Here is a 460,325-nt window from a genome sequence, read left to right on the forward strand (position 1 = left end):
GTCGCCGACCGCGGCATCAACGCCAAGGTCGGCGCTGAGGGATGGGAGACGATCTGCAAGGAAATGGAAGCGGATTTCAGGGCAGGGGATTTCGAACGCGGTGTGATCAAGGGTGTCACGGCGGTGTCGCGCGAGTTGGCGACGCATTTTCCGAAGGCGCGCGGCGGGGCGAATGAACTCCCGGATGCGCCGGTGGTGATGTAACTCATGCCCACTGCCCTAAACCAATGGATAGTTGGCGCCATCCGTTTCCATAGTGTGAGGCTACCTCTGGACGGGTTGGCCATACCTGCATGCAATCGCATCAGCCGGCGCTGGGTGTTACCGATAATGTAGTAAGCGGAATGCAAAGCAGCGGAACCGGACCCGCGAGCCGGCAGTTGCAAGACAGGGTCGGCGGCGTAACGCCCGCCGGCCTTTTTCTTGAGCGGTGAGCGAACTGCTCGACATTGTGCGATTCAAATGGGCGCGGCGGCAGGCTGCTTCAGCAATGGGCCTTCTCTCGCCGCATCGCGCAATGGATTGCTTCCGCCTTCCCTCTTTGAGCTATGGCGGACAAGCCGCTGGCGCTCGCAATGACGAGTCAGTCGTCGAGCTTGTTGAGGTCGCGCACCGACTGCATGATCGGCTCGAAATTCGCTCGTGCATCCAGCGCGTCGAATAATTGCGCGGTGTCCGACAACAATCCATGCGAGCGCTGGATCGCGATCCGCACATCCTCCTGCGGCGTGTCGGACAACCGTCCGTGGCCCGACAGCAGGATCTTTGAGTTCAGGCCCTTCAGCCGCTCCAGCGACTGGATGTAGTCGGCAATGCTGCCCGAGCCGAACACTCCGCCCATCACGCCGCCGGGCATCAGCGTATCGGAGGCGAACAACAGTCCCTTGTCCTGGTCAAACAGCGTGATGCAGGCCGAGGTATGGCCTGGCGTATGCATCACATTGAGGCGGAAATTGCCGAGGTCGATCAGATTGCCTTCTTCCAGCCAGAGATCGATATTGATCGGCACGTTCGGCTCGTTGAACATCTTGCGCAGCATTGAGAAGTCGTCGCGCAGCATGATCTTGTTGGCGGCGAGCCTGTGCGCGGCGATGAAGGCGCGGCCGTGGAAATGATAGGCCGCGCCGATGTGGTCGAGATGCTCGTGGCTCAGCACCACCATATCGATATCATTGGGCTTCACCCCGATGTGATTGAGAGACGTCAGCAGGTGCGGATAGTTCGAGGATAGCCCGACATCGATCAGGATGGTGCGCGAGGTCCCGCGGACCAGATAGGCGTTCGCCGCACGGTTCTTGAAGCGGACCTGGTAGACGTCTTCGGCGGCCTGGATCAGCGTACAGAGGTCGCTCTCGAGCAGCGTCTTGAACGGGCTTGGTCTGCGCTCGCTCATGAACCGCCCGCGGTTCGGAAGGCGACCGTGTTGGAGGCCCGCAGGCGCTTGCTGAGTGCATCCATGATCATCAGCGCAAAGGCAGGCTGCTGGCTCACCAGGTAGACGAAGCGGGCGTGATTTATGCGCATCACGCGGGTGTGTGGGGTGGCCGCAATGGCCGTTGCCGAACGCGCCGAGCCGTCGATGACCGCCATCTCGCCGAAGAACTCGCCCTTGCCGAGCGTGACGATGATGGTCTTGCTGGCACCGTTCATCTTGGCGATCTCGACCTTGCCGTCGAGCACGACGAACAGTTCCCGCCCGGTCGAGCCTTCCTCAAAAATGACGTCATCTACATCAAACTCTTTGATGCATTTCTCGATGGTCATGGTGGCCCCCTGCCTTTCTGGCTGGTCGGTTGCGTCCATGTTAGTCGGGAAAGGAGCCGGCGCAAACGGAACCACGGATGCCGCAGGGCAGCATAGGAGAGGCTGGACCGGGATGGCTGACGTGTATCAGGCCAAAACCGGACCGGATGAGTTCCTAAAATTTCGGTAAGGCCCGAGCCGGTAACGATTTGGCAAGCAATAAAAGTTACCAAATGGTCAATCAATTCTGGAGAATCCAACTGTGAGCGATCAGCAATCCCAGCCCACCAGCGGTGAGACCGGAACCCTTGGGGCCGGGCCGGCCGCACCGGACAAACCGGCGCCGAGCGAGCCGGTGGCCGCCGCGGCTGAGGTCGAGCCCGTGAGGCTGGCGCCCGAGCAGGAAGAGACCGCCCCGAAGCCAGACGCGCCCAAGGTGGACGCCGTCAACATGGAAGCGCCAAAGGTTGAGACGCCAAAAGTCGAGACACCAAAGGTCGAGGCTCCCAAGATCGACGCCGTAAAGCCGGAAGCGCCGAGCTTCCCCCGCAATGTGACGATCATGTCGCCTGGCGACCGCGTCGGCACTGAGGCGAAGGCCGCGCCGGCGGAGGCATCGTCCGGCAAGCGCAGGATCGGGGCCATGGCCGCCGTCGTGGCCCTGGCGACCGTGGCCGGTGCGCTCGGTGGCGCGTTGGCGACCACGGGCATTGGAAAGTTGATGGCCGGAGATTCGGCCGTGGCCTCGGCGAAAGACAGCGCGCTCGAAGCCTCGGTGGCGCGGCTCGATGCCGAGATCGGTGCACTGAAGGCGAGCCTGGAGCAGACGTCCAAGACGACGACAGGCCAGCTCAGCAAGGCCAGCGATCGCCTCGACAAAGTCGAAAAGGCCCAGGCTGAGCCCGCCGCTAAACTCGCCAAGCTCAGCGAGACCGTCGATAAGCTCCGCGCAGCCCAGGCCTCCGCAACGACCGCTGCGGCCGCGCCGGCCCCTGCGAAGGAAGTGACCGGCTCGGTGCCGCAGCAGCTTGCCGCCGCAGCGCCCGCGGCTCCGCCCAAGCCTGAAGTCGCCCGGCTGCCGACCGTCGAAGGCTGGGTGTTGCGCGATGCCGCCAATGGCAGCGCACTGATCGAGGGCCGCCGCGGCATGTATGAGGTCTATGCCGGCGATCCCGTGCCCGGTCTCGGCCGGGTCGAGGCCATTCGCAAGCAGGACGGCCGCTGGGTGGTCGTGACCAGCAAGGGCCTGATCGTCGCGCGATAACGGCACGACAAGCGAACAGCAAGGCGCTTCACGGCGATGTGAAGCGCCTTTTTTCTTGAATAGACCTCTTTGCGCGGTGTTAGTTGCGACATGAGCCGCGCGCCACGATTTCTCGCCATTTTGCTTGCTCTGCTGTGTGGCGCTTTGTCGGCGCGCGGGGCACAAGATGCGGCGCTTGAGCGCGGCGCCGCCATCACCGATCCCGCGACGTTGCGCGAGCTCGATGGCGGAAAATTTCGCCTCGACCGCATGCTGGTGCCGGAGCGGTCGGCGGACATCCCGCTTGCGAACAGCGAGTTGTTCGCCCTGCCATCGATGGCGGCGGTCCGGCAGGCGATCGACCGCGAGTTCGATCGCTATATCGCGCGGCATCACGCGAGCCTTTCAAAGGAAACGATCAGCGTCGGCGAGGGCTTCGATTTCCAATTGTTCGACCGCACGCTGCTCTATTCGGCAGAGACGCGATTCGTGCTGGCCGGCATCGTCAATCGCATGGACCGCACTTTCACGGCGGAAGCAAGCTGCGGCGAGATACGCCTGATTTACCGCCTGACGCGGGTCAACAAGGCGGCGGGTGACGATGCGTCGCCGCCGCGGCTGCCCATGACGTTGAACCTCGTGCTGAAGGCAAGAGGCGAGGGGGCGGCGATCGCATGTTCCGAAATTGCCAGGCGCTGGCTCGGCGGAGCGCCGTCGGCGAGCGATGGCCCGCTCGATCTGATCGACTATCAGAATATCGACCGCATCGAGACCAATCTCCAGATCGCGCACGCGCCGAAATCCTCGGTTCGCGACTTCCGTACTGATTATCTCCTGAAGGTGTTTCGCTACGACCGGCAAGCGCGGGCGTTCGTGGAATCGCCGCTGGAGAACCAGATCGACCGTGCGCGCCTTCTGGCGGACGATGGCCTCAAGCGCGAGTTCAGGGCATGGCTGCTCGATCCCGTCAATCTCGTCGCGTTCGATCGTGGCACCGTGCTGATCCCGGAAAAATTCCTCGCGAGCGGCGCGATTGCGCCAACGCCGGTCGGATTCGATCCGTCAGATCTGGAGCCGGAATTCGGGCTGGTGCAAGGAGAGGGCGCCGTGTTCAGCGAGGCTGACGTGGTGACGGCGTTAAGGAAGGCCACGGAAAGCGGCGCGAAGTTGCAGAATATCCGCTCGCTTGCCGGGTTCGAACGGCGCCTCAACGACGTGACCTGCTCCGGCTGCCATCAGACGCGCGGCATCGGTGGCTTTCATTTCCCCGGCGTTGACTGGATGGCTGACAAGCCTTCGAATACAACCGTCGTGCCGGCATCGCCGCAGTTCTTCGGCGACCAGGTCCGCCGCCGCGATATTCTCGCAAGCCTGCGCGACGGCAAGCCGCCGGATTATTCGCGCGGCTTCGCGAGCCGTCCGCAGTTGCGCGGCAGCACCGAACTCGCCGGCACCAACTACTACGACGGCTGGGGCGCGCATTGCTATGTTCAGGGCAAGCCAGCCGCCAACAATGACACGAGCTTCCGCGACTGGACCTGCGCCGAAGGGCTGACCTGTCAAGCCGCCGGCAAGATCTCGCGCATCGGCATGTGCTTCGTCAAAAGCCGCTAAAGGTACGCGTACTGAGCATCGAGGGTCATTTGGCGTAGTGCGTCAGGCGCTTGCCGGGTAGCAGATCATATGCTGATTTCCAGCCGGGCAGTTGCGCCATCCGCCCGAGCCAGGCGTTGATCGCGGGATGGCTCACCGCCCAATCATACCCGGTCTCGTCTGCGGGATAATGCAGATAGGCCATCATCGATATGTCGGCCACCGTCGGCCGTTCGCCGATTGCAAATGAATTCTTCTGCATGTGCTGTTCGAGGATCGACAGGAAATCGTCGAGCCGCCTGCGGAAATGTTTCAGCACGTGCTCGTCCGGCTTCGGCGTGAAGGTTCGGAAATAGCGGTACGTCGCCATGTAGCCGGTGAGCTTGTGGTTGTCCCAGAACAGCCAGCGCAGCAATTCGAACTGTTCCTGCTCGGTCTCGCCGTCGAACCGGCCGAATTGCTTTGCCAGCTTGAGCAGGATCGGCGCGGTTTGGGTAAGCCGTTCGCCGTCGACCTCGATCACGGGAATTTCACCCATCGCGTTGACGTCGCGCCGCCATTCCGGCGTGCGCGTGACGCCACCGCCGAAATCGGTCCAGACCGGCTCGAATGTCTGCCCGCACAGAGTGAGCATCAGCGCGAGCTTGTAGCTGTTTCCCGATTCGGGGAAGTAGTGCAGTCGATATCTGGGCATGGCTTTTCGACCTACGCCACTGCGTCGGCCGAGCGCAGCGCTTTGATTGCTGCCTCATCATAACCGGCGTTACGCAGAATTTCATCGCTGTGCTCGCCGATGGCTGGCGGCTTGCGCGGCTGAACCTTGCGGCTGCCGTCGATCCAGATCGGGCTGTTGACGGTCAGCATGGTGTCGTTCTCGAACGGCACCAGCACCTCGTTTTCGATCATCTGCTTGTCGTTCGGAATGTCATCGAGAATGCCGACGACGCCGAATACGAGACCATTGCCGTCGAGAATCTTGCGCCATTCGGCAAGGTCCTTGGTCGCAAAGGTCTCATCGAAAATCTTGATCAATTCGACCGACCGCGCATGACGGTCCTTCTTGGTCTCGAAACGGGGATCGGTGACGAGATCGTCGCGGCCCAGGCAGCGCGCCAGCGTCGGCCATTGCCGGTCCTCGTTGAGCAGGGAGAGGATCAGCCAGCGTCCGTCCTTGCACTGGTAGTGGTTCGTCACCGCATTCAACGCGCGCTCGCGCGGGCGGCGTTCGCCGAATTTCGCGCCGACCAGTTTGGCTTGCGCCAGCACCGAAGCGGCCCAGACGCCGTTGGCCATCAGGTTGGAGCTGACATGCGATCCCTTGCCGGTGCGCTCGCGCTTGTAGAGCGCTGTGACGATCGCGCCGTAGAATGCCATCGCGCATGGGTGGTCGCCCATGCCGGCGATCGAGCGTGCCGGCGTCGTATGTTCGTCCGCCCGCACCAGGTCCATCAGGCCGGAGCGCGCCCAATAGGCATTGGAGTCGAACCCGGGCTTGTTGGCTTCCTCGCCCTTCTCGCCATAGCCGGTGAACGAGGCGTAGATCAGGCGCTCGTTATGGGGTGCCAGATGCTCGTGGGTGATGCCGAGCCGTTGGCGCACCTGCGGCGGGTAGTTGGTGATGAAGACGTCGGCCTGGCCGGCGAGGCGATGCAGCACCGCCTGTCCCTCGGGCTTTGAGAGATCGAGCGCAAGGCTCCGCTTGTTGCGCGCCTCCAGCATCCACGCAAAATTGTGCTCGCTGTGCGGGTAACCCGGCAAATTCGGCAGGTTGCGATAGGGATCGCCGGCGCCGGGCGGCTCGATCTTGATCACGTCGGCGCCGAAATCCGACAGCACGGTGGCGGCCGCGGGCGCGGCGATGAAGCTCGCGCAATCCAGAACCTTGAGGCCGTCGAAGATACCCTTTTCCATAGTGCCGCCGCTCCGTGTGGCTTGTTGATTTTTTTCGTGGGTCGGAATTACCGCCAGCGAAAGCTGAAATTCGGATGCCATTTGGCCCATGTGGGGTGGGCGATGCAACTACTCGCCGCCAGACATCAGTGCTGCATTTCCGCCGGCAGCCGCCGTGTTGATGGTCACCGTCTGCTCGGTTGCAAAACGCGCCAGATAATGCGGCCCGCCGGCCTTGGGCCCGGTGCCGGATAGCCCGTGGCCGCCGAACGGCTGCACGCCGACGACGGCGCCGATCATGTTGCGGTTGACGTAGATATTGCCGACCTGCAGGCGCTCGATGGTGTCTTCCACCGTATCGTCGATCCGGGAATGGATGCCGAGGGTGAGCCCATAGCCGGAGCGCTCGACCGATTGCAGCACCTCGTCAAACCGGTCGGTGCGATAGCGCACCACGTGCAGCACCGGGCCGAAGACTTCTTCCGTGAGCTGGCCAGCATCGGACAGTTCAAAAATATGCGGCGCGACGTAATTGCCTTGTGGTGCTTGACCCGCAAAGTGCACCCGGGCTTCTTTCTTCATCCGTTCGATATGCGCGTCCAGCCGCTGCTTGGCCTCGGCGTCGATCACCGGTCCGATATGCGTGGCTGGATCGCAGGGGTCGCCGATGACGAGTTCGCGCGCCGCGCCCGCGATCATCTCGATCACGCGGTCGGCGACGTCGTCCTGCAGGAACAACAGCCGCAGTGCCGAGCAGCGCTGGCCGGCGGAGCGGAAGGCCGAGGTCACGACGTCGTCGGCGACCTGTTCGGGCAGCGCGGTGGCGTCGACGATCATCGCGTTGATGCCGCCGGTCTCGGCGATCAGTGGCACGATCGGGCCGTCCTTGCCGGCGAGCGCGCGATTGATCGTGCGCGCCACCTCGGTCGAGCCGGTAAAGACGACGCCGGCGATCTCGGGATGCGCCACCAGCGCACCGCCGATCCGGCCGTCGCCCGCCACCAAATGCAGCGCTGATGCCGGCACGCCGGCTTGGTGCAACAGCCTGATGGCTTCAGCCGCAATCAGCGGCGTCTGTTCGGCCGGCTTCGCAACGACCGCGTTGCCCGCCATCAATGCCGCCGCGACCTGTCCGAGGAAGATCGCCAGTGGAAAATTCCACGGCGAGATCGCGACGAAGACGCCGCGGCCGCGCAGACGCAGCATATTGCTCTCGCCGGTTGGGCCCGGCAGCGGCTTGCCTTCGCCAAACAGCTCGCGTCCCTGCGCCGCATAGTAGCGGCAGAAGTCCACAGCTTCGCGGACTTCCGATACCGAATCGTCCAGCGTCTTGCGGCCCTCGCGTTGCAGCAGTGCGATGAAATGCGCCGCGCGGGATTCCAACAGATCAGCGGCCGTTCTCAGTACCGCTGCGCGTGTCTTGGCCGGTGTTCTGCTCCAAGTCGTGAAGCCGGCCCGTGCGGCCGATACCGCCGCATTCGCCTCCATCTCCGTCGCGTCCGCAATGCTTCCGGATGCGGGCAGTCGTTCCGCAGCGATGGCCGAGACGAGTTTGCTCAACGCCGCGCGTTCACCGAATTCGATTCCTCGGGAGTTTTTTCGTTGCGGCCCATAGAGGTCGCGCGGCAGCGGGATATTCGGATGTCTGGCATGGTCGGCGCTGCCGACGATATCAGCGGGGCGCCGCAGCAATTGCGAGACCGGCACCGCCTCGTCGGCGGCGAGCGCGACAAAGGATGAGTTGGCGCCGTTCTCTAGTAATCGCCGCACCAGATAGGCCAGGAGGTCGCGGTGGCTGCCGACCGGCGCGTAGGTGCGATGAGCGATATCGGGACGGTCCTCGCCCAGCTTTGCGTAGAGGGCCTCGCCCATGCCGTGCAGGCGTTGGAATTCGAATCCGCTCTGCTCCGTTGCCAGTTCGAGGATGGTCGCGACCGTCAGCGCATTGTGGGTGGCGAACTGCGGAAATATCCGCGGCCGCAGCGCCAGCAATTGTTTTGCGCAGGCAACGTAGTTCAGGTCCGTCATCGCCTTGCGGGTGAATACAGGATAGCCGTCGAGCCCGCGTTCCTGCGCGCGCTTGATCTCGGTATCCCAATAGGCGCCCTTGACCAGCCGCACCATCATTTTGCGGTCGAGGCCGCGTGCGAGACGAACGACGTAATCGATCACATCGGAAGCGCGCTTCTGATAGGCCTGGATCGCCAGCCCAAATCCGTCCCAGCCGGCGAGCGACGGATCGGCGAAGGCTGCCGCTATCACGTCGAGTGACAATTCCAGCCGGTCCGCTTCCTCGGCATCGACGGTGAAATTGAGGTCGTAGGCTTTGGCTTGCCTGGCAAGATCGATCAGCCGCGGGACCAGTTCGTCCATCACCCGCGCTTGGCTCACTGCCTCGAAGCGCGGGTGCAATGCCGAGAGCTTGACCGAGATGCCGGGCCGGTCGGGCAGGGGACGGTCATCGGCCGTGCGGCCGATCGCCTCGATGGCGCTGGCATAGGAAGTGAAGTAGCGCGCGGCGTCATCGGCAGTGCGGGCGCCTTCGCCGAGCATGTCGAAGGAGTAGCGTTGCTGGCGCGCGGAATGCGGTTGCGCCCGCGACAGCGCCGCCTCGATGGTCTCGCCGAGCACGAAATGATTGCCCATCAGTCGCATCGCCTGCCGCGTTGCCGCCCGCACCGCGGGCGCGCCCAGCCGCTTGGTCAGCCGCCCGATGGTGCCCTGCGGGGTCTCGCCGGGCTGGATCACGCGGGCCGACATGCCGAGCGCCCACGCCGAGGCGTTGACCAGGAAGGCGCTCGACCTGGTTTCATGATGGATGAAGTCACCCTGGCCGAGCTTGTCCTCGATGAACTGGTCGGCGGTGCGGGCGTCCGGGACCCGCAACAGCGCTTCCGCCAGCACCATCAGCGCAAGCCCCTCCTTGGTCGACAGCGCGAACTCGCGCAGCATGTCCTCGACCCCGCCCAGCGGATCGTCATTGGCCCTGATGGCCTTGATCAGCGCAGTCGCTGCGCGATCGATGCGCCGCTCCTGCGCCGCGTCCAGCCGCGCGGCCTGGAGCAGGCGGGTGGCCATCGCGCGGTCATCGGGTGCGTAGGGCGCGCTGAAGGGTGGAAGCGGCGACGGAGGAATCAGCATGGGATTTCTAGCATGGGATTTCTAGCATCGGATTTCTCTTGGCTTCGGCCAGTCTAACGGGGCCGGGATGGGCGGAACAGGCCCGCAAGTCCCTCAATTGCGCCAGCGATGGAGGCGCCGGCGGAACCGACTGGCGCATGGAAAACACAGCGGCCGGAATTTCCGCGGCCTGATCCACAGATCGCGGGCTTGCTGGTTGGCAGCGTGCAGGAGCCGCGCTAATCGTCAGGCACGCCGTCGCTTGGGAACAGCAGGGATCATGAGAGGCGCCACTCCGCCGATACAGGGAAGCCGAACGCGGACCAGCTTCGCGGCCGCGTTTAGCGTGCTCCTCGCCGCGCTGTTTGCAGCGCTGCCGGCGAGAGCGGTCGAGATGAGTGCCGAGGTCGCTAACCTCTACAGCTCGGTTTCGATCTATCCGCCGTCAGCCAAATCCATGACCGTGTGCTACGGCTTCGTCTGCCGGCGCCGTGAGACCCTCGATTTCACGGCCGGCGACCGCAGTGCGTTGACGCAGATCATGCAAGCGGGCCGCGCCTCGGCTGCGGCCGAACGGGCGGCGGTGCAGAAGGCGGTGGTGTGGTTCGATCGCCGCATGGGGCCGATCATCGGCACCAACAAGCGCGTGGCGAAGGCGGACTTCCGCTACTTCGACGACAAGCACAATTACGATTGCTGGGATACCACCCGCAACACCACCAGCCTTTTGCTGGTGCTGCAGGAGTGGGGCCTGTTGAAGCATCACGCGATCGGCGATCCGCGCTATCGCGGCAATACGCTGGTATTGCAGACACCGCACAACACCGCGGTGCTGGTCGATCGCGCCACCAAGGTCGAATGGGTCGTCGATCTCTGGCCGCGCGGCTACCTGCAGCCACCCGACGTGATGACGGTTCAGAAGTGGGTCACGGAAGATTGAGCGGCCGGTTTTTCGCGCAACGATCCAACCATCGTGCGTGCAGAAGCGGTGCCCGCTCCGCCGAACGCTCACAGTTTTCGAGAAGTTTCTTAAGCCCTACTCCCGGATCTAACTCCGAGAGTGCGCCGTTGCCGATTGCGTGGTCGCGCTAAACCTTGAGGTTCTCGGCCGAAGTTTTGCCGCGGTTGGCGATCTCTTCGTATTCGACGGTCTGCCCTTCATTGAGTGTCGAAAGACCAGCTTTCTCAACTGCCGAAATATGAACGAACACGTCCTTGCCGCCGCTTGCGGGTTGGATAAACCCGTATCCCTTGGTCGGGTTGAACCACTTTACCGTACCTTTAGCCATTCACGTCGTCTCCGCGGAATCAAAAAAATAATCGAGCCGCCGGTCCCCGCACTAACCGGCATGCCCGAGGCATGAGGATACGCGGGTTGGGGCAGGCTGGGTAGCGTAAACGGACCGGCCGTTTCGGCAAAAATGCCCCCATTCCCAGCCGATTCCCGCCGTTTTGCCGGTTTTTCGCTCATTTGACCCGGCCGGGCGGCCGGCAATTCTGATTTTTGGCGAGTGGATCGATCCGCTGCGTTGACGCCATTCTTCCGCCTGGAGGGTGGCGGCGGCGAGCCTTCGGGATGGCCGCGCCGCGCTTGGGCATGGCGGCGCCGCGTTCGCCGACAGTTTTCTGAACGATTATTCATGCGCCTCGAACGACCATTGCCGGCGCGATTTCACGCGGCGGCGCTTTGCTCTTCGTTAGCCAGCGCCGGCAGCATCCGCGCATCTGTCACGCTGCGTACGATCATCGGCTCGTTGCGTCCGCGGATCTCGACTTCATGCTGCGGCAATGCATCGGCGGCGAGGCCAGCGGTAGCGCGAACTTCGTCCGAGATGACGACTTCGCATGCAAGGCTCTTGGTCATGTCCTGCAGGCGCGCCGCGACGTTGACGGCGTCGCCGAGCGCGGTGAACACCATGTGATCGCGGTAGCCGATATCACCGACGATCACTTCGCCGCCGTTGATGCCGATGCCGAAGCGGATCGGTTCGCGCAAATCATGTTCGAGAAATTTATTCAATTCGTCGATGTTGGCGGCGATCATCGCCGCCGCGTGCAACGCCTGGCGGCAGGCTTCCTGCCGGCTGGTCGAAAGTCCGAACAGCGCCAGCATGCCGTCGCCGACGAACTGGTTCGGCATGCCGCCGCTCGCGAGCACCGCCTGCGACACCGCTCCGAGGAACCGGTTGACGATGAAGACGGTGTCGAACGGCAGGCGCTTTTCCGCAAGCTTGGTCGAGCCGCGCATGTCCACGAACAGGCTGACGAGATAGCGCTCCTGACCAATCCGCGTCGGGTGCGACTCGTGACCGTCGGCGGAGGTGTGCGGCAGGAAGAGTTGAAAGAATGAGAGATCGGATGGCGGCCGCAACTGACAGGCGAGGCGGATGGATGGATCCGACGTGCCGACCCGGCCAAGCACGAACGCCTCGCGCTGCGACGGCTCTGGCAGCGCAGAGCAGTCGCCGATGATGCGGATGCGGCAGGTCGAGCAGCGGGCGCGGCCGCCGCAGACGCTGGCATGCGGCACGTTGTTGCGCAGGCTCGCCTCGAGCACGCTAAGGCCCTTGGGAACGCGCACCGTTCGGCCGTTGCCGTAGGACAGGCTGATCATGCCGCGGCGGCGCTCGTTGATGGCGCGCACGCCTCTCGCCACCAGCGCGATGCCGATCAGGCCGAAATAGCCGAACAGGAAATAGTCGGTGATGCGATCGAGCGCCTGCGCCTCGGCCCGCGTGCCGAGTTGGCGCTCCGACTGGGTTTCCGCCCGCCATTCGACGCTGTCATTGTCAATCACCATGCGCCCGCTCTGATAGAAGCCGAGCATGGAAAGCGTCGGAATAAGTACCGCCGCGGCGAGCAGGAACGGCGCGGCGCGCTTGTAGAACGCCCGCATCCGCAGCCACAGATACAGCCCGATGCAGCCATGGACCCAGGCGATGGTCATGACCGCGAGCATCATCCAGATCCGCCACGGCGCCCAGATCCAATACAGGAACAGCACCTGCGGATAGAGTTTTTCATGGCCATAAAGCGTCTGGCCCAGCCGGACGCCAACGATATGGGCGATGATCAGCATCGGCACGCTGAGGCCGAGCGCAAGCTGCAACGGTTCGATCGCCTTCCAGCGGAATTGCCGGCGTTCATACAGCGCCCAGATTCCGAGCGCGGTGTGCACCAGGCATGCCGTGTAGAACAGGAGCGTGACCGGCAGGAACTGCCAGAACGACATGTGGAGATAGACGCCGGTCGCCAGCGCCTCGAGCGAGATGTTGCCGAGCGCATGGTTGAGGAAATGGCTGACCAGATAAGCGAACAGGATCACGCCGGTGGCAAGGCGGACCTGCCGCAGGCTGATGCCGCGTAGGAAGGTCGTGATCTGGTCTCGGGAGAGGGCGGCCATGCGATCCATAGGGTCAATATTGGGCAATGGTAGCAATTAAATCACACGGAGAATACCACCCGCCGTCGTCCCTGCGAACGCAGGGACTCATACTCCGCGGCCTCTCAGTGACGCTGTGGCCCATGCGGTTTTCCTTATCATGATCGGTGGTTATGGGTCCCTGCGTTCGCAGGGACGACGATCAACTTTTTTCCGCCGCGGCTCGTTGACACTCTTGGCACAGTCGAGGAAAAGCGCGCCGTGACCATAGCCCCGCCCAATAACAGCCAAGCCAAACCGGACCGTCCCTCCACGCCGCGATGGCTTGCCGTGGCGTTGCTGATCGCCGCGTTGACGGCGATGCGGCTGGTCTATGCTGGTGTGCTCGATCTGCGCACCGACGAGGCCTATTACTGGACCTGGTCGAAGGAGAGCGCGCTCGCTTTTCTCGATCATCCGCCCGGCATCGCCTGGCTGATCCGGTTCGGCACCGCGATCTTCGGCGACACCAATGTCGGTGTGCGGTTCGGTGGCATCGTCGCGATGCTGGTCACGCAGCTCCTGCTCGCCGACATCGTCCGGCGCGTGACGCGTGATGTTCGCGCCGTGATCTTCGCCCTGCTGCTGCCGGAAGCGGCGCTGTATTACGGGCTGTTGATGGCGAAGGTCTCGCCCGACACCGCGATGATCCCGTTTGCGGTCGCGATGCTGTGGGCGCTGGTGCGGCTCAACGAGAGCGGCAATCCGCGCTGGTGGCTTGCCGCGGGTCTGTTCGCAGGGTTGGCGCTGCTGTCGAAATTCACCGCGATCATGCTGCTGCCGGCGGTTGTGGCGTTCGTGCTGGTGCCGGACTGGCGCCGCCGCTGGCTGCTCAGCCAGTATCCATGGCGGGCAGCGCTGATCGCAGCGATCGTGTTTTCGCCGGTGCTGATCTGGAATGCGCAGCACGATTGGGCCTCGTTCCGTTTCCAGTTCGTGCGCGCGGTCGCGACCCATCAATTGTCGCTCCGCACCGTCGGCGAATTCATCGGCCTGCAGTTCGGTCTCGTCGGCTTCGTGTTGCTGCCGGTGGTGCTGTCCGGCGTCACGCTGACGGCCTGGCGCGGTTACCGCACGCGCGAGCCGGTCGCGATCCTGCTGTCGACCGCCGTGCTGGTGCCTTTCCTCTATTTCCTCTGGAAGTCGCTGACGCTCCGCGTCGGCGACACCTGGCCGATGTTCCTGTGGCCCGCCGGCTTTGCCGCGACCGCCATCAACCTCGTCATGCTGCCGCGCGAGGGTTTTTCGGAATGGATGGTCCAATCGACGTTCCGGTGGGCGAGGGTGGCCGTGATCTCCGGCATCGCCTTCGTGGTCGGCGTGTTCTTCTATTACGTTGCGGCGCCCTGGAATTTTATCGGCAGGACCGATCCGATCGGTGGCGAGGCCGGCTATGAGCAGGTCGCGGCGCGCGCGCGGGACCAGTTGCAGAAAACCGGTGCGAGCTGGATCGCCACGTCGGATTATCGCACCTACGCAATGCTGCGCTGGCATTTCAAAGGGCAGGTTCCAGTCATCCAGATCAACGAGCGTGGACGGTTTCAGGGCTTTCGCGATCCCGGCATGAACCTGATCAAGGATCATCCCGGCCTCTACGTCGCCCGCGAGCCGGACCACCGCCTGCCGCTGTGGGATCTCACCACCGCGAAGCGGCAGCCGCTGGAGCGGGTCGAGCGCGTCTGGCGTGGGATGGTGATGGATACCTATGCGCTGGAAAAACTCACCAGCTGGACGCCCGAACTTTCCCCACCGCCGGATTCGCCGCTGTTCCGCTGGCGCGTGCTGGCGGGGGATTGGGGGCATGATGCTCGCCTTTCGTGAAGTCGTCTTCCGCGAAGGCGGCGGACCGACTGCGCCGGGACTTTTCCACGTCATTGCGAGCGAAGCGAAGCAATCCATGTCTCGGCGTGCTGCGCTATGGATTGCTTCGCTGCGCTCGCAATGACGGGTGGACATAGCCTCGCCTTCTCGCGACGCTGATCGCCCGAGGTTTGCATCTTCTTTTGCCCTCCTCACCAAGTAGAGGGCGCAGGGAAGACCGGGTGCTGGCTGCACCCGCGGTCTCGTGTGCAAGTGCGCAAAGCAAAAGCGCACACGAGCATACAGGTACAGCGGAAACACTCCGGCCTTCCCTGCGCAATGGCTTTACGGCTTACTTCGTGCTCTTCCCGGAGAACGGCTCTTTTGCCTCCGTCGCTCCACGAGACAGCCCGTGAAACTTAACGCCAGCACCGCGGCGCCCGAACCACACGACTTCGCCGTACGCTTCCTGCGCATTCCGCGTCCACCGCATCTCACCGCACGTTCGTGACGATCGCGAGCGCCCCTCATTTGCCGTGAGACGGGCGGAATATGTGACTGATTTGCCTCTCGCGTGAAGCGGAATATTTCTGATTCCCGGGCTTGACGCGATTTCTGAAAATCAGAAGTGATTTGCCCGTCGTGCCATTGTGTCGTAGGCCGCCGCACGAAATTGCGCTTGCGTGCGCGGCAAATCGGTTCGTCGTCCTGGGCAAGCGAGCAACGCGAGCGCGACCCGGGACCCATCCGCCGCGGCGTAAATTATTTCGCGCGCGAGTAGACGGCCTTCGCCAACCACGCAACCCTGTGGCTACGGGACCCTGCTTTCGCAGGGACGACGATGAAGGTGGGCCAACAGGCGACCTACCGGCAAGGAAACGTTTTGAGCGGCTGTAAACTAGTTCACATACCGCAAAGCGTCACTGCAGTATTCTTTGATCCGATATCGCGTCGGTTCCGCAGCGCGCTGTTCTCAACATAGTCGTTCGAGAACTCAGATTGCGGTGAGACCCAAACGCTTCGCTTTTGCATAACAAGCTTGCCCCGCTGCGAACCACTTCGCGCGGACGATACTGAAGGAATTGCTAGATTGCATTGCCGCGCATAATAGCATGCGCAAGTAGGTCGCTATGGACCGAACTGCTGGCAAGGAAAGCGGTTACCACACCACACAAAGTGGCGGTATCCTCATTATTGCTATGCTTTGCACCGCGTGCATCGTCCTCTTCGCGAGCGAAGCCAGTGCTCGATGTACGGCGCGAGACGTCCTGCAGAACCGCTTGACGCTCAAGCCAGCTCCCTCAGCTAAAACTCCGCCAGTTCTAGTCAAATCCGCCTTCGCCGTTCCTGTGTGGAAAACTATCACAATAGGGACGTTTGCAAATTCGTTTGCCCTCCTTAACGCATTGGATGCAGCAGGCTGTGGCATCGGAGACTTGGCTGGGGAAATTCTCGCTCGACCGGCCTTTACCGTCAGCACTACGAAAACAAACGTGGAGCTTTTTGCGGTGTCGGCGGCCGAACTCGGCTTTCAGACCGATACTGCACCGCTGGCAGACATTTATGCGCGCGCTCAGCAATTAGGTTTCGGACTTGCGGCGGCAGAGATCGCTCCGCAACTAAGGCTCCAATATTTTGATCAGCCGATGGGGGAGTTTGTCATCGGAATGGAGCCGATCAAAACGTGGACGGGCGAACCTGTCATTCTAACCGTGGCTAATGGCGGAGCGGGATTAATCCTCATCGGCCGAGATGGTAGCGCCGACGCAGAAATACCTGTGGCGTCCCGCTTCTTGTTCGTGCGGTCCAATGAAGCTGCGTTGGCGAAGGCGGTCCATGGGAATCAATGAGGCCGCAGCGCTCGCCACCACTCAGTTCCTGAAACCGAACGCGTCCGAGCGAATAGTTTCTAACTCGAGGCGTCAAATGCCAAAGTGTGCGACCGAGCGCCAGCCGACATGGGAAAAGGAGTAGCGATCATGGAATCATTTCTGCGTAAGCCACTCAGAGCGGCTTGTCATTGCAGCTTAGCGCTTTTGGGTCTGACGTGTTTGCTTAGCACGGCCGATGCTCGTCCGCTGTTGGTATCGGAGGAATTTCCCGGTCCTTGGCTAGAGGTTACGCAAGAGATCCGGGATGTTCTCGCACTAAAGAAAATCTCTGCCTGCAGTCAGGCCGCGGGACGCGAATCGTCGCGAAACCCCGGCGAGTATCTCTTGTACTGCACTTCGGACGAGAAGCTTTGGACAAGCTGGCGCGTACAATCCGCCGCGCGCACGGTTCGAGGTCCGGGCAGGCTCTTCCCAGGTATCACCCCGCCGGGCGGATACTAGGCCTAATCAGGCGGTCGCGGTGTCGAGCGCGGCTTGCACCTGCTCAGCATTGAGATCTCGAAGTCCGCTCCGGGTCGCAAGCGGCGATCAGTTACATGACCTTCAAGCCCATCGCACCGGCAGCGATGAGATGCCACTGATTACTGCGGATCTCGCTCGAATCGGCGCGCCGGCCGATGAAATACGCGGTAACTCCTGCATCAATGCTTCAAACAAGGCCCTGAGCTCAAGTCTGGCGAGATGCACCCCGAGACAAAAATGCGGTCCCGACCCAAATGCGAGATGTGGATTCGGCTGTCGATCCACTTCGAACTTGTGCGCCGAGTCAAACACTGTCTCATCGTGGTTTGCAGATGCGAAGAGCAAAGCTACAGCCTCACCGGCTCGTATGCGCTGGCCGCCGACTTTCGTATCGGTGGTCGCAGTTCGTACCAGATGTCGACCTGGAGAGGTCCAGCGCAATATTTCTTCGACTGCTGTTTCGAGGAGCGTCGGATCGCGCACCAATTTAGTCATTTGATCGGGGTGAGTAAGCATCGCCTCCAGTCCTCCCGCTATGCTGTAAGCGGTATTTTCCTGGCCTGCGATGGCAAGTTGAATGAAATACGAGAGGCGCTCATAGTCCGCGATTGGTTTCCCGAAAACGCAGGCGTTAGCGATCACGCTGCTGAGGTCCGCCCTTGGATGCAAGCGGCGGTCGGCGGTGACCTTGTTGAAATATTCACGAAATCCGATACCTGCCAATCGGATGGATTCAGCCGGGCGATCGGATAGGGCACGGCCCGGATCTTCCGCTCCCGTCAAGCCCCTGGCCAACTTTAGGATCAAGGGGTCATCCGCCTCTGGAAGACCGAGGATGTGCATCATGAGCCGTAAGGGGAATGGTACCGCGACCTCGCGTGCGAAGTCGAAGGCTTCGCCGTTTCTTGGTATGCGGCGCACAAACTGACGAGCAAGATGCGTAGCTAGCGCTTCGAGGCTTCCAACCCCAGGCTTGGAAAACCAAGCTTGCGCGATCTCGCGATAGGCGCGATGTTCAAGTTTGTCCATTTGAAAGAGACTACGCAGCACCTCCGGCTTTCCGGAGATCTGCCGTATGCTGGCCTCACCTGCCTCGCTGGACAGCACGGACCGAGGTGCCGCGATGAAAGGCGCCCCTCTTGCCTCGACCGCCATTATGTCGGCATGTCGAGATACAAGCCAAAAAGGTCGCATACCCGGACATTCGACCCAATAAACCGGCGCTTCCGACCGCAGAAGAGTAAACGCAGCCTGCAAGCCGGCTTCGTCCATTTGGCCATCAGGTGATATAGCGAAGAGCGCTGCTTCGTGTACCCGGTCCATACGACGAGAAGGAGAAAGCGACTTGCCGTTCTGAGGCGCTCTCGCGTTGCGATCTGTCATGCGCACCGTACGCTGCCTCATTTGTTGGTCCCTGCCTGCTTCCCACAACGAGACATTCTACCTGTCGCGTCCGAAATTGCGTTCGCGGTGCGGGCAAGGAGAGTAAATTCCCGCAGCCCGTAGTCGTCCACTATCTCGATCGACCGACCAAGTTCTTGTTCGCAGAATCGCGCCCATTTCCCGGGAGTAGTGCAGTAGAGCGGGCCTGGTTGAGACTTCTGGCCTGGCTTTTTCAAGAAATTGACGGCGAAACCAACTTTGCTCATTCGATGCATATCAAGCAACATAGTGCTCACGAATCTTTCCCAGGTGAGCAGAGAAAACCCAACCATCACATTCATAATACCGCTGGCTACCACGTAGTCAGAGGGTTCCAATACGTTCCGCCCAACGACAAAACGTACTCTGCAATCGTCTGGATGACGACGTCGGCCGCGGCGCACCATCTCGGACGACAGATCAATTCCCAAGTACTCAATTCTGGCAGCGCTCCAGTGTTTAACGAGAAACGTTGCCAGCGCGCCGTAACCGCAGCCTAGGTCGATCAGCGAAAATGGTGCATTGGTCGGACAAATCCGCAGAAGCTGAGCAAAGCGTAGCCGTTGCGTCGTAGTGCACGACCAATCCACCCCACGAGGGGTGGCACCGTAGCTAGCAAGTTTGGCGGCGTAGTAATCCCTGACTTGGGCGCAAACGAAGTCTATTTCGGCACCGGTCAGGAGATTCGCAGAGTTAGAACGCCGCTTAGCTTGTCTCAAGCCTTACTTCCTTTTTCGTCGCTTCTTTGCGGCGCGGGTTGCCTGCCCTTTCTCTTTGGCCAGAGTCGGGATCGATATGACCAAATACGACTGCTCTTCGTAAATTATGGGTTGTCCATGCGTTACCTTCACACGGCGGTCCTTACTCATCAAATGAGTGGTTGTGTAAACGGGAAGAGGTTTCTTACTATCGAGATTATCTTGATAGGCACTTCGAATGCGATCGTGGCCATTCACACCCTTCTGATCCGAAGCGTACTTTTTCAGGAGTTCTAGGAAGACGAACCACCGCCGTCGCTCCTGGAAATCCGCCGGAACGATATGCAGGACTCGGAAAGCTTGCTTGAGAGAGTATTTGCTCGAAAATACTCTAAAATCCTTCTGGATGGCGACCATTTCTTTAAGCGGGTGGTCAGGACCGAATCTGGTGTTGAGTTGAAAAAGTATGTCGGCTGTAGAAAAATCGCTTATCGCTATTCCCATTTTTCAATCTTCCTTTCTGGTTCTAATTTCTGGCGAATATACCTTTGATCTCAATCTGAACGAACCAGATTCTGAACGAACTGGTTTGCGATTTTTTCCTGGCCACGGCTAAGATCATGCAGGCTCGGGGCGAAAATTTCGGCGCCTGTGACGTCCAGCAAGGCTTTCGCTTTCTCCAGGTGCTCTTCGCGCAACTCGGGGTTGATCGCACCTCCAGCCAACGCAAGGTCGGCCGCGACGATGTGCGCGTGGAGTTCGGCAATCCGATCGGTTCGCCTCCGTGCTACGTCGATAGCTTCACTTACAACCTGCGCCGCGCGCGTCTTCTCGCCCGCGAGATCAAGCACGTGCGCCAAATATGCTAGGAGCCGTGCCTCGATCTCAAGGCCGGTTTTCGATTTTCTCGCAGTTGTTAATGCTTCATACAAGTCGCTGGAAGCCGACGCGAAATCGCCCTCGGTAGAACTCGCGAGAGCCCGGCAGAGACGGCTTGCGGTGAAAAGGTAGGTCATTCCGGATTGCGAGGCGTAGCCCTCAACCTCCTTCGCGTGCAACCTTGCTATCGAGTTATTCCCGCGATGGAATGCCATCTCGACCGCGGCAAGATGTGCATGATACTGAACGACCGGGATAGCCTTTGACCGGTCAGCCTGAAGAGCTGTTGCTAGACACGCCTCGGCCGCCTCGAATTGACCAATGAGGACTAACGTTCGCGTGCGCAGGCAGCGCAGCCACTGCCCAACATCAAAGCCGAAGATCTGACTTGCGTTTAGACCGAGAACAACGCCGCTCTCCGCGCCGCTCCGCTCATCATCCGCAGCTACTGCAGTATCGTTGGCAACGAGACTTTCGCGAAGGTAGCCGGCGAGCAGGTAGGCTTGGCAAAGCTGTGCATTGCAGGCAACAAACACATCTCGATCCCCACTTGCTGCAGCCGCTGCCACTCCCTGCCGCGCCAGGCCGATATAGTCGTCGGCTGCGCCGGAAGCTGCAAATACACGGCCGTACGCTCCTAGAAGCAGCGCTTCGTGCTTTCGATCCCCAGCTTCGCGCGCATATTGCAAGGCCTCTTCGGCATAAGGGTTTACATCGTCAGCCGACAAACCCTCGCTCCAAGCAAATCCCAACACCCGACCGTTGGCAAGAGCTCGAAGCTGGTCGACCGCCGGATCTCTAGGCTGATCCCGCAGCAGCCAACGCACCTTCTTCCACTCGGCAAGAGCCTGCGACGAATTTGTCCTGCCGACCCAGAGAGCGGCGCGGCGCAAATGCATTGCAGCTTCCAGCACTCGCCCGGCCGCCTCGCAATGATACGCAAGCAAATTGGCGGACTCGTCTGCGGCCCCCCACGGAGTTCTCTCGATCGCACTCGCTACCGAGGAGTGTAGCTGAGCTCTGCGAGACCGAAGCTGCATTGCATACGCTACTTCCTGGATCAAAGGATGCCGAAACGAGTATCCCGGTTTGTCGACGCTGCTGCTGGCGGTTATGAGATCCAAGTCGCAAAGACGTGAAAGCAGCTTCTTGATCTCTTGCTCTGGAATGCCAGAAACCTCCATTGCTATCGCCAACGGAAATTCCTTGCCGATGACAGCGCCAATTTGTAGCGCCGCTTTCTCAAACGCAGGGAGCAGGTCAATGCGCGCGCCAATCACAGCTTCTATGGTTGCTGGCAGCGTAGGAGTCAGCCAGTCGGACGATACGATCCGGTATCCGCCACGTTCGCCAAGCAGGGCACCGCTTTGTGCTAAAGCTCGAACCAATTCCTCCGCAAAAAATGGATTGCCGTCGCTTTGCTGCGCGACGTCTGTAACGATGTTGACCAGGTCGGGGGCGTCCCCGATCAGATCTCGGACCAACTGTTGAATATCGCCGCCGTCCAGTTCGGTAAGCGCAAGTTCGGTGAAATGCTCTATCGACCATGGAGGGGACCACGTCGGCCGATAGTTTACGACCATCACGATCTTCGTGCCTTCGACGGCCTCAGCAATAGCAGTCAGGAAGTCTTGGCTAAGATCGTCGAGCCAGTGCAAGTCCTCGAAGATGATAACTGAGGTTCGACGCCCTGCTGCCACTACCATCCGCTTCACAAGGTTGCGCAGCCGTACATTCCATGCCTTCGGGTCGGCGCGCTCAGTAGCCAGTTCCGGCGCCGGAAGTCCAAGGAGATTCAGCAAGTATGGAAGGTCGTCGACGAAGGTCGCATCGAGAGCCAAGAGACGTTCTTGAATTTTTGTGCGCGCTATCTTTGGATCAAGCGTCGTCGTGACGCGGAAGAATGCGCGCAGCAATTCCAATACCGCGAGCAGCGGCATAGATTGCGACTTCCCAAATACTTGCGCGCGCCCCTCCAAGACCTTGACGTTGCGTTGGCGGCACCACTCGCCGAACTCATAACATAATCGGCTTTTTCCCATGCCGGCGTGCGCGACTATTCCAATGACGCGTCCAGCGTTATTCTCAGCATCAAGTACAGCCTGTTTGAGAAATTCCAATTCAACTTGTCGTCCCCGAAATGGTGATAGGCCGACCGTACGGAATCTGTCGCTAACAACGCCGGGCTTCAATCCAATCAGACGAAATACCGTTATAGGCTCCGGAACACCCCTTAGCGTGCGAACGCCAGCCGGACGGGTCTCGCAATAATTACTAACCAGGTCTTTGCATTCCATACTTAACAAGATTCCGCCAGGCTCCGCTTCGCGTTCTAACCGGCTGGCAATATGCAAAACTAGGCCTTGTGCCTCGTGGCCGAAGACGTCCCCCCTTGGCGAGGCAACTACTTCTCCGGAGTGAATTCCTATCCTGATCTCAGTTGAAAGTGGCAGTGCGGCCACCGCTTCCTGCATCGCCAAAGCCGCTTGGCAAGCAAGGAGAGCGTGTCCGTCTTGAGCGCGGGGCGCACCAAAGATAGCGTCCAGTCCATCGCCGAGTGTATGGAGGATGGTTCCCCCGAAGCGTCCCACGGCCTGCATCATGGCTTCAACCGCAGGCTGGAGGCGCCGCCCTGCTGATTCCGCATCGAGATTTGCTATAAGTTCTGTCGAGCCCACAATGTCGGCAAACAACGCTGTAGCTTGCTTGCGCTCACGCTGTAGCTCCATGAGCGTTGAGACATCCAACTGAACCCCACAGTTGAAGCAGAACTTGTTGCGCGGAGCGTTTTCTTGCCCGCAGTTGCGGCATTGCATTTCAATCTCGCTCTGGTTGAGCCCTTGACGAACTGGCCGATGCTCTCCCTCCGAGACGCTATCACGCCTCGCAAGCTATCGAAATATCCGACGGAAGCGGGACCCCAATCCGATCGAAGCCCGTCACCTTGACGGGACCACCTTAACCGTTGAAGTCGGCGGGCCGGATCGCGCGGAGTATCCTTTTGCGGCCAGGGTCGAACTGCTTAAAATGAGGGCTGTGAACGCGGATATCTCGATTCCTTGTTTGGAGGACATGTCCGCTCTTGCCCGCTGAAGCGAACGTCAACAGGAATACCAGCAAGGCGCGACTAGGGCCCTCAAGCGGCCGGCATCCGAAACCCCTTCACAAAACCGGAGCGGTTATGCCGGCATGGGCGCGGAAAGGGACTCAGAGATCCGATGGGGACCTTCACCTAACCGTCTTGTGGCAGTTGGGTGAACAATAGCGATTCAGAGATGACTCGACGCAACTTACTCGCTAGAATTTCGCGACGACAATCTCGTCCATACCGTCCATACCAAAGAACCGGAGTAGCAATTCTGGCGTCGTGAGGAGCAGTGCAAATGAGTTTCATCCGTTCGGACGAACATTTCGCCCCCATAGTCCAGACGATCCCCTGTATTACGCACCGCCTGCGGTGCGCAGTGAAGCGGCCCATCGATCTAACGCGAAACAGACGAGATCGGACCATTTGCCTCCCGCTTCCTCTCGGTCTCGCTTTGATGAGATGCGTGAGGAAGCCTTCGCCAAATCCAACCGGCATCCGCTGGAGTTGCAGCTCGCTCACGAACACCGTCCACGACGCGCGCTGTTTGCCATTGCGGGTGGAGTTGCCGCAGCAATCGGTGTCGCGGTGGTCGTGGCGCTCGTATTTTTTAAGGTAGTTCCAAAGTTAGAGCGCGATCCCTCGGAGCTCGCTGTTTCCATTTCCACTCCCGCATTGGCTACACCGGCTCAAACGACACCCAAAGACTCCCAAGAGCTGCTGCACGGATTCATGCAGTTTCAACAATCACAAGAAAGCAATAGTCCGGAACGTGCTGCTTCCGAACCTGCCTCCGCAAGAACGGCTAAAGCGCCCGAAAAATCCGACGCTCTACTTGAGAAATTCATCCAGTGGCAGCAACGGAAATAGCGTCAAGACGTGCGACCAAGCCACCTCCGACGGCAGATGCGTGGCGATTGGCTTACGCCTCTTCGTCGCGCTTGCTCAAGAGATCCTTCGCGAGATCGGAGAGGGCGGGCCGCGGCAGCGCGGTGAACGGCAGCGGGCGCGTCACGTCGATGGCGGCTAGTCCCAGCCTTGCGGTGAGCAGGCCGTTGAGCACGCCCTCGCCGAGCCGCTGCGAAAGTTTTGCCGCGATACCGTGGCCGAGCATCTGCTGCACGAGGCTGTCGCCCACCGCCATGCCGCCGGTGATGGCGAGATGGCCGATGATTTGGCGCAACAGGCTGAGCATGCCGAGCGTGCCGGGACGGCCGCCATAGAGCCGCGCCAGTTGCCGGATCAAGCGCATCGCGGCGACGAACACGAACAGCACGTCGATCAGCGCGCGCGGGCTTACCGCGGTCACGACCGAGACGCGCTGCGCGGCTGTCGAGACCAGCCGGCGCGCCTCCTCATCCAGCGGCGCCATCAATTCGCGCTCGGCCAGCTTGATCATGTCGGCGCCATCGATGATGTCGTCGGCGTGGCCTGCCAGCGTGGCGCGGGCGCGCGCGAGTTGCGGGTTTTGATGCGCGAGCTTGAGCAGTTCGTTGACGACCGCACGGCTCTCGGCGCGGTCGTCGCTGCGCAGCACTTCAGTGGCGCGCTGGTGCAGCTTTTCGATCGCCGCCAGCCGCGCCAGCCCGAACGCTTCGCGCGCGATGACGACGGTCAGCGCCAGTCCGGCCGCCACCGCAAAGACAAGCGCGACGTAGCCCAATGTCTGGCTGCGCGCGAACAGGTCCTCGATCAGATTGACGACGCCGAGCCCCGCGCCGAGCAGCACCAGCCCGCCGATCGCCGACCAGAACAACGCGCCCCAGCGAAAGCCGCGGCGCACCGGGATCCTCGGTGCATCGAGCGGAACGGGCAGCAACGCCGGATCCGCCTCCGGCGTGATCTGCACCGTGCCGCGGGCGGGGCGGCCGGTCTCCTCCGGATCTATCACGATGACGCCGGGATCGCCGAGCTTGAACGTCGCCGGCCGCCGATGCGGCGTTTTCTCGCTCATTGCAGTCGGTCTCCGATCAGGAACTGAAGGGCGCGGTCGAGGCGGATGTGAGGCAGCGCGGGCTCGTCCTTGCCGGTGCGCTCCAGCAGCGGCGGCCGGAAGCGCAGGAAGCGGAAATCGGCGCTGTCGGACGGCATGCTGGAAAGGCCGCGAAAGCCGCCCTTGAACAGCTCTTCGGGATCGGCGGGAAGATCACCCGGAAAGGTCGCCACTTCGGTCTCGCCATCGAAGGCCTCGCCATTGGCGGTCTCGCCGGGCGCGGGCGTGCCGAGGATCGACGGCAGCTTCTCCCGGCCGCGCGTAACCATTGCCTCGCGCGTGGCGCGTACCGCTGATAGCGCGACCACGTCGATGGCGGCGCCGGCATATTCGGCGCGGTCGGCTGCCTTGGCGGCGGCCCGCCGTAGCACGGCTTCGAGCCGGTCGTGGCTGGAATGGTGCAGGTGATCGGCCTTGGTGGCGGCAAACAGAATCCGGTCGATCCGCGGACGAAACAGGCTGCTCAGGATCGTGCTGCGGCCGATCCGGAAGCAATCGAGAATGCCGGCAAGCGCGGCTTCGAGATCGTGCAGCGCCTCGGGCCCGGCATTGAAGGCCGCGAGCGCATCGACCAGCACGATCTGGCGGTCGAGCCGCGCAAAATGATCGCGGAAGAACGGACGCACCACGACGTCCTTGTAGGCTTCATAGCGCCGCCGCATCATCGCCCACAGCGAACCGTCGGGCGCGGCGCCATCAATCGGCACGTCGAGCGGGGCGAAGGTCAGCGCCGGCGATCCTGCGAGGTTGCCCGGCATCAGGAAACGTCCGGGCGGCAGCAGGCTCATGGCAAAACGTTCATCGCGGCAGGCGCGCAAATAATCGGTGAAAAGTCTTGCGGCGGCGAGCGTCGCCTGCTCGTTCTCGCGGCTCTCGGGTTGAAGCGTCTTCAGATGCTCGTGCCAGGGCGCGGCGAGTGTTGCGCGCGGGCCTTCGCGCGACAGCGCAAGACTCTCGGTCGACCATTGCTCGAAACTCCTGTTGAGCAGCGGCAGGTCGAGCAGCCATTCGCCGGGATAATCGACGATGTCGATGGTGAGCGTGCGGTCCGCGCCGTTCTGCCGCTGGTAATCGATGACGAGGCGCAATTCAGAGATGTCAGTGGTCGAGTTCGGCCAGCGCCGTTCCTCGATCAGGGTGCGGACATGGTTTTCATAATCGAAGCGCGGCACCGCGTCGTCCGGCTGCGGCTCGAGCCGGGCGCCTGCGATCCGCCCCGAGGCGTAGGGTTCGAACACCGGAAACCGGCCGCCGCGGGTCAGGCCGTGGATCAGCGCCGTGATGAACACGGTCTTGCCGGCGCGCGACAGGCCGGTGACGCCGAGCCGCACGGTGGGATTGAAAAAGCTGTCGCCGTAGTCGAGCAGCGCCCGCGCCGACAGGCGCGCTTCCTCGACGATATCTGAAAAACTGGGGACCATGCGGGGCGGAAAGCTCGAGAGAGGCGTTGGTGTGCAATTACCGGAGAAGTGGCGATTGGCGGGCCGAAATCAAGCGCTTGTGATCATCTGGCGAGGGAATCCCCTCGGGATATCCGGCGGTTACCGGCTGCACGAAAATGCCACGGCGACGGGATACTGGCATCATTCGCGAAAGTGCATGACGACGGCCTTGCCGGCGGCGTGAACGGTTCGTTGACCTTGGAAGACCCATATCCTAATCGCTCCCTCGCTGCTTACTGTGGACCTGCATGACCATCTTCAGACTGAAACAATTCGCCTCGACATCCATCCATGCGGCGGCTGGCGCCATGCATTGGAATTACGACCGTGCCGAGCTGATCGCCGATGGCGTCGTGCATATCGTCGGCGTCTGTTTCGGGCTCATCGCCGCCACCGCCCTGATCGTGCTGACCGCAGTCTACGCCGGTGCGTTCGAGATTACCGTGGTGTCGGTCTACGTCACAGGCCTGCTCGCGATGCTGACACTGTCGGCAGTCTATAATCTCTGGCCGGTGTCGCGCGCCAAATGGGTGCTGCGCCGCTTCGATCATTCGGCGATCTATCTCTTGATCGCCGCGACCTATACCCCGTTCATCGTGGAACTCCGGGACAGCTATCTCGCGATCGCGCTGCTGACCGGGGTGTGGTGCATCGCGATTGCCGGTGTCGTGCTGAAGCTGGCGCTGCCGGGGCGATACGATCGTTTGGCGGTCGGCCTTTATCTCGCCTTGGGCTGGAGCGGCGTCACGCTTTACGACGCCGTGGTGAAGGCGGTGCCGCCGCTGGCGCTGGGCTTTTTGGTGGCGGGCGGCGTCCTCTATAGCCTTGGGGTGATCTTCCATGCCTGGCAGCGGTTGCGCTTCCAGAACGCGATCTGGCACGGCTTCGTGTTGCTCGGCGCCGCCTGCCATTATACGGCTATTCTCGATATGGTGGTCCTGACGTAGGATCATAACAAACGGGAGAGAGCGGCCATGCAGGTGACGGGCAAAGTCGTGGTTGTCACCGGTGGCGCCAATGGCATCGGCAAGGCGATGTGCGAGGCCTTTCATCGCGAAGGCGCCGCCAAGGTCGTTGTTGCCGATATCGATCCCGATGGCGCGCGAGCCGTCGCCACTCCGATCGGTGGGGCGGCCTTCAAATGCGATGTCGGAAAAGAGAAGGACGTCCTTCACGTCATCGAGGAGACCGAGCATCAATTCGGCCCGATTGCGCTGTTCTGCTCCAATGCCGGCATCGGTGGCGGTTTCGATCCACTGTCGGTGAATGCCGGCGGAAACTCCGACGAACCGTGGCAGCGAAGCTGGGCCGTTCATGTGATGGCCCATGTCTATGCGGCGCGGCATTTGATCCCGCGCATGAAGGCGCGCGGCGGCGGCTATTTCCTCAACACGATCTCGGCGGCGGGACTATTGTCGCAGGTCGGCAGCCCGGCCTATTCGACCACCAAGCATGCCGCCGTCGGCTTTGCCGAGAATCTCGCGATCTCGCACAAGGCCGACAACATCAAGGTTTCGATCCTGTGCCCGCAGGGCGTCGACACCAACATGCTGCGCTCGATTCCGAAGGGCCCGCAATCGGGCGACGGCGATCTCTCGCCGGAGCAGGTGGCACAGGACGTGCTGAAGGGGCTGGAAGAGGAAACCTTTGTGATCCTGCCGCACCCGCAGGTGCTCGGCTACATGCGCAAGAAGACCGAGAATTACGACCGCTGGATATCAGGGATGGCGAAGATCCAGGCGAAGATGCGGGAAGCTTACGGGAAATAGCGTAGCGAGAAGGGCGGCCGTCCGGCCGCCTTTCCCGATTAAGTCGCTACTGACACCTGTGCATCAAGCCGTCGTCCAGGCGGACCATTGTTCCGGGCTGGCAGATTATGCCGTTGCGCGCCGCGTAGTCCTGGCTCCATACGCCCGGGCCGCCGTAATAGCCGTAGGGACTGCCACCGCCGTAATAGGCGTTGGGACCATTGCCGCCGTAGTAGGCAAAGGGGCCGCCGCCGTAGTAGGCGGCCGTCGCTCCGGCTGCAGCAGCACCGGCGCCCACGGCAGCCGCGCCGGCCGCAGCCCGCCGCCGGGTAACGCGCGGCTCCGGGGTCAATGGATCACCCACCTGCGCTTGCGCGCGCTCGATAGATAGCGAAGCGCCCCTTTGTTCGCTCCAATCAAACGAGAGCATGGTCGCACATGTAAAGACGGAGATCGCGAGGGCAGCTTTTCTGAGGCTTGGCTGTTTCATGGCATTCACTCCATGGTTGCCCCATGCCGAATTCTCGTGCGAACGTAGAGCAACGTCAAGTAATGCCGCGTACGGAACTCGCGGGCGAATTGTCGAGCCTTTGAGGCAAATGAGGTCTCATGAGCCCCCGCAGGGAGAGGGAACTCAGCGCCGCCTCACCCCTTCTGCGCGTAGAGCAGCGGCACCGCCGAATCCACCATCACCTCGATCAGGCTGACGCCGTCACAAGAGAGCCCGTGCTTGAGCGCGCCCGCGAGTTCGGATGATTTCGTCACCCGCACGGCGTGGCAGCCCATGCCTTCCGCGAGTTTCACAAAATCAATGCCGGGCAGCTCGAGCCCCGGCACATTGCGCACCTGCATCACCTGGCTGAACGAGCGCATCGCGCCGTAGCCGGCGTTGTTGATGACCACGACGGTGAGCGGCAGCCTGCGTTGCGCCGCGGTCCACAGCGCCTGGATCGAATACATCGCCGAGCCGTCGCCGATCAGGCAGACGGTACGGACGCCGGGGCGTCCGAGCGCGATGCCGACTGCGGCAGGCAGGCTGTAGCCGAGGCCGCCGCTTGCCATGGTGTAAAAACTGTCCTGGCCGCGCATCGGCATGAACTTTTGCATCGCCGGGCGGTGCGAGGGCGCTTCCTCCACCAGTGCTGCATTGTCGGGCATGGCTTGCGAGAGCTGATGCAGCAGGAATTCGACCGGGAGCGGATCGGCCGCCGCTGGCGCCGGCGGCAGCACGCGGCCCGCCGGCATCGCGCGCGCGGTTTCGGGCAAGAGATCGAGCAACGTCGAAAGCGCCGGCTTCATGGTCGCGATGATGCTGGCGCCGGCCGGCGTTACCGCGGCGGCATCCGGATCGGCGGTGATCTGGAAGATCGTGGTGGCGCCATCGAAGATCGAGGCGTGGCCCTCGACATGGAAGGTGAACACCGGCGCGCCGATCACGACCACGAGGTCATGCTCGCGCAGCGCGTCCGATAGCTGTCCCGGCGAGGCGTGCAGGAAACCCGCAAATTGCGGATGGCGTTCCGGGAACGAGCAGCGCGCCGAGAACGGGCTGACCCAGACGGCGGCCTTCGCCTTCTCCGCTATCTTCACCATGAGATCGACGGCCCCGGCGCGGTCGACGGCCGGGCCGACGACGAGGGCGGGGCGCTTGCTGGCTGCGAGCGCTGCGACCAGCGTTCTCATCGCTTGCGCATCGGGGCCGAGCTCGCGGCTGACGTGGCGGGCCTCGACCGGCTGGGTCGGGCGTGTCCAGTCGTCGATCGGGATCGAGACGAAGGTCGGCCCGCAGGGCGGCTGCATCGCGACGTAATAGGCGCGCGCGATCGCGGCCGGCACATCTTCGGCGCGGGCCGGCTCGACGCTGTATTTGACATAGGGGCGCGGGAATTCGGAGGCGCGCTCGGCATAGAGGAAAGCCTGCAGCGGCAGGATCGAGCGCGCCTGCTGGCCGGCGGTGATGACGAGCGGCGTCTGGTTGCGATGGGCGGTGTAGATATTGCCGAGCGCATTGCCGACGCCGGCGCCGGAATGCAAATTGACGAAGCCGGCATTGCGGGTCGCCTGCGCATAACCATCGGCCATGCCGACGACGGAAGCCTCCTGCAGGCCGAGCACGTAATCGATGTCGTCTGGCCAGTCGCTGAGGAAGGGCAGTTCGGTGGAGCCGGGATTGCCGAACACGCGCTTGATGCCGAACGCGCGCAGCAGGCTGAAGGTGGCGTCCTTGACGGTGAGGGCAGCGGCGGTCGGTTTGGCTGGTTTGCGGGACAAGTGCGATTCCTTACGAGTTCAACTCGAACAAGGTAGCTCGTCATGCCCGGGCTTGTCCCGGGCATCCACGTCTTAACAGCCTCATAGCGACAAAGACGTGGATGGCCGGGCATAGGCGAGCGGAAGCGACGCCGTCCTTCGGACGGCTAGGCCCGGCCATGACGGAGAGTGGGGCGTGCGGCGGGGGAAAATCACCACGTCGCCGTGCCCTTCATCGTCGGCTGTCCCTCCGCATTCGCGATCCACAGCTCCATGCCGGCGTGTGTCTCGTTGGCGTTGATCGAGAACTCGCTGCCTTCGAACAGCGGCTGCACGCCGCGATAGCTGAACTTCTTCGGGGCGCTGTCGCCGTGAAGTTTTGCGGCGAATTCGACGATCAGCGCCGCCTGCAGGGGGCCGTGGAAGATCAGGCCGGGATAGCCCTCGACCTTGGTGACGTAGTCGCGATCGTAATGAATGCGGTGGCCGTTGAAGGTCAGCGCCGAGTAGCGAAACAGCAGCACGGGATCGCTGACATGGGTTTCGCGATGCCGTGCGACCGGTGGCGGAGCGGCTTTCGGCGGCGAAGCGGGCGCAGCGCTCCCCATGTCGCGATAGACGATGTCCTGCCGTTCGCGGATGGCAACCCCGCGCGGCGTCGTGATGGTGTGTTCGACGGAAACGAAGCACAGCACGCCCGTCGAGCCGGTCTTCATCGTCACGTCTGAAATCCGCGACGTGCGCGTCGATTCATCGCCGACGCGCAAGGGCTGGAGAAATTCGATTTCGCCGCCGGCCCACATCCGGCGCGGCAGCGGCACCGGCGGCAGGAAGCCACCGCGGGTCGGGTGGCCGTCGGGACCGAGCTGCGACATCGGAAATACCGGCTGCGCCAGGCACCAATGCGTGGTCCACGGCGCGGCATCGCCGGGCTTCGGGTCGCCGATGTCCTGGAACAGGGTTGCGCGCAGGCCCTTCACGAGTTGCGCGGTGACGATGTCTGAGGCTTCCGCGCTGCGGCCGATCCATTGGCGCAGATGATCGAGGTTGAGAGCATCTGTCATGACTGGCGGCTCCTGATACGTGGAGCTCTGGGAAGTTCGACGTGGTCGCCGATGGCGGGCACCGCACCATAGTGCCTGGGCTCGTCGACGAAGATCGCGGCGGGGGCAGCGTAACTCACCTTGCCGTTCGGCGTGTCAACCTCGATGCGGCGCAGATGCGGATGCACCGAGAGGTCGGCCATGCTGTTGACCTCGGCGAAGGCGATGTCGGCGGCGTCGAGGCGCTTCAGGAGTTCGACGCGCGTCATTGAGGCGAAACTATCTGAGACCGTCTTGTCGGTGAGTTGGCGGTTGCGCACTCGCTCGACCATGTTGGCAAAGCGGGGATCATTGGGCAGGTCGGGCTGATCGAGCACCTCGGCGCAGAGCTTCTTCCATTCGCGCTCGCTCTGGATCGAGATCAGAATGCCCTTGCCGTCCTTGGAATTGAACACGCCGTAGGGTGCGATCGAGGGATGGGCCAGCGCCATCCGCTTCGGCGGATTGCCGGCTTCCGAATTGATCAACGGCACCGCCATCCAGTCCGCCATCACGTCGAACATCGAGATCCGGATATCGGCGCCCCGGCCCGTGCGTCCCCGCGCAATCAGCGCCTCGAGGATCGCCGCATGCGCGGTGGCGCCGGTCGCGATATCGACGACGGAGATGCCGACGCGCGACGGGCCCTCGGGGCCGCCGGTGATCGAGGCAAGTCCGCTCTCGGCCTGGATCAGCAGATCATAGGCCTTGCGGTCCGCGTAGGGGCCTTGGTCGCCATAGCCGGAGATGGTGCAGCAGATCAGCGCGGGATAATCCTTCTTCAGACGATCCAGCGAGAAGCCGAGCTTGTCCATCGATCCGGGCTTGAGGTTCTGCAGCAGCACGTCGGCGCTTGCGATCAGCTCTTCGAGTTCAGCGCGGCCCTCTTTGGTGGCGAGGTCGATCACTTGCGAATTCTTGCCGCGGTTGAGCCAGACGAAATAGCTGCTCTGGCCCTTGGCGGCGGCGTCATAACCGCGGGCGAAGTCGCCCTCGGGCCGTTCGACCTTGACGACATGCGCGCCGGCGTCCGCAAGCCTGGAGCTGCAGAACGGAGCTGCAACCGCCTGTTCGACGGAGACGACGATCAATCCTTCCAATGGCAGCATCTGATGTTCTCAGTAGGAGCGGGGCAGGCCGAGCACGTGCTCGGCGACGTAGGACAGGATCAGATTGGTCGAGATCGGCGCGACTTGATAGAGCCGGGTTTCGCGGAACTTGCGCTCGACGTCGTATTCTTCCGCAAAGCCGAACCCGCCATGGGTCTGCACGCAGGCGTTCGCCGCCTCCCACGACGCATCCGCCGCCAGCATCTTGGCCATGTTGGCTTCCGCGCCGCAATCGAGCCCGGCCTCGTATTTGCGGGTGGCTTCCTTCACCATCAGCTCCGCCGCACGCATCGCGGCGTAGGCTTTTGCAATCGGAAACTGGATGCCTTGGTTCTGGCCGATCGGACGGCCGAACACGGCGCGCTCTTTCGCGTAGGCGGTGGCTTTTGCGATGAACCATTTGGCGTCGCCGATGCATTCGGCTGCGATCAAAATGCGCTCGGCGTTCATGCCGGAGAGGATGTAGCGAAAACCCTTGCCCTCGTCGCCGATCAGGTTTTCGGCCGGCACCCGCATATCCGTGAAGAACACTTCCGTGGTGGCGTGGTTCATCATGGTGCGGATCGGGCGGATCTCCAGTCCCTTGCCCTTCACCTCGCGCATGTCGACGATGAATACCGAAAGCCCGTCGGTGCGCTTCTTCGCCTGCTCCTTCGGGGTGGTGCGCGCAAGCAGGATCATCAGGTCGGAATGTTCGGCGCGGCTGGTCCAGATCTTCTGGCCGTTGACGACGTAGTGGTCGCCGTCGCGCTTAGCGACGGTCTTCAGCGAAGAGGTGTCGGTGCCGCTGGTCGGCTCGGTGACGCCGAACGCCTGCAACCGCAATTTGCCGCTGGCGATCCCGGGCAGGTATTTCGCCTTCTGCGCATCGTTGCCGTGCCGCAGCACGGTGCCCATCGTGTACATCTGGGCGTGGCAACCGCCGCCGTTGCAGCCGGCGCGCTGGATCTCTTCCAGGATCGCGGCCGCGGCCGACAGCTTCAGCCCGGAGCCGCCATACTCCTCGGGGATCAGCACCGAGAGATAGCCCGCCTCGGTCAGCGCATCGACGAACTCCTTCGGATACGCCATCTGGCGATCCAGCTTGCGCCAGTATTCGCCGGGGAACTGGGCGCAGAGTTTTGCGACAGCGTCGCGGATGTCGTGGAATTCATCTTGTTGTTCTTGTGCGGTCATTGGGTTTTCTGGCGATGGATGCGGGTTGATGTCAATTGCCTTGAGATGCGGAACGTTGTGAAACTGCGGCTGGGCACCTATGCTGAATTGTTATAGCGTATGAACCTGCCTTCGAAGATTGGCAAGTAATGGATATCCGGCAACTCAGGACCTTCAGTTGCGTGGCGGAGCTCGGCAGCCTCAGCAAGGCCTCCGATACGCTGCGGGTGGCGCAGCCGGCGCTGAGCCGCCAGATCAAGCTGCTCGAACATGAATTGCGGGCCGAGCTGTTCACGCGGAACGGCCGCGGCATGGTGCTGACCGACGCCGGTCGTCTTCTGCTCGCGCGCACCGCCGGCATCGTCCGGCAGATCGACCAGGTGCGCGATGAGATCCAGTCCGCTGGCGGCCCGCCCTCGGGCCGGGTGGTGCTTGGGCTGGTGCCGACTGTGAGCTACGTGATTTCGGCGCGGCTCGCCCGGCGCACCGTCGACAAATATCCGGGCATCTCGCTCTGCATCGTCGAAAGCTACAGCGGTCATCTGACCGAATGGCTGCACCGCGGCGAAATGGACCTGGCGCTGATCTACGGGCCGTCGAGCGACCTGCATCTTGCCGTGCAAAGCCTCGGCCGCGATCCCATCGTCGCCGTCGGACCGCGCGGCAGCGGGCTGTCGCAGAAGAAGCAGGTCGATATCGGCTGGCTGCTGAGACAGCGCCTCGTGCTGCCCAGTCATTCGCACGGGCTCCGGGCGCTGATCGAGCAGGCGGCGGCGAAGAAGAAAATCAAGCTCGACGTCAAGCTGGAGGCCGATTCTTTCCGCGTGCTGACCAGCCTCGTCGAGGAAGGGCTGGGATACACGCTGCTGCCGCCGTCCTCGGTGCGCCAGGAAGTCACCAGCGGCCGGCTGGAAACAGCGGCGATATCAAAACCGTCGCCGATGCGCGAACTGACCCTTGCGTCTCCCATCGATCATCCCGGCTCGACTGCGATTGCGCTCGTGAGCGAGCTGCTCCGCGACGAACTGATCGCCTGCCGCGAAGCGGGCCTCTGGGACATCAAGCTCGCCTGAGCCGAGGTGCGGGCCTTAAGGATTGGCTTAGAGGAAAACGGCCGGGTGCGGCATTCTCATCTGGCTACTTCTGTCATGCCGCAATTGTATAGGGGCGGCGCAGGTCTGATGAACCCGGTAAGCAGATCTTTGAACTTCATGTATGCTTTATCGAATTTTGCAATTGGAACGCGAAGTGCCGCCGGTCGTTAACGCGCAAGCTCCCGGACCGTCCCCCGGACGTTCGGCAGCGTCATAGCATTCAAGGACTGTGAAAGAGCGAAGGGGCTTTGGCGCTGACCGGTGTCGGCGGTGGCCGACAGAAGGTCTGCCGGTCACCAGCCGCTGTTTGGCCAAGGAGTCCGTCATGCAAATCACCATGCCAAGGAAGCGCGATTTGCTTCTGTTCGGAAGCGCTGTGGCCGCGGCACTGGCGGCCCCTGCCGTGCTCACGAGACCTGCTCTAGCGGAAGAGAAGGGAGTCGGCGAGAAGCTGAAGAAGATCGTGACGGGCAAGAAAGAGGAGGTCACGCCTCCCGAGGATTTGATGCGGGAGCATGGGGTGCTGGATCGGGTGCTTCTGCTGTACGAAGCCGGGATCCGGAAGTTTTCTTCAAACGAGGATTTCGATCCGGCCCTGATCACGCAATCGGCCGAGATCATCCGGGACTTCATCAATAACTATCACGAGAAGTCCGAAGAGGAATATGTTTTCCCGCGCTTCAGGGAAGCCGGGAAGCTGGTCACCCTGGTCGATTCCCTACTGCGTCAACATGAGGCGGGCCGGAGGATCACCCAGACGATCATCAGGCTGGCGCCGTCCAGCCGTGCCAATGCCGACGACCGCAAACAGCTCATCGCATCGATTCAGTCCTTCATCACGATGTATCGCCCGCACGCCGCACGCGAGGACACGGATCTCTTCCCGAAGCTGAAAGACGTGGTCTCCTCGAACGAGTACGACGCGATGGCCGAGGCGTTCGAGAAGAAGGAGCGCGAACTGTTCGGAGCGGACGGTTTCGAGAAGATGGCGGCCCGGGTTGCTCAACTGGAACAACAGATGGGCATCCACGATCTCAATCAGTTCACGCCGCGATGAGTGCCGGAATGACCGTCACCGTCAACCGCTATGTCTGTGGTGGGAATTGACGATCAAGCCAACGCCGCCAATCGGCCTCGACGTGATTGGCCACGGCGCGCCCGGCGTCTCCGTAGAGGTAGAGACGGACCGTCAGCAGAATCGGCCCTCCGATCGGCATGGCAAAGAGATGTGCGATGCCGGGTGCGGGGTGTTCGAGCCGCAATTGCAGTCCTGGCCACTGTGGAGGACTGACGTTTTCCACGATGCCGCGTAGCTCGGGCACCCCAGCCGGTGTCGCAAAGCGTGCACCGGCGCTTGCGTCAGCTAATCCGAGCGGACCGACCAGGCGACTCCAGGCATCGCTGTCGTTCGACATCGCGGACAGCGCCACTGTCGTCGAGTGTTGCCCACGGAATTGCTCCAGGTAGAGCCGCAGGTTCTGGAAGAATGCGATCCAGCCGTAGGTGTGCCCCTCGAACTGGTCATCCCAATCGTCCGTATTGGCGAACCAGCTATGAACGACCCGGACCACACAGGTGCCGCCGTCCTTGGCTTCGACGGTCCACTCGGTGGCTACCGTGCCAGGTCCTTCCTCTGTTTCGGCGACGAAACGCTTGGCCGGCTCCCAAGCGGTGATCTTGGCCTCGGAATCCATTCCCGGACCAAAGCTCGATTTGGTATCGCCGCCGACTTTCTCGTCCAACGTCGTCGGCACAAACCACGACGAAATGCCGGGACCTGTCGCGATCGCCTGCCACACCTCTTCGGGTGTGCCGGGGACCTCAACCTTGGCTTCGACGCTGCGACGGCCAGACGGTTCCTTCTTCACGGGCATGGTCTGTCCTTTCAGTGAGACGTTTGAGGCAAGGGATGAGACACGATCACCAATCGATGGTCGCGGCCGCCCGAAGCGCTCGCATCGTGGTAACGGCTGACCAGTTCGGTGATGGCTTGTGTCAGCTCGCGCGTGAACGCGGCGCGGGCAGCGGGAGAGGCGAAGCGAATCTCTGCATCGATCGACAGGGTCGCAAGCTGCTTGTCGGCTTTCCGCGCACGTTTCCAGAGATCGCCGACCTCGCGAACGATCCGGGCGCCGAGTGCGATCAGATAGCTGGCCGCGAGCTGATCCTTGCTGCGCTTCGGATCGGCTGCGACCGCGCCTAACGCCTCTGGCGAAACAACGAACGACTTGGCCGACAACACCAATAACCGCTCGGTCAATCCGCCCCACTGCCGTTCGTCCGCGACCTCGACCAGCCTGCAGGCTTCGAGCGCGCGCAAATGATAGTTCACCTTCTGACGTGGGAGACCCAAACGCGTTGCCAGGATCGCCGCCGACGCGGGCTCTGCGAGTTCGGCCAGCAACGCGCTTCGAATAGGGTCAAGGGCCGCAACTGCAACCGCCGGATCGCTGATCACTTCGATATCGATCATGGCGGTAACGTACATTGACAAATTTTTTTGTCAAGGGGCGACGCGGGCAGTTGCGTTTGGCCGCAGTCCTGCCGGACGCGACTGTGCACTCTCATCCGAATGGAGTTGTCGAATCTGCGCAAGCGAGATGGCGATGCTCTTCCAGGCACAAAGGGAATTGAACGCCGTCTGCGGCGATGTCCGCATTCGAGGGTCGAACAGACACGGGATAGGGCAGGGCCAAGGTCCGCGTTTGACCCTTAACGGAAGTCGGCCTCATGGCAATGGTGCGTCTAGTCGTGTCCCTTGCGGCCATCCATCGGTGGCAGATATCCGACGCCGTTCGGCGGATCAGATGCCTCGCGGGTCGGTACCTCGGTTCGAGGCAACGTAGTCAATCTCGCCGCGCGTAGTGCCGATATCCTTCAGCTCCCTGTCGCTCAGGTCGCACAAGGCGGTTCGTACCCTCTGGCGTTCACGCCGCTCCAGAAGCGCATCCCAATATCTATTGAAAAAGCTCGAGACGCGCCGCGTCGATGCGGCCATCTGCCCCAACCCTGTTGCACCATAGATCGTGCTCATCGCGGCATCTCCTGGTGTTGTTCTACCAATACGAGGGTGCCAAGGCGTGACCGAGCGCGCTTAACATTCGGCTTACATTTTCCTCACCGGCCGCTTATTCTTGGCGCTCCAAGCGGTGCTGAAGCGCCTCCCAACGATCGGAGGCCACCCCAGGGATTCACAGCTTGCGCTATCTCTTCGAGGAGTACGCATTCGACACTGACCGGCGCGAATTGCAGCGCGGGGCGAACGTCGTCTCCGTCACGCCACAAGTATTCGACCTGCTCGATTATCTGATCCGCAACAGGGAGCGCGTCGTCAGCAAAGGTGACCTCATCAACGCCATTTGGAACGGGCGTGTCGTGTCCGATGCGGCGCTTACGACGCGTCTGAATGTCGCCCGGAGCGCGATCGGCGATTGCGGCGAGGAACAGCGCCTCATCAAGACGCTGCCGCGCAAAGGCTTCCGTTTCGTCGGGACAGTGCGGGAAGCGCAGAGGCCCGCAGGCCCGGAAGTCGCCGAACATCCAGAAGAATCGCCGAAACCCGCTCTTGCACTCCCCGATAAACCCTCCATCGCCGTGCTGCCGTTTGAGAACATGAGCGGCGACGTGGAGCAGGAATATTTCGCAGACGGCGTGGTGGACGACATCACTACTGCACTCTCGCGATTTAAGACGCTGTTCGTCATCGCGCGCAATTCGAGCTTTAGTTACAAGGGAAAAGCCGTCGATATTAAGCAGATCGGACGAGAGTTGGGAGTCCGATATGTTTTGGAGGGCAGTGTTCGTAAGGCGGCGGGGAAAGTCCGCATCAGCGGGCAATTGATCGACGCTACGAACGGGGCGCAGCTTTGGGGGGATCGCTTTGAAGGTAACCTAAGCGATATTTTCGCTCTGCAGGACATGGTCACTGAGAGCGTTGTTTCCGCCATTCAACACCAACTGCTTCGAAACGAAATCGAGCTGGCGGCGCGGCGGCGGCCCAATGATCTCAGCGCCTACGATCTCGTTATGCGCGCGACTCCGCACTTTAACTCCATGACACTGGATGGATTGGCTGAGGCCGCGCGGTTGTGCCATGCTGCTTTAAAAATCGACCCTCGGTATGGCATTGCTGCTATATTTGCAGGCTACTTCCACATCGTAAATGCTATCCGCGGCCGGGCAATTGAACCGAAGTCGGAGATGGCAGAAGGGATGCGGCTTCTACAATTGGCACTCAGTATTGACGAGAATGACTCGGATGCGTTGAGCCTAATGGGCCGCGTGACGGTTTTTCTGTACGGCGATTTCGATGCCGGGATCGAGATGTCGGACCGAGCGGTCGCGCTCAACCCGAATTCAGCCTTTTCTTGGGACCAGCGAGGTTGGACTTACTATTTTGCGTGCCAGGGAGAAGAGGCCATTCAGAGCTTTGAGCGTGCCATTCGCCTAAGTCCAGTGGACCCGTTGATCTTCTCATCATTTACGGGAATGGGGCTTGCATTGCTCATTCTTGGTCGTTTCGATGAGGCGGTTGCAGCAGCCAAGAAAGCCATCCATAAAAACCCACACCTTCCGACACCTTATCGGTGTCTAGCGGCAGCGTTGGCTCATCTAGGTCGCGAAGAAGAAGTGAGAGATGCGGTGGCTCGATTGCTTGATCGTCGTCCCAATTTTCGCATTTCTGAGTGGGCGGCGGGCCACCGTCCTGGAAGGCCTCACCAGTTGTATGTCGATGGTCTCGTCAAGGCAGGCCTTCCGGAATGACGCTGCGCACTTCCGCTGTTGGCACTAAGCCGACGTTGCGTGTGAGCCAGACGATGTCAGCTTTCGATTCAGGGGCGGACATTAGCCGCCAACCCGCGGATCAGCGAGAGGCCGCGGCAAAACCTATGCAGCTACGCTGCAGCAGGTGGTCCGAACCAGGTCGTTAGCGCGTCAGCGAGCCCGAGCTCGGTTTGCTCTCCAACCCAGGCGACATATCCATCGGGCCTGATCAACACGGCGGTCGGCTCAGCAACCACCCCGATTGCCGGCAGCTCCCACGCACCAGCATATTCAGCGCTGATGAGCTGGACCCGATCCGCCCACGGCGTGATGTCGAGGCGGCCGGGATGGCCGAAGTCGAGCAGCACCGGCCGCGCATCGTGCAGGAGGGTGAATACCCGCAGCGGGCCATTGGCGGTGATCAGATCGAGATCGGGCATGCGGCGTCCGAGCAGCGGATGTCCCTCGCCGAGATCGTAGCGGACGTCCAGACCGGACATCATCGCGGCGAAGCGTTTGCGCGGCTCGTCCATGCCGAGGAGTTCGGACATGGTGTCCTTCAAGGCCTTGATGCGGTCGTCCGGACGGCGCATCAGCGCGACTTGCGCCATCGTGTTGCGCAGCACGCGGGCACCGACCGGGTGGCGCTCGGCGTGATAAGTATCCAGCAGGCTTTCCGGCGATGTCTGCTTGACCACCTGCGCCAGCTTCCATCCCAGATTCACGGCATCCTGCAGGCCGATGTTGAGGCCCTGTCCTCCCGCGGGGTAGTGCACATGCGCGGCGTCGCCGGCCAGCAGCACGCGTCCCCGACGATAGGACGCCGCCTGGCGAGTCATATCGGTGAATCTGGAGATCGAGGTCGGGCTGTGGATCCCGTAGTCAGTCCCGAAGACGGCGATGAGCGCCTCGCTGAGATCGCGCAAGGTGGGTTCACTGGTGGATCCCAGGTGCTGCTCGGTCACCATGACCCGCACCGGCCCGCCATCTTCCAACCTGCTCAGGCCATGGATGCCGATGGCGTCGTGGCGGATGCCCCATTCCGGCTGCTCGGCGATCTCGACTTCGGCGATCAGGTGGCTGGTCGTCGGATCCCAGCCGGGGAAGTCGATGCCGGCTGCTTTCCGGATCAGACTGCGTCCGCCGTCGCACCCGACGAGATACTTCGCCCTCAGCGGCTGGCCGTCGGCCAGCGCAATATCGACGCCGCTGTCGTCCTGCGCGATATCAGCCACCTCACGTCCGCGATAGATCGGCACCGCCAGCTCGTCGACCCAGCCGGCGAGGATGCGCTCGATATGGTTCTGCCATAGCGCGAGCCCGTAATTGTGCCGGGTGGGGAAGTCGCTGATGTCCAGGCGGATCAAGGCGAAGCCTGCGACCTGGGCCACCTGTCCCTGCGAGAGAAACCGGTCCGCAATTCCGCGCTGATCGAGCACCTCGATGGTGCGTGCGTGCAGACCACCCGCGCGCGAGCCGACGAGCTCCTGGTCAGGGCGCCGCTCGACGATGGCAACGTCGATATCAGCCAACGCCAACTCGCCGGCCAACATCAGCCCCGTCGGACCTCCGCCGACGATGACCACTGCATGCTCGGTCATCGCGCCGCTCCGGTCGTTTCCGCGACTGCGATCAACCCGGCCCTGCGCGACCGGCACGTCGACGACAAATGCACTCATCTCGTGACCCCCGTAGGTTGTGGCTTCGGTCGGCGGTTCTGCGGGATGACCGGGGTCTTGAAGCAAGCCCCTCGCGCGCTACATATTGAAGTGGGGAAGATTGGTATTCTGCTTTTCCGGATATTTCCGGAAGACACAGCCAGCAGGCATCTCTGCCTGATCCACGATCATCAGGTTTCGAATCTGGAAGCCGCCGAATCTGGGAGCCGCATTGGGCGGCTTTTTCTTTACGCCCTGTAGTGATCAGGTGGGTTGAGCTCGCGGCTCACCCTGAAATACGAACCGGAAGCTGCTCGATGCCGCGCACAAAGCTCGAATAGACCCGCTTCGGCTCGCCGACCACCTCGATGCGGTCGAAACGCCTCAGCATTTCTTCCCAGACGATCTTGAGCTGCAACTCGGCAAGCCGCATGCCGACGCAGCGGTGGATGCCGAAGCCGAACGACAGATGGGTGCGGGGACGGGCGCGGTCGATGATGAATTCATCGGGGCGCTCGATGCCTTCCTCGTCGCGGTTGCCGGAGACGTACCACATCACGACGCGGTCGCCCTTTTTGATCTTCTTGCCGCCGATTTCAGTATCGACCAACGCGGTGCGGCGCATATGGGCAAGCGGGGTCTGCCAGCGGATCACTTCCGGCACCATGGAATCGATCAGCGCCGGATTGTCACGCAGCTTCTGATACTGCTCCGGATGCTCGTTCAGCGCCAGCACCGAGCCGCTCATGGTGTTGCGCGTGGTGTCGTTGCCGCCGACGATCAAGAGGATGATGTTGCCCATCAGATTGTCGGGGTCCATGTGCCGGGTCGCGTCGCTGTGCGCCATCATCGACAGCAAGTCGTTCTTCGGCGGCGCGTTGACGCGCTCGTTCCAGAGTTTTGAGAAATAGGCGTAGCATTCGTCCATCTCGCGGCGTCGCTGCTCGGGCGATTCCACCACGCCGCTCTTGGGCAGCGCGGTCGAGACGTCGGACCAGCGCGTCAGCTTGCGCCGCTCCTCCCACGGGAAATCGAACAGCGTCGCCAGCATCTGCGTGGTCAGTTCGATCGAGACGCGCTCGACGAAGTTGAAGGTCTCGTTGCGCGGCAAATTGTCCAGCACCTTTTGCGAGCGCTCGCGGATCAGTTTTGCCAGCTCGTCCAGATGCGTCGGCGTGAACATCGGCGACACCGTCTTGCGCTGCGCCGAATGCCTGGGCTGGTCCATCGCGATGAAGCTCGGATAGTCGTAGCCTGGCGGCACGTCGCGGATCGAGATGCCGCCGAGCGTGGAGTCGGAAGAGAAGATGCCGTGGTTGGTGTCGACATGCATGATGTCGTTGTACTTCGTCACCGACCAATAGGGCTCGATCGGTGAATTCTCGCAATAGTGCACCGGCTCTTCCTTGCGCAGCCGCTCGAACCACGGCCACAGCGTGTCGTTCTGGAAAAGTCTTGGCGCACCGGGATGAAAGTCCTTCAGCGGCGTCGAATAGGCCTCATCGCGCGCGGCGCGCAGCAGCTCTTGTCTGTCGGCTCTGACGGCAGTTTGAACGTTCATGGTTCGATCATCCCGGGTGAGCGTGAGCGCGGCTAGGCGGCGATGCGGACCGGCAGGGTCTCGTAGCCCTTGACGAAACTCGAATATACCCGCCTCGGTTCGCCGATCACTTCAATATTATCGTACCGCTTGAGGATTTCTTCCCAGATAATCTTCAGTTGCAATTCCGCCAGCCTGATCCCGACGCAACGGTGGATGCCGAATCCGAAGGAAAGGTGGGTGCGGGGGCGGGCGCGGTCGATGATGAACTCGTAGGGACGCTCGATCACCTCTTCGTCGCGGTTGCCCGAGACGTACCACATCACCACCTTGTCGCCCTTCCTGATCTGACGCCCGCGGAATTCGATGTCCTCCAGCGCGGTGCGGCGCATATGCGCCAGCGGCGTCTGCCAGCGGATCACTTCGGGGACGAAACTGTCGATCAGCTCGGGGTTGTCGCGCAGCTTGCGGTACTGATCCGGATTCTTGTTCAGCGCATAGACGCTCCCCGACAGCGTGTTGCGGGTGGTGTCGTTGCCGCCGACGATCAGCAGGATCAGATTGCCGAGGAAATTCTTCGGGTCCATGTCGCGGGTGGCATCGCTGTGCGCCATCATCGATAGCAGGTCGCTCTTCGGCGGCTGGTTGATGCGCTCCTTCCACAGTCTTGCGAAATAGGTCGCGCATTCCAGCAGCTCGGCCTGCCGCTGGTCCTCGGTCTCAACCAGGCCGCCCGGATGGGGAATGGTGGTTGCGATATCGGACCAGCGCGTCAGCTTGCGGCGGTCTTCCCAGGGGAAGTCGAACAGCACGGCGAGCATCTGCGTGGTCAGCTCGATCGAGACCTGATCGACCCAGTCGAAGACCTCGTTCTTCGGAAGATTGTCGAGGCATTCGGCCGAGCGCTTGCGGATGTTGATCGCGAGCTGGTCCAGATGCGTCGGCGTGAACATCGGCGCCACTGTCTTGCGTTGCGCGCTATGGCGGGGCTGGTCCATCGCGATGAAACTTTCGCGGCGCAGGTCCGGCGCGACGTCGCGAATGGTGATGCCGCCAAGCGACGACGCCGAGGAGAACACCGCGTGGTTGGTCTCGACGTCCATGATGTCGTTGTATTTGGTTATCGACCAGTACGGCCCGAACATGCTGTCCCTGCAGTAATGCACCGGCTCTTCCCGGCGCAGCCGGTCGAAATAGGGCCAGAAGGAATCGTTCTGGAACAGTTCGGGATTGCCGACATCGAAATCCGCCAGCGGCATCGACTGTGCCGTGTCGCGCGCGGCGCGCAGGTGAGAATCTCCGGCGAGATCGATGGTTCCGTGCATGAGCCGTTCTCCCTGATTCCCCGTGCGAAGCCTGCCGAACGGGTGATGTTTTACCCTATTACATCCCGAGCCGTGTCCCAGCGCAAGGGCGAGTTGGGCGCATTCGGCCGCATCGCAGTGCTGGCCCATCTTGGGCGGTTGCGCGTATTTCGCCTCGTGACAAGCTTAGTCTCGAAGACTAAGTCTGTCTGAAACAACGTTTAATTCGCCGGGAGGCGGCCATGATTCCCAACGCCCATCGGATGTTCAACTTCGATCTTGGCGAGACTGCGGACGCCATTCGTGAGACCGTGCATTCATTTTCGCAGAACGAAATCGTCCCGCGCGCCGCCGAGATCGACCGCAGCAATCAGTTCCCGCGCGACCTCTGGCCGAAAATCGGCGCGCTTGGCCTGCACGGCATCACGGTGGAAGAGGAATATGGTGGCGCGGGGCTCGGCTATCTCGAGCACTGCATCGCACTGGAAGAAATCTCGCGGGCCTCGGCCTCCGTCGGCCTGTCCTACGGCGCCCATTCCAACCTCTGCGTCAACCAGATCCGCCGCAACGGCAGTGATGCACAGAAGCGCAAATATCTGCCGAAACTGATTTCCGGCGAGCATGTCGGCTCGCTCGCGATGTCGGAGCCGGGCGCCGGCTCGGACGTGGTCTCGATGAAGACCCGCGCCGAGAAGAAGGGCGACCGCTTCGTGCTGAACGGCAACAAGATGTGGATCACCAACGGCCCTGTTGCCGATACGCTGGTGGTCTATGCCAGGACCGACGCCAATGCCGGCCCGCGCGGCATCACCGCCTTCCTCATCGAAAAGGGCATGAAGGGCTTTTCCACCGCGCAGAAACTCGACAAGCTCGGCATGCGCGGTTCCGACACCTGCGAACTCTTGTTCGAGGATTGCGAGGTCCCCGAGGAGAACGTGCTGAGCGAGGTCGGCCGCGGCGTCAACGTCTTGATGAGCGGCCTCGACTACGAGCGCGCGGTGCTGGCGGCAGGTCCGATCGGCATCATGCAGGCCTGCATGGACGTGGTGCTGCCTTACGTGCACGAGCGCAAGCAGTTCGGCGAGCCGATCGGCAGCTTCCAGCTGGTGCAGGGCAAGATCGCCGACATGTACACTACGATGAATGCCTCGCGCGCCTATGTGTACGCGGTGGCAAAAGCCTGCGACCGCGGCGAGACCACGCGCGAGGATGCCGCCGGCGCGATCCTCTACGCCGCGGAGAAGGCGACGCAATGCGCGCTCGATGCCATCCAGCTCCTTGGCGGCAACGGCTACATCAACGACTACCCGACCGGGCGGCTGCTGCGCGACGCCAAACTCTACGAGATCGGCGCCGGCACCAGCGAAATCCGCCGCATGCTGATCGGGCGGGAGCTATTCGAAAAGACGGCGTAGCTCCTACTCCTTCTCCCGCTCTTGCGGGGAGAAGGTCGGAATGGGTTCTCTCAACGCAGGTGGTCCCAATGTGGCGCGACGGCTCCGTCCAGCCTCAAACCCGCAAGCTTCAATGCATGTGTGGGACCCGGGTCACACAACAACCGGCAAATCTGTGGTTTGATCCGCTACCGTTCGCGCTGGAGTTGAACCATGAATCAGATGAGCTGGCCGCCGCAGGTGCCGCCACCGCAGCCTTTGCCCGTGCCGCCGCCGATGCCGGTGGCGTTTTCGGGCAGCCGTGGCGAATTCTTTGATCTGGTCAAGCGCGGCGCCGGGCTGGAATTCGTCACCCTCGGCTTCTATCGATTTTGGCTGCTCACCGATATCCGCCGCCATCTCTGGGCCAACACCCATGTCGATGGCGACGCCGCAGAGTATACCGGCCGTGGCAAGGAATTGCTGATCGGATTTTTGGTCGCGCTCGCGATCCTGGTGCCGGTCTATCTCGGCTACTTTCTGGTCGGCCTCGAGGCCGAGCATATCCAGGCGTTTGCCAGTATTCCGCTGGTCGCGTTCTTCTATGTGTTCGGGCAGTTCGCGATCTACCGCGCGCGCCGTTACCGGCTGACGCGCACGGTGTGGCGCGGCCTGCGGTTCTGGATGACCGGCTCGGGCTGGATCTATGCCTTGCAGGCGACACTGTGGGGCCTGTTGTCGGCGGTGACCCTTGGGCTGGCGCTGCCGTGGCGCTCGGCCGCGCTCGAACGCTACAAGATGCGCCACACCTTCTACGGCGACCTGCAGGGTAGTTTTGAGGGACGCGGCTGGGAGTTTTTCAAGCGCGGCTGGTGGCTGTGGCTGCTGGCGCCTGTCGCCATCATGGTGTATCCGCTCGCGCCGTTTATCTACGGGGCCTTCAAGGCGATCGAATGGCGCTGGTGGCTCTCGGGCATCCGGTTCGGCGGCGTGCGTGTGGAATCGTCCTTGCCCAAGAGCGCGCTGATCGGCCTGTACTGGAAAGTCATCGGCTGGATCGTCGTGCTCGGATTGGTGTTCTCGGCCTATCTGGTGCTGGCGGCGGCATTGATTGCCAGCATGAGCGGCGATTCATTCAGCGAATTTTTCAAGTCGCAGGAATTCGCGAAGAGCATTCCGCTTCTGGTGCTCGCCGGTATCGGCTATCTTGCCTTCGCGCTGGCGATGAATATCGTGATCCGGGTCTATCTGTTGCGCGATCTCTGGGTCAGGGTGCTCGGCTCGGTTAATGTCAGCGGTATCGAGACAGCCGCCAACGTTTCGGCACGCGGTGGAATGGCCAACGCGCTCGGCGAAGGATTTGCCGACGGCCTCGATGTCGGCGGCTTCTAAGGCTTCAGAGTCCTGATGGTCATGGATAGCGATACACCAACGCCTGCAAAATCGACCACGCTCGGTTCGGCGACCTATTTCGACGGAACGTCGAGCCGGCGGCGCATGGTGACGCTCCGCCTTGCTGACCGGCTCGAAATCGACGAAGGCGAACAAACGCTGGCGGCGTGGGCCTACGGCGACATCCGCCGCGCCGACAGTCCGGCCGGTATGCTGCGCCTGAGCTGCCTGAGCGCGCCTGCGCTGGCGCGGCTGGAGGTTCGCGACAAGGAGCTTGCCAGCGAGCTGGTCTCGCGCTGCACCAAGATCGATGACCACATGATCGGCCGTCGTGGCGTTGCCGCCATCGTCGGCTGGTCGCTCGCGGCCGCGGTGTCGATCGTTGCCGTGGTGCTGTTCGGACTTCCGCTCGCGGCCGATCGCCTCACGCCGCTGGTGCCCGAAGCGTTCGAGCGGCGGCTCGGCGATGTCGCAGACAGCCAGGTCAAGACGATGTTCGATGCCAAGGTGTGCGACAATGCGGCCGGGCAAAAGGCCTTCACTAAACTCATTACCGCGCTTCGCGAATCCGCGGGTCTCGACACCTCGGTGCAGTCGGGCGTGCTGTCGAGTTCGGTGCCGAATGCCTTCGCGCTGCCGGGCGGCAAGGTCTATCTGTTCAACGGATTATTGGCGAAGGCAGAGAACGCCGACGAGATTGCGGGCGTGCTGGCCCATGAGCTCGGCCATCTCAAGCATCGCGACAGCATGCGCGCAATGATCCACAACGGCGGCACCTCGTTCCTGATCGGATTGTTGTTCGGCGATATCACCGGCTCCAGCGCGCTGATCTTCGGCTCACGCACGCTGGTGACGTCATCGCATTCGCGTGAGGCCGAGACCGACGCCGACAGTTTTGCGATCAACGTCATGCACCGGCTCGGCCGGCCGGCGAAGCCGACCGGGGAATTGCTGCTTCGGGTCACTGGAAAGGAGGGCAAGGGCCTCTCCATCATCTCCACCCATCCCTTGAGCGAGGACCGGCTGGCAAGGATGAGCCGGCAAGACCCGCCGGCCAGCGGGCCGCCGCTGTTGACATCAGAGGAATGGCGATCGCTGAAATCGATCTGCGACGGCAAATCCTGACCGACTCAGGCTTACCTGCGGGCGCTCTTCCGTGATCTCGCCGCTTCGATCGGCGCAGGCGCCGTGCCGGCCGGCTTCAAATCCCATACCGCCTGCATGGCCGAGAAGGCTTCTGCAATCATCGGCTCGTGGCGCCGCGACGTCAGGCAGGCGAAACCGAGGTCGCAGGTCAGCGCCACCTTGTCGGCAATCACGAAATTCCGTTTGCCCGTGACGCGGTCGAGCACGCTGTCGCGGGCGAGGCCGAGGCCGTTGCCGCCTTCGACAAGGTCAATCATGGTTTCTTCCTGATCGGCGAAGGCGACGCGCTTCGGCGAAGAGCCCATCGGCCGGAACACGTCGTCGAGCAGCCTCCGCTGCGCCGAGGCATGCGGCGTTCCGATCCAGGGCAAGTCGGCGAGATCGGCCCAGCCCTTGCCAAGGACCTTGCCGCTCCATTCGCGAGGGGCGATCACGCGGTAGTCGAAGCGCACCAGCGCCATGAGCTGGAACTTGCCATCGTCGATGGTGCGTTCGGACAGCATTCCTGACGTAAGGAATTCGGCGGGCGTGGCATCGATGTAGTATCCCACGTCGAGCTCGCCTCTGCCGATCTGCGCCAGTACGTCCTCGGTCATGCCGTAGCGGAGGAAGACTTCGGTCTTTTTCGAGGAGGTGGCGAGGCCTCGCACGAACGGACCGAGCCGGATCGACTCGGGATCAAGGATCGTGCCGACGCGCAACGTGCCCCGCAGCGATTCGCGCAGGGAATCCGCCGCTGTCCTGAAATCTGCCGACGCCGAGACCGTCCGATGCGCCAGCGGCAGCAGGGCGGCGCCCGCCTCTGTCAGGGTAAAGCCGCCCGGCGTCCGGTTGAAAAGCAGCAAGCCCGTGCTCTCCTCAAGGCCCTTCAATTGCAGGCTGACGGCTGGTTGGGTCAGGTGCAGCAAGGTGGCCGCGCGCGAAACCGTGCCTTCACGGGCCACGGTGATGAAGCAGCGCAAAGCCTGGATCCGCGGCAGATCGTTCATTTGAGAGACTTATAGCAAGCACCCATGACCCCATTAGACAGGATTTGCTCTTGGAAGTCACAACCTTTCATCGATAAAACTTGGCGTTGTCATTGAAAAAAGTGGATGGCCCCGATTTGGGGGCCGAGACGGAATCGGGGCGCCCCCTTACTGCGGCAGGTTGTTGACCTTTCGCACCCAGGTGCGCACGTCGGCCAGCACATCCGGCAGCAGCGCCTTGACCTCCTGAACGGTCATGCCGGGCTTGATCCGGGGATCGTAGAGAAGGTTGAGGAGGTATTGGTCGTAGATATCGAAATAGCCCCTCGACACATTGTCGTTGAACATGGTCCAGGGCACGGTCGAGGTATCGTTGATCGGCCCGAGCGACTGCAGTAATTCCTCATAGGCGCAGTCGAAGAAGACGAAGTCGCCGTTGTCGACGGTGAGGATCACGTCGGAATGCTCGATTTCGAATTTCTCGTTCTTGCGAAAGCCGGACAGGCATTGCGGGTCAAGCGAAGATCGAATCTGGCGCGCCCGCTCGCTGCCGTAGAAGGTCGCAATCGTACGCTGGAGATCGCGGTCGCGCACCAGCTTGACCTGCACATTGGCGTCTTCGCTGGTTTCGACCATCGCGATGTCGAGGTGCTGAACGCGCGCGGCGATGTCGGCGACGATCTTCGCGAGCTGCGCCTTGCGGTCGGCGCGCGTGCCGTCGGCGAACACCCGCACCGGCCCGTCATATTTGCGGATGCGGTCGACACGGCCGGCGAGATGATATTCGGCGCCGAAGGCGATCTTCAGAAAGCCTTCGACGATCTCGCTGTCGGTGAAGATCTTTTTCTCGGTGCGCTGACGCTGCGCGATGGCGGGAATATCGGCGAAGGCGGTGTACGGCGTGAAGGTTTCGCCGAGTGCCGCGGCGCACAGAGCAGCCGCTAGCGTCCGTACATACAGGAATCGGCGGGGCGTGCGCATTCAAACAACGCTGCAGCAATTGACGCGTGCGTGCAAGGCTTGAAAGGCTCGATCACGCGCTTGCGCGCATGACGCCCGACTCCGGGATGGCTATGGCCTAATTCCTCACGATAACCGGCGTGCCGATGCGGACGCGGCTATAGAGATCGGTCACGTCCTCATTGGTCATGCGGAAGCAGCCGGATGAGACCGCCTGTCCGATCGTCTCGGGCTCGTTGGAGCCGTGGATGCGGTACAGCGTCGATCCCAGATACATCGCCCGCGCGCCGAGCGGGTTGTCGATGCCGCCGGCCATGTGGCGCGGCAAGTCGGGCCGGCGCCTGAGCATTTGGACCGGCGGAGTCCAACTCGGCCATTCCTTCTTTGCGGTGATGCGGTGGGTTCCGCTCCAGCGGAAGCCGTCCCGGCCTACGCCAATGCCGTAGCGGATCGCCTGGCCGTTGCCGAGCACGAGATAGAGCCGGCGCTCGGCGGTGCTGATGGAGAATCGTGCCGGGGGCATAATTGCCGGCAAAGTAAACGGTCGTGCGCGGGATCGGACTCGATCCGCTGGGCATGCCGGGTCGAAAGAAACCGGGGCCGCCACCCATGATGTCGCGCGAGTCTTCAAAGATAAAGAGACCTTGGGCCTGCGCGTGGCCGGCGCCCGCCAGCATCGCGATCGCCGCAAACAGCAAAGCAAAAGCCCGGGTCATTGTTCTCCCTCGCGAAAAAATCTGAACATGCAGGTCGAGACAGGCCATAATTGCGGCGATCGTGCAAGCAACGAGCCCGTGACCACAGCCATTTTCAAACACCGCGGTTAAAAAAGACAACATGCCCTACGCGATGGCTGCATTGTTCGGCTAAACCTTTGACGAAACGTGCGAACAATGTTTGATCGTCAGCGGCTCCAAAGAACAAAGCGCGAAGAGGAATGAGACCATGAACGGTGCGGAAAGTCTGGTGCGGACATTGGTCGCGGGCGGGGTGGACGTCTGCTTCACCAATCCCGGCACCTCGGAGATGCATTTCGTCGCCGCACTGGACCGGGTCGAGGGGATGCGCTGCGTGCTCGGCCTGTTCGAGGGCGTGGTGACGGGGGCTGCCGACGGCTATTACCGCATGAAGGGCACGCCGGCCTCGACGCTGTTGCATCTCGGGCCCGGCCTCGCCAACGGTCTTGCCAACCTGCACAACGCCAAGAAGGCCAATTCCGGCATCGTCAACATCGTCGGCCAGCACGCGACCTACCATATCGGCTACAACGCCCCGCTGACGTCAGACATCGAAGGGCTGGCGCGGCCGATGTCGTCCTGGGTGCGGACCTCGCCGGATGCCAAATCCGTGGCCGCCGATGGCGCGGCCGCGATCGCAGCCGCCAAGAGTTCGCCGCCGCAGATTGCCACGCTGATCCTGCCCGCCGACACTGCCTGGAACGAGGCCGACGGCATCGCGCAAGTGCCGGCGGAAAGCCAGCGCGCCAATTATTCCGCGCAGGCCGTCGACCACGCCGCCAAGGTTTTGCGCAACGGCGGCGCGTCGACGCTGCTGTTGATGACCGGCAGCGCGCTAACCGAGCATGGGCTGGCGCTGGCTGCCCAGATCGCAGGCAAGACCGGCTGCAAGGTGATGGGCCAGACCTACAATCCACGCATGGCGCGCGGCAGGGGCCGGTTCGCGATCGACCGCATTCCTTACGTGATCGAGCAGGCGCTGCCGATCCTGAAGGATTTTAGGAATATCGTATTGGTCGAGGCCAACGACCCCGTCGCGTTCTTCGCCTATCCGAACAAGCCGAGCATGCTGAAGCCGCAAGGGTGCGAAGTGCACCGCATGACCACGGGCGCCGAAAATTCCGTTGCCGCGCTGGAAGCGCTGGCTGGCGCGCTGCACGCGCAGCCGCAGGACCGGCAGCCGCAAAAGATGGTCGAAATCGCCAAACCGACCGGCGCGCTGACGCACGCCTCGATCGCGCAGGCGATTGCGATGGCGATCCCGGAAAACGCCATCGTGGTCGATGAATCCATCACCACCGGCCGCGGCTTCTTTCCGCCGACGGCCGCCGCTGCCCCGCACGACTGGCTACAGAACATGGGCGGCTCGATCGGCTTCTCGACTCCGGTCGCGACGGGGGCCGCGGTCGCGTGCCCGGACCGCAAGGTGATCTGCATGGCCGGCGACGGCAGCGCGATGTACACGCTGCAATCGCTGTGGACGCAGGCGCGCGAAGGCCTCAACGTCGTCACGATCGTATTCGCCAATAAGATCTACCAGATTCTTCGCGGCGAATTCGACGGCGTCGGCGCCGGCGAGCCGGGGCAGCGCGCGCAGGACATGCTCAAGATCGACCGTCCCGACCTCGACTTCGTGGCGCTTGCCAAGGGCATGGGCGTGCCGGGCCGCGCGGTCGCCAATGCCGACGATTTCAACAAGGCGCTGGCGGAAGCCGTGGCCGAACCGGGACCGCGGCTGATCGAAGTGCGGATGTAGGGCGGCGGATACCGCTCGCCTTCTGGGGAGGCGCCATGCAGACTGAACTGGACAAGGTCGTCACCGCACTTCACGAGTTTTATGCATGCGAAACCTTCCTGCTCGAACGGGATGTCGGCGAGCGTGCGCTGACGCACCGGCTGGCGGTGCAGTTCGAAAAGCACTTCCCGGGCTGGGAGATCGACTGCGAATATGACCGACTCGGCGACCGTACGCTGCGGCTGCCGCACGGATCCACCGTCTCGACCGACGATCACCTCGCAAAATCCATCTATCCCGACATCGTGGTGCACCAGCGCGCTATTCCCAATAACCTGCTCGCGGTCGAGGTGCGCAAATCGGCCAATCACCAGCCGCTCGAACATGACCAGCACAAGCTGCGCGCGCTGACCGATCCGCATTTGTGGTTCGCCTACTGGATCGGCGTGCTGCTCACGCTGGGCAAGACCCACGTCGCGATGTCGGAGGTCTATACCAGCGGCGTTCTCGACCAGGCCCTGTCCGGCTGGTTCGCGCAGCGGCTGAAGGATGCAGGGCTAAGCGCAGGCTGAAGCCCGCGAAGGGAGATTTTTGATGACGCTCAGTCGATCGATCCTGGCCATCGCATTTGTCGCCGTCGCACAGCACGCTCTGGTGCAGCAGGCCGCCGCGCAAGCTTCCGTGCTCGATCTGGAAGCCATTCTAGCCGATCCCAAAATCGCCAAGACGCTCGACGACATCAAGGCTGACGACGAGCGGACCTTTGCCGAGCAGAAGCGCATCACCGAAATCCCGGCGCCGCCGTTCAAGGAAAAAATCCGTGCCGAATATTTTCAGAAGCGGATGCAGGAGCTCGGCTTCAAGAATGCGTCGATCGATGCCGAAGGCAATGTGATCGCGCTACGCAAGGGCAGTGGCGGCGGCAGGCCCAAGCTCGTGGTTTCCGCGCATCTCGACACGGTGTTTCCTGAAGGCACCGACGTCACGGTGAAGGAAAAAGACGGCGCGATCGTAGCGCCAGGCATCGGCGACGATTCACGCGGTCTTGCGACGTTGCTGTCGTTGATCAAGGTGATGAACGAAAACGGGATCGCGACCGTCGGCGACGTCCTGTTCGTCGGCACGGTCGGCGAGGAAGAGCTCGGCAATCTGCGCGGCGTGAAGGCGCTGTTCCGCGATCACGCCGATATCGACGGCTTCATCTCGATCGACGGGCTCGGCATCACGCGCGTCGTCAACCAGGCGACCGGCAGCCATCGCTACGAGTTCATCTTCAAGGGCCCCGGCGGGCACTCGTTCCAGGAGTTCGGACTGCCGAGCGCGACGCATGCGATGGGCCGGGCGATCGCGAAAATTTCCGAGCTGCAGCCGCCGTCCGATCCGAAGACCACGTTTACGGTCGGCACCGTGACCGGCGGCACCTCGGTCAACGCCATCGCCGCGGAAGCGCGGATGGCCGTCGACATGCGCTCGAATTCGACCGAGGAACTGCTCAAGCTCGAGGCGCGGCTGCTCGAACTCGTGAAGGAAGCGGTGGCGGATGAGAACGCGCGCTGGAAGTCCGACAAGATGACGGTCGAGACAAAACTAATCGGCGACCGGCCGGCGGGCATTGTCGCGATGGATTCGCCGATCGTGCAGGCGACCCAGCGCGCGGTCTCTGCCGTTACCAAGGGGCCGCGGCCGACCTTTGCCGGCTCCTCCACCGATTCCAACATCGCGATGTCGCTCGGCATCCCTGCCGTCACCATTGGCGGCGGCGGCGAGGGCGGCAACTGGCACTCGCGCAACGAATGGTACAAGCCAACCAACGCCTGGTACGGCCCGCAGAACGCCCTGTTGACCGTGCTGATCCTGACCGGGCTCGACGGCGTGACCAAACCGGCGCTTGCGGTGCGAAACGCCACGAAATAGGGGCTGAACTGTCCCAGCGCCGTTAACCATGCCCCCGATTGGACAAATTGTCGGCCAATTGCGGCCAAAGCGGTAGCGGAACATCGTTCCCCAGTAGTTCTACGTGCGTAGGGGATGTGGCATGGCGTACAGGATCGTGGCGGAACGCAAGGACGAGACCGTCAGGATGGACCGAAGCAGCATGCTGGTGGCGGTCGCCAAAGCGCGGGTCTGGGCCAGCGAGGGATGGAAGGTCACCATCATCGCTCGGTGACGAAAACGAGGTCGCACCGGCCGACGCGCGCCGGCTTTCCCTCGTCTGATCGAAGATTTGTGCGCCGTCTCTCTCCGACGGCCTTCAGATAGAGTGGAACCGGGAACCCGGGCCGACGTTACACTTGCGGGCAGGCTTTTTGGAGCAATGCCATGCAGTGGCGGTCTGCAACCACAGACGCCGACGAAATGCGCGGCGCCGGCGACGACGACGACATCTCCTATGCAACCGGATGGACCATCAGCGGACTAGCGACGCTGGGCACCATCGTGGCGATCTGGGTGCTCGGGATCTGACTTAGGCTATCTCTGCACGAGCCACTTGCTGTCGGCCACGAGCAAGCCTGCCTTGTCCGGTCAACAGGACGCACCATCGTCAGCGCGGCGGGCTGCAGCACCACGTAGCTTGATTTCCTGAACCCAGAACGCAAAAGGTCGCCCCTTGGGCGGTCTTTTTCGTTGTTTTGAAAGAAGGGCTGGACGGGTCATGCGCGACGATAGGCGCAGACCCCAATGCCCCGCCAAGGCAACGATCATCATCGCCCAGGTCGACGGTTCAGATACCGAGAGACGTGCTCGGTCTGACTGCCGAGCGGCTTCACATCAATGGCTGATCGTTCGCCGCCACGCGGTGGATTTTACAGGTTCGCACGCCATGAGCCGGATTTTGCCGGATCGCGTGAAGCGAAAATGCGTTCTCATGATCCTTCCGTCGTAACCGCGATAATCCAGTGAAATGCCGTCCTCCTCTGGCGTCAATGCGTCAATGGCGAACGCGTCGCTTCTCGCCCTGGCGAGCCGCGGCCGCCAATATCGTTCCATCTCTGATCGACCATTGAAGCTGCCGCTCTCGCAGCATTCCACGGTGGCCGCATCGTCATACAGGTCCAATAATGCGTCGAGGCGCCGCTGCTTACAGGCATCGATCCAATCGACGACAACACCTACAGCATCGAAACGGTTGTTCGTGTTTGCCATGTCCGGTCCTCCCGCGGATTACTAACGGCAAAGCGAATGAACACGTTCTGAACCAAGCGTTCAGGCGCGGTTAGCTGGGGTTCCCACATATGGAACTGCTGGGCGCTCCAAAACGCATTTTCGCCAAACTGTTATTGGCTTCTGACTGCGGGGCAGGACCGTTTAAATCGGAGTCCTGCATGCTCAAACAAATCCTTGTTGCGTCTGTTCTTGTTGTAACCGGGTCTATCGCTTCGGAAGCCCGCCCTTCCCGTACCGCTCAAATACCCGAATGCAATGTGACGATGCCCTGCGACTTCTCGTTCTCGCAGCCTCGTCGTGAGCGGATTAATTCTTACACACATCAAGCGACCGCACAGACTCACCGTCGCGAATTGGCGGACGTGAGTGCCGATCGCGGTCAAACGGTCGGCGGTCGTCCAGCCGGTTGCCCCCGCTCGTTCTGCGGCTGCGGTGCGTCCATACGTGTTTTTCGGCCGGATCGTGCCTGGCCTAAATCTCGCATCCAACTGGCTGCGCTTTCCACGGACATCGCCAGCACCCGGAATGGTCGCTGCGCGGCGTGGGCACGTTTTCGTTCTGGAGCGACATGTCGAAGGCGATACGTGGATGGCATACGATGCGAACTCGGGCGGCCGCGCAACGAGAATTCATGCACGCTCGTTACGGGGGTACACGGTTGTTAACCCGCATGCTGCTTGACCATTAGTTCAGCCGCCAATGTAAATTCGATGGCGCGGTTGTGCCAGAATTGGCGCAGCCGCGTTGGCCGAAAAGAAAGGCCGCTGTTACGCGACCTCTCTTCCTGAAAAGGGGTATAAGTAGATTTGATTTAGATGATAATCTCGATCGGCGAGCATTTAATTCATTAGGGTTGGCATTTGGCCGAATTTGATATCGGCGCGATCGTCACCGCGCTAAATGCGGCTGCACCTGATCCCGCGGCGCCATCGCGCGATAGGAACGAAAATCTGCGACCCGCATTGGGCCGTGTGTCGCACATCCCCGATGCGACATTGACTGAAAGGACCTCAGCGCCGCCGCTGGGGCCCTTTCTGCTGATGGCCTGCAAACAAATGCTCCGCTGCGAACGCGGGACGCGCCTTTAAAACGCCCGGCGCCGCGGCGGCGGACCGGCTTGCGGGTGGCGCGCACGGGTGAGTTCGGAAACAGCGATCAGCGCGGCGCCCGCGATGATGGTGATGGCCGCCATCACAAGAAGGGTTGTAAGCATGGTTCGCTCCCGGAAAGTGCCGCCCCCTACGACGCCCCGAGAATCGTGTTCCAGCAAGACGGGCAAACTACGGGCCGCGACTTATTGACGAAAGGAAGGCAGCGTGCCCGATGAGTCTGGTGCCGGACAGACGGCGATCCGGCACGGGATTTCAATGGCCCTCGTGAACGAGGATCACGGGCATGGCAACGCGACGGCGCATCAAGCATGAGAAGACCTTCGAAGAGCGGCTGGCGGAAGAGGCCAAGCGCTTCAGAGAGGCGGCAAGGGAGGCACAGCCCGGCATGGCCCGGGAACTGCTCTTGCGGCGGGCGCGACAGATGGAAGCCGCATCTCGGCTAAACGAATGGCTCCGTTCGCCCGGCATGAGGGCGCCGGAGTAAGGCCGCCTCGGCTTCGCCTCTCTCTGCCTGTGGCGGCCGCAACGGACTTCTCAAGGGGAACACGACGTTCTTGACACGGTTGCCCCGTCAGAGGAGGTGCCCATGGCCGAAAAACCCACGCATGAACAGCTTGAGGAATTGAAGAGGCTCAGCCGAGAGGCCCGCGTCCCCGATCTGTCCGAAATCGTGACCTCGAAGGAAGAGGCCGAAATTCGCATCCGCGACCTGAAGGAAAAAGCCCGCATCGAATAGGTAGGCCGATTTTGATGCGCGGTGCGCGATGGCGCCGGGTGGGAGCCTAGGCCGGAAAGCAACTTTCCTTGCAGCCTCCACGGAAATGTCTATCCCGGCTTGACAGGCGTCCATGCGCGTTCTCATTATGTTCTCATGAGGACTTCAGTCAGATCTCGCGGGTGAACGGTCGGGATGGCTACGACAGCCACGATCCTTCATGCAGACCTGGACGCCTTTTATGCCTCGGTTGAGCAGCTCCTCGACCCTTCGTTACGCGGCAGACCCATCGCGGTCGGTGGCGGGGTTGTGCTTGCCGCTTCTTACGAAGCCAAGGCCTTCGGGGTCCGTAGCGGCATGCCGGGACGGCAGGCACGTGAGCTATGTCCACAACTCATCTTTGTCAGCGGCCATTTCAAGGACTACCAACGGCTGGGCGATGCCGCCATCAGGGTGATCGGCGATTTCACACCTCTCGTCGAGCGGATTTCCATCGACGAGGCCTTTGCCGATGTTGCGGGCTGCACCCATCTTTTCGGTGCACCTGCTGAAATTGCGGCGGCAATCCGCCAGCGCGTACGCACCGAGCTTGGCCTGCCGATCTCAGTGGGTGTCGCGCGCACCAAGCATCTGGCGAAAATCGCTTCGCAGGTGGCCAAGCCAGACGGGCTTGTGGTTGTCGATCCCGACACCGAACTGGAATTCCTTCACGAACTAACCGTCGAGCTGATGTGGGGAGTGGGTCCGGTCACGAAGGCGCGGCTGGCCGAGATCGGCGTGTCGACCATCGGGCAGTTGGCCAAGACACCAGGATGGTCGCTCGAACGGTTGCTCGGTCCCGCGACAGGCGAGAAACTCGCGGCGCTGGCGTGGAATCGCGATCCGCGGCAACTCAAGCCTCATCGCCGGGCCCGATCGGCCGGGGCGCAGTCAGCGATTGGCAGGAAGCCGGCCGACGAGCAGGTTATTCGACCCGCCCTGCTTCACCTTGCGGACCGCATCGCCGCGCGGCTCCGGGCGAAGTCCAGGCCCGGCCGAACCGTGACGGTCCGCGTTCGCTTCGCCGACCTGAACTCGGTCACGCGCTCGGTAACGCTCGGTGCGCCGATCTCCGCGACCGTGATTCTCGCTGAACTGGCCGAGGAACTGGTGCGCGCGGTCCTCGCAGATCACCCGGACGAGAAGATCATCTCGCTGTTGGCGATCTCCGTATCGCATCTCGAGGAGAACTGGGATTTGGAGCTGGAGCTCCCGCTCGGACTTGAAGATGAAGCGCGCCGTCCCGGCAGCAGGCTAGGGATGGCCCGTTGGACGGCAGACTGTGCTGTCGACAAGATCCGCGATCGCTTCGGATGGGATGCGATCGGATACGGCGCGGCTATGCTGGGTGTTCGCGTTCAGTGCCTGACGAGTTTCGAAAGCTCGCCGAAAAGGATTTGTAACCGCCGGTCACTGGCAATCGGACGATTGAAGAAAGTAGCGCAGGCTGCTCGTCGGGTGTGGTTTAATGGTGGACGCACAAGGGATCGAACCTTGGACCTCTCCCGTGTGAAGGGAACGCTCTCCCGCTGAGCTATGCGTCCGGGAAGTCTGGGCGAACAATGAGCCCCGTCAGAGCCCGCGATTTACGAAGGACGAGCCCATAGTGTCAAGCGATCAGTCGGGCCGTGACCTCGCGTTTTCGCGCGGGGATGGGGAATTACGCCCCCTGCTGGCGGGCCCGCGAAGCGTGCGACTGTAGCGCGCGGATGCGTTCGGCCAGCGTCCCGCCGCCTTCCGACATGGCGGGGGCGGCACCGGCGACGTCGTTGGCGGGTTTGGCCGGCACTTTCGGAGGTTCCGCCGCCAGCATGGCTTCGATCGCCGAATTCGGTCCCTCGAGCTGCATCGCAAGTTTTGCAACTTCGGCCGCGATGTCGTTGATGCGCTCGCGGAGCAGTGCGTTTTCCATCCGCTCGGTCGCCCAGGAGCTTTCGGCCTGCTGCTGGATCGCGTTGATGTCGCGCTGCAGTTTGGCGCGCTCGTCGCGGGCGATGCGAAGCTGTTCTTCCACCGCCGCCTTCTCAGCTCGCAATTTTTTCCACGGTCGGCGACTTGCCGCCGCTCATGCCTGCGATCTCCTCGCGCAGTTCACGCACGGCGCGTTCGGCGTTCTCGTTCGCCTGCCGGAGCTGATTGTTCTCGTATTCGCGCTCAGCCAGGATCTTGCCTTGCGTCGCCAGCCGCGCTTCGAGGTCGTTGACGCGGTTGCCGAGCATCTCGGCTTCCTTGACCTGCACGATCAATTGCCGGTCGAGATCGGTGACGCGCTGGCTCAAATTTTCGACGCGGCTGCGCGCTTCCACCAATTCGCGCGTCGCGTGCTCGGACTCGGCGCGCTCCTGCGCGAGGCGGGCCTGGGTTGCCGAAAATTCCTTCTCGGCGTCGCCGACGCGGCCCTTCAGTTCCTCGATCTGCGTGCGCACCGTGACCAACTCGACCTGGCGGCTATCCGCCATCATCGAGCGGTTGTTCAATTCGTGATTGATCCTGGCGAGTTCGGCCTGCTTGTCGGTCAGCGCCTGCTCGGCGTTGCGCAACAGTTCGGTCTTGGCCGCGAATTCCTCTTCGGTGGCGCGTAGCTGCTCTTTCATCGCCTTCTCGCGCGCTTCGAGCGCGAAGATCGTGGCGTTCTTCTCGCCGAGCTCGATCTTCATGCGATTGATCGCATCGCTCTTCTTGCCGAGTTCGGCGAGCTGGCTGGTGGTCTTGTTCTTGAGCTGCTCGACACTCATTTCGAGCCGCCGCGCCGACATGGCGAATTCCGCGCGCAACTGATCCTTGTCGGCCTGGATTTCGGCCATCGACAGCGGCGTCGCCGCCTCCAGCCGCCGGGTCGTCAGCCGCACCGCGCGGTTATGTACCAGCGGCACGATCATCAGGCCGAACAACATCGAGACCAGAAAACCGATCGCCAGATACATGATCGGCTCGATCATGGATGGTTACTCCACACAGACAAGGAATCGTTAATCACATTGCCACGCCAGCCCGACCCTGCGCCAGCCCGATGCCGCGTTAACCTGAATCCATCCGGGGAGACTTGGCGTCTATGCTTGAAGCTGGCTTAGAATGGGTTCCAGGTCGCCCGCGGGGTATATTTGAGATATCCGACATTGGCGCCGAGCCTCAAGCCGATGCCGGAACGGATCGGCACCAGCACGATGTTGTTGGCGGTCAGCGCGGTCATGCCGAAGCCGCCGACGATATAGGCGGAGCCGTCGATGCCGACGAAGCGCTGATAGATCGCGTTGGTGGCGGGCAGGTTGTAGACCAGCGTCATGGTGCGCGCGCCGTCGCCGCCCCAGTCGAAGCCGACCGACGGCCCCTGCCAGTAGACACGCAAGTCGCCGGCATTCTTGGTGTAGAGCGTGCCTTCGCCGTACCGCAGGCCCGCCACAAACGCGCCGGAGCCTTCCTCACCGAGCACATAGCCATTGGGCAAGCCCCATTGGCTGACCGCGCGCTCGATGACCGACGCCAGGCCCCGCGAGACGTTGCCGAAGAACTTGTGCCCGGCCGAGACCAGTTCTTCGGGTCCAAATGTCTCGGGCCCCGGCTGGCGCTGCGGTGGCGGGTAAGGCCCCGGCCCCGGCGGCGGCTGCTGCGCGGAGTACGCCGTCGGCGGCTGCTGCGCAGAAGCTGGCACGGTCCAGCATATCAGCGCGGCGAACGTCACCGCGGCAAGGCGTGAAGCAAACGTCATGAAAGAACCCCTGGCATCGAATTCTGGCCGCCGCCTTAACCTGACGCCAACAAGCATGGCTCTAGGTTGCGCCCAGTGTCCCCTCGACTCGCATGTTATCGGCACCAACTATGACGGCACAACGGCATTTTCGCTTCGATATGACGGCACAAATCCACACTTTCAGGCTTCCTGCCATCGGCCAAGGAAAATCAGCGGTGCAATTGGTACCAATTCAGACAATGACGGCACAACGGCAGGAAAGATACGGTTCGCTCCCCCAATTGGCCGCTTTTGCCTTATTGGCAAGTTTTTTTGCGTAGCCAGCCTTGATTTTGCCGCGCGCGCCGCGACCACCGAGCGGGTGGTTGTGAACCGCTATTCCGGCCTTGCCATCGGAGGCTTCGATCCCGTCGCCTATTTTACGGAATCCATGGCCGTCGAGGGTTTACCCGATTTCGAGGCTCGGGAAGCCGGCGCCGTCTGGCGTTTCCGCAACGAAGGTAATCGCGCTTCTTTCGTCGCGCATCCGGATATCTACGGGCCTCAGTTCGGCGGCTATGATCCGGTCGATCTGGGGCGAGGGGTTACCTATGCAGGCAACCCGCGCTTTTGGGTGGTTGCGGGCCAGCGGCTCTATCTGTTCGGCCGCGAGGACAACCGCGATGCGTTCGCCGCCGAGCCGGCGCGTTTTCTCGAGGAAGCCACCGCACGTTGGCCGGCGCTCGAGCGAGGGCTGGCGCAGTAGATTCCATTTGGCCGGCACTGTTCCCCGGGGTCGCTGCGCTCGCCCGGGCTACAGGCCCCCGCGTTCAGGGCACGGCCTTCGGATCGCCCCAGGCGATGAATTCCGGAACGATGAAGCCCGTCCGTCCCGTGCCAAATTGCAGGGCGGCGCCGCTTGAATCCGTGATCCTGCCGCCGGCGGCCGCGACGACGGCATGGCCCGCGGCCACGTCCCATTCCGAGACCGGCGACAGCCGGGGATAGATATCGACGGAGCCTTCGGCCACCCGGCCCAATTTGACCGCGGAGCCAAGCTCGCACCGTACGGCCCCCGGTCTTGCGGCAATAAAGGCTTCGGTCCTGGCGTCGCCATGCGAGCGGCTGACCGCCACGGTCCATGGCTGGCCGCGCGGCGGGCAAGAGCGGGTACGTATAGGCTCGACGAGCGGCTTGCCCTTGCCGAGCGTCAGCCGCTCCGCGCCGCGTCCGACAATGCCGCGCCAGATCAGCCCGAGCGCAGGTGCGCTGATAATGCCAAGCAGCGGCGTCCCCTGGGTCACCAGCGCCAGGTTGACGGTGAATTCGTTGCGGCCGGCGACGAATTCCTTGGTGCCGTCGAGCGGGTCGATCAGGAAGAAGCTTTCCATATAGGGCAGCGCGGACGTTTGGACGCGCTCTTCCGAGAGCGCAGGTATTTCGGGCACTACCTGGGCAAGGCCCTCGGCGATGATTCGGTCGGCCGCCAGATCGGCCTCCGTTACCGGCGAGTCGTCGGTTTTGCCGTGGACCTTCATGGCGGAACGGTTGACGGCAAGGATGGTGGCGCCGGCCCGGATCACGATCTCGGTCAGCGGTTCGATCAGCACTGCTGCGGCCTCACGATCGAGCGTGGGCGGACGTGCCTCATTCATGAGCTTGGCCCATTTGCTGTTCGTCCTGCCTTACCATTGCCGCCGCCTGCTGGCAGCACGGGGCTGCGCAGTGTATCAAACCGATAAGCACGCGTGATTCGTAACGGTCCGCCAGCAATTTGCGACCCGGCGGCTTTCCAGGAACCCATGATGTCTGGCACTTCATCTCCCGGTCCGGCTCCCGATACCCTCGAACTTGCGGCGCTGTTGTGTTCGCGAGTATGTCACGATCTCATCAGCCCGGTTGGCGCGATCGTCAATGGGCTTGAGGTGCTTGACGACAACCCGAAGCCCGAAGACCGCGATTTCGCGCTCGATCTGATCCGCAAGAGCGCCAAGACCGCCTCTGCACGGTTGCAGTTTTGCCGCCTGGCGTTTGGCGCTGCGGGATCGGCGGGCGCGCAGATCGATCTCGGCGATGCACAGACCATGGCACGCGGCCACATTGAGGACGGCAAGATCACCATCACCTGGAATCTGCCGCGGCTGCTGCTGCCGAAGAACCGCGTCAAGCTGCTGTTGAACATGCTGATCATCGCGCAGCAGACGATCCCGCGCGGCGGCACGCTGACGATCGATCCGATCGGCGACGGCGAGACGATGGGTTTTCGCGTCACGTCTTCGGGCCTCAACGCGCGCGTGCCGCAGAACATCGCCAATCTCGTGAGCGCGAGTTCGACGGCGACCGTCGACGCGCATGCGGTGCAGCCTTACTATACGCGGCTGCTGGCGCAGGCCTGCGGGCTGAGCGTGACGCTTGCACCCGACGGGGAAAAGGTGATCGTTACTGCTTCCTGAGCGCGGCGCAGCGCCGACATGGTTAACCAACGATTGAAAACAGGCGGCAGAATTCATTTCTGCCGTCTTATCTCTTTGTTGATCCCGTTCTTTTCCATTTGCTCAACCAATATTAAACGCTTTGCATAGAAGCTGGCCCCGTTCCGTAAGGCGCGTCGATGTCGCGTGCCGGTGCGTACGAAGGCCAGTTTCATGGATGATTTGTTGCGGGAGTTCCTGACCGAGACCAGCGAGAGCCTGGATACGGTCGACAATCAGTTGGTGCGGTTCGAGCAGGACCCGAGCGACGCGAAGATCCTGGATAACATCTTCCGCCTGGTCCACACCATCAAGGGCACCTGCGGCTTTCTCGGCCTGCCGCGGCTGGAAGCACTCGCCCATGCCGGCGAGACCTTGATGGGCAAGTTCCGCGACGGCATGCCGGTCAAGGCCGAAGCCGTGACGCTGATCCTGTCGAGCATTGACCGCATCAAGGAAATCCTCGCCGGCCTGGAAGCCACCGAGACCGAGCCCGAGGGCACCGACGAAGACCTGATCGAGAAGCTGCATGCGATGGCCGAAGGCGGCAGCCATGCGGCGGAAGCGCCGCCTGAGCCTGCGCCCGCGCCCGTCGTGGCGGCGCCGCCGGTCGCGCCCGCGATGACCAAGGGCACGCTGGTCGAGCAGGTGCTGGAACGCCCGTTGCGTCCGGGCGAAGTCTCGCTCGACGACCTCGAGCGCGCCTTCCGCGAGACCGCGACCGAAGCCGCGCCGGCACCCGTCGCCAAGGCTGCGCCGGCGCCTGAGGCTAAGGAAGCCAAGGAAACGGCCAAGGCAAAGCCGGCCCGCAAGCCGGTTGCCATGGATGCCGACGGCGAGGTCGCCGACAAGATCGCCAACCAGTCGATCCGCGTCAACGTCGACACGTTAGAACATCTGATGACCATGGTCTCCGAGCTGGTGCTGACCCGCAACCAGCTCCTGGAAATCTCCCGCCGCAACGAGGACACCGAGTTCAAGGTGCCGCTGCAGCGGCTCTCCAACGTCACCGCCGAGCTGCAGGAAGGCGTCATGAAGACGCGGATGCAGCCGATCGGCAATGCCTGGCAGAAGCTGCCGCGCATCGTGCGCGACCTCTCGGGCGAACTCGGCAAGCAGATCGAACTGGAGATGCACGGCGCCGACACCGAGCTCGACCGCCAGGTGCTCGATCTGATCAAGGATCCGTTGACGCACATGGTGCGCAACTCCGCCGACCACGGCCTGGAGACCCCGGCCGAGCGGCTCGCGGCCGGCAAGGGCGAGCAGGGCACCATCAGGCTGTCCGCCTACCACGAGGGCGGCCACATCATCATCTGCATCGCGGACAACGGCCGCGGGCTCAACACCGAGCGGATCAAGGCCAAAGCGCTGCAGAACGGCCTCGTCACCGAGGCCGAACTGGAGAAGATGACCGAAGCCCAGATCCACAAGTTCATCTTCGCGCCGGGCTTCTCCACCGCCGCCGCCGTCACCTCGGTCTCCGGCCGCGGGGTGGGCATGGACGTGGTGCGCACCAATATCGACCAGATCGGCGGCACCATCGACATCAAGAGCGTGGCCGGCGAAGGTTCTTCCGTCACCATCAAGATCCCGCTGACCTTGGCGATCGTCTCGGCCCTGATCGTGGAAGCCGCCGGCGACCGCTTTGCGATCCCGCAATTGTCTGTTGTCGAGCTGGTGCGCGCCCGCGCCAACTCCGAACACCGCATCGAGCGCATCAAGGACACCGCGGTCTTAAGGCTGCGCAACAAGCTGTTGCCGCTGATGCACCTGAAGAAGCTGCTGAAGATCGACGACGGTTCCTCCAGCGACCCCGAGAACGGCTTCATCGTGGTCACCCAGGTCGGCAGCCAGACCTTTGGCATCGTGGTCGACGGCGTGTTCCACACCGAAGAAATCGTGGTCAAGCCGATGTCGACCAAGCTGCGGCACATCGACATGTTCTCCGGCAACACCATTTTGGGCGATGGCGCCGTGATCATGATCATCGACCCCAACGGCATTGCGAAAGCGCTCGGCGCCTCCGGCTCCTCGGCCCATGAGATGGCCGACGAAGCCGCCGCGGCGCATGGCTTCGGCAGCGAGCAGCTCACCTCGCTGCTCGTGTTCCGCGCCGGCTCCGCGCAGCCCAAGGCGGTGCCGCTCGGCCTCGTCACCCGGCTGGAAGAGATCGCCACCGACAAGATCGAGCTCTCCAACGGCCGCTACATGGTGCAGTACCGCGACCAGCTCATGCCGCTGGTGCAGATGGCCGGCGTCACGGTCCAGACATCAGGCGCGCAGCCGATCCTGGTGTTCGCCGACGACGGCCGCTCGATGGGGCTCGTGGTCGACGAGATCATCGACATCGTCGAGGAGCGGCTGCACATCGAGGTCGCCGGCCAGCAGGACGGCATTCTGGGTTCCGCCGTGATCAAGGGCCAGGCCACCGAGGTGATCGACGTCGGCCACTTCCTGCCGATGGCGTTTGCCGACTGGTTCTCGCGCAAGGAGATGCGGGCCTCCTCGACCGCGCAATCGGTGCTCTTGGTCGATGACTCAGCCTTCTTCCGCAACATGCTGGCGCCGGTCTTGAAAGCCGCCGGCTACAAGGTGCGGGTCGCCGTCAACGCGCAGGAGGGGCTCTCGGCGCTGCGCTCGGGCCAGAGCTTCGACGTGGTGCTGACCGACATCGAGATGCCCGACATGAACGGCTTCGAATTCGCCGAGACGATCCGCGCCGACAACAATCTGGGCACGCTGCCGATCATCGCATTGTCCTCGCTGGTGTCGCCGGCGGCGATCGAGCGCGGCCGGCAGGCCGGCTTCCACGACTACGTCGCCAAGTTCGACCGCCCCGGCCTGATCGCGGCGCTGAAGGAACAGACCGCCGAGACCCGGCGCGCGGCATGAACAAGTTCAGCCCGGCCTAAGCAAGCTTGGCCGGGGCATAGGAAGTTAGACCATGACAACCAAGACCGAGACCATCGAGGGCACCGTGGCCGAATACGTCACCGCCGTGATCGGCGGGCAATTGTTCGGCCTGCCGATCTCGCGGGTGCAGGACGTGTTCATGCCGGAACGGCTGACGCGGGTGCCGCTGTCCTCCGCCGAGATCGCCGGCGTGCTCAATCTGCGCGGCCGCATCGTCACCGTGGTCGACATGCGCGCCCGGCTCGGCTTGCCGAAGAACGACGACGGCAAGCCGCCGATGGCGGTCGGCGTCGACCTCAGAGGCGAGTCCTACGGCCTCTTGATCGACCAGATCGGCGAGGTGCTGCGGCTGCCCGACGCAAGCTGCGAGGAAAACCCCGTCAACCTCGACCCCCGCATGGCCAAGCTCGCCGGCGGCGTGCACCGCCTCGACGGCCAGCTCATGGTCGTCCTCGATGTCGATCGCGTTCTCGAAATCATACCCGACCTGATGGCGGCATGAAAATCCAACCCGGTACGGAAACATCCCTCTTGGGAATTGATGTAAGTGGAGCCCTAAAATGAAAACATGTCTGGTCGTTGATGACTCGAGCGTCATCCGAAAGGTCGCACGACGTATCCTCGAAGGTCTCGACTTTCAGATCGTCGAAGCCGAGGACGGCGAGAAGGCGCTTGAAGTCTGCAAGCGCGCGATGCCCGAGGCGGTTCTGCTCGACTGGAATATGCCGGTCATGGACGGCTACGAGTTCCTCGGCAATCTGCGCCGCATGCCCGGCGGCGACGCGCCCAAGGTGGTGTTCTGCACCACCGAAAACGACGTCGCGCACATCGCGCGTGCGCTGCATGCGGGCGCCAACGAATACATCATGAAGCCGTTCGACAAGGACATCGTCACCGCGAAGTTCCAGGAAGTCGGCCTGATCTGATCTCTATGTGATCCCGGCGGCTCAACGGCCATCGGCGTTGGTTTTGCAAGTGTGCCGCTTGAGTTGGGTCGGGTGAAGTAATGAGTGTTGCGTTAACGAAGTCTCCGCCGCCAATCTCGACAAGGCAAGACAAGCTGCGCGTGATGGTGGTCGACGACTCCGTGGTGATCCGCGGGATGATCTCGCGCTGGATCGGCGCCGAGCCGGACATGGAGGTCTCCGCCTCCCTGCGCACCGGCCTCGACGCCGTCAACCAGATCGATCGCATCAAACCCGACGTCGCCGTGCTCGATATCGAAATGCCGGAGCTCGACGGCATTTCGGCGCTGCCCCAGTTGCTCGCGAAAAAGCGCGACCTCGTCATCATCATGGCGTCGACGCTGACGCGCCGCAATGCGGAGATCAGCTTCAAGGCGCTCTCGCTCGGCGCCGCTGACTACATTCCAAAGCCGGAGAGCACGCGCGAGGCCACCGCTGCCGAGACCTTCCACCACGATCTGATCCAGAAGATTCGCCATCTGGGCGCCAGGGCCCGCCGCCGTGCGTCGCCTGGCGCGAGCCCGGCTCCGGCACGAGCCGAGCGGGTGCGCGAGGTATCCGTTCATCCGGTCGCCGCACCGGTTGCGCAACTGCCACTGGCGCGCCGGCCCTTCAGCATGCTGGCGCCGCGTGTGCTTCTGATCGGCTCGTCGACCGGCGGCCCGCAGGCGCTGATGGCGCTGGTCGCCGACATCGGTCCGGTGATCGATCGTTTTCCGGTGCTGATCACCCAGCACATGCCGCCAACCTTCACCACGATTCTCGCCGAGCATCTGGCACGTGCGAGCCGCCGACCGGCGCATGAGGCCGTTGACGGCGAGATCGTCAAGCCCGGTCGGATCTATCTTGCGCCGGGCGGCCGCCACATGCGCGTCGTGCGCCATGGCGCGGACACCGCGATCGCGCTCGACGACGGGCCGCCGGTGAATTTCTGCAAGCCTGCGGTGGACCCGCTGTTCAACTCCGCCATCGACGTCTGGCAGGGCAGCATCATGTCGGTGATTCTGACCGGCATGGGCTCCGACGGGATGCGCGGCGGCAAGGAGATCGTCGCCGCCGGCGGCAGCGTGATTGCCCAGGACGAAGCGACCAGCGTGGTGTGGGGCATGCCGGGCGCGGCCGCCAATGCAGGTATTTGCGCGGCGGTTCTGCCGCTCAATCAGATCGCGCCAAAACTGGTTCGGTTGTTTTCGGGAGATCGTTCGTGACGCCTTCAGACTATGAGTATCTGCGTAAGCTTCTGAAAGAGCGCTCCGGGCTCGATCTTTCCGCCGACAAGCAATATCTGGTCGAAAGCCGGCTGCTGCCGTTGGCCCGCAAGTCAAGCCTGCCGGGCATTTCCCAACTTGTCGAGAAGATGAAGGGCGGAGCCAGCGCGCTGACGGCGGAGGTGGTCGAGGCGATGACCACCAACGAGACGTTTTTCTTCCGCGACAAGATTCCGTTCGATCATTTGCGGGAAGCGGTCATTCCGGCGCTGGTGCAGGCGCGCGCGGCCCGCCGGTCGTTGCGCATCTGGTGCGCAGCTTCCTCCACCGGGCAGGAACCATATTCGATCGCGATGTGCCTGAAGGAGGCGGGATCCCTGCTGTCCGGTTGGCGCACCGAGATCGTCGCGACCGACCTGTCGCAGGCGGTGCTGGAAAAATCGAAGGCCGGCATCTTCAGCCAGTTCGAGGTGCAGCGCGGATTGCCGATTGGGTTGCTGGTGAAATATTTCACCCAGAACGGCGAGCTCTGGCAGATCAATGCCGAGATCCGCAGCATGGTGCAGCATCGTCAGCTCAACCTGCTGCAGGACTTCTCCCATCTCGGCGTGTTCGACGTCATCTTCTGCCGCAACGTGCTGATCTATTTCGATCAGAATACCAAGGCTAACATCTTCGAGCGGCTCTCCCGGATGCTGGAGCCCGATGGGGTGCTGGCGCTGGGCGCTGCCGAATCGGTGGTCGGCATCACCAACAGCTTCAAGCCCTATCCGGAGCGACGTGGACTTTATCGTCCGAACATCGCACCGGTGATACGGGTGGGGGCGTCGACCCTGGTGCCGCAAACCCTGCGGGCGGTTGCCGCGGCGCGCTGACCCTGTTCTTCAGCCTGCGCCTCGGCATGCTGCCGCGCTACAGGATCGCGTGCGGCAGGAAACGCGACGTGTTGCCGGTGATCGGGTTCTCGTCCTCGCGGATCGACAGGCCGCATGGCGTGCGATCGACCAGCCAGCTTCCGAGCACGGGGTATAGGTCGGCGAAGCTCGGCAGTGGCGCGAAAGCCTGCCGGATGAATCCTTCCGCGCCATAGGGGCCCTGCTGCTCCGCGAGCGTGCTGCCGGCGCTGACGAGCGCGATGTTGGCGCCTTCGCGCGAATAGAGCGGCTTGCGCACGAACGAGGAGCCGAGCATGGCCGCCTTCGGATCGTCCTCGAAATAGGCCGGCAGCAAATTGGGATGCTTCGGAAACATCTCCCACAGCAGGGGAAGGATGCCCTTGTTGGAGAGGATCGCCTTCCACGGCGGTTCGATCCAGCGGGTCTGCGCGGTTGCGAGTTTTTCGCCGAACGTGTCGCGGAACATCCATTCCCAGGGATAGAGCTTGAAGGCGAATTCGATGGCGCGGTCGTCGAGATTGACGAAGCGACCATCGCCATCCAAACCGACTTCCTTGATGTCCATCAATGTCGTCTTCAATCCGGCTTGGCTCGCAGTGTCCTGCAGATAGGCCAGCGTACCGGCATCCTCGGCATTGTCGGTCATTCCAGTGAGATGAAGATGCTTGGCGCCGCCATGTTTCTTCCAGGCGTCGATCAGGCGCTCGTGGATTGAATTGAACTGATCGGCGCGTTTCGGGATGATGTTGCGCTCCATCGCCTGTTCGAGCCAGGCCCACTGAAAAACCGCCGCTTCGAAAATCGAGGTCGGCGTATCGGCGTTGTACTCCAGCAGTTTCGCCGGGCTCCAGCCGTCATAGCTAAGGTCCAGCCGGCCGTAGAGGCAGGCGTCGCGGCGGCGCCAGCTTTCGGAAATCAGCGGCCAGAACGCTTCGGGTATTTTCAGTCGGCGCAAATATTTTTCGTCGTTGATCGCGCGGCCGACCAGCTCAAGGCACATCGCATCGATCTCGGCGGTGGGCGCCTCGATCCGCTGTTCGATTTCCTGCAGCGTGAACGCGTAATAGGCCCGTTCATCCCAATAGCGCTCGCCATTGATGGTGTGAAAAGTAAACCCGACGCTTTCGGCGGTGGCACGCCAGTCGTCACGTTCGGGGCAGACGATCCGTTGCATGAAATTCAACCGCCTGAAAAGCCGATGGCATGCCCGAACGAGCCGAAGCCGCCGCGCTGCACGCTGTGCGAGCCGGAATCATAGGATGAATGGCTCGAGGATGAGGAGGAGTCGCTGCTGTAGTAGCTGCTGCGCGACGACGATCCGCCGCCGGAGCTGCCGCCATGGCTCGAGGAAGAACTGCGTGACGAGCATTCGGCATTGCTTTGCGTCGGCGATGCCGCATACGCGTTCGGCGGTTGCTGCTCGCACGTCCGGCTCGGCATCAGCGTGTAGGCGGCGCTGCCGACGGCAAACGTACCCATCAGCAAGAGCACAACGTGGCTCGATCGCTTGGCCGGCGGCGGCGGAACAGGACGCGGCGCCGCCGGCACCGAGACCGGTTTGCGCTTGCCGAATTCAGGCTCTGAATTGTTCGCCATGGTCAGTAGGTCATGCAAGCGGCGTTGATCGCGCCGGCGGCCAGCGAGGACAGCCCGAGCCAGATCGCGGCGGCGAGTTCGCCCGATGCGATCCGCTTCGACAGGTTCGGCACCGGAACCCTGACGAGGTAATAGACGATGATCTGCACGATCAGCGCGATCGCGGCCCAGATCAGGCAATCCCAGACATTGGCCGAATGGGTGATAGCGCTGACCAGCGGCAGCACGAAGCCGAGCAGGCTCAAGCCCAGCGCAATCGCGGCGGCCGGCTCATTGGCGCGGATCAGATCGAACTCGTTGTGCGCCGTGACGCGGGTGTAGACGAAGAGGTAGGCCACCACGGCGACAATCGCCGTGCAGAAGTAAACCAGGAACGCCGGCAGCCCGGCGAGGGATTGCAGGATCATTGAATTTCGCCCCAACTCGCGCGTTCCGGTAGGTTCGCACGATCCATCAGTCGGCGCATCGGGGCAGGCGGTTCAATCCCGAACAAAAACCCCGCCATTTCGGGCGGGGCTCGCAAATCCTCCATGGCGGCCTTGATTCAGCCGGTTATTCCTTGACCTCGATCTTGCCCTTCATGGCCGGGTGCAGGCCGCAGATGTAATCGTAGATTCCGGCATCGGCGAGGGTTAGCTGGGTGGTCTGGCCTTTCAGCGCGATCGGCGAGCGCTGCGGATTGGGGCCGGTGATCGTCACCTGGTGTGGCGAGGAGTCGGTGTTGTGCCAGGTGATGGTCTGGCCCTTGCTGACGATGACGGTCTCCGGCCCGAACTTGAAGTCGGAGATCGAGACTACGCCGGGCCCTGGCGTTGGCTTTGCCATGGCGCCTTCGGGCGTGCCCTTCAGGCCTGCTAGCGAGATAACAAAATCCTGCCCGGCATGCGGCTTGTGGCAGGTGAAGCAGGCCGTCAAATTGGCCTTGTCGTTGACCTTCTTGTCCGGGCCAAACGCCTGATACTCCCATTCGCCGTTGCGGATGTCATCCTTGTACTCGGTGCCCCAGCCGTCGCGCTTTTCCATCACCGTGTAGGCGACGAGGTCGCCCTTCTGGAAACGACCGTTGGCATCCTTGAGCGGCTCGCCGGCCGCATCGAGTTGCGCCTTGTACTGCACCAGCGTCAGCACCGTGCCGCTCGGGATCGGCTGCCCCTTGCGTACCGCATCGACCGCCGCTGGCGTCGCATAGAGCTCGCGATACTGCTTGTTGTCGTAACGATCGACCGTGGCGTAGAGCGTGCCCTTGTCGAAATTCTCCGGGAAGGCGACCTTGTCGCCGCCGGCGAGCGCCGAATAGCCGATGAGCGCGCCCGATGCCGACCCGAGCGCGACAGCGGCAATGAGCCTGACGTTTTTCATGACTTCCCCCTCGTTTGCGGACAATTCCGTCAAATACGAGACACCGCGAAACGGGTTTCAATCCGGGGAAGCGAATTTGTCGCGTGGCAAGGCCCAAACAAAAACCCCGCCATTTCGGGCGGGGTCCAGCCGGGAGGAGTGAGCCTTGCGGCTCGCCGTAAGCCCTGATCAGGCGGGGATGCGCTCGTCCGCCTCGTGCGGCTCGCGCAGCCGTAGCCGCGGCCCCACACCGTCTCGATGAAGTTGCGGCCTTCGGAAGCGTTGGCAAGCTTCTTGCGCAGCTTGCAGATGAAGACGTCGATGATCTTCAGCTCGGGCTCGTCCATGCCGCCATAGAGGTGGTTGAGGAACATTTCCTTGGTGAGGGTGGTTCCCTTGCGGAGCGAGCAGCTCCAGCATCTGGTATTCCTTGCCGGTCAGGTGCACGCGCTGGCCGCCGACCTCGACCGTCTTGGTATCGAGATTGACCACGAGATCGCCGGTCTGGATGACCGACTGGGCGTGACCCTTGGAACGGCGCACGATCGCATGGATGCGGGCAACCAGTTCGTCCTTGTGGAAGGGCTTGGTCATGTAGTCGTCGGCGCCGACGCCGAGACCTTTGACCTTGTCCTCGATGCCGGCGAGGCCGGAGAGGATCAGAATGGGAGTCTTGATTTTCGATACCCGGAGCTGCTTGAGCACGTCGTAACCGGACATGTCGGGCAGGTTGAGGTCGAGAAGGATAATATCGTAGTCGTAAAGCTTACCTAGATCGACGCCTTCTTCTCCGAGATCCGTCGTGTAGACGTTGAAACTCTCGGATTTCAGCATCAATTCGATCGACTGCGCGACGGCGCTGTCATCTTCTATCAGCAAAACGCGCATGCCAGTCCCCTTTAGTCCGCCGCTCCGGGCGTCAGGTCGGCCGCACTTGCGGCACTCAAAACGCCTTTAACAACTGATTCGGATCCTGACAGACACATGGTTAACAAAATCTGATTCCGGTTCGCAAGCTCTTTAAGTGCAATTTCTAACGAATCGCCCTAAGATGTTGCGCGCAAGCAGCTTTTCTCCATAGTGTCCACTCAGGTTCCAGATTAAGAGGCGGGCCTAACCGACTCCCGCGTTTAGCCCTTCTTCTGACGGGCAAGCGCTCTCAGTCACCAAAGACAGTGACGCAATGATTAATGATGCGGGTAAACACGAGGTTAAGCGGGGTTTCTTAAAGTGCGGAAACTTAAGGTTTTCGCAATGAAGGCGCTCGCGGAGCAGATCGGCGATATCGACGGCGTCAATATATATGGCCGCGTTGTGGGCGTGCGCGGACTGATGGTCGAGATCGCAGGGCCCATCCATGCGATGTCGGTCGGCGCCCGCATCGTCATCGATACCGGCGGAAGCCGCTTCATCCCGGCCGAAGTAATCGGCTTTTCCGGCAGCAATGCTGTCGTGATGCCGTTCGGTGGACTCGACGGCGTCCGGCGGGGTTGCCGCGCGGTCATTGCGACGGCGGCAAGCCAGGTGCGGCCGTCGCCGGCCTGGCTCGGCCGCGTCATCAACGCCATGGGGGAGCCGATCGACGGCAAGGGGCCGCTGGTGCAGGGCCCGTCGCCCATGCCCTATCGCAACGCGCCGCCGCCGGCGCATTCGCGCAAGCGCGTCGGGGCGCCGCTCGATCTCGGCGTGCGGGCGCTCAACACGTTCCTGACCTGCTGCCGCGGCCAGCGGCTCGGCATCTTCGCCGGTTCCGGTGTGGGGAAATCGGTGCTGCTGTCGATGCTGGCGCGCAATGTCGATGCCGATATCACCGTCATCGGCCTGATCGGCGAACGCGGCCGCGAGGTGCAGGAATTTCTGCAGGAGGATCTTGGCGACGAAGGCCTGGCGCGCTCGGTGGTGGTGGTGGCGACATCCGATGAGCCCGCCTTGATGCGGCGGCAGGCCGCCTACCTGACGCTGGCTATATCAGAATATTTCCGCGACGAGGACAAGGACGTGCTGTGCCTGATGGATTCGGTCACGCGCTTTGCGATGGCGCAGCGCGAGATCGGGCTGTCGGCCGGCGAGCCGCCGACCGCGAAAGGCTATACGCCGACGGTGTTCACGGAGCTGCCAAAACTCCTGGAACGGGCAGGGCCGGGCACCGGCGTCGGCACCATCACCGCCATTTTCACGGTCTTGGTCGATGGTGACGACCACAACGAACCAATCGCGGATGCGGTGCGTGGCATTCTGGACGGTCACATCGTTATGCAACGCTCGATTGCAGAGCGCGGACGGTTTCCCGCGATCAATATTCTCAAATCGGTCTCGCGCACCATGCCGAGATCGGCCAATCCCGACTATCTTCCCATAATCATGCGGGGCCGCCAGGTGATGGCGACCTACGCCGACATGGAGGAACTGATCCGGCTTGGCGCCTATCGGGCAGGCTCGAGCCCGGAGGTCGACGAGGCGATCCGGTTGCACGAGCCGCTGGAAGCCTTTCTGCGCCAGGCCAAGGACGAAAACTCGAGCCTTGATGACGGCTACCGCCAATTGGCGCAGATCCTCGCCAATTTGGAAACGGAACGCTAACTTTGTCAGGCCATCATCCCCGGCACATGATTAATGACGCCGGTGGGGTCCCCCGAGGGAGCCGGCTCCGTCCCGCGTTCAGATTGGGACTTCTGGGGAGTATGAGTCGATGAAGTCACGAGAAACGCTGATCCGCCTGAAGAAATTTCAGGTCGACGAGAAGCGCCGAAGGGTTACCCAGATCGAAGGCATGATCGCCGACTTCCAGCGCATGTCGGTCGATCTCGAGCGCGAAATCCAGACCGAGCAGGAGCGGGCCGGAATCAACGACCCCTCCCACTTCGCCTATCCGACCTACGCCAAGGCCGCGATCCAGCGCCGGGAAAACCTGACCCGCTCCGCCGACGAACTGCGCATCCAGCTCGAGGATGCCAAAAGCCTCTTGAGCGAAGCCTTCGAGGAACTGAAAAAGGTCGAACTGCTCGACGAGCGCGACCAGGCGCGCGAGCGCGCCGAGGAAAGCGCCCGCGAACAGGCCGACATGGACAGTATCGGCCTGATGCGCGCCCGGCTTGGCGTCGCCTGACGCTTCTCACACTCATCGGTTGAAGGAATCGAAAACCCGGGCCACAAGGCCCGGGTTTTTTCTTGGTGGTTTTTCTTGGCGGATTGCCCGGAATCGGCGACTTGGTGCCCAGTTTGACGCAGGGTATGCTACGAAACTTCTCGATTGCTCCAGCGTACGACGCGATGGAGGACCGAGATCTTGGGGGTCGTTGAATGCTGACGCCAGCGGAGCTGGTCTGGCTGATTGCCGCGGTGGCGAAGGGAGATGAGGCCGCTTTTGAGCGCCTTTACGCCGCCACGCGCGCGAAACTCTTCGGCGTCGTGCTCCGTATCTTGCGGCGTCAGGACCTCGCGGAGGAGGTCATTCAGGAGGCTTACGTCAAGATCTGGAACAGCGCGGGACAGTTCAACCCGGCGCTCGCTTCGCCGATCACGTGGATGGCGTCGATCGCGCGCAACCGGGCGATCGACGTGGTGCGCAAGAAGAGCGAAAGCTCGATCGAGGAGGAACCGACCGCGATGGAAGTGGCGGCCGAGTCGCCCGATCCGCTGGCGCGGCGCGAGATGACGGAAGAGTTGAAGCGGTTGCTGGAATGCGTCGGCCGCCTGGAGCCGGATCGACAGAAGCTCGTGCTGCTCGCCTACTACAACGGCTGGAGCCGCGAACAGCTCGCCGCCAAGTTCGAGACACCGGTGAATACGGTGAAGACGTGGCTGCGCCGCAGCATGATGGAGATAAGGGAGTGTCTCGGACTAGGGTCCGGGTCTTGAACGATGGCCTATAGCGAAGACCATATCGCGCTCGCTGCGGAATATGCGCTCGGCACCCTCGATGCCGACGAGCGCGCGCAGGTCGAGACCATGATGGCCGTCGATGCCGAATACAGCGCGCTCGTTCACGCCTGGGAATACCGGCTCGGCGTGCTCAACCAGATGGTCGGTTCGGTCGAACCGCGTCCGATCGTGTGGGAAAACATCAAGGCCGCCATCGGACATTCCACGGAGGCGCAGGCGCCGCTGACGCTGCCTGAGGCGCCGCAGACTGCGCCTCCGGCCGAGCCGGTGGCGGCCGAGGCGCCGCCGGCCGTCTCGGCGCCGGGCGTGGCAGACAATACGGTTGCGGACAGTTCGAACGTCGTCCAGTTGACGGGCCGCGCGAAGCGCTGGCGCAACGTGGCTTCCTTCGCCACGGCAATTGCCGCAGCGCTTATCGCGATGCTGGCGGTACAAGTCTATCGGCCGGAACTGTTACCGGAGGCGCTGCGGCCGCAGCCGCGCATCCAGACGGTCGAGGTGAAGACGCCGGCGCCACAGCCGACACCGTCGGCGCAATATGTCGCGCTGCTGCAGCGTGACGGCGGTTCGCCCGCGTTCATCTTGACGGTCGACGCCGCGACCAAAAATTTCACCGTCCGCAAGGTCGGCGCCGACACCGAGCCGGGCAAGAGCTTTGAGCTCTGGTTGATTTCCGACCGCCTGCCGCAACCGCGCTCGCTGGGCGTGATCGGCGGCAGCGATTTCACCGCGCGCCCGGCGCTCGACGCCTACGACGCCAGTACGATCAACACTGCTCTCTATGCGGTGACCGTCGAGCAGGCCGGCGGCTCGCCGAGCGGCCAGCCGACCTCGGCGCCGATCTTTACCGGCAAGCTGATCGAGACGGTGCCGGCTGCTCGCTAGCACCCTGCTGGGGCCACGAGGTCGGCAACAGCAGCACGCCAAAAAGAAAACGCCCGTGGGGAGCGGGCGTTTTCACAGTCAACTTGGGGGTAGTTGGGGTCTTATATATCCACGTGGCGACTTTGGGGGGCTGTAAAGAGCCGCGTGAATTCCGTGAATTCCTGTTTCGGATTCCTCCGTTAACGTACGACTGAGTTACCGGAACTGGTGATCGCCACCGGCTTGCCGGCCTTCATCACGCTCGTGCTCGCGGTCTGGGTGAGACCTTCATCCGAGCTGTTGCGTGCGGAGATGCTGAACCCGGCGACCACGACACCTGCCACGAGGGCCACGACCACGATCTTGAGATGGGTCGTGCGATCCGCGCTGTAGATCGAATGGTTCATGGAAGTCTCCTGCCGCCTCCGGCCTAACGGATTTGTTGGATGCGTCCGAAGGCTGGTTCAACGTCTCGCGTCAGGAAACGTAGGACTCCGGGATCTGTTTCCAAAGGAGCGATCACAAGCCGGTGAAAAGACTTGAGCGGCCGCGATCGGAACGTCCGCGGCGATCGCCGGAAATGAATAAATATTCAGTCTCTGTAACAGCTTATGCGGAGATCACCGCTTCTCAAGGCCGAATGGCGCCGTATCGGCCATTTTCGACAAACCATTTGCCTGTGGCGAAAAAGGCTTCGCCATTTTCGCCGGCGATTTGCGCCGCGCCCGCCGCCAAACTAGACGCTGCCGACCGTCTTCAGCCGCGCACGCGGGTGAATTTCCGCCTGCGACAACACGGTGGTTTGCGAGCGGAACCGCTCGACCAGCGAGCGCACGAACGGACGGATTGCAGCGGAGGTGACCAGCACCGGCGCCTCGCCCTCGCGCGCCGCCTGTTCGAAGGCGTTGCGAACGCTGGTCATGAACTCCGATAGTTTTGAGGGCTGCATGGCGAGGCTGCGTTCTTCGCCCTGGCCCACGATCGATTCCGCAAACGCCTGCTCCCACCGCGCCGACAACGCGATCAGCGGCAGATATCCGTTGTATGTGGTATTCTGTGCGCAGATCTGGCGGGCGAGGCGGGCGCGGACGTGCTCGACCATGGTGGCGGGGTTGCGCGAGAAGGCGAGCGCGTCGGCGATGCCTTCGAGGATAGTGGAGAGGTCGCGGATCGAGATCCGCTCGGCCAGCAGGAGCTGCAGCACGCGCTGGATGCCCGACACCGTGACCTGGCTCGGCACGATGTCCTTGACCAGCTCGCCCTGTTCCTTCGGCAGGTCCTTCAAGAGCTTCTGCACCTCGCCATAGGACAGCAAGTCGCTCATGTTGTTCTTGAGCAGCTCGGTGAGGTGCGTCGACAGCACGGTGGCGGCATCGACCACCGTGTAGCCCTTCAGCGAGGCCTCTTCCTTCAGCGCGGCATCGACCCAGGTGGCCGGCAGACCGAACGTCGGCTCGACGGTGTGGATGCCGGGCACGCCGACCTGGTTGCCGGCGGGGTCCATCACCATGAACTGGTTCGGCCAGATCTTGCCGGTGCCGGCGTCCACTTCCTTGATCTTGATGACGTAGGTGTTGGCCTCGAGCTGGACGTTGTCGAGGATGCGCACGGCGGGCATCACAAACCCCATTTCGATCGCGAGCGAGCGGCGCAACGCCTTGATCTGCTCGGTCAGGCGGTCGGTGCCGTCAGGGCCGTTGACCAGCGGCAGCAACGCATAGCCGAGCTCGATCTTGAGGTCGTCGATCTTGAGCGCGGTGGCGATCGGCTCTTCGGCCGCGGCGTTGGCGGCAGCCGCCGCGAGATCGGGCGCTGCGGCCGCGGCGGCTTCGGCAGCCTTGGTGACGTTGTTGTGGTTTCGCGCTTTCCAGGCCAGCGCCGCAGCGCCGCCGCCGAGCGCCAGGAACGGCAGCATCGGGATGCCCGGCAACAGCGCCAGCACCAGCATCACGCCGGCCGACATGCCGAGCGCCTGCGGGTAACCCGAGAGCTGCTTCATCAGCGCCTTGTCGGCCGCACCGGTGATGCCGGCCTTCGACACCAAAAGGCCCGCGGCTGTGGAGACAATCAGCGCCGGTACCTGCGTCACCAGGCCGTCGCCGACCGTCAGAATGGTGTAGGTGCGGGCGGCATCGCCAAAGCTCATGCCCTGCTGGGCGACGCCGATGATGATGCCGCCGATCACGTTGATGAACACGATCAAGAGGCCCGCGATAGCGTCGCCGCGGACGAATTTCGAAGCGCCGTCCATGGCGCCGAAGAAGCCGCTTTCGTCTTCCAGCGCCTTGCGGCGAGCCTTGGCGGTCTGCTCGTCGATCAGGCCGGCGGAGAGATCGGCGTCGATCGCCATCTGCTTGCCCGGCATCGAATCCAGTTGGAAGCGGGCGGCGACTTCCGCGATGCGCCCCGAACCCTTGGTGATGACGACGAAGTTCACGATCACGAGGATCGCGAACACGATAATTCCGATCACGAAATTACCGCTCATCACGAAATTGCCGAAGGCCTCGATGACGTGGCCGGCGGCGGCCGTGCCCTCATGGCCGTGCGACAGGATCAGGCGCGTGGAGGCCATGTTCAGCGACAGCCGCAGCATGGTCGAGATCAGAAGCACGGTCGGAAATGACGAGAATTCCAGCGGCGCCTGGATGAACAGCGACGTCATCAGGATCAGGATCGACACCGTGATCGAGATCGCCAGGAACAGGTCGAGCACGATCGCCGGCAGCGGCAGGATCAGCACCACCAGGATGACGAGGACGCCGAGCGCCAGCGCCAGATCGCCGCGCTTCAGGATATCGCCGATTTCGCTCAAGGACGGAAACTTGCCGCCCGTGCCTGCGCTGCCCTGACCCGCCGTGACATCGACCATGGTAGCCGCTTCCCCCGCGTCTGCCGCCATCGGGCGCCAGACGTCTTGGCGGCGGCCGAAGGGCCGCCGTTCCGAAAGTGAGGCACCGCACTGGCGTCCACGGGGTTCCTCCCGTTCTACGCGGCCGACGACACTCGACTTCACCCGGCAATTTTTGCCCGGTGTATGGTTAGCAAAGGGTTAACGGCAGGCGGTTAAGGCCGTCATTCCGGGGCGATGCGCCAGCATCGAACCCGGAATCTCGCGCCGCATGCGCTTTCGAGCACCTGTTGCGACTGGCTTTCGTTGATCACGCGGGCATGTGCGCTGTCATTCGGAAACGGTTGCACAGCGCAATGCCGATCAGGAACAGCAGCACCACGCCGAGCAGAGATTGAGCCGCACTGACAGCCACCGTCCAATTGGAGAGACAGGTTGCCATTTCGCAATACTCTCCATGAGCAACAGGCTTCAAAGCAAATCGAAAATGCGGTCCATCGGTTCGACGATTGTATAGCCTGAGTTTTCGTAACGAACGCCGGTCTGTGTCTTAAACTGCTTGCTCCAAAGCTCCTCAACAAACGGCACCATTTCCGTCGCGATTCCGATACCCATGAAAGTAGTTTGTTGGTGTGGACCGATTGCCACTTCAATTACAAGTCCGCCGCTGTTGCCAAAGTAGACTGGACAGTCAATTATCAGCCTATTGTCATCCGTTTTCCCAGCGACAATGCCTTTCCGGAGCAAAGGTTTAGACCGGTCAATTTGCGCGCTTCGTCCTAGGGACGTGGGATAGCCGAACAAGAACACGTCATTGGAAATGGTGACATCCTGAACTTTGCGCGTGCCAGAAATTGAAAGGCCCATAACAAGTGAACCAACGGGAAGAGGCGTTAGCGTGACCCCGGAAGCAATCCCATTGTTCGATCTGTTGGACTGGCAATATTTGCTATCTTGCAAACAGCAACGTCCGCAGTGGGGTGCTTTTTCAGAGTCCCGCTGGCAAGCAACTGAGCACCATCCAGTTCGAAATGAGCCTTACTGGTGAAGTCAGAGGCTAAGGATGTCAGATGTACAATTCCGGGATATAACTCAAGGTTGTTTTTGAACAAGACATGGCACGCGGTGACTAGGTACATCGCGTCGTCGGTGTTGAGATAAAATCCACTTCCGTTGCCGCCCGTACCAGCGGAGATCAAAACCGGATACGTTAAGTTGTTCTGCGGAAGAGCTGACATGGAAACTCCCTGTGCTGCTTGACCTTGGTCCGGTGCTTCGCGATCGCTAATCCCGCTCTCCCGGCTACCAAGTCGACGGCGGGTCAACGGCCGAAATCTTCGTTGGCCTCAGCGCGACAAGATGGCTGCGCTTGTAGGGGAATCCTCGAACACCCTGAACGCTCGTCGAGCTTGCTCGTAGCACGCGGTCAGGTGCGCGTCACCTCGACCCGAATTGACGATGATAGAGTCGATGTCCAGTATTGCTTCACTCCGTCCATCCTGCACTGTTATCTGGACTGTGCCTCATGGCCATCACCGCAAGAGCCGTTGCAAACTGATTTGCGAGCATCGCGAGCGGATGTTTGCCGAGTCCGGCCGCACGCACGAATCCCTGCGGCGGATGACTGCGGCTTTCGAACGATGGCTCTCGCCGCGACTCGAGGCCGGCAGCTATTTCGGCTGGATGCTCGAGGACGCAGGCGTCGTGATTGCAGGCCTCGGCATGATGGTCATCGACTGGCCGCCCCATCCGAGCCATCCGGCCGACGAGCCAGACCCATCAATCCCATGCGCGAGGGCGATGGGTATCGCTGCGCTCCACCCATCACACACGCTTATTGACCGGCTTAGCCGTGGCCAAAATGCATCGGCGCTGAACCACGGAACGCCGGCCGATGAAGGAACATTCTAACCTCTGATCCGTCTCCCCCGACGCTCATTTCGCTCGGAGCAGAAGGATGCAATCAGAACGTCAAAAAATGCTGGCTGGCGCACTCTACGACCCGATGGATACCGAACTGGTTGAAGCACGCGCGCGAGCGCGCAATCTCTGCCTCGACCTCAACGCCACGCGCGAAGCGCAGCAGGAAGAACGGCGTCGCATACTGACCGAATTGTTCGGCGCCGGCGGAGAAACGGTGTGGATGCAGCCGCCGTTCTTCTGCGATTACGGCTCGAACATCAAACTCGGCGAGCGCGTCTTCTTCAACTTCAATTGTGTGGTGCTGGACGTGTGCCCGGTAAAGATCGGTGACTTCACGCTGTTCGGTCCGGCCGTACAAATTCTGACGCCGATGCACCCCTGGAACGCCGAACAGCGCCGAAAGGAAGAGTTCGGCAAGCCTATCGAAATCGGATCGGACGTATGGGTCGGCGGCGGAGCGATCATTCTCCCCGGCGTCCGGATCGGATCGCGGGCAGTGATCGGCGCGGGAAGCATTGTGGCGCGGGACATTCCCGTGGGCGTGTTTGCTGCAGGCAATCCTTGCCGTGCCGTCCGGGAAATCACCGAGTAGCGATCCTGTTCCTCCATTCACGTTCGCGCGTCAGCAACATCTAGGCCGGCGTTAACCCTGTCGGCAAACAGACTGTACGTGGGTCGAGTTATTACGCGAGCCGCCGCCAAGTTGCCGCATTAGACCGGAGAATTTTCACCGCCACTAAACAAAGTGGAGGAGCATCATGCTGAGAATGATGTTGTTGGGCCTCCTCATCCCATTGGGTGTTGGCGTGCTCGCGGCAATGGAACTCAGAACTCCTGCGCGTAATGCAGTAGTGGTCGTCCAGCCCCTTGCCGAGACAACCGTAGGCGTTTCCGATTCACATATTTCCGATTCACATGCTGCGTTGGCGAAGGCTGACCGACTTGAAGTTGCCGCCGCGAGCAGCGAGACGCCAGCGCAGCCTGCTCTAGAGCATGATCCGGACCCAGAGGGCCGCGTTAGCGAAAAAGTCGGTACCGGTTTTCCCTCGCGACAAACGCGGAACGCGTTTGCGCGAAGATCATGCTCAAATCAAAGAGATAGGGCGGGATGACGATTCGAAGAAAAGTCATCACGCTTTCGTCGACGAACGCAGTTCTCCGCCGCAGGGCATCAGTGTCGGTTCTCCGGAGCCCCCGAGGATAATCAACCGCCATCGGCACGATCGTAAATCAAAGAAGGTCACGACCGCCGTCCGTCTAAAGAAGGTCGCCACCGCCGCCGCTCCTAAGCCGAAGCCAAAGACAACCGATATCAAGCGAACTACCATTTCCGAGCGGCGAAAGACCGTCAGCGACACCGAGCCCTGTCGGCTAAGCGCGTTTGGCGGCTTGCGCAAGGCTTTGAATTCAGTCGACTGCGAAATCTGATTCATTGGAACGGCTTGAAGCTGGCTTCTAACAAGCCACTTCTCGCCGCCGGTATTCATGGATTCCATCCGCCGCTGCCATAGGGGCGGGTGATGATTTCGAGGAGGTGACCGTTGAGATCCTCGAAGTAGACCCCGCGTCCGCCGTCGTGACGATTGATCTCGCCGGGGTGCTTGCGCGCCGGATCGGCCCAGTAGGCAAGCTTGCGTTCCCGAACCCGACCGAAAATCTCGTCGAATTCGGCTTCGCTGACCAGAAAGGCATAGTGCTGCGGCGCGATTTCGTCGGTGTCCATGTAATCGAGAAAGGCTCCGTTTTCGGTAGCGACCATCTCAAACGGCCCCCAGTGCTTCGGGGCTGGAAGGTTCAATATCTCGGTCAGGAACTTCGCGGAAGCCTTGCTGTCGCGCGCCGACAGGATCGTGTGGTTGAAATGGACCGCCATGTCGTTTCTCCCTAAAGGTTTTGCGCTGCGCGCCGCCCGCTTGTTCGATCCATAAAGAGAGCTTCTCGACAGCGCGAGTAACGAGCCTTTGCTACCGGCTGTCTTCAAGCGCCGAATGGGTCGGACGAGGCGGCTGACCTCGTTCGAGCAGCCGTAACTCCGCGCGCCAAGCCTTGCTGCCAAACGGCTCCACCGCCTAACCAGCACACCTTCGGTTGAGTTCCATTCATTGGAATGCAGTCAAATGATTTTGGCTGCCGCGCAGCACGTGATGAGGGGACGCTTCGCGCCAGCCGATTGAAGTCATTCCTTCATGGCAGGGCCGCGCGCGAGTGCCGCCGATTGCTGCAGGCTGATGCCATGGGCGAGCGGGTCGGCGTGGCGATGTACCAGGTGCCACTCGGCCCCGTCCCGCCGATAGACGAGCGTAACGCGCAGCGCCCATTCCTGGGCGGGCAGCTCCCCGACCTCGACATGGTCCCGTTCGATCAGCGCGAGAACTACCATGTCGGCCGAGCCATAGGATTGGACGACCTCCTGCTTGTGGGTGCCGTTCTTGAAGAACCGTCCCATCCTGTCCCACGTCTCGGACGTATACTGCGAGCCGTGCGAGGGTGGTCCACCGAACGGAGACATCAATGTGAAATCATCGGTGATGGCGATCATCGCTCGGTGGGTCTCTGCGTCTCCCCGCATCAGTGCCGCGTTCGACACCTCGGAATGCTTGATCAGCTTGGCGACCACATCCTCAGCCGCGGCCGGCTGTGCTACGACGAGTGGCAGACCCGCCATCGCCGGGATGGCATGACGCCGGGATAACGCTGGAGGCGAGCCCGCACCAGGCGTCATCGGGGATTTCTTCGACATGTAAGCGCTCCAGTGTTGAACGAACCCGTGTGATGAAAAGGCGCTAGATGACCCTTTGGACATCGTGAAGCCAGTGATAAAATCTCAGCACCATGCTGAAGTCCGCTCAGCTCCTCCGCATCGACCTCAGTCTCCTGGTGTTGTTCAGCACCGTGCTCGAGGAGGGTCATGTCGCGCGCGCGGCGGAAAGACTCAATCTCACACCCTCGGCCGTCAGCCATGGGCTGCGCCGGCTGCGGCGTCTCCTGCATGATCCGCTGTTCCTCAAGACGCCGGGTGGCGTGAAGCCAACGGACCGCGCCCTCGCACTTGCCGGTCCAGTTGCCGAGACTCTTGCGCGCGTCGAAGGAATCATATCGATGGCCGGGCCGTTCGACCCCGGAAGCACGCGGCGATGCTTTACGATCGGTGCACCTGATGCATTGGCGGCCATCTTTCTCGGCCCTCTCGTTTCCCGCTTGGCCCGCGAGGCGCCGGGTGTCGACATCCGGTTGCTGCACCTCATGCCGCAACATCACGGCAAGCCGACGAGCCAAGTCTGGCAAAGCACGCTCACGGAGCTCGACTCCCACCGGCTCGATCTTGCAATACTCCCGATCGGCCCGTTGCCGCCCCGCTTCGCCGAGCGGTTGCTGTTCGAGGAAGACTTCGTCGTCGCCATGCGAAAAGGTCATCCGCTGGCGCGCGCACCAAACCTGGCAGCATACTTGAAGGCACAGCACATGCTGGTTTCGGCCATCGGCGATGCGCACGGAGTCGTCGATGCCAAGCTCGCCGAGCGGGGACATTCGCGGCGCGTGGCGCTGACGGTGCCGAATTTCATGATGGCGCTGGTTCAGCTCGCCGAAAGCGATCTGGTTGCGACCTTGCCGCGGAAGCTGGTGGAGTACCATGCCGCGCGGTTCAACCTGGTGGTGCGCCCGGTGCCGCTGCCCTGGACGCCCGATCCTATACGTCTCGTCGCATCGCAGGCCGCGATGGCCGATGCCGGCATCGCTTGGCTGTTCGAGACGCTGGCGAGCTCCATAAGTACGAGTACCGGTTCGCGTTCAAGGCAAGAACGGAGGCGTCGCAAGTCCTAGTGACGGGCGGCCCCAATCGCGCGGCTCAAATGATCACGTGCAACGCCGACAGCGCTCAACGCTTGCGCGCAGATTCGCCTGAAAAAATAGACGCTTAAAGGTGAACGAGCTCACACCAGGAGCTCGAGCGGCAGGTCCATTTTGCCGGCTTCGGGACGACCCAGATGCACGACCAAATTACCATTCCCAAGTTCGTGGTCGGCGAGCTGCCAGAGCTGAAAGACCACGGCCGCGACCTGCGAATAGATGCCTGCCGAGGCATCGCGCTGTGGTTCATCTTTCTTGACCATGTTCCCAACAACGTCGGAGCTTGGCTGACGCTGCGGAACTACGGCTTCAGCGATGCCGCGGAAGTGTTCATGTTCGTCTCGGGCGTAACCTGCGCGCTGGCTTACGGCAGGGCGTGGCGCTGCGAGGGCTGGACCGGAGTGATCAGCCGAACGCTGCGGCGAAGCTGGGACATTTATGTTGCATTTCTGCTGCTCACGCTCGCTTGCGTCATCCTGGTTCACCTCGCGGGCACTGGCCGTCTTGCTGACGAGAGCAATACGCGTATCTTGCTGGACCATCCCGGCGCGACGCTCGCGCGCGCGGCGGTCCTGCAATACCGTCCGGTCAATACCGACGTGTTGGCGGTCTTCGTGCTTCTTCACCTCTTGTTCGCGCCGCTGCTGTGGCTGCTGCTGCGAGCGCCGAACGCGACGCTTGGCGCCTCGCTGGCGCTTTACGTGTTGGTGCATGCCTTTGGCTGGACCGTCCCGGCGTGGCCGAACGGCCACTGGGCTTTCAATCCGCTGGCCTGGCAATTGCTGTTCGTGCTTGGCGCGTGGTGGATGATCGAGGGCAAGAGTCCCCGGTCGTGGGTGACGTCACGCACGACGCTTATGCTTGCCGTTCTGTATCTGCTCTTCACCCTGGTCATCGCATTGAGCTGGCGCATCAGACCGCTGGAGGCACTGATCCCGGAAGCGTTGGCGAAACTGATTTACCCATTGGACAAATCGAATCTCGATCCATTGCGACTGCTGCATTTTCTGGCCCTTGCGATTTTGGCGTCATGGCTCGTGCCCCGCAAGTGGCGAGGGCTGACGACGCCGGTGATGCGCGGCGCGATCCTCTGTGGCCAGAACTCGCTGCCAATCTATTGCCTCGGCGTGCTCTTGACGTTCGCCAGCTACGCGGCGCTGCTCAACATTTCAGACGGACTTGCGATGCAGATAGCATTGAGTCTCACTGGCGTCGCAGCGATGATCGTGACCGCAACATTGCTAAGCTCGATCAGCATCAAACCCAGGCAGCGATCGCAACAGTAACGCGCATCGTTGCACGTGCGATCCATGTGGCGCAATATATTCCCCATGTCCCGCGATTTTCGCCTTGACCGCACTCCCGTCGACGCTCTCAACTATGAGATCGCCCAGGACCAGGCCGTTGCGCTTGGACGGATGGGGCGAGCGCTGGAAGCGGCCCTCGCCAGGCTGCGGGAGTTCGATGCCACCCATCCGCGCTCGGGCGCGCCGGCGTCAGCGCAGCAGGCACGGCGCATCCTGGTGACGGAGGCCGGCCACGCGCTCTGGATGTTCGTGGTGCAGCGAGAGGCGTGTGGCCTGCGCGACAGCCGCCCTGTCATGCGCGACTACAACGTGCCGAACGAGGTGCAGCAGTGCATGGGGGTAGTCCCCGCCACATCGATGCTGTCAGCAACATGACTTGCTGAGTTTCAACCGACTCACCTTGGACGCCCTTCGTGCGCTGCCCGGCACTCGCGCCCCGGTCTCGTTTCCAGGCCAGAATGAATCCATCGCCTTGCCGGATTTGAGCCCTATTGTGACCCAGGTCGCGGCCAAAGGTCGGTGCGGGGAGGGCGCAACACTGGGGTTCTCATGTCCGGTCATTTGCGATCTTACATCGCCGCTTTTGTCCTTCTCGCAAGTCTCCCGACTTCGCCTGCATCTTCGAATCCGCTTGCAGACTTGTTCAATGTCTCTCCCCCGAAGCCCCCTGAGCCTGCTCCCGCGGAAAAGGAAAGGGAGTGCCTGCCACGACCCGGTACGTCGACGGCGGAAGGTCAGCGCTGGGTCTATCGTTCAGAGGGGGGCCGCAAATGCTGGTTTCAGGCTGCCGAGGGGACCGCGACGGTGAAGCAGGTTCGTCATCGCGCCGCGAAGCCTCGTGTCGCCACTGTCGAGGAGAATGAGGCCGCGCGGGCCAAGCAGAAGGCGGTCATGGATGCGCGTGCGGAACTGCTGCGCTCCGCACCGGCGGAAACGTCTCAGCCGACGCAACCCGCGCCCGAACTCATGGTGGTCGATGCCGCTTCCGTCTCGGCTACGGGGGCCGCAGCCGTCGTGCCGCCGGCACCGGTCGCCAGCCGCGCGACCGATCAGCTCACGCCTGACCACCCCGCGCCGCGCCGGCTCGACGCGGAGACACTTCTGGCAGCCGCACCGGCGCCAAGCGACGCAGTTGCGGTCTCCGTGCCTCCGGCCGCGCCGGTTGCCTCTCCGATCGCCGCGGCGGCTGATGACGGCTGGGGCTGGATGGCAACCTGGCTTGGCGCGCTGCTGATGGCGCTGGGGCTCGCCTCCGTCTTGGCCTCCTCGAGCCGGACCCTTCGGGAGGCCGTGCTGTTGCGCGATTGATGCGGGAGCAGTGGCTGTCCTATGCGGGCAGTGGCCAACTAATCTCCTGACTCTCAATTCCCCATAGCGTCGCGCATGGGCGTGGATGCTCCTAGTCGATGTCCGACTATTGCCAGCCACGACCGTGCTCTCGATTGCAACGGCTACTGCTCTTCAGCCCAATCCGTTTTCTCGCAGCTAAGGCAGCGGAGGAGGCGAAAGCTCTTGCCCAGGCGACTGTCGAGGATCACCACGGGCCGCGCGATGCCGCCGCAATGATTGCAAGTTGGATGATGAGGCGGCTGGCCCCGCCCGGCGTCACTCGCACCTCGTACGTCGCTCACTGCACCCTCCTCTAAGGGCGACTCACGTAAGAGCCGAAGCCAAGAACCAAGCGCACCGTCAATTTTCTAATCTAAAAGCCAGATCCTTCCGCTCCATAACTCATCAAAAGTGTCGGGGACGTAATTCGGCGCCCGCGCTTGCACGGCTTCCTCCGGTGCCCACGCTTGCACGGCTTCTTTCTGTACCCACGCTTGCGCGGCTTCCTTCTGCGCCCACGCTTGCGCGTCAAGTGGATTGAAACGCTTTTCAGGGACTATGGTCACAACGTCCTTGAGCGACGGTTGCGCGGCCACGCCCTTCGGCCACGCCAGCAAGGCTTTCGAAAGCCCCGGCTTGCCTTCGTACCAGCATTTTCGTCCGTCGATGAGACGATACGACCACCATTTTCCATTCGGATTTGACGGCGCCGCGGCGCTGCATTCTTGTTTCGCTTCCGCACCTGGAATCCCCAACAACAGCGGCGCAGCAACGAAAGCCGTCAGAGCCATTGATGAGGGCTGCTTGCTCACTTGCGTGGCTCGAAGCAACTACGTTGCTGCAAGCGGCTCACAGCAGCCATCACATCGGGACGTTCGAGAACTTCTACCAACTTGTCGAGGATACGCTCACTGTTCTGCGGCCGGGGTTGCAGGTATTCTTCCAGTATGAGTTGCGCCTCGCCAATCGCGCGAATAGCCAATTGTTGATCAGTCATACGCGTTACTCGTTACTCACAGCGCCCCCGCTAAACAAAGAAGGCAAATCAAGACCCCATTTGGGTTTCTCCACGTTTTTTCTTCAAAGTTCCATCAATTTTTATTTCAATGTTTGGCGGGAGCCTGCCTAACTGTGTGTATGGAACTTGGTCTACTGGGCGCAGACGGATTGCGGCCGTGATGGTTGTGGTTGCGATCTTTCAAGCCGCCATCTTGCGGCGAAATAGAAAGTTCGGGCCGTCACCGGCCGCGATTGACTGTCTTCTGAACTCAGATGCCCGAACTAACGTCTGCAAGCTTCGAAGTCGCACAAAGATCCTGCGTGGGGAAAACTCCGCTTGGGTCAGCCGAACTGCATTGTGCGACTCGGCAGTCCGTGCTGGCTTCCTCGAAATTTGAGTCTGGTTTTGCGGGGCAAGGAAGTTGAGCCAGTTTTCCTTTATGCTTCTGCTCGTGATGTCCCTGATGCTCACCGTGTGCGTCGGAGTGGCAGCTTGGCGCGTGTCCGACGAGTGGCCGGAAGTTACCGGAAGCACTTCGCCGGCATTTGTCCACATGCATTGAAAATAAGGGCCTCAACTCCTGACGGAGCTAAGGCCCTTGCTGCAGCAGATACAGTCCGACACTCATACCGGGCTGATGCGGGGATGCTGCGCGCATCCCACCCGGTCATGGCAAATGTTAGCCGTGCGTTAGCCGATACGTTGCGCGCAACGGGAATGCCGGCGCACCACCGCACTACGAACCTGCGCGAGCGGGCGGCTCAATCGCAGTAGCTCCACCCGCCATAACCGTTGTCGCATCGCGCCCGCGCACGATACGGCACGGGCAGCGGCGGCCGCGGCGCGTACTCGCCCGCATAGTCGTATTCCTGCGCGTAGTAGCGGTCGGGATAGGCGGGCGCGCGTTCGACGTAGACGGGCTGCGCGGGGTAGGGCGTTCCGTACTCGCCATAGACTGCTGCCGGTGCGCGGTAGGCGGGGTCCGGCACACCGTAAGAGCGATATCGGTAATCAGGTTCCGCGTAGGGCCGATAAGCCTGTCGCGGGCGCACATTGATGTTTGCGGAAGGCGCGTAGATTCCGCCTGGCGCGACGTAGACGGATGACAGGTCGCTGGCCGCGGCAGCCGTGGAACACAGCACAACGAAAGCCAGCATGAGCGATGATCGGTACATGTGTGAAGCCTCCAACTACTCAAGCCGCGCCAGCCAGCGTGGTTAATTTTCGCTAAACAAATCGAGGTGCGCAATGTTATTTTGCGCGAAGAAGTGTGCCATTTCTGGACTGCGCGCACACATTCGCGTGTCGGCGATTGTCGTGATTGTGAATGCCTCAGCCTGGCGCGTCATTGCGATGACGGCTGGAGACACATCCAAAGGATCGTCATCATGAGCGACTTCACTATCCGCACGATGCGGCCGGACGAAATCTCACTCGCCATCGACTGGGCCGCCGCCGAAGGCTGGAATCCGGGGCTTGTAGACGCGACCTGTTTTTCGTCCGTTGATCCGCACGGGTTTTTCATCGGCGAGATCGATGGTGCGCCTGTCGCGACTGTCTCCTGCGTCAATTACGACGCGGGCTTCTCCTTTCTCGGCTTTTACATTGTGCGGACGGATTTGCGCGGCAAAGGTTACGGCTTGCGGATATGGAATGCGGCTATCGCGCATGCCGGGGCGCGCGTAATCGGGCTCGATGGCGTGACGGCGCAGCAGGACAATTACAGGAAGTCCGGATTCGAGCTTGCTTACGCCAACGTCCGCTATGGCGGCATGGTCGCGGCACCGAGTTCGCCGCAGGCCGGGGTGATTGACCTGAGCGAAGTCCCGCTGGCTGACGTCGAGGCAGACGACGCAACGGTGTTTCCGGCGCGGCGGCCGGCGTTCCTGCGAACCTGGATCGGCTCGCCCGGACATGTCGGGTGCGCAGTCGTGCGCGATGGACGGCTGGCCGGCTGGGGTGTGATCCGGCCGTGCCGGAAGGGTTTTAAGATCGGGCCGCTGGTGGCCGACGACCGCGCTACGGCCGAAGCGGTATTGTCCGCCTTGCTTGCCAAGGTTGGTGGCGGCGAGATTTTTCTGGACGTGCCCAGCATCAACCGCGACGCGGTCGCGCTGGCGGAAGGTTTGGGGCTCGCGCCGGTGTTCGAGACGGCGCGCATGTATACCGGCGCAATCCCGCCACTGCGGCTGGAGCGGGTGTTCGGGGTCACCAGCTTTGAGTTGGGGTAGGGACGAAATGTACACCGACAGCAATGACGACGGTTGCTGAACGCTACCGATCGCCAACCCGCTCATCCCGTGACGTGCGCTTGGACGTCGAAAAAATCTCCCAGCTCACCATGAAGATCGCGGCGATCAGCGGCCCGATGACAAAGCCGTTGAGGCCGAAGACTTCGATGCCGCCCAGCGTGGAAATCAGCACAACGTAATCCGGCAGCTTGGTATCCTTGCCGACCAGGAATGGACGCAGCACATTGTCCACCAGGCCGATGATCAGCACGCCATAGGCGATCAGCCCGATGCCCTGCCAAACGGCGCCGGTTGCGAGAAAGTAGATCGCGACGGGGAGCCAGACCAACGCGGCTCCGATGGCCGGCAACAGCGACAGGAACGCCATCAGCACGGCCCACAAAATCGGCGCGTGAACCCCGAGGAACCAGAACGCCAAACCGCCGAGCGCGCCCTGGACAATAGCCACCAGAACCCCACCCTTGACGGTGGCGCGAACGACATCGGCGAACCTGGTGAAGAGCGCTGATTTTTGATCGCCGCGGAGTGGAATAGCCTGCTTGATCAGGTCCGCCACTGCCCTGCCATCGCGCGTCAGGAAAAACAGCAGGTACAACATGATGCCGAGGCTGATCACGAACTCGAAAGTGTTCATCCCGATGGTAAGCGCCTGCGGAGCCAGGACCTGACCGCCCTTCATCAGGTTGGACGACAATGTTTCGCGAAGCCCTGAAAGATTTGTCAGGTTGAACCGCTCCAGCCAACCGGTCGCCCAGGCCGGCAACGCATCAAAGACACGCTGGATGTAGCCGGCGAAATCATATTCTCCGGACCTGATCTTCTCAAAAAGACTCGTTGCTTCCTGCACCAGGGAGGCCGCAACCATCGCCAGCGGTATGAGTACGATCGCGACGATGAGCAGGACGGTTACCAGGGCCGCGAGGTTCGGCCTGCCGGGCATCGATCGCAGCAGCGCCCGATTCACCGGCGCAAAGATGACGGCTACGATGATCGCCCACAGAACGGCGCCGTAGAACGGTTGCAAAATCCAGGCGAATGCCAGCGTAACGGCAAACAGCAAGAGCAGAAAAGTCTGATCATCAATCCTTCGCACTTGCGTCTCGCTGGTTCCTTCCATATGGCCGCGCGGCCGTTCGGTGCTTGTCGCACGGCCACGATGAAAAGGAAATGCAGCAACCATTGAACCCCTCATGGTGAGGAGGCGCGAAAGCGCCGTCTCGAACCATGTGGCCCGGCTGGGGTGCCATTCATCCTTCGAGACGCGCGAAGCCGCGCTCCTCAGGATGAGGTCGGGCAGGAAGTGGAGGATGGGCAAAGGCGCATGGCGCAGTGCCCACCCTCTGATTGGCGGTGTCGGTCTCGTCGCCGCTACTTCACCGTCACCTTGCCGATCATGCCGTTCTCGCGGTGACCGGGGATCAGGCACGAATATTCGAACGTGCCCGGTTTGGTGAACTTCCAGACGATCTCGGCCGATTTTTTCGGCGTGAGCCGCACGGCGTTCGGCTCCTCGTGCTCCATATGCGGGTGCTTCTGCATGTCCTCGGCATGCTTGAGGTTTTCTTCCGTGGTGGCGAGCAGGAATTCGTGGTCATCCTCGCCGACATTGCGGATCACGAAGCGGATCTGCTCGCCGCGCTTCACCTCGATGCTCGAGGGCGCATATTTCATCTCGCTCATGTCGACCTCGACGGTGCGCGAGGGTTTTTTGGGGTCGCCGGGCTCGCCCGCCGAATAGGTTTCGTGGGCGTGCTTGTCGTGGCCGAATGCCGGTGGCGTCCATGCCGAAACGGCGATCAATGCGAGGCCGGCCGTCATGATGTTCTTCATCTCTGTTCTTTCCTGTTTCCTTGTCAGCGAAGCGCGGCCGCGAGGCGCGGGCCGCCAGGCTGAATCCATGATCTTGCAATAAGCCATGGGCATGCGCGCTTCACTCGCGCGGCTGCCCACGTCGTGACGTCAGAGATCAGGCGATGGGGGGACGGAAGTGCCGCGGCGGCGCCTCACCAGGCAGGCGCTGGACGTTCTTGGAGGCGCAGATCGACATCGGCTGCGAGGGCTTTGCGACGGCGGGCGGATCGGCCGCGATCGCGGACACGCAGAGCATGGCGCAGCACGGTCCCGCAGAGCCCTTGCCGTCATGCTGATGCTTGGCAGGCACGGGCATCACGTCGCCGGTATCGGCGTGATCCGTCGCGTGCTGATCGGTCTGCATCTCGTGATGCTGATGCGCGGCGACATGCTCCGGCTGCGCACCGTCATGGAAATGAGCGGCAGCCGCCGTTCCGGGCTGGTGCATAAGGCAGGACGCGGCATCGCCGAGCGCCAGTGCAACGCCCGGCGCCAGCACGCAAAACAGATAGAGCAGGGCGACAAACCACCCCGCTTTGGCGCGCGCAGGTCTCGTCAGGCGGACGAACATGATGGGAAGCTAGTACCGACGGACGATTCCGCCAAGGCAATGCAGGGCGTTGCCCCACCACAACTGCATGCCCAATATCGCGCCATTGTGGCTTGACCTTGGGCGATTTGACCCCGAAGTTCCGCCTGCCGTGGTGATTTCTTCTGAGCTTTGCCGAGATTCCGACCTGTTCGTTCCCGATCTGCGCCGGGCGTGGATCCGGCTTGCCGTGGCCGTGCTGATCGGCTCGCTCGGCAGCGTCGGCATGTGGTCGGTGGTGGTCGCGCTGCCCGTGGTGCAGACGGAGTTTGCCGCGAGCCGCGGCACCGCGTCGCTGGCCTTTACCATGGTGATGCTCGGGTTCGGTTCCGGCGGGGTGCTGACCGGCAAGATCACCGACCGCTACGGCATCGTCACCGCGATCGGGCTCGGCATCGGCATTCTCGGCCTCGGCTATGTCGTCGCGGGAATGTCGACCTCGATCTGGCACTTTATCCTGGTGCATTTCGCCATCGGGCTGTCGTCGTCCGCCACCTTCGGACCGCTGATGGCGGAAGCCTCGCACTGGTTCGACCGCTATCGGGGGCTCGCGGTCGCGATTGCCGCTAGTGGCAATTACATCGGCGGCACGATCTGGCCGCCGCTGGTAAATTTCGGCATCGAGCAGCTCGGCTGGCGCACCAGTCATATCGCGATCGGCGTCTTCACGGCGGTAGCGATGACGCTGGCGCTGATCGGCTTGCGGATGCTGATGGGGGCGGGAGGCCAGCGCGACCACGACAACGCGGCGCCGCCGCGCGTCGATCTAAAACTCTCCACCAACGCGCTGACCGCGATCCTGTCGCTAGCCGGCATCGCCTGCTGCGTGGCGATGTCGATGCCGCAGGTGCACATCGTCGCCTATTGCGGCGACCTCGGCTATGGCGTGGCGCGCGGCGCCGAAATGCTGTCGCTGATGCTGGGCTTTGGCATCATCAGCCGGATCGGAAGCGGCTTTCTCGCCGACAAGATCGGCGGCATCCGCACGCTTTTGATCGGGTCGTTCGCGCAGGGCACCGCGCTTCTGTTCTACCTGTTCTTCGACAGCCTGACCTCCCTCTATATTATCTCGGCGATGTTCGGCCTGTTCCAGGGCGGCATCGTGCCGAGTTACGCGATCATCGTGCGCGAGGCGATGCCGGCCTCCGAAGCGGCGACCCGCGTCGGCATCGTGATCTTTGCTTCCGTGTTCGGCATGTCGTTCGGCGGCTGGATCTCGGGGGCGATCTTCGACGCCACCGGCTCCTACGGCGCCGCGTTCGCCAATGGGCTGGCGTGGAACGCGCTCAACATCGCGATCATGCTGCTGCTGCTGATGCGTGCGCGGCAACGGCTGGCGATGGCGTGAGTTTTTCGGCGCACCGCCATAGCGCGTCGAAGACGCGCGTGAACACGCTTATGGCGCTGCACCGCCGGGACACGAAATATCCAATTCCAGGAAAAGTTATCATGCTAGACTGCCTGTCCCGCCTCCGTCAGGAGAGATGAGGAACAAGCCAAGGCAGTTATCGTTTCTTCTCAGTTATCGTTTCTCTCGGGAGGGACACCCGATGACACTCGCACGCGGAAATATTGGCGGTTATGAGTTCGACCGCATGGTGCTGCTGTTTTCCATGATGGACGGCTCGAGGGAAATACCCTGCGCGGTCAGCGCCTCCGCGATGGATGCTCTGGAGCATGCCTCGCGCACGGCGACCAGCCAGCGCGAAGAACAATTCCTTCGGTTGCGCGACCGCATCGAACAATGCGCGTCGCGCAAGTTCGATGCGGGGGGAGTTCGAGGGGACCCCGCCCGGCATCATCATACGCAGCATCGATTTTCGCGGTTAGCTCTGTTGCTGGCCCCGCTCCAGACGATGCCATCGCCGTGATGTCGCTGCGATGATAGGCCGCTAGTGCGAATGCAAGTCCAGGAACGGCGTGTCGTTCGCGCTGACGTAGAAGATGATCACCTTGGTCGGCTCGGTGGCGCTGCGGTTATAACCGGTCATGGGCACGTTCGGCGGTTCGACCATCGCTTCGCCAGCCTTGACCGTGAGCGGGGGACGGCCATCGAGTTCGAGCGTGAAGGCGCCTTCGAGGACGTAGACCGTCACCGGAAAGCGATGGGTGTGATAGACGGTCTTGTCGCCCGGCTTGAACGTTGCGGTCATCACCCGCACGGTTTGCTTGTCGTCCTTCGGCAATCCCTCGACGACCTGCTGCAGCACCATGGTCGGTTTGGCGATATTGGGCGCGGCCGCCCCGTGTTGCTGCGCCGATGCGAGATGGCTGAGGCCCGCGCCGAGGCCGGCTAGAAGGAAAATTCCCGGGACGAGATGGCTGCGCATGTTTTCGCTCCTTGTCAGTCAGGCACTGCGCGGTGGCTCAGGGCAAACAAGCCTAGGGGCTGCTGGCCTGCCGCGGGAGCCGCAAGATTGCGAAACCCGGCCGCAGAAGTGCATAATGGCGGGATGTTCGACTGGAACGATTTGAAATACTTCCTTGCGGTGGCGCGTCACGGGAGCACGATCGCGGCCGGCAAGGCGCTCGGCACCAGCCAGTCGACGGTGCACCGCCGCCTCGAAGAACTCGAACGCCGGCTGGGGCGGGCGCTGGTGACGCGGCAGAACACCGGCTATCGCCTGACCGAATACGGCAACACGCTCTTGAAATATGCCGAGCGCATCGAGGCGGCCGTCGATGATTTCCAAAGGCGGGCCACCGACGTCGAGCAGGAGCTAAAGGGCGTGATCCGCGTGACCTGTCCCGAGCCGATCGTTTTCCGGATGACGCAATCGACGCTGATCGACCGCTTCCATGCCCGTTACCCGCAGCTTCGCGTCGAGTTTATCACCAGCGACCGCTATCTTGATTTGGCGAAGGGCGAGGTGGATGTTGCGTTTCGCTCGGGCGATACCGATGACGAGCTGGTGGGCCGCAAGATCGCGGACTCGATCTGGGCGGTGTATGCCAGCCATGGATATATTGAGCGCCACGGCAAGCCCGAACGGACAGAGGATCTGTCGCGCCACCTTCTCGTCGGTTTCGATGAGACGCTCGCCAACCACCGCGCCGCCAGGTGGCTGAAGGAAGTCGCGCCCGGCGCCCCCATGCCGGTGCGCAACAACAGCGTGCTCGGGCTGGTCTCGGCCGTGAAATCCGGCGTCGGCCTCGGCCCGCTGCCGACGGCGCTCGGCGATGCGGAGCCGGATCTGGTCCGCGTGCTCGGGCCGATTCCGGAATTGACCCGAAGCTGGCGGCTCCTGGCCCACCCGGATATCCGACGCGTGCCGCGTATCGCGGCGTTCTTCGACTTCATCGTGGAAGAACGCGACTCGTTGAAATCGATCCTGACAGGATGAGAGCCGGGCAGCCCCGTGCCTACCTGCCCTGGAACACCGCAGCGCGCCGTTCGATGAAGGATTGAATGCCCTCGCGAGCGTCGGCGCTGTTGAGCACGCGCTCGCGGACTTTTGGAATGTAGGCGATGGCGGCCGCCTCGCCGTGCTCGATATATTGAAGGGCCGCTTCCTTGGTGACCTGAACGCCGAGAGGCGCATTGCCGGCAATGATCTTGGCGAGCGCCATCGCCCGCTCGATTTGCTGTCCGGCCGGCACGACTTCCTGGACCAGCCCGATCTCGCGGGCGCGCGATGCGGTGAATTCGTCGCACAGGAACAGATGATACATCGCGTTGCCCCAGCCGGTGCGCGACAGGAAGCGGAAATGCGCACCTCCAAGCGGGGCGATGCCGCGCCTGGATTCCATCTGGCAGAAGCGGGCATCGTCGGCAGCGACGACGATGTCGCCGGCCAGCATCAATTCGATGCCGATGGTGAAGACGATGCCCTGCACCGCTGACACGATCGGCTTTTTGCAGCGCTTCTGCAGGCCGAAGACGTCGACATTGCCCTCTTTGAAATTCCGCTTCTCGGCGTTGGGGCCGAAGAATTTCGGCATGTCGAGGCCGGCGGTGAAATCCCTGCCTTCGGCACAGATGACGCCGACCCAATAGCTGTCGTTGTTGTGGAGCTCCGTCAGCGCGTCCGACAACTGCTCCATCATCGCAGGCGAGAACGCGTTCTTCTTGGCAGGGTTGTCGATGATGATCTTGAAGATGCGATCGTGGATTTCGGTGCGGATTGTTCCTTCGGTGCTCATGGTCTTCTCCGTCCTGATTGTTCTAAAAATGCAGTGGGAGGCGCGCGTGTCTATCGCTCGTATTTGACGGCGAGCGCGGTGCGGATTGCCGCGGCGCGTTCCGGCGAAAAGTGCGATGCGCCATGGTCGAGCAGGTCGAGGAACGACAGCACCCCGCCGCGCGATCCCCAGCTTCCTTCCTCGATGATACGGAAATTGATCCACCAGGCCGGCGAGGGCGTCTTCATCCCGCAGGCCTCTGCCAGCGCGGCGTGGATGTTGCGAATGACGGTAGCGCGATCCTCGCGTGTCCAGCAGCAGTTCATCACGACGACGTCGATCAGCATGACGTCGCTCGGCCTGTCTGAAAGCAATTCGCCGCCATGCGCGATCATGTCGAGCGGGCGCTCGACAAAATGCACCTGATAGCCGCGGCGCGCTTCAGGCGTCAGCTTGCCGACCTCCGGCACGAGGACGGCGTCCGTCAGCGTCTTGGCCAGCACCCGCCGCTGATCGGCGCTCAACCGTCCCTGCGGCGTCATCACCTGGATAAACGTCATTGCGGGTCTCCTCGCGTCGGCATTCTTCTGGCTATGACGAGCGTCATAACTTCACATAGAGCTGGCTATGTCAAGCGTCATAATCTAGCATGCGGCCATGCAGACGAAGGAAGCTTCGCGATGACGTCGGATACCCGCGTAAAAATGGTGGCAGGGGCCGCCGACCTGATGAGCCGCCGCGGCGTCAACGCCACCAGCATGCGCGAGGTGGTCCGCCATACCGGCACGCCGCGCGGCTCGATCGGCCATCACTTTCCGCGCGGCAAGCAGCAACTGATCGAGGACGCGATAGCCTTTGCCGGCAAACAGGTCAGCGGGCCGCTGGAGCATCTGACGCAGTCGCGTGGCGCGATTGCGGGTCTGCGCACCTTCATCGCGCTGTGGCGTCAGACGCTGGAGAAGTCGAAATTTCAGGCCGGTTGTCCGGTGCTCGCAGTCGCGGTCGAGCAATATGTCAACGATGCGACCGAGAAGGACGGCGAACCTGACGAAGCCGCGCACCGGCATCTGCTCGACCTTGCCGATGGCGTGTTTGCCGATTGGCGGCGCATCATGTTCACGGCGCTGCGCCGCGAGGGCGTGGCGCCTGCGCGCGCGGCGGCTGGCCGCGCTCGTCATCGCCTCGACGGAAGGAACGGTCGCGATGTGCCGCGCCGCGCGCAGCGCCCAGCCGCTCGATGATGTCAGGCAGGAACTGGAGCTGGTGTTGTCGAGCGCGCTACCAAAGTAGGCTGAGATGCAGCGCGCGTGACATTCAGCGCCGCCTCGATACAGACCTTACGCATGGGTCTGCCTTCTTCGATTGCGTGCGCGAATTCAAGCAACCTGTCATCCACGAACTGGCTCAAAACGTCGGCGGCGTGCAGGCGCTTATCACTTCGCACGGCTTTCCGCCGACGCAGCGAAAGCGGTGCGGACGGCGGCTTTCGAAATAATAGGCATCGCCCGGGTCAAGAATGCGGCGCTCGTCGTCGACCGTCACCTCCAGCCGCCCGCTCACCACGATGCCGCCTTCCTCGCCGTCATGGGTCAGCGGCACGCGCCCGGTGTCGCTGCCCGGCTCGTAGCGTTCTTTCAGAATCTGCAACGCGCGGCCGAACAGATTATCGCCGACCTGGCGATAGGAAATCGGCTGCTTTCCGATCTCGGTCAGCTCGTCGGAGCGGTAGAACGCCTTGCGCGGCCGCTCCGGCTCGATCGCGAAGAATTCGGCGAGCCCCATCGGCAGCCCGTCGAGGATGCGCTTCAGCGCGCCGACAGACGGGTTCATCTGGTTCGATTCGATCAGCGAGATCGTCGAATTGGTCACGCCGGAGCGTTTTGCGAGCTCGCGCTGCGACAGCTTGTGGCGGGCCCGGACGAAGCGGAGTCGCCCACCGATATCGACGCTCATCGAAAATCCCTGTTGCAGATGTTTCGGATCGAACAAATATGCCTTGACCTGGCTAGCAAAATCAATGGGTTGCAGGAGCGCAGAAAAGGACTTGTTGTGGCTTCCCGAGCGTGGCCCGGTGCTCCCTTGAGCTGCCAGCAAAGGAGCTAGACCGTGACCCTTCATCAGAAGCCGAACACCCTGCAGACCGACTCGTTCTGGATGCCTTTCACGGCCAACCGGCAGTTCAAGAAAACGCCCCGCCTGTTCGCCTCCGCCGAGGGCATGCACTACACCACCGTCGACGGCCGCAAGGTGATCGACGGCTCCGCCGGCCTCTGGTGCGTCAACGCCGGCCATGGCCGCCGCCAGATCGCCGCCGCCGTCGAACGGCAATTGATGAATCTCGACTTCGCGCCCTCGTTCAACATGGGCCATCCGCTGGCGTTCGATTTTGCCGAGCGGCTCACCGAGATCGCGCCGAAGGGGCTGGATCGCGTCTTCTTTACCAATTCGGGCTCAGAGTCGGTCGATACCGCGCTGAAGATCGCGCTGGCCTATCAGCGCGCCATCGGGCAGGGGACGCGGACGCGCCTGATCGGCCGCGAGCGCGGCTATCACGGCGTCGGCTTCGGCGGCATGTCGGTCGGCGGCATGGTGGCCAACCGCCGCGCGTTCGCTACCCATCTGCCGGGCGTAGACCACATCCGTCACACCCATGATCTCGCCCGCAACGCCTTTGCGAAGGATCAGCCCGAGCATGGCGCCGAGCTCGCCGACGATCTCGAGCGGATGGTGGCGCTGCATGGCGCCGACACCATCGCCGCCGTCATCGTCGAGCCGGTGCCGGGCTCGACCGCCGTGCTGCCGCCGCCGAAGGGCTATCTGAAGCGCCTGCGCGAAATCGCCGACAAGCATGGCATCCTGCTGATCTTCGATGAGGTCATCACCGGGTTCGGCCGCCTCGGCGCGCCGTTTGCGGCTGATTATTTCGGCGTCACGCCCGACATGATGACGACCGCCAAGGGCATCACCAACGGCACCGTCCCCTGCGGCGCGGTGTTTGCCAACCGCAAGATCCATGACGGGCTGATGACCGGGCCCGAGGGCACCATCGAGCTGTTCCACGGCTACACCTATTCGGCGCATCCGACCGCCTGCGCCGCGGGCTTGGCGACGCTCGACATTTACAAGGACGAGGGGCTTTTGACGCGCGGGGCGTCGCTTGCCGAATACTGGCGCGATGCGCTGCATTCGCTCAAAGGCCTGCCGAACGTGATCGACATCCGCAATTGCGGCCTGATGGGCGCGGTCGAAGTCGCGCCGCGCAAGGACGGCGTTGGCGCGCGTGGCTATGACGTGATGGTGGATTGCTTCAATCGCGGGCTTTATTTGCGCATGAGCGGCGATTCCTTTGCGCTGTCGCCGCCCTTGATCGTCGAGAAGAGCCATATCGACGACATCGTCTCGATCCTCGGCGACGCGATCAAGCGCGTGGCCTGATCCTTGCTCTGAAAAAGATAGAGCAGCCGCGGCAATGTTGCCGCGGCGGATGCGTGAGGAATTGTGAAAGTCATCGTTCTCGGCAGTGGCGTGATCGGCGTCACCACAGCCTACTATCTGGCGCGTTCCGGCCACGAAGTTGTCGTCGTCGATCGTCAGGCTGAGCCTGCACAGGAAACCAGTTTTGCCAATGCCGGCGAGGTATCGCCCGGCTATTCGTCGCCCTGGGCTGGCCCCGGCGTGCCGGTCAAAGCGATCAAGTGGCTATTGATGCGGCACGGGCCGCTGGTGATCTGGCCCAAGCTCGATCCTGTGATGTGGATCTGGGGCCTGAAGATGCTGCGCAACTGCACGGCAGAGCGCTACGCGGTCAACAAGAGCCGGATGATCCCGATCGCCGAATACAGCCGCGACTCCTTGCGCGCGCTGCGCGCCGAGATCGGCATCACATATGACGAGCGCAGCCGCGGCACGTTGCAGCTCTTCCGCAAGCAGAAGCAGCTCGACTCGACCGGCGACGACATTGCCGTGCTCAAGCAATACGGCGTGCCGTACGAGCTTTTGGATCGCACCGGCTGCATCGGCGCGGAGCCGGCGCTCGCGGCCGTGAAGGACAAATTCGTCGGCGGGCTGCGATTGCCGCAGGACGAAACCGGCGATTGCCACATGTTCACGCAGGCGCTCGCCAGGGAAGCAGCAAGGCTCGGCGTCGAGTTCAAGTTCAATACCACTATCGAGCGGCTGGTCGCGGAAGGCGGCAAGATTACCGGCGTCGTCACCAGTGTGGGGTTGTTGCAGGCCGATGCTTATGTCGCCGCGCTCGGAAGCTGGTCGCCGCGGTTGCTCAAGCCGCTGGGCGTTTTTGTCCCGGTCTATCCGGTGAAGGGCTATTCGATCACGGTTCCCATCATCGATCCCGACGGCGCGCCGGTATCGACCGTGATGGATGAGAGTTACAAGGTCGCGATCACGCGGCTGGGGGACCGCATCCGCGTCGGCGGCACTGCGGAAATTTCCGGCTATTCGAACACGCTCGATGCGGCGCGGCGGGCGACGCTCGATCATTCGCTGACCGACATGTTTCCGCGCGGCGGCGATTTGAGCAAGGCGAGCTTCTGGTGCGGCCTGCGCCCGATGACGCCGGACGGACCGCCGGTGATCGGCGCGACGCGCTACGGCAATCTGCACCTCAACACCGGCCACGGCACGCTCGGCTGGACCATGGCATGCGGCTCGGGAAGGGTGCTGGCGGATATGATGTCGGGACGGAAGCCGGATATCGATGTGAGCGAACTCAGCGTGAGCCGGTATGATCAGCGGTTTGGCTAGCGCTGTCATTCCGGGATGGTGCGTAAGCACCAGACCCGGAATCTCGAGATCTCAGGTGCGCAATTGCGCACCATAGTTCGATGCTTCGCATCGCCCCGGAATGACGCTGGCGCGTCACCCCGCTACCGTCCGCTTCAATCCTGATTGGGAGGATCGAAGGCGCGGATGGCAGGCAACGCTCCCTCATACTTCTCGCACTCGACCACCGTCACCTGACCGCAGCAACCTTGCGCGAGCCGCGACGTGCCGATGTCGCGGGTGAGCACGTTCGGGTTGCCGTGAATGCAGAGCGCATGTTTTGCCGTGCCGGCTTGCGGATCGTACCAGGCGCCGGTGGACAATTGCACCACGCCGGGCATGACGTCGTCTGAAACGGCGGCGGCGGCCAGACACGCGCCCCGATCATTGAACAGGCGGACGATGTCGCCATCAGCGATGCCGCGGCGCGTCGCATCAACGGGGTTGAGACGGACGGCTTCCCGGCCGGCAATTTTCTTGGACTGGCTGTACGCACCGAAGTCGAGCTGGCTGTGCAGCCGGGTCGCTGGCTGGTTGGCGATCAGCGTCAACGGGTGGCGCTGATCCGGCAGTTCGGTCGACGGCAGCCATGCCGGGTGGGGCGGGCAATCGTCGTAATCGAAGCCCGCGATGGTTTTCGAATAGATCTCGATCTTGCCACTTGGCGTGGGCAGCTTGTTCTTGACGGGATCGTTGCGGAAGGCGCGCAGAAAGCCGCCATCATCGGGGGCCGATGGCAGCGCGAGTTCGCCGCGCCGCCAGAACTCGTCGAAGTCAGGCGCATCCCAACCGGCATCGGCAAGCGCCCGCCGCGTCGGCTCGTAAAGATGGGCCAGCCATTGCCTGGTATCGCGTCCTTCCGTGAAGGCCTGTTCGACGCCCAATCGCCGCGACAGCGCGGCAAAAATATCGAAATCGTCGCGCGCTTCGCCGATCGGCTCCACAGCCCTACGCATCGCGACCAGCCTCGGATCGGTGCCGGCGGCGCCGATATCGTCGCGCTCCAGCGTCATGGTCGCCGGCAGCACGATGTCGGCAAACTTCGCCATCGGCGTCCAGGCGCTCTCGTGCACGACAATGGTTTGCGGGACATTGAAGGCCCGCCGTAGCCGATTGATATCCTGGTGATGATGGAAGGGGTTGCCGCCCGCCCAGTAGACCAGCTTGATGTCGGGATAGCGCATCGTGCGGCCGTTGTATTCGAACGTTTGTCCTGGGTTGAGGAGCATGTCGGCGACACGCGCGACCGGGATGAAGTCGGCCGTGCCATTCTTGCCTTGCGACAGCGTCGGGATCGGAACCGCGTTGAGACGTCGGCCGGTGTGGCCGAGCGCACCAAGCGCGTAATTATATCCGCCGCCGGGCAGGCCGATCTGGCCCAGCATGGCCGCGAGCACTGCGCCCATCCACACCGGCTGCTCGCCATATTCCGCCCGCTGCAGGGAATGCGAGACCGTGATCAAGGTGCGTCCGCGCGGCAGCCGGCGGGCGATGTCGACGATGGTGCCGGCCGGAATGCCGGTAATGTCGGCGGCCCATGCCGCGTCCTTTGGCGTATGGTCGTCGCGGCCGAGCAGATAGCGTTCGAAGATGTCGAAGCCGGTGCAATAGCGTGCGACAAAGCCGCTGTCCCACAGATCCTCGACGAGGAGCGTGTGCGCGAGCGCCAGCATCAGGGCGACGTCGGTGCCGACCTTGATCGGCATCCACCGGGCACCGGCCGCTTCCGGCATGTCGTCGCGCAAGGGAGCGATGCCGTAGAACACGGCGCCGCGGCGCGCGGCCCTTGCATCGCGTCGCGCTCGATGTGCCGGCTGATGCCGCCGCTTGCGACGTCCGAATTCTTCAGCGCCATGCCGCCGAAGGCCAGCACCGTATCGGTGTGCTCGGCGATCTGATCCCACGTCACGTTGTGGCGCGAGATGCCTTCGAAGCTGCCGAGGACATGCGGCAGGATCACGGCCGAGGCGCCGGCGCTATAGCTGTTCACCGAACGCACGTAGCCGCCGAACGCTATGTTCAGGAAGCGATGAACCTGGCTCTGCGCGTGGTGGAAACGTCCGGCGCTGGCCCAGCCATAGGAGCCGCCATAGACCGCGGCGGCGCCATATTCGGTTCGGATCCGCGCCAATTCGCCTGCGAGCAGGTCGAGCACTTCGTCCCAGGGGCACGCGACGAATTTCTGGTCGAAGGTGCGCGGAGCGGGTGCGCTTCGCTCCAGCCACGACTTGCGCACCATCGGCCGCAGGATGCGGGCCTTGTGGCGCATCGCCGTGGTGAAATTCTGCAACATCGGGGAGGGCGCCGGGTCGTGCTCGTACGGCTTGATATCCAGCGTCGCGCCGTTCCACCGCGCCGTGAAGGCGCCCCAATGCGCGCTGTGTGGGCTCCAATCCTCTCGGGCTTGATCCATCCGTTGTTCCAGACTGTTCATGACGCCTGCGTCACGCAATTCACCCACAGCACGACCGCTTTCGCATCTTTCGCGGGATTTGAGAAGCGGTGCGGCCTGCGGCTGGCAAAGCGAAAACTGTCCCCTCGCTTGAGCGACCAGGTCTCGGCGTCGACGGTCAGCGTCATCTCGCCTTCCAGCACCAGTCCCGCCTCTTCGCCGTCATGGGTGTAGAGTTCGTCGCCGGTGTTGCCGCCGGGCTCCATGTGCACCAGAAACAGATTGAGGCGGTTCTCAGTACCCGCCGGGCTCAGCAGTTGCTTGGAAATGCCGGTGCGCCACAGTTTCAGTTCGGCGCGCTGCATTTCGCGCGTCACCACGCCGCCGGATGCCGCCGCGTCGTTCGGCTGCGAGCCGAACAGCGCGGCGATGCCGACGCCAAGCACGTCGGCCAGCGTCGCCAGCACGCGGAGCGAAGGCGACGACAGCCCGCGCTCGATCTGGCTGAGAAAGCCGATCGACAGATCGGTCTTCGCCGCAATCGTCTCCAGCGAGAGCTTGTGCTCGCGGCGCAGGTCGCGGATGCGGCGGCCGACCGCAAGGTCCATCGCCGGCTCGGCCGGCCTGACGGCGGTCCTCGCCTTCGGCCGGGCCGTTGCCTTTCCGGCGGCCTTTTTCTTGGCCCTTGCCTTGGCCTTGAACGCCGGTTTCTTTATTCGCTTGCCGCCGCTCACGTCAGACCGCTTCCTTCATGTGCATGAAAATCGCTTGCAAACCCCGGAGAAGTGTGACCACAATTTCATATTGGTGAAAATAGGCCTGAATGGCGTTGCCCGCAACTCTTTGGTCTAAGGCGGGCAGGCCCGGGCGGCGTGCAGTTTCAGGAGGTGGTGCGATGGCTCTGAAGCGTCGCGTTCAGGCCGCGGTGGCGGCCTTGGTTCTCACAGCCGCAATGCCGGCATCCGCGCAAAAAGTGCTGAAGGTGGGCTCGACGCCGACCGGTGTACCCTTCACATTCCTCGACACCAAGACCAACAGCATTCAGGGCATCATGGTCGATCTCATCACCGAGATCGGCAAGGACGCCGGTTTCCAGGTTCAGATCGAGCCGATGCAGTTCTCGACCCTAATTGCCTCGCTCACCTCGAACAAGATCGACATCATCTCGGCGGCGATGTTCGTTACGCCCGCGCGCAAGGAAGTGATCGATTTCTCCGAGCCGTTTTACAGCTATGGCGAAGGCCTCCTGGTGCCGAAGAGCGATACGAAGACCTACACCAAGCAGGACGATCTGAAAGGCGAAGTGGTGGGCGCGCAGGTCGGGACGGCGTTCGTCGATGCGCTGAAGAAGTCGGGATTGTTCAGCGAGGTGAAGGCCTACGACACCATTCCCGATATTCTGCGCGACGTGAACGCCGGCCGGCTGAAGGCCGGCTTCGCCGATTATCCGATCCTCGCCTATAACCTGAAGCAAGGCGGCTTCCCCGAGGCGCGCATCGTCGAGAGCTACAAGCCCGCCACCGTCGGTTCCGTCGGCATCGGCGTTCGCAAGGGCGATACCGAGCTGCTCGCCAAGATCAATGCCTCGCTGGCGAAGCTGAAGGCGAACGGCACGGTCGAAAAGATCCTCGATAAATGGGGCCTCAAGGCACAGGGTGCCTGATGCAGGCGTTCTGGCGCGACGCGACCGAGTTCCTGCCGATCCTGATGAGCGGCGTGGCGCTGACGGTCATCGTCACCATCGGCTCGCTGTTGCTGTCGACCGCGCTCGGCCTGGTCTGGGCCTTGATGCGGGTATCCGGCATCGGCATTTTCGCAGGGTTCAGCGCCGGGCTGATCAACGTGATCCGCGGCATCCCGATCATCGTGCTCCTGTTCTATCTCTATTTCGTGATGCCTGAACTCGGCCTCACGCTGACGGCGCTGCAGGCGGCGATCTTGGGCCTCGGCATCGCCTATTCGGCCTACCAGGCGGAGAATTTCCGCGCCGGCATCGAGGCGATCGACAAGGGGCAGATCGAGGCGGCGCAGGCGATCGGCATGGGCTGGTGGCAGACCATGCGCCGCGTGGTGTTGCCGCAGGCGGTGAAGATCGTGTTGCCGCCCTACGGCAACATCATGATCATGATGCTGAAGGATTCGTCGCAGGCGTCGACCATCACGGTGGCCGAGCTCGCACTGCAGGGCAAGCTGATCGCGTCCTCCACCTTCAAGAACACCAGCGTGTTCACGCTTGTGGCGCTGATGTATCTCACCATGAGCATCCCGCTCATCCTTCTGGTCCGTCACTTCGAGAAGCGCGGGGGCCAGAAATGATCGAACTCACCAACGTTCACAAGAGTTTTGGCAAGGTCGAGGTGCTCAAGGGCATCACGGCTTCCGTCGAGAAGGGCGAGGTGGTCTGCGTCATCGGCCCGTCAGGCTCCGGCAAATCCACCATCCTGCGCTGCATCAACGGGCTGGAGAGCTATGACCGCGGCGACATCCTTGTCGAAGGCGCGCGGGTCGATCGCACCGCGCCCTCGATCGTAGCGATTCGGACGCAAGTCTCGATGGTGTTCCAGCGCTTCAACCTGTTTCCGCACCGTACCGCGCTGGAAAACGTCATCGAGGGGCCGCTCTATGTGAAGAAGGAGCCGCGCGCCGAGGCTCTGGCGCGCGGCCGCGCGCTGCTGGCGCAGGTGGGGCTTGCCGAAAAGGCCGACAGCTATCCGCCGCAACTCTCCGGTGGTCAGCAGCAGCGTGTTGCGATTGCCCGCGCGCTCGCGATGCAGCCGAAGGCGATCCTGTTCGACGAACCGACTTCGGCGCTCGATCCCGAGCTGGTCGGTGACGTGCTGTCAGTGATGCGCAAGCTTGCCGACGACGGCATGACCATGGTCGTCGTCACCCACGAGATGGGATTTGCTGGGGATGTCGCCGACCGCGTGCTGTTCATCGACGGCGGCGTGATCGTCGAGCAGGGGCCGGCGAAGTCCGTGCTCAATCAACCGCAGCATGCGCGCACGCAGGATTTTTTGCGGCGCGTGCTGCATCCGCTCTGAGCTCGCCAGCATGCATACGCCCATCCGACTTCCGCTGCCGCCAAGTCTCTACGCCGATACGGCGGTCGCGCCGGCACCGACGCCGCCGCTCGATGGAGACAAGGACGTTGCGGTCGCGATCATCGGCGGCGGTTTCACCGGGCTGTCCACCGCATTGCATCTGGCCGAGCAGGGCGTGAATACGATCGTGCTGGAAGCGCAACAGCCGGGCTGGGGCGCCTCGGGCAACAATGGCGGCCAGGTCAACCCGGGGCTTAAGCACGACCCCGATCAGATCGAGGCCGATTTCGGCGCCGAACTCGGCCGCCGCATGATCGCGTTTTCCTACGGCACCACCAACTACACGTTCGACCTGATCCGCCGCTACCAGATTCCCTGCGAAGCAAGGCAGAACGGCACGCTGCGCGCGGCCTATAACGAGGCGAGCGCCGGGGGAATCGAAACCACGGCAAAGCAATGCATCCGGCGCGGCATGCCGGTGGCGCTCTTGAATCGCGAGCAGATGCGGGAGATCACCGGCACCGACCGCTATCTCTGCGCCATGCTGGACGATCGCGGTGGCGACCTGCATCCGCTGAGCTATGCGCGCGGGTTGGCGCGCATAGCGATCGCGGCCGGCGCAGCCGTCCATGGCGAGACGCCGGCGCTCTCCTTGTCGCGTGAAGGCGCGCATTGGCGCGTTGAGACGCCGCGCGGGATCGTGCGCGCCGAAAAAGTGCTGCTGGCAACCAACGGATTCACCGATGATCTGTGGCCGGACCTGCGCCGCACCATCGTGCCGGTGTTTTCATCGATTGCGGCCACCGCGCCTTTATCCGAGGAGGTCGCACGCGAAATCATGCCGACGCGCTCGGTGTTGTACGAGAGCGGGCATATCACGGTGTATTACCGGATCGATGCGCATAATCGTTTGCTCATGGGCGGACGCGGGCCGATGCGCTGGATCAGCAAGCCTGGCGATGTCGCCTATCTCATCCGCTATGCCGAACGGCTGTGGCCGCGGCTGAAGGGCGTGACCTGGACGCACGGCTGGAATAGCCGGCTCGCGATCACATCAGATCATTATCCCCATGTGCATGAGCCGGCGGAGAATCTTCTGGTCTCGCTCGGTTGCAACGGCCGCGGCGTCGCGCTCTCGACCGCGATGGGCGCGCAACTTGCGCGCCGCCTGATCGGCGGCAAAGACGCCGAGATCGACATGCCTATCTCTGGCATCAAGCCGATGGCGCTGCACGCATTCTGGCCGCTCGGCGTCACCGCGGCCGTGCTGGCCGGGCGGGTGCGGGACCGGCTGGGAATGTAAAGCCGCGGCTGCGTTAGTGCTCGTCGGCTCAACAGATGCATCCTCGCCCTGGAGGGAACTTTCCATCCCCGGCGAACGTTCGCTTGCGCAGGGCCCATTTCGAGGAGGTCAAGATGCGCAAGCAGTTGCTGTTATCGACTGGATTAATTTGCCTGATGCTGGCACCGGGGCTGTCGTATGGCCAGGCCCCGGGCGGGAGAAGCGAGGAACCGAAGCAGATGCAGCCGAGCGATCGTGGTAAGGGTGCTGCATCGCAAGAACGCGGTGCCGAGCGAGCGCAGGAACGCGCCAAGGGCGCGGAGAAGGGTGCTGAGCAGAAGGCTCAAGGCGCGGCAGATCGTGAGGAAAGAGGAGCCGGTTCCCGGCAGGCGGGAGAGAAGGGCAAGGCTGCACCTGGGGCCGAGCGTCCAACGGCTGCGAGCGAAGACAGCAAGCGTGGCCGCGGCGATGACGCGAAGAGGGCCACGGAGCAAACCAAGGGCGCCCGCCCGGCCGATCGGGAGGCCGATCGCGGCCGCGATGCCAAGGAGAGCGCCAAAGAGAGCGCTAAGGACAGTGCCAAAGACAGAACCAAGGGCACCGCCGAGTCCGAGAAGACCAAGAGCGGAACTACGACGTCCCAAAAGGAGCGCGAGGGCACAACCACCACCCAGAAGGAGCCGAGCCGCGATCAACGGGACAGAACCTCGAAGGATGCGGCTGAGCAGGGCAAGGAGACCGACCGGCCGGGCACCGCGACTGACACCACGCGGACACAGACCCAGACCACCCAGACGCAAGACCGCCAGCAGCTCTCGACCGAGAAGCAGGTACGTATCTCCGAGAGGCTGACCCGCGAACGCCTGGCGCCGCCACAGCGCAATCTCAACGTCTCGATCCGGGTGGGCGAGCGCATTCCTCGGCACGTGCGGGTCCAGCGACTGCCTGCGGCGATTGTTTCGATCGAGCCGGCGTATCGCGGCTATGATTACTTCACCACCGAAGAGGAAATTGTAATCGTTGAACCCGGCACGCAACGGATCGTAAGCCAGATCCCGCGCGACGCGTCGCGCATTCGCGCAGCGGGCGGCGAGACCGCCGGTGGTGGACGTGGGGCCGACGCGATGGCCCAGGCCGGCGGTGCGCCTTGCCGTATCATGCGCCGGGATACCGCGGGCAACGTCACCGAAGTCTCGCCCACGACGGTTGGTTCGACTGCACCGCAGGATCTCGCTCAGCGTCACCGTTCGTGCGCCGGGCGGCGGGGGATCGACGAATCCGATTGCACTGGGCGCCTCGGAAGGACAGATCGTGATCGCCATGCAGGGCGGCGACTGCACGGTCACGCTCGAGCCACAGGCGCGGTAAGCGGGTGTGTCTGGCCTCGCAAGAGGCCGCCACGTCAGCCGGTTAGAAATGGAAAGTGCGGCATCCGATCTGCCGCACTTTTCCGGTTGAGCGGCATTTTGCCATTGCTGCGCCGCTCCCCGGAGGCCTGTTTCTATCCCTCCGCCACTGCCTCGCTCCAGGCGTGGAACGGCTCGGTGGCGCCGCTGTTGGTTTCGCCGTCGCGCAGCACCGCGCTGGGGCAGGCGAACTTCATCGGCAGGTTCTGGATGCGCGCCTCCTCGTAATCGAAACGCGAGCCCAGCGCTTCGCGCGCGGCCTGCGGCAGGCGGACGTCGCCGATCACGATCGCGCCTTCGCTGGCGTCGATGCGCGGCTGATGGATTGCGGCATCGAGATCCATGCCGTAATCCATCACGAAGGACAGAAGCTGGCTTACCGCCGGCAGAATGCGCCGACCGCCCGAAGCGCCGGCCGCGATGCGCCTTCCGTCCGCCGCCTGCGCCAGCACGGGCGTGTAGTTGGTAAGGCACCGCTTGCCCGGCGCCAGCGAATTCGGCGTGCCTGGGGTCGGGTCGAACCACATGATGCCGTTGTTCATGGTGATGCCGGTCTGGTTCGTCACGAATTTGGAGCCGAAGGTGGACAGCAACGTTTGCGTTACCGCGGCCATGTTGCCGTCGCGGTCGACGGCGGAAAAATGCGTGGTGCAGGCCGGCGCCAGCGCTTCGGCGCCGAGCGCGCGCCTGCCGTCTTCATCGCCCATGTCCTTGAGGCGTTCGCGATACGCTTTTTGCAGCGCCGATGCATAGGCGATGTAGGCCGCAGCGTCCGGTCCGCTGCGCGCAGGCTCGAGATTTTCCTGCAGCAGACGAAGCGTGCGCGTCAGCGTCGGCCCGGCCGTGAGTTCGGGCGTCGCGAACACCTTGCCGCCGCGATAGGGGATTGCCAGCGGCTCGCGCACAGCGGCGCGAAATGGCTTGAGATCTTCGGCCGACAGCGCGCCGCCGGCGGCCTGAATGTCGGCGGCGAGGCTCTGCGCAAGATCGCCCTCGTAGAAGTCGCGCGGGCCGGCGCTGGCAAGCTGCGCCATCGTGGCCTTGAGGCGATCCTGCGGCATGCGGACCTTGGACCTGATGCCCCATTGCGGGTTGGGCGGTAGGCCGTCCTGGAGATAGGCGGCGGCGCTCGCGGGGTAACGCCGCAAGTCTGCTGCCGCGCTCGAAATCATCACCGTGGTCCACCAGTCGACCGCAAGCCCCTCGCCGGCGAGTGCAATGCTCGGCGCCAGCAATTCCTTCCACGGCAGTTTGGCGTAGCGGCGGTGTGCCTCTTCCATGCCGGCGACGACGCCGGGCACGGCGATCGAGCTGGGGCCGTGAATGTTGCGGTCGTCCTTCACCCGCGGCCAGGGGAAGATGTCGGAAGCCGCGCCACCGCCGGTCAGCGGATAATCTTCCACCCGCAGGCTGAGCGGCGCCCGCATGCCGTAGTCGATCACCTCATAGCGGTGTTCGCGCGCCCGGTAGAGCACCATCGCGCCGCCGCCGCCGACCCCGCTCATCCAGGGTTCCAGAACGCCAAGCGCAAACGTTGTCGCGATCACGGCATCGATGCAGTCGCCGCCCGCGGCCAGCACCTCGGCCCCCACTTGCGCCGCCCTGCTTGATTGCGCGGCGACGATGCCGCCGTTGGAAGTGACGGCCGGCTTGCGTATCGCTTGGGCATTGGAGAACTGGTCGCGCATCGGATTGCCTTTGATTCCCTGTAACGTGTGTGGCTGCCGGTCGGGCAGAAGATCTCGTTGACGTCATTACACCCTAAAAATCTCAGGCCAGCCATGACAGAATAACATGCTGGGAATTCGCATCGCCCGTCTTCGTGTTGGCGTCTTGCGTCCGACAATGGCACATTGCGAACGATCGCCGTATCCACAAAGGAGCATACTGGCTTGACCGCCGACGCATTCATTCATCTGCCGGAGCTGCGGGCCCGGGTAACGCACCCGGAAAAATCGCTGCTGCGCCTGACGCCAAAGATGTTTTCGATGTGGGAGCAGCGGGCGCGGGCCGCGGGATGGCCGGCAGGCTGGCGGCTGACGGACGAAGCGATCGAGGAGTCGCGGCTTGCGGTGCTCGGCGGTCATCCTGATGGCGACGACCTCTGGGTTTACTCCTACGGTTCGCTGATGTGGGACCCCGGCTTTCACTTCGCCGAAGTCCGGCTCGCAGACGTCGAAAATTATCAGCGCCGCTTCACGCTGAAGATCAATCTCGGCCGGGGATCGCACGACTATCCGGCGCTGATGCTTTCGCTCGAGCCGCAATTGGGATGTTGCCGTGGGCTGGCGTTCCGCATTGCGGCCGATTCCGTCCATGCCGAGACCGCGATCCTGTGGCGCCGCGAAATGCTGCGCGGCGGCTATGCGCCGGCGATGGTGCCGATGACGACACCGCAAGGACCAATCACCGCACTCGCCTTCACCTCCAACCGCTCGCACCCGAGTTATGTCGGCGAACTGCCGCTCGCCGAGACCGCCGCAATGATCGCGAGCGGGAAGGGCGTTCTCGGCACCAACCGCGAATACCTCGTGCAACTGGCGACGCAGTTGCAAGCGTTGGAGATCGAGGATCCGTATGTCGCGCAGTTGCATGCGCAGATCGGCGGCGCTCCCGGTGCTTGAGGCGGTCAGCTCACGGCGGCCTGCCGCGTCTATTTTCAAACAATGTTTCAGGCTGATTTTGCCGCACAATCCGGCATCCTGACGCAAGTGCAGGACGCGGATAGTTGGCATCATAAGAGCCGTCGCGCGGAGACGATCGACGCAGAAATAATTAATGGAGAGGGCGCGCATGACTGGGGAGATCAAGTCGCACTACGAGGTCGTTGTGGTCGGCGCGGGCGTGTCGGGCATTTACCAGATCAAGCGGCTGGCCGATCTCGACGTCGATGCCCTCGTGCTCGATGCCGCCCCCGATCTCGGGGGAACCTGGTACTGGAACCGCTATCCCGGCGCGCGCTTCGATTCCGAGAGCTACACCTACGGCTATTCCTTCTCGAAAGAGCTGCTCAACGAGTGGCACTGGCAAGAGCGGTTTTCGAGCCAGCCGGAGAATCTTCGCTACCTCAACTACGTCGCCGACAAGTTCGATCTGCGCAAATACATGCGGTTCAACCGCAAGGTGGAAGCGGCGGCGTTCGACGAGGGCCGTCATCTGTGGCGGCTCCGGCTCGACGATGGGCGTGAACTGAGCTGCCGATTCCTCATTCTTGCGGTCGGGTTGCTCTCGGTACCGACGCTGCCGCGGCTTGAAGGCATGGAGACGTTCAAGGGGCGTTCGTTCCATACCTTCTATTGGCCGCACGAGCCGGTTGAACTCTCCGGCAAGAAGGTCGGCATCATCGGTACCGGCGCCACCGCGATCCAGGTGATCGGTGAGATCACCGACAAGGTCGGTGAACTCACGGTGTTTCAGCGGCGTCCGAACTGGAGCGCGCCGCTGAATAACAGCCCGATCTCGGACGAGGAAATGGCCGACATCCGTTCGCGCTACGACGAGATCTTTGCCGCCTGCAGACGCACGCCCGGCGGCTTCGAGCATGAGCCGGATCGGCGCGGCTTCTATGAAGCTACCCGCGAGGAACGGATCGCGCTGTGGGACAAGCTCTATGATGAGCCCGGATTCGGCATCTGGCTCAGCAATTTCCGCGAGATCTTTACCGACGAGGCTGCCAATGCCGAGTTTTCCGCCTATATCGCCGATCGCATCCGAAGGCGCGTGAAGGACCCGGTGACCGCGGAAAAGCTGATTCCGAAAGATCACGGTTTTGGTGTGCAGCGGGTGCCGCTGGAGACCGATTATTTCGAGGCCTACAACCGCGACAATGTGCATCTCGTCGACATCAGCGAGACGCCGATTCTACGGGTCACCGAAACGGGTCTGCGCACCAGCGCGGGCGATTACGAGCTCGATATCATCGTGTACTCCACCGGCTTCGATGCCATCACTGGCGCATTCGACGCGATCGACATCACGGGCGTTGCCGGAGTGAAGCTCGCCGACGAATGGCGCGAGGGACCCTCGACCTTTCTCGGCATGATGGCGCATGGCTTTCCGAACCTGCTGATGCCGACCGGGCCGCAGAGCGGCTCGGCCTCGACGAATTTTCCACGCGGCATCGAGAATGGCGTCGGCTGGTGCATGGGCCTGCTCGGCTACATGTGGGATCGCGGCTACACGCGGGCCGAACCGACGGCGGAGGCGCAGGCGCGCTGGACCGCGCACGTGACCAAGATGTACGCCATCATGCTGATGCGCAAAGCCAAGTCGTGGTTCACCGGCTACAATTCCAATATCCCCGGCCACGAGCACGGCAAGACGCGGTATCTCGTCTATAATGGCGGCACGCCGAAATATGTCGCTGCGATCACCGAAGTTGCCGAGAAGGGGTATGAGGGGATCGTATTCGATGCGAAGGGGCGGGTTGAGGCGAGGTCCGCAACCGCGGCAGAATAAGACGCTCGTAAAAGCAGTGCGTAGGATGTGCGTGCCCCGGACGCAGCGCAGCGCCATAAGCGCGTTACGCGCGTCTTCGACACGCTATGGCGGTGCGCTGCAGAGCCGGGGCCTATGCCGGCGTGGGTCCCGGCTCTGCGGAGCAGCGTTACACGCTGCACCGCGTCCGGGACACGAACTTACCGTATCCTAAGATCGCGGTGCGAATGCGTAGCGGAACGTGCAGCTCGGCGCGCCCTGCATCAGGGTCTGGTCGCGCCTGAGGCGGACCTCGCTGCCGCCGGCGGCAACGATATCGAAATCGGTGGCGCAGACCAGCAGCGCGCCGAGTTCCGGCTCGCCGAGCGCGCGGAAGAATTCCGCGAACCGGCAATGCGTGACGTCGAATTCCAGCGCCGCCTCGTCGTGGCGGCGCATCTCGACCGTTACTTCCCGCTCGGTAACTTCGGCAAGCGCGGTATGCATGGTCGCCCATTTGCGCCGCGCGCTGCCCTCGACGCTCTCGCCGATGGCGGCGAACAGCGCCTTCGACCAGTCGCGCAAGGCTTGTCTCGCAATCGCGTCAGCCGTTTCCTGGCCCAGTTCCGCGCGCAGCGCCCGCAGCATCGGCACCAGCACCTGCGCCTGGATCCGCGTTTTGTCCAACAGCGACAGGCGAGGATCGACCATATAATCGTCGAGTACGTTCATCGCAGGGTCCTTTCGAATCCGATCTCCACGGAGATATTGCGAACGTCAAGGCGAGCGCAACCGAGATAAACTGAACGATTGACTTAGAAAATCTGATGCATGACCCTTGCGGGGAACGTCGGGGGAGATTGCAGGAAGTGGCCGCGGAGTGACTGTCAGCGAAAGCTATGCTGAGTTTCTGCGCGAGCAGTTCGCGCCGCTTGGCCGTCTCACCATGCGGCCTATGTTCGGCGCGACCGGTGTGTTCTGCGACGGGCTGATGTTCGCCGTGGTGACGGAGAACACGCTTTACTTCCGGATCGATGATCAGAACCGGGAGACGTTCAGAGAGGCCGCGGCGTTTCCACCGCTCAGTTATGTGAAGAAGGGCCAGACCATCGACCTCGCGTTCTGGCGCGCGCCGGAGCGGCTGTTCGACGAACCCGATGAGCTTGCCGCGTGGGCGCGCGCTGCGCTGGCGGCCGCGCACCGGGTTGCGGCGAAGAGGCCCGCGCCAAAGCAGCGCAAAGCGTCAAAGCCGCGCAAACGCCGATCGTAAGCGGCTCAAATCTTTTGGCTGCTCGGATGAAGCCGAGCGGCCGTTGCCTCGCGCCTATCCCGCTGCCGCGTTGACCGCGATCGGCGAAGCGCCTTCGCCGCTCTCTTCCAGCTTTCGCGGCAACCCCGCAAAACTGCGCAACGCTTCGGCCATCTTGGCACGCCCGCTGACGCCGGTGATCACCACATCCACCATCATCAGGGACGAGTGGATGTGGCCACGCGCCTGCAGTTGCTCGACCGGGACACCTGCAGCAGCGAGCGCCTCGGCATATTCGATGCCTTCGTCGCGTAGCGGATCGAACTCGCAGGTCGCCACGAACGCCGGCGGCAGGCTCGCCAGATTGCCGCGCAGCGGCGAGGCGCGCGGGTCGGTGCGGTCATGGGGTGAACAATAGATATCCCAGAACCAGAACATCAGCGCGCGCGTCAGGAAATAGCCGACCGCATTCTCGGTATAGGATGGACGGTCTAACCTGCAATCGGTGGCCGGGCACACCAGGAGCTGGCCTGCGATCTGCGGGCCGCCGCGGTCGCGTGCGAGCTGGCAGGTGACGGCGGCGATATTGGCGCCGGCGCTCCAGCCCGCGACCAGCACCGGTCCCGCTCTGCCGCCGAGTTCGGTGGCATGCTCGGCGATCCAGCGCGTTGCCGCATAGCCATCCTCGGCCGCGGCGGGGAAGCGATGCTCGGGCGCATGGCGATAGCCGACGCTGACGACGATCATCCCGCTGCGGCGGCAGATGTCGCGGCAGAACGGATCGTCGGATTGCTCATCGCCCAACACCCAGCCGCCGCCGTGGAAATAGACCACGATCGGATGCGGCCCCGGCGTTGCCGGCCGATAAAGACGATACTGCAGCAGGCCATCTGCGCCGTGCAGCACGCCGTCGCCGACCTCGCCGACCGGCCGCCCGGCAGGACGTCCCTTGTTGAATTCGGTGAGGAAGTCGCGCGCGCCCTGGGCGCCGAGCGACTCGATCGCCGGCAGGTTCATCTCCGCCAGCATGCCCAGCACCAGCCGCACGTCCGGCTGCAGCCGTACGACCTGGCCGTCATTGCATTGCTCCGAAACGTTCGGGCCGGTCAGTTTGAACCCGAGCATGCCGCGGGCGACGACCTCGTTGCAGATGCTGCGATAGGGGCCGACGCCACCGGTATAGGGCATCACGCCCCGCGCCTTGCCGGGAACGTTGGCGCCCGTGTACCAGGTGTTGGCGAGCCGATGCAGCGTCAGCGTCGAACAGTCGGCCATGTGCTGCGCCCAGCCGGCCTGTGCCGTCTCGGTCGCGTCGATGGTCGTGAAGCCGGCCTCGCGCAGCGCCGCCAGCCGCTCGACCACCCAGTCGACATGCTGCTCGATCGAGACCGCCATGTTCGACAGCACCGACGGGCTGCCCGGGCCCGTCACCAGGAACAGATTGGGGAAGCCTGAGACCGTGAGCCCGAGATAGGTCTGCGGGCCGTTGGCCCAGATGTCGGACAGCGATTTGCCATTGCGGCCTGTGATCGGATGAACCGCCTTGATGGCGCCGGTCATGGCGTCAAAACCCGTGGCGAACACGATCATATCGACATCGAACGTGCGCTTGTCGGTCGTGATGCCCGAGGCCGTAATCGATGTGATCGGCTCCTGCCGCAGATTGACCAGCGTGACGTTGGGGCGGTTGAACGTAGCGTAGTAGTTGGTATCGAGGCAGGGACGCTTGGCACCGAACGGATGGTCGCGCGGGGTCAATGCCTCGGCCGTTTCGGGGTCCTTGACGATCTCGCGGATTTTCTCGCGGATCAGGTCGGCGAGCAGCGCATTGCCGTCGACGTCGACGCCCTGGTCGGCCCAGAGCTGGGTCAGGATGTGGACGAGATCGCCGGCGGCCCAGGCCTGCTCGAAGCGCTCGCGGCGCTCGGCATCGCTCAACTGCCAGCTCACCGCTATCTGTTGCGGATAGGGGACGCCCGCGAGCGACCACCGCGCCTGCTCGCGATAGCCGGCGCGGTCGCCCTGCAGCAGCGCGAGGCGGTCCGCTGGCGCAGGGCCGTTGTGGGCGGGAAGGGCGAAATTCGGCGTGCGCTGGAAAACGGTGAGATGCGCCGCCTGCTTGGCGAGCAGCGGGATCGACTGGATGCCCGATGATCCCGTGCCGATGACGGCGATGCGCTTGCCGGCGAGCTTGACCTCTTCGTGCGGCCAGCGGCCAGTGAAATAGACCTCGCCCTTGAAATCCCTCACGCCGTCGATCTCCGGCGGCTTCGGCGCAGAAAGGCAGCCGGTCGCCATGATGTAATAGCGGCAGAAAACGTCAGCGCCATTGTTGGTCGTGAGCCGCCAGCGTTCGGCCGCCTCATCCCAATTCGCTGCCGTAACCTTGGTGCCAAAGCGGATGTCGCGCCGCAATTCATATCGATCGGCGACGAAACCGAGATAGCGCAGGATCTCGGGTTGCGTTGCGTATTTCTCCGACCATTGCCACGCACTCTCCAGCTCGGGATCGAAGGTGTAGCTGTAGTCGATGGTCTGGATGTCGCAGCGCGCACCGGGATAGCGGTTCCAGTACCAGGTGCCGCCGACGTCGTCGGCCTCTTCGATCACGACCGCCGTGAATCCGGACTTGCGCAAGCGGTGCAGGAGATAGAGGCCGGCAAACCCGGCGCCGACGACCGCGACATCGACCTGTTGTGTCGTACCGCTGTTTGTCGCTTCAGAAGAACGAGCTGCGACCGCTGCGTCTGGCATGCCACTCCTCCCGTATGTTATATAGTTTGGAGGAGGCTACTGCTGCGTGTTCAGTTTGTCATCAGGACATATGCAATCATTGGATGTTGACTGCAGACGCGCGTGGGCGAGGCTTTCGGGTCCGCGACTTTGCATCTTCTTTGTTTGAAGCAACGACTTACCCGTGACGCATGTGGCCATGCGCTTGCGTCGTCCGTTCGCGCGGCCGTCATCGAGGGGCAAATCGCAGTGCATTGTCTCACCCGCAGTGCAGCATGGAAAGGGCGGTGTTCACTGTATTGCACCGGCATTAATCCTTTAGCTGCTATCTGAAGCGACGTGGCGACGACGAAATGCACCGGCGATCCTGCCCGACGGCGATGGCTGATGAAGCCGCGCTGCGCGTTTCTGCTTCCCACGTCAAAAACGCTATGTTGGATTCCAAGTTGGGTTATAATAAGTTGCACTATTAAGATTGGTTCGGCGACAGCGCTTGAGGGGGAGAGTGGCGTGAGCGGGTCAATTCATCCAAGCGCGCCCCATCATCTGCCGGGCTTCATCACCGCTCCGGGTGATACCGACATCCTCATGGTGGTGGTCGGCTTCATTCTAATCGGCGCCGTCCTGATGGTCGGCAATTTCTATCTGCGCTTACATTCGTTGCCGGAGCGAATGGCGCACAAGTCGCAAAAGCTGCAATTCGAAATCGTGGCAGTGCTGGGCCTGCTGGCGCTTTTTACGCATAACCACCTCTTTTGGGTGATCGGGCTGTTCCTTGCCATGATTGATTTGCCCGATTTCGGCACGCCGCTGCGCCGGATCGCAGGATCGGTCGAGAAAATCGCGGGCGCTCCATCCGGCGGCGAAGCACCCGAGATCGCCGACGAAAGCCGCACTCACGCGGATGCTGCTGAAGGATCGGACACGACGAAACCCCGCGCTGCCAAGAGCGAGGTGCCCAGCCATGCTTGAGCTCCTTCTCTGCTCTTTGGTGACTATCGTTCCCGACTATCTTTATCGCCGCTACAGGCAGGGAAAGCGCCTCGGTAAGGAGATCACGTTCTATTCGGTATGGTTCGAACTGAGGTGGGGAATCGTCGCCTGCCTCATGCTGACGGTGGGGCTGATCACGGTCATTTTCTACTTTCACCCGTCCACCTCTACGGCGACCCTGTTCTACAGGACTGTCCCGATCGTTCCGGAGACAATCGGCCGGGTGTCGGAAGTTCACGCTGAATTCAGCGCTCCCGTCAAGAAGGGTGAAGTGATCTTCAAGCTCGACAGCTCAAAGCAGGAAGCCGCAATGGAGACGGCGCGGCGGAGGATCGCGGAGGTCGACGCCGCTTTGCTGGCGGCTCAGGCGGATATTCTCAAGGCGGACGCACAGATCCAGGAGGCGAAGAGCGCTTATCAGCAGGCATCGGATGAACTGGACGTCAAGCGCGAACTCCAGAAGCGCAATCCTGGCATTGTCCCCCAGCGTGACATCGAAAAGCTGGAGGTGCTGCTCGCGGGCCGTCAAAGCGCGGTCGATGCTGCAACGGCTACGAAACAATCGGCGATGACCAACGTGAGCGCTCTTCTACCCGCGCAGAAGGCGAGCGCGGAGGCGGCGCTAGCCGAAGCGCAGGTGGAACTGAACAAGACCTACATCCGTGCGGGTGTCGCCGGGCGCGTGGAGCAGTTCACGCTGCGCGTGGGAGACATCGTCAATCCGATGATGCGGCCTGCCGGCATTCTCATTCCCGAAGGTGCGGGACAACGGGTGCTGTCAGCGGGGTTTGGACAAATCGAAGCGCAGGTCATGAAGGTCGGGATGGTCGCCGAGGCGACGTGCATTTCAAAGCCCTGGACGATTATTCCGATGGTGGTAACGGGCGTGCAAGATTACATCGCGGCGGGGCAGTTCAGGGGCGGCGAGCAACTGGTCGACGCGCAGCAGGTGAGGGCCCCGGGCACCATCACAACGTTTCTGGAGCCGATCTATCAAGGCGGGCTCGACGGCGTCACGCCTGGAAGCAGTTGCATCGTCAACGCCTATACCAGCAACCACGAACGAATTGCTTCAAAAGAGACCGGCGCATTCAAGGGGTTCACACTGCACGCAGTCGATGCGGTAGGAATCGTGCATGCGATGCTGTTGCGCATACAAGCCTTGCTGCTTCCCGTGAAAACCCTGGTATTGAGCGGACACTGAGAGCTAACCAAATGGGAGGGTTGGAGCTGCGGTGCTAGGTGAAGCCGACCGGCTTCCGGCTGACAACGCAGCTCATCGCTCAGCTCCAATCCCCACAACCCTGGTTCGTAAGGGGGCGCTGCGATGAAACATGCATGGTTGCTGCCCATAACCATTCTTGTTTGTTTCGCCGTGACACCGGCCGTCGCCCAAACCGTAGTGAAAGCCGGACTGCTCACCTGCAAGATGCAGGCGCCCGTTGGATCGCAGCGGCATATGCGATGTCGTTTCGAGCATGACGATCACGGACCGCCCCACATATATTCAGGCACGGTCAACGGCTCCGGTTTTGAGGCCGGAACGAGGAGGGACTCGATGGGATGGGTGGTGTTTGCGCCGACCACCTCGCTGCCACGTGGCTCGCTGAGAGGAAGTTACGTCCGAGCCGGCGGAGATTCTCCAGTTGAACTGGGTAATGGAGCAAAGCTGATCGGTGTTTCGCAACGGAGGATATCGCTGCAACCGATTACTTCCGAGCGACAGGTCGCTCTGGAGATTGGCAGGCTCGAATTGCGGTAGGCCATTGTGTCGAAGCGTTTACTCGTGGGAGATAACATATGCGCCAGAAGTACGAACATCCTCGGGACTGCGCCTGTTTAGGTCGCCGAAATTTTCTCAAGGCGGCAGGTAGCGCAACCGCTCTGGGTCTGGCCGGTGCTGGCGGCTTCGTAGCTCCGGCCTATGCCGACGCGCTGACCAAGGCGCAGCGGGACAAAATGACGCCCGATCAAATCATCCAGGTCATGAAGAATGGAAACCAGCGCTTTCGCAGAGGCGAGAGGAAGGAGCGCAACTATCTTCGTGAACAGAAGGCAAGCGCCTTGGGACAATATCCTGCGGCGGCGTTGCTGACCTGTATCGATTCCCGTGCACCGGCCGAGGTGATCATGGATCTCGGCCTCGGCGACATCTTCAACTGCCGCGTCGCCGGCAACGTCGAAAACGCCGATATTCTCGGCAGCCTCGAGTTTGCCTGCAAACTTGCCGGCGCGAAGGTTGTGCTCGTAATGGGTCACACCGCGTGCGGTGCGATCAAGGGCGCGATCGACAATGCCGAGTTGGGCAACCTGACCGGATTGCTCGGCAAGATCAAACCGGCAGTCGAGGCGACGAAATACGCGGGTGAGCGATCCGCGAAGAACTACGACTTCGTCAACGCTGTCGCGCGAACGAACGTCGAGATGACAGTCGCAAACATTCGGAAAGGCAGTCCGGTGCTTGCCGAGCTGGAAGCCAAAGACAGCGTCGACATTGCCGGGGCTATGTACAATCTCGAAACCGGCGCGGTGGAGTTCTTGGCCTGAAGTTCGTCGCGCTTTGCGTAGATCGAGACGCCGCGGCCAACGTGCCGAATTGTTGGACGACGCCCTTTGTTAGGTAGTCTTCCGACGCCCGTCCGCGCGGCGGCGCTCGATTCCGACGGCCGCCCAGTTCGGGCTGAAATCGAGTGTGAAGTCGCGAAAACTTTCCACGGCGGCTAACAGCGATGCGCTGTTCCGGACGAACATCGCGATCTTCCATTTGACGGCCGGCTGCAGCAGCGGCAGGAACGTCAGTCCGAAGCCGCGCACCAGCGGCCCCGCCATCGAGGGGCAGATCACGGCGCCCTGTCTCACCCGCAGCATCGATAGCGCGGTATTCACCCGGTGCACCGGCACCAATTCTCTGGGGTGATGCCGCGGCGGCACATTGCTCAATACATTGATGGCAATGTTCGGCATGTAGTTGAGCAGCGGCCGGTCGCGGAGATCCTTCCAACTGACCGACTTGCCTTTTGTCAGCGGGTCATCGCTGCGCAACGCCACCCAGAGCGGGTCGGCGCAAATCACGTTTACTTCCACCGATTGATCCGGAACGACGCCGGCCGGCCCGAAGCCGATGTCGGTAGAGCCGTTCTGCAGGCCGGCCAGCACCTCCTGGATCGGCACGTCGTCGAAGCGGACGTCCACGCCGGGATGGCTGTTGTTGTATTCGGCGATCAGCTCCGGCAGCAGCGTGCACGATAACGTCTCGGGCGCGGCTACGCGCACCAGTCCGCGGCGAAGCTCCTTCAGGTTGGTCAGGCTCTCCAGCGCCTCGTCGAGGTTCGACAGCACGCGCCGTGCCATTGGTGCAAAGGTCTCGCCGACGCTAGACGCAGAAACCTTGCGGGTGGTGCGGTCCAGGAGGCGGACGCCGACGCGGCCCTCGAGCTCCTTGATCAATCCTGAGAGCGCCGCCTGCGACAAGTGCATGGCCTTGGCGGCTTCCGAGAAGCTCGCGGCCTCCAGCACGGCCACGTAAGCGCGCAACTGCCGCAAAGTCACATCCATTGCCATGTCGCGCCTCCCAGCGTCGTGAATTCATAGGCCAAGCTTATCAATCGGTCAAAAAATACACATTGTTCGATAGAGGGCGGGTATCTATCGTTACGGCCTCGATCAAGAAGGGCCCGGCGATCCAGCAATGCGATCGCGCCAAAGCGGCTCGATCAAAAATGGGACGGACACGCCGGGCTGCGCCGCTATTGCAGGCGGCCCTTTTAAGCCCAAGAGGCATCCAAGGGGCATTCATGACAGTCACACGTCGAACTCTGCTGGGGACCATCGCCGCCGCCTTCGCCGCAGGGCCGGGCTTGCCTGCGTTCGCCGAGGGCGATTGGCCATCGCGGCTGGTGCGGCTGGTGTCGCCCTACGGGGCCGGCGGGGCCAACGACATCTCGCTGCGTATTCTGGCCGAGCAGATCGGGCGCAGCCTGGGCCAGCAGTTCATTGTCGAGAGCAAGCCGGGCGCGGGCACGCGCATCGCCAACGAACTGGTCGCGCGCGCCGCACCGGACGGATATACTTTTCTTTACGCGGCGGCACCCTATGCGACGGCCGAAGCGCTGTTCGGGCAACTGAAATATGACCCGCGCAAGGACCTGCGACCGGTGGCGATGGCCGTCATGGCGCCGATCTTTCTGATCGTCAACGCCAAGGCTCCCTTCAAGAACCTGCAGGAACTGATCGCCCATGGCAAGGCGCAGCCCGACGGCCTGACCTTCGCCTCGCCGGGCGCGGGCTCTCAGCCGCATCTGGCGGCCGAGTTGCTGCTGAGCGACGCCGGCGTCAAGGGTCTCAACGTGCAGTACCGCGGCGATGCGATGGCCTACACGGAGCTGCTCGCCGGCCGTGTCGATGCCACCCTGACTGCGATCAGCACGGCGTTACCGCATATCCAGAGCGGCGATTTTCGCGTGCTGGGCGTGGCTTCCGCCGAGCGCAGCGCGATCTATCCTGCGGCTCCAACCTTGCGCGAGCAGGGCTATCCCAACGTGGTCGCGTCCGGATGGTTCGGCTTCATGGCGCCATCGGCCACACCGCAGCCGATCGTCGAGCGGATGCAGCAAGAGATCAATCGCGCGCTGGCCGACCCCGAGGTGAAGCAGAAGCTGCTGGCCCAGGGGCTGGAAGCCCGCGCCGGCACGGCCGCCGAATTCGGCAGGTTCATCGACGACGAGACGCGCAAATGGAGCGAGGTGATCCGCACCGCCGGCCTCAAGGGCGAATAGGGCGTTCAGTTCGCGTACAGGCCTTCGACGATCGGCAATCGCGCGGCGCGTAGCGCGGGAAACAGCCCGCCGATCAGGCCCACGATCAGTGCGAGCATCACGCCCTCGGCAATCAGCCACGGGCTCAGCTTGAAGTCGAACACCACCTGGGTGAAGTTGCCACCAAGCGTCGAGGCCGTGACGCCATCGAAAATCAGATAGGTGGCGGCGGCCCCTAACAGGCCGCCGATGACGGCGAGCAACAGCGATTCGGCCAGTGTTCCGACAAAGGCTGGGAAGCCGCCGAAGCCGATGGCGCGTAGCGTTGCGATTTCGGTCGCGCGCGCGGCAACCGACGAATACATGGTGTTGAGCGCTCCGGCGACCGCTCCGAGCGCCATCGCGATCGCCAGCGGCCAGCCGAGTTTCTGAATCAGGTCGGACGTTTGCGACGCCTGTTCGGCAAAGTAACTCGCTTCGGATTTGACATCGAGCTTCAGCCGCGGATCGTTGTCGCTGTAGCTTTTGAGCTCATTCAGTGCGGCCGGTCCGGTGAGCCGCGCGCGCACGGTTTGGACTATATTGTTGCGGTTGAACAGGCTTTGGACCACGGAAAGATCGGCCCAGATCTCGGATTCGAACACGCTGCCGCCGGCCTCGAACACGCCGACGACCGTCCAGCGCGTGGCGCCGAATGATACGGTAGAGCCGAGGTCCAGCCCTTCAAATTCCCGCAGCAATGCCTTGCCGACCACCACTTCGTTGCTGCCGCGATTGAACATGCGGCCTGCGGTGATGCGAACGTCCTTGCGTAACTCGGAGCCCTGTTCGCCGATCCCGCGCAGCGGCAGATTGGCCTTGGTCTTGGTCGTGCGCTTGATGCCGTCGACCACAAGATAGAGTTCCGGCGAGATCAGCGGCTTGCCGTCGCTGCCGCGCGCGATCCCGGGTCCATCCTCGATCAGCCGCACCTGATCGCGGCTCACGGTGCTGTTGATCTCGGCCTGCGAGCCGGCCCGCAGCACGATGGCAATGTCGTCGGCGCCGGATCCCGCAATGGTGCGCTGGAAGCCGTTGGCCATAGCCAGGAATGCGAGCAGCACGATCACTACCAGTGCGATCGCGATCACCGTCGAGAGCGAGAGCCAGCGGCGCTGCGAGATGCTCTTGAGATTGATGGCGGTGACCGCCGCCACTTGAAGCCAAAGCGAACGCATGCCTATCCCCGTCCGAGCGCGGTTGCAATTTTGAGCCGCATGGCGTTGAGCGCCGGGATGATCCCGGTGATCAGCCCCAGCGCGATCATCAGCGCCAGCCCCTGCAGAGCTATGGTCGGCGATACGGCAAAACCGGGCACGACGTTGGCGAGGCTGTTGCGCAGCGCCATGGCGATCAGCGCCGCGATCGCCAGTCCGGGAATTCCGCCGAGCAGCGCCAGCAGTACGGATTCGCCGAGTACCATCGTTAGGATTCGCGGGCCTGAAAATCCGAGCGTCTTCAGTACGCCGATCTCGCGGGTGCGCTCCCGGATCGACAGCGCCATCGTGTTGCCGACGATCATCAGGATGGTGACGAAGGCGGCGCCGACCACCAGCAACACGATCAGCGCGATGTTGCCGAACTGCGCCGCAAAGGCCTTGCCGAAGGCCTTTTCAGTATCGGTCGAGGTCTCGGCGGTGGAATTGGCGAACATCGCGTCGATGGCCTTGGCCACGCGATCGTTGTTTTCGGGGGAGGTGGTCTGGAGGATCATCCAGCCGATGGTGTCTTTTCCGAAACTGCGGGTCTCGTCGAAATAGGCGTACTGGAACAGGAGGAAGTTGGTGTCGACATGCTGGGCCTTGCCCTTGACGATACCGGCAATGGTGAGATCCCAGGTATGGCCGCCGCTCTTCTGGCTGAAGATGTTGCTATTAAGAGGAATGCGATCGCCGACCTTCCAACCCGACTTCTGCGCCAGGCTTTCGCCGACCACCGCGCTGCCGCGGTCCCGCATGAACGCCTGAAGCTGCTCGGGCGGAACCTCGAATTCGCTGCGATAGACGTCGAAATAGGTGTTCGGCTCGACCGCCAGCGCCATGATGAAGTTCTTCGGGTCCTGATAATAGCCGCCGAACCAGTTGGCGAAGGTCACCTGCCGCACCCCTTCCACCGCGCGCACGCGATTGAAATAGGCGATCGGCATCGGCTGGGTGAAGTTGATCTTGTTGACCGTGATCATCCGATCAGCGGCGGCTGCATCCTCGCCGGCGGTGAAGGCACGGTAAAATCCGGCGAGCACGCCGAAGATCATGAAGGCGATCAGGATCGACACGATCATCAGGCTCGCGCGCAATTTGCGGCGGAACAGGTTTTTCCGGACCAGGTCGAAATCGTTCACGCGGCAAGCTCCCGTTCGACGAAGCGACCCTTGTCGAGATGCAAGACGCGCTTGGCATAGTTTGCCGCCGCGGGATCGTGGGTGACCATCACGATGGTCTTGCCGAGCTCGCCATTGAGCAGTTGCAGGATCGATAAGATTTCGTCGGCGGATTGACGGTCGAGATCGCCGGTGGGTTCATCGCACAGCAACAGGTTCGGGTCCGAGACGATGGCGCGCGCAATCGCCACGCGCTGCTGCTGGCCGCCCGACATTTCGCGTGGACGATGCTTGACGCGATCGGCAAGCCCGACCACGGAAAGCGCGGTGTGAACACGCTCGGCGCGTTCTTTGCTGCGCAATTTGGTGAGCAACAGCGGCAATTCGACATTCTGCGCCGCCGTCAGCATCGGCATCAGATTGTAGAACTGGAAAATGAAGCCGATATTGGCGGCCCGCCAGGCCGCCAATTCGCCCTCGGAGAGGCCGTCGATGCGATGGTCGGCCACCGCAATCTCGCCCCCGTCGACGCGATCGATGCCGCCCAGCAGGTTGAGTAGCGTCGTCTTGCCCGAACCCGATGGCCCCATAACGGCGACGAAATCGCCGCGGGGAATCGCAAGATCGAGGTGGTCGAAAATCGAGATGGTTTCCTTTCCCTTGGTGAAACGCTTGCTTACGCCGGTAAGGCGAACCATCGGGTGTTCGGCTGTCACGTTTGTCTCCTGTCGGAAATCCTGCTGGCGCTAGTTGGCGGCGGCTTCGGCGGCGCCGTTGGCCTTGTCGTTTGCCTTGGCTTCGCGCATAAAATTCACCTTCACCGCCATATCGGGCAGGATGCGCGGGTCCTTCTTTTCGAAGCGAATACGGACCTTCACCGTGGCCTTCTCGCGGTTTGCAGTCGGCACGATCGCGATGACCGAGGCGGGAATGGTCCAGTCCGGATAGGCATCAAGCACCGCATTCACGGGACCGCCGGGGGTGACGCGGCCGATGAAGGCCTCGTTGACGTCGACCTCGATTTCGATCGGATCCATGTCGACGATGGTGCAGATGCCGGTGCGGGTGTAGCCGCCGACCGACATCGGTGAAATCATCTCGCCGGGTTGCGCGCTGCGGTCGATGACGACGCCGGCAAACGGCGCGCGGATTTGGTGCTTGTCGAGCATCGAGCCGCTGCGCTTGGCGTCGATCCTGGCGGTCTCGAGTTGCGACTGCGCCTGGCGCAATTGCGCGCTGAGGACACCGACGCGAGCCTGCGCCTTGGTCAGATCGGCCTCGGTGGCAAAGTTCTTCTGCGACAAGGTCTGTACCCGCGACATGATCCGGGTCGCATCCTCAAGATCGGCGGTGATCGCGGCGACGGCGGCATCGGCGGTCTCGACACGCGAGCGCGCCAGTTCATAGTCCCTTTCAGCCAGCACGCTGTCGAGCCGCGCGACGACTTGCCCTTCGGCCACCGTCCTGCCTTCGTCGGTGAAGACCTCGACCACCTTGCCGGTAATCTCGGCCGCAACGGTTGCCTTGCGGCGCGCCACCACATAGCCGGAAGCCGCCAGGCTGCCGGCCGCCTTGCCATTCGTTGCGGGCTGCTGAGACTGCTGCGCTTGCGGCTGTGAGGCAGGCTGCGGTGCGTTTTGCGATGTCGCCTCTTTGGGCTGGTCCTGCCTGCGCAACTCGAAGGCGGCAAAGGCCGCGAATGCGACGACGACGCAGGCGGCAACGGCCGCCGAGATCGGCAACCAGCGGCTCTTCGGTCGTTCCACCTTGTTGGCGCTGCGATCGATGGTCAGCGATCTCAGCAATTTGCTCTTGTCTTCGCGCATCGTTCATTCCATCCGGCTGCTCGCTGCAGCTTCCGCGCGGGCGACATCGTTCTCGCGCGGGCGGTCTCTCTTACAGCCGATCTACATGTCTCGCCATAGCAGCGGTCGAGCCCTCAGCCTTTTTCGTGAGGCGGCGACCCCAGCTCGGTTGTAGATCACGTTCAGCTCTCGCGCGCGCCAGGCGGCGCCGCGTTTTCGACGAGCGAATTGCGGAAATCTAAAGCCTAATGGCGATAGAAGCAATTCTTGGAACCAGCAAGAGTTGTATACGTCGCGCCGCCAATTGCGGCCGTCAGCATCGCGGATCCCTGCGTGGACGCCTATGATCCTGAAATGGCCTCAAAACCCGGCAAAATCTTGCAGTCGGAACCCGGTCATTGGACCCGCGCGTATGTTTTTCGGCGCAAGAAGACATAATGCTAGGGTTGAGGGCCCACCAGCGGGGAGGGCTTTCTTAGAACGATACTTCTGGCGCTCGCATTTGCCAATGTTCCAGGACAAGAGCTTGAGGAATCGCGGAAGCCTCATCGTGGTTGATCTGCCTATGACAAGACGCCAGCCTGTTTTGATATGGTTTGGCATACTCCTTGTAGCCCTGGTTTGGTGCGCGAGCGCGATGGCGGCGGCGGGAGCTGATCTGTATCGGGCGCAGACCGTCGTCACGGGACAGGACGAGGCCAACCGCATCATCGGCTTTGCCTCCTGTCTGGAGGACGTCCTGATCAAGGTATCCGGCGCACAGAAACTAGCAGGCGACCGTCGATTGGCGGCGTACAAATCGAACGTGAAAAGCTTCGTCAGGGCATTCAGTTATCGCGACCAGTTTTTGGGTAAGCCTATTCGTGACGAGCAGGGCACCCGTGATCGGCCCTACGACCTGACGGTCGACTTCGAGGAAAAGAAAATCGACGACATTCTCAAGGCGCTTGGTCTCAAGCCGTGGCTTTCGCATCGGCCGCGCCTGGCCGTCTTTGTCGGGATGGAGAACGGCCCGAGGAACTTTATCGTCACAGCGGACGGAGCTCAGTCCGATTTGCAGCGCGACGCGTTGCTCGCAGCCGCCTACAGGCGCGGGATGAACATCGTGCTGCCCAGCATGGCTGCGTTGGCGAAATCGGGCCTCGAAGGCGCGAAGCTCGAGACCGCGCCATCATCGACTCTGGCGCCGCTTGCGACCGAGCAGGGTGGCGAACTCGCTTTGGTCGGACATCTGGTCTGGAATGATCGCGAGCTTGGGTGGGTCACGCGTTGGCGAATGGACTGGCAAGGTCGGACGCACCGCTGGCAAATCCGCGGCGTGACTTTCGATGAGGCGTTCCGACGTGGCATCGGCGGCGCGGCCCAGATTTTATCAGACAACGGCGATCCAGGCGGCCGCGCCCGACGCTGACGGAATTGGGCCGCGGGTTAGCGAGATGGAGCTTCACCCGATCTCGATCGCCACTTTGCCGAAATGCGCGCCGCTCTCCATGTGCGCAAAAGCGTCGCTGACCTGATCGAAACTGAACGTTCTGTCGATCACCGGCTTCATGTCGTTGGTGGTGATCGCATCCACCATCGCCTGGAGATCCTCGACCGATCCGACGGTGACGCCCTGCAACCGCTGCTGTTGCATGACCATCAAGGGTAACCGCAGGTCGGACGGCGGCGGGCCGGCGAGCACGCCGATAAATGCGATCGTGCCGCCGATCCTGGTCGCCCGGATCGATTCGTTCAGCGTGCCGACCCCGCCGACCTCCACGACCAGGTCGACGCCGTGACCGCTCCACTCGCGAGCTTTCTTCCCCCAGTCGGGCGTCGTCTTGTAGTTCAAGGTAAAGTCTGCACCGAGCTGCTTGAGGCGTTCGATCTTCGCGTCGCTGGATGAGGTTGCGATGACGCGCGCGCCGCACATTTTGGCGAACTGAACTGCGAACAGGGACACGCCGCCGGTCCCCTGCGTCAGAACGGTTTGACCGGGCTTCACACCGCCGAGCTTGACGACCGCGCTCCAGGCCGTGAGCCCGGCGCAGGGAAGCGCGGCGGCTTCGATGTCGGTGAGGTGCTCCGGCGTTCGGACCAGCGCGTGCTTCGGAAAGACGCGATACTCGCAAAGGACGCCGTCGACCGCGCCGCCGAGGGCTGAGCGCATTTTTGCTTCGCTCGGTTCGCCGCCGATCCAGCTTTCGAAGAAGCTGCCGATGACGCGGTCGCCGGCTGCGAATTCCCGCACGCCCGGGCCGACCCGCTCGATGACGCCTGCACCGTCCGAAACCGGCACGAGTGGAAACTTCTGACGCGAGCCGTAACCGCCCTTGACCGTAATGAGATCGCGATAGTTCAGCGTTGCCGCCCTAAGCCGAACCAGCACCTGGCCGTCGCCGGGCTCCGGCACAGGCTTGTCCACGAGGGCAAGTCCATCGATTCCGCTCGGTCCCTGTAGTTCGTAGCACTTCAACGGAGATCTCCTTCGGCGCGGTCCGGTGAGCGCCATATTGCCGCAAATGTTCCGGTTCCGCCAACCTTGCCAGTCAGAATCGCGCGGCCATCTCGGCCAGCCGCCGATGCGCGCCTTCGCGAGCCGCCTGGATCGGTTCGAGCGGCCCCGTCGTTGGTCCGATCGGCACGAAACGCACATCGCTGACGCCGATGAACCGCAGCGCCTCACGCAGGTAGGGCGTCGCCATGTCGATGCGGCCGCGATTCATGCCGGTGACGAAGTCGCTGCCGCTTGCGAGAATGATGATTGTCGGCCGGTCCTTGAACAAAGGCAAATAGCCTTGCGCCGGGTCGAAGCGGAACGCCAGCCCGGGCTGCGTGATCACGTCGATCCATTGTTTCAGCCTATAGGGAATGCCAAAATTCCACATCGGCGTCGAGATCAGCACGCGGTCGGCGAGTGCAAAGCGGATGGCGATGCGCTCGGCGACCGCAAAGGCGTCGCGTTGTGAATCTGTGAAGGCCCGCTCATTGATGCGGGCATATTTGGCCTCCAGTACGTAGCCTTCGAATTCCGGCAGGTGATCCCGCCACAGGTTCATCACGTCGACGTCCCAGTCGGGGCGTGCCTGGCGGAAGCGGTCGACAAAGACGCGCGCGCCCGCGGAAGATTCCGAGTCCGCACGCGGCGAGCAGCTCAGGTGAAAGAGTTTTGGCATGGCCGGGCCCTGGTCATCCCAGTCCCCGGATGACCGCGTCGGCGTTGGTGACGACGGCGACGTTCTGCATGGCAAAATTGATGGAGGCGTTATGCCAGTCGGCGTTCATGGTCGAGCAGCAGTCTTCCGGCACGATCATGAAGTAGCCCTTGTCGGCGCCGGTGCGGGCGGTGTGCTCGATCGACATGTTGGTCCAGGCGCCGGTGTTGATGATCATGTCGCGGCCGGTCGCCTTGAGGATGGTTTCCAGCCTCGTGCCTTCCCAGGCGCTCATGCGCATCTTCTCGACCACGAAATCGCCGGCGCGCGGCTCAAGCCCCGGCACCGGTGCGGCGCCCCAGCTTCCGCGCACCATTGCGCCGCTATCGACCAGGCCTTCGAACAGCGGCGCGTTGAGCGTGACGCCGGGCGCGCCCGGTTCGACGATGAACCAGACATGGATGATGACGACGCCCCGCGCCCGCGCGGCCTCGGCAAGGCGGCGGACATTGTCGACCACCCGCTGCTGGCGCGCATGGACGGGCGAGCCGGAATCGGCGAACGCACCGCCCTCCATGATCACATCGTTCTGCAAATCCTGAATGATCATGGCGCAGCGGCGCGGATCGAGCTGCATGTCGCCGCCGGCCAATTGAGGTGACGCAGGTGCGGCGGAAACGGTATCAGGACCAGTTGAAGCTCGCCCGCTCATATAGGGCTCGTGGCGCGGTCCGGCCTTGACCGGAATCGCATAGACCGAATGGGTGGCGGTCAGATAGAGCGTGCGAAACTCGGGTCCGCCCCAGGTGAGATTGGCGACGAGTTCGGGCACGCGCACCTTGCCGAGCAACTCGCCTGATGGCGAATAGACCCAGACACCGCCGGGCGCCGTGACCCAGACATTGCCGCGCTGGTCGCACTTCATGCCGTCGGGCAGGCCGGGCTCGAGCTCGGAACGGATGCCGCTGGCGAAGACGCGCGCGTTGGCGAGCGAGCCATCAGTTTCGACGTCGAAGACGCGGATCAGCGCCTGCGTGGTGTCGTTGACGTAAAGCAGGCGCTCGTCGGGCGAGAAACAAAGGCCGTTCGGCTGATCGAACATGTGCCGATCGACCACGAGTTTCGGTGGGCCCCGCCGGGCGGCACGCGAAAAACGCCCTGAAACCCGAGCTGGCGCGGCCGCTCGACGCCGTAGACCGGCATGCGGCCGTACCAGGGATCGCTGAAATAGATCGCGCCGCTCGAATGCACGCAGACGTCGTTCGGGCTGTTGAGCTCCTGATTCTCGAAATGCGAGGCAATCACCTCGCGCCTTCCGTCGGAGCGCTCGCGGATCAATGACGAGGTGGCGTGCTCGCAGACGATCAAATTGAGCCCGGCGTCATACGTCATGCCGTTGCATTTGTTGGAGGGGCGCTTGACCTCGACGACACCGCGCTTCGCATCCCACCGCCGGCGCACGTCGGCCGGCATATCCGAAAACAGCAGATACTGATGAATCGGATGCCAGATCGGCCCTTCCGTGAATTCGAAACCGGTGCCGACCTGGCCGACCGGCGCATAGGGGTCGATCAACGTTTCGAATTCCGGGCGCAGCGTGACATGCGTCATCGGTCCGTCCTTTCAGCGCTCAGGCCGGAAACCAATTGCGTTGCGGCAGACTCTGCACCACCGGCCCAGGCACCTGGTCGTGCAGCCGGCCCACCACCATGCCGCCTTCGATCTTGGCCGGCCGGTCGTGGACCGGGAGCAGGTAGCGCGAATTGCTCAGGAGCTTTTTGATGGCCGCCTTCTCCGCCCGCTTGCTGGTACCGTGATTGCCTGTTGTGCGCGGTTCCCAGTCGTGAATCTCATGGAAGGGCGTGACGATCTGGTCGTTGAAGTCGTAGATCACATCGCCGCAGATGGTGGCGATGCCGTCGGCGGTATGAACGTGGATGTTCATCGAGCCTTCGGTGTGGGCGTTGGCGGCATCGCAATAGACGCCCGGCATCAGTTCAATCGGGCCGGTCACCTCGAGATCGAGGAAACGCAGCGCGCTCTTGGTGTGCAGGCGGTCGATCAGGTGCTTGATATCGGGCGCCGGATATTGCGGATGCATCAACCCGGAAACGGAGTATTCCAGCTCCTTGCGGTTGAGCACGACCGTCGTGTTCATCGGAAACAAATCGTCCTTGCCGGCGTGGTCGATATGCAGATGAGTGTGGCAGACGAAGCGGACGTCGCCCATGCGCACGCCGTGGCGCGCGAGCTGGTTCTCGATCATGTTCTCGTGGTATTGCAGGCCACGCATGCCCAGCGTTTCCATGATCTGGTTGGAACGGTAGCCGGTGTCGACCACGACCGGATAGGGGCCGCCGACGATCAGGAAGCCGAGCGTCAGGACGCGGCGGGTGCGGCCGCAATCGCGGCCGAGCACCAGAAAGCTCGATTCCAGTTCGATATCCCCATAGTCGAGGATCTTGATTTCAAGCGGCATATGTTCCCTCCCACGTTCCTTTAATCGCCTGATCCGCGTGCGCCGTCATCGGTCAAGCCGGTAGACACGCGTGGCAGTCGTTCGCAGAATTGCATCGCGCTGATCCGCGGCAAGCGAGGCGGTCGCGGCGAGATAGGCGTCGATCAGTTCGCGATAGCTGGTCCAAAGCTTCTCGATTGGAAAATTCGAGCCGAACAGGCAGCGCTCGGCGCCGAAGATCGCGACCGTCTCCGTGAGGACCTCGGCGATATGAGCGGGATCGTTGCGGTGGATGAAAGTGCCGAGGCCGGACAGTTTTGAGACGACGTTTGGACAAGAGGCGAGCCGGCTCATACCGGTGCGCCAGGCGGACCGGCCCTGCGGCGAAAGGTCTTCCAGCATGCCGGCGTGCTGCAGGATGAAGGTTACATCGGGACAGGCTTCAGCAAGGCTTGCCGCATCGGCCATCTGTGGCGCGAACACCTGCAGATCGAAGCTGAAGGCGTAGTCGGCAAGTCGCGCGATATTGCGCCGGATCTTGGGATCGGCGCAGAGGTCGGGCCGCGCGGCAAAACGATAGAGGGGGTTGTCGTGCCAGTGCAGTTGCATGCGCACGCCCCGCACAAGGGGATAGCGGGCCAAACGGTCGAGTTGCGGGCGGACATCGTCGACGTTGAAATCGGCGTAGGAGACGATGGCGTGCGGCCAGCCATGGTCCTTGGCGGTCTCTTGCACCCAGGCCGTTTCATCCTCGAAACGATCATTGGCCCAGTTGGTCTGTACATAGACCGAACGCGTTACGCCAGAGCCGGCGAGGTCAGCGAGATATTCCTGAATTGGATAGTCGCGCCGGATCGGCTCGTAGGGGCCGAAGATGCGCGGCTGCATCGGGCCGATGAGCCAGGGCAGGTCGGCCTGACGCCAGATGTGGTGATGGGCATCGACGATATCGGTCACGCGGCCTTCCTTTGTCCAAGCGAGAGTACATGCGAAACGATCGCAGCCGTGGATCCGCCATCGACCAGATCATCCACAAAACGGCGGATCGCGATCAGCGCTTCGGTCTGCGGCTGAAAGCCGGGGCCTGACGCCAGGGGCGTCAGCCAGCTCAGGCGCCAGGCGCTTCGCGACAATTTGGCGACGGCGTCGCGTAGCGCCGAGGGATCGCCACGTTCGAGGCCGTCGGAGAGGATGACGACGGCGGCGCCGCGCGCATAGCTGCCGAACCGCGGTACCGCCAGGAACGCCTGCAGCGCATCGCCGATGCGGGTGCCGCCGTCCCAATCGCTGACCAGATGCGCGGCGGCGAACAGCGCCTGCTCGCGGCGTTTGAGACGGAGCGCGCGCGTCACGCGGGTGAGCCTTGTGCCGAAGGTGAATACCTCGACGTGAGGGATGGCGTGCACCAGGACGTGCGCGAGCTTCATGTTGTCGTCGGTACGCTCCTTCATCGAGCCGGAGACGTCGATCAGCAGCAGCATCTTGCGCGGCCGGGCGCGTCGTTTGAGACGGCCGAGCCGCAGCACTTCGCCATCGTTGCGCACGCTCTCGCGCAAGGTTCGCCGCAGATCGGCCCAGGGACCGCGCCGGGCGCGCCGGCGCCGGTGGCCGCGGCGCCGTGGCAGCCGCGCAGGCGCCTCGCGCGACAGTTTTCGCAAGACATCGGCGGTCGCGCCCGGCGCGAAGCGGCGTTCGACCAGCGCTTCCGCGCGCGCGGCGGCAAGCCCGGATTCGTTGGCTTCATCGGCCAGCAATGTTTCGTCCTCGCCGCGTCCTTCCTCCTGCAGGCGAACCACTTCCTCATCTTCGGCGCCCGCACGATCGATCGCCTCGCTGCCGAGGAAATGGATGTCGAACAGCCGATCGTAGGTCGCGCGCCGCTCGGGTGGCGGCGCGAGCGTTGCCAATCCGGCCTGCCGAATGGCTTCGAGGCTGCGCGGACCCAGCAACTCGATGGCGGCCAGGAACGTAGTCGTCTGTTCCGGCGCCACCGCAAAGCCGTTGGCGCGCAATAGAGCGACAAAGGACACGAAGACGCCGGCAGCACGTGGCAATTGACGTTCGTCGCTCACGCGGCAGCCTCCGCAATAAGGGCGTCGAGCCGGCCGGAGATGAAGGTGAGATCCTCCTCGTCCTTCAATGCGACGCCAATCGAGCGCTTGAACGCGTCCGGCCAGCGGGCGCCGCGCGCGTGCAGCAGTGTGGCGGCTTCGGCCCAGTCCACCGCCTCGGCGATTCCAGGCGCCTTGCTGAGCGGTTCGCGCCGCAGCTTGCCGACGGCGGCGACGACGGCGCGTGCGGTGGATTCGGCGACGCTCGAAGCCCGCATCATCACGATGCGTGCCTCACGCTCTGCAGTGGGATATTCGATCCAGTGATAGACGCAGCGGCGGCGGAGCGCCTCGTGCAGGTCGCGGGTGCGGTTCGACGTCAGCACCACGACGGGACGTTCCGTCGCGCGGACCGTGCCGCGTTCAGGAATCGAAATCTGGAAGTCGGAGAGGAATTCGAGCAGGAACGCCTCGAACTCCTGGTCGGCGCGGTCGATTTCGTCGATCAGCAGCACGGTGGAGTCGGGCGCGCGCAAGGCGGCCAGCATCGGCCGTTCGATCAGAAAAGTCTCGCCATAGATATCGATGCTTTCCTCGCCCGCCTGGCGGATCGCGAGCATCTGGCGCGGATAGTTCCACTCGTAGAGCGCGGCTGATGCGTCGATGCCCTCGTAGCATTGCAGCCGGATCAGGCGGCGGCCGAGCACGGCGGCGATCGCCTTCGCCGCTTCGGTCTTGCCGACACCCGGTGCGCCCTCAAGCAGCAACGGCTTGCCGAGCGCAAGCGCGAGATAGGCTGCGGTCGCGAGGCCCTCGTCGGCCAAGTAATATGCCGTGCGCAAGGCACGTTCCAGCGCCTCCGGGCTGTCGATGCCGACGATGTTGCCGCGAACCGTCATGCCTGACCTCAGCGCCTCGCCTGCGGCCGCGCGCCGCCCTGTGCCCTGATGGCCCGCAAGACTTTTTCAGGCGTGATCGGCAATTCATCCATCCGCACGCCGACCGCGTTGAAGATGGCGTTGGCGACCGCCGGCAGCACCGGGTTGGCGCACATCTCGCCGGGGCCTTTGGCGCCGAACGGCCCGTCGGCCGCAGGGCGTTCCAGCACCGCGATATCGTGCGGGCAGGTGTCGCCGGGGCCGGGCATCAGATATTCGACGAAATCGCGCGGACCATGCGCCGGGTCGGGATAATAGGGTTCGGGTGTTTCAAACAGCGCGTGGCTGATCCCCATCCACGCGCCGCCGACGAGCTGCTGCTCCACCAGCCGCGGATTGAGCGCGCGTCCCAACTCATACGCGCTGTCCATGCGTACCATCGCGACCTCGCCGGTCTCGTCGTCGACCTCGACCTCGGCGACCAGGCAGGCGTGCGCATAGCAAGTCGCAGGCGACATTTCGCCGGTTTCGGGGTTCACCTCGGATAGCGGCACCAGAAAGATGCCGCGGCCTGAGATCGTCTTGCCCTGCTTGAACTGCGCAGCGATCGCGACATCCTTGGTGGAGATCGAGCGATGCGGCGCGCCCTTGACGTGGATGTTGCCGCGCCCGTCGGTCTCGAGATCGGCGGCATTGACCTCCAACTCCTCCGCAGCAGCCTCCATCATGACGCCGCGCGCCTCTTTCGCCGCCGCCATCACCGCATTGCCGACCCGATGCGTGCCGCGCGAGGCGAACGAGCCCATGCAATGGGGTCCGGTGTCGGAATCGGCGGTATCGACATAGACGTCCTCGACCGGCACGCCGAGCGTCTCGGCGCAGATCTGCCGCGTCACCGACTTCATGCCCTGGCCGAGATCAATCGAGGACAGCGACACCGTGAACTTGCCGCTGGGGTTGGAATGCACCAGCGCCTGGCTGGGGTCGCCGCCAAGGTTCATGCCGATCGGATAGTTGATCGAGGCGATGCCGCGTCCGCGATGCTTTGCCATGGTCAGCGCCTCCTGGTGCCGAAGACGGAAGAGAAACGGGTGGCGCCATGCGACGGCGACGGCGGCCTTGGGGGAGGGGGCGGTGCAGGAGGCGGCGGTTCATGGATCGGTGCAGGGGGCGCGCGATCATAGGTGGTCCGCTGCTGTGAAACCGCGGCGCGTTGCGGCGCGGGCTCGATCGGCGTCGGCGACACTACCGCCCGGCTGCCGCCGCCATCCTTGCGCGACGACATCCGCTTGACCTCTTCGCGAAGCGGCCATTTGGCCTTTTCGGCCGCGACCTGGACGCATTCGATCAGGGCGGTGTTCTTGGCCTCGCGCCGGTGCGCCTTCATGTCGCCGTCGCGATAGGCGTTGAGGATGCGGAACTCCATCGGATCGATGCCGACGAGATGCGCGAGCTTGTCCATCTGGCATTCGAGCGCAAAGTCCATTGCCGTGACGCCGAAACCGCGCATGGCGGTAGCAGGCGTCCGGTTGGTGAATACGCAATACACGTCGCCATGGACGTTCGGGATCGTGTAGGGGCCGGGCAGATGAGCCACGCATTTGACGACGGCGTAGCTTGAAAGTCTTGTATAGGCACCGCTGTCGAAGTAGGCGCGGATCTTGCGCGCGACGATACGACCGTCGCGCATCACGCCGTCCTTGATGTAGATGCGCTCGGCGCCGCGCGGTGAGCCGAATTGCATCTCCTCTTCGCGGCCGAGCTGATAGCGCACCGGGCGCCCGGTCAGCATCGCGCCGAGAATGGCAAGCGGCTCCGTGAGCGTATCCACCTTGCCTCCGAATCCGCCGCCGACCGTTCCTCCGATGAAGTGGAAGGTGTTGGAGGGGACGTCGAGGATCTTGGCGCAGGTATCGAGCGAGAAGAACAGCGCCTGCGTCGAGGTATAGACGACATAGCGGCCGTTGGTATCGGGGGCTGCGATCGAGCCGTTGGTCTCGGTCGGTGCATGCTCGATCGGCGACATCTGATAGCGCTGCTCGAGCACATGGTCGGCCTCGGCAAAGCCGCGCTCGACGTCGCCGAAGCGCAGCTTCTGGTGATCGTAGACGTCGTGGTAGACGAATGTGTTCTTGGGGTAAGTCTCGTTGACGACGGGCGCGCCTGGTTTCAGCGCCTCCTCGACGTCGAACACCGCCGGCAATGGCTCGTAGTCGACGCGCAGTTTCGCCATTGCCTCAAAGGCTTCACGCGGGCTGTCGGCGACGACGGCAACGATCGGCTCGCCCTTGTAGCGCACCTTGTCGACCGCGAGCGACGGCTCGTCGTCCTTGCCGAAGTTGATCAGACTGAGCAGCGTATTGAGATTGCGCGGCACGTCGGCTCCGCGAATGATGCGCCGAACGCCGGGCGATCGTTCCGCTTCCATCGTATCGATGCGGCGCAGGCGGGCATGGGCGTGTGGGCTGCGCAGCACCTTCAGATGCAGCATGCCCTGCAGCTTATGGTCGTCGAAATAGGTCGAGGTGCCCGTGACATGGCCGAGCATGTCCTGGCGCTGCGTGCCTTTTCCGATCTCTTTCAAATTATCGTCGCGCTCGTCGGCGAAGATGTCCTTGCGCAGTTCCAGCATGGTCGTTCCTTTAGGCGCGGGCGCGTCCGCTCGTGGCGGCGGTGAGGACGGCATTGATGATCGGCTCGTAGCCGGTGCAGCGGCAGATGTTGCCTGAGATCGCCTCGATGACCTCGGCGCGGGTCGGCGAAGGGTTGCGATCGAGCAGCGCCTTCGCGGCCATCAGCATGCCCGGCGTGCAGTATCCGCACTGCGCCGCGAATTGTTCCATGAAGGCGCGCTGCAGCGGATGCAGGTTGGGACCGTCCTTCAGCCCGTCGAGCGTTTCGACGGCGCGACCGTTCACGGTTTCTGCCAGCGTCAGGCAGGAGAGATGCAGCTCGCCGTCGATCAGCACGCTGCAGGCGCCGCAACCGCCCTGGCCGCAGCCGAACTTTGGCGTCATGTCGCCGATCAACTCGCGGAGCGCGACCAGGAGATTGACGCCGCCGTCGACGAATAGCGCGACGTCGCGGCCATTGTGACGAAATTGCAGGGCGGTCTTGGTCATGAAGGCTTACTCCAGGCCGGACAACAGGCGGCGAAGATGAACGCCGATGATCTCGCGGCGATACCAGGCGCTGCCAAGGGCATTATCTGTGGGTGACACGCCTTCGGCGGCTACCGCCGCAGCAGCGTTGATCGCCGCATCGTCAAGCGAACGTCCCTCCAGCGCCCGCTCGGCGGCCCTGGCACGAATTTGCGTCGCGGCCATCGAGCCGAGCGCAATGCGCGCACCTGAAATGCGGCCGCCGCTCGAAGGCAGGTGCGCCGCCAGCGTGATCACCGAGCCGCCCTTCGGCTTGATACGGGCGATCTTGCGATAGCGGAAGGCCTCGGCACTTGCAGGCCGCTGACACGCGATTGCCAGCACCAGCGCGCCGCTCTGCCGTTCGCGAGATTGCAGGAATTCTTCGATGGGCATGTCGCGAGCGCCAAGACCGCCCTGGACGGAGACGGTCGCGTCGAGCGCCAGCAGGGCGACGGTGAAGTCGCCGTAGGGGCTGGGCGCGAACAGATTGCCGCCCACCGTACCCATGTTGCGCACGGCCGGCCCGCCGATCGAACGCGCCGGCGCGTGCAGAAAGGCGAGTTCGCGCTCGGCCAGAATTCTCGCAAAGGTGACGCCGGCACCGATCGTGACGCGCGAGCTTGCGACGTCGATGCGGGTCAGCGCCAGGTCGGTCGCGCGCACGACGGTCGAGATCGAGACATCGCCCTCGTTGAGGGCGCGCATGACGAGCGTGCCGCCGCCGAGATAGCGCGCGTTGCGGTCGGACGACAATGCCGACGCCGCCTCGCCAAAATTCGCGAATGTCTTCACCGTGACGGGCATGGCTTCGCCTCCGCTTTCATGCGGCCTCCTTCAGGTGCCGGCGAATGGCGTCGAAGCCGGCTTGATAGATCTGTTCCGCGACCATCTGCGTCAGCCGCTCGGCGTCGGCGGGCCGCGTGGTGAACCTGGATTCCCAATGCCAAAACGTGCGGTCGCCGTCGGTGACCGGAAGCAGGCGTACATGGGCAACATAGTTGAACATCGGGATCGGCGTATCGAGCAGGCAGTAGCTAAAGGTCTGTTCGAGATCGGACAGGGCGAGCAGTTGTTCGCGCAGCTCCGAGCCGTCCTGCAGCTTGAAGCGCCGCACGCAGCCGATCTTGTCGGCGGCCTGTGCGCGCTCGATCGTGCTGGTGGCGACCTCAGGATGCCAGCGGTCGTGGCCGTTGAAATCGCGCAGCACGTTCCAGACCATGCCGGTCGGCGCGTCGAGGATCGTGCTTTTGACGATATGCGGCACGCTAGCCTCCGAAGGCACGCTTGAGCGCATCAAAACCGCCCTGGAACACGCCGGTTCCGATGTTGCTGACGAGTTCGTTCTCACGCTCGGGAGCGCAGTCGAACTCGGCCGTCCATTCCAGAAAGGTCTGGTCGCCGTCGGTCACGGGCGTCAGCCGCAGGGTAGCTACGTAGTTCTCCACGCCCATCGGGGACTCCAGGATGGAGTAGGTGCAGAACATGTCGTAGTCGGAGAGCCCGAGAGCAGCTTTTCGCGGATACGATCGCCGTTGCGCAGGCGAAAATCCCGCACGCATCCAATCTTGTCCGCGGGCTCGCCGCCCTCGATGCGGCTCTCCGCAATCGCGGGATGCCAGTTCGCCAACCCGTTGAAGTCGCGCACCCGCGCCCAGACGCGGTCGTTGCGGGCGTTGACGACAGTGGAAACGTAGACCCGGGCCATGACGCGTGCTCACCCTTTCTTGCGCGGTCCGCGTTCAGGGGCGGGTTCGCCGGGGCCGGGGACCGCAGGAGGCGCCTCGGACTTGCCTTCAAGCTTCCCTTGGCCGCCCTTACGCGCGGACTCCTGATGCCCTGCATATCGCGCGCTTCGCGAATGAGGCCGGGCATCCTGGCAAGGCTTCCGCCCTCGACGCCGATATCGGAAAGGATCGAGTCGATCAGCGGCGCCTGCACGCGGTAGCGCAGCGCCGAGTCGATCACCTCGTCGGTGGCGCTGCGACCGCCATTGCCGCCGCCGGCGCCATTGAGGCCGTCCACCTGAAGGATGCGGATGCCCTCGATCTTCTCCATAGGCTTGACGCTCTCGCGCACGATGCCCTCGATCCGGTCGAGCAGCTTGCGACGGAACAGCGAGTAGCGCGCCTGGTCGGTGAGCACGTTCTCGGCTTCGTTGAGCAACCGCTGCGCCTCGGCTTCGACCGCGGCGCGCACCCGTTCCGCATCGGCAGCGATACGGGTCTCCTCGGCCCGCTTCTCCGCCAGCAGCACCTCGACGGTCTTTTGCCGTTTGGCGATCTCGCTTTCGCGGGCGGTGACGACGCGCTCGGCCGCTTCGGTCGCCCGCACCCGCGCATCCTCGGCGGCCACCTTGGCGGCGGACTCTTCCAGCGATTTCTGGTACAGAGCGATCGCCTTTTCCATCAGCGCCGTTTCGACGTCCTTCTCGCGATTGACCTCGAGTTTCCGCAAGTCCCGCTCGCGGCCGATACGGGCTTCGTCGAGGCCGCGGTCGGCGGCGATGCGCGCCCGCTCGACTTCCTCGCGGGAAGCGATCTCGGCTTCCTGCAGCGCCTGGACACGACCGACTTCAAGCTGCTCGATCGCGCGCCGGCGTGCCAGCCGGGCGGCCTCCAGCGCCTGTTCACGCGAGACGTCCGTGGTCTCGACTTCCTTGCGCGCGTTGATCTCGGCCTGCTTGACCTGGCGATCGGCGTCGATGCGCTCGGAGCGCTTGGCGGCGAGCGCAATCACGCGCTCCTCGTCGGCGATCTCGACCGCCTTCTTCTGATCGATATTGAGCACTTCGCGAGTCCTGGACGAGGCGATACGTTCGGCTTCGAGCGCCAGCTCGACCTCGACGCGGCGCCGCTCGATGGCGTCACGCCGCTTGAGTTCGGCGGCTTCGATGGCTTCGGTGCGCTCGATCTCGAGTCCCCTTGTTTCCCGTTCGGCCCGAATACGCTGCGCGGCGACGACCTTCTCCTGGGAGATGCGGGCGGCCTCGATCGCTTCGCGCGAGGCGATGTCGGCCTCCTCGACAGCGCGGTTGCGCGCGATTTCGAGCGAGCGAACGCGCTCTTCCTGCGCGATGCGGGAGGCTTCGGTTGCCTCTCGCGCCGAGATACCGGCGACCTCGAGCGCCTGGTTGCGCTCGATTTCCAGCTTGCGCGTGGTGTGCTCGGCGGCGATCCGCTCGGCTGCGAGCGTCCGTTCGCGTGCGATCCGTGCGGCTTCCACGGCCTTCTGCGCCTCGATCTCCGCTTCCTGGATGGTACGAACCTGCTGGATCTCCAACGAGCGGGTACGCTCGTCGGACGCAATGCGTTCGACGTTGACGATCGTGGTTTGGGCGATGCGCGCTTTTTCGGTCGCCTCGCGCGCCGCGATCTCGGCTTCCTCGACCGCGCGGGTGCGCTCGATTTCGCGCCTTCGGGTTTCTTCCTCGTTGGCGATCCGCGCGTCGGTGACGGCGCGGTCCTGCTGGATGCGCGCCTTCTCGATCGCTTCGCGTGCCGTGATCTCGGCTTCCTCGACCGTCCGCGTGCGCTCGATGTCGCGCTGCCGCACCTCTCGCTCCGAGGCAATGCGGGCGGTATCGACCGCGCGCTGATTGGCGATCTTGGCCTTTTCGATCTCCTCGCGCGCCAGCAGTTCCTTTTCTTCGACGGCGCGCGTGCGCTCGATCTCGCGGTGCCTTGTTTCGCGCTCGGAGGCGATCCGCGCTTCGGCGATGGCGAGCTCGTTGGCGATGCGTGCCTTTTCGATCGCCTCGCGGGCGGCGATTTGAGCCTGCTCGGCTTCGGTCTCGCGCAACGCGCGCTCGCGCGCTACCTCGGTGCGCTGCAGCGCCCGGCGCATCTCGATATCGCGTTCCTGTTCAAGGCGGGCGGTCTCGCTCTCGCGCTCGATCTCCAATGCCTGCCGCTCGGCATCGAGGTTGCGGGCGCGGATCTTGATCATCGAATCCTGCTCGATGTCGTTGCGCAGCTTGCGCTTGGCTTCGATGTCCTCCATCAGCCGGGTGAGGCCCTCGGCGTCGAAGCGGTTCGACGGATTGAAATATTCGAGGTCGGTCTGGTCGAGATCGGTGATGGCAACCGATTCGAGTTCAAGTCCGTTCTGGGCCAGCGCTTCGGCAGCGGCAGCTTTCACTCGCGCGACATATTCGCCGCGCTGCTCGTGCATCTGCTCCATGGTCATTTCGGCGGCCACTGAACGTATGGCGGAGACGAACTTGCCGGAAAGCAGAGCGTGCAATTGCCCCGGCTCGAGCGTGCGCCGCCCGAGCGTGGCGGCGGCGATCGCGACGGCTTCACGGGTCGGCTGCACGCGCACGTAAAAATCGGCCTCGATGTCGATACGCATGCGGTCGCGGGTTATCACGGCGTCATGCTTGGCCCGCACGATACCCATCGGAAGCACGTTCATGTTGACGGGCGTGTAGTCGTGAATGAACGGCAGCACGAAGGCGCCGCCATTGATCACCACGCGCTCGCCCAAGAGACCGGTGCGGACGAAGGACACTTCCTTCGACGATCGGTGGTAGAGCCAGTTCACGATATAGACGACAATGGCGATCACGATGATCGCGACGATCAGCCAGAGGATCAATTCGCCAACCAGAGTCCCCGACATCTCTTCCTCCCTTTGGTCTCGGCGTTACCGCGCGCCGATCGCCTTGAATTTGCGAACCTGTTCCGTCAGCGCCCGCTCCACCGGCAGGCGCTCCATCGAGGAGGCGCCGTAGAAGCCGTGGCACTTGCGCGTATGTTTCATGATGAAGTCGGCGTCGGCGGGCTCGGCGATAGGGCCGCCATGGGCCAGAACCAAAATGTCCGGATTGACACTGAGGGCGGCTGCCGCCCAGGTGTCGATCTGTTCCGGACAGTCTTCGAGCTTCGGCGCGGTATGCGCACCGATCGCGCCACCGGTGGTCAGGCCGAGATGGCAGACGATGATGTCGGCGCCCGCGATCGCCATTGCCGCGGCTTCGCTCTCGCTGAACACATAGGGCGTCGTCAGCATGTCCTTGTCGCGCGCCTTGGCGATCATGTCGATCTCCAGCGCATAGGACATTCCGGTTTCCTCGAGATTGGCACGGAATACGCCGTCGATCAGGCCGACGGTCGGAAAGTTCTGCACGCCGGCAAAGCCGAGCGCCTTCAACTGATCGAGAAAACTGTCCATGTCGCGGAACGGATCGGTGCCGTTGACGCCCGCCAATACCGGCGTCCGGGTGACGACGGGGAGCACTTCGCCAGCCATCTCCAGCACGATCGCGTTGGCGTCACCGTAGGGCATCAGGCCGGCGAGGGAGCCGCGTCCGGCCATGCGGTAGCGGCCGGAATTGTAGATCACGATCAGGTCGACGCCGCCGGCTTCCTCGCATTTGGCCGATAGGCCAGTGCCCGCGCCGCCGCCGACGATCGGCTCGCCCTTGGCGGCCATGTTGCGAAACTTCTTCAGGATGGCTGAACGTTCGAACTTCGCCATGGTCACCTCGCGACTTTCCGACGTGTCCCCGGGCGTCCGACCAGAGGACGGAGCGCGTTGACGATGGCGGATGCAAATTCTGGTTCGTTGATGTGGCGCCTGATACGGATGAGCTGGCGGTTGCCGGTCTGGCGCACGCTGCGTTCCAGCGCTGCAAACAACGCCGCGTCGGCTTCCGGATCCCAGAACGGCTGACCCGGCGCGTCGAGCGCGGAGACGCCGCCTTCCGGCAGGAAGAAGCGCACCGGCCCGTCCATCCGGTTGAGCTTTTCGCCGATCCAGCGGCCGATGCGGTCGTTCTCTTCCGGCGTGGTGCGCATCAAGGTCACCTGCGGATTGTGAACGTGGAATTTGCGCTGGCGGTAGCGTTCGGGAATGGTGTCGGGCGCGCCGAAATTGACCATGTCGAGCGCGCCGGCCGAGCCGATGAAGGGGACGCGGCTGCGGATGATCGCGCCAAAGCGGTCGTCGGTTGCCGGGAACACGCCGCCCATCAGGAGATCGCAGACTTCCGTCGTCGTGAGATCGACGATGGCCGCGAGCATTCCGGAATCGACCAGCTTTTCCATCGAGCGGCCGCCGACGCCGGTGGCGTGGAAGACGAGGCACTCGAAATCGCCGCGCAGATCGGCCGCAATCTTCTGCACGGCCGGTGTCGTCACGCCAAACATGGTGATGCCGACAGCGGGCAACGCAACCCGCGCGTTACGCTCGGCCGCGCTTTGATTTTCGAGACGCGCCTTCACCATGCCGGCGATGGCGTTGGCGCCGTTGGCGAGCACGGCACGCGAGATCGAGTTAAGCCCCTGCACGTCGGTGACCGAATACATCATCGTGATATCGGCGGGCCCGACATAAGGGCCGACGTCTCCCGATGCGACGGATGAGATGATGAGTTTCGGAACGCCAACGGGAAGGCCGCGCATGCCGGGTGCCACCAGCGAAGCGCCGCCGGAGCCGCCGGCCGAAATGATGCCTGCGACATTGCCCTGACGGCGCAGCCAATTGGCGAAGGCATCGGCCATCGCGGTCACCGACGCGCCGCGATCGGAGCCGAACACGCTCGACCCGCCGCGGCCATGGTTGAGCGCAATTTCCTGGGCAGAGACGTCGCAGGTGGCGAGCTTGCCGCTGGTGGACACGTCGACCAGGCGCGTTCGCAAACCGTGCCCGGCGATCACGTCGCGGATGAAGCGCAGCTCCTCGCCCTTGGTATCGAGGGTGCCAACGACGAGCACGACCGGTGGCCCGGACGCGGTTTGAGCGACGGCACCGGCTTGGCGTTTCTGCCGTGCGGCGTCTTCAATCCGGGTGATGCCCGTCGAAAGCGTGCGCGCGGCTGCCTCGATGCGCGCGATCGGTGCCGGCTGCGACCAGCGCGTCGGCAGCGTGGGATTAGAGATATAGATCCGGATTGGCGCTGCGCTCGATGTGCGCGGCGGGGAGGGGGGCGCCTTCTCCGCGCTCGCGTCCGTAGCTTCGATGTCCGCTTCCGGCCCGGCTTGGACTCCAACGACTCCAACACCGAGCAGACGTTGTTGCAACTCGCGGTCGGCGGCAAGGCGCGCGGAGTCGATGATGCGATTGATGCGGCCATTGACCATGATCGCGACGTTCTTCGAAATCGCCGTGGCGACGCCGATATTCTGCTCGATCACGAGCACCGACATCTCGCCGTCTTCGGCAAGCCGCACCAGCATTTCCTCGACCTGGGCGACGATGACAGGCGCAAGGCCTTCGGTCGGCTCGTCCATGATGAGGAGGTGCGGATTGGTCAGAAGCGCGCGCGAGATCGCCAGCATCTGCTGTTCGCCGCCCGAGAGCTGGGCGCCGCCATGGTCCTTGCGTTCGGCAAGGCGGGGAAATGTCTCGTAGATGCGATCGATGGTCCAGGCGCCGCGCCGCATCCCGGCCGCCAGCCGCAGATGTTCGTCCACGCTGAGCGAGCGCCACAGCCGTCGCCCTTGCGGAACGTAGCCGACACCTGCTTGCGCGATCCGCGCCGGGCTGAGGCGGGTGATGTCTTCGCCGCGGACCCGAACCGAACCACCGCTCGCCCGCAGCAAGCCCATGATGGTCTTGCACAGCGTGGTCTTGCCCATGCCGTTGCGGCCGACCACCGAGAACACGCCGGAATCCAGCGTCAGCTCGACGCCCTGCAGCGCATGGGAATGGCCGTAGTAAACGTCGAGGCCCCGGACCTCGAGGGCAGGTGCTGAACGGCTGAAATCACTCATGGCCGGCCCCCAGATAGAGTTCCTGCACCTCCGGGTCAGCTTCGATCTCGTGCGGCAGGCCTTCCTTGAAGACACGGCCGTTGTGCATCATCGTGACGCTTTCGACGACCCGAAGCGCGACATCCATGTCATGCTCGATGATGATGTAGCCGATATGGGCGGGCAGCGACGTCAGGATATCGATCAGTTCGCGCCGTTCGGTGGGGGAGAGGCCCGCGGCCGGTTCGTCGAACAGGATGAAGCGCGGCGCGCCGGCGAGTGCGAGCGCGATCTCGAGCTGTCGCTGCTGGCCATGCGCGAGCTCAGCGACCCGCTGCTCACGGACCGGCGTCAGATGCACCGCCTGGATCAGCGCCTCAGTCGCATGCATGAGAGCGTCGTTCGCGCCCGGACGCAGCGGAGAAAATCGCCCGCGGGAAACGCCGCGGCAGGCGAGGTAGACGTTGTCTCTCACGGTGAGGCCGGGAAACAGCGCGGATATCTGGTAGGTGCGGCGCAGGCCGCGGCGGATACGCTCATAAGGCGGGAAGTGGGTGATGTCCTCGCCGAAGAAGCGGATGGTGCCGGAGGACGGCGGAAAGTCGCCGGTCACGCAATTGAACAGCGTGGTCTTGCCGGCGCCGTTGGAGCCGAGCACGGCGCGGCGTTCCCCCGGACGAACCGTGATGGTGACGTCGGTCAGCGCCGCGAGCGCGCCGAACAACCGCGTCACGCCGCGCAGCTCCAGCGCGGCGCCGGCACCGACGGCCGAAAAGCGTGGCGCGGCGCTATCCATGGCCATGGCCTCCGCCCACGCGTTTATCGACGGCCGCCGCACCGCGGCGCCACCGCTCCCATAGCCCGATCACGCCATCCGATGACCAGAACACGATGGCGAGGAAGCCGAGGCCGATCAGCAGCCGGAAGCGGTTGCCGTCGAGCCCTAACTTGACCAATAGATCGAGCGCGAAGGTACGCAGGATGACGAAGATGAAGGCGCCGATGAAGGGCCCGATGGGACGGGTGATGCCGCCGACCACGGCAATGATCAGGATGTCGATGCAGGCGCCGACGCTGACCGAGCCGGGGGAAATCTGCCGGTAGTTCCAGACCTGGAGGACGCCGCCGAGTGCGGCGATGAAGGCCGCAAACGCGTAGGCTGCCACGCGGTGCGCGTTGACGTTAAAGCCGAGGGCGGCCATGCGGCGGGGATTGTCGCGCACGCCCTGCAGCACGAGGCCGAAAGGCGCGCGCGAGACATATTGAACGGCGAAGTAGCAAAACGCCGCGACGCCCAGCGTGACGTAATAGAAGGGGATATCGGAGCGCCAGTCGACACCCCAGAATTTCGGCGTCGCGATGGTGTTGATGCCGGTGTGGCCGCCGAAGATCGGCCAGTTCTGGTTGGTGAAGTAGTAGAAGGCCGCACCGATCGCGAGCGTGATCATGATGGTGTAGATGCCCTCGGTGCGTACCGCGAGCGCGCCACCGAGCGTGCCGAACGCGGTGGCCAGAATGAGCGCCATCGGCGTTGCGAGCCACCACGGCCAGCCGAGGCTGATATTGGTGTTGGCGCTCATGCCGAACACCGCGACCATGTAGGCAGCAAAGCCGGCGACGGTGAGCTGCATCAGGCTGACCATGCCGCCATAGCCCGCCAGGAACATCAGGCTGAGTGCGACGGTCCCGAGGATCAGCGTCGTGGCAAAGATCTCGATCAGGAAGAAGCCGTTGGCGATGAACGGCATGATCAAGAGGATCACGGCCACCAGCCAGACAGCCGGCTTGTTGAATTCCGGCCATGCCAACAACGCCGCGCGCACCTTTGCCGGCTGACTGGTCTGAGGATGAGCGCCCTGGACCAACGACATGTCAGCGCCTCGCAAGGAGGCCCTGCGGCCGCAGCGCCAGCACCAGCACCATGATGAGGAAGGTCACGACGATTGCATAGGTCGGGATGTAGACGGAGCCGAGCTGCTCGGCGAGGCCGATGATGACGGCGCCCAGCGCCGCGCCCGGGATCGATCCCATGCCCCCGACAATGACGACGACGAGGGAAGCCAGCAGAAAGCGGGTATCTTCGCCGGGCGAAAGCGACTGGAAGGTTCCGCCGACGACGCCCGCGATGCCGGCGAGGCCGGCGCCAAGCGCGAACACGGCAACGAAGACGTGCTGGATCGGCACACCGGTCGCCGCGAGCATGTCGCGGTCATCGACGCCGGCGCGCACCATCATGCCGACGCGGGTTCGGTTGAGCGCCAGCCACATCGCGATGCCGATCACGATCGCCGCGACGAAGATCACGAGCCGCACCAGCGGATAGCGCAGATAGACCGCCTCGCCCGACGATCTGACCGCGGTGACCAGCGGCAATTCGATCGGGCCGACCAGCCAGCTCGGGGTCTGGATCTGATAGAAATCGCCGCCGAATACCCACAGCATCAGGTCCGCAAACACGATCGAGAGCCCGATCGTGACCATGGTCTGGCGCAAATCCTCGCCCTCCATGCGACGGAAGACAACGATTTGCAGCACGATGCCGACAAGCGCCACACCGAGAAACGCGATGATGAAACCGAGCACCCATGAGCCCGTCCAGACGCTGATGGCGTAACCGATGTAGCCGCCGAACAGATAAAGCGAGCCATGCGCCAGATTGACGTTGCGCATCAGCCCGAAGATGAGCGTGAAGCCGCTGGCCACCAGGAAGTAAAGGCTGCCGAGCGTGATGCCGTTGAACAGGGCGTTGAGAAAGACCCGCTTCCTGCCGATCGCCTCTTCGAGGCCGGGCGGCCAGACGGCAAGGATCAGCCACAACAGCACCGCGACCGCGATCAGCAGGATCAGCGCCCATGCCGGATGGCGTTCGATGAATCTCGTCACGGCAATAGCCCGGCCGTCGCCATACCGTCCTCCCAGACGCCGCGGCCGTTTCGGCTCGCGTTTGGGGCATCCTAACGGCGCCGCGGACCTTGCACTTGATTGTCAGTATCTTTTCGCGCCAGTTGCGCTCAGGGGCGCAAGACTTTGGCGGCGCGGCGGTATTCGGTCGGCGCCATCCCGACATTGGCCGCGAAGAAGCGGGTGAAACCGCTCTGGGAAGAGAAGCCGAGATCAAAGCCGATATCGGCGATCGGCACTTCGGTCGCGACCAGCGCGTCCAGCGCCTGTTCCATGATGAGTGTATTGAGATAGAGGTTCGGGGTGACGCCGGTCTGGGTGCGGAACAGCCGGTAGAAGTGCGGGCGCGACAGCCCGGAGGCTCGCGCGATCGAATCCAGTTCGATCTCGGCGCCCGGGCTTTCGGACATCAGCTTGATGGATTTGCGGACGCGAAAATCGGTGACGGCGGTGGCGGTGCGCGTCTCCTGCGCCGGCTCGGACGTCTGCCAGCTTTCGTCATAACAACTGTCGATCAACTGCCTGAGTTCGCAATCGAGGCTGCTCAGCGAAGGTGCGCCGCACACCAGCGCGGCAGAGCGGCGAATATGCCTGTCGAGCGTGGCCGTGCGCTTGAAGCAGGTGCGGCCGAACCGCAGGCTGTGGGCCCGGGCCGCGTCGGGGGCGAACCATTCGGCGTTGACGTAAAGCACGAAGAAGATCGCGCCGTTCTCCATGTCCGTCGGGACAAAATTGTGCGGTTCCCAGGGGTTGACGGCAACAATGGAATCTTCCGCAAGCAGCCATCGCTCGTCGCACACGTCGATGCGCGCTGGCGTTCCACCGACATGAAAAATCAGGTGCCCTTCGCGATGCGCGTGCATGTTGAAGGGGCGGTTCAACTGATAGACCGTCGCGCGACCGAACCGGCCGTGGAAGACGGCGAGAGCCTTGCTCATGCCTTCCCTCCCGCGGGATGTTCTTGTCTTTTGAACCAGCGTTCAACATCCGCCGCGAGAATGCAAGGGAAGATCACATGCTGCCCAGCCGTGGCCGGGCCCCGGCGTGACCGGGGCCCGTTCGCAAATGCGAAGAACTCAGTACTTCTTGCACTCCGGAACCGTCCGGCTCGGCAGGCCGATCTTGGAGAACGCTGCCGGGTCGTAGCCGAGCGTCTGGTTCACGTTCGGAATGACCTTCACGACCTTGCTGAAGAGGGCGCCCTTGCCGTCATCAACGACTTCGGTGACGAAGTTGGTTCCGATCGCTTGGCGGTTGGAGTCGAGCTTGATCTTGCCGTTGGGCGCGTCGAGCTCGATCTTGGCGAGGGCTTCCTTGAGCTTGGCCTGGTTGTTGCTGAGGTCGCCGTTGACCTGGCGCAGCCCCAGGATGAGCGCCATCGTCGAGTTGTAGTAGTTGGTGGCGAGCAGTGACGGACTCGGGAACCGCTTGTTCGGCGGGAAGGCGTCCTGATAGGCCTTCACGAATTTCTGCCAGCCCGCATCCTCCCAGGTATCGGCCTGGCCGCTCGCCGCGATGGTGCCGATCAGCGCATTCTTGGCGTTGCCCTTGGCGGAGAGGATGGTCTGGTCGACCATGATCGAGCCGCCCATGAGGTGGGCCTTGCCGCCGGCCTGTTGATACTGGTTCAGGAAGTTGACGGCATCGGCGCCGCCAAGGCCGAGATAGATCGCATCGACGTCGTCGGGCAGGGCGGCGATGACGGAGGCGAAGTCCTTCGTACCGAGCGGCACCCATTGCCGGTTGGTGACCTGTCCGCCGGCGCCGCAGAACTCCAGCACAAGTCCGAACACCTGGGTGTAGATGAACGAATAGTCGTCGCCGACTGTCGCGATCTTTCGGTAGCCCTTGGTTTCGTAAGCGTATTTGCCGAGGCCGACCTGCCACTGGGCGCCGTCCATGTTGTAGCGGTAGAAGTTCGGCGCCGGGTCGACATAAGTGGTTTCCTGCGCGCCGGAAGCGGCGTTCACGAAGGTCAACTCGGGCCGCGTCTTGGCAAAGTTCTTGACCGCGATGCCTTCGTCGCCGGATAGCGGCGAGAGCAGGATCTGGACCTTGTCCTGTTCGATCAGCTTGCGCACGGCGCGGACAGCGGAGTCCGGCGTGGCATCCGTCGAAGCGATGATGAATTCGATTTCCTTGTCGCCGACCTTCTTGCCGAGCGTGTTGATCGCCGTTTGATGCCCGCGGATTCCGTCCTCGCCGAGCACCGTATAGGTGCCTTCGAGGGTCGCGGTGACGCCAACCTTGATCTTCTCTTGAGCTAAGGCGGCGCCGGAAAGCAACAGGCTGCTCAGCGCGACAAGTCCCGCACAGCTTTTAAACATCGAACCCCTCCCTTGTATCGCCAGTTTTTGTATAGGTCGTTCCGAAATCGTCATGCCCTTCACAATGCATTGCGACCGGGACCGCCGGGCGAAAACTAGCCGATGACTGGGGCAACGCGCGCAGCTTCGCCTGCTGCAACTTGACCGGTAGTCTCATTTTGCATGCTGCGCCGCGACGAGATTTGCGGCGATTCAGGGCGTGAGGTCACGGGCAGGTTTGAAGATGGCTGCGAGAACGCACGAGGCCTTCCGAGCCGAGGCTGGCGAAGCCAGCGGAGCCTAGCCGGCCCGCCCCCAGCCACGGAGCCAAAGCGCAGATGCGACGATGCCCCCGGAAACGATCGAGCCCGCGGCAACGGTAATGAAGAGCTCCCGCAATCCGCCGCCAAGATGGGCAACGACGAGCCAGCCAATTCCCGCCGCGACGAGCAGCCGGACGGTTCCCCCGAAAACCGGCCACATCACGCGGCCGGCGCCTTGGCCTGCGAAATAGAGCAGCATTCCAAGACCCGCCACGCCGTAGAAAGGCGCTACGTTGCGGAAATAGATCGAGCCGGCGGCAAGAACCTCGGGCTCCGTGCTGAACAGCGTCAGCCAGGCGTGTGGAAATATCGTCACGACAAGGCCGAGGAGTTCGGTGACACCGGCCGCAAAGAACGCGGCAACCCAGGCGATGCGCTCCGCCCGCCTGATCTGGCCGGCTCCGATGTTGACCCCGACCATCGTGAGTGCCGCGCTGCCAAGCGCGAAGAGCAGCGGAACCTGGATGTAATCGAGGCGTGACGCAATTCCGTAGCCTGCGATGGCGTCAGTGCCGAACAGCCCGACGACGCCGGTGACCAGGACGACCGTCAAATTGGACTGAATGGTGCCGATGGCCGACAACCCGCCGACGCCAAGAATATCGCCGAGCTGCCGCCACCTGATGAGGCGCACGTCGAACGGCAGACGCAACGAGGCGCGGGCGGAGCGCATGTAGACGATCAACACGAGCGCGCCGACGAGATAGTAGACGACGACGGCAACGCCGGCTCCCGCTACGCCGAGCTGCGGAAAGGGGCCCCAGCCGAAGATCAAGGCCGGCGAGAGCGGAAGCAGCACGAACACGCCCAGCAGAATGACGGCCGCCGGCGCGACCGTGTTGCCTGCGCCACGAAGAGCCGCGGCCAGAAGGCTGACGATCCAGACAAAGATCGCTCCGAAGAAGACAACGTGGCCATATTCGAGGGCCGCGCCGAGGGCTCCCGCCTGACCGCCGAGCAGGCGGTAGACTGTCTCGCCGAACAGCCATTCGGCGCCGGCAAAGATCACTCCGAAAGCAATGGCGAGAACGAGTGCGTTGAGCGCCAGCGCCTCGGCTTCCGCCACTTTGCCGGCACCCATCGCACGCGCGATTGCCGATGCGACACCACCACCGATGCCACCGTTCGACATCATCTGCATCAGCATGAAGAGGGGAAACACCAGGCTGACGCCCGCCAGCGCTTCCGTTCCGAGGAAGCTGACGAAATAGGTCTCCGCGACCCCGACCAGGGTTTGCACGACCATGACTATGAGCGTCGGCAGAGCGAGCATCAGGAGCGTCGGCAGCACGGGGCCCTCGAGCATCGCGCTCTGCTTGACCTTTGCCGCTTCGTTTTCTTTCAGGCTGCCGGCCACGGCCACCGGTCGCGGCAAGGAGGGTTGTTGGGGTGTCAGGGTTGTCATCATCGGCTCGGCAGGTCTCGAATAAATTCCACCAGCGCGGTGCTGACCTCGTTCGGTTGCTCCTGCTGGGTCCAGTGGCCGCAGCCGGGCAGCATCTGAATCTTGCGCAGTCCGGGAACGAAGTTCTTCTGGTTGGCGAGCAACTGGTCCGTTCCGGGAAACGAGAGCAGGAAGTCACGATCGCCCGCGATATAGAGCGCCGGTACAGACACTTGCATGCCGGCCACAGCACCCGTGATTTCCCAGTTGCGATCGATGTTGCGGTAGTAATTGAGCGCGCCCCGAAAGCCGGTTCGCTTGAACTCCTCGCCATAAAAGTCGATGTCGCTTTCGCTGATCCAGGACGGCAGGATTTTCGGGGCGCCGGGTCCTTGCAGAAATCCGCCGCCCTTCGGCACCATGCCAAGGTTCGGCGCGGGCCCGCCCGCAGCGACGGCCGCGCGGGCCGCGGCTACGCCATCGCCGGACGCCCCGAACAGCATGTTGCGAATGGTCGCGCGCGGATCGCGCCCCAATTCCGCCTCGGCCAGTCCGGGCTCCATGAAATAGAGTTGATAGAATTGCGCCGTCTCCGTGCGCGGCATGAGACTGGTCGGCGCCACTTTGCCGCGCGGGCGGAACGGGACGCTGAGGGCTGCCACCGCCCGGAAGCGGTCGGGCCGCATCAGAGCTGCCTGCCAGGCGATGCTGGCGCCCCAATCATGACCGGCGATGACGGCGGTCGCCGCGCCCAAGGCATCAAGGATGCCCACCATGTCGCCTACGAGATGCAGGATCGTGTACTGATCGATCGCTTGCGGCGCGTCGCTCTTGCCGTAACCACGCAGGTCCGGAGCGACGACACGGAAGCCGGCGGCGGCAAGAGCATCGATCTGATGCCGCCAGGAGAACCAGGATTCGGGAAAGCCGTGCACCAGCAGCACCAGCGGTCCCTCGCCCTGTTCGGCAATATTGATGCGGATGCCGTTGCATTCGATGATCCGTTGCGTGGTCTTGCTCATTTTTCCATCCCCTTCCGAAGTTGCTGCTGATGCGTTTGACGAAATCGCGCCCGGCGCAACTCGCAATGCGAGCGGTGCCAGTGCCGCCGCTAGTAGCTGACGTCTGTTCATGGACTTTCCTCAGGCTAAGCCGGCAGCGAGTGGGGTGAACGCCGCCGATCTTTACCGTCACAACCAGTTTTGGTACTGTCTGGTACCCAATGAGCGATGTATGGTACCGATGGGTACCGAGTCAAGAGGGAAATGACATCGATGAGTCCGAAGATGAAGCCGCGCGAGGAAGAAGCCGATGGCGCCGCAGTCCGGAAGCGGATTCTCGGCGCGGCCCTTTCGGCATTCATGGAGGGCGGCTATGCGCAGACCAGCACGCTGGAGATTGCGACACGCGCGCGCGTGTCAAAACGCGAGCTCTATTCGCTGTTCGGCAACAAGGAAGCGATGCTGGTCGCCTGCATTACCGAGCGCGCCCGGCGGTTGAAAGCGCCGGCCGATCTGCCCGAGTTGCGCGACAGGGAAACCCTGGCCAACGTGCTTACCACTTTTGGTACAAGGCTTTTGACGGAAACGACCGATCCGGTCGTCGTTGCTGTGTTCCGGCTGGCGATATCCGAAACGGTGCACGCGCCAAAGGTTGCACAAGCGCTGGAATCGATCGCTCGCCGGCCTACGCGTGATTCATTGCGAGAGATCATGGCGAACGCCAAGTCGGCCGGGCTGTGCGATGGCGATCTTGCCGCGATGGTCGAACAATTCTTGGGGCTGCTCTGGGGCGACCTGATGACCGGCCTGCTGCTTCAAGTGGCCGATCGCCCGAGTGCCGGCGAAATCACACGGCGGGCCCACGCGGCAACGACAGGGTTTCTAAACATCTATCCGAAGCCCAGGTGAAATCGCCTGCCTCCGCCGGCAACGTCGCCGGTAACGTTTTGGCTTGACCGCGGTGTGCGGTATTTCTACGTCCATCCGACCCACCTGCACGCATGGAGAAGGTCCGCCGTGGCATTTGAACTGTTCAATCTGGCCGGCAAACGAGCGCTCGTCACAGGATCGTCCCAGGGGATCGGCCTTGCCATCGCGCGAGGGCTCGCCGAGCATGGCGCCTCCGTGGTCCTGAATGGACGGGAGCGCAGCAAGCTTGAAGCCGCCGCAGCGAGCTTGATCGCAGCCGGGCACGAGGTTGCGGTCGCCGGTTTCGATGTCACGGTCGCCGAGGATGTCCGCGAAGGCATTGCCACGATCGAGCGGACGGTCGGAGTCATCGATATTCTCGTCAACAACGCCGGCATGCAGTTTCGTACGCCGCTTGAGGATTTTCCGGCGGAGAAGTGGGAGCAATTGCTCAGGACCAATGTCTCGAGCGCCTTCTACGTCGGCCAGGCTGTCGCGCGCCACATGATCCCGCGCGGAAAGGGCAAGATCATCAACATCGCCTCGGTTCAGAGCGAGTTGGCCCGCCCGGGCATTGCGCCGTACACCGCTACCAAGGGAGCGATCAAGAACCTGACGCGCGGCATGTGTGCCGATTGGGCCAGGCATGGACTGCAGATCAATGCCATCGCGCCGGGTTACTTCAAGACCCCGCTGAATCAAGCGCTGGTCGACGATCCCCAATTTTCAGCGTGGCTGGAAAAGCGGACGCCGGCCTCGCGCTGGGGCAACGTGGACGAACTGATCGGCGCCGCGGTCTTTCTGTCGGGAGATGCCTCGTCCTTCGTCAACGGGCATACGCTCTACGTCGACGGCGGCATCACGACCTGTCTTTAGCTGTTGGACGCCAGCGCGGCCAAAAGCTGCGGCGGCTCAGGCGGCTGTGGCATTCGGGCAAGTGAGCGTCGTCCGCGAAATGGCAGCGTCCGGCAATCAACGCCGGACGCTGCGAGCGCGCGATAATGCTGGCCTTACTTCTTGTAGGCGGCGATCACGGCTTCACCGTCGGCGCCCGCCTTCTTGAGCCAATCGGCCGTCAACTGCTCGCCGATTTTCTCGAGGCCGGACTTCAGCGCCGGAGGTGGTGGCAGCACCTTCATCTTGTTGGCCTGAAGCTGTTCGAGATACCACTTCGCCTTTTCTTCCGCGAGCTTCCAGCCGCGTTCTTCTGCAACCGCCGCGGCCTTCAGGATCGCGTCCTGCGTCGGCTTGTCGAGCGCGTCGAACGCCGCCTTGTTCACGAAGGTGACGTTCTTCGGGATCCAGGCTTGCGTATCATAGAAATGCGTCATGGTTTCCCAGGACTTGCTGTCGTAGCCGGTCGAGCCCGAGGTCATGAACGCGTTCACAACGCCGGTGGCCAGCGCCTGCGGCAGTTCCGCTGCCTGGATGGTGACGGGCTGCGCGCCGACGAGTTCGGCGATGCGCGAGGTGCCGACATTGTAGGCGCGCCACTTCAGCCCCTTCATATCCTCGACCGTGTTGAGGTCTTTCTTGGCATAAATGCCCTGTGGACCCCATGGCACTGCGAACAGAAGCATCAGTCCCTGCGAGGCGAGCTTCTTTTCGATGGCGGGCTTCGAGGCGAGCCACAGCTTCTTGGCTGCCGGATAGCTCGTCGCCAGGAAGGGGATCACGTCGATGCCGAACATCGGATCTTCGTTCTCATGCAGCGAAATCAGAACCTCGCCGGCCTGCGCCTGCCCGGTTGCGACCGCGCGCTTGATTTCCGGCGCCTTGAATAGCGATGCGGCGGGGTGCACGGTGATCTGCAGCTTGTTGCCGGTGGCATCGGCAACGTCCTTGGCGAACGCGATCAGATTCACCGAATGCGGATTGTCCGCCGGATAGGCCGCCGGAAGATTCCATTTTGTCTGCGCCATTGCTGGAACGGCAAGCGCCGCGACGCAGGCGGCCAATGCGCACGTCTTTATAAGTCTGAACATGACAATACCTTTCTCTAGCCAGGGAACGCGATCCGCGGCAGCAGCATCACGATATCAGGAAAGACCGTGATGATGGCAACCGCCAGAACGAGCAAGAAGAAGAACGGCAGGGCCGCCCTGGCGACCGTGTTGGAATCCTTGCCGCTCATGGTCTGCAGGACGAACAGGTTGAAGCCGACGGGCGGAGAGACTTCCGCCATTTCCACCACCAGCACCAGGAAGATTCCGAACCAGACCAGGTCGAAGCCGGCCTGCTTCACCATCGGAATGACGATGGCGGTCGTCAGCACGATCATGGAGATGCCGTCGAGTGCCGTACCGAGCACGACGTACATCACGGTCAGCGCCGCAATCAGCGCATAGGGGCTGAGCTGGAGGCCGTTCACCCAGTTCGCGAGCGCCATCGGGATGCCGGTATAGGCCATCGACGTCCCCATGTAGGAGGCGCCCGCCAGGATCAGCAGGATCATGCAATTGACCCGCGTCGCGCCCATGACGCTCGCCCAGAACGATTGCCAGGTCAGCGCGCCCTGCCACCATGCAATCGCGAGCGACCCCAACACGCCCCAGGCCGCGCATTCCGTCGCCGTCGCCCAGCCCATCAGCAGCGACAGAAAGACGAAAATGATCAGCAGCAGGCAGGGAATGAGATTGAGCGACTCGGCAATGCGCCTGCGCAGGCTCATGGATGGTTCGGCCGGCGGCGTCCGGTTCGGATTGGCGAGCGACCAGATCGCGATGTAACCGGAATAGAGTGCCATCACCAACATGCCCGGCAGAAACCCGGCGAGAAAGACCTGAATGATGGAGACGTTCGCCTGCACGGCGTAGACCACCATGGTGATCGACGGCGGGATGAGAATGCCGAGCGTGCCCGCGCCGGCCAGCGAGCCGAGGCTCAAGCCTTCGTCGTAGCCGCGCTTCTTCAATTCGGGCAGGGCGATCTTGGCAACCGTGGCGCAGGTCGCGGCTGAAGATCCCGACACCGAACCGAACACGCCGCAGGCGAGCACATTGACGTGCATGAGCCGGCCCGGCAGCCAGTTCAGCCACGGCGCAAACCCGCGGAACATTTCCTCCGACAGGCGCGTGCGGAACAGAATTTCGCCCATCCAGATGAAGAGCGGCAGTGCGGCGAGCGACCACGAAGCGCTGTTGCCCCACACCGTGGTCGCCAGCACGCTGCCGGCCGGAATAGCACCGCCGGCGAATTGCATGCCGGCCCATCCCGTCGCCATCAGGGCGACGCCAATCCAGACGCCGGCGCCGAGCAGCAGCGCCAGGAAGCCGAGCAGGATGGCGGCGATGGAAAGCAGCTCCATCTCAGACCCCGCTCTGCATGGCACGCTCGACGATTTCCTCGGCGCTCTGCGGCTTCGGCAATTCGTAGCGCGGCGCAAAGCCGCGCAGCACATGGATCAGTTCATCCACGAAGGCGATGAAAAGAACCGCAAGGCCGCCGCTATAGCCGAGCTGCGGAATCCACAGCGGCACCGCGATGACGCCTTGCGAAATATCGGAAAATTTCCACGACTGCCACGTCATGATCACGGCATGCCAGGCGAAGAAGCCGATGAAGCCGACACCGATCAGGAGGGCTGCGATCTCGACATAATGGCGCACATTATCGTTGAGGCGGTCGATCAACAGGCCGACACGGATCATCTCGCCGTGCTTGAACGTATGCGCGAGCCCGAGGAAGGCGGTCGCCGCCATGCACCAGGAGATGAAATCGTCGCCCGCCGGAATATTGATGCCAAACGGCCGGCCGCCTGACAGCAGCAGCATCAGGACAAAAATCGCAATGAGGAAAAGTCCGGCAAGATAGCCGGAGAAAAGGTAGAGCCGATCGAGAAACACGCGGATCATAAGAGTCCTTACCCCTCGCACGCATATTGCCGGGAAGCAATAGACGTACCATTTTCGGTCGTTCCTAATGGAAGGGCCTATCGATCCGCGCCCCGCCAACGCGACCGAAATCAGCCTTCTAAGGGGACAGGTTTTCGGAGTTGTTGGGGACAGTCAAGGCAGGACGAGGCAAATCCTGCGATTGCGGCCACGAAGAAGGTGCGCTCCCTCTCCCGCTTGCGGGGGAGGGCTGGGGTGGGGGTGTCTCCGCGGGCGATACTGCCCGAATGGAGGGAGCCCCCCACCCGGCGCTTCGCGCCGACCTCCCCGCAAGCGGGAGAGGTGAAGCGCGTCTGCGGCCGATCGATCTAACCAAAGATCATCATGCTCCAGTCCTTTTCTCGTGCCAAGCGAGGTGAAAGCAGAGCGCGTCAGCCGCGCCTGGCACGGCCTGACGGCCGGGTGAGCCGCAGCCTATGATGGGTGCGGGGCAGAAACTGCTTGCCCCTGGCGCTGAGGAAATCGAGCATCGCCTGCGCCGGCGGCAGCAACACCTTATCCTTGCGTGCAAGCGCGAACCACTGCCGCACGATCGGCAGGCCATCGACGTCCAGGGTGACCAGGCGCCGTTCGTCGAGCTCGGTCGCGACCGTGTGCGCAGAGAGGAAGGCGATGCCTAGCCCTGCGATCACCGCCTGCTTGATGGTTTCGTTGCTGCTCATGGCGAGGCCGATCTTGGGGCGGATGCCCGACGTCTCGAACAATTGCTCCATCAACCCGCGCGTTCCGGATCCCGGCTCGCGCGTCAGGAAGGTTTCGCCGGCAAGTTCGCGCAGCGCGATGCGGGATTTCCGTGCCAGCCGATGCGCGGTCGGCGCGATGATGACGTGGGGATGATCGCCGATCAGGTGGACGTTCATGTCGATATCGGCGGGCGGGCGGCCCATGATCGCGAAGTCGAGATCGTAGCCGCGTAGCGCCTCGCCGACCTCCTGGCGGTTGCCGATCGATAGCGTGATTTCGACGTTCGGATAGAGCTTCGAGAATCCGGAGATCATGAACGGCACGAAATATTTCGCGGTCGAGACCGCGCCGATCGAGATGCGGCCCGCGGTCTTTCCCGCCATCATCTCCAACGTGGTCTCGCAGTCGGTGATCGCCGCCTCGATCCGCTCGGCGAGCGCCAATACCTCGCGCCCGGCATCCGTCAGCAGCATGCCGTCGCCGGTGCGCTGGATCAGCGGCAATCCCGCGACCGCCTGCAGGTTGCGTAGCTGCAACGTTACCGCGGGCTGTGTCAGGTATAGCTGCTTCGACGCCGCGGTAACCGACCGGTGCTTTTGCACGGCGGCCAGCGCGCGCAATTGGCGGATGGTCAATTCGCGCAACAACCGGCCGGCCATGGCACACCTCCATTATAACAAAAACTTTGCTCGGGCCAAAGATAACAAAATTTCCCTAATTCGGCAAACTGCGCTTGCTTAAGAGCGCGGGTCGCCAATCGGCGGACGGCTCGACAGCGCCGAGAGAGCGCACCGGGAGACGGCCATGGACGAACGCGTGACGCTGCGTTCACATCTCGAGAAGCCTGTTGCGCAGATCCCGCATGGCGCGGCGGTCGGTGCGGTGATCGAGGCCATTGCCGCCGCTGCAATCGAACTCGCCGCGCTGATTGCGAATGGGCCGCTCGCTGATATCACCGGGCAGGATAGCGGTATCAATTCCGACGGCGACCGGCAGAAAGACATCGACATCGTCGCCGACGAAATGATGCGGCGTGCGCTGCGCGGCGCGCCGGTGGCGGCGGTCCTTTCCGAGGAAGCGGCGCTGCCGGAAACCTTGCGGCCTGAGGCGCACCTGTGTGTTGCGATCGATCCGCTCGACGGATCGGCCAATCTCGAAAACAACATCTCGATCGGCACCATCTTTTCGATCCGCCCGAGAGGCAACGACATCCTTTCGACTTTCTTTGAGCCCGGCACGGCGCAGTGCGCGGCAGGCTTTTTCGTCTACGGTCCACAAACCACGCTCGTCCTCGCGCTCAACGCGCGTGTCGATATCTTCATTCTCGACAGGCGCGCGGGAGAATTTCTGCTGATCCGGCAGGCCGTGCAGGTCGCACGCGATACGCCGGAGTTCGCCATCAATGCATCCAATCGCCGGCACTGGCATGGTCCCGTTCGCGCCTACATCGATGAATGTCTCGCCGGTACCAGCGGTGGCGGTGAGGCGGATTTCAATATGCGCTGGATCGGTTCGCTGGTTGCGGAATCGCTTCGCATTCTGGCGCGCGGTGGCGTGTTTCTCTATCCGGCCGATGCCCGCCCCAGCTATCGCGAAGGGAGGATTCGCCTGCTGTACGAAGCCCATCCGATGGCGCTGGTAATGGAATGGGCGGGCGGCGCGGCCTCGACCGGACGGCGGCGCATTCTGGAAGTGGCTGCGAGAACGCCGCACCAGCGGGTGCCGCTGATCATGGGTTCTTTGCGTGGCGTGCGCGACATCGCTGCCATTCACGAACGGGTCGAGCCGATGTTCGACAATAGCGATGCGCCGCTGTTCGCGCGGCGCGGCCTGTTCCGCTGACGGGGCATCATGATGTCGCGGGCTCATCCCATCATATCGATTACGGGTTCGTCGGGCGCCGGCACCACGTCGGTGAAGAAGACGTTCGAGCAGATCTTCCGCCGCGAAAAGGTGGTAGCGGCCTACATCGAAGGCGATGCCTTTCATCGTTACAATCGTTTCGAGATGCGCAGCAAGATGCTGGAGGAGGCCGAGCGCGGCAACAAGCATTTCAGCCATTTCAGTCCGGAAACCAACTTGTTCGAAGAACTCGAAAAAGTGTTTCGCGACTACGGTGAATCCGGCACCGGAATGACGCGTCATTACGTGCACGACGACGAAGAGGCGAAGCTGTACGGCGCCAAACCGGGTACATTCACCGAATGGGACCAATTGCCGGCAGAGTCCGACCTGCTGTTTTACGAAGGGTTGCACGGCGCGGTCGTAACCGACAAGGTCAACGTGGCGCAGCATGCCGATCTCAAGATCGGCGTCGTGCCGGTGATCAACCTGGAATGGATCCAGAAGCTGCATCGCGATCGTCGCGACCGCGGCTATACCGCTGAGGCGGTGACCGACACCATCCTGCGGCGAATGCCTGATTACGTGAACTACATCTGTCCGCAGTTCGCCGAGACTGACATCAATTTCCAGCGCGTGCCGACCGTCGATACGTCGAACCCGTTCATCGCGCGATGGATTCCGACGCCCGATGAATCGATGGTGGTGATCCGTCTCAAGAATCCGCGCGGCATCGATTTTCCCTATCTGCTGTCTATGATTCCGCACAGCTTCATGTCGCGCGCCAATTCGATCGTGATCCACGGGGCAAAGCTCGACCTGGCGATGCAGCTCATCCTCACCCCACTGATCCTGCAACTGATGGAACGCAAGAGGCGCACGATATGAACGCTCCCGCTCTGTCCCGCATAGCCAGCCGCCCGGATCTGTCACACGCAGAAATGGCCAACGCGATCCGCTTCCTGGCGATCGACGCCGTTGAGAAGGCCAAGTCCGGTCATCCGGGCATGCCGATGGGCATGGCTGACGTCGCGACCGTTCTGTTTTCGCGCTTCCTCAAGTTCGATCCCTCGGATCCGGCGTGGCCGGATCGCGACCGCTTCGTGTTGTCGGCCGGCCATGGCTCGATGCTGCTGTATGCGCTTCTGCACCTGACGGGGTACGAAGGCATGACGCTGAACGAGCTCAAGGCCTTCCGGCAATGGGGTTCGAAGACGCCGGGACATCCCGAGTATGGCCACAGCCCCGGCGTCGAGACGACTACCGGACCGCTAGGGCAGGGCATCGCGACGGCAGTCGGCATGGCGCTGGCCGAACGGTTGATGAATGCACGCTTCGGCGACGATTGCGTCGATCATTTCACCTACGTAATTGCGGGCGACGGTTGCCTGATGGAGGGGATCAGCCACGAGGCGATCTCGCTGGCCGGGCATCTCAGGCTCAATCGTCTGATCGTGCTGTTCGATGACAACGAAATCTCGATCGACGGCTCCACGTCGCTGTCATGCTCGGATGATCAGCTCGCACGGTTCAAGGCGGTGGGGTGGTCGGCCAGCCGAGTAGACGGCCACGATCCCGAAGCGATCGCGGCCGCGATCGAGCGGGCGCGCAGCAGCGACCGGCCGTCGCTGATTGCCTGCCGCACGATCATCGGTTTCGGCGCGCCGAACCGTCAGGGAACCGAGAAAGTCCATGGCGCGCCGCTGGGTGGCGAAGAAGCCGCCAAAACGCGCGATGCGCTGAACTGGCCGCACGCGCCGTTCGAGATCCCGGAAGCCGTGCTTGCGCAGTGGCGTCAGGCAGGCCGCCGCGGGCATGCCGCCCGCCGCTGCTGGATCGAGCGGACCAAGCGTCTGAGTTCGGAATCCCGTTCGCCATTTCACGATGCGCTGAATCGCAACCTGCCGTGCAGCTATGCGCAAGCAATGACAAAGCTGCGCGATGACTTCGCGAATGAGCGACCGAATATTGCCACCCGGCAGGCGTCGCAGCGCGTGATCGATGCAATCGCCGAGGCACTGCCCAACCTGCTCGGTGGCTCGGCGGATCTCACGCATTCCAACCTGACGCGGGCCAGGACCCAGCGGCCGGTACAGCCTGGCTCCTTTGCAGGCAGCTATATTCACTATGGCGTCCGCGAGCACGCCATGGCGGCGGCGATGAACGGCATCGCGCTGCATGGCGGCTTCATCCCCTATGGCGGTACGTTCCTCAGCTTCGCCGACTACAGCCGTCCGGCGATCCGGCTGGCGGCGCTGATGAACGTTCGTGTCATCCATGTGATGACGCACGACTCCATCGGGCTGGGCGAGGATGGCCCCACCCATCAGCCGGTCGAACATCTGGCATCGCTTCGAGCGATCCCCAATCTGCTGGTCTTCCGACCGGGCGATGCCGTCGAGACCGCCGAGGCGTGGGACTGCGCGCTACGGGCACAGGCCAGTCCATCCGTGCTGTGTCTGTCGCGGCAAGCGCTGCCTGCCTTCCGCGAGGACGGTGGTGACAATCTGGTCGCGCGCGGCGCCTATGTCGTCGTCGAGCCGGAGGGCGGACGCGATGTCACGCTGATTGCGACCGGATCGGAAGTCTCGATCGCCATCGAGGCTGCGAAAACGCTCGCAAAGGACAATGTCCGTGCGGCCGTCGTCTCGGCGCCATGCTTCGAGCTGTTTCGTCAGCAGTCCCAGGAGTACCGGGCGGAGGTTCTTGGAGACGCCCCGCGGGTCGGGGTCGAAGCTGCGATCGAGGGCGACTGGGCGCGCTGGCTCGGCGACGGCGGCGAATTCGTCGGTATGACCGGCTTTGGCGCATCCGCGCCGGCGGAAACACTCTATCGCGAATTCGGCATTACCGCGAACGCCGTCGCCATAGCAGCCATGCGCTGCATCGCGCGGTCAAGGATGGCGGCAACCTGGGCATGACGATCACACGAGAGCAATGAGACGGAGACTCCGATGGCGCTGATAACGCTGAGGCAATTGCTGGATCATGCCGCCGAGCATGGCTATGGCGTGCCGGCATTCAACATCAACAACATGGAGCAGGGCCTTGCGATCATGGAGGCGGCGGCTGCCGTCGATGCGCCGGTCATCATCCAGGCCTCGCGGGGCGCGCGCTCTTACGCCAACGATATCATGCTGGCGAAGATGATCGAGGCGCTGGAAGAGATGTATCCGCAGATCCCGCTCTGCCTGCACCAGGATCACGGCAACGAGGAATCGACCTGCGCCACCGCGCTGCAGCACGGCTTCACGTCAGTGATGATGGACGGCTCGCTGATGGCCGATGCCAAGACCCTGGCGAGCTACCAGTACAACGTCGAGATCACCCGCCGCGTGGTTGACATGGCGCACTGGATCGGCGCTTCGGTCGAAGGCGAATTGGGCGTGCTCGGCTCATTGGAGCATGGCGGCGGCGAGCAGGAAGACGGCCATGGCGTCGAAGGCGAGGTCAGCCACGACCAGTTACTGACCGATCCGGATCAGGCGGTCGACTTCGTTCGCGCCACCAGGGTCGATGCGCTGGCGATCGCGATGGGGACCTCGCATGGCGCCTACAAATTCTCGCGCAAGCCGGACGGTGACATTCTTGCCATGAGGGTGGTCGAGGAAATCCATCACCGGCTGCCCAACACGCACCTGGTGATGCACGGCTCGTCCTCAGTGCCGCAGCCGCTGCAGGACGCATTCAACCAGTTCGGCGGCGAGATGCCGCAGACCTGGGGCGTGCCTGTCGAGGAAATCGTCCGCGGCATCAAGCACGGTGTCCGAAAGGTCAATATCGATACCGACTGCCGATTGGCGATGACCGCGGCGTTCCGCAAGGTCGCAACGCAGAGCAGGAGCGAATTCGACCCGCGGAAATTTCTGAAACCGGCGATGGATAGCTTGCGCGATCTTTGCCGCGAGCGTTTCGAGCAATTCGGCACGGCGGGGCATGCGTCCCTCATCAAGGTCGTCCCATTGGCCGAGATGGCGCGACGCTACCGTTCGGGCGCACTCGATCCACAAATCGGAGGAATAGCCGATGCTGCCGAATGAGCTGACGACGCGTTCGATCCCGGCCAACCGCCGCACACCACCCCAGGAGAGCGATATGAACATGCACTCGATGACTGTCCGCGGCAAGGATCGCTATAAATCCGGCGTCCTCGAATACAAGAAGATGGGCTATTGGGAGCCCGACTACGAGCCCAAGGACACCGACATCATCGCGCTGTTCCGCGTCACGCCGCAGGACGGGGTCGATCCGATCGAGGCGTCGGCGGCAGTCGCCGGTGAATCCTCGACCGCGACCTGGACCGTGGTGTGGACCGACCGGCTGACGGCGGCGGAGAAATACCGCGCCAAATGCTTCCGCGTCGATCCCGTCCCGAATTCGGCGGGGCAGTATTTTGCCTATATCGCCTACGACCTCGACCTGTTCGAGCCCGGATCGATCGCCAATTTGTCGGCCTCGATCATCGGCAACGTGTTCGGCTTCAAGCCGCTGAAGGCATTGCGGCTCGAGGACATGCGGCTGCCGGTGGCCTACGTGAAGACGTTCCAGGGTCCTGCGACAGGCATCGTGGTCGAGCGCGAGCGCATGGACAAGTTTGGCCGGCCGCTGCTCGGCGCCACGGTGAAGCCGAAGCTCGGCCTATCCGGGCGCAACTACGGGCGCGTGGTGTATGAGGCGCTGAAGGGCGGGCTCGACTTCACCAAGGATGACGAGAACATCAACTCGCAGCCGTTCATGCATTGGCGCGAGCGGTTTCTCTATTGCATGGAGGCCGTCAACAAGGCGCAGGCCGCGACCGGCGAGATCAAGGGCACCTATCTCAACGTCACCGCCGGAACCATGGAAGACATGTACGAGCGCGCCGAGTTTGCCAAGGAGCTCGGCTCGGTCATCATCATGATCGATCTGGTGATCGGCTACACCGCGATCCAGTCGATGGCCAAATGGGCGCGCCGCAACGACATGATCCTGCATCTGCATCGTGCCGGGCATTCCACCTATACGCGGCAGCGCAATCACGGGGTCTCGTTCCGGGTGATCGCGAAATGGATGCGGCTCGCGGGTGTCGATCACATCCATGCCGGCACCGTGGTCGGCAAGCTCGAGGGCGATCCGGCGACCACGCGCGGCTATTACGACATCTGCCGCGAGGACTACAATCCGATGCGGCTGGAGCACGGCGTGTTCTTCGATCAGCATTGGGCGAGCCTCAACAAGCTGATGCCGGTCGCGTCCGGCGGCATTCACGCCGGGCAGATGCATCAACTGCTCGATCATCTCGGCGAAGACGTGATCCTGCAGTTTGGCGGCGGCACGATCGGCCATCCCATGGGCATTCAGGCCGGCGCGACCGCCAACCGCGTGGCGCTGGAAGCCATGATTCTCGCTCGCAATGAAGGCCGCGACTATCTGCACGAGGGTCCTGAGATTCTCGCCAAGGCAGCAGAGACCTGCACGCCGCTGAAATCGGCGCTGGAGGTCTGGAAGGACGTCACCTTCAACTACGAATCGACCGACATGCCCGACTACGTGCCCACGCCCAGCGTTGCGATGTAAGGAGCGGAAATCATGCGCATTACCCAAGGCTGCTTCTCGTTTCTGCCCGATCTCACCGACGAGCAGATCTCCCGCCAGGTCCAGTATTGCCTGGAGAATGGTTGGGCAGTGAACATCGAATTCACCGACGATCCGCATCCCCGCAACAATCTCTGGGAGATGTGGGGATTGCCGATGTTCGACCTCCGCGACGCCGCCGGCGTGATGATGGAGCTGAACCAATGCCGCAAGGTGTATGGTAACAGCTACATCCGCCTGTCGGCGTTCGATTCCAGTCACGGCTGGGAATCGGTCCGGCTGTCCTTCATCGTCAACCGACCGAAGGAGGAACCCGGCTTCCGGCTCGAGCGGCATGAAGTTGCCGGCCGCAACATCCGCTATACGACCAAATCATACGCCGCCGACCGTCCGGAGGGCCGGCGCTACGGTTAGGTCACCGGCTCGGTCCGACAGACGAGTTCTCCCTGATCGTGCCTTTCGTCTGCCGGATGCACTGCTCCGTCGCTGTGGAAGCGGCGACGGAGTTTTTTCAGACCGCGCATGCATTGCGTCGAGGTTTGCCAGATGGACATGGATACCGCCGACATGACAGACACGGTCAACCTCCGCGAGGAGCTCGAAGCCGTCGGCATTGAGGAAATCCTCACGCAGCTCGACCGCGAGTTGATCGGGCTGGTGCCCGTCAAAACCCGTATCCGCGAAATCGCATCGCTCTTGCTGATCGAACGTATCCGCAAGCGGCTTAATCTGACGTCGGAGGTGCCGACATTGCATATGTCGTTCACCGGCAATCCCGGCACCGGCAAGACCACGGTGGCGCTGCGGATCGCGAGCATTCTCCACAGGCTCGGTTTCGTGCGTCGTGGCCAGGTGGTGTCGGTTACCCGCGATGAGCTGGTTGGACAATATATCGGCCACACCGCGCCCAAGACCAAGGAGGTGCTGAAGAAGGCGATGGGCGGCGTGCTTTTCATCGACGAAGCCTATTATCTCCACCGGCCCGACAACGAACGCGATTACGGTCAGGAGGCGATCGAGATCCTGCTGCAGGTGATGGAATCCCAGCGCGAGGATCTCGTGGTGATTCTTGCCGGTTACGGCGATCGAATGGATAAATTCTTCGCCAGCAATCCAGGCTTCCGTTCCCGCATCGCCCATCACATCGATTTTCCGGACTATTCCGAGCCCGAATTGCTTGCCATCGCTGAGCTGATGCTCGGCGACATGAACTACAAATTCAGCGCCGACGCGCGTGAAGCGTTCATCCGCTACATCGCGCTGCGCAAGACTCAGCCGCTGTTCTCCAACGCGCGCTCGATCCGAAACGCGCTCGACCGCATGCGCCTGCGCCAGGCCAATCGTCTCGTCGCCGATCTCGATCGCGTGCTGACGGCTGACGACATCATGTCGCTGGAGGCGTCAGACGTGCTCGCCAGCCGGGTCTTTCTGAAAGAGAAGGCTACGGCTCGCTCCGCGTGAAGCGCGATCGCTCGTCGAGTTCGCGGGAAGAGAGGTGTGACGGCTCCAGCCTTGGGTCGCCAGCCAGCGATCAGTTGGATGTCAAAACGTCTCGGTAATCTTGCTCAGGCGAGGGGGACGATCCGGGTCAAATCCGCAGGCGCGCGCGGTCTGCTCGATCATCCGATAGGCCGGAACGAGCATGGTGATCGGGTCGGTGGCGGGGTCATCCTCGGCCAACCAGGGCAGCGAGCCATGCGGTCCGCCGCATAGATGCAGCGCGATCTTTTGCTCGCGCAATTCTTCTGCCAGCGCGTCCACCGTGGCCGCCGTTTCATCCATGAGGCGCATCATGACGACCGGCGTGCGCGCCGATAACGCAGCGCGCGGCCCATGCTGCAGCTCGGCGGCGCTCAGACCAATGGAAGGCAGGCGCAGGATTTCCGAAAGTTTGAGCGCGATCTCCCGCGCCGAGCCCAGGCCCAGGCCCCGCGCCGCCACAAACACGGCTGATGCCTTGGCCAGATCATCGGCAATCCCGGACCAGTCGAGCGCCATCGCGCGGTGCAGGCGCTCGGGCAGCCTGTCGAGGGCCGACCGCAGCGCACGATCGTCCGCCAGTTCGGCAACAAGTTCGGCGCTGGCAGCCATCGAGCCAATCACGGTCTTGGTCGCCGCTACGGAATGCTCTTGGCCGGCTTCGATCGGAACGACGAACTCCGCTTCGTCAGCCACTGGCGAGGGCGTCGCATTGACGATGGCGATGGTGCGGGCGCCTGCGGCGCGCGCCGACCTTGTCGCCGCGACAAGATCCGGACTGCGCCCGGATTGCGAGATCACGATGAACAGCGCATGGCGCAGCATCAAGGGCGTGCGAAACGCCGTGATCACCGAAGGAGCGCTGGCCGAAACGGCAAGGCGAAGCCGCGTCTCGACAAGGTATCTCAAGAAAACCCCGGCATGCCCGGAGCTTCCCCGGCCGCACACGACGCACAGGGGGGCAGAGCCAATCCCGATTTGCTGTGCAATGTTGCGCGTGGCGGGGCGGTTACCAACGATTTTGGCGACTACATCCGCGCTTTCCCCGATTTCGCTCGCCATAGCAGATGTCGTCACGACTCAACCACTCCGCCTTGCTTGCGCGGCGCTGCTGCCTTGGAATGCCGGTCAGGCTCCCCGGCGAGCTCGGCAAACACGCGCCGAAGGTTGCCGTCACAGTTTTTCAGCATGGTCTCGGCATCAACTCTGTCGACGCCCAATGCCAGAAGGCCTGCCGTCTTGATGTCTCCCTCGGCCTGCTCAAGCGAGCGTGCGGCGTGCGACGGCTCACAGTGCGCGATTTGCGCCACCATGGCTTCGGCGCGTCGCTTCAGCTTGGCATTGGTCGGCTGCATGTTCACCATCATGCCGCGATACACCCGGCCAAGGCGCAGCATGATCCCTGAGGAGATCAGGTTGAGCACAACCTTCTGCGCGGTGCCCGCCTTCATCCGCGTGGAGCCGGCGATCAGCTCGCGGCCGGTCTCGATCAAGATCGGAAACTTTGCCGATTCCAGCAGGGCGGTGCCGGGATTGTTGGCGACACCGATCGTGACTGCACCGAAAGAGCCTGCCTGCTGCAGCGCCCCGACGGTGAACGGCGTTGTCCCGCTGGCGGCAACGGCGATCACCACGTCGTGCACTGTGAGCCGCGCGGCATTGATCTGCGCGACCGCATCATCGACATCATCCTCCGCGCCCTCGATGCTGGTGACGAACGCGCGTTCTCCGCCGGCGACGATGAAGCGGACGCGCTCGCTGGGCCAGGCGAAGGTCGGCATCAGCTCGGCACCGTCCTGGACCGCCACGCGGCCCGAGGTGCCGGCGCCGACATACACAATGCGTCCGCGATCGCCCAGCGCCGCCTTGGCCGCTTCGGTCGCCGCCGTGATCGCGGGAAGGGCGTGGCCGATCGCCGCGACTGCCGCAAGCTGGCCCTCCCACATCGCTTCCATCGCCGACGTCAGCGGCCATGCATCAAGATCGGCAAAGCGGGGATCGACTTCTTCGGTGGCCATATCGTTGATCCATGTGCCGTCAAACGCGGAACTTTGAAGCCTGTTCCTGGTCAGCTTCTCTCTCGGGCAGTTCTCTCTTGGGCAGGTCAAGCCGCCCGCGCGCAACCAGTAACGCGCCGGCCGCCGCGTCGGCGTCAGGACACCGCAGGCGGGCGCGCAGGTCAGGCGTCAGCCAGGGCGTAATGGCATCCGCGAGCCCGCCCACCAGCGAGAGCCGGTCAATTCCTCTCGCCAGAAACAGATCGAGCAGATCGCCAATGGCATCGGCCGCGCGTTCCACAATGCGACGGCCGACCGGATCGCCCTGATTGGCGTGCCGCATCACGATCGGCGCGAACGCAGCATAGTCCGCGGCCCTGGCTTCTTCAGACCAAGCCACTGCCTGATAAGGATCATGATCGAATGCGCCCAGCACCTCGGAAAGCAATGGGGTCAGCTCGCCGCGGCGATCCGCGGCCCGCAACGCCAGGCGAACAACCTGCAGGCCGATGTCGGCACCGCTGCCTTCGTCCGACACGGGAAAGCCGTAACCGGCGAGACGGATTTCGCGGCCGTCGATCAGGCCGACACCCACCGAGCCTGTGCCGGCTACCACGATGGCCCCGTCCGCGCCGCTGTGGGCGCCGAGACAGGCCGCCAGGCCGTCGCTGATGAAGATGACGGACGCAAAGGGATGCTCGATCTTGTTGAGTGCCGCTTCCGCGCCCCGGCGACCAAGACCGGCAAGGCCAATTCCGGCGTGCATCCGCGCGAAATCCTCGCGCGTCAGTCCGGCCTGTGCGGCTGCCGCCTCAGTTGCCTCCATGATGGACCGCCAGGCCTTCTCGAAGCCAATCCGCGTCGTGGCAGGCCCCGAGCTTGCTGCACCGAGTACCCTGCCGCTTTCGTCCTCGATCCGGGCGCGGCAGCGGGTTCCGCCGCCATCAATGCCGAGATACGTGGTATCTTTTGTTCCCATGAAAGTTAACGCGAAGGTTTCGCTCCGGGTCCTCCCAAAGCGCCTTGGTGTACATATGAAGTCTTGTAGGGGATTCGCCTCACGAGTCCGTGACAGCCATTCTCGGATCAATGCTGATGGGCCACGCTGGTTCTCCCTCTCTCACCATTGCCGCGCAGCACATCTTTGATGGTGCCGAGATGCGCGGGCCGGGGTCGGTCAGGATCTCGCAGGGGCGGATTGAAAGCGTCACCTTCGGCGAGGCGGAGGCGCGCGCCTCAGTCCGCCTTCCCGCAGACGCGATCCTTGCACCCGGATTCGTCGACATCCAGGTGAACGGTGGCGGGCGCGTCCTTCTCAACGACCAGCCAACGGAGGCTGGCGTTCGACGCATCGTCGAGGCGCACCGCAAGGCCGGCACCACGGGCTGCTTGCCGACCCTCATCACCGATCGCAGCGAGGTCATCGAGCGATTGGCAGCGGTCGCCCAGGCTTGTCTGAAGATTCCCGGTGTTCTCGGTTTTCATCTGGAAGGACCGGCCCTCAACAGGTCTCGCAAGGGCATTCATCCGGAAGCCGAGATACGCGTGCCCGATCGGCGCGATCTCGCCGCGATCAAAAGTTTTGGGGGCCGCGGCCGCTCCATTGTGACCTTGGCCCCGGAATGTGTGCCCGCGTCCATGATCGATGAATTGATCGGCGCCGGATTGCGTATCGCGGCCGGCCACAGCGACGCCACCGCAGCCGAAATCGGGCAGGCGGTCGACCGCGGTGTCTCGGGGGTCACCCATCTGTTCAATGCCATGTCGCAGTTGAACGCCCGGGAGCCGGGCTTGGTGGGCGCCGCGCTGGGGGATGACCGGCTGTTTGCAGGGATCATCTGCGACGGCATCCACGTTGACCGCGCCGGTTTGCGTGTTGCTTTCCGCTGCAAGGGGCGCGATCGATTGATGCTGGTGACCGATGCCATGCCTTCGGCGGGCACGAACGATCGGCAGTTCATGCTGCAGAGTAGGCAGATCACGTTGCACGAAAATCGCCTGACTGGCCCCGACGGCACACTCGCGGGCGCTCACCTCACCATGATCGAGGCGGTGCGTAACGCTGTTGCGCTGCTCGGAATCTCCCTTGTCGATGCCCTCATCATGGCGTCTCGGACGCCCGCGGCATTTCTGGGCCTTGAGTCAGAGCTTGGACGGATCGCTCCCGGATACCGCGCGGACCTTGTCGCCTTCAATCCGAACTTCGAAGTCGTCGGCACATGGATAGGCGGTGTCGGTTCGATGGGCGAGGCAAGCGAGGCTTCTCACCGAGGTTAGATGCGCAACCATCCCATCATCGTGCAAAAATACGGCGGTGTCTGCCTTGAAACACCGGAGAAAATTCGCGCCGTTGCGCGAAGTCTCGCCGACCTGCACGGCCGTGGTCATCGTGTCGTGGCGATCGTCTCCGCCATGGGCAAGACCACCGACCAACTGATCCAGATGGCTTATCAGGTAAGCCCGACGCCCAATCGCCGTGAACTCGACATGCTGCTGACGACCGGTGAGCGCATCAGCATGTCCTTGATGAGCATGGCGCTTTCCGATCTCGGCGTGCCCGCGATCAGTTTCACCGGCAGCCAGGCCGGCGTGATGACCGACGGCTCCCATTCCTCCGCACGCATTCTGGATGTACGGCCCATTCGCGTGCGTGAGGAACTTGATCGCGGACGCGTGGTGGTGCTGGCAGGATTTCAGGGCGTGAACCCGGCGACCAGGGAAATCACCACGCTTGGCCGGGGCGGCAGCGACACTACGGCCGTTGCGATGGCTGCGGCGCTGAAGGCCGAACGCTGTGAAATCATCAAAGAGGTCGACGGAATTTGTTCGGCCGATCCGCGCATCGTGCCGGATGCAAGGCCCCTGCGGCGGGTCGACTTCGCATCCCTGTCCGAGATGTGCTTCTGGGGCGCAAAGATCCTGCATTTTCGCAGCGTAGAGCTGGCGCATAGTCAGGATGTGCCTCTGGTTCTCAGGCAGTGGGGTGGCGTTGAACACAGCACGCAAGTGACGAAAGAGGTTGCAGACATGGAAAACGGAAGGGTTCTGGCCGTCAACTCGATGGCTCGCATTGAGCATGTGGAAATCGATTCCAAAGATCTCAATCACGGGTTCGAGAAATTCGCCGAGCATCTCAAGCAAAACAGTCTGTCCTGGCCGCAGCTCCTCGCGTCACACTTCATCGCAGGAAAAACCAGCATGACCGTGGCCTGTGACTCGGAGTGGCTCGACGCCCTGTTGCGCACGCTGGAGGCAAGCGAGGATCTGCGCAAGCAGCGCGAAGCTTCAAGCTCGGTGAGTCTCACCTGCTTCGGCGGCGTTTCGTCGGAATTGCCGTTCAAGGCGTTGCAGGTTCTCGGACATCACGGGATCGTCCCCGACAACTACGTGTTGTCGCCGCATTCGGTCAGTCTGTTTGTCCCCGTGGAGAACCGGGAGGCCGCGGTTAAGGCGTTGCATTCGCTTGTCCAGCAAACATAGGTTCGAGAAGCGGCAGGGCGCCAGCGGGGCTGCCATCGTGCAATTTCGTCGTCTTGAGGTGAAGGCGATACGTTCTTGGTGGCTGAGTAATATCAACTAGCGCTATCAGGCCCCTTTTTGGAGACGTTCGATTTCGGCCCGCGCCTCCGCTCCCTCCGGTATGGGCCGGCCGCTATCTCGCCATTCAATGGCGGCCTTGAAGCCGTTCTGCTGGGCGTAGCGCCTGAACCAGAGTCCCTCGGGGTTGTGCCGCGATATTCCGTCAAACAGCGTGGCAAGCATCTGAGTCTGTTCAAGCCCCATGTTCAGCATCACCTGATTCACAACGGTTTTATGCATCGCAAGGTGGCTTTTGGGAACGCCGGCAATCCGCTCGGCGAGCTTTCTCGTTGCACTCTCCAGTTCGCCGATCGGAACCGCGTCGTTAACCAAGCCCCAGACGGCGGCTTTTCGGCCGTCGATGACGTTTCCGGTAAACATAAGCTCTTTCGCGCGCGTTGCTCCGAGCTTGAACGTCCACATGGCGGTCGTCGGACATCCCCACACGCGGGTCGGCATATATCCAATGCGAGCATCCTCCGCCATTACGATGAGGTCGCAGCACAGAGCGATATCGCTGCCTCCCGCAACCGCAGCTCCGTGAATCTTCGCGATGGTTGGTTTTGAGCATCGCCAAAGACTCATGAAGTCCTCGGTGTTGCGCTTCATCGCGGCGTAATCGACCATGGGGTCCCAGGGAATGCTTTCCTGCTGGCAGGGATGCTCGATAGTGCTCTCGGCATACGTCACGAGGTCGTAACCACCGCAAAACCCTTTTCCCGCTCCCTCCACAATGATGACGTGAATATCATCATTCTCCTGCGCCCATTCCACGGCTTTCCGTATCTCGCCCGGCATCTCGTCGGTTATGGCGTTGAACCGGTCGGGCCGGTTGAGGACGAGACGGGCGATCCTCGGTGAATCGAGGTCCGCTGAAATCTTCAACGTGGAAAAATCCGGCATTGCAGCCTCCCGTTTTGAGCAACAGTCAGCATTGACTGTATCAGTCGGCGTGCTACAGTCAACGCTGACTGTCGGAGGCGATGATGTCCAAAGAGCCACGCCTTTCCAAAGACGCGCGAACCTCCAGCCTTTCCACGCGCGAGAGGCTCATGGATGCAGCCGTGGAATGCCTTATCGAGCGAGGCGTGGCTGGCACCACCACGCTCGCGGTTCAGCGCAAGGCGGAAGTCAGCCGGGGCGCCTTGCTCCATCATTTCCCAAGCCACGCCACGCTGTTGGCCGCGAGCGTAGCTGAACTGGTCAAGCGCAACGAACGGGCCGTGCTGCATTCGCGTGCCGAGCTGCGAGCATCGAGTGACAAGCTGGAAACGGCAATTCGCTCACTCGCGTTTGCCGCCCGACAACCCGCCTACCTGGCCGAACTGGAACTGTGGGCGGTCGCCAGAACCGACAACGTGTTGAAGCAAGCGCTGATTGCGGCGGAACGCGCCGCCAAGCGCGACCTTGAGCGGGTTTATACGTCGCTTTTTGGAGATTGGGCGAACTCAGAGACTTACGACGATGTTGTTTCGTTGACGCTGCATTTAGTCAGAGGGTTGGCAGTCTCGGAGAACATCCGCGTATCCATCCAGCGGCGCGAACGGCTTATTGCGGCCTGGACTTCAGCAGTTCGAATGATGCTTCGGCAGGGGGCACCAAATAAAGACAGCAAACGGGCAGGACAGTGTTGATGAACCAGTTGGTACTGCAAAGATCATACTGGCCTGCAGATGGGTCACGAAATGTCCGAGACATCAGCATTGGCGAAGCATTGTCGCAAGCAGCTAACGCCGTGCCCGATCGCCTTGCATTGGTGGAAGTCGTTCCATCATCCATGGAATCGCCTGTAAAGGCTGCACAGACCGGTCGGGAGTGGACGTTCCATCAACTTCACAGCGATGCCCGGCGTTGCGCGAGCTGGCTTTCGGCTCGGTTCTCGAAAAGCGATCGGGTCTGTATTTGGGCGCCAAACGTACCAGAATGGATCGTGCTTCAGTATGGCGCCGCGTTATCAGGACTCGTGCTGGTGACAGCAAATCCGGCCCTGAAACCATCCGAGCTGAGATATGTAATCGAGCAGTCGCGAAGCCGGGCCATATTTCACCTGGAGCAGTTCCGCGGAGTCGATACCGGGTCCGTTGCCCGACAGATGGAGGAAATCGGTATCCAGCGATATTCCTTTGACGGCTGGCTGGAGGAGGTGCGGGGCACAACGGAAGCGGTTTTGCCGGATGTTGATCCAGGTCTGCCAGCGCAAATTCAATACACGTCTGGCACAACAGGGCAGCCGAAGGGGCGCTATTGCGCCATCGGGCGCTTGTCACCAATGCGAGCTACGTTGCCGTGAGGGCCGGATTGGACGGCAGTGTGCTGGTCAGCCCGATGCCGTTGTTTCATACGGCAGGCTCAGTCATGAGCGTATTAGGCAGCGTGACCACCCACTCGACGCTGATACTTCCGCTGCTTTTTGAGTCTTCTCTTGTTTTGGATGCAATCGCGACATGGCGGGCGCAAGTCGTGTTCGGCGTCCCAACGATGCTCCTCGCGATGATCGAGCAATTAAAGTCGGCCCCCCGCGATCTTACCTCCTTGCGAGCGGCGCTTTCAGGTGGTGCGCCGGTTCCACCGGAGCTTCACAAACGGGTCCGTGAGGCGCTTAAGACGCCACTCATGACGGTGTACGGGCAAACGGAGCTTAGCCCTATTGTCTCTCAAACAACGTTTGACGATCCCGAAGACAAGCGCATCCATACTGTTGGAAGGCCCCTTTGGAACGTCGAAGTTCGCATAGCCGATTCTGCCACGTTTGAAGCGCTTCCGCTCGAGAGCGAAGGCGAAATTCAAGTGCGCGGATACCAGACAATGATCGAGTATTTCGACAAGCCGGAAGAAACGCGCGAGACGATCACGAAGGATGGTTGGTTGCGCACTGGTGATCTCGGAAAGATGGACGCGTGCGGTTATTTGCAAATCACCGGGCGGCTGAAAGATATGATCATCCGCGGTGGCGAGAACATTTACCCGGTAGAGATCGAGGCTTGCCTCATTCGACATCCCGATGTCGCGGACGTTGCCGTCTTTGGAGTTCCAGACCCTAGGTGGGGAGAAGTAGTCGCAGCGGCAGTGCGCATCACATCTGACAGCAAAACTACCGCTGAAGAACTCGTCAATCACTGCCGTAAGGCGATGGCGCCCCATAAGGCCCCCACGTTATGGTTTGGCAGTACCGAGTTTCCCCTCACGGCATCTGGCAAAGTTCAGAAATTCAAGCTGCGAGAAGCGCTGGCCAATGGCGCTTTGCACCCGCTGCCTTAGCGGTGGCATCAAAGAACGCTTGGGAGGAAAGAATGAGAGTTGAGAACACCTCGGCTGAAGACGTGCCGGCCTATCGCGCGGTCGAACGCATCTATCATTCCTATCTCACGGGCCTCGTCCTTCATATTTCTTCACGTGCCGGGGCGGCTAGCGCCGCTGAGGTCGTGTTCAGAATGTTTCGCCGTCAACAGAAGACCCATTTCGTCGCAAGCCTCAAGAAGCTTGGTTTGGACGGGCTGCCACATGCAGTCGCCAGCGCACAGTACAATTACCTCGCCAATCAGGTTGGCGGGGTCAAGGTCGAATACGTTTATGAGACCGACAAGAAGGCATGGATTCGTTATCCGCCTCCGCGCTGGCTTTGGCACGGTACCGCGGTATGTGGAATACCTTCGGAAGTGTCCCGCGGGATGCTCAGGGGATGGCATGGCAACAATGGCGTGGTGCTCGGCAATCCTCGACTCGGCTTCGTCTGCACGGGACAGACTGTTGATGGGCAGCCTGGCCTGGAGGGGTACTATCAGGAGTACGATCGCGAACTTTCTCCGGAAGAGCGGCTGCAGTTTTCGCCTGGAGAGCGGTGCCCGCCATTCAGGCCAGAACTTGCGCCGCGCCTTCCCGAAATGAATTGGCCGGAAAGTCGCCTGCGAAAGGCGCTCCGCAATTATGCGATGGATTATATCACGTCGATACTACCCGAATTGATGTCGGTGCTGGGGCCGGCTGAGGGAAGTCACCTGGGAGGTTTGGCAGCCCGGTTGATCGGCATGCATACGTTCGATGACGTTGCAGCCATGCTCGGTGGAGTGGAGCGAGATGTTGCGGGCTTTGCCACCGCATTTACGAGGCTCTTGCGAGGCCAGGGCGATGATGCGGAAATGCATCTTGAAGGTGACACTGCGATCGTGAAGCAGACGACGTGGCGCCTGATGGCGGGAAAGGAGCAAATGTCTCCTGCAATATTCGATGCATGGAACCAGCTATGGGTAGGCGCTGCACTAGCCCACGATCGCTTCATGCGCGTCACAGTTACTTGCCGCCGCGATGCTGGTGACCCGGTTTGGGCATGGGAATTTCGACCGGGCCAGTGAACCATGCTTGCGGTGCCGGCAGGACTCGAACCTGCAAACCAGACCGCTATGAGGGGAGGATAGAGGTCAGTTTCGTTGATTTTCTGGTTTCGGTCGATTTCGGCCGCGTTCATGCGCTTTGTCGAAGCCGTTTCTGGTGCGCTAACGCGAAGGGGCTGCAAGGCCATCGTTGCGCGATTTGTCATTTGACTTGCAGTACGTCGGGTGTTCATCGTGAAGTTGCTCTGAGGTTCTCGAGCCCGTGGGGATCCGTCCGGCACTTGTCGAAAACGGATACAGAGTGGCGGTAGCTCGATTTCGGGAGTTGCCAACCTGCCGAGCCTGAATCGCGAAGCAGCTTCCGCCGTTCGAGCACTCCTAGCGCATAGTGCCGTTATTGCTCGCGAGCGCACTGAGTACCGACTGTGGTTCTGGTTTTCCTTGAAGCTGGAGCACCAAAATGATTTCTCCATCACGCACATGTCAGCCGGAATACGATTCGATCGCGAATAGATCACGCATGGGCATAGCCCGCCTGGCCGCGCTCGCTCTTGGGGCACTCCCGTCGATCGCGTTCGGCGCCGACAAGCCGGCGCTGAGCCCGAACGCTGCAACGCCCCTCGTAACGGCTTCGCGCATCTCCGCGACGGTCGAGTTCGGCCTGCCAGCTCTTGCTGCGGCGATCGAGCGGGATATTCCAAAGCGGCTTGCCACCATCGACGAGCGCGTCAACTGCGTTCATCGTCGTGTTTTCATCTTCCGCATCAACGCCAATTGCGACGTCTGGGGTTTCGTCGACCGGACCAGCCCGGTCTCGCTGTATGGCCGGGGTGACCGCGTCTTCGAGCGGTCTCCAATATGGCGCCGCCGAAGGCCAGGGAGCCAACCGTTTCACGGCGCGTATTCGCGGCGACACCGAAGCGCGCGCGACGATCGAGGTTGAAGCGCGCCCCGAGCTGCGGCGGGATGGGTCGCTCCAGCTAAACATCAGCGACTCCTTCCACTGGAGCGAACATCCCTACCTTCACGTGCTCGGTCGCGAGGTTGACCTTGCACCCTATGTCGAGCCCAACATCCGGACGCAGTTGGCTCGCATCCATTCGCGCGCGCTGGCGGCGGCGCGCGCACTCGACCTGCACGGCAAGGCGGAGATGGCGTGGCGGCACGCGTTTGAACCCATTAAACTCGCAGACGATCCGCCGGTCTGGCTGCAGCTAACCCCGCAGAGCGCGGCTTTCGCGGGTGTCCGCGCCAATGCGAAGACATTGTGGGGATCGCTTGAGCTTGTCGGTTCCGCCGAAACCGTGATCGGGCAGCCGCCGCCGGCTGTCACGGTGACGGCCTTGCCGCCGCTCGGCACCGCGGTGGCCGAGCCGGGCACGTTCGATGTCATTCTTCCCGTCCGCATCAACTACGAGACGCTCAGGGAAAAGATAAGTCAGGCGATCGCAGCCGTGCCGGCGCAGGACACATCCGTGCGCGAGGTTCAGATTTATCCGTCGTCGGGTAAACTTGTGATCGGCCTGCGCATCGCAAAGAGCTCGGACACCGATTCCAGCGCGGGCCAATGGACCTATCTCTCCACCACGCCAAAAGTCGATACGAACAATAAGACCGTCGGGCTTTCCGAAACCGACGTAACAACGTCATCAGACGACAGCCAGATTGGATCCGCTGTGCAGCAGCTCGCGGCGCAATTGAAGAATGTCGCTAATCTCGACTACGGCATCTCCTACCAGAACCTGCTCATGGCAGCGAACGAACGCCTGACGCGCCCGCTGAAGGACGGCTTTCGCATGGAAGGTCACCTCGACTCGGCAAGGCTCGAAAAAGTGCAGTTGCTGCGCGAAGGCATCTTGATTGCTCTTCATGCCAACGGCGGTCTGAAGATACTTTACGGACTGTAAGCACGTGAGCCAGATCATGCGATACTTCAATTCCGTTGGCCGCTGGCGGCGCAAATGGATGCCGAATGCGCTCGTCGCCGCGGCCGCCTTTGGCCTGGCGGGAATAGCGTCGGCCCAGACGGCATTTTATGATGCGCCGGAATCGTTGCTCGCCGGCGCGCCGGGCACCTTGGTGCGGCAAGAGCCGATGGACGGGGCTCCGCTCCGCGCCTCCACCTATCGCGTGCTATATCGGTCGACGGGGCTGAAGGGTCGGCCGATCTTTGTGTCCGGCGTTGTCATCGTTCCGCAAGGTGAGCCCCCGCCCGGCGATCGTCCGATCGTTGCTTGGGCACATCCTACATCGGGCATCGTCCCGCGCTGCGCGCCGTCGCTCGCCATTTTTCTGTTTCAGCAGATCCAGGGCCTTCGCTCGATGATCTCCCGTGGCTTCGTCGTGGCGGCGACCGATTATCCGGGGCTCGGCACGTCGGGTCCGCATCCTTATCTGGTGGGTGAGAGCGAAGGTCGCGCCGTGATCGATATCGTGCGCGCGGCACGCTTACTTCCCCGCGCAGGCGAGGGCAAGGACTTCGCAGTGTGGGGACATTCGCAAGGCGGGCAAGCCGCGCTCTTCGCGGGGATGATGGCAAACGCCTACGCGCCTGAGTTGAGGCTTCTCGGCGTCGCTGCGGCGGCGCCGGCAACCGACCTCGCGAAGCTGATGAGCGACGATATCAACTCGATCGGCGGCAAGAACATTACGGCGATGACGCTATGGTCATGGCACCGGGTCTACGGAGCCGTCATCGACAATGTCGTCGATCCGCGCGCCATGCCCGCGATCGACAGGCTGGCTCAAGAATGCATCGAAGGACCTTTCGACCTGATCGTCAGGCAGAGGACAGGGAGGCCGCTCGAGCAATATTTCCTGACGGTGCAAGATCCGACCAAGGCCGAACCTTGGCGCTCGCTTCTCCAACAGAACAGCACCGACGTGCTCTCTCCTGAGATCCCCATCTTTCTAGCGCAGGGGACCAGGGACCAGATCATCCGGCCCGCTGTTACCCAGACCTATATGGACAAGCTGTGCAAGGCTGGCAGTAAGGTCAGGATGGTCATGCTGCCCGGTATCGGCCATGCACGTGCCGCGCAAGCAAGCACGATGGCCGCAGTGAACTGGATGACTGACCGCTTTGCCGGGAAAACACCTCCGGACGACTGCGTCAGATAGACCAGTTGTTTCTGGTGCGAAACTGGTGCGGCGTCATTCTCAGACATTGGCGCACGAACCCGCGACGTCCGCTTACGCTAAACAAATGCGGAGTATTGTTTGGATCAGACCCAGACTACTTGACCGCAGCCGCTGCGGTTTCGCCCGGTGGCACAATCCGGAACATGAAGGTCGAAACCTTTTCCCCGGGTTTGAACGGACCGGGAATCTGGTTGCTGACCGGGTTCAAACTTTGGAGAAAAAGCCGCGATCGCGCTGGCGTCATCCGCTGTGAGTGTCGCAAAAGCGTGCCAAGGCATGATCGGCGCCAGGATGCGGCCGTCCGGTCGTTCACCGACCTGTATCGCCTTCACGATCTGCTCTGGGGTCCAACTACCGATGCCGGTCTTTTTGTCGGGTGTGATGTTTGAGCCCACAAAGACACCTTCACCCGGAATCTCGAAGCCCACATCCGAGCCGCCGAGAAAGCGTGACATATCGGGATTCCCGAAGAAGTATCCCGGCGTGTGGCAGTCGTTGCAGCCGCCGAGCGTGACGAGATATTTGCCGCGCGTGATCTGTGAATCGTCAGCCATGGCCGCGAACGCTGGAAGCGCGATAACTGACGCGGTCACGAATGCAAGACGAACTGAAATCCGCAACATGATTTGCCTCCCTGGCTTGAACTGCGGTGCGCCTATTCCACTCAGCTTTGCGCCTTATGGTTTGCGGCCGATCACGGCGCCGTTCGCGGCGGGTGCGTCGAACCAGACCGTCTCGATGTGCCGGAAGCCGGCTTCCTCGAGCCACGCCGAATATTCGGTCGGCGTATAGTTTCGTCCCTCCGTCTCGATCAGCATGTTGAGGCTCATCAGCGCGGCCGGCGCCGGCCCGGTTTTTTCGTCATTGACGAGAAGCTCGCTGATGACGACTGCGCCGCCGCTCGGCAAAGCCTCGAAGGACCGGCGCAGCAGCGCGCGGTTCTTCGCCTCATCCCAATCGTGCAGTATCATCGACAGGAGATGCACGTCGTGATCCTCGGGAAGCTGTTCGAAGAAGTTGCCGCCGGCGGTCTCGATGCGGTCGGTCAAGCCGGCCTCGATAATTTTTCCCGCGGCGATCGCGGCCACATGCGGCAGATCAAATACGGTCGCACGCAGCTCCCCATATAGTTTGCAAAGCTCGATGTCGTACGCGCCCGATCCGCCGCCGATGTCCAGAAGGCGGCGGAAATGATTGAGATCCACGGCTTCGCCGAGCTTGCGCGCGGTCATCGTGGAGAGCGAATGCATCGCCTCCCAGAAGAGTGCCAGCATCGTCGGATCCTCGCCGTCGAACATCGAGGATTGCACTGCCGGGTTCCACGTGGTTGGTCGGTTCGTGCGCAGCGCTTCGGTAAGTTTGCCCCAGCCCGCGTAGAGCCGCTTGTCGGCCATCTGCACGAAGCCACCGAAGTAATACGGCTTCCCGCGCACGAGAAAGGCTTCGCTTAAGGGCGTATTGCGATAACGGCCGTCCGTTTTCTCCAGAAGCCCGAGTGCAGCGCAGCCGGTCAACAGCATCTCGGTCGGGCGTGGATCCAGACCGAGCGCTTCCGCCAGCTCCGCAACCGTGGTGCCGGCGCCGCCTGCAAGGTGACTGAACAGGCCCTCCTCGTGTGCTGCAGCCAGGGTCTTGAAAGCCCAGAAGCCGGTCGAAAGTGCCATTAGCGGGACGGCGGAAGGAAGCTCCTGCGTGGTGACGATCGGTTGATCGGCCGCGCGCAGCCTTGTCTCGCCCGAGATCGAACCGGGCTGCCGGGCAAGCGTTGTCCTGTGCGCAGCAGCGCGCTGATGGTTGGGCATGATGCTCTCCTCGGTTAATTCGCAGCTCTTAAGCCGCGCGGTGGTCTTCAGCACAAATCCACGTAGTCGCACTCTCGACGAGTGATAGCCGCGAATTTCCGCTCGAGGCATTTCAGCCTCCCATTTCCAGCCATGCGCTCCGTCCCTTGGCGCTCCTTACCTTTCCGCCGAGGCAACGGTAAGGAGACTATAGGACCGATAGAAGTGCCAATTCATGGATTCCTCACCAATCCAATTCCGCTTGGCATGGGGACACCTGCAAGGCCCTACGCTGAGGCAGCGCAGGGCGCAGGAGGACCGGTCGAGGAGCCGCCCGATCGATCAGTCCAATTCAGGCGCGTGCCGTCGCCTCTAGCGACATCGGTCACGCCGCTTTCGGGCGTCGAGCCATGCGTTCATCGAAGCATCTGCGCAGCCGCCTCAGCCCTTCGGCAATCTGCGCCGTCTCGACAGCCCCATATCCCAGCATAATGCCGGCCTGAAGCCTCTCTCCAGCAGGAAGGGTTGAATGGCAACGCCGAGATCAAAGGCTCGTGATGCGATCGCATCGATATCATCAACCGATGCTCTTCGCGCGTAGGCGGCGATATGCAGCCCGGTGCTCGATGGAACAAGGTCGAGGTGATCGTCGAAGTTCATCTTGATCCCCTCGGTCAGCACCGCGTGCCGTTCGCTATAGGTGCGGCTCACCTTGCGAATGTGGCGCGCAAACGCGCCCTCGTCGATAAACCGCGCCAATGCGCTCTGCGCCATTGTCGCTGTATGCCAATCGGTGACGAACTTCGCCTTGTTCGCCGCCTCTCGCAGCGACGGCGGCACGACCATGAAGCCCAGCCGGAGAGTCGGCAGTAACGTCTTTGAAAACGTGCCGACATACACAACGCGACCGGTCGTATCGAGGGTCTGAAGCGGCTCGAGCGGACGCCCGCCGAAGCGAAACTCGCTGTCATAGTCGTCCTCAAAGACAACCGCGTTGGTGCGCTCCGCCCAGGCAAGCAGCGCACGTCGACGCGAGAGGCTCATGGCTACGCCGAGGGGAAACTGATGCGACGGCGTCACGTAGACGGCCCTGGCCCCGGCCGGCAGCGCCTCCACGACGAGACCTTCGCTGTCGACCGGTACACCGATCACGCGCGCGCCCAGCGCCTTGAACAAGTACCTTGGAGGCAGATAGCCCGGTTTCTCCACCGCAACGATATCGCCGGGATCGAGAAGCACGCGAGCGACGATGTCGAGTGCCTGTTGGGTGCCATTGGTGACGATGACATCGTCGGGCGATGCAGCAACGCTTCGTGAGATGCCGATGTGGCGAGCGATCGCCGCGCGCAGGTCCCAATTGCCCGCAGGACTCTCGTAGGCACCTGCCGCCATCTCGCGCGAGCGCAGCGCACGGGCGACGACCCGCCGCCAGGCTCGATGTGGAAATAACGAAGCGTCTGGAAGCGCGGCTCGGAAGTCGAAACGCGCCGCACGGTTAAAGCGCATCGGAAACGGTATTGTCTCCCAAACACCACGCAACCGAATTGCGCGGGCCGTCGACCGTCTTGTTTTCGACGCCGGACGTTTGGCCTCGAACTGACGGCTGACGAACGTCCCGGCGCCCGTATGGGACGTTGCGAAGCCTTCCGCAAGCAGGCTTTCATACGCGACCGTCACCGTCGATCGTGAAACCGTCAGCGCAGCGGCCAGTTCTCGCGTGGATGAAAGGCGCTCTCCAGGCCGAAGGCGCCCGTCCAGAATTGCCTGCCGGATCTGACGGTAGATCTCGCCACTGAGGTCATTTCGACCAACAAGACTGACGTGAAAAGCCACAATCCTGGTCCATCTTCCTTTGCAATGGACCGGCAACCCTGCACAACGGTGAGCGTTCCATCATACCGCTTCACAGATGTGGAAATGGCAACCGAAGGTTCCTTGAGCGTGAAGCTTATCAGTCAAGGGCAAGGCCCGGTTGTTCGCGGAATGCGTGGTCGTGGAGCGCCGGCTTGGGCCCGGCAGGACTCGAACCTGCAACCAGACCGTTATGAGCGGGCGGAACAAACACGCGGTTGTTGATTTTGCTGCATTTTCGTTGGAAGCTGATCGTGTTCGTTGCGTTCTGATGAGATTTTTTCTGGAGCGAAGCCGGTGCGATAGATCAGAGGACTGAGGACCTATGCATGAGGGCGAGCGCGAACGTTGAACTCGATGCCGGCAGCAAGACATTTGCCTCGGGTCTCTTGCCGGATTTGATAGCCGCATTACGCCGTAGCCGTAAGGGCGATCTGGTGGCGGTGATCAGTGGCGACCCAAGTATCGGCCCCGAGCTCGAGGCATGGTGTCGCTTCACCCGCAACAGTTTGGTCGATACAGCAGTCGAACACGGTCGGACGCGATGGGTGCTTCGGTACGGAGAGGCGCCTGAGAATGTGGGAGAAGATCGGCCTATCGGTTCTCGATTATGGCTTTACACCAACTTCGATTGTAACCTGAGCTGCGACTATTGCTGCGTGCGCTCGTCACCCAAAGCTCCGCGGCGTGCTCTTGGTATCGAGCGGGTCCGACAGATCGCAATCGAGGCCGCGGAGCTCGGCGTCAGGGAGATTTTTGTTACTGGCGGGGAGCCGTTCATGCTGCCGGATATTGGCGAGATCATTGCCGCGTGCGCTGCGGCGGCGCCGACGACAGTTCTCACCAACGGCATGCTGTTTGCCGGGAGTCGGCTCGCAACGCTGCGCTCACTACCGCGTGAGCGCGTAACCCTGCAGATCAGTCTCGACAGTCCCACGCCGGAGCGCCACGACAGCCATCGGGGGAAGGGGACATGGGCGCGTACCTGGAAGGGGATCGAGCGGGCTCGCGCCGAAGGATTCCGCGTGCGATTGGCGGCGACAGTGTCAACTGACGCGGAGGCCGAAGAGTTTCGCAGCTTCCTTGACGCCCATCAAGTCAGCGAGGAGAATCGGGTGATCAGGCGAATTGCGCTGCGAGGCGCCGCTACACGGGGCGTCGCTGTTGCAAGGGCAGACTTGGTGCCGGAGGTGACAATTACCGCCGAGGGAGTGTTCTGGCATCCGGTTGGAGCCGAGGATAACGACCTGCTGGTCAGCGGCGAAATCTTTCCGCTCGCCGAATCCTTCGCAGCCGTGCGCGACGCTTTCTATCACGAATCCGAACACCAGCGCCGGTTGGCAACGATTTTTAATTGCGCCTGACGAGATCGCGGAGGGTACGTTTACGGCCGCTCTAAAAAGCCCTGCTGGGCCGACGCTTCCCGCAGTGACGCATATGCTTCAAGCTGTGGCGCGACCCATTGGCGCAACCCTTCTGCCTCGAGCACGGAACGATGGGTCGGGTTATCGAAGCTCATGGCGAAGAGCGCCTTGGCAAATTGCTGCTCCAGCGCCGGGTCGAGATCGGACCGAGCTGTGAACATGCAGTGGTTGAAGGGCGGCGAACTCCATATCTCCGTTAGCGCACCTTCCGGCACCAGGCGCTGGGCGCGTACGGTATCCCAGAAGGGGCTGCCGATGGCGCCGGCATCAGCGCGGCCGTCGAGCACCGCACGAACGACCTCGGACTCGCTCGTCCCGGTGTCACCGTGCTTGCCGACGTCGCTGTCGAAGCGCAGCGTTTTGTAGTCTTCCCCCTCGACCACTCCCTCGCGCTGGAGAAAGTAAACCGGAAGGATTGCCGCGTGGCCACTGTCGCGGCTACCGAGAGCCAGCGTGCGGTTCCTGAGGTCAGAAAGCTTGGAGACTGAGCCTCCAGTTGCGGCGACGATCTTGGTCATCCATCCCACATCGGTGTCGCGCATCGCGATGGGTCGGCATCGCCGATCGCTCCACGCCTCGGACTGGATAAATGCGAGGTTGGTATTCCATCCGATGTCGATGCGCGGCAGCGCATCGCCAGGCAGGGCAAGGAGGGCCGCGACTTGGGCTTCGTAGCTCTGAAATAGCACCACCTCGACGGGGAGATGCGCTTCCTCGTGAAAGTACCGCCGCATCCCCTCCCAGATGCTGACCACCTTTGGATCATATGCGACCGCACCTAACCAGATCGTCCGGGTCATGATGGCCTCACTTGTCGCGCTGGAAGTTCAGATACGATCAGTTCGCTTGCAATTCGCTTGCCGAAATTTCCGAACGCGTCACCGCGCTCAGAACAACGGTATTCCCAAAATGGCCTTGCCGATGAAGTCGCGCAGAACATCGCTCGTCGGCGCCATGACAGCACCGGCATGGGCATCGCGGAACAATCGCTCGATGGCCAGATGTTTGGAGAACGCCGCGCCTCCGCACACCCGCATCGCGGTCGAGGTGACAGCGATCGCGACCTCACCTGCCGCCGCCTTGCTCTCGAGCACGCGCAGCATGGTGGTATCTCGGGGACGCTCAAGGTGATCGACGAGATCGTCGATGCGCGCCGCAAGCCCGTCTGTGTCGATCTGCATCGTCGCCAGTTGGGCGCGAAGCGTCTGCAGGCTCTCTCCGAGGGTCTGGCCCAAATGATCGAAGCGCGCGCTGTTGAGATGAGACGCTGTGCCCGCGACTGCGGCCCGGCAAAGGCCCAGCGCGACCGCCGAGGTTCCGAGGTTGAACAGCGGAAGCACGACTTCCAGCATCGCCTTGAAGCCGGCGCCGTCATCCGTCAACTGGAGACCGGGTGCAATCTCGCAATCCTCGAGGATCATCGGCGCGGAAGCATTGGCGCGCATCCCGAGACCATCCCACGGGCCGGCGACCGACAGCCCGGGGGTGTCGCTGGCGACGAGATAGAGCGTCGAATCCGTTGCAGCCTTGCCTTCGGGAGACAGTGCCGAGACGACATAGCTTTGAGCGTGACCCGCGCTCGTCACAAATGATTTTTTCGCCGTGAGGTGCACGTTGGCGGCGTTGCGCTTTGCTCGCGAGACGGGCGCCCAGAAGTGACTGCGCGATCCGGCTTCGCTGAATGCCAGGGTGGTCAGGTGTCTTCCCGCCGAAATGTCCTTTAGCGTCTGCGCGACGGTGGCCCCTTGACGGGCCGTCGCAATCGTCGCGGTAGCGCACACGTGCATCAAATAGACCATCGCCGCTGACGCGTCCGCTTCCGCAAATGTCGCGACGATCGCGGCGAGGGTCCGCGGTCCCAGGGCCGCGCCGCCTACCTCGGCGGGCAGCATGATCCCCAGCAATCCCGCCGGCCCGAGCGCTGCGACGGCCTCGGACGAAAATCGCCCGTCCTTGTCGTTTTGCCTGGCCGCCGGCGCGAGGATGTGATTGGCGATCTCCTTGGCATTCGAAAGTGCAGTCTCGTGATTCATGACTACCCTCGACATCCAGATGCTGACCACTGGGTTCTAGAACATCGAACCCGCTCTCTCTCTTCCCGATGCTATGCGAGCCGTACCATGGGATCAACACGACCAGCTTCGGACATGGCGATCTCTTGGCGATCTCTTGCCGTGCCAGCAGCACTACGGGGCAAGGTAATTACGTTCGTCAAAGCCATTTCGTTACGTCGCTCGGAAATTTTTTTACGCCGGTGAACCGCCTCTTTGGACCGTCGCCGGCGGGGCGGCGCTTGCCCGCTGCCGAGTGGAACGCTACCAATGACCAGCAAGGGCGTAACGAGGTCTGCCTGGTAATGGCAATCAATGATGACGACCCGCTGCAATTGATCGCGATCGCCGATCCCCTGCGATTCCGGTTGCTGCCGTGAGCTGCGCAGCGATCGGAATCATTGGCAAGGCGCCGCAACCCGGCCGCTCGAAGACACGGCTTGCGACGGCCGTTGGTGCCACCGCTGCTTCCGAGCTGTCTGGCTGCTTTCTGCGCGACGTCGCTGCAGCCATCGAGGCGGTGCCCGAGGCGCTCGGCAGGCGCGGCTATGGTGTCTATGCCCCGGCAGGAGCCGAAGACATCATGCGGCAGTTGCTTCCGGCAGAATTCGGACTGTTGCTACAGGTCGGCGATGATCTCGGACACGTGCTGATCGGTGCGGCGCGTGCGCTCCTGGATGCCGAACATGACTGCGTCCTGCTCGTCAATGGCGACAGCCCGACCTTGCCGTCTCGTTTCCTCGTGCGGGCGATCGAAGCCCTGCGCGAGCCCGGTGATCGGATGGTGCTCGGGCCGGCGAGCGACGGCGGCTACTATCTCATTGGGCTGAAGCAGGCTCATCGGCAGCTATTTGTGCGCATCGCGTGGGGAACCGAAACCGTTGCCCGCAGCACATGTGACCGAGCCGCCGAGATTGGCCTTGCCACGACGCTGCTTCCGGAATGGTACGATGTCGACGATATCGAAACCTTGGGTTGGCTGCAGGAGGAACTCGCCGGCGCTTCGACTCGCTTTCGTGAAGGCGGATTTGCCCCCGCGAGCCGGGCCTTTCTCAAGGCCGGGCCCCTGATAAGGCCGTGAACTGATGGCCGGGAACATTTCCAATCAACCCGGTCGACTGGCGCGCGCTGCCAAGCATGTCGCTCCGCTTCATCTTTTGGCCGGCATCGGTGTCATCATCGTCGGCATGACCCTCGTGACGCCCTTTGCCTTCGAGACTCTCGGTGACAATGCCTTCATCGCGCTGGCCATCCCCGCGGGTCTCTTGACGGTCGCCGCGACGGACCTCGCCGAGCGCGCTCCGCAGAAACACGCGCTCTGGCTCGTGTTTGGATGTGCGATCATTCTGAGAGGCTATTTGCTGCTGTTCGATCCGCTCCTGTCCAGTGACATCTATCGCTATGTCTGGGACGGCAGGGTTCAGGCCGCGGGCATCAACCCCTTCCGTTACTTCCCGGCCGACGAGACGCTTGCATTTCTGCGCGACGAGACGATCTTCCCCCATATCAACCGGGCCGATACGGCCGTCACCATCTATCCCCCGGTGGCGCAATTTTTCTTCCTCATCGTCACGCGGCTAGGCGAAAACGTGACAGTGATGCGTCTCGCGCTGCTTGGGTGCGAGGCCGTGACCGTGACGCTGATCATGCTCTTGCTGCAGCGAACGAACCGCCCGGTGACGCGCGTGGTCGCCTATCTCTGGCACCCGCTTCCGCTGTGGGAGATTGCCAACAACGGCCACGTGGACGCGCTGATGGTTGCGCTGATGCTGCTGGGCCTGTGGATCGCCTTGACCGGCCGAGCTCTCCGCGGAGCGGTGGTGATCACTTTCTCAGTGCTGGTCAAGCCCTACGCGGCGCCGGTGCTGGCCGGGATCTGGCGCCCTTGGGACGTCAAGATGCCGCTCGTCGTGATCGCTACCGTTGCGCTTTGCTATCTTCCCTATCTGTCGGTCGGCTCGGGAGTTCTCGGATTCCTGACCAAAGGCTATCTGACAGAACAGGGGATCAGTGGCGGCAACGATCTCTGGCTGTTGTCACTTTGGCGCCTTGTGTTTGGCTATCATGAAGGTGATGTTGCCGCCTACCTTGCGCTGGCAGCGCTGGCTCTTTGGTTCACGGGACTCTCCGTGGCCCGCAGCTCTCATCACAGCATCGCATCCAGTCTTGCCGACATCAACATGCTGTTACTTCTCACGCTCCTGTTGTTGTCGCCCAACTATCCCTGGCATTTTCTAGTTATAATGCCGTTTGTCGCCCTGTGTGGATCCGCACCTGGTTGGGCGGTTTCGATCGGAGCGCTGTTGCTGTCCGAACAGCTCGATTGGGATTTCTACATTCCGAGAATTGTGAGCAAATCAATTCTGTTCGGAGGTCTTTTCCTAGCTTGCGCCTTTACGGCGTGGAGGGCCCGCATGCAGCGGACTGCAGATTCCGGGGCATCGCAATGAACATTTCCGGCGAAGTGCAGAGCACTGGCGCGCCCTTCGATCCGCGCCGCTATCACGAGTCGGTCACGGCCGAGCGTACCGCGATCGCCCAGCGTCCGCCGGTTTGTCTTTATCTGGAAGTGACCAACCGCTGCAATCTGCTGTGCACCACCTGTCCTCGCACCTACGAGGAGCTCGAGCCGCCAGCAGACATGAGCTGGGATTTGTTCACATCGATTGTCGACCAGCTTCCCGATCTGGCGCGCGTGGTTCTGCACGGCGTTGGCGAGCCGATGCTGGTCCCGAACCTGCCGCGAATGGTCAAATACCTGAAAGGGCGCGGCGTTTACGTCTTGTTCAACACCAATGGAACGGTCCTCAGCGAGCGCAACGGCCGTGCGCTGATCGACGCCGGGCTTGATGAGCTGCGTGTATCGCTCGACGCGTCAAACCGCGAGAGCTTCAAGGCGATTCGTGGCAGGGATTATTTCGGTCGGATTGTCCGCAATGTTCGCGCATTTCGCGAGCTGCAGGAGCGGGAGGGGTTCGCAAGGCCGCAAGTTTCCGTTTGGCTCACCGGCCTGAAAGAGACTGTCGAGCAACTGCCTACATTTGTGAAAGTTGCGGCGGAGATCGGTGTCAAAGAGGTTTATCTGCAACGGCTCGTCTTCTTCACTGAATCCGCCATTGGCATGGCGCGGCCGGATCAGGCCCTGTTCGAGCGCCTGACGCAGGAAGAAGCGGCCTACTTGAAAGAGGCGGAGGATCTGGCGCATTCCCTCGGCGTGACCTTCAGCGCGTCGGGCGCCGCAACCGAGCCGGGACTGAGCCTAAAGGGCAGTGGTGACGGTTCGCCGTGGTCGCTCTGCCGGCGGCCATGGTCGCTGATGTATTTCACGGCCAATGGCCGGGCCTTGCCGTGTTGCATCGCGCCGTTTTCGCAGCATGGCTATGACAACTATACGCTCGGCCATGCCGGGCAGCAGTCGTTGCGGGATATCTGGAACGGGCCCGCGTATCGGGACTTTCGTGAGGCGCTCCTTTCGGACAAACCACCTGAATGCTGCGCCAATTGCGGGCTGCGCTGGAGCCTGTGAACGAGGTAACCCACGAGATCGGCGAGAAGCGGCCTGCGTCGGGCCGCCCGCCCATCGTTTCGGCGATCATTCCGTGCCTCGACGAGGAAGCGGCGATTGGCCAGGTCGTAACCGAGGTGCTGGCGCAGAATGTGAGCGAAGTCGTCATTGTCGATGGGGGCTCGCGGGATCGTACCGCCGAGCGGGCAGAAGCCGCCGGAGCTCGCGTGATTGTCGAGCGGCGCCCCGGCTATGGTCGCGCCATCCAGGCGGGCATCGCCGCTGTGCGCGATGACGCCGACATTCTCGTCTTCCTCGACGGCGACGGCAGCGATCCTGCGGAATTCATCTCCAAGCTGGTGTCGCCGATCGTCGCTGGGCAGGCCGTCTTCGTTCTCGGCTCGCGCGTTCGCGGTTCACGTGAGCCAGGCAGCCTGACACCACAGCAGCTCCTCGCGGCCCATGTCGGCAGGCTGCTCCTGCGCCTCGTCTATGGCGTGGGCTTTACCGACCTGTCGCCATTTCGCGCCATCCGCCGGGATGAACTCAGACGTCTCGGCATGAAGGAGGAGACATATGGCTGGAACCTGGAAATGCTGATGCGGGTTGCGGCCGCCCGCTTGCCGGCACTCGAGATCGCCGTGGGACAGCGGCGCCGGATCGGTGGGGTATCGAAGGTCTCCGGCAATCTCATTGCCGGCATCAAGGCAGCCTGGTCGATTTCGACGACATTTGTTCGCCTCGCGATTGAGCTGCGACACCAAAGGGGTCCGGGAGAGAGGCGCGGCTAGATCAGCGAGTGCCGGCAACCCGACAAGCAGCGATGTCCCGGGGGGCTTTTCGATCCCGTGGCTCCGGTGGCGAAAACACCGCCAGGTATCCGCCGTCGCCTGCGAGCTGATGTGTGGCGACCTCGCGATAGCCAATGGCGGTCAGTTCGCAACGCAACAGCTTGATTGGCGTGCCATGCTCCGACGTCGGACGCTCGAGGTCGACAATTCCGACCCGCGCGCCCGGCTTCAAGGCGGGCGCCAGATTGTAGAGGAAGGCGTAGGGCTGAGCTATTTCGTGATACATGTGCACGAGGATGGCAGCGTCGAGCGAGGAAGTGGGAAGGCGCGGATCGTGTGGTTTGCCCAGTGCGAACCTGACATTTGTCAGCCTCAGGCGTTGCGTTCGCCTGGCGAGCGCGATGAGGTAACTTCGCGTGACGTCCTGGGCGATGACGGAGCCGGTGGGACCGACGAGACGCGAGAGACGCACCGTGTGGTAGCCGCTGCCTGCACCAATGTCGGCGACGTTCATGCCTGGCTTGAGTTCAAGAAGGCGGGCGATCTCACCGGCCTCATTCAGTGAATCGCGGTGCTGCTCGGAGGCACGGCTTGGGCTGACGATCTGCGCAACCGGGCGCTCAGGTGAAGGGAATTCCCTTGCCGGGACACCCGGCGGAGCAAGATAACCAATGTCAGCGGCGTGTCCGCAACTTGCGCCCAGGCCCACAAGAAGCATCACCGCGCGGGCCAGTGCTATCATGCTCGTCTCCCCACGTAGAACGACAACGACTAACCGGCGATGTTGAAGAACCAGCCAATAGGTCCCTTCCCATCGCGCACGGCAGGGATTTTGCGGCGCAACCAGGCATCCAGGCCGAGACTGCGGCCGGCGCCCTCGAGCACAAACAGGAACATCAGCATGGCCAGGAACATGTACGACCACGGCCACTCGGCCGGATCGCCCGGCCGATAAATGCCGAGCCAGAGTTGCAGCGTATAGGCGAGGGCCAGCACGCCCACGAACCGTACCGCAAGCCCGAGGATCATCGAAGTGGCGAACGCAAGCTCGGCAAGAAAAACAATTGGCCCAAAGAAATTCATGTTGGGCAGCACGATATCCTTCACGAAGGTGCCGTGAAACTCGAACGCTGCGCGGGTCGTTTCCTGTTCGGTCCAGTATTGCAGGCCGCCGGACACGGGCAGCGGCAGTTTCCACAACATGCCCTCGAACCACATGCAGCCGATCAGCACCCGCACCAGCCAGATTCCAAGGTGTCGCCCGCTACGTTGCGCCGGATCCTCCCGCCAATTCTGGAAGGCCACTGCAATGCCGGCGAGCAGCAGCGCCCAGAACAGCGCCAGGATCAGAAAGCGCCAATTTCCGAGACTAAGATAATCGCTGGTAGTCGCGGTCAGGAACTGCCAGACGTCGGTAAATGGATTCTTGGGCATAGGCGCGTGCTCCAATGAATTGAATGGTTGCTTTGCCTATCGGCCAGTTGGCGCACCGTCGCGTGGGCGATCGAAGGACACCTACCAGGTACTTACGCAGTAGAGTGCGTGGTTATTACGCGGAGGCGCGTCAAAAACTTAGATAGCGCCCGTACCTCGCCCGGGAAGGCTTCCTGGTCTTTGCCCGCGTTGTGCGGTGCCACCGCGCGCGCGGCACGCCGCTATCCTCGGGCGCCGGCCCCAATGATCTGTGGTGCGCCGACTTCAAAGGCGAGTTCAAGCTCGGCAATGGTCAATACTGTTATCCGCTGACCGTTACCGACCATGCCTCGCGCTTCCTGCTGTTGCGCGAAGCGCTCGATTCCACGCGCGAAGAGCCTGCCATCACCGCCTTCGAACGGCTGTTCCGCGAGCACGGCCTGCCGCTGGCGGCGCATCCATCCGCGGTCTCCACAGCTCAGCCCCACTTCAACTTATGACTCTGAGATAGAATTTTCAGCCGCGTAATTGCATCTGGAGGGATTACTACTAGAAATAGTCTGCAGGCGTTGTGGCAACTGCTTACTACAATTGCTGATAGCGCCGCACTGTCAGCGTATAATTCCCAGACTGAACTCCGAGTAGCTAACTGCATTTCGCGCAAGCTCCGGCACAAACTGCGTATCAAACAAGATTAGGCGCACTGGAGCGCAGATCTAGTCTGACCCAAAGCATTTGCCGATACTGCCCGGCGTACCGAATCGTCCTTGGCAATGCCTCCACCACCCGACAGTTCTGGAAGGATCAGGTCCGGCATCGCATCAACTCGGCGGCCGCCAAAGTCAATTCGTCAGCGGGGCAGGCGTGGATGCCGAAAAGAACGCGGCCGGTTCCGATGCTATCACAGCGCGCAATGAGAGAAGGCATTCGGCCATAAGTCGGACCGCCGCTCTTTTTGTGAAATCCAATATCGTCAGGATACTCGCATCCTGCATCTCCGCCCGCCCACCGAGGTGTGCAGGTGATGCGCTCAGGACAGCGACGTCCGTCGCTGTCCCATATTTTCCGTTTCGTTATTAGCAAACTCTGACCGTTTGCTGAACGTATGTGTACCCGTTCCACACGGACTGGGTTTGATAGCAGGAGGCATAGGCTCCAGCCGCCCCGAGCGCCGCACCCGCTGCCACGCCGGCAGCTGCGGGCCCCCAACCTCCGTAGTAGCCTCCGCGATAGTACCGACCGCCACCGTGCCAGCCAGGACGAACTCGTCCCGCCCATTGAGTTCCTCCGCCGTGCCAGCCAGGCGGTCTTACCCCATGGTGGGGACCTGCGTGAAATCCGGCGGCGTGAAATCCACCCGCTCGGCCACCGCGGCGCGCATCCGCTTCATCTGGGAGTAGCGTTAAACCAGCAGCGATAAGGCTCAGAGCCAATACTGAAGTGCTTGGGCGCATGATCGTACTCCATTATGAGGCACAAGCCCGGAACGCCTTCTATCGAAGTCCGTTCCGGCGATTTGAAGTAAATCTTACGTTGAACTTCGACCCGGAGGAACCTGGCCCATCGCAAGTTAGCGGGCGTTGAGACGTTGGGCCGCTGCGCGGCGGCCGTCAGCATCGGAGACACGACATCATCTTCACTGACATCATCTTCACTGACTTCGATATGCCCCGCGGCATCTAGTGGCGCGATGTCTGTTGTTAGGGTTAGAGCGGACGAGGCTGGGACGCCGTTCAACTTTCGAAAGCGACCGCGTAGCAGACGTTGACACTTGAAGGCGACGGAGCAGCGCCGCGCCAAAACAGCTTGAGTGGCGGCGTCTTGGAAAGTCCGTAATCGCTTGCCGACGTCTGCTGAGACTCCCCGTCGGACAAAATTGCGGAACCGTGCGAATTGCCGCGCAAGCATCCGCTCTTGGCACAAAGTGCATAGCCCACTTCTGGCACTAAGTGCATAGCCGAGGCGGTGAAGCCTAAAGCCATCACATGCTAAGATCCAAGCGTGTTTCGGTCTTAAGCGCACAGAAGGTTGCAGAACTGAACGCCTGGCGTCAGCTTTCCGAGGATGAATGGCAACGGGTACGCCTCGCTGGGAGCGGGCGTAGAAGACCATCGTCGGGCGGTAATTTGTTTCCTTGCAAGGAAGCCGGGGCTTCAGGAAAACCGCGACCCTGGCGAAGAGCAGCTTCAAGGATCTACTTCGTGATCGAATGCCTCGTCGGCGTGACCGTTGATGTCGGCGCGGCATTCGAGATCGCGAACGTCACCCAGACGTTCCAGCCTTCCGGCCGGTTTTCCGCGGCGAATTCCTTGTAACCCTTGAAGTTCAGATATCCCTGCTTGTCTCCAATCGGGAAAAGATAGCCGAGCTGGGGTCCAACTCCGAAAACGCGCGACCTAAAACCGCCAAGGAAAGGCGCGGCTCCGAAGTCGTCCGTTACCTGCTGGTAGGCATATCCGACCGCGCCGACAAAAAGCTGCTTAGACAAAAAGTGCGATGCGCCCCAGTCAAAATGGAAGTCGATGCCGCTTTGATAGTTCGTGGCCGTGTTCTTGAAGTTGTAGGTGAAACCGGCGACGCCGGAGAATTCGATTCCCGTCGTCGGGTTGAGGTAGGTATAGCCGGCGCCGAAGTCGATGCCGCCATGCCCGATGCCTATGTTGGATAGGCGTCTGGAGTCGTAGGATCCGACCGGGATGTCACCGAACCCGTAGACCATGTAATTGTGGACGCCCTGATTCCATTTCAGCGTCACCAACGGATAGAGATCACCGACGCCGGTCAGCGAATCCGACAGGAACCCACTGCGTGTCGCGACGATGGGACCGACCTGTGCGGTCAGCGTACCGGCGATGCTGGTGTCAAGGTGGCCGACAGCGCCAATTACGCCGACGGCGAGTTGGCCGCCGAGCACGGGCGTCGCGAAGGTGTAGGTTGGTGAGATAAACGTCAGATTGCCACTGGCATTCAGATTGGCGTTGAGACTGACGTTTGCCGTCGCCGGGACCTGGCCTATCGAGATTTGGCGCGCCGCGGCAACGTTGCCGGAAGCGTCCACGTTGGTGTGATAGCCTACGACGCCGAGCGACCAGCCCGGAACCGCAGGGGCTGCAGCCAGGCTTCCAAACTGACCCGGAAGCCAAAGTGATATGCCGTTCTCGTCTGCCGATGATGCTTGAGGATGAAGCGCCAGCGCCATGGCCGCCGCAGCAAATCCAACCCGGCGAACTCTCGACGATGCTGACATCATCCGAACACCCCGCCACCGAATGCCGACTCGGCAACTAGATCACAGATTGTACGAAAAATCTGCGACCCTTGCGCCACAGGTTGCTCGAAAATTCGACGCCGTTGAAATTGGGCCAAAGGGCATCTCAATCCGAGGTGCGGCCGGTCCGCCCTTGGGTGCCCAGGCCCTATTTCGGCACGGTGGTCGGTGGCGTCGCGCTCGGCACCATCGTCGCTGCGAGCGTGGCGGGAACGGCCCCGGCCGCGCCAGCGGCGAACATGTGCTGGTACTGGGTCGATTCCGCACAGGTTCAGGGCTACTGGGACTACTGCACGCCGCCCCAATGAGAGGTTGAGCAATAACTGAAGAGCTGGTCCATTCGAAGGAGCAGCGGCCAGCGGTCGGACACGCCATGAGCTTCCGTCTTACGCTCACGAGCTGGGTCATGCTGATGATCGGCCTGTTGGCCGCGCTGCTCGTTTTCGTCCAATTGCGTACGCTCAATATCGCCGTCCAGGAGTCCGCGACCTCGACGATGGACGCCGCGAGGGCCTCAGGATTCGGTGGTCGAACTCGCCAACGAGGTTCAGGTCCTGCGCTGCAAGCTGATAGGCGAGCGGGACTGACCGGGCGACGCCGTTGCGCCAGAGCCGGGCCCTTTCGACGCAATTGGCTTCCGCCATCGCAGCGCCAGAATGCAAGAACCCCTCCTGTCTGGGCCGGGAGGAGTAAACTCGACGCGATCGGAATCGGCTTGGAGCGATTTCAGTCGTAGCTCTCCAGCGAATGCTTTTCCCGACTCGGTCCTCTCGCCTTGTTCCAGGCCTCCAACCGGTGCGTCGCGGCGCCGAACGAGATGCTCGAATTGCTCAGGCGATGCGCCGCCGTGACTCGTTCAGGCCGCCAGGTCCGCGCGACGACCTCGCAGCCCTAAGGTCTCCGAGGGGTATTCGCCGAACAGTGCGAAATAGTACTGAGAGAACCGCCCGAGCTCGACAAAACCTTGTTGCAGGGCGACCTCGGCGACGGTGGTCTTGCCGGGCGAACTTTCCTTCAGCGTCGAGTGAATCGCGCAAAGTCGTTTGTAACGAAGAAACGTGACCGGCCCGATACCGAACACATCATGAAAGGCGCGGTGCAGCCCGCGCCGCGACACGCGAAACGCGGCGCAAAGCTCCGACACGTGCACCGGACGCGCGCCAGCGGCGGCGAGATAATCCTCGACATTGTGCACGAGCCGCAGCGCCGACGGCAGCGTGCCGGTCTCGTCCAGCGGCAACGACTGGAAGATCGTCGCGGTGATGCAATCGACGATGGCGCGCTTCCAGAAATCGGCGGAGGATTCCGATAGCGCGTCCTGGTGCTGCGCGAGGCGGGAGACGATCTGCGGCAGGCGGTGCGCCGTCACCGCCGCGATGGCGGGACCGGCGCGATAGCGATTCTTCTCGCACCAAGTCGCGGGATCGCTCAGGCGCGCTTCGCCGGCGAAGATGGACGCGACCTCGGACAGATCGAAGCGCAGCGCCGCATAGGACGAGGCGCCGTGGAAAGTGCCGTCGTGCTCGATCGCGGGCGGAATCACCAGAACGTCCGCAGGGCGCATGTCGAAGGCAAAGTGGGTGACGCGGTCTTCTGCCGAAAGCAACATGCCGACGATCAGCTTGTCGTCGCTTGAGGTGCGCTGGGTGCGGACGCCGAGGTTGAACGAACCGACGCTGAGGGAGAAATCGCCGATGCCGATATGCGACAGCGTGCCGCGCAGCTTGCCGCGCCGGAGCTGCATGACATCGACATATGAGCCCTGCACCGCCTGGTGCAGTCCCTCGAAGCCATCTAGGTCGCAACTGCTGACCGAAAGGCGACCGCCCATGTGATGAGCCCCTAACTGTCACGTGAGTAGAATAAGACCTGCAACCCTCCGGCGATAGCGACTTTCTGCATACGTTTGATGCGCGATTTGACGTGCACCGTTTCCCTCGCATTTCCCGTGCAAGATTCCCGCAAGTTTTCATTAAGATATCGCAAGACCCGAGTGGGGATATCTACCTCGTAGAATCGCGAACGGGGTGTGGCGGGACGCAGCCAACATTTGGCACGATCTGCACATCACAGACGCTTGGCACTGATCTATCGTCGCAATTTCCAGATGCAGACACGCGCCGACGTTGCATCACCGGCACTCGCGCAAAGGAGGAGCTTGCACCACGCGTGCGCATGAAGGGTAAGAGGGACTGACTTGTTTTCTTCACCGCATAGTTGGGTGGAGTTGAAAATGAAAGGGCTCGCCAATGCGTTCATCGAAGGCGGCGTTCGATCGTCAGGGACGTGCCATATTTGGCATTCTTGCTTGCACCCTAACGATTGGAATCGGCGTCGCATCAACCCCTGCGTCAGCGTTCAATATCGGCGCGACCCGTTCGCTTGCTGCACAAGCTATCCCCAGCCAATCCAATCTCGACGCGATTGAAGTCCGCGCTGCCGGACGGGGCGGCCGCGTTGCTGTTGGACCGCGTGGTGGCGTAGTGGCCCGCCGTACGACCGTAGTGCGGCCGGGATTTCATGGGGCAGGAACGCGTGTCGTCCGTCCCGCGGTACGTCCTGCTGCAGGTTGGGCGCGCCCCGGCTGGTACCGGTGGCCGAGGGGTGGGGCGATCGCGGCAGGTGCGGCGATCGGCTTCGTGACTGCCGCAACAGCCGCTGCCTGGGCGGGCTCCGCACCGGCGCCGGGCATGTGCTGGTACTACACGGATCCATCCCGCACGCAGGGCTTTTGGGACTATTGCCCATAAGCCGCCAGGCAGCAGACGTACGCTGGGGAAGTCGCGATGTTGCAAGCCGGGGCCGAAACGGAAGAGCGCCCACCAGACGACGGCAGGACCGCCGATATGCTCTTCGTTCCCGGCGGAACGTTCCGCATGGGCTCGGATCACCATTATCCCGAGGAGGCGCCGTCGCACCGCGTGTCCGTCGACGGTTTCTGGATCGATCGCACGCCGGTGACAAACAGGCAGTTCAAGGCGTTCGTCAGGGCGACCGGTCATGTCACGACGGCGCAGATTCCGCCTGACCCGAAGGATTATCCGGGCGCGCTGCCGCATATGATTTATGCGGGGTCGCTCGTGTTTTCGCCGCCGCGGCAGGTCAGCGGCCTCAAGGACTGGAGCCAGTGGTGGACCTTCATGAAGGGTGCCGACTGGCGGCATCCGTATGGGCCGAAGAGCAACATCAATGTGCTCGACAATCATCCGGTCGTGCACGTTTCCTACAGCGATGCGCTGGCCTACGCCAAATGGGCGGGCAAGGATCTGCCGACCGAAGCGGAATGGGAGTTCGCCGCGCGGGGAGGGCTTGAGGATCAAGAATTCGCCTGGGGCGACGCCTTGACGCCGGGCGGGCAGCATATGGCTAACACCTGGCAGGGCAATTTCCCGATCGAGAACTCCAACGACGACGGCTACGAGCGCACCTCGCCGGTGACGGCGTTTCCGCCGAATGGCTACGGCGTCCATGACATGATCGGCAACGTCTGGGAGTGGACGTCGGACTGGTGGTCGCAGAAGCACGAGGCCGATGCACCGAAGGCCTGCTGCATTCCGCAAAACCCGCGCGGCGGCCGCGAGGACGCCAGCTACGATCCGTGCCAGCCCCAGGTCAGGATTCCGCGCAAGGTCTTGAAAGGCGGTTCGCATCTCTGCGCGCCGAACTATTGCCGCCGCTATCGTCCGGCCGCGCGCCATGCGGAGCCTGTCGATACCTCAACGAGTCACGTCGGATTCAGATGCGTGATGCGTCCAACCGGCATGAGTGAAGGGAATGGATAGCAACAAAGCGAGAATTCAACACGCAAGGCAGGGAGAACTGACATGTCGGCTACCATGATCAATCTCATCATCCAGATTATCGCCGGCGCGATCGGCGGCAACGCTGCCGGAGCCACGATGAAGAATCTCGATCTCGGGGCGCTCGGCAACACGATAGCCGGTGCGCTCGGCGGAGCGGGGGCGGGACGCTGCTCACGGCCCTTCTACCGATGCTGCAGGGCGCGGCGTCGGGCGATGTCGATATCGCAGCGCTCGCCGGTCAGGCAGTCGGCGGCGGCGTTGCCGGCGCAGTGGTGACCGCGATTGTCGGCCTCATCAAGAATCAGATGGCGGGCGCAAAGTGAAGCTGTTTGTGAGTAGAGGAGACGAAGCCATGATGCCGAATGTCCGCGCGAAGGGGCGCGTGCTTGTTGCCTGTGCTGCTATCACGTTTGGCTTGTGCCTGACAGCCGCGCCAGGCTCCGCTCAGACGCAGACCCCGGCCCCGGCCGAGCAAAACCAGGGTTCAGGCACCCCACCGGCCGCCGCTCCAGCGCCCGCCTCGGCGAAGCTTCCGGAAGGGCAGATCGAGCAGCTTGTGGCGCCTATTGCGCTCTATCCCGATGCGCTGCTGTCACAAGTGCTGATGGCATCGACCTATCCGCTGGAGGTGGTCGAGGCGGCGCGCTGGTCGAAAGCAAATGCGAGCGTCAAGGGCAAGACGCTCGAGGACGCCATGCAGAAACAGTCGTGGGATCCGAGCGTTAAGGCGCTCGCCGCAGTTCCGCAGACGCTGCAGATGATGAGCGACAAGCTGGAATGGACGCAGCAGCTCGGTGATGCCTTCCTCGCGCAGGAAGAGGATGTCATGAGCGCCGTGCAAAAGCTGCGTGAGCGTGCGGAGGCGGCGGGCAATCTCAAATCGACACCGCAGCAGAAGGTATCGCGCGCCTCGCCGCCGGCGGGCGTGAGCGTACCTGCGGGAGCGCAGCCGCCGATCGTAATCGAACCCGTCGATCCCGGCACTTATTATGTACCCGTCTACGATCCCGCCGTCGCCTATGGCACGTGGGAATATCCGGCCTATTCGCCATTCTACTGGTATCCGCCCGGTTTCGTAGCAAGCGGCGTGGTCGCATTTACCGCCGGCGTCGTGGTGGGCGCTGCGATCTGGGGCGGATGCGACTGGTGGCGGAGAAGCGTGAACATCAACGTCAATCGCTTCAACCAGTTCAATCGCACCAACATCGTCAACAATGCCTGGGTGCACAACCCGGCTCATCGCGGCGCCGTCGCTTATCGCGACGCCGGCGTTGCGGCGCGGTTCGGCAAGGGCAACACGGCAGCGGCGCGCGAGGCCGCGCGAGGCCGCAGCAACATCGGGCAGCGCGATCTTTCGAAGGCCGGACCGGGGCGAAGGGACGCGATGAAGCCAGGCGCCGGCAATCGCGCCACCAAGGCTTCGCGGCCGGGCAGCAACAAGCAGGTCTCGCGTGCAGGTGGGAAGAAGCAGGTCTCGCGTGCGCGCACCGGGGCCGGCAATCGCGCTGTCGCGCAACGGCCGAATATCAACCGGGCGCGCGTCGGTGCGCGGCCGAATCCGGGCGGAGCACGTGCGCAGAGCATTCGCGCGGGCGGCGGTTTTCGCGGTGGCGGCGCGGCGCTTCGCGGCGGCGGCTTCCACGGTGGTGGAGGTTTCCATGGTGGCGGAGGACGACGACGGTAATTGGGATCGTGCTGACGCGATAGAGAGCAGCGGGCTCAACGAAGGGTCAGACGATACTGAAAGTTTTGAAGCCAGGAGTGTCGAATGAGTGACAAGAGCAAGAGCGTGCCGACCGTCCAGTCGGACAGCGGAAAAGGCCGACTGCTTCGTACCTTGCTCGCCGCCGCTATCGTGGCAACAAGCCTCTCTCCTCTTTTCCGATCCACCGCAGTCGCACAGCAGCCCGGCGGCGCGAAACCGAACATCCTCGTGATCTTCGGCGACGATGTCGGCCAGTCCAACATCAGCGCCTACACACACGGATTGGTAGGTTACAAGACACCCAGTATCGACCGTATCGCCAAAGAAGGTATGATGTTCACCGACTATTATGCGGAGAATTCGTGCACGGCGGGACGCTCCACCTTCATCACTGGGCAGGTCTGCCTGCGCACCGGGCTCTGCAAGGTAGGTATTCCAGGCGCTGCGGTCGGCCTGCAGGACCGCGATATCACGATCGCCCAGGCACTAAAGCCGCTTGGCTATTCGACCGGCCAGTTCGGCAAGAACCATCTCGGCGACCGCGACGAATACCTGCCGACCAAGCACGGCTTCGACGAATTCTTCGGCAACCTCTATCACCTCAACGCCGAAGAAGAGCCGGAGCAGCCGTACTATCCGAAAAACGATACAACGTTCGTCAAGAGCAACTCGCCGCGCGGCGTGCTCAAGGCATCTGCGGACGGCAAGATCGAGGATACCGGACCGCTCAACAGGAAGCGGATGGAAACGATCGATGACGAAACGACCGCAGCCGCCATCGATTTCATCCAGCGGCAGGTGAGGGCCAACAGGCCGTTCTTTACCTGGATGAACTCGACGCGAATGCACCTGTTCACCCATGTTCGCGAATCGATGCGCGGTCAGAGCGGCATGCCGGGCAACGAATATGCCGATGGCATGATCGAGCACGATGGCGACGTCGGCAAATTGCTGAAGGCAATCGACGACCTTGGCATCGCCAATAACACGATCGTCGTCTACACGACCGACAACGGTCCGAACCAGTGGTCATGGCCGGATGCGGCAACAACGCCGTTCCGCAGCGAGAAAGATACCAATTGGGAAGGCGCGTTCCGCGTGCCGGCGATGATCCGCTGGCCCGGCCGCATCAAGGCCGGCGAAGTATCAAATGAGATCGTCTCCGGCCTCGACTGGTTCCCGACGCTGCTGGCCGCAGCGGGCGATGCCGACATCAAGGACCGGCTCGCGAAGGGCGCCAATGTGGGCGGCAAGACCTTCAAGGTGCATCTGGATGGCTACAATCAGCTTTCGTACCTGACGGGCCAGGCACCGAAATCTGCCCGCGACGCGTTCTACTACTTCAACGATGATGGAGAAATGGTGGCGTACCGTTACGGCAACTGGAAGGTCGTATTCTGCGAGCAGCGCAAGCCGGGCGGATTCGAGGTGTGGGCCAATCCGTTTACCTGCCTGCGCGCACCGAAAGTATTCAACCTGCGGATGGATCCCTTCGAACGCGCCGATATCGTTTCGGATCAGTACTATGACTGGCTCGCCAAGAACGCCTACCTCATTCAGTACGGCGTGTGGCGGGTGTCCCCCTTCCTGCAGACATTCAAAGAGTATCCGCCGAGCCAGCGCTCCGCGAGCTTCAGCATCGACCAGATGGTTGAGGCGCTGATGAAGAACCTGGACAAGACGGGTACGAAGTAGGGCCCGATGAACGCCCTGCGGCCTCGACGCCGCAGAACACAGTGAACCGGCTGCCGTCACTGGCGACCGATGGACTTCAAGGCGAGACAAATGAACGATCTCGGCACAAACACACCGCAAACCGGGAAAGCGTTACGAAATGCGAAGCATACGGCGGCCCGGGACGCCGTGCGCGATCTCAAGTTGCGGATCGGCAAATCCGTACTCGGCCAGGATCATCTGGTCGAGAGCATGCTGATCGGTCTACTTGCCAACGGCAATCTCCTCATTGAAAGCCTGCCGGGACTTGCCAAGACTCGCGCGGTCAAGACGCTCGCAAAAAACCTCGCAGCCGATTTGTCGCGCGTGCAGTTTACGCCGGACCTGCTGCCATCGGACGTGACCGGCGCGGAAATCTACCTTCAAACCGACAAGGGCGGTCAGTTCCAGTTCCAGAAAGGTCCGATCTTCGCCAACCTTGTGCTTGCCGACGAGATCAATCGTGCGCCTGCCAAGGTCCAGTCCGCGTTGCTTGAAGCGATGGAAGAGCGGCAGGTGACGGTCGCGGGCAAGACCTACAAGATGCCAGATCTCTTCATGGTGCTGGCGACCGAAAACCCGATCGAGCAGGAGGGCACCTATCCGCTCCCCGAGGCGCAGCTTGACCGCTTCCTTATGCATGTCGTGATCACCTATCCGGACGAGGCCACGGAAGGCGATATCATCAAGCTGAACCGTGAGGAGAATGCGCAGAAGCCGAAGGGCCATGCGGCGGAGCCGCCAGCGGTGCCGCAGCAGGCCGTTTTCGATGCGCGCGGCGAGATCGACGGCGTCTTCGTCTCGGACCTGGCGCAGAAATATATTGTCGACATCATCTACGCCACGCGGTTTCCGGGTCGGTACGGCGAACCCTTGGGCAAATGGATCCAGGTCGGTGCCAGCCCGCGCGGCAGCCTTGCGCTGGATCGTTGCGCCCGCGTGCGTGCCTGGCTCGACGGCCAGGAATTCGTCACGCCCGACCATGTGCGTGCGGTGATGCACGACTGCCTGCGGCACAGGCTGATCCTCAGTTACGAAGCGGTCTCGCAAGGCATCAATGCCGACCAGGTGATCGACAAGATCACCGAACTTGTCTCAGCCGCATGAGGGCGCCATGGCCGACGTGACAGCCAGCATGCCGGGTGTCTACGTCAGCTTCGATGATCTGCTCGCGCTTGAATACCGCGGACGCAAGGTCTCGTTTCTGCCGCGTCAGTCGGTGCGCAGCCTGTTGTCCGGCCGCTTCGCCTCTCGCATGCGGGGGCGCGGGCTCAACTTCGAGGAGATCCGCGACTATCGTTCCGGCGACGATGTCCGCTCGATCGACTGGAAGGTGACGGCGCGCCTGCAGAAGCCGCATGTGCGCGTCTTCAACGAGGAGCGCGACCGGCCGGCACTCCTGGTCGTCGATCAGCGGCTGTCGATGTTCTTCGGCAGCCGGCGCGCGATGAAATCGGTCGCGGCCGCCGAAGCGGCTGCGATCAGCGCCTGGCGCATTCTCGGCGCCGGCGATCGGGTCGGAGCCATCGTGTTCGACGACCGCGAATTCGTTGAATTCCGTCCCCGGCGCAGCCGCTCGACCGTACTGCAGATCCTGATGGCGATCGTTGCGCATAACCGGTCGCTCGGGGTCGGCCGCGGCCTGTCTGCATCACCGTCGATGCTGAACAAGGCGCTGCAGCAGGCGCTGCGGCGCGCCCTGCACGATGCGGCGGTCATTATCATCAGCGACTTCGACGGCGCGGATCAAGAGACGCGCAAGACGATTGGCGCAATGGCCCGTCACAACGATGTCGTGGCGCTGCTGGTGCACGATCCCCTGCAGAGCGACCTGCCGGCCACGGCCAGCATGACGGTGACGGACGGCGAACTGCAGATACATCTGGAAGTGGGGCGTGAAAGCGTCCGCCGGAGCATCTCGGAGGCGTTGCAGGAGCGGCTCAAAGGCGTGTTCGCCTGGACGCGGGAGTTTGGTGTCCCCGTGCTGCCGCTCAGCGCTGCCGAGGATACGGCTCAACAGCTTCGCCACCTGCTCGGTACCTTGCCGAGCCGTAGCGGACGCGGCGGCGGCCATGGTCAGGTGGGGGCGAGCCTTGGCTGACGCGCAAACCAAACCGGTCGATCCGCTCGCGGGCTTGATCGATATACCGCTCCCGCAGGAGGTGAGCCTGTGGCCGCAGACCTGGCCGTTGCGTGTCGCAATTGTGCTGGTCTCGGCGTTGGCTCTGCTGGCGATCTGGCGGTTCGTGCATCAGTACCGCGCCAATCGATACCGGCGCGAGGCGCTCGCCGAACTGGACGGAATACGGCGTGCGGCAGACGCAGTGCCGGACCAGGTTGCGACGCGATTGAGCGTGCTTGTGCGCCGAACCGCGCTGGGCGCCTTTGCGCGCGAGACCGTCGCTCCGCTCGCCGGCCCGGCGTGGCTCGCGTTTCTCGACCGCAGTTATGGCGGGCAGGAGTTCTCGCAAGGCGCGGGACGCTTGCTGATCTCGGCGCCGTATCAACGGACCCCGCCCGATCGCGACCAGCTCGAGGCGCTGGCCGACCTCGTCCATCGCTGGATCAAGGTGCACCATGTTTGAGTTCGCCTGGCCATGGATGCTTGCCTTGCTGCCGCTGCCGATACTGGCGTGGTGGTGGCTGCCGCCATACCGCGCGCGTCAGGCGTCGGTGCAAGTCCCGTTCTTCGACCGGCTCGCGGCAGCCACAGGGCAAACCCCGCAACGGGGTGCGGTGGTGCTGCAGCGGCGGCGTATTCAGATGATCGTGGCGATCCTGATCTGGACATTGATCATCGCGGCGCTGGCGCGTCCGCAGTGGGTCGGTGAAGCCATAACGCGCGAGGTTTCCGCGCGCGATCTCATCCTGGCGATCGATATTTCCGGCTCGATGGAGCAGAGGGATTTTCGCACCGCTGACGGTGCGACCCTCACTCGTCTCGATGGCGTCAAGCGGGTTATCAAAGATTTCATCGCGCGACGGCGCGGAGATCGCGTGGCGCTGATCCTGTTCGGAACCAAAGCCTACGTGCAGGTGCCGTTCACGCAGGATCTGCAGACCGCGGCGCAACTGCTCGACCAGGCAGAGGTCGGTATGGCCGGGCAGCAGACCGCGATCGGCGATACCATCGGTCTTGCTATCAAGACGCTCGAAGCCAGCACAGCGAAGCAGAAAATCCTGATCCTGTTAACCGACGGCAACGACACTGCGAGTCGTGTGCCGCCCGAACACGCTGCCGACATCGCGCGTCAGAAGGGCGTGGCAGTCTACACGATTGGTGTCGGCGATCCCGCGGCCTCGGGCGAAAATCGTGTCGATCTCGGCGTGCTGCAATCGGTCGCGGCGACGACGGGCGGGCACTTCTTCCGCGCCGAGGATGGCGCGCAGTTGCAGGCGATCTATGCCGACATCGATCGCGTCGTACCCGCGAAGCTCGACACGCTGTCATGGCGTCCGAAGCTGCCATTGTTCCAGTGGCCGCTAGGTGCCGCGGTCGTGCTTTCATTGGCGCTGTGGCTCGGCCTGTGGCTCGCTGGCGAACAGGAACGGAAAGGAGCGTTTCGTCATGCATGACGTAGGCGGCATTCCGTTCCACCTGCTGCGGCCACTGTGGCTGCTCGCGCTAATTCCGGTCGCGGCGATCTTCGCCATGCTGCTCCGGCGGCAGGACCCGCGAGCGCAATGGGCCGGCGTGATCGCGCCGCATCTCCTGCAGCACCTGATTGTGCGGCCGGGCCAGGGGCGCGGCGTCAGCCCGCTCTACCTCGTGACGGCTGGCATGGTGCTCGGCATTGTCGCCCTATCGGGACCGACCTGGCGGCGCGAACTGCCGCCTTTCGTCGAGGACAAGGCGCCGCTGATGATTGCGCTCGCCTTGAGCACGTCGATGGACCAGGTCGATGTCGCGCCGACGCGCCTCGAAAGGGCCAAGCAGAAAATCCGGGATTTGCTCGGCGACCGCGCCGGCGCCCGAAGCGGACTGATCGCCTACGCCAGCACCGCCCACCTCGTGATGCCCCTGACCGACGACCGTTCGGTTATAGAGCCGTTCCTGGCGGCGCTTGCGACCGGCCTGATGCCTGGGGACGGAAAGAATGTCACAGCCGCCGTTGCGCTCGCGACCCAGTTTCTCGCAGCCGAGCCGGTAGCAGGCACCATCCTTGTCGTGGCCGATGACCTCGACGAAGCCGCGATCCGTCAGGCAGCCGGCCGCAACGGCGTCGCGATGTTGAGGATGGCGCCGGCACAAGCCGGGGAGGGGATGGGCCTCGGCTCCGACGTCGTGCACGTCAGTGTGGACGGCTCTGACATCCATGCGATCGAACGCCGGATCGAAAGCCGCTTCCAGTCAGCGCAAGGCGATGCGTTCGGCATGCAATGGCGCGACGAGGGCTATTGGCTGCTGTTTCCGCTCGCGCTTCTTTGCCTGCTCTGGTTCCGGCGCGGAACGACGGTGGCGTGGGCGGTCGCGCTGGTGGTCGTATTGCATGCATTGCCGGCGAAAGCACAGGAACGGCCGCACCGCTTTGCGGATTTGTGGTTGACGCCGGACCAGCAGGGACGGATTGCGTTCGATCGGGGCGATTACACCACGGCGGCTCAACGCTTTGACGATCCGATGTGGCGCGGGATTGCCGCATACCGCGCCCTCGACTTCCTGACCGCCGCGCAGGAATTTCGCAAGGTCGATACTGTGGAGGGTCGCTTCGCGCTCGGCAATGCCGAAGCGCAGAACCATGCCTGGGAAAAGTCGATCAAGGCGTATGACGAGGTGTTGAAGGCGCAACCCGGCCATCTCGCGGCAAAAGCCAATCGTGCGATCGTCGCCGCTCTTTTCGAGGCGCAGGAGGAAAAACGCCGCAAGCAGGAGCAGGACGACAGCGCGCCGCCGGACCAAAAGGCGGATGAGATGCGCGTCGACCCCAAACAGAAGGGCGGCAAGCGCATTCAGGTCAGGCCGGAAGACGTCACCACGGCCGGCGCCGCAGAAGCCTGGATGCGCGCGGTGCAGACAACGCCGGCGGATTTCCTCAAGCTGAAGTTCGCGATCCAGGCGACCGGTGCGTCGAGCGCAGAGAGCAGGCCATGAAACGCGCCTTCGCCATGGCGATCTGTGCCTTTGCAGCGGTAGCGTCGCCTAGCGCATGGGCACAGCAGACCAACGTACCCAAGCCGATCCTGCAAGTGACGCTCGATCCTCCTCGCGTCGTGGTCGGGCAGCCCACGACGCTGCGCATCGACGTGCTGGCGCCGAACTACATGACGTCGCCGCCGGAGTTGCCGGGCTTCCAGGTCCGCAACGCGGTGACGCGGCAGTTGCAAAGCGTCAATCTCTCTGAAGAACGTAATGGAGTGGCCTTTGCCGGGGTGCGCTTCGAGTTCACGATCTATCCGCAGGAGCCCGGCGCCTTCGCCATTTCAGATCAGAAGGTGAAAGTGAAGTACGCGGCAGAACCGCCCGCCGCGCGCGAAGAACTGCTTTCTCTGCCGCGCGTGTCCTTTGACGCCTTCATTCCCGATGCAGCGGCCGACTTGGACCCGTACCTCGCTGCCAGGCGGTTGACGGTCGAGCAATCCGTCCAGCGTTCGTCGGACCGGCTCAAGGTGGGGGATTCCATCACCCGCACCGTGACAATCCAGGCGGCGGAAACGCCGGCGATGCTGCTGCCGTCGGTGACGTTCGCGGCGGTGGAGGGATTGGCCGTCTATCCCGCGCAACCCTCGCTGCAGGACAAGACCGAGGGGCGAACCGACGCGCTGACGGCGACGCGGACGGATTCCGCGACCTACATTCTGCAGCAGCCCGGCGACTATGTGCTGCCGGCGATTGATGTGCGCTGGTGGAACGTAGGTGAAGGGCGCGTCGAGACCGCACATCTCGACGCAGTGACGATGCAGGTGGCGCCAAATTCGGCTGTGCATGCAACCGGGACGAGCGCGCTGAAGGCGCGCCTGAATTGGACCGCCATCGTCGATCTCATTGCGGACTACTGGCTGTTCGCACTCCTTGCGACCCTCGTTGTCGCCGGACTGATCCGGGTCGCGCCTGGAGTAGCGCGAAGGATCGCGGCCTATCATCGCCGGCGACGGCAGGCGTATGAGCAATCCGAGGCCTTTGCCTTCAGCCGATTTCGCCATGCGGTCCGCCACCGCGACGCCAAGACCGCTTATTTTGCCATGCTTGATTGGCTGCCGCATGTTGGCGCGACAAAACCGGATCACACGGTCGAAGCCTTCAAGGTGGCTGCATGTGACCCCGTGCTGGACCGCCAGATCGATGCGATCGAAGTCGAGCTGTTTGCGGCACACCGCGACGCAGGCCATTGGTCGCGGCATCAACTGCTGCACCGGGTGAGTGCCGCCCGACGAAGATTACGACCGCGCGCAGGGCGCAGGAGCAATATGCGCTTACCCCAGCAACTGAACCCGGTCGGTCCTTCGAGCACGTCCGCCCATGGGGGCAGAAAGCCGGCCCGATGAAAGGAGCATGCGAAGCCAGATCAAACACAGCACAAAATCCAGATCATGAGAACGAGTGACCCAGAGTAGCCAAGGAGCGTCGAATGAGTAGTCAGAAGAATTGGCACAACGACATCGTCACCGATACCAAGTGCAGTGGCAAAGCAGCCATGGACCGCCGCGCGTTACTGGTCGGCTCGTCATCCCTTGTAGCGGCAGCAACTCTGACATCGCAAGCACTCGCGCAGGCCCAGAAGGCCGCGCCTGCTGCGGCCCCAGCAGCACCAGCGGCCCCGGCTGCCGGCCGTAGACCGAACATACTCGTCATCTTCGGCGACGATATCGGCATTCCGCAGATCAGCGCCTACACGATGGGTATGATGGGATATCGCACGCCCAACATCGACCGCATCGCGCGCGAGGGCGCCATCTTCACGGATGCATACGGACAGCAAAGCTGCACAGCCGGTCGTGCCTCCTTCATTCTGGGACAGGAGCCTTTCCGGACCGGCCTCCTCACCATCGGCATGCCCGGAGATCCCCATGGTATCCAGGATTGGATGCCGACCATTGCCGACGTCATGAAGACCCAAGGTTATGCTACCGGCCAGTTCGGCAAGAACCATCTCGGTGACCGAGACGAACATCTGCCCACCAAGCACGGCTTCGACGAGTTCTTTGGAAATCTCTATCATCTCAACGCCGAAGAGGAGCCGGAAGGCTACTTCTATCCGAAGGATCCGAACTTCCGTAAGCAGTTCGGCCCTCGGGGCGTCATCAAGGCGTCCGCCGATGGAAAGATCGAGGACACGGGCCCCCTGAACACGGCGCGCATGCCGACCGTGGACGAGGAGTTCCTGGGTGCCGCCAAGGACTTCATCGGCCGCCAAGCCAGGGCAAATCGGCCCTTCTTCGTTTGGTTCAACTCGACGCGAATGCACATCTTCACTCACTTGAAGGCGTCTTCCCGTGGCAGGAGCGGGAAAGGCATTCACGCCGACGGCATGGTGGAGCATGATGGAATGGTCGGAGAGTTGCTGCAGCAACTCGACAATCTCGGCATCGCCGACAACACGATCGTCCTTTACACGACCGACAACGGCGCTGAAATCGCTCTCTGGCCCGACGGAGCCATGACGCCGTTCCATGGCGAGAAGGGCACGACGTGGGAAGGCGGCTTCCGCATCCCGATGATGGTGCGATGGCCGGGCGTGGTGAAGCCAGGGACGCAATACAACGAGATCATCTCGTTGATCGATTGGTTCCCGACGCTTTGCGCAGCGGCCGGGATTCCGGACATCAAGGAAAAAATGAGGGCGGGATTTGCCGGTGCAGGCGGCAAGAGTTTCCGCGTTCATCTCGACGGCTATAACTTCATGCCCTTCTTCAAGGGCGAAACCCAGACGTCACCCCGGGATTCGATCTACTACTTCGATCAGGGGGCAATCTCAATGCGATCCGCTGGAACGATTGGAAGCTCAGCTTTGCCACTGCATCGAAGGGAAACATCGCGACCGCGACCCGCGAAGTGCCGTCATGGTCGCTGATCGCCAACTTGCGCATGGACCCTTACGAGCGCGGCATGGAGGAAGGAGGAGGAGCGGTAAATTTCCTTGCCCAAAACATGTGGCTGATCGTGCCTGTGCAGGGAAAGATCAAGGAGTTCTTTTCCGATTTCGATCAATTCCCGTATCAGGAAGGCAGTTCGCTGAACGCGAGCGGCATAAATTATGGAATGCTCCGGCAGCAGGCAGCCATGAAGCGGCTTAGTGAAATCGAGCGCCTCAAGCCGAAGTAGTGCGGATAGCCAAGACCTGACAGCAGGTGGAAAGGACGTTGCCATGATGGTTCGTTTCAACGCCCTGCTGCTTGCATTTCTTGCCGCCATCTCTGTTGCGCTGGCGCAGCCGGTGGACCATCTGGCGTCGTGGAATGATGGCGCGGCGAAAAACGCGATCACCGATTTCGTCGCACGCGTCACCACGCAAGGCGGCGCGGACTTCGTGCCGCCCGCAGAACGCATCATCGGCAGGCGGCCGATCCTTGCGTTCGGGAATTCGGACGGCGATCTGCAGATGTTGCAATGGGCCACGGCGGGGCCGGGGGCGCGCTTTGCGGGCATCGGGCATCACACCGATGCAGAGCGTGAGTACGCCTACGACCGTCAGTCGAAGATCGAAAAGCTGGACAAGGCTTTGGACGAGGCCAGGGCAAAGGGGTGGACTGTCGTCGACATGAAGCAGGACTGGAAAAGGATGTTTGCGTTTGAGCCCGAGGGAGGAGCGAAATGAAGCGAGCTGTCGTTGCTCTTGCGTGGTTGGGTCTGGCTGCATCGGCATTCGCGCAGACACCGCAGAGTGATCGCCTCAAGCACAGCCGCGCGGTCGAAGCGGTCATCTGGGGCATGCCGGCGGTGAACTTCGACCGCATGTTACAGGCGGCGATCGCCAACGGCGCGAAGCCCAACCAGGTCGTTTACTGGTCGCGACCCCTGAACTGGCAGAACCAGACGCTCACGCCCAATCCGGACACGATCTACCTCAACCCGTTTTACGACACGCGCTCCGGTCCGGTCGTGCTGGAGATCCCGCCTGCCGAGGGCGACGCGGTGATCGTCGGCAGCGCGGACAATGCATGGCAGAACGCGCTGGAAGATGTCGGTCCGGCGGGCGCCGACAAGGGCAAAGGCGGCAAATATCTGATCACGCCGCCCGGATATAAAGGCGGACCGCTGGACGGATATATCCATCTGCCGTCGGACACGTATCAGGGGTTCGTGATCCTGCGCTCGAACTTCAAGAGCCGCAGCGACGCCGACATCGCCGCTGCGGTCGCGTACGGCAAGCGGATCAAAATCTATCCGCTGGGCGGCAGTCCTGAGGGAACGGTCTATGTCGACGTTTACGACAAGCCGTTTGACGCGACGATCCCTTATGACTGGCGCTTTTTCGAGATCGCTCCACCGCTTCGTACAGGTTGAGCCGTGGCTGGAGCGCGACAAGGTGATGATCGACCTGCTCCAGTCGATCGGCATCGAGAAAGGCAAGCCGTTCAATCCTGATGCGAAGACGAAGACGGTCTTCGAGCAAGCCGCGCGTGAGGCACGGGCTGAGATCGACTTGCGTTACGCCGGGCTGTTCGTCCCTCCGTATTTCAACGGAACGCACTGGGCGGTGCCGGCCTCGGCGAGCGTGGTTGAAGGCATGGGTACTGGGTTCGCCGATCCCAACAGCTATCCCGTGACCGGCCGTGCTGTCTCTTACGCGATGGGATACTTCAGCGCCAAGCGCCTTGGGGCGGGGCAATTTTACCTCATTTCGATTCAAGACCGCGACGGGCGTCCACTCGACGGACAGCAGGCCTATCGTCTGACCGTGCCGGCGAACGCTCCGGTGACGCAATATTGGTCAGCGACAGCGTACGACCGCGAGACGCACGCGCTGATCCGTGAGACGTCGCGATCCAGCCGCGCGTCGAACAGCCCGGACGTGCGGAAGAACGCCGACGGATCGGTGGACATCTACTTCGGCCCGCGGGCACCAGCCGGGAAGGAAGCGAACTGGGTGCCGACGAACGGCCGCGATTTCGAAGTGCTGTTCCGCCTCTATGGTCCGGAGAAACCGCTGTTCGAGAAGACGTGGGTGCTGCCGGACATCGAGAAGGTCTCGGAGCAGTGATTGAAAGGAGCGAAATCATGAAAGCCATTCGCACCTCCATCTGCGGCACCTCCATCTGCGTCTGCGTGGTCGCAGCCCTAGCTGTGGCAACTTCCCCCGCACTCGCGCAAGTGCCCTCGGGGGACGCTGTACCGGTTACCGCTGACAACTTTAATCGCGCCGAGTCTCATATGTATTTCGCATCGGCGATCAAGCAGGCCGGCGGCATCGGCAAGTTCCACCATCACCGTGAGGTCATGCCGATCGACAACCAGACCGTGATCCGCGCCAATCGCGACACAATGTATTCGGCGGCGGTCTTCGATCTCGATGCTGGGCCGGTGACGATCACGCTGCCCGATCCGGCCGACCGCTTCATGTCCATGATCGTGATTGATGAAGATCAGTACGCGTTGGCTACCGTCTACGCGCCGGGCAGTTTCACTTACTCGAAGGACAAGGTCGGCACGCGCTACGTGATGACGGGAATCCGTACTTTCGTTGATCCCGCAGATCCGAAGGATATCGAACGGGCACACGCCTTGCAGGACGCAGTCAAGGTCAGCCAGGTCAGTTCTGGCCGCTTTGAGGTCCCAAACTGGGATCAAGCAAGCCAGAAAAAGGTGCGCGACGCGTTAATTGTTCTTGCCAGTACAATTCCCGACACCAAGCGCATGTTCGGACCCAGGGATCAGGTCGACCCGGTGCGGCATTTGATCGGAACCGCCACCGGCTGGGGTGGCAATGCCGAGAAGGACGCGACCTATCTTACCGTCGTGCCGACCGACAATGACGGCAAGACCATCTATAGGCTTACGGTGAAGGATGTGCCGGTCGACGGCTTCTGGTCGATCAGCGTGTACAACGCGAAAGGTTACTTCGAACCGAACCAGTACAACGCATATTCGCTCAACACCGTCACCGCGAAGAGGGGCGCGGACGGCTCGGTCGCCGTTCAGTTTGGCGGTTGCGACGGCATCGTCCCCAACTGCCTGCCAACCACGCCAGGCTGGAATTATTGGGTGCGCCTCTATCGCCCGCGCGCTGAGATCTTGAAGGGCGAGTGGAAACTCCCGGAGCCGCAGGCGGTGAACCGAGCGGAATAACGCCATGACCGGCCTCGACATCTTCGCCTGGATCGTCCTGATCATCCTTGCCGCCAGCATTGTCGGCGTAGTCTGCATCATGGGCTGGCTGCCGGGGCACATAGCGAAAGGCCGCGGCCACCCCTGGGCGCAGGCGGTCACAGTGGCGGGCTGGATCACGCTACTCTTCGGCTTTGCGCTGTGGCCGATTGCGCTGATCTGGGCCCATGTCGATATTCCCCGGCCGCGCGCGGAGACGCGGCCATGATGATCGCGCTGATGGCTGTCTATCTCCTGCTGCTGTTTGCGATCGTGCGGCTCGGGATCGTGCGCTTCAACTATGGATTGCTCCGGCAGCAGGCAGCCTTGAAGCGGCTTAGTGAGATTGAGCGCCTGAAGCCGAAGTAGTGCGGATAGCCACCTGACAGAAGGTGGAAAGGACGATTGCCATGATGGTTCGGTTCAATGCTCTGTTGCTGGCGTTCTTTGCCGCCATCTCTGTTGCGGTGGCGCAGCCGGTGGACCATCTGGCGTCGTGGAATGATGGCGCGGCGAAGAACGCGATCATCGATTTCGTCGCGCGCACCACCGCGTGCGGCACGCCGGACTTTGTCCCGCTCGGCGAGCGCATCGCCAACTTCGACAACGACGGCACGCTGTGGGCCGAGCAGCCGGTGTACTTCCAGCTCGCCTTCGCGTTCGGCCGCGTCAAGGCGCTGGCGCCGCAGCATCCCGAGCGGCAGACCAAGCAGCCGTTCAAGGCGCTGCTCGACAAAGACATGAAGGCGCTGGGGGCGGCTGGCGAGAAGGGCCTCCTGCAGATCATGGCGGCGGCCCACACCGGCATGACCGCAGCGACGATTGCGCACACGCAAACCTTGGCCGTAGCGCCTGCGGCGAGGGCAGTTCAGGCGCGGCCTGTCCAGGCCCGCTTAGCAGAGGAGATGGAGAGATGACACCGAATCGTCGAGAAGCCGTTTCCTTGCTCTCCGGCGCTTGCATAGCGCCGCTCATGAAGTCCGGCGCATTCGCGCAGGCTGCTTCACCGTCGGCAGCCGGCATGTCGAAAGGACCGCCGCGCAATCCATTCCTGTCTGCTGAGAAATATGCGGTCACGCATTTCGATGCCGGACAGAGCGATTCGTTCCCCTATCCTGTGGCGCGGGGCACGTTCCATGTCGATCTGTGGAAGCAGCCGCGGGTCCGCAGCGGGCCGATCAACATCATGACCCTTGCTTCCGCCTCGCCCGATTACATGTGGGGCGTGTCTTCGAAGCACTACACTTACATCGACGTTTCTGGCGGCGGACTGCGCGAAGTTACGCGCTTCGCGGCGCTCGGACCGGCCGGCCCGCTCGATCCGGACAAGTTGGATCAACTGCTCAAAATGCAGTTCACGGATGTGCCGCAGCTCGAAAAGGCCCTGAAAGATGTCTGGGGCGTCGACGACAAGAACTGGGCCTCGTTCATTGCGGGTGGCACCTACAGCGTGGTCGACCGCGAGAACGTGCTCTACATCAACTCCGGTCCCAAAGGCAGCACGGTCTACGCCATCGGATTGAACGATCCCAAGAACCCGAGCGCAGGCATCAAGGTGCTGCGCAGCATCGACGTCGCGAACATTCTCAAGACGGCTAGCGGCGCGCTCGGCGAGGGCCTGACCGGCCTGAACATGACCTACGACGGCAAACTAATCATCCTCGGCCGTCAGAGCGTTGCAGTTATCGACGCGAACCTGACCGGCCAGCCTCACGTCGTCACTTTCGGCGAAGGCGAATACGTCTCCAACGCCTGTGCTGTGGACGAGAAAGGCGGAATTTACGTCGCGAGCGACAAGATCATGCGCAAGGTGGTGTGGACCGGCGCGAAGCTGTCGATGGACGAGGCCGACGGCGCATGGGCGGCGCCTTACGACTTCGGCCGCCAGCCGCCGGCGGTGAAAATCGGCATCGGCACAGGCTCTACGCCGACACTGATGGGCTTCGGCGATGATCCTGACAAGCTCGTGGTCATCACTGACGGCGCGGATCGCATGAAGCTCGTCGCCTTCTGGCGCGACCAAATTCCGAACGGATGGCAGCAGCAGCCGGGGACGCAATCGCCGCGCATTGCCGGTCAAATTCAGGTCACGTGCGGGCTCTCACCTGCACCTGAGTTCGTTCAGAGCGAGCAGTCGGTTGTGGTCAACGGCTACGGCGCCTTCGTGGTCAACAACATGCGCGCGAAGGGAGCGGACAACCGGCTTGTTGACGTGATCGGCGGCGGGCCGATCTTCGATCCGCCGGCCGGTTGCGAACGCTTCGAGTGGAATCCGAAAACGCACGCATGGAGATCGGTGTGGACGCGCAATGACGTGTCGGCGACCAGTCAGGTGCCCACTATGAGTTCAGCGTCAAACATCGTGTTGACCAACGGGTACACAAAGCAGGATGGCTGGGTGGTTACCGGGATGGACTGGAACACTGGCGAGACCGTGCACCAAACCATCTTCGGGCAGGACAACCTTGGCAACGGCGCCTACGCACTGATGCAGTTCCTCCCGAACGGCGACATGCTGTTCAACAGCATCGGCGGGCCGACGCGCGTGAAGCTGGAATAAGTGCTTGGTCCAAAGGGAGAGAACGCCATGAACAGGAGGCAAGCGCTGGTCGGTGCGGCGGCGACAGTCATGGTCGGCGGCATCGCTGTGCCAAATCCGGCAAGAGCCCAACAAGCTATGCAACGAGAAGCTTCTTCGAGCGCCGACGCGACCCGCCGCACGATCGAGCGGCGCGCAATCGAGGCCGTCATCTGGGGCATGCCGCTCGTCAACACCGACGCGATGCGCCAAGCCTTCCTCCGCGATGTCGGAGCACAGTACAACGACATTTGCTATTTCTCGAAGCCGGCCGACTGGCGTTTCCAGGTCACGACCCCGAACGCCTCGACCCACTACGTCTACTCCAATTTCAACCTCAAGGATGGACCGGTGGTGCTCGACGTCCCGGCGCCGGTCGGCGCGGGTTTGCTCGGCTCCGTGATGGACGCCTGGGACGTCACCGTTGCCGGCGTCGGCCCGGAAGACGAGAACAAGGGGCAGGCGGCAAAATACCTGTTCCTGCCGCCGCGTTTCAGCGGCAATGCGCCGCCGGGGTACATTCCTGTCCCGCTTCGGACCAATAACGGCTATTTCCTGCTCCGATCGATTCCGGCCGGTTCGACTGAGGCTGACGTTGCCGCTGCAATAGCGCTGATCAAGAAGCTGCGTCTCTACCCGCTGGCGCGAGCCGCGAGTCTGCCCGAGCAGCGCTTCATCGACATTCACGGCAAGACGTTCGACGGCGTCGCCAGCTTCGACGAGAGCTTCTTTGAGAACTTGAACCGGATGGTGCAGGAAGAGCCGGTCCAGGAGCGCGACCTGGTCGCGATGGGCATGCTCATGAGCATCGGCATCGTGAAGGGCAAGGAGTTCACGCCCGACGCGGAGACCAGGCGCATCTTGAGGGCAGCGGCCCAAGAGCAACTGGCGGTATTCGTCGAGGGGATGAAGACGTTCGGTGAGCGTTGGTGGACGGACCGGCAGTGGGCCCTTCCTGACACTCGGGGCGTCAGGACGAACTTCAGCTACATCACGGCAGACGCGATCGACCTGGATGCGCGCGGCCTGTCCAACTTTGCCGCCTTCGGCTTTCCGAAGCGGGTGGGACAGGGCGGGAGCATCGTCTACCTCGTCGCATTCCGCGACGGCAACACCGCGCCACTCAGCGGAGAGCACACCTACCGGCTGCACGTTCCGGCCAACGTCCCCGCCAGGCAGTACTGGTCGGTGATTGCCTACGACAGCGTCACGAACGCGTTCATCCGTGAATCCCCGTGGTCGGCCTCGATTCATACAATCAGGCCATGCGTCGAAATGCCGACGGCTCGGTTGACATCTTCTTTGGCCCGAAGGCTCCCGCTGGGATCGAGTCGAATTGGATCTCTACCGCGCCGGGCCGCGCCTATTTCGCAGGCTTCCGCCTGTACGACCCGGACAAGCCATTCTTCGAGAAGCGCTGGACGCTCGCGGACATGGAAAAAATTCAGTAGCGCGGCAAGTCGCCGCCGGGAGGTCAACCATGCTTGGACGGCTTCGTGGAATTCTCGTGCTGGCGCTGGCCAGCGTGGTGTCTGCGCCAGCGTCGGCGCAAAACGTCTCCGAGCAGGAGGCCTATGAGATCGCGCGCGATGCGTACCAATATGCCTATCCCATCGTCACCATGGACGTGACCAGGCGGCAGTCGACCAACGTGCCGAACGCCGCGACTATTCCCATGCGCGCGCCGGTCAATCAGTTCGCGCATGCGCGCAGCTACCCGGCGGCCGACGCCCGGGATGTGGTGCGTTTCAATTTCGACACGCTCTACTCGCTCGCCTGGCTCGACCTGTCCAACGAGCCGATCGTGCTCTCCGTGCCCGATACCGGCGGACGCTACTACCTGCTGCCCATGCTCGACATGTGGACAGATGTGTTCGCGGTCGTGGGCTCCCGCACCACAGGAACCAAGGCGGGCCACTATGCCATCGTGCCTCTGGGCTGGAATAGTGCCTTGCCTGCGGGCATCGACAAGATCGCGGCACCGACGCCGGTGATCTGGATTCTGGGTCGCACGCAGACCGATGGTGCTACCGACTATGCGAACGTCCACAAGATCCAGGATGGCTACAAGCTCACTCCGCTCAGCCAGTGGGGCAAGTCCTACACACCGCCGGCCAGTGCGGCCACCGATGCCTCGATCGACAACAAGACGCCACCGCTGTTCCAGGTGAACAACATGGATGGCGTCACCGTGCTGACGCGCCTGGCGGAGCTTCTCCAGAAGCATCCGCCGCATGGCAACGACTATCCGATCCTGTTCCGCCTGCGGCGGCTCGGCATCGAGGCAGGCAAGCCGTTCGACGCCTCGAAGCTCGATCCAACGACCATCAACACGGCCGCCAAGGCTGCGCGTGAGGAGGTCGAGCAGATGATCATGAAGGGGTTCGGGATCAAAGCCAACGGCTGGTTCTATCCGCTCGACGGTATCGGCACCTATGGGACAGCCTACAGGACGCGTGCCCAACTGACGATCGGCGGCCTCGGCGCCAACCTGTCCGAGGATGCCGTCTATCCCACCACGTTCGTGGACGAGGACAACCGCCCCCTGACTGGCGCCAACCGCTACATACTGCATTTCGACAAAGGCAGGCTGCCGCCCGCCGACGCCTTCTGGTCGCTGACGCTCTACGACAAGGATGGCTTCCAGGTGCCAAATCCGTTCAACCGCTTCGCGGTCGGCGACCACTTTGCTGACAACAAGCTCAAATCAAACGCCGACGGCTCGCTCGATATCTACGTCCAAAACGAATCGCCAGGAGCCGACAAGGAGTCGAACTGGCTGCCGTCGCCCAAGGGCGAGTTCAACCTGTCCATCCGGATGTACTCGCCGAAGCGGGAGGTCCTGAACCAGGAATGGGCCCCGCCGCCGGTGAGGCGGCTTCAGTAATCCCGCAGCGCTCACGTGACATGACGAAGAAGGAACGATAGCGATGAAACGAACAGCTCTCGCAGTACTTGCACTTCTCCCTGCGCTTTCGATGCCAGCGTCGGCGCAGAACGTCTCCGAGCAGGAGGCGTATGAGATCGCGCGGGACGCGTATGTGTACGCCTATCCGATGCTGCTGACGGACTTGACGTTCCGGCAGATGGCCAATTACGCCGAACCGACGGGCCAGTTGGCGCAGGCTCCGCTTGGTCAGTTCAGCCACGCGAAGGAGTTCACGCCGGCGGACTGGAAGGTGATCGTCAGGCCCAACGTCGACACGCTCTATTCCCCAGGCACGCTCGACCTTGGGCCTGAGCCGTTCGTGCTGTCGGTGCCGGCAACCGACCGCTACTTCGTGCTGCCGATCATGAGCCTGTGGACGGACATCTTCGCCGTCCCCGGCACACGGACCATCGGCCGCAACACCGCCCGCAACTTCCTGCTCGTGGGGCCGAACTGGCGGGGCGAGGTTCCTCCCGGCCTGGAACTCATCCGCAGTCCCACGCGCATCATGAGCGTCGGCGGCCGCACACAGACCAACGGGCCGGCTGACTACGAAACCGTTCACAAGATTCAGGCCGGGTACAAGTTCACGCCGCTCTCGGCCTGGGGCAAAGCCGACTATGTGCCGCCCAAGGGCACGGTCGATCCTGCGCTCGACATGAAAACGCGGCCGCCGGTGCAGGTCGACAGGATGGACGCCGCGGTCTACTTCGCCCGCTTCGCCGAGCTCTTGAAGGACAACCCGCCCGGCCCGTTCGACTATCCGATGATCCACCGCCTGGAGCGGCTCGGCTTCAAGGTCGGGCAGAGCTTCGACCTCAACGCTCAGCCCGCCACCATCAAGCAGGCATTCGTGCGCGCCACCGCCGATGGCAAGGCGCTGGTCGAGAAGCTCGGCAGGGAGGCCGGCGGCGAAGGCGGGAAGGGTTGGGTCTACACGACCCGCAGCGGCGCTTACGGTGTCGACTACCGCTACCGGGCGGCGATCGCCTGGTGCTGTCTCGGCGAGAACCTGCCCGAGGACGCCGTCTATCCTTCCCTCTCCATCGACAGCGATGGCCGGCCATTCGACGGCAGCAACAAATACCTGCTGCACTTCGACAAGGGCAAGTTCCCGCCGGTCGATGCCTTCTGGTCGGTGACGGCCTACGACAAGGACGGCTACTTCATCCCGAACGTGCTGAAACGGCAGGCGCTCGGCGACCGCGACAAGCTTGTCACGAACGCCGACGGCTCGCTCGACCTCTATATGCAGGCGCAATCACCAGGAAAGGATAAGGAGTCGAACTGGCTGCCGGTCGCCGCCGGTCAACCGTTCAACCTGCTGATGCGTCTCTATTCGCCGCGCGCCGAAGTCCTCGACGGCTCCTGGACGCCGCCGGCGGTGAAGAAGGTGAATTGAGGGGTAAGCCACTCACCCAGCAGGTCAGAGGAGCACAAACGATGAAATCCGTGACTCTTGATGCCGGCCCAGTGACGATCACACTGCCCGACGCCGGCAATCGCTTCTTTGAGTGGATGCCATGAGCGGCCTCGACATCTTCGCCTGGATCGTCCTGATCATCCTGGCCGCCAGCATTGTCGGCGTGTTCTGCATCATGGGCTGGCTGCCTGGGCACATAGCGAAAGGCCGCGGCCATCCCTGGGCGCAGGCGGTCACGGTGGCGGGCTGGATCACGCTGCTGTTTGGCTTTGCGTTGTGGCCGATCGCGCTGATCTGGGCCTATGTCGATATTCCGCAGGCGCGCGCGGAGACACGGCCATGATGATCGCGCTCATGGCGGTCTATCTCGTGCTGCTGTTTGCGATCGTGCAGCTCGGGATCGTGCGCTTCAACCTGTTCTGGAAGGCATCGCCTTTCATCGTGCTGCTGCTGCTCAACCTCGGCCTGTTCATTCCCATGGGTTGGGGCGCGCCGCAGGGCCCGGCGCTGGCCTATCGCAACGCCGTCTCGATCGTACCCAGCGTGGCGGGCGAAGTGACTGATGTGCCCGTCGTCGCCAACTCGCCGCTCAAGGCCGGCGATGTCCTGTTCAAGATCGATCCGGCGCCTTACCACGCCCAAGTGATCGCGATAGAAGCCCAACTCAAGCTGTCGGAAACGCGGCTGTCGCAGATGACCACGCTGTATGAGCGCGACGCCGGCCGTGCCTTCGACGTGCAGCAGAGGCAATCCGAGGTGGATCAGCTCAAGGGGCAGCTTGAGGCCGCGCAGTGGAATCTCGACAAGACGATCGTCCGGGCGCCGGGCGACGGCTATGTCACCAACCTTGCACTACGCAAGGGCGCGCGAGTGGCGAACCTTCCCTTGACGCCGGTGATGGCGTTCATCGATACGTCGGCCACCCTGTTCGGCGTCGAGATCGACCAGATCAACGCGCGCTATATCGCGCCTGGGCAGGAAGTGGAGCTCACGTTCAAATACGCGCCTGGCCGCATCTTCTCGGGCCGTGTCGAAAGCGTCCTGCAGGCCGTTGCGACCGGCCAGGCGCAAACCTCCGGTACGGCTGTGATGCCCAAAGCGATCGAGTCCGTTCCTTTCGTCGTCCGCGTCAAATTCGATGATCAGGCATTCGCGCAGACGCTGCCGGCCGGCGCGGCCGGAACGGCCGCGATCTACACCGACCACGTCCCGTTCAGCCATTTTATCCGGCGGATCCTGCTGCGCCAGATCGCGATCCTGAACTACGTCAATCCGTTCTGAGCTACTTCAGGTGCCGCGGCCCGCGCGGCGTCGCCGGCTTCTCCGGCGCGGAAGGCGCAAAGCTCAAAGTGACCAGGGCGGTTTGGGTCGTCGGCCGGTTCTCGGTGGCCACGTCCCAATAACCGCGGATGTTCAGGTAACCGGTGTAGCCTTCGAACGCCGGAAAGAAGAAGCCGATCTGAGGGCCGATGCCGACCGAGTGGCCCTTGAAATCGCCGAGTTTGGCGCCGGCGCCGCTGTCTCCGGTAATTTGCTGATAGACATAGCCGGCGATGCCGACATGAACACTCTTGCTGACGAAATGCGATGCCGCCCAGTCGAAATGGAAGTCGATGCCGTTGCGGTATTGCAGGGCATCATTCATCCCATTGTAGGTGAAGCCAGCGACCGCCGAGAATTCGTGCCCGGTGTGCGGATTGAGGTAGGTATAGCCAAAGCCGCTGTCGATAGCGGTATAGCCGGGGCTGAGATTGGCCAGGCGGTTCGGATCGTAGGTGCCGCTCGGGATATTGCCCAGCACGTACCACATGTAATTGTTGACGCCCTGATTCCATTTCAGCATGCCGAGATAGTAGACGTCGGCAAAGGTGGTCCGCTCGTCGCGGGCGTTGCCCGAAACCTGATTGCCGAGCGGACCCGTGAGCGTGGCGCCGATGTTGAGACCAACATTGCCCGGTATCCCGGCGGCACCGATGGTCAATTGGCCGCCAAGGACGGGGGTTTCGAAGGTATAGGCCGGCAGGAACGCGACGGCGTCGGCGCGCGCATGCAGGCCGGTGACGATGGACGCGTTGTTCTGCAGCTCCTTGCCGCCGCCTGCGTTTGCTTCGAGGTGAGCATAGAGGGTGGTGAGGCTCCAGCCCGGTTGTCCGGGCACCGCGGAAAGGCTGCCCATGCCGCCCGGCAACCAGAAACCCACGCCGCCCGCGTCGGCCTTCGCTGCAACGGGGGCTATCGTGATCGCGCCGAGCGTCAGGGCTGCGAGTGCTTGCCGCGACAATCGATCCATCATTCGGCTTCTCCTGGAAGCACCAAGCGATCAGCCCATTTTAGTGGCAAGCAAGGCCGCCTGTTGTGGTTTTGGCCGACGCGGTTGCAAACTTTTTCCGGTAGTGACCTATTCGTCACGCCACCAGACCGGGCAGGGCATTCGATGCCGCATTCTGGGACAGCGAATATGCAGTTTGTGCCAATGCGTCAGTTTGCTCTTTCAGATCAGTTTCTGCGCTCGGCATAGCGGGGCTATCCTATCGTCGCAGGTTACAGGATTTTCCGCTGACATCGTCTCGAAGATGGAGCCGGAGATCGAGAGATGACCAACCACCGTCCGGTAGAGCCGCGCAAACTTCATATCGGGTTTCGCACTTCCATCGTCACGCTGTTCGTGGCCGTGGTGCTGCTTGTCGGATTGACGCTGGTCTATCTCAGTTTTAGCCGCGTCTCGCTGATCACGCAGACGGCGGCAAGTACCTTTATCGCCAAGGTGGCGCAACTCGGTGCCGGCCGGATCGATTCGAAATTCAGCAACGTGCGCGACAGTCTGGATATCCTTGCAGGCCTGCCGTCAATTCAATCGGCGGAAATCGAGGACAATTCGCGGCTCTACGGCCTGATGGCCTCGATGCTGCGCAACAACCCGCAGATTTTCAATCTCTATGTGGGTTATGAGGACGGCTCATTCCTGGAAATGGACGTGATCGATCGCGCCAAGCCAGCCTTCCGCGCCAGCCTCGGCGTGGATGAGGATGCTGCGTTTCGCGTGGTAATTATTTCCCGCACCGGCGCCACGTCGTCGTCGCCCGTCACCTTATACCTATCGGAGAACCTGATCCAGGTTGCAGAGATCAAGGGACCTACAAGTTATGACCCACGGCAGCGTCCTTGGTACGTTGAAGCGTTCAGAGATGAGAAGACATTACTAACTGGACCGTATGTGTTCTTTGCCACCGGCCAGGTCGGCTACACCTTGCGTACCGCGCTGAAAGAAGGTCGCCGCGGCGTCGTTGCTGCCGATCTCCTGCTCAATCGCCTCGAGGAAATGCTGGGGGAGCAGAGGCTCGGCAATTCCGGGCTTGCCTTTCTATTCAATGATTCCATGCAAATCGTCGGCCATCCCGAGATGAGCCGGTTGATGGAGGAATTCCCGAGCGCGGCGACGAACTGCCCCGGATGAGTGCCATCGAGCCGCCTGGTGTTTTGCAAGCGGTAAGGGCGTGGCGAAAAGGCGGCGCTTCGCAGCAATTCTTTGCGGACGAGGCCGGACGCGCCTATGTGGCCGCTTTCCACGACATCGAGACAGCGGGCAATGCCAATATCAAGCTCGCAGTGATCGCGCCGCTCGACGAGTTCTTCGCAAAGATCATCTCGGAGCGCACCGGCCTGTTTGCGCTGGCAATGGGCTTCGTGCTCGGCATGCTGCCGCTCGCCATCTGGCTCGGTTCCATGCTCGCGCGGTCGCTGCGCGACCTGGCGCAACAGACCGACGAGATTCAGCACTTTCGGCTGGCAGATCGTCCGCGTCTGCATTCGATGATCGACGAGATCAATGAGCTCGGCCGCTCGGTGTTCACGATGCGGAGGGTAATCCGCAACTTTTCCAGTTTTGTGCCGCGGCCGATCGTACGCCAGCTCGTCAGATCGAAACGTCGCTTGAGCTCGGAGGAACGCGGCGGGAGGTGACGGTGCTATTTACCGATGTCGCCGATTTCACCGCCAAGACGGAGAAGGCCGATCCTTCCGAGGTTATGATCTTCACGTCTCGCTATTTTGCGGCGCTCTCCGAGACCATTATGAAACATCACGGCACGATCGATAAATTCATAGGCGATGCCGTGATGGCGTTCTGGAACGCGCCCGACGACGATCCCGATCACGTCGTCCATGCCTGCGAGGCCGTGCTTGCTTGCGTGAAGCGCAACAACGAATTGAATGATGAGTTCCGCAAGACCGGATGGCCTGCCTATGGCACCCGCTTCGGCCTGCATGCCGGTGACGCTGTGGTCGGCAATGTCGGCTCCTCCGACCGCATGAATTACACTGCGCTCGGCGCAAACATCAACCTCGCGGCGCGGCTGGAGGGGCTGAACAAGAATTACGGGACGAGGGTACTGGTCAGCGCCGCTGTGAAGGAGCGTGCCGAAGGACGCTTTGCCTTCCGCAGCGTCGACGAGATCAGACCAAAGGGCTTTGCGGAGGCCGTGCGGATTTTTGAACTGCGTGGCGAGACCGATGGCGCTGCGGAGGACGACTTCTGCAAACGTTGGGAAATCGTCTATGCCGCCATCTGGCAGGATCAGCCGGCTGCGGCGCTGGTCTGGGTCACCGATTTCCTTGCACAGTATCCCGGTGACGGCATTGCGCGGTACCACGCCGAACGGCTGCGGACGGAGTTGCAGGGCACGCACCTTGTTTCGGCCGGAGCGATGCGATGACTCGCGTGCTTTGCCCCTTGGACAGGCGTCAGATGCTGGCCGGCGGGCTTGCGGTTGGCGCTGCCTTTGCGGCTCCCGCGATTGCGCAGTCCAGAACGCGGGTTCGGCTGGGGTACCTCCATGTTCTCGCCGTCGATGGGCAGATTTTCACCGGCCTTGACCGCGGCTCGTTCGACAAGCAGGGCCTCGACTTCGAGCTGGTCGAGCGTAGCACCGGCCCCGAAGTATTCGAAGCCATGGCACGCGGGGAGGTGGACGTTCTGTCCGCCGGCGGAGTGATCTCGAACTATCTGGCACTCGGCGCTGGCCGCGCCTTTCTGATCAACGATATCGAGGTCGCGACCGCGCAGCTCTGGGTGCGGCCGGACCGCGGGGTGAGAACGTTTGCCGACCTTCGAGGCAAGCGTGTAGCAACGACTACGCAGACTACGGCCCACATCTTCCTCGACCGTGCCCTGCGCGCCAACGGCCTTGGCCTGACCGATGTTCAGGTGATCAACAGCAGCATGCCGCAGGCCGTCGGCGCATTCATTGCCGGGGAGGTGCCTGCCGTCGCCTTGTGGGTGCCCTTTAATCTCAGTGTCCGCGACAAGCTGCCTGATGCCATCAAGCTGGTGGATGCCTCCGCCTTCTATCCGCAGTCGGCGGTGATCGGCGGCTGGGTGGCGCGGCATGAATACTATGCCGCTAATAAGGACGTACTACAGCGGATTATCCGAGGCTGGGCGGAAGCCAACGACTACATGGTGCGTAATCCGAAGGCCGCGGCCGAGGCGCTGCAACAGCGGCACTACCAGCGGGCGTCGATCGCCGACATCACGGAAGCGCTCAAGGCGCAGAAGATGTTTTCGTCACGGGAATGGAAGCGGCTCTATTCAGACGGGACAGTCATCAAATGGCTCCAGCAGGTCAGCGACTTCTTCATGGCTGAAGCAGGCGTGACGACGGCGACGCCGGCCACGGATTATTTCGATCCTAGTTTGTACTTAGCAACGGTGAATTAGTAGCTGATCTCCACCCGCCGAATGCAGAATTATTCGCCCCGATCCACGATCGCGTGTAACCGAACCATCGGCTCGGTCAGACTACCGGACGGATCAGTTGCTTCGCCCTGAGGTGCAGTAATGATCTAGGTCTTGCCTTTCCGCTTAAGAAAAATTCTCAACGGTCCTTTTGCGCAAGTTGGGCGGCTCCGTGTTCAAAGACGGCACCTACTCCGCTTGGTTCAAGACGCCCCAGGCCAGGGCACCGGCATCGTTCATTTCGAAGAAGGCAAGATCTCGGGGTGATTTCGCCGAGTAGTCGCGATCGCCATAAAGGTGAGAGCGACAAAGTCCGATTTCGATAGAGTCATCACAGTTCGTCCGACAACTGCCGAGGAGGTCGTGACCTTGCGTGACGTAAAAATCGGGGAGAAATTCGCCAATCGATTCAGCGAGATAGGAAATCGAATCGTTCTCAAAACGAAATCAAGTCGTTCTTAAAGCGGCCAGCGTCCGAAGCACCTCACACAAGTGGCCTTTCAGCAATGGGCCATCCAGTCAGACCTATGCTCTCAATTGAGCAAGGAGCGCTTTGGCATCTTCCAGGTCGACTGTGTCGAAGCCCTCGGTGAACCAGCCATAGACAGGCGCAAGTAGATCACGGGCTTCAACATGCCTCCCCTGGTCGTGCCATAGCCGCGCGAGGCTCGTGGCGGCGCGGAGTTCAAACATCCTGGCGCCCTGCGCGCGGCTCACGTCGAGCGCCTTACCAAAACATTCTTCCACATCGGTCAATGAATGTCCCGCGGCGCGCCGCACCTCGCCTTCATTCCGGTGCAGCTCCGCCTCCCAATTGTATTGTTCAGAGCGCTGCGCTCTTTCTCGCGCATCGATGCACAGAGCCACGGCTGACCGGAAATCGCCAATGCGACCACGAACTTGGGCCAACAGGCTCGTGAAAAGCGGAACAAAAAATGTCAGGTTCTTGCCGTCGACATCAGCAATGCCCCTTTGCATCAGAGAAATGCCGCTCTCCGGTCCGCTAGTCCATGAGACTGCCCAGCCCTCAAAAATGATCCCACTGCTCCGCCATGCCAGCACGCCGTGCTCCGTTGCAAGAGCACTCAAGGTTTGCGTATGAGTTAGCACTGCGGCCGTATTCCCGAAAAGCTGCTCGAGCGCGGCTCCCGCTAAAAAATGAGCGAAACCACTTGTGTTGACGTGATTGAGTGCGGCTGCGTAGCTGAGAGCTTGTGCCTGCATTCTTGCTGCACGGTCGGGGAAGCCTGAAATCCATTCGACTAACGCCAACAATGCTGATGCAGACGCGAATGGATCAGTGATGTACCGGGCCGCAAGGGATCGGTCACGCTCGGGATCGTACAGCGCAAGCGACTGCTCGAGTTCTTTCCGAGCCAATGCAAATTCTCCAAGCTGATACAACACAATCCCGATTCCACGATGCGCCATCAGCTGCATCACCCGGTCGCCTTGGCGGATGCCTAGCGTCTGGCAGCGTTCCGCGAATTCCAACGCCTTGTAGGTGTTGCCGGTCGCGTTGCAGTAAGAGAACTGGGCATAGAGCGACGCAAACAGGCGTCCCACGTCGTCCAGCTTCTCGGATAGAATCGTTGCGCGCTCGCACGCAGTTCCGACTTCCGAACTTGTGTATCCACGCACCGCCAGCAACGGTGTGCCTAAGGCGATCTGAAAATCGAGCTCACGGCGATCCCGGTCAGCGGACTCCGGCAGCGTATTGAGGAGCGCTAATCCCCGCTCAAGATGAATGATTGCTTCCTGATCTGCCGAGCGCTTGGCGGCGCGCTGACCCGCATCGAGCCAATAGGTGGTCGCCTCGCTCGCAAGCCCGGCCTTGGTGAAATGATGGGCGACAACCTCAGGTTGGCTTTCGACCAACGCCGGAAACCGCTCGGCCAGCACTTTGGCGATGCTTGCATGCAACTGCCTGCGCCGGCTCTTGAGCATCGTGGCGTAGGCGGCGTCCTGTATCAGTGCGTGCTTGAATGAGTAGCTCGCGTCCGGCGGCGTTCCGCGGCTGGAGATGAGGCCGGAGGCCGTCAGCAGCTCAAGTGCCGCGTCGAGGTCCCCCGGGTCAAAGATGCCACCGCGCCAATCAGCTCGTGGGAGAACTCCCGTCCGATCGCAGAGCCGATCAGCGCCACATCCTTGCCCGAGCCAAGCCGGTCGAGGCGGGCAACCAGCGAGGCCTGCAGCGTCGTCGGTATGGCGAGCTCTGGCAGCGGTCCGTCGAGCAGGTAGCGGTCCGTTGTCTCCCGCAACAGCCCGCTCTCGAGCAGCGCGCTGGTCAGCTCCTCGATGAACAGCGGCACGCCATCCGTGTGCGCAAGGACCTGATCGACGACCGCGTCCGGCAGCGCCTTGCCCTTGGTGACACCGCCAACAATGCCGGCGCTGTCGCGACGGCCGAGGCGGCTCAAGGGCAGCATCGTCACATGCGACTGGCCGACCCACGTTGGCTGGAGCTCCGGCCGGACCGTGACGACCAGCAGCACCGGCAGGTTGGCGGCGCGGGCAACCATTCGATCGAGCAAATCCTGGGATGTCGGATCAATCCAGTGGGCGTCCTCGACCACGATGAGGACGGCGCTCTGCGCCGCTGCGCCGTCGAGCTGATCGAGAAGCGCGGTGAGAGTTAGCTCCCGCTTCTGCTGCGGGCTGATCGCCAACGCCGGGTAGCGCCAGTCCGCCGGCACCCCCAACAGCTCGGCAACCAGCGCCACGTCGCGTAGTACATTTTTCGTCGTCGGCTTGAGCAAGGCCTCCAATTTGTCGAGTTTCACACTGGCGCTGCTCCCCGGTTCGAAGCCCGCGGCCCGCTCGAGCTGTGCGATGAACGGGTAGAGCGGGCTCTGCACATGGTAGGGCGAGCAGAAATATCGAATGCGAGCATGCGGCTCGCCCTCGCGCGCGGCCAGCAGGCTTTCAGCGATACGCGACTTGCCGATGCCGGGCTCGCCCGTGAGCAGCACGACCCGACCCTCGCCGAGCTTGGCTTGATCCCAACGGCGCAGCAGCAGCTCAATCTCTTCCTGCCGGCCAACGAGCGGGGTCAGCGCGCCCGCGCGCCGCACCTCGAAGCGGCTAACGCCGGCCGTCTCGCCGCGCACCTGCCACGCCTCCACCGGTTGCGGCAGCCCCTTCACGTCGATGGCAGCAAGCGCGCGGCAGTCGAACATCCGCCCCGCCAGCCGATGCGTGCTGGCGGCGATCACGACCTCGCCGGGCGCTGCCGCGGCCTGCAGCTGCGCTGCCAAGTTTGGCGCCTCGCCGATCGCAGCGCACTGCTGTGTGTCGCCGGTCCCTGACCGCTCGCCGATGACAACGAGCCCGGTGGCGATGCCAACGCTCACCTGAACCGTCACGCATGGAGACGCTTTCAACGTGCCGATCGTGTCAAGGATGGCGAGGCCCGCACGCATGGCTTGCTCGGCGTCATGCTCGCCAGCAGCGGGGTAGCCAAAATAGACGAGCACGCCATCGCCCAGGTACTGGGCGACAAATCCACCGAAGCGTGAAACAACATCGGCGATCGACTTGTGGAAGGCGGCGATGAGATCGTGCATGTCTTCAGGGTCGAGGCGCGCCGAAAGCGGCATCGACCCGACCATATTGCAAACCATGATCGTCAGCTGTCGCCGCTCGGGGCTTCCGGAGCCGACTGCCACCGCAGACGATGCTTCATCGCCGTCCGCTGCGGGATTGCCGGCGTTCTCGTGGTCTCTCCTCATATTGCCAAAGGGCAACGCCACAATCGATGACCGGTCGGGTTGCGGCAGCGTGGGCTTGGCGACCTCCCTTTCAGCGGACGACCTGCCCGGCGACTCCGTAGCGCGAAGCTCGGCGGCGAGCGATCTGGTCGCTGCATCGGGCTCCGTGTTCAGTTCGCGCCTGAGCAGCGCAACGAGGTCCTGGTAGTGCTTGAGAGCCTCGGCCTTGCGTCCCGTAGCGGCCAGCGCCCGTACCATCAACCGGTGGGCATCCTCGCGCATGTTGTTGAGCGCGACGGCGCGCTGGCCGGCCTTCAGCGCCTGTTCGGCACGGCCGGCGGTCAGATCTTGTTCGCCGAGCCCCATCATGGCGCCAAGGGCAAGATCCAGCAATCTCTCGCGTTCACCAGTCAGCCATTCGTTCCAGCCCTCCTCGCCTACGCTAACGTCGTCGACCAGCCGACCCCGGTAGAGATCGGCTGCCGCGCTCAACGCATCCCGGCTACCGTCACGGACCAGGGCCTCGAACTGGCTGACGTCGCATCGGACGGCCGCCGCATTGAGCGATACGACCTCACCATCGCTCTCCAGAGCGTCCTCGCCGAGCACTTTGCGCAGCCGGAACAAAGCCTGGCGCAGGTTCTGCCTGGCCTGCGCGTCGAAGCGGGAGCCCCACAACAGGCCCGACAGCTTCTCACGCGACTGCGGCCGGGGCGCGTTGCAGGCCAGATAGGCCAACAAGCCTGCAAGCTTCTTGCTCGGCAGGTCGACCACGCCATCCGGTCCGGTCAGCTCAAAGCCTCCCAGCAGCGAAAGACCAAATCTTGGAAAAAGCCCGCCGTCCATTGGCGCACGCGGAATTTGCACGATGAAGCGCCTCCTAGGACGCAATTTCTACGCTTTTCTTGGCCCTCCGAGCAAGATTAACGCCGCTGTCACGCCGAACTGACACCGGCGACGACGGCGGCAGGGCTCAATTGGCGAGGTACCGGGCATCCCGGCCGCAAGAATCGGAGGACCACCATGCGCTCCGTCGGGATCATTGCATCCCTCGGCGCACTATCTAGTAGCGCTGCCAGGGAGGGCTCTACGTGATCGGTTTGGACGGTGTCTCCGCCCAGCAGCTATCCGACACAATCGGCGCGATCTACGACTGCGCGCTCGATCCACATCAGTGGCCAGACACTTGCCGGGAAATTGCCGATCTGTGTGAAAGCACAGCGGGCGGAATATGCGTTCACGATGTGCGGCACGTGCAAAATGATCAGTTATTCGTGTTCGGATACCAGCCGGAATTCCTTGAAAAGCTGGGAAGCCACTATGCACAAAGTCCAATGGCAGCAGCGGATATCGTCTCGAAGATCGGTGACGTTAGTGCTCTCTCTATGATGCGCCTCGAATTGCTGGGAAGCCGTTTTGCTCGAGAAGTGCTAGAGCCGTTCGGACTACTGGACATCATCTGGTTCCCGGCGTTGCGGACTGGCGGTCGCATGGCCTCCATGCATGCCTCACGGAGCGAGAAGGCGCCGCATTACCAACAACTCGAGATCGGCCTGCTCAAGCTTCTTTCCCCGCACGTCTGCCGTGCCCTCGCCATCTCGGATGCGCTCGATATCAGGGCGCTGAGGTCGGAGATGTTGGAAAATACGCTTGATGCACTTGTCACAGGTGTTTTCCTCACGTCACGCGATGGCCGCGTCGTCTATATGAATGCCGCTGCCGAGAGGCAGGTCAAAACCGGCAACTCCATTCGCATCGTGAACAACCGGATTTCTCCCACCGATCCCGCCACGCGCGCTGCGCTGTCGAAGGCCATTGACAAGGCGTCGCGCGACGATATCGACTTGGATACAAGCGAGCATTCCCTTGCGATCCCTGATATCGATGGCGCCGGCTATGTCGCAACCCTCCTTCCGGTCGATCGCGGTCAGCGCAGCGGCATTATCGCGCCGTTTGCAGCATCGGTAGCTGTGTTCACAAAGGATCCTGCTGAGGCGCCGCTGATGCCGGGTGAGGCTTTTGCCAGGCTTTACAGGCTGACCGGCGGCGAACTCCGCGTGCTGCTGGCGCTTACTCAGGGGTTGGGCGCCAAGGAGGCTGCCGACATGCTCGGCATCAGCGAGCCGACCGCGCGCACCCACCTGCAGCACATCTTCTCCAAGACCGACACGACCCGGCAGGCCGATCTTCTGCGCCTGTTGCAGAACTCGACGCCTCAGGTTCGGGCCCCACAGTAGCCGGCTCACTAATTCCTGAAGGCCTGTCTCTTGATCGGCACCGCGTCCTATGGGCGACGGGACCGGCGCAATTGCGATCCGGGCTGGGGCCGATGGGCCCGGGCAGTACGATCGGAAGGCAGCACACAACAGCCTCATTGGTTCCGATGATGCGGCGGCGGCGGTCGATTGCATAACATCAAGCATCGCCAATCCTAGGCACGTGCAACCGAAGGAACCGTCTTGCGCGCACATCCCGTTGTCGCGATCGTCACACTTATCCTGGTCGGGGTCGGGGTGAAGCTCACCTTCTTTTCCGCGCCGACGGCTGCGGCGGACGTACGCTCCACCAAAAGCGCGAGCATCGACGTCCCCGAGATACATCGAGAGATCAAAGATCTTCCGGTGGAGAATTTTTACGACATGACGTTCGTATTTCCAGTGGTGATTGATCGCACGATCTAGCGCCCTTCGAGACGCGGGTGTTGCCTTTCTTCTTAATACTCACACCCCGAGCGGCAAATCGATATTGAGCGGTGAATATTTAAGCGCCTTCTTTTCAAAAAAAATCATCGCGGACAAAAACTGCCTCAGGAGCTTTTCTTGCAAAGTTACAGAAATAAACTTGGTCACGCCGACCATGCCATTGCGCGGCTGCCTTTGACATGGTGGGAGCGCGCCTGCTTCCGGTCAAAGCTGCGCGAGGATATCAGGGACAGATCTGATTTTCTACGCGATGTCGGAATCGACGTGCTTGAAGCGCATGCTGAAGCGTGCCGCTTTTTCTGGCAACCGATCACGCTGAAGCGCCTGCCAATCCTGGATTATGCCCCTGCAACTGCCGCCATCGCGCGGTCAGCCGTCGAGGCCGTTGGTTCCAGATATTGTGCTGACAACGCATTAAATCATCAATCTACCGTGGTGTCCTAATAATGAAAAACACTTCGCACCCTTCGGCCGTACTGCCGCCTCTCGCTCCGTTTCACGTCGAAAAGGAAAGGCGAAGCTTCTTCGCTTTTATCACGTCGGCGCTGCACAGCTCACGGCGCCTTCAGGCGGGTCGAATCCTGCGTCAATACGAACACTTGATCGCGCCTTCCGAGCAATCCGCTCCGCGCCAATCTAGCCAGGATTCCGAAACTCGGGAAATGCTCGTCACCAGCAGGCCGGCTCAACCGAGGTTGCTTGCTCAGCCTTCTGCCCGAAATGATATGAGCTGGCTCGTGGCCGTGGCCGCGGCATTTTTAATCATTCACATCGTCGCCGGGACGATCTGGCTGCGCGCTTCCGTGAATGAGACCACGGCCTCTCAGGCAATATCCTCGTTGTACGACTAGCGAAGCACAACGCAGCTTGCGCGATGGTGCAAGCCGTTGCGCTTCATCATTCGAACTGACCGATGGTCCTGATTCATCCGCGGCATTGCATCGCGCGGGGACTGCGGTCTTGCTGCAGGAGGTCGTTTCCTTGGATAGCCTGATCGCAATCTACATCGCATGGATCGTTGCCCAGACCGGTTTGTCGGCTCCCGATCATCCGCCGATCCACTTCGTGACACCGGCGGAAATGGCAATGCGAGTTGGCTCGCCGGAAAATAGCGGGCTGGAGTTGCAGGCGCTCTACAATCGCAACGAGGGCTCAATTTACCTGCCGCAGGAGTGGCGACCCAATGATCTGCGGCAGAAGAGCGCCCTGCTGCATGAATTGGTGCATCATGTGCAGCGGTTCAACAAGATAGAGTTGCCTTGTCTCGCCGCGCTTGAGCGTCAGGCCTACGACCTACAGATCAAATGGCTGCGCGAACAAGGGGTGGACGATCCTTATGATCTGATCAAGACAAACGAGCTCACCATCTACTTGGTGAGCACTTGTGGTGACGGATCATAGTCACTTATGACAAGAGCTGGTTCTCAACGATTTCGGCAGGGTGAATTGAGTGATCGACCGCGCGCGAGCCGGTGCAACTTCGATTGTCCGGATTTTGCCTGCAATCGCTCCGAACAGCCCTTTGTCGGGCAGAGTTAGGGGCGTTTTACAAATGGCGCAATGATCTGGTAGTGCCCCTGATTTGCCCGACGTGTCAAAATGTTTTCGCGGAGTTCGCTCAAAGCATCCATGCCGGCGGCCACCATGCTACTTTGTATGGGGTTGTTTTCGATATTTTAGCTTGCCGAGCCGTAGCTCGCGGCCGCCAGTCCGTCTTCGCTTTCGTTTCACTCAAGCTACGCCAGACACGCTTCGCCCTGCGGTCTTGGCGTGGCTGCGCCACGCGTAGCCCGAAGGGCGAAGCGTGGTGGGTCCGGCAGGACTCGAACCTGCAACCAGACCGTTATGAGCGGTCTGGATCAGCAGAACGCCCTTGTTTTCTCGGGGTTTTTTACGTCGACAATTTGCGATCTTCTGCGTTCGTTCACGTTCATGCGGGACCCAACCGGGACCCCGACAGGACCCGAAGAACAAAGGAGAACGGCTGATTCCGTCATATGAGATCAACCCGCCATGCCTATGCGTTACAGCCAATGCTCTGAATCTACTTCCGTCTTCGGCGGCATAGCGGACATGGCTGGACTTGCTATTGCCGCGCCCCGGTAGCGAATGTCCGAAGCCGACCTTCGCTTCGATGCATCGTCGAGGAGTGCGGTCGATCACATCGTCGACATACGCCGACACACCCTACAAGCGTTCAACGCTCGGCAACGGCAAGAGGAAAGGATGGACGCAGCGCATGACCTGTCAATATTGACTTCATGCGCTTCGCCGCATCGGTGTACGAGATCAGAGTCCTGGATGCTTTGATAGGAAGTCAAGAACGGCAGCGTTGAAGGCTGCCGGATCACGAACCGGCCCGTCATGGTTGACATTCGGAAGAACGACCAACTGGGCACCCGGCACGCACTTGCCTATCGACTCAGCGATCAGCGTATTGAAGGCTTGCGTCTTCTCCCCGCGCATGACCAGCGTCGGCCGGGCGAAACTTTTCAGCATGTCACAGGTGATAACCGGCGGTGGCGGAGCTGCAAACACCAGCGGCAGGGTCCTCGCATTGTCCAGCACGCGAGTCTGCCGGTCCTGCGGGAAGCGGTCGAACTCGCCGGGCGGGAGTTGGAACGCAGCCTCCTGTAGCAGCTTGGCAGCCTGAACAGCGTCACCTGCCTTCGCCGCTGCGATAACCGGGGCGAGCATTTTGGCGCGGTCCTCGCGCGCCGCTTTCCCTTCCGTGCTGTCTGTCGGCAGCATCGAAGCGACACTCGCCTCATACAGAATGAGGCTGCGGACCAATGAGGGATTCTTCACTGCTGCGGTCGTGGCAACTTGGCCGCCGTAGGACCAGCCGACGAGATGAACAGGTCCCGCATTGAGCGTCCCGATGAACTTGGCAAGATCGCCCGCCAGGGTTGCGACGCTCAAGTTTTTCCCATCGTCGGGCCACGGCCCCGTGCCGAAATATCGCTGCGTGTAGGCGATGAAGTGATACTTCTTGGCGATGCCCTCCCTGACCGACTCCCAAGAGCGAAGGTCGGAGGGTACCCCATGAACGAAGACCACGGGTTCCCCAGAACCTTGCTCTACATATGGCAGCCGAACACCATTGATCTCGACCTCCTTGGCCAATGGGGCAGACGTTGCGCTGGACGGGATTACAAGGCTCAGCAGCAAAGAGGCAAGGACCGATAAGCGGACCATGACTTCCTCCCAATTTTGCTGGCTTCTTTCCCCGGCTGTTCGTCTTGATTCTTTTTCGTCGGGGGTGCGCAACCGTCACCCCGAATCTCGTCTGTATTATGGCCGCGGCGTCGCGTCGAACCGTGCCGGACGTCCGTTGTTGGCACCTTTGAGGCATGCCGACGCACCCTGCGAATGTCCGCTGACCGAGGTAAACCGGAAGCGACCGGCCGGTGGTCAAAAGGCGCTTTTGACCCTGGCTGTGTGAAAACGCGGTGCTGCTGTTATGATTCTCCCGTGATTCTAAGGGGGAATTGATGAGGCGCTTCGTTGAAGAGGCGGATCGTGGGCAATGGACACTATTGCCTGAATGCCTCGATGACTTCATTGACGAGAGCAATCCTGTTCGCGTGATCGATGTGTTTGTCGGTGCGCTCGATTTGGCTGAGATGAGCTTTGAAGGTGTGGAGTCGGCGGCGACTGGTCGGCCCTCGTACCATCCCTCGGTTCTGCTTAAGCTTTACATTTACGGCTACCTAAACCGGGTGCAGTCGAGCCGGCGGCTGGAACGCGAGGCCGGACGCAATGTCGAGGTCATGTGGCTGCTCGGTCGGCTCGCTCCTGATCACAAGACGATCGCGGACTTCCGCAAAGACAATGGCCTGGCGCTACGCAAGGTATGCGCGCGCTTCGTCGAACTCTGCCGTGAGATGGGCCTTCTCACGACGGCGAGCGTCGCCATCGATGGCAGCAAGTTCAAAGCAGTGAACAACCGGGACAAGAACTTCACACGGGCGAAGGTGGAGCGGCGGCGTGCGCAGCTGGAGGAGAGTGTCGCGCGCTATCTGAGCCAACTTGACACGGCCGATAGGCAGGAGCCGACGGAGGTGCTGGCCGCGAAGGTGACGAGGCTCCACGAGAAGCTCACAAAACTGAAGGAGCAGATGGGCAAGCTTGCCGTCTACGAGAGGCAGATGCTTGCGTCACCTGACCAGCAAATCTCGCTGACCGATCCCGACAGCCGTTCGATGGCGACGAGCGGCCGCGGCTCCGGCGTCGTCGGCTACAACGTGCAAGTCGCCGTGGATACCAAGCACCACCTGATTGTGACGCATGAGGTCACGAACAGCGGTTCAGATCGGGCTCAACTGGCCAATATGGCCAAGCAGGCGAAGGCTGTTCTACAGACCGACACGCTCGAGGCCGTTGCCGATCGCGGCTACTTCAGCAGCGCGGAGATCCTCGCCTGCCACGAGGCCGGCATCACAGTAACTCTGCCCAAGCCGCAGACGTCTGGCGCCAAATCGGATGGGCGCTTCGGCAAGCAGGACTTTGTCTATTTGCCGGAGGAGGACGCCTATCGCTGTCCGGCTGGAGAGCAACTGCCATATCGCTTCACTAGCGAGGAAGATGGCAAGCGGATAAGGCGTTACTGGACCAATGCCTGTCAAAATTGTTCGCTCAAGTCCCAGTGCACGACAGGGCTAGAGCGGCGGATTCCACGATGGGAGCATGAGCACCTGCTCGATGCCGTGCAGCAGCGCCTTGATGCGAACCCGCTCGCCATGCGCCAGCGTCGCGAGACGGTCGAGCATCCGTTCGGCACGATGAAGGCCCGCATGGGGGCGACACACTTCCTCACCAAAACGCTTCCAAAAGTAGCCGCCGAGATGGCTCTCTCGGTCCTGGCCTATAATCTGACACGGGTCATGAACATCGTCGGAGCCAAGCCGCTGATGGCTGCAATCGCAGCCTGAGACTGAACCGATCCTGGCCTCTCATCGACTTCCCTGAGAATGGCGTTTTTACACGGCCAAGGCCCAGACCGGAAGTCGGGCTCCACTGCATCAGATGAGATGCCACGGCTCAAAACCCGCTCAACCATTGGCTTACATTTTTTATACCAGCGGCTTATTCTTTGGGTGTGCGAAGATGCCTTCCTGCGATGGGAGGCTACGTGAGGGGCTGGCAACTTGCGCTATCGCTTCGAGGAGTTCGCATTTGACACCGACCGGCGCGAACTGCATCGCGGGGCAGAGGTCGTTTCCATTACACCACAGGTGTTCGATCTGCTCGAATACCTAATCCGAAACAGGGAGCGCGTCGTCAGCAAGGACGATCTCATCTATGCCGTTTGGAATGGGCGCAGCGTTTCGGATGGAGCACTGACTACCCGGCTGAATGCCGCTCGTAGCGCAGTCGGCGACACGGGCGAGAAGCAGTGCTTAATCAAAACATTGCCGAGGAAAGGCTTCCGCTTCGTCGGTGCGGTGCGTGAAGAGGATGGACCTTCTAGTGCCGCCGTCGCCTCGGAAAGCCATGTGGAGTTGTCAAAGCCCGCACTGGCGCTGCCCGACAAGCCCTCGATTGCGGTATTGCCGTTCCAGAACATGAGCGGCGACCCCGAGCAGGAGTATTTCGCGGACGGGATGGTTGAGGAAATCATCACGGCGCTCTCGCGGTTCAAGTGGTTGTTCGTGATCGCTCGCAATTCGAGCTTTACGTTCGAAGGTAAGGCCGTCGATGTAAAGCGGGTCGGACGTGAGCTTGGCGTGCGCTACGTCCTTGAGGGGTCTGTGCGCAAGGCAGCGGGGAAGGTTCGCATCGCAGGCCAGTTGATTGATGCGGTGACGGGCGCGCACATTTGGGCGGACAGGTTCGAGCGTGACCTGACAGACGTTTTCGCTCTGCAAGACGAAGTAACGGTGGCCGTTGTCGGAGCCATTCATCCCAAGCTGCTTCAAACAGAAATTGAGATGGCGGCCGGCCGCCCACCGGAAAACCCGACGGCCTATGATTTGTGGCTAAGGGCCATGCAGAAACAAAGTCTTAGGAGCCGTGAAGGTTTTGCCGAAGTGATACGACTGACGCATCGTGCCTTGGATCTTAACCCTAGTTCTGTTTCTGCCGCCCAGTTGGCGGCTAGCGGCCACCTCAACAACGTTATTCAAGGCTTTTCTACCGATCGTCAATTCGACCGCAACGAGGCAATTCGATTGGCGCGCTTGGCATTGAGCCTCGACGAGAATGACGCGGGAGCGCTGGGCATCGCGGGGTTGGTTAACGCTTTTCTTATCGGCGACCACGAGACCGCCATCGATTTCGTTGATCGTGCGGTCGCGTCCAATCCAAATCTTTTCAGCGCGTGGGACCGTAGAGGATGGGTCTACCTAGTTGGAGGCCGGTTCGAAGAAGCAATCCGGAGCTTTGAACGCGGCATGCGCTTGAGCCCGTTGGACCCCTTTGTTCACACTAATCTTGCTGGCATCGGTTATGCCTTGATCGAACTTCGTCGCTTCGACGAGGCTGTCGCGGTTTCCAAGAAGGCTCTACGTCAGAACTCCTCCGATCCAACAACTTTCCGTGGTTTGGCGTCCGCTTTGGCGCATCTTGGACGGGATGCCGAGGCGCATGATGCGGCGGCACGTGTGCTTGAGATCGATCCGGCCTATACAATATCTGGGCGGCTTTCTCAGAGGCAAACAACCTTAAAGCTGTTGGCGGAGGGCCTTCGCAAAGCCGGGCTGCCCGAGTGAGACCCGCCTGTGCTCGCGGCAAGAGTTGATGGGACAGCACGCAATTCGCTGCGATGCGTGAGTCCGAAATGGCACCTTTGAGACATGCCGACCGACCCTGACGATGTTCGTTTCCAGGGGAAGACCGGAAGTAGTGGGCCGACGGCTAAAGTGACGCGATTGACCCGCAGCCGACATTGGCTGACCGCTAACGCTCTCTCTTACCTCAGCAAGCGGTCAGGCCGAAACGCCCTCATACAGCATCGCCGGATTCAACTCGTGTGACGCGCCACCGCGCGAGATCGGGCTTATTGATCGAGAATATCTCCTCGACGTCGAGACGCATGGTATTGTGGCATTCGCACGCTGCAGCCGCGAGCCGCAATCGGTCGACCTCGATTCGGCCTCGTTGATCAGACCTGATCGCCCCACGCGCGCGCAGATTGCGCATCGAGAGCGTCACCGTCGTTCGTCGTACACCGAGTATTTGCGAAAGCGCCTGCTGGGTGAGTGGGAGTATGTCGTGGTCGATGCGGTCGCGGAGCTGGAGTAGCCAGCGAGCCATGCGGGCTTCGACCGGGTGCAGCGCATTGCAGGCGGAGCCGAGCTGGAACTGTATCAGCATCGCCCTGACGTGATTCTGGACCAAGTTCCGGATCGCTGGACTGCGGTTGAAAGCGGCGTGAAATCGCGACGCAGAGATCCGCGCGGCGATGCCCGCCGCACGGACGACTGCGGTAGCGGCCGACGGTGACGGCCCGAGCACCGAGAGCATGCCTACGGCCCCCTCGCGTCCGACTGCGGCTGTGGCAACCGTCTGTCCGTCCGCCATGTCGATCATCAACGAGATGGCCCCGCCATGAGGGAAGAAGACGTACTCTATCGGCTCACCCGCGCGCGAAAGGACCGCGTCCTGATCCAGCGCGACCATCGCTAGCTCGGGCCTCAGAAAATCAAGGTCCGTCGCCGGCAGCGCTGCAAGAAGGCCGTTAGAAATTCCGCCGGATGCCGTCACCGCAGGGAACCAGCGGTGAGGCATCCGCAGCCTGCTCCATTTGGAGCGTTACACGACATCGCGTAGAGCCTAAAGAGCGCGTGCAATTAATGCCGCCACCCGCCTCTGGAAGCTGCCGATCTGTCTGAACGCATCCTGCCGCTCTGATCCCTCAGGAAGGCGTTGCGCGGCTTCCCATAAGCTCGCTAACAACCTCGTCATGTCTTTCAATTCATCGGCCTCGGACATTCCAACTGTGTGTCGGCTCAACGTTAAGTCCTCATTGTACGAACGGACAAATGTGCGTGCGGGCGGCGGCCGCGCGGCGAGTAAAGGAAGAGAGTAAGTGCAAATAGCAGTGTCGATGCAGTTGCCGCGCGGAAGGACGGACGCAGCAAAAGGTGCTCTCTTCACAAACGTCGCGTAGCACCGATAGCCATCTCCTACTTATGTTGAATACGACGATCACCCAGCGGTTGCGGCATACATTCAAGGGAGTTCCGTGCGTCATTGGGAATAGCTGTCCTTTCTGACGCGTTTCGCCAAAAAGCGATAGCACGTATGAAAGAGTCGCAGCTCAATCCGCAAGTCGTCGCTGATCTCGCGCCTGCCGGTCCGCATATGACGGGAGCATGCCGCCGTCTACGTTGGCCTGATTTGATGCTGATGCGGAGGTGCCAAGGTAACGCTAGTGGGACAGCGCGCAGAGCGGGCCGTTCGCCCGGCAGATTTATAGTTTCGCGGCCTAGATTGCTCGAATGCTGCGAGTACGGATGGCTGGCTTGGTAGTCTCGGGGGTGCCGACGACGCGCTTGGTCGTCTCCCTCTTGCGAGTGATCGCCCCGGACGCTTCCTTCATGTAATCGGGATGGTGATGACCGTAGGTGTCGATCAGAACCCTCACCGACATGCCGAGATAACCAGACGCTTCCCATGGGGCAGTGCCAAGCTGCATGAGACAGGTCGCTGCCGTATGGCGTAGCGTGTGCGGCGTGACGTTGCCGTCCGAGAGGTCGAGCTTCGCCACCTCCAACCCCGCGCGAAGCCGTTCTTCACCGACTTGACGCCAGCGCCCTGCCACTCGACGAAGTGGTTGGCGATGATCTTCTTGTCGTACCAGCGCCGCATGTGGACCAGCAGACGTACGGCAGCAGCACGGTGGGCTGACGCTTGTTCATAGCGCGCCGTGGGGCCATGGGCGTTTTACGAATTGCGTGACGATGCAATCGTGCTGCTGATTTGCCCGACGTGTCAAAATGTTTTCGCAGAATTCGCTCAAGGCATTCATGCCCGCGACCATCTGCTACTTTGCATGGGGTTGTTTTCGATATTTTGGTTGGGAGCGAACCCGGTCCGCCTTCGCCAACGCTCCGGCGCGACAGCCCTTCGCTCGCCTCGCCGGGTGCTTGTGGCCCGGGCTTGCCGAGCCGAAGCTGCTGCTGCTCGCGAAGCGTGGTGGGCCCGGCAGGACTCGAACCTGCAACCAGACCGTTATGAGCGGCCGGCTCTAACCATTGAGCTACAGGCCCCGCCGCGGAGCGGCCGCGGGAGGCGGCCGGCAACGGTGCCGCCATCGTTTACAGGCATGACAGCGATACGGCAATGCCGACCTTCCGGGCCGAAAACGCGCTTTCACAAGCGCTCGGGCTTGCCTACAACCTCCCGTGCATCATCGTCACCGAACGTTTGAGGCCAACAATGAAACTCGCTGGGATTGCCTGCGCCGGCCTGCTGTTGCTTGCGGGCAGCGCCGGGGCACAGGAGGGAGGCAAGGCCATTACCAAGAGCACAATCAGCCTGGGAACCGCAACGCCAGGAGGTGGCTTCCCGGTCTATGGCAATGCCTTTGCGGAAGTGATGAATGCCGCCGATCCGGCGCTGTCGATCGAGCCGCGCAACACCAAGGGCTCCAACGAAAACATCCCGCTGCTGGAAGCCGGCCAGCTCGATATCGCGCTGGTCGCGGGGGAGCCGGCCTACGAAGCTTTCATGGGCATCGGGCGGCCGGCGACGAAGTTGAAAATCCTGACCGCGATGTATTCCAGCCCCGGCATGTTCGTTGTGCGGGCGGACAGTCCCTACAAGACGATCAGGGATCTGGTCGGCCAGCCGGTCGCGTTCGGCGCGAAGGGCTCGGGCCTGCCGATCCTGTCGCGCTATATCCTCGACGGCATCGGGCTGAAGCAGGACGAGGACTTCAAGTCGATCTATCTCGACCGCACCGGCGATGGCCCCGCCATGGTCCAGGATGGCCGTGCTGCCGCGCTGTGGGGCGCGGGCGTCGGCTGGCCCGGCTTTGCCGCGATGGTGCAAGCTCCCGGCGGCGCGCGATTTATCGCACCCGACGCCGGCGAGATCGCGCGCGTCCGCGCCAAGCACACGTTCCTTAAACCGCTGACGGTGCCCGCCAACAGCTATCCGAACCAGCCGACCGCGATCGATTCCATAGGCTCCTGGAGTTTTGTGCTGGCGCGTGAAAGCCTGCCCGACGACGTCGCCTACCGGTTGGCGCGCACGCTTCACGGGCAGGAGGCCGCGCTGTGCAAGAAGCTGCCGCAGGCCTGTGAGACCACGGCCGCGAACACGGTTGCAGCGGCGCCGAACGCGGGACTGATTCATCCCGGAGTAATGAAGTATTTCAGGGAGGCGGGGGTGGTGAAATAGGCCGTGCCTGTTTCCACATGTCGTCCCGGCGAACGCCGGGACCCAACCACCAATCGTTGTAGTTGCATCAGGCAATCGGCCCCAGCTTACGCAACAACCGACGCCCGTGGTTATGGGTCCTGCTTTCGCAGGGACGACGGAAGATCACTTCTTCGCCATCGCGCACGCCGGATCGGGCGGGCCGAACGCTTCATCGCCGGGGATCTTGGCGAGGATCTGATAGTAGTCCCACGGGTATTTCGATTCATCCGGCTTCTTGACCTGCACCAGCCACAGGTCGTGGACCATCAGATTGTCCTCGCGCAGTTTGCCGTTGCGGGAGAAGAAATCCTCGATCGGCTTTTCGCGCATCTTCGCCGCTACCTTCAGCGGCTCGTCGGTGCCGGCTTCCTTGATGGCGTTGAGATAGCTCATGACCGATGAATAGACGCCGGCCTGCCACATCGTCGGCATCCGGTTCATCTTGGCGAAGTAGCGCTTCGACCATTCGCGGGTCTTGTCGTCCATGTCCCAATAGAACGACGTCGTCAGCAACAGCCCCTGCGCTGCCGGTAACCCAAGCGAATGGATGTCGGTGATCAACGCGAGCAGCGCGGCCATCTGCTGGCCGCCCTTGAACACGCCGAACTCGGCGCCGGTCTTGATCTCGTTCATGTTGTTCGGAGGACCGGCGGCAATGCCGATGATCTTGGCTTTTGAGGCCTGGGCCTGCAGCACGAAGGATGACAGATCAGGCGTGGCAAGCGGCGGGCGCACCGAGCCCAGCACCTTGCCGCCATTGGCTGTGACGACGGTGGAAGCGTCGCGCTCCAGCGAGTGACCGAACGCGTAGTCGTCGGTGATGAAGAACCAGCTATCGCCGCCGCGCTTCACCACCGCCTGCGCGGTGCCGACCGCCAGCGCGCGGGTATCGAACACCCATTGTATCGCATGTGGCGAACAGAACTTGCCGTGGAAGTCTGCGGTGCCGGTCGAGTGCACGATCAACAGCTTCTTCTTTTCGTTGGTGATGTTTTGCACCGCAAGCCCGACCGCGGAAACCGGAACGTCGAGGATCACGTCGACCTGATCCACGTCATACCAGCGCCGCGCAATACCGCCGCCGATATCCGGCTTCAACTGGTGATCGCCGACGATGATGCTGATCGGTTTGCCCAGCACCTTGCCGCCGAAATCGTCGATCGCCATCTGCGCGGCAGTGACCGAGCCCTGGCCGGTCGCCGTTGCCGCCGGGCCATTCATGTCGGTGAGAACGCCGAGCTTGACGACGTCGTCCGAGATTTGAGCGAGCGCGGCGGTCGATGCCAGCAGCGCGGCCATGAGCACGGCAAGCCTGGATAGTTTCCTGGCGAACATCCTGTCTTCTCCCTGGGAATCAGCACATTGGCCGTTTGTGTTTTCAGGCGGTTGGTTCCGCCAATTGGTCTCATTTGCAACTATTTCGCGCCGACGTCAACGTGGGTCGGATGGGCTAAACCATGCGCGCCGTATCCGGTTCTATTTATTTTCCTCCCGATTCAGGGCATAGGCGAGCGCCAATGACCTCGAACCAGCGCTTGCCGATTTCGCTAACGCCGCTCGATGTGGCGCTTGCCGCGTTGCTGGAGGGCGTGGATCCGGTCGCGCCGGTGGAACTGGCATTGGCGGAAGCGCTGCGCTGTATTGCCGCGGATATCCCGGGGCTCGATGCGCACCCGCCGCGCGATATCGCTGCCGCGGACGGCTATGCATTCCGTGCGCGCGACCTTGTCGGCGCATCCTCCTATTCGCCGCTGCCATTAGCGGCGGCGCCGGTGTGGGTCGAGGCCGGCGAGATCATTCCTGACAATTGCGACTGCGTGCTGGATTCCGATTCCGTCGAGATGTCCGGTCCGCTCGTGCAGGTGTTGGCGGAGGCGATCCCGGGGCAGGGCGTGCGCCGGGCCGGGAGCGATATCGCAGCGGGCAGCCGTCTCGTTGAAGCCGGCCGGCGCGTGCTGCCGCGCCATCTCCTGATCGCCCGCGCCGCAGGAATGGCGCGATTGAGCGTGCGCCGCCCACGCCTGCGCATCGTCAATACTCCCGGCGGCACGGTAACCACGGATCTGGTCGCCGAGAGCGCGCGGGCCGCGGGCGGTGAGGTTGTCTTGGTCGCGGCTGCAGGTCGCGATGCCGCATCGATTACCGCGGCGATCGATGACGGTAAGTGCGATCTGCTGCTGATCGTCGGCGGCTCCGGTGTCGGCCGCACCGACATGGCGGTGACGGCATTGGGCGCGCGCGGGAAGATTCTCGCACATGGCATTGCCCTGCAACCAGGCCGCACTTCGGCCGTTGGTCGTGTAGGCAAGACGCCGGTCGTGGTGTTGCCAGGCGCGCCCGACCAGGCCTTGGCGGCGTGGTGGACGCTGGCGCTTCCCGCGCTCGATCGTTTGTCGGGCCGCCGGCGGCGCAGCACGCTCAATCTGCCGCTGGCGCGCAAGATTGCTTCAAGCGTCGGTATTGCCGAGATCGTGCTGCTGGAACGAAAGCAGGATGCCTGGGTCCCGCTGGCGGTAGGCGAATTGTCGCTCGATGCGATTGCGCGCGCCGAGGCCTGGCTCGCAGTGCCTGCCGGCTCGGAAGGATTTGCGGCGGGTACGCCGGTCGATGCCTATATGCTGCGGGAGTGATATGGGTTCGGGAATGACGAATACGCCCTCGCCGAAAGGCGGCGACAATATCGGTCAGGATCAATTCCTGACCATCCTGTCGCGTGAGGATGCGTTGGCGCGGTTTGAAGCCGCGCTGTTTCCGCGTGCGGTCGCGAGCGAGAAACGCTCGCTTGCGGACGCGCTCGGCTGCGCGCTCGCCGAGGACGTCGTGGCGCCGATCGATGTGCCGCCATTCGATCGCTCCAATGTCGATGGCTTTGCGGTGCGTTCTGCCGACCTTGCTTCCGCCGGCGAGGCTTCACCGGTGCGCGTGATGCTGAACGACGAAGTGATCGCGTGCGGCATCGCGCCGACGCGGCCGGTCTTGTCGGGAACAGCCACGCCGATCGCGACGGGCGGTCCGGTGCCGCGCGGGGCGGACGCCGTCGTCATGGTCGAGCATACCCAGCCGGCGGGACATCGTGCGATCGACATCCGCCGCGCCGCTTCGCCCGGGCAATTCGTATCCTATGCCGGCTCCGATATCGCCCGTGGCGAGGCGCTGCTGCGCGCCGGGACCATCATCGGCTCGCGCGAGATCGGGATGCTGGCGGCCTGCGGCATCGCGGAGGTAACCGTCGCGCGGCGACCGCGCGTTGCGATCATTTCCACCGGCGATGAACTGGTGCAGCCTGGCCGTTCCCTGCGGCCGGCCGCGATCTACGACACCAATGGAGCGATCGTCACCGCGGCGATCACGGAGAATGGCGGCGAGGCCAGGTTTCTCGGCGCCATCGCCGATGATGAGGCGCAACTCGAATCCGCGATGCGCGATGCGCTCGCGAGCAGCGACATGCTGGTGCTGTCAGGCGGCACGTCCAAGGGCGCGGGCGACGTGTCCCACCGCATCATCGGCCGGCTCGGCAAGCCCGGCATCATCGCCCATGGCGTGGCGCTGAAGCCAGGCAAGCCGCTGTGCCTTGCGGTATGCGACGGCAAGCCTGTCATCATCCTGCCGGGATTTCCGACCTCGGCGATGTTCACCTTCCACGACATGATCGTGCCGGTGTTGCGGCGGATGGCCGGCCTGCCGCCGCGCTCGGACGCCAAGGTGGCCGCGCGTGTTCCCGTGCGGATCGCGTCCGAACTCGGCCGCGCCGAATTCGTCATGGTGTCGCTGGTTGAAGGCGCGGATGGGTTGATCGCGTATCCTACAGGCAAGGGCTCCGGCGCCATCACCTCCTTTGCCCAGGCCGACGGCTTTCTGCGCATCGATGCGCTGGCGGACCAGATGCCGGCGGGCAGCGAGGCCGAGGTGACGCTGTTCACGCCGCATGTGCGTGTGCCCGATCTCGTCATCGTGGGCAGCCACTGCACCGGGCTCGATCTCGTTACGGCGCCGCTGGCACATGCCGGGCTCACCGTGCGCTCGATCGCCGTCGGAAGCCTCGGTGGGCTCTCGGCCGCCAAGCGCGGCGAATGTGATTTTGCCCCGATCCATTTGTTCGACGAGAAGACCGGGACTTACAACACGCCGTATCTCAGCGACGGGCTCGAACTGGTGCCGGGTTGGCGTCGCATGCAAGGCATCGTCTTCCGCAAAGGTGACAAGCGCTTCGAAAGCCTGAGCGCGGAGGAGGCGGTGCGCGCCGCGCTGGCCGACCCCGCCTGCATCATGGTCAATCGCAACCAGGGCGCCGGCACGCGCATCCTGGTCGACCGGCTGCTCGGCGGTGCGCGCCCGGACGGCTACTGGAATCAGCCGCGCTCGCACAATGCGGTGGCTGCAGCCGTCGCGCAGGACCGTGCCGATTGGGGCATGACCATTGCGCCGGTCGCGCATGCGTCAAACCTGGGTTTCATTCCCTTTGCCGAAGAGCATTATGACTTTGCGCTGGTAAAGGCGCGGAAGCAGAGGCCGGCGGTGCAGGCCTTTCTCAACGCGCTGGCCTCGGACGGGGCGCGTGCGGCACTGCTGCAGGCAGGTTTCCGGCCGGCCTGAAGCGTTCGCGAAGCAGCTCGGGTAGGGATGGGAATGGCAAGACCGCTATCGATTGCGATCGTCGGCGCCGGCATCCAGATTGGCTGCAATGCGATGAAGGTGTTTGCGCGCCCTGGGGCTGGAGGCGACGCTGCGCGCGCAATCCTGTGCCGCTGGCGGTGTAGTTTCTCTTTGATTTGAGCACGATCTTTTCGGAAAACCGATTCCTACTTTTCCGGATCATGCTCTAACCCTGAACGCGCAACAGCTCGCTTATGATCCGTGGCTTCATCCAGCCGACGTTGTCCATGATCTCCCTGCGCAGCGCGTCCTGCTCGGCCTCGTATTGCTCTCGCGTGATGCCTTGGCCACCCATCGCGGTAACTCCGAACGCTTCGAGCGCGAGATCATGGCGCTGCTTCCATTCGATCACGCGCTTGGTCATGACCTCCGTAACCGCGGGGACCGTGCCGGGATGACCTGCGATGTCACAGAGCTCCTTGGTGCGTACGTCCGCCGCCAACATCAATACGTTCCAGTCATCGTATCCGATGAGGTTCATCTGGGCATATAGAAACGCACCATGCTCGCCGTCCCAGATTGTGTGGTCGATGACCAGGAATGGCGCGGCGCGGCAATAGCCGTAGCGCGTGGTCATTTCACGGTTGAAAGCCTCGGTGCGCTCATCCAGCCGCTTCTTGGCCGCGGCAAAGAGGGCGATATAATCCTGTGCCGTGGGCAGGATATTGCGCGCATCATCCGGAGCAAAACCGACTTCCTGCAGAAACTTGCCGATCTTTGGATCGTCCCAGAGTTCCTTGGGGAAGACGCGGGTCACACCATCTGCGTCCGGTGTCGGACGCATCGTCTCCTTAAATTCGGAAAGGCTTGGTTGCTTGGTGCCGAAAGTCGTCCTGCGTCCGAACATTGCCACGGCCTCGCGTTGGATCCGCCGCGGCAACGTTATCGGCAAGCATATTAAATCGCATTTAACCTGAATCTGAAATCACGATCGATTTCGTCAATGTCCAGGTAGCTTGGTGGATTGCTGCGAGCCTTTTCACGGTCGCCTCCGCGAAGGGCAGGACAGCGCTGCTGGCGCATAGATGGCGTGTGTCCCGGACGCGGTGCAGCGTGGAACGCTCCTCCGCAGCGCCGGTATTCACTCTTCACCGAGAGGCATGGGCCCCGGCTCAGCAGCGCAGCATTGCATGCTGCGCTGCGTCCGGGGCACGAAGGCTAACCGCCATCTAGCGCCGCCAGCCGTTCTGCTTCCGCGATGTCGTCCATGGTGTTGGCATTGAAGAAAGGATCGAGCGGCGTGACCGGCCATGTCACCGTGGCGAGCCTGTAGCGCGCGGTCCAGCGGTCGATCTTCCTGATGTCCTCGACGACCAGCGCGTGGCGAAGTTGTTCGCGCAAGCCGACGCTCCATAATCCGATCACCGGATGCGACTGGCCATCGGAGGCGGCAACGGCCAACTCGGCATTCTCCGCTTCCACCGCGTCATACAGCCTGGAGACCAGATCGCGTGGCAGGAATGGGCAGTCGGCCGCGGCGCTCAATACAAACTCCACGTCAGGCCGGTTGGCCGCAGCCCAGTCGAGTGCGGCCAGAATGCCGGCGAGCGGGCCAGGAAAATCGGCGACGCTGTCGGCAATGACGGGAAGGCCGAACGCTGCGAAACGCGCTGGGTCACCATTGGCGTTGAGGATCAGGCCGTCGCATTGCGGCGCAAGGCGCGTGATCACGCGATCGAGGATGGTGCGGCCGGCGATCGTGCGCATCGGCTTGTCGCCGCCACCCATCCGCCGCGCCAATCCGCCGGCGAGGAGGACGCCCGGAATTTTACTCGTCACGCTCTTCGCCCTTGCGCTTGTGCCGCGCGGATTCTTCCTCGACATAGTCGAGGTCCTGGTCGAACACGATCCGCTCCTGTCCTGACAGCGCAATGAAGCGCTTGCCGCGCGTGCGGCCAACCAGCGTCAACCCGACCTGCCGCGCCAGTTCGACGCCCCATGCGGTGAAGCCGGAGCGCGAAACCAGAATGGGAATGCCCATCCGCACCGTCTTGATCACCATCTCCGAGGTGAGCCGGCCCGTGGTGTAGAGGATCTTGTCGGCGGGATCGACGCCGTGCCGATAGATCCAGCCGGCGATCTTGTCGACGGCGTTATGGCGGCCGACGTCCTCGGTGTAGCAGACGGGCGTGCCTTCCTTGCATAGCACGCAGCCATGGATCGCGCCGGCCTCCAGATAGAGCGAGGGCATGGTGTTGATCGTGCGCGTCATCTCGTAGAGCCACGACGTACGAAGCTCAGCCTGCGGCAGCGCCACGCTTTCCACCGCTTCAAGCAGGTCGCCGAACGCAGTGCCCTGCGCACAGCCGGAAGTCTGCGTGCGTTTCTTCAGCTTGGCTTCGAAGTTGGTGTGATGTTCGGTGCGCACCACCACCACCTGGAGGTCGTCGTCATACTCGACCTCGGAGACGACGTCGTCATATTTCAGCATGTTCTGGTTCAGGAGATAGCCGAGCGCCAGATATTCCGGATAGTCGCCGATCGTCATCATGGTGACGATCTCCTGCGCGTTCAGGTACAGCGTCAGGGGCCGTTCCACCGGCACCCGAATTTCGACGGCCGCGCCCGTCTGATCGGTCCCGGCAACGCGTTCGGTCAGCCGCGGATCCTCGGGATTCGGCACGATCAGGGGGGCAGGGACTTTTTCCATCTTCATCATGGGACGCAGGTTAGCATGACTTTGTCTCCGGGCTGATATAAGGACCGGAGTTAACAAGTCACGGTCTACCCGTCATGGCCGGGCTTGTCCCGGCCATCCACGCCTAATCTTGCTGCGATAGCGTCAAGACGTGGATGCCCGGGTCAAGCCCAGGCATGACGATCCTGCAAGGAAACGCAGGCTCGGAGAACGCAATGAAAGTGATAGGCCTCGCAGGATGGAGCGGCGCCGGCAAGACGACTTTGCTGACGCGGGTGATCCCGCAGTTCGCAAAACAGGGCCTGCGCGTGTCCGTGATCAAGCACGCCCATCACGCCTTCGACGTAGACGTACCCGGCAAGGATTCCTGGCGGCACCGCGAGGCTGGTGCGGCCGAAGTTCTGGTGTCATCGGGGCGGCGCTGGGCCTTGATGCATGAGCTGCGCGGGGCGCATGAACCGCGATTGCCGGAACTGCTGGCCAAGATGTCGCCGGTCGATCTCGTCGTCGTCGAGGGTTTCAAGCGCGAACCGCACCGCAAGATCGAGGTCTATCGCGCCGCGAATGAAAAGCCGTTGCTGTTCCCCGACGATCCCGGCATCGTCGGAATCGCCACCGATACGGCGGTTGAAACCAAGCTGCCGACCGCCCATCTCGACGATATCGAGGCTGTGGCGGCGATGATGTTGCGGTCTGCGATATCGCTCGAAGACGTGCTGGCGAAATGCGAAGCTGAGGGCTGATCAGGCACATGGCGCAATTGTCCGACGATTGCTTTGCCTTCGGCGGTCCGATGATGTCGGTCGATGAGGCCGTTGGCCTCATTGCCACGCGTGTGACGCCGGTTGTGGATATCGAGACGGTTACGCTCGCCCGCGCCGATGGCCGCATTCTGGCGCACGAGATACTGGCGCCGCTGCCGCTTCCGCCCTTCACCAATTCCGCCGTCGACGGCTATGCGGTTGCGAGCCGCGACCTCCCGCAGCAGGAAGCGCAAACGTTTCCGGTCACCGGCCGCGTTCAGGCGGGCAGTTCCGCATCTGCGCCACTCAAGCCGGGGCAGGCAATACGCATCTTCACCGGTGCGCCGATGCCCGAAGGCGCAGATACCGTGTTCATGCAGGAAGACGTGCGCGTCGAGGGCGACAAGGTGGTGCTTCCCGCAGGCCTCAAGCCGGGCGCCAATGTACGCCCCGCGGGCGAAGACATCGCTTCAGGTTTTGCGGCGCTGCAGGCCGGCCAGCGGCTGCGGCCGCAGGACGTTGCGCTCGCCGCAGCCTTTGGCCTGACACAACTCGATGTCACAAGGCGCATTCGCGTCGCCGTGTTTTCCACCGGCAACGAACTGGCCTCGCCGGGCGAAGCGCGCGCCGCGGTGCAATTGTTCGATTCCAACCGTTTCATGCTGATGGCGATGTTGTCGCGGCTCGGCTGCGAGGTCAGCGATCTCGGTATTATCCGAGATGATCGCGCCTCGCTGGCCCGCGCGCTGCAGGAGGTCGCCGGCGGTCATGATTTGATCCTCACGACCGGCGGCGTTTCGACCGGCGAGGAGGACCACGTCAAGGCGAGCGTCGAAAGCGTGGGCAGGCTCGTGCTGTGGCGGATGGCAATCAAGCCGGGACGCCCCGTCGCGATGGGCATCATCGGCGGCACGCCCTTCATCGGATTGCCGGGCAATCCGGTGGCGAGTTTTGTCACTTTCGTCCACGTGGTGCGGCCGACCATTCTGGCGTTATCCGGTGCCCGGCCGGAGCCGCTTCGGCCGATGCCGGTTCGCGCCGCCTTCAGCTACAAGAAGAAGATCTCGCGCCGCGAATATGTCCGCGTCAGCTTGCGCAAGGGTGCCGATGGCGCGCTCGAAGCGGTAAAATTTCCGCGCGAAGGCGCGGGCCTGCTGTCGTCGCTGGCGGACACCGATGGCCTCGTCGAACTCGGCGAAGACGTCACGCAGGTGTCGCCCGGCCAGACAGTCGGGTTCCTGTCCTATGCAAGCCTGATCAACTGATGTCCGTTGACGATGCGGGTCCCCTTCGCCATGGTCGGCGCATGACGACGACAAAACTCGATCTCGCTGGCCTGAAATGCCCGTTGCCGGCGTTGAAGACACGCAAGGCGCTGAAGACGCTGCCGCCCGGCGACAGGCTGGAAGTGCTCTGCACCGATCCGCTGTCGGTGATCGACATTCCGAACCTCATTCGGGAGACCGGCGACAAGGTCGAAATCACCGAGCGTAGCCCAAGCCGCATCGTGTTTCTGATAGAAAAAGCAAATGGGACGATATAAAAGCCGAATGCTTGGGCGATCCCGCGGGTAAGCCGTCGCGCCTTAATTAGACGAGTTCACGACAGCGTCCGATTGCCGGGTGCGACAATCAGTCCTACAAATCTCGGCATGAACGTCCCGACATCGAAGGCGAGCGCGGCGATATCCCCTGCAACGGTCAATGAACCGGCGGCCAAACCAGGCAAGCCGGCCGGCGGTCCCGAGTTCAGCGCGCTGGCGCAGGCCTCGATCCTGATCGTCGATGACGAGCCGGGCATGCGCAATTTTCTCGTGCGCACGCTGGGGCCGCATTGCAAGCACGTGGAAGAGGCCGCCGACACCGACGAAGCCTCGCGCAAGCTCGACAAGAGCCGGTTCGATGTCGTCATTCTCGACAACATCATGCCGGGCAAGAACGGCGTCGACTGGCTGGCGGCGCAGCGGGCCGTCGGCTTCTTCGCCGACGCCATCCTGATTACAGCCTATGCCGATCTCGATACAGCGATCCAGGCGCTGCGCGCCGGCGCAGTCGACTTCGTGCTGAAACCGTTCCGCTCTAACCAGATCCTCAATGCGGTTGCACGCTGCCTCGACCGGGTTCGGCTGCAGCGCGAGAACTACGTTTTGCGTTATGCGCTGCGCGCTTCATCCGATCGCACCTTCCTGCGCGACAACCTTATCGGGGAGTCGCCCGCAGCCCGCAGCGTGCGGGAAACCATTGCCCGCGTCGCCCGCCTGCCGACCTCGATCCTGCTCACCGGCGAATCCGGCACCGGCAAGGAAGTCGCGGCGCGCTCGATTCACTCCCTCTCCGATCGCGCCGACAAGCCCTTCGTGCCGGTCAATTGCGCTGCGATTCCGCCCGAGATGATCGAAGCCGAGTTGTTCGGCCACATCAAGGGTGCCTTTACGGGCGCGGATAGCGGCCGCGAGGGCCTGTTCCTCTATGCGCATGGCGGCACGCTGTTCCTCGATGAAATCGGTGAACTGCCGTTGCCGATGCAGAGCAAGCTGCTGCGTGTTCTGGAGGACCGCCGCGTCCGCCCCGTCGGCTCCGAGCGTGAAGTGCCGGTCGATCTTCGTTTCATCTTTGCGACCAATGCCGATCTCCAAAAGCAAGTGGAGAAGGGACGCTTTCGCGCCGATCTCTATTACCGCCTGAACGTCATGCAGATACATCTGCCGCTATTGAAGGACCGCGGCGACGACGTGCAGGAGCTCGCCACCATCTTCATGAACAAGCTCTCGATCCAGCTCGGTATGCCGCCGGTTCCGATCGATAGCGCAGTGCGGGCTGCGCTGGCGAGTTACGACTGGCCCGGCAATGTGCGTGAGCTGCGCAATTTGATCGAGCGCACCTTGATCCTCGGCGCGTTCCCGGACGATTTCGCGGGCCCGCGGAACGACGGGCAGGTCGCCACCGCCGACAGTCTCGCGGACCTGGAGCGCCGGCATATTCTTTCGGTCTTGAAAGAGACCGGCGGCAACCGCGAGGAGGCGGCGCGGCGGCTCGGCATCTCGCGCAAGACTATCGACCGCAAACTCGCGTTATGGAATGGCTGACCGGGCAGGCCGCATCGAGGAGCCGGTGCGCGGGGCATCCGTCCGCTTCCGGCTGCTCGCGATTGCGCTGCTGCCGATGCTGGTCATTCTCCCGCTTCTGCTTGGGGTCGCCATCTATCGCTGGAATGCGCGGTTCGACGCTACGCTGATTTCCAAGGTGAACGGCGACCTCACCATCGCCCACCAATACCTGGCCCGCATTCTGGAAAAGACCGGCGTTCAGATCCGCGGCCTGAGCCTTTCGTTCCGCTTCCGGGAGGTCGAAGAGCGGGAAACGATCTCCGCTGTGGAGACTTTGCTCGAACAGTCCCGCAAGGAGATGGGTCTCGACTTTCTCTATTTGACGGATGCCGGTGGAAAAATCATCGCCTCGTCACCTGCGCTTGAGGGAGCGCCAAGGGCCGATTGGCCGATCATCACGTCGGCATTGTCAGGCGAATCTCCGTCGACGGGGATCGATATCTTCACCAACGACGAACTTGCGGCGATTTCGCCGGCGCTTGCCCAGCGCGCGCGTCTCGACCTGGTGCCGACGCCAAACGCGGTGCCGACCGATCGCAGCACGGAAACCCATGGCATGGTGGTGCATGCGGCCAGCCGCGCAACGGCTCCCGGAGGCGGGCCAGCCGCGCTGGTTGGCGGGATCCTGCTGAACCAGAATCTGGAATTCATCGACACGATCAACGACCTCGTCTATCGGGCGGCAAGCCTGCCAGAGGGCAGCCAGGGAACAGCGACGCTGTTTCTCGACGACGTGCGTATCTCGACCAATGTCCGCCTGTTCGAGGGACGGCGTGCGCTGGGAACGCGGGTGTCGGCGGCGGTGCGCTCTGCGGTGATGGGGGAGGGGCGCACCTGGCTGGACAGCGCCTTCGTCGTCAACGACTGGTACATCTCCGCCTACGAGCCGCTCGTCGACACCTACGGCAAGCGCGTCGGCATGCTTTATGTCGGATTTCTGCAGAAGCCGTTCAACGACGCAAAGCTTGAGACGATTCTCATCATTGCGCTCGCGTTCATCGCGATCACGGCGGCAAGCGTACCGATCTTCCTGCGCTGGGCGCAATCGATCTTCATGCCGCTCGAACGCGTCACGGCGACGATCGGTGAAGTCGAGAGCGGTAATCTCTCCGCGCGGACCAAATTGCCGGCATCGGGTGACGAGATAGGCCGGGTGGCGGTTCACCTCGATACCTTGCTGGACCAGATCCAGGAGCGCGATCGTCAGTTGCGCGAGTGGAACGAGGAGTTGAATGTGCGGGTACGCGAGCGAACCCGCGATCTCGAACTCGCCAATCTGAAGCTCGAGGCGACCACCAAGCAGCTCATCATGTCCGAGAAGCTCGCCGCCATCGGCGAGATCACCGCGGGCGTTGCGCATGAGATCAACAACCCGATCGCGGTGATGCAGGGCAATCTCGATGTCATCCGCAGCGTGATCGGCGCTGACACCGAGAAAGCCAAGGTCGAGTTTCGGCTTGTCGATGAACAGATCCATCGCATCAGCCAGATCGTCACCAAGCTCTTGCAGTTTGCGCGGCCGGAGGAGTATGCCGGCTATGTCGAGCGTCATGCGCCCGGAAGCGTCGTGGCGGACTGCCTGCCGCTGGTGCAGCATCTCCTGAACAAGACCGAAATCAGGGTTGCGCGGGAAGATCGGGCGAGCCGCTTGGTCCTTATGAACCGCACCGAGTTGCAGCAGGTCGTGATCAACCTGATCGTCAATGCGATCCACGCCATGCCGGACGGCGGCACGTTGACGCTGCGTTCGTTCGACGCTGATCGCGACGGCAACCCGGGCATCTCAATCGACGTGGCCGACACCGGCATCGGCATGAGCGCCGACGTCTTGGACAAGGTCTTCGATCCCTTCTTCACCACGAAACGCAGGGAGGGGACGGGCCTTGGCCTTTCCATCAGTCAGACGCTGGTGAAGCGCCAGCGTGGCCAGATCACGGTGGAAAGCCAGATCGGCTCCGGGAGTACATTCCGGGTGTGGCTGCCGGAAGCGAGCTGACCGGACATTTTGTCCAGCGGCTATCAGGACATTTTGTCCGATGCATCGGCAGGCATTCGGTTAAGTGATTGATTTTCTGCATCGCGCGATTTGGCACGCGGATTGCTGACTTCTCACTCAAGGGTTGGAGTGGGGAGGGCGCGATGATCGTATATTCGGTCGCAAGCTGGGCGACTGCGTGCGCTTGCCGTCTTCATGACGTGCCCATGCCGAACTTCAGAGCGATTTTGCCTCGACTTGAACTCCGACTGTCGCGCGGACATCGCACGTCCGCGCATACGGTCGGCGCTGCGTGGCTCCCCCATCCAATACCCCAACCTCTCAACAATCGTGCCCGGTAAGGCCGCGAACCTGGAGAATACGCCTATGACGACAGCCGATGCCACGCTCGCACCACCGGTTGCGCTCGGGATTCTCGACAAGGAGCGAACGATTGCGACCGCCGGCTTCAATCGCTGGCTGGTGCCGCCGGCCGCACTCTGCATTCATCTGTGCATCGGCATGGCCTATGGCTTCAGCGTGTTCTGGCTGCCGCTGTCGCGCGCGATCGGCGTGACCGCGCCGAAAGCCTGCCCCGACATGACGCTGGTGCAGGAATTGTTCACCACCACCTGCGACTGGAAAGTCGCCAGCATGGGCTGGATGTACACGCTGTTCTTCGTGCTGCTCGGCGTCTCCGCCGCGATCTGGGGCGGCTGGCTGGAGCGCGTCGGACCGCGCAAGGCGGGTTTTGTGTCGGCGCTGTGCTGGTGCGGTGGTCTCGTGCTCGGCGCGATCGGCATCATCACCCATCAACTGTGGCTGTTGTGGCTGGGAAGCGGCGTCATCGGCGGCATCGGGCTCGGCCTCGGCTACATCTCGCCGGTGTCGACGCTGGTGAAATGGTTTCCGGACCGCCGCGGCATGGCAACCGGCATGGCCATCATGGGTTTTGGTGGCGGCGCCATGATCGGCGCGCCGCTGGCGAACCTGTTGATGAACTATTTCAAGTCGCCGACTTCGGTCGGCGCCTGGGAAACCTTCATCGCGATGGGCGCGATCTATTTCGTGTTCATGATGATCGGCGCCTTCCGCTATCGCATTCCGCCGGCGGGCTGGCGCCCCGAGGGCTGGACGCCGCCGGCGAAAGCCGATGCGATGATTTCGCAGAACCACGTCCACCTGAAGGACGCGCACAAGACACCGCAGTTCTGGCTGATCTGGTGGGTGCTCTGCCTCAACGTGTCCGCCGGCATCGGCGTGATCGGCATGGCTTCGCCGATGCTGCAGGAAATCTTCGCCGGCAAGCTGATCGGATTGCCCGACGTCGGCTTCAACCAGCTTGACGCCACGCAGAAGGCGACCATTGCTGGGATTGCGGCCGGCTTCGCCGGGCTGCTCTCGTTGTTCAACATCGGCGGCCGGTTCTTCTGGGCCTCGCTGTCGGACAAGATGGGCCGCAAGAACACCTATTATACGTTCTTCATCCTGGGGATCGTGCTCTATGCGCTGGCGCCGACATTTGCGGCGATGGGCTCAAAACTTCTGTTCGTGCTCGGCTTCGGCATCATCCTGTCGATGTATGGCGGCGGCTTCGCCACCGTGCCGGCCTATCTCGCCGATATGTTCGGCACACAGTTCGTCGGCGCCATCCATGGCCGTCTGCTGACGGCGTGGTCGACCGCGGGCATCATCGGTCCCGTAGTCGTGAACTACATCCGCGAGTTCCAGCTTGCGGCCGGCGTTCCGCGCGACCAGCTCTACAACACCACAATGTATATCCTGTGCGCGATGCTGATCGCGGGCCTGATCTGCAACTACCTGATCAAGCCGGTCGACGCGAAGTGGCACATGAGCGACGCCGAGGTTGCCAAGCTGCAGGCGGCGACGGCGAGCGCGGGCAGCTCGGGGCCATCTGGATCCTACGGCATCGGGTTCGGTGGGCTCGACGCCAAGGCTGCGCTGTTCTGGGCGTTCGTCGGCATTCCCCTGGCCTGGGGCGTGTGGAAGACGCTGGAAAGCGCCGTCAAGATCCTCTGACTCTTCTGGCCGTCGCGGGGCGAGCGTTCCGCGACGGCATTTCAGATGCGATGTCGAATTCAAATCGGGTAATCGGAAATCAAGATCAATGCGCATTCGCAATCGCAGCATGAGACGGCTTTATTGATCTCCCGACCAAATTCGCGTTCTCATCCAGTGATCAGGCAAAGCAAACGTGGTTGTTCCGGGCGCGGACAGGATCGAAAGCTCGCGGCCTGTGTTGCCTTAAATATCTGATAAATCTCTTGGCATCTGGCATGCCACTGAACTAGAGTTGGCTGGCAGACTGGCAGGAACGAGACGGTTCGATGGATCACGACGTACACGACCTACAAAAAGTCCGCTCGTTCGATCATCCGGGCGCGGGACGGAAGCGGGCCAAGGCGACGCCGAAGGGCCGCCAGGTCGACCCCACCGCCGCCCATGAGATCGAGCTCCTGCTCGGCGACCGGCCGCGGCGCCGCGACCTGCTGATCGAGCACCTGCACCTGATCCAGGACAAGTATCACCAGATCTCGGCGGCGCATCTGGCGGCGCTTGCCGACGAGATGAAGCTGTCGTTTGCCGAAGTGTTCGAGACCGCGACCTTCTACGCGCATTTCGACGTGGTGAAGGAGGGCGCGCCCGATATCGCGCCGCTGACCATCCGCGTCTGCGATTCGCTGACCTGCGCCATGATGGGCGCGGAGAAACTCTTGCACGAACTGCAGGACAGTGCCGGCCCCGGCATCCGCGTGGTGCGCGCGCCTTGCGTTGGCCGCTGCGACACCGCGCCCGCCGCCGAAGTCGGCCATCACTTCGTCGATCATGCCACGGTGACGAATGTGCTCGCCGCCGCCAAGGCCGGCGACACCCACGCACATCTGCCCAACTATACCGGCTATGACGCCTACGTCGCAGGCGGCGGCTACAAGCTGCTCAATCGCCTGCGCTTGGGCGAACTGAGCAGGAAGACCTGCTGAAGGCGCTCGACGACGCTTCGCTGCGCGGGCTCGGCGGCGCGGGCTTTCCTACGGGACGCAAATGGCGCGCGGTGCTGGGTGAACCCGGCCCGCGGCTGATGGCGATCAACGGCGACGAGGGCGAACCCGGCACGTTCAAGGACCGCTTCTATCTCGAAACCGATCCGCATCGCTTCATCGAGGGCATGCTGATCGGCGCGCATGTCGTCGAGGCGACCGACGTCTATATCTATCTGCGCGACGAATATCCGGCGTCGCGCGAAATCCTCACGCGTGAAATCGCAAAATTGCCGCCCGGTGGTCCCGTGCTGCATATGCGCCGCGGTGCCGGCGCCTACATCTGCGGCGAGGAATCCTCACTGCTCGAATCGATCGAGGGTAAGCGTGGTCTGCCCAGGCACAAGCCGCCTTACCCGTTCCAGGTCGGCTTGTTCGGCCTGCCGACGCTGATCAATAATATCGAGACGCTGTGGTGGGTGCGCGACATCGTCGAGAAGGGCGCCGACTGGTGGAAGAGCCACGGCCGCAACGACCGTCACGGCCTGCGCAGCTATTCGGTCTCGGGCCGCGTGAAAAATCCCGGCATGAAGCTGGCGCCCGCCGGGGTCACCGTGCGCGAACTGATCGACGAGTTCTGCGGCGGCATGGCCGACGGCCACACCTTCCACGCCTATCTGCCGGGCGGCGCGTCGGGCGGCATCCTGCCGGCATCGATGGACAACATCCCGCTCGATTTCGGCACGCTGGAAAAATACGGCTGCTTCATCGGCTCCGCCGCTGTTGTCATCCTGTCCGAGCAGGACAGTGTGAAGGGCGCGGCGTTGAACCTGATGAAATTCTTCGAGGATGAAAGCTGCGGCCAGTGCACGCCGTGCCGAGTTGGAACCCAGAAGGCGGCGATTTTGATGCAGCAGCCGGTCTGGAACCGCGAATTGCTGGACCAACTGAGCCAGGCCATGCGCGACGCCTCGATCTGCGGGCTTGGACAAGCCGCCTCGAACCCGCTGACGTCAGTGATTAAATATTTTCCGGAAGAATTCGTGCCGAAAGAGGCCGCGGAATGACCAAGATCAAGTTCGAACTCGACGGCCAACAGGTCGAGGCCAACGCGGGCGAGACCATCTGGCAGGTGGCAAAACGCCACCAGAAGGAAATCCCGCACCTCTGTTATTCGCCGGAGCCGGACTACCGGCCTGACGGAAATTGCCGCGCCTGCATGGTCGAGATCGAGGGCGAGCGCGTGCTGGCCGCGTCCTGCAAGCGCACGCCGAGCGTCGGCATGAAGGTGAAGACCGAAAGCGCCCGCGCCGTCGCGGCGCAGAAGATGGTGATGGAGCTTCTGGTCGCCGACCAGCCCGCGCGCGAGACCTCGCACGATCCCGATTCGAAATTCTGGCACTGGGCCGAAAAGGTCGAGGTGACCGAGAGCCGTTTCCCGGCGGCTGAGCGGTGGCAGGGCGATACCAGCCATCCCGCGATGAGCGTTAATCTCGATGCCTGCATCCAGTGCGGCCTGTGCGTGCGTGCCTGCCGCGAGGTCCAGGTCAACGACGTCATCGGCATGGCCTATCGCAATGCCGGCGCCAAGATCGTGTTCGACTTCGACGACCCCATGGGTGAATCGACCTGCGTCGCCTGCGGTGAGTGCGTGCAGGCCTGCCCGACCGGTGCCTTGATGCCGTCGGTCATGCTGGACGAGAACCAGACCCGCGTCACTTACGCTGACAAGAAAGTCGATTCGCTTTGCCCGTTCTGTGGTGTCGGCTGTCAGGTCACCTATCAGGTCAAGGACGAGAAGGTCATCTACGCCGAGGGCCGCGACGGCCCGGCTAACCACAACCGGCTCTGCGTCAAGGGCCGTTTTGGTTTTGATTACATCCATCACCCGCATCGGCTGACAAAGCCGCTGGTGCGGCTGCCGAATGCGAAGAAGGATGCCAACGACCAGGTCGATCCGGCCAATCCGTTCACGCATTTCCGCGAAGCTTCGTGGGAAGAGGCGCTGGATATCGCCGCAAAAGGCCTCGTCAAGATTCGCGACGAGAAGGGCGTCAAGGCGCTGGCCGGCTTCGGCTCGGCCAAGGGTTCGAACGAAGAGGCGTATCTGTTCCAGAAGCTGGTGCGCACCGGTTTTGGCTCCAACAATGTCGATCATTGCACGCGGCTCTGCCACGCCTCGTCGGTCGCGGCGCTGATGGAAGGGTTGAATTCCGGTGCTGTGTCCGCGCCGTTTGCGGCGGCGATGGACGCCGAGGTCATCATCGTGATCGGCGCCAATCCGACCGTTAATCATCCGGTCGCGGCGACCTATCTCAAGAACGCGGCCAAGCGCGGTGCCAAGCTGATCGTGATGGATCCGCGCACGCAGTCGCTGTCGCGCCACGCCTGGAAGCATCTCGCCTTCAAGCCCGGCAGCGACGTTGCGATGTTGAACGCGATGCTCCACACCATCATCACCGAAGGGCTGACCGACCAGCAATATATTGCGGGCTATACCGAAGGCTTTGATGAACTCGCCGAGCGCATCAAGGAATTCCCGCCGGAGAAGATGGAAGCGATCTGCGGTATCCCTGCGGAGACGCTGAAGGAAGTGGCGCGAACTTACGCGCGCTCGCAGGCCTCGATCATCTTCTGGGGCATGGGCATCAGCCAGCACATCCACGGCACCGACAATGCGCGCTGCCTGATCGCGCTGGCGCTGACGACAGGCCAGGTCGGCCGTCCCGGCACCGGCCTGCATCCGCTGCGCGGCCAGAACAACGTGCAGGGCGCTTCCGACGCCGGCCTGATCCCGATGTTCCTGCCGGATTACCAGCCGGTCGGGCGCACCGATCTGCGCGAGCCTTTCGAAAAGCTCTGGCATCAGGACCTCGACCCCGTGCGCGGCCTCACCGTCGTCGAGATCATGAATGCGATCCATGCCGGCGAGATTACCGGCATGTACATCGAGGGCGAAAACCCTGCGATGTCGGACCCCGATTTGCAGCACGCGCGCCACGCGCTGGCCAAGCTCGACCATCTGGTGGTGCAGGATCTCTTCGTCACCGAAACCGCGTTCCATGCCGACGTGATCCTGCCGGCCTCGGCATTTGCTGAAAAGAGCGGCACATTCACCAATACCGATCGCCGCGTGCAGCTCGCGCGCGAGGTGATCCGGCCGCCGGGCGACGCGCGGCAGGATCTCTGGATCATCCAGGAGATCGGCAAGCGTATGGGCTTGCCCTGGAACTACAGCGGACCGGCCGATGTGTTCACCGAAATGACGCAGGTGATGCCGTCGCTGAACAACATCACCTGGGACCGTCTGGTGCGCGAGGGCGCGGTGACTTATCCGGTCGACGACCCGAACAAGCCCGGCAACGAGATCATCTTCACCACTGGTTTCCCGACCGCGAGCGGCCGCGGCAAGATCGTGCCGGCCAAGGTGGTCGCGCCGGACGAATTGCCCGATGTCGAATATCCGATGGTGCTGTCCACGGGGCGCGTGCTCGAGCACTGGCACACCGGTTCGATGACCCGCCGCGCGTCCGTGCTCGACCAGATCGAGCCGGAGGCGGTGGCGTTCATGTCGCCGAAGGACATGCGCAAGCTCAGCGTCTGGCCCGGCGATTTCATCCGCCTGGAAACCCGCCGCGGCGCCGTCGAGGTCAAGGTGCGCTCCGACCGCGACGTGCCGGAGAACATGGTGTTCATGCCGTTCTGCTACGCCGAAGCGGCGGCGAACCTGCTGACCAACCCGGCGCTCGATCCGTTCGGCAAGATCCCCGAATTCAAGTTCTGCGCCGTGCGCGCCGAAAAGCTGGCGCTACAGTCTGCGGCGGAGTAGGCGGCCCATAGGATCTACAAAAAAGTCACGCAAAATTGTCGGTGCAAACTGGCTCGTACAGTGGGCTGACATTGTGCGGCACGGGCGGGACGCTGGTCCGGCTTCGCGGCGTGCTGATACGCCGCGCTTCGACAAAAGCGCTCAGAATCGCCAGCGCCAGATCGGCATGGCGAGCTTCGACGGACTGATCGAGCCAGTTCGGCAGTTCGCGCTGCCGGGATAGTGCGCAGTACCATTCACCCTCATCATAGGCGATCCGTCAGATCTGCCATTGCGGCAATTCCAGATCGATCAGCGCCAGCGCGGCATCGATCCAGGCGTGAGATTGGATCAATTGCTCGATGCGGGCGGTCTTTGCGCCGTGGGCTGTGGACGGAAAGCGCCGGCATGCTGCGGCGATGTCGGAGAGGAATCTGACCGTCACGCAGCAGGCGTCGCGAAGCCGATCGCCGAGATCGGTGGTGATGCGGTGTTCCAAAGGAATTGACATGGCGTCGTCTCGTTCATTCGCGCGGCCGCGACTGCAACCGCACTCCCAAACTGGCGAAAACGCCATTCGAAAACGAGTGGGGGCGAGGGGCGGAGATATAGGGATTTCATAAGCGCTATCTCCGTCGTCCCTGCGAACGTAGGGACCCATACTCCGCGGCCGGTGTTGTTTAGAAAAGAAAGATAACGAGCAGGTCGCGAAATAATTAACGCCTGTGGTTATGGATCCCTGCGTTCGCAGGGACGACGGAAGGCGTCTTTATGAGATTCCTATAACGTCGCCATCCTTCCCGTCTCGAAAACCTATGCGCCCGGTGGCACCTCAGGCCGGAACGCATAGCCGTATCTTCGGCTGCGTAGGTAACGTCGCAGAGGAACATCCCATGATGGACATTGTGATGCTGGCGCTAGCTCTCGGCCTCTTCGTGGCGGGCATTGGTTATGCCTATGTCTGCGAGCGGTTGTGAGGGAGAGCGCCATGATCTTCGATTACTCGCTCGCCGGTCTCGTCTCTCTCGGTCTGCTGTTTTACCTGACCTACGCGCTGCTGCGCCCCGAGCGGTTCTGATTTCACATCCAGAGGTAATCCCATGACCGTCATCGGCTGGATTCAAATTCTATTGTACTGCGCGATCGTGGTCGCGCTCGTAAAGCCGCTCGGCTGGTACATGACGCGCGTCTTCATCGGCGAGCGCACACCCCTCACGCCGATCCTGCGGCCGGTCGAGGTCGGGCTGTACAGGATCGGCGGCGTCGATGAAAAGCGCGAGCAGCATTGGCTGACCTACACGGTCGCCATGTTGCTGTTCCATGTCGGCGGCTTCCTCATCATCTACGGCCTGATGCGGCTGCAGGCGCTGCTGCCGTTCAACCCGGCGGGACAATCCGCCGTCGCCCAGGATTTGTCCTTCAATACCGCGATCTCCTTCATCACCAACACCAACTGGCAGAACTACGGCGGCGAAAGCACGCTGTCATATCTGACGCAGATGATGGGCCTGACGCATCAGAACTTCCTGTCGGCAGCGACCGGTATCGCGCTCGCGGTGGCTCTGATCCGCGGCTTCTCCCGTTCCTCGATGCGCACCATCGGCAATTTCTGGGTCGACGTCACGCGCTGCACGCTCTACGTGCTGCTGCCGATCTGCATCGTCTATACGCTGTTCCTGGTGTGGCAGGGCATACCGCAGACGCTCGGCGCCTATGTGGAGGCGACCACGCTGGAGGGCGGCAAGCAGACGATCGCGGTCGGGCCTGTCGCGTCGCAGGTTGCGATCAAGATGCTCGGCACCAATGGGGGTGGCTTCTTCAACGCCAATGCGGCGCATCCCTTCGAGAATCCCACAGCGCTGTCGAATTTCGTGCAGATGATCTCGATCTTTGCGCTCGGCGCGGCGCTGACCAACGTGTTCGGCCGGATGGTCGGCAACCAGCGGCAGGGGTGGGCGATCCTCGGCGTAATGGGCGTTCTCTTCCTTGCCGGCGTCGCCGTCACCTATTGGGCCGAAGCCAACGGCACCTCGACGCTGAGCGCGCTGGGGTTCTCGGGCGGCAACATGGAAGGCAAGGAAGTCCGCTTCGGCATCGTCGCCTCCTCACTCTTCGCAGTCATTACCACCGCTGCCTCCTGCGGCGCCGTCAATGCCATGCATGACAGCTTCACCGCGCTCGGCGGCATGATCCCGCTGCTCAACATCCAACTCGGCGAAATCATCGTCGGCGGCGTCGGCGCGGGGCTTTACGGTATGCTGTTGTTCGTCGTGCTGGCGATCTTCGTCGCCGGCCTGATGGTCGGCCGCACGCCGGAATTTGTCGGCAAGAAGATCGAGGCGCGCGAGGTCAAGATGGCGATGCTTGCGATCCTGATCCTGCCGCTGATGATTTTGGGCTGGACGGCCGTTGCGGTCGTCTTCCCTCCGGCGGTGGCGTCGATGGCCAATGCCGGTCCGCACGGCTTTACCGAGGTGCTCTATGCCTTCACCTCGGCGACCGGCAATAACGGCTCGGCCTTCGGCGGGCTGACCGGCAATACTTTCTTTTACAATCTGACACTCGCCAGTTCGATGTTTGTCGGCCGCTTCTTCATGATCGTGCCGGCAATGGCGCTGGCGGGGTCGCTTGCAGCCAAGAAATCGATCCCGCCCTCGGCCGGCACGCTGCCGACCACAGGTGGCCTGTTCGTCGGTCTCGTCGTCGGCGTCATCCTGATCATCGGCGGCCTGACCTTCTTCCCGGCGCTGGCGCTGGGGCCGATCGTCGAGCACCTGGCGATGAACGCCAACACCTTGTTCTGACCGAAGCCGTCAGGAGTGACATCCATGGAAACCATGAAACTGCAGAAAAAGGCGACGGCGTCGGCGATGATCGATCCGAACATCGTGCTGCCGGCAATCCGCGCGGCCTTTGCAAAACTCGATCCGCGGCTGATGGCGAAGAATCCCGTGATGTTCGTGGTCGAAATCGTGGCCACGCTCACGACCGTGATATTCCTGCGCAATCTGGTGGCCGGCGGCGAGAGCCTCGCCTTCACGTTCCAGATCATCCTGTGGCTGTGGTTTACCGTACTGTTCGCCAATTTTGCCGAGGCCGTTGCCGAAGGCCGCGGCAAGGCTCAGGCTGAGTCGTTGAAGAAGACCCGCACCGAGAGCAAGGCAAAATTGCTGGAAGGTCCCGGCAAGAACTATCGTCTGGTTTCCGGCACCAGCCTGAAGGTGGGTGACATCGTCCTGGTCGAGGCCGGCGACAACATCCCCTCTGATGGCGAAGTGATCGAGGGTGTGGCTTCCGTGAACGAGGCCGCGATCACGGGTGAATCCGCGCCTGTAATCCGCGAATCCGGTGGTGACCGTTCGGCCGTGACCGGCGGCACGCAAGTGCTATCGGACTGGATCCGCGTTCGGATCACGGCGGCGCAGGGCTCGACCTTCATCGACCGCATGATCAAGCTGGTGGAAGGAGCGGAGCGGCAGAAGACACCGAACGAGATTGCGCTCAATATTCTGCTCGCAGGCCTGACCATCATCTTCGTGTTCGCCACCGTGACGATTCCGAGCTACGCGGCCTATGCCGGCGGCTCGATTTCCGTGGTGGTGCTGGTGGCGCTGTTCGTCACGCTGATTCCGACCACCATCGGCGCGCTGCTGTCGGCGATCGGTATCGCCGGCATGGACCGATTGGTGCGCTTCAACGTGCTCGCCATGTCCGGCCGTGCGGTGGAGGCCGCCGGCGACGTCGATACGCTGCTGCTGGACAAGACCGGCACCATCACGCTCGGCAACCGGCAGGCCACGGCGTTTCGCCCCTTGCGCGGTGTCACCGAACAGGAGCTGGCCGATGCGGCACAGCTCGCCTCGCTCGCCGACGAGACGCCGGAAGGCCGCTCGATCGTCGTGCTGGCGAAGGAGAAATACGGCATCCGCGGCCGCGACATGAAGGAGCTCAACGCGAGCTTCATTCCCTTCACCGCGCAGACACGCATGAGCGGCATCGACGCCGGGTCATCGTCGGTGCGCAAGGGCGCGGTGGATGCGATCCTGAATTACGTCGATGGTGGCGGCGCGATCCGCGCGGTCGCTTCCGGGAATGCGGCGCGCGCCGTGTCGGGCGTCCTCTCGGAGGCGGCCCGCGAGATCCAAGCGATTTCCGACGAGGTCTCGAAAGCCGGCGGCACGCCGCTGGCGGTCGCCAAAGACGGCAAACTGCTCGGCGTCGTGCATCTGAAGGATATCGTCAAGGGCGGCATTCGCGAGCGCTTTGCGGAATTGCGCCGCATGGGCATCCGGACCGTGATGATCACCGGCGACAATCCGATGACCGCAGCCGCCATCGCGGCCGAGGCCGGCGTCGACGATTTCCTTGCCCAGGCCACGCCGGAGGACAAGCTGAAGCTGATCCGCGACGAGCAGGCCAAGGGCAAGCTGGTGGCAATGTGCGGCGACGGCACCAACGATGCGCCGGCGCTGGCACAGGCCGACGTCGGCGTCGCCATGAACACCGGCACGCAGGCGGCGCGCGAGGCCGGCAACGTGGTCGATCTCGATTCCAATCCGACCAAGCTGATCGAGGTGGTAGAAATCGGCAAGCAGCTTCTGATGACGCGCGGCGCGCTGACCACATTCTCGATCGCCAACGACGTCGCAAAGTATTTCGCCATCATCCCGGCGATGTTCCTGGCATTCTACCCGCAGCTCGAGGTGCTCAACGTCATGCACCTGGCAAGCCCGCAGAGCGCCATCCTGTCGGCGATCATCTTCAACGCGCTGATCATCATCGCGCTGATTCCGCTGGCGCTGAAAGGCGTCGCCTATCGCGCCGTCGGGGCAGGGGCGCTTTTGCGCCGTAACCTGCTGATCTATGGCTTGGGCGGCATCATCGTTCCCTTTATCGGCATCAAGGCCATCGACCTTGCGGTTGTGGCGTTGGGGCTGGCATAGCCGTCATTGCGAGGAGCGAAGCGACGAAGCAATCCATTCTTCCTTTGTCGCGGCATGGATTGCTTCGCTTCGCTCGCAATGACGGAGAAACACTTAGGAGACACACAATGCTCAGAGAAATCCGTCCCGCCATTCTCATCCTGCTGCTGCTCACCGCGATCACCGGCGTTGCCTATCCCCTCGCCATGACCGCGATTGCCGGCGCGATCTTCCCGAAGCAGGCGGAAGGCAGCCTGATCGAGAAGGAAGGAAAGGTGATCGGCTCCGCCCTGATTGGGCAGGAGTTCAAGGAAGACAAATATTTCCACGGCCGTCCGTCCGCGACTTCGGCGCCGGACCCGGCCGATCCGACCAAGACGGTCCCTGCGCCCTACAACGCCGCCAGTTCGGGCGGCTCCAATCTCGGGCCGACCAGCAAGGCGCTGGCCGACCGGATCAAGGAGGACTTCGGGAAGCTGAAGACCGAAAACCCGGCCGCGCCCGTGCCTGTCGATCTCGTCACCACGTCCGGCAGCGGACTCGATCCGGATATCTCGCCGGAAGGCGCGCTGTTCCAGGTCCCCCGGGTGGCGAAGGCCCGTAACCTGCCGGACGCCCGCGTCCGCGAACTGGTCGTGGAGCATACGCAGGGCCGCATGGCTGGATTGCTTGGCGAGCCGCGCGTTAACGTATTGGCGTTGAATCTGGCGTTGGACGAGATATCAAAATGAGACCCGCTAGGCCCCTCGAAGGGTGAGGACTATATTGCCGCATGGTCCAAGCCCGCCGCGATCCCGAACAACGTCCCTCGCCGGAAGCCCTGCTGGAGGCAGCGCGGCGCGAGGAGAGCCGCGCTGGCAAGCTCAAGATCTTTGTCGGCGCCGCGCCCGGCGTCGGCAAGACCTATGAGATGTTGCAGAGCGCCCACGCCAGGAAGAAGGCCGGTGCCGACGTCGTGATCGGCATCGTCGAAACCCACGGCCGGGCTGAAACCGAGGTGCTTCTGAACGGTCTCGAGGTGCTGCCGCGCAGGCGGCTTGTCTACAAGGAGCAGACGCTCGAGGAGATGGACCTGGATGCGCTGATCGCGCGGCGACCGCAGATCGCGCTCGTCGATGAACTCGCTCACACCAATGCGCCCGGCAGCCGTCATCCCAAGCGCTATCTCGACGTCGAGGAATTGCTGTCCCACGGCATCGACGTCTATACGGCAGTCAATATCCAGCACATCGAGAGCCTCAACGACGTGGTCGCGCAGATCACGCATGTGCGGGTCCGCGAGACGGTGCCGGATTCCGTGTTCGACCGCGCCGACGCTATTGAGCTGATCGACCTCACGCCCGACGATCTGATCCAGCGGCTGAAGGAGGGCAAGGTCTACGTTCCCAAACAGGCCGAGCGCGCGCTGGAGCATTATTTCTCGCCGGGCAACCTGACCGCACTGCGCGAACTGGCGCTGCGGCGCACCGCCGAACGCGTCGACGAGCAGTTGCTCACCCATATGCAGGCCAATGCCATAGCAGGTCCCTGGGCGGCGGGCGAGCGCATCCTGGTTTGCGTCAGCGAAGATCCGCGTGCGGCCGGGCTGGTGCGCTATACCAAGCGGCTGGCGGACCGGCTGCACGCGCAATGGACCGCTGTCAGCATCGAGACGCGGCGCAGCCTGCAGCTCACCGACGAGCAGCGCGACCGGCTGGCCGACACCATGCGGCTGGCGGAAGCGCTCGGCGGCGAGGCGCTGACCATTCCCGGCGTCGGCCGCCGCATCGCCGACGACGTGATCCATTTCGCGCATGCCAACAACGTCACGCAGATCATCATCGGCAAATCGACCCGCTCCTGGTGGTTCGAACTGACGCGCGGTTCTGTCGTGCACGATCTGGTGCGCCGCGCCGGCCATATCAGCGTCCACGTCATCCCCGGCGACGAACAGGGCGTGGCGAAAGCGGCGGTGCAGACCGCGGCGCGGCAGGAGCCGTTCAACCTGCGTCCCTACATGATGGCGCTGCTGTTCGTCGCGATCGGTCTCGGCGCTGCCGAACTGATCCAACCGATGTTCGCTGGCATCGAGAACGTCGACCTCGTCTTTCTCACCGCCGTGGTCGGCGTCGCCGTTCGCTACGGGCTTTGGCCATCGCTGCTGGCGAGCGTCGCGGCGTCGCTAAGTTACAATTTCTTCTTCATGCCGCCGTTCTATACCTTCACCATCGCCGATCCGACCAACGTCGCCGCCTTCTTCTTCTTCATGCTGATTGCGCTGTTGGTCTCCAATGTCGCGGCACGGGTGCGCTCTCAGGCCGACACCGCGATCGGCCGGGTGCGCACCACCGAATCGCTCTACGCCTTCAGCCGCAAGCTCGCGGGCACCGCGACGCTGGACGACGTGCTGTGGGCGACCGCCTATCAGACCGCGCTGATGCTCAAGGTGAGGGTGGTGCTGCTGTTGCCGGAGGACGGCGTGCTCACCGTGAAGTCGGGCTATCCGCCCGAGGATCAACTGGACGAGGCCGACCTTGCCGCTGCCAAATGGGCCTGGGACAACGACCGTGCGGCCGGGCGCGGCTCGGATACGCTGCCGGGCGCCAAACGGCTGTTCCTGCCAATGCGAACCGGGCGCGGTGCGATCGGCGTCATCGGCATCGACGATGACCGCACCGGTCCCTTGCTGACGCCGGATCAGCGCCGCCTGCTGGATGCGCTGGTCGATCAGGGCGCGCTGGCGATCGAGCGCGTGCTGCTGGTGGAGGACATGGACCGGGTCAAGCGCACGGTGGAATCCGACCGGCTGCGCGGCGCGCTGTTGACCTCGATCTCGCACGATCTGAAGACGCCGTTGGCCTCGGTGCTCGGTGCCGCTTCCACCCTGCGCGATCTCGGCTCCAGCCTCAACGACGCGCAGAAGAACGAACTGCTCGCCACCATGATCGACGAATCCGAGCGCCTCAATCGCTTCATCGCCAATCTGCTCGACATGACCAAGCTGGAATCCGGCGCGATCGTGCCGAATACCGCGCGGCATGACGTCTCCGAGATCGTCGGCAGCACGCTGCGCCGCGCGAACAAGATCCTCCTGCATCACAAGGTGTCACTGGAGCTCAGCCCCAATCTGCCGATGCTGGAGCTGGATGCGGTTCTGTTCGAACAGGTATTGTTCAACTTGCTCGACAACGCGGCCAAATACGCGCCGGCCGACACCACGATTTCGATCCGGGCAACGCGCGATCAGGCAAGTGTGTCGCTGCAGATCCTCGACGAAGGCAGCGGTATTCCGCTTGCGGAGGTGGAAAGCGTGTTCGACAAGTTCTATCGCGCTCAAAAGGGCGACCACGTCCGTGCCGGCACCGGGCTGGGGCTCGCCATCGCGCGCGGTTTCGTCGAGGCGATGCATGGCACGATATCGGCCGCCAATCGTACCGATCGCTCTGGAGCCGTCATCACTATTCGATTGCCCGTCCCGGCCTCTGATAGCGCGCTGGATACCGCCGCATGAACGCCGCCCAGATCAAGGTTTTGGTGATCGACGACGAGCCGCCGATCCGCAAATTGCTGCGGATGGGGCTGAGCACGCAGGGCTACGACATCCTCGAAGCCTCCAATGGCAAGATTGCGCTGGAGAAGCTCGCGGAAGGCCCGGCGCTGATTATCCTCGATCTCGGCCTGCCCGACATCCAGGGCCATGATCTCTTGCGCATGATCCGCGGCCGCAACGAGAGCGTGCCGATCGTGGTGCTGTCGAGCCGTGGCGACGAGGCCGGCAAGGTGCAGGCGCTCGACCTAGGCGCCGACGACTATTTGACCAAGCCGTTCGGCATGGACGAGTTGCTGGCGCGGATGCGCGCAGCGCTCCGGCACCAATTGCAGGTGCAGGGCGAGCGGCCGGTATTCCGCGCGGGCGATCTCTCGGTCGATCTGGTGCGCCGCATCGTCAAAGTCGGCGAGCGCGAAGTAAAACTCTCGCCGAAGGAATACGAATTGCTGCGCGTTCTGGTGCAGCACGCCGGCAAGGTGCTAACCCATCGCTTCCTGTTGAAGGAGCTGTGGGACGAACTGACGGATGCGCAGTATCTGCGCGTCTATGTCCGCCAGCTCCGCCAGAAGATCGAGGCCGACCCGGAGCGTCCGCAATTCGTGCTGACCGAAACCGGCATCGGCTACCGGCTGCGCGCACCGGATTGACCATACCTCCACCATGAAGTGCTATGCTTCCCCGCGGAACCTGACCCGGGTTGGGCCTTCCACCCAGGTTGGTTCAGAGCAAGACGGAGCACGACCATGGCTGAGAGCGTCATGTATCACGAAGGTAACAGGCAATTGCAGGACCGGTTCGACAGCCGCCGGATTTCGGACCGGCTGGAAGAGAAGCTGATGCGCAAGGAATTTTCGGCCGACGACAAGCAGTTCATCGAAGGCCTGCCCTATTTCTTTCTGGCAACCGCCGATGCCGAAGGCCGGCCCGATTGCTCGTTCAAGGGCGGGGCGCCGGGGTTTGTGCGCATCACCGGGCCGTCCGAGCTCGCATTTCCCGACTATGACGGCAACGGCATGTTCAAGAGTCTCGGCAACATCGTCGTCAATGCCGATGTCGGCCTGCTGTTCATCGCCATGCATGGCAAGCCGCGGCGTTTGCGTGTCAACGGCCTCGCCAGCGTGAGCGACAGCGACCCGCTGCTGTCGGAGACCGTCGGCGCGCAGCTCATCGTTCGCGTGACGGCGCGCGCGATCTTCCCGAACTGTCCGCGTTATATTCCGACGATGAGTTCGATCGAACCGTCGATCTATGTGCCTCAAGCCGGACAGGATGCGCCGGAGCCGGCGTGGAAAGGCTTTGCAGACTTCAAGGATGCATCCACCCGCGGCAACCGACATTCAAGGGGTAGGGAGCGATCGTAGCCCACACCGAAAGTCACCCTCGTCGTCCCTGCCTAGTGCGCAATTGCGCACGGGGCGCAGGGACCCATAACCACCGGCCTGGATTGCAGCGAAGGCAATTGGCCCCATCTCGCGGCAGATAAGCCGCGGCGTATGGGTCCCTGCGTTCGCAGGGACGACGGTCAAAAGTACTTGAACGGAAGCAGCCTAGATCGCCGTCATCTCGCCCTTGGTGCAGGCGTCCCGCAGCTTGAACTTCTGGATCTTGCCCGATCCGGTCAGCGGGAATGCGTCCACGATGTACCAGTGTTTTGGCGTCTTGTGCGGGGCGAGCGAGGCGCGCATGTAGGCGATCAGCTCTTCCTTGTCGATCGCGGCGCCGGGCGCCGGGCGGATGAAGGCTGCGACCTCTTCGCCCCATTTCTCGTGCGGCAGTCCGATCACGGCGACCTCGCCGACCTTGGGATGCTTGAACAACAGTTCTTCCAGCTCGCGCGGATAGATGTTTTCGCCACCGCGGATGATCATGTCCTTCAGCCGGCCTTCCACGGTGCAGTAGCCGCGCGCGTCCATCGCGCAGAGATCGCCGGTGTGCAGCCAGCCGTCGGCGTCGATCGCAGCCGCGGTCGCATCGGGCATTTCGAAGTAACCGATCATCACGTGATAGCCGCGGGTGCAGAACTCGCCGATCGTGCCGATCGGAACGGTCTCGCCGGTGTTGGGGTCGATGATCTTGGTTTCCATATTGGGCAGCGGTAGGCCGATCGTGTTGGCCTTGTCCTCGACGCTGTCATGGGTGCGGGTCTGCGCCGCGACGGGGGAGCATTCGGTCTGCCCGAAAACAATCGTAAAGGGGGCGCCGAGCTTTTCCTCCAGGAGCCGCACCAGCGAGGCCGGCACTGTCGAGCCGCCGGAGCAGATCGCCTTGACGGAGGACAGATCGGTCGCCGCGAATGTCGGGTGCTCCAGCATCGCAACCAGCATGGTGGGCACGCCGAGCATGGCGTTGCCGCGATACGTCCCGAGCATTTCCAGCACCAGGCCCGGCTCGAAGGCCTCGACCAGCACCTGGGTTGCGGCTTTCGATACCGCGCCGATTACGCAGCAGACGCAGCCGCCGGTATGAAACAACGGCATCGTGGTGACGAAGACGTCGCCGTCGTCGACGCCCATCCGGTCCGCTGTATCGGCACCATTGTTCAGCAGCCCGCGATGCCGGAGCAGGGCGCCCTTCGGAAAGCCCGTCGTGCCCGACGTGTACTGGATCATGACGGGATCGTCGGGACTGACGGCCGGCAGCTCGATGCCCTCGTCGTCGCCTGCGGTGATGAAGGCATTCCAGTCGTCGAAGCAGATGATCTCGCGCAGCTCGGGACAGTTCGGCGCCACCGCCTGCACGGTCTCCAGCATCGGGTTGCCGCGGAAGCCGTCGACCACGAAGATGCCGGCGGAGCGCGACTGCTTCAGCACATATTCAACCTCCCGGGCGCGGAAGGACGGGTTGACGGTGACGAGCACCATGCCCGCCATGCCGGCGCCGAATTCGAGCATCATCCATTCTGGGATGTTCTGCGCCCAGACGGCAATGCGCTCGCCGGGCTTGAAGCGCGACAGCAGCGCGCGGGCGGTGCGCTGGGCTTCGCGATAGAACTGTGCGTAGGTCCATTGCCGCCGCTGCGTCGGGTCAGGCACGCCCGCGATCAGGGCGAGGCGATCGGGCGCGGCTTCAGCCGCCTTGCACAAGAGATCGCCGAATGTCATCTCCCGTACCGCAGGCGTGGTCGGTCCTGCGACGTGCGACTTCGTCAATGCCATTCATTCCTCCCCGGTCCGGCGCCGTTATCCTCGGTGGCGTCAGTTCCCAAGGGGAAAATGCCTTCCGGCTTCGGGTAATGCAAGCGGGAGGGTGGCCAAGGCGCGCGAGAACCGCGTGAGCAATGACGCGGATATGCCTGCGTTAGCTCGCCTTGCGGTGCCTGGCTGTAGACCGGTGCGCTTTCCTTGCCGTCCGGCGCGCCGGCGCCCGCCGCGAAGTCGTGGCGTGGGCGCGCCGTTTCGTCGCCGCTTTGCCTTTCAGGCTCGCCTTCAGCGCGTCCATCAGGTTGATGACGTTGTCCGGCCTCTCCTCGGGCTCGGCGACCTTGATCGGCTTGCCGGAAGCCTTGCGGCGCACCAGCGCCTTCAGCGCGTCCTCATACTCATCCTTGAACTTCGAGGGATCGAAATGCGCGGCCATTTTGTGCAGGATATGGCCCGCGAGTTCGACCATGTCCTTGGTGATCTTCGGGGTCTTGATATCATCGAAGAAGTCTTCCTCGTCGCGCAGCTCGTACGGATACCGCAGCGTGGTGCCGAGCAGGCCCTTGCCGAGCGGCTCGATCGCCATGACATGCTCGCGGTTGGTCAGCACGATGCGCGCCAGCGCTACCCGTTCCTCATCCTTCATGGCATCCCGGATCACCGCGAAGGCGTCCACCGCGGCCTTGCCGTCGGGGGCAATGTAGTAGGGGTGGTTGTAGTAGCGCTTGTCGATTTCGTCCCGCGGCACAAAACTGTCGATCTCGATCGTATGATTGCTCTCGATCTGGACGGCTTCGAGTTCCTTCTTCTCGATCTCGACATACTGGCCCTTTTTCAGCTCATAGCCGCGGCCTTTCTGGTCGCTCTCGACGACGTCGCCGGTCTCGGCATCGATCATCTGCTGTTTCAGCCGGTTACCGGTCTCCTTGTTGATCATGTGAAAGCGGGTCTTCTCGACCGATGTCGAGGCCGGATACAGCACAACCGGACATGACACCAAGGAGAGCTTAAGCGAGCCTTTCCAGTAGGCGCGAGGGGCCATTGCAATCTCCGGGCGCGGTTTGGGTTTGGGAACTTCAACGGTTAGTATGGGTTTTCGTTCCGGGTGTTGCCGCGGGGCGGTTTGATTGAGGTGTGGCCGTGGCGCTGAAGAAGCTCAGCACGTACCGCAAGAAACGCGATTTCCGCAAAACGGCGGAGCCCTCCGGCGACGTCGAGGTCGCGCCCGCCCGAGAGCGGCGGTTCGTAATTCAGAAGCATGATGCGAGCCGGCTGCATTACGATCTCAGGCTTGAATTCGACGGCGTGTTCAAATCCTGGGCCGTCACCAAGGGGCCGTCACTCGACCCTCACGACAAGCGGCTCGCGGTCGAGGTCGAGGACCACCCGCTCGATTACGGCGATTTCGAAGGCACCATTCCCGAAGACCAATACGGCGGCGGCACGGTGATGCTGTGGGACCGGGGCTATTGGGAGTCCGATGATCCCGATCGCGGCTTCAAGAAGGGCGACCTGAAATTCACCCTGCAGGGCGGCAAGCTGCATGGAAGCTGGGTACTGGTGCGGATGCGGGGCGACCGCTATGGCGGCAAGCGCACCAACTGGCTCCTGATCAAGCACCGTGACGAATTCGCTAGGGAAGGCGAGGGTAACGACATTCTCGACGAGGACCGTTCGGTCGCCTCCGGGCGCACGATGGAGCAGATCGCGCAAGGCAAGGGCAAGGCGCCAAAGCCGTTCATGCTGGCCACGAAGACAACGGCCGACGCGGTCTGGCAATCCAACCGCGGCGATGCCGCCGAGGCGCGGACCTTGCGGAAGACGGCCGCCTTGCGGGCCGCGCCAGAGATGAAGACGCGCGCGCCTGCGCCAGCCGTCAAGCCGAAGAAGGTCGCGGCGATGCCGGATTTCGTGGCGCCGCAGCTTTGCACAGTCGTCGAACGGCCGCCCGGCGGCGAGGGCTGGTGTCACGAGATCAAGTTCGACGGCTACCGGGTGCAATTGCGGGTCGAGGACGGCGATGCGGTGCTCTACACCCGAAAGGGCCTCGACTGGACCGACAAATTCCAGGCGATCGCCAACGAAGCGAAATCGCTTCCCGACGTGCTGATCGATGGCGAGATTGTCGCGCTCGATCATAACGGCGCGCCTAACTTCTCGACCCTGCAGGCGGCGCTGTCGGACGGCGACAGCGAGAGCCTGATCTTCTATGCGTTCGACCTGCTGTTCACCAATGGTGAAGATTTTCGCAAGCTCCCGCTCGGCGACCGCAAGGCGCGGCTGAAGAAATTGCTGGAGGCGCAGAAGGGCAAGGACAAGCAGATCCGCTATGTCGAGCATTTTGAAAGCGGCGGCGATGCCGTCCTGCGATCGGCCTGCAAGCTCGAACTGGAGGGCATCGTCTCCAAGAAACTCGATGTGCCCTATCGCTCGGGCCGCACCGAGAGCTGGACCAAGGCGAAATGCCGCGCCGGGCACGAGGTGGTGCTTGGCGGCTGGAAGACCACCAACGGCAAGTTCCGTTCGCTGATGGCCGGTGTCTACCGCGGCGATCATCTCGCCTTTGTCGGTATGGTCGGTACCGGTTTCGGGCAGGACAAGGTGCGCCGCATCATGCCGGCGCTGAAGGCCGCGGCCTCCGACAAGAACCCGTTCGGCGGCAAGAATGCGCCGAAGAAGACCCGCGATGTGCATTGGCTGAAGCCCGAACTGGTTGCCGAGATCGAATTCGCGGGCTTCACCGCGGACGGAAACATTCGTCAGGCCGCGTTCAAGGGCCTGCGGCAGGATAAGCCGGCCGAGGAGGTGGAGGCGGAAACGCCGTCCAAGGCAGGCGTCGCGCAGCCGAAGCCTGGCAAGGGCAAGGGGAAAGGCAAGGGCAAGGGTGCGACGGTGCGGGCAACGCCCGCAACGACGAACAAAACCGGCGACGTCATGGGCGTGGTGATCTCAAAGCCGGACAAGGAGCTGTGGCCCGACGCCGGCGACGGCGAGGGCGTTACAAAGCTCGACCTCGCGCAATATTTCGAGGCCGTCGGCGAATGGATGATCGGCCACCTCAAGGGCCGTCCATGCTCGATTGTTCGCGCGCCCGACGGCATCCATGGCGAGAAATTCTTTCAACGCCACGCCATGCAGGGCGCGTCCAACCTGTTCGAGCTGGCCAAGGTCTCGGGCGACCGCAAGCCCTATCTGCAGATCGACCGGGTCGAGGGATTGGCGGCGGTGGCGCAGATCGGCGGCCTCGAATTGCATCCCTGGAATTGTGCGCCGGACGCTTACGACACGCCCGGACGTCTGGTGTTCGATCTCGATCCCGCGCCCAATGTTGAATTCTCCGACGTCATCGAAGCGGCAAAAGACATGCGCCAGCGGTTGACCGCTGTTGGCCTCGAAAGCTTCTGCAAGACCACCGGCGGCAAGGGGCTGCATGTGGTGACGCCGCTGCTTCATGGCGCAAGGGACAAGGTTTCGTGGAAGGAGGCCAAGGCCTTCGCGCAAGGCATCTGCCAGTGGATGGCGAACGATGATCCAGAGCGCTATCTGCTCAACATGTCGAAGAAGCTGCGCAAGGGAAAAATCTTCCTCGACTATCTTCGCAACGACCGGATGTCGACGGCGATCGCTGCCTTGTCGCCCCGTGCGCGCGAGGGTGCTACCGTGTCGATGCCGTTGACCTGGACGCAGGTGCGCGGCGATCTCGATCCGAAGAAGTACACGATCCGCACCGTGCCGTCGCTACTGGCAAAGACGAAAGCATGGGACGGTTACGATGACGCGGCAGCGTCGATCAAGCCGGCGATGAAGAAATTGGCCTCAATGTAGGTGGGCAAAGGACAGTGTGCCCACCATCTTTATCTCAACTAGAAAGGTGGGCACGGCGCAAGTGCGCCTTTTGCCCACCCTACGATTCTCGACGCGTGGCTCAGATCTTTCCGAGCAGCAGCAGGATCAGCAGGATCACGATCACCAGACCCAATCCGCCGCCGCCGTAATATCCGGTGCCATAGAACGGGCCACCACCGATGCCACTGAAGCCGCCGAGCAGGGCGATGATGAGAATAATCAGAATGATTGTGCCGATAGACATAAATCTCTCCTCAGCCCGAAGCGGGGCGTGTGTCTATCCTGCCTTCGCGGAGAGTAACAAGCGTGAATCACGAAAGTTCCGGCCTGGGAGACGATCGTACGGTCGTCCCTTACTTTCGAACCGCGTAGAATTAGATGTAGCTGGACCAGGGAGGATTTTTCAGCGATGACCAAACCGCTCGTGGTTTCCATCCCGCATAGTCTGGGCCGCGAGGAGGCGATGCGCCGCCTCAAGACTGGACTGTCGCGCGCCGCTTCCAGCGTACCGATGCTGACTGTCGACGAGGAGCGCTGGGAAGACAACCGCATGATCTTCCACGTGCGCGCCCTCGGGCAAGGCGCGGCAGGGCATGTCGATGTCGCCGACGATCACGTGCAGGTGGAAGTGGTGCTGCCATGGCTGTTGCAGCGCTTTGCCGAAGCGGCCCAGGCCGCGATCCGCAGCCGCGGCCAGTTGCTGCTGACCAAGAAAAACTGACGTATCAGCCGCGACGGCGCCCTAGTGCGGGTTTTGCCGCGCCATTGTACCTGGCTTTCAGCACCGCGACCGGCAGATGCGTCAGCAGGTCTGACAGGCGCAATCGCGCAGCATCGGCGTCGGCAAAACCTTCCATCGCGTAGCCGCCGATGTTCAGCGCGGCGTCGTAGTTCTCCGGACCGGGCCAATGTCTGCCGCCATCGGTAAACGGCGCAAACCATCGTGTGACCACGACGATCGCAGCCTCGCGGCCTCGCCGGCGGGCGAACGCGATGAAATGGTCGCGACGCGGTCCGCTGACTTCCAAGGGCTCGTAATCACCGCTTGTGAACGTATCGGCGAGCTCGGTTCGAAGCTTGAGCAGATGCCGCGTCCAGGCCAGCTTCAGATGACCGCTCGGCCACTTCTCGACCAGCCGATCCCAATCCGGATCCTCCACCGCGTCCAGCCGGCCTGCGCGTTCGGCAAAGTCGACGGGCCGCCGGTTGTCGGGATCGACCAGCGAAAAATCCCAAAGTTCCGTGCCCTGATAGAAGTCCGGCACGCCCGGTATCGTCGACTTCAGCGTGATCTGGCTGAGCGAGTTCAGGGCGCCCAGCAACGAGAGCCGCTGCGCCAGCGTCTGCAGGGAATTCAGGAATTCGCCTGACAGCGAGGGATCGAGAATCTTCGCGATGAAGCTCTTGACACCCGTCTCGTAGGCCGCGTGGGGATTGAGCCAACTCGTTTCCTGCTTGCCTTCGCGCGCCGCCTTCAGCGCATATTCCTGCATCCGGTCCACAAACGAAGCGTCGTTCGGCTGCCATGCCCCCACCAGCGCCTGATACAGCATGTATTCGAACGCCGCCGAGGGCGCGCGCAGATCGCCGTCGACCGAAAGATGCGGCGCGTTGAGCAGTTTCCATCGGGCTACCGTGCCGGTCCATTCGCCCGGAATTTCCGAAAGCGCCAGGATGCGCGCACGCGCATCCTCGCCGCGCTTGGTGTCATGCGTCGCCGTCGCCGTCATGCCGTGCGGCGATGCGCCGGCGCGGGACTGCATCATCCCATGAAATTCGCCGGCCGAAAGCGCCCTTGCGGCGGGGTCGCCGCCGACCTCGTTGAGGGCAAGCAGGCGGTGGTAGCGGTAGAACGTCGTGTCCTCCAGCGACTTTGCCATCATCGGTCCGGTGAACTGCTGCATCTTCAAGGCAAACCGGCGCACCCGCGGCGCGCTATGGTGGCTACGTCCAGGCTTGATCAGGTCCATCGTCAGGGCGTCGCGTAGGAAATCGAAGATGCCGTCATCGGCGGCAAACCAGTCGGCGCGCGCCCGTTCGATCGTCCCTGCTATCAACTGGCGGTCATGCGCGGATGGGCCCGACGCTGTCAGGTAGGTGCGGTAAACCGGAAAGTGCAGCACGTAGAGTTCGAGCGCCTGCCGCAGGCCGTCGGCGGAATAGTCGCGGGTGGAATAATGCCCGCTGGCAATCCGCGCCAAGAGGCGCGTCAGCACCGTGAATTCGCTGGTCAGCAGCGTTTCCAGCACGCGACGCTTTGCATCTCGCAGGATCGGTTCGAGTTTTGGCGAATGGTTGCTGATCTGCCGCCAGACCTCGTCGAGCGGCTCCAGGCCGCTTCCATCGGTCAGCACATGGGTGATCGCGTTCAGCCACTCATAGCCGGTGGTGCCGTGAACGCCGGCGAACGGCGGAAGCTTTTCGTGCTCGCCGAGAATTTTCTCGACCACCACGTAGAAGGGCCTGCTCCGCCCGCCAAACCCATCGCGGATCAGCCGGCGCAGGCGCTGGAAATACTGGACGGGATCGCGCAGGCCGTCGATGTGATCGAGCCGCAGCCCCGCAAGCTTTTCCTCCGCAATCAGCCGTTTGACCAGGCGATGGATCGCCTCGAAGGTGCCGGTGTCCTCGACGCGCAGGCCCGCCAGCGTGTTGATATCGAAGAAGCGCCGGTAATTGATGTCGCTGGAAGCGAGCCGCCAGTGGCCGAGCTTGTAGTGCTGGCGTTCGAGCAGATGATGCAGCGCCAGCGTTGCAGCGGCGCGATCCGGCCCGGCCCGATAGGCTGCAAGCCCATGCGCGATGATCTCGGCGGCGCCCGTGATGCCCTTCAATTCGGCTTTGAACGCAGGTGCTTCCTTGCGGTTGGGGCGTCGCGGCCCCTGATAGCGGGAGGCCAGCGCAAGCATGGCCCTACCGGTCGCACCTTCTTCCGCGCCCGCTTCCTTGACGATCATCCGCAGGATTTCGCCATAACGCTCCGGCGCGATCGGTAGCCGATGCTCAGAGTACCAGGCCGAAAAACTGCCTTCGCCGGCATCATAGCGCAGTTCGATTTCGCCGTTCTCCAGCGCCTGACCGTAGGACGAGCCGATGATCGGCAACAGCACCCCGCCGCGGGCGCGATACGGCAATTGTTCCCAGTCGATGTCGAACGAAGCCGCGTGCGGCGAGGCGGGACCCCATTCCAGCACGTCAAGCCACCATGGATTATCGTCGCAATGCACGCCGACATGGTTGGGCACGAAATCCAGGATCAGCCCGAGATCGTGTTGCTGCAAGGCTGCGCTGAGGCGCTCGAAGCCGGATTCGCCGCCGAGCTCGGGATTGAACTGGGCGTGGTCGATGACGTCGTAGCCATGCGCGCTGCCCTTGCGGGCGCGCATGAAGGGCGATGCATAGAAATGGGTGATGCCGAGCGCCTTCAGGTAGGGCACCACGGAAGCGGCGGCGTCGAAATCGAAATCCGCCGACAGTTGCAGGCGGTAGGTCGCGATCGGGATCGCCGGGGGCATTTTCCTATCCGATGCGCCAGTGCACCGACCATGGCGGGACGCTATTGCCCAACTCGCTACCCCAGATCAGGGTTCCTGCAGCTTCGCCGTGGCTGACGGCCTTTTCCGACAGGTTGGCGGTGAGGCGAAGCGCGGTGCCATCGCCCATGCGCCAATCGGCTGTCAGCAATCCGTTGCTTTCCGCCTCTGCTTTCCCAAAAGCCGTGCCGGCCAGCCGCGGCACAATCGCCTGCCGCCGGACCTGCAATAGGTTTCGTACCATGGTCAGGCGCTTCCGCCCCGCCGGAGCGTCGCGGCCATCCCAGTCGAGAACGGCGGAATCGCGGGTCGAAGCGGCGAGCGCGTCGGGGACTTCATCACCATATTCCGCATAGGCCCAGGCCAATTCGATGCGGCGGCCCTTCCGAACCGCGTCGGCGAGTTCGCCGCCGAAATCGCAGAAGAAGGGGAAGGGGACCGTTGAGCCCCATTCCTCGCCCATGAACAGCATGGGGATGTGAGGCGCGATCAGCAGGACCTGAAGCGCCGCCTCGATCATCCGCGCGTCGACGTTGCCTTCCAGTCGGTCGCCCAGCGCACGATTGCCGATCTGGTCGTGGTTCTGCAGGAAGTTGATGAAGGCGGTCGGCGCGAGATGGCCGCTCGGCTCGCCACGCCTGACGCCGCGAAAAGCCGATGGCTCGCCCTGGTAGACGAAACCTGATGACAGCGAACGGGCGATATCCGATCTCGGCGAACGCTGGTAATCGCCATAGTAGCCCTGCTTCTCGCCGGTCATCAGCACGCGCCAGGCGTGATGGTAATCGTCGTTCCATTGCGCGCGGTATTTGCCGTGTGGTGGGTCCTGGACGGAATCCAGAATGCTGGCGCGGTTGTCGCCGTTCTCCAGCACGAGGTGAATGTGCCGGCCGGTTTCTGCGGCCAATTGGCCGGCAGCGGCGCTGATGTCGTGCAGAAGCGACAGCCCGCCCGGTTCAACGATCGAGTTGACGGCATCGAGCCGCAGTCCGTCGAAGCGGTAGTCGCGCAGCCAGGAGAGCGCGTTCTCGATTGCAAAGGCGCGGACTTGTCTGACGCGATAGTCGATCGCACTGCCCCATGGCGTGTGGGCTTCGGTGAAGAAGGAGGGCGCATAGCGGCCGAGATAATTTCCCTCGGGGCCGAAATGGTTGTAGACGACGTCAAGCATCACCATCAGCCCGCGCAGATGCGCCTCATCGATCAGCTCCTTGAGATCTTCGGGACGGCCATAGGAGCTGTCGGGTGCGTACCACAAGACGCCGTCATAGCCCCAGTTGCGGGAGCCGGCGAAATCCGCCAGCGGCATCAATTCCAACGCGGTGATGCCGGTTGCTACGAGATGGTCGAGCCTGTCGATCATGGCGCGATAGCTGCCTTCCGCGGTGAAGGTGCCGACATGCGCCTCGATGATCACCGCCTCCTGCCACGGCCGTCCGCGCCAGCTTGCGGCCCGCCACGGATAGGCGTCATGGTCGATCACTTCGCTCGGGCCGAAAACGTCCTCGGGCTGAAACGGCGAAGCTGGATCGGGGATATCGAGTTCGTCATCGATGCGGAATTTGTAGCGTGCGCCGGCCTTGACACCGGCAATATCGGCCGTGAACCACCCGTCTTCGCCGCGTCTCATCGCGTGAGGCTGCTCCAGCATCACCTCGACGCGTTTGGCCGCCGGCGCCCACAGCCGAAACCGCGTGCCGTAGTTTGTCAGAAGCGGGCCGAATTGCCGGTCATTCATGCCGCGCCCGCAAAGACAAGCACCGATCGCGGCGGCGCGCTGGTTTCGACGCCCGAAGCGAATTCGGCGGCAGCCAGCACGGCCTCGGTCGTATTCAGTACCTGCTGCCAGCTCTTGTATTCGGGCATTCGCGGCAACTTGAAAGCAATCTCTTCGGGCGCAGCGTTCAGCACGATAAAGATCGGCGGCTGACCTGGTTCCAAAGGCCCGAGTACATAGGCGAGGAACCGTCCCTCCGGAAAATTCCAGTCGGCTTCCTGCATCTCCTCGGCTGCCGGCGTCAGCCACAGCACGCCGTAGGAGCCGTCCTTGCGCCGTCCGGAGAGCCAGCGCTGGTAGCGCAGTTGCGGGAAGCGCCGGCGCAGCGCGGTCATGTGGCCGACGAAATCAGTGAGGTCGTCGCCTGGCTTGCCGAGATTATCCCAGTTGATCCAGCCGATCTCGTTGTCTTGGCAATAGGCGTTGTTGTTGCCGTTCTGCGAATTGCCGACCTCGTCGCCGGCCAGCATCAACGGCGTCCCCTGCGCGAGGAACAGGCAGGCGAGCTGGTTCCTGCGGAGTTGCCGGCGCAGTGCCACGATCGCGGCGTCCGTGGTCGGGCCCTCATGGCCGCAATTGTTGCTGTGGTTGTCGTTGGAGCCGTCGCGATTGTCCTCGCCGTTCGCCTCGTTGTGCTTCTCGTTGTAGCTGAACAGGTCGGTCAGCGTGAAACCGTCATGGACGGTGATGTGATTGATGCTGGCGCGCGTTGCTCGATTGTCGTGATGGAACAGGTCGGATGAGGCGGTCATGCGGCGCGAGACCTCGCCGATCAGGCTGCCTTCGCCGCTCCAGTAGCGCCGCAACGCACTGCGATAACGGTCGTTCCATTCCGACCATTGTGAGGGAAACGCGCCGACCTGATAGCCGCCCAGGCCGAGGTCCCACGGCTCGGCGACGAGCTTTACGGTTGCCAGCACCGGGTCTTGCCGCACGGCCGTGAGGAACGCGGAATTGCGGTCAAAGCCGTTTGGCCCGCGCGCCAGCGTGGTGGCGAGGTCGAAGCGGAAGCCGTCGACGTGACAGACCTCGACCCAGTAGCGCAGTGAATCCATCACCATTTGCAGCACGCGCGGATGGGTGAGGTTGACCGAACTGCCGCAGCCGGTGAAGTCGTCATAGTAGCGCGGATGCTCTTTGTGGAGCCAGTAATAGGACGCGTTATCGATGCCGCGGAAACACAGCGTCGGGCCGAGATGATTGCCTTCGGCGGTGTGGTTGTAGACTACGTCGAGCATCACCTCGATGCCGGCGTCGTGCAGCCGCGCCACCGTGGTGCGGAACGCATCGAGCGCATTGTCCTGCGCATAGCGCGGCTCCGGCGCGAAGAACGCCAGCGTGTTGTAGCCCCAGTAGTTGGAGAGCTTCTTTTCCACCAGCACCCGGTCGTCGATAAGGCCGTGGATCGGCAACAGTTCGATGGTGGTGACGCCGAGCCGCTTGAGATGGTCGATCATTGCCGGCGAGCACAGCCCGCCATAGGTGCCGCGCCAGCCCGGCGCCACGTCGTCGCGCCTCTGCGTCAGGCCTTTGACGTGGGCCTCATAGATGACGGTGTCTTCCCAGGCGATGTTCGGCCGTATCTCGCGGCGGCCCCAGTTGAAGCTCTCGTCGACCACGACCGCCTTCGGCATGCCGCGGGCATTGTCGCGGCGGTCGAACGAAAGATCCTCGCGCGCGCTCCCCGTTCGATAGCCGAAATGCGCGTCGCTCCACACCAGCCTGCCGGCGAGCCGCTTGGCATAGGGATCGAGCAACAGCTTGTTGGCGTTGAAGCGGTGTCCCCGCTCCGGCGCGTAGGGGCCGTGGACGCGATAGCCGTAGAGCTGTCCGGGCGAGACGTCGTTGAGATAGCCGTGCCAGACGTCCTCGTTGCGCTCGGGCAGTTCGATTCGCTCGAGTTCGCGGCGGCCCTGGCCGTCGAACAGGCAAAGCTCGACCTTCTCCGCATTGGCCGAGAACAGCGCAAAGTTGGTGCCCCTGCCGTCCCAGCTTGCTCCGAGGCGGGCGGGGCTTCCCGCGGACAGTCGCATGCGTCAGCTTTCCGGTACGAGAAAGATCGCAGCCAGAGGCGGAATGGTCAGGCTGAGTTCGGGGATGCTGCCTTCCAGGGTCTGGACTTCGCCGACGTTGCCGACATTGCTGCCGCCATAATGCGCAGAGTCCGAATTAAGCGCTTCCCTCCACTTGCCGGCGAACGGCACCCGGACGCGGTAATTGTGATAGACGTTCGGCGAGAAGTTCACCACCACGAGGCAGCGCGCGTGCGCATCGAAACCCTTGCGCAGCCAGGCAAAGACGTTGCCGCCGGAATCGTGGGTGATGACCCATTCAAATCCCGCCTGGTTGCAATCCATCTGGTGCAGCGCCGGCACGCTGCGATAGAGCCGGTTGAGGTCGCGGATCAGGTTCTGCATGCCGCGATGGCGGTGCTGTTCCAAAAGGTGCCAGTCGAGCGAATGATCGTGATTCCATTCGCGCTCCTGGCCGAACTCGCAGCCCATGAACAGGAGCTTCTTGCCGGGATGGCCGAACATGAAGCTGTAATAGGCACGCAGGTTCGCAAAGCGCTGCCACTCGTCGCCGGGCATGCGGCCGAGGATCGATCGCTTGCCGTGCACGACTTCGTCATGCGACAGCGGCAAAATGAAATTCTCCGAAAATGCGTAATGCAGGCCGAACAGCACGTCGCCGTGATGGTGCTTCCGGTAAATCGGATCCTTGCCGATATATTTCAGCGTGTCGTGCATCCAGCCCATGTTCCATTTGAAGCCGAAGCCGAGCCCGCCATATTCGATCGGCCGCGAGACCTGCGGCCATGCGGTAGATTCCTCCGCGGCCGTGGTGGCTTCCGGAAAATGTCCGAACAATTCGATGTTGAAGCGGCGCAGGAACTCGATGGCTTCGAGGTTTTCCCGCCCCCCGAGCCGGTTCGGGATCCACTCGCCGGCGGGCCGGCTGTAGTCGAGGTAGAGCATCGAGGCGACGGCATCGACGCGCAGGCCGTCGACGCCGTAGCGATCGAGCCAGAATAGCGCGTTGGAGACCAGGAAATTGACCACTTCGGTGCGGCCGTAATTGTAGATCAGCGTGCCCCAGTCGAGATGGCGGCCCTGCATCGGGTGGGCGTGCTCGTAGAGTGCGGTGCCGTCGAAATAGCCGAGCCCATGCGGATCGTCGGGAAAATGTCCGGGCACCCAGTCGAGCCATACGCCGAGCCCCTCGCGATGACAGGCATCGACGAGGGCGGAAAAATCTTCCGGCGTGCCGAACCGGCTGGTGGGCGCGTACAGGCCGGTCGGCTGATAGCCCCAGGAGCCGTCGAACGGATGTTCGCTGACGGGCAGAAACTCGAGATGGGTAAAGCCCATATCCTTCGCATAGGCCGGAAGCTGTTCGGCGAGGTCGCGATAGCTCAGCCATTCATTGCCGTTCTTGCGCCGCCAGGAGCCGAGATGAACCTCGTAGATCGAGATCGGCGCCTCCAGCGCGTTGATGCCCGACGGCGCCGGGCGCGGACGCGGAATTCTGTTTTCGTCGACGACGATCGAGGCCGTTGAGGGCCGGACTTCCGCCGCAAAGGCAACCGGATCGGATTTCAGCGGCAGATGCCGTCCGTCGGAGCCGGTAATATCGAACTTGTATCGGTCGCCGGCGCGGGCATGGGGCACGAACAGCTCCCAATAGCCGACGCCGCGCACCCGCATCGGATGCCGCCGCGCATTCCAGAAATTGAAATCGCCGACCACGCTGACCGCCTTGGCGTTTGGCGCCAGCACCACGAACGCCACGCCGTCGACGCCATCGAGGATCATCGGATGCGCGCCGAGCTTGTCGTAGATCCGCCGGTGGGTGCCTTCGCCCAGGAGATAGAGGTCGAAGTCGCCGAGCACGGGCGGAAAGCGGTAGGGGTCGTCGAGATCGACCACGTTCTCGCCGAAGCGGGCGCGGAGCTGGTAGCGTTTCGATCCGTTCGGCAGCGCGCCCGCAAACAGCCCGGCATCGTGAATGCGCTCAAGCGGCGCCGTCTCGCCTTGCTCGCCGATCGCCTCCACGTTGGACGCTTCGGGGATGAAAGCGCGCACCACGCTGTGTCCGCCTTCACTGTGCAAGCCCAGATATCGAAACGGATCCGAATGCTTGCCTTCGATGATTGCGTAGGCCTCTGCGGATAACTTGGTCATGAGGCCTCGAAGGACGGTTGTGACAACATCTTGATAATTCCGCTCAGTGGCACGCGCAGCCATTCCGGCCGGAATGACAGTTCGTGTTCGATCTCGTTCAAGGCCTTCTCGAGCAGGAAGAAGGTCAGCAAGCCGTCTGCCGCCGTCGAATCGGCCGGCCAAAGCCGTTGGTCGGTCATCGCTTCGCGGTAGGCGGCGAGAAATGCGGCCGTCGCCCGGTCCCGCCATTCGCCAAGCGCCGCGCCGAGCTTGCCGTGGTCATCGTGGGCTACTTTGAGCGCGCGCTCAAGGGCTGCGGTTGCCGAATAATCGATCGAGCGGATCAGGCTTGCGATGTCGCGTGCCGCGGGCATCTTGCGCCGGCGTTCGGCGATACTGCGCCGCGGCGCGCCTTCGAAGTCGACGATGAAGATATCGTCCTTGACGATCAGCAACTGGCTGAGATCGAGGTCGCCGTGGCCGCGAATGCTGGCGGCGTCGGCCTCACGCAGCAGCAGTGATTCCAGCCAACCCGGCAGGGCCGGCTGCAGCGCCAGCACCTGATCGGCCAACGCTCGGTCGGCGTCCTTCAGCGCCTCTCGCCGCTGCCGAAGCGCATCGAAGACGCGCCCGGCGCTGAGCGTCAGATCGTCGACCCAGCGCTGCACGTCGTCGCGGCTGGTCGGCTCCGGCGCGAATTCGGCAAGCTCGCCGTTGCTGGCGAGCGCAACATGCAGCTCGGCCACGCGCCGTCCGGCCTGCGCAATGTAGCGCAGATAAGGGATCTCTTCCTCGCGCTCGCCGGGATGGATGCTCGCTGCGAGCAGGCTCTGCTCCTCGACGAAGCGATCAAGATAGGCCGCACTCATGGTCCAGAGGTCGCCCTGATTGGCGATGAAGGCGTGAACGACGCCGACCGCGCTCTTCTCGTTGCCCTCGACCAGCTCGGCGCTGCCGAGCAGCGCCGGCGCATTGGGAAAGTTGGCGACATCAGTCAGGAAGCGTCCGATCTCGATCTCGGGATTGGGACCGGGCTGAAGCGTCCGGTAGATCTTGACGACATAGTCATTGTCCACCAGCGCGGTGCTGCGCGGCAGTTCGGATTCAATGGTGCGGATGTGCTCGGGCTGCCGGATCGACTTGTCGCCGAATCGGCTGGTCGGGCGAAATTCGAGCCGCAAGCCCTGTTCGCTCTCGTCGACCGTCAGCGACTGCTGCAGATTGCGTAAAAATAGCGCGACGAAGATCTGGTCGGTGGCAACGTCGAGCAACGTTCCCTCACGCGCGCCCTGGCGAACGGCGGCCAGCGCATGCGGATTGTAGCGCTCGCGGTCGAAGCGCACCCATTCGATCTGCATCGGCAGCACGTAGCGCGTGGTGATGCCGCGCTGCGTCGTTTCGAAAAAAGCGAGCCATGGCCGGTTGTCGCCGATGTCGCAGAACGGAATCGCCGACGTCAGCTTCGGATGGATCGCCTTGGCCGAGCGTTCCGGATACCAGCGGCTGCGCGCCAGATGTCCCGGAAGCACGTCGCGCTCGAACACGCCGCGCTCGCGCGCCAGCGATACCCAGGTCGCGTTCAGCGGCACCACCAGCGTTTCAAACTCGGGCACCGCGCGCTGCGGCACCGGGGCCGATTTGTCGCGCTCCTGCAGCTCGAACCAGTAGAAGCCGTAAGGCGACAGCGTGATCATGTAGGGCAGCTCGCCGATCGCCGGGAAGCGCGTGCGGCCGAGCATTTCCAGCGGGATGCGGTCCTTGAAGGCGGAGAGATCCAGTTCGGTCGCCTGAGCCGATCGCGACAGATTGGCGACGCACAGAATGACCTCGTCCCCGTACTGGCGCACGTAGCACAGCACCGAGCGGTTTTCCGGGCGGATGAATGTCATGCTGCCGCGGCCGAAGGCGATCGTGGATTTGCGAACCGCGATCAGCCGCTTGGTGGCAGAGAGCAGCGAGGAGAGGCTGCGCGACTGCGCCTCGACATTAACGGACTCATAGCCATAGACCGGGTCCATGATGGTCGGCGCGTAGAGCCGCGCGGGGTCGGCACGGGAGAAGCCGCCATTGCGATCCGGCGTCCACTGCATTGGGGTGCGGACGCCGTTACGGTCGCCGAGATAGATGTTGTCGCCCATGCCGATCTCGTCGCCGTAATAGATGATCGGCGTGCCCGGGAACGAGAACAACAGCGAATTCATCAGCTCGATCTTGCGCCGGTCATTGTCCATAAGCGGCGCCAGCCGCCGCCGGATGCCGACGTTGATGCGGGCGCGGGGGTCGTTGGCGTAGGTCGACCACAGGTAATCGCGCTCGACGTCGGTGACCATTTCTAGCGTCAGTTCGTCGTGGTTGCGCAGGAACAGCGCCCACTGGCAATTGCTAGGAATATCCGGCGTCTGGCGCAGGATGTCGGTGATCGGGAAACGGTCTTCCTGCGCGATTGCCATGTAGATGCGCGGCATTAGCGGAAAGTGATAGGCCATGTGGCATTCGTCGCCGCGGCCGAAATATTCCTGCACGTCCTCCGGCCATTGATTGGCCTCGGCCAGCAGCACCTTGCCTTTTGCGTAGGCATCGAGTTCGCTGCGCAGCCGCTTGATGATGGCATGCGTCTCCGGCAGGTTTTCGTTGTTGGTGCCGTCGCGCTCGCAGAGATAGGGAATGGCGTCGAGCCGGAAGCCGTCGACCCCGGTGTCGAGCCACCGCTTCATCACCTGCACCAGCGCGCTCACCACGCGCGGATTGTCGAAATTGAGATCCGGCTGGTGCGAGAAGAAGCGGTGCCAGTAGAACTGGCCGGCTTCCGGGTCCCAGGTCCAGTTCGACTTCTCGGTATCGGTGAAGATGATCCGCGTGCCCAAATATTTCTGGTCGGTGTCGCTCCAGACATACCAGTTGCGGGCAGAGGAATTCGGGTCCGAGCGGCGGGCGCGCTTGAACCAGTCGTGCTGATCGGAGGTGTGGTTGATGACGAGCTCGGTGATGACCCGCAGGCCGCGCTTCTTGGCTTCCTGGATGAAGCGCCTGAAGTCCTTCATCGTCCCGAAATCGGGGTTGATGTCGCCGTAGTCCGCGATGTCGTAGCCGTCGTCGCGGCCGGGGGAGGGATAGAACGGCAACAGCCACAATGTGGTGACGCCAAGGTCCTGCAGGTACCCAAGTTTATCGGTCAGCCCGGCAAAGTCGCCGATGCCGTCATTGTTGCTGTCGGCGAAGGCCTTGACGTGCAACTGATAGATGATCGCATCCTTGTACCAGAGTTCGTCGGTGGCGACCTCGGCGGCTGGCGCCTCCTTTGCTTCGACCACAAGCTTGCTATCCGGATTCAGCGGATAGGTACCGTCGATAGTAAGGGAGACGCCGGCGTTGGAGCTCTCGGCGGTTTGCGCTTTTTTGTTCACGGTGATGCCATTGCCATGGAAATGACGTCCCCGTTTCGTTTGAGAAAGGGAGACGTTCCGGACATAGATAGAAAGCCGCTCGGCTTGCTTTGGTTCCAGCGGAACCGTTGGCGGGCCCGAACGTTAGACACCGTCTATCTCCTTCCCGTAATTGGACAATTTCGCGACATCGGTTTGATGTTTGCGTGCAAAGTACGTGCCGAATGGATCTTTTCGCTCAAGCTAAAGCTCTGGGAATTCAAACCGAATTCCTGGATGGCCAGGGTAATCGCCGTGTGACAGACGCGGCCGCCCTCAAAATTATCCTGGATGCCCTGCCGCGGCAGGCGCCGGGGCCGCTGGTCGGCCACCCGGTCGTGGTCCGGTCCGGACGGCCGTCGCGAACCGAACTCCCCACAGCCACGCTCCCGGCGGAGTGGAAAATCGTTGCGGATTCAGGAGTTATCGCCAAGGGCGAGAGCTCGGATCATGCCGTCGACTGGCCCAGGGACCTGCCGCTCGGCATCTACCGGCTTCAGTTGAGCGATGCCGCAAAAGTCGAGGATGTGCCGCTGATTTCGGCGCCGGAACGGGCGTTTGGCGGCGAGTTCGACCGCTGCTGGCTGCTCGCGGCCCAGCTTTACGGCGTCCGCTCGGCGCGCAATTGGGGCATGGGCGACTTCACCGACCTCGCAAGCCTGATCGAACTCGCCGACCATCTCGGGGCCGACGGCGTCGGCCTCAATCCCTTGCACGCCCTGTTCGACGATCGCCCGGGCGATTGCAGCCCGTATTCGCCAAACAGCCGGTTGTTTCTCAACGCGCTCTATATCGACGTTGAAAAGATTCCCGAATTTCAACTTGATTCCGAAACGAGCGAGGCGCTGGCGCCGTTGCGGGCACGCGCCGTCGTCGATTATGTCGGCGTCGCCGGTTTGAAGTGGCGCGCGCTTCGCTCCGCCTTTGCTGCCTTCAAGGTCGGCGCCAACCCGGCCCGCCAACAGGATTTCGACAAATTCCGCACCGAGGGCGGCACATTGCTGTCGCACTTTGCCTGCTTTGAGGCACTCCGGCACAAATTCGGCAAGCCGTGGTGGGAATGGCCGGACGAGTGGCGGCAGCCGGACGACGCCAGATGCGCCGCATTGCGCCAGGGCGCGGACGCCGGTGAAATCGAATTCGTCGAATTCGTGCAATGGACCGCGGACCGGCAGCTCGGCGCGGCCAGCGATCTGGCGAAGAAGCTCGGCATGAAGGTCGGGCTCTATCTCGACGTCGCGGTCGGCGTGCAGGCAGACGGATTCGATGCCTGGAACGAACAGGTGGCGATCTCTCGCCATCTCGGCGTCGGCGCGCCACCCGATCCGCTCAACACCGCCGGCCAGACCTGGGGCCTTGCCGGCTTCAATGCCGCAGGGCTCGAGCGGCAGTCCTTTGCGCCGTATCGCGACATGCTGCGCGCCTCGATGCGGCACGCCGGCGCGATCCGGCTGGATCATGTGCTCGGGCTGAAGCGGCTCTATCTGGTGCCGGAAGGCTTCACCGCACGCGACGGTGTCTATGTACAGATGCCATTCGAGGCGCTGCTCGCGGTAACCGCGCTGGAAAGCCTCACGCAACGCTGCGTCGTGATCGGCGAAGACCTCGGCACCGTGCCGGAAGGGTTTCGCGACCAGATCGCCGATTGGGGGATCTGGTCATATCTCGTGATGATGTTCGAGCGCGACGACCACGGATCGTTCCGCGGCATCGATCATTACCTGACCAACGCGCTCGTCACCTTCAACACCCATGATCTCTCGACCTATGCCGGCTGGCGTTCGTTCGGCGATCTCAAGCTGAAGCGTTCGCTCGGGATCGATCCGGGCGAGAGGACGATGCGCGCTGGCACGCGCTTGCCATGCTGGACGACGTGCTGCGGCATCACGCCATCTACCGCAACGATCTCTATTCGGTCGCGAATTTCCTGGCACGGACCAAATCGCGGCTGCTCGCGGTCTCGCTGGAGGATCTGCTTGGGTTGGTCGACCAGCCTAATATCCCCGGCACCGTCAACGAGCATCCGAACTGGCGGCGGCGGCTTCCGGTGTCGATCGAGGAGATGACGTCCAGGGTCGACGTCGCCGCACTCAAGGCGGCAACCCATGAGCGGTCGCGCGCCGCGATCTGACGAGTTCGAGGAGGAAGGCAGAGCGGGATGACAGTCGGAAGAAATGCCATTCCGTTCTGGCGGTGAATCACCTTGTCGTGCCGGATCGAAGACTATGGCTTGATCGGCGATTGCGAGACCGCGGCACTGGTCGGCCGTGACGGATCGATCGACTGGCTATGCTGGCCGGCCTTCGATTCCGACGCCTGCTTTGCAGCCCTTCTCGGTACCCACAAGCACGGCCGCTGGCTGATCGCACCGGTGGAGCAAGTCACCGGCACCTCGCGCAACTATTGGGGCGACACCCTGATCCTGCAGACGCGGTTCGAGACCGCTGACGGCGCGGTCGAGTTGATCGACTTCATGCCGCCGCGCGGCAACGCCTCCGATGTGGTGCGGTTGGTGCGCGGCCTTCGCGGCCGGGTCAGGATGCACATGCAGCTTGTCATCCGCTTCGGCTTCGGCACTGATATTCCCTGGGTCAAGAAGACCGAGGACGGCTCCGCCCTGCTCGCTATTTGCGGGCAGGACATGACGGTGTTGCGCACCCCGGTGGAAACGCGCGGGGAGGACCTGACGACGGTCGCCGATTTCGAGGTCGGCGAGGGCGATACCGTCCCCTTCGTGCTCACCTACGGCCCTTCGCATCTGCCGGTGCCCAAGCCGATCGATCCTGCCTATGCCTTGCAGGATACCGAAGCGTTCTGGACCGAGTGGAGCAACCGTTGCACCTATGAGGGTGAATACCGCGCTCTCGTGATGCGCTCCCTGATCACGCTGAAGGCGCAGACCTATGCCCCGACCGGCGGCATCGTCGCTGCGCCGACGACGTCGCTGCCTGAAAAGCTCGGCGGCGCCAGGAATTGGGATTATCGCTTCTGTTGGCTGCGCGACGCCACCTTCACGCTGCTGGCGCTGATGAACTCGGGCTATACCGAGGAAGCTTCCGCCTGGCACCATTGGCTGTTGCGGGCAGCGGCGGGTTCTCCCGCCAACATGCAGATCATGTACGGCATCATGGGCAACCGGCGTCTCCTGGAATGGGAGGCCACCTGGCTGCCCGGCTATGAAGGCGCACGTCCCGTGCGGATCGGCAACGCCGCGCATGCGCAACTGCAGCTCGACGTCTACGGCGAATTGATCGACGCCTTTCACCAGTGGCGCGTGGCCAAGCTCGAAATGGATGAAACGAGCTGGGCGCTGGAATGCGCCGTGCTGCAGCACCTCGCCGAGCGGTGGGACGAACCGGATCACGGCATCTGGGAGCGCCGAGGCGCGGGCAGGCATTATGTCTCGTCGAAAGTAATGACCTGGGTCGCGTTCGACCGCGGCATCAAGAGCGCGGAAACATTTGGCTTCAAGGCGCCGCTCGAGAAATGGCGGGTGCTGCGCGACGCCATTCACGCCGACGTCTGCGCGAAGGGCTTTGACACTGAGCTGAACGCGTTCGTCGAGTCATACGGCTCGAAAATGCTCGACGCGAGCATCCTGTTGCTGCCGTCAGTGGGATTTCTGCCGCCGGAGGACCCCCGCGTGCGCGGTACGCTGGTCGCGGTCGAACAGCATCTGATGCAGGACGGTTTTGTGCTGCGGCACGACCCGCGGGAAGTCCCGGCGGAGAAACAGCCGGCCGAAGGTGCGTTCCTCGCCTGCACGCTTTGGCTTGCGGACGCGTATGTGCTGGCGGGCGAATTCGGCAAGGCGCAGGAGTTGTTCGCCCGCGTCGTCGCAGTCGCCAACGACCTCGGCCTGTTGGCCGAGGAGTACGATACGGTGGCCGGTCGCCAGACCGGAAATTTCCCGCAGGCGCTGACGCATATCGCGCTGATCAACACCGCGCAGAACCTCAGCGTGGCGAAGAAGTCGACCGAGAAGCCGGCGATGCAGCGCTCGAAATAGCGGGATCTATCCGAGCCGCAGCACGGTCTCGATCGCCGCCGCGAATCCGTCGCGCTCGTTGCTGTCGGTGACATGCGTCGCGTGCTTCTTGATGCCTTCGGCCGCATTGCCCATCGCAAACGAAACGCCGCTTCGGGCAAACATCGGAAGATCGTTCTCCATGTCGCCGATGGTCGCGACCGCTGCTGCCGAAACGCCCAGCCGGCTGATCATGGCGTCCACGAAGGTGCCCTTGTCGTGACCGGGCGGCGTGACGTCGAGATAATAGGTCTGCGAGCGAACCGCGACGACCTCCCGGCCGAGCGCCTGCTGCATTGCCACCTCGCAGCGCTGCAACAGCTCAGCATCCGAACTGGCGCCGACGATCTTGCAGGTCTCCGCAAGATGCGGCGTGAAGTCGGTGACGATGGTCGGATTGGCCTTGATGGCCAGCTTCTCGTGCGGGACGTACTCGCCGTCGGGATTGCGCGTATACCAGCGCTGGTTGGTGAACAGCCAGATATCCACGCCGAAGGCATTGAGCACGTCGAGACTGCGCTGGGCCACGGTTGCGCCGATCAAATGCTGCTCGATCGGTTTGAGCCCGGCATCGACGATCGAGCTGCCGTTGAAGGAGCCGACGGGAAGCGTGATCGAAAGCGGCTCTATCAGAAAACCCATGCCGATGGTCGGCCGGCTGGAGACGATGGTGAAACCGATGCCGGCCGCATGCAGCTTGCGAACGGCTGCCTTGGCGCCATCGGTCAGGATCTTGTCGTGCGTCAACAGAGTGCCGTCGACGTCGGAAACAACGAGCGCGATACGTGTCATTGGGGGACCAGGTTCAATTGACCGACGATGTCATCCACGATGTTCTCGACCGGGGCATCGATCGATACAATGATCGGCCGCTCGCCGGCGCCCGGCGGCTCCAGCGTCCTGAATTGGCTGGCGAGCAGGCCCGGCGGCATGAAATGTCCCTTGCGGGCGGCGAGCCGGGCCGCGATCAGGTCCTGCGTTCCGTCGAGAAATACGATTCGGACATCGTCGCGGCCGTGCACGAGAATGTCGCGATAGCCGCGCTTCAATGCCGAGCAGGCGATCACGGCGTGCTCACCGGACGCTGAGAGGCGGTCGATTTCGTCGGCGATTGCCCGCAGCCACGGCCAGCGGTCCTCGTCGGTCAGCGGGTGGCCGGCGCTCATCTTCGCAACATTGGCTGGCGGGTGAAACCGGTCGCCGTCCTCATAGCGCCAGCCGAGGCGTCTTGCGAGACGATCGGCGATGGTGCTCTTGCCCGAACCGGAAACGCCCATCACCACCAGCGCGCTGGGAGTCCTATCGCCCACCAAAATCCTCCGGAAGCGCATCCCGGTCCACCAGCCAGACCGTCTCGCCGGTGGATCGCGCACGATTGGCAGGCAGGTTCTCGCGTGCAAAGAGGCGCGTCAAGATCGCATGCTTCTCGGTGCCCGCAATCTCGAACAGCATTTCGCGGCAGGAGGCAAGGGTGGGCAGCGTGAGGGTGACCCGCGGGACGAATGGCTCGACATTCGCGCGTGGCACGCCGACCACCCAGCGCGCGGTCTCATCGAGCGCGGGATCGCCGGGAAACAGCGATGCGGTGTGGCCATCGGGACCTACACCCATCAACACGAGATCGAACAAGGGGCGGGCTTGATCGAGCGTGTCTGCCCCATAAAACGATTGCAGTTCCCGTTCGTAAAGCGCGGCGCAGCGGTCCGGATCGGTCGGGTCGGCGGTCGCGGTCGGAATCGGATGGATGTTTGCCGCCGGCGCGCAGCTATCCAGAAAAAGCTCTCGCGCCATGCCCATGTTGTTGAGTGGATCGTCCGCCGGCACGAAGCGCTCGTCGCCAATGAACCAGTGCACGCGCTGCCACGGGATCCGGCTGCGATAGGCATCGGTTGCGAGCAATTGATAAAGCTGTCTGGGGCTGGATCCGCCGGTCAGGCAAATCGCCACGCGGCCGCTATTGGCCTCGATCCTGGCCAGCACGCGTTCGGCCGCGGCCTCGGCCAGTGCGGCCGGATCGGCGACCGCGATCACGCGGCGATTGTCGTTCGCTGTCATCGCTCACCCGAGCTTTCGCCAGCTTCGGCCTTCGCGGGTCAACAGTTCGTTCGCTTCCTGCGGACCTTCGCTGCCGGCCTTGTAGGTCTGCAGGCCCTCGGCCCCCGCCTTCTTCCAGGCGTCGAGGAATGGTTGCACCGCCTTCCAGCCGGCCTCGACGCTGTCGGCGCGCTGGAACAGGATGTTGTCGCCGGTCATGCAGTCATAGATCAGCGTCTCGTAGCCGGTCGAAGGCTCCGCCTTGAAATAGTCCTTGTAGCGAAACTTCATCTCGACGCCGTCGATCAGGACCGAGGGGCCGGGCACCTTGGTGTTGAACTGCAGCGCGATGCCTTCGTTCGGCGCGACCCCGATCACGAGGTAATTCTGCGCCAGCCGTTCCACCGGCGTGCAGTTGAACATCGCGAACGGCGCCTGCTTGAACTTGATCGCGACTTCGGTGCGCTTGACGCCGAGCGCCTTGCCGGTGCGCAGATAGAAGGGAACGCCCGCCCAGCGCCAATTATCGATGATCAGCTTCAGCGCCACATAGGTTTCGGTCGTACTGCCGGCCGCGACGTCTTCGATTTTGCGATAGTCCGCAATCTCGTTATCTCCGATCCGGCCGGCCAGATATTGGCCGCGCACGGAATTCCGCAGCGCCTCGGCCTCGCTCTGGAGCTGGATCGCGGCCAGCACGTCCGCCTTTTCGGTGCGGACCGAATGCGCGTCGAACCGGATCGGCGGCTCCATTGCGACCAGTGACAGCAGTTGAAACAGATGGTTCGGCACCATGTCGCGCAGCGCGCCGGTCTGGTCGTAAAAGCTGCCGCGGTGGCCGACGCCGAGCTGCTCGTTGACCGTGATCTGGACATGGTCGATATGGTTGCGATTCCAGATCGGCTCGAACATGCCGTTGGCGAAGCGCAGCACCAAAATGTTCTGCACCGTTTCCTTGCCGAGATAGTGGTCGATCCGGTAGATCTCGTGCTCATCGACGAGCTTTAGCAATTCGCCGTTCAGCGCCTTGGCGGAAGCGAGATCGGTGCCGAACGGCTTTTCCACCACCAGCCGCCGCCACGCGGCGTTCTCGGCCAGCATGCCGGTGCGGCCCAACTCGCGGCTGATCGGCAGGAAGGCGTTCGGCGGGGTTGCCAAGTAGAACAGGCGGTTGCCGCCGGTGTTTCGCGCGGCCTCCAGCTCTCCGAGCTGCTTGCTCATCGCGTCGAACGACGCGGGATCCTTCGGATCGGCTTCGATACAGGTCAGGCAGTCCAAAAGACGACGCGAAATCGCGTCCTCCACCGGCCGGGTCGCGAACTGGCGCAGGCCCTTCATCAGGCTCTCGCGCAGCCTGTCGCTCGTCATGCCCTTGCGAGCGACGCCGACCAGGCAGAACCTATCCGGCAGGAGATCGCTGGCGGCTAGATTATACAGGGCAGGGATGATCAGCCGGTGCGTGAGGTCGCCGGTGACGCCGAAAATGACGAAGGAGCAGGGATCGGGCTTCTTCTGTGTTGTTTGACCGACCGCCATGACCGCTCACGCCTTTGCAGTGGGCTTCTTCGGCGGCTCCTTGTGGCCGCCGAAACCGGCTCGCATCGCGGAAAGAATTTTTTCCGCAAAGGTGTGGTCCTTGCGCGAACGAAAGCGCGCGTAGAGCGCCGCCGTCAGCACTTCGGCCGGCACAGCTTCGTCGATCGCCGCGTTGACCGTCCAGCGGCCTTCGCCGGAATCTTCGACAAAGCCTGAGTAGGTGTCGAGCGTCTGGTTTTCGGCGAGCGCGGAAGCGGTGAGGTCGAGCAGCCAGGAGGGGATCACGCTGCCGCGCCGCCACACCTCGGCAATGTCGGCCATGTCGAACTCGAAACGATGCTCTGGCGGCAGCGCGTCGACGTTGGCGTTCTTCAGGATATCAAATCCTTCGGCATAGGCCTGCATCAGGCCGTATTCGATGCCGTTATGGATCATCTTGACGAAGTGTCCGGCGCCGGACGGCCCGGCATGGATATAGCCCTGCTCGACACGCGGGTCGCGGCCCTGGCGTCCCGGTGTGCGCGGTATGTCGCCCGCGCCCGGCGCGAGCGTCTTGAAGATCGGATCGAGCCGGTCGACCACCATCTTATCGCCGCCGATCATCATGCAGTAGCCGCGCTCGATGCCCCAGACGCCGCCGCTGGTGCCGACGTCGAGGTAGTGCAGGCCTTTTGCCTTCAGCGCCGCGCCGCGGCGGACGTCGTCCTGCCAGAACGTGTTCCCGCCATCGATGATGACGTCGCCGGGCTGCATCAGTTTTGCCAATGCGTCGATGGTGGTCTCGGTGATCTTGCCTGCCGGGAGCATTACCCAGGCGGTGCGCGGCTTCTCCAGTTTCGCCACGAAATCTTCCAGCGTGTCAGCGCCGGTTGCGCCTTCCGCCGCGAGTGCGGCGACCGCCTTGGCGTCCTTGTCGTAGACCACGGCGGTGTGGCCATTCTTCATCAGCCGGCGGACGATGTTGCCGCCCATCCGGCCGAGGCCGATCATGCCGAGTTGCATATCCTGACTTCCTTAACTGATCGCCTCTGCGATCGCAGCATCGAGCGCAGACAGCCCCGACCCGAGATCGCCCTTGAGATGGACGCGCAGCGCACGCCTGCCGCGTTCGGTGAGCACGTCGAAATCGCCGCGCGCCTGCGCCGCCTTGATGATGCCGAAACTCGCTTTCTGTCCGGGCACCGGCAAATCCTCGGCATCGTCGGCCGTGATCTGCAGGAACACGCCGCTGTCGGGGCCGCCCTTATAGGCCTGGCCGGTCGAGTGCAGAAAGCGCGGGCCGAATTCGGCGCAGGTCGCCAGATGATGCTTGTCGCGCACCGCAAGCCGCATCTTTTGCAGCGAGCCGATCGTGCTGGGATTGCGCGCGATATAGGCGAGCAGGGCGACATAGTCGCCGCCGTCGGAGCGCGAAAGATGCGCTTTGACCCAGGAGCCGAGCGTGCCGTCGGCGCCGGCCTTGCGCAGCTCGGCCGCATTGTGCTCGTCGGTGTAAAGATCAGCCTCGTCGGTCGAAATCACCGGCTCCTCCGCCGGCAGCGATCCGGTCTTCTCGAACGCACGCGTCAACTCGCGCGTCTTGATCTTGGCCGCTTCTACATCGGGCTGGTTGAACGGATTGATGCCGAGGACCGCGCCCGCGACGGCGGTCGCCATCTCAAACCGGAAAAACTCCTGACCGATATGGTCGATCGACTTCATGACGATGCGAACCACGGGATGTCCGGCGGCCTCGAGCGCCTTGAGCCGATCATCATGTGAAGCGTCATCCTCGCCCTCGGTCCGGATATCGATGAAGAAGCGGTCGTCGCCGTAAAGCGAGGGGTCGCCGAGCGGCTCGCCGTCGATCGGGATCAGGCCCTTGCCTTCCTTGCCGGTGGATTCGGCGATCAGTTGCTCGGCCCAGGCGCCGAAATCCGCGACCTTCTCCGACGAGGTGATCGTCACCTTGTCGCGGCCGTCGAGGCCGGCAAGGCCCATCGCCAGTCCGAGCTGCACGCCCGGATTTTCGTGCGGCGGCACGTCGGCGCCGCAGGAACGTACTATCGCGAGCGCGTGCGTGATCAGGCTGCGAACGTCAATGCCGGCGGCAGCCGCCGGGACCAGTCCGAACGGCGACAACACCGAATAGCGTCCGCCGATCGTGGGATCGCCATGGAAGATGCGGGCAAAGCCTTGGCTGATCGCGACCTTCTCCAGGGACGAGCCGGGATCCGTGACCGCGATGAAGCGATGGCCGGCCTTGTCCTTGCCGATGGTCTTGGCGACGCGATCGAAGAAGTAATCCTTCATCACGTTCGGCTCGGTGGTGCCGCCGGACTTGCTGGAGACGATGAACAGCGTGTGGGCGAGGTCGACGGTCTCCTCCATCGCCTGCACCTGCGCGGGATCGGTGGAATCGAGCACATGCAGCTTCGGGAAACCGGATTTCCTGGCAAACGTCTCCGCCAGCACCTCCGGTCCGAGGCTGGATCCGCCCATGCCGAGCACGACCGCGTCGCTGAAATTCTGCCCCTTCACGCGGCGGGCAAAATCCTCGTAGTCGGCAATGTTGGCCGCGGCCGCGCTGTTCAGCCAGCCCAGCCACTTGTTCTCGTCGTCGCCGGTCCAGACCGAATTGTCCTTTTGCCACAGCCTTCGGATTTTGGCCGACGCGCGCCACTCCTCGGTGCTCTTCTCGACGGCCTTGCCGATGCCATCGCCGAACGCGAATTGCTGCCGGTCGATGCCGCCGCCGAGCGAGGTCGCACGCTTGTATGCGACCGCGCCATAGAGCTTGTCGGCAGAATCCGCGAACAGCTTGACGCCGTCCTCGACCAGCTCGGCCGTGATGGCGTCGAGCGAGATGCCGGATTTTTCGAGCTCTTCGAGCACGCGGCGCGCGTCCTCGACATTCTCCTCGAGGCTGTCTCTCAGCTTGCCATGGTCGCGGAATGCATCGAGCGTTGCCGGCGGCACGGTGTTGACTGTGTTGGGACCGATCAGCTCCTCGACATACAGCACGTCGCTGTAGTCCTTGTTCTTGGTGCCGGTGGAGGCCCACAACAACCGCTGCGGCTTGGCGCCCTCGGCGGCAAGCTTCTCCCACCGGGGGCCGGCGAACAGCCGCTTGTAGTCCTGATAGGCGAGCTTGGCGTTGGCGATGGCGATCTTACCCTTCAATGCGCTCAGCCGCTCCTTCTCACCGGGGTCATTGGCCCTCGCGATCTTCTCGTCGAGCTGCTTGTCGACGGCGGTATCGATGCGACTGACGAAAAAAGACGCGACGCTGGCGACGTGAGAGGGATCGCCGCCCTTGGCGACGTATTTTTCCAGGCCCGCGATGTACGCCTCCGCCACCTCGCGATAGACGTCTTGCGAGAACAGCAGTGTGATGTTGATGCTGATGCCTTCGCCGATCAGGTGTTCGATCGCGGGCAGGCCTTCCGGCGTGGCCGGCACCTTCACCATCAAGTTCTGACGCTTGACGTCCTTCCAGAGCCGTTGGGCTTCCGCAATGGTCCCCTTGGTATCCGTTGCCAGATAGGGCGAGACCTCAAGGCTGACGAAGCCGTCATTTCCGTTCAAATGGTCGTAGACCGGACGCAGCACGTCGGCGGCGTTCTGGATGTCTTCGACGGCGAGCGCCTCGAACAGGTCGGCGACGGGGCGGTCGCCCGCATTCAGAGCGCGGCTGATGGCACCGTCATATTCGTCCGAACTGCCGATCGCCTTTTCGAAGATCGAGGGATTCGACGTCACGCCCTTGACACCGTCGGTATCGATCAGCGCCTTGAGGTCGCCCTTGGCGACGAAGCCGCGGGCGAGGAAGTCCAGCCAGATTGCCTGGCCATGGTTTTCGAGTGCTTTGACGGGATTCATGGTGCCTGTTCTGTTCGATCGGTCGATTTTTGGGCTTCCGGCAGCTTTCGGGGGCAGGGCCGGAAAGTCAACATTTGGTTGGGCATGCAGCGGCGCGGAATGGGGCTGTCCGGGACGATAACGCCAGCGGCTCCGGTTCGATCCCGGAAAAGTCCGTTCTTGCCCGCCGCGATACTGGCGGATCGGTCGAGCCGGCGTTCGGAATGGCGACACCGACGGGCACATTGCACGAAGTCGTGAAGGAGCCCGAGCCGTCGTTTCTTGCCTCCGGGCTGTCTCGCGATTTTGTGCGGCCTGGATCAGAACACAAGACGTATTCAGCGCGATGGAGCGGCGAAAGTGCGGCGTCCAAATTGTCCAAATGAGCGATCGACGTGAATTGTTCACGTCAATCAGCGACGCCTCACGGCCTCACGTAAAGATAACCCTGCGACTGCAACTCGGCGATCCGCACCACGCCGCCGCGGTCGGCGGCAATGAAACCCGGCAGCAAATCTTCCAGCGCGACATTTTGGGATTTCATAGTGTTGCCACAGGCGGCGAGCTCGATTCCGGCTTTGGAGAATTGACCGACACGCCGGGAAAGGTCGGGACTGACGGAAGCCGAATGAAACGCCCGCAGCGCCTGGCCGTGAACCACTAGTGCGATCGTGATATGGTCGGGACCACCGACCCCGTCGAGATGGTTCTGGATGTTGCCGAGCACGAAATTGACCTTGTCGAGATCGTTGAGGTGATAGACCACTTTCAATTTTGCCGAAGGTGCTGCTTCGCTCGCCGCACTGGCGATGCTGCAGCCGAGACGAATTTCGCCGCCGGTGTTTTCGGCGACAATGTGATTGCAATAGCCGCTGGAATCGAAATTGCCCGCGCGGTGGCGAAACCGGGGCGGAAGGAATAATTGACGGTCTTGTCTTCCGGCGCGTCTTCGGCCGTCACCAAAAGCTTCATCGCGCCGACCTTCTGCTTCGGATGCTGCGCCAGATGGTTGGCGTCATAACGACGCACGAAGCAGGCATACGTCTTTTGGCTGAGCGGGTTTTGGCTGAGCGGGCTGCCGAACATTTGCCCGTCGAATGCGGTGGCCTTGGCTTTGTCGACGCTCTCGGCGTGACAGGCATTGGCTCCGGCGAGGGGAGGCAACGGTGGCAACGATCCAGAGATATTTCATGGCAGACTCGGATTAAACGCGCGGCATATTACTTTAGTTGCAGGTGGCGCCGGGTAGTTGCAGGTGGCGCCGGGTGCGTTCAAACGCTCAGGTCGGTGACTGGCCTGACGGATATTTGGCCATTTTGCGTCAGCGCGGCCCGCCCAAAGGCCTGAATGCGTGATAAATGCGGCGTTTATCCCGGGTTCAGAGCCCGGGGCTTACAGCGTTTGCCGCCTTCGCCTTGCCCGGGCCGGCGCAAATTCGAGCCCCGCACCTGCTCACAATCCCTAAAAAACCCCTTACATATTGCTCAGTACTTCCCCGGTGAAAAATGTTGCTGCCCGGCTACAACGCGAGCGAAATGGCACCGTATCTTTACGAGGTAGAGGCCCTTAGCATGAGTATTGCATTGCATTGTGAAGTCGCTCGCGTGTCCAATCGTCATATGTGCTGACGGTGATTCGCGAACGGAAGCTGTGACGCTCCGATACTGGAACCCTAGTGGTGCGTCCGGCATTTACAGGTGACCATGGAGAGACGGATCATGTACAACGATTCTCTGTTCAATGCTTTCGCCCGGTCCTTCGAAGCTCGAAGTCAAGCCGACATGTCGATGGCGGAATATCTCGAGTCGTGTCGAAACGATCCGATGCGATATGCCAATGCGACCGAACGACTACTAGCTGCGATCGGCGAGCCCCAGATGATTGACACGGCCAAGGACCCCCGCCTTGGCCGTATTTTTTGAATCGCACGATGCGGCTCTATCCGGCGTTCGCGGGCTTCTACGGCATGGAAGACACGATCGAGCGCATCGTCGGGTTCTTCCGCCACGCCGCGCAGGGCCTCGAAGAGCGCAAGCAGATCCTCTATCTGCTGGGCCCCGTCGGCGGCGGAAAGTCGTCGCTCGCCGAGCGCCTCAAATCGTTGATGGAAGTTCACCCCATCTACGTGCTGAAGGCCGGCGACGAACTCAGCCCCGTGTTCGAAAGCCCGCTCAGCCTGTTCGATCCGGATTCGCTCGGGCCGATGCTTGAGGAGAAGTACGGCATTCCGCGCCGTCGCCTCAACGGACTGATGAGTCCGTGGTGCTACAAGCGGCTCGAAGCGTTCGGTGGCGACATCTCGCAATTCCGCGTCGCCAAGATCCAGCCGTCGCGGCTGCGGCAGATCGCGATCGCAAAGACCGAGCCTGGCGACGAAAACAACCAGGATATCTCATCACTGGTCGGCAAGGTCGACATCCGCAAGCTGGAGACCTTCGCCCAGAACGATCCCGACGCCTACAGCTATTCGGGCGGCCTCAATCGCGCCAACCAAGGCATTCTCGAATTCGTCGAGATGTTCAAAGCGCCGATCAAGATGCTGCATCCGCTGCTGACGGCGACGCAGGAGGGCAACTATATCGGGACCGAGAACATCGGTGCGATCCCCTTCAGCGGCGTCATTCTCGCCCACTCCAACGAGGCCGAATGGACAAGCTTCAAAGCCAACAAGAACAATGAGGCATTCATCGACCGTATCTGCGTCATCAAGGTGCCGTACGTCCTGCGGGTCACCGAAGAACAGAAGATCTACGAGAAGCTGATCCAGAGCTCCGAACTGGCCACCGCCCCATGCGCCCCGGCCACATTGGAAACCATGGCGCGCTTCTCGGTGATGTCGCGGTTGCGCAAGCACGAAAATTCGACCGTGTTCGCCAAGATGCGGATCTACGACGGTGAAAGCCTGAAGGAGTCGGATCCTAAGGCGCGCAGCGTTCAAGAATACAGGGATGCTGCCGGCGTCGATGAAGGCATGGACGGCGTTTCGACCCGCTTCGCCTTCAAGGTTCTCGCCGCGACCTTCAACCACGACACCAACGAGGTCGGTGCCGACGCGGTCCACCTGATGTACACGCTGGAGCAGGCGATCCGGCGCGAGCAGCTTCCCGACGAAGTCGAGAAGCGTTACCTCGAATTCATCAAGGCGGACCTGGCGCCGCGCTACGCCGAATTCATCGGGAACGAGATCCAGAAGGCCTATCTCGAATCCTATGCGGACTACGGCCAGAACCTGTTCGATCGCTATGTCGATTATGCCGATGCCTGGATCGAGGATCAGGACTTCAAGGATCCGGACACCGGACAACTGCTCGATCGCGACCTGCTCAATCAGGAGCTGACCAAGATCGAAAAGCCGGCCGGCATCGCCAATCCCAAGGACTTCCGCAACGAGGTCGTCAAGTTCTCGCTGCGGTCGCGCGCCCAGAACGGCGGCAAGAACCCGGCGTGGACCAGCTACGAGAAGATTCGCGAAGTGATAGAGAAGCGGATATTCTCCCAGGTCGAGGACCTGCTTCCGGTCATTTCGTTCGGCTCCAAGAAGGACGGTGACACCGAGAAGAAACATGACGACTTTGTCGCGCGCATGGTCGAGCGCGGCTATACCGAGCGGCAAGTCCGCAGGCTGGTCGAGTGGTACATGCGCGTAAAACAGGCTGGCTGAGGCGGATGAAAACGTGGCTATTCACATCGTCGACCGGCGCCTGAATCCAGGCAGCAAGAGTCTTGAGAACCGCCAGCGCTTTCTGCGCAGGGCCAAGGCGCTGGTCCAGGGAGCTGTGAAGAAATCGTCGCAGAGCCGGGACATCAAGGATGTCCTGGAAGGCGGCGAGGTCAGCGTTCCGATCGATGGCATGGACGAGCCGCGTTTTCGCCGCGAAGGCGGCACGCGCGACATGGTGCTGCCTGGAAACAAGAAGTTCGTCGAAGGCGACATCCTGCCGCGACCCAACCAGGGCGGCGGCAGGGGAAGAGGAGCGGGCGAGGGCGACAGCGAAGACACGTTCCGCTTCGTTCTCAGCCGCGACGAGTTTGTCGACCTGTTCCTGGACGACCTGGAATTGCCTGATCTTGCCAAGCGAAAGCTGGCTGAGGTGGAGAGCGAAGGCATTCGCCGGGCCGGTTACACAACATCCGGATCGCCTGCCAACATCTCGGTGAGCCGAACGGTAAGTCGCGCTCTGGCGCGGCGCGTTGCGCTACGGCGACCGAGGCGGGAGGTGCTGGAGGCCCTCGAAGCGGAGCTTTTGGATTGCAGCGAGGAGCGTCGCGCCGAGCTCATGGCCGAGATCGAAGCCCTGAGGGCAAAGATGCGCCGCATCCCGTTCATCGATCCGATCGACATCCGGTACCGGCGTTTCGAGACGGTGCCGAAGCCCGTGGCGCAGGCTGTCATGTTCTGCCTGATGGACGTCTCCGGTTCGATGACCGAGCATATGAAGGATCTCGCCAAGCGCTTCTATATGCTGCTCTACGTCTTCCTGAAGCGGCGGTATCGCCACGTCGAGATCGTTTTCATCCGGCATACCGACCGCGCCGAAGAGGTCGACGAGCAGACGTTCTTTTACGGGCCGGCTTCCGGCGGCACGCTGGTGTCGAGCGCGTTGCAGGCGATGCATGACATTGTGCGGTCGCGGTTCCGGCCGGCGGACTGGAACATCTACGCTGCACAGGCTTCCGACGGGGACAATTCCTACGCGGACGGCGAAGTCGCGAGCCGGCTCCTCACGGACAACATCCTGCCGGTCACCCAGTTTTTTGCCTACCTGGAAGTCGGCCAGGAAAACGGCCTGTCCTACGAAATGCCCAATTCGGCGCTCTGGACCCTTTACGAGGGTTTGCGTGCGAATGGTGCGCCGCTGTCGATGCGGAAGGTCAACGAACGCAGCGAGATCTTCCCGGTGTTTCACGATCTCTTCCAGCGCCGTGGCCAGCAGGAAAGGACCGGGTCATGACCACGACCGACCAGTTGCTGTTTGAGGGGGCCGACTGGGACTTCCGAACGCTGCAGCGGATCTGCGACGCCTGCGAGCAGATTGCGCGGGACGAATTGGGGCTCGACGTCTATCCCAACCAGATCGAGGTCATTACCGCCGAGCAGATGCTGGACGCCTATTCGTCGGTCGGCATGCCCCTGTTCTACAAGCATTGGTCGTTCGGCAAGCACTTTGCCTTTCAGGAGGCGTCCTACCGCAAGGGGCTAATGGGTCTGGCCTACGAGATCGTCATCAACTCGTCGCCGTGCATATCCTACCTCATGGAGGAAAACACCGCGACGATGCAGACGCTCGTCATCGCGCATGCCGCCTTCGGCCACAATCACTTCTTCAAGAACAACTATCTGTTCAAGCAATGGACCGATGCCGACGGCATTCTCGACTATCTCGAATTCGCCAAGCGCTATGTGGCGCACTGCGAGGAGCGCCATGGCCGGCTGGCGGTCGAGCATACGCTCGACGCCGCGCACGCCTTGATGTCGCACGGCATCGATCGCTATCCCGGCAAGAAGAGCCTCGATCTTCGCGCGGAGGAAAAGCGGGCGGGCCGGCGCCGTGCCCATGAGGAGAGGGAGTTCAACGATCTGTGGCGCACCGTTCCCACCGGCCCGGCCAAGAGTGGCGCGGTACTGGATGTGGAGCGCCGCCGCGCGATGCTCGGGCTGCCGCAGGAGAACCTGCTTTATTTTCTCGAGAAGACGGCGCCCCGGCTGAAGCCTTGGCAGCGCGAGATATTGCGGATCGTGCGGCACATCGCGCAGTATTTCTATCCGCAGAGCCAGACCAAGGTGATGAACGAGGGCACGGCGACCTACGTTCATTATCGCATCATAAGCCGGCTGCACGAGCAGGGGCGGCTGACGGACGGCAATTTCCTTGAATTCCTGCAGTCGCACACCAACGTCGTGTTCCAGCCCGAGTTCGACGATCCGCGCTATTCCGGCTTCAATCCGTATGCGCTGGGATTTGCGATGATGCAGGACATCGAGCGCATCGTCACCAATCCGGAAGCCGAGGACCGCGATTGGTTCCCGGACATCGCCGGGACCGGCGACACGACGGGCGTGTTGCGCGACATCTGGGCCAATTATCGCGATGAAAGCTTCATCAGCCAGTTCATGAGCCCGCGGCTGATGCGGCACTTCCGCATGTTCCATCTGCATGACGATCCGGAGGAGCGCTCCGGCATCCTGGTCGACGCCATCCACGACGAGCGCGGCTACCGCCGGCTGCGTCGCGAACTGGCGCGGCAGTACGATGTCGGTTTCATCGACCCGAATATCGAAGTCGTCGATGTCGACCTTGCCGGCGATCGTCGCCTGATGTTGCGCCACACCGTGGTGAAGGGTGCACAGCTCACCGAGGCCGACACCAAGCGCGTGCTGCAGCACCTTGCCGATCTCTGGACCTACGACGTGTCTCTCGTCGAGGCCGATGCATCGGGTACGGTCTTGAAGGAGTACGTTGCAAACCCGCGGAAGATCGCTGCGGTAGCATAGCTACCGCAGGCTTGCGTTGATCTTTTCCAGCGCCGCCGAGCCTGGGCACAGGTCCTTGACTTCGAGCGTATTGAGCGGCGTCTCGACGGTGTCGAGATGGGTGTGGAGGTCTTCCGCGTCCGGATCGACATAGAGCAGCCCGGTGACGACCTGGCCCTTGGCGGCGTGTTTCTGCAGGAAGGTCATGGCGGCCAGACGGTCGTTGGCGTCGTAGTCGGCGTCGATCTTGCGCAGCGCCAGCCGCGTGCCGTCATGCTGCTCGACCACCTGCACCATGCCCGGCGCATATTCGACGGTGATCGGGTCGCGGCCGGTGAGCACGTCGAGGCGGTTGACCGCATCGTTATGCTCGCGGACATAGTCAAAGCTCTTGGTCGAGCCGGCGTGATTGTTAAAGGCGATGCAGGGGCTGATGACGTCGATGAACGCCGCGCCCTTGTGCCGGATGGCGGCTGCGATCAGCGGCACGAGCTGGCTCTTGTCGCCGGAGAAGCTGCGCGCCACGAAGCTCGCGCCCAATTGCAGTGCGATCGCCACCAGGTCGATGGCGTTGTCGGTATTCATCACACCCTTTTTCGACTTCGAGCCGCGATCGGCGGTCGCCGAAAATTGCCCCTTGGTCAGGCCGTAGACGCCGTTGTTCTCGACGATGTAGGTCATGTTGACGGCGCGCCGGATCGAATGCGCGAACTGGCCGAAGCCGATCGAGGCGCTATCGCCGTCGCCGGAGACACCGAGATAGATCAGGTCGCGATTGGCGAGGTTGGCGCCGGTCAAGACCGACGGCATCCGGCCGTGCACCGAATTGAAGCCGTGCGAATTGCCGAGGAAATAGTCCGGCGTCTTCGACGAGCAGCCGATGCCGGAAATCTTTGCCACCCGGTGCGGCTCGATCGAGAGTTCATAGCAGGCCTCGATGATCGAGGCGGTGATCGAATCGTGGCCGCAGCCGGCGCACAGGGTCGAAACTTTCCCCTCGTAATCCCGGTGGGTGTAGCCGAGTTCGTTCTTCGGCAGGCCCGGATGCTGGAATTTCGGTTTCGCAATGTAGGTCATGACACGGCCTTGCGGAGAGGGGTCACTTTCAGATGATCCTGGTGGTCGCCGATCGCGTTGGCGATGAAGCGCGCGGTGATCGGCGTGCCGTCATAGTGCAGGATCGGCACCAGCCGGACCGGATCGATGCCGTTCTCGTTGACGATCAACTGCCGCAACTGGGCGTCGCGGTTCTGCTCGACCACGTACACGAAATCATGGTCGGCGATGAAGCTCGCCACGCTGGAGTGGAACGGGAAGGCGCGGATACGCATGCGGTCGAGCTGATGCCCGCGCGATTCCAGAATCCCGATCGCCTCGTCCATCGCTGGCGAGGTTGAGCCGAAATAGATCACGCCGTATTTGGTCGGCTTGGCGGCGTTGGCCTGCAGCGGCCGCGGCACCATGTCCTGCGCAGTCTCGAACTTGCGCACGAGCCGCTGCATGTTGTCGGCGTAGATGGCGCCTTCTTCGGAATAGCGCGCGTAGCGGTCGCGCGAGGTGCCGCGGGTGAAAAACGAGCCCTTGGTCGGATGCGTGCCCGGATAGGTGCGGTAGGGAATACCGTCGCCGTCGACGTCTAGATAGCGGCCAAAATCGCGCCCCGGTTCATCGAGCATTTCCGCAGTCATCACCTTGCCGCGGTCATACTGCCTGGCGTCGTCCCACTTCAGCGGGCGGCACAGCCGGTGGTTCATGCCGATGTCGAGGTCGAGCATCAGGAAGATCATGGTCTGCAGCCGGTCGGCGAGATCGAATGATTGTGCGGCGAACTCGAACGCTTCGGCCGGGTCTTCCGGGAACAGCAGCACGTGCTTGGTATCGCCGTGCGAGGCATAGGCGCAGGCGATGATGTCGCATTGCTGGGTGCGCGTCGGCATGCCCGTCGAGGGGCCGGCGCGCTGGATGTTCATGATCACGGCCGGAATTTCGGCGAAGTAGGACAGGCCGATGAATTCGGTCATCAAGGAAATGCCGGGGCCGGAGGTTGCGGTGAAGGCCCGCGCGCCGTTCCAGGAGGCGCCGATCACGATGCCAATGGATGCGAGCTCATCCTCGCCCTGCACGATCGCGTATTTCGCCTTGCCCGTTTCAGGGTCGTGCCGCAGCTTCTTGCAGTGACTCGTGAAGGCTTCCGCCACCGACGACGACGGCGTGATCGGATACCAGGCGCAGACGGTGGCGCCGCCATAGACCGCCCCCAGCGCCGCCGCGCTGTTGCCTTCCATGAAGATGCGGTCGCCGACCTTGTCGGACTTCTTCACCTGCAAACCGATCGGGCACTTCAGGTTCTGCAGTGCCCAGTCGCGGCCGAGATGCAGCGCGTGGACATTCGACGACAGCAGTTTTTCCTTGCCCTTGTACTGTTCGCCGATCAGTTGCTCGACCAGCTTGGGATCGAGATCGAGCAGCGCACAGAGCGCGCCGAGATAGATGATGTTCTTGAAGAGCTGGCGCTGGCGCGGATCGGTATAGGTCGAATTGGTGATTGCGGTCAGCGGCACGCCGATCACGGTGATGTCGGCGCGGAATTTCGACGACGGCATCGGTTTGGTCGAATCGTAGAACAGATAGCCGCCGGGTTCGATCGAGGCGACGTCCTTGTCCCAGGTCTGCGGGTTCATCGCCACCATCAAATCGACGCCGCCGCGGGCGCCGAGATGGCCGGCCTCCGTCACGCGCACCTCATACCAGGTCGGAAGCCCCTGAATGTTCGAGGGGAAGATATTGCGCGGTGAGACCGGTACGCCGTGGCGCAGGATCGAGCGCGCGAACAGTTCGTTGGCGCTGGCTGAACCCGAGCCGTTGACGTTGGCGAAGCGGACGACGAAGTCGTTTACGCTGCTGATCGGGCTTTTGACTGACATGTTGATCCCGCGTAAGTCATATCGATGAGGTACTTTTGCATGTCCCAGGCGCCGGTCGGACAACGCTCGGCGCACAGCCCGCAATGCAGGCAGACGTCTTCATCCTTCACCATGACGCGGCCGGTCTTGAGCCCTTCGGCGACATAGAGCGCCTGGTCGTGACGCGGCGACGGCGCTTTCAGCCGCTGCCGCAGGTCGTCCTCCTCGCCGTTCTCTGTAAACGTGATGCAATCCATCGGGCAGATGTCGACGCAGGCGTCGCATTCGATGCAGGCGGGCGCCGAGAATATGGTCTGCACATCGCAGTTCAGGCAGCGCTGCGCCTCGCCGAGCGCGAGCTTGACGTCATAGCCGAGCTCGACCTCCGCCTTGATGTCCTTTAGCGCAATCACCTTGTCGCGATGCGGCACCTTGAAGCGCTTGTCGCCGGAGATGTCGTTGTCGTAGCTCCACTCGTGGATGCCCATCTTCTGCGAGAAGACGTTTACCTCGGGCAGCGGACGCTCGTTGATGTCCTCGCCAGAGAGCATCTTGTGGATCGACAGCGCCGCATCGTGGCCGTGCGCCACCGCCCAGATGATGTTCTTCGGACCGAAGGCGGCATCGCCGCCAAAGAACACTTTCGGATTGGTCGATACGAAGGTGTTGGGATCGACCTGCGGCATGTTCCATTTGTCGAACTCGATGCCGCAGTCGCGCTCGATCCAGGGGAACGCGTTCTCCTGGCCGACGGCGACCAGCACGTCGTCGCAAGGGATGGTCTGGTTAGGCTCGCCCGAGGGCACCAGGTTACGACGGCCCTTGGCATCGTATTCGGCCTTCACCTTCTGGAAGGTGACGCCGATCAGCTTGCCGCTTACATGCTTGAATGCCACCGGCACCATGTAGTTGAGGATCGGAATATCCTCGTGAAGGGCGTCTTCCTTCTCCCAGGGGCTTGCCTTCATCTCCTCGAAGCCGGAGCGCACGATCACTTTGACGTCCTCGCCGCCGAGCCGGCGCGCGGTGCGGCAACAATCCATCGCGGTGTTGCCGCCGCCAAGCACGATCACGCGGCGGCCTATCTTCTCGACATGGCCGAACGAGACGGATGCCAGCCATTCGATGCCGATGTGAATGTTGGCGGCAGCTTCCTTGCGGCCGGGGATGTCGAGCTCGCGGCCGCGCGGCGCGCCGGAGCCGATAAAGATCGCGTCGTAGTTCTCGTTGAGCAGATTCTTCAGGCTGTCGACGCGGTGGCCGCCCTTGAACTCGACGCCGAGGTTGAGGATGTAATCGGTCTCCTCGTCGATGACGGTGTCCGGCAGGCGGAACTTGGGAATTTGGCTCCGCATCATGCCGCCTGCCTTGGGATCGGCATCGAACACGGTGCAGTGATAGCCGAGCGGTGCGAGGTCCCGCGCCACCGCAAGCGACGCAGGCCCGCCGCCGACCAGCGCGATGCGCTTGCCGTTCTTCGCCGATGGCTTCGGCATGCGGTGCTTGACGTCGTCCTTGAAGTCGGCGGCAACGCGCTTCAGGCGGCAGATCGCAACTGGGTGTTCCTCGACGCGGCCGCGCCGGCAGGCGGGCTCGCATGGACGATCGCAGGTGCGTCCCAGAATTCCGGGAAACACATTCGATTTCCAGTTGATCATGTAGGCGTCGCTATAACGCCCCTCGGCAATCAAACGGATGTACTCGGGAACCGGGGTGTGTGCGGGGCAGGCCCACTGGCAATCAACCACTTTATGAAAGTAGTCTGGAGCCGAGATATCAGTCGGTTTCATTCCTACCTTGTCCGCGCAAGCTTAGGAAACGCGGCCTTATTTTGCCTGCGAACGCTTAACGAGCGTTCTTGTGGTTTTTGAATTGGATCATAGGCTTATCTTATTAGAGCCATTCCAGAGCAGGCACAAAGGCAATTTTGCGCGATCTCCAGCTTTCAATTGCATGGAAACGTGGATTTGGCGTCGCAGCGTTGATCTGGCACTGCAGCATGTGCAGTGCAGCTTTGCCATTATGCTGAATGAACGGGCAGACGTCAGGTCAGCCGCAGCGCAGCTCCGGCCGTCGCAAGGATGACGACGACAATCCATGGCGGCAGCTTCCAGACCGTCAGCAGCAGGAAGCCGGCCAGCGCGACGGCGAAGTCACGTGGCGTGAGCACGGCGCTGGTCCAGACCGGATTGTAGAGCGCGGCGCCAAGGATGCCGACGACAGCGGCATTGGTGCCGCGCATCGCGGCCTGGGCCTTGGGGTGCAGGCGCAGCGCGTCCCAGAACGGCAGCATGCCGTAGACCAGCAGCAGTCCCGGCAGGGACAAGGCGATGAGCGCAATCGAAGCGCCGGCGAGCCCGTTGGGGGCGGGCTCTGCGACGGCGCCGAGATAGGCCGCGAACGTGAACAGCGGTCCGGGCACTGCTTGCGCCATGCCGTAACCGGCGAGGAAATCCTCGTTGCTGACCCAGCCCGGCGTTACGACTTCCGCCTGCAATAGCGGCAGCACGACATGGCCGCCGCCGAACACCAGGGCGCCGGAACGATAGAAGGCGTCGAACAGGGCAAGCCCTTGCGAGCCGGTTTTTGCCGTCACCAGCGGAGTGACCAGGAACAGAATTGCGAACAGCACGAGCGCGGCCATGCCGTGTCGAGGCGACACGGAAAAGCCGAGCTGGCCCGTTGCCGTGGGCCCATCTGCGCGACACACCCAGAGCCCGGCCAGTGCCCCGAGCGCGATTGCGCCGATCTGCCCAAACGATCCGCCGATGAACACCACGATTGCAACAGCGGCGAGCGCGATGGCAGCCCGTTCGCGGTCCGGCGTCAGGCTGTTTGCCATGCCCCAGATCGCCTGCGCGACCACGGCGACCGCGACCAGCTTCAGGCCATGAAGAACTCCGTCGGCGAACGGGCCGGTAAGGATCGTCGCACCGAGCGCAAAGGCGAACATGATCAGGGCGGAGGGCATGGTAAAGGCGAGCCACGCCGCCAATCCGCCGAGCAGGCCGTTGCCGCGCAGGATGCCGAGCGTGAAGCCGACCTGGCTGGAGGCCGGGCCCGGCAAAAACTGACAGAGCGCAACGATATCGGCGTAGCTGCTTTCGCTCAGCCATTTCCGCCGCTCGACGAATTCCGCCCTGAAGTAACCGAGATGCGCGATCGGCCCGCCGAAGGATGTAAGGCCCAATTTGAGGAAGGCGGCGAAAATCTCGGCGATACTGTTCGCGGACTTTTGCGCCATGCAATGCAACTCCAGTGTGGGCTGAAAAGTAGATGCATGTGGCATCTCAGCCGATCGATCGCCCCAGCACCTGCATGAAGGAGCGCTTCCACGCGACCATCGCACATCTGAGAGATAACATCAGCAGGGTAACTGAAAGCGATATTAGAGACTTCGGCAGAAGTTCTCACCTGCCTTATCAAGGCATTCGACCGTTACGAGAAGGAGAATTGAAGCCGCCTGGCGCAAGCACCAATCGTGCGGACCCGCTCCTGACCAGGCAATTCATGCCAGAAAGCGTTCTTGGCCACCGGTTTACTCGACATCGCGTTAACAACGCCTTCACCGGGTTTTTACGGAGCGACATCGCTAGTTACCGTTTCGGAACGCCGCGATCAAGGGCGCCAACCGGGTTCACGAACCTGCGCGCGACCATCGGCAGCGGGGAAAGCGCCTAGCCGATATCGCCCTTCGCCAGATCCCACATCAGCCGGTAGATTCCGCTCGAGATGATCAGCGGCTTCAACGCGATATTGCCGGAAAAGCGCAGCATCGCCGGCGGCAGCGCGCCAACCTCGGTCGCGTCAATCAGCACAAACCAATCGCTGGCGCCGGGATCGGACGCGGAAGGATCGTCGGTGATCGGCTTCGACAGCGCCGGGTCGCTCTCAATCAGGTGCACGGATATGATTCCGTCGAGCTGCGCGGGATCGAGCTGTTCGCTCAGCGCGGCGCGCAGTTTCTCCTCGCCATAGCCGGTGGGACGCAACCTGACAATGCCGAGCGCTGCGCCGCGGCCAGTGCCGCGGCTGACCGTGATGCGCGCCACCGCCCGGATCATGTTCTGGAAGCGCGCAATGTTGGCCATCGACCACGCCGTCTGGTTCGCCAGCGCGGCGCGGTAGGCCGAGCTGTCCAGTACCTCGAAGGTCTCAGTGGAGTAGAGGCTGAGATACTTCGGGTTGCCGTCATGCGCGACGTAGCGGCGGGCTTCGAGGAAGCCGTCGATGGCGACGCGCTCTTCGAGATGTTCGCGATCGTACCAGCGATTGAACTCGGCTTCGTGCTCGGCATCGATATTCATCGACGTCAGCAGCATGCCTTTTCCGGCGATCGGCATTTTCTTGCTTCCTATTTGCTGGCTTGGGACGCCATGTCCGCGATTGCCTTCATTACGGTGTCGCGGACGCCGGGATCGTACAGCGTGTGGCCGGCTCCCTCGACAAAGCGGATTTCGGCTTCCGGCCACACGGCAGCAAGCGCATGCGAGGTCGCGGGCGGGCACAGCAGATCATAACGGCCCTGCACGATGATGCCGGGAATGCCTTTGAGCTTACCCGCTTCCCGCAGCAACTGGTTCGGCTGCATGAAGCAGTCATTGGCAAAGTAATGCGCTTCCATGAAGGGCGTCGTCGGCAGGCCGCGCGATGAATTCAGCGTTGAGCGATCGAGGCGCGTGCGGTTCGGCGTGTGTTCGGAAAGTAAACGTTCGGTTTCGCCCCATGCCCGCGCGGCAGGAATATGCACGTCGGGATTGGAATCGAGGATGCGGCGGAAATAGGCCTGCAGCGGTTGCGCGCGCTCGCCTTCCGGCAACACACTCATGAAGTCGTCGTAAAGCCCGGGATAGAACCGCGGCAGCACTTTTAGAAAACCGTTCTCGATTTCCTCTGATGTGCCCAGGAAAGTAGCGCGAAGCACGATGCCGCTGACGCGGTCGGGATGGGCCTGCGCATAGGCCAGCGCCAGCGTCGCGCCCCAGGAGCCGCCGACGACCATCCAGCGCTGAAAGCCGAACTTCTCGCGGATCATTTCCATGTCGGCGATCAGATGCGGCAGCGTGTTGGCTTCGCGACGACCCTTGGGGCGGCTCCGTCCGGCACCGCGCTGGTCGAACAGTACCGCATGAAAACGTTCGGGATCGAACAGCCGGCGATGATCGGGCTGGCAGCCACTGCCGGGCCCGCCATGCAGATAGACCGCTGGAATGCCATCCTGCCGGCCGATGCTCTCGACATAGATTTCGTGATCGTCACCGACCGCGAACTGCTCCGACGTCAGCGGCGCAAAGGGGTCGGCGCGTTTGATGGATTTGCCGGCATCGGCATCAGGCGCCATGCTCGCCTTCCGTCTCCAGCGTGCCGCCGGCGAAATTGCGGTAGATGAAGCGGTCCTGATGCGCGGCAGCCTCGCGTTCGGCGTCCTTGAAGATCTGCTCGTGCATCGGCGACAGCGTGCAGGCCGGGTCGGTATTGCCGGCGTCACCTGTCAGCGCAAACGCCTGGCAGCGGCAGCCGCCGAAATCGATCTCGCGGAACTCGCAGCTCTTGCACGGCTCGGGCATCCAGCCGGTGCCGCGATAGCGGTTGAAGGCTTCCGAGTTCTGCCAGATCCAGGCAATCGAGTGGTTTGACCGGACGGATTCGAATTCGAGCCCGGTGATGCTTTCCGCGGCGTGGCAGGGCAGCACCTTGCCCGCGGGCGAGATGTTGAAGAACTGCCGGCCCCAGCCGCCCATGCACTTCTTCGGCCGCAATGCGTAATAATCCGGAACGACGTAGTCGATGGCGAGGATGCCCTTCAGGCGCGTCGCGGCTTCCTCGACGATACGGCTGGTTTCCTCGATCTGTTCGAGTGTCGGCATCAGCGCCGCGCGGTTCTTCAAGGCCCAGCCGTAATACTGGACGTTGGCGACTTCCAGCCGGTCGGCGTCGAGATCGACCGCCATCTGGATGATGTCGGAGAGCTGGTGCAGGTTCTGGCGATGCATGACTGCGTTGACTGTCAGCGGCAGGTCGAGCTCGCGCGTCCATTTAGCGACTTCAAGCTTTTTCTCATGCGCATTTTTCAGCCCTGCGACGCGGTCGGCCACGATCGGCTCGTTGCCCTGGAAGCTGATCTGCACATGGCAGAGCCCGGCATCGGCGAGCGCTGAAAGCTTTTCCCTGTTCAGCAGCACCGCTGAGGTGATGAGATTGCTGTACAGCCCGACATCGGTTGCGTGCTGCACCAGCTCCACCAGGTCCTTGCGCGCGGTCGGCTCGCCGCCCGAGAAATGGATTTGCAGCACGCCGATTTCGGCGAGCTCGCTCAAGACCTTCTTCCATTCTTCTGTAGTCAATTCGCTGCTGCCGCGGTCGAGCTCAACCGGGTTGGAGCAATAGGGGCACTGCAGCGGGCAGCGGTGCGTCAGTTCGGCGAGCACGGCAAGCGGAATGCCGAACGTCTCTGCGGTCGAGCGCTTCTGTTCAAGCACCGCGAGCCCGTCGCTGGGCGCGGCGCTGGCTGTTTTGCCGTCTGCGAGAATGTCGGTCATGACGTCTTCTCACGCGCTTCGGTCAGAAAGCCCTTGTCGGCGAGGTCCTGCAGCATGGCGACGACGTCGGTTAAAATCGCCTCGCGCGGCGCGGCGTATTTGGCTGCGAGCTGGTCGACCATGTCGGCGACGCTGCGCACGCCGTCGCAAAGTTGCAGCACCTCGACTGCGATCTCATCCGGCGCCAGCACCCGCTCTGGCGCCAGGATCACCCAGACCTGCCGCGTCTCATCGAACTTCAAGCGGGCGTGGCGCGGCAATTTCGGCCGGCTCGCCTCGCTCACACTGATGTTGCGGCCTGGAGCCATCGATCGCTAGTTCCCTCTGTCGGTTTCCTTGTTAGTTTTCTTGTTAGTTTCCCTGGGGCACGAATGCCCCGGGCGGTATGTGGCCCTCGACATAGGCATGATACAGCGCGTCGAGCTGAACCCATAGCACATTGGTCTTGAAGATCAGCGCGTTGCAGACCGCCTCGCGCTCCGCCGGCGTTCTTGCGTTCGCCTTGACGTATTCCAGCGCAAAACCGGCATCGCGCGGCGCCTGGGCCAGGCGGCGGCTGAAATAGCTCATGATGTCAGGATTGACGAAATCATAGTGCTGCAGCATCCCGGAGATGCGCTCCTCGTGCAGGTTCGGCGCGAACAGTTCCGTAAGCGAGGAAGCGATGGCCTCCAGTGGCGTCTTGTCGCGGCAGAAATGCACATAGGCCTCCACCGCAAATCGCGTTGCCGGCAGAATGCCTTCGGTCGATTCCACATAGGCGCTGTCGAGACCGAGCCCCTCGGTCAGTTTGAGCCAGCGCTCGATGCCGCCTTCGCTGCCCACATCGCCGTCGTGATCCTCGATGCGGTGCCGCCATTCGATCCGGGTCGCACGGTCGCGGAACCGCGAGATCACCATCGCATCCTTCAGCGGGATCGTGCTCTGGTAATAATAGCGGTTCAGTGCCCAGGCCTGCACCTGTCCCTTGTTGAGCTTGCCGCCATGCAACAGCCGATGGAACGGATGCAAGCTGTGATAGCGCGTCGCGCCGATATGGCGGAGGGTCGCCTCCAGTTCCTCGGCGCTATTGAGCGTAATGCCCTTGCCGATCGATAGGGCGGTCATTGCGGGTGCAGCGACGACGTTCACAGCTTGATCTCCGTTCCGTCAGCGGGGATGTGCCAGCCTGCCTGCTCCACGGCCTTGCGCTCGTCCGAGCCGCGCAGCAGAGCGGGGTTGGAGTTGTTGATATGCAGGAACACCTTTGTTCCAACGTCGAGATCGGCGAGGCTCTCGATCGCGCCATGATCGCCCGACATCGAAATATGGCCCATGCTTTGTCCCGTCTTGGTGCCGAGGCCGGCTGAGATCAATTCATCGTCGCGCCACACGGTGCCGTCAAAAAACACCAGTGCAGCGCCCGAAAGGCGCGATTTGAGATCGTCGGTCACGCGTGCGCAGGCGGCCAGGAAATAGAAATACTTGCCGCTTCCTTTGTCCAGAATCCGCAAGCCCAGCGTGTCGCCCGCGCCGTCGCCGCCTGCCGGATGCGCCTTGCCTTCGAGATACCACGCGCCCTTGCCGGGAACCGCGAACGGAAGCACCTCAATGCCTGACGGCTTGCCGTCGGGCAGCGCCGGCTCGAACGCCTTGTCGACCTCGATCGGCTGCCGCTTCACGTTTTTCTCGTTCAGCACATTGAAGATGCTGTTGGATCTGAGAATCGCAAGTACCCGTTCGTGCGCATAGAGCGTAAACGGCGAACCTTCGCGCATCGACAACAGTCCCGCGACGGCGTCGATTTCGCCATTGGTCAGGATCACGCCGGCGATCGGGCTGTGCCGAAGTTGTCCGGCTTTGGGATGAAGCTGCGGCGTTGCGGTCACCTGCTGGCGCAGGTCGGGCGAGGCGTTGACGAGAAACCAGTGCTCGCCGTCGGCGCTGACCGCGATCGAGGCCTGGGTGCTCCGCAATTCGGGATGATCGCTTCGTGCTTTCCGGCACACCGGACATCCGCAATTCCACTGCGGAACGCCGCCGCCCGCCGCGGCGCCCAGGACGACGACGCGAAGCATGATCCGTCTCCTGGAGATTCGAAACTCGAAGATACAAACCAAAGACGCCACGAGGTGGATACCAACCTCGGACACAGTTCCGCTCTCGCGGAACGCGTCGGGCCGGAAGTCCACCTGCGTGAGATTTGATACGCGCTGCCGCTTACTTGCGGGTGGCGCACATATACATGTTAATTTCCATGCCGACCGATACTTCGGCGATTTTTGGTGCTTTCCAGGCCATTTGTCGCTCCTTTTTCTACCGGACGGACTTCGCCCTCGTGGGTTAAGGTACTGCGGATCAAAAAGTTCGCCAGTTAAATCTTTTGCCTGGAACCCCTATTTGTTTATGCTGCGCTGCAAAGAACAATTCACGGAGTTGTGCGGAGGGCCTTGGTCAAAACAGCGTGGGATCAAGCGTTTCGCGGTTGTTCGCACCACCGCGAATGGCAATTCTGAGTGCGACGGAGCGCTGCCGGCTCCGGATAAAGAACGTGTGAGATGGGCCTTCCGGTTGCGGGGGCTCAAATGGGAGCCAGGTTTCCGCCGATGCCGCGATATTACTTCAACACCCGTATCGGCGATGAGCTGATTTCCGATCCCGACGGCGAAGTGCTCAGGGATCCCGATCGCGCCTGGGAAATGGCACGTGCCATGATCCGGGAACTGCTCAAGACTGATGGCGCCGACGGTGCGCTTCTCAGCGCCACCATCGAAGTCACCGACGACGATGGCGAGATCGTGCTGGAGTTTCCGTTCGCCGAAGCGATTCTAGATGCGCCTGGCGGTCCCATCACCAGGCACTGACGGCGCGCTGTACCGGCGTCGAAGGTTCGTGCTCGCTCGGTTTTGCGATGCAACTTCCGGGCGCAAAGTTTTGCGATTGCGCACCGGCGGACAAATATTGGAGAGTGCCGGCCGGAAAGCCTCCGGCGCCGGCATCATGCGAGCCCGCGCGAAGAGAGAGAAAGGCTTCCGCCAGGGAGAACGCCCATGATGAGCTATTTGTCGGTGCCGCGCAGCATGCTGCTGTCCGGCGCATTCTTGACTGCCTTCACGCTAAGCGCCGCTGCCCAGCAATCAGCCGACCCGCCGGCTGCCGCCCAACCGCCCGCCCAAGCACCCGCCCCGGCTCCGGCCGCCGGCGCGCCGCCCCCGGCAGGGACTGCAGCCTCGCCCGCGCTGCCACCGGGATCGCCGCTGATCGGACGTCCCGCAGGCAATGATGCCGCCGCCAAGCTGGCGCCGATCGCGCCGCCGCCGATCCCGGCCGCACCGGATAAACTACCGACGGCGAAACTCAAGGTGCCGGCCGGCTTCAACATCGAGGTCTATGCCGCCGGCATGGCGAATGCCCGCTCGCTTGCGCTAGGCGACAAGGGCACGGTGTTCGTCGGCAGCCGCCTCGTCGACAAGGTCTATGCCATCGTCAACAAGGACGGCAAACGCGAGGTCAAGGTATTGGCTTCCGGCCTCTACCGGCCGAACGGCGTCGCCTTCAAGGACGGCACGCTCTACATCGCTGAACTGTCCAGGATCTCCAAGATCGAGAAGGTCGAAGACAATCTGGATAACCCGCCGAAGCCGACCGTGATCTTCGACAAGCTGCCGAAGGATGAGGCCCATGGCTGGAAGTTCATCGCCATCGGTCCCGACAACAAGCTCTACGCTCCCGTCGGCCAGCCCGGCAACAACGTGCTCAACGATGACGAGCATGGCCTGCTCCGCCGGATGAATTTTGACGGTTCGGGCGCGGAAGTAATTGCCCGGGGCCTGCGCCACACCGTCGGCTTCGATTGGCATCCGGAGACCAAGCAGCTCTACTTCACCGACAACGGTCGCGATTGGATGTCGGAAGACGTGCCCGAGGACGAACTGAACCGGATCACCAAGGTCGGCGAACATTTCGGCGCGCCGTTCTGCCTGCAGGGCAACATCGTCGATCCCGAATTCGGCTGGGGCAAATCCTGCAGCGAATACACTGCACCCGTTGGCTTGCTCGGCCCGCATTCCGCCGCGCTCGGCATGCGCTTCTACACCGGCAACATGTTCCCGAAAGCCTACAAGAACGCGGCGATCATCGCCCGGCACGGCTCCTGGAACCGCTCCAAGAAGGTTGGCGGCGATGTCGTCATTGCCAAGCTCAACAAGGACGGCACCATGAAGTCGCTGGAGCCGTTCCTCACCGGCTTCCTCGAGGACAACAAGTATATCGGCCGCCCGGTTGACGTGCTGCAGATGAAGGACGGCTCGCTGCTGGTCTCCGACGACTACAACGGCGCCGTCTATCGCATCACCTACGGCAAGCCGAAGACGGCGGGGAAGTCGTAGTCCAGCGTTCACCCTCATTGCGAGTAGCCGTCATTCCGGGCTGGTGCGTTAGCACCAGACCCGGAATCTCGAGATTCCGGGTTCGATGCGTCGCATCGCCCCGGAATGGCTACAGTGCCGGGAATTGGCGATGCAAAGAATTATAACGGCACTAGCGTTTGCCTCGATCACAGTGTGCGCCAACGCTCAAACCATCGAACAACGCATCGCGCCGTGCCTCGCCTGCCACGGCGAAAAGGGCCAATCCGAAACCGAGAACACGCCGTCGCTCGGCGCGCAGCATGCGCCTTATTCGCTGATCCAGCTTTTCATGTTCCGCGAGAAGCTGCGCGTCTTCGAGCCGATGAACGAGATGACGAAGGCGCTGACCGACGATGATCTCCGCCTTTTTTCGGACTTCATCGCCAAGATGCCGAAGCCTGAGCCGCCAGGGGAAAATGGCGATCCGGCGCGGATGCAGCGCGGCGAGGCGCTGGTGCGGCAGCACCGCTGCGATAGCTGCCATAACGGCGACCTCTCCGGCAAGGAAAACGTCCCGCGCATCGCAAACCAGCGGGAGGACTACCTCGCCAAGACGCTTGCCGAGTACAAAGACAATAGCCGCCACGGCTACGACGCCAGCATGGCCGACGTGATGGCGCCGATTTCGCCAGGGCAGATTGCCGATCTGGCCTATTACATCGCCCATATGCGCTAAAACCGGGCGGCGGCCCCGCTGGCATTGCCCCGCGCCCGGAGCTACAAGGGCGGCAATGGGATGGAGTTTTGCATGCAAGACCTATGGCGCCTGTCGGCTGCGGAAATGGCCTCACTGATCAGGTCGAAAAAAGTCTCGGCGAAAGAGGCGGCGACCGCGGCGCTGGCGCGGCTCGACGCGGTCAATCCCAAAATCAACGCTGTCGTCGACCACAGGCCCGAGGACGTTCTTTCTCAGGCTGCCGCCATCGATGCCGCGATTGGGCGCGGCGAGGATGCCGGCCCGCTGGGCGGCGTGCCTGTTACGGTGAAAGTCAATATCGACCAGCAAGGTTTTGCCACCACCAACGGGCTGAAGCTGCAGCGCGACGCGATCGCCAAGAGCAACAGCCCGGTGATCGACAATTTGCGTAAATCCGGCGCGGTCATTCTCGGGCGCACCAATTGCCCGGCGTTCTCCTATCGCTGGTTCACCACCAACCTCATTCATGGGGACACCAAGAATCCGCGTGACCCCGGCATCACCCCGGGCGGCTCGTCCGGCGGCGCAGGTGCTGCGGTCGCAGCCGGCATCGGTCATATCGCGCACGGCACCGACATTGCGGGATCGATCCGCTATCCGGCTTACGCCTGTGGCGTGCACGGGCTGCGGCCGACCATGGGACGCATCGCGGCGTTCAACGCGGCGCTCCCCGAACGGCCGATCGGGCCGCAGATCAGCGCCGTGTCGGGCCCGCTGGCCCGCACCATCGGCGATATCAGGATCGCACTGGCGGCGATGTCGGCGCAGGATTATCGCGATCCCTGGTGGGTGCCGGCGCCGCTCGAAGGGCCGGCAATGCCGAAGCGCGTCGCGATGTGCCTCAACCCTGGCGGCCTTGATCCCGTACCAGAAGTGAAAGCCGCGGTGATGGACGCCGGCAAGCGGCTCGAGCGCGCGGGCTGGATCGTCGAGGAAATCGCCGACACGCCGCCGCTGCGCGAGGCCGCCGATCTGCAGACGAAACTCTGGCTCGGCGACGGCTATGAGGCGCAGTTGGAAGCAGCCGAGCGCGAAGGCGATCCCGGCGCGCTGGCGTGCCTGCGCGGCAACCGCGCGAAAGTGCATCCCTTCGACCTGTCGAAAGCGCTGACACGGCGCGCGACGCTGACCCGCGAATGGCTGGCGTTCTTTGAAAACTATGCCGTGCTGCTGATGCCGGTATCCGGCGAATTGCCGTTCCCCGATCAGCTCGACCGCAAGGACGAGGCGTCGTTTGCGCGCGTCTGGCATGCGCAATTGCCGCAGATCGCCATTCCCTTCATGGGCCTGCCTGGGCTAACGGTTTCGACCGGGTTGGTCGGACGCGTTCCGGTCGGCGTGCAACTGGTTTCCGGGCGCTATCGCGAAGATCTCTGTCTCGCCGCGGGCGAGGCGGTGGAAGCCGGCGGAACGCCCTCGGCAGCGATCGATCCTGCCGGCTAGATGCTAGAGCATGATCCCGAAAAGCGGGTACCGTTTTTCGGACAAGATCATGCTCCGGTAACAATCGAGAGGGCCATGTCAGGCGTTTATGATTTTACGGCGCAGTCGCTTACCGGCGAAGACCTTCCACTGAAGCGGTTCGAAGGTCAGGTGCTACTGATCGTCAATACCGCCAGCGCCTGCGGGTTCACGCCGCAATACAAGGGCCTGGAGCAGTTGCATCGTGAACTGGCGCCGCGCGGCTTTGCGGTGCTTGGGTTTCCCTGCAACCAGTTCGGCGGGCAGGAACCGGGCGACGCCAAGCAGATCGAGCAATTCTGCGTAGGCAAATATGACGTAACGTTTCCGATGTTCGCCAAGATCGACGTCAACGGCAGCCATGCGCATCCGTTGTTCAACCATCTGAAGAACGCGAAATCGGGACTGCTGGGTCCGTCGATCAAATGGAATTTCACCAAATTCCTGGTTGACCGCTCGGGCAGGGTGGTCGGACGCTACGCCCCAACCGCGACGCCCGAGGGAATCAGAAGAGAAATCGAGGCACTGCTGTGAACGAGACCAATAAAGCAATGAGCGACCAATTCCCCGACCGTCTTTCGGTCGATCCGAGCAGCCCGTACTACAACGCCGAGATCCTTGCGCGCGACGTCGGCATTCGCTTCAAGGGCGTCGAGAAGACCAATGTCGAGGAATATTGCATCAGCGAGGGCTGGGTGCGCGTCACCGCCGGCAATGCCAAGGACCGGCATGGCAATCCGCTGACGATCAAGGTGCACGGCCCGGTCGAGCCGTATTTCCGCGACAAGGCGAAGTCCTGAGCCAAATCTGCATCAACCGTCATTGCGAGGAGCGAAGCGACGAAGCAATCCATCCGTCCGTATGCGCGGCTCGATGGATTGCTTCGCTTCGCTCGCAATGACGGCAGACACCGAAAGCCAAACCATGTCCGTCCGCATTGTCGACGTCTGCGAAATCACAAAGCCGATCTCCTCGCCGATCCGCAACGCCTATATCGATTTCACCAAGATGACGACGAGCCTTGTTGCCGTCGTCACCGACGCAGTGCGTGACGGCAAGCGCGTCGTCGGCTACGGCTTCAATTCCAACGGCCGGTATGGGCAGGGCGGCCTGATCCGCGAACGCTTTGCGCCGCGGCTGAAGGAGGCCGATCCGAAAACGCTGCTCGATGCCTCCAGCGACAATCTCGACCCTGACAAGATCTGGGCGGCGATGATGTCGAACGAGAAGCCCGGCGGCCATGGCGAGCGCTCGGTCGCGGTCGGCACCATTGACATGGCGGTATGGGACGCGGTGGCGAAGATCGCAGGCAAGCCGCTGTTCCGGCTACTCGCAGAGCGCCATGGCCGGCAGGCCAATTCGCGCGTGTTCGTCTATGCCGCGGGCGGTTACTACTATCCGGGCAAGGATCTGTCGGCGCTGCGCGGCGAGATGCGCGGCTATCTCGACCGCGGCTACAACGTCGTCAAGATGAAGATCGGCGGCGCGCCGATCACGGAAGACCGCGAGCGCATCGAGGCCGTGCTGAAGGAGATCGGCAAGGACGCCCAGCTCGCCGTCGACGCCAACGGCCGCTTCGATCTGGAAACCGCGATTGCCTATGCCAAAATGCTGCGGGAGTATCCGCTGTTCTGGTACGAGGAGGCCGGCGATCCCCTCGATTTCGCGCTGCAGGCGGCGCTGGCCGAATTCTATCCCGCACCGATGGCGACCGGCGAAAACCTGTTCAGCCATCAGGACGCGAAAAACCTGATCCGCTATGGCGGCATGCGGCCTGATCGCGACTGGCTGCAGTTCGATTGCGCGCTGTCCTATGGCTTGTGCGAATACCAGCGCACGCTGGCGGTGCTGAAGGCGCACGGCTGGTCGCCGAGCCGCTGCATTCCCCACGGTGGCCACCAGATGTCGCTCAACATCGCGGCCGGTCTCGGCCTCGGCGGCAACGAGAGCTATCCCGACCTGTTCCAGCCTTATGGCGGCTTCCCGGATGGTGTCCGTGTCGAGAACGGCCACATCACCATGCCGGACTTGCCGGGCATTGGATTCGAAGGAAAATCCGATCTCTACAAGGAAATGAAGGCGCTGGCGGCCTAACTAGTTTTCGGACAACAACCCCTTCTCGATGGCCGATTGCCTGTTCCTGAAAATCGCCATCGCCGTCTTCATCCGCAGGAAGCCGAACTTCGCATACAAGGGCTCGCGGCCGGCGACCGCATAGAGGATGATCTTCGCGTGTCCCTGTGATTTGGCGAGCAGTCGTTCGATAAGCTGTTTTCCGAGGCCTGTTCCCTGATGGCTCGGCAAAACCGCGACGTCGCAAAGATACGCACAATCGCGTCCGTCAGCCAGAACGCGGCCGGCGCCGACGAGGCGGCCGTTGTCGCGGGCAAAGCAACAGAACATGCTGTTGCCGAACACCACTTCGAGATCGGCCGCGTTCTTGGTGCCGAGCGGGGCGGCCCGATAGAGCGCTTCGAGTTCCTGCTAGTCCACGCCGTCGCGGCTGTCGCTCCAAATGACCGTCATCGCGAAGGGCTCCGCGCCGTCCTACGACAGCCGCATGTCCAATAAACGGCGGCCTTCGGTCTTCAGCAGTTTCTTCACCGCACTTGATGCGGCGATCTCGCCCTGGTTGGCGTAGGCCTCGTGGTTCTTCTCGATGTCCTCGAGCCGGTAGAGGTAATTGACCATGATCCCGGCAGATTCCCGCAGGCCCTTGGGCGAGAGGTCGCCGAGCCAGTCGATCTTCTCCAGCCGTGCGCCATTGCCGATGTGGAAGCGGGCCACCGAATCGACCAGCCGGCCCTTCGGCGTGCGGGCTTTCAGGAAATAGTACGCCGCCAGCGGCTCCAGCACGGTGCGCAATTGCGCGGTCAGTTCGGCATTCTCGAACCAGTCCGGCTTGTCGAGGCTTTCGAGCAGTATCCGCTCCTCGGCGCTGACAGGAACATCGTCGGCCTGTTTCAGCCATTGCATGAAGCCCGGCACCGGCGACAGCGTAATGAACGTGTCGAGCTTCGGCAGTTCGCGCCGCAACTCCTCGACCACCTGCTTGATCAGGAAGCTGCCGAAGGAAATGCCGCCAAGCCCTTTCTGCGTATTCGAGATCGAATAGAACACGGCGGTGCGCGCGCGTTCGATCGGCACCGGTTGCCGTTCGGCGGCAAGCAGCGGTGCGATCGCGGTCGGAATCGTCTCGGTCAACGCGACCTCGACGAAGATCAGCGGTTCGTCGTTGAGCTGCGGATGGAAGAAGGCGTAGCACCGCCGGTCGACGGGATCTATGCGGCGGCGCAAATCGTTCCAGTCGCGGATTTCGTGCACGGCTTCATAGCGAATGATCTGTTCCAGAATATTGGCCGGCGTCGACCAGTCTATCCTCCGCAGCACGAGAAATCCCCTGTTGAACCAAGAAGACAGCAAATGCACCACGTCGCGGTCGAGCGCGGCCAGATCCTTGTTGCCCTTCATCAGGGAAAGCAGGTCGGCGCGCATCGCCACCAGCTCGCTGGTGCCGCCGGGCGCACGGTTGAGCCGGCGGATCAGTTCCTGCCGCCGCGGCTCGGAAGCAAAATGAAGGTCGCTGGCATCGCTGTCGTTCGGCTGGCTGCGCCAGCTCTCGATCGCCTGCGACAGCTTCTCGCGGTCGGGGCCGAAGTTGCGGGCCAGCGTTTCGAAGAAGGTGACGCGGCCGGCGGCGTCGAGATCGTGGTAGCGATCGAGCACCTCGCGCGCCATCGCGGTGCCGGAGGCTTCGCCGCGGCCCGACAGCAGCGCTTCGCATAATTCGATCAGCTCCGAAGCGTCCTGGCCGTCGTCGGACGGTCCGGCCCGCCGCAGCAGTGTACGGCCGCGTTCTGATATCGTCGCGAGAAGATCGGAGAAAAAGGCATTGGCCATGTGGCGGGTCGAATCCAGCGGGGGTTTTGCGGAATCTTACATGGGATTTAGGTCGGTGCCGATCACAATCAAGAAGTCCAGCTCGTCATGCCCCGCCACCGGGTCTCGCCTTCGGCGAGCCCGATGACAGGCTCCTGCGGGGTATCCAGTACGCTGCGGCCTCTTCGTCCTTAGAATACTGGATTACCCGCTTCGCTGACAATGACGACAATACGATGTCACCGCGTCACTCCTTCCCGGCAAATTCCGTCGGCGTTTTGCCGGTAACCTGCCGGAAAGCATGGGAAAATGCCGGCACGCTGGCATAGCCCAAATCCGAGGCAAGCTGCTTGACGGAGACGCCGGCATCCGTCGACAGCTTCTCGATTGCCGCTGCAATCCGGGCGCGCTGGCACCAGCTCTTGAAGCTCAATTGCGTCTCCGACGAGAACAGCCGCGACAACGTCCGCACCGAGGTGCCGACCTCGCGTGCCAGCGTTTCGATCTCATGGTCGCCGGTTGGGTCCGCGAGCACGATGTCGGCGGCGCGCCGGCAGCGCAGCTCGCGCGGCAGCGGGATGAAGGTTGCCGAATCTTCCGCCTGGTCGAGCTCCATCATGGCCAGTCGCAGCAGAAGGTCGGTTCGCTCGCGGTCGCCGCGATCGTCGAACAAAGCCAGGATGGTCTGATGCAGGAGCGGCGACACCCGCACCACGAATTCCGCATCCAGGCTGTGGCTGCGCACCTCGCGCTGCAGCCAGTCGAGTTCGAAATAGAGCGTCCGCATCTCGATATCGGCGAGCACGTCGATCGCATGCTCCGATAGCGCGGGCACCCACACCGCGCGGTCCGGCGGCACCAGCCAGCGGCCCTTTGGCGTCGTCACCTGCATCGTGCCCTTCGCCGCATAGACGAGCTGCGCCTCGCGGTGCATGTGGGTGTCGAGCCGGACGCCCTTCCGGTAGCTGTTCGCAATCATGTGGATGCCGTCGCCGGTCGAGATGCGGCGCCCGATAATGGCGGCAATTGGCTTTTCGGCGATATTCATTGGCGACATCCCGTCAGGACAACCCCGTATAACCTATTTCGGAAAATTGCGGGATTCGGGAATCGACCATGAACAGCCCAAGGAACAGCCCAAGGAACAGCCCAAGCCGGGTGATCACTTTCGTCAACGCCGCCCACTTCATCGACCATTATTCGATGCTGATCTTCGCCGCCGCCGTCATCATCATGGGCCCGGCGCTCGGCATGGCCTATTCGGAGCTGTTGCCTTACGCCACCCCGGGCTTCGTCGCCTTCGGCGCGGGCTCGCTGGTCACCGGCTGGCTCGGCGACCGCTGGAGCCGGCGCCACATGATGGTGATATTTTTCCTCGGCATCGGCGCGTCGATGATCGCCGTCGGCTTCGTGCAGACGCCCTTACAACTTGCCGCAGCGCTACTGGCGATCGGCCTGTTCGCCTCGATCTATCATCCGGTCGGCACCGCGATGATCGTGTCCTATGCCGATAAACTCGGCCGCGAGATGGGCCTGAACGGCGTCTGGGGCAATCTCGGCGTGGCGTCCTCGGCGCTGGTCACCGGCGTTATCGGGCAGTATCTCGGCTGGCGCTGGGCCTTCATCGCGCCGGGAATCGTAACGATCCTGATCGGCGTGGCCTTTGCGCTGATGGTGGTGCACGAGGACCGAACCGGCACCAGGCAAGCCGCAGCGCAGGCACGGGTTGCGAAAGAGGACATGTGGCGGGTGTTTTTGGCGCTTTTGATCGTGGTGATCGCGATATCCACGACCTTCAACGCCATCACGGTCGCGATGCCGAAACTATTCGCCGAGCGGTTGGCCGGCCTGACCAACAGTCCGGCCCTGCTCGGGGTGATCGCGGCCGGCGTCTATGTGTTCGGCGCGATGACGCAATATACCATCGGCAAGCTGATCGACCATTATTCGCTGAAGGCCGTGATGCTGCCCCTATCGTTCTTGCTGGCGCCGTTCATGTATTTTTGCGGCGACGCTGTCGAACCTGCCGCTGATCATCGCTTCCATCGGCATCGTGATGGGCGCGTTCGGGCAGGTCACCGTCAACGACGCCATGGTCGGCAAGTACACCACCGAGGAATGGCGCTCGCGCGCCTATTCGGTGCGCTACTTCGTCGGCTTCACCGCGGCCGGCGCCTCCGTCGGCCTGGTGGCGTGGCTCTACGAAAAGGGCGGCTTCGTCACCATGCTTCAGACATTCGGCGCGCTGTGCCTTTTGGTGATCGTGGCGGCGATCATCCTGCCGCAGGAAATCAAGGTACCGGCCGCGCAAACCGCGCCGTGACATCACTAATCAATTGAACATGCGCCACTTTCCGTCACGGAAGGCGGGCACGAGGCCGGCATGACGAACGGAGGTGCTGGTGCCTGTGACCCGCGACGATTTGTTGCGGCGCAATAGCTCCGCTGTGCGGCCGTGAACTCAAACAGAACACTTGACCATTGCTGCCCTCCTTGTGTGAGGTGAGCGCATGACCCGAATCCGGCTTTTCCTGTGCATCATTGCGGTATCGGCGCCTTCGCTGGCGGCGGCGCAGACCATGAAATTCGAGCAGGCCGCTGCCAAGTTGGCCGCGAGCTGCGGCAAGGACATCGATGACAATTGCCGCGGCGTCAATCTCGACGCGACGCGCCTGAAGGAGTGCCTGGGCCGCAATCAGGATGTGGTGTCGGCGAAGTGCAAGACCGATTATCCCCAGGCCCTCGGCGCCATCCAGCAGCGCATTACCGCGCGCACCTCCCTCGTGAAACTCTGCAATTGGGAGTTGAACCGCTTCTGCGGTGAGGTTCGGCACGATCCTGTCAAGGGGCTGCAATGTCTGTTGGAATCCACCAAGAAGGCGACCCCGAACTGCAACAAGGCGATCAGCGCCGCGGGGTATCACTGATGCTTGGGGGAGAAAGGCTGTGCGGCATCGGTATCGTGCTTTCCGCCGTGGCGCTGTTTGCCTTGCCGATGGCAGCGAGCTGGGCGCAAACGGCCATGTCGAGCGGGGACATCATTGAGAAGCTTGCCGTCGAAGCCGAGTCGGACATCGACCTGGCTGCGTTGCGCCAGCAGGCTGCCGACCGCATCAAGGCGAGAGCGGACGCCCAGCCACAGAAGCGCCCGCCGATCGCGCCGCAACTAACGAAGCTGCCGCAAATCCGTGTCGACGTCGTGTTCGACCAGGATTCCTCCCTGATCCGGCCGACCTCCTATCAGACCATCGGCAGCATCGCGGACGCGCTCACCGATCCGAAGACGCGGCCCTACCGCTATCTGATCGTCGATCACGTCGAATCCGCCGGAAGGCGCGACCACAATCTGATCCTCAGCCAGCGTCGCGCCGAATCGATCCGCGACGTTCTGGTGAATACCTTCAAGGTGTCGCCGAAACGGCTTCAGGCGCTTGGACTCGGCGAGGAACAGTTGCAGGATGTCAATCGTCCGGCGTCGCCCGCCAATGCGCGCGTCCAGATCATGGCGATCGGCAAGTTCGAAACGGCCGAACCGGCAACGCCGGCTGCGGCTCCAAAAGGCGCGGCTGCGGCAAAAAAGAAGCGCTGATGATCCGCGCAGGGATGAATGGGACGCCAGCCGCCGGCTGGGGAAGGAGCTCCCGATGTTCAATCAACCCTCGCCGGCAACGGCCGGTCTCCTGCTGGGATTGACAGTGATGATGACGATGCCCGCTACAGCGGATGCCTTGAAGGGTGAGATTGCGCCGACCGGCAAGCTGCGGGTGGCGATCGCGATCAGTCCGGCCGGCGGCGCGTTCTGGTCGACCAGGACCGAAACCGGTTATGCCGGCGTGCCGGTCGATCTCGGCAAGGCGATGGCAGAGCAACTCGGCGTCCCCGTCGAATATGTCGCGCACAACAATTCCGGGCAGATCGTCGATGCGGCGTCGAAGGGCACCTGGGATATCACCTTCCTGCCGAAGGATCCGGAACGCGAGGGCAGGATGTCGTTCGGGCCGATCTATGAGGTGTCGGATGCGACCTACATCGTCAAGCCTGGCTCGACGGTCACGAATTTCGCAACACTCGATCAACCCGGGATCAAGGTCGCGGCGGTCAACAACACGACCACGATGCGCGGCGCGATCGCGCATTTGAAGAACGCCAAAGTCACGGGCTACCAGACCTACGACGAAATCTTCGGCCTGCTCAAGAATGGCGAGATCGATGCGTTCGCGCTGTCGCGCGACCAGCTCAACGCGATGGCAAAGAAGATTCCGGGCACGCGCGTGCTGGATGAAACCTTCAAGCAGACCGTGACGGCGGTGGCGGTGCCGCCCAATCATCCGCTGTCGCTGGCGTTTGCGGAGAAGTTTCTGAACGAAGCGATCTCCAACGGCACGCTGCGCAAGGCCTACGACAATAACGGCCTGAAAGATCGGCCGATCCGGACGCAGACGAAGTAGAAGCTTGCTCCGCTGTCTGCGAACGCAGGGACCCATAGCCACAGGATTGAGCTGTTGGAAGATGCAGGGGCGCCAGCGTTCGCAAAACTTTGTCCTGTGGCTATGGGTCCCGGATCGGCGCTCGCTGTACTCGCTTGTCCGGGACGACAGCGAGTTTGCGGATTCAGATTCATTGCGAGTAGAAGCTTGCTCCGCTGTCGTCCCTGCGAACGCAGGGACCCATAGCCACAGGATTGCGTTGTTGGAAGACGCTGGGGCGCCAGCGTTCGCAAAACTTTGTCCTGTGGCTATGGGTCCCGGATCGGCGCTCGCTGTACTCGCTTGTCCGGGACGACGACGAGTGTGCGGATTCAGATCTCGTTGCGAGGAGAGTGGATAGCGCCGTGCTGCGCGCGCTTCGGCACGGCGAGGCGCTGCAGCAGGCGCTAACATATGTGCAACTGCACAAATACAAGGCAGCGGCTCCTCTCCGGGCACCGCGCGATAGGGCCATAACCACGTAGAAATACGCGCCTTTTTGAGCCTGCGGCTCGATTTCAGGTTGGCACATCGATTGCTTAATCCTGTCTCAGTCAATGACGACTGCCGTCCTTTCGGATTGCCAAGGCCAGCGTTGGCCGAAGGCGTTGGGATCAAGCGGCCTCGCGTGAGGCGCTTCGAGCAGTCTTCGGGACCACCTCACGACAGCTCGCGCATCCTCAATTCCTGATCGGGCATGACCTGCGTCGTTCTGTGCCGTGCAAAGACGGCGCGGGATTTGTCGCGCACGAGGACGGCAAGATTTTTCATTCAATCGGTGCACGGCTGCGCAGCATCCGGCGCGCTTCAACGTTGTCTCGAAAGGGGAACTGGAATGGCCTATCTCGCGCCTTCGGAATTCGTGACCAAGATGGTCGACGCCGGAGAATCCAAAATCTTCATGTCGACGCGCGATACGGTCATCCGCGCCTACATGGCCGGAGCGATCCTCGCGCTTGCCGCGGCGTTTGCGATCACCATCAACGTGCAGACCGGCGTGCCGATCGTCGGCGCCGCGCTGTTCCCGGTCGGCTTCTGCATGCTGTATCTGCTAGGCTTCGACCTGCTCACCGGCGTGTTCGTGCTGGCGCCGTTGGCGCTGATCGACAAGCGCCCTGGCGTGACGCTTGGCGGCGTGCTGCGCAACTGGGGCCTCGTCTTCATCGGCAATTTCGCCGGAGCCTTCACGGTCGCGGTGATGATGGCGATCGTGTTCACCTTCGGCTGGTCGCAGCCGCCGGACAAGGTCGGCCAAGTGATCGGCACGATCGGCGAGAGCCGCACCGTCGGCTATGCCAACCACGGCGCGGCCGGCATGCTGACGCTGTTCATCCGTGGCGTGCTCTGCAACTGGATGGTTTCCGCCGGCGTCGTCGGCGCGATGATTTCCACACACGTCAGCGGCAAGGTGATCGCGATGTGGATGCCGATCATGCTGTTCTTCTTCATGACCTTCGAACATTCCATCGTGAACATGTTCCTGTTCCCGTCCGGCCTGCTGCTCGGCGGCAAGTTCACCTGGTGGGATTATTTGTTCTGGAACGAGATCCCGACCGTCGTCGGCAACCTCGTCGGCGGCCTCGCCTTCACCGGACTGACCCTGTACGCGACCCACGTTAGGACCGGCCCGTCGCGCAGCGCGTCGGCTGCGGCATCTTCGCGGCCGTCCTCGCGCATTGCCGCTTGATCTCAAGATGAGGATGGGCCTCTCCTCGCAAGGAGAGGCCCATTGTCGTGAAAGCCGGGAATGCCGCGCGAGCTGAAAATATCGGTCGGACAATTTTCCGATAAGGGCCTCAAGGAAACCAACCAGGATTTCCATGGCGTCCTGATCCCGGACGAGCCGCTGCTCAGCCTCAAGGGCATTTCCATCGTGCTGGCCGACGGCATCAGCACGAGCAAGGTCAGCCGGGTCGCCGCGGAATCCGCGGTCAAGGGATTCTTGACCGATTATTACTGCACCTCGGAATCCTGGTCGGTGCGCACCTCGGCGCAGCGTGTGCTGGAGGCAACCAATTCCTGGCTGCATTCGCAGACGCGCAGCCAGTATGCCTATGACAAGGACCGCGGTTACGTCTGTACGCTATCCGCCATGGTCATCAAGTCGACCACGGCGCATCTCTTTCACATTGGCGATTCCCGCATCTATCGCCTCTCCGGCAATACGCTGGAGCAATTGACCAACGACCACCGCATCGTCATCTCGTCGCAGCAGAGCTATCTCGGCCGGGCGCTCGGCGTAAATCCGCAAATCGAGATCGACTACCAGATGCTGCGGCTCGAGCCGGGCGACGTCTTTGTGCTCGTGACCGACGGCATCTACGAGCATCTTAGCGCCCGTCGCATTGCAAAGGCGGTGAACGAAGGCGGCGCCGATCTCGATGCGGCCGCGAAGGGGATTGTCGACCAGGCTTTTGAAGCTGGCAGCAAGGACAATCTCACCGTCCAGATCGTCCGCGTCGATGAAGTGCCCGACGGCGCCGCAGCCGAAGTGTTCGCTCAGCCGCGTGAGCTGCCGCTGCCGCCGCTGCTCGAGGCGCGAGCGGTTTTCGATGGCTACCGGATCGTCCGCGAGCTGCACGGCTCCAGCCGGAGCCATATCTATCTCGCCGTCGACATCGACACCGATGCGGTTGTCACCATCAAAATTCCGTCGATCGATTTGCGCGACGATCCCGCTTACCTGAAGCGGTTCATGATGGAGGAGTGGGTAGCGCGACGGATCGACAGCCCGCATGTGCTGAAACCCTGCCTGCTGCAGCGCAAGCGTAACTTCCTCTATGTCGCGACCGAATACATCGACGGGCAGACGCTGACGCAATGGATGATCGACAATCCGAAACCGAGCCTGGAAGCCGTGCGCGGCATCGTCGAGCAGATCGCCAAGGGGCTGCGCGCGTTCCACCGCAAGGAGATGCTGCACCAGGACGTCAGGCCCGACAACATCATGATCGATGCTACGGGTACCGTGAAGATCATCGATTTCGGTTCGACGAAAATCACGGGCGTGGTCGAGGCCGAGCCATCCGGCATCCGCAATGACATTCTCGGCACCCAGCAATACACGGCGCCCGAATATTTCCTCGGCGAGCCGGCGACGATGCGCTCGGACCTGTTTTCACTCGGCGTCATCACCTATCAGATGCTGACCGGAAAACTGCCCTACGGCGCGCAGATCGCAAAGGCGCGGACCAGGTCGCAATTCAACAGACTGGTCTACCGCCCGGCGTCGCATGGCGACCGGGAACTGCCGCAATGGATCGACGGCACGCTGGAAAAGGCGGTGCATCCCAATCCCTACAAGCGTTACGACAGTTTTTCGGAATTTCTGTTCGATTTGCGTCAACCCAACGCGAACTATCTCTCGACGTCATCGACGCCGCTGATCGAGCGCAATCCTCTATTGTTCTGGAAAACCACGACGGTCGTGCTGGCGCTCGCCGTCATCGTGCTGCTGGCAATCCAGCACGGTGGGCATCGGTAAGGCGCCCCGTCCGCGTCTGGCTTTTCGTGAGGGCGCAAACCTACTTTGCATGGGGTTGTTTTCGCGATTTTGTGTCCAGGCCCTGCAGTGCTTTAGTTCGTCGCGCCCGCCGGAATCGGGTCCAGCCCGCTCTTGACGATTTCGGGACGCGCGGCGGGAGAGGCGAGGAACTTGATCAGCGCCTTGCCGGCCTCCGGCTCCTTCGAGACGCCGGCGATCCCCGCGGAGAACACCGTGATCTTCTGCAATTCGTCCGGCAGCGGGCCGACGATTTCGATGCCTTCGACCGGCTTCAATTCGCTGATCTGCTGGAAGCCGATCTCGGCGTCGCCGCGCGCGACGATCTCGCCGACCGGCGTTGCCGGGATTTTCCTCGCCTTGTCTTTCATGGCTTCCGTAATGCCGAGCTTGCCGAACATCTCGGTCGAGACATAGACGCCGCTGGCGCTGTCGGAATAGGCGATGGTCTTGACGGCGAGCAGCGCGCGCTTGAGCGCGTCGGGCGTAGAGATGTCGGGCTTCGGCGTGCCCGATTTCACGGCAACCCCGATCGGCGACTTGACGAGATCGACTTTGCTGTCAGCGGTCGCCTTTCCCTTCTTGACGAGATCGTCGAGCGCATAGCCGACCATGATCAGGACGTCAGCCGGTTCGCCGCGCTCCAGCCGCATCGGGATAGCATTCGTGGTCGTGCCCATCGACGGCCCGTAAGCGGTCAGCACCTTGTGGCCGGTGCTGCGCTCGAATTCCGGAACCAGCGCCTTGTAGGCGGCCGACAGTCCGCCCGAGATCATCACGCGCACCTCGGCAGCCGTGGCTGTGACGGTCAGCAGGGACGCACTGAGAGTGGTAAGCGCGAGGGTGCGAAGTGTTTTTGAAAGCCGCATCATGAATTCCTCCCGGGACGACTCTTGAGCGGTCGACCTTGGCAAATGCTAGCGCGCGAGAGGGAGGACGGCTAGACCCGCCACTCCGTCATTGCGAGCGAAGCGAAGCAATCCATCTCTCGGCGCACGAGGAGCCAATGGATTGCTTCGTCGCTTTGCTCCTCGCAATGACGTGGAGAGAGCGGTGCGCCCCCTCACGAGTTCAGATGCACAAAGTCCCGCAGCAGCGGATAGATCTCGTTGTTCCAGCGCTTGCCGGAGAACACGCCGTAGTGGCCGACGCCGGCCTGCATGTGGTGCACCTTGCGATAGGCGCGCACGCCGGTGCAGAGGTCCTGTGCCGCCAGCGTCTGGCCGAGCGAACAGATATCGTCCTTTTCGCCCTCGACCGTCATCAGGCCCATGCGCCTGATCGCGGCCGGGTCGACCTTCCGGCCGCGATGCATCAGTTTGCCCTGCGGCAACAGATGCTCCTGAAACACGTCGCGAACGGTCTCGATATAGAACTCGGCGGGCAGGTCCATGACCGCAAAATATTCATCGTAGAAGGTCTTGATGATCGCGGCTTTTTCCTTCTCGCCCCTGGCGAGATGATTGGCGAGGTCCATGTGCTGCTTGATGTGGCGTTCCAGATTCATCGATACGAAGGCGGTGAGCTGCACGAAGCCGGGATAGACTTTTCGGAACGCGCCCTTGCACTGCACCGGCACGTAATTGATCAGGTTCTTTTCGAACCAGTTGATCGGCCTGCTCTTGGCGAATTCATTGACCTTGGTTGGCTGGATCCGGCTGTCGATCGGCCCGGCCATCAGGGTCAGCGTCGCCGGGCGGGCGGGGTGATTATCCTCCGACATCACGGCAGCCGCAGCCAGCGCCGAGACCGACGGCTGGCAGATCGCGACCATGTGCGCACGCGGACCGATCTTGTCCAGGAAGGTGATCAGGTGATCGGTGTAATCTTCGAGCCCGAACCGGCCGGCATGAAGCGGAATGTCGCGCGGATTGTGCCAGTCGGTGATATAGACGTCGTGGTCCTGCAGCAGCGTCTTCACGGTACCGCGCAATAGCGTCGCGAAATGGCCGGACATCGGCGCCACCAGCAACAGCCGCGGCTGCTCCGGCGCAAGCTCCTTCTTGAAGTGCAGCAGCGATCCGAATGGGGTGGCGAACGTGACTTCCTCGGTTACCTCCAGCTCCTGATTGCCGACCAGTACCCTGTCGATGCCATAGGCTGGCCGGTGATAGGTGAGGGAGGAGCGCGAGATCAGTTCGAGCGAAGCGGCCAGCCGGCCGAACAATTTGTCGGAGACGCCCTGCGGTACCAGATTGAGATATTTCAGGGCCGCTGCGGCCCCGGTCCGCCATGGCGACGTCAGGTCCATGTGGTTCTGATAGGCCTGGTACATCATCGACATCATTCACATCTGCCCCGTCTTGTGATGCCATGCAATATCGACGCCAGAGCCGGCCTGGCCGCCTCTAAAACTGGCACGTGGCTTGCTGCGCAAATGCCCGACGCACAGGCACTGGGCGGCGGCGCGGTCGGCCGTCCCAGCCTGGGCGGAGGCGTTTTGGGGGTTCGAGGGGCCATATGGCAAAGACCACACTGACAATCAGCAGCAAGAACTACTCGTCCTGGTCGCTGCGCGGCTGGCTGCTCGCGAAATTCTCAGGGCTGGAGTTCGAGGAGGTGGTCACCGCCCCGGACGATGCGTCGGCGCGGGCCGAAATCCTGCTGCTGTCGTCGTCGATCCTGGTGCCGTGCCTGCGCCATGACGGCGCCACCGTCTGGGATACGCTGGCGATCGCGGAATACCTCAACGAGGTCATGCCGGACGCTGGCCTGCTGCCGGCCGACCGGATCCGGCGCGCCCATTGCCGCTCGATCTGCGGCGAAATCCATTCGGGCTTCACCACGCTGCGTGCCTCGCTGCCGGTCAACCTGAAGGACCATTTCCCCGGCTTCAAGATCTGGTCGCGCGCGCAGGCCGATATCGACCGGGTCTGCACCATCTGGCGCGAATGCCTTGCGGAATCAGGCGGGCCGTTCCTGTTCGGCGAGCGCACCATGGCGGACGCCATGTACGCGCCCGTCGTGACCCGTTTCATGACCTATGACGTCAAGCTCGAGCCCACCCTCGCGGCCTACGCCAAGACCATCATGGCGATGCCAGAGATGCAGGAATGGATCGAGGCCGCCAAGGCCGAGCCGGCCGATATCGAGGAACTCGAGGTCGAATATTAGGCAGGCCGCGCGCCGCCTTGCCCGTTTGCAGGGCCCAGCCGGCGGGCAGGCCTTGCTCAAGCCTATGCCAGCCGCACCGGCGTGCGCGCTGTCCGTCGGCCTTTTTCCACAGGCCGACAAAGCCGGATTCCTGTCTTCAGCCAAGCGGTTCGCTGTTGCAATCGCCGCAGTGCAACGCGACTGGCGTGGATTTCGCATAGCAGCATGCAGCCGTGAACGCGACGATGCGACGCTGCCGAAAATTTGGACGCTCTTCGCCTGTCGCGGTCCCGCCAACGCGAACCGTGGAGGCTTCGATGAACAAGCAGGCTGTCGTCAGCAAATTCTCTCACGTCAAACCCGGCGATACCGAGTTCAAGGGCGGAGGTCTGCGCGACTTCTTCCTGTACCGCGATCTCGGCATTGCCGATGCCACCGGCGGGCAGGTCATCTGCCATTTGGTCAAGGCCAATCCCGACTTGCCGCCCGAAGAGGGCACCGGCTGGCACAAGCACGAATGCGAATTCCAGATCGTGATCATGACCAAGGGCTGGGCGCGCTTCATGTATGAGGACAAGTCGACCTTGGTGCAGGCCGGCGATGTCGTGCACCAGCGGCCCGGCATCACGCATTACCTGTACGATTACTCGAAGGACATGGAGTACCTCGAGATCGTCAGCCCCGCCGACTTCAAGACCGTCGACGTGCCTCCCGCGGTCGACAACGTGCCGCCGCCCACGCCGTGGAGCTGACCGCCATGTCGTCGCCTGAGGAATTAACCTTTGTCGTCGGCCGCTGGCTGCGGCCGATTGCCGTGGTCCTTTATGTGGTGCGCCTCGCGGGATGGCGCCCGACATCTAGCCGTGAACAGGAGCGTACGGCACCAAATCAGTGATTCGGCCGCGGTTCGTTCCGTAGCTGTTCCGAACCTTAAAGTTCCGCGCGCGTCCGTCGCATTTTGACGCAATCTGCGACGGCTCAGGGCCTTTCCGCGGCGTTTTCAGATCTCGGCCGCGGCAGTCGCCAACCGACCACGGTGGCCTCGACCATGCCGCCGGTCCTGTCATTGCGCCATTGACCGTCGATCCATCGGCAGGCGAACGGCAGTTGATAGGTTCCGCTGTGATCCTCGCAAAGAACTTCCACCGGCAGGTTCGGCGGCGGCTCCCCGTTGCCATCGAACTGCGCCAGTCGTTTTTCACGCGTTGCCATCAATCAATCTCCACTGCCGCACCCGGCAAACACACCGGTTTGAGGTGCGGCGAAATCCATCCACTGTTAACGGGATGAAGCACAACGCCTGAATGAGGTATCAGTATGATATCTCTGGGGACGGGGCCCTGCTTCGCGCAAATTGCCGTGATAGACGTTCCCCTGCGTGAGATGCTTGTGGAACGAGGATTTTGATGATTGCTCCGATGCCCAGGATCATGATCGTCGCCATCACGCTGCTGATGGCTTTGTTGCCGGCGAGCGTCCACGCGCAGGACGTTCCCGGCATCGAGATCTGCACCGTCGAAAAAACCATGGAGCGGCGCACCTCTTGCCTGCAGAGCAATGTCGACTTCCTGCAGAAGACGATCACAAAACTCACCACCGATCATCAGCAGAAAATTGATGCCAGCAACCGGCAGATCGAGGCGCTGAAGAACGCGGTCATTGGCTTGCAGAAGCTGGTCGGCGAGTTGCAGGCGGCGCAGAACAAGGCGGCGGAGGATGCGAAGAAGACCGCCGCGCCCACGGCGAAGGATTCAGCGCCTGCTGCGAAGGATGCGGCGACGCCGAAAGACGGCACCAAGTAGGGGCTGCGCCGCGGATTACGCCACGCGGTATTGCTCCATGATGGCCTTATCCGGTTCGTAACCAAGTCCCGGCCCCTGCGGCACCTCCACATTGCCATTGGCATCGACGTCGATGCGGCCGCGCCACAAGCAGGCGGCGCGTTTCATGGAGAACACCTCGACAAAGCTCGCGTCGTCGCGCAGCGACATCAAGTGCAGCGTCGCCAGGAAGCCCGGGCCGAAATACGGTGAATGCGGTGCAAGCCTGACGCCGGATTCGTCGGCGAGGTCGACGACCCTGAGATATTCGGTGATGCCGCCGACCTTGATGACGGAGGGTTGCGCATGGCTTACCGCGCCCGCCTTCAGCATCTGCCTGAATTGATGAACCGTGCAGGCATTCTCTCCTGCTGCAACGTTGAGGCCGCCCTTGCTTCGCACGTCGGCCAGCGTTGCAAAATCTTCCGGCGGCCAGACCGGCTCCTCGAGGAACATCGGCGTTGCGTCGCGGCAGGAATGCGCGAAGGCGATCGCGGCCTCGCCATTCAGCGGACAGTTCAAGTCGACCATCAGCGGAATGCCGGCGCCGATCGCCTGCCGCGCGGCATATACCGCAGGCGTCGTGGTCTCGTGCAGCTTGATCGCCTTGTAGCCCTGCCGCAGCGCGGTCTCGCATTCGCTCGCGATCAGCTCTGGCTTTCCGATCCGCAGCAGGCTCGCATAGGCAGGAATCCGAGAGCGCCTGGCTGCGCCGATCAGGCGGTGCAACGGCACGCCCTTGACCTTTGCCGCGAGGTCCCACAGCGCAATATCCAGCGCTGAGATGGCAAACATGGTGATGCCATAGCGGCCGAACAGATGCAGGTTGCGCTGGATCTGTTCCATGAAGGCGGGAATGCCGGCCGCGTCTGGGACTTCCTGTCCCCGCGCCTGCGGCGCAATCATTTCCTCGATGGCGGCGTAGCTGGTTCGCGGGCAGACATAGGCAAAGGCGTCGCCCCAGCCGGTGATGCCGGCGTCGGTCGAAACTTCCACCATGACGATTTCCAGCGCCGAGATGGTGGATGCGCCTTGCTTGAAGCTCGCGACACCGGCGTCATAGGGAATACGGATATGGTGCGCCCGGACATTGGTGATCAGCATGGTACCCTCCGAAAGCGTTCCCTACCTTGTCAGTGGCACGATCGAAGAGCAAGGACTGTCAAATGAAGCGCGGCGCAATCGCCGATAATACCAACGCTTCGTATGAAAGCTGTGAGCCATGAATCCAGCACAGAAAGCGCTCTGGTACATCGAAAGCCATCTCGCCGACCCGTTGACGCTCGATGAGATCGCGGGCATTGCCGGCGTCTCGCGTTTCCATCTGGTGCGGGCGTTTGCCGCCGCGACCGGCCTTTCGGTGATGCGTTATGTGCGTGCCCGCAGGCTGACTAAGGCGGCGCAGGCGCTGGCCGCCGGCGCGCCCGACATTCTAAGCCTCGCGCTGGATGCGGACTACAGTTCTCACGAAGCGTTCACCCGTGCGTTCCGCGACCATTTCGGCACAACGCCCGAAGCGGTCCGCGCCGCAACGTGCCTCGATCATCTCAAGCTTCAGGAGCCCATCATGATGGATTCAACCCTGCTCGATACCCTCAAGCCGCCGCGTTTCGAAACTTCTAAGCCGTTGCTCATCGCCGGCATCAGCGAACGCTGCACGCATGAGAACGGCGGCGCCGGCATTCCCAACCAGTGGGAGCAGTTTCACCACAAGGTCGACGCCATTCCCGCGCGGATCGGCAAAGTCGCCTACGGCGTCTGCTGCAATGGCGACGATTCCGGCTTCGACTACATCGCCGGCGTCGAAGTTGCCGACTTCTCCGACCTGCCGCGCGAGTTCGCCCGCGTGCGGATTCCGGAGCAGAAGTATGCGGTGTTTACCCACGCAGAGCACATCTCGACGATCCGCCGCACCGTCAACACTATCTGGAATCACTGGCTGCCGGCATCCGGCATGAAGGCAGCAGATGCGCCGAGCTTCGAGCGCTACGACGAGAATTTCGACCCCGCCACGGGCAATGGCGGGCTGGAGATCTGGATTCCGGTCAAGGAGTAGCGTCTCCGCAATGCTGCCCTGCGCCATGTAATCGCCCGCCCTTGCTTGGCAAGCCAAACCGACTTTGCCATAACAGCCGCAACGAATTGTTGCGCGTGCGGGGCCGAGCCAGAAATCCGCCTGCAGCCAAAAGCAAGCCGGGAGGATTCATGGCCGATATCCGCGTTCTCGCCACCGATCTGGAGTTTCCGGAAGGCCCGGTTGTCATGCCTGATAGCTCGGTGGTGCTGGTCGAAATCCGTGGCAAGCGGCTGACGCGGGTCTATCCTGACGGGCGCAAGGAGATCGTCGCGCAAATTCCCGGTGGCCCCAACGGTGCGGCGCTCGGCCCCGACGGCAAGATGTACATCTGCAACAATGGCGGCTTTAGCTGGATTCCGACCGGCAAGATGATCATGCCGGGGCCGCAGCCCGATGATTATCAGGGCGGCTCGATCCAGCGCGTGGATCTGCAGAGCGGCAAGATCGAGACCGTCGTCACCAAATGCGGCGAGCACGCCCTACGCGGCCCCAACGACCTGGTGTTCGACAGGCACGGCGGCCTCTGGTTCTCCGACCTCGGCAAGCGCCGCGCCCGCGAGATGGATGTCGGCGCGTTCTACTATCTCAAGCCGGGCATGACGGAGATCGTCGAGGCCGTGCACGGCGTGCTGCCCGCTAACGGCATCGGCCTGTCGCCGGACGAGAAGACAGTGTACATCGCGGAGACGCCGACTGCGCGGCTGTGGGCCTATGAGATCTCCGAGCCCGGCACGATCAAGCCGCGCGACGTGATCTATCGCGGTGAGCGCGGCAAGCCGATCGCAGGGCTCGGTGGTTATCAGATGTTCGACTCGATGGCGGTGGAAGCAAACGGCAATGTCTGCGTGGCGACGCTGGTGTCGGGCTGCATCTCGGTGATCGCGCCCGACGGCACGTTGGTCGAGCAGGTGCCGACGGGCGACCGCGTCACCACCAACATCGCCTTCGGCGGGCCGGAGTTGAAGACGGCGTACATCACGCTGTCGGGCAAGGGCCAGTTGATCGCGATGGATTGGGCGCGGCCTGGACTGGCGCTGAACTTTTTGAACAAATGATGGTCGCATCGCAGGCCAGTAACTGCGTGCGTCATTCCGGGATGGTCCGAAGGACCAGATCCGGAATCTCGAGATTCTCAGGGGCGCAAGGGCGCCCCATAGTTCGATGCTGCGCATCGCCCCGGAATGACGACGTTGCTGTCGCTCCTCGCAATGACGAGGAGAGAACGGAGTTTTCGAATGGCCTTTCTTGAACCGGTAACCCTTCGCGGCGAGCACGCGCGGCTGGAGCCGTTGTCGCACGATCACATCGACGGCCTGGTGGAAGCGGTCAGCGACGGCGAGCTGTGGAAGCTCTGGTACACCGCCATTCCGACCGCCGAAAACATGGGAAAAGAAATCGATCGCCGGCTCGGCCTGTTCGCGGCGGGATCGATGCTGCCGTTCACGGTCTATGACGCCGAGGGCAAGATCGCGGGCATGACGACCTATATGAACGTCGATGCCGCCAACCGCCGCGTCGAGATCGGCTCGACCTGGTACGCCAAGCGCGTGCAGCGCAGCGCGCTCAATACGCAGTGCAAATTGCTGCTGCTGACGCACGCGTTCGAGAAGTTGAATTGCATTGCAGTGGAGTTCCGCACGCATTTCTTCAATCACCAGAGCCGGCGCGGCATCGAGCGCCTGGGCGCCAAGCTGGACGGCATCCTTCGCAGCCATCAGATCGCGCCGAACGGGACATTGCGCGACACCGTGGTTTACAGCATCATTGCCAGCGAATGGCCGACGGTGAAGGCGCATCTCAATTATCAACTCAACGATAAGCCGCGGTAACTAAGCCGCGCCAGAAAAGAGACGATGGAAACGTTCGATTATGTGATTATCGGCGCGGGCTCCGCAGGCAGCGTGCTCGCCAACCGGCTCAGCGAAGATTCTTCCAGCCGCGTCTGCGTGCTCGAAGCAGGCGGCAAGGACTGGCATCCCTACATCCATCTGCCGGCCGGCTTCATCAAGACGTTCCACATGAAGAGCGTCAACTGGGCCTATCAGCAGGAACCGGGGCCATGGACCGGCGGGCGCAGCATCTACGCGCCGCGCGGCAAGACGCTGGGCGGCTCGTCGTCGATCAACGGTCATATCTACAACCGCGGCCAGCGCCAGGATTTCGATACCTGGGCGCAGCTCGGCAACCGTGGCTGGGGCTATCCGGACATACTGCCCTATTTCAAGCGGCTGGAGTGCCGCGTCGGCGAATGCGACGAGACCTATCGTGGTCGCGACGGCAGTCTCACCGTCACCACCATGGATTGGCAGGATCCGCTGTGCGAGGCGTTCATGGAAGGTGCCGTCAGCCTCGGGATCCCCAAAAATCCCGATTACAACGGCGCGATCCAGGAGGGCGTCTCCTATTGCCAGCGCACTATCCAGAACGGTCTGCGCATGAGCGCCGCGAAGGCGTTTTTGCATCCGGCGCGGAAGCGGCCGAATGTTGATGTGCGCACGCACGCCCATGTCACCAACCTCATTTTCGAGGGCAAGCGCGCGGTCGGCGTGCGTTATCTCCGGGGCGGCAAGGGCGGCACGCCCGTCGAGGTGCGCGCCAACAAGGAAGTCATTCTTTCCGGCGGCGCCTATAACTCGCCGCAGGTGCTGCAATTGTCCGGCGTCGGCTCGCCCGAACTGCTGCAATCGCACGGCATCGAGGTCCGTCACGCGCTGCCGGGCGTCGGCGAAGGCCTGCAGGATCACTACGCGCCGCGCTCGGTCGCACGCGTCAAGAACATCAAGACCATCAATGAACTCAGGCGCGGCCTGAGCCTGTGGGTCGAGGCGTTGAAATGGGCGACGACGAGGCGCGGGTTGCTGTCGCTGTCGCCGACCATGGTCTATTGCTTCTGGCACTCCGGCGAGACCACCGAAAGTTCCGACCTGCAGCTCACCTTTACGCCGGCGAGCTACAAGGAAGGGGTGCAGGGCCAGCTCGAGGACGAGCCCGGCATGACGGTCGCCTCATGGCAGCAGCGCCCGGAGAGCCGCGGCTATGTCCGCATCCGCTCCGCCGATCCGTTCGCGCCGCCGATCATCCAGACCAATTATCTGGTGGAAGAGATCGATCGCCGCGTCGTCGTCGCCGGCATGAAACTGGCGCGCCGGCTGCTCGCGTCCAAGCCGCTCGCGCCATACTACGCCTATGAGGATTTCCCCGGACCCAAGGTGCAGAGCGACGACGAATTCCTGGCGGCCGCCACCGAGCGCGGCACCACCACATTCCATCCCGGCTGCACCTGCCGCATGGGCCCTGCGGATGCCAAATGGGCCGTGGTCGACGACCAGTTGCGCGTGCACGGACTGCAGGGCCTGCGCGTCGTCGACGCCTCGATCATGCCGCGCATGATCTCGGCCAATCTCAACGCCTCCACCCTGATGATCGCCGACAAGGCCTCCGACATGATCCGCGGCAAGACCGCGCTGGAAGCCGTCAGATTCCCGGTGTCGGCCTAGCATTGGCACGAGGAGCATGGCGTTCGCGATCAAGGCCGAGATTTCCGATCTGCGGCCGAAGACGTTCGCGTTGTCAGCGCAAAGGACCATGTATGGCGGCAAGCATATCGCCGAAGGCGACACGGTTTCGTGTTCGCGAGCGAAAACGAGGGCGGGCAAGGCCTTATCGCGCGCGGCGTTGTGGTTTCGGCCGAAGCGATCGCCAGGAAGCGCGGCATCACCAGGCAAACACCACGTGTGAGCGTCACCATCCGACGCACCGCGCTCGCGAAACGGCCGCTGGGGCGGAGCGAACTCAAGCACTTCACCGACTGGAAAGACGGCCAGCCCGGGACCGAGCTCAATTTCAAGTTCTATCGTCAGGCAACGAACAAGATCGCCGGCATCTCGGACGAAGCGGCGGCGTTTCTCGACGAATTCTTCTAGGGGCGTGGACTCATAAAGGCGTAGATGTCTGCTTCTGACGGAGAAGCGGAAATCTTACGATCAGTTAGAGTAATGCCGCTCGTGACCCCAAAGCCGACCTTGGCTGCTGCCCTCGGCGCAATATTGTGAGTGCCCCCCGCATTTGATTAAAAGTCTAGCGTTTCGATTTTCCCAAGCGCTACTTGAACGTGATAGACCGGCATAATGCAACGGCTTGGCAGCGTGCTGATCTCGTATACTCTTCCCATTGGCCTTTCCCTGTCGGGGGCGGCTTTGACGCCACTGTGCTCGCTGTTCATCTTTGGACGCCCGGATATGGGGTTCGGCGACGTGTTTCTCACTGCGCTGATGTCGGCAATTATGGCTGCAGCAGTGTTCTACTACACCGGCTCTCAACTTCTTCGAGAGTTTGGATTGCCGTCCGACACGACCATGCGTGAGCTTCACAAATTCATGACGGGCCGCTGACTCGAAGCAGACATCGATGGCAAAGCGACCGATCATGGAAGACAGGGAAGTCAGAATTACACGCAGAACAAACGCAACGATGCGCACGTTCAAGGTACTGGCGATTTTCGCTCCGCTAGGCGTATTGTGGCTAATTGCTTTCACTCAAGTATTGTTCGCCATTTTTGCGGAAAGAGTATTTTACGCCGGACGTTTTACGCCGTTTCATTCGGTTACTTACCGCGAAGAACCGACCCTGTTCGTCTTCGTTGTTGTTACATCGTTTGTGATCGTGGGTTTCTTCGGCTGGGTTATTCTGGGCCTGATCCCCAAGCAAGACCAGCAAGGTTAGAAAAGGCGCAAGTTGGTAGTGGCCGATGATCATAGCAACAATCTATCTTTGTCTTTCTGTTCTGGGGGAATGTGTTCGCTCTATCTCACTGCCCGTGTGTTTCATTCAGCGGTCCGAGCAGGGACAGTCGAAGCGGCAGCAAGGCGGGTGTATGACCGAGTGGAACATCCCGAAGCGTTCTATGGCGTGCTCATTGCGTGGGTGTTGATCGACGCGATGATGATTCTATCCTCGTTTGCCTTGCTACAGATCTGGATCGAACATTTTCAACGATGAGGGCGCTATCCCCTCATTGATTGCTGCCAGTCCTGACGACGGCTTTTGGCCCATCGCCGGCATAACGATCACGATGGGCAACGTCTGTTCTCGCGGGCAGAACGGAAGTGCCGGAGATGGGATGTGAGTTCAGCGAATGACGACCCCGGTGGACAAGCCAATCCATCCGATTGGTGTGCTTCCCGGGGTAGACCGGACATGGCGAAGTAAACCGCCACTTCCGCTCAACGGATAACAGCCTGAAATTTTCGAACCGACCCGGCTCCGCTGGCGTTCGAAAATTACTGGCACGCAACAAATTCCGTACCTCTGAACATAAAACATTTGACGCGCCGAAATTTCTCTGCGCTTAGATCATGACATTCGCCGCGGGTGAAATTGCCTGCACTCTTGAGGACCGCAATGCGTAACGCGCGCACACACATCGCAGAGACTGCCGCCCGCGTCCGGCCGCTTATTCGGCTGGCCGATTGGTCGTGCATGCCCGTGATGACGCGGGGTCCGAACTTTCAGCTCGAAGCGGGGCTGATCCGCAAAGCAAGAGTGTAACTCTCGGCGCAGGGCCACTCCCTCCGCCGAACCGGCAGGAGGGCAAGATGAACGCCCGCAACGACGTCAAGAAACCGTTCGATCAGAGCTTGGACGCGAGGCCTGTGCTGGCAGCGGCTCGACGGCGATTTGCCGCGCGGGTTGATCTTCTCGTGGCTCGCTGGCTCGAGCGCTGCGCCACCAACGCCGAGGCCGCGCAACGGTTGTTGAGGACAGATCGGAAGCCCACACGTGAGTTCGGAATGGGCGTGAGCCCTGTCGTTTCATCTCCACGTTGGGATGACTCGCCATGACGGCAGTAGGCGGCGGGTGTGCGGATAGCTTCAATGCATGGAGAGAGGCTGCCCGCATGGCAGCCTCCGTTGCTCTATTGCCGATCACCTCCGGACTTCCGGGTGTGACTCTAAGCCGAACAACGGAGGCCCGTCGTCAATATCGCCTTGGCTCGCCATCGGATGGATTGGCGCGACGATGGTGTTCGGCTATCGCACCCATCGACCCAATAGGGATCGAAGTTCCCGCGTGTCTCATATCTGCCGCACTGAAGACCTATCGTTCGAACCTGTCTGATCTGCCGCACTGTAGACGTATTCCGACGGTCATGCTCCCGGCGGGTCTGAGGGGAACGCGAAGCAGTCTACTGCCTCGTTTCTTCTAACCTGGAGAAAAAGTACCGTGATGAAAATTGTGATTGTTGTCGGTGCAACGCTTGCCGTGGTGACTGCCGCTAGTGCTGCCGACATTCCGCGCCGACAACCCGTCTATCAGACGGCCCAAGTCGGCAAGATGCCGATTGGCAAGACCCCAATCGGGAAGACGCCAATCGGCAAGACGCCTGTCGCACCGCCGCGGCCTTATGCGCGGTATTGACTTAAGGTCTCGCTGAATCTGACCTTTGTCGTCGACAGTTGAAGGGCGAAGCGTGTCAAATAGGCCGAAGAGGTTGGGAATTTGCTTGCTTGCGGGATTCACACTCGCTGTCCTGCTTCAGTGCAACATCCAATCCGCTTCTGCACGCGAGATTGACACTCGCGCCCGCTCGGAACGTTTCATTTCCCAGAATCGGGAGGTCCACAAGCGCGCCGCCGCTGCGAACGCGCTTGTCTCCAGTGAGGCGGCGTCCATTGAATCCAAACCGGCGTCACAGTCGACACGAAAGCCGGGATCGGGAGCAGCAAAGGGCCCGTACTACGTTGATTTCAGAGCCAGGACGGCGGCGAGCTGGGGACACGCTTTCGTCTGGTTCGGCAAGACAAGCGAGCGAGCAGTTGAAGTCGCGGGCCTTACCCCTGCGGGAGACACTGCAGCTTATGTACTTGGTCATTTGCTGTGGGTGCCGTCCGAGACCACGGCAAGCTATGGCGATCTTGATCCGCAGTACTTGACCGCCAGTTATCGAGTTTACCTGAACGAGCCGGACGCAAAAAAGGTTTTCGCATACATCAAGAAACTACAGGCGAGTTCACCGGTCTGGAACGCTGAAACAACCAATTGCACGGCGTTTATCGGTGACATCGCGGAATTCATGGGATTGAAAGTTCCTCACCGCTGGCAGCGCCCAGAGGAGTACGTCAACAATCTCAAGGCGATGAATAGCGGGCGCCAGATAGTCCGCCTCTCGTCAGCACAATAGCGAAGCTCCGTGTCCGTTACGTGAGACTCGGAGGTCCTGTTTGACGACCGCGTCGCCCAAATCGCGGCATCACGCCAAAGCCTCAGCCCGGTACAGCGTATCGATGGTCACGACACCGATCGCGCGCGACACGCAGGGGCAGATCTTGCGGTTGTCCTGCTTCTGCTGATCGCTGAAGAACACGTCGCGATGATCGATCTCGCCCTCGATCGCCACGACATCCACGGCGCAGACGCCGCACTCCCCGCGCTGGCAGTCCGATATCACCTCGAAGCCGGCGCCGTTCAGCGCGTCGAGCATCGAGCTGTTCTGCGGCACCACCAGTTCGGTGTCCGTATCCTTCAGCCGCACCCGGAATTCCGCCGTCGGCATCAAGCCGCTGGAGCCGAAGGTCTCATAGCGGAGATCGGCGGGCGCGCGGCCCAAATCATTCCAGGCGCGCCGCGCGGCTTCCAGCATCCGCATCGGCCCGCAGATGACGGCGATGGCGTCGTCCGGCAGGGCGCGGAAGGTGGCTTCGAGATCGAGCCGCGCGCCTTCGTCGGAGGCGTACACGATCAATCGATTGCCGAGCAGCGCGGAGAGTTCGTCGACGAAGGCTGCATCGCCGCGCGATTTCACCGGGTAGTGCAAGGTGGCGTCGATATTCCTGCGGTACAGCGCGGCGGCGATGCCGGTGATCGGCGTGATGCCGATGCCGCCCGCGATCAGGCAGTAGTTCTGCTTGCTCCAATCGATCTCCAGCAGTGAGGCCGGATTCGAAGTCTCGATCCGCGCGCCAGCTCGCAAATTCCACATGCCGCGCGAGCCGCCGCGGCTATCCGGCGCCAGCCGCACCGCGATGCGATAAGTGCCGGCGTCGTCATTCTCCACCAGCGAATAGGAGCGCCGCGCCGGCTGTCCATCGATCAGCACGGAGACGCCGATATGGCTGCCGGCCGGGTAGGGTGTGATATGACCGCTTTCAGGACGCAGGCGGAATTCGCGGATCGTTGGCGTCACGTCGCGGATCGATTCGACGGTGCACCAGCTCCATTGCTCGGCAAAACGCATGGGCTACCTCTATTCGACTGGCGATTTCAAAAGGGCGAGCGCGGGCAGCAAATCGAGATGCGTGCGGTTTCGGATCGCGAGCCGCAGGTTGCGCGCGGCGAGGCGGGAATGTTCGCGCATCACGGCTTCGGCCCGCGCGCCCTCGCGGTTCTCGATCGCATCGACCACGATGCGGTGATGATCCTGCCCGATCAGCAGGATCTGGTGCGCTTCCGGAAGCGCCGACTGCGCCATCACGAACGCGCTTGGCGAAGCGAACGGCAGCGCCGAGACGCGGTCGATCTCCCGGATCAGCGGCGCGCTTGCGGACAATTCGTTCAGCAGCGCGTGAAACCGCGCGTTCATCGTCACATAGGCGGAAAAGGCTTCGACCGAGATCGGGTCCTGCCGAACCAATTGGTCGAGATCGGCAAGGCACTCCTTGAGCGGCTCAAGGCTACGCGCGCTGACGCCGCGCTCGGCCGCAAAGCGCGCGGCGAGGCCCTCCAGCGTGCCGCGCAGCTCGATCAGATCCAGAATGTCGCGCTCGGTGAAGGCTTTCACCATGAAGCCGCCGGACGGGATCGCCTGCAGCAGGCCTTCGTCCTCCAGCCGCACCAGCGCCAGCCGCACCGGCGTCCGCGAAACGCCGGTGATGTCGACCGCCTGCAATTCGCTGATGCGTTCGCCCGGGCGCAGCCGCCCTGATAGAATCATGTCGCGCAGCGCGAGCTGCGCCCGCACGGTCTGCGAGACGGAACGTTCGGCGTCGCGCTCGCTCATTTCCTCACTCCGCAGCCTGCATGGTCTGCGGTGCGCTCCTCGCGCGCCACCATCCGGTCGATCACGCGCCGCGCCCACATCGCTCCCGCATCGATGTTGAGGTTGTAGAACGTGCGATCCGGATTCTCGTCCATCGCACGCTGCTGTGCTTCGAGGATGATTTCATCTTCGTGGAAGATGTTCGACACGCCTTCGCGAATTTCGGTGGTCAGTTTCTGTTCGGTCGTCCGGTAATTGCGGACGAAGGCCCAGAAATAATGACAGGTGGTGTCGGTCTCCGGCGTCATGGTGTTGAGCACAAAGCCGTTGACGCCCTGCGAGCGGTCGCCCTCCGGCGCGCCGGTGCCGGCGGGCGCGACGCCAACGTCGATATTGACGGTGCCGGGCGCCTGGAAATGGATGATCTGCCAGCGGTCGACCGGGCCCGGCTTCTGCAACTGCGCGGCCCAGAACGGCGGCGCGTCGATGCCCTTCATCCAGCGCGTCACGGTGACCGTCTTGTCGCCATGGGTGACGTCGAACGGGGCTTCGGCCACGTGATCATTGCCGATGCTGGAGCCATGCACGAAGGTTTCGTGGGTCAGGTCCATCAGATTATCGACGACGAGGCGGTAGTCGCATTTGACGTGAATGGTCTTGCCGTCGCCCGCCCAGGCCGGGTCGTCGTTCCAGTGGATGTCGGGCACCAGCGCGGGATCGGCCAACGCCGGATCGCCCATCCACAGCCAGATGAAACGATGGCGCTCGACCACCGGATAGGAACGCACGCAGGCGGACGGGTTGATGGTCTCCTGCGAGGGCATGTAGGTGCAGCGGCCCTGCGCATTGAATTTCAGCCCGTGATAGCCGCAGACGACGGTATCGCCGTCGAGTCGTCCCTTCGAGAGCGGCACCAGGCGGTGCCAGCAGGCGTCCTCCAGCGCGCAAACCCGCCCGTTGGACTGGCGGTACATCACGACATGCTTGCCGCAGATCGTGCGCGGAAACAGCGCGCGCTTGATGTCGACGTCCCAGGCGGCGGCGTACCAGGCATTGAGGGGGAAGGCTGATGGCATGGCTGCGCTCCTTCGTCATGGGCACAGCTTGTATACACAAATTGCGGCTGGTTGGCAAATATACCAAAATTGAAGTATTAAAATACCTCTATGGTATACATAAGATTTGTGAATTGGTTCATTTCATTCATCCCGGTTAGGCGCCACCCTTGATGGGTCAAGCGCGCAAGTCCGCAGGGAGATCAACAATCACGACAACAGGAGGCGCGATGTCATCTCAAGTATCGGCCCTCAGGCTTTTCGATTTGATCCAGTCGCAACGTGTTACGGCGGTGATCTATGTCGCGGCCAGACTGGGGCTCGCCGAGTTGTTGAGCTACGGACCGCAGACGGTCGGCAAGCTCGCCAAGGCAACCGGCGCGGATGAGCGGTCGCTTGGACGCCTGCTTACCGCGCTTTCCACCATCGGCATCTGTTCGCGAACCGGCGAAGATCGCTATGCGTTGACGGACATGGGGGCCTGCCTCGATAGCTCCGCAAAGCATTCGGTCAAGGGCTGGGCAATCCTTGAGACCGAACTGATTTCAAAATCCTGGAGCGGAATGCTTGAGTCGATCATGACCGGCAAGACCGCGGCGCAACTGCAAGGCGTCGATGACAGCTTCGAGCTGATGGGCCGGACGCCGGAGATTGTGGACAAGTTCAACGTGGCGATGGTGGAGCTTACCCGTCTTGTCACGCCGAATGTCCTTCAGTCCTATGACTTCAGCGGGATACGCCACCTGATGGACGTCGGCGGCGGATCCGGCGAATTGCTCGGCGTTATCGCGCAGCAAAACAGCAAACTGCGCGGAACTGTTTTCGACCTTCCGAGATGTGCCGAGGCCGCGGGCAAGCATCTCAGGCAGATCGGTGTCGATGACCGCGTGGAATTTGTGGCCGGCGATTTCTTCAAGGCCGTGCCGGCGATCGCAGATGCGATCATCCTCAAGAGCATCATTCACGACTGGGATGATGTGCGCAGTGTCGCGATCCTGCAAAACTGTCGCAAGGCGCTCCCGGACGGAGGCAAGCTGCTTCTGGTCGAACGGCTGATGCCGGAGAGGCCATCCATGGCGGACGAGGACAGAGAGCAGGCGCTGAGCGATCTGAACATGCTTCGCGGGCCGGGAGGGCTCGAGCGCACCGAGCGACAGTACCGCGAATTGCTCGACCAGAGCGGCTTCGAGCTGGTCACGAGCTACCCTGCCGGCCGCTTCAACGTGATTGAGGCGCGTCCCGCTTGATGACTGCCGGGTGACGGAACGTCACCGTCACCCGGGATCAGGCTGCGGCCTCAGCCGTAAACGAATGCCTTGTCCTTCAGGTCGATCGCCGGAAATTCGTCCTTTTCCGCCCAGTAGTCCTGGTTGTGCTGCCATTCCGGCTTGTCGCCGCGCTTGGGCAGCAAGTGCATGCCGCGCATCATGTAGCCAGGATTGAAGTTTTCCGGATCGATCCACGGCAACAGCGGCATGTTGTGGTCTTCGGGGCGCAACTGCGGCGTTACCTTTTTCGCGCCGGTCTCCTTCATGTGCGTGAGCAGCCGGCAGACGAAGTCGGCAACGAGATCAACGCGCAGCGTCCAGCTCGCGCGGAAATAGCCGAACACCCAGACGAGGTTCGGCACGCCCGTGAACATCATGCCGCGATAGGTCACGGTATCGGCGAAGTCGAGCGGCTTGCCATCGATGGCAAACTCGATGTCGCCGGTGGCGGAGAGATTGAAGCCGGTCGCGGTAACGATGATGTCGGCTTCCAGTTCCTTGCCGGATTTCAGCAGGATTCCCTTCTCTGTGAAGCGGTCGATCTCGTCGGTGACGACGGACGCCTTGCCGGACTTGATGCCCTGGAACAGGTCACCGTCGGGAATGAAGGCGATGCGCTGCCGCCACGGCCGGTATTTTGGCGTGAAGTGGGTCGCGATGTCGTAGTCCTTGCCGAGATAGGCTTCGACCGCCGACAACAGATCCTTCTTGGCGGCTTCCGGTTCCGCAAACGTCTTGCGGGTGAAGGCGTCCTGGTCGAACAGGATTTTCCGTCGTGTGATCTCGTGAATCCAGGTCTCGTCGACCTGTAGTTTCCGCAGTTCCTCGGCGATCTCAATCGCATTGCGCCCGGTGCGGAAATAGGTGGGCGAACGCTGCAGCATGGTGACGTGAGCGCAGTCGGGAGCCAGCGCCGGTATCAGCGTCGCAGCAGTAGCACCCGAGCCGATCACGACGACGCGCTTGTTCTTGTAATCGAGGTCTTCAGGCCATTTCTGCGGGTGGACGATCGGGCCCTTGAACTTGGCCATGTCCTTCCACTCCGGCGTATAGCCCTCGGTGTGACGGTAATAGCCCTGACACATCCAGAAGAAATTGGTGGTGAAGCGCAGCCTCTCGCCGGTGTCGGTGCGCGTGGCTTCGATGGTCCAGAGGTTTTCTTCGCTCGACCATTTGGCCGAGGTGATGGTGTGCCGATAGCGAATGTGAGGAGCGAGATCGTTTTCCTCGATCACCTCGCCCATGTATTTCAGGATTTCCGCGGCGCTCGCGATCGGCGCTGTTGTCCATGGCTTGAAGCGGTAGCCGAAGGTGTGCAGGTCGCTGTCGGAGCGGATGCCGGGATAGCGGTGGGTGGTCCAGGTGCCGCCGAACGTCTTTTGCGCTTCGAGCGCCACGAACGTCGTTCCCGGGCATTGCGTGGTGAGGTGATAGGCGGCGCCGACGCCGGAGATGCCGGCGCCGGCGATCAGGACGTCGAAATGCTCGGTCGTGCGGGGCGACGTTGCGTCGATCTGGCTTTGAACGTTCATCTTCCCTGTTCTTTTTGGTTTGTCGTACGAAAAGCAAAACGCCAGAACCTCAGGTTCTGGCGTCGCGGTCGTCAGCGATTACACTTCGCGTCGGCTGAGGAACGCCAGCCGCTCGAACAGGTGCACGTCCTGCTCGTTCTTCAAGAGAGCGCCGTGCAGCGGCGGGATCAGCTTGCGCGGATCGCGCTCCCGCAGCATTTCCGGGGTGATGTCCTCGTTCAAGAGAAGCTTGAGCCAGTCGAGCAACTCCGAGGTCGAGGGCTTCTTCTTCAGACCCGGCACTTCGCGCACCTCGAAGAAGATGCGCAAGGCTTCCTCCACCAGGCGCTTCTTGATGCCGGGGAAGTGCACGTCGACGATCCGGCCCATGGTGTCGGCGTCGGGAAACTTGATGTAGTGGAAGAAGCAGCGGCGCAGGAACGCGTCAGGCAGTTCCTTTTCGTTGTTCGAGGTGATCATCACGATCGGGCGCAGGCTCGCCTTGATGTTCTCGCCGGTCTCGTAGACGAAGAATTCCATGCGATCGAGTTCGAGCAGGAGGTCGTTCGGAAACTCGATGTCGGCCTTGTCGATCTCGTCGATCAGAAGCACCGGGCGCTTGTCGTGGGTAAAGGCCTCCCACAATTTGCCGCGCTTGATGTAGTTGGAGATGTCGGAAACCCTGCTATCGCCGAGCTGGCTGTCGCGCAGCCGCGACACCGCGTCGTACTCGTAAAGGCCCTGCTGCGCCTTGGTGGTCGACTTGATGTGCCAGGTCAGAAGCGGCGCGCCGAGCGCTTTCGCAACTTCTTCCGCCAGCACGGTCTTGCCGGTGCCGGGCTCGCCCTTGATCAGCAGCGGGCGCTCGAGCACGATCGAGGCGTTGACGGCGACCTTGAGGTCGTCGGTGGCGACATAGTCCTTGGTGCCGGTAAATTTCATCTATCCGTTTGCCTTGTTGTTCGTTCGTCAGCCGCTCGCGGCCTGAACAGTAAACGACCGCCGGTCCGGCGGTCGCGATTGGAGTTGCTGCGGCTTCGTCAGCGCCTGATCAGTGACAGGATCACCAGGATGATCACCGCGCCGATCGTGGCGTTGACGATATCGCGGACCCAGCCCGCGCCGAGGCTGACGCCGAGCTGCGGCAACAGCCAGCTCGCCAGCAGCGCGCCGATGATGCCGATCACGATATTGCCGATCAGCCCGAAGCCTGCGCCGCGCACGATCAACCCGGCAAGCCAGCCCGCAATACCGCCAATGATCAGCGCCGCTACGATTCCCATTGAATTTCCCCTGCCGGAATAAGCCTTTTGCAGGTCAATTGTAATTGAAAAACCCACCCGGTCTAGGCCTGACAGCTATGCGCTGGCCTTTGACAGGCTCTGGCTCTTGACGTGTGCCGCCCGGCGGGCAATCTGTATCCCATGTTCCTGCAATTCTTCACATCGTTGCGCGACGCGCAGGTCCCGGTGACGCTGCGTGAATATCTGACGCTGATGGAGGCGCTCGACGCCGACCTTGCCGATCAGACGGTGGAGAATTTCTACTACCTCTCCCGCGCCGCTTTGGTGAAGGACGAGCGCAACCTCGACAAGTTCGACCGCGTCTTCGGCACCGTGTTCAAGGGGCTGGAAAGCCTGCTGGATGCTATGGAGAAGGCGGACATTCCCGCCGAATGGCTGAAGAAGCTCGCGGAAAAATACCTCACCGAGGAAGAGAAGAAGCAGATCGAGGCGATGGGCTGGGACAAGCTCATGGAGACGCTTCGCCAGCGCCTGAAGGAACAGCAAGGCCGCCATCAGGGCGGCAACAAGTGGATCGGCACCGCCGGCACCTCGCCGTTCGGCGCTCATGGCTACAATCCCGAAGGCGTCAGAATCGGGCAAGAGAAGAACCGCAACAACCGCGCCGTGAAGGTGTGGGACAAGCGCGAGTTCAAAGATCTCGACGGCAATGTCGAGCTCGGCATCCGCAACATCAAGATCGCGCTGCGCCGTCTGCGCAAATTCGCCCGTACCGGCGCGCCCGACGAACTCGATTTGGACACCACGATCAGGGAGACCGCCAACCACGGCTATCTCGACGTGCATATGCGCCCGGAGCGCCGCAATGCGGTGAAGGTTTTGGTGTTCTTCGACATTGGCGGCTCGATGGATCTGCACATCGAGCAGGTCGAGGAGTTGTTCTCGGCCGCGAAGTCCGAGTTCAAGCACATGGAATATTTCTATTTCCACAACTGCCTCTATGAAGGCGTGTGGAAGCAGAACAAGCGTCGCTTCACCGACCGCACGCCGACCTGGGACGTGCTGCATAAATATCCGCACGACTACAAGGTGGTGTTCGTCGGCGACGCCTCGATGTCGCCGTATGAGATCATGGTGCCGGGCGGCTCGGTCGAGCATGTCAACGAGGAAGCCGGCGCGATCTGGCTGGAGCGCATCACGCGAACCTATCCGCATACGGTGTGGCTCAATCCGGTGGCGCAGAAACACTGGGACTATTCGGAATCCACCACCATCATCCGCCGGCTGCTTTCGGATCGCATGTATCCGATCACGATCGAAGGCCTCGAAGCCGCGATGAAGGAATTGGTGCGGTAACGGGATTGCGTGCCTCGGACGCAGGGCAGCACGGAGTGATGCGCTGCTGAGCCGGGCCCTATCGGCTGCGATCTGGGTCCCGGCTCTGCGGTGCATCACCGAAGGGGTGCTGCACCGCGTCCGGGACACGCGCACAAACACAAGAGGAAACACAATGCCCCAGACCATTCACCGTGGCATCAAATCCCTGATCGACGAAGCCAATGCCGAGATCGAGACTGTCAGCGCCACTGAGGCCATCAAGGCTGCGCAGGATCCCAACGTCGTGATCGTCGATATCCGTGATCCCCGCGAGATCGAACGCGAGGGCAAGATTCCCGGCGCGTTCTCCTGCACCCGCGGCATGCTGGAATTCTGGATCGATCCGCAAAGCCCCTATGCCAAGCCGATCTTTCAGGAAGACAAGAAGTTCATCTTCCATTGCGCCGGCGGCATGCGCTCGGCGCTCGCGGCCAAGACCGCGCAGGACATGGGCCTGAAGCCGGTTGCGCATATGGGCGGCGGCTTCGCCGCCTGGCGCGACGCTGGCGGCCCGGTCGAGAAATGGGAGCCGAAGAAGAAGACTTAGGTTTTCCCGTCATTCCGGGGCGCGAAGCGAACTATGGTGCGCGATTGCGCACCTGAGAATCTCGAGATTCCGGGTTCACGCTTCGCGTGCCCCGGAATGACAGCAAGGATTTTGTCATGCCAACCACCACTGACCCGCTCGTCTCCACCGAATGGCTCGCCGCGCACCTGAACGATTCCAACGTCAAAATCGTCGATGCCACGTTCAAGATGCCGGGCGTGATGCCGCTGCCGAAAGACGACTATCTCGCCGCGCATATTCCGGGCGCGGTGTTCTTTGACGTCGATGCGGTGTCCGACCATTCCAATCCGCTGCCGCACATGTTTCCTTCCGCCGAGCAATTCGGCCGCGATGCCGGCGCGCTCGGGATCGGCAATGACGATACCGTCGTGGTCTATGATTCCGGCGGCTGGGTCGCCGCACCCCGGGCGTGGTGGATGTTTCTGTCGTTCGGCAAGGACGTGCGCGTGCTCGATGGCGGCCTGAAGAAGTGGGTCGCGGAAGGCCGTAAGGTCGAGAGCGGGCAGGTGACGCCGAAGCCTTCGACGTTCAAGGCGACGTTCGATGCGCGGCGCACGCGCAGCATGCAGCAATTGGTCGAAAACCTCGCGACCCGCGCCGAGCAGGTGATCGATGCGCGCGCCAGTGAACGCTATCAGGGCAAGGTCGCCGAGCCGCGGCCGGGACTTCGCTCGGGGCACATCCCCGGCAGCCTCAGCCTGCCCTACAACAATCTGTTCGATGCCGCGACCGGCACGATGAAGCCGCTCGATGAGTTGCGCGCGGCGTTCTCAGGCGCCGGCGTGAAGCTCGATGCACCGATCGTGACGAGCTGCGGATCCGGCGTCAGTGCCGCCGTACTGACGCTGGCGCTCTATCGTCTCGGCGTCGAGAACCCGGCACTCTATGACGGCTCGTGGACGGAGTGGGGCGCCGCCGACGGTCCCCCGGTTGCGACCGGCCCGGCCTGATCCTCAAATTTTGGACGTTACCTCGTCGCGCTCGTCATCGGGAGCGGAAAGAACGGATTGGGTTGCTGCTGCTGCAGAGTCAGCGCTGCCTCACGTGCCAAACGTGCGCGGCGCGCCGCTGCAATTTGCCGCTTTTCCCGGGCCCGCTGTGTAGCCTGCTTCTTGATTGCGCTCCGATCGGGCTTCGCTTCTGTGGTCTTGGCCGATGTCTTTTCATCGACGATGACGGCGGGACCGCCGAGCGTCGCGATCCTGGTCACAGCGGCGTTGTCTTCAAGTGACGGCGCGTCCGTTGCCGGCGCCGCGGGAGGCGAGGCGGCGGCAGCGGTGGGCTCCGGCGTGCCAGGGACGGCGGCGAGTTTCACTTCCGCACTGGGAGCGGGTGCCTCGGTTTGGGCCGCGGAAGCCAGAGCAACCGGTGTCTCCGCAATCATCTCCGGCTCTGCCGGCGTCGCCGCAGCCAGCTGCTCGGGCTCCGCCGGACTGACGTCTGGAGACTGCAGGGTCGATGCCGGTGCCTCCGAGGCTGCTTCGGGGACGGCGGCGGCCGCGACGTTGTCGGCCGGCCTCTCCGCGACGGGTGGGTCGACGCGCATCAACGCCAAGCTCGGCAGCGAGTCGTCGTTCTGGCGGGCGAACATCGGCTCGGGCGCCGCCCGTCGCGAGCGAAGATTGGCAAATTCCTCATGCGCGGCCCGCAACAGGGCGGCAGCGCCAAGACCAAAAACCAGGATCGACATCGACAGCACGATCGCGATGAACAAAAAACGAAAGCCGGGAAGCATGGACCAGGGTTCCACCCTCCTTGATCTCGGAAGGGTTATTGCTTGCCAAGGGAACGCGGTGACCACTGTGCGGGCCGGAAGCGGCGGAGGGTGGGGCGCGCGCGAATCAGGCCGATTTGAGAGTATCTCAATGCCCGGTGGCTTTTTGTTACAAAATCTGCGGTTCGACGTCGCGCACCACCCGCCTGCGGCGATTTCCGCCGTCCTGAGGCATCTTTGCCGCAGCTCGGCTGCGATCACACGCAGCTTGGCTGCGATCACAAATGACTGGTTTGGGCCGAATTTCGCGGATTTGTCTTGAATGCGCCGCGATCTTCCGTCATCTGCCGTTAACCGTCCGGTGGGGCTTGGGGTCTATACAAAGGCGATGATGAACAACCGCATTTTGACGATTTGTGCCGCCATTGCCGCTGGTATGGCGGGAACTTCGCTCGCCCATGCGCAGAGCTATCCGTCAGCTCCCGGCCAAGTCTATTCGACAGCTCCGGGACCGTACGTGCCCGGTGGCTATGCGGTTGACGATCGCCGCCCCGGCGAACCTGATTTCGACGCACTGGAAGACGACGAGGCGCCGAACGCGCCGAGTTCGGCCGCGTTGCCGCCGCCCGGCCCGGTGCTATCGCCCAGCGATCCTCGCTATGGCCGCCCGGCCACTGCCCCGGTCTATTCGGACCGCGGCGCCCCGGTGCCCACCGGCCCGATCCTTTCTCCGGACGACCCGCGCTATGGCCGGCCGGCCGCTGGCCCGGCCTATTCGGACCGTGGCGCCGCGACGCCGACGGGCCCGATCCTTTCGCCCGACGATCCGCGTTACGGCCGCCCGGCCGGTCCGCCGCCGGTGATCTATGCGGACCGTCCGCCCGGTGCGCAGCAGCCGGTCTATTCGGACCGCGGCGACAGCCGCATTCCCGGTGCCGGCATCGTCTATCCGAACGACGACCGCGCCGGTCTGCGCCCGCCGGGGGCCATCGGCGCCGCACCGGCGGCCGCGCCCGCCGCCACTGGCGCGCTCCCGCAATCGCAGCAACCCGCCGTTGGAGCTGATGGCAAGCCGGTGCAACTCGCCGCGCTGCCGCCGGAAGAGCAGCCGGAAGTCGGCCCTGCGCAGCTTCCGCCGCATCTGCGCCGCCAGGAAGTGGCCTTCACGACCAAGGAGCCCGCGGGCACCATCGTCGTCGATACCGCCAATACCCACCTCTATTACGTCCTCGGTGGCGGACGTGCGATCCGCTACGGCGTCCGCGTCGGCCGCGACGGCTTCACCTGGAACGGCGTGCAGAAGATCAGCCGCAAGGCCGAGTGGCCGGACTGGCATCCGCCGACCGAGATGATCGAGCGCCAGCCCTATCTGCCGCGCTTCATGGCCGGCGGCCCTGGCAATCCGCTCGGCGCACGTGCAATGTATCTGGGTTCGACCATCTACCGCATCCACGGCACCAACCAGCCTTCGACGATCGGCAAGTTCGTCTCCTCGGGCTGCATCGGCATGCTGAACGAGGACGTCTCCGACCTGTTCGAGCGCGCCAAGGTCGGTACCCGCGTGGTGGTGATGCCCGGTGGCCCCCCGCCCGCCAATACCGCAAGCGCGTCAGCCGCTCCGCCGCCCGCCGCTGGCCCGGCTGCCGCAGCAGCCCCCGACCGGCTCAGGCCCAACTGGCGCCCGGTTCCGGTGCGCAGCCGGCGGTGGTGCCGCCGCTGCCCGCCCCGGTCACGATTCGGTAGGTTCTCAGTCACAACGACGTTTCGAAGGCGCGCCCACGGCGCGCCTTTTTTGTTGTCGATCCGCGCGCGATGCGGCGTGGCCTTTGCGGAACAAGTCCGGATGTACAGGGGGCCTTTAGCCACATTCGCGCGCTTGAATTTACATTTCCTTCGACTACCTGCCGGCCAGAATTGTGGGGCAGTAGCAGGAGGATTTGCCATGCGGATCTTTGTTGCAGGCGCCACTGGCGCTGTGGGCCGTCCGCTAGTTGCCGCCTTGATTGCGGGCGGTCATTCCGTCGTTGGCACGACGCGAACGGCGGCGAAGGCCGAGATCATCAGACGGATGGGCGCGGAACCTGCGATCGTCGATGGGCTCGACGCGCCGGCCATTCGCGCCGCAGTGCTTGCAGCGAAGCCGGATGTCATCATCGACCAGATGACAGATCTCGCCGCGGTCACGGATCTCAGGCATTTCGATCGCGCGTTCGCCACCACGAATCGATTGCGCACGCAGGGCACCGATTTTCTGTTGGCAGCCGCACGCGAGGCCGGCGTGAAGCGCTTCATCGCCCAGAGCTTCTGCGGCTGGACCTACGGCCGCAGCGGCGACCCGATCAAGACGGAGGCCGATCCGTTCGATTTCGATCCGCCGGAAGAACTGCGCCGCACGCTGGACGCGCTTCAGTATCTGGAGGACGCCGTCACCAGCTCGGCGAATCTCGACGGGATCGTCCTGCGATATGGGTCGTTCTATGGCCCCGACACCGGCATGCTCTCACGCGCGATGATCCAACAGGTGCAGCGCCGCCGCGTGCCGCTGATCGGCGGCGGCGGCGGACAGTGGTCGTTCATCCATGTCGATGATGCGGCGTCCGCTACCGTCGCTGCCATCGAGCGCGGCAAGCCCGGCGAGATCTACAACATCGTCGACGATGAACCGGCGCCGGTCGCCGAATGGCTGCCTGCTCTTGCCACGCTGGTCGGAGCCAGGCCGCCGATCTGCGTGCCGGCTTGGCTTGGTCGGTTGTTCGCCGGCGAGCACCTGGTTTCGATGATGACGGAGGTGCGGTCAGGCTCCAACGCCAAGGCCAGGCGCGAGCTGGGCTGGCAGCCGGCGCATCCGTCGTGGCGTCAGGGATTTGCGGAGGTTGCCAGCGGCGCAACCGCGCAGCACGCAGCCTGAGCGTGACTAAAGCATGATGTAGACAGATGAGTTGGCCGCAGACGCGCTTTACCTCTCCCGCCTGCGCGGGAGGTCGGCGCGAAGCGCCGGGTGGGGGCTCTCTCCACTCGGGCAGTATCGCCCGCGGAGACACCCCCACCCCAACCCTCCGCCGCAAGCGGGAGAGGGAGCGCGCCTTGTTCGTGGTCGCAATCAAATCTAATTCATCCTGCCCTAGGCCAGCCGCTGCTTCGGCTCGCCCTTGAACCAGGCATCGATGCCCTCGACCATCTGCTGATAGTGGTTTCGAAAGCTGTCCTCGGTGACGTAGCCGAGATGCGGCGTCAGCACCATGTTATCGAGCTTGCGGAAAGGATGGTCGACCGGCAGCGGCTCGACCGAGAACACGTCGATGCCGGCACCTGCGATCTTCCTTTGCGTCAGCGCTTCCAATAGCGCGCCTTCGTCGACGATCGGCCCGCGCGCGGTGTTGACGAGATAGGCGGTCGGTTTCATCCGCGCGAGGTCATCGCGCCCGACCAGCCCGCGCGTGCGCTGGCTCAGCACCACATGGATGGTGACGATGTCGGCGGTCGAGAACAGCTCTTCCTTGCTCACATAAGTGACGCCGACCTCCTTGCACTTTTCCGGCGTCAGGTTCTGGCTCCAGGCGATCACGTTCATGCCGAAGGCCTGCGCCAGCTTCGATACTTTGGTGCCGAGCTTGCCGAGGCCGATCACCCCGAGCGTGCGACCCTCGATCTCCATGCCGACATGTGCCTGCAACGGCTCGCCGGCATGCATGCGGGCGTTTTCGCGGCCGATATTGCGGGTCAGCTCCAGGATCAGGCCCATGGTCAATGGCGCCGTCGGGTCGCGGCCCCATTTCGTGCCGCACAGCACCACCTTGTGGTCCTTGGCGGCCTCCATATCGATGGCGGCATTGCGCAGGCCCGAGGTGATCAGGAGTTTTAGGTTGGGCAGCCCTGCAAACATGGTGCGAGGGAACGGCGTGCGCTCGCGCATCGCACAGATGATCTCGAAATCCTTGAGCGCGGCGGCCGCGGCTTCCGCGTTCGCAAACGGCTGGTTGAACACCGTGACGTCGACGCGGTCGGTGACCTTGGACCAGTCGGCGACCTTAAGCGCCACATTGAGATAGTCGTCGAGGATTGCACAGCGCAGCCGCGTCATTTGCGAGGTCCGTTGATGGCGAGGATGACGGCGGGAAACGCCGTCGGAAAGGTCGCCATGGTTGCGCGCATTCGGTAGCGGCGCAAGCGGACTAAACGCAGGGCAGGCTCAAATGCAGGGCAGGCTCAAAACCAGCAAACTCAGTTCGAATAGCCGGGATGCTTGGCGCGCCAGGCCGGTCCCGGGCCGCGCATATAGTGCAGTTCCGGGCGGTAGGGGTTGAACGCCTTGGCCACGAACTGGCGCCAGAAAGCGCGGAGTTCTGCCAACGGTTTTGCCAGTCCGGCGCTTGCATGAGCCGGGGCGGAAAGGGATGCCAAACCGATCGTAGCCATGACGCGGGCCCTTGTTTTCAAGACGCCTTTTTCGGCGCTGAAAACGAGTTTTCGCCTGATTTATTAAAAGATAGTTTCAATTGTCGGGATCTCGGCGGACATGGTGACGATCCCGTATTCATCCGTGGTGAACGGATGGAAAACGCCCCTGCCGCGGTTGCCCTTTGGGGGCCGCGCCGCTACATCAGCGGCAGCAAATTTCCGTAAAATCCAACGATTCCAAGGATCGCGATGGCTCGCCAGTTCATCTATTTCATGCAGGGTCTGACCAAGAGCTACCCGACCCGAAAGGTGCTCGATAACATCCATCTGAGCTTCTACCCGGACGCCAAGATCGGCGTGCTCGGCGTCAACGGTTCCGGTAAGTCGACCCTGCTCAAGATTATGGCCGGTCTCGACAAGGAATACAGCGGCGAGGCCTGGGTCGCCGAGGGCGCCCGCGTCGGCTACCTCGAGCAGGAGCCGCACCTGGACACTGCGCTTACCGTCCGCGAAAACGTCATGCAGGGCGTCGCCAAGCAGAAGGCGATCCTCGATCGCTACAACGAGCTGGCGATGAACTATTCGGATGAGACCGCCGACGAGATGACCAAATTGCAGGACCAGATCGAGGCCGCGAGTCTCTGGGATCTCGACAGCAAGGTCGACCAGGCGATGGACGCGCTGCGCTGCCCGCCCGATGATTCCGACGTGACAAAACTCTCCGGCGGCGAGCGCCGCCGCGTCGCGCTGTGCAAATTGCTGCTCGATCAGCCGGATCTCTTGCTGCTGGACGAGCCGACCAACCACCTTGATGCCGAGTCGGTGTCGTGGCTGGAAGGCCACCTGCGCAATTACCCCGGCGCGATCCTGATCGTAACCCACGACCGCTACTTCCTCGACAACGTCACCGGCTGGATCCTCGAGCTCGACCGCGGCCGCGGCATTCCCTACGAGGGCAACTATTCGTCCTGGCTGGTGCAGAAGCAGAAGCGCCTCGAGCAGGAGGGCCGCGAGGAGGCCGCGCACCAGAAGACGCTGGCCCGCGAGCAGGAATGGATCGCGTCCTCACCGAAGGCGCGCCAGGCCAAGTCCAAGGCGCGCTATCAGCGCTATGAGGACCTGCTCAAGCAGGCGAGCGAGAAGCAGACTCAGGCAGCGCAGATCACCATTCCCGTGGCCGAGCGCCTCGGCCAGAACGTGGTCGATTTCGAAGGGCTCACCAAGGCGTTCGGCGACCGCGTGCTGATCGAGGATCTCACTTTCAAGCTGCCGCCGGGCGGCATTGTCGGCGTGATCGGCCCCAACGGCGCCGGCAAGACCACGCTGTTCCGCATGATCACCGGGCAGGAAGAGCCGGACAAGGGCACCATCACCGTCGGCGAGAGCGTTCACCTCGGCTACGTCGACCAGTCGCGCGACGATCTCGACGGCAAGAAGACGGTGTGGGAGGAGATTTCCGGCGGCAACGAATTGATCCTGCTCGGCAAGCGCGAGGTCAATTCGCGCGGCTATTGCTCGTCGTTCAATTTCAAGGGCGCCGACCAGCAGAAGAAGGTCGGCGCGCTGTCAGGCGGCGAGCGCAACCGCGTGCATCTGGCCAAGATGCTCAAATCAGGCGCCAACGTGCTGCTGCTCGACGAACCGACCAACGACCTCGACGTCGATACGCTGCGCGCGCTGGAAGAGGCACTGGAGGATTTCGCCGGCTGCGCCGTCATCATCAGCCATGATCGCTGGTTCCTCGACCGCATCGCCACCCACATCCTGTCCTTCGAAGGCGACAGCCATGTAGAATGGTTCGAAGGCAACTTCCAGGATTACGAGAAGGACAAGATGCGCCGGCTCGGCCAGGACAGCATCATTCCGCACCGCGTGAAGTACAAGAAGCTGACGAGGTGATTTCAGGCAAACGCTGAACGCCGCGACATTGTCGTTGCATTCCCAACGTGGTCGTCTCGATAGCGGGATCGGGCCTTGCGGAAACTTTAGGCGGGGCGTGCAACACCGCTATTTTGCCTTGAAGCTCCGGCTAACGTGACGATCCCGTAATATGCGCTGCGGCCAGTTGTCGCTTCACAGCGCGGTCAGATTGCGTAGATATAGCCATCCTTCCGCAATTCGAATCCTCCAGCGAGCCCTTCTGAATGTCCCTTACTCCCGAAACGCCCTTGCCGCCCAAAGCTCAGAGGAAGGCATTGCGTCCGGTCCCGCTGCTGATCTTCAGCTCCCGCTGGCTGCAACTGCCGCTCTATCTTGGCCTGATCGTCGCGCAGGGTGTCTATGTGGTGCTGTTTCTGAAGGAGTTGTGGCACCTGTTCGCCCACGCCTTCGATTTCAGCGAACAGCAGATCATGCTGGCGGTCCTCGGCCTGATCGACGTGGTGATGATTTCGAACCTGCTGGTGATGGTCATCGTCGGCGGCTACGAGACCTTCGTCTCCCGTCTCAATCTGGAAGGACATCCCGATCAGCCGGAATGGCTCAGCCACGTCAACGCCAGCGTGCTCAAGATCAAGCTGGCGATGGCCATCATCGGCATCTCGTCGATCCATCTGTTGCGCACCTTCATCGAGGCCGGAGGATTGGCCTCGGGCAAGTCCGGCTACACCGAAACCGGCGTGATGTGGCAGACCATCATCCACACGGTTTTCATTCTGTCGGCGATCGGCATTGCCTATGTCGACAGATTGTCGAATGTTTCCACCGAGCATGCCAAGGCCGCCTCGCATTGATGGGCGACGTGTCGATCGACAGGATTCCGGTTTGCGACAGAGGTTGATAGCCGCGGTTCTGATACTGGCAGCGATGACGCCGGGCGCTATGCGTCCGGCCCGCGCCGCCGACGCCGCCTTCACCCAGTTCATCGCCTCGTTGTGGCCGGAAGCGCAGGCGGCCGGCGTGTCGCGCGCGACGTTCGATCGCGAAACGCAAGGACTGGAGCCTGACTACAAACTGCCTGATCTCTTGCTGCCGGGCCGGCCGCCCACCGGCGCGCCGGCGCAGGCCGAATTTGTGCAGGTGCCGGCCGATTATTTGAAGGAAGCTTCCATCGCGCGGCTGGCGGCCGAAGGGCAGAAGCTGATGCAGAAGCATCGCGCTGCGCTGACCGAAATCGAAAAGCGCTTCGGTGTACCGGCTAGCGTCGTGCTCGCGATCTGGGGCCGCGAGACCGATTTCGGGCGCTATCGCCTGCCTCACGACATGCTCCGCGTGGTCGCGACGCAGGCCTATGTCGGCCGGCGCAAGGATCAGTATCGCACCGAGTTTATTCAGGCGCTCAAACTTCTCGGCGAGGGCGCTGTTGCGCGCAAGGACTTCCGCTCGTCGTGGGCCGGCGCGACCGGTCTCACCCAGTTCCTGCCGTCCGAATATTACAAGCACGGCATCGATCTTGACGGCGACGGTCGTGTCGACATCTGGAATTCCGTGCCGGACGCGCTGGCGTCCGCCGCGCAACAGCTCGTCAACAAGGGCTGGCAGGCGGGCGTGCGCTGGGCCTATGAGGTGAAGGCGCCGGCCAACGTCGATTGCACCATGGGCGTGCCCGAGGTGACGAAGCCGATCGCCGAGTGGCTGCGCGCCGGCTTCGTGCCGGTGCGCGGACAAAGGCTGAGTGCGGCCGAACAGGCGCAGCCGGCCTCGCTATTGCAGGTGGAGGGCATCTACGGCCCGTCGTTCCTGACCACGAAGAACTACTTCGTTATCAAGGAATACAATTTTTCCGATCTGTATGTGCTGTTCGTCGGCCATCTCGCCGACCGCATGGCGAGCCCGCTGCCGTTCGCAACACCGTGGTCGGCCTCGACGCAGTTGCGCTCCGCCGATGTCGAGGCCATGCAGCGCCATTTGACGCGCATCGGTCTCTACAAGGACAAACTCGACGGCAAGGCGGGCATGCAGACCCGTGCGGCATTGGGCGCGTATCAGAAGTCGGCGGGCCTCAAGGTCGATTGCTGGCCGAGCGAAACAGTGCTGCGTTCGATGAGTGCGGGGCGATAGTCACCCTCCCCTGGAGGGGGAGGGTCGGCTCGTGTGGAGCGAAGCGACATGCGAGACGGGGTGGGGTGATCTCTCCTCTCGGGCACTGTTGGACGCGGAGAGACCGTCACCCCACCCCGCCGCTCATTCATGAGCGTCGACCCTCCCCCTCCAGGGGAGGGTGAGCAAACATCCGGGTTTCTTTGGCGAAAAAAAAGCCCGGCCGAGATCTCGGCCGGGCTTTTGATCAACACGCGTATCTCGCGCGCCGATCGATCAGATCAGTGGCAGACCTCGACGCGGCGATAGCGCCAGTCGTAGCCATCCCAGAAGCGCTCGCGAACCATGCGGCACGCCGGATAGGGCGCCTCTTCCACATACACCGGACCGCCGTAAGCCGGGCGGCTGGAGGCGATCGCGCCACCGATGATCGCGCCGCCGAGCAAGCCGGCCGCCACGCCTGCGGCAACGCCACGCTGTGCACTTGCAGGCGTCGAGGCAAGCGAACCGGCAATCGTTGCGACTGCGACGAAGGCAGCAAATGTCTTCTTCATGTCCTGGGCTCTCCTGGAGTGACGCCTTCGGGCGCCGGGTTTAGGGGATGACTCACACGCTGTTTCGAACTGCCGCTTCGCTAAAAAAGCGCACATGGGTCAATCGAAAGTAAACGTCTTCAAACGGTCGCGGAAAAAAACGGTCTTTTTCGGGCCGGAAAACCCAAGCACCCCGGAAAAGCACCTGCTTTTCCGGGGTTTTGAGCGCAATTTAATGAAGATGAACGGCCGCAAGAGCGTTTTCGAGCGAAGCATGCCCTCGGACTTGATCCGTGGGTGGAAACCGGTTCGCATTAAGAAAACGCGTCAAGATAAGGATCTAGAGCCCCGTTTCGATTTCATCGAAACGGACAAGGCTCTAGTCGCAGACCCTGACGTTGCGGACCCGCCAGCCATAGCCATCCCAGAACCGCTGCCGCTGCCAGATGCAGGACTCACCGTAGCCGGGATCGACGACATAGGCCGGGCCGCCATAGCCGGGCTCATAATAGCCCGGGCCGTAATAATAGCCGTTCTGCGAAGCAATCGCGCCGCCAACAATGGCGCCGCCGATCAATCCGGCGGCGACGCCCGCCGCAACGCCGCGCTGGGCTTGGGCGGGAACAGCCACGGCCGAAACGGCCAACGCGGCGGCGGCGCCGAGCGCCATCAATGTCTTCTTCATGGCTTCACCTTTCTCGTGGAGCAAACGAACCTTAAGTTCCGTCCGGGCAAAAGTTCCACATTTCGCTTGAATGATCAATGAACAGCCGCCGCTCTGGGGATGACGAAAATGCGAGGAGGCGCGCAGGCTGCGGTGCGGCGATACTAAAGATCCCTGGGTTCGGCTGTGGCGGCGACTGATGCGAAGAACCCCGGCAAGCCAGCGGCGGATTGATTTACCGCAATACTCCTTTTTAGAGTCATTCCAGTGTTTGCCCGGCATCAGTTTGGAATTGCTTGAAAATGCGGCTTTTCCTTTTGCATCTCGGCGCGCTCTTAAATATCGATGAAGCCGCATCACCCAAGGTTTTACCGGTTTCATGATCGTCTGTTCCTGCAACGTGTTGAGCGACCACGATGTCCGTAATGCTGTGACTGCAGCTTCGGACCTGCCGCGAAATCCCAAACAGATTTACGGTTGCCTCGGCTGCAGCGCCGAATGCGGCCGTTGCGCGCGCACCATCAAGACCATCATCGACGAAGCGCTCGGCGCCTGCGCCAAGGAGTGCTGCTCCGGTTGCCCGCACACGCGCCAGGCCGCCAACGACGAGCCTGCGCAGGAGGCCGCCCCCGCCTTCGCCCTCGCGGCCTGCTGAAATCCCTCTGAAATCCCTTCTGAAATCCCTTCTGAAAGCCCTGATTTCTCAGGTTCCCACCGCTTTTTCCGCGGAACAGTTGCCCTCGGCACCAAACTGATTTAGAAGCGTTCTAAATGCAGTGTCAGGCCGCGTCTGGCCTGGGAAAATTGGAGTGGACCATGCAGGGCGATCCCAAAGTCATCGACTATCTCAACAAGGGCCTGCGCAGCGAGCTCACCGCGATCAACCAGTACTGGCTGCATTACCGGCTCCTGAACAATTGGGGTCTTTTGGAATTTGCCAAGGTCTGGCGCAAGGAATCCATCGAAGAGATGGAACACGCCGACAAGTTCACCGATCGGATCCTGTTCCTCGACGGTTTTCCCAACATGCAGGTGCTCGATCCGCTCCGGATAGGCCAGAACGTCAGGGAAATCATCGAATGCGATCTCGCAACCGAGATGACCGCGCGCACGCTCTATCAGGAAGCGGCGACCTACTGCCATGGCGTGAAGGATTACGTCTCGCGTGACTTGTTCGAGACCGTGATGAAGGACGAGGAACATCACATCGACTTCCTCGAAACCCAGCTTGACCTGATCCAGCGCATCGGGCTTGAGCTCTACACCCAGAAGCACGTCGGCGGCCTGGAGAACGGGGACTGAGGCGTCTCACCCTCCCCTGGAAGGGGAGGGTCGGCTCGTATTGAGCGAAGCGAAATGCGAGACGGGGTGGGGTGATCTCTCCACTCGGGCACTGATCGAGAGGATAGACCGTCACCCCACCCCGCCGCTCATTGCATGAGCGTCGACCCTCCCCTCCAGGCAGGGCTATCGCATGTGAGCAATGAGTTCGAAGAGGAAGGCATCGTTCCAGCCAGCGCGCTTGAGCTTGAGGCGCAAGGAGGTGGTTGTGTCGGGATGGGCTCTGGCAACATTGAGGGCAAGGCGCCTGAGTACGGCAAGGTTGGCCGGGCCGTTGTCCTTGCGATTGCGGGCCAGATCCTCGTCGAGGATGACATCGAGCGGCCAGTGCAGGCCGTTTTCGATGGTCCAATGGGTGCGAACGATGCGCAGAACCTGCGTGCGGCTGTAGTTTTGGCTCATCAGGAAGTAGCGCTCGACGGTTTTGTCCTTGCCGCGCTTGCTGCTGATCCGCGCGACGGCTTTGAGGCCCGGAAAGTTGTGCTTCCGCTCCATATCCTTGACGGGCACGACAAGCACGCTGCGCTTTTCCTTTCGGCCATGATCTGCCTCGGTGGTGGAAACCGGCTTCTTGCCCTTGCGCACCGCTGCGGCAATCGCCGCCCTGGCGTCGGCCAACAGCGCTGGCTGGTTCTCCTTCACCGCCAGCACGTAATCGCCGCCCCGCGCCACGATCTCCTTGGCCATGCCGCGATGGCAGTGCAGCGCATCGGCCGTCACCACGCAGCCTTTGAGCTGCAGAAGTTCGATCAACTGCAACGCGCCAGCAGCTTCGTTGTTGTTCGGCGCCTGCACGTTGGCCAGCGCCATGCGGGTCTGCGCCGCCCAAGCGGTCACCATGACCGGCGGCATGTGGCTCCTGCCGCGCTCGTAGCCGCGCCGCAGCGCTTTGCCGTCGAGCGCGATCACGCCTTTTGGCCGTTCGATCTTCGCGCCTTCGGCAAAGGCTTTCATGAAGCGCTGGAAGGCTTTCTCGAACGCTTTCGGATCGAGCATGCGGAACACGCGGCTGAACGTGTCGTGGCTCGGCAGACCATGCTCGAGCACCAGCACGCCCTCCCAAAGATAGGCCTTCATTCGCGCAAACAGCGCCATGTCGGTGCAACTCGTTGCCCCGCACAGCGTCGCCATCAAGGCGATGAACAAAATCTCCGTCAGATCGTGCAGCGCATTGTCCGCGCGCGGGTCCGGCAGTTCCTCGAAGCACTCCGCAAATCGATTCATCGGCCGCTCCATCCGAATCAGGAGCTACCTTCAGAATCAATTTCTCACCGCTTCGCAATAACTTACGGAATTGAACATGCGATTCCCCTGCCCCTCCAGGGGAGGGTGATCGATCGCCAAGACAATCTTCCCTACAACTGCGCCTTATAGCGCGCGTAGATCTCGGCCTGGCTTTCGCGCTCGCCAAGGCCGGTCTGATCGTGGATCACTTCGCCGATGCTCGGCATTACCGAGCGTTCGACCTGCGTGGCCGCCCACAGTTTCGAGCGCATCAGCGCCTTGCCACAGTGGAAATAGGCTTCCCTCACGTCGATATGCAGCACCGCACGCGGCGGCTTGCCGAACTCGATCATCGACGCCATCAGCTCCGGATCGACAGATAGCTTGCCCTTGCCGCCGACACGCAGCGTCTCGTCGATCCCGGGTACGAAGAAGATCAACTGTACGAAGCCCGAGCCCTCGACGATATTGCGAAAGCTGTCGATGCGGTTGTTGCCCGAGCGATCCGGCATCAAGAGCAGGTTCGGTCCGGCGACATGGACGAAACCGGGGTTGCCGCCGCGTGGCGATGCATCGACGCTGCTGTCCGAGCCTGAGGTGGCGAGCACACAGAACGGGGACATGCCGATGAATTTTTTCGCGTGCGCGTCGATCTCCGGCCGCGCCTTGGCGATCACGCGCGGCGTGGGAGCGGGATAGATCGTGGCGAGGTCGCCAGGGGCAAGATCGGACAAGGGATTCCTCCGGTCAGTTTTTGACAGACTACCACCCTCGCATTTTCACGTCATCCCCAGGTTGGAAGGCTTCTGGCTCCGTCATTGCTATCGCTCCTCGCAATGACGTCCTCTGGTCAAACCGCGTCCGCCGGCACGAAACAGCTAATGATGATGCTGCCGCGGTGGTGCACGTACCACACCACGGCTTCGCCGATCGGGTTGCCCTGATCGCGAATGACCGCGCGCTCGGGCACCTGCATCCATTGGCCCTCGATCGGCACCCAATAGGCGCCGCCGCGAACGTCGTAGCTGGTGCGATGCCCATCCGACTCATCGCAGCATGGCACGCCGTTCGGCGCGATCACGCTCTTGAACCAGGCGCGGATATCAGGCGGCACGTGATCGTACTGGCCCCTGTCGACAGCGAGCGCTGCGCCGGCCAGCACCGAAAGGCAGACGAGCAAGCCGAATGGCGCAAGCCTTCGCATCCGATCCTCCGCTGCGTTGTCTCTTCCTCGCGACGGCGCATGCCGCTCACGATCTGTAATCCGAGGACAATTCAAGCGGAGCCCGCGTGTCGATGCACGCTCAAATAATGAGCGATGTGAGCGAAGCAAATTTGATGCGGTGCGAAGTCGGGACTTCGTCCTGTACACAGTTTGATGCGACCCACGGCCGGTTCAACGATCGCAGCGCACTGGTTGCTGCCTGAACTAGGAAAAGTACGAACGTGCTATCGATCTCGCCTACGGATTCGTGGTGAGCTGCCGGGCGCCGCAAGCTGCCTGACATGCGGTCTAACCGCCCGCGGTTGGTGGAAGGAGCGGCTCTACGGTCATCTTCACGATTGGAAACGCGTTGGGCACGAACCCGAAGATTGCAATAGGCCTGCTTTCACCTGTGGGATTGCTGTTTGCGCTCCCAATATTGCTCTGGGCTTTCAGCTTTACCGAACGTTTCGGACTTGAGAAATGCAGCATCGGTTCGATTAGCGATGCCGAATACCAGAACATATTGTCGCGAGCCGGCGAGCAACGCTGGACGGTATGGCCCGATTTGTCGAATGGGGTGTTTTGGCCGTCGGACAGGGGCTTTCGAGGCCCGACAGCATTTTTCAACAGCAATCTCGATGGTCAGCTTCTCTCGCATATCAGAGAGCTTGCTGGACCCGACGCGTCCATGAATCGCCAACTTGCTTCGGGCCATGCCGTCATGCGCAGCATGGGCGCAGAATACGTTCAAACTCAAGAACGCGCCGGTTCGCGCGTCCGTTTCACATACTACCTGCCGCAAGTGCGTTTCGCGCCTGTGTGTGTTCTTTGCCTAATATGGTGGTACACGACCATTGACGTGATCTTTTCTCATGACCTCGCCACCGATCGATACGAGTTGCAGGCAGTGAACGTTCTGCACGCCGGGCTGAAAGGTACTCCCGACAAAGAGCGCGCGCGCAACGTTCCATGGGGCAGTTGCCCCGAGTTTCGAAGATAATCGCCTCCGCTTTCACGAATATCGGTTCACATCGCCCGTTGCGGCGCGCTCTGCAGCAACTCCTGCAGCTCCTTCTTGTAGAACTTCGCATTGCCGGTGGTGAGATGGCCGCGCGTCTCGCTGGAGGTCGGGATCAGGAACAGGCGTCCGTTCTTGACGCGCTTCATCGCCGCCTCGGTGACGCCAGTTTCCGGCGGATTGCGCTCGTCGTCGGCGGCATTGATCAAGAGCAGCGTCGCCTCGATCTTCTCCAGCGAAGGCGCCGGATTGTAATCGCGCGAGGCTTCCCATTGGTAGATGAAGTCGTTGGCATCGGCGGTAACCGCGGTTGCCAGCCGGTCGTCCACCATCTTGTCGGCCTTCGCCGCCGTCGGCGCCAGCGCCTGATAGGCCAGCGTGCCGCCGGCGGTCGCGATGCCGAAGGCGTTGATGGCGTATTTCATCATGCGCGGCTGGACGGTGTAGTTGCCGCCATTGTAATCGGGATCGTTCCGGATGGTCTCCAGCATCATCCGCCGCAGCATCCAGTTGCGCGCCGCCATCTCGGTCGGCTGCGAGGCCATCGGCACCAGCGCGTCCATGAAGTCAGGATATTTGCCGCCCCAGATCCAGGTGTGCATGCCGCCCATCGAATTGCCGATCACGAGGCGCAGATGCTTCACACCAAGACCTTCCGTGACCAGGCGATACTGCGCGCCGACCATGTCCTCGTAATTGTATTTCGGAAACGTGGTTTTCATGCCTTCGGAGGGCTTTGATGATCTGCCGTGGCCGACGCTATCCGGAATGATGATGTAGTATTTCGCGGCATCCAGCGGCTGGCCGGGGCCGAACAACTCCCCGCCGAAGGTGGCCGTCAGCATGCTGGCGGCCGAGCCGCCCGAGCCGTGCAACACCAGTACGGGCTGACCGGTCGGCTCGCCGATCGTGGTATAGTGCAACCGCAATTCCGGCATCGTCTCGCCGGTGTGGAATTTGAAGTTTTTGGCGATCCAGTAGCCCTGCCTGGGTGCGGGATAATCGGCGGCGAAGGCGGTGACGGAGGTCAGGGCCAATACGGCGGCCGAAAAGGCGGCATGCGAAAAATTCATCATGGTCTCCCCAAAAACTGCGGCCGTCTTTGCGGACCGCTTGACGGGGAACCTAGCACACTAGATCGCCGAACAATGCACTAACCTTCCACTTCGGTTTCCGGCCGGTCATTGCCGGCGGCGGTCTCCGACCGCCATCTTCCATCATCGGTTTCGTACTCGATCACCTCGGTGCGCCCGGGCACGCGCTGCTCGGCGGCCGCGCGCCGGGCGGCTGCCAGCGCCGCGGCGCGGTTCGGAAACGGTTCGGAAAACACGCCGTTGACGGTGTAGGCCCAGCCGCCGTCATGTTCGACGATCTTGTAGGTCACGTGGGGCATCGGGAACTCGCTGTTTCGAGGTGCCGACAGGGGTGAACACGCCGCTAGTTTAATGACAGAATAAGCCACGCCGTCGGATTTTGCACCGGCCGTTCGTCCTTGATCGAAGACCTCTGCAGAAGAGAGCACCATGTGCCGTAACATCAAGACCCTGTTCAATTTCGATCCCCCGGCCACGCACGCGGAGATCCATGCCTCCGCGCTGCAATTCGTGCGAAAGCTCTCCGGCTTCAATTCGCCGTCGCAGGCGAACGCCGAGGCGTTCAACCGCGCGGTTTCCGAAGTCTCCGACAGCGCGCGGCGCTTGCTGGCCTCGCTGCAGACCAACGCCCCGCCGCGCGACCGCGAGGTCGAGGCCGAGAAGGCGAGGGAGCGCTCGCGGGCGCGGTTTGGCTAGGGGCGTGGACTCATAAGCGCGCAACTAAATGCAGCGGGCATCGAGTTCCGGCAGATCGCGCTAGGGACAGCAATCCGCAGCAGGCCTGATAGAGCCGGCGCTGGTCAGTCTGACCGTTGCTGTGGGTCTGAAGATGAACTGCGACCCGCTGCTCCTTTTGGGGCCGTTCGCAATAAGAGAACGTACTGATCTCAACAAATCATTGTGCCGGCATCGAACCTTGGCGCGTTGGCCCAGTCATATTTGCAGTGTTCCGACCAGATTATTCAAACGGATAGGAAAGTGCTGCCATGTCTCCTGAAACCAAAGAACTTCTCAAGACGACCTGGGCGAAAGTGATTCCGATCAGCGATATCGCGGCTGGTTTGTTCTATGAGAGACTGTTCACGCTCGATCCATCGCTGCAGCGATTGTTCAAGAATGCAGATATGAAAGAGCAGCGCCGGAAGCTGGTCCAGGCATTGAGTGCCGTGATCAACAGTGTCGATGACTTGCCGTCGTTGGTACCGACGCTAGAGATCCTCGGGCGAAACCATATTCGGTATGGCGTAGAGGATCGGCATTACGACACAGTTGGTGCAGCCTTGCTATGGACACTGGAGCAGGGGTTGAAAGAGGCTTGGACGCCAGCGGCGAAGTCGGCCTGGGTGGTGGCATACAGCACCGTGTCCGGGGTCATGCGTGATGCGGCAGCCGCATCGCGACAGAACGCGACCGCACAGGCAATTTGAATCCGGCAGGCGCCTCTTGGCCCATCGCCGGCATGACGATTACGATGGGCAACGTCTGTTCTCGCGGGCAGAACGGAAGGGCCGGAGATGGGCTGTGAATTCAGCTAATGACCGACCCGGACCGAACCTTTTGTATTGGCCTTGTGGCTGGCCTGTTTCGACCTCATGTTGGTCGACTTCTCTCCCGTAACAGCGCGCCGTTCCTGTGACGCTTGAACTGAAGCATCCGAACGTTTGCGTAAACCTTGATCGCTGCGTGGGAATTGCCGATCCCTTCGTATGACCGATCGCGCCTGCCGCATTCTGCGGAACAAATCAACGTGCTCGTGCGTCGCGATGGTGACATAACGCTGTTGTTTATCGTGCCTGCCCTTTAGGAGCGAGGAGGAGCCGATCGATGAAAGCCGAAGACGCCGCCGACATGATGGATCAGGAGAAGGAGAACGACCGCTTCAAGCAGCGCGCGGCGGTCGGCATCGCCATTCTGGCGATGCTGCTGGCCATCACCGGGCTTGGCGGCGCCAACGCCGGCAAGGAGGCGACCAACAACAACCTCTATGCCGCGAACCACTATGCCTTCTACCAGGCCAAGAACATCCGCCAGACCGACTACAACCTCGCGGCCGACGCGATCGAACTGGCGTTCCTGCAGGACGGAAGCCTCAACGCCGAGGCCAGGACGGCCCTGAAGGCAAAAGCGGAGGCCTATCGCAAGACGGCGGCACGCTACGAGTCCGAGCCCGAGACGCAGGAGGGCAAGAAGGAATTGATGATGCGGGCCAAGGACTACGAGAGCAGGCGCGACCATGCGCTGAAGCAGGATCCCTACTTCGACTATGCCGAAGCTCTTCTGCAGATCGCCATCGTGCTGATCTCGGTCTCCATCGTCGCGACGCTGCCCTGGCTTGCGATCGTCGGCGGCATCGTCGGTGCCGCGGGTGGCCTGCTGATGGTCAACGGCTATACACTGGCGGTCGAGATACCGTTTCTGGCAGCATAGAAGTCCGCACGCGGATGGTTGTGCAGGTGCTGTTGGCAAGGACGAAGGGAGCGACGACAATGTGACGCAGGCAGCGCATTCCTCGGTGTTAGCTTTTGGCCAACATATTGGTCGCGTAGCCAATGTCCGCTTCTGACTCTCAGCAGGAGGCGACTTCGTGTAGCGCGCAAAATCAAATGCCATCGCGCGCACGATCATTTGTCACCCTCGGATTTTGGCTGGAACCCCGGTAACTGCCAAGGCGGGGCCGTGCGCTCGCCGCGGTCCCAGCGAGCGTACTTTTCGGCCATCCAGGTTTGGTGATGGCGCCATTTTGACCCGTTCCGGAAGTCATGCCTATTGGATGTTATCGCCAATCGTCGATGATATAGGCGCCGGGGCGACAATAGCCGGGATCGTTCTGTCTGTGCATGGTCACGCCCAGAATTTCGGTGCGAAATCCGCGGCCGACCAGATGCCGATAGGCTTCGTGGCGTGCCATGTTCGCACCAGCCAACAAGTTCGACATGCCGGCAGCGACCGCCAACGCCTCGCACGCGTCCAGTAGCCGATGATAATCGTATTCGGCCGATTGCCCATCGCGGACTGCACCGAATTTAACAAAGCAAGTGTCTGCTCCGGATTCGCTCCGTGGCCCGTAGTGACACACCGCGAACGCCGCGATACCACGGGCACCTTCAATCAAAACTATATCACCCAAACCTTGCGCATGCGTCGCCCCTATCTCGCCAGATAGGTCGAGACCAGGACAAATCGTTTCAGCTACGTCCCGGCACGACTGGAGAGCTTCCTCTCGCTGCACTTGGCTTAACTCGCTGAAGCGCAACCATCCGGCTGCCGTTTGGCGCACCGCTTTTGCCGACATTATTGCTGTGAGGAAACGCGCGCAAAAGCCGTATTTTTGATATAGGGCGATATGCTTCGCGCTATCTGAGAATGTGAACAGCCCGACGTGTCGCGTGTCCCAGGTATCGAACTGCTCGATGGTTTTCCCAAGCAGTGCTCGGGCGATACCTCGCTCCTGGAGATCAGGACGCACAGTCAATGGACCGAAGAAGCCGACGCTTCCCCAATTGGTAGCAAAGTTGGAGCCGACTAATTTTCCATCCAGCGTCGCGCCGAACGAGGCCACGTGAGCCGCCTGCCGGCGGCCATAGACGTAGTCCCGATCGGCCCAGAACATGTCCGGGTTGGGAGCCCCAAGGAAGGTACCAAAGGCAAGACGGAAAATCCGCGCAGCTTCCGGCAAATCTTCTTCCTCGAGTCTGCCAACCACCGGGCGGCTCGCTTTCGGATCGGCGTTGCCGCCGGCGTTATGATCTGACATGATCACCTCCCTTTTTGGAAGTGTCCACGCTAGCGACGATAGCAGCTCGGGTACTCGCAATCCAAACAAGCTAGGTTGATCAAGTGGTCGATGTTGCCTGATGTGTGAGGATAGCTGCCGTTGGGTATGGACGTCAGCTCATGGCACGAAACTGACAGGCCTGGGCGACCCAACTCACATCGCAACTGCAGCCGCGCGGCCGTTGACACCCCCTCGGACGGGGTCCATGCTGGGTTAGCGCGTTCGGCATTCGAGGCAGTGTCGGCGACGAACCTCGTTCCAATAAGAATCGTGCCGAGCCGTAGCATCCGCTTGACGGATCAATCCGGCTTCGAATGGGCACGCGCTCCTTAACCGGAGGGAACGCTATGTCAAACAAGACACCCTTTATGTACGCCATATCGTTCGGTCTGGCGCTAACCCCGATTTGTTTCTCCGCAGTGTCGGCCCAAGAAAGATGCAAGGTCAGCGAGGACGCCACAGCCGCTAAGTCCAACTATACTCAGCAACATGTGCTCGACGTCGGTGATGTACCGGGGCATCAGATACGAGTTTACGAACTCCACCGTACCTATGCGAACGACAAGCCAAACTACGAGAACCTCAAGCGCACCGAGTCATGGACCCGAGGCTATTCCGACTACATCGACCGCGATGGCCGAACGTGGGGATACGACGTAACCTTGCTCGAAAATGGCGACAAGATCTTTTCTCAATGGGATGGAACGAGCCAAACCATGGTCGCACCCGATGGTTCAAAGAAAAGCACCTTCACAGGTGTCACTCGATATACCGGCGGCACCGGAAAATACGAGGGTATTCGCGGCTTCTTGAGGGTCAGTGCTGTGTTTGAGCCCGACAAGAACGTGAACCAGCTGCAGACTGAGGGTGAGTATTGGTTGCCAGCTTCAACGGTGGGTCAGAGTAAAAAGTGACGACCAGCGTGGAGCACGTCCGCTTTACCCCCGGTGAGCCCGGCGACCGCGTGATCGATGTTGCTAAGGAGGACGGAGGTAAGCCTCGTCTCCATCCTCTCTTCCAGGGAGGCATCAACAGCAGGGAGCCAACATCATGCGCACATTTAGAGCTGTATGTTTCTCACTGTTACTGTCAGCAGTTCCCGCGACTGCATCAGATCAAAATCTCAAGGAGGAAATTGGGAAGATAGGTTCAGCATACGAGCAGCACTTCAACAAGAAGGATGCTGCCGGGATTACTTCACTTTTTACGAAGAACTACCTGCGTGTTACTCAGAATGGAATTGAGCCTGATAATACGAAGTATTATGAGGATGCTTTCAAAGCTGGACTTAATCGCCTCGAGGTAAAGACGACTGAGGTTCAGTCATTGTCAGAAAGCATGGCTCTAGTTACTGGCGAAGCTCACGTTACTGGTAGGAGCGAGAAAGGTGATCCTCTAGAATTGAACGTTATTTGGACTGCTCTTGACGTTCGTGAGAATGGGCAATGGAAGATCCGTATGCTAACGTCGGTTCCTAAGCCGCCGCCGCAGCAGCCGCAACAAGCAGCAAAGTAGCTCAAGGAATTGCTAGCGAGCGATCAAAGCGGCGGTGGCCAACCAACACCGCCGTTTTTCGAGCGCTCTGGGCTGGTACCGTCGGCCTCAATCTTCTCGCAATAGGTAATTGCTTGTACTTCTGGAATTGGCCCTTTTCGGACCTCACGCGATGTCCGATGTGAGCCCGGAACGCGCATCAAAGCGGAAGTCCGCCAACCACTCTGGATTTATGGGTTCATAGCCTCGGCGCAGCGTGACGCTGCTCACGGTGCGGCGAGGTCGCAGCGCTCATGATGCCATCCATCGCCAGCCATCGGAGGGGTACATGGATCAGGCAACGCGGTTGAAGCTTGGTGCTATCTTCTTCGCCGTCTTCTGGATCGGCGGAATGCTGTGGTGGAGCGGCGAGTATCATCCCGCCTACATCATCATTCTCTCGGTTTGCGGCGCGCTGGCCGGCTATTTCTGGTACCGCGCGATGCATTGGTCGTTCCGCCGCATGCGGCTCTTGCCGCACGATTGATGCCTGCGCGGCAGAGACACGCTAGTTCGCACCCCACTTCACCGGAAGATTGAGCAGTCCTCGAAACGCCCAGCCGCCGATCCGCACTGGTTCGCGCTCGTCCAGCCGCAGGCCCTGCAGCCGCGCGAACAGGCTCGGCAACGCGACGTCGGCGACCATCGCGCGGGAGGCGAATGCGCCGGCGCAATAATGCGGGCCGGCGCCGAAGGCGATGCTCTTTTGCGTATCGCGCGTGATGTCGAAACGGTCGGGGTCGTTGAAACAGGCCTCGTCGCGGTTGGCCGATCCGAACATGAAGAACACACGGTCCTCCGGTTCGAAGTCGACGCCGTGATACGTCCACGGTTTGGCGACCCGGCGCGGCGACATCTGGATCGGCGCGATCCAGCGCGCATATTCCTCGAACACGTCGATCCACTTTGCTTTTCCCCCGCGCACCAGCGCGAGCTGATCGGGATGCGTCAGCAAGGCCCAGGTCGCGCCTGATATCGCATCGCGCGGCTCGTTCTGTCCGCCGGAGATTGCGAGCTTGATGTTGGCGCGGATGCTTTGCATGTTCTGGCCTGAAGCCAGCAGCACGCTCAGGATCGAGGTGTTGGGGTGTTTCTTCACCACCGGAATCATGTCGTCGATCGCAGCATCAATGCCGGCGGTCGCGGCATGGCAGCGCGCCTCGACCTCCTTGTTGCCGGTGTAATTGGCGATGCCGTCGATCATCGCCTGCGACCATGCGTCCATGTCCTGGTAGCGCATGTTGGTCAGTCCGGTGACGTCTTTTAAGCATTCGGCCGACAGCGGCAGCGCGAACGCCTTGCAGAGATCGGCGGAGCCTTGCGGCACGAGCTCATCGAGGATGCGGTCGGCATGGGCTTGGAATTGCCGGATCCAGGTATCGCGCACCGTGCGCGGCGACACCGCGGGAAACATCGCCTGCCGCTCCGTCATGTGCGCTTCGCCGTCCTTGCGCATCATGTTGTGGCCCATCAGCACGTTCATCAGCCCGTTCGGCTGATGTGAGGAGAACACGTCGATGCGCTTCTCCTGGGTGAAGATGTCGTCGCGCCGGGTGAACACGGTCGAGCCGAGCTGCGGCACGAACGCGATCGGCGCCTCTTTTCCGCATCTTCGCCAGCGCGGGGTAGGGATCGGCCCAGAAGGCGGGGACGTCGATGTCGAAGTGCGGGGCGTTGGACATGATGGCCTCACACCGCCCGATAGCCGCCGTCGACCATCACGATCGATCCGGAGACGTAAGCCGACAGATCGGACGCCAGGAAGATCGCGGGGCCGACGATATCTTCGGCAGTGCCGGCGCGCCCGAGCGGGGTGTGATCCATGAAGGTCTTCACCAGTTCCGGATTGTTGGCGCGAGCGTTGGCGTTCAGTGGCGTTGCGATGAAGCCCGGACCGATTGCATTGACGCGGACGCCTTCCTTGCCGAGTTCGGCGGCGAGTGCCTTGGTGAAGCCGAGCACGCCGTGCTTGGAGGCGGTGTAGGCCGGCGAGCTCGGCGTGCGCACATGCACGAAGGACTGGATCGAGCCGATGTTGACGATGCGCCCCTTGCTCGCGCGCAAGGGCTCGAGAAAGGCATGCGTCACGTTGAAGACGCCGGTGAGGTTGATCGCGATAATGTCTTCCCAGTCGCTGATCACGGCCTCCGCCGCGCCCAGCATGCCGTTGCGGCGGACGATGCCGGCATTGTTGACGAGGATCGAGACCTGGCCGACCTTGCCGGCGATCTGCTTCGCCATCGCGACGCAATCCTCGCGTTTTGCGACGTCGAGCGCAAAGCTGACGGCCTTGTCGCCGATTTCCCTTGCCGCTTCGGCTACCGCGTTCTCGTCCCTGTCGAGCAGCACGACCCGTGCGCCCTCCCGTGCATAGCCGCTCGCAATCGCGCGCCCGATACCGGAACCTGCGCCGGTAATAACGGCGATGTGATTTTGGAGAAGTGGCATGGCGCGTTTCCTCTTGCTTGGTTTTGCCAGAGGATAGCAAGCGCGCCCGCTTGTACAAGATGGTTGGCCGCGACTACGTCAGGAATTGAAGGGTAGGCAAAGCGACAGCGTGCCCACCATTCAGATCACCGGTTGGAATGGTGGGCACGGCGCTCGCGCGCCTTTGCCCACCCTACCAATCTCCGGCCGGCCGGGATCGTCGATATCACGGCAAGTGTTGCGTGCTATTTTCATCTGATGTCTCCATCAGCTTGCGCACGGCCTCGTTGATTACACATTTCAGCTTCTTGCGGAGCTGGTTCAGTTTAAGCTTGTGGCCGGCGGGACGGGGGCGCGTCCTATCCCTGCGCCTAAGTCGGCCTCTTTTGCTGCTTTACTCGTGGCCTGGACCGCCAATCTAAAGGCGGCGTCGAACAAGCCCGTGTACTGCATCGCGTTAACATTGGAAATGTGGGCAGTATCTCGAAAGTTGGATTGCCCGTTCCTGACCAGATAGCAATGACTGTGTTCACAAACGAGCGGCAATGGATCGGCTGCAATCAGCCGCGGATCGTCCTTATATTTATCCAAGATTTTGCTGATCTCGGCACGGAGGCTGCTCATCGTGAGGACGGGATCGGCTTCGACCTTCCATTCGTCTAGCGCCCTGCCAGCGCGGGTCTGGTTTTCCATCCACCGCTGCGGGACATCGAAGCCAACGTTTAATAGGGGCATGATCAGAATGACGGTCTTGCCTGAACTGAGCAATCGGTCCACCAAAGCTGAAATCTCGATCGCACTTCCCCAGTTACTTCCGATCACGACTATGCTCGGTTCAGCGTGACCAAGCACGAAATCCATCGTGCTCCGGTTAAACTCCCGGCACGGCTGTTGATCGCCGGAGTTCAGCGCAGGATCGTCAATGAATGCCCTGCAGGCACTTTGCGTGGCGATCAGTCCATGTACTCCATTTCGAAGCGCAGCCGAAGAGATCGGTACAAGGTACTGGTTAGCGAACGAATCTCCCCACAAGATTGCGGTGGGGCGTCCGGCGACGCCTTCACTTCCAAAGCGGCAGTAGGTCTCAGCAACCTGCTTGGCGGAGTTCGAATTCCTGAAGCATTCGTCCCGAGGCGTACCGTTCCTTCTCGCCTCCTCAGCGGCCAGCAGATATTCAGGCAGCCTCATCGGAAACCCATTGTTCAGGAAAGCCGTTGCAGTGAATGCGATCAACAAGCAGAACGCGATGCTGGCACTCGACACCAGACGGCGTTCCGTCCAAAAATCGCGGCGCTTTCTGACGGGTTGCTCAACGAGATAGTAAGAGGCTGCGCCGAGTAGGATTGACGCGGCCAGCATCAGCATCTTTTCCCTGGCATTCACGTCATAGCCCCGGAAAGAAAGCCAGCTCAGCGCAAAGACCCAGATCGGCCAGTGCCAAAGATAGATCGAATAGGACCAATCGCCGACACGCTGGATCAACGGCAGCCCCAGCAAGCCGCCTCCATCGGCTTGCTGGCGGGCGGCGACGATCAATGCAGCCCCGAGGATTGGTAACAGCGTGAGCGGCCCCGGCCATTGCGTCTCAGGGAGTGGAAAAACGATGCAAGCCGCAATAAGGACCCAGCCTCCGATCGCCGCTGCGGGCGCTGTCAGAAACGGAATGCCAGCGGTACTCTCCGTACGCCGCTGAAACTCGGACACCGCGATCAATCCACCCGCCAAAGGCTCCCATGCTCGCGCCCGCAGTGAGAAGAACGCCGAGCCCATCATGTCGCTGTGGCTCTGCCATAGGCACCACGCCAATGAAACAAACCCAACGGACAAAAACGCGCCCATCATCACGCTGGATCGAGATTTTGAGGGCAAGGCGCGCCGCCATATCAGCGCCGCCACCAAGGGCATCCAGATATAGAATTGCCACTCAAGTGCGAGCGACCAGGTATGCAGTAGGGGCTTGGTCTGAGCGGCCATTGCGAAATAGCCGTTATCAGCATCGAAGGCGAAATTGGAGAGGGCCACCAAGGCATAGCATGCCTGCCTCAGGTGTCTCAGATATTCGCCGGGCAGCGTGACGAACCATCCAATAATGGCAGATGAAATCACGACGACCGCAAGCGCCGGATAAATTCGCCGCATGCGCAGCATGCCGAACGACCAGAGCGAGAACCGCCCCGCAGCCAACTCGGCCAACACCTTGCCCGTCATCAGATAGCCAGTGATCACGAGGAAGACGTCTACCCCGACGAATCCACCGGCAAATCCTGGTATCTTAAGGTGATAGCCAAGTACGGCCAGCACCGAGAGCGCCCGGAGGGCGTTGATGTCTAGCCGAAAGGTACCCCCACCTGGATGCTTGCGTGTCGCAGTGGAGCGCGTATCAGCACGCAACGGCTGTTGCGCGTCAGCAATGGAATAATACAACAGGGTTCCCCAACCCACTTCACCGGGCAAATTCCGGTAACCCGCTCTTAGCTGAAGCTAAGCCGGTTGTCGTTCAGAAAGTTGCCACCGTCCGTATTTTTGCGGGGTGATGTTTTTTCTCATCGCTCTCCCGGCCATCAGGTGGACGGAGGGTTCAACGCTGAGATTTTGTTCGGTCGCAAGGCTACGATGTGGCTGCGCTTGTACGGATACCCTCGAACCTCCGAGCAACGCTTGCAGCGCATGTATAGCTCCAGCTCGTGGATTGGCTGGAAGGGTTCGACTGGGGCCGTCCAGATGCGCGTGCCGCTTCCACGACACGCGCCCGGCCAATGCGTTTCGCAAGCGATCGTTTCAGGTAAATCTTTGTCCACCCTACAGATGTCGGGTCAGAATGAGCAGGTGCCGTTGCGCAGCATGCCGTCCTTGAACACCAGCGTCGCCGAACGTCGGCACTTCGGAGCCCACGATCACGGCGTAATTCCCGGGATACGGCGCGGTTGGGATGCTCCGGTCCCAGATCTGGCAGAAGCCGGTGTCCTGCCAGCGGATCAGATGATACGAGGCCTGGGCCGGGCTCGACGCGGCAAGCGCGGTGAAACCGATAGCGGCAACGGCGCAAAGGGAAAAAATGCGACGCATCTTCAATCTCCTGTTTTGAATACGGGGCTCAGCGCCCGATCACCGATTGAGTAGCGATGAGGGCGAGAAGGTTCAAAGACGGAGCCGCGGAATGGGTTAGCGAAATCCTTAGGCCCTGTTACAATTTGCTTCCGTCGGCAGCGTGGCGATGCCGACGTCGGAGTTGAAGGAGGCCAGGCATGATGCAAACGGCAACCGGATGGCGCGCCTCACGCTGGCGCAATGGCGCGGGCGCCGTGCTGACGATGCTCTGCGTGCTGGCCGCATTGTCGCTTGCATCGAGCGGGTCGCCGGCCGCCGCGCCGATCGCGGTCGCGGTCGCGGATTTCGATTATTTCGATACTTCCGGCGAAGTCGTGGACCAGGGCGGGGAGCATCGCGCCCGCGTCGCGTCGTTTGCCGCATTGCTGCGCGACAATCTGGCGGCGCAGGACGGATATCGCGTGGTGCCGATCGAATGCCCCGATCACCCCTGCACCGCCACCAGCATGTCGCAGGATCTCTTCATCGCCGCCGCGCGCAAGGCCGGCGCGCGGCTCGTGGTCTATGGCGGCATCCGCAAGATGAGCACGCTGGTGCAATGGGGCGAAATCCAGTTGCTCGATCTCGAAGCCGAGAAACTGCTGATGCGGCGAACGGTGACGTTCGCGGCGACAACGATGCCGCCTATCGCCATGCCGCCGATTTCGTCGGCAATACACTGAAGGAATCCATGCCGAAGCCGTGAGTTGCGGCCGACGATCGCAAGGTCGGCGGATTTGCGCTGTCGCTAACTAACTAATCCGCCCTACGCCTTCGCCAGTGAGGCAACGGCTTCGATCTCGATCAGCATCTTCGGGTCGGGCAACGCCTGCACCACGCAGGTGGTGCGGGCCGGGTAGGGCGGCGGCCCGAACGCCGACGCATACAGCACGTTCATCGTGGCGACGTCGGATGCGCGCGTCAGCAGCACGTTGACCTTGACCAGATCGCGAAATGTCGCGCCGGCTTCGTCGAGCACGCGCTTGATATTGGCGACGACGAAGCCGAACTGCGCCTCGAAACCATCCGCCAGCGCGCCCTTGTCGTCAAAGCCCGGAATGCCCGAGATGAACAGCAGGTCGCCGGTGCGCGTGGCAAAGGATAGCGGCGGGGCCTTGACGCCGGCGGGCGGCGCAAAATGCTGGATCGGGGACATGGGACACCTCGTGGACGGTTCGGTGCCTTGAAGCCTAACGCGCCGCTGCCTCGCTGGAAAGGCAGCGGCGCCCGCGCTTCACGACCCGCCGATTGGTTTGTAGGTCCCGCCCGTCAGGGAAACTCGCTGGCTACGATAGCGGCATACGACGGCTGTGAAAGTAATGCAGTTCACAAGCCGGCTTTTTTGTTTGTGAAATCGTGATGGAATTGTGTCGGGCACACGGCGCGGTTCGGCACACAGAGCGTCGGGCAGGGCCTGAATATGCTTTGCCCCTTGCGCCGATCGGCTACAATCCGATAGTTGCGACTCAATCTGCAGCGCAAAGCCCCGCCCGACACTTTTCCGATTTGCAAGACCTCCGGAGATACGATCCATGAACATGCCATCCGCCGTTCGCGCCACCGTGCTTGCGTTTGCGGCCTTCGCCGGCGTCACGCTGTCCTCCGCCGCGCATGCCGACGAAGGTTTCGTGCAGCTCACGATCTACAAGGCGGGATGGATCATCGGCGGCTCCGGCGGCAGCGGCGTTCTGAATTTTCACGGGCGCCGCTATCCGCTGTCGACCGGCGGGCTCGACTACGGCCTGGTGTTCGGCGGATCGAAGACTGTGCTGCGCGGCCGCGTCAGCAACATCTATCGCCCTTCCGATGTCGCGGGCGTCTACGCAGCGGCCGGCGCGGGCCTGGCGGTCGGCCGCGGCGCACGCGCGATCGTGCTCACCAACCAGAAGGGCGCGGTGCTGGAATTGACCGGGCACCAGGTCGGCTTGATGGCGAACGCCGATCTCAGCGGACTAGCGATCACGATGCGGTAGCGGTTGTTGGGTGGGGGCGCGCGAACGCGCGCCTGACGCGGAGCCTCGCGATGAACCGCGAACAGTTGGTCACCGCCTACACGGCGCCGGGCCGCCACTACCACAACCTCTCGCACATCGAACACTGTCTCGCCGCACTCGCGCGCGTCGACAATCTTTCGGAGCGCGAGCGCGAAATCCTGACCGAGGCGATCTGGTGGCACGATGTCGTTTACGACCCGACCCGCTCGGACAATGAAGAACTCCGCGCGCGGCTGGCCGAGCAGCACGTCCGCGAGGATATCGGAGCGGAAATAGCCCGCCTGATCCGCCTTACAAAGACACACGACGTCCAGGGCGATGATCGCCTGGGCGCCATTTTGATCTCCATCGACCTCAGCATTCTCGGCGCGGAGCCGGCGCGCTACGACGCCTACGCCGCCGCGATCCGGCAGGAGTTCATCCACGTGCCGGACGCTGACTATCGCGCCGGCCGCGCCAAGGTGCTCGGCCGGTTCGCCGCCCGTCCGGTGATCTTTCCCGATCCGGCCTCTGCCGCAAGATATGACGGCCAGGCCCGCGAAAACCTCGCGCGCGAGCTGGCCGCCTTGCGCTGACGATTACCTCACCCCGAGAAAATCCCGCTTGCCGATCTCCACGCCGTTGTGGCGCAAAATGCCGTGCGCGGTGGCGGCGTGGAAGTAAAAATTCGGGAAGGCGAAGTTGACGAGATATTGCTGGCCCTTCATCGTCATGGTGTTGCTGGGGCCGATCGGGAAGGTCACTTCGCGCGTCTCGCCGCCCTCGAACTGCGCCGGCTTGAATGCCTTCACATAATCGGTCGTTTTCGCGATCCGCTGCTGCAATTCCTCAAAGCTTTTTTCGTTATCGGGTATGGACGGCACTTCGCTGCCGGTGAGGCGCGCGCAGGTCTTCGCGGCAAAATCGCAGGCAGTCTGCACCTGGCGTGTCAGCGGATACATGTCCGGGTAAAGCCTGGCATTGAGCAGCACCTCGGGCTGAATGTTCTTTGCCTTGCAATGCGCTTCCGCCTTGCTGAGCAGGCCGGAAAGGCTGCCGAGAATCTGCAGGAAGGCCGGCACGGTTAGGTCGTGGAAAGACATGCGATGCTCTTTTCGTGATGTGGAAATTCATCTCAAGAGGATGAGGTGTTGTTCGAGATGGGAGGGCGAATGGAGAAATTCAACGCGATCGCGGGCAAATAATCTCAACTCGTCATCGCCGGCCACCGGGTCGCGCGAATGCGCGCCCGATGACAGGCTCCGGCGGGCGATCCAGTATTCCAGAGCAGTTGCGATTGAGCAGAGACGCCGCGGCGTACTGGATTCCCCGCCTTCGCGGGGAATGACAGAGGTTATCGCGCCGCCGGCATCACAAGGCCGGCGGGCTGCGCCTGGACGCTGGGGCCGCGCATCCGCGCCAGCAATTCCGCCGTCGGCCAGGAATCCGCCGGCAGGCCGTATTTGATCTGCATCGCCTTCACCGCCGTGCGGCTCAACTGTCCCATCACGCCGTCGACCTTGCCGACATTGTAGCCGGCGCGCACCAGGAGCTGCTGCAGCTCCTTCAGCTCGTTGAGCGGCAGTTGTGCGACCGGCGCCGATGGCTGCCGCATTGGCGGGGCGCCGGCGATGCGGCTGGCGAGATAGGCGGCGGTGGTCGAATAGATCAGCGAGTTGTTCCACTCGGTATAGGCGGCGAAATTCGCATAGGCCAGAAACGCCGGTCCGGTGCGGCCCATCGGCAGCAGTAGCGAGGCCGGCAGGTCGTCGTTCGGCAACGGCCGGCCGTCGGGATAGGTGACGCCGAGCTGCGCGAATTTCGCGCGCGGCAGTTTTGTCGTGAGGTCAGCCTGCTCCCACGGAAAATTTTGCGGCGCGCGCACTTCCTGCAGCCACGGCTCGCCGCGCCGCCATTTCAATCCGTTGGCGATATAGTTCGCGGTCGAGCCGATCACGTCGGACGCGCTGCGCAACAGGTTGCGATGGCCGTCGCCGTCATAGTCCACCGCGTAGTTGAAGTAGTGCGTCGCCAGGAACTGCGTCTGCCCGAGTTCGCCGGCCCATGCGCCGATCATCTCGCTTGCCGTGAGATCGCCGCGTTCGATGATCTTCAGCGCGGCGATGGTTTCCTTGCTGAACATCTCGGAGCGGCGGCAGTCGTAGGCCAGCGACACCAGCGAGCGCAGCGTATGCAGATTGCCTAGCTCGGCGCCAAAACTGCTCTCCAGCCCCCAGAACGCGGCGATCACGGCCGGCGGCACGCCATATTCCTTCTCGGCGCGGTTGAACGCGGCCGCATGCATCCGGATCTGCGCCTGCGCATTTTTCGCCGCGCCATCGGACGCCCTGTTCCGCGCGAACTCGGTGAACACCTGGCCAAACACGCGCTGGCCGCGGTCGCGGTTGACGATGCCCTGGTCATAGACGAGGTAGGGCGCCGCTTCGGCCAACGTGCGCTGCGACACGCCCTCCGCGGCGGCCTGCTGCTTGAGGTCGGCGAGGAAGCGGTCGAACGACAGGCCATTGTGGCAGGCCGCGCCGCGGGGTGCGCGCGGAGCGGCGGCCGGCGGCTGCTGACCGGGTGCCGGCGCGACCACAGGTCTCGGTGCGGGACGGACCGGCGAGGGAGCCGTTTGGGCGATGGCGGGGGATGAAAGTGTCAGGGACGCCGTGGCAGCAACGAGGAATCTGAAAAGCGGCATCCATCCCCCACAAAAATCGCGAATCCGAAGCCCGGGTTTTAGACCGGCTGACTGCATTAGCCAACGGTCTGCCCAAGCGATCCCCGCCTCGGCGCAATCGGCCGCGCAAGCCCCGTCACGCGCATAGGAGCCTGCCGTATCAACCTGATCTCGCAGGCTGTTCCAACCGCTTTTCCCCGTGTAGGCTTGGCGTCAGCCCGACTTTTGAAGGTGAGCCGACAATCACTGGGGCGGGCGGAACGAGGGAGATGGCGGAAAGACCATGACGGAACTCCGATATTTGGCGCCTGATACGCTTGACGAAGCGGTCGGTGCATTCGCGAAAGCCGGCAGCGCCGCGCGCATCCTGGCCGGCGGCACCGATCTTCTGGTGCAGATGCGATCGGGCGTGCTCAAGCCCGGCGTGATCGTCGACATCAAGAAAATCCCCGAGATGACCGCGATCGAACTGACCGCCGATGGCGGCTTTTGCATTGGCGCCGCCGTCTCCGGCATGGCGCTCGCCGAACACCAGAATTTTGGCAAGGTCTGGCCTGGCGTGCTCGAAGCGGTCAACCTGATCGGTTCCAAGCAGGTGCAGGGCCGCGCCTCCGCCGGCGGCAATCTCTGCAACGGCTCGCCCGCCGGCGACAGCGTGCCCGCGATGATCGCGGCCGGCGCCATCGTCACCGTGCAGGGCCCGCATGGCCGCCGCGAAATGAAGGTGGAGGACGTCCCCGCCGGCCCCGGCCGCACCAACTTAAAGCCCGGCGAGATCCTCGTCAGCTTCACGCTGCCGCCGCGCCCACCCGGATCGAGCGATGCTTACTTGCGCATGATACCGCGCACCGAAATGGACATCGCCGTGGTCGGCTGCGGTGTCAGCCTCACCATGAAGGAGGGTATCGTCACCGCCGCCCGCGTCGGCTTGGGGGCGGTGGCGCCGACCGTGCTGCTGGTGGAAGACGCCGCCAAGGCCTTGATCGGCTCAAAGCTCGACGACGCCGCGCTGGCGAAGGCCGCCGCTGCATGCTCCGCCGCCTGCCGCCCGATCGACGACAAGCGCGGCACCATCGCCTATCGCATCAAGGTGGCCGGCGTGCTGCTCAAGCGCACCGCCGCGATCGCTGCCCAACGCGCTACAGGAAAGTAATTCATGGCCAAAGTTCACGTCACCACATCAATCAACGGCGAGCCGATGGAATTTCTGTGCGAGCCATCAGACACCATGCTCGACGCGCTGCGCGGGCCGCTGGCCCTGACCGGCTCCAAGGAAGGCTGCGCCTCGGGCGATTGCGGCGCCTGCTCGATCACGATTGACGATCGGCTGGTCTGCTCATGCCTGATGCTCGCGGTCGAATCCGAGGGCCACGAGATCAGGACCATCGAGGGTATGGCGAACGGCGAGAAATTGCATCCGCTGCAGCAGAAATTCCTGGAAATGGCCGCGCTCCAGTGCGGCATCTGCACGTCGGGCATGCTGGTCGCGTCCGACGCGCTGCTCAAGAAAAACCCGGACCCGAGTGAGGAGGAAGTCCGCTTCTGGCTCGCCGGCAACCTCTGCCGGTGCACCGGCTATGACAAGATCGTCCGCGCGGTGATGGAAACCGCTGCCGAAATGCGCGCGCACTAATTTCCGGGAGACAGCCCAATGAACGTCGTCACCAACAACAAGTGGATCGGCCAGCGCACCATCCGTCCCGACGGCATGGACAAGGTCACCGGCCGCGCCCAGTTTGCCGCCGACACCACCATGCCCGGCATGATCTGGGGCAAGGTTTTGCGCAGCCCGCATCCGCACGCGCGCATCAGATCGATCGACACCTCGAAAGCGGAGAAGCTGCCGGGCGTGAAGGCCGTCGTCACCTCGAAGGACATCGTCGATTTCCCGATCGAGAAGGGCGCTGTGATGCTCGGCATCCAGGACATGCGCTGGATGTGCCGCAACGTGATGGCGCGCGACAAGGCGCTATTCCCCGGCCACCCCATCGCCGCCGTCGCCGCGACCACGGAAGCGATCGCGGAGGAAGCCTGCAAGCTGATCGAGGTCGATTACGAGGTGTTGCCGTGGTCGATCGAGATCGACGATGCGCTCAAGCCCGACGCGCCCATCCTGCACGAGTTCAACAAGTTCGACGGCAAGCCGTCCAACATCGTCGGCCGCCTCGAACACAAGAAGGGCGACATCGCGGAAGGCTTCAGGAAGGCCGACATCACAATCGAGCGCACATTCACCACGCGCCCGGTGCACCAGGGCTATATCGAGCCGCATGCCTGCCTGATCTCGGTCGCGCCCGACGGCAAGACCACGATCTGGAGCTCCAGCCAGGGCCAGTTCATGGTGCGCGCGATGACGGCCTATCTCACCGGCATCCCGCAGAGCGACATCCGCGCCATCCCCGCCGAAATCGGCGGCGGCTTTGGCGGCAAGACCATCGTCTATCTCGAACCGCTCGCGACGCTGCTTGCGAAAAAATCCGGCCGCCCGGTGAAGATGGTGATGACGCGCGAGGAAGTGATGCGCGCGACCGGCCCCACCTCAGGCTCGAAAAGCACGGTGAAGATCGGCGCCACGAAGGACGGCAAGATCGTCGCCGCGCACGGCACCTTCTACCTTCAGGCCGGCGCGTTTCCGGGCTCGCCGATCCGCGGCGCCGCGGGCTGCAGCTTCACGCCCTACGACATCCCGAACCTGCTCTCGGAAGGATATGACGTCTGCTCCAACCGCTCCAAGGTCGCGGCCTATCGCGCGCCGGGCGCGCCGATCGGCGCCTATGCGGTCGAATGCGTGCTCGACGAAGTCGCGGAAGCGCTGAAGATGGACCCACTCGACTTCCGCCTGAAGAACGCCGCGAAGGAAGGAACCAAAGCCGCGCACGGCCCGGTGTTCCCGCGCATCGGCTATATCGAGACGGTGGAAGCAGCTAAAGCCTCGCCGCATTACGCCGCGCCGCTCGGCGACGGCCACGGCAAGCTCAGGGGCAGGGGCGTGGCTAGCGGCTTCTGGTTCAACGCCGGCGGCGAATCTTCCGCGCAGGTCAACATCACCGAGGATGGCAACGTCGTCGTCACCACTGGCCATCCAGATATTGGCGGCTCGCGCGCCGGCATCGCCAACATCTGCGCCGAGCTCCTCGGCATCGACTACCGCCGCGTCTCCGTCATCATCGGCGACACGCAGACGGTCGGTTTTTCCAACTTGACCGGCGGCAGCCGCGTGCTGTTTGCGTCTTCGATGGTGGTGACGCAGTCGACCGAAAAGATCATCCAGACGCTGCGCGAGCGCGCGGCCAAGATCTGGGAGATCGATCCCGAAGCGGTGAAGTGGGAGAACGGCGCGGCGCATCCGGCGAGCCCGAACGCCGGCCAGTTCGAGCCGCTGACGCTGGAAGAGCTCGCCGAGAAGGCGCCCGCGATGGGCGGACCCATTGGGGCCGGCGTGCAGCTCAACACCCAAGGCGCGGACGGGGGTTTCGGCACCCATGTCTGCGACGTCGAGGTCGACGTCGATCTCGGCATCGCGCGGGTGATCCGCTACACCGCCGTGCAGGATGTCGGCCGCGCCATTCACCCCGGCTATGTCGAGGGCCAGCTCCAGGGCGGCGTCGCGCAAGGCATCGGCTGGGCGCTGAACGAGGAATACATCTACACCAAGGAGGGCAAGGTCGATAACCCCGGCTTCCTCGACTACCGCATGCCGGTCTGCTCGGACCTGCCGATGATCGACTGCATCATGGTCGAGATCCCGAACCCGAAACACCCGCAAGGCGTCAAGGGCGTCGGCGAAGTGCCGCTGGTCCCCGTGATGGCGGCAGTGGCGAATGCGATCTACAACGCGCTTGGCAAGCGCTTCTACGCGCTGCCGATGTCGCCGCCGAGGGTGCTGGAAGTGCTGGATGCGCCGACGCAGCAGGCGGCGGAGTAGGAGGCAGAACGCCATATCGCCAAGCCGTCATTGCGAGCGAAGCGAAGCAATCCATAGCGCGGCAAATGGAGATATGGATTGCTTCGTCGCTTCGCTCCTCGCAATGACGGGCGTGCGTAGCCCGGATGAGCGAAGCGATATCCGGGACCTTCATTATCGTTCCCCGCATATCGCTGCGCTCATGCGGGCTGCTGGCTGGCAACGCAAATGAGCGACGTGCTTCCCTACCGCGCCATGGCGTACAACAACGCCTGGGCAAACCATCGGCTGCTCACAGCCTGTCTCGGGCTGACGCAGGATGAATTCATCGCGAACCGAACCGGCTTCTTTCCAAGCCTGCGCGCCACGCTCAATCACATCCTGATCATCGACCACTTCTACGTCGACGCGATGGAAGGCGGCACGCTCGGCCCGGCGGCCTTCGCGGATCAGGAGCCTTGCGCAACGGTCGCCGCGCTGAAGGAAGCGCAGGCCGCAGTCGATCAACGTTTGCTCAAGGTCGTCGAAGCGCTCGACGGCGCCGGCTTGCAGCGCATCGTCTCCGTGCATCGCGGCACCTCCATCCAGCGCGAACGGATGGACCGATTGCTCCTGCATCTGTTTCAGCATCAAGTGCATCATCGCGGGCAGGCCCACGCCATGCTGAGCGGCACCTCGGTGAGCCCGCCGCAACTCGACGAGTTTTTCGCCGTGGGTGAGGCGCCGTTGCGGGCGGCGGAGTTCGCAGAGCTAGGCTGGAGCGAGGAGCGGGTGTGGGGCGCAGCTTGAATCGCAAGAGCAACAGAAAGGTCGGATGAGCGGAGCGATATCCGGGGTTCTATCTATCGCAGCATGTCGCAGCGCTCACACGGGTTACTGTTTGTGGTCACTTGAAGATCAGCCAACCTAGCGGCAGCAGAATGCACAACGTCAAGGAAACGCCAAGCGCCAGCCGTCCAAATCTCTCTAGCGACGATATCTGTGAAGGGTCACGGAGCGGCTGACGATCCAGCCAGCGGCGAAAGAGGCCAAGGGGCCAACCAAACAGCCAGCCGAGTATCCAACCGGCGAGACGCAAAACGCCTTCAAGCGAGTCCATGACCGAACACTCTGTTCTCCAATGATGGGGCAGCCTATTCTGGATACAATTAACGATTGATAAGCCGTAGCCCGAATGAGCGTAGCGATTCGGGACTTTCATCACCCACTTTTCCTGCATATCGCATGCGCTCATGCGGGCTACGCGCTGCCTGCCGAAAGTGAACGCCGTCATGGCCGATCAGAACACACCGACCCCATCCCCCTTCCACTCCATCCGCGCCGTCGACTACACCGTCATCTTCGTGCGCGACATGGCGGCGATGCGGCGCTTCTACGAAGGCGTGCTCCGTTTTCCGCCGACGCGCGAATTGTCGGCGGGATGGATCGAATACCAGATCGGCGGCAATACGCTGGCGCTGGCGCGGCCGAGCCGGACGGCGAAGGATGCGCCGACGCCGATCGGCAGCGCGTCGCTGCAGCTTGCTTTCAAGGTTGGCGCTGATGACGTCGATCGCTGCGCCGACGAGCTGGTGCGGCACGGCATCGATCTGCTCGAGCCGCCGACCGATCAGCCGTTCGGTCATCGCACGCTGTTCTTCAGGGATCCCGATGGCAATCTGCTGGAAGTGTATGCGGAGATTTAGCGGCCTGTTGGAAGCGTTGCCCGGATGATCGACTTGTCCGCCGTAGCTCAACGAGCGTAGGCGGAAGCGAAATCCGGGATTCTACGGGTCCCGCATATCGCGGAGCCTGTCAGCGCGCGTTCGCGCGACCCGTTGGCTCATGCGGGCTACAAACGGTTTTGCCGCCACCTAATTCAGCGTCAGCCACACCAGATTGCAGTCGGTGTGGCAGGTGTTGCATCGCGCCGGCTGGTTGAAGGTATTGGCGAGCTGCCATTCCTGCGCTTCGTTGCTCCATTGCGCCGTGGCGTGGCAGATGATGTCGTCGGAACCGCAGGCGGCGCAGACCGGCGTGGCACGCGCGGCGCGATTCGCGACCTTGCGCTCGATCGGCTGCGGCCGGTCCTGGGTGATCCGGTCTTGGGTGACCCGGTCCTGGGCGAGTTCGAACGGGTTCATCAGCTTGGCGAGTCGCAACATCGGTCCTGCATCCATTTGCGAGTTCTGGAGAATCGCTACTCTCAAACTAGCGAATCGGCTTGGCTGTTCCATCGCAAAATTGCGGAATACCAACGTTTTAAATGTGATCGTCACCAGCGGGACACAGATGCGGCTTTCCGGTGAGAGAAAGCGGTCCATTGATGCATCGCACTGTGCAAATGACGCGAGAGACCTGTAGAAAGATCGTGCCTGCGGACACGCGCACGCTAAACGGCCCGGCATCGATGCCGGGCCGTGCTGTTGGAGAATTAGTACTTCTTTGCAGCCGATCCGGAGGTCGTGCCGGGCGCGCTTTCCGATGCCCCCTTTGCGGCGGTCGAAGCCTTGCTCTTCTTCATCTTCTGTTCCGACGTCTTCTGCATCTTCTTCTGTGCCGACGAGTACTCAGAGGAATCCGAGGATTTCATCTTGTCGCTCTGCGCAAACGCCGAGGTTGCGACCAGCAGGGCAGCGGTCGCGGCAATCAATGGTTTCAGCATTGGTCTCTCCTTCGTGTCGTTGGACGAAATGCAACGTCCTCGATGCAGCGATGTTCCGGTTTTTCCCGATGGACCGACCCGCGATGTAATGCTGATGAACAGTCCTTCATCTTCGCGCCGAAATTTCGTGCTCAGGTGGCCCAGGTCGCAGGCCGGATTGGCGACAGCACCATCCGCATGCTTTCCATTTGGTGGCTTACGCTGCCGCTAACCCACCCCACGGGCATTGCGCGCAAACAAAAAGTTTCTCAATCATTTCAAGCTGATTTGCCCTGTCCAGTCGTGCGCGAAAAAAGAATCCTGTTCTCGCGCGAGGCAAATCAGTCCTACAACTCGCGCCATCCCGGCCCGCAAGAGGGGCGTTGGCCATCGTCACGAACGTTGGGCCGGGCTGCGGTGGACGCGAAAGCGCCGGACGCGTGACAGGAATCGCAGGGCGGGCTTCCCGTGAGCGATGCCAGCGCGTCAGACGAACGGCGTTTCCTTCCGCTTCGCTTATGAGCTCGACGGGCGGGTACCAGGCCCGGCGAATCCTCTTAGCGAAGGCGGGTCGCGTACGGCAAAACCGTGTGGTCCTGGCACCCGTGGCTGGTGTTAAGCCGGCGGAGGTTTGCAAAGCTCAACCGGGCGATGCGAGCCGCCAATTCGCCGGTGACGGAGGCAAGAGGAATTCGTCTCCGGGGAGAGCTCGGCATAAGCCGTCAAACCATTGCGCAGGGAAGGCCGGTTGTTTCGGCTGTTACCTGTATGCTCGTGTGCGTTTCTTTAGCGCTTGTTGCACACGAGACCGCGGGTGCCAGCCAGCACTCGGCCTTCCCTGCTCCCTCTGAATTTTGGGAGTGAACTGAAAGCACAGCTCGGGCGCAACGCGCCGCGGGAATGCGAGCGCATATCTATCCGTCGTCCCTGCGAAAGCAGGGACCCATAATCCCACAGGGAGCAGTATTTTTGCTCGCTCGTCGTTCCATCGTGTCTCACCAACAATGGCCGCAGCGTATGGGTGCCTGCGCCCCGTGCGCAATTGCGCACTAGGCAGGGACGACGTGTTGAGGGAGCGTGGCCCTCACAACTCCCGCGCATTCGAGAACGCAAACGACGACACCCGCCGCGTGTTCTCGTCCAAAATCAGCGTCCGCGTGATCGGCGGCTCGGCGCGCTGGCTGCAGTTTTCGCGCTCGCAAAGCCGGCAGTTGACGCCGATCGGCGTGCCCTCCGCCTTCTCCAGATCCATCCCGGCGGCGTAGACCAGCTTCGAGGCATGGCGGATTTCGCAGCCCAGGCCGATCGCAAAGCGCGGCTGCGGCTGCGGGTGCGGCGCGACCGGGCGGCGCACCATCTGCGCGATGGAAAAATAACGCGTGCCGTCGGGCAGTTCGATCACCTGCTTGAGCAGGCGGTCCGGCGTGTCGAAGGTGGAATGCACGTTCCACAGCGGACAGGTGCCGCCGAATTTCGAGAACGGAAACGTGCCGGACGAAAACCGCTTGGAGACGTTGCCGGCATTGTCGACGCGCAGCAGAAAGAACGGCACGCCGCGCGCATTCGGCCGCTGCAGCGTGGTGAGGCGATGGCACACCTGCTCGAAGCCGGCATTGAAGCGCTGCGCCAGCACGTGAACGTCGTAGTTCAAATTTTCCGCCGCGCTGTGGAACGGTTGATAAGGCATCATGACGGCGGCGGCGAAGTAGTTCGCCAGCGTAATCCTGTAGAGCCGGCGCGGGGTGTCGTCGAGGGGACCTGCGCGGTTGACGATGGCGTCGATGGTCGCGCCGCATTCGGCGAGGCCAATCTGCAGCGCGAGCTGGAAGGCCCGGCCCGAGCCGTCGACCAGTTCGGAGATCAGAAGCTGGCGGCGATGGCGGTCGAACCGCCGCAGCGTCTCGCGCATCACGTCGACCGGCATGATGCGGGTAACGATCGAATGCTTTTCGCGCAAGCGCGCGGCGAGCGCGGCAAACAGTTCCTCGGCGGAGGCGTGGAGTTCGTCGCGCAAATTCTCCGCGGCCTGTTCGAGCTCCGGAAAATAATTGCGATTGGCTTCGATCAGGTCGCGCACGCGCTCGATCGGGTTGGCCTCGAAGCGGGCGCCCTCGTCGCGGTCGGCCATTTGGGCCGCCACCAGCGTCTCGCCGCGGCGGGCCTCGGTATAGGCAGCGTAGAGGCGCTGCAGCGAATGGGTCACGCCCGGGCAGAGTTCGGCGAGGTCGCGCAGTTCCTGCTTCGGCAGGTCGATCTGGCGGAACAGCGGATCGGAAAAAATCTCGTTCAGCTCGGCAAAAAAGCGGTCCTCATCGGCGGTGGCGAGGTCGCGCAGGTCGAGATCATATGTCTCGGCCAGCCGCAGCAGGATCTGCGCCGTCACCGGCCGCTGGTTCCGCTCGATCAGGTTGATGTAGCTCGGCGAGATCCCAAGCCCTTCCGCAATCTGGGTCTGCGACAGCCCGAGCTGCTGGCGGATCCGCCGGAAACGCGGACCGACGAACAGCTTCTTTCCGGATTCGGTGGCCATGGGAGGGTCCTAATTGTGACAAAATTGACAAAATGACATCTGTTACAAGTTTATATGTTACATGACATCACCAATAAAAAACAAGACATCTATACGAAATTCTCTTTTCCGCGTTTAGCTCTCAGGACGTTTCGCAATGCACTGTCAAGAATGTCGATTGTAGACAGTGGAAGACAAGGATCATGCACATGAACTACCAGCCACGTGGAATCAGTGACCGGACTATCCAGGGACCGGCTTCCTATCTGAGCGAGATTGAAGCTGCTGAGGCGCTGCTCAAGACCCAGCCGACCTGGAATGGCGTCACCGCCGAAGCCGTGGCGCGCATGCGTCTGCAGAACCGCTTCAAGACCGGCCTGGATGTCGCCCGGTACACCGCGGCGCTGATGCGCAGCGATATGGCTGCCTATGACGCCGATCCCACCAAGTACACCCAGTCGCTCGGTTGCTGGCATGGCTTCATCGCGCAGCAGAAGCTGATTTCCGTCAAGAAGCATTTCGGTACGACCGATCGCCGCTATCTGTATCTCTCCGGCTGGATGATCGCTGCGCTTCGCTCCGAGTTCGGACCGCTTCCTGATCAGTCGATGCACGAGAAGACCTCGGTGCCGGCCCTGATCGAAGAACTCTACACCTTCCTGCGTCAGGCGGACTCCCGTGAGCTCAATGATATCTTCCGCGCGCTCGACGCGGCCCGCAAGGAAGGCGACAAGGCGAAGGAAAAGGCGCTGATCGAAAAGATCGACAACTTCCAGACCCATGTCGTGCCCGTCATCGCCGACATCGACGCGGGCTTCGGCAATGCCGAGGCAACCTACCTGCTTGCCAAGAAGATGATCGAGGCGGGTGCGTGCGCCCTGCAGATCGAGAATCAGGTTTCCGACGAAAAGCAGTGCGGCCACCAGGACGGCAAGGTGACCGTGCCGCATGAGGTGTTCCTGGCGAAGATCCGGGCCTGCCGCCATGCCTTCCTCGAACTGGGCGTCGAAGACGGCATCATCGTGACCCGCACCGACTCGCTGGGTGCCGGTCTCACGCAGCAGATCGCCGTGAGCCACAAGCCCGGCGACCTCGGCGATCAGTACAACAGCTTCCTGGATTGCGAGGAAGTGACGGCCGCCAACGCCAGGAATGGCGATGTCATCATCAACCGCAACGGCAAGATGATGCGTCCGAAGCGGCTTGCCAGCAACCTCTATCAGTTCCGGGCCGGCACTGGCGAAGATCGCTGCGTGCTCGACTGCATCACGTCGCTGCAGAACGGTGCCGACCTCTTGTGGATCGAGACCGAGAAGCCGCATATCGAGCAGATCGCCAAGATGGTTGACCGCATTCGCAAGGTGATCCCGGACGCGAAGCTGGCCTACAACAACTCGCCGTCGTTCAACTGGACGCTCAACTTCCGTTGGCAGGTGTACGACGCGATGAAGGAAGCCGGCAAGGATGTCAGCAAGTACAATCGAGCCGACCTGATGAAGCCGGAATACGACGATACGCCGCTGGCCATTGAAGCCGACGAGCGCATCCGCACCTTCCAGGCCGATTCAGCAAAGCGTGCCGGCATCTTCCACCATCTGATCACGTTGCCGACCTATCACACGGCAGCTCTGTCGACTGATAATCTCGCGAAGGAGTATTTCGGCGAGCAGGGCATGCTGGGCTATGTGAAGAATGTTCAGCGCCAGGAGATCCGTCAGGGTATCGCCTGCGCCAAGCATCAGAACATGGCCGGCTCCGATATCGGCGACGATCACAAGGAATATTTCGCCGGTGAAGCCGCTCTGAAGGCGGGCGGCGTCCACAACACGATGAACCAGTTCGGCTAACGGTGGATTGATCAGTCTGGGGCCTGGCTGGATTCCAGACTGATCACGCTACTCGGACAACAGGAGACTGAAAATGACCAAAGGCAGCAATTTCTGGGTGATCGGCGGTGAGTTCGGTTCGATGAACTTCCACAAGCTCGTCGAAGGCTCGGCCCAGGTCAGAGGCCCGTTCAAGACCCGCAAGGAAGCCGAGGAGTGCTGGAAGGAGGTCTCGGAAGAGAGCCGCCATAAAGCCGGCGTACGCTTCTCGATCGTCGAAGAGCCCTCGCGCGTCTCGGCCTGACCGGCTGCTGCCGACCCATCAGAAGAAACGTCCAAGGACAGGCGGCCCCATCCGGAATTCCGGCTGGGGCCGTTTTGCGCTCAACTCCCCCTCTCCCGCTTGCGGGGAGGGCCGGGGTGGGGGTATCGCCGCGCTCTCGAAAGCCAGTGGATCGCTAACCCATTGCAACTAAACAGCCTTTGCGCGCAACATAGTTACTGCTAGGTTAATCCCGCCAACCCCCTGCAGGATAAAGGCGGCTCCCGATGTCAAACGCGCAAAATACCGGCAACGAAGCCCGCGACATGCGACCGACCCGGCTGCGCGATGCGCTCCGCCAGGCCCGCATCGAGGCTGCCGATCGGACCGGCGTCGTGGTCGAACTGCGCGATGCCGAGGTCGCGCGGCTCGAGATCCTGAATGAGGCGCTCGATCCGCTGTTCGCGGAGGTGCCGGAGCAAATCGATTTGTTCGATCGCGGTGTCAGCCAGGGCGAAACGCCGCGGCTGTGGATCGACGTGGTCGCGCATATCGTGATGGGACGCGACAAGCGCATCTACCGCTTCGTGCAGGATACGCGCTTCGGCCGCATCGTGCTTGCCGAGTCGCATGATGTGCCCGTCATCGTCGATGCCGTCACCGGCTATGTCGCGCGCCGCATGATCGAGCGCGAGCATGCGATGGTGGCAATGCCCGTGGCCGAGCCTGTTGTGGAAAAGAAACCGCGCCGCCGCGGCCTGGGCATGTTCGTGCTTGGCTTCGTGCTGGGCGCGGTGGCGCTGTTCGGATTGGCGCTGTATGCGAGTTTGAAGAGTTTCTAACCGGAGCCGCCGGGTCGAGCATTCGGGGGCATCGTGGCAGCTTCGTCGGTACCGTTCGTCATCCTGCTAGCCGGCACGCTGTTCGGAATCACCTATCTGTATGGCAAATGGCGCACGCTGCGCCGCGCCGAATTCATCCGTACCTTTCGCTGGCCGCGCGGGCTGCTCGAACGGCTGGAGAAGCATCACCCCGGTTTTCCGCGCAAGGACAGCGCGCTGGTCTCGCGGGGCTTGCGGCAGTTTTTCCTCGCCTATCTCATGAGCGGCAAGCGCTACGTCTCGATGCCCTCGCAAGTCGCCGACGATCTCTGGCACGAATTCATCCTGTACACGCGCGAGTATGACGCGTTTTGCCGGCGCGCCTTCGGCGGTTTCCTCCACCACACGCCCGCCGTCGTTCTCAGCGAGCATCGCAAGAGCAACGAAGGCCTCCGTCGCGTCTGGTGGTATTGCTGCAAATACGAGAATATCGATCCGGTTCGTCCGACGCGGCTGCCGCTCTTGTTTGCGCTCGACAGCAAGCTCAACATCGCAAACGGCTTCGTCTACCACCCCGACTGCGAAGAGCTGCGCAAGAACGGCAGCGGCGCGGCTCATTGCGGCGGCGATTTCGCCGATGGCTCGATCGATGGTGGCACGGACGGGTTTGGCGACGCCGGCAGCGCAAGTGGTGATGGCGGCGGTGGTGGCGACGGGGGCGGTGGCTGCGGCGGCGGGGATTGAGAAACTCGCCCGGTTGCAGGCGTGAGGAAACGCTAAAGCAGCGTCGCCTGCTTGATCTGCTTGAATCGGAAGTCGGCATCGACGGCGCGCACGGTCTGCACGCAGCGCCATTTGCCGCCGTCGCGCGTGATCGAAAACAGGTTGTAGGCAGCGGCCGGATAATGCCGATGCGCCAGCGCCGATGCCGAAGGCACGCCAACCGCGGGGATCTGGTGGCCGGCGCCTTCAAGCCACATCGTCGAATGGATGTGGTCATGGCCGTGCAGGACAAGCTCCGCGCCGCGCCGCTTCAGCACGGCGCGCAGCGCCTTCGAGTCGGTCAGTCGCTTCATCCGCGAACTCGATTGCAGGGGGTGATGGACCAGCAGCACCCGGAACGCCTCGTCCGGCGGCAACTGGGCAAGCTGGCGGTCGAGCGCATCGAGCTGCGCGCGGCCGAGCCGGCCGGTTGCCATCAATGGCAGCGTTGGCACCGCCGAGGAGACCCCGATCAGCACCAGCGGACCGCGCCGGCGCACGAACGGAAACGACGCTCCGTCCGCCGCGGCATCGCCGCGCAGATATTGCTCGAATGCGCCGGTGAAATGATGCCGCGTCGCTCGCACATAGGCGTCGTGATTGCCGGGAACGACAGTCACCTGTTGCGGCGTGCCGACGCTTTCGAGCCACGCCTGGGCCGGGATGAATTCCGCCTCCAGCGCCAGGTTGACGAGATCGCCGGTCACCGCGATGTGGTCCGGCCGCTGCGCCTGCATATCGGCAACCAGTGCGTCCAGCACCTCGCGGCGGTGATATTTATGGCGGTTGCGGGTCCAATTGAAATAGCCGAGCGCACGTTTGCCCGCGAGATCGCGCAGCCGCGCCGCGGGCAGCGGCGGCAGATGCGGGTCCGACAGATGCGCCAGCGTGAAGATACCGGTCATTCGCGCTCCGCCGCATTCTCTGTGATATAGAGCCGTCGCACCATCATGTCGGCGATATAAGGATCAAACGTGATAACTGTCCATCCGAGGTTTGCGTGACGGCGCTGCAGCACTTGCGAAAACGTTTCGAACCGCAGTTGCGGCGCGTATTTCACCTCTATTGGCGGATGGCCCGTGGCATGACGCTCGGGGTTCGCGGCGTCGTGCTCGACGGCGACGACAAGGTGTTCCTGGTCAGGCACAGCTATGTCGCGGGCTGGCACCTGCCGGGCGGCGGGGTCGAGGTCGGCGAAACCTTTCTCGAAGCCTTGCGAAGGGAGCTGGTGGAAGAGGGGCGGATCGAATTGACCGCAGAGCCGGTCCTGCACGGCCTGTTCTTCAACGGCCACGTTTCGCGCCGCGACCATGTCGCGGTCTATGTCGTCAGGCAGTTCCGGCAGGACCGCCTGCCGGAGCCCAACCACGAGATCGTCGAGTGCGGATTCTATGCGGCTGGTTCGCTGCCGGCGGAGACGACCAGGGGCACGCGGCTCCGGATCGCAGAAGTGCTCGACGGCACGACGCCGATTTCGACCTGGCGGTGACGATAGCCCGGTTGCTTCCCGCGCCTGCAACGAATAGAAGCGGAAAAACGGGGCGGGGGTTCGACATGGGCAGGATGGGGGTCCTGAAGCTGCTTTGCGCCATTGGCTTCCTGGCGGTGCTGGCCAGCAACGTCTGGACCATTTCGCACTGGAGCGAAAGCCGCGGTGTCTATGACGACATCTGCTATCTGCGGCAGGCGCATCTGTTCCAGAAGTACGGTCTGGACGGGTTCAATACCGACATCACACGCGACGACGATCGTTTCCTCTCCGGCAAGCTGAAGGAAATCAGCTTCCCAGACTGGAATGATCCGACGAAAATGCCTTGTCACGTATGGAATGCGAAGACGAACAAACGCGCCCTGCAATACCCTCCGGGGACCGGATTTGCGTTGGCGTTGTTTCCGAGCGGGTTTCAGGTGGTACCGCTCTACATTTTGACGTCTGTCGTCGCCGTCGGCTTTTCGCTGATCGCCCTGACCTATGCGTCCACATTTTTTCGACTTGTGCTGGTCGCCGCGTTCGGTGATGCCGCCATCTATCTGATGATCAATCCGACGAAGGCAAGCTATTCTGTGGCGCCGACCATGATCGTTTGCGCGCTAGCGGGATTTTTGACTGCGAAGCTCTTCACGGACGGGCCGCGGCAGCGGCTTTTTCTGCTCGCACTAATTGGCCTGCTACTCGGTATCTCCGTCAATCTCCGCCTGCCGAACCTGTTTCTGGCGGCGGGCTACTGTTTCTATCTTGGCGGCGCATTCCTGTGGACTAGAAGCAGGGAAATGTTCCTGCAGGGCGTCACTTTCGGTATCGCGTTTTTGATCGGAATGGCACCGACGCTCATCGCCAATGCGGTCAATGCGGGAAGTCCGCTCTCGACGACCTATGGCGGCGTTGACGTCGTTCCGCCAGAGCTGAACCCGGGCATCCTCTGGCGATATTTCGTCGACGTTCAGTTTATCCTGCTGGGGATTGCGGCCGTCTGGACCGGCCTGCTATGGCGCTTTAATCGCGCAAGAGCCGGGCGGATTGCCGTTCTGGTCGCTATTAACCTCGCGGTGAATCTGATTTTCTTCATGACCCATCCGATATTTACGCCATATTATATTATTCCGATCGACATGCTCTCGCTCTGGACGCTGCTGTTCGCAACGCTCGGCTTGCGCGGCGAGCGGGCTGCGGACAGCGCGGCCCTGCCTCAGCCGGCCAGAGCCTGATGGCGGTATCAATCTTCCATGCGCAGACTGACTAGGTGAGCCCGAGATGACGACACCGGCGTTGCGGATCGCGGTTCTGGTGCCATGCTTCAATGAGGAAGCCGCGATCGCCACCGTGGTTTCGGATTTCCGCAAGGCGCTGCCGACGGCTCAGATTTTCGTCTACGACAACAATTCCAGGGACCGCACCATCGAGGTCGCGCGCGCGGCCGGAGCTATCGTGCGCAGCGAGCGCCGCCAGGGCAAGGGGCATGTGGTGCGGCGGATGTTCGCCGACATCGATGCCGACATCTATGTACTGGTCGATGGCGACGCCACCTATGATGCGCCGAGCGCGCCGCGCATGATCGATGCACTGGTCAACGACCACCTCGACATGGTGGTGGGCTTTCGCGTCGACCAATCAGTCACGGCCTACCGGCCCGGCCACCGCACCGGCAACTGGATGCTGACGAGCTTCCTTTCCTCGGTGTTCGGCCAGGCGTTCAAGGACATCCTTTCCGGCTATCGTGTGTTCTCGCGTCGCTTCGTCAAATCCTTTCCGGTGCTGTCCGACGGTTTTGAGATCGAAACCGAGCTCAGCGTTCACGCGCTCGAACTCGCGCTGCCGGTGACGGAAGTCGAGACGCCGTATTACGCCCGGCCCGAGGGATCGTTCAGCAAGCTCAACACCTGGCGCGACGGTTTCCGGATCCTCGGCACCATCCTGAAGCTGTACCGGTCGGAAAAGCCGCTGCGGTTCTTCACGGTGATCGGCATCTTCCTGGTGCTGGTCTCGATCGGCCTCGCGATCCCAGTGATCGTCACCTATCTTGAGGAAGGTATCGTTCCGCGGCTGCCGACAGCGGTGCTGTCGATGGGCCTGATGATCGTGGCGGTGCTGTCGGTCAGCTCGGGGCTGGTGTTGGATACGGTGACACGCGGCCGCCGCGAGATGAAGCTCCTGGCCTATTTGTCCCAGCCCGCCCGTGTCAGGGATTGAGGCAATACAGGAATTGCCATCTTCCAGCGATGGACCGCGCCGTCGCCAGATGCTATCCCGCGCCCCATCATGAGCGAACTTGACGTCACCATCCTGGCCGAAACACCGAAGGACGCCCAGGCTATCGAACGGCTGCACGAGCGCACGTTCGGTCCCGGCCGCTTCGTGCTGAGCGCGTACCGCCTGCGCGAGCATGTCGATCACGTGCTGGACCTCTCGTTCACGGCGCGGATCGGCACATTGCTGGTCGGCTCGGTGCGCCAGTTGCCGATCTGCATCGGCGACACGCCGGCCCTGATGCTCGGACCGTTGACGGTCGAGCCGCCGTTTCGCGGCCGCGGCGTCGGCCTCATGCTGCTCGATCGTTCGCTGCGGGATGCCAAGGCCAAGGGCCATCGTTTGGTCATTCTGGTCGGCGACGAACCCTATTACAGCCGCGTCGGCTTCAAGGTGATACCGAAGGGACGGGTGATCATGCCGGGGCCCGTCGACTACAGCCGCCTGTTGGTGGCGGAACTGGTCGAGGGCGCGTTCGACGGCGTGTCCGGCAATATCCGGCCGGACTGGAGCAAGGCGCGATAGGGCCGTTGGTGTGCGCCGCCGCCGCGATCCGTCAGAAGAATCGACGCCTTTTGGTACCGGTCGTCCGAACCGGCGCGGATCCTGCGCTTCCCGCCGCCGTCTGCAATTCGTGCCGGAACTCCTCGCGCTTTTCGTGGATGCTGGCGACGACATGACCCATCGCCACCCCGAGCCCGATCAGGGCGGCTTCCGATAACAGCAAGCTTGCCTCGATGGTCTCCGGCACCGCGTCGGTAACGCCGATTTGGTAGAGATGCCGCGCGTGGTCGGCGTCGCGGGCGCGCGAAACCACCAGCATGTCTTTCCTCAGCGCGCGGACCTGTGCGACAATTTCGTCGATGCCTTCAGGTCGGTTGATCGTGACGATGACGGCGGCGGCGTCCATGAGGCCGCAGCTCTTCAGAAACTCCGGGTTTGTCGCGTCACCGTAAAAGACGGTACGCCCCTGTCTTCGCTGCTCGGGGACGGCCGCGGCATCATTGTCGACCGCAATGTACTTGAACTGGTGTCGGTCCAGCATCGTGCAGACGACCTGTCCCACCCGGCCGTGTCCGACGACAATGGCATGGCCGCTCCCGCCGCTTGGCGCAACGGCGAGTTCAGGGTCAGTCGGCTTGTCTTCGCGCATCATCGGCGCCAGCCGCCGCGCGACATGAGATAGCGCAGGCGTGAGCATCATGGTCAGCGAGGTCAGTGCGACCGTGAAGCTCGATACGCTGGCATCGATCAGACCAAGCGTCGTCGCCATCCCGATCCCGACGAAAGCGAACTCGCCACCGGGACCCAGCAGCAGCCCGACTTCGATAGAAGCCGGCCATGACAGGCGAAACATCCGCGCCAGGAAGATAAGGATGACGGACTTTACGGCGATCAGCCCGGCCGCAGCCGCGATCAGCCAGACCGGGTCACGCGCGAGCTCGCGGAAATCGATATTCATGCCGACGGTGAAGAAGAACAGACCAAGCAGGAGGCCCTTGAACGGATCGATGGCGGTCTCGATCGCCTTGCGAAACTCCGTCTCGGCAAGCAGCAGTCCGGCGACAAAGGCGCCGAGCGCCATGGAAAAGCCAGCCACTGCGGCAGCCACTCCGGTTGCGACGATCACGAACAGCGTCGTGGCGACGAACAGGTCGCTCATGCCCACTGATGCCACCAGACGGAACAGGGGGCGCATCACGACGCGGCCGACGATGACGATCACAGCGAGCGCGATGGCTGCGTTGGTGAGCGCGAGAGCGAGCGTCGCAACGACCGAACCGGACTCGCTTGCGCCAAAAATGGAGATAAAGAGCAGGAGAGGGGCGACTGCCAAGTCTTGCGCCAGCAACGTCGCGAAGCTTGCCCGGCCTGCGTTTGTACTAAGTCGTCGTTGCCTGGAAAGCATCTCGACGACAATGGCCGTCGAGGACAAGGCAAGGCAGGCACCGAGGATGAAGGCCACCGGAGCTTTGTTGCCCAGGAGGGCGACGACCACGCCGATCGCCACCGTGGAGAGTACGATTTGCAAGCTGCCTAACCCAAAGATCAGGCGGCGCATTGCCTTCAATCGATCGTAAGATAGCTCCATGCCGATGAGGAAGAGCAGGAACACAACTCCGAGGTTCGCGATGCCGGAGACGTTTCTGGGATCGACAACGGTGAACCAGTAGAGAAGCGGAAAACTCTCGATGAACGATCCCAATCCGAGAGGGCCCAGGATCGCGCCGGCACCTAGATAGCCGAGCACGGGATTGAGGCCGAACCGCCGCACCAAGGGAATGACGATGCCCGCGGTGCCGAGCAGAACGAGCGCGTCGCTGTAGACGGGAATATTGATAGGCGCAGTCATCTAGCGGTTGTGCATTTGCTTCCACGGGCTGGAACATGACGATGGATGCGCGGTATCCACCGTCACTCCAAATGAACGTTAGCTGGTGGCACCAGCTAACGCCACCCCTGGGAAGCCGCACCGCCCGCGCTCTAGAACTTCAGATTGGCAAATGCGCGCACGCCAATGCCCGGCAGCAAGACCTCATCCTTGTTGAACGACGCCGAATTGCGGATGTTCTCGTTCAAGAGGTTGTTGCCGACGAGCCCAACTATCATTTCCCGCGCTCCGAACCAGGTGGGATCGAGCTTCGTCCTGTAGCTGACCTCCGCCTTCAACAGATTATAGGCCGCGGTCGGCGTCTCGCCGACCGGGGCGATATCGTTCTGGGCGAAGGCGTGCAGCAGGTTGATCCGCGTCAGCCAGTTGGCATCGCGCCAGAACAGACCGCCGCCCACGCGCACGGGTGGGATGCGCGGGACATTGGTGCCGTCGTCAAAGGTCGCGCGCACGACATCGAACTGGTTCTCGATGCCCCAGATGCCACCGTAGAGCGGCCCGACATCCAGCTGGCTTTGGAACTCGCCGCCGCGGAAGATGGCGTCGCGTTGCGAATAGATCGCCTGGTTCAGCTCAAGCGGAAAAGCCGGATCCGCGGGGGCGACGCAAGCGACATCCTCGCAGGTGTTGCCGGTCAGGCGGCGGTAAATGAAGCCATTGAACTTGGTGTAGTAAGCCGTCGCCTCGAACCTGAAGGGGCCGGTCGCCCGTCGTAGTCCGATCTCGATCGACTTGGCGGTCTCCATGCTCAGATTGGGATTGCCGATGTCGAAGGTGACAGTTGCTTCGTGCGGTCCGCGCGAAAACAATTCCGCCGGTTTGGGCGCCCGCTCGACGTATTGTGCGGTGATAGTCGCAACGAGTTCGCCTGGAAGGTTCTGGATCAAGCCGATGCTCGCGCTCTTCGGCGTGAAGCTGAGATTGCGCGCTGTCGGCGGACCGATATCGCCGGGATTGGCATTGAGGTCGAACAACTCCGGAATGAATGCCGGCATCGTTCCGCTGAGGTTGACATGCTCGACCCGGCCGGCGATCTGCGCCTTGGTGGTCTCGGTGAATTTGAGTTCGTTGAAGACGTAGCCGGCGACCCTGTTATTCTTGTTGGGATCAAACAACCCGTTGAGCGGGCTTGTCGGATCGTCCGGGCTCGACGCCGTCAGCTCCTGATGCCCGGCCTGCAGGCCGAAGGCGGTCGTGACGGCGGCAAAGCGCGCGTTGAACGGCGCCATCTGCACCTCGACGCGCCCTTCCTGCTCCTTGTTGGTAAAGGTCTGCCGCACGCCAAGGGACGAGAAGTCGGCGGGATCGGCGAGCGCGATCTCGTTGTGCTTGTAATCGGTGGCGCCTGCCCAGAACCTGATGGCGTCGATCGCCGCCGCATCCGGCCGGTATTCGCCCTTGGCCGTGAATTTGGTTTGGCGCGCGTCGATCCGGGACTGGTGATCGGAGGGCTCAATTCCGGGAATGCGGTACAGCGTGTCGTTCTGCGTGATCGCCGCGCCGATAAATCCGCCATCGAAGACGTAGGAGCCGCCAATTGATGCACCAGCCGCCTGCATCGCCGAATTGGGCTGCCGGCCGTTGACCGGGCGGGTCTGGTCGAACAAGTACGGATAGCTCGGAATGCTGTAATCGCTGGCCTTGCGGCCATAGGCGTCGGCGTGGAACGCGAAATTGCCGCCGCCGGCATCAATCAGGATGCCGCCATCGACACCCCGGTCAACGGAACTGACGGCCGTTCGGGTTTCGACAGTGACGCAGGAAGGTGACCCCACGTTTGCAAGCGGCGCCTTCGCCGGCAGCCCGTAAGTCTGGAAGGGTGCCGCCGCGCATGAAGGCAAGGCGTCAGGGATGCGATTGTTGGTTGCGCTGACGACGCCGCCGATCGATGTCGATCCGTAGCGCATCGCCGCCGGACCACGGATGACTTCGACCTGGTTTGTCGCCAGTGGATCGACCGGCACGAAATGGTCTTCGCCGAGATCGGAGGCGCCGCCAGCGTTGGTACCGTTCTCGAGGATGCCGACGCGATTGACGTCGAGGCCCCGGATGATCGGCCGGCTCGCGGCACCGGGCGCGAAGGTTGAGCCGGTAATGCCGGGTTTCGAGAACAGGAGATCGCCAAGCTGGGCGGTGCCTTGGCGGCGGATCTCCTCGTTGGGCACCACGGTAACCGTTGCGAACTGGTCGGTTACGACCGGCAGCACGCCCTGCTGGGGCGCGGCGGCGACGGGGGCGGCCGGCGGTTCTGGCGCGCGCTCGCGGTTCTGGCCGGGCGCTGCGCGGGTGACGCGCGCCGGCGTTCGTACGGGCACCGGTTTGCGCCGCACGATCGGGCTCGGCGCCGTCACGGTAATTTCGGGCAGATGTGTCGATGCGGTTGACGCCGCATTCTGCGCCATTGCGCCGTTGCCCGCCGCGCATAGCAATAGCCAACTAGCCCCACCGATGTGGAACGCACGTTTCTTCTTGAATGTCATTGTCCCGATCCTGATTCCGTCGATGTGCGACGGACGATTCCGATTTCTCCTCAGGAACCGCGCCTGACGCGGCAATCCCTTGGGGAGTGCATTGATTCAATCGGCGTCAGGAGGCGGGCGGTGCGCGAGACTGGAACGCGAGATGGAACGAGCCGAGATGCGCGAACTCAGCGCCGGTGACCAGGTACAGAAGTTCGACAGACCCCGGCAGCTCCAGTACGGGCGGCGTGACGAACAGGAAATTGTTGGCCACGGAGAGGACGGCGCAGACCGCGCAGACATTGGTCGTGTGCTGGTCGTCGTCATCGTGGCCGGCAGGCTGCTGCGGCTGCGCGGCTTCGGAGTGCGCATCTTGTGCGGCAACGGATGTGGTGATCGCAAGATGGGCGTCGGTCAGCCCGCTTTGAACGGCCGGTGCGGCCTGCGCGGCCGCCGCGTGAAAATGCCCGCACGACAGCGCAAACTGGATCGCGAGCGCAAACAGCGCCAGCCGCGAGCCGTGCTTGAGGTGTTTTCGGAACCAGTTCACGACGATTGACGCCTTGTCCCCCGGACGGCTCAGGCATCTCGCCGTCCCAATGTTATATTATAACGTCGCGAAGACCGCGGAGTGTCAATCGACACCAGACTGCCGTCTTTGCGGAGCCCCGACAATTCCGCCAAGTGTGAGATTCGGGCAACATCGGCCTTTTTGTCCCGCGCGCCCGCCTGTTTTGCCAATTGACAATTCCTCGATCTTTCATTGTTATGTTATAACATAACATAGTTTGCCATCAACGGGGTCCCCCGCATGCGTCTTCCTCCCCGGTTGGGACCCCGTGAGCTCAAGAGGCTTTTCGATCTCCATGCGAAAACTCCCCGTCACCGTCTTGTCCGGCTTCCTCGGGGCTGGAAAGACAACTTTGATGAATCACGTGCTCAACAATCGCCAGGGCCTGAAGGTTGCGGTGATTGTGAACGACATGAGCGAAGTCAACATCGACGCAGACCTCGTCCGCGATGGCGGTGCGAACCTCTCGCGGACTGACGAAAAGCTGGTCGAGATGACCAACGGCTGCATCTGCTGCACGCTGCGCGACGATTTGTTGAAGGAAGTGCGGGCGCTCGCCGAGAGCGAACGGTTCGACTATCTGCTGATCGAATCCACCGGCATCTCGGAACCGCTGCCGGTCGCGGCAACCTTCGATTTCCGGTCCGAAGACGGAGAAAGCCTGTCCGATGTGGCAAGCCTCGACACGATGGTCACGGTCGTCGATGCCGTCAATCTGCTGAAGAACTATTCTTCTACCGTTTTTCTGGCGGATCGCGGCGAGTCGCTCGGCGAAAGCGACAGGCGCACACTGGTGGATCTGCTGGTCGAGCAGATCGAATTTGCCGATGTGATCGTACTCAACAAGATCGACGCGGCGTCGCAGGGAGAACGCGACTCCGCCCGAATGATTATCCGCTCTCTGAATCCCGAGGCCGATATCATCGAGACCAATTTCTCCAATGCGCCGCTGGAGCGTATTCTCAATACTGGCCGCTTCGATTTCGAGCGCGCGCAGCAACATCCGCTGTGGTTCAAGGAGCTTTATGGCTTTGCAGACCATATGCCCGAGACCGAAGAATATGGCGTCAAGAACTTCGTCTATCGCGCGCGACGGCCGTTCGAGCCTGCGAAATTTCACCAATTCCTGAAAGAAAGCTGGCCGGGCGTCATCCGCGCCAAGGGACATTTCTGGATAGCAACTCGCCCGCAGTGGCTCGGCGAGTTGAGCCAGGCCGGTGCGATCGTCCGAACCGAAGGGCTGGGCTTCTGGTGGGCGAATGTACCGGCAGATCGGTGGCCGGACGATCCGTTCTGGCGACAATCGCTCAAGAAGAACTGGAGCGACGTATACGGTGATCGCCGCCAGGAGATCGTCTTCATCGGCACGGATATGGATCAGGACGCGATCACGGCGCGTCTCGATGCGTGCCTTGTTTCGGGGAAAACCCGGAATGCGCGTTGCGGAATGGTCCGGGCTTGCCGATCCGTTTCCGAGGTGGCGACGTGCGGACGAGGCTGCGTAGGGCGCATCGGCGGGCGTGCCGTCAGCGCCCCTCGCGCACCCAGGTCGCCGCGAAGGCGCCGAGCAACAGCAGCAGCCCGACCAGGCCTGCGAACATCGGCAGCACGCCGACGCCTTTGACGACGCTGGCGTCGCGCATCTTGACGCCCATCCAGCCGTCGCCATGGAAGATGCCGGAGGCGCGCACCGGCACGACGCGGGGCAGGTCGACGCTTCCGCCATCGGCGACGCGGCGGGCGTCGCCGCCAGTGGCCTGTGCCAAAGGCTTCACCACTTCGGTCGTCGAGGTGACTTCCGAAAATTCCTTCGGGTTGGTCGGCCCGACATTGATCAGCGCCTTCAGCGCGCCGTCGGTTGCCTGCCATAGCCCGAGCTCGTTGGCGGGAAGGGTCGCGCGCCAGGTGCCGGGCTCGCTTGCCGTCAGCGTCAGCTCCTTGGTGGCGCCGCTCGGCGAGGTCACCGTTACCGGCGGCACGTTGTCGGCCATGGTCTGGCGCAGCACCACGAGGTCCTTGCCCTGGATTTGAAGGCGCAGCGCTTCCTCGTCGAGATCAGGCTGTTTCATCAGCCAGTGCGACATCCGCCGCAGCAGATCCAGATGCGGGCCGCCGCCCTCATAGCCGCGCGCCCACAGCCAGATGTGGTCCGACAACAGAAGTGCGACGCGGCCCTCGCCGAAGCGCGACAGCAGCAGCAGCGGCTTGCCGTCGGCGCCGGTCATCACGGGGGAGCCGATTGCGTTGCGCGTATCGACGGTACGGAAGAAGCGGCTCCAGCGCGGCGGCTCGCTGGCGGAGCCTTCGAGGCCGCGCGTCACCGGATGACGCTTACCAGCGTCGCTCAGATGCGCGTAGAACGGCTTCTCGGTGACGCCAACGGGCTCGGCCGGCAGCACCGTATCCAGCGGCGTGCGCCAGATACTGGTGGTGGAGGCGTAATCGGGGCCAGCCGATACCAGCACTGCACCGCCGGCGCGGACATAGCGCGCCATGTTGTCGAAATAGGCAATCGGAAGCACGCCCTGGCGGGCGTAACGGTCGAAGATGATCAGGTGGAAATCGTTGATCCTCTGCTGGAACAACTCGCGCGTCGGAAACGCGATCAGCGACAATTCGTTGATCGGCGTGCCGTCCTGTTTTTCCGGCGGTCGCAGAATCGTGAAATGCACCAGGTCGATGCTGGCGTCCGACTTCAGCAAATTGCGCCAGGTGCGTTCGCCGGAATGCGGCTCGCCTGATACCAGCAGCACGCGGAGCTTGTCGCGCACGCCCTCGATCGCGACCACAGCGCGGTTGTTGACCGGAGTCAGCTCGTTCTCGAGCGGCGAAGCCTCGATCTCGATGATGTTCGGGCCGGCATGCTTGATGTCGACCTCGACATTGGCGGTCTGGCCGCTCGAGAGATTGCGCTCATTGATCACCTCGCCATCGCGGCGTACCACGATCTTGGCGCGCTCGCCGGTGACGCCCTGATCGTCGAGCCGGTATGTGATGGTCTGCGGCTTTCCGACGATACCGAAACGCGGCGCGGCCGAAATCGCGATGCGGCGATCGCGCTCGTCCTTGCGGCCGGTGATGAGTGCATGCACCGGCGCCTGGAAACCGACGCCGGCGGTGTTGGCGGGGATGTCATGCACCCGGCCATCGGTGATCAGGAACGCGCCGGCAACGCGGTCGACGGGGACGTCTGATAGCGCCGAGGACAGCGCCCCGAACAGTTTTGTGCCGTCGGTTTCGCCATCGGCCTGTCCGGCCTCGACGACGCGGACTTCCAGTCCCTTGATCTTCTTCAGCGTATCGACCAGCGCCTCCTGCGCCTTCGCGGTCTCCTGGTTGCGGGTGCCGAAATTCTGGCTCGGGCTCTTGTCGATCACGACGGCGGCGACGGATGATAACGGCTCTCGGTCCTCTCGGGTGAAGGAGGGGTTGGCGAGCGCCAGCAGGATCAGCGCCAGCGCCGCGACGCGCACCGCGGCGCCGCGCGAACGTCCGAGCAGCAATAGCGCAGAGATCGCGACGATTGCGGCGAGTGCGATCCAGAGCACGATTGCCGGAACGAGGGGAGTGAACGCGATACCGTACTGCATGGTCTATTGCCCCAACCGTTCGATCAGGGCCGGCGCGTGGACCTGGTCGGCCTTGTAGTTGCCGGTCAGGGTGTACATCACGATGTTGACGCCGGAGCGGAAGGCGAATTCGCGCTGGCGCGGCTCGTTCGGCGTCAGCGGCAGCATTGGCTGGCCGTCCGGGCGATGCGCCCAGGCGCCGGCGAGATCGTTCGAGGTGATGATGATGGGTGAGACGCCATCGCCGCCGCGCGCGGGGCGCGAGGCCGTATCGTCTTCATCTTCGCGCGGCAGGGTTTCGACCCATGTCTGGCCCGAGGTGAAGCGGCCGGGAAAATCGCGCAGCAGATAGAACGTCTTGGTCAGCACGTGCTCGCGCGGCACCGGCTCCAGTTCAGGCACGTCGAGCGAGGAGAGAATTTCGCGCAAGGTGCGCATGCCCGACGTCTGCGACGCGCCGTTCTCGCCCGGCGGCGCCTCGACGGCGTCGCGGGTATCGAACAGCACCGTGCCGCCCTGTTTCATATAGGCGTCGATGCGGTTGATGGCGTCCTGCGGCGGCTTCGGCGCGCCCGGCACCACCGGCCAGTAGATCAGCGGGAAAAACGCCAGTTCGTCCTTTGCGGGATCGATGCCGACGGGATCGCCGGCCTCCAACGCCGTACGCTGTGCCAGGAACAGCGTCAGTCCGGCCATGCCCGCCTTGACGATGGAATCGACGTCGGCATTTCCGGTGACGACATAGGCAAGGCGCGTCTGCGACACCGATTTGATGGCGAATTCATCGTTGCCCTGGGCGCGCGTCGGCGAAGGTGCGGTCGAGGCCGCGACCAGGACCAAGGCCAATAGAACGGTGGCCGCCGCCGTGCGCCGCCGCCACAGAGCGGCAAGGCCCGCGCCCAGCATCGCGACCACGACCGCGTCGATCAGGAACAGCACCAGCGACGACGACAACAGGATGCCGCGCAAATCGCGCGGTTCGGCATTGGTGTAGCTGGCGCGCTGCGCCCGCAACGAGGATGTATCGAGCTGCGCGATGCGATCGGCCGAGGCCAGGGTGTTGACCGCGATCGGGCCATCGGCCGGGCCGTAGAAGCCCGGCGGATGTTCTGCCGTGGCGCGGTCGCGGTAATCCGCGGGCATCGGCTTGGCGGTCGAGGGCGGTGGCCCGAAGGCGCCGAAACCATCGAGGGTGCGCAGTGGCGCCACCGTCTCGACGTTGGTCGCCTCGCTCGCAACACCAGCACCGGGCTTCGAGGTGTAGCCGGACATGTCGACCAGCCGCCGCAGCATCTCGACGAAGCTGCCGGACATCGGCAAGTCAGACCAGCGCGAGTCGGCGCCGACATGGAACAGGCTGACAATGCCCCTGCCACGATGCTCGCCGGTCACTAGCGGCGTGCCGTCTTCCAGCGACGCCCAGGTCTTGGTGGCGAGCACCGCATCCGGCTCGGCCAGCACCTGCCGGTTCACGGTGACATCCCTGGGCACCGCGAGGCCCGCGAACGGAGCGTCGGCGGCGAAGGACGCCAGATGCTGCGGCTTTTCCCAGGTCAGGCTGCCGCCAAGGACGCGGCCGCCGCGGCGCAGTTTCACCGGCACCAGATCGTCATCGGCCTGCGCCAGCCGGGGACCTGCGAAACGTATCAGCACGCCGCCCTGATCGATCCATGCGTTCAGCCGCTCGCGGATTTCCGGCGACAGCGTGCCGACATCGGCGAGCACGATCATCGGCAGCCGCTGATCGAGGAATTGCGCGATCACCTGTTGCGGCGCGCCGCGGTCGCCGAGCCGCACGTCGGCGAAAGGCGACAGGGCGCGGGTAAGATAGAAGGTCGATGCCAATAGCGGTTGGGCGGTATCACTGGTCGCGCCGGTGACGACGCCGACAGCGCGCCGCCGCCATCGCTTGTCGAGCAATTGCACGGCGCCGGCCGATCGTTCACCCGAAATTTCCAGCCGCGAAATGTCGTTGCGCAGTTCGACCGGCAGATCGAACGCCGCTTCGCTTTCGCGGTCCTGCATGCCGAACGCGTAGCGCGCGTCGCCGATCGGCGAGCCCTTGGCGTCGATGGCGCGGACCACGCCGGCTGCGACGCCGCCGGTGGTGCGCAGCACCTTGACCGTCATCTTCGCCGCGGCGTTCTCGGCGTCGACCAAGGCTTGCGCCGGCGCCGCGCCGCCCTCGAACACCGTCAGCTTGCGGTCGCCAATGGTCTTGGCGAGATTCTCGACGAATTCGCCGCCGCGCCCGGTATCGACGCCGTCGGACAGCCACGCGATTTCGGCATCGCTGGTGGCCTTCAGGAAGCGGTCGAGCGCGCCTAGCGTGTCGACGCGGTCGATCGAATGGGGCTTTGGTGCAATCTGGCGCAGCGCGACGCGTGCGGTACCGGCTGGCATCAGCGTGATGTCGCGCGCGGGCTCGGAGAGCGGAACCAGCGCTACGCCGCGGCGGTCATTGTCGGCGTTGGCGATCAATTCGTCCGCGGCCTTGATCCGGGTGTCCCAGCTTGCAGCCGCGCTCCAGCCGTCGTCGAGCAGAATCACCAGCGGCGCATTGCTGCCGCCGACCCCGCTCTGCGGATTCCAGATCGGGCCTGCGGCGGCAAGGATGACCAGCGCCGCGGCGGCGAGGCGCAGCGCCGTCAGCCACCACGGGGTGCGCGACGGGGTTTCTTCCCTGGGCCTGATGTCGAACAACAGCCGCGTCGGCGGAAACTCGATCCGTCTCGGCCGCGGCGGCATCACGCGCAACAGCCACCACAGCACCGGCAGGCTCAACAGGCCCAGCAGAAGCAGCGGCTGCGCAAAGCTTAAGGGGATGCCTGCCATCATGCGCTGCGTCCCGCCTTGACCGTTGAGCCGCGCGCGCTTCCCTTGGCCGCCATCATGCCGGAATGCAGGAACAGCAGCAGTTCGGCGGCGGACCTGCTGGTGGTGTGGGTCGAGAACAGCCAGTCGAGCCTGTTGGTTTCGCTGCGGATCTCATCACGATGCAGCGTGACGCGGGCGACATAGTCGCTGGCCCAGCTCTCGGCGCGGCCGGCGGTGATGACGCCAAAACCTTCCGGCTCGACGAACTCGATCCGGCCGGCGTAAGGAAAGGTCTCTTCGGCAGGATCGACGACCTGAATCAGCGTGCCATGGGCGCCGGAGGCCGAAAGCCCGGCGAGCATCGTCCTGATTTCGCTCATCGGCGACCAGAAGTCGGACAGCACGACAATTTCGGCCAGCGCCGACGGCACGAAGGAGGGCGGCAGGCTGGCGCGCACCGCATCATCATGCAGCATCGCCTGCGCCATCTTGTCGATCACGTTGCGGCTTGCGGTCGGGGTCATCAGGCCGGGAATGCCGACGCGCTCTCCGCCCGAAACCAGGAGTTCGGCGAGCGCAAAGGTCACGATCAGGCCACGCTCCAGCTTGGAGTCGCGGGCACCCTTGGAAGCAAATGCCATCGACGGCGAACGGTCGGGCCACAGCCAGATCGTATGCGCGGCCTCCCCATTCCTGCTCGCGAACATAGAGATGATCGTCGCGCGCCGAGCGCCGCCAGTCGACGTTCTGCGACGGCTCGCCGGAGACGAAGCGGCGATATTGCCAAAAGCTCTCGCCGGCGCCGGCGCGGCGCCTGCCGTGCAGGCCATGGATGACGTTGGCAGCGATGCGGCGGGCGTCGAGCACGAGACGGGGCAGCGATGCGGCGAGCGTTCGGCTTTCGCCATCGGCACGTCGGATCGCAACAATCTCCCTGTTCTCGTGGCTGGTCTCTGCGGCCATCAACCAATCCGCGTCTTCAATTGTCTGATTACGTCGGGAATGGTGCGGCCTTCCGCGCGCGCCGAGAAGGTCAGCGCCATGCGGTGCTTGAGAATGGGTTCGGCGAGGTCGAGCACGTCGTCGATCGAGGGCGCAAGGCGGCCGTCGAGCAAGGCGCGGGCACGGACCGCCAGCATCAGCGACTGGCTGGCGCGCGGGCCCGGCCCCCAGGCGATCAGCTTGTCGCCGCCGTCCTCGGTGTTGGGGCGTGCGGCGCGCACCAGCGACAGGATCGCCTCAACGACGCTGTCGCCGACCGGCAGGCGCCGCACCAGCCGCTGCGCCGCGATCAGGGTTTCCGCGTCCATCGAGGCCTTGGCAAGCGTCTCTTCCGCGCCGGTGGTCTCGAACAGGATGCGGCGTTCGGCGTCGCGATCGGGATAATCGACGTCGATTTCCATCAGGAAGCGGTCGAGCTGCGCCTCGGGCAGCGGGTAGGTGCCTTCCTGCTCCAGCGGGTTTTGGGTGGCGAGCACGTGGAACGGCTTGGGGAGATCATGCCGCGCGCCTGCAACCGTGATGTGCTGTTCCTGCATGGCTTGCAGCAGTGCCGATTGCGTCCGCGGGCTGGCGCGGTTGATTTCGTCGGCCATCAGAAGCTGCGCAAACACCGGTCCGGAGATGAAACGGAACGACCGCCTGCCGGAATTGCTCTCGTCCAGCACCTCCGCGCCCAGAATGTCCGAGGGCATCAGGTCAGGGGTAAACTGGATGCGCTTGGCATCCAGCCCAAGCGTGATGCCCAAGGTTTCGACAAGCTTGGTCTTGGCGAGGCCGGGAACGCCGATCAAGAGCGCGTGGCCGCCGGACAGGATCGTCACCAGGGTGTTTTCGATCACCCGTACCTGGCCGAAGATGACGGTGGAGATCGCTTCCTTCGCGGCGCGGATCTGGCCGGCGACCTGCTCGGCCGACCGGACGATCGCGTCCTCGAGTTTCTCGACACCGTCTGCGCTCGCCATGACTTTCTCCTTCAACAACCTAATCGCTTCATGACGCCGATGGTTGCGTCGTCATGCCACGAACCTCATGCTAAACCTGTGCAAAGGCCATGCATTCGTTGAATTAAACTATCCCCACATTATCGGTATTTCGGGGTATGAACGGCATCACGATATGGCGACTTGATCCGCAATAGTACGGACACAAATCGTCGGGAACACATATCTCGGTATATGTGCACCAATCGTGCCAATCGAGGCGCCGAGACTCAGGGCAAACAATGGCGAAGCAAGGGCAAACCAGCGGCCAGCGTCAGGAAGGCAAGGGCCAAGACAGCAGCCACGACAGCAAAGGTCTTGAAGGTCTGACAGTTGCTGCCACCGAAGCCGTCAATCGCGCCCCGGCCGGGAAGGGACTGCCTCCGGTCCATCTGTGGAATCCACCGTTCTGCGGCGATCTCGATATGCGAATCGCTGGCGATGGGACGTGGTTCTACATGGGGACGCCGATCGGGCGGCCGGCGCTGGTGCGGCTGTTTTCGACCATTCTCAAGCGCGAGGACGGCAAGCACTTTCTCGTTACCCCGGTCGAGAAGGTCGGCATCCGCGTCGATGATGCGCCGTTCCTGGCAGTGGAGATGCAAAACGAGGCCGGCGATCGCGGCCGGCTGTTGCGCTTCCGTACCAACGTTGAAGACTGGGTGCCATGCGATTCCACCCATCGCCTGCGCTTCGAGATGGCCGCCGACGGCGGGCTGACGCCCTATCTGCACGTCCGCGCCGATCTGTGGGCGAAGGTGACGCGCGCGCTCTATTACGATCTGGTTGACATGGGGGAGGAGCGGATGGTCGATGGTCAGCCGATGTTCGGCATCGAGTCCGGCGGCGAGTTCTTTGCCATGGCGGACGCGAAGCAGGCGAGGGATGCGGTTTGAACGAGCCGATGCTGACGAAGATGGAGGCGGCTCCGATCAGCTCGACGGAATTCTTCGCGCGAAGCAAGACCCGGCTGAACTTCGACGTGCCGCCCGGCCTGGTCGACCCCAATGTCATTCCAAAGACGGGCGATGCGGGCAATGATCGCATGCTCGAGATCGTGGCGCGCGAGCAGCCGGTGCGCCCGGCGGCGGTGCTGATCCCGGTGGTCGATCACCGCGAGCCGACGGTGTTGCTGACGCAGCGCTCGCCGCATCTCTCCAGCCACGCCGGCCAGATTTCCTTTCCGGGCGGCAAGATCGACGCAATCGACGCTTCCCCGCTCGATGCCGCCTTGCGCGAGGCAGAGGAGGAAGTCGGCCTCAAGCGCGAGTTCATCGAGCCGATCGGCTATCTCGATCTTTATGGAACCGCCTTCGGGTTTCGCATCCTGCCGACGGTGGCGCGAGTGAAGCCCGGCTTTGAGCTGACAATCAACGAAGGCGAGGTGGTCGACGCCTTCGAGGTGCCGCTGGCGTTCCTGATGAATCCCGAGAACCATCAGATCCATTCCAAGGAATTCCGCGGCATGGAGCGCTCCTATTACGCCATGCCGTTCGCCGAGCGTTACATATGGGGTGCGACCGCGGGAATCCTGCGCGTGCTCTATGAGCGGATTTATCTCGCATGATCCGTCCGATTCTGACCGAAATCGCAATCTTCCTGATCCCGTTCGTGGCCTACGCGTTGTTTCTGATTGCCACCCGTTCCGGCGTGTTCGCGTCTTCCTCCTGGCCGGCACATCTTGTCGCCAAACTGGCGCTGGGATCGCTGCTGCTGGTCGCGATCAGCTTCGTGCTGCTGGCGCAGTTCTCCGGCGCGCCGCCGAATTCGACCTATGTTCCGGCGCATATGGAAGACGGCAAGCTGGTTCACGGGGGTGAGAAATGAGCGAGGCACGCGTGCTGTCGGACGCGCCCTGGCTCAGATCCGGTCCGGCCGCGCGCGTGCTCGCGTTGCTCAATGGCGATGGCGAGGAAGCCCGCGTGATCGGCGGCGCCGTGCGCAACGCGCTTCTGAAAATTCCTCTCGGCGACATCGATATCGCGACGACGGCGTTGCCCGACGAGGTCGTCCGCCGCGCCAAGGCGGCCGGCATCAAATGCGTCCCGACCGGCATCGACCACGGCACGGTCACGCTGGTCGTCGATCCCACCCATTCGAGGTCACGACCTTGCGTGAGGACACCGAGACCTTTGGCCGCAAGGCCAGGGTTGCGTTCGGGCGCGACTGGGTTCGCGATGCCGAACGGCGCGATTTCACCATCAACGGGCTCTCGGTCGATGCCGAGGGCGTCGTGCATGACCATGTCGGCGGGCTTGCCGATATCCAGGCCAAACGCGTGCGTTTCATCGGCGACGCCGGCCAGCGCATCGCTGAGGACTATTTGCGCATCCTGCGCTTCTTTCGCATGCATGCCGCCTACGGGGCGGGCGAGCCCGACCGTGCCGGATATCTCGCCTGCATCGACGGGCGCGCCGGGCTTTCGAGCCTTTCCGCCGAACGCGTGCGCATGGAGATGTTGAAGCTGCTGATCGCGGAAGGCGCCGCGGTTGCGGTGCAGGCCATGGCGGATGCCGGCCTGCTGCTCCTGATCTTCGGCGGCGTCACCTATACGGGGACATTCGAGGCGATGATCGCGGCCGAACGGGCGCTGGGCCTGCCGCCGAGCGCCGTGCGCCGGCTCGCCGCGCTCACGGTCGCCGTCACCGAGGACGCCAGGCGCGTCTCGGCACGGCTTCGGCTTTCCAACGCGGGAAGCCAAAGCGCTGGATTCGATGGGGCATCGCTGGTGGCGGCTCGCGAGCAAGGACGACGCGCGGGCGCGGCAGCTTCTCTATCGGCTTGGCGAGGATCCGTATCGCGACCGGCTGATGCTGGCGTGGGCGCGGGCAGGCGGCCTCGACAATGGCGCCGCGCGCTGGCATGAGCTCGCAACGTTGCCGCAGCGCTGGAGCGCGCCGAAATTTCCGCTGAAGGCGGCCGACTTCATCTCCCGCGGCATTGCCGAAGGTCCTGGTCTCGGTCACGTGCTGGCGCTTGCGGAAGACGCCTGGTTGGCCGCGGATTTTCCGCTTGAACCATCCGCCCTTGCCGCGATCGCCGACCAGGCCACCGCCCGTTTCACCCGCGACCACCGGCTGTGAATATTCTGGCCGGGTTTGCCGATGTTTCGCTCGGTCAACTCGTGCTGGTTGGAGGCATGGCGCTATTGGCCTCCGTCATCGGCGGGCTTGCCGGCTGTGGTACCGGCGCCTTGATGCCGCTGGTGCTGGTGCCGCTGGTCGGCGCCGAGCCCGTGGTGCCGATCATCGCGATCTCAGCGATCTTCACCAATATCAGCCGCTTCGTGGCGTATTTTCGCTACGCCGACCGGCGTCGCGCCCTGATCGTGATCGGCGCTGCCATGCTGACGACGGCGCTCGGCGCCTATGGCTACACGCGGCTGACCAGCGCCGGCGCGGCGTTCGTGATCGGCGGCATGCTGATCCTGAGCGTGCCGCTACGCCGGCTGGCCAAGCACCGCGATATCAAGATCAGCGATACCGGCCTTGGCGTGAGCGCGGTGGGTTATGGCGTGGTGGTCGGCGGCACATCGGGTTCGGGCGTGATCCTGTTGTCGTTGCTGATGGCGTCCGGCCTCGAGGGAGCGGCCGTGATCGCTACCGACGCGGTGATCTCGGTCGCGACCGGTCTCATCAAGATTTTGGTGTTCGGCCTTGCCGGCGTCGTCACCGCGCAGGTGCTTGCCTTCGCGCTCCTGATCGGCGCCATCGCAATTCCCGGCGCGTTCCTTGCCAAGGCCTTCGTTGAACGCATGCCGGTGCATATCCATACTGCGATCCTCGACGCCGCCGTGATTGTCGGCGGCCTCGTCATGGTCACCGCGGCGCTGCGGCACTAGAGCTTCGGTTCTGATTAAATCAGAACCGAAGCTCTAGATTCTTGTTTTGACGCGTTTTCTTCACGCGAACCGGACCCCACTTCGCTCGAAAACGTTATCGTTGGGTCAATGCGTGAGCGATGCCGTGCGGATCGGGAAGCAGTTGATGCTCGGTATGTTGCGGACCAGTGGCACGCTGCACAGGAAACCGACCGGACGGTACTTCACTCGAATTCGTTCCATCTGATGTAGCGCCAGGCCGCTGAACGCGCTGACCCGCCCGGCCAGATCGTCCAGTTGGGCATTGATCTCTTTTTCGCGCTCGACGATTTCCCGTTCTTTCGCGACGTCCCGCTCGCTCCGGGAGGCCCATTGCCGCGCGGCTGCCAGTCTGTTGTGCGTGGCCTCGAAACAGTAGTGCATCGTGAGGACGTGGTGTTTGGCGCTGTACCAATAGATTCGCTTTGCGGTCTTGTCTTGAGGGCCGGCGCAGATCCGGATGAATGCATCTCTCGGCTTGGTCTTGTCGTCAACGCCCCGCTTCTCTGCGATTGCGCAGTACTCGTTATCTGCAATTTCCTTGATTGGCGCTTCGTCCTCGGCATGCACGTTTCCGAACGCCGGAAAATTGTACTTGTCGGAACAGTCGAAGGCGTAATCGCGCAGCACCTGCCGTGACAGCGGATCGTCGCCGACATTATGCTTGTCGGCCGGATCGCGATAGGTGTTGCTTGCCCAGTCGATATAGATTTCCGCCTTTCGCGTCAGCACGTCGATGCTTTCGCGCAGTGCGATCCGCGCCTTTTCGTAACGCTCGGAAATCGCCAGCGCGTTTTTGCTCTCGAGCGATTTGTCGCTGGCGTCGGACTTTTCCCTGATGGCGCGGGTGAAATCTGAATACAGGGTTTGCTGCAGCGCCTGCAATTCGGAGAATGCGTGCGAGATCTCGGTGAACGTCGTGGTGGCTGCCGCCATGTCTTCCTTGGCTTGGCTGCCCACCTTCTCCTGATAGGCGTTGAGATACTGGAAATAGCCGACCGCAAGGCTGCTCAGCACGGTAACCAGCGACAGCCCTTTGACGATGTCGAGCCCGTGATTGAACTTCCAGAGCCACCTGAGCGGGGTGGATTTCGGTGCGATGTCATCCGCCGCAGGCGGCGGCTTGTGCGCGTTGTCGTTCGGCATTTGGTGAACTCCAATCCCGTGGACTTCAACCTTCGACTAACGCAGGCACAATCTGCGATTGCGGACCTCCACACTGTGAGACAACTCACATTGCACGCGATCGTGTGGTCGCGGGGTGAGCCAATAATGGAAACTTCAGACGCTTCGTCAGCCCTGGCGGGGCAGCAGTTCCGTCAGCGAGCGGATGATGCGGTCGGGCTTTACGGTGGAATCCGGCGGCAGGCCGTCGCCATGCACATCGATCCAGATCGCATAGATGCCGAGCCGTTGCGGCGCCACCACCTCCCATTCGAGATTGTCGCCGATCATCCAGGTTTCGGGCGCGGTGACGCCGAGCGCCTGCATCGCGTGCAGATAAGCGCGCTCGCCCGGCTTGCCGAAGCCGTGCTCGCCCTCGATCTGGATGTGATCAAAACGGTGCGACAGCGCGAAGCGTTCGACCTTGGCGCGCTGCGTGCCGGCGGCGCCGTTCGTCACCAGCGCCAGCTTCACGCCGCGTGCCTTCAATTCGTCGATGGCGTCATGCGCGCCGGGGAAGACGAACATTTCCTCTTCACGGTAGGCGGTAAAGCGGTCGGCCAACCGTATCGCGAGGTCTTCAGGCAGGACGTGACCATCTTCGGCAAGCGCGGCAAATCCGTTCCTGACGGTGATGCGCCGCGCTTCATCAAGCTTCAGCCGCCATTCGGCTTCGGCAACAGCCCAGAATTTGCGCGCGGAATCCAGAACGGCGGCGGCAACCTGCTGCGAGGTCAGAGGCCCGAACTCGGCGGCGAACTCGGACGTGACATTGTGCCAGGCGATCTCCGGACGTCCATAGGCCGACAGGATGGTGTCGTCCATATCGATCAGCATCGCGCGGGGTAGGTGGGTCATTGTTTTCGCGGCCATCTCACTTCAAGCGTCATCGGCCGCGGGAAGCAGCGGCGGACTTACCGCGAATATCAGATCACCCGCACCGGGTCAGATCCCGGAAAACCACGCCGCCGGACCATGGAAGCCCGGCGGCGTCAAAAACTGCCTCACGCAACCTTGTTGGCGCGGTCGTCCTCTTCCTCGTCCTCGGCTTCCTCTTCGTCCTCGTCTTCGTCGTCTTCTTCGTCTTCGTCGTCCTCTGACGTATCGGCTTCGGCGAGCTCTAGGACGGCAAGCGGCAGCGTCTCGCGGAACAGATCGCCTTCATTGCCCATCCATACGCACGCAACGTTGCCGTCCTTGACCTCCACCACACTGAGAGGATGGCCGCCGGACTTCAGAATGACGACGTCGCCTGGTTTCAAATCCATGATCTACTCCTCGGATGACATGACACGAATCGCACCATAGCGATCAGTCATGACAACCCGATCATGCGATCATGGCCACTTTACCTCCGGCGGCATCGACGAGAGAATGGAATCCACATTGCCGCCAGTCTTTAGCCCGAAGATCGTGCCGCGGTCGTAGAGCAGGTTGAACTCGACGTAGCGTCCGCGCCGGATCAACTGTTCCTCGCGGTCGGCGGCATTCCAGGGAAGGGCGAAATTGCGGCGGACCAGTTCAGGATAGATTTTCAGGAAGGCGCGGCCGACCTCCTGGGTAAAGGCGAGGTCGGCGTCCCAGTCACCTGAATCGTGCCAGTCGTAGAAGATGCCGCCGATGCCGCGCGCTTCCTTGCGGTGCGGCAGATAGAAATATTCGTCGCACCATTTTTTGTACTTGTCGTAATCGGCCACGCCGTTCGATCTCCCGCAGGCTTCTTTCATCGCCTGATGGAAAGCGAGCGTGTCGGGGTCATCCTGGGTGCGCCGGCGGTCGAGCACCGGCGTCAGATCCGCCCCGCCGCCGAACCATGCCTTGGTGGTGACCACGAAGCGGGTGTTCATGTGCACCGCCGGCACATGCGGGTTGCGCATGTGCGCGATCAGCGAAATGCCCGACGCCCAGAACCTGGGATCGTCGGCCGCGCCGGGTACCTGCGCGCGGAATTCCGGCGCGAACTCGCCATGCACGGTCGAGCAGTGCACGCCGACCTTCTCGAACAGCCGCCCACGCATTATCGACATCACCCCGCCGCCGCCGGGCTTGCCGGTGTGGTCGGTGCGATCCCAGGGCGTGCGCACGAAGCGACCGGCCTCGCCGGGATAGAGGGCAGGCGGAGCGTCGTCTTCCAACTCTTCGAAGGCCGCGCAGATGTCGTTGCGCAGCGCTTCGAACCAGGCTCTCGCCCTCGTTTTGCGGTCCTCGATGACGGACATATCCATGTGGTCGATCCGTATCCTTCCGTCATTGCGAGCGAAGCGAAGCAATCCATGGTGCCACAAAAAAGAATGGATTGCTTCGTCGCTTGCGCTCCTCGCAATGACGGTGAAAGTTATCCCTGTGGCCCGAAATACGTGCAGCTCTCGTTGCAACTGTCGCGGTGAACGCTGACGCGGGTGATTTGGCCTGCGTGCTGGACCCGCTCGAAGATGTAGCGCGAAATGTTTTCCAGCGTCGGCGTCCCCAGCGCCTCGACCTTGTTGAGGAGCTTGTGGTCGAGTGCTTTCCGAACCTCTTCCATGCTGCGCTCCAGCAGGCCGAGATCGAGCACCATGCCGGTTTCCGGGTCGGGCGTGCCGCGCACGCTCACTTCGGCGCGAAATGAGTGGCCGTGAATTTCCTCGCTGGCCGCGCCGAAGGTCGTTCCCTTCAGGGAATGCGCGGCTTCGAAGCGAAACGATTTCGTCAGTTCCCACATCTTGAAAATCTAAATCCTATCTGATGCCGAGTGTCTTGTGCGTCTGCAGGCTGAGCCGCCATTGCGGATGGCGCAGGCAGTAGTCGACCGCACGCGCGGTGTTTTCGAGCACGTCGGGTCCATCCATCGGCTGCAGCGAAAAGCGCTCGAAATCGAGCCTCGCAAAATCTTCCGGCGCCGCGCCCGCCTGCGGATAGACCAGCTTCAATTCGTGGCCGCGGCGCACCACGAGATCGGCGCCGGCTTTCGGACTGACGCAGACCCAGTCCATCCCTTCGGGCGGTTCGATCGTGCCGTTGGTCTCGATGCCAATGGCGAAGCCGCGCGCATGCAGCGCATCGATGAAGGGGGATCGACCTGCAGCAGAGGCTCGCCGCCGGTCAGGACCACGTAGCGGTTGGTATTCTCGCCGGTCCATTGCCCGGCGATGGTGTCGGCGAGTTCGTCCGCCGTGGCATAGCGGCCGCCGAGCGTGCCGTCGGTGCCGACAAAGTCGGTATCGCAGAACTGGCAGGTGGCGCTCACGCGGTCCTGTTCGCGGCCGCTCCAGAGGTTGCAGCCGGAAAAACGACAAAACACTGCCGCGCGGCCGGCGTGCGCGCCTTCGCCTTGCAACGTCAGAAATATTTCCTTGACCGCGTAGCTCACCGTCGCTCCTTGAGAACCGCGTCCGCTTGGATCGCGGAACTGGTCTGCCGCAGCGCCTCACCCAATGCCATGGCCGCCGCTATGGCGACATTGAGCGAGCGCAAGCCCGGCCTGATCGGAATCATCAGGCGTGCATCGGCGGCAGAAACAACTTCAGCGGTAACCCCTACCGATTCCCGCCCGAACAGCAGGACATCATCCGGCCGGTAGCTGAAATCCAGATAAGAACTGGTCCCCTTGGTCGTAAATAGCACCAGCCGGAAACCCGCCCCCTTACGCCATTGCTCGAATTTTTGCCATGAGTCATGGCGGGTAAGGGCGACATGATCGAGATAGTCCATTCCCGCTCGGCGGAAATGCCGGTCGGAAGTCGGAAATCCGGCCGGCTCTATGATGTGGGCGGTCGCGCCCAGGCATGCACACAGGCGCAGAATCGTCCCGGTGTTCTGGGGGATATCGGGCTGGAAAAGGGCGATGTGCATGGGGCGAGGCTTTGGTGGCGCAAGTGAAATGTTTCGAATAAATCACTGCCGGGCGCGGATTTAGTGCATTGCACGCTTGCGAGCCGATAGCGGGCTTGCGCTCTCACGGCAAGGGTGCCAATAGAACGATTCTGGACTGCTTGTTCCGCCGGAATGGGGGAGGAAAAGCGGTTTTTCTGCCGCCGCGGGGGCCGCGGGCGCCGGCAGCCTACTCCGGGGCGCGCTTTTGCGTGGGTCCGGGGCGGTTCCGCTGGCTGCAGATAAGAAAGGGCTTGAGATCGTGACGACAGCGTCTTCGGCGGACCATCCGACACGCCGTGATTTCCTTTATGTTGCAACGGGAGCCGTCGCCGCCGTAGGCGCGGCTGCCACGGTGTGGCCGCTGGTTTCCCAGATGAATCCGGATGCCTCCACGGTCGCGGCCGGTGCGCCGATCGAGGTCGACCTGACACCGATCGCCGAAGGGCAGGACATCAAGGTGTTCTGGCGCGGCAAGCCGATCTACATCAGCCACCGGACCAAGAAGCAGATCGAAGAGGCCCGCGCGGTGTCGGTATCGAGCCTGCCCGATCCGCAGAGCGACGAGGCGCGGGTCAAGCCGGGCCATGATCAGTGGCTGGTCGTGGTCGGCATCTGCACCCACCTTGGCTGCATCCCGATCGCCCATGAGGGTCAGTACGACGGCTTCTTCTGTCCGTGCCACGGTTCGGTGTACGACACGTCGGGCCGCATCCGTCAGGGACCCGCGCCGACCAACCTGGCCGTGCCGCCCTATACCTTCGTTTCCGATACCAAAATCCAGATCGGCTAAGGGCTCGGACGCCAGTTCGAGACCTCCCTTAAGCCGTTGCGTCGTTTTACTTCCTCAGGATCGCATCAATGAGCGGACCATCCGATTTCCAGCCGACCAATCCCGCCTTGAAGTGGATCGAACGGCGCCTCCCGATCATGGGACTCATGCATTCCTCGTTCGTGGCGTATCCGACGCCGCGTAACCTGAACTATTGGTGGACGTTCGGCGCCATCCTTTCGTTCATGCTGGGTGTGCAGATCCTGACCGGCGTGATCCTGGCGATGCACTACACGCCGCATGCCGATATGGCATTCAAGTCGGTCGAACTGATCGTCCGCGACGTCAATTACGGCTGGCTGCTGCGAAACATCCACGCCTCCGGCGCGTCGATGTTCTTCTTCGCCGTCTACATCCATATGTTCCGCGGCCTCTACTATGGGTCGTACAAGGAGCCGCGTGAAGTGCTCTGGATCCTCGGCGTCATCATCTATCTCCTGATGATGGCAACCGGCTTCATGGGCTACGTGCTGCCGTGGGGCCAGATGAGCTTCTGGGGCGCGACCGTCATCACCAACCTGTTCTCGGCCGTGCCCTATTTCGGCGAGAGCATCGTGACGCTGCTGTGGGGCGGCTATGCCGTGGGCAATCCGACGCTGAACCGCTTCTTCTCGCTGCACTATCTGCTGCCGTTCGTGATCGCCGGCGTCGTCGTGCTGCACATCTGGGCGCTGCACGTGGCGGGTCAGAACAACCCGGCCGGTGTCGAGCCGAAGACCGAAAAGGACACGGTGCCGTTCACGCCCTACGCGACCATGAAGGACATGTTCGGCGTCTCCTGCTTCCTGCTGTTCTTTGCCTGGTTCATCTTCTACATGCCGAACTATCTCGGCGACGCCGAGAACTACATTCCGGCTAATCCCGCTGTAACGCCCGCGCACATCGTGCCGGAATGGTATTACCTGCCGTTCTACGCAATCCTGCGTTCGATCCCGAACAAGCTTGCCGGCGTCGTGGCGATGTTCGGTGCGATCCTCATTCTGGCGTTCCTGCCCTGGCTCGACAGCGCCAAAACGCGCTCGTCGAAGTACCGCCCGCTGGCCAAGCAGTTCTTCTGGATGTTCGTTGTCGTCTGCATCGGCCTTGGCTATCTCGGCGCACAGCCGCCGGAGGGCATCTACGTCATCGTCGGCCGCATCCTGACCTTCCTCTACTTCGCCTATTTCCTGATCCTGCTGCCGTTGCTGTCGCGGATCGAGAAGCCCCGTCCGGTGCCGAACTCGATCGCGGACGACGTGCTGGCAAAGACGGGCGGCAAGGCTGCGCCGATGGTCTCGACCGTCATTGCGCTGATGGTGGCAGGCGGTCTGCTGCTGGGCGGCGCCGAGAGCGCCCGGGCCGCCGAAGGCAGCACCAAGCCGCCGGCCCAGAAGTGGTCGTTTTCAGGCCCGTTCGGCAAGTTCGACCGCGGCGCCATGCAGCGCGGTCTGAAGGTCTACAAGGAAGTCTGCGCATCCTGCCATGGCCTGTCGTTTGTCGCCTTCCGCAATCTCGCCGAAACCGGCGGTCCCGGCTATTCGGTGGCGCAGGCCCAGGCGTTCGCCTCCGAGTACAAGGTCAAGGACGGCCCGAACGACCAGGGCGAGATGTTCGAGCGGCCGGGCCGGCCCGCCGATTATTTCCCGTCGCCGTTCCCCAACGAGCAGGCGGCGCGCGCAGCCAATGGCGGCGCGTTTCCCCCGACCTGTCGCTGATCACCAAGGCGCGCCGCTACGGCCGCGGCTTCCCGATGTTCCTGGTCGACTTCTTCACCCAGTATCAGGAGCAGGGACCGGACTACCTCGTGGCGCTGTTGCAGGGTTATGAAGACAAGCCGCCGGCTGGCTTCAACCTGCCGGAAGGTTCCTACTACAACACCTACTTCCCCGGCCATGCCATCAAGATGCCGAAGCCGTTGAACGACGGTCAGGTCACCTACGACGACGGCTCGCCGGCCACAGTTGCGCAATACGCCAAGGACGTCACCCACTTCCTGATGTGGGCCGCAGAGCCACACATGGAAGCGCGCAAGCAGCTCGGTCTGCAGGTGTTCGTGTTCCTGATCCTGCTCACCGTCTTGCTGTACTTCACCAAGAAGAAGGTCTGGGCCAACGCCCACTGAGCTTCATTGAAGCGTCATGAATTCGGAAAAGCCCCTGCGGGGGCTTTTTTGTTGGGCCCAGCAATGCGCCGGCGGGCGATTGCGTCCCGATCCCGCACCGGCCAAAATGACTGCAACCGATCCAGAAGTCAGCGGAGGAACCCATGGGCACCCACATCACCTTCAAGCGTCCGGACGGCAAGGAAACCGCCGGCTATCTCGCCAATGCCGCGCGCGGCAATGCGCCGGGCGTGGTGGTGGTGCAGGAATGGTGGGGCCTGTCGGAGAACATCAAGGGCCTGTGCGACCGCTTTGCGGCGGCCGGCTTCGATGCGCTGGCGCCCGATCTCTACAAGGGCGTCGTGGTGCCGTATCACGATACGGACGCGGCCAACGCGCAGATGAACTCGCTGGATTTCATGGACGCCACTACCCAAAATGTACGTGGCGCCGCGCAATATCTCGCACGCAACGGCGCCAAGGTGGGGCTTACCGGCTTCTGCCTCGGCGGCGCCGTGACCATCATCGGCGCCACCAAGGTTCCGGAGCTCACGGCGGGCGTGGTATTCTACGGCATCCCGCCGGAGCAGGCCGCTAAATCTGCCGACGTGAAAATCCCGCTGCAGGCGCATTTCGCCAACAAGGACGACTGGTGCACACCGGCCGCGGTCGACGCCTTCGAAAAGGCGATGAAGGACGCCGGCAAGTCGCTCGAGCTATTCCGCTACGACGCCGAACATGCCTTCGTGAACGAGCAGCGCGTGGCCGTGCATGACCGCCAGGCAGCCGAGCTTGCCTGGGGTCGGGCGACGGAATTTTTCAGGAAGCATTTGGGCTGAGCCGAGAGACGCCTCGTTCGTCCTCGCAATGACGGTTGGGGGGCCCACACATGAAAGTCTTCTGCACGGGCGCATCGGGCTATATCGGCGGATCGGTTGCCGCGCATCTCGCGGCCGCCGGTCATCAGGTCACCGGCCTTGTTCGCTCCGGCGAAAAGGCAGACGCCGTTCGCGCGTTCGGCATAGAGCCGGTGATGGGCACGCTGGATGACGCGCAAGTTCTCGCGCGCGCCGCGCAGGCGGCAGATGTCGTCGTCAATGCCGCAAGTGCCGACCACAAGGGCGCCGTCGTCGCACTGCTCGATGCTCTCGCCGGAAGCGGCAAGGCCTTCATCCACACATCGGGATCGAGCATCGTCGGCAGGCGTTCCCGCGGCGAGCGCTCCGACGACATCTTCGACGAAGACACGCCGATCACGCCGTCGCCCGCCCGCGCCGCACGGGTCGAGCTGAACCACTTCATTCTCGGCTATCACGACAAGGGCTGCCGCCCCATCATCATCTGCCCGAGCCTGATCTACGGCATCGGCCATGGGGCGGGGCGCGACAGCGTGCAGGTACCGCTCTTGATCAAGCTCGCCAAGAAGCGCGGCAATGCCACGCATGCCGGCCCCGGCGAGAACGTCTGGTCCAACGTGCATATCGACGATCTCGTGCCGCTCTACATGCTCGCGATCGACAAAGCTCCGGCAGGTAGCTTCTATTTCGCCGAGAATGGCGAGAATTCGATGCGCGAAGCCTGTGTGGCCATCGACCGCATGCTCGGCTTCGCCGGCCCGCCGTCTGCGATGTCGATGCAGGAGGCTGCCGCCGAATGGGGCGAGGGTACGGCCGAGGACACCATGGCTTCCAACAGTCGCGTCCGTGCCGAACGCGCGCGCCGCGAGCTCCGCTGGCGACCGAAAGCGCGCCCGCTGATCGAGGAGATCGAGCACGGATGCTACCGCGAATAGCGCAGCAAACACGCCGTCCCGGCGAACGCCGGACCCTTTCCGACACCCCGGGATGGGCTTGGGCGAGGCTTCGAGGGCTGTCTTTCCCTTGACATCGTTCCCGCCGGATGGTGATTAGGTTCCCATGAGCATCGTTGTTGCCCCCTGCCGTCTTTGGTGGCGCACCTCCTAAGAGGTGGCCGGTGCGATTTCATTTTTTCAATCGTCGAAGGTCGCCATCGCAGTGCGACGGTTCCTTCGTTTGTCCTGTGTGGCGCGCCCTCCCGAGGTTTCGTAAGAGGATCACATGAACAGGACAGCCTTCTCCCTGCCGGAGCACAGCGAATACCGGACCAGCGGCGGTCTGGCGATTTCGCGCGTCGTCGAGCAGTTCACCGGCAACGCCAAGCGCCTTGACGACCTGATCGAGCTGCTCGATCGCCGCCGTGGCGTGGTGCTGTCCTCCGGCACCACGGTGCCGGGGCGTTATGAAAGTTTTGACCTCGGCTTTGCCGATCCGCCGTTGGTGCTGGAAACGGCCGGCTCGAATTTCTCGCTCCAAGCGCTGAACGCGCGCGGCGAGGTGCTGATCGCCTTCCTCGGCGACGTGCTGCGCGAGCCCTGCGTCGTCATTTCGGAGCGGAGCTCCACGCGGCTGGCCGGCCACATCATCCGCGGCGCCGCGCCGGTCGAGGAAGATCAGCGCACCCGCCGTGCCAGCGTGATGTCGCTGGTGCGCGATCTGGTCGCCGCCTTCACCGCAAACGACGATCCGCTGCTCGGCCTGTTCGGCGCCTTCGCCTACGACCTCGTGTTCCAGATCGAGGACCTCGTGCAGAAGCGGGCGCGCGAGGCTGACCAGCGCGACATCGTGCTCTACGTGCCGGATCGCCTTTTGGCCTACGACCGCGCCACCGGCCGTGGCGTGGTGTTGAGCTATGATTTCTCCTGGAAGGAAAAATCGACCAAGGGTTTGCCGCGCGACACCGCCGAGAGCGCCTATGCCAAGTCGCCCCGGCAGGGATTCGCCGATCACGCACCCGGGGAATATCAGGCAACGGTCGAGGTCGCGCGTGCGGCGTTTGCGCGCGGCGACCTGTTCGAGGCGGTGCCGGGGCAACTGTTCGCCGAGCCCTGCGAGCGTTCGCCGGCGGAGGTGTTCCAGCGGCTGTGCCGCATCAACCCGTCGCCCTATGGCGCGCTGATGAATCTCGGGGACGGCGAATTTTTGGTGTCGGCCTCGCCGGAAATGTTCGTGCGCTCCGACGGCCGCCGGGTCGAGACCTGCCCGATTTCGGGCACGATTGCGCGCGGCGTCGATGCGATCGGCGATGCCGAGCAAATCAGGCAATTGCTGAACTCGGAGAAGGACGAGTTCGAGCTCAACATGTGCACCGACGTCGACCGCAACGACAAGGCGCGCGTCTGCATCCCCGGCACGATCAAGGTGCTGGCGCGGCGGCAGATCGAGACCTATTCGAAACTGTTCCACACCGTGGACCATGTCGAAGGCATGCTGCGCCCGGGTTTCGATGCGCTCGACGCCTTTCTGACCCATGCCTGGGCGGTTACCGTGACCGGTGCGCCGAAATTGTGGGCCATGCAGTTCGTCGAGGACAATGAGCGTTCGTCGCGGCGCTGGTACGCCGGCGCCATCGGCGCGGTGAATTTCGACGGCAGCATCAACACCGGGCTGACCATCCGTACCATCCGCATGAAGGATGGGTTGGCCGAAGTGCGCGTCGGCGCCACCTGCCTGTTCGATTCCGATCCGGCTGCCGAAGACCGCGAGTGCCAGGTGAAAGCGGCTGCGCTGTTCCAGGCGCTGCGGGGCGACGCGCCGAAGCCGCTGTCGACCTTTGCGCCCGATGCGACCGGCTCGGGCCGCAGGGTGCTCTTGATCGACCATGACGACAGTTTTGTTCATATGCTGGCGGATTATTTCCGGCAGGTCGGCGCAAGCGTAACCGTGGTCCGGCACGTGCATGCACAGGAGATGCTGAAGCGGAAGGGCTGGGATCTCCTGGTATTGTCGCCGGGCCCGGGTCGCCCGGAGGATTTTGGGATATCGAAGACCATTGGAACGGCGCTGGACCGAAAACTGCCGATCTTCGGTGTCTGCCTCGGCGTGCAGGCGATCGGCGAGTATTTTGGCGGCCAGCTCGGTCAGCTCACCCAGCCCGCGCATGGACGGCCGTCGCGGGTTCAGGTCCGCGGCGGACGGCTGATGCAGAACCTGCCGAATGAGATCGTGATCGGCCGTTATCATTCGCTGTATGTCGAGCGCGACAGCGTGCCCGATGTTCTCGAAGTCACCGCGACCACCGAGGACGGCGTCGCGATGGCGATCGAACACAAGACCTTGCCGGTCGGCGGCGTGCAGTTTCACCCGGAATCGCTGATGTCGCTCGGCGGCGAGGTGGGACTGCGCATCGTTGAGAATGCGTTTCGGCTGAACGCGGAGGCGAATTGATTGACCGTCATTGCGAGGAGCGAAGCGACGAAGCAATCCATACCTTTCGTGGTACGATGGATTGCTTCGCGGAGCCTGTCATCCGGCGGCGCTTTGCGCCGACCGGGTGGCTCGCAATGACATTGGGGACAATTGAAAGCGAGATAAGCACCAATGACATTCGATCACGACATCAAGGCCACCGTCCGCACCATTCCGGACTACCCGAAAAAGGGTATCCTGTTTCGCGACATCACGACCCTGCTGGCGGACGCGCGTGCCTTTCGGCGTGCCGTCGATGAGCTGGTGCAGCCCTGGGCTGGATTGAAGATCGACAAGGTCGCCGGCATCGAGGCGAGGGGATTCATCCTCGGCGGCGCGGTCGCGCATCAGGTTTCCGCCGGCTTTGTGCCGATCCGGAAAAAAGGCAAGCTGCCGCATACCACCGTGCGGATCGCCTATTCGCTGGAATACGGCCTCGATGAAATGGAAATGCATGCCGACGCGGTCCATCCCGGCGAGCGCGTCATCCTGGTCGACGATCTCATCGCCACCGGCGGCACCGCGGAAGGCGCGGTGAAATTGCTGCGCCAGATCGGCGCCAATGTGGTCGCGGCCTGCTTCATCATCGATCTGCCCGATCTCGGCGGCGCCGCCAAGCTGCGCGCGATGGAAGTACCGGTGCGCACGCTGATGGCGTTCGAGGGACATTGAGTTAGCTTGCTCAAAACTCTCCTCACGTCGTCCCTGCGGGTTGATGTCACGGGATGCCTCGCGGGAAATGGCCTGGGGTCGGAGGCGGCACTAACAGACTGGCCGCCCAGCATCAATATTACCCGGGTAATTGACTGTGAATGTGTGCGTTCCCCGGATGCTGCGCAGCGCGTGAGCGGTGCGCTGCTGATCCGGGGTCCATGCTGTGACAGGTCCCGGCTCTGCGGAGCAGCGTTGCACGCTGCGCCGCGTCCGGGACACGATGAAGTCACGGCCGCTGCGGGAGCAGGCTGAACTCGAGCTCGCGAAAACTGGTGTAGTTCCTGCGGATCCACTGATGCAGCTCGGTCGACGAGTCCCGCTCGTTGCGCAGGTAGTTGGTGAAGGAAAAGGTCAGCCGGTCGATATAGGTTTTCAGGAACGAGGGCAGCGCCGATATGCGCAGCACCCGCCCCAAGCCCATCGCCTCGGGCAGTTCGCCACGTACCACATACTCGTTGTCGACCGTAATCAGCGCTTTCAGCGGGATCTGCTCCCGTAACGTCGAATAAGCGCGCGCGGAAACGCGGTCGGTATCCGCCACGAACAGGATGATCGGCGCCACGCCACGCCGTGCGGCCTCCTTTAGGAAACCGATCTCGTTGATCATCTTGAAAAACTCGTCGAACGCATGAAAGCCGAGGTCGATCACCTTGGCGACGCCGTCGTCTACGATCAGGCGATCCATGAGCTGCATCTTGCCATAGGTGTCCATCACGTCGGCCGTCTCGGTGACGCGCGGCAGATATTCGAGCAGCGATGGTTCCTTCAGGTTGATGTCGAAGGAAGATACCATCCCATCCTTCAGCAGCAGGAACTCGCTCAACAGGCGCGCGAGCAACGTCTTGCCGACCAGCGGCCGGGGCGAGCAGATGATGTAGACAGGCGTGGAGCTCATCACCCGCTATATCAAAGGAATTTTTCGCCTAATCCAGCCCTGTCGCGGCGGCTATCCGACTATTTTTCGCCGCCGCGCACGCCAGGCTTGGCGCCGACGAGATCGGTCAGCTTGATGCGATCGAACTCGCTCCAGACGTTGGCGAGCCAGTGGCGGACATAGCCGCGCAGCACGAACGAATAGTTCGCGGCTTCGTCCTCCTTGCCCTTGTTGGCGACGAATTTGAGGAACGGCACCGAGGAAACCTCGACCTGCTCATAGGCCATTTCGTTGAGCTTGGGGATCGTGAGGTCGGTAGCGTCCTTGATACGGTGGAAGTAGGAGTTGTAGGTCGACTGATCCCACTGGAAGAACTGGGTGTCGTTGATGAAGTTCTTCACCAGGAAATACTTGGCGCCATGCATGAAGTTCGCGGTCTCGGCGATTTCGTCCAGCGAGGCGATCGAGGGGCCCAGTATATGGAACACGGCAAAGGTGATCTGCCCGGCCTTTGCGGCATCGAGAAAGCCGATGTCGCGCAGCGAGGCCAGCGCCGGCGACAGCAGTCCGGCGCGGACATCGATCACGGTGACGGAGGGGCTGACCGCGTTCAGCGTATCGAAGATCTTCATCTGATCCGATGTCGTCGTCATGTCGACGATCTCGGTGATGTCGGGGTGGAAGCGCTTCAGGGTGCCACGCGGGGATTCGGTGTCGAATGCCCGGGTCGGCACGTTGTTGGCGCTGAAATAATCCAGGAGCGTCCGCGACACGGTCGTCTTGCCGACCCCGCCCTTGTCCGCGCCCACCACAATCACGACTGGCTTTGCCATGGAATTCCCTTGAACAGCAGTTCCGACCGCGGGGAGCGGCCGGCATGCCCCATACCCTGCTTTGGGCGCGAACATGGCAGAAACAAGGGAGAATTCAATTCATTAGACAGCCGTCGCCATCATTCCGCACGGAATTCGTTAATCCGGCGCGTCGGCAGGACAGTCGTTTAGCGGTGCGGGCCCCAAGGGCCGTCCAGGGAGCCGGGGCGGGCGCCCGGAACGCTCGCGGGCTCGCTGGCGTCGCTCCACGGATCGCGGGGAACCGGCGGTTGGAGTTGCTCCGTGGGCGATTCCTCCGACGCATCGGGGGCATCCGCCGGATCCGTCGGGAGGGCGAGGGGCCGGGGTCATGGCCACCGGCAAACTGCACCAGCGCCTTGACGCGCCTGTCGACTGACGGATGGGTCGCGAACAGGTCGGCAAAGCCTTCGCGCGGATTGTCGACACAGAGCTCCATCACCGCAGACGTCGCGCCGGGCAGTTCGCCGCGGTTCTCGATCTTGCGCAGCGCCGTGATCATGGCGTCGGGATTCTTGGTCAGTTCGACCGAGCCGGCGTCGGCCAACAGCTCGCGCGACCGCGACAGCGCCAGCTTGACGACTTGCGACAACAGCCACGCCAGCAGGATCAGCACCACCGCAATAATGATCGCCATGATGGCCCCGCCGCCTCCCTTGCCGCGGTCGGACGACGAGGAGGAGGACGACGAGGAGGAGGACGATGAGGAAGATGACGAGGACGACCAATCGCTGCCGGTGGAGTTCCAGGACAGGTTGGTAAACGTTCGAAAGAACAGTTCTCCGAAGAAGCCCACCACGCCGGCGATGATCATGGCGATCACCATCAACTGCACGTCGCCGTTGCGGATATGCGTGAGCTCGTGGCCGAGCACGGCCTCGATCTCCTGGTCGTTGAGCGTCTGCAGAAGGCCCGATGTCACCGTGATGGAATATTGCCGCTGGTTGAGCCCGGTGGCGAAGGCGTTCAGTGCCGGGCTGTCCATCACCTTCAGCTTCGGCATCGTGATGCCGCGCGAGATGCAGAGGTTTTCCAGGAGATTATAGAGCCGCGGCTGTTGTTGCCGTGTCACGCTCTCGCCGCCGGTCACGGCGTCGATCATGTTCTGGTGGAAGAAATAGGCGATCACGATCCACAAGGCAGCGAGGATTGTCGCATAGGGGAAGGCTGCGATCAGGTCACGCGAGGCGCGCGTCAGATAATAGTCGAGTGAAGCACCGCTATTGAGCACCACTTCCGCAACCAGCGCGCCGGCGAAGACCAGCACGTAGATCAGCAGAAACAGCCCGGCGAGCAGCAGCATCGAACGAAACTTGTTCGATGCGATATGCGTGTAGAGACCATACGCGGCCATGACTATCTTTCATTAACCGCAGTCATTCCGGGGCACGCCAATGGCGTGAACCCCAATGTGCAATTGCACATTGTGGAATCTCGAGATTCTCAGGGGCGCAATCGCGCACCATAGTTCGTCGCTCTGCGACGCCCCGGAATGACGAAAGAGAGACATGGGTGACCCTCAGAACTTCACGCTCGGCACGGTCTCGACTTCGGTGCGGCTGGTGCCGAGATCGAAGAATTCCTTGCGGGTGAAGCCGAACATGCCGGCAAACAGCGCTGCCGGAAGCTGCTGGATGCCGGTGTTGTATTCCTGGACGGCGTTGTTGAAGAAGCGGCGGCTCGCCGCGATCTTGTTTTCGAGGTCGGAGAGTTCGCTGGCAAGTTGCTGGAAATTGGCGTTGGCCTTGAGGTCCGGATAGGCCTCCGACAGCGCGATCAGCCGGCCGAGCGCGCCGCTCAACTGGTTCTCCGCAGCCGATACCTGGGCCGGTCCCTGCGCCGACATCGCGGAATTGCGCGCCTTGATGACGTCGTCGAGCGTACCGCGTTCGTGCGAGGCGTAGCCCTTCACGGTCTCGACCAGGTTCGGGATCAGGTCGTGGCGCTGCTTGAGCTGCACGTCGATATCGGCAAAGGCCTGGCCGACGCGCTGGCTGAGCGCGACGAGGCGGTTATACGCAGCGAAGGCAAACAGCACGATGATGACGATGACGCCGAGAACGATCCAGCCGGTCGACATGATGGAGAACTCCTAAAGGGGACGAAAGACAGCGAACCTAGACGAAAACCGGGGCGTGCGGCAGCCCGCCCGTGAGGTGGGGCAAGGCTTTAGTCGGAAGTGGGCCGCGATAAGTTCAAGACCGGATTGTGTCGGTTTGCGTGTCCCGGACGCGGTGCAGCGTCTCTTGACGGTGCACCGCAGAGCCGGGACCCACCGCCGCCAGCAGAGCTGGGCCCCGGCTCTGCAGCGCATCACGCCGCAAGCCATAGCGCGTCAAAGACGCGCGTGAACGCGCTGATGGCGCTGCGCGGCGTCCGGGGCACGCCGACCGGCGATAGATCAGCTCTCCTCTATCACCGCATCGCCCCATCGCCAGCGGCGCGCACGGGCGTAATCCGCCTTGGCGCGGCGGGGCACTTTGGTCATAGAGAGGCCTGCCGACGTGCAAAGTTTCGCCGTCACTTCGACTTTGCTGATGGCCGGTTGCGCCAGCACGCGCGAGCGCCGCCGACCTTCCACCGCCGCGCGCGTCAGCGCCACATAGGAGAATTTTTCGTCCTCGTATGGCAGCTCCGCACCTTTGACCTGCTTGTGCGCGCGCGAGCGCTGCAGGCGCTGGGTGAAATGGCACCAGTCGGGTGCTTGTAGCGGGCATTGGCTGTCGTGCGGGCAGGGGGCGGCGACATGTGCGCCCAGCGCGATCAGGTGCGCGCGCAGCGCAATGATCCGGGCATAGCCGGCGGGCGTACCTGGTTCGACCACGAGCAGCGTGTCGTGGGTCTTCTGCCACAACAGTTCGGCGAGCGCGCGTTGCTCGGCGTCGCCGATCTCGCCGATCATGTAGCTTGCCACGACAAGGTCTGCCGTATCCGCTTTGGCAAGCCCGGCGCGGGCCTCGCCGAGCTGGTAGCCGATGCCGCGCAGCCGGGTGCTGTCGTGCGCCAGATCCAGCGCCAGCGTGCGCAACGCCGCGTTGGCATCCAGCAGCGTGAAACCTCTTAGCGACGGGAATGCTTCGGCGGCTGCCCAGGAGGCCGTGCCCGGCCCCGCGCCGACGTCGAGCAGGGTCTTTGGAGCGAAGTCAGGTCTGTTCTCGACAAGTGCGTTCAGACTGGCGGTGACCGCGGCATAGGTTGCAGGCATCCGCGCCAGCGCATAGGCGAGCGCGTCCGTCTCTGAGCGGATGGTCGTGGAGCCGCCGCCTTCACGGTAGGTTTTCGAGATCGCCGCCGCGCGGCCGGCGGCGTCGCTGCGCGAAAAACCCCGCAGCTTGCCGTCGAGCGCGGCTTTCAGTTCGGCGGGGAGATCGGGTGAGGTCATGGCCTGCCGTCTCACACGTCATTCCGGGATGGTCCGAAGGACCAGACCTAAGATGCGCAATTGCGCATCGGGGATCTCGAGATTCTCACGTGCGCAATTGCGCACCAGAGTTCACGCTTCGCGTGCCCCGGAATGACGGACTAAGTATCACGCCACGTCCTGATCAAAAATCTTCACGGCGTCGTCGAGGCCGACCGAGACCAGTTGCGAGACGCCGCGTTCGGCCATGGTGACGCCGAACAGCCGGTTCATCCGCGCCATCGTGATCGGGTTGTGCGTGATGATGATGAAGCGGGTTTCCGTCGACGAGGTCATCTCGTGCAGCAGGTTGCAGAACCGCTCCACATTGTGGTCGTCGAGCGGCGCGTCGACTTCGTCCAGCACGCAAATCGGCGACGGATTGGTGAGGAACACCGCGAAGATCAGCGCCAGCGCGGTCAGCGCCTGCTCGCCACCCGAAAGCAGCGACAGCGTCTGCGGCTTCTTGCCGGGCGGTTTGGCGATGATTTCGAGGCCGGCTTCCAGCGGGTCGTCGCTCTCGATCAGATGAAGCGCCGCTTCGCCGCCGCCGAACAATTCGACGAACAGCCGCTTGAAGTGCTCGTTGACGGTCTCGAACGAGGTCAACAGCCGCTCGCGGGCTTCCTTGTTGAGGCTCTGGATGCCCTGGCGCAGCCGCTTGATGGCTTCGACCAGATCGTCACGCTCGGTGGTCAGTGCGGTGTGCTGGGTCTCCACCTCGCGCAATTCTTCCTCGGCGCGCAGATTGACGGCGCCAAGACGCTCGCGGTCGCGGCGCAGCTTTTCGAGGCTTTCCTCGATTTCGGAAAGCGGCGGCAGTTCCGCGCCGGGTTCGATCTCGGCGAGCGCGGCGACCGCGTGCGGCTCGACTTCGAGCATGTCGTGGATTTCGCGCTCGATGTCGGAAAGCCGGCGCTTGGTGCCCTCCATGCGTTCCTCGGCGCGGGCGCAGGCCTCGCGGGAAGAGGAGAGCGCTTCGAGCGACGCCTTGGCCGCGCGATCGGTCTCCGCCATCAGGCTTTCGGCAGCGGCCAATGCGTCGGCGGCGACGCGGCGGGCGCCTTCGGCGGATTCGATTTCGTTGATCAGCGCGCGGCGCTTTTCAGCAAACAACGCCGGCGCGTTTTCGAGATCGGCGCGCTCGGCCGTCACTTCGGTGATACGCGCCTCGACGGTGGCGACCTGTGAGGCCGAGCTTTGCTTGCGGTTCTGCCATTCGGTGCGTTCGGCCGTGATCGCCTGCACGCGCTTGTCGGCCAATTCAGCTTCGCGCGCCAGCGCCTGGGCTTCGGCCCGCACCTGCGCGGCAAAGCGGCGGTGTCCGTCGATCTCGGTGCGAACGGCGCTCAGTTTCGCTTCCGTCTCATCGGTCGGCGGCAGTTCGGTCAGCGCGGCGGTGGCGCTCTCATGCGCGGCCTCGGCTTCACTGCGGTCGGCGGCAAGACGGGTATGGGCTTCGGTCAGCGCCGATTTGCGCGCGGCGTGGCGATTGATCTCGCGCTCGGTCGCGGCATGGCGTTCGCGCGCCGCATCGGCCTCGCGCTGCGCGGCCCGCCAGGCCTCGCGGGCGGCGGTTTCGGCAGCGGATGCCATCTTCAGTTCCGCCTCGGCGTTTTCCAGGGCCTGCCGCTTGGCAGCGGCGTCAGTGCGGGCCTGTTCCAGCTCGTGTTCGATATCGACCAGGCGGGCGCGTTCGGCCAGACGCCGAGCGGCACCGGTCGGCGCATGCGCGGCGGCGACAAAGCCGTCCCAGCGCCAGACGTCGCCTTCCAGCGAGACCAGCCGCTGGCCGGTCTTCAATTGCGAGACGAACTCCGCGCCGCGCTCCTTCGGCACGACGCCGATTTGCGCGAGACGGCGCGCCAGTTCGACCGGCGCCTCGACATGCGCAGCCAACGCCTCCACGCCGTCCGGCAGGGCCGGATCGTCGAAGCTTGCACCGGCATTGGTCCAGCGCATCGGCGCGGGAGGGATCGACGGGCGCGTCAAGATCGTCGCCGAGGACGGCGCCAAGCGCCTTCTCATAGCCCTTGGCGACGGTGACGCCGTCGATGATCGGCGGCCACAGATTCTTGGTCTCGACATTGACCAGTTTTGAAATCGTGCGCGCTTCGGTCTCTAGCCGCTGCACGCGCTTTTCGGCCTCGGTGAGCGGAGCGCGGGAAGCTTCGAGCTTCTGCCGTGCGGCGATGTGGCCGGTCTCGTTGGCTTGCGCTGCCGCTTCGGATACGGCCAACGTTTCCTGCGCGGTCTCCATGGCGGCGGCGAGCGCGTCGAGGTCGCCGAGATTGCCGGTCTCGTCGCTGAGCTTTTGCTCATCGGCCGCGACGCTGGCAATTTCCTGGTCGAGCCGGGCCAGCCGGTCGCGATGGGTGCGCACGCCGGCCTCTAACTGGTTGCGCTTGGCCGTGAGGTCGGCGAGCGCCGTGGTCAGTTCGCCGAACATGCGCTCGGCCGCGGCCAGTGTCGCTTCCGCTTCCGACACGCGCTCGTCGACGCCAGAACGCTTTTCGACGCGTGACTTGATCTCTTCCTTCAGCTCGGCGTCCTCGGTGTCGAGGCGCTGCAGCGCGATCTCGGCATCGGAGGTTTGCTGCTGTTCGCGCGCGATGTCGGCGGCGAACTGATTCAGCCGCCGGTCGAGTTCGGCGACGCGCTCCTTGGCGCGCTCTTCCTCGCGGTCGAGCTGTTCGCGGGCGTTGGTGAGACGCTGCAGTCCCGCTGCGGCGCGGGCTTCGCCCTCGCGCAAGGCCGGCAGTTCGGAAGCGCGGATCGCCTGGATACGCGCCGCTTCGGCCTGATCGCGGGTACGCTCGGCCATCTCGCGAACGTTGATGTCGAGTTCGCGCGGCTTCCGCGACGTCAGTATTGGCCTCGAGCCAGCGCAGGTGGAACAGTGTGGCTTCAGCCTTGCGCACCTTGGCCGCAACTTCGCGGAACCGGATCGCCTGCCGCGCCTGCTTCTTCAGCCCGTCGATCTGGCCGGAGAGTTGCCCGATGACGTCCTCGACGCGGGTGAGGTTGGTTTCGGCAGCCCTCAGCCGCAGCTCGGCCTCATGGCGGCGGGCGTGGAGGCCGGCGACGCCGGCGGCGTCTTCCAGCACGCGGCGGCGCTGCTCGGGTTTGGCCTGAATGATCTCGCCGATCTTGCCCTGGTGGACCAGCGCCGGCGACCGCGCGCCGGTGGCGGCGTCGGCAAACAGGATCTGCACGTCGCGCGCGCGGACGTCGCGGCCGTTGATGCGATAGACCGAGCCCGCCTCGCGCTCGATGCGGCGGGAGATTTCCAGCACTTGGCTGTCATTGACCGCGGCCGGCGCCGTGCGATCGGCATTGTCGATCGTCATGGTGACTTCGGCGTGGTTGCGCGCTGGGCGGTTGCCGGAACCGGCAAAGATCACCGCATCCATGTCGGCGGCGCGCAGCGATTTGTGCGAGGTTTCACCCATCGCCCAGCGCAAGGCTTCGACCAGATTCGACTTGCCGCAGCCGTTCGGTCCGACCACGCCGGTGAGGCCGGGTTCGATCATGAAATCAGTGGGTTCGACGAACGACTTGAAACCGTGGAGGCGGAGGCGCGTGAGTTTCATGAACACAAATCTCTGTTGGCCGGGCGCGAGATCTCCCTGCCGTGACAATACCATAGATGGCAATGTCAGTGTGGATGAGCCGCCCGTTGCGGCGCTTATGAGCCGCGACAATGGCGAGGCCGAGGCCGCAGAGCAACGCCCCGCGGGGCTTTTCCCAAGGGATTTGAGGCGCTTGTGTGGCGCCTTTTGCTGGACTTACGAGCGCGAATGAATCCGATCCACGCGAATCAGCTCTTCAGCATTGCGTTGATGCGCTTTGCGAACTCCTCGAAGCTCTGATCGCCCTTGATCATCTCGCCGTTGATGAAGAAGGTAGGCGTCGACTGCACCTTCAGCACCTCGGCGGCATATTTCTGGTCGGCGGCGATCTTGTCGAGCAGCGCCTGATCCTTCAGGCAATCCTCGACCTGCGTTTGCGTAAGGCCAGCCTGCTTGCCGATCCGGGTCAGCGTCTCCGTGGTATTCTTCACGACCCAGTCGTTTTGCTGTTTGAACAGGAGATCGATGACGGCGAAATATTTCGGAGCGTCGTCCTTGGCGATGCAGCGCGCCAGCATCGATCCGGCAGCCGCCTTGATGTCGAGCGGGAATTCGCGGAACACGTAGCGGATCTTGCCGCTGTCGATGAATTCCGACTTGATCTTCGGGAACACTTTTTCGGCGAAGGCCGCGCAGTGCGGGCAGGTCATCGAGGCGTATTCGGTGATGGTCACCGAAGCGTTCGCCGGGCCAAGCCCCATGTCGGGCAGCGATTGCGGCTTGGCGACGTCAGCGGGGCTCTGCGCTATCGCATCGGTGATCAGCCGCAGCGGCGAGAAACCGGCGAGCAGGCCAAGCCCGGTCAGCGAGAGAGCGGCGGTGAAGGCGCGGCGCGTGATCATCAAAGTCTGCTCCCGAATGGCGCGTTCACGCCCGAAAGAACTGCGAAAAAGAAGCCTTCGCTAGCTTGAAACGCCAGTTGTGGCAATGGCGGGTCGTGGCGGTCGTGCCGCGCTGCGGGCTCAATTTCGCTTGATCGAGGCGCCGAGCCGGGCCAGCGCGGCGCGCAGTTCCTCATCCTCTACGGCGGACAGGGTTTCGGCCACCTTCGCGACCGATTTCGCGTCGGGCGCGCGCGGCGGCGCGGGGCGATTTCGCCGCGATAGCGGCGCCTGTCGCAGCGCCAGCCGACCGACCGCGCTCCAGCCGAAAAAGCGGTTGACCCGTTGCAGGATCACATCGGAGGAATGCTGGATCTCCAGCGCCATCGGGCCCTCCACCCGCAGCACCAGGGTTGCCGGTTCCTGCGGCTGCCCCTCCACCGGCCGCGGCCATTGCATCTTGAGCGGCTCGGAATGGGCAGCGATCTCCGAGCCGGCGATCTCGGCCCAGCGCGTCACCAGCTCGCGTGCGGCAAATCCCTGCTTGGCATAGGCGTCGGAAAAGACGTCGCTGAGCAGGACGGAGAGAGGTTTCGCCGAGATCGGGCCGGGTTTTGCCATGGGGCTCTATAACACGGCGCCAATTGCGGTAGAAATCGTCAGTGCAACCTCGTCATGGCCGGGCTTGACCCGGCGGTCCACGTATCGGATCAACGCAAGAAAGACGTGGATGTCCGGGACAAGCCCGGGCATGACGTGGAGAGATTTGCGTTCCGGCACTAAAGTAGGTGGATGACGTCTTCCGCGGCCGCAAAAATCGAACGACAGGCAGTACCTGCCGGAAGCGCCTCCCGCCCTGCGCTGCTGCTCGACTGGTACGACCGTCATCGCCGTCGCTTGCCGTGGCGCGCGGCAGCGGGCGAGCGGGCCGATCCGTATCGGGTCTGGCTGTCGGAAATCATGCTGCAGCAGACCGGCGTCAAAACGGTCGGGCCGTATTTCGGGAAATTTCTGGCGCGCTGGCCCGATGTCGCTGCGCTCGGCCGCGCCTCGCTGGACGACGTGCTGCGGATGTGGGCCGGGCTCGGCTACTATTCGCGCGCGCGCAATCTGCATGCCTGCGCGGTCGCCGTGCTGCGCGACCATGGCGGGATATTTCCCGATACCGAGGAAGGCCTGCGCCGATTGCCGGGAATCGGGCCTTACACGGCGAAGGCCATCGCAGCGATCGCGTTCGATATCCGAACCATGCCGGTCGACGGCAATATCGAGCGCGTGGTGTCGCGGCTTTACGCCGTCGAGGAGCCATTGCCGCAGGCGAAGCCGCTGATCGGGGAATTGGCGGAGATGCTGCTGGGGCCTTCCCGCCCCGGTGATAGCGCGCAGGCGCTGATGGATTTGGGCTCCTCGATCTGTACTCCGAAGAAGCCGGCTTGCGCGCTATGCCCCTTGGATGATGATTGCGCCGCTCGCCTGCGCGGCGACCAAGAGACGTTTCCGCGCAAGGCGCCGAAGAAAGCGGGAATGCTGCGCCACGGAGCCGCCTTCATCGTCACCCGCGGCGACGAACTCCTCGTACGCACCCGGGCGGCGAAAGGCCTGCTCGGCGGTATGACGGAAGTACCCGGCTCGGCCTGGCTCGCCGGACAGGACGACAAGATGGCGCTGAAGCAGGCGCCTCAGGTCGACGGCGTGACGCGTTGGCACCGCAAGACCGGCGTCGTCACTCACGTATTCACGCATTTTCCGCTCGAGCTCGTGATCTACACCGCCGATGTCGCCGCGCGCACGCACCCACCTGCGGGCATGCGCTGGGTGCCGATTGCAACGCTCGCCGACGAGGCGTTGCCCAATGTGATGCGCAAGGCGATTGCCCACGGGCTCGACATTTGAAAATGCGAGGCTGCTCGCTGCTGACACCATGCTGGCAGCAGGGCTGCGTTAGGAAGGAGCCTCACGGAGGTTCCCATGATCGCGACCGCTCTCGATAGTCTTAGCCCGCCGCCGTCCTCAAAGCTGCTCGGTTGGCGCCTGCTCGACGCGCGGCCGAAGGACGGCTGGATCCGCATCGGCTTCGACGGCAAGCGGGAGTTCTGTAACCCGGCGGGCTTCGTACAGGGCGGCATTCTCTCGGCGATGCTCGACGACACCATGGGGCCTGCGGTGTTCGCCATGACCGAAGGAAGGCTCTACACCGCAACCATCACCATGACGGTGAATTATCTCGCGCCGGCCAGGCCCGGGCCGATCACCGGCGAAGCCAAAGTTACCCAGCTCGGTAAGACCGTCGCCTTTGTGGAAGGACGACTGACAGCCGAAGACGGCACGCTGCTGGCGACGGCTACGACCAGCGCGCGGCTGGTCGAGAGCACAAAGGCCATTCGATAGTTTGATAGCGCCGGGCGGGCCGCAAGCCGTTTACCGGCTGGTGAGATCGCTCGGCATGATTTGCAGCAGGGGCTCCGGACCGATTGATATCTGGCCCGTAAACGGCCGGTCATGTGCGGCGATCAGCAACACTGACGCGGCAACACCGGTCGCGAACAGCGCCAACGCAATGGCCGACGCCAGCCGATTGTCGCAGTGCACGATCGCGATCACCAGCAGTTCGCACAGCGCCTGCAGATAAAGGCACCACCACTTGACCGGGTTCACCTCAGCCTGGCTGACAATGATGCGTTGCCTTCGTGCATCCAGCGCGGACTGGAGTGCGGAGATGATTTCGCGCTGTGCGGTCTGCTGACCTTCTCCCTGCGGCGCGATCGCCACGACGAGTTGTAAGGCCTCGACGAGCGCGGGCGGAGCGACCCGGAGCGAGGCGGTCTGGCGCGCCATCATCGGCCATTCGACCGTTGCGGAGTGTTCGATATAGTCGCGAACGAGGCCGCGTAACTTGGCCTCGTTCTCCGCGGGCAAGCCGGCGGAGAGAAGCATCACTGCTCTCAGCGCGCTCGCCTCGCGGCTCACCGCCGCGGCGGCTCGATCACTGTCATTCCAGACCTGGGCTGCGGTGAATGCAACGAACAGGCCGAAGAGGATGCCAAGCACCGGCAGCATGCCTGGAGAGACGGTTTTGAAGGACTTTGCCCGTTCCTCCGTCGCGAGGGCGTTCACGCCCAGGAAAACGGCGATGGCGAGCAGATAGGTGAAGCCGAAGACGACCAGCGCCATGGCCCACACCGGTAAATTATGCAGCCAGTCGCTCATGCCGATGCCCTGGTTTTTTAGCCGGCGCCAGCCCGCGGCGCTTCCGGCATGATCTGAACAATCGGCGGCTTGGCGTTGAGGCCTTCGACCTGGAAGCCGGCGACGCGCTTGTAATTGGCGGCGATGTCTTCCAGCTCTTGCAGCGAGAGCACGTCGGTCACGACGTTATAGCCGTTGGGCGCGCGTTCCTCGACCATCTGCATCACCTGCTCGGGGCCGTTACGGCGGTTGAGCATCACGAGGTCGGTCGTGGCGGGCCGGCGCTCGGCTTCATACGCTGACAACGCGGCATTGGTCGTGCCTTTCGCGAGGATCTCGCGGGCGATGACGCGGGCGTCCAGAATCGCCTGCGACGCACCGTTGGAGCCGATCGGGTACATCGGGTGCGCGGCATCGCCCATCAGTGTGACCCGGCCGAATGTCCATTGCGGGATCGGATCGCGATCGACCAGTGGATATTCGTAGGCGTGCGGACAGTTCTCGATCAGGCCGGGCACGTCGAGCCAGTCGAACTTCCAATCCTTGAACCAGGGCAGAAACTCTTCGAGCTTTGCGGTCCGGTTGTAGTCCTCGCGCCGCCACTGATAGGTTGGCGGCATGTGCCGCTCGGCCACCCAATTGATCCGGAACTTGCCGGCGCTGTCGGCCTGCTTCGAAATCGGATAGCAGACGAACTTCAGGATCTCGTGGCCGGCCATGATCATGGTGCGGCCGGACAGGAAGGCGTCGCTGTCGGTGATGCCGCGCCACAGGATGCGCCCGTTCCAGATCGGCGGGCCTTCGTCGGGATAGAGCTTTTCCCGAACCGCCGAATGGATGCCGTCGGCCGCGACCAGCAGCGCGCCATCGTGAGCGCCTTTCGATTTGCCGGTCGCCTTGTCGATGAATTCGGCGCGGACGCCATTCTCCGTTTCGGTCCAGCCGGAGAGGTGATGGCTGGTCAGGATGTTCTCTCTTCCCAACCGCTCGATTGCGGCATCGAGCAGGATCTGCTGCAGCGTGCCGCGATGGATCGAGAATTGCGGCCATTTGTAACCGGCCTCGATGCCGCGCGGCTCGCTCCAGATCGGCTTGCCGTGTTTGGAAAAATACGCGAGCTCCTTGGTGCGGACGGCGGCCGCATCAAGCACATTATGGAGGCCGAGCTCGATCAGCTCGCGCACCGCATGCGGCAACACGTTGATGCCGACGCCGAGCGGCCGCAGTTCGGGCACGCTTTCGAAAACTTTAGCTGATACCCCGATCTGATGCAGGCTGAGCGCCAGCGTCAGCCCGCCGATGCCGCCGCCCGCGATGAGAACAGTCATGGTACGCCCCTGTTGCTTCCCGGTCATGGCATGAGGGAGGGCAGGGGGCAACTGCGAAGGGCTGGTAAAGCCCTTGCCGCCCGGTAGGGTGTGGGCTCATTAACGCTCACGGCGTCCGGCCAAACACAGATGCTCCTGGCCCCGGCACCGGCGCTTCCGGAACAAAGCGGACATCAACCAGCAGACCCCCCGCTGGATTAGTCGAAAATGACCCAAGGCGGACCTCCCGAGTTGATGCACGCTCATTGCCGCCGCGCCGCGGGCCCGGCAAAGTGCCCCTTAAGGCAATCGGGCTCATGCGATTACCGCTCACAAGTGCGCAACAAAGTGTTAGGGTCCCCCTTGTCCCAGCGGCGTGGTTAGTCTGATCGTTCGGAGTGCGCTGTGACAGAGCAGCGGGTTCAAAGGCGATTAGCGGCGATCTTGGCTGCCGACGTGGTCGGTTACTCTGCGTTGATGCAACGCGCTGAGGAGGCCACCTACGCCGAGTTCGAGCGGCTGAAGCGCGAAGTAATCGAGCCTGGCCTCTCCCGCCACGACGGGCGACTGATCAAGACCACGGGTGACGGCGCGTTGGCCGAGTTCGCAAGTCCGTCGGCTGCGGTGCGATGCGCGGTGGAGATACAGGAAAGCATCGCGTCAGGTCGAAGCTCCCTTAAGCTGCGCATTGGGGTCAATCTCGGGGAGGTTATCGTCGGGGCTGACGGCGATCTTTTTGGCGACGGGATCAACATTGCGGTCCGGCTGGAGGGGACCGCCGATCCGCGCGGCATCCTGATTTCCGAGAAGGTGTACAGCGAGGTCGAGGGCAAGCTGGATGTTGGCTTCGAGGACCGGGGCGAACAGCGGCTCAAGAACATCTCCAGGCCGGTCCGCGCTTACTCTGTTCGCGCGGGAGCGCACAGCATGCTGATCGATAGGCTAAGTGCGGCCCCGCCACTCCCGGACAAGCCTTCCATCGTCGTGTTGCCGTTTGACAATATGAGCGGTGATCCCGAGCAGGAATACTTCGCGGACGGAATGGTTGAGGAGATCACCACCGCGCTTTCGCGGTTCAAATGGCTGTTTGTGATCGCCC

394 protein-coding genes, 2 tRNA genes and 32 pseudogenes (2 of these 428 only partly in view) are annotated in these 460,325 nt (G+C 62.6%); 222 read left to right on the forward strand and 206 right to left on the reverse strand.

Going from position 1 to position 460,325, the window contains the following annotated elements; genetic code table 11:
• Positions 1-204, forward strand: the end of a protein-coding gene (locus ACFXS9_RS39515; RefSeq protein ID WP_392698752.1) for a TPM domain-containing protein. It extends 294 nt beyond the left edge of the window; only the last 204 of its 498 coding nucleotides appear in the window; the start codon falls outside the window, past its left edge; its stop codon occupies positions 202-204.
• Between the two features lie 379 nt (positions 205-583).
• On the opposite strand, the gene ACFXS9_RS39520 is transcribed toward ACFXS9_RS39515, so the two are convergent.
• Both ACFXS9_RS39520 and ACFXS9_RS39525 read right to left on the reverse strand, forming a co-directional pair.
• Complete coding sequence (locus tag ACFXS9_RS39520) at positions 584-1,393, reverse strand: MBL fold metallo-hydrolase (protein WP_392698753.1); 810 nt, start codon at positions 1,391-1,393, stop codon at positions 584-586.
• A complete protein-coding gene (locus ACFXS9_RS39525; RefSeq protein ID WP_392698755.1) occupies positions 1,390-1,764 on the reverse strand; it encodes a Crp/Fnr family transcriptional regulator in 375 nt (124 codons plus the stop codon). The genes ACFXS9_RS39520 and ACFXS9_RS39525 overlap by 4 nt, the downstream gene beginning before the upstream one ends.
• Positions 1,765-2,005: 241 nt before the next feature.
• Here ACFXS9_RS39525 and ACFXS9_RS39530 point away from each other — a divergent pair, with 241 nt between their 5' ends.
• A complete protein-coding gene (locus ACFXS9_RS39530) occupies positions 2,006-3,007 on the forward strand; it encodes a hypothetical protein (protein ID WP_392698756.1) in 1,002 nt (333 codons plus the stop codon).
• Positions 3,008-3,097: 90 nt separating this feature from the next.
• Entirely contained in the window at positions 3,098-4,600 is a 1,503-nt protein-coding gene (locus tag ACFXS9_RS39535; RefSeq protein ID WP_392698757.1) for a hypothetical protein, read from the forward strand.
• A gap of 25 nt (positions 4,601-4,625) precedes the next feature.
• On the opposite strand, the gene ACFXS9_RS39540 is transcribed toward ACFXS9_RS39535, so the two are convergent.
• The 3 genes from ACFXS9_RS39540 to putA form a co-directional block, all read right to left on the reverse strand.
• Complete coding sequence (locus tag ACFXS9_RS39540) at positions 4,626-5,273, reverse strand: glutathione S-transferase family protein (RefSeq protein ID WP_392698759.1); 648 nt, start codon at positions 5,271-5,273, stop codon at positions 4,626-4,628.
• Between the two features lie 11 nt (positions 5,274-5,284).
• Positions 5,285-6,490, reverse strand: coding sequence for a CaiB/BaiF CoA transferase family protein (locus ACFXS9_RS39545; RefSeq protein WP_392698761.1), 1,206 nt, complete (start codon positions 6,488-6,490; stop codon positions 5,285-5,287).
• Between the two features lie 108 nt (positions 6,491-6,598).
• Positions 6,599-9,610 carry a bifunctional proline dehydrogenase/L-glutamate gamma-semialdehyde dehydrogenase PutA gene (gene putA, locus ACFXS9_RS39550; protein WP_392698762.1) on the reverse strand — a complete coding sequence of 1,004 codons (3,012 nt, stop codon included), beginning with the start codon at positions 9,608-9,610 and terminating at the stop codon, positions 6,599-6,601.
• A 373-nt stretch (positions 9,611-9,983) separates the two neighbouring features.
• Between putA and ACFXS9_RS39555 the strand changes: the two genes are divergently transcribed.
• On the forward strand, positions 9,984-10,529 hold the full coding sequence (locus ACFXS9_RS39555; RefSeq protein WP_392700260.1) for a hypothetical protein: 546 nt from the start codon (positions 9,984-9,986) through the stop codon (positions 10,527-10,529).
• A 148-nt stretch (positions 10,530-10,677) separates the two neighbouring features.
• Here ACFXS9_RS39555 and ACFXS9_RS39560 read toward each other — a convergent pair whose 3' ends face one another.
• Together ACFXS9_RS39560 and ACFXS9_RS39565 are read right to left on the reverse strand one after the other, a co-directional pair.
• Positions 10,678-10,878 (reverse strand): cold-shock protein, encoded by a 201-nt coding sequence (locus ACFXS9_RS39560; RefSeq protein ID WP_392698764.1) that lies wholly within the window; start codon positions 10,876-10,878, stop codon positions 10,678-10,680.
• A gap of 383 nt (positions 10,879-11,261) precedes the next feature.
• The gene (locus ACFXS9_RS39565; protein WP_392698766.1) at positions 11,262-12,992 is read right to left on the reverse strand and encodes an adenylate/guanylate cyclase domain-containing protein; all 1,731 of its coding nucleotides are present in this window, start codon (positions 12,990-12,992) and stop codon (positions 11,262-11,264) included.
• Positions 12,993-13,331: 339 nt separating this feature from the next.
• Between ACFXS9_RS39565 and ACFXS9_RS39570 the strand changes: the two genes are divergently transcribed.
• Together ACFXS9_RS39570 and ACFXS9_RS39575 are read left to right on the forward strand one after the other, a co-directional pair.
• Positions 13,332-14,831, forward strand: a complete 1,500-nt coding sequence (locus ACFXS9_RS39570; RefSeq protein ID WP_392700261.1) for a glycosyltransferase family 39 protein — start codon at positions 13,332-13,334, stop codon at positions 14,829-14,831.
• Between the two features lie 1,109 nt (positions 14,832-15,940).
• Positions 15,941-16,660 (forward strand): hypothetical protein, encoded by a 720-nt coding sequence (locus tag ACFXS9_RS39575; protein ID WP_392698768.1) that lies wholly within the window; start codon positions 15,941-15,943, stop codon positions 16,658-16,660.
• A 585-nt stretch (positions 16,661-17,245) separates the two neighbouring features.
• On the opposite strand, the gene ACFXS9_RS39580 is transcribed toward ACFXS9_RS39575, so the two are convergent.
• Genes ACFXS9_RS39580 through ACFXS9_RS39595 form a run of 4 tightly spaced genes read right to left on the reverse strand, consistent with a single transcriptional unit; the run spans position 17,246 to position 22,979 of the window.
• On the reverse strand, positions 17,246-18,568 hold the full coding sequence (locus tag ACFXS9_RS39580; RefSeq protein WP_392698770.1) for a cytochrome P450: 1,323 nt from the start codon (positions 18,566-18,568) through the stop codon (positions 17,246-17,248).
• Complete coding sequence (locus ACFXS9_RS39585; protein WP_392698772.1) at positions 18,565-19,305, reverse strand: methyltransferase domain-containing protein; 741 nt, start codon at positions 19,303-19,305, stop codon at positions 18,565-18,567. Before ACFXS9_RS39585 ends, ACFXS9_RS39580 begins: the two co-directional genes overlap by 4 nt.
• A gap of 3 nt (positions 19,306-19,308) precedes the next feature.
• Complete coding sequence (locus ACFXS9_RS39590; protein ID WP_392698774.1) at positions 19,309-19,788, reverse strand: hypothetical protein; 480 nt, start codon at positions 19,786-19,788, stop codon at positions 19,309-19,311.
• A gap of 50 nt (positions 19,789-19,838) precedes the next feature.
• On the reverse strand, positions 19,839-22,979 hold the full coding sequence (locus ACFXS9_RS39595) for an AAA family ATPase (protein WP_392698776.1): 3,141 nt from the start codon (positions 22,977-22,979) through the stop codon (positions 19,839-19,841).
• 731 nt (positions 22,980-23,710) lie between these two features.
• On the opposite strand from ACFXS9_RS39595, the gene ACFXS9_RS39600 reads away from it, so the two are divergent.
• The gene (locus tag ACFXS9_RS39600) at positions 23,711-24,118 is read left to right on the forward strand and encodes a hypothetical protein (protein WP_392698778.1); all 408 of its coding nucleotides are present in this window, start codon (positions 23,711-23,713) and stop codon (positions 24,116-24,118) included.
• A gap of 52 nt (positions 24,119-24,170) precedes the next feature.
• On the opposite strand, the gene ACFXS9_RS39605 is transcribed toward ACFXS9_RS39600, so the two are convergent.
• Both ACFXS9_RS39605 and ACFXS9_RS39610 read right to left on the reverse strand, forming a co-directional pair.
• Positions 24,171-25,202 (reverse strand): YcjF family protein, encoded by a 1,032-nt coding sequence (locus ACFXS9_RS39605; RefSeq protein WP_392698780.1) that lies wholly within the window; start codon positions 25,200-25,202, stop codon positions 24,171-24,173.
• Complete coding sequence (locus ACFXS9_RS39610) at positions 25,199-26,662, reverse strand: YcjX family protein (RefSeq protein ID WP_392698782.1); 1,464 nt, start codon at positions 26,660-26,662, stop codon at positions 25,199-25,201. Before ACFXS9_RS39610 ends, ACFXS9_RS39605 begins: the two co-directional genes overlap by 4 nt.
• Positions 26,663-26,931: 269 nt before the next feature.
• Between ACFXS9_RS39610 and ACFXS9_RS39615 the strand changes: the two genes are divergently transcribed.
• Positions 26,932-27,630: a hemolysin III family protein gene (locus ACFXS9_RS39615; protein ID WP_213289079.1), complete on the forward strand. Its 699-nt coding sequence runs from the start codon at positions 26,932-26,934 to the stop codon at positions 27,628-27,630.
• Between the two features lie 27 nt (positions 27,631-27,657).
• Positions 27,658-28,452 (forward strand): SDR family oxidoreductase, encoded by a 795-nt coding sequence (locus tag ACFXS9_RS39620; protein ID WP_392698784.1) that lies wholly within the window; start codon positions 27,658-27,660, stop codon positions 28,450-28,452.
• 46 nt (positions 28,453-28,498) lie between these two features.
• Here ACFXS9_RS39620 and ACFXS9_RS39625 read toward each other — a convergent pair whose 3' ends face one another.
• From ACFXS9_RS39625 to ACFXS9_RS39645, 5 genes are all read right to left on the reverse strand, one after another.
• On the reverse strand, positions 28,499-28,921 hold the full coding sequence (locus ACFXS9_RS39625) for a hypothetical protein (RefSeq protein WP_392698786.1): 423 nt from the start codon (positions 28,919-28,921) through the stop codon (positions 28,499-28,501).
• Between the two features lie 155 nt (positions 28,922-29,076).
• A complete protein-coding gene (mdlC, locus tag ACFXS9_RS39630; RefSeq protein WP_392698788.1) occupies positions 29,077-30,702 on the reverse strand; it encodes a benzoylformate decarboxylase in 1,626 nt (541 codons plus the stop codon).
• Between the two features lie 191 nt (positions 30,703-30,893).
• Positions 30,894-31,745 (reverse strand): MaoC family dehydratase N-terminal domain-containing protein, encoded by an 852-nt coding sequence (locus ACFXS9_RS39635; protein ID WP_392698789.1) that lies wholly within the window; start codon positions 31,743-31,745, stop codon positions 30,894-30,896.
• Positions 31,742-32,872: a CaiB/BaiF CoA transferase family protein gene (locus ACFXS9_RS39640; protein WP_392698790.1), complete on the reverse strand. Its 1,131-nt coding sequence runs from the start codon at positions 32,870-32,872 to the stop codon at positions 31,742-31,744. Before ACFXS9_RS39640 ends, ACFXS9_RS39635 begins: the two co-directional genes overlap by 4 nt.
• A 9-nt stretch (positions 32,873-32,881) precedes the next feature.
• Positions 32,882-34,048, reverse strand: coding sequence for an acyl-CoA dehydrogenase family protein (locus tag ACFXS9_RS39645; protein WP_057857527.1), 1,167 nt, complete (start codon positions 34,046-34,048; stop codon positions 32,882-32,884).
• A 128-nt stretch (positions 34,049-34,176) separates the two neighbouring features.
• On the opposite strand from ACFXS9_RS39645, the gene ACFXS9_RS39650 reads away from it, so the two are divergent.
• The gene (locus tag ACFXS9_RS39650; protein WP_392698792.1) at positions 34,177-35,100 is read left to right on the forward strand and encodes a LysR substrate-binding domain-containing protein; all 924 of its coding nucleotides are present in this window, start codon (positions 34,177-34,179) and stop codon (positions 35,098-35,100) included.
• 346 nt (positions 35,101-35,446) lie between these two features.
• Positions 35,447-36,178, forward strand: coding sequence for a hemerythrin domain-containing protein (locus tag ACFXS9_RS39655; RefSeq protein WP_392698793.1), 732 nt, complete (start codon positions 35,447-35,449; stop codon positions 36,176-36,178).
• Between the two features lie 28 nt (positions 36,179-36,206).
• Here ACFXS9_RS39655 and ACFXS9_RS39660 read toward each other — a convergent pair whose 3' ends face one another.
• The 3 genes from ACFXS9_RS39660 to ACFXS9_RS39670 all read right to left on the reverse strand — a co-directional run bounded on the left by ACFXS9_RS39660 (position 36,207) and on the right by ACFXS9_RS39670 (position 38,155).
• A complete protein-coding gene (locus ACFXS9_RS39660) occupies positions 36,207-36,995 on the reverse strand; it encodes an SRPBCC domain-containing protein (RefSeq protein WP_392698795.1) in 789 nt (262 codons plus the stop codon).
• A gap of 11 nt (positions 36,996-37,006) precedes the next feature.
• Positions 37,007-37,594: a helix-turn-helix domain-containing protein gene (locus ACFXS9_RS39665; RefSeq protein WP_392698797.1), complete on the reverse strand. Its 588-nt coding sequence runs from the start codon at positions 37,592-37,594 to the stop codon at positions 37,007-37,009.
• 330 nt (positions 37,595-37,924) lie between these two features.
• Complete coding sequence (locus tag ACFXS9_RS39670; protein ID WP_392698798.1) at positions 37,925-38,155, reverse strand: DUF1127 domain-containing protein; 231 nt, start codon at positions 38,153-38,155, stop codon at positions 37,925-37,927.
• 164 nt (positions 38,156-38,319) lie between these two features.
• On the opposite strand from ACFXS9_RS39670, the gene ACFXS9_RS39675 reads away from it, so the two are divergent.
• Positions 38,320-39,885 (forward strand): winged helix-turn-helix domain-containing tetratricopeptide repeat protein, encoded by a 1,566-nt coding sequence (locus ACFXS9_RS39675; RefSeq protein WP_392698800.1) that lies wholly within the window; start codon positions 38,320-38,322, stop codon positions 39,883-39,885.
• Positions 39,886-40,016: 131 nt separating this feature from the next.
• On the opposite strand, the gene ACFXS9_RS39680 is transcribed toward ACFXS9_RS39675, so the two are convergent.
• From ACFXS9_RS39680 to ACFXS9_RS39690, 3 genes are all read right to left on the reverse strand, one after another.
• The gene (locus ACFXS9_RS39680; RefSeq protein ID WP_392700263.1) at positions 40,017-41,486 is read right to left on the reverse strand and encodes an FAD-dependent monooxygenase; all 1,470 of its coding nucleotides are present in this window, start codon (positions 41,484-41,486) and stop codon (positions 40,017-40,019) included.
• Between the two features lie 343 nt (positions 41,487-41,829).
• A complete protein-coding gene (locus tag ACFXS9_RS39685) occupies positions 41,830-43,104 on the reverse strand; it encodes a cytochrome P450 (RefSeq protein ID WP_392698801.1) in 1,275 nt (424 codons plus the stop codon).
• Between the two features lie 32 nt (positions 43,105-43,136).
• Positions 43,137-44,408, reverse strand: a complete 1,272-nt coding sequence (locus ACFXS9_RS39690; RefSeq protein WP_392698803.1) for a cytochrome P450 — start codon at positions 44,406-44,408, stop codon at positions 43,137-43,139.
• 221 nt (positions 44,409-44,629) lie between these two features.
• On the opposite strand from ACFXS9_RS39690, the gene ACFXS9_RS39695 reads away from it, so the two are divergent.
• The 3 genes from ACFXS9_RS39695 to ACFXS9_RS39705 all read left to right on the forward strand — a co-directional run bounded on the left by ACFXS9_RS39695 (position 44,630) and on the right by ACFXS9_RS39705 (position 48,277).
• Positions 44,630-45,802 (forward strand): isovaleryl-CoA dehydrogenase, encoded by a 1,173-nt coding sequence (locus tag ACFXS9_RS39695; RefSeq protein ID WP_392698804.1) that lies wholly within the window; start codon positions 44,630-44,632, stop codon positions 45,800-45,802.
• Positions 45,803-45,994: 192 nt separating this feature from the next.
• Positions 45,995-47,152, forward strand: a complete 1,158-nt coding sequence (locus ACFXS9_RS39700) for a DUF898 family protein (protein WP_392698805.1) — start codon at positions 45,995-45,997, stop codon at positions 47,150-47,152.
• A gap of 21 nt (positions 47,153-47,173) precedes the next feature.
• Positions 47,174-48,277 carry a M48 family metallopeptidase gene (locus ACFXS9_RS39705; RefSeq protein WP_392698807.1) on the forward strand — a complete coding sequence of 368 codons (1,104 nt, stop codon included), beginning with the start codon at positions 47,174-47,176 and terminating at the stop codon, positions 48,275-48,277.
• 11 nt (positions 48,278-48,288) lie between these two features.
• Here the strand turns inward: ACFXS9_RS39705 and ACFXS9_RS39710 are convergent, their stop codons facing one another.
• From ACFXS9_RS39710 to ACFXS9_RS39720, 3 genes and pseudogenes are all read right to left on the reverse strand, one after another.
• The gene (locus tag ACFXS9_RS39710; protein WP_392698808.1) at positions 48,289-49,287 is read right to left on the reverse strand and encodes a LysR family transcriptional regulator; all 999 of its coding nucleotides are present in this window, start codon (positions 49,285-49,287) and stop codon (positions 48,289-48,291) included.
• A gap of 147 nt (positions 49,288-49,434) precedes the next feature.
• The gene (locus ACFXS9_RS39715; protein ID WP_392698810.1) at positions 49,435-50,247 is read right to left on the reverse strand and encodes a DUF2927 domain-containing protein; all 813 of its coding nucleotides are present in this window, start codon (positions 50,245-50,247) and stop codon (positions 49,435-49,437) included.
• A 97-nt stretch (positions 50,248-50,344) separates the two neighbouring features.
• Positions 50,345-50,942 (reverse strand): annotated as a pseudogene (locus ACFXS9_RS39720) (L,D-transpeptidase).
• A 229-nt stretch (positions 50,943-51,171) separates the two neighbouring features.
• On the opposite strand from ACFXS9_RS39720, the gene ACFXS9_RS39725 reads away from it, so the two are divergent.
• The 5 genes from ACFXS9_RS39725 (at position 51,172) to ACFXS9_RS39745 (ending at position 55,161) form a co-directional block, all read left to right on the forward strand.
• Entirely contained in the window at positions 51,172-52,719 is a 1,548-nt protein-coding gene (locus tag ACFXS9_RS39725) for an acetolactate synthase large subunit (protein ID WP_392698812.1), read from the forward strand.
• A gap of 35 nt (positions 52,720-52,754) precedes the next feature.
• The gene (locus tag ACFXS9_RS39730; protein ID WP_392698814.1) at positions 52,755-53,270 is read left to right on the forward strand and encodes a hypothetical protein; all 516 of its coding nucleotides are present in this window, start codon (positions 52,755-52,757) and stop codon (positions 53,268-53,270) included.
• A gap of 22 nt (positions 53,271-53,292) precedes the next feature.
• The gene (locus tag ACFXS9_RS39735) at positions 53,293-54,612 is read left to right on the forward strand and encodes a M20/M25/M40 family metallo-hydrolase (protein WP_392698818.1); all 1,320 of its coding nucleotides are present in this window, start codon (positions 53,293-53,295) and stop codon (positions 54,610-54,612) included.
• 121 nt (positions 54,613-54,733) lie between these two features.
• The gene (locus ACFXS9_RS39740) at positions 54,734-54,865 is read left to right on the forward strand and encodes a hypothetical protein (protein WP_392698819.1); all 132 of its coding nucleotides are present in this window, start codon (positions 54,734-54,736) and stop codon (positions 54,863-54,865) included.
• 152 nt (positions 54,866-55,017) lie between these two features.
• Positions 55,018-55,161, forward strand: coding sequence for a hypothetical protein (locus ACFXS9_RS39745; RefSeq protein WP_392698821.1), 144 nt, complete (start codon positions 55,018-55,020; stop codon positions 55,159-55,161).
• A 306-nt stretch (positions 55,162-55,467) separates the two neighbouring features.
• On the opposite strand, the gene ACFXS9_RS39750 is transcribed toward ACFXS9_RS39745, so the two are convergent.
• Together ACFXS9_RS39750 and ACFXS9_RS39755 are read right to left on the reverse strand one after the other, a co-directional pair.
• The gene (locus tag ACFXS9_RS39750; protein ID WP_392698823.1) at positions 55,468-55,842 is read right to left on the reverse strand and encodes a nuclear transport factor 2 family protein; all 375 of its coding nucleotides are present in this window, start codon (positions 55,840-55,842) and stop codon (positions 55,468-55,470) included.
• Positions 55,843-56,947: 1,105 nt separating this feature from the next.
• A complete protein-coding gene (locus tag ACFXS9_RS39755) occupies positions 56,948-57,076 on the reverse strand; it encodes a hypothetical protein (protein ID WP_283809310.1) in 129 nt (42 codons plus the stop codon).
• Positions 57,077-57,258: 182 nt separating this feature from the next.
• On the opposite strand from ACFXS9_RS39755, the gene ACFXS9_RS39760 reads away from it, so the two are divergent.
• The 3 genes and pseudogenes from ACFXS9_RS39760 to dinB form a co-directional block, all read left to right on the forward strand.
• Positions 57,259-57,459, forward strand: coding sequence for a hypothetical protein (locus ACFXS9_RS39760; RefSeq protein WP_392698825.1), 201 nt, complete (start codon positions 57,259-57,261; stop codon positions 57,457-57,459).
• Between the two features lie 102 nt (positions 57,460-57,561).
• Entirely contained in the window at positions 57,562-57,711 is a 150-nt protein-coding gene (locus tag ACFXS9_RS39765; protein ID WP_392698827.1) for a hypothetical protein, read from the forward strand.
• Positions 57,712-57,885: 174 nt separating this feature from the next.
• Positions 57,886-59,013: pseudogene (gene dinB, locus ACFXS9_RS39770) on the forward strand (DNA polymerase IV); the annotation flags it as partial.
• Positions 59,014-59,198: 185 nt separating this feature from the next.
• Here dinB and ACFXS9_RS39775 read toward each other — a convergent pair.
• The 3 genes and pseudogenes from ACFXS9_RS39775 to ACFXS9_RS39785 all read right to left on the reverse strand — a co-directional run bounded on the left by ACFXS9_RS39775 (position 59,199) and on the right by ACFXS9_RS39785 (position 61,435).
• Positions 59,199-59,273, reverse strand: a tRNA-Val gene (locus ACFXS9_RS39775).
• 116 nt (positions 59,274-59,389) lie between these two features.
• Positions 59,390-60,668 (reverse strand): annotated as a pseudogene (locus ACFXS9_RS39780) (hypothetical protein).
• 128 nt (positions 60,669-60,796) lie between these two features.
• A complete protein-coding gene (locus ACFXS9_RS39785) occupies positions 60,797-61,435 on the reverse strand; it encodes a DUF1134 domain-containing protein (protein ID WP_392698829.1) in 639 nt (212 codons plus the stop codon).
• Here ACFXS9_RS39785 and ACFXS9_RS39790 point away from each other — a divergent pair.
• Positions 61,434-62,162: a YHS domain-containing (seleno)protein gene (locus ACFXS9_RS39790; RefSeq protein WP_392698830.1), complete on the forward strand. Its 729-nt coding sequence runs from the start codon at positions 61,434-61,436 to the stop codon at positions 62,160-62,162. The genes ACFXS9_RS39785 and ACFXS9_RS39790 overlap by 2 nt on opposite strands.
• 64 nt (positions 62,163-62,226) lie before the next feature.
• Here the strand turns inward: ACFXS9_RS39790 and ACFXS9_RS39795 are convergent, their stop codons facing one another.
• Entirely contained in the window at positions 62,227-63,051 is an 825-nt protein-coding gene (locus tag ACFXS9_RS39795) for a 3'(2'),5'-bisphosphate nucleotidase CysQ (protein WP_392698832.1), read from the reverse strand.
• Positions 63,052-63,201: 150 nt separating this feature from the next.
• Between ACFXS9_RS39795 and chpT the strand changes: the two genes are divergently transcribed.
• The 6 genes from chpT (at position 63,202) to ACFXS9_RS39825 (ending at position 69,831) form a co-directional block, all read left to right on the forward strand.
• Entirely contained in the window at positions 63,202-63,849 is a 648-nt protein-coding gene (gene chpT, locus ACFXS9_RS39800) for a histidine phosphotransferase ChpT (protein ID WP_065746849.1), read from the forward strand.
• 192 nt (positions 63,850-64,041) lie between these two features.
• Complete coding sequence (locus tag ACFXS9_RS39805; RefSeq protein WP_392698835.1) at positions 64,042-66,762, forward strand: chemotaxis protein CheW; 2,721 nt, start codon at positions 64,042-64,044, stop codon at positions 66,760-66,762.
• 52 nt (positions 66,763-66,814) lie between these two features.
• Positions 66,815-67,285 (forward strand): chemotaxis protein CheW, encoded by a 471-nt coding sequence (locus ACFXS9_RS39810; protein ID WP_392698837.1) that lies wholly within the window; start codon positions 66,815-66,817, stop codon positions 67,283-67,285.
• Positions 67,286-67,343: 58 nt separating this feature from the next.
• Entirely contained in the window at positions 67,344-67,709 is a 366-nt protein-coding gene (locus ACFXS9_RS39815; RefSeq protein WP_028347253.1) for a PleD family two-component system response regulator, read from the forward strand.
• Positions 67,710-67,789: 80 nt separating this feature from the next.
• Positions 67,790-68,956, forward strand: coding sequence for a chemotaxis response regulator protein-glutamate methylesterase (locus ACFXS9_RS39820; RefSeq protein WP_392698839.1), 1,167 nt, complete (start codon positions 67,790-67,792; stop codon positions 68,954-68,956).
• Positions 68,953-69,831: a CheR family methyltransferase gene (locus ACFXS9_RS39825; RefSeq protein WP_392698841.1), complete on the forward strand. Its 879-nt coding sequence runs from the start codon at positions 68,953-68,955 to the stop codon at positions 69,829-69,831. Before ACFXS9_RS39820 ends, ACFXS9_RS39825 begins: the two co-directional genes overlap by 4 nt.
• A 37-nt stretch (positions 69,832-69,868) precedes the next feature.
• Here the strand turns inward: ACFXS9_RS39825 and ACFXS9_RS39830 are convergent, their stop codons facing one another.
• The 5 genes and pseudogenes from ACFXS9_RS39830 to ctrA all read right to left on the reverse strand — a co-directional run bounded on the left by ACFXS9_RS39830 (position 69,869) and on the right by ctrA (position 73,674).
• Entirely contained in the window at positions 69,869-71,026 is a 1,158-nt protein-coding gene (locus tag ACFXS9_RS39830; RefSeq protein WP_392698843.1) for a glutathionylspermidine synthase family protein, read from the reverse strand.
• 5 nt (positions 71,027-71,031) lie between these two features.
• Positions 71,032-71,448, reverse strand: coding sequence for a hypothetical protein (locus ACFXS9_RS39835; protein WP_392698845.1), 417 nt, complete (start codon positions 71,446-71,448; stop codon positions 71,032-71,034).
• Positions 71,449-71,450: 2 nt separating this feature from the next.
• Positions 71,451-71,855, reverse strand: coding sequence for a DUF350 domain-containing protein (locus ACFXS9_RS39840; RefSeq protein ID WP_028347248.1), 405 nt, complete (start codon positions 71,853-71,855; stop codon positions 71,451-71,453).
• A gap of 145 nt (positions 71,856-72,000) precedes the next feature.
• Entirely contained in the window at positions 72,001-72,807 is an 807-nt protein-coding gene (locus ACFXS9_RS39845; RefSeq protein WP_392698846.1) for a cytochrome P460 family protein, read from the reverse strand.
• A 168-nt stretch (positions 72,808-72,975) separates the two neighbouring features.
• Positions 72,976-73,674, reverse strand: a pseudogene (gene ctrA, locus ACFXS9_RS39850) (response regulator transcription factor CtrA).
• A gap of 366 nt (positions 73,675-74,040) precedes the next feature.
• On the opposite strand from ctrA, the gene fliI reads away from it, so the two are divergent.
• From fliI to ACFXS9_RS39870, 4 genes are all read left to right on the forward strand, one after another.
• Positions 74,041-75,366, forward strand: a complete 1,326-nt coding sequence (gene fliI / locus ACFXS9_RS39855) for a flagellar protein export ATPase FliI (RefSeq protein ID WP_392698847.1) — start codon at positions 74,041-74,043, stop codon at positions 75,364-75,366.
• 109 nt (positions 75,367-75,475) lie between these two features.
• The gene (fliJ, locus tag ACFXS9_RS39860; RefSeq protein ID WP_057842912.1) at positions 75,476-75,892 is read left to right on the forward strand and encodes a flagellar export protein FliJ; all 417 of its coding nucleotides are present in this window, start codon (positions 75,476-75,478) and stop codon (positions 75,890-75,892) included.
• A 194-nt stretch (positions 75,893-76,086) separates the two neighbouring features.
• Positions 76,087-76,644: a sigma-70 family RNA polymerase sigma factor gene (locus ACFXS9_RS39865; protein WP_028347245.1), complete on the forward strand. Its 558-nt coding sequence runs from the start codon at positions 76,087-76,089 to the stop codon at positions 76,642-76,644.
• A gap of 3 nt (positions 76,645-76,647) precedes the next feature.
• Positions 76,648-77,553 carry an anti-sigma factor domain-containing protein gene (locus tag ACFXS9_RS39870; RefSeq protein WP_392698850.1) on the forward strand — a complete coding sequence of 302 codons (906 nt, stop codon included), beginning with the start codon at positions 76,648-76,650 and terminating at the stop codon, positions 77,551-77,553.
• Positions 77,554-77,732: 179 nt separating this feature from the next.
• Here ACFXS9_RS39870 and ACFXS9_RS39875 read toward each other — a convergent pair whose 3' ends face one another.
• The 5 genes from ACFXS9_RS39875 to ACFXS9_RS39895 form a co-directional block, all read right to left on the reverse strand.
• Complete coding sequence (locus ACFXS9_RS39875; protein ID WP_392698851.1) at positions 77,733-77,939, reverse strand: hypothetical protein; 207 nt, start codon at positions 77,937-77,939, stop codon at positions 77,733-77,735.
• Positions 77,940-78,268: 329 nt separating this feature from the next.
• On the reverse strand, positions 78,269-80,404 hold the full coding sequence (gene flhA / locus ACFXS9_RS39880; protein WP_392698853.1) for a flagellar biosynthesis protein FlhA: 2,136 nt from the start codon (positions 80,402-80,404) through the stop codon (positions 78,269-78,271).
• 289 nt (positions 80,405-80,693) lie between these two features.
• The gene (locus ACFXS9_RS39885; protein WP_392698855.1) at positions 80,694-80,825 is read right to left on the reverse strand and encodes a hypothetical protein; all 132 of its coding nucleotides are present in this window, start codon (positions 80,823-80,825) and stop codon (positions 80,694-80,696) included.
• 29 nt (positions 80,826-80,854) lie between these two features.
• Complete coding sequence (locus ACFXS9_RS39890) at positions 80,855-81,250, reverse strand: hypothetical protein (protein WP_392698856.1); 396 nt, start codon at positions 81,248-81,250, stop codon at positions 80,855-80,857.
• A gap of 26 nt (positions 81,251-81,276) precedes the next feature.
• Positions 81,277-81,621 (reverse strand): hypothetical protein, encoded by a 345-nt coding sequence (locus tag ACFXS9_RS39895; protein WP_392698858.1) that lies wholly within the window; start codon positions 81,619-81,621, stop codon positions 81,277-81,279.
• Between the two features lie 340 nt (positions 81,622-81,961).
• On the opposite strand from ACFXS9_RS39895, the gene ACFXS9_RS39900 reads away from it, so the two are divergent.
• Together ACFXS9_RS39900 and ACFXS9_RS39905 are read left to right on the forward strand one after the other, a co-directional pair.
• Positions 81,962-82,294 carry a hypothetical protein gene (locus tag ACFXS9_RS39900; protein WP_392698860.1) on the forward strand — a complete coding sequence of 111 codons (333 nt, stop codon included), beginning with the start codon at positions 81,962-81,964 and terminating at the stop codon, positions 82,292-82,294.
• Between the two features lie 46 nt (positions 82,295-82,340).
• Positions 82,341-82,898, forward strand: coding sequence for a sugar O-acetyltransferase (locus ACFXS9_RS39905; RefSeq protein ID WP_392698862.1), 558 nt, complete (start codon positions 82,341-82,343; stop codon positions 82,896-82,898).
• A 538-nt stretch (positions 82,899-83,436) separates the two neighbouring features.
• On the opposite strand, the gene ACFXS9_RS39910 is transcribed toward ACFXS9_RS39905, so the two are convergent.
• The 3 genes from ACFXS9_RS39910 to ACFXS9_RS39920 all read right to left on the reverse strand — a co-directional run bounded on the left by ACFXS9_RS39910 (position 83,437) and on the right by ACFXS9_RS39920 (position 85,046).
• On the reverse strand, positions 83,437-83,793 hold the full coding sequence (locus ACFXS9_RS39910; RefSeq protein WP_392698863.1) for a hypothetical protein: 357 nt from the start codon (positions 83,791-83,793) through the stop codon (positions 83,437-83,439).
• Positions 83,790-84,179 carry a VOC family protein gene (locus ACFXS9_RS39915; RefSeq protein ID WP_392698865.1) on the reverse strand — a complete coding sequence of 130 codons (390 nt, stop codon included), beginning with the start codon at positions 84,177-84,179 and terminating at the stop codon, positions 83,790-83,792. Before ACFXS9_RS39915 ends, ACFXS9_RS39910 begins: the two co-directional genes overlap by 4 nt.
• A gap of 303 nt (positions 84,180-84,482) precedes the next feature.
• Complete coding sequence (locus ACFXS9_RS39920) at positions 84,483-85,046, reverse strand: YybH family protein (RefSeq protein WP_392698867.1); 564 nt, start codon at positions 85,044-85,046, stop codon at positions 84,483-84,485.
• Between the two features lie 92 nt (positions 85,047-85,138).
• Between ACFXS9_RS39920 and ACFXS9_RS39925 the strand changes: the two genes are divergently transcribed.
• The 4 genes from ACFXS9_RS39925 (at position 85,139) to ACFXS9_RS39940 (ending at position 88,770) form a co-directional block, all read left to right on the forward strand.
• Positions 85,139-86,128, forward strand: coding sequence for a LysR family transcriptional regulator (locus tag ACFXS9_RS39925; protein ID WP_392698869.1), 990 nt, complete (start codon positions 85,139-85,141; stop codon positions 86,126-86,128).
• Between the two features lie 164 nt (positions 86,129-86,292).
• Positions 86,293-87,441, forward strand: coding sequence for an OpgC domain-containing protein (locus ACFXS9_RS39930; protein ID WP_392698871.1), 1,149 nt, complete (start codon positions 86,293-86,295; stop codon positions 87,439-87,441).
• Between the two features lie 45 nt (positions 87,442-87,486).
• A complete protein-coding gene (locus ACFXS9_RS39935; RefSeq protein ID WP_392698872.1) occupies positions 87,487-87,837 on the forward strand; it encodes a DUF6665 family protein in 351 nt (116 codons plus the stop codon).
• A 429-nt stretch (positions 87,838-88,266) separates the two neighbouring features.
• Positions 88,267-88,770, forward strand: coding sequence for a hypothetical protein (locus ACFXS9_RS39940; RefSeq protein WP_392698874.1), 504 nt, complete (start codon positions 88,267-88,269; stop codon positions 88,768-88,770).
• Between the two features lie 389 nt (positions 88,771-89,159).
• On the opposite strand, the gene ACFXS9_RS39945 is transcribed toward ACFXS9_RS39940, so the two are convergent.
• From ACFXS9_RS39945 to ACFXS9_RS39955, 3 genes are all read right to left on the reverse strand, one after another.
• On the reverse strand, positions 89,160-89,603 hold the full coding sequence (locus ACFXS9_RS39945; RefSeq protein WP_392698875.1) for a hypothetical protein: 444 nt from the start codon (positions 89,601-89,603) through the stop codon (positions 89,160-89,162).
• Entirely contained in the window at positions 89,600-89,788 is a 189-nt protein-coding gene (locus ACFXS9_RS39950; RefSeq protein ID WP_082637412.1) for a hypothetical protein, read from the reverse strand. Before ACFXS9_RS39950 ends, ACFXS9_RS39945 begins: the two co-directional genes overlap by 4 nt.
• A gap of 764 nt (positions 89,789-90,552) precedes the next feature.
• The gene (locus ACFXS9_RS39955) at positions 90,553-90,966 is read right to left on the reverse strand and encodes a hypothetical protein (protein ID WP_392698876.1); all 414 of its coding nucleotides are present in this window, start codon (positions 90,964-90,966) and stop codon (positions 90,553-90,555) included.
• 213 nt (positions 90,967-91,179) lie between these two features.
• On the opposite strand from ACFXS9_RS39955, the gene ACFXS9_RS39960 reads away from it, so the two are divergent.
• Positions 91,180-92,022, forward strand: a complete 843-nt coding sequence (locus ACFXS9_RS39960) for a GNAT family N-acetyltransferase (RefSeq protein ID WP_392698877.1) — start codon at positions 91,180-91,182, stop codon at positions 92,020-92,022.
• Positions 92,023-92,065: 43 nt separating this feature from the next.
• Here the strand turns inward: ACFXS9_RS39960 and ACFXS9_RS39965 are convergent, their stop codons facing one another.
• The 3 genes from ACFXS9_RS39965 to ACFXS9_RS39975 all read right to left on the reverse strand — a co-directional run bounded on the left by ACFXS9_RS39965 (position 92,066) and on the right by ACFXS9_RS39975 (position 94,465).
• Positions 92,066-93,136 (reverse strand): AI-2E family transporter, encoded by a 1,071-nt coding sequence (locus tag ACFXS9_RS39965; RefSeq protein ID WP_392698879.1) that lies wholly within the window; start codon positions 93,134-93,136, stop codon positions 92,066-92,068.
• Positions 93,137-93,411: 275 nt separating this feature from the next.
• A complete protein-coding gene (locus ACFXS9_RS39970; RefSeq protein WP_392698880.1) occupies positions 93,412-93,873 on the reverse strand; it encodes a plastocyanin/azurin family copper-binding protein in 462 nt (153 codons plus the stop codon).
• 136 nt (positions 93,874-94,009) lie between these two features.
• Positions 94,010-94,465, reverse strand: coding sequence for a hypothetical protein (locus tag ACFXS9_RS39975; RefSeq protein WP_392698881.1), 456 nt, complete (start codon positions 94,463-94,465; stop codon positions 94,010-94,012).
• Between the two features lie 166 nt (positions 94,466-94,631).
• On the opposite strand from ACFXS9_RS39975, the gene ACFXS9_RS39980 reads away from it, so the two are divergent.
• Complete coding sequence (locus tag ACFXS9_RS39980; RefSeq protein ID WP_392700265.1) at positions 94,632-95,831, forward strand: MFS transporter; 1,200 nt, start codon at positions 94,632-94,634, stop codon at positions 95,829-95,831.
• A 202-nt stretch (positions 95,832-96,033) separates the two neighbouring features.
• Positions 96,034-96,313: pseudogene (locus ACFXS9_RS39985) on the forward strand (DUF1488 family protein).
• A gap of 62 nt (positions 96,314-96,375) precedes the next feature.
• Here ACFXS9_RS39985 and ACFXS9_RS39990 read toward each other — a convergent pair.
• Positions 96,376-96,813 carry a cupin domain-containing protein gene (locus ACFXS9_RS39990; RefSeq protein WP_392698882.1) on the reverse strand — a complete coding sequence of 146 codons (438 nt, stop codon included), beginning with the start codon at positions 96,811-96,813 and terminating at the stop codon, positions 96,376-96,378.
• An 87-nt stretch (positions 96,814-96,900) separates the two neighbouring features.
• On the opposite strand from ACFXS9_RS39990, the gene ACFXS9_RS39995 reads away from it, so the two are divergent.
• Positions 96,901-97,827, forward strand: a complete 927-nt coding sequence (locus tag ACFXS9_RS39995) for a LysR family transcriptional regulator (RefSeq protein WP_392698884.1) — start codon at positions 96,901-96,903, stop codon at positions 97,825-97,827.
• A gap of 19 nt (positions 97,828-97,846) precedes the next feature.
• Here the strand turns inward: ACFXS9_RS39995 and ACFXS9_RS40000 are convergent, their stop codons facing one another.
• Together ACFXS9_RS40000 and ACFXS9_RS40005 are read right to left on the reverse strand one after the other, a co-directional pair.
• A complete protein-coding gene (locus tag ACFXS9_RS40000; RefSeq protein ID WP_392698886.1) occupies positions 97,847-98,626 on the reverse strand; it encodes a crotonase/enoyl-CoA hydratase family protein in 780 nt (259 codons plus the stop codon).
• A 50-nt stretch (positions 98,627-98,676) separates the two neighbouring features.
• On the reverse strand, positions 98,677-99,165 hold the full coding sequence (locus ACFXS9_RS40005) for a 4-oxalocrotonate tautomerase family protein (RefSeq protein WP_392698888.1): 489 nt from the start codon (positions 99,163-99,165) through the stop codon (positions 98,677-98,679).
• Between the two features lie 198 nt (positions 99,166-99,363).
• Here ACFXS9_RS40005 and ACFXS9_RS40010 point away from each other — a divergent pair.
• Positions 99,364-99,895 (forward strand): annotated as a pseudogene (locus ACFXS9_RS40010) (TetR family transcriptional regulator C-terminal domain-containing protein).
• A 114-nt stretch (positions 99,896-100,009) separates the two neighbouring features.
• Here the strand turns inward: ACFXS9_RS40010 and ACFXS9_RS40015 are convergent.
• Positions 100,010-100,558, reverse strand: coding sequence for a cupin domain-containing protein (locus ACFXS9_RS40015; RefSeq protein ID WP_028347208.1), 549 nt, complete (start codon positions 100,556-100,558; stop codon positions 100,010-100,012).
• Positions 100,559-100,711: 153 nt separating this feature from the next.
• Here ACFXS9_RS40015 and ACFXS9_RS40020 point away from each other — a divergent pair, with 153 nt between their 5' ends.
• Both ACFXS9_RS40020 and ACFXS9_RS40025 read left to right on the forward strand, forming a co-directional pair.
• The gene (locus ACFXS9_RS40020) at positions 100,712-102,040 is read left to right on the forward strand and encodes an aspartate aminotransferase family protein (protein WP_392698890.1); all 1,329 of its coding nucleotides are present in this window, start codon (positions 100,712-100,714) and stop codon (positions 102,038-102,040) included.
• A 63-nt stretch (positions 102,041-102,103) separates the two neighbouring features.
• Positions 102,104-103,369, forward strand: coding sequence for a D-amino acid dehydrogenase (locus ACFXS9_RS40025; protein WP_392698892.1), 1,266 nt, complete (start codon positions 102,104-102,106; stop codon positions 103,367-103,369).
• Positions 103,370-103,503: 134 nt separating this feature from the next.
• On the opposite strand, the pseudogene ACFXS9_RS40030 reads toward ACFXS9_RS40025, so the two are convergent.
• Both ACFXS9_RS40030 and ACFXS9_RS40035 read right to left on the reverse strand, forming a co-directional pair.
• Positions 103,504-105,800 (reverse strand): annotated as a pseudogene (locus ACFXS9_RS40030) (molybdopterin guanine dinucleotide-containing S/N-oxide reductase).
• Between the two features lie 17 nt (positions 105,801-105,817).
• Complete coding sequence (locus tag ACFXS9_RS40035; RefSeq protein WP_392698894.1) at positions 105,818-106,513, reverse strand: cupin domain-containing protein; 696 nt, start codon at positions 106,511-106,513, stop codon at positions 105,818-105,820.
• Positions 106,514-106,674: 161 nt separating this feature from the next.
• Between ACFXS9_RS40035 and ACFXS9_RS40040 the strand changes: the two genes are divergently transcribed.
• The 5 genes and pseudogenes from ACFXS9_RS40040 to ACFXS9_RS40060 form a co-directional block, all read left to right on the forward strand.
• Entirely contained in the window at positions 106,675-107,442 is a 768-nt protein-coding gene (locus tag ACFXS9_RS40040; RefSeq protein ID WP_392698895.1) for an ABC transporter substrate-binding protein, read from the forward strand.
• Entirely contained in the window at positions 107,442-108,095 is a 654-nt protein-coding gene (locus tag ACFXS9_RS40045; protein ID WP_392698897.1) for an amino acid ABC transporter permease, read from the forward strand. The genes ACFXS9_RS40040 and ACFXS9_RS40045 overlap by 1 nt, the downstream gene beginning before the upstream one ends.
• Complete coding sequence (locus tag ACFXS9_RS40050) at positions 108,092-108,823, forward strand: amino acid ABC transporter ATP-binding protein (RefSeq protein WP_392698898.1); 732 nt, start codon at positions 108,092-108,094, stop codon at positions 108,821-108,823. Before ACFXS9_RS40045 ends, ACFXS9_RS40050 begins: the two co-directional genes overlap by 4 nt.
• Positions 108,824-108,833: 10 nt before the next feature.
• On the forward strand, positions 108,834-110,126 hold the full coding sequence (locus ACFXS9_RS40055) for an NAD(P)/FAD-dependent oxidoreductase (protein ID WP_392698900.1): 1,293 nt from the start codon (positions 108,834-108,836) through the stop codon (positions 110,124-110,126).
• Positions 110,127-110,344: 218 nt separating this feature from the next.
• Positions 110,345-111,100: pseudogene (locus ACFXS9_RS40060) on the forward strand (hypothetical protein); the annotation flags it as partial.
• A gap of 506 nt (positions 111,101-111,606) precedes the next feature.
• Here ACFXS9_RS40060 and ACFXS9_RS40065 read toward each other — a convergent pair.
• A complete protein-coding gene (locus ACFXS9_RS40065; RefSeq protein ID WP_392698902.1) occupies positions 111,607-113,199 on the reverse strand; it encodes a gamma-glutamyltransferase family protein in 1,593 nt (530 codons plus the stop codon).
• 204 nt (positions 113,200-113,403) lie between these two features.
• Here ACFXS9_RS40065 and ACFXS9_RS40070 point away from each other — a divergent pair, with 204 nt between their 5' ends.
• The gene (locus tag ACFXS9_RS40070) at positions 113,404-114,135 is read left to right on the forward strand and encodes a gamma-glutamylcyclotransferase (RefSeq protein ID WP_392698904.1); all 732 of its coding nucleotides are present in this window, start codon (positions 113,404-113,406) and stop codon (positions 114,133-114,135) included.
• Positions 114,136-114,304: 169 nt separating this feature from the next.
• Positions 114,305-115,969 (forward strand): flavin-containing monooxygenase, encoded by a 1,665-nt coding sequence (locus tag ACFXS9_RS40075; protein ID WP_392698905.1) that lies wholly within the window; start codon positions 114,305-114,307, stop codon positions 115,967-115,969.
• A gap of 189 nt (positions 115,970-116,158) precedes the next feature.
• Here the strand turns inward: ACFXS9_RS40075 and ACFXS9_RS40080 are convergent, their stop codons facing one another.
• A complete protein-coding gene (locus ACFXS9_RS40080; protein ID WP_392698907.1) occupies positions 116,159-116,659 on the reverse strand; it encodes an L-2-amino-thiazoline-4-carboxylic acid hydrolase in 501 nt (166 codons plus the stop codon).
• A 148-nt stretch (positions 116,660-116,807) separates the two neighbouring features.
• Here ACFXS9_RS40080 and ACFXS9_RS40085 point away from each other — a divergent pair, with 148 nt between their 5' ends.
• The gene (locus ACFXS9_RS40085; RefSeq protein WP_392698908.1) at positions 116,808-117,197 is read left to right on the forward strand and encodes a TfoX/Sxy family protein; all 390 of its coding nucleotides are present in this window, start codon (positions 116,808-116,810) and stop codon (positions 117,195-117,197) included.
• A gap of 54 nt (positions 117,198-117,251) precedes the next feature.
• Here the strand turns inward: ACFXS9_RS40085 and ACFXS9_RS40090 are convergent, their stop codons facing one another.
• Positions 117,252-119,930: an alpha/beta hydrolase fold domain-containing protein gene (locus tag ACFXS9_RS40090; RefSeq protein ID WP_392698910.1), complete on the reverse strand. Its 2,679-nt coding sequence runs from the start codon at positions 119,928-119,930 to the stop codon at positions 117,252-117,254.
• A 489-nt stretch (positions 119,931-120,419) separates the two neighbouring features.
• On the opposite strand from ACFXS9_RS40090, the gene ACFXS9_RS40095 reads away from it, so the two are divergent.
• The 4 genes from ACFXS9_RS40095 (at position 120,420) to ACFXS9_RS40110 (ending at position 123,449) form a co-directional block, all read left to right on the forward strand.
• Entirely contained in the window at positions 120,420-120,881 is a 462-nt protein-coding gene (locus tag ACFXS9_RS40095; RefSeq protein WP_392700267.1) for a hypothetical protein, read from the forward strand.
• Entirely contained in the window at positions 120,874-122,106 is a 1,233-nt protein-coding gene (locus tag ACFXS9_RS40100; RefSeq protein ID WP_392698912.1) for an HlyD family secretion protein, read from the forward strand. The genes ACFXS9_RS40095 and ACFXS9_RS40100 overlap by 8 nt, the downstream gene beginning before the upstream one ends.
• Positions 122,107-122,229: 123 nt before the next feature.
• On the forward strand, positions 122,230-122,664 hold the full coding sequence (locus tag ACFXS9_RS40105; RefSeq protein ID WP_392698914.1) for a DUF992 domain-containing protein: 435 nt from the start codon (positions 122,230-122,232) through the stop codon (positions 122,662-122,664).
• A gap of 38 nt (positions 122,665-122,702) precedes the next feature.
• A complete protein-coding gene (locus ACFXS9_RS40110; protein WP_392698915.1) occupies positions 122,703-123,449 on the forward strand; it encodes a carbonic anhydrase family protein in 747 nt (248 codons plus the stop codon).
• Positions 123,450-123,518: 69 nt separating this feature from the next.
• Here the strand turns inward: ACFXS9_RS40110 and ACFXS9_RS40115 are convergent, their stop codons facing one another.
• A complete protein-coding gene (locus ACFXS9_RS40115) occupies positions 123,519-124,463 on the reverse strand; it encodes a LysR family transcriptional regulator (protein ID WP_392698917.1) in 945 nt (314 codons plus the stop codon).
• Between the two features lie 233 nt (positions 124,464-124,696).
• Here ACFXS9_RS40115 and ACFXS9_RS40120 point away from each other — a divergent pair, with 233 nt between their 5' ends.
• Positions 124,697-125,677, forward strand: coding sequence for a Bug family tripartite tricarboxylate transporter substrate binding protein (locus tag ACFXS9_RS40120; RefSeq protein WP_392698918.1), 981 nt, complete (start codon positions 124,697-124,699; stop codon positions 125,675-125,677).
• Between the two features lie 5 nt (positions 125,678-125,682).
• On the opposite strand, the gene ACFXS9_RS40125 is transcribed toward ACFXS9_RS40120, so the two are convergent.
• Genes ACFXS9_RS40125 through ACFXS9_RS40140 form a run of 4 tightly spaced genes read right to left on the reverse strand, consistent with a single transcriptional unit; the run spans position 125,683 to position 129,841 of the window.
• Entirely contained in the window at positions 125,683-126,873 is a 1,191-nt protein-coding gene (locus tag ACFXS9_RS40125) for an ABC transporter permease (RefSeq protein WP_065745708.1), read from the reverse strand.
• Between the two features lie 2 nt (positions 126,874-126,875).
• Positions 126,876-128,036, reverse strand: coding sequence for an ABC transporter permease (locus ACFXS9_RS40130; protein WP_392698920.1), 1,161 nt, complete (start codon positions 128,034-128,036; stop codon positions 126,876-126,878).
• Positions 128,033-128,713 carry an ABC transporter ATP-binding protein gene (locus ACFXS9_RS40135; protein ID WP_392700269.1) on the reverse strand — a complete coding sequence of 227 codons (681 nt, stop codon included), beginning with the start codon at positions 128,711-128,713 and terminating at the stop codon, positions 128,033-128,035. Before ACFXS9_RS40135 ends, ACFXS9_RS40130 begins: the two co-directional genes overlap by 4 nt.
• Before the next feature lie 48 nt (positions 128,714-128,761).
• On the reverse strand, positions 128,762-129,841 hold the full coding sequence (locus tag ACFXS9_RS40140; protein WP_392698922.1) for an efflux RND transporter periplasmic adaptor subunit: 1,080 nt from the start codon (positions 129,839-129,841) through the stop codon (positions 128,762-128,764).
• A gap of 487 nt (positions 129,842-130,328) precedes the next feature.
• Between ACFXS9_RS40140 and ACFXS9_RS40145 the strand changes: the two genes are divergently transcribed.
• Complete coding sequence (locus ACFXS9_RS40145) at positions 130,329-131,231, forward strand: DUF2066 domain-containing protein (RefSeq protein WP_392698923.1); 903 nt, start codon at positions 130,329-130,331, stop codon at positions 131,229-131,231.
• A gap of 33 nt (positions 131,232-131,264) precedes the next feature.
• On the opposite strand, the gene ACFXS9_RS40150 is transcribed toward ACFXS9_RS40145, so the two are convergent.
• The 23 genes and pseudogenes from ACFXS9_RS40150 to ACFXS9_RS40260 form a co-directional block, all read right to left on the reverse strand.
• Positions 131,265-132,278: an NAD(P)-dependent alcohol dehydrogenase gene (locus ACFXS9_RS40150; RefSeq protein WP_392698924.1), complete on the reverse strand. Its 1,014-nt coding sequence runs from the start codon at positions 132,276-132,278 to the stop codon at positions 131,265-131,267.
• A 73-nt stretch (positions 132,279-132,351) separates the two neighbouring features.
• Positions 132,352-132,978, reverse strand: coding sequence for an FMN-dependent NADH-azoreductase (locus tag ACFXS9_RS40155; protein WP_392698925.1), 627 nt, complete (start codon positions 132,976-132,978; stop codon positions 132,352-132,354).
• A 13-nt stretch (positions 132,979-132,991) separates the two neighbouring features.
• Positions 132,992-134,568 (reverse strand): annotated as a pseudogene (locus ACFXS9_RS40160) (isochorismatase family protein).
• Between the two features lie 19 nt (positions 134,569-134,587).
• Positions 134,588-135,436: an MBL fold metallo-hydrolase gene (locus ACFXS9_RS40165; protein ID WP_392698927.1), complete on the reverse strand. Its 849-nt coding sequence runs from the start codon at positions 135,434-135,436 to the stop codon at positions 134,588-134,590.
• A 45-nt stretch (positions 135,437-135,481) separates the two neighbouring features.
• Positions 135,482-136,372 carry an amidohydrolase family protein gene (locus ACFXS9_RS40170; RefSeq protein WP_392698928.1) on the reverse strand — a complete coding sequence of 297 codons (891 nt, stop codon included), beginning with the start codon at positions 136,370-136,372 and terminating at the stop codon, positions 135,482-135,484.
• The gene (locus tag ACFXS9_RS40175; protein WP_392698929.1) at positions 136,369-137,487 is read right to left on the reverse strand and encodes a VWA domain-containing protein; all 1,119 of its coding nucleotides are present in this window, start codon (positions 137,485-137,487) and stop codon (positions 136,369-136,371) included. The genes ACFXS9_RS40170 and ACFXS9_RS40175 overlap by 4 nt, the downstream gene beginning before the upstream one ends.
• Complete coding sequence (locus tag ACFXS9_RS40180) at positions 137,484-138,365, reverse strand: AAA family ATPase (protein ID WP_392698930.1); 882 nt, start codon at positions 138,363-138,365, stop codon at positions 137,484-137,486. The genes ACFXS9_RS40175 and ACFXS9_RS40180 overlap by 4 nt, the downstream gene beginning before the upstream one ends.
• An 8-nt stretch (positions 138,366-138,373) precedes the next feature.
• The gene (locus ACFXS9_RS40185; protein WP_392698932.1) at positions 138,374-139,396 is read right to left on the reverse strand and encodes a xanthine dehydrogenase family protein molybdopterin-binding subunit; all 1,023 of its coding nucleotides are present in this window, start codon (positions 139,394-139,396) and stop codon (positions 138,374-138,376) included.
• Between the two features lie 2 nt (positions 139,397-139,398).
• Positions 139,399-140,976: a xanthine dehydrogenase family protein molybdopterin-binding subunit gene (locus ACFXS9_RS40190; RefSeq protein ID WP_392698933.1), complete on the reverse strand. Its 1,578-nt coding sequence runs from the start codon at positions 140,974-140,976 to the stop codon at positions 139,399-139,401.
• Between the two features lie 10 nt (positions 140,977-140,986).
• A complete protein-coding gene (locus ACFXS9_RS40195; RefSeq protein ID WP_392698934.1) occupies positions 140,987-141,466 on the reverse strand; it encodes a (2Fe-2S)-binding protein in 480 nt (159 codons plus the stop codon).
• A 6-nt stretch (positions 141,467-141,472) separates the two neighbouring features.
• Complete coding sequence (locus ACFXS9_RS40200; RefSeq protein ID WP_392698936.1) at positions 141,473-142,291, reverse strand: FAD binding domain-containing protein; 819 nt, start codon at positions 142,289-142,291, stop codon at positions 141,473-141,475.
• A gap of 16 nt (positions 142,292-142,307) precedes the next feature.
• Complete coding sequence (locus ACFXS9_RS40205) at positions 142,308-142,751, reverse strand: SRPBCC family protein (protein WP_392698938.1); 444 nt, start codon at positions 142,749-142,751, stop codon at positions 142,308-142,310.
• 1 nt (position 142,752) lies between these two features.
• Positions 142,753-143,192: pseudogene (locus tag ACFXS9_RS40210) on the reverse strand (SRPBCC family protein).
• Between the two features lie 9 nt (positions 143,193-143,201).
• Positions 143,202-146,107: pseudogene (locus ACFXS9_RS40215) on the reverse strand (flotillin domain-containing protein).
• 24 nt (positions 146,108-146,131) lie between these two features.
• Positions 146,132-146,965 (reverse strand): phosphoenolpyruvate hydrolase family protein, encoded by an 834-nt coding sequence (locus tag ACFXS9_RS40220; protein WP_028347174.1) that lies wholly within the window; start codon positions 146,963-146,965, stop codon positions 146,132-146,134.
• A gap of 2 nt (positions 146,966-146,967) precedes the next feature.
• Complete coding sequence (locus tag ACFXS9_RS40225) at positions 146,968-149,202, reverse strand: ABC transporter permease (RefSeq protein WP_392698939.1); 2,235 nt, start codon at positions 149,200-149,202, stop codon at positions 146,968-146,970.
• The gene (locus ACFXS9_RS40230; RefSeq protein WP_392700270.1) at positions 149,195-149,977 is read right to left on the reverse strand and encodes an ABC transporter ATP-binding protein; all 783 of its coding nucleotides are present in this window, start codon (positions 149,975-149,977) and stop codon (positions 149,195-149,197) included. The genes ACFXS9_RS40225 and ACFXS9_RS40230 overlap by 8 nt, the downstream gene beginning before the upstream one ends.
• On the reverse strand, positions 149,970-151,052 hold the full coding sequence (locus ACFXS9_RS40235; RefSeq protein WP_392698941.1) for a branched-chain amino acid ABC transporter permease: 1,083 nt from the start codon (positions 151,050-151,052) through the stop codon (positions 149,970-149,972). Before ACFXS9_RS40235 ends, ACFXS9_RS40230 begins: the two co-directional genes overlap by 8 nt.
• A 1-nt stretch (position 151,053) precedes the next feature.
• The gene (locus tag ACFXS9_RS40240) at positions 151,054-152,064 is read right to left on the reverse strand and encodes a branched-chain amino acid ABC transporter permease (RefSeq protein WP_392698943.1); all 1,011 of its coding nucleotides are present in this window, start codon (positions 152,062-152,064) and stop codon (positions 151,054-151,056) included.
• Between the two features lie 128 nt (positions 152,065-152,192).
• Positions 152,193-153,020 (reverse strand): AraC family transcriptional regulator, encoded by an 828-nt coding sequence (locus ACFXS9_RS40245; RefSeq protein WP_392698944.1) that lies wholly within the window; start codon positions 153,018-153,020, stop codon positions 152,193-152,195.
• 138 nt (positions 153,021-153,158) lie between these two features.
• A complete protein-coding gene (locus tag ACFXS9_RS40250) occupies positions 153,159-154,409 on the reverse strand; it encodes an ABC transporter substrate-binding protein (RefSeq protein WP_392698946.1) in 1,251 nt (416 codons plus the stop codon).
• 279 nt (positions 154,410-154,688) lie between these two features.
• Entirely contained in the window at positions 154,689-156,116 is a 1,428-nt protein-coding gene (locus ACFXS9_RS40255) for an MATE family efflux transporter (RefSeq protein ID WP_392698947.1), read from the reverse strand.
• A complete protein-coding gene (locus tag ACFXS9_RS40260) occupies positions 156,116-157,117 on the reverse strand; it encodes an alpha/beta fold hydrolase (RefSeq protein WP_392698948.1) in 1,002 nt (333 codons plus the stop codon). Before ACFXS9_RS40260 ends, ACFXS9_RS40255 begins: the two co-directional genes overlap by 1 nt.
• A gap of 252 nt (positions 157,118-157,369) precedes the next feature.
• Here ACFXS9_RS40260 and ACFXS9_RS40265 point away from each other — a divergent pair, with 252 nt between their 5' ends.
• A complete protein-coding gene (locus ACFXS9_RS40265; RefSeq protein ID WP_392698949.1) occupies positions 157,370-158,005 on the forward strand; it encodes a TetR/AcrR family transcriptional regulator in 636 nt (211 codons plus the stop codon).
• Between the two features lie 108 nt (positions 158,006-158,113).
• Positions 158,114-158,881: an SDR family oxidoreductase gene (locus ACFXS9_RS40270; protein ID WP_392698951.1), complete on the forward strand. Its 768-nt coding sequence runs from the start codon at positions 158,114-158,116 to the stop codon at positions 158,879-158,881.
• Between the two features lie 134 nt (positions 158,882-159,015).
• Here the strand turns inward: ACFXS9_RS40270 and ACFXS9_RS40275 are convergent, their stop codons facing one another.
• The 4 genes from ACFXS9_RS40275 to ACFXS9_RS40290 all read right to left on the reverse strand — a co-directional run bounded on the left by ACFXS9_RS40275 (position 159,016) and on the right by ACFXS9_RS40290 (position 163,241).
• Complete coding sequence (locus ACFXS9_RS40275) at positions 159,016-159,990, reverse strand: TRAP transporter substrate-binding protein (RefSeq protein WP_392698953.1); 975 nt, start codon at positions 159,988-159,990, stop codon at positions 159,016-159,018.
• 14 nt (positions 159,991-160,004) lie between these two features.
• A complete protein-coding gene (locus ACFXS9_RS40280; protein ID WP_392698954.1) occupies positions 160,005-161,312 on the reverse strand; it encodes a TRAP transporter large permease in 1,308 nt (435 codons plus the stop codon).
• Between the two features lies 1 nt (position 161,313).
• On the reverse strand, positions 161,314-161,859 hold the full coding sequence (locus ACFXS9_RS40285) for a TRAP transporter small permease (RefSeq protein ID WP_392698956.1): 546 nt from the start codon (positions 161,857-161,859) through the stop codon (positions 161,314-161,316).
• 410 nt (positions 161,860-162,269) lie between these two features.
• The gene (locus tag ACFXS9_RS40290; protein ID WP_392698958.1) at positions 162,270-163,241 is read right to left on the reverse strand and encodes a LysR family transcriptional regulator; all 972 of its coding nucleotides are present in this window, start codon (positions 163,239-163,241) and stop codon (positions 162,270-162,272) included.
• A gap of 145 nt (positions 163,242-163,386) precedes the next feature.
• On the opposite strand from ACFXS9_RS40290, the gene ACFXS9_RS40295 reads away from it, so the two are divergent.
• From ACFXS9_RS40295 to cbbX, 7 genes are all read left to right on the forward strand, one after another.
• Positions 163,387-164,424, forward strand: coding sequence for a class 1 fructose-bisphosphatase (locus tag ACFXS9_RS40295; protein ID WP_392698960.1), 1,038 nt, complete (start codon positions 163,387-163,389; stop codon positions 164,422-164,424).
• A 12-nt stretch (positions 164,425-164,436) separates the two neighbouring features.
• Positions 164,437-165,312: a phosphoribulokinase gene (locus ACFXS9_RS40300; protein WP_392700272.1), complete on the forward strand. Its 876-nt coding sequence runs from the start codon at positions 164,437-164,439 to the stop codon at positions 165,310-165,312.
• Entirely contained in the window at positions 165,309-167,345 is a 2,037-nt protein-coding gene (gene tkt, locus ACFXS9_RS40305) for a transketolase (protein WP_392698962.1), read from the forward strand. The genes ACFXS9_RS40300 and tkt overlap by 4 nt, the downstream gene beginning before the upstream one ends.
• Positions 167,346-167,378: 33 nt before the next feature.
• Complete coding sequence (fba, locus tag ACFXS9_RS40310) at positions 167,379-168,464, forward strand: class II fructose-bisphosphate aldolase (RefSeq protein ID WP_392698964.1); 1,086 nt, start codon at positions 167,379-167,381, stop codon at positions 168,462-168,464.
• A gap of 55 nt (positions 168,465-168,519) precedes the next feature.
• The gene (locus ACFXS9_RS40315) at positions 168,520-169,980 is read left to right on the forward strand and encodes a form I ribulose bisphosphate carboxylase large subunit (protein WP_392700274.1); all 1,461 of its coding nucleotides are present in this window, start codon (positions 168,520-168,522) and stop codon (positions 169,978-169,980) included.
• Positions 169,981-169,992: 12 nt separating this feature from the next.
• Positions 169,993-170,412, forward strand: a complete 420-nt coding sequence (locus tag ACFXS9_RS40320) for a ribulose bisphosphate carboxylase small subunit (protein ID WP_213289264.1) — start codon at positions 169,993-169,995, stop codon at positions 170,410-170,412.
• A gap of 132 nt (positions 170,413-170,544) precedes the next feature.
• On the forward strand, positions 170,545-171,459 hold the full coding sequence (cbbX, locus tag ACFXS9_RS40325; RefSeq protein WP_392698966.1) for a CbbX protein: 915 nt from the start codon (positions 170,545-170,547) through the stop codon (positions 171,457-171,459).
• Positions 171,460-171,540: 81 nt separating this feature from the next.
• On the opposite strand, the gene ACFXS9_RS40330 is transcribed toward cbbX, so the two are convergent.
• The 3 genes from ACFXS9_RS40330 to ACFXS9_RS40340 are packed head-to-tail and all read right to left on the reverse strand — an operon-like array spanning position 171,541 to position 174,453.
• Positions 171,541-172,539 carry an SIS domain-containing protein gene (locus tag ACFXS9_RS40330; protein WP_392700276.1) on the reverse strand — a complete coding sequence of 333 codons (999 nt, stop codon included), beginning with the start codon at positions 172,537-172,539 and terminating at the stop codon, positions 171,541-171,543.
• 11 nt (positions 172,540-172,550) lie between these two features.
• Positions 172,551-173,495 (reverse strand): N-acetylmuramic acid 6-phosphate etherase, encoded by a 945-nt coding sequence (locus ACFXS9_RS40335; RefSeq protein ID WP_392698968.1) that lies wholly within the window; start codon positions 173,493-173,495, stop codon positions 172,551-172,553.
• 19 nt (positions 173,496-173,514) lie between these two features.
• Entirely contained in the window at positions 173,515-174,453 is a 939-nt protein-coding gene (locus tag ACFXS9_RS40340; RefSeq protein ID WP_392698970.1) for a BadF/BadG/BcrA/BcrD ATPase family protein, read from the reverse strand.
• Between the two features lie 116 nt (positions 174,454-174,569).
• On the opposite strand from ACFXS9_RS40340, the gene nagA reads away from it, so the two are divergent.
• Together nagA and ACFXS9_RS40350 are read left to right on the forward strand one after the other, a co-directional pair.
• Positions 174,570-175,751: an N-acetylglucosamine-6-phosphate deacetylase gene (gene nagA / locus ACFXS9_RS40345; protein WP_392700277.1), complete on the forward strand. Its 1,182-nt coding sequence runs from the start codon at positions 174,570-174,572 to the stop codon at positions 175,749-175,751.
• The gene (locus tag ACFXS9_RS40350; RefSeq protein ID WP_392698972.1) at positions 175,752-176,954 is read left to right on the forward strand and encodes an aspartate kinase; all 1,203 of its coding nucleotides are present in this window, start codon (positions 175,752-175,754) and stop codon (positions 176,952-176,954) included.
• Between the two features lie 105 nt (positions 176,955-177,059).
• Here the strand turns inward: ACFXS9_RS40350 and ACFXS9_RS40355 are convergent, their stop codons facing one another.
• A complete protein-coding gene (locus ACFXS9_RS40355; protein WP_392698973.1) occupies positions 177,060-177,956 on the reverse strand; it encodes a crotonase/enoyl-CoA hydratase family protein in 897 nt (298 codons plus the stop codon).
• A gap of 149 nt (positions 177,957-178,105) precedes the next feature.
• Here ACFXS9_RS40355 and ACFXS9_RS40360 point away from each other — a divergent pair, with 149 nt between their 5' ends.
• The 4 genes and pseudogenes from ACFXS9_RS40360 to ACFXS9_RS40375 all read left to right on the forward strand — a co-directional run bounded on the left by ACFXS9_RS40360 (position 178,106) and on the right by ACFXS9_RS40375 (position 181,402).
• A complete protein-coding gene (locus tag ACFXS9_RS40360) occupies positions 178,106-178,687 on the forward strand; it encodes a TetR family transcriptional regulator (RefSeq protein ID WP_392698975.1) in 582 nt (193 codons plus the stop codon).
• Positions 178,688-178,830: 143 nt separating this feature from the next.
• Positions 178,831-179,813 (forward strand): annotated as a pseudogene (locus ACFXS9_RS40365) (class I adenylate-forming enzyme family protein); the annotation flags it as partial.
• Positions 179,814-179,987: 174 nt separating this feature from the next.
• Positions 179,988-180,311 carry a hypothetical protein gene (locus ACFXS9_RS40370; RefSeq protein WP_392700279.1) on the forward strand — a complete coding sequence of 108 codons (324 nt, stop codon included), beginning with the start codon at positions 179,988-179,990 and terminating at the stop codon, positions 180,309-180,311.
• A gap of 62 nt (positions 180,312-180,373) precedes the next feature.
• Entirely contained in the window at positions 180,374-181,402 is a 1,029-nt protein-coding gene (locus ACFXS9_RS40375; protein WP_392698976.1) for a hypothetical protein, read from the forward strand.
• Between the two features lie 493 nt (positions 181,403-181,895).
• On the opposite strand, the gene ACFXS9_RS40380 is transcribed toward ACFXS9_RS40375, so the two are convergent.
• Entirely contained in the window at positions 181,896-182,123 is a 228-nt protein-coding gene (locus tag ACFXS9_RS40380) for a hypothetical protein (RefSeq protein ID WP_392698978.1), read from the reverse strand.
• 79 nt (positions 182,124-182,202) lie between these two features.
• Between ACFXS9_RS40380 and ACFXS9_RS40385 the strand changes: the two genes are divergently transcribed.
• Positions 182,203-183,288 (forward strand): DUF4403 family protein, encoded by a 1,086-nt coding sequence (locus ACFXS9_RS40385; protein WP_392698980.1) that lies wholly within the window; start codon positions 182,203-182,205, stop codon positions 183,286-183,288.
• 16 nt (positions 183,289-183,304) lie between these two features.
• Positions 183,305-184,501 (forward strand): alpha/beta fold hydrolase, encoded by a 1,197-nt coding sequence (locus ACFXS9_RS40390; protein WP_392698981.1) that lies wholly within the window; start codon positions 183,305-183,307, stop codon positions 184,499-184,501.
• 115 nt (positions 184,502-184,616) lie between these two features.
• On the opposite strand, the pseudogene ACFXS9_RS40395 reads toward ACFXS9_RS40390, so the two are convergent.
• The 4 genes and pseudogenes from ACFXS9_RS40395 to ACFXS9_RS40410 all read right to left on the reverse strand — a co-directional run.
• Positions 184,617-185,145 (reverse strand): annotated as a pseudogene (locus ACFXS9_RS40395) (cytochrome c).
• A gap of 54 nt (positions 185,146-185,199) precedes the next feature.
• The gene (locus tag ACFXS9_RS40400; RefSeq protein WP_392698982.1) at positions 185,200-186,324 is read right to left on the reverse strand and encodes a methyltransferase; all 1,125 of its coding nucleotides are present in this window, start codon (positions 186,322-186,324) and stop codon (positions 185,200-185,202) included.
• 420 nt (positions 186,325-186,744) lie between these two features.
• Positions 186,745-187,809 carry a PLP-dependent aminotransferase family protein gene (locus ACFXS9_RS40405; RefSeq protein ID WP_392700280.1) on the reverse strand — a complete coding sequence of 355 codons (1,065 nt, stop codon included), beginning with the start codon at positions 187,807-187,809 and terminating at the stop codon, positions 186,745-186,747.
• Between the two features lie 111 nt (positions 187,810-187,920).
• Positions 187,921-188,136, reverse strand: a pseudogene (locus tag ACFXS9_RS40410) (GntR family transcriptional regulator); the annotation flags it as partial.
• A 347-nt stretch (positions 188,137-188,483) separates the two neighbouring features.
• On the opposite strand from ACFXS9_RS40410, the gene ACFXS9_RS40415 reads away from it, so the two are divergent.
• Entirely contained in the window at positions 188,484-189,518 is a 1,035-nt protein-coding gene (locus ACFXS9_RS40415) for a radical SAM protein (protein ID WP_392698984.1), read from the forward strand.
• Between the two features lie 20 nt (positions 189,519-189,538).
• On the opposite strand, the gene ACFXS9_RS40420 is transcribed toward ACFXS9_RS40415, so the two are convergent.
• Both ACFXS9_RS40420 and ACFXS9_RS40425 read right to left on the reverse strand, forming a co-directional pair.
• A complete protein-coding gene (locus tag ACFXS9_RS40420; RefSeq protein WP_392698986.1) occupies positions 189,539-190,378 on the reverse strand; it encodes a phosphate/phosphite/phosphonate ABC transporter substrate-binding protein in 840 nt (279 codons plus the stop codon).
• An 87-nt stretch (positions 190,379-190,465) separates the two neighbouring features.
• Positions 190,466-191,611: an acyl-CoA dehydrogenase family protein gene (locus ACFXS9_RS40425; RefSeq protein WP_392698987.1), complete on the reverse strand. Its 1,146-nt coding sequence runs from the start codon at positions 191,609-191,611 to the stop codon at positions 190,466-190,468.
• A 125-nt stretch (positions 191,612-191,736) separates the two neighbouring features.
• Between ACFXS9_RS40425 and ACFXS9_RS40430 the strand changes: the two genes are divergently transcribed.
• From ACFXS9_RS40430 to ACFXS9_RS40450, 5 genes are all read left to right on the forward strand, one after another.
• A complete protein-coding gene (locus tag ACFXS9_RS40430; protein ID WP_392698989.1) occupies positions 191,737-192,009 on the forward strand; it encodes a hypothetical protein in 273 nt (90 codons plus the stop codon).
• Complete coding sequence (locus tag ACFXS9_RS40435; protein WP_392698990.1) at positions 192,006-192,710, forward strand: TIGR04282 family arsenosugar biosynthesis glycosyltransferase; 705 nt, start codon at positions 192,006-192,008, stop codon at positions 192,708-192,710. The genes ACFXS9_RS40430 and ACFXS9_RS40435 overlap by 4 nt, the downstream gene beginning before the upstream one ends.
• 277 nt (positions 192,711-192,987) lie before the next feature.
• On the forward strand, positions 192,988-194,079 hold the full coding sequence (locus ACFXS9_RS40440) for a hypothetical protein (RefSeq protein WP_392698992.1): 1,092 nt from the start codon (positions 192,988-192,990) through the stop codon (positions 194,077-194,079).
• On the forward strand, positions 194,076-195,155 hold the full coding sequence (locus ACFXS9_RS40445; RefSeq protein ID WP_392698994.1) for a radical SAM/SPASM domain-containing protein: 1,080 nt from the start codon (positions 194,076-194,078) through the stop codon (positions 195,153-195,155). The genes ACFXS9_RS40440 and ACFXS9_RS40445 overlap by 4 nt, the downstream gene beginning before the upstream one ends.
• Positions 195,119-195,925 (forward strand): glycosyltransferase family 2 protein, encoded by an 807-nt coding sequence (locus ACFXS9_RS40450; protein ID WP_392698996.1) that lies wholly within the window; start codon positions 195,119-195,121, stop codon positions 195,923-195,925. The genes ACFXS9_RS40445 and ACFXS9_RS40450 overlap by 37 nt, the downstream gene beginning before the upstream one ends.
• A 1-nt stretch (position 195,926) precedes the next feature.
• On the opposite strand, the gene ACFXS9_RS40455 is transcribed toward ACFXS9_RS40450, so the two are convergent.
• Both ACFXS9_RS40455 and ACFXS9_RS40460 read right to left on the reverse strand, forming a co-directional pair.
• Positions 195,927-196,667, reverse strand: a complete 741-nt coding sequence (locus ACFXS9_RS40455; protein ID WP_392698998.1) for a class I SAM-dependent methyltransferase — start codon at positions 196,665-196,667, stop codon at positions 195,927-195,929.
• A gap of 29 nt (positions 196,668-196,696) precedes the next feature.
• Positions 196,697-197,359 carry a DoxX family protein gene (locus tag ACFXS9_RS40460; protein WP_392699000.1) on the reverse strand — a complete coding sequence of 221 codons (663 nt, stop codon included), beginning with the start codon at positions 197,357-197,359 and terminating at the stop codon, positions 196,697-196,699.
• Between the two features lie 200 nt (positions 197,360-197,559).
• Here ACFXS9_RS40460 and ACFXS9_RS40465 point away from each other — a divergent pair.
• Positions 197,560-197,835: pseudogene (locus ACFXS9_RS40465) on the forward strand (IS481 family transposase); the annotation flags it as partial.
• 1,697 nt (positions 197,836-199,532) lie between these two features.
• On the opposite strand, the gene ACFXS9_RS40470 reads toward ACFXS9_RS40465, so the two are convergent.
• Positions 199,533-200,588 carry a transporter gene (locus ACFXS9_RS40470; RefSeq protein WP_392699001.1) on the reverse strand — a complete coding sequence of 352 codons (1,056 nt, stop codon included), beginning with the start codon at positions 200,586-200,588 and terminating at the stop codon, positions 199,533-199,535.
• Between the two features lie 134 nt (positions 200,589-200,722).
• Between ACFXS9_RS40470 and ACFXS9_RS40475 the strand changes: the two genes are divergently transcribed.
• Positions 200,723-200,914 carry a hypothetical protein gene (locus ACFXS9_RS40475; RefSeq protein WP_392699002.1) on the forward strand — a complete coding sequence of 64 codons (192 nt, stop codon included), beginning with the start codon at positions 200,723-200,725 and terminating at the stop codon, positions 200,912-200,914.
• A gap of 548 nt (positions 200,915-201,462) precedes the next feature.
• Here the strand turns inward: ACFXS9_RS40475 and ACFXS9_RS40480 are convergent.
• Positions 201,463-202,437 (reverse strand): helix-turn-helix domain-containing protein, encoded by a 975-nt coding sequence (locus tag ACFXS9_RS40480; RefSeq protein WP_392699003.1) that lies wholly within the window; start codon positions 202,435-202,437, stop codon positions 201,463-201,465.
• Between the two features lie 955 nt (positions 202,438-203,392).
• Between ACFXS9_RS40480 and ACFXS9_RS40485 the strand changes: the two genes are divergently transcribed.
• From ACFXS9_RS40485 to ACFXS9_RS40600, 24 genes and pseudogenes are all read left to right on the forward strand, one after another.
• Positions 203,393-204,388: a formylglycine-generating enzyme family protein gene (locus ACFXS9_RS40485; RefSeq protein ID WP_392699005.1), complete on the forward strand. Its 996-nt coding sequence runs from the start codon at positions 203,393-203,395 to the stop codon at positions 204,386-204,388.
• A 42-nt stretch (positions 204,389-204,430) separates the two neighbouring features.
• Positions 204,431-204,732, forward strand: a pseudogene (locus ACFXS9_RS40490) (hypothetical protein).
• A gap of 29 nt (positions 204,733-204,761) precedes the next feature.
• Positions 204,762-206,093: a DUF3300 domain-containing protein gene (locus ACFXS9_RS40495; protein ID WP_392699007.1), complete on the forward strand. Its 1,332-nt coding sequence runs from the start codon at positions 204,762-204,764 to the stop codon at positions 206,091-206,093.
• 84 nt (positions 206,094-206,177) lie between these two features.
• Positions 206,178-207,809, forward strand: coding sequence for an arylsulfatase (locus tag ACFXS9_RS40500; protein WP_392699009.1), 1,632 nt, complete (start codon positions 206,178-206,180; stop codon positions 207,807-207,809).
• A gap of 90 nt (positions 207,810-207,899) precedes the next feature.
• Complete coding sequence (locus ACFXS9_RS40505; RefSeq protein ID WP_392699010.1) at positions 207,900-208,934, forward strand: AAA family ATPase; 1,035 nt, start codon at positions 207,900-207,902, stop codon at positions 208,932-208,934.
• A gap of 7 nt (positions 208,935-208,941) precedes the next feature.
• Entirely contained in the window at positions 208,942-209,928 is a 987-nt protein-coding gene (locus tag ACFXS9_RS40510; RefSeq protein ID WP_392699012.1) for a DUF58 domain-containing protein, read from the forward strand.
• Positions 209,921-210,412, forward strand: coding sequence for a DUF4381 domain-containing protein (locus tag ACFXS9_RS40515; protein ID WP_392699013.1), 492 nt, complete (start codon positions 209,921-209,923; stop codon positions 210,410-210,412). Before ACFXS9_RS40510 ends, ACFXS9_RS40515 begins: the two co-directional genes overlap by 8 nt.
• A complete protein-coding gene (locus tag ACFXS9_RS40520; RefSeq protein ID WP_392699014.1) occupies positions 210,405-211,403 on the forward strand; it encodes a vWA domain-containing protein in 999 nt (332 codons plus the stop codon). Before ACFXS9_RS40515 ends, ACFXS9_RS40520 begins: the two co-directional genes overlap by 8 nt.
• Complete coding sequence (locus ACFXS9_RS40525; protein WP_392699016.1) at positions 211,396-212,919, forward strand: VWA domain-containing protein; 1,524 nt, start codon at positions 211,396-211,398, stop codon at positions 212,917-212,919. Before ACFXS9_RS40520 ends, ACFXS9_RS40525 begins: the two co-directional genes overlap by 8 nt.
• On the forward strand, positions 212,916-214,310 hold the full coding sequence (locus ACFXS9_RS40530) for a BatD family protein (protein WP_392699017.1): 1,395 nt from the start codon (positions 212,916-212,918) through the stop codon (positions 214,308-214,310). The genes ACFXS9_RS40525 and ACFXS9_RS40530 overlap by 4 nt, the downstream gene beginning before the upstream one ends.
• Positions 214,311-214,459: 149 nt before the next feature.
• Positions 214,460-216,087 (forward strand): annotated as a pseudogene (locus ACFXS9_RS40535) (arylsulfatase).
• Positions 216,088-216,310: 223 nt separating this feature from the next.
• Positions 216,311-216,580, forward strand: a pseudogene (locus tag ACFXS9_RS40540) (haloacid dehalogenase-like hydrolase); the annotation flags it as partial.
• A 113-nt stretch (positions 216,581-216,693) separates the two neighbouring features.
• Complete coding sequence (locus ACFXS9_RS40545) at positions 216,694-217,269, forward strand: DUF1254 domain-containing protein (RefSeq protein ID WP_392699019.1); 576 nt, start codon at positions 216,694-216,696, stop codon at positions 217,267-217,269.
• Positions 217,223-217,966 (forward strand): DUF1214 domain-containing protein, encoded by a 744-nt coding sequence (locus tag ACFXS9_RS40550; protein ID WP_392699021.1) that lies wholly within the window; start codon positions 217,223-217,225, stop codon positions 217,964-217,966. The genes ACFXS9_RS40545 and ACFXS9_RS40550 overlap by 47 nt, the downstream gene beginning before the upstream one ends.
• Positions 217,967-217,983: 17 nt before the next feature.
• Positions 217,984-219,051: a DUF1254 domain-containing protein gene (locus ACFXS9_RS40555; protein ID WP_392699022.1), complete on the forward strand. Its 1,068-nt coding sequence runs from the start codon at positions 217,984-217,986 to the stop codon at positions 219,049-219,051.
• A gap of 4 nt (positions 219,052-219,055) precedes the next feature.
• Entirely contained in the window at positions 219,056-219,298 is a 243-nt protein-coding gene (locus ACFXS9_RS40560) for a DUF3302 domain-containing protein (protein WP_392699023.1), read from the forward strand.
• A complete protein-coding gene (locus ACFXS9_RS40565; protein ID WP_392699025.1) occupies positions 219,295-219,438 on the forward strand; it encodes a hypothetical protein in 144 nt (47 codons plus the stop codon). The genes ACFXS9_RS40560 and ACFXS9_RS40565 overlap by 4 nt, the downstream gene beginning before the upstream one ends.
• A gap of 41 nt (positions 219,439-219,479) precedes the next feature.
• Positions 219,480-219,986, forward strand: a complete 507-nt coding sequence (locus tag ACFXS9_RS40570) for a hypothetical protein (RefSeq protein WP_392699027.1) — start codon at positions 219,480-219,482, stop codon at positions 219,984-219,986.
• Positions 219,983-221,629 (forward strand): hypothetical protein, encoded by a 1,647-nt coding sequence (locus tag ACFXS9_RS40575; protein WP_392699028.1) that lies wholly within the window; start codon positions 219,983-219,985, stop codon positions 221,627-221,629. Before ACFXS9_RS40570 ends, ACFXS9_RS40575 begins: the two co-directional genes overlap by 4 nt.
• A gap of 222 nt (positions 221,630-221,851) precedes the next feature.
• Positions 221,852-223,098 (forward strand): annotated as a pseudogene (locus tag ACFXS9_RS40580) (DUF1214 domain-containing protein).
• A 56-nt stretch (positions 223,099-223,154) separates the two neighbouring features.
• The gene (locus ACFXS9_RS40585; protein WP_392699030.1) at positions 223,155-224,534 is read left to right on the forward strand and encodes a DUF1254 domain-containing protein; all 1,380 of its coding nucleotides are present in this window, start codon (positions 223,155-223,157) and stop codon (positions 224,532-224,534) included.
• A gap of 43 nt (positions 224,535-224,577) precedes the next feature.
• Positions 224,578-225,978 carry a DUF1254 domain-containing protein gene (locus ACFXS9_RS40590; protein WP_392699031.1) on the forward strand — a complete coding sequence of 467 codons (1,401 nt, stop codon included), beginning with the start codon at positions 224,578-224,580 and terminating at the stop codon, positions 225,976-225,978.
• A gap of 121 nt (positions 225,979-226,099) precedes the next feature.
• Positions 226,100-226,342, forward strand: a complete 243-nt coding sequence (locus tag ACFXS9_RS40595; RefSeq protein ID WP_392699033.1) for a DUF3302 domain-containing protein — start codon at positions 226,100-226,102, stop codon at positions 226,340-226,342.
• Positions 226,339-227,280 (forward strand): HlyD family secretion protein, encoded by a 942-nt coding sequence (locus ACFXS9_RS40600; RefSeq protein ID WP_392699034.1) that lies wholly within the window; start codon positions 226,339-226,341, stop codon positions 227,278-227,280. The genes ACFXS9_RS40595 and ACFXS9_RS40600 overlap by 4 nt, the downstream gene beginning before the upstream one ends.
• 1 nt (position 227,281) lies before the next feature.
• Here the strand turns inward: ACFXS9_RS40600 and ACFXS9_RS40605 are convergent, their stop codons facing one another.
• Positions 227,282-228,292 carry a transporter gene (locus tag ACFXS9_RS40605; protein WP_392699035.1) on the reverse strand — a complete coding sequence of 337 codons (1,011 nt, stop codon included), beginning with the start codon at positions 228,290-228,292 and terminating at the stop codon, positions 227,282-227,284.
• A gap of 300 nt (positions 228,293-228,592) precedes the next feature.
• Here ACFXS9_RS40605 and ACFXS9_RS40610 point away from each other — a divergent pair, with 300 nt between their 5' ends.
• The 4 genes from ACFXS9_RS40610 to ACFXS9_RS40625 are packed head-to-tail and all read left to right on the forward strand — an operon-like array spanning position 228,593 to position 231,715.
• Complete coding sequence (locus ACFXS9_RS40610; protein WP_392699036.1) at positions 228,593-229,453, forward strand: cache domain-containing protein; 861 nt, start codon at positions 228,593-228,595, stop codon at positions 229,451-229,453.
• Positions 229,450-229,959 carry a hypothetical protein gene (locus tag ACFXS9_RS40615; RefSeq protein ID WP_392699038.1) on the forward strand — a complete coding sequence of 170 codons (510 nt, stop codon included), beginning with the start codon at positions 229,450-229,452 and terminating at the stop codon, positions 229,957-229,959. Before ACFXS9_RS40610 ends, ACFXS9_RS40615 begins: the two co-directional genes overlap by 4 nt.
• A gap of 2 nt (positions 229,960-229,961) precedes the next feature.
• Positions 229,962-230,711, forward strand: coding sequence for an adenylate/guanylate cyclase domain-containing protein (locus ACFXS9_RS40620; RefSeq protein WP_392699039.1), 750 nt, complete (start codon positions 229,962-229,964; stop codon positions 230,709-230,711).
• 17 nt (positions 230,712-230,728) lie between these two features.
• Complete coding sequence (locus tag ACFXS9_RS40625) at positions 230,729-231,715, forward strand: ABC transporter substrate-binding protein (RefSeq protein ID WP_392700282.1); 987 nt, start codon at positions 230,729-230,731, stop codon at positions 231,713-231,715.
• Positions 231,716-232,258: 543 nt separating this feature from the next.
• On the opposite strand, the gene ACFXS9_RS40630 is transcribed toward ACFXS9_RS40625, so the two are convergent.
• Both ACFXS9_RS40630 and ACFXS9_RS40635 read right to left on the reverse strand, forming a co-directional pair.
• Positions 232,259-233,656, reverse strand: coding sequence for a hypothetical protein (locus ACFXS9_RS40630; protein WP_392699041.1), 1,398 nt, complete (start codon positions 233,654-233,656; stop codon positions 232,259-232,261).
• A 116-nt stretch (positions 233,657-233,772) separates the two neighbouring features.
• Positions 233,773-236,217, reverse strand: coding sequence for a BTAD domain-containing putative transcriptional regulator (locus ACFXS9_RS40635; protein ID WP_392699042.1), 2,445 nt, complete (start codon positions 236,215-236,217; stop codon positions 233,773-233,775).
• A 317-nt stretch (positions 236,218-236,534) separates the two neighbouring features.
• Here ACFXS9_RS40635 and ACFXS9_RS40640 point away from each other — a divergent pair, with 317 nt between their 5' ends.
• The 5 genes from ACFXS9_RS40640 to ACFXS9_RS40660 all read left to right on the forward strand — a co-directional run bounded on the left by ACFXS9_RS40640 (position 236,535) and on the right by ACFXS9_RS40660 (position 239,546).
• Positions 236,535-237,680, forward strand: a complete 1,146-nt coding sequence (locus ACFXS9_RS40640; RefSeq protein ID WP_392699043.1) for a helix-turn-helix transcriptional regulator — start codon at positions 236,535-236,537, stop codon at positions 237,678-237,680.
• A gap of 222 nt (positions 237,681-237,902) precedes the next feature.
• Positions 237,903-238,124, forward strand: a complete 222-nt coding sequence (locus ACFXS9_RS40645; RefSeq protein WP_392699045.1) for a hypothetical protein — start codon at positions 237,903-237,905, stop codon at positions 238,122-238,124.
• 138 nt (positions 238,125-238,262) lie between these two features.
• Positions 238,263-238,589, forward strand: coding sequence for a hypothetical protein (locus tag ACFXS9_RS40650; RefSeq protein ID WP_392699047.1), 327 nt, complete (start codon positions 238,263-238,265; stop codon positions 238,587-238,589).
• A gap of 2 nt (positions 238,590-238,591) precedes the next feature.
• Positions 238,592-238,996, forward strand: a complete 405-nt coding sequence (locus tag ACFXS9_RS40655; RefSeq protein ID WP_392699048.1) for a hypothetical protein — start codon at positions 238,592-238,594, stop codon at positions 238,994-238,996.
• Positions 238,997-239,105: 109 nt separating this feature from the next.
• Complete coding sequence (locus ACFXS9_RS40660) at positions 239,106-239,546, forward strand: DUF6647 family protein (protein WP_392699050.1); 441 nt, start codon at positions 239,106-239,108, stop codon at positions 239,544-239,546.
• Between the two features lie 888 nt (positions 239,547-240,434).
• Here ACFXS9_RS40660 and ACFXS9_RS40665 read toward each other — a convergent pair.
• Entirely contained in the window at positions 240,435-241,415 is a 981-nt protein-coding gene (locus ACFXS9_RS40665; protein WP_392699051.1) for an alpha/beta fold hydrolase, read from the reverse strand.
• Between the two features lie 224 nt (positions 241,416-241,639).
• On the opposite strand from ACFXS9_RS40665, the gene ACFXS9_RS40670 reads away from it, so the two are divergent.
• Together ACFXS9_RS40670 and ACFXS9_RS40675 are read left to right on the forward strand one after the other, a co-directional pair.
• Positions 241,640-243,079: an IS1182 family transposase gene (locus ACFXS9_RS40670; protein ID WP_392699053.1), complete on the forward strand. Its 1,440-nt coding sequence runs from the start codon at positions 241,640-241,642 to the stop codon at positions 243,077-243,079.
• 216 nt (positions 243,080-243,295) lie between these two features.
• A complete protein-coding gene (locus ACFXS9_RS40675; protein WP_392699055.1) occupies positions 243,296-244,858 on the forward strand; it encodes a winged helix-turn-helix domain-containing tetratricopeptide repeat protein in 1,563 nt (520 codons plus the stop codon).
• 232 nt (positions 244,859-245,090) lie between these two features.
• Here the strand turns inward: ACFXS9_RS40675 and ACFXS9_RS40680 are convergent, their stop codons facing one another.
• From ACFXS9_RS40680 to ACFXS9_RS40690, 3 genes are all read right to left on the reverse strand, one after another.
• Entirely contained in the window at positions 245,091-245,876 is a 786-nt protein-coding gene (locus tag ACFXS9_RS40680; RefSeq protein WP_392699056.1) for a Crp/Fnr family transcriptional regulator, read from the reverse strand.
• A 700-nt stretch (positions 245,877-246,576) separates the two neighbouring features.
• The gene (locus ACFXS9_RS40685) at positions 246,577-246,858 is read right to left on the reverse strand and encodes a hypothetical protein (RefSeq protein WP_392699057.1); all 282 of its coding nucleotides are present in this window, start codon (positions 246,856-246,858) and stop codon (positions 246,577-246,579) included.
• A gap of 426 nt (positions 246,859-247,284) precedes the next feature.
• Positions 247,285-247,360 (reverse strand) — tRNA-Ile (locus ACFXS9_RS40690).
• Positions 247,361-247,529: 169 nt separating this feature from the next.
• Between ACFXS9_RS40690 and ACFXS9_RS40695 the strand changes: the two genes are divergently transcribed.
• Positions 247,530-248,495 carry a TAXI family TRAP transporter solute-binding subunit gene (locus ACFXS9_RS40695; protein WP_392699058.1) on the forward strand — a complete coding sequence of 322 codons (966 nt, stop codon included), beginning with the start codon at positions 247,530-247,532 and terminating at the stop codon, positions 248,493-248,495.
• Between the two features lie 144 nt (positions 248,496-248,639).
• Here ACFXS9_RS40695 and ACFXS9_RS40700 read toward each other — a convergent pair whose 3' ends face one another.
• Positions 248,640-249,851 (reverse strand): ABC transporter substrate-binding protein, encoded by a 1,212-nt coding sequence (locus tag ACFXS9_RS40700; RefSeq protein WP_392699059.1) that lies wholly within the window; start codon positions 249,849-249,851, stop codon positions 248,640-248,642.
• Positions 249,852-250,033: 182 nt separating this feature from the next.
• Between ACFXS9_RS40700 and ACFXS9_RS40705 the strand changes: the two genes are divergently transcribed.
• Together ACFXS9_RS40705 and ACFXS9_RS40710 are read left to right on the forward strand one after the other, a co-directional pair.
• Positions 250,034-251,146, forward strand: coding sequence for a molybdopterin-binding protein (locus tag ACFXS9_RS40705; protein ID WP_392699060.1), 1,113 nt, complete (start codon positions 250,034-250,036; stop codon positions 251,144-251,146).
• A gap of 1 nt (position 251,147) precedes the next feature.
• Positions 251,148-253,109 carry a molybdopterin biosynthesis protein gene (locus ACFXS9_RS40710; protein ID WP_392699061.1) on the forward strand — a complete coding sequence of 654 codons (1,962 nt, stop codon included), beginning with the start codon at positions 251,148-251,150 and terminating at the stop codon, positions 253,107-253,109.
• 226 nt (positions 253,110-253,335) lie between these two features.
• On the opposite strand, the gene ACFXS9_RS40715 is transcribed toward ACFXS9_RS40710, so the two are convergent.
• The 3 genes from ACFXS9_RS40715 to fdhD all read right to left on the reverse strand — a co-directional run bounded on the left by ACFXS9_RS40715 (position 253,336) and on the right by fdhD (position 255,828).
• Positions 253,336-253,953 (reverse strand): hypothetical protein, encoded by a 618-nt coding sequence (locus ACFXS9_RS40715; RefSeq protein ID WP_392699063.1) that lies wholly within the window; start codon positions 253,951-253,953, stop codon positions 253,336-253,338.
• Positions 253,954-254,327: 374 nt separating this feature from the next.
• Complete coding sequence (gene mobA, locus ACFXS9_RS40720; protein ID WP_392699065.1) at positions 254,328-254,993, reverse strand: molybdenum cofactor guanylyltransferase MobA; 666 nt, start codon at positions 254,991-254,993, stop codon at positions 254,328-254,330.
• The gene (gene fdhD / locus ACFXS9_RS40725) at positions 254,938-255,828 is read right to left on the reverse strand and encodes a formate dehydrogenase accessory sulfurtransferase FdhD (protein WP_392699067.1); all 891 of its coding nucleotides are present in this window, start codon (positions 255,826-255,828) and stop codon (positions 254,938-254,940) included. The genes mobA and fdhD overlap by 56 nt, the downstream gene beginning before the upstream one ends.
• A 194-nt stretch (positions 255,829-256,022) precedes the next feature.
• Between fdhD and mobB the strand changes: the two genes are divergently transcribed.
• From mobB to fdhF, 8 genes and pseudogenes are all read left to right on the forward strand, one after another.
• Positions 256,023-256,550 (forward strand): molybdopterin-guanine dinucleotide biosynthesis protein B, encoded by a 528-nt coding sequence (gene mobB, locus ACFXS9_RS40730; protein ID WP_392699068.1) that lies wholly within the window; start codon positions 256,023-256,025, stop codon positions 256,548-256,550.
• Between the two features lie 8 nt (positions 256,551-256,558).
• Positions 256,559-257,815, forward strand: a complete 1,257-nt coding sequence (glp, locus tag ACFXS9_RS40735) for a gephyrin-like molybdotransferase Glp (RefSeq protein ID WP_392699070.1) — start codon at positions 256,559-256,561, stop codon at positions 257,813-257,815.
• 41 nt (positions 257,816-257,856) lie between these two features.
• Positions 257,857-258,093: a sulfurtransferase TusA family protein gene (locus ACFXS9_RS40740; protein WP_065744462.1), complete on the forward strand. Its 237-nt coding sequence runs from the start codon at positions 257,857-257,859 to the stop codon at positions 258,091-258,093.
• A gap of 108 nt (positions 258,094-258,201) precedes the next feature.
• A complete protein-coding gene (locus tag ACFXS9_RS40745) occupies positions 258,202-259,635 on the forward strand; it encodes a sigma-54-dependent transcriptional regulator (protein WP_392699071.1) in 1,434 nt (477 codons plus the stop codon).
• The gene (locus ACFXS9_RS40750) at positions 259,628-261,652 is read left to right on the forward strand and encodes a cache domain-containing protein (protein ID WP_392699073.1); all 2,025 of its coding nucleotides are present in this window, start codon (positions 259,628-259,630) and stop codon (positions 261,650-261,652) included. Before ACFXS9_RS40745 ends, ACFXS9_RS40750 begins: the two co-directional genes overlap by 8 nt.
• A 366-nt stretch (positions 261,653-262,018) precedes the next feature.
• Complete coding sequence (locus tag ACFXS9_RS40755; RefSeq protein ID WP_392699075.1) at positions 262,019-263,671, forward strand: OFA family MFS transporter; 1,653 nt, start codon at positions 262,019-262,021, stop codon at positions 263,669-263,671.
• 308 nt (positions 263,672-263,979) lie between these two features.
• A pseudogene (locus ACFXS9_RS40760) lies at positions 263,980-265,697 on the forward strand (NADH-ubiquinone oxidoreductase-F iron-sulfur binding region domain-containing protein).
• A complete protein-coding gene (fdhF, locus tag ACFXS9_RS40765) occupies positions 265,694-268,459 on the forward strand; it encodes a formate dehydrogenase subunit alpha (RefSeq protein WP_392699077.1) in 2,766 nt (921 codons plus the stop codon). Before ACFXS9_RS40760 ends, fdhF begins: the two are co-directional and overlap by 4 nt.
• Positions 268,460-268,718: 259 nt before the next feature.
• On the opposite strand, the gene ACFXS9_RS40770 is transcribed toward fdhF, so the two are convergent.
• Entirely contained in the window at positions 268,719-268,949 is a 231-nt protein-coding gene (locus ACFXS9_RS40770; protein ID WP_392699078.1) for a hypothetical protein, read from the reverse strand.
• Positions 268,950-269,426: 477 nt separating this feature from the next.
• Here ACFXS9_RS40770 and ACFXS9_RS40775 point away from each other — a divergent pair, with 477 nt between their 5' ends.
• The 7 genes from ACFXS9_RS40775 to ACFXS9_RS40805 all read left to right on the forward strand — a co-directional run bounded on the left by ACFXS9_RS40775 (position 269,427) and on the right by ACFXS9_RS40805 (position 278,250).
• A complete protein-coding gene (locus tag ACFXS9_RS40775; protein ID WP_016846764.1) occupies positions 269,427-269,516 on the forward strand; it encodes a K(+)-transporting ATPase subunit F in 90 nt (29 codons plus the stop codon).
• A 22-nt stretch (positions 269,517-269,538) separates the two neighbouring features.
• Positions 269,539-271,242, forward strand: a complete 1,704-nt coding sequence (gene kdpA, locus ACFXS9_RS40780) for a potassium-transporting ATPase subunit KdpA (RefSeq protein ID WP_392699082.1) — start codon at positions 269,539-269,541, stop codon at positions 271,240-271,242.
• A gap of 24 nt (positions 271,243-271,266) precedes the next feature.
• Positions 271,267-273,381, forward strand: coding sequence for a potassium-transporting ATPase subunit KdpB (gene kdpB / locus ACFXS9_RS40785; protein ID WP_392699084.1), 2,115 nt, complete (start codon positions 271,267-271,269; stop codon positions 273,379-273,381).
• 107 nt (positions 273,382-273,488) lie between these two features.
• Positions 273,489-274,091 (forward strand): K(+)-transporting ATPase subunit C, encoded by a 603-nt coding sequence (locus ACFXS9_RS40790; protein ID WP_392699086.1) that lies wholly within the window; start codon positions 273,489-273,491, stop codon positions 274,089-274,091.
• Positions 274,092-274,132: 41 nt separating this feature from the next.
• A complete protein-coding gene (locus ACFXS9_RS40795; protein ID WP_392699088.1) occupies positions 274,133-276,850 on the forward strand; it encodes a DUF4118 domain-containing protein in 2,718 nt (905 codons plus the stop codon).
• Positions 276,847-277,536 carry a response regulator gene (locus tag ACFXS9_RS40800; RefSeq protein ID WP_392699090.1) on the forward strand — a complete coding sequence of 230 codons (690 nt, stop codon included), beginning with the start codon at positions 276,847-276,849 and terminating at the stop codon, positions 277,534-277,536. Before ACFXS9_RS40795 ends, ACFXS9_RS40800 begins: the two co-directional genes overlap by 4 nt.
• A gap of 96 nt (positions 277,537-277,632) precedes the next feature.
• Positions 277,633-278,250 carry a pyridoxamine 5'-phosphate oxidase family protein gene (locus ACFXS9_RS40805; RefSeq protein ID WP_392699092.1) on the forward strand — a complete coding sequence of 206 codons (618 nt, stop codon included), beginning with the start codon at positions 277,633-277,635 and terminating at the stop codon, positions 278,248-278,250.
• 186 nt (positions 278,251-278,436) lie between these two features.
• Here the strand turns inward: ACFXS9_RS40805 and ACFXS9_RS40810 are convergent, their stop codons facing one another.
• Both ACFXS9_RS40810 and ACFXS9_RS40815 read right to left on the reverse strand, forming a co-directional pair.
• Entirely contained in the window at positions 278,437-280,044 is a 1,608-nt protein-coding gene (locus ACFXS9_RS40810) for an AMP-binding protein (protein ID WP_392699094.1), read from the reverse strand.
• Positions 280,045-280,186: 142 nt separating this feature from the next.
• Complete coding sequence (locus ACFXS9_RS40815; RefSeq protein ID WP_392699096.1) at positions 280,187-281,071, reverse strand: Ku protein; 885 nt, start codon at positions 281,069-281,071, stop codon at positions 280,187-280,189.
• Positions 281,072-281,169: 98 nt separating this feature from the next.
• Here ACFXS9_RS40815 and ligD point away from each other — a divergent pair, with 98 nt between their 5' ends.
• Positions 281,170-283,854 carry a DNA ligase D gene (gene ligD / locus ACFXS9_RS40820; protein ID WP_392699098.1) on the forward strand — a complete coding sequence of 895 codons (2,685 nt, stop codon included), beginning with the start codon at positions 281,170-281,172 and terminating at the stop codon, positions 283,852-283,854.
• A 100-nt stretch (positions 283,855-283,954) separates the two neighbouring features.
• On the opposite strand, the gene ACFXS9_RS40825 is transcribed toward ligD, so the two are convergent.
• A complete protein-coding gene (locus ACFXS9_RS40825) occupies positions 283,955-284,119 on the reverse strand; it encodes a DUF3309 family protein (protein ID WP_065727178.1) in 165 nt (54 codons plus the stop codon).
• Positions 284,120-284,284: 165 nt separating this feature from the next.
• On the opposite strand from ACFXS9_RS40825, the gene ACFXS9_RS40830 reads away from it, so the two are divergent.
• The gene (locus tag ACFXS9_RS40830) at positions 284,285-284,596 is read left to right on the forward strand and encodes a polyhydroxyalkanoic acid system family protein (RefSeq protein ID WP_392699099.1); all 312 of its coding nucleotides are present in this window, start codon (positions 284,285-284,287) and stop codon (positions 284,594-284,596) included.
• 4 nt (positions 284,597-284,600) lie between these two features.
• Here ACFXS9_RS40830 and treY read toward each other — a convergent pair whose 3' ends face one another.
• From treY to treS, 5 genes are read right to left on the reverse strand one after another with little or no spacing between them, the layout of a single operon-like run.
• Entirely contained in the window at positions 284,601-287,390 is a 2,790-nt protein-coding gene (gene treY, locus ACFXS9_RS40835; RefSeq protein WP_392699100.1) for a malto-oligosyltrehalose synthase, read from the reverse strand.
• A 4-nt stretch (positions 287,391-287,394) separates the two neighbouring features.
• A complete protein-coding gene (treZ, locus tag ACFXS9_RS40840) occupies positions 287,395-289,146 on the reverse strand; it encodes a malto-oligosyltrehalose trehalohydrolase (RefSeq protein WP_392699101.1) in 1,752 nt (583 codons plus the stop codon).
• Positions 289,143-291,218, reverse strand: coding sequence for a glycogen debranching protein GlgX (gene glgX, locus ACFXS9_RS40845; RefSeq protein WP_392699102.1), 2,076 nt, complete (start codon positions 291,216-291,218; stop codon positions 289,143-289,145). Before glgX ends, treZ begins: the two co-directional genes overlap by 4 nt.
• Before the next feature lie 3 nt (positions 291,219-291,221).
• Positions 291,222-293,369, reverse strand: coding sequence for a 1,4-alpha-glucan branching protein GlgB (gene glgB, locus ACFXS9_RS40850; protein ID WP_392699103.1), 2,148 nt, complete (start codon positions 293,367-293,369; stop codon positions 291,222-291,224).
• The gene (gene treS / locus ACFXS9_RS40855) at positions 293,366-296,659 is read right to left on the reverse strand and encodes a maltose alpha-D-glucosyltransferase (RefSeq protein ID WP_392700284.1); all 3,294 of its coding nucleotides are present in this window, start codon (positions 296,657-296,659) and stop codon (positions 293,366-293,368) included. The genes glgB and treS overlap by 4 nt, the downstream gene beginning before the upstream one ends.
• A gap of 296 nt (positions 296,660-296,955) precedes the next feature.
• Between treS and malQ the strand changes: the two are divergent.
• Positions 296,956-298,901 (forward strand): annotated as a pseudogene (gene malQ / locus ACFXS9_RS40860) (4-alpha-glucanotransferase).
• Positions 298,902-298,973: 72 nt separating this feature from the next.
• A complete protein-coding gene (locus ACFXS9_RS40865) occupies positions 298,974-300,779 on the forward strand; it encodes a glycoside hydrolase family 15 protein (protein WP_392699104.1) in 1,806 nt (601 codons plus the stop codon).
• A gap of 6 nt (positions 300,780-300,785) precedes the next feature.
• Here ACFXS9_RS40865 and ACFXS9_RS40870 read toward each other — a convergent pair whose 3' ends face one another.
• The 8 genes from ACFXS9_RS40870 to ACFXS9_RS40905 form a co-directional block, all read right to left on the reverse strand.
• The gene (locus tag ACFXS9_RS40870) at positions 300,786-301,589 is read right to left on the reverse strand and encodes a Cof-type HAD-IIB family hydrolase (RefSeq protein WP_392699106.1); all 804 of its coding nucleotides are present in this window, start codon (positions 301,587-301,589) and stop codon (positions 300,786-300,788) included.
• The gene (locus ACFXS9_RS40875; protein ID WP_392699107.1) at positions 301,586-302,128 is read right to left on the reverse strand and encodes a gluconokinase; all 543 of its coding nucleotides are present in this window, start codon (positions 302,126-302,128) and stop codon (positions 301,586-301,588) included. The genes ACFXS9_RS40870 and ACFXS9_RS40875 overlap by 4 nt, the downstream gene beginning before the upstream one ends.
• Positions 302,097-302,852 (reverse strand): 6-phosphogluconolactonase, encoded by a 756-nt coding sequence (pgl, locus tag ACFXS9_RS40880; protein ID WP_392699109.1) that lies wholly within the window; start codon positions 302,850-302,852, stop codon positions 302,097-302,099. The genes ACFXS9_RS40875 and pgl overlap by 32 nt, the downstream gene beginning before the upstream one ends.
• A gap of 3 nt (positions 302,853-302,855) precedes the next feature.
• A complete protein-coding gene (zwf, locus tag ACFXS9_RS40885; protein WP_392699111.1) occupies positions 302,856-304,367 on the reverse strand; it encodes a glucose-6-phosphate dehydrogenase in 1,512 nt (503 codons plus the stop codon).
• A gap of 6 nt (positions 304,368-304,373) precedes the next feature.
• Positions 304,374-305,369 (reverse strand): phosphogluconate dehydrogenase (NAD(+)-dependent, decarboxylating), encoded by a 996-nt coding sequence (gene gnd / locus ACFXS9_RS40890; RefSeq protein ID WP_392699113.1) that lies wholly within the window; start codon positions 305,367-305,369, stop codon positions 304,374-304,376.
• 12 nt (positions 305,370-305,381) lie between these two features.
• Positions 305,382-308,228 carry a bifunctional transaldolase/phosoglucose isomerase gene (locus ACFXS9_RS40895; protein WP_392699115.1) on the reverse strand — a complete coding sequence of 949 codons (2,847 nt, stop codon included), beginning with the start codon at positions 308,226-308,228 and terminating at the stop codon, positions 305,382-305,384.
• Positions 308,229-308,631: 403 nt separating this feature from the next.
• Positions 308,632-309,063, reverse strand: a complete 432-nt coding sequence (locus tag ACFXS9_RS40900; RefSeq protein ID WP_392700286.1) for a DsrE family protein — start codon at positions 309,061-309,063, stop codon at positions 308,632-308,634.
• Positions 308,976-309,371 carry a hypothetical protein gene (locus ACFXS9_RS40905; protein WP_392699117.1) on the reverse strand — a complete coding sequence of 132 codons (396 nt, stop codon included), beginning with the start codon at positions 309,369-309,371 and terminating at the stop codon, positions 308,976-308,978. The genes ACFXS9_RS40900 and ACFXS9_RS40905 overlap by 88 nt, the downstream gene beginning before the upstream one ends.
• Positions 309,372-309,925: 554 nt before the next feature.
• On the opposite strand from ACFXS9_RS40905, the pseudogene ACFXS9_RS40910 reads away from it, so the two are divergent.
• From ACFXS9_RS40910 to ACFXS9_RS40920, 3 genes and pseudogenes are all read left to right on the forward strand, one after another.
• A pseudogene (locus tag ACFXS9_RS40910) lies at positions 309,926-311,868 on the forward strand (PrkA family serine protein kinase).
• A 19-nt stretch (positions 311,869-311,887) separates the two neighbouring features.
• Positions 311,888-313,159, forward strand: coding sequence for a YeaH/YhbH family protein (locus tag ACFXS9_RS40915; RefSeq protein ID WP_392700287.1), 1,272 nt, complete (start codon positions 311,888-311,890; stop codon positions 313,157-313,159).
• The gene (locus tag ACFXS9_RS40920) at positions 313,156-314,700 is read left to right on the forward strand and encodes a SpoVR family protein (RefSeq protein WP_392699119.1); all 1,545 of its coding nucleotides are present in this window, start codon (positions 313,156-313,158) and stop codon (positions 314,698-314,700) included. Before ACFXS9_RS40915 ends, ACFXS9_RS40920 begins: the two co-directional genes overlap by 4 nt.
• Here ACFXS9_RS40920 and ACFXS9_RS40925 read toward each other — a convergent pair whose 3' ends face one another.
• From ACFXS9_RS40925 to pqqA, 11 genes are all read right to left on the reverse strand, one after another.
• On the reverse strand, positions 314,701-315,756 hold the full coding sequence (locus ACFXS9_RS40925) for a 2-oxoacid:ferredoxin oxidoreductase subunit beta (RefSeq protein ID WP_392699121.1): 1,056 nt from the start codon (positions 315,754-315,756) through the stop codon (positions 314,701-314,703).
• A complete protein-coding gene (locus ACFXS9_RS40930; RefSeq protein ID WP_392699123.1) occupies positions 315,753-317,603 on the reverse strand; it encodes a 2-oxoacid:acceptor oxidoreductase subunit alpha in 1,851 nt (616 codons plus the stop codon). Before ACFXS9_RS40930 ends, ACFXS9_RS40925 begins: the two co-directional genes overlap by 4 nt.
• The gene (locus ACFXS9_RS40935; protein WP_392699125.1) at positions 317,573-319,372 is read right to left on the reverse strand and encodes an FAD-dependent oxidoreductase; all 1,800 of its coding nucleotides are present in this window, start codon (positions 319,370-319,372) and stop codon (positions 317,573-317,575) included. The genes ACFXS9_RS40930 and ACFXS9_RS40935 overlap by 31 nt, the downstream gene beginning before the upstream one ends.
• Before the next feature lie 254 nt (positions 319,373-319,626).
• Positions 319,627-320,826 carry a chromate efflux transporter gene (chrA, locus tag ACFXS9_RS40940; protein WP_392699126.1) on the reverse strand — a complete coding sequence of 400 codons (1,200 nt, stop codon included), beginning with the start codon at positions 320,824-320,826 and terminating at the stop codon, positions 319,627-319,629.
• A gap of 433 nt (positions 320,827-321,259) precedes the next feature.
• A complete protein-coding gene (locus ACFXS9_RS40945) occupies positions 321,260-321,925 on the reverse strand; it encodes a hypothetical protein (protein WP_392699127.1) in 666 nt (221 codons plus the stop codon).
• A gap of 11 nt (positions 321,926-321,936) precedes the next feature.
• Positions 321,937-322,923 (reverse strand): prolyl aminopeptidase, encoded by a 987-nt coding sequence (gene pip / locus ACFXS9_RS40950; RefSeq protein WP_392699129.1) that lies wholly within the window; start codon positions 322,921-322,923, stop codon positions 321,937-321,939.
• Entirely contained in the window at positions 322,913-324,121 is a 1,209-nt protein-coding gene (pqqE, locus tag ACFXS9_RS40955; protein WP_392699130.1) for a pyrroloquinoline quinone biosynthesis protein PqqE, read from the reverse strand. The genes pip and pqqE overlap by 11 nt, the downstream gene beginning before the upstream one ends.
• Positions 324,118-324,429 carry a pyrroloquinoline quinone biosynthesis peptide chaperone PqqD gene (pqqD, locus tag ACFXS9_RS40960; RefSeq protein ID WP_334411564.1) on the reverse strand — a complete coding sequence of 104 codons (312 nt, stop codon included), beginning with the start codon at positions 324,427-324,429 and terminating at the stop codon, positions 324,118-324,120. The genes pqqE and pqqD overlap by 4 nt, the downstream gene beginning before the upstream one ends.
• A 43-nt stretch (positions 324,430-324,472) precedes the next feature.
• Positions 324,473-325,228, reverse strand: a complete 756-nt coding sequence (pqqC, locus tag ACFXS9_RS40965; RefSeq protein ID WP_057841876.1) for a pyrroloquinoline-quinone synthase PqqC — start codon at positions 325,226-325,228, stop codon at positions 324,473-324,475.
• 20 nt (positions 325,229-325,248) lie between these two features.
• The gene (gene pqqB / locus ACFXS9_RS40970; RefSeq protein WP_392699131.1) at positions 325,249-326,178 is read right to left on the reverse strand and encodes a pyrroloquinoline quinone biosynthesis protein PqqB; all 930 of its coding nucleotides are present in this window, start codon (positions 326,176-326,178) and stop codon (positions 325,249-325,251) included.
• Positions 326,179-326,320: 142 nt separating this feature from the next.
• The gene (gene pqqA / locus ACFXS9_RS40975; protein WP_082637312.1) at positions 326,321-326,401 is read right to left on the reverse strand and encodes a pyrroloquinoline quinone precursor peptide PqqA; all 81 of its coding nucleotides are present in this window, start codon (positions 326,399-326,401) and stop codon (positions 326,321-326,323) included.
• A 305-nt stretch (positions 326,402-326,706) separates the two neighbouring features.
• On the opposite strand from pqqA, the gene ACFXS9_RS40980 reads away from it, so the two are divergent.
• The 7 genes from ACFXS9_RS40980 (at position 326,707) to ACFXS9_RS41010 (ending at position 332,761) form a co-directional block, all read left to right on the forward strand.
• Positions 326,707-326,964 carry a DUF6894 family protein gene (locus ACFXS9_RS40980; protein WP_028347078.1) on the forward strand — a complete coding sequence of 86 codons (258 nt, stop codon included), beginning with the start codon at positions 326,707-326,709 and terminating at the stop codon, positions 326,962-326,964.
• 189 nt (positions 326,965-327,153) lie between these two features.
• Positions 327,154-328,488: a PQQ-dependent sugar dehydrogenase gene (locus ACFXS9_RS40985; protein ID WP_392700289.1), complete on the forward strand. Its 1,335-nt coding sequence runs from the start codon at positions 327,154-327,156 to the stop codon at positions 328,486-328,488.
• 130 nt (positions 328,489-328,618) lie between these two features.
• Positions 328,619-329,185, forward strand: a complete 567-nt coding sequence (locus tag ACFXS9_RS40990; protein WP_392699133.1) for a c-type cytochrome — start codon at positions 328,619-328,621, stop codon at positions 329,183-329,185.
• A gap of 72 nt (positions 329,186-329,257) precedes the next feature.
• Positions 329,258-330,649, forward strand: a complete 1,392-nt coding sequence (locus tag ACFXS9_RS40995; RefSeq protein ID WP_392699135.1) for an amidase family protein — start codon at positions 329,258-329,260, stop codon at positions 330,647-330,649.
• A 75-nt stretch (positions 330,650-330,724) separates the two neighbouring features.
• Positions 330,725-331,201 (forward strand): glutathione peroxidase, encoded by a 477-nt coding sequence (locus tag ACFXS9_RS41000; protein WP_392699136.1) that lies wholly within the window; start codon positions 330,725-330,727, stop codon positions 331,199-331,201.
• 17 nt (positions 331,202-331,218) lie between these two features.
• Positions 331,219-331,467, forward strand: coding sequence for a DUF3297 family protein (locus ACFXS9_RS41005; protein ID WP_392699138.1), 249 nt, complete (start codon positions 331,219-331,221; stop codon positions 331,465-331,467).
• Positions 331,468-331,591: 124 nt separating this feature from the next.
• The gene (locus ACFXS9_RS41010; RefSeq protein ID WP_392699139.1) at positions 331,592-332,761 is read left to right on the forward strand and encodes a mandelate racemase/muconate lactonizing enzyme family protein; all 1,170 of its coding nucleotides are present in this window, start codon (positions 331,592-331,594) and stop codon (positions 332,759-332,761) included.
• On the opposite strand, the gene ACFXS9_RS41015 is transcribed toward ACFXS9_RS41010, so the two are convergent.
• The 3 genes from ACFXS9_RS41015 to ACFXS9_RS41025 all read right to left on the reverse strand — a co-directional run bounded on the left by ACFXS9_RS41015 (position 332,762) and on the right by ACFXS9_RS41025 (position 335,594).
• Entirely contained in the window at positions 332,762-333,085 is a 324-nt protein-coding gene (locus tag ACFXS9_RS41015) for a GNAT family N-acetyltransferase (protein ID WP_392699141.1), read from the reverse strand.
• Positions 333,086-333,214: 129 nt separating this feature from the next.
• Positions 333,215-334,567, reverse strand: coding sequence for a malonyl-CoA decarboxylase (locus tag ACFXS9_RS41020; protein ID WP_392699143.1), 1,353 nt, complete (start codon positions 334,565-334,567; stop codon positions 333,215-333,217).
• A 226-nt stretch (positions 334,568-334,793) separates the two neighbouring features.
• A complete protein-coding gene (locus tag ACFXS9_RS41025; protein WP_392699145.1) occupies positions 334,794-335,594 on the reverse strand; it encodes an AraC family transcriptional regulator in 801 nt (266 codons plus the stop codon).
• 68 nt (positions 335,595-335,662) lie between these two features.
• Between ACFXS9_RS41025 and ACFXS9_RS41030 the strand changes: the two are divergent.
• From ACFXS9_RS41030 to ACFXS9_RS41055, 6 genes and pseudogenes are all read left to right on the forward strand, one after another.
• A pseudogene (locus tag ACFXS9_RS41030) lies at positions 335,663-336,869 on the forward strand (MFS transporter).
• 187 nt (positions 336,870-337,056) lie between these two features.
• The gene (locus ACFXS9_RS41035) at positions 337,057-337,473 is read left to right on the forward strand and encodes a hypothetical protein (RefSeq protein ID WP_392699147.1); all 417 of its coding nucleotides are present in this window, start codon (positions 337,057-337,059) and stop codon (positions 337,471-337,473) included.
• Positions 337,473-338,135 carry an OmpA family protein gene (locus tag ACFXS9_RS41040; protein WP_392699149.1) on the forward strand — a complete coding sequence of 221 codons (663 nt, stop codon included), beginning with the start codon at positions 337,473-337,475 and terminating at the stop codon, positions 338,133-338,135. The genes ACFXS9_RS41035 and ACFXS9_RS41040 overlap by 1 nt, the downstream gene beginning before the upstream one ends.
• A gap of 112 nt (positions 338,136-338,247) precedes the next feature.
• Positions 338,248-338,994, forward strand: a complete 747-nt coding sequence (locus tag ACFXS9_RS41045) for a transporter substrate-binding domain-containing protein (RefSeq protein ID WP_392700290.1) — start codon at positions 338,248-338,250, stop codon at positions 338,992-338,994.
• Positions 338,995-339,847: 853 nt separating this feature from the next.
• Positions 339,848-340,699 carry a formate/nitrite transporter family protein gene (locus ACFXS9_RS41050; RefSeq protein ID WP_057850045.1) on the forward strand — a complete coding sequence of 284 codons (852 nt, stop codon included), beginning with the start codon at positions 339,848-339,850 and terminating at the stop codon, positions 340,697-340,699.
• Between the two features lie 60 nt (positions 340,700-340,759).
• Positions 340,760-342,496, forward strand: coding sequence for a protein kinase (locus tag ACFXS9_RS41055; RefSeq protein WP_392699151.1), 1,737 nt, complete (start codon positions 340,760-340,762; stop codon positions 342,494-342,496).
• Between the two features lie 92 nt (positions 342,497-342,588).
• Here ACFXS9_RS41055 and ACFXS9_RS41060 read toward each other — a convergent pair whose 3' ends face one another.
• Positions 342,589-343,383, reverse strand: coding sequence for an extracellular solute-binding protein (locus ACFXS9_RS41060; protein ID WP_392700291.1), 795 nt, complete (start codon positions 343,381-343,383; stop codon positions 342,589-342,591).
• Between the two features lie 194 nt (positions 343,384-343,577).
• Complete coding sequence (locus ACFXS9_RS41065) at positions 343,578-344,801, reverse strand: polyhydroxyalkanoate depolymerase (protein ID WP_392699153.1); 1,224 nt, start codon at positions 344,799-344,801, stop codon at positions 343,578-343,580.
• 173 nt (positions 344,802-344,974) lie between these two features.
• Between ACFXS9_RS41065 and ACFXS9_RS41070 the strand changes: the two genes are divergently transcribed.
• Positions 344,975-345,628 (forward strand): glutathione S-transferase family protein, encoded by a 654-nt coding sequence (locus ACFXS9_RS41070; RefSeq protein WP_392699154.1) that lies wholly within the window; start codon positions 344,975-344,977, stop codon positions 345,626-345,628.
• Between the two features lie 296 nt (positions 345,629-345,924).
• Positions 345,925-346,359 (forward strand): cupin domain-containing protein, encoded by a 435-nt coding sequence (locus ACFXS9_RS41075; protein WP_392699156.1) that lies wholly within the window; start codon positions 345,925-345,927, stop codon positions 346,357-346,359.
• A gap of 226 nt (positions 346,360-346,585) precedes the next feature.
• On the opposite strand, the gene ACFXS9_RS41080 is transcribed toward ACFXS9_RS41075, so the two are convergent.
• Positions 346,586-346,819 carry a hypothetical protein gene (locus ACFXS9_RS41080; protein ID WP_334364544.1) on the reverse strand — a complete coding sequence of 78 codons (234 nt, stop codon included), beginning with the start codon at positions 346,817-346,819 and terminating at the stop codon, positions 346,586-346,588.
• A 206-nt stretch (positions 346,820-347,025) separates the two neighbouring features.
• Between ACFXS9_RS41080 and ACFXS9_RS41085 the strand changes: the two genes are divergently transcribed.
• Positions 347,026-347,409 (forward strand): hypothetical protein, encoded by a 384-nt coding sequence (locus ACFXS9_RS41085; protein WP_392699158.1) that lies wholly within the window; start codon positions 347,026-347,028, stop codon positions 347,407-347,409.
• Positions 347,410-347,424: 15 nt separating this feature from the next.
• On the opposite strand, the gene ACFXS9_RS41090 is transcribed toward ACFXS9_RS41085, so the two are convergent.
• On the reverse strand, positions 347,425-348,531 hold the full coding sequence (locus ACFXS9_RS41090) for a mandelate racemase/muconate lactonizing enzyme family protein (protein ID WP_392699160.1): 1,107 nt from the start codon (positions 348,529-348,531) through the stop codon (positions 347,425-347,427).
• 118 nt (positions 348,532-348,649) lie between these two features.
• Here ACFXS9_RS41090 and ACFXS9_RS41095 point away from each other — a divergent pair, with 118 nt between their 5' ends.
• The 10 genes from ACFXS9_RS41095 (at position 348,650) to ACFXS9_RS41140 (ending at position 356,684) form a co-directional block, all read left to right on the forward strand.
• Positions 348,650-349,483 carry a GyrI-like domain-containing protein gene (locus ACFXS9_RS41095; protein ID WP_392699161.1) on the forward strand — a complete coding sequence of 278 codons (834 nt, stop codon included), beginning with the start codon at positions 348,650-348,652 and terminating at the stop codon, positions 349,481-349,483.
• Between the two features lie 149 nt (positions 349,484-349,632).
• Positions 349,633-350,559: an SMP-30/gluconolactonase/LRE family protein gene (locus ACFXS9_RS41100; protein ID WP_392699163.1), complete on the forward strand. Its 927-nt coding sequence runs from the start codon at positions 349,633-349,635 to the stop codon at positions 350,557-350,559.
• A gap of 180 nt (positions 350,560-350,739) precedes the next feature.
• A complete protein-coding gene (locus ACFXS9_RS41105) occupies positions 350,740-351,333 on the forward strand; it encodes a GNAT family N-acetyltransferase (protein ID WP_392699164.1) in 594 nt (197 codons plus the stop codon).
• Positions 351,334-351,357: 24 nt separating this feature from the next.
• Positions 351,358-353,001 (forward strand): GMC family oxidoreductase, encoded by a 1,644-nt coding sequence (locus ACFXS9_RS41110; RefSeq protein ID WP_392699165.1) that lies wholly within the window; start codon positions 351,358-351,360, stop codon positions 352,999-353,001.
• A gap of 129 nt (positions 353,002-353,130) precedes the next feature.
• Entirely contained in the window at positions 353,131-353,427 is a 297-nt protein-coding gene (locus tag ACFXS9_RS41115) for a hypothetical protein (protein ID WP_392699166.1), read from the forward strand.
• A 204-nt stretch (positions 353,428-353,631) separates the two neighbouring features.
• Positions 353,632-353,895, forward strand: coding sequence for a hypothetical protein (locus tag ACFXS9_RS41120; RefSeq protein ID WP_392699168.1), 264 nt, complete (start codon positions 353,632-353,634; stop codon positions 353,893-353,895).
• A 16-nt stretch (positions 353,896-353,911) separates the two neighbouring features.
• Complete coding sequence (locus ACFXS9_RS41125) at positions 353,912-354,226, forward strand: hypothetical protein (RefSeq protein ID WP_392699169.1); 315 nt, start codon at positions 353,912-353,914, stop codon at positions 354,224-354,226.
• Positions 354,227-355,098: 872 nt separating this feature from the next.
• A complete protein-coding gene (locus ACFXS9_RS41130) occupies positions 355,099-355,344 on the forward strand; it encodes a hypothetical protein (protein WP_392699170.1) in 246 nt (81 codons plus the stop codon).
• Between the two features lie 385 nt (positions 355,345-355,729).
• Positions 355,730-355,921, forward strand: coding sequence for a hypothetical protein (locus ACFXS9_RS41135; RefSeq protein WP_392699172.1), 192 nt, complete (start codon positions 355,730-355,732; stop codon positions 355,919-355,921).
• 52 nt (positions 355,922-355,973) lie between these two features.
• Positions 355,974-356,684 carry a hypothetical protein gene (locus ACFXS9_RS41140; protein WP_392699173.1) on the forward strand — a complete coding sequence of 237 codons (711 nt, stop codon included), beginning with the start codon at positions 355,974-355,976 and terminating at the stop codon, positions 356,682-356,684.
• Between the two features lie 69 nt (positions 356,685-356,753).
• On the opposite strand, the gene ACFXS9_RS41145 is transcribed toward ACFXS9_RS41140, so the two are convergent.
• The 3 genes and pseudogenes from ACFXS9_RS41145 to ACFXS9_RS41155 all read right to left on the reverse strand — a co-directional run bounded on the left by ACFXS9_RS41145 (position 356,754) and on the right by ACFXS9_RS41155 (position 359,554).
• Positions 356,754-357,737, reverse strand: a complete 984-nt coding sequence (locus ACFXS9_RS41145; RefSeq protein WP_392699175.1) for a PDR/VanB family oxidoreductase — start codon at positions 357,735-357,737, stop codon at positions 356,754-356,756.
• A gap of 9 nt (positions 357,738-357,746) precedes the next feature.
• Complete coding sequence (locus ACFXS9_RS41150; RefSeq protein ID WP_392699177.1) at positions 357,747-358,499, reverse strand: GntR family transcriptional regulator; 753 nt, start codon at positions 358,497-358,499, stop codon at positions 357,747-357,749.
• A gap of 4 nt (positions 358,500-358,503) precedes the next feature.
• Positions 358,504-359,554, reverse strand: a pseudogene (locus ACFXS9_RS41155) (Rieske 2Fe-2S domain-containing protein).
• 557 nt (positions 359,555-360,111) lie between these two features.
• On the opposite strand from ACFXS9_RS41155, the gene ACFXS9_RS41160 reads away from it, so the two are divergent.
• Complete coding sequence (locus tag ACFXS9_RS41160; protein ID WP_392699178.1) at positions 360,112-360,780, forward strand: methyltransferase; 669 nt, start codon at positions 360,112-360,114, stop codon at positions 360,778-360,780.
• Positions 360,781-360,830: 50 nt separating this feature from the next.
• Here ACFXS9_RS41160 and ACFXS9_RS41165 read toward each other — a convergent pair whose 3' ends face one another.
• From ACFXS9_RS41165 to ACFXS9_RS41175, 3 genes are all read right to left on the reverse strand, one after another.
• Positions 360,831-362,333, reverse strand: coding sequence for a flavin-containing monooxygenase (locus ACFXS9_RS41165; protein ID WP_392699180.1), 1,503 nt, complete (start codon positions 362,331-362,333; stop codon positions 360,831-360,833).
• Between the two features lie 78 nt (positions 362,334-362,411).
• Positions 362,412-363,254 carry a MoxR family ATPase gene (locus ACFXS9_RS41170; protein WP_057850028.1) on the reverse strand — a complete coding sequence of 281 codons (843 nt, stop codon included), beginning with the start codon at positions 363,252-363,254 and terminating at the stop codon, positions 362,412-362,414.
• 98 nt (positions 363,255-363,352) lie between these two features.
• The gene (locus tag ACFXS9_RS41175; RefSeq protein WP_065744440.1) at positions 363,353-363,595 is read right to left on the reverse strand and encodes a GlsB/YeaQ/YmgE family stress response membrane protein; all 243 of its coding nucleotides are present in this window, start codon (positions 363,593-363,595) and stop codon (positions 363,353-363,355) included.
• Between the two features lie 141 nt (positions 363,596-363,736).
• Here ACFXS9_RS41175 and ACFXS9_RS41180 point away from each other — a divergent pair, with 141 nt between their 5' ends.
• The 3 genes from ACFXS9_RS41180 (at position 363,737) to sseA (ending at position 366,451) form a co-directional block, all read left to right on the forward strand.
• Positions 363,737-364,912 (forward strand): VWA domain-containing protein, encoded by a 1,176-nt coding sequence (locus ACFXS9_RS41180; RefSeq protein ID WP_392699182.1) that lies wholly within the window; start codon positions 363,737-363,739, stop codon positions 364,910-364,912.
• Between the two features lie 154 nt (positions 364,913-365,066).
• Positions 365,067-365,480 (forward strand): rhodanese-like domain-containing protein, encoded by a 414-nt coding sequence (locus tag ACFXS9_RS41185; RefSeq protein ID WP_392699183.1) that lies wholly within the window; start codon positions 365,067-365,069, stop codon positions 365,478-365,480.
• 116 nt (positions 365,481-365,596) lie between these two features.
• The gene (gene sseA, locus ACFXS9_RS41190) at positions 365,597-366,451 is read left to right on the forward strand and encodes a 3-mercaptopyruvate sulfurtransferase (protein WP_392699184.1); all 855 of its coding nucleotides are present in this window, start codon (positions 365,597-365,599) and stop codon (positions 366,449-366,451) included.
• A gap of 17 nt (positions 366,452-366,468) precedes the next feature.
• On the opposite strand, the gene ACFXS9_RS41195 is transcribed toward sseA, so the two are convergent.
• Positions 366,469-367,476 (reverse strand): hypothetical protein, encoded by a 1,008-nt coding sequence (locus ACFXS9_RS41195; RefSeq protein WP_392699186.1) that lies wholly within the window; start codon positions 367,474-367,476, stop codon positions 366,469-366,471.
• A 61-nt stretch (positions 367,477-367,537) separates the two neighbouring features.
• Here ACFXS9_RS41195 and ACFXS9_RS41200 point away from each other — a divergent pair, with 61 nt between their 5' ends.
• Entirely contained in the window at positions 367,538-370,123 is a 2,586-nt protein-coding gene (locus ACFXS9_RS41200; protein ID WP_392699188.1) for an NAD-dependent epimerase/dehydratase family protein, read from the forward strand.
• Between the two features lie 213 nt (positions 370,124-370,336).
• On the opposite strand, the gene ACFXS9_RS41205 is transcribed toward ACFXS9_RS41200, so the two are convergent.
• Positions 370,337-371,296 carry a D-2-hydroxyacid dehydrogenase family protein gene (locus ACFXS9_RS41205; protein ID WP_392699190.1) on the reverse strand — a complete coding sequence of 320 codons (960 nt, stop codon included), beginning with the start codon at positions 371,294-371,296 and terminating at the stop codon, positions 370,337-370,339.
• Between the two features lie 140 nt (positions 371,297-371,436).
• Positions 371,437-371,631 carry a hypothetical protein gene (locus tag ACFXS9_RS41210; RefSeq protein ID WP_392699191.1) on the reverse strand — a complete coding sequence of 65 codons (195 nt, stop codon included), beginning with the start codon at positions 371,629-371,631 and terminating at the stop codon, positions 371,437-371,439.
• Between ACFXS9_RS41210 and ACFXS9_RS41215 the strand changes: the two genes are divergently transcribed.
• From ACFXS9_RS41215 to ACFXS9_RS41230, 4 genes are all read left to right on the forward strand, one after another.
• Entirely contained in the window at positions 371,590-371,838 is a 249-nt protein-coding gene (locus ACFXS9_RS41215; RefSeq protein ID WP_392700371.1) for a hypothetical protein, read from the forward strand. The two genes, ACFXS9_RS41210 and ACFXS9_RS41215, sit on opposite strands and share 42 nt — an antisense overlap.
• A gap of 24 nt (positions 371,839-371,862) precedes the next feature.
• Positions 371,863-373,512: an energy-dependent translational throttle protein EttA gene (gene ettA / locus ACFXS9_RS41220; protein WP_392699192.1), complete on the forward strand. Its 1,650-nt coding sequence runs from the start codon at positions 371,863-371,865 to the stop codon at positions 373,510-373,512.
• 245 nt (positions 373,513-373,757) lie between these two features.
• Entirely contained in the window at positions 373,758-374,345 is a 588-nt protein-coding gene (locus ACFXS9_RS41225; protein WP_057853003.1) for a TIGR00645 family protein, read from the forward strand.
• Between the two features lie 73 nt (positions 374,346-374,418).
• Positions 374,419-375,612 (forward strand): lytic murein transglycosylase, encoded by a 1,194-nt coding sequence (locus ACFXS9_RS41230; protein WP_392699193.1) that lies wholly within the window; start codon positions 374,419-374,421, stop codon positions 375,610-375,612.
• A 260-nt stretch (positions 375,613-375,872) separates the two neighbouring features.
• On the opposite strand, the gene ACFXS9_RS41235 is transcribed toward ACFXS9_RS41230, so the two are convergent.
• Together ACFXS9_RS41235 and ACFXS9_RS41240 are read right to left on the reverse strand one after the other, a co-directional pair.
• Positions 375,873-376,145, reverse strand: coding sequence for a hypothetical protein (locus ACFXS9_RS41235; RefSeq protein WP_057841791.1), 273 nt, complete (start codon positions 376,143-376,145; stop codon positions 375,873-375,875).
• Between the two features lie 358 nt (positions 376,146-376,503).
• Positions 376,504-376,809: a hypothetical protein gene (locus ACFXS9_RS41240; protein WP_392700293.1), complete on the reverse strand. Its 306-nt coding sequence runs from the start codon at positions 376,807-376,809 to the stop codon at positions 376,504-376,506.
• A gap of 358 nt (positions 376,810-377,167) precedes the next feature.
• Between ACFXS9_RS41240 and ACFXS9_RS41245 the strand changes: the two genes are divergently transcribed.
• A complete protein-coding gene (locus tag ACFXS9_RS41245; RefSeq protein ID WP_392699194.1) occupies positions 377,168-377,443 on the forward strand; it encodes a bacterioferritin-associated ferredoxin in 276 nt (91 codons plus the stop codon).
• A gap of 161 nt (positions 377,444-377,604) precedes the next feature.
• Complete coding sequence (gene bfr, locus ACFXS9_RS41250) at positions 377,605-378,090, forward strand: bacterioferritin (protein ID WP_057841789.1); 486 nt, start codon at positions 377,605-377,607, stop codon at positions 378,088-378,090.
• 165 nt (positions 378,091-378,255) lie between these two features.
• On the opposite strand, the gene ACFXS9_RS41255 is transcribed toward bfr, so the two are convergent.
• The 3 genes from ACFXS9_RS41255 to ACFXS9_RS41265 all read right to left on the reverse strand — a co-directional run bounded on the left by ACFXS9_RS41255 (position 378,256) and on the right by ACFXS9_RS41265 (position 380,557).
• On the reverse strand, positions 378,256-379,353 hold the full coding sequence (locus ACFXS9_RS41255) for an ISAs1 family transposase (RefSeq protein ID WP_392692877.1): 1,098 nt from the start codon (positions 379,351-379,353) through the stop codon (positions 378,256-378,258).
• A 131-nt stretch (positions 379,354-379,484) separates the two neighbouring features.
• A complete protein-coding gene (locus tag ACFXS9_RS41260) occupies positions 379,485-380,087 on the reverse strand; it encodes an MSMEG_1061 family FMN-dependent PPOX-type flavoprotein (protein WP_392699196.1) in 603 nt (200 codons plus the stop codon).
• A 116-nt stretch (positions 380,088-380,203) separates the two neighbouring features.
• Positions 380,204-380,557 (reverse strand): hypothetical protein, encoded by a 354-nt coding sequence (locus ACFXS9_RS41265; protein WP_392699197.1) that lies wholly within the window; start codon positions 380,555-380,557, stop codon positions 380,204-380,206.
• Between the two features lie 370 nt (positions 380,558-380,927).
• On the opposite strand from ACFXS9_RS41265, the gene ACFXS9_RS41270 reads away from it, so the two are divergent.
• Entirely contained in the window at positions 380,928-381,560 is a 633-nt protein-coding gene (locus ACFXS9_RS41270) for a hypothetical protein (RefSeq protein ID WP_392699198.1), read from the forward strand.
• Between the two features lie 26 nt (positions 381,561-381,586).
• Here the strand turns inward: ACFXS9_RS41270 and ACFXS9_RS41275 are convergent, their stop codons facing one another.
• Together ACFXS9_RS41275 and ACFXS9_RS41280 are read right to left on the reverse strand one after the other, a co-directional pair.
• A complete protein-coding gene (locus ACFXS9_RS41275; RefSeq protein WP_392700295.1) occupies positions 381,587-382,651 on the reverse strand; it encodes an alpha/beta fold hydrolase in 1,065 nt (354 codons plus the stop codon).
• A gap of 80 nt (positions 382,652-382,731) precedes the next feature.
• Positions 382,732-382,971, reverse strand: coding sequence for a DUF2188 domain-containing protein (locus ACFXS9_RS41280; RefSeq protein ID WP_392699200.1), 240 nt, complete (start codon positions 382,969-382,971; stop codon positions 382,732-382,734).
• A gap of 130 nt (positions 382,972-383,101) precedes the next feature.
• On the opposite strand from ACFXS9_RS41280, the gene ACFXS9_RS41285 reads away from it, so the two are divergent.
• The 3 genes from ACFXS9_RS41285 to ACFXS9_RS41295 all read left to right on the forward strand — a co-directional run bounded on the left by ACFXS9_RS41285 (position 383,102) and on the right by ACFXS9_RS41295 (position 385,099).
• A complete protein-coding gene (locus tag ACFXS9_RS41285) occupies positions 383,102-383,368 on the forward strand; it encodes a DUF2277 domain-containing protein (RefSeq protein WP_028347019.1) in 267 nt (88 codons plus the stop codon).
• Between the two features lie 290 nt (positions 383,369-383,658).
• The gene (locus ACFXS9_RS41290; RefSeq protein WP_392699202.1) at positions 383,659-384,099 is read left to right on the forward strand and encodes a globin family protein; all 441 of its coding nucleotides are present in this window, start codon (positions 383,659-383,661) and stop codon (positions 384,097-384,099) included.
• A 397-nt stretch (positions 384,100-384,496) separates the two neighbouring features.
• Positions 384,497-385,099, forward strand: a complete 603-nt coding sequence (locus ACFXS9_RS41295) for a DUF4337 domain-containing protein (RefSeq protein WP_392699203.1) — start codon at positions 384,497-384,499, stop codon at positions 385,097-385,099.
• Positions 385,100-385,445: 346 nt separating this feature from the next.
• Here ACFXS9_RS41295 and ACFXS9_RS41300 read toward each other — a convergent pair whose 3' ends face one another.
• Positions 385,446-386,426: a GNAT family N-acetyltransferase gene (locus tag ACFXS9_RS41300; protein ID WP_392699205.1), complete on the reverse strand. Its 981-nt coding sequence runs from the start codon at positions 386,424-386,426 to the stop codon at positions 385,446-385,448.
• Positions 386,427-386,794: 368 nt separating this feature from the next.
• Here ACFXS9_RS41300 and ACFXS9_RS41305 point away from each other — a divergent pair, with 368 nt between their 5' ends.
• From ACFXS9_RS41305 to ACFXS9_RS41315, 3 genes are all read left to right on the forward strand, one after another.
• The gene (locus ACFXS9_RS41305) at positions 386,795-387,361 is read left to right on the forward strand and encodes a hypothetical protein (RefSeq protein WP_392699207.1); all 567 of its coding nucleotides are present in this window, start codon (positions 386,795-386,797) and stop codon (positions 387,359-387,361) included.
• A gap of 136 nt (positions 387,362-387,497) precedes the next feature.
• The gene (locus tag ACFXS9_RS41310; protein WP_392699209.1) at positions 387,498-387,962 is read left to right on the forward strand and encodes a YybH family protein; all 465 of its coding nucleotides are present in this window, start codon (positions 387,498-387,500) and stop codon (positions 387,960-387,962) included.
• Between the two features lie 307 nt (positions 387,963-388,269).
• A complete protein-coding gene (locus ACFXS9_RS41315; protein ID WP_392699210.1) occupies positions 388,270-388,467 on the forward strand; it encodes a hypothetical protein in 198 nt (65 codons plus the stop codon).
• A gap of 21 nt (positions 388,468-388,488) precedes the next feature.
• Here the strand turns inward: ACFXS9_RS41315 and ACFXS9_RS41320 are convergent.
• The 4 genes and pseudogenes from ACFXS9_RS41320 to ACFXS9_RS41335 all read right to left on the reverse strand — a co-directional run bounded on the left by ACFXS9_RS41320 (position 388,489) and on the right by ACFXS9_RS41335 (position 393,473).
• Positions 388,489-389,662: pseudogene (locus tag ACFXS9_RS41320) on the reverse strand (cytochrome P450).
• Positions 389,663-389,669: 7 nt separating this feature from the next.
• The gene (locus tag ACFXS9_RS41325; protein WP_392699211.1) at positions 389,670-390,428 is read right to left on the reverse strand and encodes an SDR family NAD(P)-dependent oxidoreductase; all 759 of its coding nucleotides are present in this window, start codon (positions 390,426-390,428) and stop codon (positions 389,670-389,672) included.
• 300 nt (positions 390,429-390,728) lie between these two features.
• On the reverse strand, positions 390,729-392,831 hold the full coding sequence (locus ACFXS9_RS41330; RefSeq protein ID WP_392699213.1) for an acyltransferase family protein: 2,103 nt from the start codon (positions 392,829-392,831) through the stop codon (positions 390,729-390,731).
• Positions 392,832-393,206: 375 nt separating this feature from the next.
• The gene (locus ACFXS9_RS41335) at positions 393,207-393,473 is read right to left on the reverse strand and encodes a hypothetical protein (RefSeq protein ID WP_392699215.1); all 267 of its coding nucleotides are present in this window, start codon (positions 393,471-393,473) and stop codon (positions 393,207-393,209) included.
• Positions 393,474-393,652: 179 nt separating this feature from the next.
• On the opposite strand from ACFXS9_RS41335, the gene ACFXS9_RS41340 reads away from it, so the two are divergent.
• The gene (locus ACFXS9_RS41340; RefSeq protein ID WP_392699216.1) at positions 393,653-394,177 is read left to right on the forward strand and encodes a DUF2380 domain-containing protein; all 525 of its coding nucleotides are present in this window, start codon (positions 393,653-393,655) and stop codon (positions 394,175-394,177) included.
• Positions 394,178-394,260: 83 nt separating this feature from the next.
• Here the strand turns inward: ACFXS9_RS41340 and ACFXS9_RS41345 are convergent, their stop codons facing one another.
• On the reverse strand, positions 394,261-394,650 hold the full coding sequence (locus ACFXS9_RS41345) for a RidA family protein (RefSeq protein WP_392699218.1): 390 nt from the start codon (positions 394,648-394,650) through the stop codon (positions 394,261-394,263).
• Positions 394,651-395,026: 376 nt separating this feature from the next.
• On the opposite strand from ACFXS9_RS41345, the gene ACFXS9_RS41350 reads away from it, so the two are divergent.
• Together ACFXS9_RS41350 and ACFXS9_RS41355 are read left to right on the forward strand one after the other, a co-directional pair.
• Positions 395,027-395,467 (forward strand): hypothetical protein, encoded by a 441-nt coding sequence (locus tag ACFXS9_RS41350; protein WP_392699220.1) that lies wholly within the window; start codon positions 395,027-395,029, stop codon positions 395,465-395,467.
• A gap of 50 nt (positions 395,468-395,517) precedes the next feature.
• Positions 395,518-396,063 carry a phosphohydrolase gene (locus ACFXS9_RS41355; RefSeq protein WP_392699222.1) on the forward strand — a complete coding sequence of 182 codons (546 nt, stop codon included), beginning with the start codon at positions 395,518-395,520 and terminating at the stop codon, positions 396,061-396,063.
• Between the two features lie 3 nt (positions 396,064-396,066).
• Here the strand turns inward: ACFXS9_RS41355 and ACFXS9_RS41360 are convergent, their stop codons facing one another.
• Together ACFXS9_RS41360 and ACFXS9_RS41365 are read right to left on the reverse strand one after the other, a co-directional pair.
• Complete coding sequence (locus ACFXS9_RS41360; protein ID WP_392699224.1) at positions 396,067-396,570, reverse strand: DUF1993 family protein; 504 nt, start codon at positions 396,568-396,570, stop codon at positions 396,067-396,069.
• Between the two features lie 251 nt (positions 396,571-396,821).
• Positions 396,822-398,171, reverse strand: a complete 1,350-nt coding sequence (locus ACFXS9_RS41365; RefSeq protein WP_392699225.1) for a lytic murein transglycosylase — start codon at positions 398,169-398,171, stop codon at positions 396,822-396,824.
• Positions 398,172-398,433: 262 nt separating this feature from the next.
• On the opposite strand from ACFXS9_RS41365, the gene ACFXS9_RS41370 reads away from it, so the two are divergent.
• The 5 genes from ACFXS9_RS41370 (at position 398,434) to ACFXS9_RS41390 (ending at position 403,739) form a co-directional block, all read left to right on the forward strand.
• On the forward strand, positions 398,434-399,303 hold the full coding sequence (locus ACFXS9_RS41370; RefSeq protein WP_392699227.1) for an FAD binding domain-containing protein: 870 nt from the start codon (positions 398,434-398,436) through the stop codon (positions 399,301-399,303).
• 3 nt (positions 399,304-399,306) lie between these two features.
• Positions 399,307-399,783, forward strand: coding sequence for a (2Fe-2S)-binding protein (locus ACFXS9_RS41375; RefSeq protein WP_392699228.1), 477 nt, complete (start codon positions 399,307-399,309; stop codon positions 399,781-399,783).
• 18 nt (positions 399,784-399,801) lie between these two features.
• Positions 399,802-402,075, forward strand: a complete 2,274-nt coding sequence (locus ACFXS9_RS41380; RefSeq protein WP_392699230.1) for a xanthine dehydrogenase family protein molybdopterin-binding subunit — start codon at positions 399,802-399,804, stop codon at positions 402,073-402,075.
• Between the two features lie 207 nt (positions 402,076-402,282).
• Positions 402,283-402,843, forward strand: coding sequence for a DinB family protein (locus ACFXS9_RS41385; protein WP_392699231.1), 561 nt, complete (start codon positions 402,283-402,285; stop codon positions 402,841-402,843).
• Between the two features lie 482 nt (positions 402,844-403,325).
• Positions 403,326-403,739 carry a VOC family protein gene (locus ACFXS9_RS41390; protein ID WP_392699232.1) on the forward strand — a complete coding sequence of 138 codons (414 nt, stop codon included), beginning with the start codon at positions 403,326-403,328 and terminating at the stop codon, positions 403,737-403,739.
• A 168-nt stretch (positions 403,740-403,907) separates the two neighbouring features.
• Here the strand turns inward: ACFXS9_RS41390 and ACFXS9_RS41395 are convergent, their stop codons facing one another.
• Both ACFXS9_RS41395 and ACFXS9_RS41400 read right to left on the reverse strand, forming a co-directional pair.
• A complete protein-coding gene (locus tag ACFXS9_RS41395) occupies positions 403,908-404,357 on the reverse strand; it encodes a hypothetical protein (protein ID WP_392699233.1) in 450 nt (149 codons plus the stop codon).
• A gap of 110 nt (positions 404,358-404,467) precedes the next feature.
• A complete protein-coding gene (locus ACFXS9_RS41400; RefSeq protein ID WP_392699235.1) occupies positions 404,468-404,698 on the reverse strand; it encodes a hypothetical protein in 231 nt (76 codons plus the stop codon).
• A gap of 42 nt (positions 404,699-404,740) precedes the next feature.
• On the opposite strand from ACFXS9_RS41400, the gene ACFXS9_RS41405 reads away from it, so the two are divergent.
• Positions 404,741-405,121: a hypothetical protein gene (locus ACFXS9_RS41405; RefSeq protein WP_392699237.1), complete on the forward strand. Its 381-nt coding sequence runs from the start codon at positions 404,741-404,743 to the stop codon at positions 405,119-405,121.
• Between the two features lie 640 nt (positions 405,122-405,761).
• On the opposite strand, the gene ACFXS9_RS41410 is transcribed toward ACFXS9_RS41405, so the two are convergent.
• Positions 405,762-407,207 (reverse strand): short-chain fatty acyl-CoA regulator family protein, encoded by a 1,446-nt coding sequence (locus ACFXS9_RS41410; RefSeq protein ID WP_392699238.1) that lies wholly within the window; start codon positions 407,205-407,207, stop codon positions 405,762-405,764.
• Between the two features lie 188 nt (positions 407,208-407,395).
• On the opposite strand from ACFXS9_RS41410, the gene ACFXS9_RS41415 reads away from it, so the two are divergent.
• The 4 genes from ACFXS9_RS41415 (at position 407,396) to ACFXS9_RS41430 (ending at position 410,839) form a co-directional block, all read left to right on the forward strand.
• The gene (locus ACFXS9_RS41415) at positions 407,396-409,033 is read left to right on the forward strand and encodes an isocitrate lyase (protein ID WP_392699240.1); all 1,638 of its coding nucleotides are present in this window, start codon (positions 407,396-407,398) and stop codon (positions 409,031-409,033) included.
• 73 nt (positions 409,034-409,106) lie between these two features.
• Positions 409,107-409,316, forward strand: a complete 210-nt coding sequence (locus ACFXS9_RS41420) for a hypothetical protein (protein WP_028347002.1) — start codon at positions 409,107-409,109, stop codon at positions 409,314-409,316.
• A gap of 245 nt (positions 409,317-409,561) precedes the next feature.
• A complete protein-coding gene (locus tag ACFXS9_RS41425) occupies positions 409,562-410,116 on the forward strand; it encodes a hypothetical protein (protein WP_057841763.1) in 555 nt (184 codons plus the stop codon).
• A gap of 33 nt (positions 410,117-410,149) precedes the next feature.
• On the forward strand, positions 410,150-410,839 hold the full coding sequence (locus ACFXS9_RS41430; protein WP_392699242.1) for a glycine-rich domain-containing protein: 690 nt from the start codon (positions 410,150-410,152) through the stop codon (positions 410,837-410,839).
• Between the two features lie 32 nt (positions 410,840-410,871).
• On the opposite strand, the gene ACFXS9_RS41435 is transcribed toward ACFXS9_RS41430, so the two are convergent.
• The gene (locus ACFXS9_RS41435; protein ID WP_392699243.1) at positions 410,872-411,762 is read right to left on the reverse strand and encodes a metallophosphoesterase family protein; all 891 of its coding nucleotides are present in this window, start codon (positions 411,760-411,762) and stop codon (positions 410,872-410,874) included.
• A gap of 95 nt (positions 411,763-411,857) precedes the next feature.
• Here ACFXS9_RS41435 and ACFXS9_RS41440 point away from each other — a divergent pair, with 95 nt between their 5' ends.
• From ACFXS9_RS41440 to ACFXS9_RS41455, 4 genes are all read left to right on the forward strand, one after another.
• Complete coding sequence (locus ACFXS9_RS41440; RefSeq protein ID WP_392699244.1) at positions 411,858-412,346, forward strand: NUDIX domain-containing protein; 489 nt, start codon at positions 411,858-411,860, stop codon at positions 412,344-412,346.
• A 65-nt stretch (positions 412,347-412,411) separates the two neighbouring features.
• Positions 412,412-413,563: a hypothetical protein gene (locus ACFXS9_RS41445; protein WP_392699245.1), complete on the forward strand. Its 1,152-nt coding sequence runs from the start codon at positions 412,412-412,414 to the stop codon at positions 413,561-413,563.
• 46 nt (positions 413,564-413,609) lie between these two features.
• On the forward strand, positions 413,610-414,545 hold the full coding sequence (locus tag ACFXS9_RS41450; protein ID WP_392699247.1) for a glycosyltransferase family 2 protein: 936 nt from the start codon (positions 413,610-413,612) through the stop codon (positions 414,543-414,545).
• Between the two features lie 69 nt (positions 414,546-414,614).
• Positions 414,615-415,127, forward strand: coding sequence for a GNAT family N-acetyltransferase (locus ACFXS9_RS41455; RefSeq protein ID WP_392699249.1), 513 nt, complete (start codon positions 414,615-414,617; stop codon positions 415,125-415,127).
• A gap of 31 nt (positions 415,128-415,158) precedes the next feature.
• Here the strand turns inward: ACFXS9_RS41455 and ACFXS9_RS41460 are convergent, their stop codons facing one another.
• The 3 genes from ACFXS9_RS41460 to ACFXS9_RS41470 form a co-directional block, all read right to left on the reverse strand.
• Entirely contained in the window at positions 415,159-416,955 is a 1,797-nt protein-coding gene (locus ACFXS9_RS41460) for a cation:proton antiporter (RefSeq protein ID WP_392699251.1), read from the reverse strand.
• Positions 416,956-417,086: 131 nt separating this feature from the next.
• Positions 417,087-419,474, reverse strand: a complete 2,388-nt coding sequence (locus ACFXS9_RS41465; protein ID WP_392699252.1) for a TonB-dependent receptor — start codon at positions 419,472-419,474, stop codon at positions 417,087-417,089.
• Between the two features lie 106 nt (positions 419,475-419,580).
• Positions 419,581-420,003 carry a DUF2946 family protein gene (locus ACFXS9_RS41470; protein WP_392699254.1) on the reverse strand — a complete coding sequence of 141 codons (423 nt, stop codon included), beginning with the start codon at positions 420,001-420,003 and terminating at the stop codon, positions 419,581-419,583.
• Positions 420,004-420,319: 316 nt separating this feature from the next.
• On the opposite strand from ACFXS9_RS41470, the pseudogene zigA reads away from it, so the two are divergent.
• A pseudogene (gene zigA, locus ACFXS9_RS41475) lies at positions 420,320-421,529 on the forward strand (zinc metallochaperone GTPase ZigA).
• Between the two features lie 21 nt (positions 421,530-421,550).
• On the opposite strand, the gene ACFXS9_RS41480 reads toward zigA, so the two are convergent.
• The 4 genes and pseudogenes from ACFXS9_RS41480 to ACFXS9_RS41495 all read right to left on the reverse strand — a co-directional run bounded on the left by ACFXS9_RS41480 (position 421,551) and on the right by ACFXS9_RS41495 (position 428,374).
• A complete protein-coding gene (locus ACFXS9_RS41480; protein ID WP_392699256.1) occupies positions 421,551-423,614 on the reverse strand; it encodes a hypothetical protein in 2,064 nt (687 codons plus the stop codon).
• Between the two features lie 3 nt (positions 423,615-423,617).
• The gene (locus ACFXS9_RS41485; RefSeq protein WP_392700296.1) at positions 423,618-426,428 is read right to left on the reverse strand and encodes a DUF4159 domain-containing protein; all 2,811 of its coding nucleotides are present in this window, start codon (positions 426,426-426,428) and stop codon (positions 423,618-423,620) included.
• Positions 426,428-427,373, reverse strand: a pseudogene (locus ACFXS9_RS41490) (DUF58 domain-containing protein). The gene ACFXS9_RS41485 and the pseudogene ACFXS9_RS41490 overlap by 1 nt, the downstream one beginning before the upstream one ends.
• Complete coding sequence (locus tag ACFXS9_RS41495; protein WP_392699258.1) at positions 427,373-428,374, reverse strand: AAA family ATPase; 1,002 nt, start codon at positions 428,372-428,374, stop codon at positions 427,373-427,375. Before ACFXS9_RS41495 ends, ACFXS9_RS41490 begins: the two are co-directional and overlap by 1 nt.
• Positions 428,375-428,634: 260 nt before the next feature.
• Between ACFXS9_RS41495 and ACFXS9_RS41500 the strand changes: the two genes are divergently transcribed.
• The 5 genes and pseudogenes from ACFXS9_RS41500 (at position 428,635) to ACFXS9_RS41520 (ending at position 432,233) form a co-directional block, all read left to right on the forward strand.
• Positions 428,635-429,288 (forward strand): DUF1285 domain-containing protein, encoded by a 654-nt coding sequence (locus tag ACFXS9_RS41500; protein WP_392699260.1) that lies wholly within the window; start codon positions 428,635-428,637, stop codon positions 429,286-429,288.
• A gap of 8 nt (positions 429,289-429,296) precedes the next feature.
• Positions 429,297-429,959 (forward strand): CoA pyrophosphatase, encoded by a 663-nt coding sequence (locus tag ACFXS9_RS41505; protein WP_392699262.1) that lies wholly within the window; start codon positions 429,297-429,299, stop codon positions 429,957-429,959.
• Positions 429,956-430,219, forward strand: coding sequence for a DUF6111 family protein (locus ACFXS9_RS41510; protein ID WP_392699263.1), 264 nt, complete (start codon positions 429,956-429,958; stop codon positions 430,217-430,219). The genes ACFXS9_RS41505 and ACFXS9_RS41510 overlap by 4 nt, the downstream gene beginning before the upstream one ends.
• Positions 430,216-431,475 (forward strand): annotated as a pseudogene (locus ACFXS9_RS41515) (CCA tRNA nucleotidyltransferase). Before ACFXS9_RS41510 ends, ACFXS9_RS41515 begins: the two are co-directional and overlap by 4 nt.
• Positions 431,472-432,233 (forward strand): sulfite exporter TauE/SafE family protein, encoded by a 762-nt coding sequence (locus ACFXS9_RS41520; protein WP_392699265.1) that lies wholly within the window; start codon positions 431,472-431,474, stop codon positions 432,231-432,233. The pseudogene ACFXS9_RS41515 and the gene ACFXS9_RS41520 overlap by 4 nt, the downstream one beginning before the upstream one ends.
• Positions 432,234-432,338: 105 nt before the next feature.
• Here ACFXS9_RS41520 and ACFXS9_RS41525 read toward each other — a convergent pair whose 3' ends face one another.
• The 7 genes and pseudogenes from ACFXS9_RS41525 to ACFXS9_RS41555 all read right to left on the reverse strand — a co-directional run bounded on the left by ACFXS9_RS41525 (position 432,339) and on the right by ACFXS9_RS41555 (position 437,246).
• The gene (locus ACFXS9_RS41525) at positions 432,339-433,397 is read right to left on the reverse strand and encodes a hypothetical protein (RefSeq protein ID WP_392699267.1); all 1,059 of its coding nucleotides are present in this window, start codon (positions 433,395-433,397) and stop codon (positions 432,339-432,341) included.
• Positions 433,398-433,544: 147 nt separating this feature from the next.
• Positions 433,545-434,273: an HAD family hydrolase gene (locus ACFXS9_RS41530; RefSeq protein WP_392699269.1), complete on the reverse strand. Its 729-nt coding sequence runs from the start codon at positions 434,271-434,273 to the stop codon at positions 433,545-433,547.
• Positions 434,274-434,419: 146 nt separating this feature from the next.
• Entirely contained in the window at positions 434,420-434,683 is a 264-nt protein-coding gene (locus ACFXS9_RS41535; RefSeq protein WP_065745887.1) for a YodC family protein, read from the reverse strand.
• Between the two features lie 69 nt (positions 434,684-434,752).
• Complete coding sequence (gene hemF / locus ACFXS9_RS41540) at positions 434,753-435,640, reverse strand: oxygen-dependent coproporphyrinogen oxidase (RefSeq protein WP_392699270.1); 888 nt, start codon at positions 435,638-435,640, stop codon at positions 434,753-434,755.
• A gap of 110 nt (positions 435,641-435,750) precedes the next feature.
• Entirely contained in the window at positions 435,751-436,116 is a 366-nt protein-coding gene (locus tag ACFXS9_RS41545; protein WP_057841744.1) for a 6-carboxytetrahydropterin synthase, read from the reverse strand.
• 16 nt (positions 436,117-436,132) lie between these two features.
• Positions 436,133-436,764, reverse strand: a pseudogene (gene queE / locus ACFXS9_RS41550) (7-carboxy-7-deazaguanine synthase).
• Positions 436,761-437,246 (reverse strand): tRNA (cytidine(34)-2'-O)-methyltransferase, encoded by a 486-nt coding sequence (locus ACFXS9_RS41555; protein ID WP_392699272.1) that lies wholly within the window; start codon positions 437,244-437,246, stop codon positions 436,761-436,763. Before ACFXS9_RS41555 ends, queE begins: the two are co-directional and overlap by 4 nt.
• 280 nt (positions 437,247-437,526) lie before the next feature.
• Between ACFXS9_RS41555 and petA the strand changes: the two genes are divergently transcribed.
• The 6 genes and pseudogenes from petA to ACFXS9_RS41585 all read left to right on the forward strand — a co-directional run bounded on the left by petA (position 437,527) and on the right by ACFXS9_RS41585 (position 445,113).
• Positions 437,527-438,057 (forward strand): ubiquinol-cytochrome c reductase iron-sulfur subunit, encoded by a 531-nt coding sequence (gene petA, locus ACFXS9_RS41560; protein WP_392699273.1) that lies wholly within the window; start codon positions 437,527-437,529, stop codon positions 438,055-438,057.
• Between the two features lie 146 nt (positions 438,058-438,203).
• Positions 438,204-440,197, forward strand: a pseudogene (locus tag ACFXS9_RS41565) (cytochrome c1).
• A gap of 143 nt (positions 440,198-440,340) precedes the next feature.
• Positions 440,341-441,015, forward strand: coding sequence for a dienelactone hydrolase family protein (locus ACFXS9_RS41570; RefSeq protein WP_392699275.1), 675 nt, complete (start codon positions 440,341-440,343; stop codon positions 441,013-441,015).
• A gap of 50 nt (positions 441,016-441,065) precedes the next feature.
• The gene (locus tag ACFXS9_RS41575) at positions 441,066-441,968 is read left to right on the forward strand and encodes an NAD-dependent epimerase/dehydratase family protein (protein WP_392699277.1); all 903 of its coding nucleotides are present in this window, start codon (positions 441,066-441,068) and stop codon (positions 441,966-441,968) included.
• A 286-nt stretch (positions 441,969-442,254) separates the two neighbouring features.
• A complete protein-coding gene (locus ACFXS9_RS41580) occupies positions 442,255-444,420 on the forward strand; it encodes an anthranilate synthase component I (RefSeq protein WP_392699278.1) in 2,166 nt (721 codons plus the stop codon).
• Between the two features lie 153 nt (positions 444,421-444,573).
• The gene (locus ACFXS9_RS41585) at positions 444,574-445,113 is read left to right on the forward strand and encodes an adenine phosphoribosyltransferase (protein WP_057841738.1); all 540 of its coding nucleotides are present in this window, start codon (positions 444,574-444,576) and stop codon (positions 445,111-445,113) included.
• 268 nt (positions 445,114-445,381) lie between these two features.
• Here the strand turns inward: ACFXS9_RS41585 and ACFXS9_RS41590 are convergent, their stop codons facing one another.
• The 8 genes and pseudogenes from ACFXS9_RS41590 to ACFXS9_RS41625 form a co-directional block, all read right to left on the reverse strand.
• Positions 445,382-446,050, reverse strand: coding sequence for a hypothetical protein (locus ACFXS9_RS41590; protein ID WP_392699280.1), 669 nt, complete (start codon positions 446,048-446,050; stop codon positions 445,382-445,384).
• A gap of 59 nt (positions 446,051-446,109) precedes the next feature.
• Complete coding sequence (locus ACFXS9_RS41595; RefSeq protein WP_057850561.1) at positions 446,110-446,862, reverse strand: hypothetical protein; 753 nt, start codon at positions 446,860-446,862, stop codon at positions 446,110-446,112.
• A 167-nt stretch (positions 446,863-447,029) separates the two neighbouring features.
• Positions 447,030-448,234, reverse strand: a pseudogene (locus ACFXS9_RS41600) (M48 family metallopeptidase).
• A 165-nt stretch (positions 448,235-448,399) separates the two neighbouring features.
• Positions 448,400-448,960: a LemA family protein gene (locus ACFXS9_RS41605; RefSeq protein ID WP_028346966.1), complete on the reverse strand. Its 561-nt coding sequence runs from the start codon at positions 448,958-448,960 to the stop codon at positions 448,400-448,402.
• 321 nt (positions 448,961-449,281) lie between these two features.
• Positions 449,282-450,262 (reverse strand): small ribosomal subunit Rsm22 family protein, encoded by a 981-nt coding sequence (locus ACFXS9_RS41610; RefSeq protein ID WP_392699283.1) that lies wholly within the window; start codon positions 450,260-450,262, stop codon positions 449,282-449,284.
• A 147-nt stretch (positions 450,263-450,409) separates the two neighbouring features.
• A pseudogene (smc, locus tag ACFXS9_RS41615) lies at positions 450,410-453,873 on the reverse strand (chromosome segregation protein SMC).
• A 227-nt stretch (positions 453,874-454,100) separates the two neighbouring features.
• Positions 454,101-454,757 carry a DsbA family protein gene (locus ACFXS9_RS41620; protein ID WP_392699285.1) on the reverse strand — a complete coding sequence of 219 codons (657 nt, stop codon included), beginning with the start codon at positions 454,755-454,757 and terminating at the stop codon, positions 454,101-454,103.
• 117 nt (positions 454,758-454,874) lie between these two features.
• On the reverse strand, positions 454,875-455,354 hold the full coding sequence (locus tag ACFXS9_RS41625; protein ID WP_392699287.1) for a DUF721 domain-containing protein: 480 nt from the start codon (positions 455,352-455,354) through the stop codon (positions 454,875-454,877).
• A gap of 171 nt (positions 455,355-455,525) precedes the next feature.
• Between ACFXS9_RS41625 and mutY the strand changes: the two genes are divergently transcribed.
• Entirely contained in the window at positions 455,526-456,626 is a 1,101-nt protein-coding gene (gene mutY / locus ACFXS9_RS41630; RefSeq protein ID WP_392699289.1) for an A/G-specific adenine glycosylase, read from the forward strand.
• Between the two features lie 75 nt (positions 456,627-456,701).
• Positions 456,702-457,121, forward strand: coding sequence for a PaaI family thioesterase (locus ACFXS9_RS41635; protein WP_392699291.1), 420 nt, complete (start codon positions 456,702-456,704; stop codon positions 457,119-457,121).
• Positions 457,122-457,151: 30 nt separating this feature from the next.
• Here ACFXS9_RS41635 and ACFXS9_RS41640 read toward each other — a convergent pair whose 3' ends face one another.
• Together ACFXS9_RS41640 and ACFXS9_RS41645 are read right to left on the reverse strand one after the other, a co-directional pair.
• Positions 457,152-457,940 carry a DUF4239 domain-containing protein gene (locus ACFXS9_RS41640; RefSeq protein ID WP_392699293.1) on the reverse strand — a complete coding sequence of 263 codons (789 nt, stop codon included), beginning with the start codon at positions 457,938-457,940 and terminating at the stop codon, positions 457,152-457,154.
• A gap of 17 nt (positions 457,941-457,957) precedes the next feature.
• Entirely contained in the window at positions 457,958-459,247 is a 1,290-nt protein-coding gene (locus ACFXS9_RS41645) for a flavin-dependent oxidoreductase (protein ID WP_392699294.1), read from the reverse strand.
• Positions 459,248-459,631: 384 nt separating this feature from the next.
• Between ACFXS9_RS41645 and ACFXS9_RS41650 the strand changes: the two genes are divergently transcribed.
• Positions 459,632-460,325, forward strand: the beginning of a protein-coding gene (locus ACFXS9_RS41650) for an adenylate/guanylate cyclase domain-containing protein (RefSeq protein ID WP_392699295.1). Its footprint extends 1,049 nt past the window's final position; the window shows 694 of its 1,743 coding nt (coding positions 1-694); the start codon lies at positions 459,632-459,634; its stop codon lies beyond the right edge, outside the window.

The organism is Bradyrhizobium sp. RDI18 (assembly GCF_043203335.1).
Taxonomy (GTDB): Bacteria; Pseudomonadota; Alphaproteobacteria; order Rhizobiales; family Xanthobacteraceae; genus Bradyrhizobium; species Bradyrhizobium retamae.

Bases quoted from the DNA above. Each gene is read 5' to 3' on its own strand.
- ACFXS9_RS39650 (WP_392698792.1), top strand. From the start codon at position 34,177: ATGGATATCCGGCAACTCAGGACCTTCAGTTGCGTGGCGGAGCTCGGC.
- ACFXS9_RS41570 (WP_392699275.1), top strand. From the start codon at position 440,341: ATGGGCACCCACATCACCTTCAAGCGTCCGGACGGCAAGGAAACCGCC.
- ACFXS9_RS41225 (WP_057853003.1), top strand. From the start codon at position 373,758: ATGTCCCTTACTCCCGAAACGCCCTTGCCGCCCAAAGCTCAGAGGAAG.
- ACFXS9_RS40135 (WP_392700269.1), bottom strand. From the start codon at position 128,713: ATGGTTCGCCTTACCGGCGTAAGCAAGCGTTTCACCAAGGGAAAGGAA.
- ACFXS9_RS41645 (WP_392699294.1), bottom strand. From the start codon at position 459,247: ATGACTGTTCTCATCGCGGGCGGCGGCATCGGCGGGCTGACGCTGGCG.
- pgl (WP_392699109.1), bottom strand. From the start codon at position 302,852: ATGACAGCGAACGACAATCGCCGCGTGATCGCGGTCGCCGATCCGGCC.
- glgB (WP_392699103.1), bottom strand. From the start codon at position 293,369: ATGACCAAGTTATCCGCAGAGGCCTACGCAATCATCGAAGGCAAGCAT.
- ACFXS9_RS40370 (WP_392700279.1), top strand. From the start codon at position 179,988: ATGATCATCCGCGGTGGCGAGAACATTTACCCGGTAGAGATCGAGGCT.
- ACFXS9_RS41535 (WP_065745887.1), bottom strand. From the start codon at position 434,683: ATGGATTTGAAACCAGGCGACGTCGTCATTCTGAAGTCCGGCGGCCAT.
- ACFXS9_RS40385 (WP_392698980.1), top strand. From the start codon at position 182,203: ATGGCCGGGGTGACCGCGTCTTCGAGCGGTCTCCAATATGGCGCCGCC.
- ACFXS9_RS41230 (WP_392699193.1), top strand. From the start codon at position 374,419: ATGACGCCGGGCGCTATGCGTCCGGCCCGCGCCGCCGACGCCGCCTTC.
- ACFXS9_RS41585 (WP_057841738.1), top strand. From the start codon at position 444,574: ATGACATTCGATCACGACATCAAGGCCACCGTCCGCACCATTCCGGAC.
- ACFXS9_RS41210 (WP_392699191.1), bottom strand. From the start codon at position 371,631: ATGGCTACGATCGGTTTGGCATCCCTTTCCGCCCCGGCTCATGCAAGC.
- putA (WP_392698762.1), bottom strand. From the start codon at position 9,610: ATGCTGATTCCTCCGTCGCCGCTTCCACCCTTCAGCGCGCCCTACGCA.
- gnd (WP_392699113.1), bottom strand. From the start codon at position 305,369: ATGCAACTCGGCATGATCGGCCTCGGCCGGATGGGCGGCAACATCGTC.
- ACFXS9_RS41420 (WP_028347002.1), top strand. From the start codon at position 409,107: ATGACCAAAGGCAGCAATTTCTGGGTGATCGGCGGTGAGTTCGGTTCG.
- ACFXS9_RS41185 (WP_392699183.1), top strand. From the start codon at position 365,067: ATGCCCCAGACCATTCACCGTGGCATCAAATCCCTGATCGACGAAGCC.
- pqqD (WP_334411564.1), bottom strand. From the start codon at position 324,429: ATGGCTCCAGGCCGCAACATCAGTGTGAGCGAGGCGAGCCGGCCGAAA.
- ACFXS9_RS39595 (WP_392698776.1), bottom strand. From the start codon at position 22,979: ATGCAATGCCGCAACTGCGGGCAAGAAAACGCTCCGCGCAACAAGTTC.
- ACFXS9_RS41055 (WP_392699151.1), top strand. From the start codon at position 340,760: ATGCCGCGCGAGCTGAAAATATCGGTCGGACAATTTTCCGATAAGGGC.
- ACFXS9_RS41375 (WP_392699228.1), top strand. From the start codon at position 399,307: ATGGCCAAAGTTCACGTCACCACATCAATCAACGGCGAGCCGATGGAA.
- ACFXS9_RS40255 (WP_392698947.1), bottom strand. From the start codon at position 156,116: ATGACAACCCTGACACCCCAACAACCCTCCTTGCCGCGACCGGTGGCC.
- ACFXS9_RS39885 (WP_392698855.1), bottom strand. From the start codon at position 80,825: ATGGCAACCTGTCTCTCCAATTGGACGGTGGCTGTCAGTGCGGCTCAA.
- ACFXS9_RS39605 (WP_392698780.1), bottom strand. From the start codon at position 25,202: ATGAGCGAGAAAACGCCGCATCGGCGGCCGGCGACGTTCAAGCTCGGC.
- ACFXS9_RS39560 (WP_392698764.1), bottom strand. From the start codon at position 10,878: ATGGCTAAAGGTACGGTAAAGTGGTTCAACCCGACCAAGGGATACGGG.
- ACFXS9_RS39735 (WP_392698818.1), top strand. From the start codon at position 53,293: ATGACGCTCAGTCGATCGATCCTGGCCATCGCATTTGTCGCCGTCGCA.
- ACFXS9_RS41390 (WP_392699232.1), top strand. From the start codon at position 403,326: ATGGCCGATCAGAACACACCGACCCCATCCCCCTTCCACTCCATCCGC.
- ACFXS9_RS40405 (WP_392700280.1), bottom strand. From the start codon at position 187,809: ATGCGCTTTAACCGTGCGGCGCGTTTCGACTTCCGAGCCGCGCTTCCA.
- ACFXS9_RS39665 (WP_392698797.1), bottom strand. From the start codon at position 37,594: ATGATCGATATCGAAGTGATCAGCGATCCGGCGGTTGCAGTTGCGGCC.
- ACFXS9_RS40795 (WP_392699088.1), top strand. From the start codon at position 274,133: ATGGTCCAAGCCCGCCGCGATCCCGAACAACGTCCCTCGCCGGAAGCC.
- ACFXS9_RS40980 (WP_028347078.1), top strand. From the start codon at position 326,707: ATGCCGCGATATTACTTCAACACCCGTATCGGCGATGAGCTGATTTCC.
- ACFXS9_RS41405 (WP_392699237.1), top strand. From the start codon at position 404,741: ATGCAGCGATGTTCCGGTTTTTCCCGATGGACCGACCCGCGATGTAAT.
- ACFXS9_RS39990 (WP_392698882.1), bottom strand. From the start codon at position 96,813: ATGCGCAGCCATCTCGTCCCGGGAATTTTCCTTCTAGCCGGCCTCGGC.
- ACFXS9_RS40740 (WP_065744462.1), top strand. From the start codon at position 257,857: ATGACGACGACAAAACTCGATCTCGCTGGCCTGAAATGCCCGTTGCCG.
- ACFXS9_RS40825 (WP_065727178.1), bottom strand. From the start codon at position 284,119: ATGTCTATCGGCACAATCATTCTGATTATTCTCATCATCGCCCTGCTC.
- ACFXS9_RS40050 (WP_392698898.1), top strand. From the start codon at position 108,092: ATGATCGAACTCACCAACGTTCACAAGAGTTTTGGCAAGGTCGAGGTG.
- ACFXS9_RS40075 (WP_392698905.1), top strand. From the start codon at position 114,305: ATGACTGGGGAGATCAAGTCGCACTACGAGGTCGTTGTGGTCGGCGCG.
- ACFXS9_RS40380 (WP_392698978.1), bottom strand. From the start codon at position 182,123: ATGAACGCAGTTGACGCGCTCGTCGATGGTGGCAAGCCGCTTTGGAAT.
- ACFXS9_RS41240 (WP_392700293.1), bottom strand. From the start codon at position 376,809: ATGAAGAAGACATTGATGGCGCTCGGCGCCGCCGCCGCGTTGGCCGTT.
- pqqE (WP_392699130.1), bottom strand. From the start codon at position 324,121: ATGACCGACATTCTCGCAGACGGCAAAACAGCCAGCGCCGCGCCCAGC.
- ACFXS9_RS40165 (WP_392698927.1), bottom strand. From the start codon at position 135,436: ATGCCGCTTGAAATCAAGATCCTCGACTATGGGGATATCGAACTGGAA.
- ACFXS9_RS40265 (WP_392698949.1), top strand. From the start codon at position 157,370: ATGAGTCCGAAGATGAAGCCGCGCGAGGAAGAAGCCGATGGCGCCGCA.
- ACFXS9_RS41285 (WP_028347019.1), top strand. From the start codon at position 383,102: ATGTGCCGTAACATCAAGACCCTGTTCAATTTCGATCCCCCGGCCACG.
- ACFXS9_RS39590 (WP_392698774.1), bottom strand. From the start codon at position 19,788: ATGGGAATAGCGATAAGCGATTTTTCTACAGCCGACATACTTTTTCAA.
- ACFXS9_RS41370 (WP_392699227.1), top strand. From the start codon at position 398,434: ATGACGGAACTCCGATATTTGGCGCCTGATACGCTTGACGAAGCGGTC.
- ACFXS9_RS39755 (WP_283809310.1), bottom strand. From the start codon at position 57,076: ATGCTTACAACCCTTCTTGTGATGGCGGCCATCACCATCATCGCGGGC.
- ACFXS9_RS41625 (WP_392699287.1), bottom strand. From the start codon at position 455,354: ATGGCAAAACCCGGCCCGATCTCGGCGAAACCTCTCTCCGTCCTGCTC.
- ACFXS9_RS40560 (WP_392699023.1), top strand. From the start codon at position 219,056: ATGACCGGCCTCGACATCTTCGCCTGGATCGTCCTGATCATCCTTGCC.
- kdpA (WP_392699082.1), top strand. From the start codon at position 269,539: ATGACCGTCATCGGCTGGATTCAAATTCTATTGTACTGCGCGATCGTG.
- ACFXS9_RS41150 (WP_392699177.1), bottom strand. From the start codon at position 358,499: ATGAGCGAGCGCGACGCCGAACGTTCCGTCTCGCAGACCGTGCGGGCG.
- ACFXS9_RS39555 (WP_392700260.1), top strand. From the start codon at position 9,984: ATGAGTGCCGAGGTCGCTAACCTCTACAGCTCGGTTTCGATCTATCCG.
- ACFXS9_RS40425 (WP_392698987.1), bottom strand. From the start codon at position 191,611: ATGAATCACGAGACTGCACTTTCGAATGCCAAGGAGATCGCCAATCAC.
- ACFXS9_RS41025 (WP_392699145.1), bottom strand. From the start codon at position 335,594: ATGAATATCGCCGAAAAGCCAATTGCCGCCATTATCGGGCGCCGCATC.
- ACFXS9_RS41245 (WP_392699194.1), top strand. From the start codon at position 377,168: ATGATCGTCTGTTCCTGCAACGTGTTGAGCGACCACGATGTCCGTAAT.
- ACFXS9_RS41125 (WP_392699169.1), top strand. From the start codon at position 353,912: ATGGCAAAGCGACCGATCATGGAAGACAGGGAAGTCAGAATTACACGC.
- ACFXS9_RS39640 (WP_392698790.1), bottom strand. From the start codon at position 32,872: ATGCTGCCATTGGAAGGATTGATCGTCGTCTCCGTCGAACAGGCGGTT.
- ACFXS9_RS40930 (WP_392699123.1), bottom strand. From the start codon at position 317,603: ATGTCAGTCAAAAGCCCGATCAGCAGCGTAAACGACTTCGTCGTCCGC.
- ACFXS9_RS41350 (WP_392699220.1), top strand. From the start codon at position 395,027: ATGAACATGCCATCCGCCGTTCGCGCCACCGTGCTTGCGTTTGCGGCC.
- ACFXS9_RS41265 (WP_392699197.1), bottom strand. From the start codon at position 380,557: ATGCGAAGGCTTGCGCCATTCGGCTTGCTCGTCTGCCTTTCGGTGCTG.
- ACFXS9_RS41170 (WP_057850028.1), bottom strand. From the start codon at position 363,254: ATGAAATTTACCGGCACCAAGGACTATGTCGCCACCGACGACCTCAAG.
- chrA (WP_392699126.1), bottom strand. From the start codon at position 320,826: ATGGCGCAAAAGTCCGCGAACAGTATCGCCGAGATTTTCGCCGCCTTC.
- ettA (WP_392699192.1), top strand. From the start codon at position 371,863: ATGGCTCGCCAGTTCATCTATTTCATGCAGGGTCTGACCAAGAGCTAC.
- ACFXS9_RS39715 (WP_392698810.1), bottom strand. From the start codon at position 50,247: ATGCGCACGCCCCGCCGATTCCTGTATGTACGGACGCTAGCGGCTGCT.
- ACFXS9_RS40185 (WP_392698932.1), bottom strand. From the start codon at position 139,396: ATGGCAAAGCATCGCGGACGCGGCATCGCCTCGATCAACTATCCGATC.
- ACFXS9_RS40925 (WP_392699121.1), bottom strand. From the start codon at position 315,756: ATGACCTACATTGCGAAACCGAAATTCCAGCATCCGGGCCTGCCGAAG.
- ACFXS9_RS39730 (WP_392698814.1), top strand. From the start codon at position 52,755: ATGCAGACTGAACTGGACAAGGTCGTCACCGCACTTCACGAGTTTTAT.
- treZ (WP_392699101.1), bottom strand. From the start codon at position 289,146: ATGAATGACCGGCAATTCGGCCCGCTTCTGACAAACTACGGCACGCGG.
- pqqC (WP_057841876.1), bottom strand. From the start codon at position 325,228: ATGACCGCCCTATCGATCGGCAAGGGCATTACGCTCAATAGCGCCGAG.
- ACFXS9_RS40415 (WP_392698984.1), top strand. From the start codon at position 188,484: ATGAGGGCGAGCGCGAACGTTGAACTCGATGCCGGCAGCAAGACATTT.
- ACFXS9_RS40245 (WP_392698944.1), bottom strand. From the start codon at position 153,020: ATGAGCAAGGCTCTCGCCGTCTTCCACGGCCGGTTCGGTCGCGCGACG.
- ACFXS9_RS40225 (WP_392698939.1), bottom strand. From the start codon at position 149,202: ATGAGTGATTTCAGCCGTTCAGCACCTGCCCTCGAGGTCCGGGGCCTC.
- ACFXS9_RS40180 (WP_392698930.1), bottom strand. From the start codon at position 138,365: ATGACGGTTCGCGGCAACATCGTCGGCATCGACAGCCCGGAGGCGCTG.
- ACFXS9_RS39580 (WP_392698770.1), bottom strand. From the start codon at position 18,568: ATGAGGCAGCGTACGGTGCGCATGACAGATCGCAACGCGAGAGCGCCT.
- ACFXS9_RS41165 (WP_392699180.1), bottom strand. From the start codon at position 362,333: ATGAACGTTCAAAGCCAGATCGACGCAACGTCGCCCCGCACGACCGAG.
- ACFXS9_RS40055 (WP_392698900.1), top strand. From the start codon at position 108,834: ATGCATACGCCCATCCGACTTCCGCTGCCGCCAAGTCTCTACGCCGAT.
- ACFXS9_RS41050 (WP_057850045.1), top strand. From the start codon at position 339,848: ATGGCCTATCTCGCGCCTTCGGAATTCGTGACCAAGATGGTCGACGCC.
- ACFXS9_RS41010 (WP_392699139.1), top strand. From the start codon at position 331,592: ATGTCCGTCCGCATTGTCGACGTCTGCGAAATCACAAAGCCGATCTCC.
- pqqB (WP_392699131.1), bottom strand. From the start codon at position 326,178: ATGCTTCGCGTCGTCGTCCTGGGCGCCGCGGCGGGCGGCGGCGTTCCG.
- ACFXS9_RS40400 (WP_392698982.1), bottom strand. From the start codon at position 186,324: ATGCCCAACCATCAGCGCGCTGCTGCGCACAGGACAACGCTTGCCCGG.
- ACFXS9_RS40290 (WP_392698958.1), bottom strand. From the start codon at position 163,241: ATGGCCGGCCGGTTGTTGCGCGAATTGACCATCCGCCAATTGCGCGCG.
- ACFXS9_RS41505 (WP_392699262.1), top strand. From the start codon at position 429,297: ATGCTGACGAAGATGGAGGCGGCTCCGATCAGCTCGACGGAATTCTTC.
- ACFXS9_RS41120 (WP_392699168.1), top strand. From the start codon at position 353,632: ATGCAACGGCTTGGCAGCGTGCTGATCTCGTATACTCTTCCCATTGGC.
- ACFXS9_RS41610 (WP_392699283.1), bottom strand. From the start codon at position 450,262: ATGACCTCACCCGATCTCCCCGCCGAACTGAAAGCCGCGCTCGACGGC.
- fliJ (WP_057842912.1), top strand. From the start codon at position 75,476: ATGAAGTCACGAGAAACGCTGATCCGCCTGAAGAAATTTCAGGTCGAC.
- ACFXS9_RS40810 (WP_392699094.1), bottom strand. From the start codon at position 280,044: ATGGCATTGACGAAGTCGCACGTCGCAGGACCGACCACGCCTGCGGTA.
- ACFXS9_RS40595 (WP_392699033.1), top strand. From the start codon at position 226,100: ATGAGCGGCCTCGACATCTTCGCCTGGATCGTCCTGATCATCCTGGCC.
- ACFXS9_RS39905 (WP_392698862.1), top strand. From the start codon at position 82,341: ATGCAATCAGAACGTCAAAAAATGCTGGCTGGCGCACTCTACGACCCG.
- fdhF (WP_392699077.1), top strand. From the start codon at position 265,694: ATGACCAAGATCAAGTTCGAACTCGACGGCCAACAGGTCGAGGCCAAC.
- ACFXS9_RS41300 (WP_392699205.1), bottom strand. From the start codon at position 386,426: ATGTCAGATCATAACGCCGGCGGCAACGCCGATCCGAAAGCGAGCCGC.
- ACFXS9_RS39575 (WP_392698768.1), top strand. From the start codon at position 15,941: ATGGACCGAACTGCTGGCAAGGAAAGCGGTTACCACACCACACAAAGT.
- ACFXS9_RS39970 (WP_392698880.1), bottom strand. From the start codon at position 93,873: ATGAAGAACATCATGACGGCCGGCCTCGCATTGATCGCCGTTTCGGCA.
- ACFXS9_RS40530 (WP_392699017.1), top strand. From the start codon at position 212,916: ATGAAACGCGCCTTCGCCATGGCGATCTGTGCCTTTGCAGCGGTAGCG.
- ACFXS9_RS40945 (WP_392699127.1), bottom strand. From the start codon at position 321,925: ATGCCGATCGCCGGAAAAGGCATGCTGCTGACGTCGATGAATATCGAT.
- ACFXS9_RS41080 (WP_334364544.1), bottom strand. From the start codon at position 346,819: ATGGCAACGCGTGAAAAACGACTGGCGCAGTTCGATGGCAACGGGGAG.
- ACFXS9_RS41525 (WP_392699267.1), bottom strand. From the start codon at position 433,397: ATGCCGAACGACAACGCGCACAAGCCGCCGCCTGCGGCGGATGACATC.
- ACFXS9_RS40275 (WP_392698953.1), bottom strand. From the start codon at position 159,990: ATGTTCAGACTTATAAAGACGTGCGCATTGGCCGCCTGCGTCGCGGCG.
- ACFXS9_RS41455 (WP_392699249.1), top strand. From the start codon at position 414,615: ATGAGCGAACTTGACGTCACCATCCTGGCCGAAACACCGAAGGACGCC.
- ACFXS9_RS41060 (WP_392700291.1), bottom strand. From the start codon at position 343,383: ATGCGGCTTTCAAAAACACTTCGCACCCTCGCGCTTACCACTCTCAGT.
- ACFXS9_RS40450 (WP_392698996.1), top strand. From the start codon at position 195,119: ATGCTGCGCCAATTGCGGGCTGCGCTGGAGCCTGTGAACGAGGTAACC.
- ACFXS9_RS39600 (WP_392698778.1), top strand. From the start codon at position 23,711: ATGCGTGAGGAAGCCTTCGCCAAATCCAACCGGCATCCGCTGGAGTTG.
- ACFXS9_RS40805 (WP_392699092.1), top strand. From the start codon at position 277,633: ATGGCTGAGAGCGTCATGTATCACGAAGGTAACAGGCAATTGCAGGAC.
- ACFXS9_RS40500 (WP_392699009.1), top strand. From the start codon at position 206,178: ATGAGTGACAAGAGCAAGAGCGTGCCGACCGTCCAGTCGGACAGCGGA.
- ACFXS9_RS40200 (WP_392698936.1), bottom strand. From the start codon at position 142,291: ATGCCCGTCACGGTGAAGACATTCGCGAATTTTGGCGAGGCGGCGTCG.
- ACFXS9_RS40985 (WP_392700289.1), top strand. From the start codon at position 327,154: ATGAGCTATTTGTCGGTGCCGCGCAGCATGCTGCTGTCCGGCGCATTC.
- ACFXS9_RS39685 (WP_392698801.1), bottom strand. From the start codon at position 43,104: ATGAACGTTCAAACTGCCGTCAGAGCCGACAGACAAGAGCTGCTGCGC.
- ACFXS9_RS40705 (WP_392699060.1), top strand. From the start codon at position 250,034: ATGACCTCGAACCAGCGCTTGCCGATTTCGCTAACGCCGCTCGATGTG.
- ACFXS9_RS41305 (WP_392699207.1), top strand. From the start codon at position 386,795: ATGTCAAACAAGACACCCTTTATGTACGCCATATCGTTCGGTCTGGCG.
- ACFXS9_RS40895 (WP_392699115.1), bottom strand. From the start codon at position 308,228: ATGAATCCCGTCAAAGCACTCGAAAACCATGGCCAGGCAATCTGGCTG.
- ACFXS9_RS40470 (WP_392699001.1), bottom strand. From the start codon at position 200,588: ATGATGTCAGCATCGTCGAGAGTTCGCCGGGTTGGATTTGCTGCGGCG.
- ACFXS9_RS40285 (WP_392698956.1), bottom strand. From the start codon at position 161,859: ATGATCCGCGTGTTTCTCGATCGGCTCTACCTTTTCTCCGGCTATCTT.
- ACFXS9_RS39845 (WP_392698846.1), bottom strand. From the start codon at position 72,807: ATGAAAAACGTCAGGCTCATTGCCGCTGTCGCGCTCGGGTCGGCATCG.
- pqqA (WP_082637312.1), bottom strand. From the start codon at position 326,401: ATGGCCTGGAAAGCACCAAAAATCGCCGAAGTATCGGTCGGCATGGAA.
- ACFXS9_RS39660 (WP_392698795.1), bottom strand. From the start codon at position 36,995: ATGCCCGTGAAGAAGGAACCGTCTGGCCGTCGCAGCGTCGAAGCCAAG.
- chpT (WP_065746849.1), top strand. From the start codon at position 63,202: ATGTCTGGCACTTCATCTCCCGGTCCGGCTCCCGATACCCTCGAACTT.
- ACFXS9_RS40770 (WP_392699078.1), bottom strand. From the start codon at position 268,949: ATGTCAATTCCTTTGGAACACCGCATCACCACCGATCTCGGCGATCGG.
- ACFXS9_RS39565 (WP_392698766.1), bottom strand. From the start codon at position 12,992: ATGGCCGCCCTCTCCCGAGACCAGATCACGACCTTCCTACGCGGCATC.
- ACFXS9_RS41465 (WP_392699252.1), bottom strand. From the start codon at position 419,474: ATGACATTCAAGAAGAAACGTGCGTTCCACATCGGTGGGGCTAGTTGG.
- ACFXS9_RS41640 (WP_392699293.1), bottom strand. From the start codon at position 457,940: ATGAGCGACTGGCTGCATAATTTACCGGTGTGGGCCATGGCGCTGGTC.
- ACFXS9_RS40800 (WP_392699090.1), top strand. From the start codon at position 276,847: ATGAACGCCGCCCAGATCAAGGTTTTGGTGATCGACGACGAGCCGCCG.
- ACFXS9_RS41310 (WP_392699209.1), top strand. From the start codon at position 387,498: ATGCGCACATTTAGAGCTGTATGTTTCTCACTGTTACTGTCAGCAGTT.
- bfr (WP_057841789.1), top strand. From the start codon at position 377,605: ATGCAGGGCGATCCCAAAGTCATCGACTATCTCAACAAGGGCCTGCGC.
- nagA (WP_392700277.1), top strand. From the start codon at position 174,570: ATGGGCCACGCTGGTTCTCCCTCTCTCACCATTGCCGCGCAGCACATC.
- ACFXS9_RS40495 (WP_392699007.1), top strand. From the start codon at position 204,762: ATGATGCCGAATGTCCGCGCGAAGGGGCGCGTGCTTGTTGCCTGTGCT.
- ACFXS9_RS40220 (WP_028347174.1), bottom strand. From the start codon at position 146,965: ATGGCGAAGTTCGAACGTTCAGCCATCCTGAAGAAGTTTCGCAACATG.
- ACFXS9_RS41215 (WP_392700371.1), top strand. From the start codon at position 371,590: ATGAGCCGGGGCGGAAAGGGATGCCAAACCGATCGTAGCCATGACGCG.
- ACFXS9_RS39915 (WP_392698865.1), bottom strand. From the start codon at position 84,179: ATGGCGGTCCATTTCAACCACACGATCCTGTCGGCGCGCGACAGCAAG.
- ACFXS9_RS39705 (WP_392698807.1), top strand. From the start codon at position 47,174: ATGGATAGCGATACACCAACGCCTGCAAAATCGACCACGCTCGGTTCG.
- ACFXS9_RS39645 (WP_057857527.1), bottom strand. From the start codon at position 34,048: ATGACCGCACAAGAACAACAAGATGAATTCCACGACATCCGCGACGCT.
- ACFXS9_RS40755 (WP_392699075.1), top strand. From the start codon at position 262,019: ATGACGACAGCCGATGCCACGCTCGCACCACCGGTTGCGCTCGGGATT.
- glp (WP_392699070.1), top strand. From the start codon at position 256,559: ATGGCGCAATTGTCCGACGATTGCTTTGCCTTCGGCGGTCCGATGATG.
- ACFXS9_RS39785 (WP_392698829.1), bottom strand. From the start codon at position 61,435: ATGACGTTTGCTTCACGCCTTGCCGCGGTGACGTTCGCCGCGCTGATA.
- ACFXS9_RS41040 (WP_392699149.1), top strand. From the start codon at position 337,473: ATGCTTGGGGGAGAAAGGCTGTGCGGCATCGGTATCGTGCTTTCCGCC.
- ACFXS9_RS39900 (WP_392698860.1), top strand. From the start codon at position 81,962: ATGTTTGCCGAGTCCGGCCGCACGCACGAATCCCTGCGGCGGATGACT.
- kdpB (WP_392699084.1), top strand. From the start codon at position 271,267: ATGGAAACCATGAAACTGCAGAAAAAGGCGACGGCGTCGGCGATGATC.
- ACFXS9_RS39670 (WP_392698798.1), bottom strand. From the start codon at position 38,155: ATGAGCACGATCTATGGTGCAACAGGGTTGGGGCAGATGGCCGCATCG.
- ACFXS9_RS39690 (WP_392698803.1), bottom strand. From the start codon at position 44,408: ATGCACGGAACCATCGATCTCGCCGGAGATTCTCACCTGCGCGCCGCG.
- ACFXS9_RS40505 (WP_392699010.1), top strand. From the start codon at position 207,900: ATGAACGATCTCGGCACAAACACACCGCAAACCGGGAAAGCGTTACGA.
- ACFXS9_RS40065 (WP_392698902.1), bottom strand. From the start codon at position 113,199: ATGCGCGACCAGTTCTCCAATGCCCAAGCGATACGCAAGCCGGCCGTC.
- ACFXS9_RS41255 (WP_392692877.1), bottom strand. From the start codon at position 379,353: ATGAATCGATTTGCGGAGTGCTTCGAGGAACTGCCGGACCCGCGCGCG.
- ACFXS9_RS40700 (WP_392699059.1), bottom strand. From the start codon at position 249,851: ATGTTCGCCAGGAAACTATCCAGGCTTGCCGTGCTCATGGCCGCGCTG.
- ACFXS9_RS41580 (WP_392699278.1), top strand. From the start codon at position 442,255: ATGAACAGGACAGCCTTCTCCCTGCCGGAGCACAGCGAATACCGGACC.
- ACFXS9_RS41070 (WP_392699154.1), top strand. From the start codon at position 344,975: ATGGCAAAGACCACACTGACAATCAGCAGCAAGAACTACTCGTCCTGG.
- ACFXS9_RS40105 (WP_392698914.1), top strand. From the start codon at position 122,230: ATGAAACATGCATGGTTGCTGCCCATAACCATTCTTGTTTGTTTCGCC.
- ACFXS9_RS39620 (WP_392698784.1), top strand. From the start codon at position 27,658: ATGCAGGTGACGGGCAAAGTCGTGGTTGTCACCGGTGGCGCCAATGGC.
- ACFXS9_RS41145 (WP_392699175.1), bottom strand. From the start codon at position 357,737: ATGCGTTTTGCCGAGCAATGGAGCTGGTGCACCGTCGAATCGATCCGC.
- ACFXS9_RS40120 (WP_392698918.1), top strand. From the start codon at position 124,697: ATGACAGTCACACGTCGAACTCTGCTGGGGACCATCGCCGCCGCCTTC.
- ACFXS9_RS39700 (WP_392698805.1), top strand. From the start codon at position 45,995: ATGAATCAGATGAGCTGGCCGCCGCAGGTGCCGCCACCGCAGCCTTTG.
- mobB (WP_392699068.1), top strand. From the start codon at position 256,023: ATGAAAGTGATAGGCCTCGCAGGATGGAGCGGCGCCGGCAAGACGACT.
- ACFXS9_RS41235 (WP_057841791.1), bottom strand. From the start codon at position 376,145: ATGAAGAAGACATTTGCTGCCTTCGTCGCAGTCGCAACGATTGCCGGT.
- ACFXS9_RS40145 (WP_392698923.1), top strand. From the start codon at position 130,329: ATGTTCCAGGACAAGAGCTTGAGGAATCGCGGAAGCCTCATCGTGGTT.
- ACFXS9_RS41385 (WP_392699231.1), top strand. From the start codon at position 402,283: ATGAGCGACGTGCTTCCCTACCGCGCCATGGCGTACAACAACGCCTGG.
- ACFXS9_RS40340 (WP_392698970.1), bottom strand. From the start codon at position 174,453: ATGGGAACAAAAGATACCACGTATCTCGGCATTGATGGCGGCGGAACC.
- ACFXS9_RS41435 (WP_392699243.1), bottom strand. From the start codon at position 411,762: ATGACCGGTATCTTCACGCTGGCGCATCTGTCGGACCCGCATCTGCCG.
- ACFXS9_RS40460 (WP_392699000.1), bottom strand. From the start codon at position 197,359: ATGCCCAAGAATCCATTTACCGACGTCTGGCAGTTCCTGACCGCGACT.
- ACFXS9_RS41045 (WP_392700290.1), top strand. From the start codon at position 338,248: ATGACGATGCCCGCTACAGCGGATGCCTTGAAGGGTGAGATTGCGCCG.
- ACFXS9_RS41065 (WP_392699153.1), bottom strand. From the start codon at position 344,801: ATGATGTCGATGATGTACCAGGCCTATCAGAACCACATGGACCTGACG.
- ACFXS9_RS39680 (WP_392700263.1), bottom strand. From the start codon at position 41,486: ATGACCGAGCATGCAGTGGTCATCGTCGGCGGAGGTCCGACGGGGCTG.
- ACFXS9_RS41500 (WP_392699260.1), top strand. From the start codon at position 428,635: ATGGCGAAGCAAGGGCAAACCAGCGGCCAGCGTCAGGAAGGCAAGGGC.
- ACFXS9_RS39540 (WP_392698759.1), bottom strand. From the start codon at position 5,273: ATGCCCAGATATCGACTGCACTACTTCCCCGAATCGGGAAACAGCTAC.
- ACFXS9_RS40235 (WP_392698941.1), bottom strand. From the start codon at position 151,052: ATGTCGTTGGTCCAGGGCGCTCATCCTCAGACCAGTCAGCCGGCAAAG.
- ACFXS9_RS41335 (WP_392699215.1), bottom strand. From the start codon at position 393,473: ATGCGTCGCATTTTTTCCCTTTGCGCCGTTGCCGCTATCGGTTTCACC.
- ACFXS9_RS40390 (WP_392698981.1), top strand. From the start codon at position 183,305: ATGCGATACTTCAATTCCGTTGGCCGCTGGCGGCGCAAATGGATGCCG.
- ACFXS9_RS41090 (WP_392699160.1), bottom strand. From the start codon at position 348,531: ATGCTGATCACCAATGTCCGGGCGCACCATATCCGTATTCCCTATGAC.
- hemF (WP_392699270.1), bottom strand. From the start codon at position 435,640: ATGGATATGTCCGTCATCGAGGACCGCAAAACGAGGGCGAGAGCCTGG.
- ACFXS9_RS39925 (WP_392698869.1), top strand. From the start codon at position 85,139: ATGCTGAAGTCCGCTCAGCTCCTCCGCATCGACCTCAGTCTCCTGGTG.
- ACFXS9_RS40125 (WP_065745708.1), bottom strand. From the start codon at position 126,873: ATGCGTTCGCTTTGGCTTCAAGTGGCGGCGGTCACCGCCATCAATCTC.
- ACFXS9_RS41175 (WP_065744440.1), bottom strand. From the start codon at position 363,595: ATGGGAATCGTAGCGGCGCTGATCATTGGCGGTATTGCGGGCTGGCTT.
- ACFXS9_RS40555 (WP_392699022.1), top strand. From the start codon at position 217,984: ATGAAAGCCATTCGCACCTCCATCTGCGGCACCTCCATCTGCGTCTGC.
- ACFXS9_RS40510 (WP_392699012.1), top strand. From the start codon at position 208,942: ATGGCCGACGTGACAGCCAGCATGCCGGGTGTCTACGTCAGCTTCGAT.
- zwf (WP_392699111.1), bottom strand. From the start codon at position 304,367: ATGGCGGTCGGTCAAACAACACAGAAGAAGCCCGATCCCTGCTCCTTC.
- fliI (WP_392698847.1), top strand. From the start codon at position 74,041: ATGAAGGCGCTCGCGGAGCAGATCGGCGATATCGACGGCGTCAATATA.
- mobA (WP_392699065.1), bottom strand. From the start codon at position 254,993: ATGTCGAGGAAGAATCCGCGCGGCACAAGCGCAAGGGCGAAGAGCGTG.
- ACFXS9_RS40575 (WP_392699028.1), top strand. From the start codon at position 219,983: ATGACACCGAATCGTCGAGAAGCCGTTTCCTTGCTCTCCGGCGCTTGC.
- ACFXS9_RS40330 (WP_392700276.1), bottom strand. From the start codon at position 172,539: ATGGCGAGCGAAATCGGGGAAAGCGCGGATGTAGTCGCCAAAATCGTT.
- ACFXS9_RS41555 (WP_392699272.1), bottom strand. From the start codon at position 437,246: ATGCACATCGCCCTTTTCCAGCCCGATATCCCCCAGAACACCGGGACG.
- ACFXS9_RS41590 (WP_392699280.1), bottom strand. From the start codon at position 446,050: ATGAGCTCCACGCCTGTCTACATCATCTGCTCGCCCCGGCCGCTGGTC.
- ACFXS9_RS41075 (WP_392699156.1), top strand. From the start codon at position 345,925: ATGAACAAGCAGGCTGTCGTCAGCAAATTCTCTCACGTCAAACCCGGC.
- ACFXS9_RS40615 (WP_392699038.1), top strand. From the start codon at position 229,450: ATGAGTGCCATCGAGCCGCCTGGTGTTTTGCAAGCGGTAAGGGCGTGG.
- ACFXS9_RS39805 (WP_392698835.1), top strand. From the start codon at position 64,042: ATGGATGATTTGTTGCGGGAGTTCCTGACCGAGACCAGCGAGAGCCTG.
- ACFXS9_RS39760 (WP_392698825.1), top strand. From the start codon at position 57,259: ATGGCAACGCGACGGCGCATCAAGCATGAGAAGACCTTCGAAGAGCGG.
- ACFXS9_RS40140 (WP_392698922.1), bottom strand. From the start codon at position 129,841: ATGCGCGAAGACAAGAGCAAATTGCTGAGATCGCTGACCATCGATCGC.
- ACFXS9_RS39830 (WP_392698843.1), bottom strand. From the start codon at position 71,026: ATGCAACGGATCGTCTGCCCCGAACGTGACGACTGGCGTGCCACCGCC.
- ACFXS9_RS41480 (WP_392699256.1), bottom strand. From the start codon at position 423,614: ATGCAGTACGGTATCGCGTTCACTCCCCTCGTTCCGGCAATCGTGCTC.
- ACFXS9_RS40570 (WP_392699027.1), top strand. From the start codon at position 219,480: ATGATGGTTCGGTTCAATGCTCTGTTGCTGGCGTTCTTTGCCGCCATC.
- ACFXS9_RS41205 (WP_392699190.1), bottom strand. From the start codon at position 371,296: ATGACGCGGCTGCGCTGTGCAATCCTCGACGACTATCTCAATGTGGCG.
- ACFXS9_RS41345 (WP_392699218.1), bottom strand. From the start codon at position 394,650: ATGTCCCCGATCCAGCATTTTGCGCCGCCCGCCGGCGTCAAGGCCCCG.
- ACFXS9_RS40280 (WP_392698954.1), bottom strand. From the start codon at position 161,312: ATGGAGCTGCTTTCCATCGCCGCCATCCTGCTCGGCTTCCTGGCGCTG.
- ACFXS9_RS41110 (WP_392699165.1), top strand. From the start codon at position 351,358: ATGGAAACGTTCGATTATGTGATTATCGGCGCGGGCTCCGCAGGCAGC.
- ACFXS9_RS41410 (WP_392699238.1), bottom strand. From the start codon at position 407,207: ATGGCCACCGAATCCGGAAAGAAGCTGTTCGTCGGTCCGCGTTTCCGG.
- ACFXS9_RS41000 (WP_392699136.1), top strand. From the start codon at position 330,725: ATGTCAGGCGTTTATGATTTTACGGCGCAGTCGCTTACCGGCGAAGAC.
- ACFXS9_RS41035 (WP_392699147.1), top strand. From the start codon at position 337,057: ATGACCCGAATCCGGCTTTTCCTGTGCATCATTGCGGTATCGGCGCCT.
- ACFXS9_RS40935 (WP_392699125.1), bottom strand. From the start codon at position 319,372: ATGAAACCGACTGATATCTCGGCTCCAGACTACTTTCATAAAGTGGTT.
- ACFXS9_RS41510 (WP_392699263.1), top strand. From the start codon at position 429,956: ATGATCCGTCCGATTCTGACCGAAATCGCAATCTTCCTGATCCCGTTC.
- ACFXS9_RS40260 (WP_392698948.1), bottom strand. From the start codon at position 157,117: ATGAGCAAGACCACGCAACGGATCATCGAATGCAACGGCATCCGCATC.
- ACFXS9_RS40350 (WP_392698972.1), top strand. From the start codon at position 175,752: ATGCGCAACCATCCCATCATCGTGCAAAAATACGGCGGTGTCTGCCTT.
- ACFXS9_RS41635 (WP_392699291.1), top strand. From the start codon at position 456,702: ATGATCGCGACCGCTCTCGATAGTCTTAGCCCGCCGCCGTCCTCAAAG.
- ACFXS9_RS40670 (WP_392699053.1), top strand. From the start codon at position 241,640: ATGAGGCGCTTCGTTGAAGAGGCGGATCGTGGGCAATGGACACTATTG.
- ACFXS9_RS40295 (WP_392698960.1), top strand. From the start codon at position 163,387: ATGGACGAACGCGTGACGCTGCGTTCACATCTCGAGAAGCCTGTTGCG.
- ACFXS9_RS39725 (WP_392698812.1), top strand. From the start codon at position 51,172: ATGAACGGTGCGGAAAGTCTGGTGCGGACATTGGTCGCGGGCGGGGTG.
- ACFXS9_RS39740 (WP_392698819.1), top strand. From the start codon at position 54,734: ATGGCGTACAGGATCGTGGCGGAACGCAAGGACGAGACCGTCAGGATG.
- ACFXS9_RS41095 (WP_392699161.1), top strand. From the start codon at position 348,650: ATGAATCCAGCACAGAAAGCGCTCTGGTACATCGAAAGCCATCTCGCC.
- ACFXS9_RS39795 (WP_392698832.1), bottom strand. From the start codon at position 63,051: ATGAATGAGGCACGTCCGCCCACGCTCGATCGTGAGGCCGCAGCAGTG.
- ACFXS9_RS39745 (WP_392698821.1), top strand. From the start codon at position 55,018: ATGCAGTGGCGGTCTGCAACCACAGACGCCGACGAAATGCGCGGCGCC.
- treY (WP_392699100.1), bottom strand. From the start codon at position 287,390: ATGCCCCCGGCGATCCCGATCGCGACCTACCGCCTGCAACTGTCGGCG.
- ACFXS9_RS39610 (WP_392698782.1), bottom strand. From the start codon at position 26,662: ATGGTCCCCAGTTTTTCAGATATCGTCGAGGAAGCGCGCCTGTCGGCG.
- ACFXS9_RS40100 (WP_392698912.1), top strand. From the start codon at position 120,874: ATGCTTGAGCTCCTTCTCTGCTCTTTGGTGACTATCGTTCCCGACTAT.
- ACFXS9_RS41295 (WP_392699203.1), top strand. From the start codon at position 384,497: ATGAAAGCCGAAGACGCCGCCGACATGATGGATCAGGAGAAGGAGAAC.
- ACFXS9_RS39520 (WP_392698753.1), bottom strand. From the start codon at position 1,393: ATGAGCGAGCGCAGACCAAGCCCGTTCAAGACGCTGCTCGAGAGCGAC.
- ACFXS9_RS40920 (WP_392699119.1), top strand. From the start codon at position 313,156: ATGACCACGACCGACCAGTTGCTGTTTGAGGGGGCCGACTGGGACTTC.
- ACFXS9_RS39815 (WP_028347253.1), top strand. From the start codon at position 67,344: ATGAAAACATGTCTGGTCGTTGATGACTCGAGCGTCATCCGAAAGGTC.
- ACFXS9_RS40550 (WP_392699021.1), top strand. From the start codon at position 217,223: ATGACTGGCGCTTTTTCGAGATCGCTCCACCGCTTCGTACAGGTTGAG.
- ACFXS9_RS39875 (WP_392698851.1), bottom strand. From the start codon at position 77,939: ATGAACCATTCGATCTACAGCGCGGATCGCACGACCCATCTCAAGATC.
- ACFXS9_RS40455 (WP_392698998.1), bottom strand. From the start codon at position 196,667: ATGATAGCACTGGCCCGCGCGGTGATGCTTCTTGTGGGCCTGGGCGCA.
- ACFXS9_RS40590 (WP_392699031.1), top strand. From the start codon at position 224,578: ATGAAACGAACAGCTCTCGCAGTACTTGCACTTCTCCCTGCGCTTTCG.
- ACFXS9_RS40745 (WP_392699071.1), top strand. From the start codon at position 258,202: ATGAACGTCCCGACATCGAAGGCGAGCGCGGCGATATCCCCTGCAACG.
- ACFXS9_RS40565 (WP_392699025.1), top strand. From the start codon at position 219,295: ATGATGATCGCGCTGATGGCTGTCTATCTCCTGCTGCTGTTTGCGATC.
- ACFXS9_RS40230 (WP_392700270.1), bottom strand. From the start codon at position 149,977: ATGGATAGCGCCGCGCCACGCTTTTCGGCCGTCGGTGCCGGCGCCGCG.
- ACFXS9_RS39765 (WP_392698827.1), top strand. From the start codon at position 57,562: ATGGCCGAAAAACCCACGCATGAACAGCTTGAGGAATTGAAGAGGCTC.
- ACFXS9_RS39655 (WP_392698793.1), top strand. From the start codon at position 35,447: ATGCAAATCACCATGCCAAGGAAGCGCGATTTGCTTCTGTTCGGAAGC.
- ACFXS9_RS39960 (WP_392698877.1), top strand. From the start codon at position 91,180: ATGAGCGACTTCACTATCCGCACGATGCGGCCGGACGAAATCTCACTC.
- ACFXS9_RS39820 (WP_392698839.1), top strand. From the start codon at position 67,790: ATGAGTGTTGCGTTAACGAAGTCTCCGCCGCCAATCTCGACAAGGCAA.
- ACFXS9_RS39930 (WP_392698871.1), top strand. From the start codon at position 86,293: ATGCACGACCAAATTACCATTCCCAAGTTCGTGGTCGGCGAGCTGCCA.
- ACFXS9_RS40875 (WP_392699107.1), bottom strand. From the start codon at position 302,128: ATGCGCTTCCGGAGGATTTTGGTGGGCGATAGGACTCCCAGCGCGCTG.
- ACFXS9_RS41445 (WP_392699245.1), top strand. From the start codon at position 412,412: ATGGGCAGGATGGGGGTCCTGAAGCTGCTTTGCGCCATTGGCTTCCTG.
- ACFXS9_RS39840 (WP_028347248.1), bottom strand. From the start codon at position 71,855: ATGATCCTGCAATCCCTCGCCGGGCTGCCGGCGTTCCTGGTTTACTTC.
- ACFXS9_RS40655 (WP_392699048.1), top strand. From the start codon at position 238,592: ATGAAAAACACTTCGCACCCTTCGGCCGTACTGCCGCCTCTCGCTCCG.
- ACFXS9_RS41595 (WP_057850561.1), bottom strand. From the start codon at position 446,862: ATGGCAAAGCCAGTCGTGATTGTGGTGGGCGCGGACAAGGGCGGGGTC.
- ACFXS9_RS40990 (WP_392699133.1), top strand. From the start codon at position 328,619: ATGCAAAGAATTATAACGGCACTAGCGTTTGCCTCGATCACAGTGTGC.
- ACFXS9_RS40605 (WP_392699035.1), bottom strand. From the start codon at position 228,292: ATGATGGATCGATTGTCGCGGCAAGCACTCGCAGCCCTGACGCTCGGC.
- ACFXS9_RS40610 (WP_392699036.1), top strand. From the start codon at position 228,593: ATGACCAACCACCGTCCGGTAGAGCCGCGCAAACTTCATATCGGGTTT.
- ACFXS9_RS40195 (WP_392698934.1), bottom strand. From the start codon at position 141,466: ATGACCAAGACCGCCCTGCAATTTCGTCACAATGGCCGCGACGTCGCG.
- mutY (WP_392699289.1), top strand. From the start codon at position 455,526: ATGACGTCTTCCGCGGCCGCAAAAATCGAACGACAGGCAGTACCTGCC.
- flhA (WP_392698853.1), bottom strand. From the start codon at position 80,404: ATGGTCGATGTCACGGCGGGTCAGGGCAGCGCAGGCACGGGCGGCAAG.
- ACFXS9_RS39910 (WP_392698863.1), bottom strand. From the start codon at position 83,793: ATGAATACCGGCGGCGAGAAGTGGCTTGTTAGAAGCCAGCTTCAAGCC.
- ACFXS9_RS40015 (WP_028347208.1), bottom strand. From the start codon at position 100,558: ATGAGCGTCGATATCGGTGGGCGACTCCGCTTCGTCCGGGCCCGCCAC.
- ACFXS9_RS40480 (WP_392699003.1), bottom strand. From the start codon at position 202,437: ATGGGCGGTCGCCTTTCGGTCAGCAGTTGCGACCTAGATGGCTTCGAG.
- ACFXS9_RS40870 (WP_392699106.1), bottom strand. From the start codon at position 301,589: ATGACACGTATCGCGCTCGTTGTTTCCGACGTCGACGGCACTCTGTTG.
- ACFXS9_RS41400 (WP_392699235.1), bottom strand. From the start codon at position 404,698: ATGCTGAAACCATTGATTGCCGCGACCGCTGCCCTGCTGGTCGCAACC.
- ACFXS9_RS41425 (WP_057841763.1), top strand. From the start codon at position 409,562: ATGTCAAACGCGCAAAATACCGGCAACGAAGCCCGCGACATGCGACCG.
- ACFXS9_RS39615 (WP_213289079.1), top strand. From the start codon at position 26,932: ATGACCATCTTCAGACTGAAACAATTCGCCTCGACATCCATCCATGCG.
- ACFXS9_RS40545 (WP_392699019.1), top strand. From the start codon at position 216,694: ATGCCGGCGGTGAACTTCGACCGCATGTTACAGGCGGCGATCGCCAAC.
- ACFXS9_RS40315 (WP_392700274.1), top strand. From the start codon at position 168,520: ATGAACATGCACTCGATGACTGTCCGCGGCAAGGATCGCTATAAATCC.
- ACFXS9_RS40445 (WP_392698994.1), top strand. From the start codon at position 194,076: ATGAACATTTCCGGCGAAGTGCAGAGCACTGGCGCGCCCTTCGATCCG.
- ACFXS9_RS39635 (WP_392698789.1), bottom strand. From the start codon at position 31,745: ATGACAGATGCTCTCAACCTCGATCATCTGCGCCAATGGATCGGCCGC.
- ACFXS9_RS40815 (WP_392699096.1), bottom strand. From the start codon at position 281,071: ATGGCCCCTCGCGCCTACTGGAAAGGCTCGCTTAAGCTCTCCTTGGTG.
- ACFXS9_RS39935 (WP_392698872.1), top strand. From the start codon at position 87,487: ATGTCCCGCGATTTTCGCCTTGACCGCACTCCCGTCGACGCTCTCAAC.
- ACFXS9_RS40710 (WP_392699061.1), top strand. From the start codon at position 251,148: ATGGGTTCGGGAATGACGAATACGCCCTCGCCGAAAGGCGGCGACAAT.
- ACFXS9_RS39750 (WP_392698823.1), bottom strand. From the start codon at position 55,842: ATGGCAAACACGAACAACCGTTTCGATGCTGTAGGTGTTGTCGTCGAT.
- ACFXS9_RS41530 (WP_392699269.1), bottom strand. From the start codon at position 434,273: ATGACCCACCTACCCCGCGCGATGCTGATCGATATGGACGACACCATC.
- fba (WP_392698964.1), top strand. From the start codon at position 167,379: ATGGCGCTGATAACGCTGAGGCAATTGCTGGATCATGCCGCCGAGCAT.
- ACFXS9_RS40045 (WP_392698897.1), top strand. From the start codon at position 107,442: ATGCAGGCGTTCTGGCGCGACGCGACCGAGTTCCTGCCGATCCTGATG.
- ACFXS9_RS41545 (WP_057841744.1), bottom strand. From the start codon at position 436,116: ATGTGGGAACTGACGAAATCGTTTCGCTTCGAAGCCGCGCATTCCCTG.
- ACFXS9_RS41495 (WP_392699258.1), bottom strand. From the start codon at position 428,374: ATGGCGAGCGCAGACGGTGTCGAGAAACTCGAGGACGCGATCGTCCGG.
- ACFXS9_RS40115 (WP_392698917.1), bottom strand. From the start codon at position 124,463: ATGGCAATGGATGTGACTTTGCGGCAGTTGCGCGCTTACGTGGCCGTG.
- ACFXS9_RS39535 (WP_392698757.1), top strand. From the start codon at position 3,098: ATGAGCCGCGCGCCACGATTTCTCGCCATTTTGCTTGCTCTGCTGTGT.
- ACFXS9_RS41005 (WP_392699138.1), top strand. From the start codon at position 331,219: ATGAGCGACCAATTCCCCGACCGTCTTTCGGTCGATCCGAGCAGCCCG.
- ACFXS9_RS41280 (WP_392699200.1), bottom strand. From the start codon at position 382,971: ATGCCCCACGTGACCTACAAGATCGTCGAACATGACGGCGGCTGGGCC.
- ACFXS9_RS40420 (WP_392698986.1), bottom strand. From the start codon at position 190,378: ATGACCCGGACGATCTGGTTAGGTGCGGTCGCATATGATCCAAAGGTG.
- ACFXS9_RS40695 (WP_392699058.1), top strand. From the start codon at position 247,530: ATGAAACTCGCTGGGATTGCCTGCGCCGGCCTGCTGTTGCTTGCGGGC.
- ACFXS9_RS39790 (WP_392698830.1), top strand. From the start codon at position 61,434: ATGAAAGAACCCCTGGCATCGAATTCTGGCCGCCGCCTTAACCTGACG.
- ACFXS9_RS40005 (WP_392698888.1), bottom strand. From the start codon at position 99,165: ATGACGTTTATCCAGGTGATGACGCCGCAGGGACGGTTGAGCGCCGAT.
- ACFXS9_RS40525 (WP_392699016.1), top strand. From the start codon at position 211,396: ATGCATGACGTAGGCGGCATTCCGTTCCACCTGCTGCGGCCACTGTGG.
- ACFXS9_RS41380 (WP_392699230.1), top strand. From the start codon at position 399,802: ATGAACGTCGTCACCAACAACAAGTGGATCGGCCAGCGCACCATCCGT.
- ACFXS9_RS40000 (WP_392698886.1), bottom strand. From the start codon at position 98,626: ATGAGCACCGAAGGAACAATCCGCACCGAAATCCACGATCGCATCTTC.
- ACFXS9_RS40300 (WP_392700272.1), top strand. From the start codon at position 164,437: ATGTCGCGGGCTCATCCCATCATATCGATTACGGGTTCGTCGGGCGCC.
- ACFXS9_RS40190 (WP_392698933.1), bottom strand. From the start codon at position 140,976: ATGCTGGAACTGCGCAAGGACATCTTCGCCGACGAGCGCGACGATAAT.
- ACFXS9_RS40250 (WP_392698946.1), bottom strand. From the start codon at position 154,409: ATGTTTAAAAGCTGTGCGGGACTTGTCGCGCTGAGCAGCCTGTTGCTT.
- ACFXS9_RS40090 (WP_392698910.1), bottom strand. From the start codon at position 119,930: ATGCCAGACGCAGCGGTCGCAGCTCGTTCTTCTGAAGCGACAAACAGC.
- tkt (WP_392698962.1), top strand. From the start codon at position 165,309: ATGAACGCTCCCGCTCTGTCCCGCATAGCCAGCCGCCCGGATCTGTCA.
- ACFXS9_RS39920 (WP_392698867.1), bottom strand. From the start codon at position 85,046: ATGTCGAAGAAATCCCCGATGACGCCTGGTGCGGGCTCGCCTCCAGCG.
- ACFXS9_RS40080 (WP_392698907.1), bottom strand. From the start codon at position 116,659: ATGAACGTACTCGACGATTATATGGTCGATCCTCGCCTGTCGCTGTTG.
- ACFXS9_RS41105 (WP_392699164.1), top strand. From the start codon at position 350,740: ATGGCCTTTCTTGAACCGGTAACCCTTCGCGGCGAGCACGCGCGGCTG.
- ACFXS9_RS39950 (WP_082637412.1), bottom strand. From the start codon at position 89,788: ATGACTGATCAACAATTGGCTATTCGCGCGATTGGCGAGGCGCAACTC.
- ACFXS9_RS41340 (WP_392699216.1), top strand. From the start codon at position 393,653: ATGATGCAAACGGCAACCGGATGGCGCGCCTCACGCTGGCGCAATGGC.
- ACFXS9_RS41160 (WP_392699178.1), top strand. From the start codon at position 360,112: ATGACCGGCAAGACCGCGGCGCAACTGCAAGGCGTCGATGACAGCTTC.
- ACFXS9_RS41100 (WP_392699163.1), top strand. From the start codon at position 349,633: ATGGCCGATATCCGCGTTCTCGCCACCGATCTGGAGTTTCCGGAAGGC.
- ACFXS9_RS39870 (WP_392698850.1), top strand. From the start codon at position 76,648: ATGGCCTATAGCGAAGACCATATCGCGCTCGCTGCGGAATATGCGCTC.
- ACFXS9_RS40715 (WP_392699063.1), bottom strand. From the start codon at position 253,953: ATGCGTCCGACACCGGACGCAGATGGTGTGACCCGCGTCTTCCCCAAG.
- ACFXS9_RS40830 (WP_392699099.1), top strand. From the start codon at position 284,285: ATGACCAAACCGCTCGTGGTTTCCATCCCGCATAGTCTGGGCCGCGAG.
- sseA (WP_392699184.1), top strand. From the start codon at position 365,597: ATGCCAACCACCACTGACCCGCTCGTCTCCACCGAATGGCTCGCCGCG.
- glgX (WP_392699102.1), bottom strand. From the start codon at position 291,218: ATGCGACTGTCCGCGGGAAGCCCCGCCCGCCTCGGAGCAAGCTGGGAC.
- ACFXS9_RS40790 (WP_392699086.1), top strand. From the start codon at position 273,489: ATGCTCAGAGAAATCCGTCCCGCCATTCTCATCCTGCTGCTGCTCACC.
- ACFXS9_RS41020 (WP_392699143.1), bottom strand. From the start codon at position 334,567: ATGGCCAATGCCTTTTTCTCCGATCTTCTCGCGACGATATCAGAACGC.
- ACFXS9_RS40355 (WP_392698973.1), bottom strand. From the start codon at position 177,956: ATGCCGGATTTTTCCACGTTGAAGATTTCAGCGGACCTCGATTCACCG.
- ACFXS9_RS40680 (WP_392699056.1), bottom strand. From the start codon at position 245,876: ATGCCTCACCGCTGGTTCCCTGCGGTGACGGCATCCGGCGGAATTTCT.
- ACFXS9_RS39955 (WP_392698876.1), bottom strand. From the start codon at position 90,966: ATGTACCGATCATCGCTCATGCTGGCTTTCGTTGTGCTGTGTTCCACG.
- ACFXS9_RS40320 (WP_213289264.1), top strand. From the start codon at position 169,993: ATGCGCATTACCCAAGGCTGCTTCTCGTTTCTGCCCGATCTCACCGAC.
- fdhD (WP_392699067.1), bottom strand. From the start codon at position 255,828: ATGATGAAGATGGAAAAAGTCCCTGCCCCCCTGATCGTGCCGAATCCC.
- ACFXS9_RS39895 (WP_392698858.1), bottom strand. From the start codon at position 81,621: ATGTCAGCTCTTCCGCAGAACAACTTAACGTATCCGGTTTTGATCTCC.
- ACFXS9_RS40485 (WP_392699005.1), top strand. From the start codon at position 203,393: ATGTTGCAAGCCGGGGCCGAAACGGAAGAGCGCCCACCAGACGACGGC.
- ACFXS9_RS40600 (WP_392699034.1), top strand. From the start codon at position 226,339: ATGATGATCGCGCTCATGGCGGTCTATCTCGTGCTGCTGTTTGCGATC.
- ACFXS9_RS41355 (WP_392699222.1), top strand. From the start codon at position 395,518: ATGAACCGCGAACAGTTGGTCACCGCCTACACGGCGCCGGGCCGCCAC.
- ACFXS9_RS41395 (WP_392699233.1), bottom strand. From the start codon at position 404,357: ATGGACCGCTTTCTCTCACCGGAAAGCCGCATCTGTGTCCCGCTGGTG.
- ACFXS9_RS41460 (WP_392699251.1), bottom strand. From the start codon at position 416,955: ATGACTGCGCCTATCAATATTCCCGTCTACAGCGACGCGCTCGTTCTG.
- ACFXS9_RS39975 (WP_392698881.1), bottom strand. From the start codon at position 94,465: ATGTTCGTCCGCCTGACGAGACCTGCGCGCGCCAAAGCGGGGTGGTTT.
- ACFXS9_RS40520 (WP_392699014.1), top strand. From the start codon at position 210,405: ATGTTTGAGTTCGCCTGGCCATGGATGCTTGCCTTGCTGCCGCTGCCG.
- ACFXS9_RS41485 (WP_392700296.1), bottom strand. From the start codon at position 426,428: ATGGCAGGCATCCCCTTAAGCTTTGCGCAGCCGCTGCTTCTGCTGGGC.
- ACFXS9_RS41130 (WP_392699170.1), top strand. From the start codon at position 355,099: ATGAACGCCCGCAACGACGTCAAGAAACCGTTCGATCAGAGCTTGGAC.
- ACFXS9_RS40360 (WP_392698975.1), top strand. From the start codon at position 178,106: ATGGATGCAGCCGTGGAATGCCTTATCGAGCGAGGCGTGGCTGGCACC.
- ACFXS9_RS41200 (WP_392699188.1), top strand. From the start codon at position 367,538: ATGCGCCGCGATCTTCCGTCATCTGCCGTTAACCGTCCGGTGGGGCTT.
- ACFXS9_RS41575 (WP_392699277.1), top strand. From the start codon at position 441,066: ATGAAAGTCTTCTGCACGGGCGCATCGGGCTATATCGGCGGATCGGTT.
- ACFXS9_RS40335 (WP_392698968.1), bottom strand. From the start codon at position 173,495: ATGGCCACCGAAGAAGTCGATCCCCGCTTTGCCGATCTTGATGCATGG.
- ACFXS9_RS41415 (WP_392699240.1), top strand. From the start codon at position 407,396: ATGAACTACCAGCCACGTGGAATCAGTGACCGGACTATCCAGGGACCG.
- ACFXS9_RS39890 (WP_392698856.1), bottom strand. From the start codon at position 81,250: ATGGGCCTTTCAATTTCTGGCACGCGCAAAGTTCAGGATGTCACCATT.
- ACFXS9_RS40155 (WP_392698925.1), bottom strand. From the start codon at position 132,978: ATGCCAAAACTCTTTCACCTGAGCTGCTCGCCGCGTGCGGACTCGGAA.
- ACFXS9_RS41290 (WP_392699202.1), top strand. From the start codon at position 383,659: ATGTCTCCTGAAACCAAAGAACTTCTCAAGACGACCTGGGCGAAAGTG.
- ACFXS9_RS41275 (WP_392700295.1), bottom strand. From the start codon at position 382,651: ATGAATTTTTCGCATGCCGCCTTTTCGGCCGCCGTATTGGCCCTGACC.
- ACFXS9_RS39695 (WP_392698804.1), top strand. From the start codon at position 44,630: ATGATTCCCAACGCCCATCGGATGTTCAACTTCGATCTTGGCGAGACT.
- ACFXS9_RS39865 (WP_028347245.1), top strand. From the start codon at position 76,087: ATGCTGACGCCAGCGGAGCTGGTCTGGCTGATTGCCGCGGTGGCGAAG.
- ACFXS9_RS40110 (WP_392698915.1), top strand. From the start codon at position 122,703: ATGCGCCAGAAGTACGAACATCCTCGGGACTGCGCCTGTTTAGGTCGC.
- ACFXS9_RS41360 (WP_392699224.1), bottom strand. From the start codon at position 396,570: ATGTCTTTCCACGACCTAACCGTGCCGGCCTTCCTGCAGATTCTCGGC.
- ACFXS9_RS39570 (WP_392700261.1), top strand. From the start codon at position 13,332: ATGCGGCTGGTCTATGCTGGTGTGCTCGATCTGCGCACCGACGAGGCC.
- ACFXS9_RS41135 (WP_392699172.1), top strand. From the start codon at position 355,730: ATGAAAATTGTGATTGTTGTCGGTGCAACGCTTGCCGTGGTGACTGCC.
- pip (WP_392699129.1), bottom strand. From the start codon at position 322,923: ATGGCGCCTGATGCCGATGCCGGCAAATCCATCAAACGCGCCGACCCC.
- ACFXS9_RS39525 (WP_392698755.1), bottom strand. From the start codon at position 1,764: ATGACCATCGAGAAATGCATCAAAGAGTTTGATGTAGATGACGTCATT.
- ACFXS9_RS39625 (WP_392698786.1), bottom strand. From the start codon at position 28,921: ATGAAACAGCCAAGCCTCAGAAAAGCTGCCCTCGCGATCTCCGTCTTT.
- ACFXS9_RS39810 (WP_392698837.1), top strand. From the start codon at position 66,815: ATGACAACCAAGACCGAGACCATCGAGGGCACCGTGGCCGAATACGTC.
- ACFXS9_RS41325 (WP_392699211.1), bottom strand. From the start codon at position 390,428: ATGCCACTTCTCCAAAATCACATCGCCGTTATTACCGGCGCAGGTTCC.
- ACFXS9_RS39710 (WP_392698808.1), bottom strand. From the start codon at position 49,287: ATGAACGATCTGCCGCGGATCCAGGCTTTGCGCTGCTTCATCACCGTG.
- cbbX (WP_392698966.1), top strand. From the start codon at position 170,545: ATGGACATGGATACCGCCGACATGACAGACACGGTCAACCTCCGCGAG.
- ACFXS9_RS41180 (WP_392699182.1), top strand. From the start codon at position 363,737: ATGTTCCTGCAATTCTTCACATCGTTGCGCGACGCGCAGGTCCCGGTG.
- ACFXS9_RS41085 (WP_392699158.1), top strand. From the start codon at position 347,026: ATGCCCAGGATCATGATCGTCGCCATCACGCTGCTGATGGCTTTGTTG.
- ACFXS9_RS40775 (WP_016846764.1), top strand. From the start codon at position 269,427: ATGATCTTCGATTACTCGCTCGCCGGTCTCGTCTCTCTCGGTCTGCTG.
- ACFXS9_RS41315 (WP_392699210.1), top strand. From the start codon at position 388,270: ATGGATCAGGCAACGCGGTTGAAGCTTGGTGCTATCTTCTTCGCCGTC.
- ACFXS9_RS40995 (WP_392699135.1), top strand. From the start codon at position 329,258: ATGCAAGACCTATGGCGCCTGTCGGCTGCGGAAATGGCCTCACTGATC.
- ACFXS9_RS39835 (WP_392698845.1), bottom strand. From the start codon at position 71,448: ATGGCGAACAATTCAGAGCCTGAATTCGGCAAGCGCAAACCGGTCTCG.
- ACFXS9_RS39545 (WP_392698761.1), bottom strand. From the start codon at position 6,490: ATGGAAAAGGGTATCTTCGACGGCCTCAAGGTTCTGGATTGCGCGAGC.
- ACFXS9_RS40750 (WP_392699073.1), top strand. From the start codon at position 259,628: ATGGCTGACCGGGCAGGCCGCATCGAGGAGCCGGTGCGCGGGGCATCC.
- ACFXS9_RS41365 (WP_392699225.1), bottom strand. From the start codon at position 398,171: ATGCCGCTTTTCAGATTCCTCGTTGCTGCCACGGCGTCCCTGACACTT.
- ACFXS9_RS40040 (WP_392698895.1), top strand. From the start codon at position 106,675: ATGGCTCTGAAGCGTCGCGTTCAGGCCGCGGTGGCGGCCTTGGTTCTC.
- ACFXS9_RS41605 (WP_028346966.1), bottom strand. From the start codon at position 448,960: ATGTCGACCGGCTGGATCGTTCTCGGCGTCATCGTCATCATCGTGCTG.
- ACFXS9_RS41450 (WP_392699247.1), top strand. From the start codon at position 413,610: ATGACGACACCGGCGTTGCGGATCGCGGTTCTGGTGCCATGCTTCAAT.